Raw genomic sequence first — 331,617 nt, 5'->3', positions numbered from 1 at the left:
GGTCGGGCTCCGCCCTCCCTACGCCGCGCGCAGCGCAAAGGCGCGTGTCCGATCAACCTTGCGCCATCTTGAAAAGGGGGTCCCTTTTGCGCGCCGATAGGGGGTCCCGTTTGCACGCCGATTGACAGCGCGAGAAGGAAGGTGTCGCAGCCGCAACACTCGAAAAGCATCGCTGGCTTTTGCGTTTGCTCGGCGCGGAGTTCGGGCGGCGGCCGGTGGCCGACATCACGCCTGCGGAACTACTCCACGAATTGAAAAAGCAGGAAAGGCGCGGGCGTTTAGAGACGGCCAAGCAGGTCCGGGCTTTCGCGAGCCGCGTTTTCCGCTACGCCGCCGCTACTGCGCGAGCCGAACGCGATCCCGCACAGATGTTGCTTGGAGCGCTCATACAACCGACCGTAAAGCATTTCGCGGCGATCACTGATCCGCGTGAGTTTGGCGCCCTACTCCGTGCGATTGAGGGATATGTGGGTGATCCAGCGGTGATGCATGCGCTCAAACTGACCCCGCATGTCTTTCAGAGGCCCGGCGAACTGCGCCAGATAGAATGGACAGAAATCGACTTCGCGAAGGCAGTCTGGACGCTGCCCGCAGCCAAGATGAAAATGCGCCAACCGCATGCGGTGCCATTGTCGCGCCAAGCACTCGCGATTCTGGAAGGTATGCGTGGGCTTTCTGGTAACGGCAAATATGTGTTCCCCTCGGTACGAACACGGGCGCGGCCGATCAGCGACAATACGATCAACGCAGCGCTTCGCCGTCTTGGCTATTCCAAGGAGCAAATGACGGCTCATGGATTCCGGACCTCCGCCTCCTCGTTGCTCAACGAGTCGGGCAAATGGAATCCCGATGCCATCGAACGCGCCCTCGCTCACATGGTCGCGGGGAGCATCCGGCGCATATATAACCAGTCAGCCTATTGGGCGGAACGGGTCGAGATGGCCCAGTGGTGGAGTGATTATTTGTGTCAGCTCCGTGATGGAGGCAATGTAGACTTCCCTCGCTAGGAGAAGATGGTGGACGACCGGAAGGAAGTATTGCCGCTCCGCGTCGTCGCGGCTCGATTCATCAGCACGGATGACCAAGCGGGACTTGCCGAGCTCGACCGTATCACGGCGGAAGCTTGGCGCGTCATCCAGAAGCGATATTGGCTGTTATCAACCTCGTTCACGGCGACCGCTTCAGCAACCGTCGCTACACTGCTTTCTGGGATCGCGCTCACTTGGAGTGAAACGCCTGGGGCCGAAATCGTCACGCTGATCGGATTGGGATGCTTCGGTTCAATGCTGGCCGTCGCCGCATCGTGGCGCGTGTTTCAGTATGGCGGGATGAAAGCTACCGCACCTCAGGAGCCCGCATACGCGGACGTGGAAGACCCGGCCGTGCGGAATCTCGAACGCCTGTTCGTCATTCTCCAACGCGAATCGACGGCGCGCGCCTTTTACTTCGCTCGCAATGGCCAACGTCGCTACATCGATCATCGCTATTTCTTCGGCAAGCTTCGTGCCGCCCATGTGGCTAAGGGCGACACCATCCGCAGCGCGCTCTTCGGACCGGTGGGCCTCTGGTTCGCGCGCGAACTGTTTCTGGAAGTGGACGTCGACAAACTGATCGCTGACGCCAAGGCGGAACCGAATCGTACCTGCGTGTTGCGAAGCGGGGCATTCGAACGGTTGGAAAATCCGCAAGGTTACCTAACGCGGACAGCCCAAAATCTTCTGATCAACCGAGCGCGGACTTGGCGTCGGAAGAAGTGCATGCTCTATCCGCTAGACGAAGCGCGCGATGCTCCAATCCACCCGCGCCAGGAATGGGGGATCGAAGCGCGGGAACTTCGAGCAGCCTACCGTCGGGCGCTCCTTGCCTTGCCGTTGAGAACCCGACGCATATTTCTCATGCATCGCCTAAAGGGCATGTCCTATCGGGAAATCGCGGAGCAACTTGGCGTCGGCGAGAAGGGCGTAGAGTACCATATGATGCGAGCATTGGCCCGATGTCGGCGGGCCGCCGCGCGACTGGAATAGTCGGGCTACTTTCCTGACCGCTTTGCGCCTGATCCCAGTCACAGCCGGCCGCAAAACCGATGCCTTAGAGCTGCCGTTCATACCCTTCAGACAGGTAGTGAGCGATGTCATGGGCTCGGCATCTTCGGCTTTGAAGCTTGCTGATCTCAATACCGGCGAGGCAGTAATGAACTGCACGTTCCCGGTGGATGGCCGTACTATCGCTTTGTACGAGGAGCGCGTCTTCCATTATCAATCCGCGCGTAGGCAGAGCGCGGCGGGCAGCGGTTGGTGCGATAATCGACGACCGCACGCTGCTGGTCGACGGCGATCCTCACATGGCCGAGTTTATGGACTGGCTCCGGCGCACCCCCCATCGATATGTCAAAGGCGCCAAGCTGTTTCAGACCAAAGGGCATGAAATCTACTTCGGATCCTATTTCTCAGAATCGCATGGTCCGCCTGAAGGACGGCACCACGACGCGCACGAACGGATTATCCAGCATCTGGTGAATTATATGCGCGCCGGTCGGGTGCTATCGGAGGGAAAGCTCTCCAATGAACTTGTTCGGCTTGAAGCGCTGCATTCCGATCGACCGTTTGCGCTGCTCAGCCGATCAGGCAAAATTTTCGAATGCTTTGCAGGCTTTGAGGCAGTCATTCGATCCAAGAGCTTACTAGATAGCCCATCCTCGTCCGCCAGCGCCCGGGCTAGTCCAAGGGCGTGCTGTTCGTCACCATCGAGGACGAGACCGGTGTCGCCAATGCGATCCCCTGGCCCGATCGCTCCGAAATCTACCGGAGGCAGGTCATGGCGGCATCGATGATCGCGATCCGCGGGCGGCTGCAAAAGGAGGGTGAGGTCATCAATACGAAGCGTCAGATCGAGAGCCTCATGGAGCAAGGCGTGATTCGCAAGGCCGGCCTCGATGCGGATGCGCTTGCCCGGATGGTGAGTTCGGCGGCGCTCGGTGCCTCGATGTGGGTTGCGAATGCGGACGACCCCCAGCAGGCCTCGAAAAAGGTCGCGTCCAGCCTGCCGGCGCTACTCGAAGGGCTGTTAGCGTCGCGCGGGGCCGCCGGAAACCTGCCCTCGCAGGCACGATCCCGCTCCTAGCGCGCGCTGCGAGGTATAGGCGGTGCCCTAGATACGGTTGCGTGAGGTTTCGCCCCCGGACAAAATATGGGTCGAACGGCTCCCGGCCGCCGGTCCTCAAATCGGCAACTGCGTCGTGCATTTGATCTGCTCCATCGCAAAGGAGGAGCTGACGTCGTAGATCGCGGTGCGCTTGATCAGCGACCGGTAGATGCGGTCATAGTCGGCTATATCCTTGCAGACGATCTTGAGCAGATAGTCGACGTCCCCGCTCATCCGGTAGAATTCGACCACCTCGGGGATCGAAGAGACGGCTTCGGCAAAATCGTCCAGCCAGGTCTCGTGATGCTGGTTGGTCTTGACCGCGGCGAAGACCGTGACGCCAAGGTCCAGCCGCTCGCGATCGAGTATGGTCACGCGCTCGACGATATAGCCCTCGGCTTCGAGCCGCTTGATGCGCTTCCAGCAGGGGCTGGAAGACAGGCCTACCTCGCCAGCGATGTCGCCCAGCGATCGCGACGAATCGGCCTGCAGGGACCGCAATATCTTCCTGTCGATAAGATCGAGCAAAATATTCTCCATGTCCACATAATCTCGCAAAACTTTACTCCAATATATCAAACTTTCAGAATCATTGGAAAAAAATTCTGGCATCGCAGCGCTAGAAGCAAGGCGAAGGAGACTGTTGTGATCAAGCGCCTGTTTATCGCCCATCCCGCCTCGGTCGGTGAGAGCTATGGCGAGCATTTTCGCCATGCCCTGGCCTTTTCCGCAGCGATGTTCGTCGGCGCGGCCGCCTGTCTTGTCCACGCGCTCATCCCCTCGATGTGCCAAAGAACGGGGAGCGGCATCATCGCTCGGCTTCATGATCGCATGGTCGTCAATCGTACCACCACCCGCCACCCCTAGGCCGATGCGCGCCTCTCGCATAAGCTGGCAGCGCGCGGCGTTCGGACGCGCACGCGCGGTGCCGGGGATCGCCGTCTGCGCGGCGCTTGCCGGTCTGTCGATGCTGCTCGCGCTCGCAATGCCGGCCGTGCCCGCCGTGCTCATCGCGCTGATCGCGGGAATGATGGTCGCGCACCGCTTCGACGTCGCCTGGTTTTTGCCAGGGGCCGATTTCACGGTCCGGACCATCCTGCGGATCGGGATCGCCCTGATCGGGGTCCGCTTCTCGGTCGAACAAATAGCGGAGCTCGGGATAACGGCGGTCGCAGTCGCGGCGGGCGGCGTCTGCCTGATGCTGAGCGCGGGCACGCTCGTGGCGATGGCTTTCGGGCTTCCGCGCGCGCGGTCGGTGCTTTCTGCCGGCGCGGTCGGCATTTGCGGCGCCTCGGCGGCGCTCGCCATTTCGACCGTGCTGCCGAACGGCGAAGCGCAGGAGCGGCAGACCGCGACCACCGTCGCGCTGGTCACCGCGCTGAGCACCGCCGCGATGCTCCTCTATCCGCTCGTGGGGCACCTCCTGGGGTTCGACCCGCTCGCCGCCGGCATTTTCTTCGGCACCGCCATTCATGATGTGACCCAGGTCGCGGGCGCTGGCGCGATGATTTCGGCCGAGACCGCGACGGCCGCCATCGCAACCAAGCTTGTTCGCGTCGCCTGTCTTGCGCCCGTCGTTGCGGCCATCGCGATGATCGGGGCGCGGTACGCGGCAGCATCGCACCGCGGCGCGTCTCCCCCTGCTGTTCCCTTTTTCCTCGTCGGCTTCGCGCTTGTCGCGGCAGCCGCCAACCTTGGGCTCCTCTCCGCGCCGCTGCGCGATACCCTCTCGCAGGGGGCGACCTTCTGCCTGGTCGCCGCGACCGCGGCCCTCGGTCTCAAGACCTCGCCGCGCCAGATCCTGGCCGACGGGTGGCGGCCGCCCGCCGCGATGCTCGCGCAGACCCTCCTCCTCGCGGCTTACGCGATCGGCTGCATTCTCTTCCTCGACTTTTGAAAGCGCTCGCCATGTTCGAGAACCTCTCCCCTCCCCCTGCCGATAGCCTGATGGAAGTCGGGCGCCTGTTCCGCGCCGATAACCGCGAGGCGAAAATCGACCTTGGGGTCGGTACCTATCGCAATGGCGAGGGCCGCATCGAGGTGATGGCGGCGGTGAAGGAGTCCGAGCGGCGGCTGCTCGAAACCCAGACCGGGAAAGGCTATGTCGGCCCCGGCGGCGACGCCTTGTTCTGCGACCTCCTCGCAAACACCCTCTTTCCCGAACTTGGTGCCCTCGCAGAGCGCCAAATGGCGCTGGTGCAAACGCCGGGCGGTACCGGCGCGTATCGCCTCGGCCTGGAACTGGCCGCGCTGCGTTTCCCGTCGGCGAGGCTCATCGTCGGCACCCCTACCTGGCCCAACCATATTCCGACCGCCGAGCGCGTGGGCCTGCGCTGCGTCACCTATCGCCATTATGATCCGGCGTCGGGCGTGGTGGATTTCGGCGCCCTGCTGGCGGCCGTGGCAGACGCCCGCCCCGGCGACCTGTTCCTGCTTCACGGCTGTTGTCACAATCCGACCGGCGCAGTCCTCAGCCCGCAGCAGTGGGGCGCGCTCGCCGCCGCGCTTCTCGCGGCCCGGGTCGTACCGATCATCGATCTGGCCTATGCGGGCATGGCCAGCGGTATGACCGCTGACGCCCAGGCCACACGCCAGCTGATCGAAGTTCTGCCCGAGGCGATCATCGCCATTTCCTGCTCGAAGAGCTTTGGCCTTTACAGCGAACGCACCGGCATGCTCGCCGTTCGCGCTACATCGACCGCATCGGCCGATGCGTGCCGCCAGACCGCCGAAAGCCTCGCGCGAACCTTGTGGTCGAACCCGCCCGACCATGGCGCGGCGATCGTGCGAACGATCCTGTCCGATGCCGACTTATCTTCCGCGTGGCGCGCCGAGCTTCACGCGATGCGGAAGCGGCTGGCGGGTGTCCGCGCCCTGCTTGCCGGCTCGGGTTATCCGGGCGCGGATCGGATTGCCGCGCAGGAAGGCCTGTTCGCGATGCTGACATTGTCGCCAATGGCGATCGAGGCGATGCGCGAGCACCATGCCATCTACATGGATCCCAGCGGCCGCATCAATATCGCGGGCCTCAACGACCATAATATCGACCGATTCCTCGCAGCCGTTCGCACCGTATCTGTAGCGCAAGAGGTGGCGTAAGGCGCTGTCGTGCCGTCCGGTCTGAAAGAATATCTTATCAGCGCCGGCCAAGGTCGCGCCTCTGCCTTAGGCTGCTAAAAAAAAGGGCCGGTCGCAAGACCGGCCTCCAGGAGAGAGGACAGGCTCAAGCCACCTACATCGCGTAGCGGACCGTCACGCCATAGGTCCGCGGCTCGTTATAGATGGGAAAATAGAAGCCGAGGCTCGAAAGGTCGTTCATGTCGGCGCGGTAACGCTTGTTCCCGACGTTGCGCACGAACAGCGAGAGATCGATCCCATCGCGATGGGCAAAGCCCGCGTTGAGATTGATTTCCCCATGTCGCCCCGACGCCATCGGCTCGGCGTTGACGGCGCTGAAAAACACCTTCGATTGATAGGAGAAATCGGCACCGATCCGACCGGTCCAATCATCGCCAATGTCGTAGCTGTAAGTCGCGCGCCCGGTCATCTGGAGTCGCGGCGCCTTGTCGAGATTGTTGCCCCGGAAGTCGCCGCGAATGGGATCGACGAAGTCGGAATAGGTCGCATGAACATAAGCGGCGCCTAGCTGGATATCGAGACCCGATATCGGCCGTGCCTGAATATCAACCTCGGCTCCGTAGATCTCGGCGTCGGCATTCTGAAGCCGCTGGATCGGCGCGGCGCCATTGGGATCGGGCTCGAGACTGAAGACCTGCAGATTGCGATAGTCGTAATAGAAGGCGGCGAGGTTCAGGCGCAACCGCCGATCAAGCAGGTCGCTTTTCAAGCCGACCTCGAACGCGTCAATGGACTCCGAATTAACCTCGTTGAACTCTACCCCGCTGAACAGTGCGCCGGTGTTGTAGCCGCCCGAGCGAACGCCGCGAGAATAGCTGGCATAGGCGTTGACGGTAGGCGCCGCCTGATAGGCCAGCGCGAGACGCCAGGTCGGCTTTTTCAGGGTCGTCACGGTGCGCGACGGCAGGTCGATCGCCCCATTGCCGGGATTGGAGTCGATGAACCCGAGAAGCCGGTCCTGCAAACGCGCCTGCGAATTGCTGTCCGGGTTCACCGGGCCCGCATAAGTGATGAAGCTCAGCTTCTTGCGGTCGTCGGTATAGCGGATACCGGCCGTCGCGGTGAGGCTATCGGTGAGCTCATAGTCGAGCTGGGCAAACACGGCCTTGCTCGTCGTGCGCTGGGTGAAATCGCGCTCGACCGTCATAATCGACGAGGCCGGATCGAAAAAGGGCTGCGTCGGATCGGGGTTGAACTCGCGCAGCAGCGTGAAGTTCACGAGGCTCGACAGGCGTTCCTGCAGATAATAGGCGCCGACGATCCATTTGAGCGGTCCGCTCCCGTTCGATGAGATACGCAATTCCTGGCTGACCTGTTCCGATTTCTCGGTCCACAGCGGCAACTCGGCGATCGCGAACGGCGAATAGTCGACATCCTGATTGAGCTCGCGCTTGTTGTAAACGAAAGCCGTCACCGAGGTGATGTTGATGTTGCCGGTATCGATGCTGACCAGCAGCCGATCCGCAAAATTGGTCAGCTTTTCGCTGTTATTAAGCACATTGGTGTTGAATTCGTCGATGTCGGCATTGGCCTGATAGCCGGTGATCGGATTGACGCAGATCGTTCGCGCAATGATTTCCGCGCCGGTGCACGGCCGATTCTCGGTGGCGTTGAAGACGCCGAGCGACTGATGCCCGAGCGCCGACGACTTGGTGACGCCGCCTTCGATCTTGTTGTGGATTTCGATATCGCTGCTCGGGGTGAGCAGAAATTGCAGACGTCCGGCATAAGTCTCGAGATCGTTGATGTCGCGGCCATCCTGGAGATTAACCGCCCAGCCGTCGCGGCGCTTGATCGTCATCGACGCGCGGGCCGCCAGCTTGTCTTCGATCAACGCGCCGCCGCCCGCGGCATCGAAAAAGAGCTGATTGAAGCGCCCTGCTGTCACAGAAGCGGAGAAGTCCGGCGAAAAGCTCGGGCGCTTCGTCGCATAGTTAATCACACCGCCGGTCGTATTGCGGCCGTAGAGGGTGCCTTGCGGCCCCTTCAGCACCTCGACGCGATCGATGTCGAATACCGCAAAGAGCTGGCCGACACCCGAATTCAGAAATACGTCGTCGACGGTCACCCCGACCGCGCCGGAAGAGGCGGGGTTGAAGTCGTTCACGCCGACGCCACGCAGGAAAATCGTCGGGTTCGACGACTGAAAGAGATTGTTGATCTGGAGCCCGGGCACCGCCTGCGTCAGATCGAGCGTGGTCACGACACCGTCCTGCGCCAAGGTATCGCCGCTAAGTGCGGTAATCGCGATCGGAACCTTCTGGACATTTTCGCCGCGCTTCTGCGCCGTGACGATGATCTCGCCGATCTGGTTGTCGCTGGCGGTTTCGGCCGGAGCCGTCACGCCGTCCTGCGCGGCAGCTTGCACTGCCGGCGCCAGGAGCAGCGCTGCAACGAGCGCGCCGCGGCTCACATTATATTCGGTCATATATCCTCCCCTTGAGAATCGAACGTCTCATTGCCGGTGCGGTCTGGCAGGAACGTCGCCCCGCCACTGAGTGAGGGGCCGCGCCTTTTCCGCATTCTATTATGGCGTAATGTATTTCGTTATTTGCATCATTTGTAAATAACGAAATACATTACGCCGCTACCCTAAGGGCTTAAGCCGCGCAGATTCGGGTCCTAAATATCTGTTTTATATTATGTTTTTTAAGCTGGCTCTCACACGGCAACACTGTAGCGAATTCAGCGCTACAAATTGCGACACCAGTGCAACGAAGCATGCCCGCGCGACGCTGGAGCCCTCCCCTCGCATCGTTTCGATGGGGGGATCGCGCATCTTGGCATGGCCGTTACAAAAGCACGGCTCCCCGAGGAAATCGGGTCGGGCGCAGGTCCTCTGAGCACCGACCTTCCTCCGGCATGCCTCGATACGGCAATATACTTTATGATCACTCGTGGGCAGATTGACGCAGGTTGCGATCCAGAAAGGATACGGCGCTTTCCAGCGCGTCCCTCGCCTCGGGAATTACGTCGGTGAACATCGGCCAGACGTGGAACATGTCGGGCCATATCTCTAGCGAGGTCCGTACCCGGCTGTCGGCCAAGTGGGTCGCCAGCCGGATTGCGTCGCTGAGCATGACCTCGCTTTCGCCGATCTGGACAAGAATTGGCGGCAATCCGCGCACATCCGCGAACACGGGCGACACGTCCGGGTCGTTCGGCCGCGTCGCCCCCAATATCGCCCGCGCCATCAAGAGCAATATTTCGCGCGAGCAAAGCGGGTCGACGCCGTCCCGGGTCGTGTAGCTCGCTCCGGTCATCTCGAGGTTGGCCCAGGGCGAGATCGCCAGGCCGGCCGCCGGCATGGGCAAGCCGGCGTTCCGCGCCCGCACCATCGCCGATACCACCATCGCACCGCCCGCCGAATCTCCCGCGAGCACGATCCGGTCGTCGCGCGCCTTGTCCGCCGCCAGCCAGGCATAGGCATTGCTCACGTCATCGAGCGGCGCCGGAAAGAGATGCTCGGGCGCGAGCCGATAATCGGGAACATACACTTTCGCACCCAGCAGCTTGGCAAAATGACCGGCGATGCCGTGATACCCGGCCGAGCCACCGCTGAAGTAGCCGCCGCCATGAATATAGAGCATCACCCTCCCCTCGCGCGGCTCCGACGGGGTGACGAGAGCGCCGGGAACGCCCCCCATATCGACCTGCGACACCGAAACATCGGCGGGCGGAAGGTTGCGGGCCAACTCCTGATTGTAGCGCGCGCGCAGCACCTCGGGCGTTTCGGCTAGCTCTTCACCGAGCAGCAAGGGGGCGAGCGCCATGGCGACCTCTTTCCATCCCTCGAGACGTTCGCGCATGGCATCGTTCAGCGGCATCATTTTTCTCCTTGGGTCAGGCGGCGGCGGTCGCGGGGTCTAGGACGGCGTCCCGGGACCGCTGGTTACCACGACCGATGGCGGCGTAGTGGATCGACAGATATTCCTCGATGCCCTCGGTTCCGCCTTCCCGGCCGAGGCCCGAATGCTTTACGCCGCCAAACGGCGCGGCGGGATCCGAGACAAGCCCGCTGTTGATCCCGAGCATTCCGGCATCAAGCTCGTCTTGCAGGCGAAGTGCGCGGTCGACATCGGCGGTATAGGCATAAGCGGCAAGCCCGTAGGGCGTCGAATTGGCGGCGCTGATCGCTTCGGCGTCGCACGCAAAACGCTGAACCGGCGCGACGGGGCCAAAAATCTCCTCTTCGAGGAGCCGCGAGCCGGGCGCGACGTCGGCGAGCAAAGTCGGCGGATAAAAATAGCCGCGACCTTCCGGCAGCGAGCCGCCGGTGACGAGGCGCGCGCCTCGCGCGAGCGCGTCACTCACCAGCGCATGAACATGATCGCGCGCGTTCCGGTTGATCAGGGGGCCGATCGCGCCCTCGCGATCTCCAAAGGTGACGGCCTCGAAGGCACGGCCAAGGCGCGATAAAAATTCGTCGGCAATCGCCTCATGCACCAAAAAGCGGTTTGCGGCCGTACAGGCCTGCCCCGCATTGCGCAGCTTCGCCTGCATCGCCCCTTCGATCGCCGCATCGAGATCGGCATCCGCGAACACGAGAAACGGCGCATTGCCGCCAAGCTCGAGCGAGCTGCGCTGGACGTTGGCAGCCGTCGCCGCCAGCAGGAGGCGGCCGACGCGGGTCGACCCGGTAAACGACAATTTTCGCAGCCGCGGATCGGCGAGCAGCCCGCTGATCGCAGCTTCGGCCCGCATCGTCGGTACAAGGTTCAGGACACCGGCGGGCAGGCCTGCCTTGATCATCAAGGCAGCGAAACGGGCCGCGGTCGCCGGCGTAAGTTCAGACGGCTTCACGACCATAGTGCAACCTGCCGCCAAGGCGGGCGCGACCTTGCGCGTCACCATGGCGAGCGGGAAATTCCACGGCGTCACCAGCAGGCACGGTCCAACGGGCTTGCGGCTGACCAAGTGGCGAAGTTTGCCGTCCGGGGCCGTCTGGTAGCGGCCATGGATCCGAACCGCTTCCTCCGAGAACCAGCGAAGGAACTCGGCGGCATAAGCGACTTCGCCGCGCGCCTCGCTGGGCGGCTTGCCCGTTTCCTGCGCGATGATCGACGCAAAACTCTCGCGGTCCGCCGTCAAGAGATCGAACCCGCGGCGCAAGATTTCGGCTCGCTCGCGCGGCGCGGCGCGCGCCCAGTCCAGCTGCGCCGCAACCGCCGCATCGAGCGCGGCGAGCGCATCGGCGGGACTGGCATCGACAGCCTCGCCGCGCGCGCTTCCGGTTGCCGGATCTTCGACCGTGAAGCGGCGTCCGTCGGAGCCCGAGCACCATCGGCCGCCGATCAGCAGCTTCGATGGCTCCCCCGCTCCGAACGGGCGCCCGGCGTGATCGGGACCGTCTGCCATCGCGGTCAAACGCTCTGCAATTCCCGGGCCGGATTGGTGGTCGGGGGGGTTGCAAGCCGTTCGACCTGGCCGTCGAAAATCCGCAGAGGACCCGACGCGTCCGCGCTCGAGATGACGTCGAGAAGCGTGACCTGGCCCGACGCCATGGCGGCCGCCAGAGCCGGCCCAAAATCATCGGGATCGTCGATCCGGACCCCCACCGCGCCGACCGACCGGGCAACCGCGGCATGATCGACGGCGATGAACTCGATACCCGTCGTGCTGCGTCCGAAGCCCAGATTCTCGCCGTGGCGCTGCATTGCGAGCTGCGAATTGTTGAGAACGATCAGCGTGAGGGGGATGTCCTCGCGCACCGCCATCTCGAGTTCCGCCCAGACATGCGCAAAGCCGCCGTCGCCGACGAGAGCCACGACCCTGGCCTCGGGGCGCGCGAGTTTCGCCCCGATCGCGTAGGGCAGGCCCCAGCCGAGCCCTGCGAGGCCGCGCGGGGTGATCACGCGCTGCCCGGCGCGCCGTGCGGTCAGATAGCCGGTGACCCAGACCGATGAGTAGCTGGCGTCGGCGACCACGATGTCATCGGGCGAGATAAGCCGGTCGAGCTCTGCCATCATCCGCTGCGGGAGGATCGGCCGGCTCGATGACTCGCACTCGGCGCGGATTGCTTCGAGACGCGCTGCCCGCGCCGACAGGATCGCCCCGCGAAGCGCCGGGGCCTGGCTGCGGCGGAGCGTCAGGTCGCATCGCGCCAGGGCATCGGCGAGATCGGAAACGGCCGAGCGGGCGTCGCCCACGAGACGCACCGCCTCATAGGTTCGGCCCACTTCCTCGCCGGCGATATCGATATGAATATAGGTCGCGCCGGGGGCGGTCAGCGTCCAGGCATCGGTGCCGTTTTCATTGGTCCGGGTTCCGATCAAGAGCACGACGTCGGCCTTTTCGAACATCGCCCGATGCGCGGCGGCCGGACCATTTTCGCCGGTGATATTCGCGGCGACGCCGAGCGAAAGAGGAGCGGTTTCGTCGATCGCCCCCTTGCCCATGAAGGTCGTGGCGACGGGGAGCTGACCCACGTCGACAAGGCGCGCGACCTCGTCGGTTGCCCCCGACCCATGAACTCCGCCGCCGACGATGACCACCGGAGCCTTCGCCTCGGCGAGGAGCTGCGCGGCCATCTCGACCGCCGCCGCCTCGGGACGCGGCCGGTCGAGCGGAAAGCCGCCGAGGTTGCGCGTGCGGACGAAGGGCGACGGCGTGCACGGCTGCATCAGCATATCCTTGGCGAGCAGCAGCACGACCGGCCCCGGGCGTCCGCTGTTGGCCGCGATCATCGCCAGATCGATATATTCGGCGGCGCGGTTGGGATCGTCGAGGCGGCGGGTCCATTTCGAGACGCCGGCGAACAGGGCGAAATGGTCGAATTCCTGGAAGGCGTTGCGATCGCGCTGGGCGGCCGGCACTTCCTGCACGAGAACGAGCATCGGGATCGACGCGGTCAGCGCCTCGGCCATAGGCGCGACCATCAGTGTCGCCGCGGGACCATTTTGCGCAGCGACTACCCCGATCCGCCCCGACACCCGCGAATAGGCGTCGGCCATCGCACCGGCCGCGTTTTCAGTCCGGTAGAGAAGCTGCCGAATGCCAGCCTCTTCCGCCGCGAGCATCAGCGCGGTCGGGTTGCTCTGGCCAAAAATGAAATCAACGCCGTGGCGAACCAGCGCTGCTGCAATCACATCCGAGACACTCTTGGTCATCACTCATCCCTTTCGCTCGGCGCGGGATTCGCGACATGGCTCTGATCGCCCCATGCTGACCAGCTCCGGCTCAGCCGCGCGCGCAGGGCCGCGAAGCAGTCGTTGGAACCATGATGATCATTGGACGGGCGCCGCCCTTGTCTTGAAACCCTAACGCATCGACTTTCATTATATGAAATTCGTTCTCTATTTGACATAGATTCCCATGGCTGTAAACCCGTCGCAACGCGCCGACGCGTTGCGGCGCGAAGAAGACCTGCGCCGCTCCTGCGCGCCGCGGCGCGTGATGTGTTCGTAAAACGGCAGGTGGCCCAACGGCTCGGCGCTGTCTGCCAGTCAGCGCCCATCAGGGCATTGTCCGTTCACAGGACCGTCAAGCCAGGCGCGAGACCAAGCCAGATGTCATGGAGAGGGTGACGCGCCGGGCGCTAGGTCGCCAGGATCGCGACATTCTTGAGCAGGCGCGTGGCTTCCGCCGCCGCCGCCAGCACCGCTTCGCGAAACGCGTCGGGCGATTTGTCCATGCGGAATATGGGAGTGACGATGCCTACCGCGCCGAGCACCGATCCGGCGGCGTCGAAGACAGGGGCACCGATCGAAATAATGCCCTCCTCGGTCTGCCCGTCGTCTGCCGACCATCCGCGCGAAGCGGTCAGGGGCAATTCCTTTTCCAGCGCCTTCGTGATTGCCTTGCGAAGCTGCACCGGCGTGCTCGCGAGACTCTCGTCGAGCATCGCTCTTCGCTCGGCGTCCTCAAGATGGGCTAACACCGCCTTGCCGGCGGCGCGCCGGTATTCATGCCCGGACAACCCGACATAGAGTCCGGCCACCCGCAACCGCTGCGATCCTTCGACCAGCACCTTCAAGACGACATTCTGCGCCTCGCGCAGCGAGAGGAACGAGGTTTCCATCGTCGAGGCCGCGAGCTGCTGAACGACGGGCGCCAGCAATTGCTCGACGCTCTCGTGCCGCCGGTAGTTTTGCGCAAGAACGGCGACCCCGTCCCCAAGCTCAAGGCGCCCGTCGTCGTCGCGCTTGATGAAATCCCGCGCCACGAGCGTGCGAAGCAGATGATAGGAGGTGGTGATGTTGAGGTCGAGCGCCTTGGACACATCACGGACATTCGGCGGCACCGGCGCCGTCGCCACATATTCGAGAAATGAAAGCGCCCGTTCTACGGTCTGAAGCGTGTAATTATTGTCCATGCGGCCTGCGTAGATCAGAATGTGCGTCTTGAGGATGCTCTATTTGCAAGGTAGCGGCAACGGCGAAGATGCCGCCCAAGACCGCACCACTACAATATGCGCGGGATGTTGAGCCCGCCGGCGGTCCAGATCGGCTGTCCGGTCATATAGGGCAGCGCGCCCGACGCGAGCGAGCAGACGGTCCGACCGACATCTTCGGGCAATCCCCAACGCGCGATCGGAACGGCGCCGGCGGCGAGCAGCTTTTCGATCGTGTCGCTGCCCGTCTTCGCGGTCATCGGCGTCTGCATGAGGCCGGGACGGACCTCATGGACGTGGATGCCTTCGCCCGCGAGGCGCGCCGCGAACAATTTCGTGACCATCGACAGCGCCGATTTCGTGACGCAATATTGCGACCGATCGGTGAAGGACAGCTCGGCCGCGATCGAGGTGATCAGGATGATCGAGCGATAGACGTCGGGCGCTGCCGGCCCGCTCGCGATCAGCTTTTTCGCGAAGGCCTGGGTGAGGAAAAACGTTCCGCGCAGATTGACCTCGACCGACCGGTCGAACGCGTAGGAACCGAGTTCGAGAATATCGGTCAGCGGCCTCGCAGCGATGCCGGCATTGTTGACTAGGCAATCGAGCCGACCGAAATCGGTCGCGATCGCCGACAGCACCGATGCGTGTGCCGGAATATCGGCGATATCCAGCTGATAGTAGCGACATAAGCCATGCCCCTCGGCGTGCGCGGTCAGCGCCGCGGGCAGCTCGGCATCGGCTGCCAGATCGACGATCGCGAGATCGAACCCCGCCGCGCGCAGCGATTCAGCGATTCCGAGGCCTAAGCCTTGGAGGCCGCCGGTCACGATGGCCACCGGGCGTCCCTGCGACATGTCTTTCTCCTTGGCCGGCATCGTCACACTCCTTCGGGCTTCACTTGATCACCACGGGGTTCACCGGCGCGCCGGTGCCATTCACAATCTTGAGCGGCGCGGCGACATAAAGAAAATCCCACTGCCCGTCGTCCGCACAATCGGCCGCGAGACGTGACAGGTCGCACAATTCGGTGAAGGTGACGCCGAGATTTCGCATCAGCGCGCCGTGCAGCGGCAGCATCGCGCCGTTAACCGGATCGATGGTGACTTCGTTGGCCATCGTATCGGTGAGCAGATTGGGAATTTCCATGGCGTGGAACCAGTCGACCAACTCAGGCGAGTAGGTGAGCCCGGGTTCGACGAAATCCGCATAAAATTCCTCGGCCCCCAAAGCGAAAAAGGATTCGATGAAGCCGGTGCGGATCAGGAGAATATCATGCTTGCGGATTTCGCAACCCTGCGCCTCGGCCGCCGCGAGCAGATCCTCCTGGGTGAAGGTTTCCCCCTTGTCGAGCCAGGGCTTGCCGCGCAGCCGCGCGATATCCAGCAGAATGCCCCGGCCGACGATACCGCGCTCGCCGATCGCCTGGACGCTCGCCTTCTCGAGCCCGCCGATCGTGGTTCGCGCATCATAGCCATTATATAATTGTCCGTCGTACCAGACATGCCCCAACGCATCATATTGGGTCGATCCCTGCAGATAGGCCGAGATCGCGTCGTCGGCATAATGCTGGCCGCCCGGCAGGTCGGGAGCCTTGCCGCAGCACCAATGCCCCTCGTCGATGATCTGATAGCGTTCGGCGCTGCGCCGGCCGGGCCAGACGGGGTCGCCTTTCGGATCGGCCATTGGCACCTGGAGCGTGAACTGCTTGCCCGACCGCACGCTGGCGATAGCGGCAAGAACCTCGCGGGGGCCGAGAAAATTGAGCGCTCCGACTTCGTCGTCCGGGCCCCAGCGTCCCCAATTCTTTGGCGCGTCGCTCAATATATCCGCGACGTCGGATCCCATGGCATGGCTCATTGTCGTCCCCTCAACCGGCCGGCGCCAGCTTGCGGCTGGTGATCGTCTGACTGTTGGTGAACTCGAGCAGACCCGCCATGCCATGTTCGACGCCGACGCCCGATTGCTTGTGCCCGCCGAACGGTGCGTTGGGCAGAAAGGCGAACATTTCGTTGATCCAGACCGTTCCGGTTTCCAGCCGCGCCCCGATCGCGCGCGCCTGGTCGAGGTCGTTCGACCATACCGACCCGCCGAGCCCGGTCTCGCTGTCGTTCGCGCGCCGGATGACATCCTCGATATCCTCGTATTTGAGCAACGGCAGCACGGGGCCGAATGCCTCCTCGGTCACGACGCGCGACTTCTCGGGCGGATTGTCGACGATCGAAATGGGGATGAAGTAGCCCGGCCCGTCCGAAGCCTCGCCGCCAATCAGGAATTTTTGCCCCGAGGCGCGCGCATCATCGAGCAGCTGCTTGACCTTCTCATATTGCATGCCGTTCTGAACCGGTCCGAGGTCGGTCCCCTGCTGGGCTCCGTCGCCGAGCGCGACCGTCTTGGCAAATTCGACCAGTTCATGTGCGACGGCATCGTAGATATCGGCATGGATATAGAGCCGCTTGATCGCGACGCAGACCTGCGCGCTGTTGAAGAAGGCCCCCCAGAAGAGCTGCGGCGCGATCGTCTTGGGGTCGACGTCGGGGAGCACGATCGCAGCATCGTTGCCGCCGAGTTCCAATGTGACGCGCTTCAGCGTCTGCGCGGCGCTTTCCATCACGCGCTTGCCGGTCGCGGTCGAACCGGTGAACGACACTTTGCCGATGTCGGGATGCGCGGTGATCCATTGTCCCAGATCATTGCCGCCCGATACGATGTTGAGCACCCCGGCCGGCAGGAGGTCGCGCAACAGCTCGCCGAGCTTCAGCGTCGAGAGCGGCGTGTAGGGCGACGGCTTGAGCACCACCGTGTTGCCCGCGAGCAGCGCGGGCGCCATTTTCCAGATCGCCATCAGCAACGGCGCGTTCCACGGCGTGATCGCGCCAACGACCCCGATCGGCCGGTGATGAATTTCGACACGGCGGGTATCGCTGTCTTCCACCAGCTCGACCGGCAGCGTGAAACCCGCGACCGCCTGGCACCATTGGGCGCAGACGTCGATCTCCCATTCCGCGCCGCCGAGCGGCCTACCCTGTTCGGCGGTAAACAAGCGCGCCATCTCGGATTTGTGACGAAGCATGAGGTCCGCAATCGCGGCGATCATCGCCTGCCGTTCGCCGATCGGCCGCGCCGACCAAGCCGGGAAGGCCCTCTTGGCTGCGGCGACGGCGGCGTCGAGCTGCGCGCGGCTCGCATCCGGAACCTGAGCGATGACCTCTTCGGTCGCCGGATTGACGACCGCAATGGTCGCGTCGCTGACGGCGCCTTCGCCATCGATCGTCATGCTGTAATGGTCGTCGAAGATCATGCCTTCCTCTCCTGATCGGCAGCCGCCATGAAGGCGAGCATTTCGGGTATGACTACGGCGGACGCCTCGAGAATCGGGCTGTGACCTACCCCCTGCAACGGCACGAGCCGGGCGCCGCGAATGCCGTCCGCGACTTCGCGGCTCCATTCGATCGGCCTCGCGATATCGTCTTCGCTGGAATAGACGAGCGCCGGGACGGTGACCAAAGGCAGGAGGTTGGCCGCATCTCCCCGTTCCAGAACCCCGTACATGGCGGGCCAGCTCGACCGCGTCAGAAAGCCGATGCGGCTGCACCAATGTGCGAGCATTGCCTGGGCTTCGGGTTTGGCGCGCGTCGTCGCGCCAAACATGATCGCCATCATCATCTCAAGGTCATCGCCCACAAAGCCATCCTCGATGGTCCGGTCGAGGAGGCCGCGGAAATTCGCCATCTGCTCGGGAGGTTCGCTGCGCACCGACGACCCCATCATCACGACCGAACGGAACAGCTCGGGCCGCCTCGCGAGCATGCGCACCGCGACATCGCCGCCCATCGAAGCCGCCGCCAGATGGACGGGCGGCAGCGCCATTGCTTCGATCAGCGCGATCATGTCCTCGGCGCAGCACTCCATGCTGACGGTGGCCTCCGTGGCGGGCGCGCTGCCTCCCTGCCCCCGAAAATCGGGCCGCACGACGCGGAAGCGGCCAGCGGCAGCCGGAACCAGATCGTCGAACATCCTCCCATCGAGGAACAGCGAATGAAGGCAGACGATCGGCGCCAGGTTCGGCTCGCCCGTATCCTCGACCCACAGGATCGTATCGCGAACGGCAATTCCTTGTCGGATCGTCATGCCTCTTCGTCCTTCCCCGGCGCCTTGCCGTCTCGTCAGAAATCGTAGCTGAAGGTCACGCCATATTCGGCGGGCCGGCCGGTGTAGCGCACGATCGTGTCGAACGCGCGCAGGCTGTTGGTCCAATAATGCGTGTCGGTGACATTCTTGCCCCACAGCATGAGCTTCCAGCCGGCATCGGGCGAGGTCAGACCCGCCCGCAGATCGAGGGTGGTATAGCCCTTTATCGTGGCATCGAGCTTGTCCTGGCCGCCAAGCTGCGGCGAGCCAAAGGTTTTCGTCTGACCGCGAACGCCCGCGCCGAGGAAGGCGTCGACGGTTCCGCTGACCGGAAACGCATAGTCGATGCTCGCGGAGGCAGCGAACTTGGGCGCAAACGGCAGGTCGGCGCCCTCGAACGATGCGAAGACGGGGAACAGCAGACCCCCGCTATTCTGCGCGCCGACGATGCCGTTGAAGTCCTTGATCCGCGTGTTGAGATAGGTCCCGGCAAGGCGCAGCGTCAGCCCGCGCGCCGGCTCCGCGGTCAGGTCGAACTCGGCGCCATAGATGCGTGATTTGGGAATGCTGACCAGCTGTTCGAGCGCACCGAACAGCGGATCGACCGTTTTCCCGCGCGTCTGCTTGTTCGCATAGTCGTAATAGAAGGCGGCGCCGTTCAACACGATGCGGCTGCCGTCGAAGCTGGATTTGAACCCGACCTCGTAAGCTGTCAGCTTTTCCTGCGGAACCGGATAGAATTGCGCCTGGCTCGCCGCGTTGACGAGCGGGAAGGCACCGCCTTTGAAGCCGCGCGACAGATTGGCATAGAAAAGCAGATCGTCGTTCGGCTTGAAGTCCAGCCCGAGGCTCCATGGAACATTATCCTCCTTGAGCTTCGCATTATAAGTGCCCGAAACACAGGTATCGGGATCGAGCGAGACCGATTCCCCGGGGACGACGGGGGTAAAGGTTGCGGTGGGGCAGAATAGCGGGACATAGGCAAGCGGGATCAGCACATTGAAGAACTGGGTGAGGCCAAGCGACCCGGGAACCGGCTCGACATAGCCCAGCGTGTCGTAGACCCGGCCGGCGGTGGTTCGGCTGCTGTCGGTGTAGCGGATCCCTGCCTTAAGGGTCAGCCGGTTCGCGAGGTCAAATTCGAGGTTTCCGAACGCCGCCCATTGTTCGAACACCTGCCGCGTGTCGAGCGTGTTGGCCGTGAAGCCGTCACGGAACCCGGTCGAGGCGAACGGGTAGATCGCGTCGATCCGTTCGTAGCTGAAGGTGCGCTGGTAGTTGCCGCCGATCATCCAGCGCAGCCGCGCCGAAGACTCGGTGCTCGCAAGCCGCAGCTCTTGGCTGAAATCATTCGCCTTTGCCGGGTTCGCCGCCTGATCGAACGCGGCCAGGTCAGTTCCCGAATAGGATGACGCCTTGCGCTGGCGCAGATCGCTGTAGCCGGTCAGCGACGTGAGCGTGATCGTATCGCTGAGATCGATATTCGCGGTCAGCGACGTCTGGTAGAACCGATCGTCGCGGTAAGGCCGGTAATCGGGACTCCAGTTCGCGGCGCGATTGTTCGCTGGCGCCGCGGGGATCAGCAGCAGCGGAAAATCGGCCGGAACAACCTGGCCGAAAGTCACCGAGCCGACCGACGCCTGCAGGTCGGCCGGAGTCGTTTGGCGCGCCAGCTGGGGCGCCTGCGGGTCGGAACGGTTGAGCCAGCCATTGGCGTTGAACAGGAGGTTCACCGTGTCGCTCGGCTGCCAGTCGAGGATGAGGCGGCCGGCAACCTCGTCGGTCTTCCCGAGCTTGTCGTCCCGCGTGTAGCTATATTGCCATTCGTCGCCCCGGCTCAGTTTGACCGCGATGCGCCCCTTCAGCGTGTCGGAGATGGGACCGCTGACATAGGCGCCGACACGCACCATGTTGAAGCGGCCATAGCCAAGCTCGACGCCGCCCTGCAGGTCGTTCGTCGGCTTGGCCGCGATGAGGTTGATCGCGCCGCCGGTCGCATTGGTACCGAACAGGGTGCCTTGCGGCCCTTTCAGGACTTCGATCCGCTCGACATCGAACGCTGTGAGCGCGCCGAACGCCGGGATCGCGAGCGGCACCTGATCGAGATACAGCGCCACGTCGGGCGCCGCGCTAAGCGTGCTTTCAAAAAAGCCGACTCCGCGCAGCGTGTAAACAGGGGTGCTGCTCGGCGACGGCGTTACATCGAGGCCCGGGACGATCTTTGCCAGGTCGGTGATGGCATTCACCCCGGCATTGTCCAATGTCTCGCTGCCGAACGCCGAGACACTGAGACCGACGTCCTGCAGCCGCTGCTCGCGCTTTTGGGCCGTGACGACGATGTCGCCGGCGCCGCTGCCGATGTTATCCTGGCTTTGCGCCGGCGCGTCCTGCGCCGCGGCGGTAGCCGGCAGAGCGAGCACGAGCATCGCGCCCGCAGCAAGGCGCGCACGGAAATTTCTGCGGCCACGGTAATCGATCATCGTCTTCCCTCCCAGATATCGGGCGCGGTTCCGCCCTGTTTGACTCTTACTTACCACCGATTGCCTCTATGTCAATATATGCACTATGGTCATATAATGAAATCCTAGCACATGGGGCGCTGGGGAAGCAGGGCGTACGCCGCATTGCGCAGCGATCGGTCGTTTATTTCATTATTTCGATATAAATCATTATTTGACATATCAGATCGGTGCGCGATAGACATGTGGACCCGAACGCGCACCCAACCGACGCGATGAAAGGGAGAGATTAGATGCACGAGATGGCGACCGCCTTGGGCCCGCTGACCGCCTCGCTGTACCCAGCCGATCGCAGCGTCGCGCTCATCGAACAGCCCGTTGGTGAAATATTGCGCGCGGCAGCGGCGCGGTTCGGCGATGCCATCGCGCTGATCGACGGACAGACTGCGCCCGAACGCCAACGCAGTTGGTCGTTCCGCGAACTCGCGGCCGAGGCGCACCGCGCGGCGCAGGCGCTGCTCGACCATTTCGAGCCAGGCGATCATGTCGCGATCTGGTCGAGCAATCGGCCCGAATGGGCGATTGTCGAATATGGTGCGGCGCTGGCGGGGCTCGTGCTGGTCACGGTCAATCCGGCCTATCTCGCGCATGAGCTGACCCACGTGCTTCGCCAGTCACGGACGAAGGGCATCATCGTCGAGGACAATTATCGCGGGCGCGACCTCGGAGCGATCGTCGAACAGGTCCGCGCGGACATGCCCGGGCTCGATTTCGTCCTGCCCCTGTCGGCCTGGAACGATTTCGTGGCCGCCGGCAGCGATCGCGCGCTGCCGGTCGTTCCGCCCGAGGCAATCGCCCAGATCCAATATACATCGGGGACGACCGGCTTCCCGAAAGGCGCCTGTCTGAAACATCGCGGCCTCGCCAACAATGCGCGCCTCTACGCCGAGACCATCGTTGCGCGCGAAGGCGATGTGTGGATCAACGCGATGCCGATGTTCCACACGGCGGGCTGCGGGCTTGCAACACTTGGCGCGCTGCAGAGCGGCGGCACCCAGGTCATGGCGCCGGGTTTCGACGCCGACCAGATGCTCGACCTGTTCGAGCAGTTGCGCGGCACAATCACTCTCTGTGTCCCGACCATGCTGACCCGGATGCTCGAGGTACAGGAGAAGACACCGCGCGACCTGTCGTCGTGGCGGCTTGCGACGCTCGGCGGTGCACCGGTGCCGGTCGAACTCGTCCACCGTGCGCAGCGCGTCGCGGGCATCGAGGTGGGGATCGGCTATGGGCAGACCGAGTCATCGCCCTATCTGACCCACACCCGGCCAGCCGATCCGCATCCGCAATGGGCCGATACGATCGGCAGGCCGCTACCCCAAACCGAGATCAAGATCGTCGATCCGGTGAGCGGCGCGGTCCAGCCGATCGGGGTCTCGGGCGAAATCTGCGCCCGCGGCTATTGCATCATGGCGGGCTATCATGATGCCGAGGACGCGACGCTCGCCGCGATCGATGCCGACGGATGGCTCCACACCGGCGATATCGGAAGCATGGACGAATATGGCTATTGCCGCGTGCTCGGCCGGCTCCGCGACATGATCATTCGGGGCGGAGAAAATGTCTATCCGCTTGAGATCGAAGATGTGCTCATAACCCATCCGGGGGTCGCCGATGCCGCGGTCGTCGGCATTCCAGACGCCGACTGGGGCGAGACGGTGGCCGCGTGCATCCGCGCGAGCAGTGCCCAGCCGCCATCGCCTGAAGAGCTTGCCGACTACTGCCGCGCGCGGCTCGCCGGATACAAGGTGCCGCGGCGATGGCACTTCATGGACGTTTTTCCGCAAACGGCATCGGGCAAGATCCAGAAATTCGCCCTGCGCGATGTTCTGCTCGGCAACCCCTCCGCTGACTAGATGGTGTCGATCGGAACCGAAGGCCCCGGCACCGCCGCATGCGCGGGCGCCATCGACGTCTATTTCGACTTCGTGTCGCCCTATGGGTGGATCGCCGCCGAAAGGATCGGCGACGTGGCGACGCGCTTCGCCCGGCCGCTCCGCTGGCATCCGATCCTCCTGAAGGTGACGGTGCTCGACACGATGGGTCTGCCACCGCCCTTGGAAACCCCGTTGAAGGGCCCCTATCTGCATCATGATATCGCCCGGTCGCTACGCTATCATGGCCTTTGCCTGGCGGAAGCCGCTCGCTTCGGCTTCTCGTCGCTCGCGGCGGCGCGCGCGGTGCTGTGGGCCCGCGGCGCAGCCCCCGACCATCTCCATGCGCTTATTCTTGCCCTGTATCGCGCGCACTGGTCCGACGGCCGCGACATTTCGCGCGGGGATACCGTTCTCGATATCGTCACAGACGTCGGCCTGCCGCGCGCCGCCGCCGCCGCAGCGCTGCAAAGCGACGTGGTCAAGCAGGCTCTGGCCGATGAAAATGCCGCCGCGATTGGGGCCGGCATCTTCGGATCGCCGACCTTCGTCGTCGACGGCGAGACATTCTGGGGCGCCGACCGGCTCCCCATGGTCGAGATGTGGATCGCCAGGGGCGGATGGTAGTCTTCGCGCTTCCACCTAGCGGCACCAGCAGTATCGGGCGGCCGCCGGCCGCGACGGAGGACAGGACATAATGGCTTCGCTCAAAAACAAGACTCTCTTCATTAGCGGCGGCTCGCGCGGCATTGGGCTTGCGATTGCGCTGCGCGCCGCGCGCGACGGCGCGAATATCGCGATTGCCGCAAAGACGAGCGATCCCCATCCGACGCTTCCGGGCACGATCCACAGCGCCGCCGCAGCGATCCGCGACGCCGGCGGACAGGCTCTGCCGATCCTGTGCGATATCCGCGAGGAGGAACAGGTGGAGCGCGCGGTCGACGACACCGTCCGCGCCTTTGGCGGAATCGACATTTGCATCAACAACGCGAGCGCGATCCGGCTGACGGGGATACTCGACACGCCGGTCAAGCGCTTCGACCTGATGAACGGCGTCAACGGGCGCGGCACATTTCTGGTCAGCCAGAAATGCCTGCCACATCTGCTGAAAGCAGAAAACCCGCACATCCTGGCGATATCCCCGCCGCTGCATCTGGAGGAGCGCTGGTTCGCCCCCCATGTCGCCTATAGCATGGCCAAATATGCGATGAGCCTCGTGATCCTCGGCGTCGCCGGCGAGTATCGCGGCCGGATCGGCGTCAACGCGCTGTGGCCGCGGACCGCGATCGCGACCGCAGCGATGGCGGAGTTCAAGCCCGCAGTCGGGCAAGGCGCGCTGCGCTCGCCCGAAATCATGGCCGATGCCGCGCACCTTGTCCTGACCGGCAAGGCGAGCGAGACAACCGGCAATTTCTTTATCGACGACGAATTGCTCGCCGCGCATGGCATCGACGATCTTTCCGGCTATGCAGCGCCGGGAATAGCCGACATCGACATCGTGCCCGATTTCTTCGTCCCCAGCCTGCGCGAGCTGCGCGGCCTTCCCGATCCCGACAATCCCTATCGCCCTTAGGCAAGGCGTTCGCCGCGATTGCGCGCTCAGGTCGCGAGCTTCGCCACCATCAGGTCGATGAAGTGCCGGACGCGGGGCTCGAGGAAGCGCTTGGTGGGATAGACGGTGACGATCTTGACCTCGTCGGTCTCGGCGCCCGGCAGGACATGACGCAGCCGCCCCGCTTCGAGATCCGCGGCGACCAGAAATTCCGGGAGCAGTCCGATCCCGAGACCGGCAAGAGCAGCGTCGCGAATGGCCTCGCCGCTGTCGAGGCGCAAACGGCTTTGCCCATGGACTTTCGTCCAGGCGCTCGCTGCATCGCGCAGGCGCCAGCTCTGCTTTTGAGCGCGGCTGCTGAAAAACAGGCAGTCGTGGCGCAACAACTGGTCGATCGAAGTCGGTTCGCCGCGTTCGTCGAGATAGGAGGGCGCAGCGCAGAGGAGCGCCCGATATTTGGCGACGACGCGGCTGACCAGGCGGTTGTCGGAACTTGTCACCCCGATGCGGACGGCGAGGTCGAACCCTTCCTCGAACAAATCGGCCACCCGATCGCTGAAGCTGACCTCAACCTGGATGTCGGGCCAGTCGGCGAGATATTGCTTAAGCAGCGGCAGCACAACGAGACGCCCGAACGCATCGGGCACGGTCAGCCGCAGCAGGCCTTTCGGTTTGCCGCCCTGCTGCGCGACGCTGGCTTCGGCATCCTCGATGGCGCCCACGATCTGCAAGCCGCGATCGTAGAAGATGCGGCCCTCGTCGGTCAGGTTGAGGGTGCGCGTCGTCCGATTGAGCAGGCGAACGCCCAGCCGATCCTCAAGCCTGGTCACCGCCTTGCCCGCCGCCGACCGGGTCAGGCCCATTGCTTGCCCTCCCGCCACGAAACTGCCCGCATCGACGATAGCGAGAAATAACAGGATGTCGTTCAGATTGGCGCGCAACACGGTACTCTCCCCTCCCCCGCCCGGCAGGGATACGCCGCCACTCTAGCGCAAGGGCCTTGCGCTTTCGATCCCCCTGGTTGCCGGACGAGACGAAGGATTATCCCGCAATTCTCAGCCCGGCACGCGCACCGTCATCTCGATTTCGACCTGGAGATCGGGACCCGCCAAAGCCGCGACGCCGATGCCCGTGAGACTCGGCTGCTCGCCGTCGAACAATTCATGAAGATGTGGCCACAGCTCGCCAAGCCGGGCCTCGTCGAGACCGACCAGATAGACACGCACGATCATGAGATCGTTAGCGGTGGCGCCGATGGCGGCGAGCGCCGCCTTGGCGTTGCGAACGACCAGCTCCGCCTGGCCTCCCAGCGTTGCAGGCACGGGAGAGCCATCGGAGGACCAGGCGACCTGGCCTGAGATACACGCAATCCGGCCTGCCTCGGCGATCGAAATTTGCGAATATCCCGCCGCCGCCGCGTCGGGCATGGTCGGAGGGTTGAGCCGGGTAATCGATGCGGTCATGGTCAAATGCCTTCTGTTGCGAAACACGCTGTACGATCAGATCTCTAGCGCATCGCGATTGTCGCACGTGGAGACAGTTTTTCACTTCAGTGTAGAATATAAATCTACGATAAAGCTTGTTTCTCACGTCTATGGAGCCTCGTTCCGCCTGCCGCGGCGTCGTGACCGGCAAGCGCTGCGCTGCCCCGTTCAAGCGTGGTGATCAGTGCTGCCGGTTCGCGGGCCAGCTTTCCCTCGGCGTGAAGCGTTCGCAGCCGCGCGAGGATGCCGGGAAGACCGATCCGATCGGCTTCAAACATCGGTCCGCCGCGCTCGCGCGGGAATCCAAGCCCTTCCAGGGCGACAATTTCGATGTCGGCCGAGCGCCACGCGACGCCCTCGGCGATCAGATGCGCACCTTCGTTGATGAGGTGAAGCAAACAGAGTTCGACAATTTGCGCGTCGCTCGCCACGCTGGGATACATGTCCGCCTCGAGGGCTATTCCGGCGGTTGGAGAACCAACCAAGCCCGCCGCGACGGGTCCTTGCGCCATGCCCCATCGCGTCATCGCGCGATCGATGCGCTCTCCTGGCGTGCCCGTTGCCAAGAGCGAGCGAACTGGCGCGACATAGGCCTCAGCCAGCCGCTCGAAAATCGAACCGCCGCGATCGCCGGACATGATGACGGTCTTGCCCATCGCCTTGCCCAAGGCGGCCATCGCCGCCAATGCGGCGGGCGCGGTGCGCGGGGTCCGGATCACCTCCATCAGCACGCCCCCGCCGACGCAATGAAATTGGACCTGCTTTGCTGCTGCTTGGTCGGCTTTCGCATCGCCTACACCGCTCCCACCAAGCAATGCCGCGGCACCCCGCGGCAAGGCGGTAATTGCGCCAGCTTCGGCAACTGGCGCCTCCGGCGCGCCCTCTGCTTCGGCCGCCATGACGAGCAACTCAGGATTGCCAATGCCCTCTCCCGGCTCGCCTTGCGATACTGCGACGCCCGAGGCCTTCAATCTGGCCGCGATGTGCCGCGCATGCGTGCAGCGCCCCAGAATATGCGCCGTCGCGGGCGGGCCCACTTTGCGTCGCTTATCCAGTCCAGGAATATGCATCGCGGCCCGATGAGCGAAAAACGCATGCCGCAGTCCCCGCGACGCGTCCGACGCCACCAGCTCGTCGAGCCATTGCGCTTCGAGCCGCAGGCCCGCGGCAAAATCGGTCGACAGGTTCGCGACACAATCTACGATGCGCTCGGGCGCCCGGTTGAGGCTCGAGCGAAGCGTTTGCCGCCGCGCCGCGGCCGCGGTCGCGGCATCGGGCGGCGGCGGCCGCGTGCACGTCCTGCGCAGCGGCACCCGTCCATCGCGCACGAACCGGATCGCGGCGTCCACCACGTCGCCGTCGACGATGGCGTCGATCAGCCCTGCGGCGAGCGCGGCCTCGGCGGTTATCCGCTGCCCCGACAACATGAAGTCCAGCGCGCGCTCGGCACCGACGAGACGCGGCAGCCGCTGCGTTCCGCCCAGCCCCGGGAGCAGGCCAAGACCCGCTTCGGGAAGAGCGAACTGGGCGGTTCGCACGGCGACGCGCCAGTGGCCGGCAAGCGCCAGTTCGACCCCGCCGCCAAGGGCCGGGCCGCCGATCGCCATGACCACGGGAATATCGGACCATTCGATGGCATCGAACAGCGCGCGCAGATCGTCCGCGCGGCCAAGGTCGCCAAGATCCGCGCCGCCGCAAAAAATGTCGCGGGCGCCGGTCATTACGACCCCGCGGCACTCGGGTGCGACCTGGGCGCGGGCCAGCGCGGCCCCCAGCGACGCGACGACCCCGGTGGCGACCGAGAGAATGTTGGCCGGCCCGTTCGACAGGCGCAGCAGGTGCACCTCCCGCAGATCCTCGACTTCGATTGTCATCAGACTCTAGACTTTCTCGATCAGAAAGCATCGGCGGCAAGCATCTCGCCGCCTTCGATCGCCGCTGCGATGCCGGCGGCGAGCCCCTCGGTCTGAGAAAGCATCCGGCGCGCGAAGAAATCGGCGACCCCGAGCTTGGCCGCGAATGCCGGCTCGGATGCCGCGCAGGCCGCCATCCGCGACCACATCCACCCCAGCAAGACCAGCGCGAAGAGGCGCAAATAATCCGCGGCGACCGCGCCGGCGATTTCAGCGGGGGCCTCGCGCACTCGCGCCGTGACGCCGCGCAGCAGGCCGAGGGCCGCGAGGGTGCGGTCGGCCACATATAATCCCGTCGCTGCACGAAGTTCGGACTCGAGAGACGCGAAGAGGCTGCTGACGACGGTCCCGGCTTCGAGCGGCAATTTGCGGGTGACGAGGTCCAGCGCCTGGATTCCGTTGGTGCCCTCATAGATCTGCGCGATGCGGACGTCGCGAACATATTGCTCCATCCCCCACTCGCGGATGTAGCCGTGGCCACCGAAAATCTGCTGCGCCGCAACGGCGCTTTCGAAACCCATGTCGGTAAAGCCCGCCTTGATGACGGGCGTCAGCAGCGCCGCGACATGGTCGGCGCGCGCGCGTTCAGCAGGGTCTGGATGATGCCGCGCGCGATCGACCTGCAACGCACACCAGCCGACCAGCGCGCGCGCACCCTCGACGAAGGACCGGATCGAAAGCAGCATGCGGCGCACGTCGGCGTGCTCGATGATCGCGACCGGCGCCGAAGCGCCGTCGGCACTCCGCCCCTGGCGCCGCTCGCTGGCATAGGCCAGGGCCTGCTGATAAGCGCCGCCCGCAACCCCCAGCCCCTGCACCCCGCACATCAGCCGTTCGGTGTTCATCATGGTGAACATCGCAGCGAGGCCGCGATGCGGCTGGCCGATCAGCCAACCGGTCGCGCCGTCATAATTCATCAGGCAGGTCGGCTGAGCGTGCATCCCCATTTTCTTTTCCAGCGCGCCGACGGACATGGCGTTGCGAAGGCAGAAGTCGCCCGCGGCGTCGGGCAGGAATTTCGGCACGAGGAACAGGCTGATCCCCTTCACGCCCGGCGGCGCATCGGCGAGCCGCGCGAGCACGAGATGGACGATATTTCCGCCATAGTCATGATCGCCGGAGGAAATGAAAATCTTGCTGCCGCTGACCCGATAGCTGCCGTCTCCGCACGGTTCCGCCCGGGTTATCAGAAGCGACAGATCGGATCCCGCCGCGCTTTCGGTCAGGGCCATCGCGCCGGTCCATTCGCCGCGCACGAGCGGCGAGAGCCAGCGCGCCTTGAGCTCGGCATCGGCGTGCGCGGCCAGCGCCTCGCAGGCCCCGCGCGTCAGGCTCGGGCAGAGGCCGAATGACAGATTGGTGGCCGACATCATCTCGTCGGCCCAAAGCTGAACGATAAGCGGCAGGCCTTGCCCGCCATGCTCGGGGTCGGCGCTGAGTGCCGGCCATCCGGCGGCGGCAAAATCGCGATAGGCCGCGGCAAAACCGGACGGCGTCTCGACCGCTCCGTCGACCAGGCGGCTACCCTGTTCGTCCCCCTCGCGGTTGAGCGGATGCAGCCGGTCGGCGCACAGTCGGCCTGCCTCCTCCAGAACGGCCGCGGCCAGATCGACGTCGACATCGCGGCCCAGCTCGGACATCGCTTGTTCGAACCCCAGCACCTTCTCGAGGAGAAAGCGATAATCCGCGACTGGAGGAACATAGCTCGCCAAAACCCATTCCCTGAAAAATCATCTGCCACGATGCAACACGACCGTGGCATCGGCGCTATCCGGAACGTTACCGACGTCTGCCGCGATGGCGACCGCCCTTCTCTTCGGCGGCAGCGATCAAGCGCCCGGTCGGTCCAAGGTGCGCACCAGCTTCGCCTTGCCGGTCGCCCCATATTCCATCGAGAAATCGTCCGGCTCGACCAGTTGGACGCGGGCGCGAAAGCGAAGCTTGTTCTGGATCGCCGCCTCGAGCTCCTGCGCCAGGCGCGCGCGCGTCTCCAGCGCGACTCCGGGCTTCAGGCACACCTGGACATCGACCGGGGCCTCGACGACCGCCGAGGCGGAATAGCGCATTATCTGGATATCGCCGCCGACGAGGTCCGAGCTCGCCGCCACCACATCGCGAACCGCATTGGGAAAGACATTGACGCCTTTCACCAGCAGCATGTCGTCGATCCGTCCGCGAAATTCGATGCGCGGTCCCGGACGCCCGCACGGGCATGGATCGGTGAAGACCCGGATCAGATCCTTGTCGCGCCACCGGATGAGCGGCTGGCACTCCTTGACCAGGCCCGTGAATACCACTTCCCCCTCGACCCCGTTTTCGATCGGCAGCGGGTTGAGGTCCTGGTCCAATATTTCCATCAGCGCGTTGTCGTTGCCGAAGATATGGATGCCGTTGTGCGCCTCGCACGAAAGACCGAGCGGGTTCGTACAGCCGGTGCCGCCCGACATGTCGTAGATTTCAGCGCCGCCGAAGCCCGCCGAAAGCTGTTCGCGGATTTCGGGTATACCGCCGCCCGGCTCGCCGAAGACGATCAACTTGCGGATACCGAATTCCTCGGTGCGCCAGCGGGTTTTCTGGGGGACCGACTTGATCAGGTGCAAGGCATAGGAGGGTGTGCACATCATCATGTCGGGGCGCGTGTCGATCGCAGTCTGCGCGAAGCGCTCGGTGGTCGCCAGACCCCCGATCGGGATGACGCAGAAACCGAGATTGAGGAGCGCGTCCACCGCCGGGATCCCGACGATCCACATGCTCATGACGCCGGCGAACAGCACGCGATCGCCGCGGACCAGCCCGGCCCGGGCCATCATGCGCGCGACATGATCCTGCGACACCGCGCGGTCGTTCGCGGTATAGCCGATATAGGTCGGCGCTCCGGTCGTTCCGGAAGATGCGCTGACCCGGTTGATGTCTCGGACGTCACAGGTCACATGCATCCCGAAGGGATGTCCCATCACCTCGCGCGACCGCTCCTGGCTGAGCCTTTCCTCCTCCTTGTCGAAAAAGGGATAGCGGGCATAATCGTCCCAGCCCTGGAATCGCAGCGGGTCCACCCCCGCCGCATCGAACTTGTCCCGGTAATAAGGCGAATCCCGATAGACGCGCAGCAACTGGCTGCGCAATTTCACGAGCTGGCGGTCGCGAAGCGCTTCGCCCGTCAGATGCTCGAGTTCGGGTTGGTGCAGACTTGCTTGCATCATGTTCTCATCGGCCTTGCGAAGGGGTAGCGGGCGGCCTCGCGCAAGCGCGACCGCCTCGCGGCACCATGCGTGCGCAGGGCCGCCGGATCGGCGCAGCCTCTCGCCTCATAGACAAGCGATTTGACGAGAGCGACCACCGATGTGGGCAAGCCCGCAACCTTCCGCGCGAGCGCGGATGCGGTCGCAATGACTGCCTCATCGTCGACGACCTCGTTGACCAGTCCCGTCTTGTCCGCCCACTGCGAATCCTTCCAGTCGCCGGTCAGCAGCGCTTCGAGAATATGGTTTGCGCCAAGACGCCGCGCCGCAAGCAGCGGAATATCGACGGGAGGAATGCCAAGCGCGACTTCAGGCAGAGCAAAGCGCGCCGAGCGCCCGCAGATAACGATGTCGCTCGCCAGCGCCATGGCGACACCTTCGCCGACGCATGCCCCGCTGATCCCGCAGATGATAGGCTTGGTGATCAGCCCGGGCTGAAAGAAATCGAGATCGAGCGCCTCGGCGTCCACGGTCCCCTTGTTCGCGGCATCGATCATGCCAAGATCGCCGCCCGCACAGAAGGCAGCGCCTTCGCCGAGGATCAGGATCGCGCGCACATCGTCGTCGGCCTCGTGCGACTGCATCGCTGCATTGAACAGGTCGAACATCTCCGGCGTCATCGCATTGCGCTTGCCGGGACGGTTGAGGGTAATGCTGCCCACACCATCATGGACATCATGAAGTACGGCAGGCAGTGCCGCGTTTATGCATTCATTTGCGGGAGCCCCGGGATCGGTCGTCATGATGCCAATCGACCTGCCAATCCCAGACTCGCAAAATAGGATGCAATGGCGTCCGGCCCCGCCAGAAAACGCTCGCCTTCAGGTGTCGCCTCCGCGTCGGCAGGTGTTTCGGCGCCTTTCGGAAAATGCAGGACGGGCGCACCCTGATAGGCCTCCCCGAGCGCCGCCACGAGATCCGGGCGCGGCCGCGCGAAGCCGATGCGCTTCACACCTACGGCATCAAGGATCGCTGGATAATAGACCAGGAGCCCCTCCACCAAGGCAGACTCGGGACAGACGACCGGCGGGTCTTCGTCCGCAGGTTTGAGAAGATAAAGCATTGGTTGCATGCACATGCTCCTAAAAACGGACCGTAGCTTCGACGTTCACCGACCGCCCCTCGGCCGGATAGCCAAGACTCGTGCCTTGAGGAAAAAGTGGCAGCGCCGCAGGCGCGGTGACGCTGGTGAAGGTCACGATATTGTGGAGATACCGGACGTTGGTCAGATTTTTCCCGAACAGCGACAAGGCGTAGCGCTCGTCGGGCGAGGCCCATGTCACGCGCGCATTCAACAGCGTAACCGCCTTCTGGCGGTTCAGGGGGAAGTTAAACTGGATGAAGTCGACCGCTGAACGATAATTGAGCGATGCGTTGAAGGAAAGGGTGCTGCCACCTGGCACATTCGCGACATATTCGCCGGTCGCACCCGCCGTCCATTTCGGCGATGAGATCATCCGGTTGCCGGACGCATCTTTCGGGACATTGTTGAGACTGGACATGAACTTGCCGTAGCGTGCGTCGAGATAGGAGCCTGTGAAGCCGAGGGTCACATTGGGCGCGGGCCGCGCTCGCAACTCCATCTCCAGGCCCTTGGGCCGCGCGGTCGCCGCATTTTGAATGACATTCAAGCCATTCTGGAATGTGGTCACTTGCAGGTCGCTGTAGTCATAGAGAAATGCCGTCAAACTGCCGAACAGCTTCCGATCGAAGGCATGCGCCTTTATGCCCATCTCATAGGCCCAGAGCTGCTCGTTAGCGAAAGGGGCCGCAAACGTACCGAGCGCGACAAGGACGTCCGCCTGCCCCGTGCCCCCCGACTTGAAGCCCTTGGTTGCCGATCCGTAAATCGTAATATCGGGGCTCGGTCGATACGTCAGAACCGCCCGAGGCGAAAAAGCCTCGTAACTCGGGGCGTCGAAGCGCAATATGCGCAGCCCCACTGGCGCAAGCTGGGGGGCATTCAATCCGCCGGCTACCCCGCTAACCAGCAGGAACTCGCGGCGGATCCGCTTATCTTCGCGCGAATAACGGGCACCAAGGGTCAAATCGACCTGGTCGGCCAGCTCAACGGTACCGTCAGCGAACGCTGCATAGGCACTGGTGCGACTTCTCCCGTCCGGCACCACCTGCGTTGCCGGCGTCGCACCGACGCCGGAGAACCGGTTGATCGCCAACTCGCCATTTACCCGATCGCGCAGAAAATATCCCCCCAATATCCAGGAGAATTTTTCCTCCGCGACCGACTGAAGCCTGACCTCCTGCGAGAACTGCGTCTGACGCTGGTTCGCAAATGTCTCGGTTACCGCTGCCTCCGTGCCATCGGTATTGATGGCAAAATGCTGGGACAGCCTTCGCACCCCCGTGATCGATATTAATTCGACAGGTCCAAGATCAATGTTCAGTTCGGCCGCGACGCCATATGTCCTGGTATCATTGCGTGCGGCACTATTGTTGCGGGTCTGGTGAAAGCCCGAAGGTGTCAGGGCGCCAAGCGCCTGCGCCTGCCCCGAAGGATCGAGGGGTCGCAGCGTCTGGCTACCTTGGCGCTGATAAACATAATCGGCCGTGAGCTTCACCCCGATCTTTTCATAGCCCGAGGAGTCAAGCGTCACGCGAACCGCATCTACGTCCGATTTGTCGGACGCGTTTGTTCCTCTTTGGTCGAGGTCTTGCGTAATTCCATCGTCGCGGCGAATCCGACCGGCAACCCGCGCCGCCCAATTCTCGCCGATAGGACCGCTCAGCGCGCCCTTGATCTCCCGGCGGTCAAACGAACCATATGTTGCCGTGACATAAGCCTCGACATTGCGCGTCGGTCGCTTGCTCAGGATGTTCAGTACACCCGCGCTCGCATTGCGACCGTAAAGCGTCCCCTGCGGCCCGCGCACCAGCTCGACCCGCTCGACATCGAAATAGTCGACCAACGCTGCAGCGGGCCGTGACAGGTTGACGCCGTCCAGACTGACCGCAACGCTGCTGTCGACGGAGAAGGACGCTACCGCAGTGCCGGCGCCGCGAATGAAGATCTGGGCCGCGCCGGTCGACGTGTTGAAAGTCACGTTGGGCGTGTGCAGATACAGGTCCGAGATCCCGTTGATGTCGGACTTTTGCAGCGCTTCGCCGGAAAAGGCACTGATCGAAATCGGCGCTGTGGACAGGCTCTCGTTTCGCCGCTGGGCGGTTACAACGATATCCTGAACGCTTTCGGCTGCGATTTCTGCCGGCGGCGGGCTGTCCGTTTCAACCGCCTGTTCTGCCCGAACGCTGGAGCTGAACAAAAGTGCACCGATCGACGCACATTGCAAAATTCTCGCCTTCATGCCCGCCCCTTCCGTTTCAAGAATGGAAAGACATGTTATGAACGCTTATATGAAATGTCAATTAGAGTTTATGACATTTCCAACGGCGATTGTGCGTTTTGCCTCCGGACCAAGAGCGCATAGGCTGCCCAAAGTAACGCGGCGACAAGCATGGGGACGGCAGAGCCGATAGCGATACCTTGCCCAAGATCAGGCTTGCCCCCGGTCTCCGAGGCACCCTGGCCGAACAACGTGATCAGCGCCGGACCAATCGAGGCGCCGATGGAGCTGGCCAAGATGAAGCTGATCGACGACATGCGAGCCATCAGACCCACTGGCGTGATGTGCGCCAGAGCAAGCGCATTAACCAGCGCAACACCTGGGAAGCAGAACAACATGAGCGCCAGAAAGGCCCATATGGTCGTATCTGTCCCGACGAGACTGAAGCCCAGCATCGCGCATCCGGAGCTACAGGCCAATATGGCGCCAAACACGGCGACAGCTGATATTGCTTTTCGAGCCGCCAAGGCCTGAAGGACAAGGGTACCCATCGCCAGTCCAGCGAGTGAGGCAACCAGTTGCAATTGTCCGAACGTCTCGCCGACATGCGACGCCGACCAATTGTAGGAGCTTATCAAAAAGCTGGGCGCCCAAGCCATGAACCCAAATAGCGACGCGCCCATCGCCGCCTGCGCAGCATATGCAATCGCATATAGGCCGAGATGCTCTCGCAGGTGGGGCCATATCGGTTGCGCCACAATTGTCGCAGCATCGCTGTGCACCGGTTCATGAAGCGCGAGCAGCAGAAACGAGAAAACCAACCCGGCCAGGCCGATCAAAATCAGCGCGGTGCGCCATGATGCGTCACCCGAAGACAAGCCCGGCAGAGACACCGGGAACTGCAACAGCGCGCCTGTCACAAGTAACGCTATCCCGCCGCCGACAGCATTGCCAATGCTGAACGTCGAAAACGCCCGCACCCTCGCCCGGCCATCATAATAGCTCCGGATCAACGAGTAGGCTCCCGGTGCGAGCATTGCTTCCCCGACGCCAACCCCCGCCCGGCAAATCAGCAGCGACACATAATCATCGCAAAAACCGGAGAGAAGCGTGAACAGGCTCCAACCGGCAACCGCCCAGAACAGAATGTGACGTCGCGAGAAGCGGTCGAGCAGGACACCTGCCGGAAATGCAGCGACGCCATAAGCGATCGCGAAACCCCCGCCGAGCAACCAGCTTTGCTGCACGAGCGACATGGGGATATCGCGCTCGACCTCGCCAATGAGCAGAAACAGCGCGCTGCGATCGATGTAGGAAAGAATGACCGCTGCCGTGAGAATCAGCACCGAAACATGCTTGGCTTTGTCGTTCACGATAACCCCACTCCCATGCCGCAATCGCCGGTCGCATCCATGTCACGAAATGACATGTCACAAAAGGCTATTTGAAATTTCAATTAGAGTCACTATGGGAATGGCGAACCTAATCTCACGCCGCACGTCCCCCAGCTACAGGATCTGACAATGCCATCGCAAACCGCCGGACCGACCCACGTTATCAAGGACCTGCTCGACACCGCACCGCGCGGCACCCTGCATCGCGGCCGGATTCAGCTTGGCAGCCGTGCAACGGGGGCAGATATTGCGCTGAGCTATGTCGTCGTCGTCGGACGCGAGCCCGGCCCTACGCTGTGGATCAATGGTCAGGTACATGGCACCGAAGTCTGCGCCATCGTCGCCGGTATCGAATTTTGTCGGCAGCTCGCCCCCAGCCAGATGGCAGGAAATATAGTCTTCACCGCGAGCGGCAATCCGCTGGCGCTGGAAAGCCGGACTTGGGCGACCCAGCAGGATTTCGGGCAAAATCTTGACACTTCCTTTCCCGGCCGTCCCGAGGGCTTCATCACCGAGCGCATGGCGCACCGCCTGTTCAGCGAAATCGTCGCGGTTCGGCCCGATCTGCTGCTGAGCATGCATGCCCAGGGAACCGATTTCTGCAGCAAGATCTACGGCGTCTACAAGCTGCCGCCGAACAGTCCGGTCGAGCCGTCCGATCTCTATCCCTTCATGCGCATCTTCGAACCTTTTGCGATCTGCCACATGCGGGTCGGACCGGGAGCGGACGAACATCCCGGTCACCACGCGGGGGCGCTCGATTATCAGGCGATGGCGCAAGGCATTCCCGCATTCATGATCGAGTTCGGCGTCGCCCAGCGCTCGACCCCCGACGAGGTCCGGTTCGGCGTCCAGTGCTATTTCGGCGTCTGCGCCGAGCTTGGGATATTGTCCGCCGATCATAAGACGACCGGATCGTCGCATTCGCGGCTCGTGACCTCGCGGGGTCATCTGAACGTCGATGTGGGCGGGCTGTGGCAGTCCGATCTCAACCCTGGAGCGCTAGTGAAAGCAGGCGAACCGATCGGAACGATCACCGATTTCACCGGCATCGTCGTCGACACGGTCAAGATGCCGATGGATGTGCTCCTGATCGCGGTCCGCCAGGACCCCGTGGTGCATAGCGGCGACAGCGTCGCCTATCTGGCCAAACAATGGACCAGTCTGGACCTCGCCTGAGGCGCCCACGACGTCGGCTTCAGGGACAGACGACGACCTTGCCGATAACCGAACGTTCGGCGAGCCGAGCGATCGCTTTGCCGCCGTCGGCGAGCGAATAGATCTTGTCGATATTCGGCCGGATCCGGCCCTGTGCCCACCAATCGAGCAACTGCGACACATGCCTGCGATGCCGGTCGGGATTGCGAGCGAAAAAGCCGCCCCAGAAGACGCCGCAGATGTCCGCCGACTTGAGAAGCGGAAGATTGAGGGGAAGCCGCGGGATACCGGCCGGGAAGCCGACGACGAGATACCGCCCTTCCCACGCGATCGCCCGCAGGGCCGCATCGGTATAGTCGCCGCCCACGGGATCGTAAATGACATGCGCTCCGCCGGGACCCACCGCGTCCTTGAACGAAGCCGCCAAGTCCCGCGCGCCATTCGCGTCAAAGGGTCCCCGATCGTAGATGATGACCTTGTCCGCGCCTGCCTTCCGCACGGCCGCCGCTTTTCGGGCATGCGACACAGCCGCCACGACGGTCGCGCCCATCGCCTTGCCGATTTCGACCGCCGCGAGGCCCACGCCGCCCGCCGCGCCGAGGACCAGCAAGGTGTCGCCAAGCTTCAGCCGCCCGCGGTCGGTCAGGGCATGGATCGTGGTGCCGTAGGTGAACAGGAGCGCTGCGCCTTCGACAGCGTCGAATCCCGGGAGCAAGCGGATAGCGCTCTCGGCTTTCACGACCGCCTGCTCGGCGAGGCCGCCGCCGTCGCGCATCAGCGCGATCAGCCGATCGCCGATCTGCCAGTCCGAAACCCCCTCGCCGATCGCCTCGACGACGCCGGTTATCTCGCTTCCGGGCGCGAAGGGACGCGGAGGCTTGAACTGATATTTGTCCTCGATGATCAAAACGTCGGGGTAGTTGATGCCGCACGCAAGAACGCGCACGCGCAACTCGCCGGCGCCCGGTTGCGGCTCGGCCAGTTCGGCAAGCTCGAGAGTGGCCGGGCCGCCGGGGCGAACCGACAAAAGGGCTTTCATGGCCCGGCTCGCGGCGGCAGCGGCGATGGCGCGGCCTCGAAACGCCCGCCGATAAAAACGAGCACGGCCGCGATCACCAGCGATGGCGCTGTGAGATAAAGCAGCGCCTGCTGTAGGCTATGGTCTGGTTGCCCGATACGCGCCAGATAGTCGCTGAGAGCGCCTACCGCCAGTGGCGCAAGCCCAAATCCCGCGAGGTTAAAGACGAGAAAAATCGAGGCCGTCACCATCGCATGGACGTTAGGCGGGGTAATCTGCTGCGAATAACTGATGATCGGGGCGCTGCACGCTGTGATCATACACGCGGCCACGGCAAAGCAGCCGATGAGGACCGCCGGCGAGTGGCTGAGGAAGGCGAGCGCCGCGAACGGGGCACTGGCGGCGAAGAGCAAGGCTGGAATCCACAGGTTCCAGCGCGCTTCGCGGCGCGCCAGCCGGTCGGCGACGACCCCGACCACAATCGTGAGTATCAGCCCTCCGGCGCCGTTGACGGCGCCGATCAGCCCGCCCGCCTCAGTGCGCGTCATGCCGTAGGAGCGGATCAACAGCGCCGGAAGCCACGTCATCATTCCCGCCGAAGCGAAAACCGCAAAGGCACTGCCCGCGACATACCAGCGCACCGCGCGTACCCCGACAATCGTCCGCATCGTGTCGCGAAACCCAAGCTGCACCTTGGTATCGCGCAGCGCACGGACGGGATCGCGCATCCATGTCAGGACCGACAGGCCAAGCAGAAGGGGCAGCATCCCGATCGCAAAAAAAGCGATGCGCCAACCATAGTCGGTCGCGATCCAGCCGCACACCCAGAGGCCAACGAAGGAACCGATGAAAAAGCCCGATTCGGTGATCGACAGCGCGGTCGTTCGCTGTGCGGGGGGATAGACATCGGCGATGATCGAATGCGCCGCCGGGACGCACGGAGATGCACTGATCCCGAGACCGCAGCGCGCAGCGACGAGCTGCAGAAAATTCTGCGCCATTCCGCACAACATCGTCATCCCGCCCATCGCGGTGAGCGCGATACCGATCGTGCGGCTGCGGATCGAACGGTCCGACACAAACGCCATCGGAATGCCCGCGACGACATAGAGCGCCACGAACGCAAAGCCCGAAAGCAATCCGAGCTGCGCGTCGCTCAGCAGCAGGTCCTTCTTGATATCTTCCAGGAGGATCACGATCGCCAGCCGGTCGACGGCATGAATGACTATGATCAGCGTCAGCGCGAGCAGGAGCCCATGCCGGCGCAGGAAGCCCGGGGCGGGCTGCGCGCTAGGCAAGCGGCGCTCCATCGATCACTGCGATGCCATCGACCGACAGCAGGGTATCGGCCATGACCGGCCGCAATCCCTCGATCCCCGACGAGGCGGGTCCCGGATCGCTCAGCAGCTCCATCCGCGCGCGCAGATTGTCAAACCAGTTTTCCTTGTCCCACGCGCCTTCATAATAGGTTTTGATCTTCACGAGATCCGCGATATCGGCGCCGCTGCGATTGAGGGCCTGCTCAAGCTTGCGCATGACCAGCCGGGCCTGATCGGCGATATTGCCCTTATGCAGGATGGCTCCCCTATCGTCGGTCGGCGCCTGCCCGCTGGCGAATACGACGTCCGCGCAGCGCAGCGTCTCGGCGAACGGCCAGTCGAAGGCGGGATACGGCGCCGGCGCCCGTCCTTGGCGGATTTTGTCGGCATCGGCCCCGGTGTGTGCGATCGCTTCCAGTTCGACGCAAAATGCCCGATCCTTCTGCGCCGGCAGCAAGGCCGCATGATAGGCTGGCGGCGAACGGCCGAACAAGGCGCCAAGTTCGCGCTCGATCGCTGCCCGGTCGGCAGCGGGCAAATCCGCAGGGAAATAGACGTATAGGCGGCATATATCGGCGAGCTCGCCGTCCAGCCGTTCCAGCGCAATGCGCAGGCCATCGCATAGTGGCGCCCCGTGCGCGGCGCGGCTGCTCGCCAACAGCCAGTCGCCGCGCCGGACCGCCTGCACCGCGCCGTCGGCATCGGTGACCGAGGCGCGGCGCCCCGTGACGGCGATCGCATCGATTTCGACTTCGCTGCCGACGGTCGCGAAGCTTGGGACCGGCGTCATGACGATCAGCACATCGGCGCATTCAGGAAATTCAGCGAGAATCTCCGAGCGATACGCCGCTTCGTCGCCGACCGACGTTGCAAGATAAAATATCTGAAGCTGCGCGAGCTCGGTGAGGCGGCAGTCCGCCTTTGCGATCACCTCATAGACACTGCGCATGCACGCAAAAGTCTGCGCCATGAGATCACCGGGGTTCAGAACCTTTCCGCCCGCGCCCATATCCATTTGACCATTGGTGAACAGCCAAGCCCCGGCCCGCACCGCGCGGCTGATCTTGAACTCTGGCATTACCTGCTTGATCGCCGGCGACACGCTTATGTGCAGTCGGTCCGATACCTTTGCCGCGTCGCTCACATTGCCCTCGCCCAAGAAATAGTCCGCTTCGCCATCATGCCTGCCTTCGGGAGACCGGCCGCTGTGGGGCGCCGCACCCGCGGCGCCGGACATGATCAGAAATCCACGCCGAGGCGCACGCCCCATGTGCGGGGCTTGCCCCACCAGATGTAGCGGGTGTCGAACCCCCCAGGGGTCACGACATAGGACGCAAAGGCTGTGTTCGTCACATTTTCGACAAATGCCTGCACGCTGTAGCGGTCACTTGGGTCGCGCCAGAAGACCCGCAGGTTCGCCGTTCCATAAGCATTCTGAGCATCGCGGTCATTATTGTCGAGCTGGAAAAACTGGTGGCCTGTGTAGGTGAAATCCCCCTGCACCGCGAATTGACCGACGGGCGACGGCTCGAAGTCGTAGCGAAGGAGACCATTGACCTTGTAGTGCGGCGTGGCCGTCAGTTCCTTGCCGTCTACGGGGGTGACATCGCCCGCCGGGCCGGATCGGTAGACCGCGGTCGGCGGCGCATTGATTTCCGTGTCGAGCAGCGACAGGCCCAATTGCACGGTCAGCTGGTCGGTGACCTTGCCCGTGAGCTCAAACTCGGCGCCAAAAACCTCCAGCTCGCCGAAATTGAACAGCCGCGAGACCGGGAGCCCGCCGACGAGTTCCGCCACGGTCGCCTGCTTGTTCTTCACATGGTTCCGGAAGCCCGCAACTGAAAAGAGCAAGCGTCCATCGTTGAGCCGCCACTTCGCGCCCGCTTCTAACGCTAGGCTGGTTTCGGGATCGGTCGGCGCGGCGGCCGATGCATCGCCGAAGAGCAGCGTCGTGTTGAAGTCGGGCGACTTATATCCAGTTGCCGCATTGGCATAGAGGAAGAGCACGTCGCTCGGCGTCCAGTTGACGCCTGCGCGCCAGGTGAATTCGTCGACCGAGACTTTGTAGCTGGCGTTCGGCGCCGCCGGAAAGACGAGGTCGAGCTTCTTCGTTTCCTTTGTGAAGCGACCGCCGAGTTCAACCCCGACCGTGTCGCTGATCGGGAAATCGGCATTGACGAAAACTGCCCCGGATTCGGTCTTGACCCGGCCCGTCGTGTCGATCGCCGTCCCAAAGAATTCGGGCACCGTGCTCGTCGCGGTGCGGCGATCATTGTAATAGAAGGCGCCGGCAACCCAGTTCAACCCGCCCTCGCGTCCGCCGCGCAGCTGTAGCTCCTGGGAGAACTGCTTCGCGTCGAGCGTGTAAATCGCCGATGCGTTGCCGAGAAAGCCGCCGACCGCGCTGCCGTCTGCGTCTTCCTGGAAGATGCGGTCATAATCGAGATAGCCGGTAATCGAGACCAGTTCGACTGAAGGCGCGATATTCCAGTTCAGCCGAGCGCTATATTCGGCGAAGTCGAGATGATTGGGCATCCCATCAAAATCGCTAAAGATCCTCTTCGGATTGGGTTCGCCAAAGTTGAAGCCGGTCCCGTTGACGCATTGGTTTGCCAATATCCTGGCCGTATCGCACGGGGCACCCGTGACTGGATCGAGCGCGCCCTGGCTGCCAGACGAGGGAGCGACGCTGCGGTCGCGGGTCACACTGGCCTTGAGCAGCAAAGATGCGTCAGGGCCCATGTCGAACCCGAGCTGCGCCCGGCCCGACAGCACGTCACGCGCCGACCAGCGCTGGCCGTCGGGAAAGGCCGCGTTGCGCTGAAAACCGTCGTCCTTGTCATAATAGAAGGCAACGCGTCCACGAACGCCCTCTGCAAACGGAATATTCGCAGCGCCCTCAACCTGGCGCTGCCAGAAGGATCCCAACTGCCCCTGCAGATAGCCCTCAAAGGACTCCCCTGGTTTGTTTGTGGTGACCTGAACAAGACCCGCGGTCGTGTTACGACCAAACAGCGTGCCCTGCGGTCCACGCAGCACTTCAACCCGCTGGACGTCGTACAGCGGCACCCGCTGGAGGGCACCTGCGCCATAGACGATGTCGTCCACGGCAAAGCCCACAGGCGATTCAGAAGTGTCGTTGAACACCTGAAGCCCGTCGCCGCGGATGCGGTAACGGGGGATCAACCCTGTATCGACATAGTTGAAGTTCGGTGTCTGGGTTGCAAGATCGTCGAGGGTCGCGATCCCTGCGCTTTGCAGCTGATCCCCACTGAAGGTGGTTGCCGAAACGGCGGTGCGGCTGAGCGCCGTCTCGCGCCGCTGCGCCGTCACGATGATCTCCCCCGCATTGCCTTGGTTCGCTGCGTCCGCCTCCCCAGCGGTTTGACCGAATGCCGGCGAAGCCGCGGCCGAGATCAGGATCGAAGCAGAAATCAAAAGTCCAGTGCGAAGCATCATGTCGAGTCCCCTTGCAGATGACATTCTTATGTCATGTTTTGATAATGTCAATATGCCAATATTGACATTTCACACAGGGATTGTGACGCGATCCGGCATCGAGTAGCGCGCGGCGACCTCGCCGAGATGTCGCAAAGCATGCAAATGAAAATGATCAGGATGTGTCGCAGGCGCGCAGAATTGCGGCCGCGGCAACCCGCTCGGGCGCCGTTCCGTAGAAGACATCCTGCCCTGCCTTGCTATTTGGAAACTCAGAGCGCCGCGGCGCCCTTCTCGTCGATCCGGATCGGGAGATCGCTAAAGTAGCGGGACGACAACAGCGCATCGACCACGCGCTGCTCGCTGTGACGTACATGCGATTGGAAATTTGAGGCGGCAACTTCCGGATCGCCGCTTTCGAGCGCCTGGAACAATTGCTCATGCTCGTCGACGACTACGTCGCTGCCAGCATTACCGCGTCCCCCTACTTTCGAAACGAAATAGGCAATGCGATTTGACTGGTCGAGAAGCTGGTGGAGAACCTTTTCCATAATCGGATTTTTGCTGGCCGCGTAAATCCGGTTGTGGATATCGTCATGGATCTCCATCATCCCGGGCAACCCCGCATTCGCGCCTTCCACATATCGCGTATTCAAATCCCGCAGGAGGCCGACGTCGATCCGTCCGATGCTCGCCCGCGCGGCAAGTCCCTCTAGCGAGGCGCGCATCTCGAACGTTTGGCGGATCGTCACCAAACTGATATCGGAAACATGAAATCCCAGGCGAGGTACTGGGGTGATAAGCCCGTCATGGGCCAGAAGGGCCAAGGCACGACGCGCCGGGCTCCGGCTCAGACCATAGGTGTCGCAAAGCTGCGCTTCGGTAATGTCCTGACCCGGCAAGATACGGCACCGTATCACTTCCCTGTAGAGCAGACGATAGGCCTGCTCACCCAGGTCGGCCTTATCGCCAGTCAAATCTTCCACGTCTTCCTTGCGCATCAGCAACTCCAAAGGCGTCGGACCGATATCGTAGGAATCGGCCCTCGCCTATGTCCTTTTCTTTGAACTTATGCGGGACGATTTTACACTCGGGCCTGCCGCATCGCGCTACCACTCTATATTGGTTGCGCACAGATTATAGTGAAATCGTCACTCGAACCGGGCGTTACAACCGATCGCGGCTGCGCTCCACCCTCGTCACGGATCCGGTCCCCCAATTCTTTTCCGTGGATGCGAAGTCGCGCTACTGTAGCTAATAATCCCTTTCGATCGGCCGCACACAAGGGCGGCTTGCCGCGTTCGATGATGCCCACCGAACGCAAGGCGGCGCAGAGGCTGCAGCATTGCGCCTGAAGGACGAACCCGCTTCGCGGGACTGGCGCCGGGCCTGAGGTGGGGAAGGTACACGGACGTTGAGCAAGGCGGCGCGGTAGGCCGATCATGGAGCTCCTTCAACGAAGAGGAGCATGTCATGACTATTGTTACGACCGACACCCCCGTCACCCCGCTTCGCCAGCGTATGCAGCATGATATGCTGATGCGCGGCCTGGGTCGGCACACCCAGCAAGACTATATTCGCCACGTCCGACGCTTCGCCGCATTTCTTGGGCGTCCTCCTGATACGGCAACGGCCGAAGATCTCCGGCGCTTCCAGCTATATCAGCACGAGAAGGGCGTCAGCGCGTCGACCATCAACGGCGCCGTCTCAGCTTTGCGTTTCCTGTTCGCCGGGACTCTCGGGCGGCGGGATCTGGCGTGTTCTCTCGTCATCACCCGTAATCCGCGCAAGCTGCCCGATGTGCTCAGTGTCGATGAAGCGGCGAAGCTTCTCGAAGCGGCGCCCGGCATCAAGTTCAAGGCGGCACTCGGTGTTGCCTATGGCGCGGGCCTCCGTGTGTCGGAGGTCGCGCACCTGAAGGTCGATGATATCGACAGCACCCGCATGCTGATCCGCGTCGAGCAGGGCAAGGGACGCAAGGACCGCAATGCCATGCTCTCGCCGCAGTTGCTGGAGCTGCTCCGGATGTGGTGGCGCGAGGGCAAGCGGCGCAACGTCATGCTGCCCCATGGCTGGCTGTTCCCAGGGCGCAGCTACACCGATCCGGTCTCGACGCGGCAGCTGCACCGCGCGGTTCAGGAGGCTGCCGAGGTCGCCGGCATCCGCAAGCGCGTCAGTCTGCACACGTTGCGCCACAGCTTCGCGACCCACCTGCTTGAGCAAGACGTCGATATCCGCGTGATCCAGGTCCTGCTTGGCCACAGCAAGCTGTAGACGACCGCGCTCTATACCAAGGTGTCGACGCGAACGATCCATGCTGTCGCCGGGCCGCTCGACCGGTTGATGGCCCTGATGGCGGACGAAGCGCCGCCCGGCTGAGTCGGTGCAGACCTCGCTCGAGGTCGCCGATATCTTCCGGAGCGCAGGCCCCGCCTATCGGGCCGCCTATGCCGGGCATCTCAGTCTCCAGCAACTCAAGGTCATGTCGGCGATCGAGCAATGCCGGACGGCGGCGCTGGGCGGCCATGTCGAGGCCTGCGAAGACTGCGGCCATTGGCGCATGGCCTATAACAGCTGCCGCAACCGTCACTGCCCCAAGTGCCAGGGCGCCGCCGCGCGCACCTGGCTCGAGGCGCGGGAGGCCGATCTTCTCCCGGTCGGCTATTTCCATGTCGTGTTCACGCTGCCCGCCGAGGTCGCCGACATCGCGTTCCACAACAAGGCGGTGGTCTATGATCTCCTGTTCCGGGCGGCTTCTGCCACGATGCTGACCATCGCTGCCGACCCCAGGCATCTTGGCGCCCGGATCGGCATCACCGCTGTGCTCCACACTTGGGGATCGGCGATGACGCACCACCCGCATGTGCATATGATCGTGCCCGGCGGCGGTATCGCTCCCGACGGCAGTCGGTGGATATCGTCGCGGCCCGCGTTCCTGCTGCCGGGTGCGCGTACTCGGGCGGCTGTTCCGCCGCCTGTTCCTGACCCAGCTGCTGGCGCTGTACGATGCCCATCGGCTCAGCTTCTTCGGTGCGATGGCGCCGCTCGCCGAACGCCGGGCATTCCTCCGCCATCTGTCGCCGGTCAGGAAGAAGCGCTGGGTCGTCTACGCCAAGCCGCCGTTCGCCGGGCCCGAGGCCGTGCTGGCCTATCTGTCGCGCTATACTCACCGCGTCGCCATATCGAACCGGCGCCTGCTCGCGTTCGGCGATGCCGGCGTGACCATGCGCTACAAGGATTACCGCCGCGACGGCGCCGACCGCCAACGCGTCATGACGCTCAGCGCCGACGAGTTCATCCGCCGATTCCTGCTCCATGTCCTGCCGCGAGGGTTCCATCGCATCCGCCACTATGGCCTGCTCGCCGGCTCTGCCCGGAGGGCCAGCCTCGCGCTCGCCGGCGAGCTGCTCAATGTTGTGCCGGATCCTGAGGATACGCTGATCAATGAGGCCGTCGATCCGGTACCGCCATGCCCGTGCTGCGGAGGCAGGATGATTGTGATCGAGGTCTTCGCCCGCTGGCGCCAGCCCCGTGCGCCGCCGAGTGCCGTCGTGCCGATCCGGACGATCGCGTCATGACCCGGCATGGCTTATCCACAAGAATGACCGAGCGATGCCGGCGCTGGCCAACGGGCCGGCTTGCGCCGATCGCCTCAGCGCGTTGCCACACGTCCGCCGAAAGACGACGGTTCGACGTTCCAGACCTCGATCATGACGGTCGAGGCCGTGTCTCGCGCTGTCACCTCGGTCGTTGCAACTGTCCACGGCGTCCTCCCGACCAGCCCAAAGCGCAAATCCCCATAGCTCAGTCTCAGAGCCCACGCGGGTTCCTCCATCAGAGGCTTTCGTACGCTGAAGCGCCCGAAACCCTTCACGAAGTCGGTCGTTGAAACCGCCCGCCAGATGCCCCCGAAGCGGTCATCAATTAACAAGAGGATTATTGCTGCTGGGTTCATGGTGCCGCTCCGCGCGGAGTGCCTTGGCACTGCGTAACGCGTTAGACCGGGTAAAACGGGGGAAGAGTTTTGTCGATTGCGCCCATCTTCACATCGCCATGCGATCTTGCGAACCGGTTGCCCAGCCTCATCGCCGAGTTTCTCGATCTTGAGGAGCATCTCAAGCGGCGCTTTCGTGAGGACAGCATCACCGACATCCTTGTCGCGTCGCTGCTTTCTCTAGATCCGCAGCCATGGCCGACAGGGCACCGAGAACGCCCGTAACGGCCTCTATATTTGCGGCGGGTTCACGGCGGTAGCCGGCGAGGAGCTTCGAGATATGGGTCGCTTCGATCATCGCTCGGGCTGCCTCGCATCACGATTTTTGCGCGCATCATGCCCGAACAGAAGCTGCGCATCGTCGAGGCCTTCAAGGCGGCGGGGGAGATTGTCGGAATGACGGGCGACGGCGTCAACGATGCGCCGTCGCTCAAGGCTGCTCACATAGGGGTGGCAATGGGTGGGCGCGGCACCGACGTCGCGCGCGAAGCTTCCTCGATCGTTCTGCTCGACGATGATTTCGGCTCTATTGTAACTGCAATCCGCCTCGGACGCCGGATATTCGACAATCTGCGCAAGGCGATGGGATTCATCGTCGCGGTGCACGTCCCGATCGCGGGGCTTGCGCTCGCGCCGCTGCTGCTCGGTTTCCCGATCCTTCTCGGGCCCATCCACATCGCGCTGCTCGAGATGATCACCGATCCCGTCTGTTCGCTGGTGTTTGAGGCCGAAACCGAGGAGGAGGGCGTGATGCAGCGACCGCCGCGCGCGTCAGACAGCGCCCTTATGCCGCGCGCGTTGCTCGTCTGGTCGGTCGCGTAAGGCGGCATCGCCTTCGCTGCTATCGCCGCGCTTCTTCTTCGGGCGCGTAGCCTGGGCATTGCCGATACGTTCGGAATGCCCGAGCCGATGGTCAAGCGCATCCTTGCGCTGGGCAATCTGCTCCCGCGCATCCGCTCGCTTTACGCGAAGGAAAAGATCAGTTCGGGCACCGTGCGGCATCTGACGATGGCGTGCAAAAGCCAGCAACGCGCGTGGCTGGCGTTGTTCGACGATGCCGACGCTTATTGCCCGCAGGGAAACCAGCTCAAAGGCTGGCTGTTCGGCGGCGGTGCGATCAAGGCCGATCATGCTCTGTTTGACATCGAGGCGAGCGGTCTTGCGATCATCGCCGACCTGTTCGGCGACGAGCGCTATTTTGCCGACAGCGATGCCTTCTGGGCGGCGCAGCTTGCCGCCGTCGAGGCGCGGCGCGCGCGGTTTCTGGAAGAGGGATGGAGCGATGTCGCCGTTCTGCCCACAGGCGACTATTTCCGGTCATGGGAATTTCGCCAAGCACCCAAGCGCAAGGGCGGACGCATTTATATCGAGGTGCGCGATATCTCGGGCTGAAGCTCGACGATCCGAGCTTCGCCGCTCCGATCTACGCGAACCTCTTCGAGGGCGAAGGCGGCAAGGAATTCAGCCCCATCTGGTCCCGGACCAATCGCAAAAACGGCGACTGAGAAACTCGTCCCGCTCGAACAATCGGGCGGGACATTCTATTGACGTCTGTGGAGGAGAGAACCGGCCAGCGAGCCGCGTCCGGAATCAAACCCCCGGACTTTTAAGTCAAGATCTGACAGGGGCTTTCTTGGGGGCCTCTAAATTATAGTATCAAGTCATCTTATTGAATTATCACAACTTTGTCTGAATTATTAGATTCCCTTCACCACCGCGATTTAACCACGCTAAATCGCGATCAGCGAAAGCTCGGCCGACTTCGCGCGGCGAGGATCGACGGTGTGGCTTTGCCGCGCCGGGCCGGTTTTCAGGCTTTTTCCACCCGCACCGTCTGCTCGACCAGTTCGATCTCGCGATAGGCGGTGAGGAAGGCGATGTCCGCCGCGTCGCGGCCGACGCAGATGCGGGCGGTCTCGGTCGGCCGGGTCATCCCCGTCGCATCGACCATATGCCAGTCGCCCGCCAGATAGACCTCGGCCACCGCGTGGAAATCCTGCGGTTTCACGCCGAGCGCATAGACGCTCGCCATGCGCGCCGGGATATGCGCCGAACGCGCGAGCGCGATCATCACATGCGCATAGTCGCGGCACACGCCGCGCCGTTCGACGAAGCTGTCGAGCGCGCCGGTGTCCGATGTGCTCGCCCCCGCGACATAGGTGAAGCGGCTCTCGATCCAGTCGCGCATCGCACCGATCTTTGCGCCGCCGGTGCGTTCGCCAAAACGCCGCTCGACGAAGGCGTGGAACTTGTTCGACGGGCAATAGCGCGATTCGTTGAGATAGGGGACCGCCGCCGCGGGCAGCCGGTGCAGCGGGACTTCGGGCAGGGCGCGGAAATCGACCATGGGGCGATCGATCGCGACGGTCGCGCGATAGGCGGCGCGCAGCATGCCCGACGTGCGCATCCAGACCGGCTCGCACGTCCCGTCGCTCGCGGGAACGCGCGAGAAAAGCTCGGGCTCGCCAAGGTCGAGCGATGCGCTTTCGACATGCTGGCCGCCGCCGCTCGCGGCTTCGACCTGGAGCATCAGGTCGACCGGCTCGGGCAGGCGATAGGTCAGGGAGACGGAGATTTCGAGTTTCATCTGTCGACCACGCACGATGGAGAACCGGCGCCGCCAGGGCCAATCCGGGAAAAGCCAAACGACGGCGGCCGCGGCGGCGGCTGATCAGATACCGCCGTCGGTCACCGCATAGCCGATCGCTTCGAACCCGGCGGTCAGCATCGCCGCGCACGCCGCGACCGCGTCGCCGTCGATCGAACGAATGACGAAATTCGCGCCGACCTTGCCTTCGCGAAAGAAGGGGTAGCTGCCGATCGCAACCCCCGGATGCTCCTTTTCGCCGCGGCGGAGCAGGTCGGCGATCTCGCTTTCGGGAGCCCAGGCACCGATCGTGTGCGCGACGAGCGGCGCGCCACCCTCGAGCTCGCCGGTCAGCGCATCGAGCATCCCCGCGGTGATGTGCGGCACCCCCGCCATGACGAAAAGATTGCCGATGCGGATGCCCGGCGCGCCCGACATGCGGTTCGGGATCAGGTCGGCGCCGCCCGGAACGCGCGCCATGCGCAGCCGCGCTTCGGTCAGTTCGCTGCCGCGCGCGGTGTAATAGCGTTCGAGGATCGCGCGCGCGTCGGGGTGGATGACGACCCCGACGCCGAGCGCCTTCGCGACCGCGTCGACGGTGATGTCGTCGTGCGTCGGGCCGATCCCGCCGGTGGTGAAGACATAATCGTAGCGCGCGCGGATCGCATTGAGGGCGTCGACGATCTCCGCCTCGACATCAGGAACGATGCGCACCTCGCGCAGGCGGATGCCCTGCACGTCGAGCCAGGTCGCGATCTGCGACACATTCTTGTCCTGGGTGCGGCCCGAGAGAATCTCGTCGCCGATCACCAGCACGGCGGCGGTCCAGATGCGTTCGTCGCTCATCGCTTTGCCTTAGCCCGCTGGCATGACAAAACAAGGTGTTGGATGCGGGCAATCGTTCCTGCTATGTTCCAATCCGATTCGCCAAGAAGGGAGAGCCGCGATGGCCGACGCGCTGATATTCTATACCAACCCCATGTCGCGCGGGCAGATCGTCCGCTGGATGCTCGAAGAGGTGGGGGCGCCCTATGAAACGCAGATTCTGGGCTATGGCACCTCGATGAAGGATCCGGCCTATCTGGCGATCAACCCGATGGGCAAGGTTCCGGCGATCGTCCACCATGGCCGGACCGTCACCGAATGCGCCGCGATCTGCGCCTATCTGGCCGACGCTTTTCCCGCGGCGGGGCTGGCGCCGGCGGCGGCCGACCGCGCCGATTATTATCGCTGGCTCTTCTTCACCGCGGGGCCGGTCGAACAGGCGATCACCGCCAAATCCTTTGGGATCGAACCCGATGGCGACCAGCAGCGCATGGCGGGCTTCGGCTCACTGGGCGCCGCGCTCGATGCGCTGGAAAGCGCGGTGGCGGACAAGGCGTTCGTCGCCGGCGATCGCTTCAGCGCCGCCGACGTCTATGTCGGCAGCCAGATCGACTGGGGGCTGCAATTCGGCACCATCCCCTCGCGCCCGGCGTTCGAGGCCTATGTCGCGCCGCTGCGCGACCGCGCGGGCTACAAGCGCGCGAAGGACATCGACAATGCGCTGATCGCCGAGATGCAGCCGGCGAAGCCGGCGTGAACGGATGGAGCTACAAACCGTCATCCCCGCGCAGGCGGGGGCGACGGCTGGTATCAGTCAAAACAGCCATCTGTTCCCAAAGAAAAAGCCCGGCGAATCGCTTCGCCGGGCTTCTTGTTCGTTGCGATGTCCCTCGGCTCAGTTGCGGTTGCCCAGCAGGTTGAGCAGGAAGGTGAACATGTTGACGAAGTCGAGGTAGAGCGTCAGCGCGCCCATCACCACCGACTTGCCGACGAAGTCGGTCCCGCGGACATAGAAATACATGCTCTTGATCTTCTGCGTGTCATAGGCGGTGAGGCCCGCGAACAGCAGCACGCCGACGGCGCTGATCGCGGTTGCGAAGGCGCCCGAATGGAAGATGAAGGCATTGAGCAGCAGCGCGACGAGAATGCCGACGACGCCCATGATCAGGAAGGTGCCGAAACCCGACAGATCCTTCTTGGTCGTATAGCCATAGAGGCTGAGGCCAAGGAAGGCCGCCGCGGTCGCGAAGAAGGTCTGCGCGATCGAGGTCTGGGTAAAGGCCAGGAAGATCGTCGACATCGACAGGCCCATCACCGCGGCATAGGCCCAGAAGAGCATCTGCGCGGCGGTCGTCGACAGCTTGTTGATCCCGAAGCTCAGCACCAGCACAAACGCCAGCGGCGCGAGCATCACCACCCACATCAGCGGGCTGCCGACCAGCGACAGGGTGAAACCCGAATTATAGGCAAGCATCGCGACGATGCCGGTCAGCAGCACGCCCGAACCCATATAATTATATACTGACAGCATGTACGACCGCAGGCCGGCATCGACGGCCTGATCCATTGCGCTCGCGCTGCCTGGGAAGCCGGACGCCGCCATATTGGGGTCGTTCCAATTCGCCATTGTAAATCTCCATCACCGGCCGGACGATCCCCGCCGTATGGGCAATATCGGGATTTTGCCCGCGCGTTTCAAGCGAAACCGGAAGGGGGGGCGAATTGGAGCGTGAAAGCCGGAATAATGCGCGCAGAGGCGCAGAGATCGCGGAGATCTTGGTTCACGTGGAGAGGCGGGGAAGGGCCGATGTCGAATGAGGGATTTGCGTGTCCCCGCTAAGACGGGGACCAATCTCCGGTCGGTTTCATCTTGCACGGGCTGGAGATGGGCTCCCGCCTTCGCGGGAGCACACAGCTCTTTTTGCCGAATCCTCCGCGTCTTTGCGTAAGGCAAGAATCTCTGCGATCTCTGCGTCTCTGCGCGCATCACGCAGCCCCGCTGGCCGTCCCCGCTCCAACCGCTTATGCTGTCCGCGCCATGTCCACCCACCGCCTGTTCGTCGCGCTGCGTCCGCCCCGCCCGATTCGCGCGGCGCTGATCGCCGCGATGCACGGTATTTCGGGCGCGCGCTGGCAGGACGACGCACAGCTTCACCTGACCCTACGCTTCATCGGCGAGGTCGACCGGCACAGCGCCGAGGATATCGCCGCGGCGCTCGGCAGCCTTCACGCCCCCGCGATTCGCGCGCGCATCGACGGGGTCGGCCTGTTCGAACGGCAGGGACGGCCGCATATGGTGTGGGCGGGGGCCGGGCCGCATGCGCCGCTCGCGGCGCTGCACCGCAAGGTCGACCAACGGCTGGCACGAGTCGGGATCGCGCCCGAAACGCGGGCATTCGTGCCGCATATCACGCTGGCGCGGCTGAACCGCGGATCGGGGCCGGTCGCGCCATTCCTCGCGCAGAGCAGCGACCTGGCGAGCCCGCCGTTCCTGTTCGGCCATGTCACGCTTTATGAAAGCGCGATGGGCCATGGCGGTTCGCGCTATCACCCCGTCGCGCGCTATCCGCTTGTGGAGGAGGCGACGAGCGCCGACGCGACCGCGCTGACGTCGTCCCACGTCGCCGCGAAGCCGTCGTCGTCGCCATAAAAGGGATCGGCGACGCTCTCGCCCTCGCGGCCGGGCACGCGATCGAACATCAGCGCAAGCGTCGCGGTCGCATCGGCGGGCCGGATCGCCCGCGCGTCGCGCAGATTATTCATATCGGCGGCGAGGATCAGGTCGAAACGGCGGAAATCTTCGGGCGAAAGCTGGCGCGCGCGCAGGTCCGAGATATCGACGCCGCGCCGCCGCGCCTCGGCCTGCGCGCGGGCGTCGGGGGGATGGCCGACATGCCAGTCGCCGGTGCCGGCCGAATCGAGCACCGCATCGATCCCGGCGGCGGCGAACGCCGTCCGCGCCGCGCCTTCGGCCAGCGGCGAACGGCAGATGTTGCCGAGGCAAAGGAAAAGGATGGTGGGGGGTTTTTGTCGATCCTTGCGCATATTGCTCCTCTCGCACAAAGTTGAACCGACTTTCAACTTGCGCCGTCGCCGGGCTCTGCTAGCCATGGCGGAAACGATAAGCGACCGGGGAGAGACTTGCCAGATGGCCGATAACAGCACCGCGAGCAACGAGGCGACCATCCCGTCGGCCAAGGCGTCGCCCTATGCCTGGTATGCGCTCGGCATCTTGTTCCTGGTCTATGTCCTCAATTTCATCGACCGGCAGATCATCACGATCCTCGCGCCCGACCTGAAGCGCGACCTCGGGCTCGACGACGCCGACATCGGCTTTCTCTATGGCACCGCCTTCGCGGTCTTCTATGCGCTGTTCGGCATCCCGCTCGGCCGGCTCGCCGATGCGTGGCACCGCGTCCGCCTGCTCACCGTCGGGCTCGCCATCTGGTCGGCGATGACCGCCTTGTCGGGGCTCGCCGCGAACAAATATCAACTCGCGAGCGCGCGCATGGGCGTCGGGGTCGGCGAGGCGACCGCGGGACCGTCGGCCTATTCCCTGATTTCCGACCTGTTCCCCAAGCATATGCGCGGCACCGCGCTCGCCATCTATTCCGCCGGGCTTTATTTCGGCGGCGGCATCTCGCTGATGATCGGCGGTTTCATCGTCGAGGGCTGGAACGATGCCTATCCGAACGGCGGCCCCTTCGGCCTCGTCGGCTGGCAGGCGGCGTTCATGGCGGTCGGCATCCCCGGCCTGCTGCTCGCGGCGTGGGTCGCGACGTTGCGCGAGCCGGTGCGCGGCCTCGTCGACGGCATCCCCACCCAGGCGTCACCGACCCCCTTCAAGGGCTTTTTCGAGGAGCTGTTCGCGATCATTCCGCCATTCACGCTGATTTCGGCGGCGCTGCGCGGCGGGCGGGCCTTTGCGATCAACCTTGGCGCCATCGTGATATTGGGGCTTGTCGCAGCGGCGATGATCACGCTCACCGGCGCGGTGCTGCAATGGCTGTGCGTCGCCTTCGGCTATTATGCCGTCTTTTCGTGGGCGAGTTCGCTCAAACGCCGCGATGCGCCGACCTTTCACCTCGTCTGGGGGTCGAAGGCGTTTCTCGCGACGATCCTCGGCTATGGCACCGTCGCCTTCATGTCCTATGCGTCGAGCGCCTTCGCGCCGGTCTACGCGCTCGAGGTGCTGGGCGAGGATGCGGCGACGGTCGGCTTCTGGGTCGGCGGCTTCGGCGCGCTCGCGGGATTCCTGGGGGTCATCCTCGGTGGCCGCATGTCCGATTGGCTGCGTCAGCGCAACGAGGCGGGGCGCATCCTCGTCGTGATCTTCGGGCTGCTTGCGCCGATCGTCCCGATCGTCATCGCCTTCACGACCAAATCCGAGCCGGGCAGCGCCGATTTCATCCGCTTCACCGCCTTCGCCTCGCTCGCCGGGCTGCTCGCGTCGAGCGCGCTCGGCGCCGCCGCGGCGACGACGCAGGATCTGGTATTGCCGCGGATGCGCGGCACCGCGACCGCGACCTTCTTCCTCGCGACGACGCTCGTCGGGCTCGCGCTCGGCCCTTATATGGCGGGGCAGGTTTCGGCGATGACCGGCAATCTGGCGACGGGCGTCCTGTCGACGTTGATCATCGTGCCGGTCGGGCTGGTCGCGCTGCTCGTCGCCTATCGCAGCGTCCCCCGCGCGGCCGCCTCGGTGGTCGAGCGCGCGCGGGGCGCGGGCGAGCCGGTCTAGGACTCGCCCGCCATCGCCTCGATTATTCGGCGGCGGGAAGCTCGATCACGCCGCAGGCGACGCGCGCGCCGCTGTTGCCGCTGGGATCGGTCTTCATGTCGTCGGGGCCGGCGTGGATGACGAAAGCAGCACCGTCGGCATCGATCAGCCCGCCCTCGCCCGTCAGCCGCGTGCCGACCAGCGTCAGCGTCGCGCGGCCGATCGCATCGGGTTCGATCACGAGGTTCGGAAGGTCGCCGTGGTGCGCGCCCATCGGATTGTCACGGCCGTGCTGCGCGCCGGTCGGGTTCCAATGCGGCCCCGCGCTGGTGAAACCGGGCGGCGTGCATTGCCCGACACCGTGGACGTGCATGCCATAGGTGCCGGCGGCAAAGCCGCGCGCGACGAGTTCGATGCGAAGGCCGGTGTCGGTCTTGTAGAAATCGGCGCGGCCGCGATCGGCGCCGCGCGCGTCGAAAAGCCGCGCCGAAGCGTCAGCCGCGGGTAGCTTCTGCACCGGCGTGCCGCCCATGCCCGCGCAGCCGGCGAGCGCCAGCACCCCCGCCGCGCCCAGCACCGCCGCCCATTTCCGTCCGTGACGTGAAGCAAGGATCATCGCTCGTCTCCCTTATTTGCGGGTCCGACGCGGCCACCGCGCCCTTCGATCCGCGCGAGGATGCCCGCAAATGCTCGCGCTTCCAAGCGGATATGCTCTCGGCGTCAACGTTTGTCGGCTGAAAGGCGCAGCCGCAGTCGCTGCAACTCCTGCGGCGCGAGCGGGGGCAGCGATGCGGCGGGCTTGCCCTCGCGAAGCCGCTTGCGGTCCTTTTCGGCGGGTTCGACGCGGCGCACTCGTACCGGCGCATGGCCCTGCGCGCGGATGCCGAGCTGTTCGGCGGCGCCGCGCGACAGGTCGATGATCCGCCCGCCGCCCGCGAACGGGCCGCGATCGTTGACGCGGACGATGATCCGCCGTCCGGTGTCGAGCGCGGTCACCTCGACATAGGTCGGGAGCGGCAATGTCGTGTGCGCGGCGGTGATCCAGCCGGGGCGGAATTTCTCGCCATTCGCAGTGCGGTTGCCCGATTCGCTACCATACCAGCTTGCAGAGCCGAGCGCGTCGTAGCCGGGAGCGGCGGCCGGCACATAGGCGACGCCGCGCACCATATAGGCGGGACCGATCCGCACCGGCACGTCGCTGACCGGACGGAAGTTGCCACCCGCGCAGGCGGACAGCATCAGAAGCGCCGGGGCCAGGACCATGGGGGAATATAGAAAGCGCCCGCTCATCATGGGCCTTGGTATAGGCAGCCCCGCGCCGGGATAAAGCCCCTGTAGCGGCTTTGAGGTGGGAAATGGACATTTCGAAGGAAGGTCGCCCCCGCGCAGGCGGGGGTCGCCATCGGCCTTTTCCTTCGTCGCCGCATGAACCGCCAGCGACCCCCGCCTGCGCGGGGGCGACGGCTATCATCGCTCGAACCTGCGCCTCATCCCCTTCATCCAAAGCGAAAGGGCCGCGAATCGCTTCGCGGCCCTTCCTCAAGCTTGCGTTTCGGATCAGCGATCAGAAGACGCGCGCATATTGTTCGTTCCCGACGAAGCCCAGCTTGCCGACGCCGCTGCGCTTCACGACCGCCATTACGCGATCGACGGTGATATAGCGCGCGTAGGGATCGGGCTGCACCTGCAATTCGGGTTCGACCGGCAGCGCCTTGGTCTCATCCAGATATTGCGCGAGCTGTGCCAGATCGATCGGCGAACCGTTCCACGCGATCGTTCCCGCGGGGTCGATCGTGATCTTGTTCTTTTCCGGATCGACGTTGTTCTTCGCGTCGGTCGGAACCGGCAAGTCGATCTTCACCGCGTGGGTCTGAACCGGGAGGGTGATGATGAACATGATGAGGAGCACGAGCATGACGTCGATCAACGGCGTCGTGTTCATTTCCATCATCGGTTCATTGTCGTCCCGATCGCCAACGGCCATGGACATAGGATTATTCCTTCATTCCTAAGTGGACCGACGCCTTAGAGGCGGCCCAGCGTACTCGAGCCAGCAGCCGGTTCGGAAATGAACCCGATCTTCTGGAAGCCGGCATATTGCATCGTATAGATCACACCGCCGATGCACTGGTACGGCGTGTTGACGTCGCCGCGGATATGCACTTCGGGGAAGTTATCTTCGGTGATATTCTGAACGCCGCCGATATCCTCGATAAGCTTTTCGAGCTTCTTCTGCCCGAGATCGAGCAGTTGTTTGGAATCGACGGGCGTCTGTCCCCAATATACTTCACAAGCCGAACTGTCGGCATTGGGCTCGCCATCGCCATCGGTATCCGCCGAACGGACCGACAGATTGACGTTTTCCGGCTTCGTCGTCGTCGGTTCAAAGACCACATCGGGCAGCTTGAGGCTCACCGTCTTGAGCACCACGGGGACCGTGATGAGGAAGATGATGAGCAGCACAAGCATGATGTCCACGAGCGGGGTCGTGTTGATGTCCGACATCGGGGCATCTTCGCCCTTGTCGCCTACACTCATCGCCATAGGATTAGCATCCTGTCACAAAATTACTGTCATGGAGCGAAGCGGAAGCCACCGGCGCCCGCTTCGTCCAGCGGCCCCGTGCCATCGCCCGCAGGCGACAACGCGGGGCCCGCAGACTTACGCCTTCTTCGGGGCGGCAGCCGGAGCGGCCTTTGCCGAAGCGGCCGACACGACCGGCTTCACCTGGCCGCCCGACATGATCGAACCGAGAACGTCGTTCGAGAAGGTCGACAGACGGCGCGCGATCGTCTTGTTGCGGCTCTGCAACCAGTTGAAGGCGAGCACTGCGGGAACCGCCACGATCAGACCGATGGCGGTCATGATGAGCGCTTCACCGACCGGGCCGGCGACGGTGTCGATCGAGGCCTGGCCCGACGCGCCGATCTTCACGAGGGCGCGAAGAATGCCGATAACGGTCCCGAACAGACCCACGAACGGAGCCGTCGAACCGACGGTCGCGAGGAACGCGAGGCCGCCGTTGAGCTTCGAGTTGATGTGGTTCTGCGAGCGTTCGAGCGTGCCGTGCATCCAGTCGTGCGATTCGACGGGATCGGTCAGCTTGTTATGCTCTTCGTTGGCGCGCAGGCCGTCTTCGACCACCTGGCGATAGGCGCTGTTCTTTTCGAGCTTGGCAACGCCGTCGGCGAGCGTGGGGGCGCGCCAGAAGTTCGCGTCGACCGCCTTGCCCTGGTTGATCACCTTATTCTGTTCGAACAGTTTGGTGAACAGGATGTAAAGCGTGCCGACGAACATGATCAGCAGGACCAGGAAGGTGCACTGCGACACGATGCCGCCTTCGCACAAAGCGGGCAGCAGGCCGTAGGGGTTCTGGCCTTCCTTCACGACGCAGACCGAGGCGGGGAGGAGCGACATCCCCACGTCGTGGGCCGGAGCCGCAGCGCCCGCGGCAGCGTTTGCAATCAGGTTAAACATGGTGGTTATTCCCTCTCAAAATATTCAAAACGGTATGAAAAGACTGAAAATATAGGGGTCGCCGGGGCGGCAGATCACTTCGGAATCTGCCACTTCACGCGACTGCTGTAGCTGCTGCCCGCGGGGTGCCCCGCACGGTCCTTCGCCGGCGTGAAACGCGCGCGGCGCATCATCAGCTTGCAGGTCAGATCATCGAGATCGGCATGGCCGCTCGACGAGGTGACGTCGCAACCCGTGGGTTTGCCGCTCGCGTCATAGCTGACGCGGAAGCCGGTCGTGCCCTGCCGCTCTTCGCGGAGCGCGCGCGCCGGATAGTCGTCGGGGCTGGCCCAGTTGCCCGGATTGCCCCGCGGCTTGCCGGGAGCGCTCATATCCGGCGTCGGCGGCGGAGCCGGCGGCGCCGCGATCGGCGTCATGATAGGCGGCGCCGGCGGCGGAGTCGGCACCGACTGCACCTGGTTCGACGTGTTCGGCGGCGGGAACACCGACGGCGGCGTCACCACCGGCGGCGGCGGCGGAAGCTTGTTATCCGGCGGCGGCGGCGGCGGGGGTTCCTCCGGCGGCGGCGGCTCTTCGACGTCCACCACGTCCAATTTCTCGGCGATCTTCTTAACGATGCTGATGTTCAGGCCATTCACCAGGCCGTAGCCCAGCAAAGCCGTGAACAAGCCCACCAAGACAATCGCCACTACCCTATTTTTAGGGTCGACATTATCACCATAAGCCATTCAGGGACGACGCTCCTTGCTAGATCATCCTGACACCAAATCCATGACCGACGGGCGCGGTTGCCAAATGCCCGGATGATTTCCGATGCGCTTTCACAGACCCGACGGCGTCGCAACCGGCCTTATTATGGTTTTGCCGGACGCTTCGTCGCCCGTCCTATCGCGGTGGCGGCCAGTTCGCAAACCCTTTATCAGGGGTTAATGTCCGCTTCCCCATGATGGGGTCTTGGCGCCCTTTCGGCGCTTCGAGCAAGGAAAGGTGGTTCGATCATGCGCGCTCTCCTGTCGGCTGCCGCCCTAGGTTTTTTCTCGGTAAGCAGTTGTTTTATAAATGTTTCTGCCATGCAGACGCCCGCGGCGGTGGCAACGGCTTCACCCTATAGCTATGCGGATATTGCCGATCTGGCGACAATCGCGCCAATGGCGATCCAGGCCCGGATCATCCACGCGACAGCGCTGAAAGCCGAACGGGCGCCGGGGCTGAAGGCGGGTCAGACGCGATTCTATGTCGAAGCCGACGTGGTCAGCCTGATTCGCGGCGCGGGTCCGCTGGCGGCGCGAATCTCCTATCTGGTCGACCTGCCGCTCGACGCCAGGGGCAAGCCGGCGAAGCTCAGGAAGAAGCAGCCGGTCCTGCTCTTCGCCCGCCCCGTCGCGGGCGCCGTCCCGGGCGCGAAGAACACCGGCAGCGTTCAACTCGTCGCACCCGACGCGCAATTGCCGTGGGATCCGGCGACCGACGCGCAACTCCGCGCTATCCTGACCGAACTCGTCAAACCCGGCGCGCCGCCCGCGATCACCGGGGTCGCCAACGGCTTCCATGTCCCCGGCACGCTGCCCGGCGAGGGCGAGACGCAATTGTTCCTCGACACCAAGACCGGCGAGCCGGTGTCGCTGACCATATTGACCGCACCCGACGGATCACGGCGCTGGGCCGCGGCGTTCGGCGAGATCGTCGACGGATCGGCCGCCGTGCCGGCGCGCGACACGCTGGCCTGGTATCGGCTCGCGTGCGGCCTGCCGCATCAATTGCCGCTCAGCAAGCTCGCCGGCACCGCGCCCGAGGACCGCAAGAAGGCGGCGTCGGACTATGCGGTGGTGCTCGGCGCGCTCGGCGAATGCACGCGGACGCGGACGCCGCCGACGGGGATGTGAGGCAAGCGTCTTCGCGTGAATCCCCTTGTTTCCTGCCAGAAAGCCGATACGTGCGCTGACACTTCGCGGGCAATGGCCCCCGCATCCACGATAGGAGTGTCCCGATGTCGCCGTCCCCTGCCCCCGCCGCGCCCCGCCCGCCGCTGCGCGTCGCACTCGCGGGGATCGGCGTCGTCGGCGGCGGCGTCGTCCGGCTGCTCGAGACGAATCGCGACCTCATCGCGCGGCGCGCGGGCCGATCGATCGAGATCGTCGCGGTGTCGGCGCGCGACCGCCACAAGGACCGCGGCATCGACCTGTCACCCTATCGCTGGGAAGATGATATGGACGCGCTCGTCGCGGCGGACGATGTCGATGTCGTCGTCGAGATGATCGGCGGCGCCGACGGATCGGCGCTGACCCTCGCGCGCCACGCGCTCGGCGCGGGCAAGGCGCTGGTCACCGCGAACAAGGCGATGATCGCGCACCATGGGCTGAGTCTCGCGCGGCTGGCCGAGGCGAAGGACACGCCGCTGAAATATGAAGCGGCGGTCGCGGGCGGCATTCCCGTCATCAAGGCGATCCGCGAGGGGGCGTCGGCGAACCTGATCGCGCGCGTCTATGGCATCCTCAACGGCACCTGCAATTATATCCTGACCCAGATGGAGCGCGGCGGCGCGAGCTTCGCCGACGCCCTCGCCGACGCACAGGCCGAAGGCTATGCCGAGGCTGATCCGACCTTCGACGTCGACGGTATCGACGCCGCGCACAAATTGTCGATCCTCGCCGCGCTCTGCTTTGGGACCAGGCTCGACATCGGCGCGGTGACCGCCAACGGCATTCGCGGCCTGATCGCCGCCGACATCCGCGAAGCCGAGGCGCTCGGCCATCGCGTCCGCCTGATTGGAATGGCCGAGCGCGACCAGAACGGCCTTTACCAGCATGTCCAGCCGTGCCTGGTCCCCGCCGACCACCCGCTCGCCTATGTCCCCGGCGCGCTGAACGCCGTCGTCGCCGAGGGGAATTTCGTCGGCCGCCTGTTCTTCGAGGGCGCGGGCGCGGGCGCGGGGCCGACCGCGTCGGCGATCGTCGCCGACATCATCGACATCGCGCGCGACGAATATGGCCCCGCCTTCGCGATGCCGGTTGACGCGCTCGATGCCGCCCCGGTCGCCGATGCCGGCGCGCGCGTCGGCAAGCATTATGTCCGCCTGATCGTCGAGGATCGCATCGGCGTGCTCGCCGAGATCGCAACCGCGATGCGCGACGCGGGCGTCTCGATCGAAAGCTTCATCCAGCGCGGCACCGATGAGGAAGACGGTGTCGTCATCGTCCTCGTCACCCACGAAGGCCCGACGCGCGCGATCGAGGCGGCGCTCGCCGCGCTCGCCGCGTCGGACCATGTCGTCGGCACGCCGATGCGGATGCCGATATTGGCGCTCTAACCCTCGCTTGAAATCGGCGACACCTTTGTTACCCCCCACCAGGGAATATCGGGGGGCGATCATGGACATCGAAATCAAGCGCGGGCTGGCCGAAGCGCGGGAACTCGCCGGCGAGCATTGGCGGGCGCTGCTTGCCTATATGCTGCTCGGCGTCGCGCTGCCCTTCCTGCTGCTGGCGAGCGAGCCGGTGCTCAGCATGGACGCGATCCTCGCGCTCGCGATCGCTCCCGAAACCTTCCGGCTCGCGGGATCGATCGCCGGTCCGCTCTATTTGCTCGGCATCTGTGCGGCGCTGCTCTGCGGTGCGATGCTCGCGCTGTGGAGCGCGCTGCTCGCCGAGATTCGGGAAGGCTATGTCGCAGAAATCATGTATGGCATGGTCGCGGGCGCCGCCTATCTGGTTGCCGGCCTGCTCTTCTTTTATCTGGTGGGCTTCCTGCTGTCGCTGCCGTTCAAGCTCTCCGTCGGGGCCGAGGCGATGCGCGCCGAGGGCACGCCGATCGCGATCGCGCGGCAGACCATGCTGACGCTGCTGAGCGCCTGGCTCGGCGCGCGACTGTGCCTGATCGGCCCGGCCATGGCGGCGGCGGGAAAGCTGGAGCCGGTCACCGCATTCGTCGAATCCTGGCGTCGCACCGCGCGTTCCCAGTGGCGGCTGTTCGCTTTCTATCTGGCGTTCAACATCATCGCCGGGGCGCTGATCGCCCTGCTTTTCGTTCTGCATGGTTTTCTGATCATCGGCGGCGAGGCGACGCGGATGGCGGCCATGGCGATGAGCAGCGTCTGGCTGGTCTTCTGGTGCGCCTATTTCGCCATTGCCGTTTTGGTCCCCGCAGGATTCTATCGCGCATCGCAGTTCGGAGGGTCGGCCGAGACTTTCGCTTAGGGTTCGGCAGGCGGCGGCGCGTCGGGATCGGTCGCGCGCTTCGCCATTTCGTAGAGCGGATTATATTCGGGGCCGCGCGGATAGCGGCCGCCGATCGGCATCCAATTATAGGGCAGCCGGTCGAGGCTCATCGCCTTGGCCTCGGCGCGCGGGAGCTTTGGTGGCGCCTCGCGGCCCGCGTTGGCGATCGCGCGCAGTTCGGGCGACAAGCGGTGCTTTTTCGGTATCGCTGCCGCAGACGGTGATCGAGCCGTCATCCGACGGCGTGCAGCGCCGGACGGGATCGGTCATCTCCCTTGCCCGCGCGATGGCCGCGTCGGTCTGTCGCGGCGCGGGCGGGCCGACGGTCTGCGCCGCCGCGGGTATCGCGGTCGCGCCCATGACGCAATAGAGCGCAAAAGCGACGCCGAATCGGGCGAAGGATTCTCGACAAGCGGGGCAGCGGGCCATATGGCGCCCAGCATGCCCACCCGGCGGAACAAGTAAAGACGGAGATCAGCGGACATGACGACCAACGGCAGCAACCTCGACCGGGTGCTCGTGCTCGAAATGGTGCGCGTCACCGAAGCCGCGGCGATCGCCGCCGCCAAGCTGATCGGGCGCGGTGACGAAAAGGCGGCCGATGCCGCCGCCGTCGAAGCGATGCGCACCGCGTTCAACACGCTGTACATGGACGGCACCATCGTCATCGGCGAGGGCGAGCGCGACGAGGCACCGATGCTCTATATCGGCGAAAAGGTCGGCAACGCGCCGGGCAAGGGGCCAAAAATCGACATCGCGGTCGATCCGCTCGAAGGCACGACGATCACCGCCAAGGCCGGCCCCAATGCGCTCGCGGTGCTCGCGATCGCCGACGAAGGCGGCCTGCTCAACGCCCCCGACGTCTATATGGACAAGCTCGCGGTCGGCCCCGGCTTTTCGCCCGACATCGTCCATTTCGGCAACAGCGTGCGCGAGAATGTCGAGGCGGTCGCGCGCGAAAAGGGCTGCGCGCCCGAACAGATCATCGTCTGCGTCCTCGACCGTCCGCGCCATGAAGCCATCATCAGCGAATTGCGCAGCATCGGCTGCGGCGTCGCGCTGATCCCCGACGGCGACGTCGCCGGGGTGATCGCGACCACGAACCCCGACACCAATATCGACATCTATATGGGATCGGGCGGCGCCCCCGAGGGCGTGCTCGCCGCCGCGGCGCTGCGCTGCGTCGGCGGCCAGTTCAAGGGTCGCCTGCTGTTCCGCAACGATGACGAGCGGTTGCGCGCGAAGAAATGGGGGATCGAGGATCTCGACCGCGTTTACGACCTCCACGACCTTGCCAAGGGCGACGTGATCTTCGCCGCGACGGGCGTGACCGACGGGTCGCTGCTGCGCGGGGTCAAGCATCGCCGCGACGGCGTAATGACCACCGAAACCGTCGTGATGCGCGCCTCGTCGGGCACCGTGCGCTGGGTCAAGGGCGAACATCGGTCGCATTGATGAGGCCGATGTTTGCGCTGTAGCGCACTGGCCCCCGGTCTTCACCGGGAAACGAGAAGGGCCGGAACCGACCGAAAGCTGGCGTTGCCAATTCCTCCCCGGAACGGGGAGGGGGACCGCCCGAAGGGTGGTGGAGGGGTCGCAGCGGTGCGTCCTGACGAGAGGTTTCGACCCCTCCGTCAGCCCTGCGGGCTGCCACCTCCCCGTTCCGGGGAGGAACTGGCAACGTCCGCTTCCCACCCCAAAGCGGACCCGGCCATGGCCGGGCTTTTTTCAGAAAATCCCCGCCGCCAGTCCCTCCGCCAGCGCCGCGCCCAGATCGCGTGCCTCGGCAAGACGGTTCACCGGAATCGTCTTTGGCGCCAGAATGGCCTCGGGCGTCTGCGCATCGGTATTGACGATCACCGGATCGGCGACCCGCCGCAGCCGCCAGCCGGTCGCGATGCGGTCGAGCTGGCGCTGGGCATTCTCGCCGTCCGAGCCCGCGCAGATGATCGTCGCATAGGGCCGCCCCTCCAGCTTGCCGAGGCAGGGGTAATAGCAGCGGTCGAACATCTCTTTCATCGCGCCCGACAACGCGGCGAGATTTTCGGGGCCGACGAAGAGATAACCGCCCGCCGCGAGCAGGTCGCCGGGCGCCACATCCTCCGCGCCCATGAGTCGGACCGCCGCGCTGCCGCCTTCGGTCGCCGCTTCGGCGAGCGCACGGCTGCCGCCGGTGCGGCTGTGCCAAATGACAAGAAGTTTGCATTCTTCCATTGGCCGATCCTCTATCCTGCGGTGGCCCGCATCGCCGGGCCACCGCTTGCCAAGCCGCAGCGCGCGGCGCAAGCAGGACGACATCAGGGGAGAGAGACATGCGCCGACCGACCATCATGCTGCTTGCCGCGGTCCTGCCCGCCGCCGCCCTGTCCGCCATGGGCCTGCCCTCGGCCGCCGTCGCGCAGGATGCGGCGAGCGAGACGACCCGCGCCGCGCAGGCCGAACTGGCGAAGCGCCTGCCGCTGGACGACCCGCGCGACGAGGCGAATGTGATGCGCGGCAAGCTTGCCGAGATTCCGGACGGGGTGATCCTGGGCAAGGACGGCAAGACGGTGTGGGACCGCCGCCCCTATGATTTCCTGAGCCAGACCAAGGCGCCCGACACGGTGAACCCTTCGCTGTGGCGGCAGGCGCGGCTCAACGCGGTCCACGGACTGTTCGAGGTGGTGCCGGGCAAGATCTGGCAGATCCGCGGCTATGATTTGTCGGTGATGACGATCATCCGCGGCAAGACCGGCTGGATCGTCGTCGATCCGCTATTGTCCGAAGAGACCGCCGCCGCGGGGTGGAAATTGTTCGCCGCGACGATCGAGGCGAAGGAAGGCAAGCGGCCGATCAAGGCGGTGATCTTTTCGCACAGCCACAGCGACCATTTCGGCGGAGTCGGCGGGGTCGTCAGCGCCGCCGACGTGAAGGCGGGCAAGGTCCGCATCATCGCGCCGCACGGCTTTTCGGAAGAAGCGACGTCGGAGAATGTCCTGGCCGGCACGGCGATGGGACGGCGCGCGCTTTATATGTTCGGTGCGATCCTGGCCCCCGGGCCGATGGGCCAGGTCGACACCGGGCTCGGCCCCAAGCTGTCATCGGGGACGATCGGCTATATGGAGCCGACCGAGACGGTGAGCGACAAGGGCGGCACGCTGACCATCGACGGGCTGCAATTCGACTTCATGGACGCCGGGGGGACCGAGGCGCCGGCCGAATTCGTCTTTTACATCCCCGCCTATAAGGCGTTGCACACGACCGAGGTGGTCACGCACAATCTCCACAATATCCTGACCCTGCGCGGCGCGCAGGTGCGCGACGCGCTGCGCTGGTCGAAAGTGATCGACGCGATGCTGCTGAAATGGGGCGGCAGCGCCGAAGTTGCGATGGGATCGCATCATTGGCCGACGTGGGGGACGGGCGAGGTGAGCGAATTGCTCACCCACCAGCGCGACGCCTATCGCTATGTCCACGACCGCACGCTGTTCCTGGCCAACCGCGGCGCGACGCTGCACGAACTGGCCGACCAGACCGCCGAGGCGCCGGTGCAGGCGACCGACTTCTCGACGCGCGGCTATTATGGGACGCTCAACCACGACATGAAGGCAACCTACCAGCGCTATTTCGGCTGGTGGGACGGCAATCCCGCGACCTTCAACCCGCTGCCGCCCGAACAGTCGGCGCCCAAATATGTCGCGCTCGCGGGCGGCGCCGACAAGCTGCTCGCGGCGGGCAAGGCGGCGATTGCGGCGGGCGACTATCGCTGGGCGGCCGAGCTTTTGAACAAGCTGGTCTTTGCCGATCCCGCCAACAAGGACGGGCGAGCCGCGCTCGCCTCCGCCTATGACCAGATGGGTTATCAGGCCGAGTCAGGAGCGTGGCGCAATTATTATCTCGCCGCCGCGGCGACGCTTCGCGGCACCGAGGTCGCGGCGGCGACGAGCAACGGCCAGAGCCGCAGCTTCGTCAGCGCGATCCCGACCGGCGTCTTCTTCGATGCGCTCGCGACGCGATTCGACGCCGCCAAGGGCCGCGCGCTCAACGGGACGTTCCAGTTCATCCTGCCCGACAGCAAGGAAGCCGTCGCGGTGGTCGTCGAGGGCGGGGTCGAATTCCCCCGCTATGGCGTGACCGACGCCGCGCCGACCGCGACGATCACCATCGACCGCAAGATACTCGACGATGTGATGCTGGGGCAGGCACAATTCCCCGCGCTGCTCCAGTCGGGCGCGATCCGGATCGACGGCGACCGCATGGCCTTCCTGTCGTGGTTCGCGCTCCACCCGCCCGCCGACCCGCGCTTCCATGTGGTGGAGCCGTGAGCGCCGACAGGGCCGTCGTTGGATAAGGAGCTGTTCCCCCGCGAAGGCGGGGGTCCATCACCGGCCGCCGCTATTTCGAACCGGCGGAAGATGAATCCCCGCCTGCCTCGAAAAGGCGGTTTATCCTGAGCGACATCGCAGGCGGCGTCGAAGGGCGGTGACGCGGGATTTTATTCCGCACGATCATGTCCTACGGAAGGAGCATGACCGAAACGCCCGCATCGCCCACCGACCCCTTCGCGCCCGACGCGCTCAACGCGCGCGAAGGGCTCGATCCGGTCGACCCGGCCTTTGCCCATGTGCTGCGCGTGACGACCGCGCTCACCCTGCTGCCGGTCGCGATCGCGGCGACCCTCGTCGATTTCCTCGTGATGCCGCGGATCGAGGGGCCGTTCGGGCTGCTCACGGTCGCGGCGTGGCTGTTCGCGATCATCGCGATCGTCACCTTTCCGGCGCGGCGCGTGACGCGCTGGGGCTTCAAGATCGGCGAGGGACAGTTGCGCGTCGCACGCGGCTGGCTTTTCCGTACCGACACGATCGTCCCCTTCGTGCGCGTCCAGCATATCGACGTCGGGCAAGGGCCGGTCGAGCGCCTGTTCGGCCTGTCGCACCTCGTTGTCCACACGTCGGGCACCCACAACTCCATGGTGACGCTGCCCGGCCTGCACCCCGACCTGGCGGCTGCGATGCGCGAGACGATCCGCCGCCACATCCAGACCGATTTCGCATGAGCGACGCCGCCGCCCTGCCCGCGACCGATGCGGCCGCGCCCCCGTGGCAGCGGCTCCACCCCGCGACGCTGGCGCTGGCGATCGTCCAGCTCGGACCGCGCACGCTCAATTTCGTCCCCGCGCTCGCGGCGATCGGGATCGCCGGAAAATGGGCCTATGTCGCCCCCGTGCTGCTTATTTTCCTGTTGACCTCGCTTGTCTTTGCCTGGCTTCGCTGGCTGCGCTTCCGCTTTCTGGTCAGCGCCGACGAGATCGTCATCGAAAGCGGCGTGCTGTCGCGCCAGCACCGCACCATCCCCTTCGACCGCATCCAGGATGTCGGCATCGAACAGGGGCTGATCGCGCGCGCGCTCGGCATCGCCAAAGTGGGGCTGGAGACCGGCGCGGGTGGCGGCAAGGAGAATGACGCCGCGCTCAACGCGATCGGCCTCGACGCCGCCGAGACGCTACGCGCGACGATCCGCGCGCACCGCAGCATTCCCGCCGTCGCGGCAGCGGCAGACGCGCCGGAGGCGGCGCCCGCCGAAGACCGGCTGCTGTTCGCGATGGGGCCGCGCCGCCTGCTGATCGCCGGTCTGTTCAACTTCTCGCTCGCCGCGCTGGCGATCGTCGGCGCCGCGATGCAGTTCTTCGACGGCCTGCTGCCTTTCGACTTCAACGTCTTCAACCCGGTCGACTGGATCGACCTTGCCGAGGATTACGGCCTCGACAGCTGGCTGATCGCGCACCGCTGGATCGCCGGGGTCGGCGCCGCGATCTCACTCCTCTCCATCGGCTTCGCGAGCGGCATCGCCACCATGTTTTTCGCCAACTGGAATTTCCGTCTGACGCGCGAGCCGCGCGCGCTTCGCCGCACGCGCGGCCTGACGACGCGCACCGACGTCGCGGTGCCGGTCCGCCGCGTCCAGGCGGCGATCCTCGTCACCGGCTGGCTGCGCCAGCGCTTCGGCTGGCACGAACTGCGCCTGCAAAGCCTCGCCAGCGACGGCGAGAAGGAGAAGGACCATCAGATCATCCCCTTCGGCACGCTCGCCGAGATCGATCCGGTGCTGGCCGAGGTCGCGATCGACCGGCCCGCGCCCGGCGGTCCCTGGTCGCACAGCCACCGGATCATCGCGCTCGGCGGCTTCGTCGGCGCCGCCTGCGCGGCGATCGCGGGGAGCGTCACCGTCGCGGTCGGCGAGCCGATCGGCTGGCTCGCGGTCGCCGCCGCGGTGCTGATCGCTCTTTTTGCGGCGCTGAGCACGCGCTTTCACCAATGGCTCGACGCCGGTGACAGGATTGCGATCCGCAGCGGTTTCTGGAAACCCAAGACGATTTTGCTGCCGCACGCATCGGTGCAGAGCGTCGACCTCAAAACCGACTTCATCCTCCGCCCGCTCGGCCTTGCGACGCTCGTCTTCGGGGTTCCCGGCGGCAGCGCGCTGGGGGCGCATGAGATTCCCGCGATCCCGATCGCCATCGCGACGGATTTGCGCGCGCGCATCCTCGGCCGCGGAGCCCAGCCATGACCCTCGATTCGCCTGCCGCCGCGCTCGGCATCACCCATTCGATCCTCGGCCAGCCGTGGCACTGGCGGCGAACGAGCGCCGAAATGAGCGGCGAAAGCCTGGCGCCCGACGACCTCGTCACCCAATTGCTGCTCGCACGCGGCGTTGCGCGCGACGATCTGGAGCGCCAGCGCGCGCCGACCCTGCGCGGCTTCATGCCCGACCCGTCGCTGTTCAGGGACATGGACGCCGCCGCCGCGCGGCTCGCCGACGCGGTCCAGCGCCAGGAGGCGGTGACGATCTTTGGCGATTATGACGTCGATGGCGCAACCTCGGCGGCGCTGCTCGTCCGCCTGCTCGGCGCGTTGGGTGTCCCGGTCGGCGCCTATATTCCCGATCGGTTGATGGAGGGATACGGCCCGTCGGGCGCTGCGCTGGTCAGGATCGGCGAGGCCGGATCGAAACTGATCGTCACGGTCGATTGCGGCGCGCAGGCGTTCGACGCGATCGCCGAGGCGAAGGCAGCGGGGGTCGAGGTGATCGTCGTCGACCACCACCAATGCGCGACCACCCTTCCGCAGGCCTTTGCGGTGGTGAACCCGAACCGGCTCGACGAGGAAGCCGATGCCGCGATCCACGGCAATCTTGCCGCGGTCGGGGTCGCCTTCCTGCTCGGCGCGGCGCTGCTCCGCACCCTGCGCGCGCGCGGGCATTTCGGCGATCGCGCCGAACCCGCGCTTATCGATCTTCTCGACCTCGTCGCGCTCGGCACTGTCGCCGACGTCGCGCGGCTGACCGGCTTCAACCGCGCGCTCGTCGCGCAGGGGCTGAAGGTGATGGCGCGGCGCGGCAATATCGGCATGGCGGCGCTGATGGACGCGGCGCGGCTGACCAAGCCGCCGACGGCGAGCGACATGGGGTTCGCGCTCGGCCCGCGGATCAACGCGGGCGGCCGCGTCGGCAAGTCCGACCTCGGCGTGCGGCTGCTCACCACGAGCGATCCGCAGGAAGCCGCCGAGATCGCGCAGGAACTGGGTCGACTGAACGAGGAACGGCGCGCGATCGAGGCGGCGGTGCTCGACGAGGCGATGGCGGCGAGCAGCGCCTGCGCCAATGCGCCGGTCGCGATCGTCGCCGGACAGGGCTGGCACCCCGGCGTGATCGGCATCGTCGCCGGGCGCCTGAAGGAAAAGCTGCATCGCCCGGCGATCGTCATCGCGGTCGACGAGGACGGCGTCGGCAAGGGGTCGGGGCGATCGGTCTCGGGCGTCGACCTCGGCGCCGCGATTCTCGCCGCAAAGGAAAGCGGGCTGCTCGTCGCGGGCGGCGGCCATGCGATGGCGGCGGGGCTGACGGTCGACCGGGACAAGATCGACGCGCTAGGCGCCTTTCTCAATGACCGGCTCGCCGCCGACGTCGAGCGCGCGAGCGGTGACAAATCGCTGCTGATTGACGCCGTGCTCGCGCCGCGCGGGATCAATCCGCTCTGGTGCGACGCGATCGAGAGCGCGGGGCCTTATGGCGCCGGCTGGCCCGCACCGCGCGTCGCGACGGGGCCGGTGCGGATCGTCGAATCGGGGATCGTCGGCACCGACCATGTGCGCCTGATCGTGGCGGGCGACGACGGCGGACGGTTCAAGGCGATCGCCTTTCGCAGCGCCGAGAGCGCGCTCGGGCAATCGCTGCTGAATGCGCGCGGGCGCAAGCTGTGGCTCGCGGGGCGCGCCAAGCGCGACGATTGGGGCAGCCGCCCCGCCGCCGAACTCCACCTCGAAGATGCGGCGTGGGCCGATTAGGGGCCGATTAGGGAGCGATTGCGGGCCGACCAGAAGCTGCGGAACGGGCCCGCCCCAATAGGCGCTTGACCGCACGGAAGCGCCCGTCTAATGGGCCGCTTCACCGTTTTGACGGCCCCTTCGTCTAGCGGTCTAGGACGTCGCCCTTTCACGGCGAAAACACGGGTTCGAGTCCCGTAGGGGTCACCAACGGCGAAAGTCTGCGGCTTAGCGCGTAGACGGGAAAGCCCGAAGCGGCGCGTTCCCACACACCGCTTCAGCGCCCCATTTTCGAGGGCTGGATCGCGAAGACCGCTCGGTCGTCACCATGAAGAAGCTGCGTTGGCTGCTGGACTTCATCAGCTTGCGAAGGGAATCGGCCTCGGCACCAAGGCCGCACCGACGGTCGCAGGCAGGGTCACTGCGAGCAGCGCGGAATAGGCGTTAGACCTCGGCATCGGCTTTTGCTGACCAAGCGCATCGGCGATCATCGCAGCCGACGATTCTTCGGCGCGGAAGCGCGTAACCGGGTCTTTGCTGTCGAGATCGTGCCTGATCCACCGCGGCGCGGGCAAGCCAATTCGGCGACGGGCACATAGCCCCGGACGCCGCTGCCATCGAGCGCGATCGCCGGCGACAGGATCACGACGCACCGTTCGCCGCCGGGGAGGCGTTGCAATGCGGAGCGACGGGGCGAGCGCCCGCATGGCGATTTTCACGCCAGTTTCCACAATGATTTCAATTCCGAACGCCATCCCGTCGGTCGCAAGACCTTCAAAAAGCGCCACTCGGCCGCCCCCGCCAAGTGGCGGTCGTTCGCCAGCCAGACCGGCACCTCGAGGATGAAACTGCATCCGGTGGAGGCTGGTTCGCGTTCGACGGACAGCCTCCCAATGCCGCCTTGCCAACCGCACAAATTGCAACTACGGCGATCTAGTAGTCTTACATCTAATACAAATAAGATCGCAGTTTTGAGGCAGGAATGACGCAGACAAAACCGGTGACAATTGTTGGGGCAGGGCCCGTTGGGCTCACTGCGGCCATGCTGCTGCACGAGCGGGGAATCCCTTTCACCCTCTATGAAGCGGAAGCGGAGTTACGCGATGACCTTCGCGCCTCGACCTTTCATCCGCCAACTCTCGATATGCTCGAAACGCTGGGAGTTGCCGCGCCGTTGGTCGCGCAGGGACTGAAGAGTCCGACTTGGCAAGTCCGCATGCATCCGAGCGGCAAGCGCGCGGTGTTCGACCTTGGCTTGATCGGCGATGCGACAAACCATCCCTATCGGGTGCAATGCGAACAATCCAAGCTATGCCGGATTATGCTGGACGTGTTGAACGCCAAGGGTGCGGATATCCGCATGGGCGTCAAAGTCGAGGGCGTCGAACAGGACGATGACGGCGTTCGCATTGTGGTGCGCGATTCGATGGACGAAATGACGACCCATGAAAGCGGCTTCCTGATCGCCGCCGATGGCGCGCGCAGCGTGGTCCGTTCGGCGCTCGGCTTTCCGTTCGAGGGCAAGACCTATCCCGAAACGACCATCCTGGCGACGACCCGGTTTCCCTTCGATGAACATCTCGAAGGGCTGTCCAACGTCAACTATGTCTGGAAACAGGGCGGCACGTTCAGCCTCCTCCACCTGCCCGGCCAGTGGCGCTGTAGCCTGTATCCCGATGGCGAAGAGAGTATCGAAGACGCGCTCCAGCCGGCGAGCATCCAACGCAAGATGCAGGAGATCGTGAGGATAGACGGCGACTACAAGGTCGATGAGATCCGCCCCTATCGCATTCATATGCGGATCGTAGACGATTACCGATCCGGCCGCGTTCTGCTCGCGGGCGATGCCGCGCACCTCAATTCGCCATCGGGCGGGATGGGCATGAATGGCGGCATTCACGATGCTTTTGAACTGGTGAGAACGCTCGAAGAGGTACTGAACGGAGGGACGATGGATAGGCTCAATCGCTATACGCGGCGCCGGCGCCCGATCGCGGAACAGGAAATCCTCAGTCAGTCCGACGGCAATCGCGCGCGCATGCAGGAACGAGATCCTGACAAGCGGCGCGAATCGCTGGAAGCCCTGCAACGCATCGCCGCCGATTCTGACGCCGCACGCGAGCACCTGCTGCGCAGCTCGATGATCACTGGCTTGCGCCTGGCGGCCGAAATCATATGAGCAGCCGAAGCAACGATTATGGTCGGGACGCGACGATCGGTATCGGCACGCCCCAAGCCAATCCCACGGTCGAGGCGGAACTGCGGATTGTTCTGCCACCGGCCTGCGGTCTTGTCGTTAATCGGCTGACCAGCGCGTCGAGTGACCCGATGCAGCGGCTGCGCGACTATATCGAAAGACTGGAAATCAGCCTCGACGACTTTGATACGCTGCGCCCGGATGCCTATGGCTTCGCCTGCACCGGATCATCCTACTTGATCGATGCGGACGAAGAAGCCCGTATCATCGAACGGATCGAGAAGCGGCTCGGCTATCCCATCGTCACTGCGGTCGCCGCGATCCGATGGCACTTAGCAAAGCTCGGCGTAAAGCGCATCGCCCTTGCTTCCCCTTATCCTCCCGGCTTGTCTGAGGCAGCCAGCGCCTATTGGAGCGGCGCCGGCTTCGATCTTGTCGAGGTTGGCCGAATCGATACGGGCAGCGGCGATACCCGCAGCATCTATACATTGGGCAGCAAGGACGCGCGTCAGGCGGTCGAGGCGATGGCCCAACTCGATGTCGATGCCGTGCTGCTGAGCGGCACCGGCATGCCCTCGCTCAAGCTGATCGACGACGCGGCAGGTTGCAGCCCGACCCTTGTTTCCTCGAATCTTTGCCTCGCCAATCGGCTGTGCGACCTTGTCGGTCTGCCTGTGCCGGCTCCCTCCGACTGGCAAAAGCGACTGGCGGATGCCCTCGATACAAGCAGAGAAGTCCCTGCTCGATGATACCCGCTTGCCCCGCGATATAGACAGAGAGGCCATCGATAGGGTCCTTTGTTCGAGCCGGTCATCGCCCCGGACATATCTCATGGCGACCGCCCGTTTCAGGGCGAAATCTTCGGGCCCTTCTGGTCGCAGAATACCGCCACCATCATGGCAACACAGGAAAGACCCGGCCGGGACTGGCTGGTGCGACACGCCGGTAATGCGCGAGCAGAGCCGGGGGAGACAGCGCCGGCAGGGGAAGGGCCTCTGCTGCCGGTGGCCGGCATGCGAGGGAGCCTTGCGGTCAGAGATCGCACAGCAAAGCCGCCCATTCTCCTTCTCTGGACCCTTTATCCGAAGCGCCACAGCCGTCGTCGCTCCACGCGCCAATACCGCCTGGGTTTCGCGCGCCTCGCCTATAATTTTCCTTTGACATCGGCGAACGCAAGCGCTTATGTCTGTAGTATGATACAACTCATAAGAGAATGTCCGTAGTATGATACAATCATAATCCAAAGATGGGCTTCAAGGGGGTAGTGATGAAAAAGGTTTCAATCGCAGTGTCCGTGGCTGCTTTGTCGGTCGCAATGTTGAGCAGCGGTGGCGCAGCGTACGCGCAGGAGTCCTCTCCTTCCGAGCAGGCCCGCGATGCGGACATCATCGTGACCGCCCGTAAGCGTGACGAAAACTTGCAGAATGTTCCGTTGGCGGTCTCCGTCGAGACGGCTGCGGATATTGCGCGCAAAGGGTTGAGGGATATCGCCGACGTCTCGTCTTTCACCCCTGGCCTGACGTTCGAACGTGCGAACAGATATGGGACCCAAGGTGGTTCAAGTCGCCCGGCTATCCGCGGCATGGGCAACATTTTGGGAGAGCCGAACGCTCAAGTCTTTATCGACGGCATCCCCTATTCGGAATCAATCCTGTCGTTCCCGTTCGACCTGGTTGAACGCGTTGAAGTCATCAAAGGTCCGCAGGCGGCGCTTTATGGCCGCGCGACATTTGCCGGCGCCATCAATCTCATCACCAAAAAAGGCACGAACGAATTTAACACCTCGGTCAACGTCCGCGCTGCAACTTATGATGACTATGAAGCCAATGTCATGTCGCGTGGCCCCCTGATTAAGGACAAGCTGTTTTATATGGTAGCCGCGCGCTATTATAATTTTGGCGGCATGTACAATAATACGCTCGATGGCCGGAGTGTTGGAGGTGAAAAAAGCACCAATTTCAACGCTTCACTCGAATTTCGTCCTTCAAGCGATTTATCGATCACACTGAGCGGCGGGTATCTGCACGATAGGGATGAAGTTCCAGCTATCGGGTTGCAGGACCGTTTCTCCAACAACTGCCATTTTGACAATCCCGGTCAATATTATTGCGGATCGGTTCATACGATCAAGGCGCCGACAGTCAATATCTCTGGCCTGGAAGGTCTGGCGGGGGGTTTGCCATCCGCGCCCGGACTGACGCGCGACGGCTATCGCGCGTCGCTTGCCATAAATTATGAAGTGGGCGGATTCAAAATTACGTCAAATTCGGGATATTTTAAAACCCATACCGAACTTGGATATGATTCAACCTATCAAGGCGCCACCGCCATCGACCAGCTCGGCGTTCCCGGTGCCCCTGGCTATGTGCGTCCGGCAACCAATGGGGTGCGGACAGGCTCGGTGATGCGCAACGATGTGGGGTCGCGCGAAGAAATCTTCACCGAACTTCGTGTCCAAACGCCGAAAATAGCCGATGCGTTCGATGTGATGGTTGGCGGGGCCTATTATACGCGCCGTCGGCCGTTCGAAGAACGGCACTATCCCGGCGCGAACGGAACAACGACGCCAACGATCGATTCGGGCACGGATCGCATCGATAACGTCGCTGTTTTCGGTTCGATAAATTGGGACATCACCGACCGCATGGCGGCGTCCGGCGAAATTCGTTACGCTGAAGATACGATCGGAAATTACAAGAGCGCGACAGACGTTCTGGCAGAGCGGAAGTTCGTGTCGGTCACGCCTCGTTTCACGCTGGATTATGACATCAGCGACACGTCGATGATTTATGCGATCGTCGCAAAGGGAAACAAGCCTGGCGCCTTCAATTCGGATCCGCGGTTCCCGGTCGACGTGCAATTTGCTGGCGAAGAAACCAGCTGGAATTATGAAATCGGTTCCAAGAATAGATTCTTCGACAATCGCCTGACGCTGAATCTCTCCGCATATTATGTCGATTGGAGCAATCAGCAGCTGACAGGCACCTATGTTTTTCCGGATCTCCAGACGCGGGGCTATATTATCAACGCCGGTCAAACCAGAGTGAAGGGCATCGAGATCGAGCTTCAGGGGAATTTGACAGACGAACTTTCCGCTGGTGCAGCTTATTCGATAAATGATGCGCGTTTCGTGAAGTTTGACGACACCGAAGCGGGGACGCTGTTTGGCAACACTTCGGTTGCTGGAAAGCTGGTGCCGAATATCGCTAGAAACCAGGCATCTGCATTCGTGAATTACCTTCGCCCCGTATCGGATAAGCTCGATTTATTTGCGCGCGTTGACGCTTCTTATAATTCGCCGAAATATGCGCAGATTTATAATCTGGCGGACACGGGCGCGAAGTATTTGGTGAATATGCGGATCGGTCTCCAAGGCGCGAATTGGAAGGCCTCCTTGTTCGTCGAGAATTTGACCGACAACCGGGCATCGTCGACGGTTGGTCGTTATGTCGACCAGTTGAACCTCAACGTTCCGCAATACACCAACGCCAATCCGGCACAAAACAACGCGCCTGGCACGACCAATCAGGAACGCGCTTTCCAGATTGCTCTCGCCCGCAAGCGTCAATTCGGAATCACGCTCGCATATAATTTCTAGTCGCTGGGACGCCTGATTATCGGCAAAGCGCTGTATCCGTCGCTTTCGATGTTTGCGGACGTTTGACCTTTTCCTCTGCGGCGCCAGTCGTCGCAGAGGAAATTCTATCTCCGATCGAGTGGCTGGCGGTCTGCGATGCTGGTTCTGTGCATCCAGCGGCCCCCTCCCTCATCCCTCGCTTCTTCATCACTCCTCACCTTACGCCTGTCGTCACACGGCCCGAAAACTCGCGCTCAATCGGGACAGGCAGCGGGACGCCCGGGATCAATCCTTCTTTTCGGTGCAAAGCTCAGTGCGAATGGTGTAGGCGCGGGCGAAAGATGATGATGGCGATCGCGCATCGACGATGCGCGAGGAGGTGCGGCTTTGAAGACACCGGGTGAAGATATATCAGGCGTCGACAGATTGCAGGCGACCCCCCTTTACCATCAGATATTTCTCCAGCTTCGTGAGGAGATCACCAGCGGTGAGCGTGCCTTTGGCTCGCGCATGCCAACCGAACAGGAGCTTGCCGAGGGTTTCGGCGTCTCGCGCATCACCGCCCGCCGGGCGCTGGATGAACTTGCCCATACCCATCTTGTCGAACGCAAACGGCGTGTCGGCACCCATGTCATTTTCAAATCGCCCGCACGTCCGATTGAGGGCAGCATCGAGCAGGCAGTAGAATCGCTGATCGCCTTTGGCCGCGATACACAGGTCAAAATTCTCGAGCTGGAAAAGGTGAAGGCGCGTCCACCGATTACGCAAGCGCTGGAGATTCCGATCGGCGCGATGGTCATTCGAGTGGCCCGCATCCGCTGGCTGGACGATCAGCCGCTTTCCCATCTCGTGAGCTATATTCCCGCCGATCTGGGCGTCGATCTGACCCGATCCTCGTTGCGTTCGACCCCGATGCTGAGCCTGATCGAGCAGGCGGGCATACAGATTGGCGCGGCCACGCAAACCATTTCCGCATCGCTGGCCGATGCGGCGCTTGCCAGCGCGCTTGCCGTCGATATCGGCTCACCGATCCTGCGCGTCAGCCGCACGGTGCTGGATGTCAACAAGCGCCCGGTGCAGCATGTGCTCGCGCAGTTCCGCTCCGATCGTTATCAGATTCGTCTCGACCTCCATTCGGCAAATCGTTGAACGATCCGCATCCACACGATGGTTCGCAGCCCAGTGTCAATTTGACATAGATATATGAGTAATTGATGCTAGCCTTTCGGGGATAGCGAAATTGCCATGCTTCGCAGCCGTTGGCGCCATCGGTGGGCTCGCGAAGTGTGTATTGAGGATCGAAGGGAGCGAGATCATGAAGGTTCGCGACATCCAGCATCCGTTGCTGCCAGAGGTTACCCAAGAAGAAATGAGCCGTCAGCGGGCGGTGGTGTCGATGCGCAAATTGATCAACGCGCGTATGCGCGCCCAGAATGTTCGGCGCTTTGAAACAGAGGGTGCACCTGCCTTTGCCGCGCGCCATGGGCGTCAGCCGCAATCACCCGATGATATCGAGCGTGCGTTCTTTGAATCATCGGGATACCGGATGTGGAGCGCGGTAAACCGTTCGGTACAGGAAATGATATGGGTTTCTGTCGGCGAGCCGATCTTTCGGGATCGATCGCGGATGGAGGCGGCGGCTCGCGCGTTGATCGATTCACCCGATAAGATCGGCGCGCTCGAACTTGATCCCGCTTACGATCCGTCCCCTGAAATCGCAGGGACGGATGTTCACCTGCAGCCCGGTGGATATGCCCGTGCCGACACGCCCGATGATATCGTGGCGGGCGCTTTTTATGAAACTGGCGGCAATATATATTCCTTTGGCCAGGGCGCGGGAAAAGCCGACAGCAAGGCCGGCGTCGTGCTCAATCTGCTGAACGCCGAATTTCCCGATTTCAAGCCGACACGCATTTTGGATCTTGGCTGTTCAGCAGGGGCCGCGACGGCCGCCTATGCGGCGGCGTTCCCCGATGCGGAGGTTCACGGGCTGGATGTTGGCGCGGGCATGTTGCGATATGCGCACGCACGGGCAGAGGCGCTGGGCGTACCGGTGACCTTTCATCAAATGGACGCATCCCAGCTGAAATTTGCGGACGCCAGCTTCGATCTGGTCGTGTCGCATAACATGCTGCACGAAATCGGACCGGAAAAACGACGGCGCGCGATGGCCGAGGCGTTCCGGGTCCTGCGGCCAGGCGCTCTTACGATTTTTCAGGACGTCGATACCCGTTTCGCCCTCTCCGATGTCCATCGGGTCGAAAAGAACTGGGACGCCCATTTCAATGGGGAGTGCTTCTGGAAGGCGTATAACGAGGCTGATCTTCTGGCCGATATGCTGGGTGCCGGTTTCGCCCCTGCCGATGTCTCGGAGCATAATATGGAAGCCGTGAGCAATCTCAATCGCTGGTATGTCATCAGCGGGCGCAAGCCTGACGCGGGAGCCGCGGCATGACGATGCCGGCAGATGCAGTCGCGGCGGTGATAGAAGGCGGGCGCGGTCCGCGGCCGTACAGCCTGCAAGACCGGGAAACGGAGCAAGTGTTGAACGTCGCGCTGGCGCTGCTTGTCGAACTGTCGGCGTCGAATGACCGCATCGACCGGCTGGAACGCCTGGTGGCGGAGAGCCGGGGAGTGCCGGTAGCGGCGTTGCGCGAAGCGGTGTTGGACGGCCCGGCAACCGCGGAGCGGCAGGAGGCGCTGGAGGCACTACAGGTGCGTGTATTGCGCGTTTTTATCGATCCTCGCGAAGCGTCGGACGGACACCCGGACGCGCGCTGAACCTGTACGGGGCGGTACGGCATCGCTTGCCGCGCACCGCCCCGTCGATATTCAGTTCCTGACGCCCGCTATTCCGTCGACAATATCACCAGTGCTCGCAAACCATGCCTGTGGCTGCCGCGCGAGCCATTCGAGCAGCGTCTCAAGGGCGCTGATGCGGAACGGCAATCCCATCACATAAGGCGTGAGCTGGATGGTCAGCATCCGGCCGCCCCGAACGGACTCATCGGCAAACAGCGCATAGGCATCGCGGATCTGTTCGGCAAAGCTGTCAGCCGATTGTTGCTGAACGGTGATAATCTGCCGGTCCGACAATTCATGATTCACCGGCACGTTGATGATGCTGCCCGCCGGTGTCGCCATCTCATAGGGTAGGTCGTCATTCACCCAGTCACACATATAGGTCACGCCCGCTTCGGTGAGCAGGCGGGGTGTATTCCAGCTTTGGGAACGGGCAATGGATTGCCAGCCGCGCGGTCGGGTTCCGGAAACCCGCTCTAGCGTGTCGAGCGAATCCTGGATCAGTCGTCGCTCGACATCCTCGTCGATCCCGGTGGCGATGGTACCGTTCATGTCCGTCGAATGGGCGACAATCTCATGGCCGCCCGCCACGATGTCGGCAATGATCGAGGGGTAGCGTTCAGCAATGGCGGCGTTGACCGCAATGGTGGCCCTGGCCCCTGCCGTCGCAAAGGCATCCAGCATCCGGTAAAAGCCGATGCGCGTTCCATATTCGCGCGCCGTGTAATGACGGAAGTCGGGGTAGGCGGTCTGCATATGCCCCGGCGCGCGAAACGGCTTGTCCGCAGGGGTGATCGGAAACCATTCAAGGTTCACGAACAGGGCAACGGCAACGCCCTTGCCCGAAGGCCACGCAATTGGCGGCCGATCGTTGATGTTCGACCAGGGATAAAGATCCTGATCCATGCCGCGGCGGCGGCGCTTATATTCCAGATAAGTCGGATCCAGGCTCATTTTCCTGCTCCTGCCTGGGCCAGATAATGTTCGGCAATATCGCCAGACCGCGTAATCCACGCGCGGCCATCGGCGGCAATATGCTTCAACACCTCTTCAAACGCGCGGATGCGATGGGGCTGGGCGATCAGATAGGAATGGAGCGGGATGCACATCACGGTGCCGCATGCCTCTCCCTCGGCGGCCAATCGTTCATACTGCCGGATCAGCGTGTCAGCGTAGTCACGCGGACTCATATTGTAGACGAAGAAGCCATAATGGTCGTTCACCTCGATGCTGTATGGCATCGAGATGAGCTGCCCCGACTTGACATGCACGGGTTGAGGCTGATCGTCGTGATAGAGATCGCAGGTATAGGTCAGGCCATATTCGGCGATCAGATCGAGCGTGCGCGGCGTGTGGGTGAGCGCGGGGGCGAGCCAGCCCCGGATCGTCTGGCCGGTCGCCTCGCGCACCGTCTTGATCGAATCCTCGATGATCGCACGTTCCTGCGCTTCATCCATGCCATAGCTGTATCGCGTGTTGTAAATGCCGTGGCTGAAAAACTCCCAGCCGAGCGCGTTGGCGTTCTCGACAACCTCCGGAATGTGGTCACACAAAGCGACAGACAGGGAGACGGAGCCTTTGAAACCATGTTTTTCCATCGTTTCCGCCATGCGCCAATGCCCGACGCGATTGGCATAATCGCGGTGGCTGTAGCCGACGACATCGGGATGCGGCTTTGGCCAGCTTTTCCGATGCGGATTGGCTGCGGGATCCAGCTCATAAAATTCCAGATTGGGCGAGACCCACACGGCGACCGATTTACCGTCCGGCCATTCGATTTTGGGGCGCGCGCGCCATGGGTTGAAATCATATAGGCCGGGATCTTCGGCACCTTCGTTCATGTCCGCTGCTCCAGCCAGTCGATCACCGTGCGAACGGGCTCGACGTCCGCATATTTGAGCTGAAGGTCCGTCAAATTCGCATAATGATAGCTCTCATGCTTGTCTGCACAGGTCTCGATGGGAACGATGGTGCGATAGCCGTGTGACAAGGCGTCCACCGCCGTGGCCCGCACGCAACCAGAGGTGGAGCCGCCGGTGACAATCACCGTATCCACCTTGTGCCACACCAGATAGCTGGCCAGCGGCGTTTCGAAAAACGCCGAGGGCATCCGCTTGGCATAGACCGCGTCCACCGCCCGATCGATATCGCACCGGTCATCAAAATCGTGACGCTGGCTCGGGATTTTGATGTTCTGGAGCGAATCCGGCGTATCGGTGCGCGCGCCCCACACGCCTGCATCGGCCGCATTGTCCATATAACCGACATGGGTCCAGATCACCGGCATCCCCGCTTTTCGCGCCAGGCGGGACAGGGTGTTCGCATATTCGATCTGGCGTGGATCGGTTTCATAGGCGGTTTTGAACATTTCCATGCAGGTATAAGCATTTTGAAAATCGACGTTCACGATCGCCAGCTTCTCACCAAAGCCGAACTTTGCGCGTGACGGATTGGCCATCACATCTTCGAATATCTGTTTCGCGGTGCGGCCATCGGAGACCATCTTCGTGCCGATGCTCATGCATATTCCTTGCTGGCTGTTTCGGGGACAAAACCGAGCGGCAGGCCCGCGTCGGGGGTGAAACCATATAATGGTTCGCCGGGCAGGGCATCTTTTACGATGTCGCGTACTGCCAGCAGTGCGTTGAGATCGATGCCCGTGCGGAGCCCCATCGACTGGAGCATGAACACCAGATCCTCGGTCACGATATTACCGCTGGCGCCCGGCGCAAAGGGGCATCCACCGATGCCGCCAAGCGACGAATCGATCGTCGTCAGGCCCGCATCAAGTGCCGCAAGCACGTTCGCCAAACCCAGACCACGTGTGTTGTGAAGATGAATCCCGGTCAGCGCGGCATCGCCGACAACGTTGCGCACCAACGCGATCATCCGCTTCACAGCAGCGGGGTCGGCATAACCGGTCGTATCGGACAGGCCGACTTCATCGCAGCCCGCGTCCATCAACGATGCAGCAAGACGCGCAATCTGTGCATCGGGAATGGCGCCTTCCAATGTGCAGCCAAACACCGTGGATAGGCTTCCTTCGAAATGCGGCCGGTTGGCCTTTGGCTGCGCCCTGACCATGTCAGCGATGGCGCGGGCTTCGGCGATCACCTGATCATGCGTGCGCCGCAAATTGGCGAGGCTGTGCGTTTCGGAGACGGAGAGCGGAAGGGTCAGCTTGTGGGCGCCCGCTGCCATGGCGGCTTCGGCGCCGCGCGCGTTCGGGACCAGAACCGCGACCGTCAATCCGGGAATCGTCAACGCATGAGCGACAAGCTCCGCGGTGTCGGCAAGCTGGGGCAGCAGTTTTGCGGGAACAAAGCTGCCGACCTCGATTTCCCGTACCCCGGCCGCGGCTTCGGCATCGATCCACGCCTTCTTTGCCGCCAGCGGCATGATCGCGGCAATGCTTTGCAATCCGTCCCTTGGTCCGACTTCACTGACCAGAATATCCGTGTTCAACGACCATCTCCTTCGGTTCCGGCGTTGCAATATTGTATTATTCCTATATCAAATGAGCGACGCTTGTCGAGCATGGTTTGGGTTAAAAAGAGAGAAGAAATGAGCGAAGAGGTTTATCCGCTGGCCGGCCTTAAGGTGATCGAGTTTACCCATATGGTGATGGGCCCATCCGTGGGCGTCATCCTCGCAGATCTTGGCGCCGATGTGGTCCGGATCGAACCGATCGGGGGCGATTCGACCCGCAATCTGCTCGGTTCCGGCGCGGGATATTTTCCCATGTTCAACCGGAACAAACGGAGCATTTCGCTGGATCTGAAGGACCGGGAGGATTTGGCGCGGGCGCGAACGATGGTCGATGGCGCGGACGTGCTGATCGAAAACTTTCGGCCCGGCGCGCTCGATCGGCTTGGCCTTGGCTATGCTGTGCTGGCCGAAAGCAACCCCGGCCTGATCTATTGTTCCGCCAAGGGGTTTCTGAGCGGCCCCTATCAAAATCGCACGGCGCTGGACGAGGTGACCCAGATGATGGGCGGCCTTGCCTATATGACCGGCCCACCTGGGCGGCCGTTGCGGGCGGGCGCGTCGGTGATCGATGTGACGGGCGGGATGTTTGGCGCGATCGGCATTCTTGCCGCGCTTGAACGGCGCCACCGGACTGGGCGTGGCGGCGAGGTGAAGTGCTCCTTGTATGAAACCACGGCGTTCCTGGTGGGGCAGCATATGGCGCAGCAGGCGGTTACCGGTCAGCCAGCGCAGCCAATGCCCGTCCGGCTTTCCGCCTGGGCCATCTATGATGTGTTTGAGACGCACAATGCGGACGAGCAATTATTTGTAGGGGTCGTGAGCGACAGCCAGTGGGTTGAGTTTTGCAAAGCGTTCGACCTTGACGATCTGGCCGCGGAAGCGGAGCTTAGCCTGAACAACGCCCGCGTTCTGGCGCGCGACCGCATTTTGCCGCGCGTCCGTGAACTTTTTGCAGGCATGACACGCGCGGACTTGGTCGCGAAGCTCGAGCGGATTGGCCTTCCTTTTGCCCCGATTACGCGACCCGACGAACTGTTCGACGACCCACATCTGAATGCGGCGGGAGGATTGGTCGATATTGAGCTGCCCGGGGGCGAAGTCACGCGCCTGCCCGCGCTGCCGCTGGAGATGGACGGAAAGCGTTTGGGCATGCGCCGCAACGTTCCCGCGGTCGATGCCGACCGGGAATCGGTTTTTCGCGACTATGGATTGTCCTGACGACCGCGATCAGCAAACGCAGGCGGATGACGCGGCTGCCGGATCAGGGTTCGAGTGCTTCTTCCATATCCTGAACCGCGGCGCGATAATGACGCAGGCCGAGAGCCAGCAGCAGGATTGCGGGAACGCCGATGATCAGCACATAGGCACTTAGGACGACGCCAATGGAATTTGGATCGCCACTTGCGTCGATCGCCAAACCAATCAGGGGCGGACCAAGCAGCGGTCCGATCAGCGCGATCACCGTATTGAAAATCGCCATCGATTGGCTGCGCATCTCGCCGGGCGTGATCTGCATCATCGACGCAGGGCCGCCTGGGGTTGCAACCGATTTGCCGATAAAGGCCACGAACATCAGCGCCACCGCAAATTCGGCTCGCGGCATGATCGGGTAGAGCGCGCTTGCGGGGATCACGATAAGCAGGCCGAACAGCAACTGTCGCATCGTGCTGTCCTTATGCTTGAGAGCGAACCGCTTTTGCGCCCGCACGGCAAGCATGGTGCCTAATGGCCCCGCAGTGAAATAGAACAGCCCCGTGACCACCCCGGTTTCCGCGATGCCCCATCCATACACGCGTTGAAACAGCGGGACGCTCCAGAAGGTCATGGCGCTCATCGCGAAATTGCACGCGGAACCGACGAAGATCACGCCATAAGCGCGCCACCGCCGATGAATGTAGCGAAAGGCGACATCGATGCCCAGCGCGTCGCCTGTGCGTTCCTTGCGTTCAGGCTCACGGATGCTGAGCATCAACAGGGCCATGATGAAGCCCGGGATTCCGACGAAGATAAAAGCGGCCTGCCATGGCGCTCGCTCGCCGATCAGGGGCCAATTGACGTGCCCCATCGTTTCCAGATGGCTGACGATGAAACCGCCGACCAGAAAGGCCAGCCCTGCGCCCAAATAGGGGCCGGCTAAATAAACGCTGATTGCGCTGGCCCGCTCGCTACGTTTGAAATAATCGCTGATAATCGAGATCGAAGCGGGTGTGACCACCGCCTCGCCAAGACCGAGGCCGAGGCGCAGCAGTAACAATGCCGCGAATGTCGTCACAAAGCCGTTGCCGGTCGTCATCGCGCACCAGATGACGACGCCTCCTATCAGCAGATATTTTCGATTGGTTCGATCCGCAAACCAGCCGAGCGGGATGCCGACAATCACATGGAAGAGTGAAAAGGCAGGACCGAGCAGCAAACCGACCTGAAAGTCAGTCAGTTGGATCGACTTTTTCAACGGCTCGATCAGCAAGCTGAGAATATATCTGTCAAAATAGGACAGGATTAAAACCGCGAGCAGCAGTCCAACCACATACCAGCGATATACGTTGCTATTCCTGTCCAGGGTCAATGATTCGCTCCAATGAAAGGCCCGATCCGGAGTTGTTGGCAAAGAAATAATCAGCCCGGTTTCCAGCCACCGAAAGCATGACACCCGCCGCGGCACGTCCGGCCGGGCTCGTTCCGGGGGCTTCAAACCCGACGCCGGTTTGGAAAGAATTGCCTGCTGGGTTGCGCGCAACAGCCTGCGCCACGGCGATCATCTCGGGCAGTGCCCGCTCGATAGCCGTACCGGCAGGAAGCATATTTCCTGGGCATCGTGGCGACGTGCACTGCAGAAACGCCGGCACGCATATTCGTCATGCGCGGGCTGCGGAATGGCTTCGATGTCGTGAATCGCGGAATTCGTGCGCTCGCCCCCTGCCATTTCCGGTCCTTTTCGCCATTTCAAACAGATGGGTCGTCCGGATTGTCGGCCTTGCCGTCGGGGACGTCCCGAAGCCCCTGGAGACCGACCACCCATCGCGCTTTACGTCCTTGCCACAACCGACCTGCCGACGTTACATAACTACTAGAACTAATACAAATGAGTTTGCGGCAATTCGGCGCAGGCAGGGAAAGCCGGATCAGCGGCCATGAAGAAGGTTTATCGTGTCGCGCGGATCGCGGATCGGATCGGCTTTGGTGACTTTCCAAGCTCCGCTTCTGCAGCGGCGCAGGCCGGACGTGAGCGCTGCCGTGCGGCAATAATAGGAATTCAGAGGAGATTTTAATGACCGCCATTGCCGCCATCGTCGCCGGGGACATCATCGAAACCGGCGATGCGCCGATCTCCATCATCAATCCCGCCAATGAGGAGTTGATCGTCGAGCTGCCCGAGGCGGACGCCGACACAGTCGATCGCGCGGTCGCAGCGGCGCGACGAAGCTTCGATGAAGGCGTGTGGCGCACCATGCCCGTTGAGAAGCGGCAGGCGATTTTGCGCAAGTGCGGCGACGTGATTGATGCGGCGGTCGACAGACTGGCCGATATCGAATGCAGCAATACCGGGATTCCGTTGTCGCAGATCGGAACGCGCCAGGTTTCGCGTGCAGCCGAAAACTTCCGCTTCTTCGCGGATTATATAGGGCAGAATGTCGGGGAACTTTATGAGCAAAACCCGGATTATCTGACGATGGTGCGCCGTGAGCCGGTTGGTGTCGCGGCGCTGATTTCGCCTTGGAACTCGCCCATCGCGCTTGGGTCCATGAAAATTGCATCTTCGATCGCGTTTGGAAACTCCTGTGTTCTGAAGCCATCCGAGCAAGCGCCGCTGGGCATCAGTCTGCTCGTTTCTCTTCTGGGTGACGCCGGAATACCGGAAGGTGTGGTCAATCTGGTGAATGGCCGCGGAATGACGACGGGAGACCGGCTGATCCGCAATCCCGATGTCAATGTCGTCACCTTTACCGGCGGCACCGAGACGGGCCGGATCATCATGAGAACCGCGGGCGAGCATTTGAAGCCGGCGACGGTGGAACTGGGCGGGAAATCCGCCAACATCATCTTTGACGATGCCGATTTCGAGCAGGCGTTGGACGGTGCCTTGCTGGGCATCTTCTCCAACAATGGCCAGCAATGCCTGGCGGGTTCCCGTATTCTGGTGCAGCGCGGAATTGCCAAGCGTTTCGTCGAAGCTTTCATTGCCCGTGCGGAGGCAATCCGCATTGGCGACCCGCGCGATCCGGCAACCGAATTGGGGCCGCTGGTGTCGCAACGCCACATGCAACATGTGATGAGCTTCGTGCCGGATGCGGGCAGCGCCGATCGCGTGCTGACGGGCGGACGCCGGATGCCGGGATTCGACAAGGGCTATTATTTCGAGCCGACTTTGGTTGAAACCACGAATGACAGCCGGATCGCTCAGGAAGAAATTTTCGGTCCATTTGCCGCGTTCATCGTCTTCGATACCGATGAAGAAGCCTATCATATCGCCAATCAGAGCCGCTTTGGGCTGGTTTCCTATGTCTGGTCGCAGAGCATCGCCCGGATCATGGAAGCGCAGGAGCGGATCGAGGCAAGCATCGTGTGGTGCAACACGCCGATGATGCGGGAACTGCGCGCGCCCTTTGGCGGATACAAGGATTCGGGCGTGGGCGCCGATGGCGGCAAGGCATGCGAGGCGTTTTACACGCGCCAGAAAACTGTGAGCATCCCCCGCCGCCCGTTGACACTCAGGAAGCTTGGGCTGGCGAATTGAACGAGATTGCAGTTTGTCGGTTCGGATCACCGGGCGAATCTCAATCCAATGCGGACGGCCTCCCGAGGATGTAGTTCGGCCTTTACATTGATGGCCTGACTGGCTGATCCGCCGGTCCCATTCCTTTGCCGACGCCTTGACGAAACATGGCCGAACGCCATAATTGGTATAAAGATAGAACAAATGAACGGACCGATGGAATCGAATGGACACGCTATTTGAAATTCTATGGCGGCAACATCAGATCGCCGACATCGGCGATGGCATCGGCTTGATCGCGATCGACCGGGTGATGTTGCATGAGCGGACCGGCGGGGTCGCGCTGAAGGGGTTGGCCGCTGCCGGACGGAACATACTCGCCCCCGCGCAGGCGTTTGCGGTCATGGATCATATTGTCGATACGTTGCCGGGCCGGTCCGATGACACGCTGATGCCCACCGGCAAGGCGTTCATCACCGAAACACGCGCCGCCGCAAAGGCTGCCGGAATCCGGTTGTTCGACCTTCATGACGACCGCCAAGGCATCTGCCACGTCATCTCGCCCGAACAGGGGATTGTGCTGCCGGGGGCGACCCTTGTCTGCCCGGACAGCCATACAGGTACCCAGGGCGCCTTTGGTGCGCTGGCCTGGGGGATCGGTTCCAGCGAAGCCGAACATGCTTTGACCACCGGCACGTTGCGGGTTCGCAAGCCCGCGACGATGCGCGTCACGGTGACGGGCCGATTGGCGGACGGAGTCGGTGCAAAGGATCTTGCGCTTCACATCATCGTGCTGATCGGATCCCAAGGCGCGCAGGACCATGTGGTAGAGTTCGCGGGTGAGGGAATTACCGCGCTCGATATCGAACAGCGCCAGACGCTGTGCAACATGGCCACCGAAATGTCCGCCTTTTGCGCGATCATCGCGCCTGACGATGTCAGCCTCAGCGCGCTGAAGGGCCGCCCATTTGCCCCCAGGGATGCGCTGTGGGAGCAGGCGGTGGCGCATTGGCGCACGCTGGCAAGTCACCCCGATGCGACGTTCGACCGCGAAATCACGATTGATGCCGCGACCGTCGCGCCGATGATCAGTTGGGGGACCAGCCCGCAACAATCGATTCCCGTCACCGCTTCGATCCCGCCACACAATGTCGGCCATCCGCGCGAAACCGCCGCCAACCACAGCCGCTCGCTGGCTTATATGGGGCTGGCGGACGGGATGGCGGTGGCCGGGGAGCCGATCGATGCGGCGTTCATCGGATCGTGCACCAACAGCCGGCTGTCGGACCTGCGCCGCGCCGCAGCGATCGTAAAGGGCCGCAAGGTCGCCAAAGGCGTCCGCGCGATCTGTGTCCCCGGATCCAAAGCGGTCAAGCTTGCCGCCGAACAGCAAGGTATCGCGGCAACGCTCATTGAGGCCGGTTTTGAATGGCGCGAGCCGGGCTGCTCGATGTGCTTCTTTGCCGGCGGCGAAAGCTTTGGCCTGCGCGAGCGGGTGATTTCGACCACCAATCGCAATTTCGAGAGTCGTCAGGGGCCGGACACGCGCACCCATATCGCCTCGCCCGAAACGGTCGCGGCGTCGGCGATTGCGGGGCATATCGTCGATCCGCGCTCATTCAAGGATGAGGTCGCCCCATGAGCGAGGCCTTTACCCGATTGACAGCAGTCTCCCTGCCGTTGCTGCTCGATAACATCGATACCGATATCATCATACCATCGCGGGAAATGAAGACGGTGGGCAAAACCGGTCTTGCCGATGGGTTATTCGCGGGCTGGCGCTACACATCGGTGGGCGGCCGCGAAAAATCACCCGATTTCCTGATGAATCACGCGCCCTACGACACTGCACAAATCCTGATCGCGGGTCAGAATGTCGGCTGCGGGTCGAGTCGGGAGCATGCCGTGTGGGCGCTGCGCGAATATGGCTTTCGCGCCGTGATCGCGTCGTCGTTCAATCCGATCTTTCGAAGCAATTGCATTCGCAATGGTCTGGTTCCGGTGCAATTGCCGTTTGCTCAGCTATATGCGCTGGGCGATGTCGGTGAAGCGAGCGTCACCGTCGATTTGGATGCGATGACGGTATGCGCACCCGGCGTCGGCCCGTTCCCCTTTGAACTGGAGAAAGACAGTCGCCTGATGCTTCTCAACGGCTGGGACGCGATTGATCTGACCCTGCAATATCGTGACCGCATTACCGCCTGGCGCGACGCGGACCGTGCAGAGCGCCCATGGATTTATCTGGAGCGCGACGCATAAGCGGCGCCATCCTGCCCTGCGGCGAGCCTCAGTTTTCTGCGCCCGGCAGCGGAGCGGATCGATATGCCGCGCACGGTGGCAGAGTAAGGCGTGCGCGCGCAAGATGGCAGGGAATCTGCGTAGGTCGGAGCGCCAGCATATCCCCGACCCTGTGATGCGCCAGCCCCGCCTGGTTATCGATGGACCGGCCTGTGCCACAGCCGGAATATCTCAGGCGATGAGGGAAAGCGACGAAAGGGACTGGGCCGTTTGCCCTCGATTTTCGGCTTGCCCAGGCCGATATCGAGCGCAGCGCCGGGTTGCCACCTTGCCACGGCCATGCGTGCGTTGTTCATGGCGTTTCCCCGCTTCTATGTATATTTACCTCCGGACGTTAGGAGCGAATATGACGAAAGAATTCCAGAAGCCGGCGGTGGACGCGGATACTGTTGACGAAAAATCCGAATATTCATTCAGCCAGCGCGGCAACCTTCCCATTTATCAACAACTGCACGTCGTGCTGTCCCGGAAATTGCTCGACGGGGAGTTTCCGCCGGGGAAGCCGATTCCCGGGGAGCTCGAACTGGCCCGCAGATTTGCCGTTTCGCGCGTCACGGTCCGAAAAACGCTTTCGCTCCTCGAAAATGACGGCCTCGTCAGTCGTCGACGGGGCGTCGGCACCTATCCAGTCGAGCGGACGGACGATCATTCACCGAAATCGCTCAACGGCGTGCTCGAGAACCTGATCACGATCGGAGTTCATACGACGGCGAAGACGCTGTCGTTCGGGTGGCACGTGCCACCCACCCTCCCCAAGCGGGCGCTCGGACTCGGGCCGGACGATGTCGCGCTGCGCCTGGAGCGCCTCCGCTTTAACAATGGCGAGCCATTTTCTCTGACCACCGTATGGATTGCGCCAAGTTTCGGCAAATATTTCAATGAAGTGGATATTTCCAGTAAGCTGTCGATACAAGTTCTGGAGGAGAATGGAGTGCACGCGCATTCGGCTGAGCAAACGCTGAGCGCCGTAGCCGCGGACGATGCCGCTGCCGCCGCCCTCGGCGTGGACATCGGCGCACCGCTGATCCGGCTGAATCGAACGGTTAAACGAGAAGATGGCGCGGGCCTGCTGTTTCAGCAAAGCCTGTACGTCCCAAGCCGGTATGAATATCATATGATGCTGAGGCGCGACCGCAACGCGACCGGTCCGCACTGGCGCCATGTCCATTAGGTTCGTCGATAAACATGGTCATGGGGCAACGATTGCGCGCGGACTGGCGGGGCGGATCAGCGCTCGCGCCGCGACGTCCATCGCATTATCTCATAATCCGGAACCCGCTGTCGCATGCGAAAGTTCGTCAGGCGGGGGTTGAACGCGATGACGTCGCGATGCTCGACGATGAAGGCGCTCGGTGCGGCATCGCGATAGGCACGGCCTAACGCCTGATAAGCGATCAGGCGTTCGCGATCGTCAAGGATCTGTTTGGCCACTTCAAATTGGGCGGTGATCTTCGGGTCGCAGAAAAAAGGTTTGGCACGGTTGCAGGAAAAATCCTCCATCGGCCGCGTCACGTCGTGATATTGATATGTGTTCCATGAGACCGAGATGACATCGCTGGTCCAGCCATTCATTGCATATTTGCGGCTGAATTCGGGGTAGGTAATGACCTTCAGAGTGGTCGGCACGCCCACTTGACGCCAATATTCCGCGACCTCCTGCGCAACCATGTCATCGCCCGGCGCTGTGTTCTTCAACACACTCATGACAAGCGGAAAGCCCTTGGGATAACCGGCCTGGGCAAGCAGCGCGCGGGCTCTGGACGGGTCGTAGGGATAGGGCGGAATGGTCGGGTCATAACCGAATGATCCACGCGAAGCGGGCTGTCCGGACGGTGCCGGCCGATCGAGCAGCGATTTCGATATGGCATCCTTGTCGATGGCATAGTTGAGCGCCCGGCGGACGCGCACATCCTGAATGGGCGACTTGGGATCGCCGCCCGTAATGCGGAACGTAAAAGCCTTCACCTGGTCTGATGGCGTTGTCAGAACGCGCATACCGTCGCGCTTCAACCTTGGCGTGTCTTCCAGATCAACGAACGCGACATCCACATCCTGCGACAAAAGCGCCTGCGTTCGAGAGGCCCCGTTGGGCAATTCGACAAGGATCACACGTTGGAGAACGGTGTTGCGCCAGCTCGTCGGATTGCGACTCATGGTCAGCTGACGGCGCCGCGGGTTCCAATCGGTCAGCATGAAGGCGCCGGTGCCGACCGGCCGCTGGGCGAACGCATCTGGACCAAGCTTTGCCCATGCCTTCGGTTCTACCATATAGACCGCCGTCATGCGTCGCGGCAGGATCGGGTCGGGCACCTCGGTCTCGATCTCCACTTCGAGACGTCCTAGCGCCCGCGTATTCTTCACGATGCGCAGTTCGCGGCCCATCATGGTCCGCTGTCCGGCCGGGGATTTCAACCAATCCATCACGGCGACCACGGCTGCGCTGTCGAAGACGGAGCCGTCGGAATAGGAAATGCCGTCGCGCAGGGTAAAGCGCCAAACCGTTGGCGAGACCAGTTCCCAGTGCGTTGCCAGCCCCGGCTGCAATTGGTTCTTCTCGTCAAAGCGAGTCAGAGCATCGAAAACGGCCGACCAGACGAGTGAGCCAGGACGGCCGTTGCCGCGAAACGGGTTGGCAAGGCTGGGCGGCAGCGAGCCGACGGCGATGCGCACCTCGTCGGTGCGTGGGGGCGGATTGGGCGAACAGCTTGCGAAGAGCAGCGCCATGCACGCGAGCAAAGTGCAGATCGGCCAGCGAAGACGGTCGTTCATAAACCAGCCTCTCCGGGGCTTTCGAGCAGCCGCGCAACAGCCGAGTCGACATCATCCAAGGCACCTGCGGCGAGCGCGGCGAGCAGGACTGGATCGCCGAGCGCCGCTTTTGGATCGAGCCCCGCGGCGAGCAACAGGCGCGTATATGCTGATTTGGGCGCCATCATCACATCTTTGACCGGACCATATTCCACGACGCGGCCGGATTTGATGACGCAGACGGTGTCGGCGATTTGCGCGACCATGCGCATGTCATGCGATATGAATAGCAGAGCGACGCCCAGCCTGTCGCGAATGTCGAGAAACAGCGCCGCCATACGCGCTTGCGCCGTAAGATCGAGTGCCGAAAGCGCCTCGTCCGCGATCAATAGGCGCGGCGCCATGGCCAAGGCACGGGCGATCGCCACGCGCTGCTTCTGGCCGCCCGACAGTCCGGAGGGACGGCGTTCCAGCAAGGAAGCGTCGAGCCGCACCAGTGCCATCAACTCCGCAACGCGGGCGTGCCGCGATGCCAGGCTGCCAAAACCGGTGACGATCAGCGGTTCGTGCAGGATCGCGCTGACGGTATGGCTTGGATTGAGGCTGGCATCCGGGTCTTGGAACACCATCTGCACGGCTCGGCGCGCGGCCAAGGCAGCCGCACCTTCAAGATCGCGGATCGGTTGGCCGTCGAGCAATATCCTGCCCGACGCCGGGGCGACAATTCCGGCGACGCCGCGCGCGAGACTGGACTTTCCGCAGCCCGATTCACCGACGATGGCCAAAATTTCGCTCGGCATGACGCGAAAGCTGACGTCGTCCACCGCCGCGTGGGCGTTCTTTCCATGGCCATAGACGATGCTGAGCGCCTCAACCTCCAACAGCGGATCTTTCATAGCTTTTCCATCAGGCTGCGCCGGGATGGAGCGCTGTCGATAAGTTCACGGGTAAAGGGATGCTCCGGCGCGGAAAGGATGCGCTCGGTGGGACCAGTTTCCAGCAGCCGACCGTCTTTCAGCACCGCGATCCTGTCACAAATGGCGGCGGCAACGCCGAGATCATGGGTGATGAGGAGGCAGGCGCGTTCGGCGCTCGCGCGCTTGAGCACGGCAAGAATCTGGAGTTGAACCGTTGGATCAAGCGCCGTCGTCGGTTCATCGGCGATCAGCAAGCCCGGCTGATTGATGAGCGCCAATGCGATCATGGCGCGCTGGCGCTGGCCACCCGACAGCATGTGCGGATAACAGTCGATAGAGGCGTTCTCACCGGGCAGACGCATGTCCCGCAGCGCGACGATCGCGCGAGCGCGGGCCTCGTCCGCCCCCAACCCCTGATGCCGCCGGACAGATTCGATCAAGATCGAGCCAATCGTCCGCACCGGATTGAAGGAGGACAGCGGATCCTGGAACACCACGCCGACGTCACGGCCCTGCATGGGCCGCCCCTGGGCTTCGCTCAGCCTGTCCACGCGCACTCCGGCGCGAATGATTTCGCCGGCGGCGACCCGTACGGACGATGGCAGGAGTCCGGCAACCGCAAAGGCGGTCAACGTCTTGCCCGACCCGCTCTCTCCCACCAAGCCCAGAATCTCACCGCTGTCTATCGCCAGGCTCAGCCCATCGACCAGTGAGTGCGGGCCGGCGGGCGTGTCGACCGCAATCGTCAGATCTCGCACCTCCAGGAAAGGTTGCAGCGTCATGGCGCGCGCGTCCGCAGATGCTGGGCAAAGAGATGGGCGGTCATGATGAGGGTGACGATGGCACCTGCGGGCGCAATCAGCAGCCAGGGCGCATCGCGAATATAGGTCTGGCTCTCGCTCAACATCACGCCCCAAGTGGGTGCGCCCATCGGCGTGCCGATCCCCAAAAACGAAAGCGCGCTTTCGGCGATGATCATTTCGGCGAAGTGGAAGACGATCAGCACCGACAGCGACGGAACGAGACCCGGCAACACGTGACGCAGATATAGCCTCATGCGCGACATGCCCATCATTGCGGCAGCCAGAACATATTCGCGCTGAAAAATGGCCTGGCCTTCGGCATAGGCGACGCGCGCGAACACCGGCCAAGTGATCAGCCCGAGTGTCAGCACGACCGCCTGGATTCCATTGCCGCGAAGAATGGCGATGACGGTCACGGCCAGCACGAAGGCTGGAAAGGCTTGTGTGAAGGTCGTGATTTGGCGCAGCAATGTGCTGAGCCAGGATTCGCGCCGCGCGGCCACGAGACCCAGCGTGACGCCAATCACGGAGGCGATGAGCGTCGCCAGCGTGGCAATGCTGACCGACCAGCGCAGACCCGCAAGCATTCGAGCGGCAACATCGCGGCCGAAGGCGTCGGAGCCCAGAAGAAAGCCATGGGTGAGGGGCGGACTCAACCGCCAGTCGAGGTTCATGGCCCGAGGGTCGAGAACGGTCTCGATCAGCCCGCCGAACAGGATGACCAACAGACAGAATCCTGCGACGATCGCCATTAAAAGGGTCGTCCAGTGCGGGCGGATCGTCATTCCGGTCGCCCCTTGGTCCGCAGGCGCGGGTCCGCCAGAGTTTGCAGGGCTTCGGTCGCCGCGTTGGCCAGGAAGACGCTGACCACCATCACCAGCGCGATCGCCTGAACCACAGGAAAATCCAGGTTGAGCGTCGATTGCACCAGCAACCAGCCGATGCCTGGCCAGGCGAAAATTGTTTCTATGATCACGAGGCCCGTCAGCATGGCGGCGATTTCGGCGCCGATCAGGGCGATGGCCCCCAATAAGGCGTTCGGCAAGACATGGCGCCAAAGGATCTGCCGGTTTGACGCGCCAATCGATCGTGCCGTGCGTACGAAATTGGAGCGCAGCGCAGCGCTGGTATTGGCTTCAATGACGCGAATGAGCTTCGGTGCCATGAACGAGACGACCGAAACTACCGGCAAAATCAACGTTTCGGGTCGACCATATCCCACCGACGGGAGCCATCCGAGGCCGACCGCGAAGATATTCACCAGCAACAGAGCGGAGACAAATCCGGGCATGCCTTGCAGGACATTCAAGGCAATTCGAACGACCCGCGCTGCCGCGCCTCTGCTCTGACCAAGCCAAGCGCCGATAGGTACGGAAATTACGATATTGGCGGTAATCGCCGCTGCCGCCAGCATGAGAGTCGCCGGATAGGCCTGCAATACTTTGTGGATTGCCGACTGGCCGTCCTGCAACGACACGCCCATATCGAAATGCAGCACCTTCCCTGCATACACGAGATATTGTTCGATCAGACTGCGATCGAAACCATAAGCCGCGCGGACTTGGGCGAGCTGCGCCGGGGTCGCGCTTTCACCGGCGATCATTACCGACGGATCGCCGGTCAGGCGAATGAGGAAGAACAGAACCGTCGTCGTCGCCAAGGTGACCAAGGCGAGATCGCGGACACCTGTTGCTGCCCGCCGCAGCAAGTTCGACAAAACGCCCCCCGGATTACGCAACGCGTGGGCACTTTCGGATCATCAGGACGACATCTTCGGGCATCATTGCGGCCACATCATCCCGCGCACCTGCGGCACCGCGGAAGCCGCGCCCAAGGCGATTGCGTTCCCAAGTCGCGCCATAAATATTGCCCTAACGTGCGCCGCAGCCCCTGGCCATTGACATATTAGATGTATTACTATTAAGTCAACTCGAATTTGGGAGTTCGATTGCAACATGCTGATTAACAGGGAACGCGCCAATGAGGTGATGGACCGCCATGGCCTGGACGCACTCGTCGCGGTCACGCCGATTAACATCGAGTATCTCAGTGACTATCGAGGGCCCCTGATGCGCATGGGGCGACTGTTCTACAATTATGCGCTGCTGCCGCGGCGTGCGGAGGCGCCAGCCGCGCTGATCGTCAACGGCATCGAATATCATCGCCTCGCCAGAAGCCCGGATGCGACCTGGATGCCCAATATCCGGGCCTATCTCCATCCAATCCACAAGGACCGGCGCGATTTTGATCCCGATGTGGAGGATCCGGAAGCGGTCGACGACGTCATGCGCTGGCCAATCCGGCCGGAAGGCATCTCCCCATCCGACGAAGCCTATCTCAGCCGGATCGAAGCCGCGCGCGGCGGCCACGCGGCAAATCCGCTCTACGCGCTCAAGCAGGCCCTGCGAGACGCCGGCCTCGAACGCGCCGTCATCGGATGTGACGATCCACGCATCGGCCCGTGGCTGGAAGAGATAGGGATGCCGGATATCGAGGTCCGCGACGCGCTCAATATCTTCCGCGAGGTGCGGATGGTTAAATCGCGCGATGAATTGGACCGGCTGCGTGCAGCGGCGCGGTTGAACGAGCAGGCGATGGAGACCGTGCTGGCGGCCCTATCGCCGGGCATGACCTTCGCCGAATTGCAATCCATCTACAATGTCGAGATCGCCCGCGGTGGCGGCCGCGCGATCTATCTCGCCTGTGGCCAACTCGTCCCGTCGCAAACCACCGACGTGGTTGTCGAAGGCCATTCGATTACCTTTGATGCGCTGTGCGAACTGCGCGGCTACCATGGCGATCTCGGCCGGGTGGCTATTTGTGGAGAGCCGAGCGCGGAGTTGCTGCAGCGGATGCGAGCGGTCGAGATCGGCTGCGAGGTCGCGTACAAGATGATTAAGCCCGGCGTCACGGGCAACGCGGTTACGACCGCGCTGATCGATGCTATCCACAAAGCGGGCTTTCCGGGCTATTTGTTTGCAACACCGCATTCGGTCGGCCTTGAACATTCGGACCACCCGCTTCCCGTTGGCCCGCAGCTCCCCGGCGGACAGGGCGAGTTCGTTTTCCTGGAAAACATGGTTTTCACCATCGACATGCCCTATCGCGAGCTTGGCTGGGGCGCGATCCACGTCGAGGACCAACTCCGGGTCACGGCGACCGGCGTGGAGCCTTTTACGAGCTGTGACGTGTCTTTGCGCGTCAAACCTGGGCGGCCATTATCGGACGTTGGTTCCTAGATGGGCGCTTCCAGCATCATGACACCCGTTCTCATTGTTGGAGGCGGCCCAGTCGGGCTCACGCTGGCAATCGATCTGGCGCATCGCGGCATCAAGAGCATCGTTATCGAGGAGCGCTCCGAACCGATGGCGCACCCCAAGGCAACATTGCTTGGCGCGCGGTCGATGGAGTTGTTTCGGCGGTGGGGGATGGATCGGTCGGTCTATGACGCGGCGATTCCGGCGGACAATCCATATTATATCATCTTCACGACCCGGCTGGCGGGCCAGGAACTGTACCGTGTGCAGTCTCCCTCCATCCGCGAAATGATGACGCGCGATCCGGTCGCTGCGGCGCGCTTCGCCGAAATGCGCTGGTCGCCCTATGGCAAAACCCAGATCGGCCAGCAGGCGCTGGAGCCCGTATTGCTGGCCAAGGTCGCCGAACTCGGCGCGTTCATCGACCTTCGCCAGGGCTGGCGCTGCGAGAGGTTCACGCAGGATGCTGACGGCGTGACCGGCCATGTCGTCCATATCGAAACCGACGCGAAAGAGGACATCAGCGCCCTCTATCTGGCCAATTGCGAGGGCGGCGTCGGCCCCATCCGTCGCCAGCTCGGCATTCGCCGCAACGGGCGCGGCAAGATGCGCTCAAATGTGAGTCTGTTTTTCCGCAGCAAGGACTTTCTCGAAGTGCACGGCCGCGGCCTGGCCAATCTCTATTTCGTCTTCACACCAGATTGTTTCGGCGTTTTCACGGCCATCGACGGTGAGGAGCTATGGAATTTTCAATATTATTTCCTGGACCCGGCCCGACAAGCGGAACCGATCGACCCGGAGGCGATCCTGTTTCGCGCCATGGGCAAGCCCTTCGATTTCGAGTTGCTCAACATCACGCACTGGAGCCATCATCAATCCGTAGCCCGCAAGTGGCGGGACGATAGAGTCTTCCTGCTCGGCGATTCCGCGCATCTGTTTGCGCCAACCGGCGGCGTCGGCATGAACACCGGCATCGGCGATGCCTGCGACCTGGCCTGGAAACTGGAGGCCGTCTTGAAGGGCTGGGGCGGGCCTCGCCTGCTCGACAGCTATGAGCGCGAGCGCAAACCCATCGCGGTCCGCAATAGCATCGTGTCGGCGACCAATTCCGACAAGACCGACATGGTGATGGACGAGACGCCCGAAGGCATTGACCTGCCGGGCGAAGCCGCGGCGCTCGATCGCGCCGAACTTGGGCGCAAAATCCGCTGGCTTTCGCGCCAGTTTAGCAGCGCTGGCGTTCATCTGGGGTATCGCTATGTGGCCTCGGATATCATTGTCGCCGATGGCACGCTCGAGCCCGCTGACGACCCGTCGCGGCTCACGCCATCCACTTGGCCGGGATCGCGTGCGCCACACGCCTGGCTTGACGATGGGCGCAGCACGCTCGATCTCGTAGGGGACATTTTTGTGCTGCTGGTCCTTGCGAACGAAACGACCGAACTGCCGAGCCTTATCGATGCGTTCGCACAGGCGGGGGTGCCGGTTCGCGTCGAGCGGATTGCCGATCCGGAAATCGCCGCACTTTACGAACAGCCTTTCGTTTTGGTGCGCCCGGATGGCCATGTTGGGTGGCGGGGTGCCGGGGAGCCCGATGATCCAGCCGCCATCGTACGCACGCTCACCGGCTGGTGACATCATGCGCGCGCCGCCGAGGCTCTGGCGGCGCGCGCATTTCGGCTATTTTGCTTTCTCTACCGCGCCATACATGGATCCCATGTCCTGCTCGGCTACCGGCACGCCTTCGGGCTCCGTAAAGACGCCGGTGTCGAAGTAGCGACGGATGACTTTGCGCGTCACGTCCAGCCCTTGACGGGCTTCGCGCATCGGTGTGTCGAGCCACATGTCGAGGGGGTAGCCGCGCTGGCCGGCGGCGGCATAGGCGGCGGCATAAGCGGATGGCTCGTCCCAGACCAGAAGGTTGCGGCGCGCGTCGGACCGCGCGTGGCGAAGCGAGCCGAGGTCGACCGGCCCCATCAGCGGCAGATGGCCGGGGCCATCGGCAACCGCTTCCAGGCGACCATCGAACCGCACAATTTTGGAATGCCCGCGTTTGGCGGGCGATGGGACAGCGTCGCCCGGCGCCACATACTGACCACCCGTGCCGCAGGAGATGACATAGGCCAGATTCTCGAACGCGCGCGTGCGGCGGCCGATATCCCAACCATGGCGGCGGGCATTATGCGGTTCCGACGTCGGATGGATGATGACTTCCGCGCCGCGCCGCGCCAGTTCGCGCGCCGTTTCTGGAAAGTTCATGTCGTAGCAGACCACGGTTCCCAGCTTTCCGATCTTCGTGTCGGCAACGGGGAACAGCGCATCATAGCCGTCCCGCGCAACATAATCGGTATAGATATTCCCCGGTGTCGTGAGCGAGAGCAGGCCGGTGTCGGCACCATGGATTTTGCGGTAGCGGTGGATGAGATTTCCTGAATCATCGATGATGAACGCGGTGTTGAAATAGCGTTCGGGCCATTCGGGATCGAACTCATAGACCATGCCCGAAACGAACACCGAACTGTCACGCGCGAAGGCTTGCAGCTTGGCCATCTCCGGCCCGTCGATGCGCACGCTGACTTTCAGCCAATAATCGAGCGGCCGACCTGTCACGACGCCCTGCATGAAGAATTCGGGAAAAACGACGAGCTTCACCGAGGGCGAACGCGCCATGCCGCGCACGAGCGCGATAGCCCGCTCGACGTTATGATCGAGAACCGCGTCGCGTTCACCCAGATCATGGACCGACATGAGGTCCATTTGTCCCAGCACGACATCATAGCGATCCAGCCGCCCCTCGATGCTGGAACGCGGCTGGGCTGCGACCCGGCGCATGCCTTCCTCGCGCCAGGCTGTCCGGCTCTGGATGGGCCCATGCTCGGCTGCGGCAAAGCGCGAATATCCGCCAGCATAAAGACCGGTGCGCACGACCACCGGGAAATTGGCATAGGTTTCGTTGCGGCGACGGCGCACCGATTGCACATCCGGGTCCAGCGTCACGAAGCTCTCATCACCGCGTGATGCAGCGATGGCGAGACCGGCAGGGTCATAGGCCGCGGTGGCGCTGGGCAAGCGTTCGCAGCCTAGTTCAGCCGTTTCCGCCCGGCTTGGCGAAGCGCAAAGGACAAGACAAAGATTTTCATAGGCCCGTGAAGCACGCGCCTTTTGCCGCGCTTCAAAAAACATGTCGCTCCGTTCAACAGCCGGGTTCAGAATGATTTCTCCGCCGACCTGGGCGGTCATCCGCGCCAGATGTGGCGAGAGGATATCCTCTCCAACCAACAGCCCGATCTTGCCAAATGGCGTGACGACGACCGGAAAATCACGTAGACGCCCCAGATCGACATCGGCTTCGCCATAGCCCGCAACAAGGTCCGGCAGAGTCTTGCCAACACGAAGCAGGATGGCGCCATCGGGAGCGATCAGGAAGCCTTCGGTTCGAGCCACGTCGCCTACCATCCAGCGTGTAGCGCCCGCCAGATGGACACCGGCGTTGCACGCGAGGGCAGACAATGCAGCCAGCGCAGCCGCGGCGTCGATACCGGCTTCCGGCTGGGCGAGTGGCAGGAGGAGGAGCCGATCCGTGCCCGGAACATCGGCTGAGCAGGCCATCGCGACAACACGCGTCAAATCGTCGATCTGCGATGCGAGCCATGGCTCCTGCACAAGTGTAATCATCGGCGCGCGCTCCTTCAGACACGATATAAAAAGATATTAGGGAATTTAAGATGACTGTATATAGATACAACTGACGGATGGAAGGGGAAAGTTTTGACCACGATATTGGTGACGGGCGCAAGTCGTGGGATCGGCTTTGAAATCAGCCGGGCGTTTTTGCGCCGCGGCCACCATGTCATCGCAACTTGCCGCGACCCGGACAATGCGCACGATCTGCAGGCGCTGGAAGGCGTGTTGGAGATTCATGCCCTGGACGTCGGCGACCCCGCCAGCATCGCGCACTGCGCCGACTCCCTTGCCGACAGGGCGATCGACATTCTGGTGAATAATGCCGGCATCGCGTATCGCGATACCCGCATTGGCCATCTGGACTATGCCGCCTGGCGGCGGGTTCTGGACATCAATCTGCTCGCACCTGTGGCGGTTCTGGAGGCTTTCCTGCCGCATCTTTTGCGTGGCGAGGGGCGTAAGGCAGTCGCCATTTCAAGCAGTCTGGGATCGATCACTCGCGCTGGGGGCGGAAATTATTTCTATCGGACCAGCAAGGCCGCGCTGAATATGGCCATGCGTTCTATCGGGGCCGACCTGGCGCAGCAAGGTGTGACGGTGGCGGTGGTAAGCCCAGGCTTTGTAGATACCGATCTGACGCAGGCACTGCCGGTTCCAAAGATCCCGGCACGGGAGAGTGGTGACGGGCTGGCGGCGTATATCGAGGCCATGACGCCAGAGGACGGTCGCCGCTTCCTGCGCTTCAATGGGGATGAATTGCCCTGGTGAAGCCTGCCAACGACCTGAAGAGCTAAGGATCAGCCGGTGCCGAAGCCCGTGCAGCCAGCATCGTCCGAACACCCCCCAGTCGCGCTCCATTAAAGCACGGCGGAGGAGGATGAGCCGTCGGGTTGGACGATATCTTCAAAGGCCACGGTGACGACGCGTGGGTCGGTCTTGCGCGCCGCTCCGGCCATGGGATCTGTCAGCACATTCAGAACATAAGGCAGCTTTGCTGCAAGCATGCGGTCGATCGCGCCGGCGATGTCGCCGCTCTCATCCACCCGCTCACCCCCACAATCAAAGGCATGCGCAATCAGATGGTAATCCGCCTGCCCCAGTTCGCAATTATAGGAATCGTTGAACAATTTGATGTGTCCATGCTTTTCGGTGCCCCATGCGCCGTCGTTTGAAACGACCACGGCCAGCTGCAAGTCCGCGAGCTTCGCGCTGTTCAGCTCAGCACAGTAGAAGCCGAAAGAGCCGTCGCCGGTAACCAAAATGACCGGGCGCGGGGGTGCATCGGTCAACTCGGCAACCTCGCGCGCCGCCGCCGACGCGCCGAGGGCAAGCGGTGTCCCCACGCCCATGGACCCGAACGGATAATGATCGATAAAAGCGCCGCCGCGCGGCAGACGCAGCGTCCCCAACATCCAGTTTTGGATGTCCGCGCCATCGCCCACATAGATCGCATCTTCCGGCCATCGGTCCATCAGCCTGCGGCACAATGTGAGCGGGTGGATGGGCCCGTTCCCTTCGGCTTCCAGCTCGGCAAGCCGCGCAAGCCGCGCGGCCATGGCGTGTCGCACCCAGCCCGCATCGCGCGGCTTTCCGTCGCCCAGGGCCTCGCAGAGCGCTTCTGTGCCGAGCCGCGCATCGGCGACGATGGGAATGTCAATCGGCCGCCCCCGCCCGAACTCCTCGGCCACGGTATCGATCTGGATGAACAGGGCATCGGGCGAAAAGCGCGGCGCCAAACCATGATTGAAGCGCTGGCCCAGCCGCATGCCCACGCATAGCACCACATCGGCCTCGCGCGCCGCCACCTGTGCCAGTGGCCAGCCGAAGCCCAACATATCGTCTTCCGGGACCAGGCCCCGGCCCTGCGCATGGCCCAGGACCGGAGCACCCAGCCGCGCCGCCAGTCGGCGCAGCGCAGGCCCGGCATCGGCGCGGTACGCACCGCCTCCGGCCAGGATCATCGGGCGTTGAGCGTGGCACAATGCCGCGGCGGCGGCAGCGATGGCGGTCGCTTCGGGCGCTGGCGGCGACGCGGGCGCCGACATGGGATGGGGCGCGGCCGCCGACACCATGGCACGGCCGAACTCTTGACGGATACCCAATATGGCGACGCCGGGTCGGCCAGTGCTTGCCTGATGAAAGGCTTCGGCGAGAAATGCTGCCATCCGCTCGGGGTTGGGCGCCATATGCACCCATTTGGCCATAGGCCGTACCATCGCAAGCGGATCATCCTCGCCTTCATGATGCACCTCGGTCGCGCTGGCGGGACGGCAGCCCACCAATATCACCACGGGTGTTCCCGCTTTTTGGGCGGTGAGAATGCCGGTCACGGCGTTGGCCAATCCCTGCTCTTCCTTGATAAGCGCCAGTCCGGGCTTGCGGGCAATCCGCGCATAGCCATCGGCAGCGCACACGGTGCCGGTCTCATGCCGGGTCGAAACGACGCGAACGCCATTCTTCGCCAACGCCTGCAACAACTGCGCATGCGCGGCGCCCGAAAGCGCAAAGACCGTCCGCACGGCTTGGCGTGCGCATTCGGCAGCCATGGCTTCGCCGCCTGAGATCATATCTATACTCACATCATCACCCCTGCCCGCTTTGCCTAGTCGCTGCCATCGACGCGCGAGCGGATGAGGAACAGCCCTGCCAGCCCGACGATGAGGAAGGCCACAATCGGGACCATCCCGGCCTGCTGGGTTCCGAAATATTCGGTGGCGAGTCCCACGGCCAGCGGCCCGAGCCATGACGTTGCGCTGCCGGTCAGCGCATAGAGGCCGAAATAGGCTCCGGTCTGGTCCGGCGGGGATATTCGCGACAGGAAGCTGCGACTGGAAGATTGCAGGCCGAGCGACACGAAGGCGATGGCGACGACAATGCCGAGGAACACCCACTCGGGCGGACCGGAGAACAACGCATTGTCAACGGCGCCCGGCCCGGTGTAGCTCCAGAAATACAGTATCTGGGTGGGCGTCGTCCCGATCATCGCAATCACCAGCAGGATCATCCCGAAAAGCTGTATCTGGACCGCGCGCTTGCAACCAAATCGCCCGTCCAGCCAGCCAGCCACCATGCTGCCCAGAGCAGCGCAGAACATCCGCATGATGCCAATGATGAGCAACTGAACACCACCCCAGTGCATCACGCCTGCCGCATAGACACCGCCGAAGATCACCAGCGCGACCGCGCCATCGGCGAAAATCATCCGAAAAATCAAAAAGAGCGCGCCATCGCGATTGCCCTTCAATTTCGTCGGCAAATGAACCAGATATCGCGCGCCATGACCTATGGCATCGAGAAATCTTGTCTGCGCTTTGGGCGCATCCTTGGCCAGCCAAAGCAGCGGCAATATGGCGAGGAAAAGCAGTCCGCCAGCGAGCGGCCCCGTAATACGGGCTTGCTCGAACCGTGATTGATCGAGACCGAACAGCGGCACCGTCGGCACCCAGGACCAGTCCACCCGCCCGGGGAGCGAGAAGGCAATGAGCACGAAGCTCATGATCAGCACGCCCGACAGGCTTCCGACCGCCATTCCAAGCGCGGAGACGCGGTGGATCGTCCGCCGGTCCGCCTGAAACGGCATCATCGAATTATGCAGCACCTCCGTATAGGCGTAGAGTACTTTGATCAGCGCGAGCGCGATGACCAGAGCTGGCACCGAAAGCCCAGCGCCATTCGGCAGCGCCCACCACAGGGTGCACAGCAGGACGGCCTGGAGGGCCGTACCCAGCGCAATCCAGGGTTTGCGCGGCCCCAGCGCGTCCAGCGTCGCGCCGAGCAGCGGCGCCGTGAACCCGGCAATCAACCCCGCGATGGTTCCCATTACCGCCACGATGGCCTGACCTCTAACAGGATCGCCCACCACCTGCGTCGCGAAATAGGGAACAAAGACGCTGATCGAGATCAGCGCGACATAAGGAATACGGCCAGCCTCCGCGAGCGCCCAACCCACGGCCGGAAGCCCGACACCCAGCACCTTACGTTCCGCATCGGGTCGTTCATCCAAGATATTTTCAGCCATCAATATGTCCCTGAATTGAGTCATGCGCTTATTTCGATCGGTCCTGCGCCAAACCAGTTGCGCCCCCAATCGTTCATCGAGCGTGCCCCGCCTGCTTTGTAATCGGCTATTCTCCAACGGCGCCGCTTTGATGTCTGTGAGTAGATACAACTTTCCCGTCGATGTCCACCCCAGTGGACGGATCGACGAACCCGGATTTTGGGCTTCAGACGTTGCTCCAAATTCGGGCCCCTCATCGCCGAAGCCCCCTACCCCGTTTACGCTTGAAAGCGACACGTCGACGACCGCAGTGGAGCGCCGGCCAGCGACAGATTGCGGATCATCAAGCCAGTTGGCGAAGCCTATGACGTGGGAGCGGATCTTGCCGAGATCGAGTGAAATCCCCAGGGTCGTGCGAAGGGGATCGCGGCCGCCCGACGTTTCGGACGACCTTTATATCAAATGCCGGAATCAAATACCCAAGCGTGGCAGTTGTCGGGTTTATACAATATTTTGGACCTGTGCGACGCCATAGGTTGGGCCACAGAGACACTTCCGTCGGCCGCAAGCTTTCTGCGACCCACAGCGATCCGGCTCGGCGGGAGGGGGGCGATGGTATCCAATCGAACCATTGTCGGAACGGCGCGAAGGGAAACCTTCGTGCCGTTCCTGTTTGCCGGATACGAAAAAGGGCGGCCCCGCGAGGGACCGCCCTTTTGCTTTGGCGATAGGCCGAGGGGCTCAGGCCGCCTTGGAACCTTCGACGTCGCTCAGGACCGTTTTCGCCTGCGCGATGATCGTGGTGAAGACGCCGCCTTCGTTCATCGCGAGATCGGCCATGACCTTGCGGTCGAGTTGGATCCCGGCCAGCTTCACGCCGTGCATGAACTGCGAATAGGTCAGGCCTTCGGCGCGAACCGCGGCGTTGATGCGCTGGATCCACAGGGCGCGGAAGGTCCGCTTCTTTACCTTGCGGTCGCGATAGGCATATTGGCCGGCCTTTTCGACCGCCTGCTTGGCGATGCGAATGGTGTTCTTGCGACGGCCGTAATAGCCCTTCGCCTGATCCAATATGCGCTTGTGCTTGGCGTGCGTGGTCGTGCCGCGTTTGATGCGTGACATGGTCTAGCGCTCCTTACTTCAGGCCGTAGGGCGCCCAGAGGCGCACATGGGCCACGTCCGAATCGCTGAGCACGCTGGTGCCGCGGTTGGTGCGGATATATTTGCTATTGTGCGAAATCAGGCGGTGGCGCTTGCCGGCAACGCCGTGCTTCACCTTGCCCGAGGCGGTGAATTTGAAGCGCTTCTTCACACCGCTCTTGGTCTTCAGCTTGGGCATTTTCGTCTCCTTGTTGAGCGACGATATCGACCGGCCCTGGCAGCCCTTGTCGCCAGGCAGGTCAGCAACTCTATCGTGCGAAGCGGCGCGCTTAGGGGGATTCGCGCCGAAATGCAAGCATCGAAGCGCTTCAGAAGCTCGCGCCGTCGACCTTCTGGATGGTAAGCGAATCGAGGTCGGCGTCGGGGACGCAGCGCAGGTTGACCGCCGCCATCTTCGCGCCGTCGGGACCGGTGCCGATCGCGAAACCCTGGCACCCGCAGTCGGTGCAGAATTGATGGTCGATATTGTGCTTGTGGAATTGATAGGTTTTGAGCTTGCCGGTGCCGCTCGTCAGCCGGAACCGGTCGATCGGCACGAAAGCCAGAAGGAAGCCCTTGCGCCGACAGTGCGAGCAGTTGCAACTCATCGCCGTCGTCGGGATATCGCCCTCGACCGTGTAGGTCACCGCGCCGCAGTGGCAGCTTCCGTTGAATGCCATCTCTCTCTCCCTAATGGTGGCAGGCGAGCCCCTCAATCACATCCTCGAGCCGCGCCGGATCGCCCAATGCGATGACATGCCCGTCGCTCTCGCTGTGCAGCGGCTCGCCGTTCCAGTCGCACATCGTCCCGCCCGCGCCCTCTACGATCGGCACCAGTGCTGCGAAATCGTGGAGCTTCAGCCCCGCTTCGACCACCAGGTCGATATGGCCGCTGGCGAGCAGTCCGTAATTATAACAGTCGCCGCCGAAGACCATGCGCTCGTGCGATGTCTTCGCCGCGAGCGCCATGAAATGATCGCCGTCATGATCGGCAAAATATTGCGGGCCGGTCGTCGCGAGGACCGCGTCGGCAAGGCTGCGGCAGACGCGCGTCGCCGCGGGTTTGCCACTGAGCAAGGTCGGCCGCCCCGTCGCACCGACCCAGCGCTCGCCGGCGATCGGCTGATCGATGATGCCAATCAGCGGCCAGCCGTCCTGGAGCAGCGCGATCAGCGTCCCGAAGATCGGCCGCCCGGCCATGAAGCTGACCGTGCCATCGATCGGGTCGAGCACCCATTGGCGCGACGCTTCGGGCCGCTCGGCGCCATATTCCTCGCCGATGATGCCGTCGAGCGGCGCCTCGGCATCGAGCAGACGCCGCATTGCGGCTTCGGCGGCGCGGTCGGCCTCGGTCACCGGCGAAGCGTCGGCCTTGGCCTCGTGCTGGTAAGCCGCGCGGAAGAAAGGCCGGATCGCGGCGCCGGCAGCGTCGGCAAGGCGATTGGCGAGGGCGATGTCGGATTCGAGAGTCATCTAGTTTCCCAAGCCAAGAGGTCGTGCGGCCCGTTAAGGCGGAACCCCGTCATCCGCCCGTGCAAAATAGCAGCGGTCGGAGATGGACCCCCGCCGTTGCGGGGGAACAGAAATATGAAATCGGCGTCACGATCGGCCGATTCAATCGAACAGCGACGACACGCTCGATTCGTCGGCGATGCGCTTGATCGCCTCGCCAAGCAGCGGCGCGACGGTGAGGGCGCGGACTTTGCCGCTGTCGTTCACAGCGTCGGTGGGCTGGATGGAATCGGTGATGACGAGTTCGGTCAGTTCGCTCGCATCGACGCGCGCGACCGCGCCGCCCGACAGCACGCCATGGGTGCAATAAGCGACAACACCTTCGGCCCCCGCGGCCTTCAGCGCGGCGGCGGCGTTGCAGAGGGTGCCGGCCGAGTCCACGATATCGTCGATGAGGATGCAGAAGCGGCCCGCGACGTCGCCGATGATGTTCATCACCTCCGATTCGCCGGCACGCTCGCGGCGCTTGTCGACGATTGCCAGCGGGGCGTTGTCGAGCCGCTTCGCCAGCGCGCGCGCGCGCACGACGCCGCCGACGTCGGGCGAGACGACCATCAGATTCTTGCCGGCAAAGCGCGCCTGGATATCGGCGCTCATCACCGGCGCGGCGTAGAGATTGTCGGTCGGGATATCGAAGAAACCCTGGATCTGCCCGGCGTGGAGGTCGATCGCCAGCACGCGGTCGGCGCCCGAGGTGGTGATAAGGTTGGCGACGAGCTTGGCCGAGATCGGGGTGCGCGGGCCGGGTTTGCGGTCCTGGCGGGCATAGCCGAAATAGGGGACGACCGCGGTGATGCGCTTCGCCGAGGCGCGGCGCAGCGCGTCGGTGATGATCAAAAGCTCCATCAGATTGTCGTTGGCCGGGAAATTGGTCGGCTGGACGACGAAGACATCCTGGCCGCGCACATTTTCGTGGATTTCGACGAAGACTTCCTCGTCGGCGAAGCGGCGGACGCTGGTGTCGGTCAGCGGCAGTTCGAGATAATCCGCAATCGCGCGGGCCAGCGGCAGGTTGCTGTTGCCGGAGATGAGTTTCATGGCGAGCAAGGCCCTTTCGCGGCGAGTGGGGATTGCGCCGCCCCTTAGCCAGCCGATGCCCGAAGGGGAAGGGGTTAAAGTCCCGGCGGCCTTTGCGGGCGTCGACAGATGGCGGTGAACGCCGCTTCCTTATCGACGAAGCGGTCGTCGCGTCGGTGGCGCGGGGGCGAGCGCACGCTGTTGACGCTTCTCTTCGGTTGAACGGGCGGGGCGGTTGCGCCTAAACCGCTGCCATGACACAGATGCTTTCGATCGTCCTTTCGCAGATGACCCAGGCGGTCGGCGACCTGGCCGCCAATGCCGCCGCGATCCGCGCGGTGCGCGCGCGGCACGGGGACGCCGACCTGATCGTTTATCCCGAGTTGCAACTGATCGGCTATCCGCCCGAGGATCTGGTGCTGAAACCGGCGCTGGCGGAGCGCGCCGCCACCGCCCTCGCCGCGCTGGCGGCCGAGACCGGCGACGGCGGCCCGGCGATGCTCGTCGGGTCGGTCGAGCGCGATGCCGAGGGGCGGCTCTATAATATGGTCGCGCTGCTCGACGGCGGACGAATCGTCGCGACGCGGCGCAAGCATGAACTGCCGAATTACGGCACCTTCGATGAAAAACGCGTCTTTGCGCCCGGGCCGCTTCCCGATGTGGTCGAATGGCGCGGGGTGAAGCTGGGACTGCCGATCTGCGAGGACGGCTGGTTTCCGGCGGTGTGCGCCCATCTTGCCGCCCAAGGCGCGGACATTCTCCTTTCGGTCAACGGCAGTCCCTATGAGATCGACAAGGACGACCGTCGCCTGACGCAGGTGTTCGCGGCGCGCGTCGCCGAAACGGGATTGCCTCTGATCTTCCTCAACCGCATCGGCGGGCAGGACGAGTTGGTGTTCGACGGCTGTTCGTTCGTGCTGAACGGCGACGGGCGCGCCGCGCACCGGCTGACCGACTGGGAGGCGGAGGAGCGCGTCACGCGCTGGACGAAGGGCGCGGGCGGCTGGGAATGCGAGGCGGGCGTGATCGCCGAATGGGAAGCGCATCCCGCCGACATCTATAGCGCGATGATCCTGTCCCTGCGCGACTATGTCGAACGCAACCGCTTTCCCGGCGTCGTGCTCGGCCTGTCGGGCGGGATCGATTCGGCGATCTGCGCCGCCATCGCCGCCGACGCGCTCGGCCCCGACAAGGTCTGGTGCGTGATGCTGCCGAGCCGCTTCACCAGCGAGGAAAGCCTCGATGACGCGAGGGGCTGCGCGGCAATGATCGGGTGTCGGCTCGACACCCTCGCGATCGCCCCGGCGGTCGAGGCGTTCGATGTCATGCTTGCGGACAGTTTCGCCGACAAGGACGTCGATACGACCGAGGAGAATGTCCAGTCGCGTATCCGCGGTGTCACGCTGATGGCGCTGTCCAACAAATTCGGTCCGATGCTGCTGACGACGGGCAACAAGAGCGAGATGAGTGTCGGCTATGCGACCATCTATGGCGACATGGCGGGCGGCTATAATCCATTGAAGGACGCCTATAAGACGACGGTGTTCGCGCTCGCCGAATGGCGCAACGCCCATGTGCCGCGGCTGTCGCGCAACCCGGTCGCGCCGGTGATGCCGGCCAATATCGTGACCAAGCCGCCGAGCGCCGAACTGCGCCCCGACCAGAAGGACGAGGACAGTCTGCCGCCTTATGCCGACCTCGACCGGATGCTCCACATGCTGGTCGAGGAGGAAGCGAGCGTCGACGATGTCGTCGCGCGCTATGGTTTCGACCGCGATGCGGTGGCGCGGATCGAGCGGTTGCTGATGCTCGCCGAGTATAAGCGGCGCCAGGCGCCGCCGGGGGTCAAGCTGTCGACGCGCAATTTCGGGCGCGATCGTCGTTACCCGATCACGCACGGGTTTCGGACGGGCTGACGTGCCCCCGGACTCGCGTCGCGCGCGAAACGGGCTATAGGCGCCGTCATGACCGTCACCACCCGCTTCGCCCCCTCGCCGACCGGCCATCTGCATGTCGGCAACGTCCGCACCGCGCTCCACAACTGGCTGTGGGCGCGCAGGGCGGGCGGGCGCTTCGTGCTGCGGATCGACGATACCGACCGCGAGCGATCGAAAGAGGAGTATGTCGAGGGCATCCGCGCCGATCTTGCGTGGCTCGGGCTCGATATCGACGGCGAGGAACGCCAGTCGGCGCGCTTCGCGCTTTATGAGGCCGAGTTCGACAAGCTCAAGGCGGCGGGTCGCGTCTATGCCTGCTACGAGACGCCCGAGGAGCTCGATATCCGCCGCAAGGTGCTGCTGTCGCGCGGGCTGCCGCCGGTCTATGAGCGCAAGCCCGCCGATGCACCGGTGCCCGAAGGCGTCGCGCCGCACTGGCGGTTCCGGCTCGACCATGAGGCGCCGATCGAATGGACCGACATGATTCGCGGGCCGCAGCATTTCGAGCCGAAGACGCTGTCCGATCCGGTGGTGCGCCGCGCCGACGGCAGCTGGCTCTATCTGCTGCCGAGCGTGATCGACGATATCGCGATGGGGATCAGCCATGTCGTGCGCGGCGAGGATCATGTGTCGAACACCGCGGCGCAGATTCAGATGTTCGCGAGCCTCGGCGCGAAACCGCCCGAATTTGCGCATGAGGCCTTATTGGTGGGGACTGAGGGCAAATTGTCGAAGCGGCTGGGGTCGCTCGGCATGGCTGCCCTGCGCGAAGCGGGGATCGAGCCGATCGCGCTCGTCGCGCTGCTCGCGCGGCTGGGGACGAGCGATCCGGTCGAGCCGGTGACGAGCCCGGCGCCGCTGATCGAGAGCATCGATTTCGCGCGCTTCGGCCGCGCCCCGGCGCGCTTCGACGAGGCCGAGCTGGCACTCATCAATCAGAAGATCCTGCATCACACCGACTATGCCGCGGTCGCGCCGCGTCTGCCGGTCGCGATCGGCGAAGCCCGCTGGAACGCGATTCGCCCGAATCTGATGACGGTCGCCGAGGCGGCCGACTGGGCGGCGGTGTTCGACGGACCGCTGGTTCCACCCGCACCCGAAGAGGCCGACCGGCCGGTACTCGCCGCCGCCGCCGCCGCCGCGCCGAGCCTCGACTGGGGCGCCGATCCGTGGCGCGCGCTGACCGATGCGGTGAAGGCGGCGACCGGCGCCAAGGGCCGCGCGCTCTTCCTGCCGCTGCGCCGCGCGCTGACGGCGCGCGACCACGGCCCCGACATGGCCGAACTGCTGCCGCTGATCGCCCAGGGTGAGGCGGTCGCGCGGCTGGGAGCCGCCTGACCTGGCAATCGCGCCTCTTTGCCGATGCTCGTGCCTGGCCGATGCTCGCGCTTGGTCGATGCTCGCGCTTGACAAGGATAGATATGTTATATTATCTCTTAATCCATCCCGACCAATAGCGGCGGTCAACGCGCGGGGCCGGGCCTACACGAGGCAAGGAGAGGTGCCATGACCCTGATTCCGCTGATGTCCGCCATCATCGCGAGGCCCGTAAAGCATAGCATGCCCGCCGGGACCGCGCCGTTCGGGCGCGACAGTTACCATCCCGGCGCGGCGCATCGCCCGGTCGCCGCGGCGCTCGCGTTCGGGCTGCCCACGGCGCTCGTCGTCGCGGTCGCGCTGTCGCCGATGATCATCCAGGAAAAGCCGCGAACCGAGTCCAAGACATGGACCAATTTCACCGTCGAAAAGCCCAAGCCCAACCCGCGGCCCGACCCCAAGCCGCAGACCGACCCGATCCAGACCGAATTCACCGCGCCGCCGACTCCGCTCCCGCCGGTATCGGACAGCTCGACCAAGGTGGCGCCGCTGCCGCCCTATACGCCCCCGGCGGGCAGCGGGACCGGCCCCGACATCGTCGATCCGCCGCTGCCGCCGAAACCCGCGCCCTTCCTGGTCGCCCAGCTCGATCCGCGCTACGCCGGCAGCTTCCAGCCCGACTATCCGGCGAGCGAGCAGCGGCGCGAGATCGAGGGAAGCGTGCGGGTGCGCGTGCTGATCGGCACCGACGGGCGCGTCAAGGCGGTCGAACTCGTCAGCACCGACAGCCGGGGCTTTTTCGAGGAGACGAAACGGCGCGCGCTGGCGAAATGGCGCTTCAAGCCCGCGACGCGCGGCGGCGTGGCCGAGGAAAGCTGGAAGGAAATGACCGTGCGCTTCCAGATCCGGAACGGCTGATACCCCCCGCCGAACCCCTCCCGGGGGCGGGCCTCCACGGGCGCCCGCCCCCGCTTTTCCTCGACACATTGCTTGACATCGACGCCGAATCCCGCCAATGGCGCCCGGATAAATGGGGGCGGCGCCCGACGCGCGGCCCTCTTTGTTTTTCACAGCAACCGCCGGGGCCCCCAGTCCCGCCACATGCGCCGGATGTCCCTGCGGATGTGCCAAGATTTCGAGGAACAGGGCCATGGCCAAGCCGACGACCGTCAAGATCAAGCTGGTGAGCACCGCCGACACCGGCTTTTTCTATGTCACCAAGAAGAACCCGCGCACGATGACCGAGAAGATGGCGGTGCGCAAATATGATCCGCGCGTGCGCAAGCATGTCGAGTTCAAGGAAGCCAAGATCAAGTGACGCCTTGCCCCGCGCGCTGATGGCGCGTGGGTGGAAAATGCGTCATCGCCGCACCAGCGGGGATTCGGAAAGGGCGGCCGCGCGCCGCCCTTTTTCGTGGGCGGACGCCGGTTTGAGGTGAAGACCTCAAGCGCCGCCCCGCGAAGGCGGGGGCGACGGCATGTGTTCGGTCGCTTTCAGCTTGGCGGCCAGCCGACTTCGCGCCACAACGGATGGCATGGCTCTCGTCGCCACTTCCGTCGCGGCTCGATAAGGAACCCGAACCGATGCCGATCATCGCCGCGCGCCATTATCATCAGGGCCAACTCCTCCGCGACCTTGGTCCCGACGACGTCATCCCCGACGATTGCACCGACGCCGATTTCTTCTGGCTCGGCCTGTTCGAGCCGACCCCCGAGGAGCTGGGCGGGATCGCCAAGCGCTTCGGCCTCCATCCGCTCGCGGTCGAGGATGCGCTGAAGGCGAAGCAGCTTCCGAAGGTCGAGGTTTATGGCGACCAGCTTTTCGTCATCGCCGCGACGGGGACGCTCGACGGCGACACGATCCAGTCGGGCGAGACCGCGATCTTCCTGGGTCGCCATTTCGCGGTGACCGTCCGCCACGGCTCGGCGCGCGCGCATACCGAAGTACGCCAGCGGCTCGAAACGCTGCCCGCGAAGCTCGCGCATGGACCCGACTATGTCCTTTATGCGATCCTCGATTTCGTCATCGACGGCTATTTCCCCGTCATCGACGCGATCGAGGACCGGCTGCTGCTGGTCGAGGAAAGCGTGATGGACACGCCGCTCGACGCCCACGAAATCCGCCACCTTTATGCCCAGCGGCACGAGATCATCCGGTTCCAGCGCATCGTCGGGCTGATGAAGGATGTCGCCGCGCGCCTTGTCGGCGCCGCCGACCTGCCGTGGATCGACGACGCGGTGCGCCCCTATTTCCGCGATGTCTGGGACCATGTGCAGCGCGCCGAATTCCGCCTGTCGGGGCTGCGCGAAGTCGCCGGTTCGGTCGTCGATACCAATTCGCTGCTCGAACAGCAGCGCCAGGGCGTGATCACACGCCAGCTCGCCGCCTGGGCGGCGATCCTCGCGGTGCCGACCGCGATCGCGGGAATCTATGGCATGAACTTCGAGCATATGCCCGAACTGAGCTGGACCTTCGGCTATCCGTTCGCGATCGGCCTGATGGGAAGCATCTGCGGCCTCCTCTATTGGCGGTTCCGGACGATCGGCTGGCTCTGATCGCGCCCGCTTCGTCGCATCGGCGCCGGGGCCGGGCAACCCACCGCGCTTCTCGTGCATTTCACGACTTCGCGCGCTCACGCTAACCTTCTTTTAACCGGTTGCTCCGACACCAGTCTTCATGGCCATTCCCGGATATTTCCACCCCGCCGCGCCCGGCGCCGACGCGCGCGCCCGCGCTCGCCGCACGCTCCGCCTTCCCGCACAGGGAACGCACGACGACGGAAGCGGCATCGCGGTGCTCGTCCACAATATTTCGGAAACCGGGCTGCTCCTCGAAAGCGACGCCGGGATCGCGGTCGGCGACCGGATCGAGATCGACCTGCCGCATGCGGGCGAAAGCCCGGCGACGGTGGTGTGGGTCAGCGACCGGCTCTCCGGCTGCCGATTCGACACCCCCATATCGCCCGCGACGCTCAGCGCCGCCCAGTTGCGCAGCGCCGTCACCCATGACGCGCACGACGACGAAGCCGCGGCGTCGCCCGCCGATCCGGCTTTCGGCAGCCGGCTCCAGCGGCTTCGCGCGCAGGCGGGGCTCAACCAGGCCCAGGTCGCCGAGCGCATGGGCGTCAGCGCGCCGTCGGTCTCGGGCTGGGAAAAGGGGCGCGCGCGGCCCAAGCACAGCCGCATGGCTGCGCTCGCCGCGATCCTTGGCGTGCCGACGTCCGAACTGCTCGGCGATCATCCGCCCGAGGCGCTGCAGGACCTGATCGAGCGCAGCCGCGCCCAGATCGCGATGATGGTCGGAACCAGCGCCGACAAGGTGCGGATCATCGTCGAGCTTTAGCGGCGCCCCTTGTCGGCGGGCTACCCGATCGGCTAGACTGCGCCGCTCACCGCTCAAAGGAGACCGAGGACCATGGATCAGACCTGACCGCATCGCCGCCGTGCCCTGCCGTCAGGAAAGCCTTGTCTCGTGTCTTCGATTACGCTCACCAATCTTCGCTGGTCCACGCCCGACGGCCGCGCCGTTCTGTCGGGGCTCGACCTGCGTTTCGCGCGCGAGCGCACCGGTATCGTCGGGCGTAACGGTGTCGGGAAATCGACGCTGCTGCGCCTGCTGACCGGCGAATTGAGGCCCGCATCGGGGCAGGTCGCCATCGACGGCCGCGTCACGCTGCTGCGCCAGTCGGTTCAGGTCGGCACCGACGAGACGATCGCCGACCTGTTCGGCGCCCGCGCGGGGCTCGCGCTGCTCCGCAAGGCCGAGGCGGGGGCGGCGAGCGTCGCCGACATCGGCGACGCCGACTGGACGCTCGAGGCGCGGATCGACGAAGCGCTCGCCGCCGTCGGCGTGCCGCTGCCCGCCGCGACGCCGCTCGCGCAGCTTTCGGGCGGCCAGCACACGCGCGCCGCGCTGGCGGGCGCGATGTTCGGCGCCCCCGATTTCCTGCTGCTCGACGAGCCGACGAACAATCTCGACCGCGAGGGGCGGGCGGCGGTGCGCGATCTGCTGCGCGGCTGGCGCGGCGGCGCGATCGTCGTCAGCCACGACCGCGAACTGCTCGAGGAAATGGACGCGATCGTCGAGCTGACGTCGCTCGGCGCCACGCGCCATGGCGGCGGGTGGAGCGCCTGGCGCGCGCGCAAGGCGATCGAGCAAGCCGCCGCCGAGGCCGAGCGCGCGGGCGCCGAAAAGCGTCTCGACCAGGCCCGGCGCCAGGCGCAGGCGGCGACCGAGAAGCAGGATCGGCGCGATGCCGGCGGACGCCGCAAGGCGGAGCGCGGCGACATGCCGAAGATCGTCAGCGGCGGCCTCAAGCGCCGCGCCGAGGAAAGCCGCGCCGCGGCCGGCCGCCTTGCCGAGCGCCAGCGCGGCGAGGCCGAGCAGGCGGTCGCGGCCGCGCGCGCGCGGATCGAGGTCGTCGATCCGCTGGCGGCCGACCTGCCCTCGACCGGCCTGCCCGCCGCGCGCACGATGGTCGAACTCGACCGGGTCACCGTCGGCTATGCGCCGGGGCGGCCGGTGATCGCCGACCTGTCGCTGACGATCACCGGACCCGAACGCGTCGCGATCACCGGCCCCAACGGATCGGGCAAGTCGACGTTGCTCGCGCTCGTCGCGGGGACGCTCGCGCCCTGGTCGGGGCGGGTGCGCGTTCCGGGGCCCCTTGCGCTGTTCGACCAGCGCGTGTCGCTGCTCGATCCCGCACGATCGATCGCGGACAATTTCCTCCTCCGCAATCCCGGCACCACCAACAATCAGTGCCGCGCGGCGCTGGCGCGCTTCCGCTTTCGCGCCGACGCCGCCGACCGCATCGTCGGCACGCTCAGCGGCGGCCAGTTGCTGCGCGCCGGGCTTGCCTGCGTCCTCGGCGCGCCCGCGCCGCCCGCGCTGCTGATTCTCGACGAGCCCGGCAACCACCTCGACCTCGACTCGCTCGCCGCGGTCGAGACCGGGCTTGCCGCCTATGACGGCGCGCTGTTGGTCGTCAGCCACGACCCGGCGTTTCTGGAAGCGATCGGGATCGAGCGCGAGATCGGGCTGCGGCCGACTCGGGACGGCGAGCCGACTTTTCCTCAATAATCGCGCAGCGGGCGGCGCGCGACGTCGTTTTCGATGATGTTCCGGATCGCGATCAGCGTCTTGAACGAATGGACGCCCTTGTCCTCGCCCAGCGCGCGGCGGGTGAAGCCGTCATATTCCTCCATCGAGCCGACCTGGACCTTGAGCAGGAAATCATCGTCGCCGGTGACGTCCCACGCGGCGGTGATTTCGGGATGGCGCGCGATCTCGCGCGCGAAATTATCCATCGCCTGCGCCCCCGCCTGCTGCATCTGGACGAGGACGTGCATGGTGAGCGCCGACCCGGTGAGCGCGGGATCGACCACCGCCATGTCGGCGACGATCACTTTTTCCGCGCGCAGCCGGCGCAAGCGGCGCAGCACCGCCGAAATCGACAGCCCGACCTTGTCGGCGAGGAGCCGCGCGGGTTCCAGATTATTGGCCCGCACCAGTTCGAGCAGGCGGCGGTCGAACGGGTCGAGATCGATCATTTTTCGCATATTTTTGCATATAACGCAAAATTTAGTCGCTGGCATGCCTAATTTCGGCGCCAATAATCGGTGCGGGCAGGGTAGATACTTCGTATCCGAACCGTTCGAGCCGACCGGCTCTCCCCCCTCCCTGCGGTTCGGATATAGGAGATCGAATATGGCCCGCGTCACCCCCGAAACCAACTGGCTCCAGCGTCTCTGGTCGTCGGTGATCGAAGCCTCCGCCGCCGCGGTCGCCGTCCATTATCACGCCCCGTGGGGCCGCGCGACCTCGCGCTGAGCGGTTCCGTCCGTCGCCCCCGCGCAGGCGGGGGCCGTCGGACGCCTGATCCTGCATCGCTACGCAAACCGACAGCGGCCCCCGCCTGCGCGGGGGCGACGAAGGTTGGCGGTCGCCGACAAACGCCGCTCAGGCAAATACCCCGACGCTTTCGATGAACTTGATCACCGAAATCGGTTTCGAGACATAGGCTTCCGCCCCCGCCGCCCTGATCTGTTCCTCGTCGCCCTTGCCGGCATAGGCGGTCACCGCCATGATCGGCACCGCGCGCAGAGTCAGGTCGGCCTTCATCTGGCCGATCAGGTCGAGCCCGCTGACATGCGGCAACTGGATGTCCATGATGATCAGGTCGGGCGAAACTTCGCGCGCCCTTGCCAGCGCGTCGCGCCCGTCGCGCACCGGATGCGCCTGATAGCCATGCGCGTTGAGCAGGTCGCAGAACAGGCGGAGGTTCAGCTCATTGTCCTCGACGACCAGGATGGTCTTGCCCATATGCTCTGTCTTCCCCACCTTGTATGCGCGGCCCGTCTAGGCGAATCGGCGGCATGACACAATTCATCGCGGTAAAGGGGTTTCCCGATTGGACGAGGATGATGCGGCGCTGGCGCTCCACGCGCTCGGCTGGATATTGAGCGACGAGCCGCGGGCCGAACGGCTGCTCGGCACGACCGGGCTCGACCCCGATTCGCTGCGGACGTCGCTGGGCGACCGCGCGACGCTCGCCGCGATCCTGTCGTTCCTCACTGCCTATGAAGCCGATCTGGTCGCTTGCGCCGAGGCGCTCGATCTGAAACCCGAAGCCCTTGCCGCCGCCGCGCGGCGCCTCGAAGGAAGTCGAAGGATGGACGCATGACCCGGCCGCTCGTGATCACCGATTGCGACGAGGTGCTGATGCACATGGTCGTCCCCTTCGCCCGGTGGGTCGATGAGGAACATGGCGTGCTTTTCCGCATGGAGGATGCGAGCTTTGCGGGGGCGCTGAAACGCAAGGAGTGCGGCACTCCGCTCGAAGCGGCCGAGGTCTGGCCGCTGCTCGACGGTTTCTTCCGCACCGAAATGGGGCGGCAGACCGAGATTCCGGGCGCGATCGCGGCGATGGCGGCGATCGGCGACATCGCCGACATCGTCGTCCTCACCAATGTCGGCCCCGACCATCAGGCGGCGCGCGGCGACCAGCTCGCTGCCCTGGGCTTTCACGCCCCGGTGATCGGTAGCCGCGGCGGCAAGGGCGAGCCGGTGCGCGCGCTGATCGAGGAGCGCCGGCCGTCGGTCGCGGTCTTCATCGACGACCTGCCGAACCACCATCATTCGGTGGCGATCGAGGCGCCCGAGGTCTGGCGGCTCCATTTCGTCGGCGAGCCCGCGATCGCCGACAAGGTGCGTCCGGCGAAACATGCCCATGCGCGAATCGACGATTGGAGCGAAGCGCAGGGCTGGATATTGGCGCGGCTGGCCGAAAATATTCCGGCTCCGGCCCCGCAACTCGTATAAAGGCCCAACTCGTATAAAGGAACGACCATGTCCGACATCGCCGCCAAACTCGCAGCTCTCGGCCTCGACCTGCCCAAGCCCGCCGCGCCGGTCGCGGCCTATGTGCCCGTCGTCGAACAGGGCGGGCTGCTCCATATCTCGGGCCAGCTTCCGTTCCGCGACGGGCAGGTCGTCACCGGGCGGCTCGGCGCCGACATGGACGAAGCGACGGGTTATGATGCCGCGCGCCGCTGCGCGCTGATGCTCGTCGCGCAGGTCGGGCAGGCGGTCGGCGGCGACTGGTCGCGGGTCGAAAAGATCGTCAAGCTCGGCGTGTTCGTGAACAGCGATCCAGGCTTTACCGCGCAGCCGAAGGTCGCCAACGGCGCGTCGGAATTGATGGAATCGCTGTTCGGAGAAGCCGGTCGCCACGCGCGCAGCGCGGTCGGCGTGTCGGTGCTTCCGCTGGGAGCCGCCGTCGAGGTCGATGCGATCGTCGCGGTGAAGCCGGCGTAGGGTTTCGGTGGCCGAAGCCGACCCGCCAGCCCGCACCATCTCGCTCGGCAGCGGCGTCGCCGCTGTCGATGCGGCGGCGTGGGATGCGCTCGCGGGCGGCGGCAATCCGTTCGTCAGCCATGATTTCCTGACGCTGCTCGAGCTATCGGGCAGCGTCGGACCCGGCACCGGCTGGCAGGCGGCGCCGATCCTGATCGAGGACGAGGCCGGGGCACTGGTCGCCGCGGCGCCCGCCTATCTCAAATCGCACAGCCAGGGCGAATATGTCTTTGACCAGGCATGGGCCGATGCCTGGACGCGCGCCGGCGGCGATTATTATCCCAAGCTGCAGATCGCGGCGCCCTTTACCCCGGTGCCGGGACCGCGTCTGCTCGCGCCCGACGAGGAGGCGGCGCGGCTGCTGATCCGCGGCGCCGAGGCGGTGGTGCGGCAGAACGGGCTGTCGTCGGCGCATGCGACCTTCGTCGCGCCCGACCAGATGCCGCTGTTCGAGCGCGCGGGCTGGCTGGTGCGGCGCGACATCCAGTTTCATTTCGCCAACGCGGGCTATGCCGGTTTCGACGATTTCCTGGCCACGCTGACCTCGCAAAAGCGCAAGCAGCTCCGCAAGGAACGCGCGCGGGCGGTTCAGGGTCTGCGGATCGAGGACGTCACCGGCGATGCGATCGCCCCCGAACATTGGGACGCGATGTGGGCCTTTTACCAGGACACCGGGTCGCGCAAATGGGGACATCCGTATCTGACGCGCGCGGCGTTCGACCTGATGGGGCGGCGCATGGCCGACCGGATCATCCTCGTCATCGCCTGGGACGGCGCCGCGCCGATCGCGGGGGCGATGCACTTCGTCGGTGCCGACACGCTTTACGGCCGTTATTGGGGCTGTCTCGTCGACGTCCCCTATCTGCATTTCGAGCTTTGCTATTATCGCGCGATCGACATCGCGATCGCGCGCGGCCTGGCCCGGGTCGAGGCAGGGGCGCAGGGCGGGCACAAGCTCGCCCGCGGCTATGGTCCGGTCGCGACCTGGTCGGCGCATTATATCGCCGACCCTGGCTTCCGCCGGGCGGTGTCCGACTATCTGGAACGCGAGCGCGCGGCCGAGGTGCAGGAAATGGAGTGGCTGGAAGGGCATATGCCGTTCCGGCGGGCGGCTTCACCCGGTCGCTGAGAATATATTTCGCGCCCTTCGAGCGAAGAGCGTCAGGCGGCGAAGCGCCGCGCCGCCGGGCGGCGGGCGGTTTCGTCGAGCCAGGCGCGCGCCTGACGCTGGGCCTCGGCGATTTCGTCGCGGCTCATTTCGTCCGAAACGTCGGCGCGGCAGCGCTGGCCCTCGAGGCTGCCGCCGAGCGCGGCGAGATTGAACCATTTATGCGCCTGGATCAGGTCGACATCGACCCCGCCCGAGCCGGTGGAAAATGCGATGCCGAGATCGAAATAGGCGTTGGCGTCGCCGCGCGCCGCGTCGAGCAGACGGCTCTCGATCAGATATTGGGCAGACTTCAGACTGTTCGCCATGATAACCCCCTTTGCCTCCACCCCACATGGAGATCCTAGCCCCCAAAGTTGCGGCTTATGGTCAACAAAGCGTTAACGCCGATGCAGATTTTTGGGGATATTGTGGGAAAGGGGCGGAAAAGAGCGGGTTTTCAAGCCTTCGTCATTGCGAGGAGCGGGGTGATGACGCAATCTCCAGCCATCGGCAAGGCGGGACGGTGGCTGGAGATTGCCGCGTCGCCTTCGGCTCCTCGCAATGACGTGGCCTTTTACTCGACCGCCAGCTTTTACTCGACCGCCAGATTGTCGATCAGGCGGGTCTTGCCGATCCGCGCCGCGGCGAGCAGGCGCGCGGGTTTGCGGAGCGCGCTCAGCCTTTCGAGACTGTCGGCGTCGGCGAGCGCGACATAGTCGATGCTGTCGAAACCGCCCGCGACGATATCGGATTCGGCTTTCGCGAGTGCTTCGCCGACCTCGGCGCCGCCCGCGATCGCTTGCGCCGCGGCCTTCAGCGCGGCGGGAAAGGCGGTGGCCGCGGCGCGCTGATCCTTCGAGAGATAGGCGTTGCGCGACGACAGCGCGAGGCCGTCGGTATTGCGCGCGATCGGTGCGCCCAATATGTCGATCGCGAAATCGAGGTCGCGCGCCATGCGGCGAATGATCGCGAGCTGCTGCCAGTCCTTTTCGCCGAAGATCGCGACATCGGCGCGCACCTGGTTGAAGAGTTTGGCGACGACCGTCGCGACGCCGTCGAAATGGCCAGGCCGCGCCGCGCCGCAATAATCGGCGCCAAGTTCGGCAACCTCGACATGCGTCGAATGGCCCCCGGGATACATGACCGCAACGTCGGGCGCCCAGAGCAGCGCGACGCCTTCCTGCGCGAGCAGCGCGGCGTCGCGCGCCTCGTCGCGCGGATAGGCGGCATAATCCTCGGCCGGGCCGAACTGGGTCGGATTGACGAAGATCGAGACGACGACATGGTCGGCGACCCGCCGCCCCATGCGCACGAGCGAGAGATGCCCGTCGTGGAGCGCGCCCATCGTCGGCACCAGCGCGACGCTCTTTCCCCCCTGCTTCAGTGCCGAAACGGCACGGCGCAGCATCGCGATATCACGGATGATTTGCACGCTTGCCCAGCCTCCGATATTGGCGGCGCATCCGCACCGTTCACGCGGCCGCCATGCGCCGCCAACAGGAAAATCGCAACGCCCATGACGAAGGCAAACCCCCACCGCATCATCTTTGCCAATGAAAAGGGCGGCACCGGCAAATCGACCTGCGCGGTGCATTTCGCGGTCGCGCTGACGAGCCTGGGCTGGCGCGTCGCGGGGATCGACCTCGATCCGCGCCAGCGCACCTTTCACCGCTATCTCGAGAATCGCGAGAATACGGCGAAGCGCCGCGACATCGCGCTTCCCACCCCGCGCTTCGAGGTGTTCGAGGGTTCGACGATCGACGAACTCGACGCGCAGGTCGAGCGGCTGGCCGTGGACGTCGACTATCTCATCGCCGACACGCCGGGCCGCGACGATATCTTCGCGCGTCACATGGCGACGAGCGCCGACACGCTCGTCACCCCGATCAACGACAGCTTCATCGATTTCGACCTGATCGGCCAGGTCGATCCCGAAACGTTTCAGGTCGTGCGGCCGAGCTTTTATTCGGAGCTGATCTGGGACACGCGCAAGGCGCGCGCGAAAAGCGACGGGCGAACGATCGACTGGATCATCCTGAGGAACCGCCTCCAGCATGTCGACGCGCATAATATGCGCCGCGTCGGCGAAGCGCTGAACCAGCTTTCGCGCCGCGTCGGCTTTCGCGTCATTCCGGGGCTGGGCGAGCGCGTCATCTATCGCGAGCTTTTCCCCGCCGGGCTGACCTTGCTCGACAAGGCGCATCTTGGCGGCATGGGGATCGGCCATGTCGTCGCGCGACAGGAATTGCGCGAGGCGATGGGCGGACTGAACCTTCCGGCGCGCGAGCGGTTGCATCCCGATGGGGATTTGTTCGCCGTCGCCTGAATCCCACCGCCTCCCCCAACAAGGAGCCGAGATGACCCATATCTTCCACCCCACGCTGCTGCGCGAATATGACATTCGCGGCGTCGTCGGCGACACGCTGTCGGCGGCCGACGCCACCGCGATCGGGCGCAGCTTCGCGACGCTGATCCAGCGCGCGGGGGGCAGGCGGGTCGCCGTCGGCTATGACGGGCGGCTGTCGTCGCCGATGCTCGCCGAGGCGCTGATCGCGGGGATCAACGCCGCCGGGATCGACGCGCTGAACGTCGGGCTGGGGCCGACGCCGATGCTCTATTATGCCGCGTCAACCGAGGATGTGGACGGCGGCATACAGATAACCGGCAGCCACAATCCCCCCGACTATAATGGTTTCAAGATGGTGTTTCAGGGGCGCCCCTTCTTCGGCGCCGACATTCAGCGGATCGGCGAAATCGCCGCCGCCGGAGATTGGGAAAGCGGCGAAGGCACGGCCGAGAGTATCGATATCGTCGACGCCTATGTCGACCGGCTCGTCGAGGGTTTCGCCGGCGGCGCCTTCCGCATCGGCTGGGACGCCGGCAATGGCGCCGCGGGCACCGTCATCGAGAAGCTGACCGCGCGGCTGCCCGGCGAGCATCATCTTTTGTACACCGACATCGACGGCCATTTTCCGAACCATCATCCCGATCCTACCGAAGAGAAGAATCTGGCCGATCTGAAGACGCTGGTCGCGCAGAAGAGCCTCGATTTCGGCGTCGCTTTCGATGGAGATGGCGACCGCATCGGCGCGATCGACGGCGAGGGGCGGGTGATCTGGGGCGACCAGCTCCTGCAAATCTATGCCGAGGCGGTGCTGAGGGAGCATGTCGGCGCGACGATCATCGCCGATGTGAAGGCCAGCCAGGCGCTGTTCGACCGCGTCGCCGAGCTCGGCGGCATCCCGCTGATGTGGAAGACCGGCCACAGCCTGATCAAGGCGAAGATGAAGGAAACGGGCAGCCCGCTCGCGGGCGAGATGAGCGGGCATATCTTCTTCGCCGATCGCTATTATGGCTATGACGACGCGCCTTACGCCGCGGTGCGGCTAATCGAGGCGGCGACGAAGCTCGGCAAGAGCGTGACCGAACTGCGCGGAGAGATGCCCGCGATGGTCAACACCCCCGAACTGCGCTTTCAGGTCGACGAGGTGCGCAAATTCGCCATTGTGGACGAGGTTCTGGCGCGGCTCGCGGCGGCGGGCGCGACGGTCGATCGCACCGACGGCGCGCGCGTGCTGACCGAAGACGGCTGGTGGCTGCTGCGCGCGTCGAACACCCAGGACGTGCTCGTCGCGCGCGCCGAGGCGAAAGACGAAGCGGCGCTGGTGCGGCTGATGGCGGCAATCGACGAGCAGCTCGCGCTGTCGGGAGTCGCGCGCGGGGAAAGCGCCGGGCATTGAGGCGTGACCTCCCCTCCCGCTTGCGGGAGGGGTCGGGGGTGGGTCGGCGATGGTGCGGTCATGCCCACCCCGCTACGGCTAGCGAGCAAGCTCGCAAGCCTCGCTGCCCCTCCCGCAAGCGGGAGGGGAAAACGTCCCTGCAAAATCCCTGCCAGATTGACCTTTGCCGCGTCGCTGCGGTAACGCGCGCTTGGGGCTAGAACGGATCCGACCTGCATATGACCGACGAAACCACGACCGCACCGGCCGAAGGCGACCATGGCATCGCCGAACACCGGGCGCATGTCCGCGACGATGCGGCGGCGGGCAATGGTCTCGCGATCATCTCGATCGCCAAAAGCTATGACAAGCGCGTGGTGCTGTCCGACGTGTCGCTGTCGGTCGGCAAGGGCGAAGTCGTCGGCCTGCTCGGCCCCAATGGCGCGGGCAAGACGACCTGTTTCTATTCGATCATGGGGCTGGTGCGGCCCGACGCCGGGCGCATCATGCTCGACGGCGCCGATATCACCTCGCTTCCCATGTATCGCCGCTCGATCCTCGGCCTTGGCTATCTGCCGCAGGAAACCTCGATCTTTCGCGGCATGACCGTCGCCCAGAATATCAGCGCGGTGCTCGAACTCGCCGAGCCCGACAAGATCGAGCGCGAACGGCGGCTCGAGGAATTGCTCGACGAATTCGGCCTGGGGCGGCTGCGCGATTCGGCGGCGATGGCGCTGTCGGGCGGCGAACGCCGCCGCGCCGAAATTGCCCGCGCGCTCGCGGCGAACCCCTCGATCATGCTGCTCGACGAGCCGTTCGCGGGCATCGACCCGCTGTCGATCAGCGACATCCGCGACCTCGTCGCCGACCTCAAGACGCGCGGTATCGGCGTGCTGATCACCGACCATAATGTGCGCGAGACGCTCGACCTCGTCGACCGCGCCGCGATCATCTATGACGGCAAGGTGCTGCTGGCCGGTTCGCCCGCCGAACTCGTCGCCGATCCCGAGGTGCGGCGGCTCTATCTTGGCGAGGGCTTCTCGCTGTGATGAGCTGGAGCTTTTCCAGTGCGTTTTGAGCGGTTTTCCGTATCCGTTCGCATCGAGCCCTTCGACGCCGCCTGCGGCGGTGCTCAGGATAAACTTCGGCCCGTCGGCCGAAGTCGAGATGCCGCTCGGACTTGCGCTGTCCTGATGGCTGTCTCGACTTCGCTCGACACGAACCGAACAAGAAGCCGATAATCGCCGATGGCGTTGGGTCCGCGCCTCGATTTACGCCAGTCGCAATCGCTGGTGATGACGCCGCAGCTTCAGCAGGCGATCAAGCTGCTGGCGCTGTCGAACCTCGAACTCGAAGCCTATCTGGCCGAAGCGCTCGAGGGCAATCCGCTGCTCGACGCCGCGCCCGCCGACCGCGACGATGGCGGGCCCGATGAGGGAGGGGCCGAGGAGCGCGGCGAAGAAGGGCTGCCGGCCGCCGACGTTCAGCCCGATACCGACCAGGCGCTGTCCTCCGATGCAGGCACCGCCGACGACCTCGACATCGACTTCGCCGAGGAACGCTTTCACCACGACAGCGCAAGCGATTCGGTCGGCCTGTCGGGCGCCAGCGAAGGCATCGATTTCGACAGTTTTGCCGAGCATGACGGCACGCTCCACGACCATCTGCTGGCGCAGGTCGGCGAACGGTTCGACGGGGTCGAGGCGATCGTCGCGGCGCAGCTCGTCGCCTTGATCGACGAGGCGGGCTATCTGCGCGCCGACCTGGCCGAGCTCGCGGCGCAGCTTGGCGTTCCGCTGGCGCTGGTCGAAGCGGTCCTAGCGGGCGTCCAGATTTTCGACCCCTCGGGCGTCGGCGCACGCGACCTGGCCGAATGTATCGCGATCCAGGCGCGCGAGGCCGACCGTTACGACCCCGCGATGGCGTGCATGATCGCCCATCTCGACCTGGTCGCGAAGGGCGCTTTCCCGCAATTGAAGCGCATCTGCGGGGTCGATGACGAGGATCTCGCCGACATGATCCGCGAGCTGCGCGGCTATGACCCCAAGCCGGGCCTCAAATTCGGCGGCGACAGCGCGCAGGCGGTGGTCCCCGACCTGTATGTTCGCCGGATCGCCGAAGGCTGGGCGGTCGAGGTGAATAGCACGACCTTGCCGCGGTTGCTCGTCAACCGCCGCTATTATAGCGAACTCGCCAAGGGCGCCGCGGCGAAAAGCAAGGCGTGGCTGTCCGAACAGCTCGCGGGCGCCAATTGGCTTGTCCGGGCGCTCGACCAGCGCCAGCGGACGATCGTCAAGGTCGCGAGCGCGATCGTCAAGCAGCAGGAAGGGTTTTTCCTCCACGGCGTCGCCGCCATGCGCCCGCTGACCCTGCGCCAGGTCGCCGAAGATATCGGCATGCACGAATCGACCGTCAGCCGCGTCACCAGCAACAAATATCTGAGCTGCGCGCGCGGATTGTTCGAGCTCAAATATTTCTTCTCGAGCGGCATTTCGGACGTGGCGGGCGACGGCGCGGTGTCGGCCGAGGCGGTCAAGAGCCGGATCAAGGCGATGATCGAGGCCGAGGATGCGAAAGCGATTCTGTCCGACGAGACGATCGCGCAGAAACTGTCGGCCGAGGGCCACGACATCGCGCGCCGCACCGTCGTCAAATATCGCGAGGCGATGGGCTATGGCTCTTCGGTGCAGAGGCGGCGGCAAAAGGCGCTGGCGGGGTAGGATTTGATTCGCGCAGAGGGCGCAGAGAACGCAGAGGATTTGGTTCACGCGGAGACGCGGAGCCGCGGAGTAGGAGGGAGATTGGCGACTTTGCCGCCTTCTTCATTCTCCGCGGACTCTGTTCCCTCTGCGCGAATATCTTCTTCTCCGCGGCTCCGCGGCTCCGCGTGAACTTTTTTGAGCTATCGGTGCGCCATGGAGCGGTTGACTTTTGACCCGCTTCCCCATAGTTGCGCCGCTTCGCGTGCAACGCTTGAAATTTACGGAAAAGACCCATGAAGATTCGCAACAGCCTGAAGTCGCTGAAGGACCGCCACCGCGATAACCGCGTGATTCGCCGCCGTGGCCGCACCTATGTGATCAACAAGACCAACCGCCGCTTCAAGGCGCGCCAGGGCTGATGGCCCTGCCGGGGCGATTTTCGCCCCGCGCGCATAAGCGAATGAGCGTGACGCCGTCGGAGGCTTCCGGCGGCGCTTTCGCGTGTCTGGAGGATATATGATCGAGCGTTGCGTGATCTTCGACGTCGGCCGCGTGCTGTTCGACTGGGATTTACGCTATCTGTTCGCCAAGCTGATCGACGACAAGGCCGATCTGGCATGGTTCGTGACGAACGTCGTCACGCCCGAATGGCATTTTCAGCACGATGCCGGCCGCCCGCTCGCCGAGATGGTTCCCGAGCTGAAAGGCCAGTTTCCGGGGTATGACGCGCTGATCGACGCCTATGCGGCCCGCTTCAACGAGACGATTCCGGGGCCGATGCCCGGCAGCCTCGAACTCGTCGAGCGATTGGACGCGGCGGGACTGCCCTTGTTCGCAATCACCAATTTCGGCCATGAATTCTGGGAAGGTTTTCACCCGACCCAGCCCATCTTCGACCGCTTCCGCGATATCATCGTCTCGGGCACCGAAAGGCTGACGAAGCCCGACCCTGCAATCTACCACCTTGCGATCGCGCGATTCGGCATCGATCCCGCGGGGGCGCTGTTCATCGACGATGTTGCCGCGAATATCGCGGGCGCTGAGTCGGTCGGGATCGCTGGGCATCGCTTCGTCGATGCCGAGGCGCTGGAACGCGAACTCGTCGCGCGTGACTATCTGGCGATACCGACATGAAAATCCGGATCGCGACCACCGACGATCTGCCGGCGATGCGCGAGCTGATGCGCCGCGCGATCGACGAGCTGCAACGCGACTTTTTGTCGGCGGCCGAAGTGCGCGCGAGCCGCGCGGTGATGGGGCTCGACACCCAGCTCGTCGCCGACGGCACCTATTTCGTCGCGACCATCGAGGACGATCTGGCGGGATGCGGCGGTTGGAGCCGGCGCGCGACGCTCTATGGTGGAGATCACAGCAGCGACCTGCGCGAGCCGCGTTTGCTGGACCCGCGGTCCGAGGCGGCGCGCGCGCGCGCGATGTACACCGATCCCGGCTTCACGCGCCGCGGCGTCGGCCGCGCGATCCTCGAAGCATCGGAAGCCGCAGCGCGCGCTGCTGGTTTCGGCGCGGCCGAACTGATGGCGACGCTTTCCGGCGAACCGCTCTACCGAGCGAGCGGCTATGCACAGATCGAGCGCACCGTCGCCTCGGTCGACGGGATCGACGTCCCGCTCGTGCGGATGCGCAAGCTCCTCGCCTGACGGCGCCCTTATTTCTCCACCCCCAATTGCGTCAGCACGAAGGCGAACTCCTCGGCATCCTCGTGGAGCGCGCCCCAGCGGCCCGACTTGCCGGCGTGGCCCGCGCCCATGTTGGTGCGCAGCAGCAGCGCGGCGTCGTTGATCCGCGTCGCGCGGAGTTTCGCGACCCATTTAGCGGGTTCCCAATAGGTCACGCGCGGGTCGTTGAGCCCTGCCGACACCAGCATCGGCGGATAGGCTTTGGCGGTCACATTGTCGTAGGGGCTGTAACTCAGCATATAGTCGAACGCCGCCTTGTCGGTGATCGGATTGCCCCATTCGGGCCATTCGCCGGGGGTCAGCGGCAGCGTTTCGTCGACCATCGTGTTGACGACGTCGACGAAGGGCACCCCCGCGAGCACCGCGCCCCACAATTCGGGCGCTTCGTTAGTGACAACGCCCATCACCTGCCCGCCGGCCGAGCGACCCTCGATCGAAATCTTGCCCGCGCTGGTATAATTCTTCGCGATCAGCCCCTTCGCCACGTCGATGAAATCGTTGAACGTGTTCTTGCGTTCGGTCGTCTTGCCCGCGAGATACCAGGCACGCCCCATATCATCGCCGCCGCGGACGTGCGCGATCGCATAGATCATCCCGCGATCGACGAGGCTGAGCCGCGTCGTCGAGAAACCCGGCGCGATGCGATAGCCATAGCTGCCATAGGCATAGAGATGCAGCGGCGCGCTGCCGTCGAGCTTTGTCCCCTTTTTATAGACGAGCGAGGCGGGGATCAGCGTTTTGCCGTCGCGCGACGGCAAATTGACCCATTCGGTTACATATTGTGACGCATCATAACCAGAAGGAATTTCCTGCACCTTCAATGTTTCCAACCGCCCGGTTGCGATATCGAAGTCATAGACGGTGTCGGGGGTGACCATCGATTCATAGTCGAGCCGGAGCTTGTCCTGATGATATTCGGGATTGTCGCCGAGCCCCGCGACATAGGTCGCCTCGGGAAATCGGATCCGCCCCGGCGTGAGCGGCGCGTCATAGCCGCGGACATCGACCTGATCGAGCCCGTCCTCGCGCGCCTCGATCACGAAATAATCGCGGAAGATCGACAGGCCGGTGATGTAGCTATGATCCGATCCGGGGATCAAAGTCTTCCAGTCACCCGGCGCCTTGACGCTCGCGGTCGCGACGCGGAAATTCGGATGGTCGTCGTTGGTATGGATGTAGAGCATCCCGTTCCGCTCATCGACGCTATATTCGCGCCCCTTCTGGCGCGCCGACACGAGCTGCATCGGCGCCTCGGGATTGTCGGCGGGGAGGAGATAGACCTCGCTCGTCTCATTATCGCCCGTCGCGATGACGATATAATTGTCGGCGGCAGTCTTGCCGATCCCGACCCCGAAGCCGATGTCGGGCTCCTTGTAGAGCAATTTATCCTCGGCCACCGGACGCCCGAGCTTGTGCAGCCGGACATTGTCGGTGCGCCAATTCTCGTTCGCGAGGCCATAGAGGATCGCATCATTCCCCGAGGTCCAGACGAGCGACGACAGCGTGCCGGGGATGACGTCGGGCAGCAGATCGCCGGTGTCGAGATTGCGGACGCGCGCCTCGAAACGTTCGGAGCCATTATCGTCGAACGAATAGGCCATCAGCTTGCCGTTCGGGCTGATCGACAGCTCGGCGAGGCGGAAATATTCCTTGCCGTCGGCCATCGCGACCTCGTCGAGGATCAGCTGGGGTTCGCCGCCCGCCGCCGGTTTGCGATACCATTTCTTATATTCGGCGCCTTCCTCATATTCGACCCAATACACCCAGTCGCCGTCCTTTTGCGGCACGCTCGAATCGGCTTCCTTGATCCGGCCCTTCATCTCCTGGAACAGCGTTTCGACGAGCTTGGCGTGCGGCTTCATCGCGGCGTCGAACCAGCTGTTCTCGGCCTTTACATAATCGAGGATGTCGGCGTCATCGACCACCGGATAGCTTTGGTCGCGCAGCCAGAAATACGGGTCGGACAATGTTTTGCCGTGCAGCACCGTCTCGTGCGGCCGCTGGTCGGCGACGGGGGCGGCAGGCAGGGCGGGGCTGGTGGTCAAGGCGGTCTCTTTCTCTTCGGCGAAAGCCGTTGGGGCGACGACAAGCGGGGTGGTAATTGCGGCCAGAAACACCCAAGTAGCACGCATAGGAAACTCCCGCAGCATCGCCCCCGGTGGGCAGGATTGGCTGCGATGTAGGAACAAGGAACACGGCATGTCCAGCCCCGTCCCCAGCATCATCCACGCCGAGCGCCTCGCCCGCGTCCGCGCCGCACTCGCGGCGCGTGGCCTCGACGGGTTCGTCGTCCCGATCAGCGACGAGCATATGAGCGAATATGTCGGCGCCTATGCCCAGCGCATGGCGTGGCTGACGGGCTTTGGCGGTTCGGCCGGGACTGCGGCGGTGCTGCCGCAAAAGGCCGCGGTGTTCGTCGACGGCCGCTACACCGTGCAGGTCCGCGACCAGGTCGACGGATCGCTGTTCGACTATATCGGGGTGCCGCAGTCGAGCGTCGCCGAATGGCTGGGCGCGAACGTCAGCGCGGGGCAGAAAATCGGCTATGACCCCTGGCTCCACGGCATCGACTGGGCGCGGGGCCTTGAAAGGGCACTCGCCGCGAAGGACGCGAGCCTCGTCGCGGTCACGCCCAATCCGCTCGATGCCGCGTGGGACGACCAGCCCGCACCGAGCGACGCGGTGGTCACGGTGTATGACGCAAGCCTCGCCGGGCAAACCGCGACCGACAAGCGCGCGATCATCGCCGACTGGCTGAAAGCCAAAAATCTCGACACGACGGTGATGACCGCGCTCGATTCGATCGCCTGGACCTTCAACATTCGCGGGACCGACGTCAGCCACACCCCGGTGGGACTCGCGTTCGCGCTGCTCCACGCCGACGCCACCGCCGACCTGTTCATCGCGCCCGAGAAAATCACCGACGCGGTGCGCGCGCACCTTGGCAACAGCGTGCGAATCCACGACCGCGACGCTTTCGAGGCGGCGCTGGCCGATCTGGCGGGCAAGGCGGTCGCGGTCGATCCCGACCGCGCGGTCGCGGCGATCTTCACCGCGCTCGAAGCGGCGGGGGCGACGATCGCGCGCTATCGCGACCCCGCGGTGCTGCCCAAGGCGATCAAGAATGCGACCGAACTCGACGGCACCCGCGCCGCGCATGTCCGCGACGGAGTCGCGGTTGCGCGTTTCCTGAAATGGATGGAAGCGACCGCGCCGCAAGGCCATCTCGACGAACTCGCCGCCGCCGCGAAGCTGCGCGAATTTCGCGACCAGAGCGGCGCGCTTCGCGACCTGTCGTTCGATACCATCTCGGCCGCCGGCCCGAACGGCGCGCTGCCGCATTACAAGGTCGACGAGACGACCAACCGCGGCATCGAGACCGGGACGCTCTACCTCGTCGATTCGGGCGGGCAATATGCCGACGGCACGACCGACATCACGCGCACGATCGCGATCGGAACGCCGAGCGCCGAGATGCGCCGCCGCTTTACCCAGGTGCTCAAGGGGCATATTGCGCTCGCGCTCGCGCGCTTCCCGACCGGCACGCGCGGCAGCCAGCTCGACATTCTGGCGCGGCAATATCTGTGGGCCGACGGGGTCGATTATGCGCATGGCACCGGTCACGGCGTCGGTGCCTATCTGGCGGTTCACGAGGGGCCGCAGCGCATCGCCAAGCCCGCGGGCGGGCAAGCGGGGACCGAGGAGCCGCTGCACGCGGGCATGATCCTGTCGAACGAGCCGGGCTATTACAAGGCGGGCCATTTCGGTATCCGCATCGAAAATCTGGTCATCGTGGTGCCGCAGGCGATCGCCGACGCCGAAGAGGATATGCTGGGGTTCGAGACGATCACGTTCGCGCCGATCGCGCGCGACCTGGTCGATGTGTCGCTGCTGTCGCCGGCCGAGGCCGACTGGCTCGATGCCTATCATGCCCAAGTGCTTGCCAAGCTGGCGCCGGGGATGGAGGGCGAAGACCGCGACTGGCTGACGTCCGCCTGCGCGCCGCTCGACCGCACCCCCGTCGCGCTGGCCGCCTGAGGCGGCGATGGAGCAAAGTCCGCTCGAGGATTTTCGCGTCCGTGAGACCGTGCGCGTCCGCTTCAACGAGATCGACGGCCAGAATATCGTCTTCAACGCGCATTATCTGGTCTATGCCGATATCGGCGTGACCGAATATTTTCGCGCGCTCGGCGAGGGACAGCCCGGCCCCTATTTTCACCAATATGGTACAGACATTCGCGAGACGCACTGCGAGATCGCCTATCACGCTCCCGCGCGCCTCGACGAGCTGATCACCATCGCGGCGCGGGTGAGTCGGTTCGGGCGGGAAAGCTTCACTCTGCATTGCGGGATTTTTCGCGGGAACGAACGGCTGACCGATATCGAGATCAGCTACGCGCATATCGACAGGGATAGCGGACAGCCGACCTCCTTGCCCGGTAGCTTCATCGCCGAAGTGCGGCGATTCGAAACGCGGACGCCGGTGCAGGACTGAAGCCCGCGCTGCTGCGAAGGCGATCTTCATAGGGATGGTGAATCCGATGCGGGTTGCCGCTTTGGGGTGGGGAGCGGCCGCCTCCCCCTCTTTGTCATTCCCGCGAAAGCGGGAACCCAGAGCATGCGTCGGCTGACCCCACACTGGGTTCCCGCTTTCGCGGGAATGACGAAGGTAGGAGATACCAAGCGTCGCTTCCCGCCCGAAACCCGGCATTCGCCTGCGCGGGGAAATCGCCAAAAGGAACCGAATCGACCCTCTCAACCAAAAAAGTCGAAAAAAAGGGCCGCCCGAGGGCGACCCTTGAAAGTTTTTGGGAGAGGATGCCTAAAAGGCAAGGGTGATATTGCACTGCACAATGAATTGTGCAACTGCGAAATGAGCATCCGCAGTTGCATTTTTTGCAATCATCTCCCTTTTGTAGGCGCCGCGCGCAATCGACCCCATAATATCGGACGCTCGCAATATCGATCGACATCCCCTAAATTGGCGCCATGCGAATGTTCAGCAATATGGATGTCACCGGCGGCTTCAGCGATTTCTGGGGCTATATCCGCGAACCGCGCCCGCATCGCTGGGCGATCTGGGGTGTCGCGATCGCGCTGACCTGGTTCATCTTTCACGGCGTTTCGGAATATCTGATCCCCTATGAGAAGCCGAAGGCGCAGATCATCTATTTCGAGAATTGGAAATCGACGCGGAGCGAGAGTGAGATTCGCGCCGACTGGGTCGCGCGCGCAAAGGAGACGACGCGCCTCAATGCCGAAAAGCGCGCCGAATTTCAGCGTCTCGCGAAAAGCCTGGGGGTCGAATATGATTCGACCGAAGCCGACAGGGTGACGCGCGAGACACTGGGCGACGCCGTCGCGGCGGCGGCGATGAAGAAGCCCGAGCCGGTGAAGACGCACTCGACGCTGGCCGAACGCGCCGCGCGCGGGCCGCGAGCAGCATCGACGGCCAAACCCCAACCCTGATGCCCCCAACCCTGATACAGCGCGGGCACACCGACGCCGACTGGATGGCCGCCGCGATCGCATTGTCGCGGCGCGGGCGTCCCGCGTCGGCGCCGAATCCCAATGTCGGCTGCATCCTCGTCCAGCCTGCCCCCGCGAAAGCGGGGGGCCGGGTCGTCGCGCGCGGCTGGACTCAGCCCGGCGGGCGGCCGCACGCCGAGGCGATGGCACTCGCGGCGGCGGGCGACGCGGCGCGCGGCGCGACCGCCTATGTCAGCCTCGAACCCTGCGCACATGCCAGTGCGCGCGGCCCGGCGTGCAGCGACCTGCTGATTGCCGCGGGGATCGCGCGCGCGGTGATCGCGGCTCGCGACCCCGACCCGCGCACCGACGGCGCCGGAATCGCCCGATTGCGCGCGGCGGGGGTCGAGGTCGTCGAGGAGCTGCTGCCTGCCGAAGCGCGCGCAGCAATGGCGCCGTGGTGGACGCGGCACGCATGGGGGCGGCCGTTCGTGACATTGAAGCTCGCGACCTCGCTCGACGGCTGCATCGCGATGGCCGACGGGTCGAGCCGCTGGATCACCGGCGAGCGGGCGCGGGCGCACGCCCATCTCGAACGCGCGATGCACCAGGCGATTCTCGTCGGGCGCGGCACGCTCGACGCCGACGCGCCGGGACTCGACGTGCGGCTGCCGGGGCTGGAGGATCGCAGCCCGGCGAAATGGCTGCTGACGCGCGGGAAGGCGCCTGCGGGGTGGACCGCCATATCGTCGCCCGAGGCGATCGATGGCGTCGATTCGCTGCTCGTCGAGGGCGGTGCGGGCGCCGCCGCGGCCTTTCTCGCCGCCGACCGCGTCGATCGGCTGCTGCTGTATCGCGCGCCGATGCTGATCGGCGGCGGCCGGGCGGCGCTCGGCGATATCGGCCTGGCCGACCTGGCCGAGGCACACGGCCGCTGGCGCCTTGCCGACAGCCGCCTGCTTGGCAGCGACCAACTCGACGTCTACGAGCGGGTGCGAAGGGATTGAAGCGCATATGTTCACCGGCATCATCACCGACATCGGCACCATATTGACCCATGAGGATCGCGGCGACACGCGGCTCGTCATCGCGACGCGCTATGACGCGGGCGGTATCGATCTGGGCGCGTCGATCGCCTGTTCGGGCGCGTGCCTGACCGTCGTCGACAAGGGTAGCAACGCCGACGGCGACTGGTTCGCGATCGACGCAAGCGCCGAAACGCTCGCGTGCACCGCGCCCGGCATGTGGGACGCGGGCCGCCGCCTCAACCTCGAACGCGCGCTACGCGTCGGCGACGAGCTTGGCGGGCACATCGTCACCGGCCATGTCGATGCGGTGGGCCGGATCGTCGCGATCGAGCCGGTGGGCGACAGCGTGAAAATCACCGTCGAGGCGCCCGCCACGCTCGCGCCGCATATCGCGCCCAAGGGCTCGATCACGCTCGACGGCGTGTCGCTGACGGTCAACGAGGTGATCGACCAGCCGGGCGGCACCGCGCATTTCACGCTCAACATCATCCCGCACACGCAGGAGATGACGACGCTCGACGAAGCGGCGGCCGGGCGCGCGGTGAATCTGGAGATAGACATCCTCGCCCGCTATCTGGCGCGGATGCAGGCGCGGGGATAATTTGGGGCCATTCGGCTCAGGCTGATCTCTCTGCGCCCTCGCGTGCAACGCTTTCAGAGTCCCTCGCCCCATGGCCCCGCCAGGTCGGGGTCCGCCGCGATCATCGCGCGGCGCATCGCGAGGCGGCCGATGCGCAGCAGTTCGGCCTTGCGCCGCGCGGGGGCGAGGTTGCGGCTTGCGGCTTCGCGGACCACCGCGGCGCCATAGCGATCGGCGACGATCAGGCCCGAGCTTTCGGGGCGATAGTCGGGCGTTTCCAGAATCGCCGGGTCGAGCCCGGCCGCCAGCGCCCAATAGAAGCGGTCGCACCAGTCGCAATAGTCGGGCCATTTGCCGTCACCGTGCAGGTCGGCGCGGCTGACCTTGATCTCGACGATGATGATCTGACCTTTGGCGTCGATCGCGGTGAGGTCGGTGCGCCGCCCGTTGGGCAAACTCACCTCAGGAATCGCAACCAACCCCTGCTGCGCGAACAACCGGCACACGCCGCGCGCGACATCCGCGGCGGTCAGCAGATCGCTCATCGCTCAGTCGATCCTCAGAAGGGGACGTCGTCGTCCAGATCGTCGTCGAAGGGCGGCCGACCGCCACCGCCGCCGGCGGGGCTGCCGCCGCCGCCCTGGTTCCAGCCGCCGCCACCCGAGCTTCCGCCCGAGCCGCCGCTACCCTGGTCCCAGCCGCCGCCCGAACCGCCACTCGATCCGCCGCCTTGGCCCCAGCTGTCGCCGCCGCCGCGCGATCCACCGCCGCCCGGCGCGCCGTCGAGCATGGTCAGCGTGCCGCCCATGCCCGCGATGACGACTTCGGTCGTATATTTGTCGTTGCCGTCGCGATCCTGCCATTTGCGGGTGCGCAGGCTGCCCTCGATATAGACCTTCGAGCCTTTTTTGAGGAAGCGCTCGACGACCCCGACCAGCCCCTCGCCGTTGATGACGACATTATGCCATTCGGTGCGCTCCTTGCGCTCGCCGGTCATCCGGTCCTTCCAGCTTTCGGAGGTCGCGATGCGGATATTGGCGATCTTGCCGCCGTTCTGGAATGACTTGATTTCGGGATCGGCGCCCAGATTGCCGATCAAAATTACCTTGTTGACGCTGCCTGCCATCCGCCGCTCCGCTCCGCTTGAAAGTGGGAAGGATCAGCCGAGTCCGAAGGCGACGGCCGTCCAATATGTGATACCAGCAGCGGCATAGGCGAGTGCGAATAAATAGCCAACCATGAACAGTGGCCATTTCCACCCGTTGGTTTCGCGACGGGTGATCGCGATCGTCGAGATGCACTGCGGCGCGAAGACGAACCAGGCGAGAAAAGCGAGCGCGGTCGCGAGGCTCCAACGCCCCTGGAGGCGCTCGCCGAGCGACATCGCCACCGCTTCCTCGTCATCGCCCGCATCGATCGCATTGGCGGTGGCGAGCGCCGACACCGCGACCTCGCGCGCCGCCATCGCGGGGATCAGCGCGAGCGCGATGTCGTGGTTGAAGCCGATCGGCTTCACGACGATTTCCAGCCCGCTCGCGATATGGCCGGCGATGCTATAGTCGACCTGGCGCACGGCGCTGCCTTCGGGCGCCTTGGGAAAGCTTAAGAGCAGCCACAGCACCACGGTGGTCGCGGCGATGATCGTGCCGGCGCGGCGCAGGAAGATCCACGCGCGCTGCCACAGCGCGATGGCGATGTCGCCCGCGCGCGGCCATTGATAACGCGGCATTTCCATCATGAAGCCCGCGGCATTGCCCTTGGTCACCGACCGGCGAAGGACATAGGCGACGAGCAATGCGCCGACGATACCGCTCAGGAACAGGCCGAAGAGGACGAGGCCCTGTAATCCGATCGGCGATCCGCCGACCGTGCGCGCGGGGATGAAAACGCCGATGATCAGCGTATAGACCGGCATGCGCGCCGAACAGGTCATCAGCGGTGCGATCAGGATCGTCGTCAGCCGGTCCTTTTCGTCGGGAATCGCGCGCGTCGCCATGATCCCCGGAACCGCGCAGGCGAAGCTGGAGAGGAGCGGGATGAAGCCGCGCCCCGACAGCCCGACCTTGCCCATCAGCCCGTCCATCAGGAAGGCGGCGCGCGTCATATAGCCCGACGCCTCGAGCAGCAGGATGAAGAGGAAGAGGATCAGGATCTGCGGCAGGAAGACGATCACCGCGCCGACCCCGGCGAGCAGCCCCTCGACGATCAATCCGCGCAGGAAACCGTCGGGCAGGACATCGACGACCCAGCCTTGCAGGATGCCGATCCCGCCCTCGAGAAAGTCGGCGGGCGCCTCGGCGGCGGCATAGACCGCCTGGAACATCACGAACATCAGCGCGAGCAGGATGAGGAGGCCGGCGACGGGATGGAGCACGACCTGGTCGACGCGCTGCGTCCAGCGGCGCACCGGAGTCTCGTCGATCGTCGCGGCGTGGGCGATCGCGCGGGCGCGCTGGTGGAGCGAGGCGTCGTTCGGCGGCGCGGGCGTGGCGGCGCGTGGCCGGTGCGTGACGATCGCGCCGTCGACCGCTTCGAGCAGCTCGGCAAGGCCGCGCCTGCGCACCGCGACGGTCGGCACCACCGGCACGCCGAGTTCGCGCGACAGCCGTTCGGGATCGAGCGTCAGCCCGTCGCGGGTCGCGAGGTCGAGCATGTTGAGCGCGATCACCGTCGGCAGGCCGAGCGACAGCAGTTCGAGCGCGAAGCAGAGATGATTGTCGAGGTTCGCGGCGTCGACGACGACGATCAGCGCGTCGGGGCGTGTCTCGCCCACCTGTTTGCCGAGCACGACGTCGCGCGTCACCGCCTCGTCGAGGCTTGCGGGGATCAGGCTGTAGGTGCCGGGCAGGTCGATCAGCGACAGCGGCCGGCCGTCGGCGAAGCTCGCATGCCCCGCCTTTCGTTCGACGGTGACGCCGGGATAATTGGCGATCTTTTGCCGCGCGCCGGTCAGCGCGTTGAACAGACTCGACTTGCCGGCATTGGGATTGCCGACAAGGGCGATGGAGGGGATCGCGCCGGTCATATCGTCGACTCGACCTCGATCGCCGCGGCCTGCCGCGCGCGGATGATCACCTGCATCCGCCCGATCGTCAGCGCGAGCGGATCGCGCGAAAAGATGCTGCCGCGATGGCGCGGGGTGACCTCACACCCTTCGAGCAGGCCGAATTCGCGCAGACGGCGTCCCTCGTCCTCCGACATCGCGGCCCAATCGATACGGGCGATGCGCACGGCGAGACCGAGCGGCGAGGAATCGAGCTTCGCGATCATTTGCGAGCGATTATCAATAACAGCAGGCGAACGCCAGCCCTGATTGCAAATCGCCCGTCAGCGCCCCGATAACGTCAGCGCCCCGGATAGCGCAGGCGGCCGACGAAGCGGGCCAGGCTCGGCCGTTCGATGCCGCGCGCGGCGCGGCGGTGTTTCCAGGCCTCGAAGCGCATCACGCTGTCGATGCGGCGCGCGAGGAAGGCGCGGGTGTCGGCGAAGCCTTCGCTTTCGTCGTTCAGCAACACCGCCATCGTCGAACCATAGACCGCGCCGAGGATCGCGCGTTTGCTGTAGTGATTATAGTCGGTCGCGGTGTCGCCCGCGAGCCGCCACATCAGGTCGGCGGCGCGCCAGCCGAGCCTTGCCGCGTGCGGTGCATTGGTCGGCAGCGCGAGCAACGCGAGGGCGCGGCGCAGCGATTCGCGGGCAGGCGCGAGCAGGTCGATGCGCGTTTCGACAAGCGTCGTGATCCGTTCGCGAATCTTGCGCGTCGCAAGCTTTTCGGCCGGCCAGGCCGCCGCCATCGCCGCGTCGATGTCGGCGAACCAGGCATCGACCATGTCGCGCGCGCCGCCGGGAAAGGCAAGCCGCGCTAGGTCGGGATCGACCCCGGCGCGGCGCGCGGCGTCGGCGAGCGCGGCGTTGCCGAAGCCGTCGAACGCGGCTCCTTCGGCGATCAGCGGTGCGAGCGCGGCGCGAATCTCGTCGAGCGTCGGATCGGCGGGCAGGGACGTGTTCAGCTTTTGGGCCATATGAATCAGATAGGCCGCGCCGCGCGGCTCGGCAACCTTATCAGGACGAGCGCGGCGGCGACCATCGCGCCGCCGAATATCTCCCACAGGCTCAGCGTCTCGCCGAAGACCAGCCAGCCCGCGACCGCCGCGACGACCGGCTGGACAAGCAGAGTCAACCCGACGACGAGCGGCGAAAAGCGCGGCAGCGCCCAGATCAGCAGGCCCTGTCCGACGAGCTGGCTCATCACCGCGAGGATGATCAGCGGCGTCCAGTTATGCGGGAGAATCGCCTCGCCCAGCGCGAGCGCGGTCCCGAGCAGGATCGGGATTCCGGCGGCGGACGCGATAGCGAGCGCCGACCAGGCCCCGACCTCGCCGCGCACGCGCTGCATCATCAGCACATAACCGGTGTAGAGCGCGCCCGCGAGCAAGCTCAACAGATCACCGGCCAGATAGGCCGCCGACGCCTCGTAACTCTGTCCCATGAGCAGCGCCGACCCCGCGAAGGCGAGCAAGACCGCCAGCGCCTGCCAGCCGCGCGGCCAGGTCCGCGACAGCATGATGCCCCATATCACGAGCAGCAGGCTGGCGCTGTTGCCGAACAGTGTCGCGTTGGCGACCTTCGTCTGCAGGATGCCGAGATGCCAGGCGGCGAGATCGAGCGCGAAAAAGACCCCCGCTCCAGTCGCGATCCCCAGGGCGCGGCGCGACGGCATCCGTCCGCCAGTCTCGCGCCAGGCAAGCACGAGCAGCACCGGCAGCGCGAGCGACAGGCGCCACAGGCCCGCTGCGACCGGCCCGGTGTCGGCGAAGCGCACGACGAGCGCGGTCAGCGACAACGCGAGATTGCCGCCGAGGAGCGCGGCAAAGGCCCAGCGGTTCGTCGTCGCCGCGACGGGTGCCATGTCCACGCTGTCGCTCTTGTTGCTCATTTAGATTTTCTTTTGCTACCCACCATTGTGCTGGCGCCGCGGCAACCATAGCTTCGCGGGCCATAGCGGCGACCGATGGGGTCGTCGCGGACAAAGTGAAAGGTGCAAGGACTATGGCCGCATCACTGTTCGATCCGATCAAGCTGGGAGCCATCGAGGCACCGAACCGCATCATCATGGCGCCGCTGACCCGCGGTCGCGCCGGGCCGGGTTTCGTGCCGAACGACCTGGCGCGCGATTATTACCGCCAGCGGGCCTCGGCCGGGCTGATCATCTCCGAAGCCACCGGCATCTCGCAGGAAGGGCTCGGCTGGCCGAGCGCGCCGGGGCTGTGGACCGCGGCGCAGGTCGAAGGCTGGAAGCCGGTGACCGACGCGGTCCACGACGCGGGCGGGCGGATCGTCGCGCAGCTCTGGCACATGGGGCGGCTCGTCCATTCGGTGTTCAACGACGGCAAGCAGCCCGTTTCGGCCTCGGCCACCAAGGGCGAAGGCCGCGCGCATACACCGGTCGGCCGCCGCGACCTGGAGGAAGCCCGGCCGCTCCGGCTCGACGAGATTCCGCGCGTGATCGCCGATTATGTCAAGGCGGCCGAAAATGCGAAGAAGGCGGGCTTTGACGGGGTTCAGCTTCACGGCGCCAACGGCTATCTGATCGACCAGTTCCTGCGCGACAACAGCAATCTGCGCGACGATGACTATGGCGGGCCGATCGCGAATCGCATCCGCCTGCTGCGCGAAGTCACCGAAGCGCTGATCGGCGTCTGGGGCAAGGACCGCGTCGCGGTGCGCCTGTCGCCGAACGGCGATTCGCAGGGGGTCGACGACAGCGCCCCCGAACCGCTGTTCACGGCCGCCGCCGCGGCGCTCGATGCGCTTGGCATCGCCTTCCTCGAACTGCGCGAACCCGGCCCCGACGGGACGTTCGGACGCACCGACGTGCCAAGACAGTCGCCCGCGATCCGCGCGGCGTTCAACGGGCCGCTGATTCTCAACAGCGATTATGACGTCGCGCTCGCCGAGGACGCGCTGGCGAGCGGGCTTGCCGACGCGATCGCCTTCGGCCGCCCGTTCATCGGCAATCCCGACCTCGTCGAGCGCATCCGCACCGGCACCGATTGGGCCGCCGACAATCCGCAGACCTGGTATTCGCCGGGGCCGGAAGGTTACACCGATTATCCGGCGCTGGTGACGGCCTGATATCTCGGCGTCGCCCCCGATTTCCGCCAAAGGCGAACAGCGGGGGCGACGGCTTAGCCTTTCTCGGCCAGCGCCTTGTCGATGATCCCGGCGCCGATCGGGCCCAATATCTGCCCGCCGAAGCGGAACAGCAGGAAAGCGCCGACGAAGAGGAGCAGCGGCGCGAGGAGCAGCGCGACGATCGCGGCGATCAGGACGACGACGACGATCGTCACGAAGCCGCCGCTCAGCACCTGCTGCCCCTTGGGGCCAAGCTCGATCGTTCGCGGTCCCTTGGCATCCCACCATTTGCCGGTGACGATCGTCTTGCGCTGCCCACCCGCGCGCGGCGGCGGCCGGCTGGTGCTGGACGCGGGCTGCGCGGTCGATTTCAGCGCCGGGCGATCGGTCGGCCGCTGAACCCACGGCCCTTTGCTGCGTTCGGCGATCGCGGCGGCCATGCGCGCCTTGCCATCGGCGGCGGCGGGAGTGGCGGCGGCGACCGTCGGCGCGGATTGCCGCGCCGGGGCGGGCCGCGCGCTCAGGCCCGATTCGGCGCGCGCCGCCGCCGACAGGTCGGGCGCGACGCTGGGTTTCGCGGGCCGGATCGGCTCGACACCCATGCTGCGATCGTGAATATCCATGCGCTCGGCCGCGCTGAGCGGCGTCTGGCCGGTTTCCTTGTCGATCACCACCAGCCGCCCGCCGCGCTCGACGACGGAAAAGCGGCTGGGAGGCGGTCGATCAACCAATGCCGAACTGTTCCTTCAAAGCGAGCATCGCGAGCGCAGCCTTCGCCGCCTCGCCGCCCTTATCCTTGCGCGTCTTGTCGGCGCGCGCAAGGGCTTGCTCCTCATTCTCGACGGTCAATATGCCGTTGCCGATCGCCAGCCCGTCGAGCGTCAGCGCCATGATGCCACGCGCGCTCTCGTTCGAGACCACCTCGAAATGATAGGTTTCGCCGCGAATCACGACGCCGAGCGCGACATAGGCGTCGTAGCGGCCGCTGTCGGCGGCTAGCGAAATGGCGGCGGGCACTTCCAAGGCACCGGGAACGGTCACCGTCTCGTGGCTATGCCCCGCGGCATCGAGTGCGCTGCGCACGCCGTCGAGCAGCATGTCGTTGAGGTGCGAATAGAAGCGGGCTTCGACGATCAGGACATGCGCCATTATTCGACCTCTCCGGGAATGGGACGTTCACCGACGACCGACAGGCCATAGCCTTCGAGGCCGACGATATTGCTGTGGGTGGGGGTGAGCAATTCCATCGCGTGGACGCCGAGGTCGGCGAGGATCTGCGCGCCGATGCCATAGGTGCGCAGGTCCATGCCGCCGGCCGGGGCCGGGGCCGCTTCGGCATCGGCCGAGCCGGGGAGCGGGCGCATCAGCATCACGATCACGCCGCTGCCCGCCTCGCCGACCGCGTCCATCGAACGCTGGAGGCGGCGTTTCCGCGGACCCGGGCGGCCCATGATATCGTCGAAGATCGACACCGCGTGCATGCGGACCAACGTCACGCCTTCGGGATCGACCGGCCCCTTCTGGAGCACCAGATTGACCGAGCCATCGACCTTGTTGCGATAGGATTTGAGCCGCCAGTCGCCGCCATAATCGGATTCGAAGGGCTCGTCCGCAACGCATACGACCAGCCGGTCGGTGCGGCTGCGATAGGCGATCAGGTCGGCGATCGTCCCGATCTTGAGCCCGTGGCGGCGCGCGAAGGGGATGAGGTCGGCGAGCCGCGCCATCGTCCCGTCGTCGTTCATGATCTCGCAGATCACGCCCGAGGGGTTGAGCCCGGCGAGCCGCGCGATATCGACCGACGCCTCGGTATGGCCGGCGCGCACCAGCACGCCGCCGTCGCGCGCGATCAGCGGAAAGATATGGCCCGGGGTGACGATGTCGTCGCGGGTCTTGCCCGCGTCGATCGCCACCGCGACGGTGCGCGCGCGGTCGCCCGCCGAAATGCCGGTGGTGACGCCCTCGCGCGCCTCGATCGAGGTGGTGAAGGCGGTTTCGTGGCGCGTGCCGTTGTTGCGGCTCATCAGTTCGAGCCCGAGCGTGTCGACCCGGCCGCGCGTCAGCGTCAGGCAGACGAGGCCGCGGCCGTGGGTCGCCATGAAATTGATCGCGTCGGGGGTCGCCATCTGCGCCGGAATGACGAGATCGCCCTCATTTTCGCGGTCCTCGTCGTCGACGAGGATGAACATGCGGCCGTTGCGCGCCTCGGCGATGATCTCCTCGGGGCTGGCCATCGGCGACAGGTCGCTGCCGTGCGCAAGCCAGTTTTCGAGCTTGCGCAGCGTTTCGGCGGTCGGGTTCCAGCCCTCCGACTCGAGGTCGCGAAGGCTGTTGGCGTGCAGGCCCGCGGCGCGCGCCAGTCCCGAGCGGGACATGGTGCCGTCTTCGACGATGGCGCGGATACGGTGGAGGAGCTGTGTGGACATGCCGCACTTGTTTCACATCATAGTGTGAGCGTCAATGCAGAAATCACATTGTAGGGGGGTGTAACGGCTTATTCGCGCAGAGGCGCAGAGAACGCAGAGGAATGAAATTATCCTGTTCCCCCGCGAAGGCGGGGGAACATTCAGCCTGGTTCCTTCGCGTTCTCTGCGCCTCTGCGCGAATCGTTTCCCGGCCTGCGGCCGATCCCGCGAATCAATTCGGCCCGAACACCGCCCCCGGATCGCGCGGCGTGGCGGCGGCTTTGGCGTCGAGCAGCGTGAGGAACTGGCCGGTGCGGTCGTCGCGCTTGGCATAATCGCGCGCCGACATGCCCGCGATATGATCGCTCTTGTCGGGACTTGCGCCGTGGCGGACGAGCAGGCGGACCATCGCGGCATTTTTCGCCTGCACGGCGAGGATCAGCGCGGTCTCGCCGCGGCGGTTGGTCTGATCGACGGGGGCCTTCGCGTCGAGCAGCGCTTCGGCGCCATCGGTGAAATTGAGCAGCGCGCAGTGCATCAGCGGCGTGACGCCCTGCCGGTCGGCGATCGACGGGTCGGCGCCCTTGCCGATCAGGAAGCGCAGCCAGGTCGGGTCGCGCCGCTTGGCGACGAGGATCAGCGCGGTCTCGCCGGTGTCGGGGTTGCGCGTGTTGACGAAGGACGGGTCGTCCTTCAGCGCCTCGGTCGCCTTGGTGCCGTCGCGATTGTCGACGGCCTGGAGGAAGCCATAGGCGCCGCGGAACTGGGCGAACGCCGGGGCGGGCGCCAGCGCACCCGCCGCCGCGGCGGCGAGCAGGGTCAGGAAGGCAAAGCGGAATTCCGCGCGTCGGAACATGGTGGGCGACCCCCTCGCAATATGTCGCGGATCGGGTGAAGCCAATTGCGCCGCCCGCACGACAATGGTTGATTTTCATGCCCTAGCCGATCAAGGCTGGCCGCATGATGAATATCGCAAACATGGGGCAAAAGCTCGTCCGTTCAAGTCTGCTTCTGCTTCTTGGCGCGATGCTTGCGGGCTGCAACCCCTCATCCGACGCGCCCGCCGCCACCCCGCCGCTCGCGGGCGCAAAGATCGGCGGGCCGTTCACCCTGATCGACCAGGACGGCAAGACCGTGCGCGATACCGACTTTGCGAGCCGATATCGCCTCGTCTATTTCGGCTACAGCTATTGCCCCGACATCTGTCCGGTCGACCTGCAAAAGCTGATGCGCGGCCTGGCGGCGTTCGAAAAGAGCGACCCGGCGCGCGGGGCGAAGATCGCGCCGATGTTCATCACGATCGACCCCGAACGCGACACGCCCGCCGCGCTGAAACCCTTCGTCAGCCGCTATCACCCGCGCCTCCTGGGCCTGACCGGCACCCCCGAACAGATCGCCGCGGTCGCGAAAGCCTTTGTCGTCATTTACAACAAGGTGCCGGGCTCGGCGCCCGACCGCTATCTGATGGCGCACAGCCAGTTGGCGTTCCTGATGGACCCGCAGGGCAAGCCGCTCGCGCTGCTGCCGCTCGACGACCCGTCGACCGATGGCGACGAGGGCGCGCCCGACAAGGTCGCCGCCGACCTGGCGAAATGGGTGATATGACCGCGAGGGGCGCCGCCGCGGAGCGCCCCTTCTGGGAAGCGCCACTCGCCAGCCTCGATGCGGGCGAGTGGGAGGCCCTGTGCGACGGCTGCGGCAAATGCTGCCTCCACAAGCTCGAGGATGAGGACACGGGCCGCATCTATCCGACCAATGTCGCGTGCCGCTTGCTCGACCTGTCGACCGCGCGCTGCGGCGATTACCGGCATCGCCGCCGCCATGTCCCCGACTGCCTGACGCTGACCAAGACCAAGGTCGCCGACATCGAATGGCTGCCGCAGACCTGCGCCTATCGCCTGCGCGCCGAGGGCGAGCCGCTGCCCGAATGGCATTATCTGGTCTGCGGCGACCGCGACGCTGTCCACCGCGCGGGCGAATCGATCGTCGGCTGGACGGTGGCCGAGGATATGGCGGGTCCGCTGGAGAATCATCTTGTCGAACGCGTCGTCTGACCTTCAGGGCGACCGGCCCCAGCTATGGGTCGGTGAGACGCCGTGGCCGGTGCGGCTTGTCCATCACGCCCAGTCGCGCCGCTACAAGCTGATCTTCGACGGCGCGCGCGGCGAATTGCGGCTGACGCTGCCGCGCCGCGCCAATGCGGCGCGCGCGCTCAAATGGGCAAGCGAGCAGCAGGAGTGGCTGGCCGAACAGGTCGGCAAAGCCGCCGCGCCGCTGTGCGTCGGCCCGGGCGATTCGGTGCCCGTCTTTGGGGTTTTGCGCCGCATCGACTGGAATCCGGATGCGCCGCGCGCGGTGCGACTGGCGGGCGACGCCGTGACAGTCGGCGGACCCGCCGAAACCGTCGGCCGCCGCATCGAGCGCTGGCTGAAGGCCGAAGCGCTCGCGATCATGACGCGCGAAAGCCGTGAGATCGCCGACCGCGCGGGGCTTGGCCTCGGCCGCGTCGGGGTCGGCGACCCGCGCAGCCGCTGGGGCAGTTGCACCCACGGCGGCGATCTTCGCTATAGCTGGCGGCTGGTGATGGCGCCCGATCAAGTCCGCCGCGCGACCGTCGCGCACGAGGTCGCGCATCTGCGGCACATGGATCACGGCCCCGATTTTCACGCGCTGGTCGATGAACTGCACGGCGGCGACGTCGCCGCCGCGCGCGCCTGGCTGCGCCGCGAAGGGCGCGGGCTGCACCGCTACAGGTTCGGCTGACGGCCCTCGCCGCCCGGCGTGCGCTGCGGTGCCGGAATCTTCGGCGGCGGCGGCGCGGGCACCGTCTTTAGCTGCGGCACCGCCTTGGGCGCCGCGCCCGAGTCGGGCGGCGGCGGGCGGCGGCCGGTCTGTTCCTCGATCCATTGCTGGTTGAGCACCGGACTCTCGTCCTGCGGCGGCGGCGGCGGCGCGTCGCCCTGCTGCTGCTGCGGGGGGCGGCTGTCATAGGGAAGCTCGATCGGCATGCCATTGTCGTCGGTCAGCCCTTCGTCGCCCGGCTCGCCCAGATAGGCGTCGCTTTCGTCCTCGAGCTGCCATTCGGGCAGCTTGACCTGAGTGTCGAAAGGCTCGACCGGGCGGCGCGCGACCGCGATCCGCATATAATCGGCAAAGGCCTTGGCCGGAGCGCGGCCACCCTGGAGGCCCCCGACCGGCTTTGCATCGTCGCGGCCCATCCACACGCCGGTGGTGAGGCCGCTCGAAAAGCCGAGGAACCAGCCGTCCTTGTTGCTCGACGTCGTCCCGGTCTTGCCCGCGACGGGGCGCCCGATCTGCGCCGCGCGGCCGGTCCCGGTCGCGACCGCGGTCTGAAGAAGGTCGGTGATTCCGGCGGCGACCCAGCTATCGACGAGCAGTTGCCCGCGCTCGGCCGGCCGCTGAAAGAGCAGCCGCCCGTCGGCGGTCGTGACCTTGGTGATCGCATAAGGCTGCGCCGACACGCCCTTGCGCGCGACCGCGGCGAAGGCGGCGGTCATGTCGATCACCCGCACCTCGGCGCTGCCGAGCACCATCGAGGGGTGGGTGTTGATCGGCGTCGTGATGCCGAAGCGGCGCGCCATGTTGGCGACCGACGAAAAGCCGACCTCGTCGCCCAGCTTCGCCGCGATGGTGTTGACCGAATAAGCGAAGGCGGTGCGCAGGCTCATCGCTCCAGCAAAGCGGCCCGACGAGTTGCGCGGGCTCCAGCCGTTGATCGTCACCGGTTCATCGACCACCTGGTCGTCAACCTTATGCCCCGCTTCGAGCGCGGCCATATAGACGAACAGCTTCCATGCCGATCCCGGCTGGCGCAGCGCCTGCGTCGCGCGGTTATAGTTCGAGGCGACATAGTCGGTGCCGCCGACCATCGCGCGCACCGCGCCGTCGCGGTCGATCGAGACCAGCGCCGCCTGCACGCCCTTCGGCGTGTCGGCCTGGACCGCCGCGGTCGCCGCGCGCTGCATGCCAAGGTCGAGGGTGGTAAAGACGTCGAGCGCCTCGCTGCCCTCGTCGATCAGCATGTCGAGCTGCGGCAGCGCCCAGTCGGTGAAATAGCGCGCACTGTTCTGCCCCGTTTCCTGCGCAAGCTGGACGTCGGCGGGTTTCGCGCCATCGGCCTGCGACTGGGTGATGAAGCCCGCATCGACCATCGTTTCGAGGACGACCCCCGACCGGCCGAGCGCGGCGGCGGCGTCGGCGGTCGGCGAATAGCGCGACGGCGCCTTGACCAGCCCCGCGACCACCGCGGCCTCCGACAGCGACATCTCGGTCGCGCTATGCCCGAAGAAGCGCCGCGATGCGGCGTCGATGCCATAGCTGCCGCCGCCGAAATACACCTTGTTCAAATAAAGTTCGAGCAGCTCGTCCTTCGAGAATTTCCATTCGAGCGCGAGCGCGAGCACCATTTCGCGCGCCTTGCGCGTCCAGGTATAGCTGTTCGACAGAAAGATGTTGCGCGCAAGCTGCTGGGTGATCGTCGAGGCGCCCTGCATGCGGCGGCCGGTGCCATAATGTTCGACCGCGAACACCGCGGCGCGGCTTATGCCGACGGGATCGATCCCCGGATGATAGCGAAAGCGGCGATCCTCGACCGCGACCATCGCGTCCTGCATCACCTGCGGCGTCTCGGTCAGCGTCAGCCAGCGGCCGTAATTGGGGCCGAGCGAGAGAAAGACCGTGCCGTCGGCGGCGTGGACGCGGATCGTCTGCCCGGCGGGCGATTTCTTGAGCTCCTCGAAGCTCGGGATGCGCTGCACCGCGATGCCGACCGCGACGGCGATCGCGACCGCGCCGACGAAGGCGAGGCCGAGCCCCCAGCGGAACAGCCGCCGGAGCCAGATGCGGAAACGCGACGGACCGGCGGGCGAGCCCTTGCCCGAGCCTCCCTTGCCCGACGATGACGATTTACCCGAGGATGCCTGCTGTCGTTCGCGGCGCAAACCCTATGTTCCTTCCCTCGCGAAACCCCGCTGCATCGACCGGCGGGGGCGGTCAGCCCTTGCCGGTGTCCGCCTCATCCGGCGCGCGCTCCGCGAAGTCAAGCGCCGCGCTGTTGATGCAGTAGCGAAGCCCGGTCGGTCCGGGGCCGTCGGGAAAGACATGGCCGAGGTGGCCCTCGCACCGTGCGCAGCGCACTTCGGTGCGGACCATGCCGTGGCTCTGGTCGGTCAGCTCGATCACCGCCGCGTCGGCGGCGGGCGCGGTATAGCTGGGCCAACCCGACCCGCTGTCATATTTGGTGCGGCTGTCGAACAAAAGCTCGCCGCAGCCGGCGCAGCGATAGACGCCGTCGCCCTTGTGGTCGGTATATTTGCCGGTGAAGGCGCGCTCGGTGCCGCCCTCGCGCAGCACATGCTGCGCCATGGGGTCGAGGGCCTTGTCGGCTTTGGGGTCGGTCATGGTGGGAACTCCTTGCGGCGGCGCCCGGCGGCGTCTGGCTGGCTCTTATATCGGCCCGGCGCCGGGTCGCGACAAGCCCCCAGGGACGCCTGCGCCTCCTCTGCGCGAATCCCCTAAACGCGCGTCATCTGCGACGCAAAGCGCACCAGCGACGGAAAAGCCGCCGCGATTGCCGTCAACAAACCGGCGCTGCGCCGGTTTTCGCCCGCGCGCCAGATCAGGTTCGCGACGGCGAAGGGCCGCGCCATGCGCGTAGCGAGCGCTTGCTGGAAAGCGGGGGCCGCCGCCGCGCCGCCGCGCTGCCAGGCCAGCGCCGCGGCCGCGGCGCTGGCAAGGGCGAGTCCCATGCCTTCACCCGCCAGGCTCGGGATCACCCCCGCCTGGTCGCCGAGGCGGAACAGGCCCGGCGCGGTGTCGGCCGCGCGCCAGCCATAGGGGACATGGCCGATCGCATCGATCGGGCGCGCCCAGTCGGCGTGCGCGAGTCGCTCGCCAAGATGCGGCAAGCCGTCGCCGAGCGCGCGGAGCAGCGCCGTCGGGTCGCCGCCCGCTTCGTCGAGGCGTGACTTGTGGACCGCGAGGCAGAGGTTGCCGCAGCCACCCTCCTGCCGCACCAGCCCGGCATAGCCGCGATCGAAGAGGTGAAGCTCGACCGCATCGCCGACGAGACGATCGAGCGCCGGGTGCGCGGGAAGGCGGAGCCGCAGGCCGATGACGGGATCGGCGCGCTGCCACGGCGCGGGATCGCGCGCGAAACCGCGAAAGCCATGCTTGCCCGCGGCGAGGAAGATCGACGGCGCGGCGAGCGCAGCGCCGTCGCGCGTCTGCACCGCGCCGCCCGCAAACGCCGTTGCGTGGACGCCGCGCTCCAGGCCCGCGCCCGCGGCAGCGGCGGCGGCCTGCAAGGCGGCGTCGAGTCGGCGGCGCGACACGCCGATCGCCGCGTGGGGCAGCCGCGTCTCGCTCGCCCGTTCGCCCGCGAACAGCCGCACGCGGCGGACCGTCTGTCCGCCAAGCGCGGCGCGATCGATACCGAGCGCGTCGAGCCGCGCGAGCGTCCGCCAGCTCAGGAAGCCGCCGCACAGGGCGTCGCCCGTTTCGCGCGCGCGGTCGAGCAGCAGCGGCTTCGCGCCCGCCCGCGCCAGCCCGATCGCCGCCGCCGACCCGGCGGGCCCGGCGCCGACGACGATCGCGTCGGGCCTGGTCACCGGGTCACCGGATGCGCTCGACGCAGAGCCGGTAGGGAAAGCTGCGGAAGATGCGGCATTGGCTCGCGGTGTCCGATAGCGCGTCGGCGAGCGTCGCCTGCCATTCGGCGCGGCGAAAGCTGCGGCCGACCGAAAGTTGCCCGTCGCGGCGCACGATCGGGTCGACCAGGGCCAGGCTCGCGAGCAGCGGATAGCCCGCGAACGGCAGGCGCTGGCGATGCAGGTCGTTGACCAGCCAGCCGCGCGTGCCTTCCGCCTCCATGAAGCGCAGGAAATCGCGCCGCTGCCCGCCGTCCATATGGTGGGTGACAAGGCTCGACAGGATGATGTCCCACCCCTGCCCCGCCAGGTCGCGATAATCGCCGGTGATCAGCCGCGCGCGGTCGCCGAGTCGCGCCGCGGCGACGGGCGCGCTTTTCGGATTGAGATCGACGCCCACCAGATCGAGCGCGACGCCGTGCGCGTCGCCCCAGCGCGCGATCGCCAAAAGCATGTCGCCGGCGCCGAAGCCGACGTCGAGGATGCGCCACGGCTTTGCCCCGATTCCCCCCGCTTCCACCCCCCGCGCGCGGACGCGGCCCAGAAAGCCCATGGTCGGCCGCCGCGCGAGCGTCAGACCATTGATCCGCGACAGGTCGGCGAGCACTTTCGCATAATGCGCGGGCGGCAGGTCGGCCGCGTCCATCTCTTCCTCGCGCGCGATCGGCCGGGCGAGGCTGGCGAAGGGGTTCATGCGTCGAACCGGATCGCCTCGGCGGCGAGGCCGGGACCGAAAGCGATCGCAAGCCCCTGCCCCGCCGCGCCGCGTGCGATCATCGCGGCGAGCACGAACAGGATCGTCGCCGACGACATATTGCCGAAGCGCGCCAGCACCGCGCGGCTGTCGGCGAGCGCATCGGCGGGCACGTCCAGTCCATGTTCGACCGCGTCGAGTACTGAGCGGCCGCCGGCGTGGACCGCGAGCAGCGGCGGCGTGCCGCCTCCGAACAGCCGCTCGCGCACCGGAGGCGCCGCCAGCGCCTCGCGCAGGCGGCCGGGCACTTCGCCCGACAGATGCATCGCAAAGCCGGTGTCACCGATGTCCCAGCGGATCATCTCGGCGCTGTCCTCGAGCGCGAGGCTGATCCCCTCGCCCAGTTCGAGTCCGCTCGCATCGGCCGAGACGATCCCCGCCGCCGCGCCGTCGCTGAATTGCAGCATCGCGAGCAAGGGTTCGGGGCGATCCTCGAGTTGCAGGTGCAGCGTCGATAATTCGACGCTGACGACCAGCACGACGGCGTCGGCCTGCGACCGCACGATATGCCGCGCGGTGCGCAACGCAGTGATCCCGGCATAGCAGCCCATGAATCCGATCAGCACGCGCTCGACGCTCGGCGCCAGCTTCAGCCGGCGCGCGAGGATCTGGTCGATCCCCGGCGCGACGAAGCCGGTGCAGCTTGCGACGACGATATGAGTGACGCGCGCGGGGTCGAAGGCATCGCCGAGCGCTGCGATCGCCTGCATCGCAAGGTCGGGGGCATGATCGGCATAGGCCGCCATCCGCACCGAGGTCGGGGGAAGGCCGGGATGGTCGTAGAAGCCGCCCGGCGCGACCGGCGAACCGCCCGTCGGTGTCGGCGGCAGCACCGACCAGCGATGGTCGATCCCCGACCGCGCCGCCATCCGCGCGAAGAGTGCGCGGACGCGCTCGTCGGCGAGACGCGGCGTCGCCCAATCGATAAAGGCGTGATGGATGTCGTGACCCGGCACCGCGGTGGCGAGAGCATTGAGGCGGACAGAAGGTGGGCGGAGCGGGGGGCTGCTCATGGCGCTGGTTAGACCGAAAGGGGCACCCCCGCCAGCCGATAAGCGCGCAGTCGGCTTTACCGCGGCTTAACCATGAAGCGTCTATGCCGATCCGCGTGAAACCGCGCCTTTTATCCGTGCTTTTCCTGTGGCTCGCCCTTCCTTCGGCGGCGTCGGCGCAATGTATGCTGTGCGGCAAGGGGGACAGCGGGTCGGTCGCGGCGAACCGCAAGGCCGAAACGCCGCTTCGCATCGACATCGAAACCCAACTCGACATGGGCCGCGTCGCGGCGGGCGCGAGCGGCGGCGAAGTCGATCTCGACCCCGTCACCGGCGCCCGCCGCCTTAGCGGCGACGTCCGCGACCTGGGCGGCTTCGCGGTGACCGGCACCGTCACCGTGCGCGGCGAACCCGGCGCCCAAGTGCGCATCTTCCTGCCCACCGCGGTCGATCTCGAAAACGGCAGCGGCCGGACCGCGCGCGTCACCGGCCTTGCCACCGACCTCGGCGCCGCGCCGCGACTCGGCCCCGACGGCCGCCTCATCTTCCGCTTCGGCGGCCGGTTGCAGGTCGCGGGCGCGAGCGACGGCGACTATCGCGGGCGGATTCCGGTGACGGTCGAATATCAATAGGGCGGCGAAGGATGGTTTGGGGGGATGGGGAGCGGCCTTTTAATGTCGCCATGCTGAACTTGTTTCAGGGTGACGATGAAGGATAGGGTGGCTTCCGGTCGAAAGCCGCCGCGCCTCCCCTCTGGTCCCGAACCCTACCCTCGCGTGCCGAACAGCGCCGTCCCGACGCGCACATGCGTCGCGCCGAGCATCACCGCGGTTTCATAATCGCTGCTCATCCCCATCGAGCGCAGCGGCAGGCCGTGGCGTTCGGCGAGTTCGTCGAGCAGTGCGAAATAGGGTGCGGGCTCGACGTCGGCGGGCGGGATCGCCATCAGGCCTTCGATCTTGAGGCCCGCCGCGGCCGCTTCGGCAAGCAGCGCGGGCAGGTCGCGCACCGCACAGCCGCCCTTCTGCTCCTCGTCGCCGATATTGACCTGGACGAAGAACTGCGGCCGCCTGCCGGTCTTTTCGCAGGCTTTCGCGAGCGCCTGCACCAGCGACGAGCGGTCGACCGAATGAATCGCATCGAACAGGCCGATCGCTTCCTCGGCCTTGTTCGACTGGAGTTGGCCGATCAGGTGGAGCGTGACGTCCGCCGTCGCGGCGCGCAGTGCGGGCCATTTCGCCGCGGCTTCCTGGACGCGATTCTCGCCGAAATGGCGCTGGCCCGCGGCGATCAACGGGCGGATGGCGTCGGCGTCGTGCGTCTTCGACACCGCGATCAGGCAGATATCCGCGGGCTTTCGCTGCGCGCGCTTCGCCGCCTCCGCGATCACCGTCTTCACTTCGGCCAACCGATTCGCCGCGTCGTCCATAGCTCGTCCTCGAAGGGCGCGCGTTGCGCGCGCTCGCGACGCGCCTATAGGAAGGGCGATGGTCCGGCGCCACCCTCTTGCCCGCAAGCTTGCCCCCAAATTGCCTGACGCCTGGCTGTTCAGCGACGAGCGGCTCGCGGCGGACATGGCCGAACTCGCCGCGATCCTGCCGCCGGGGAGCGGCATCGTCGTGCGCCACGACGGGCTGGCGCCCGGCGCGCGCTGGCGGCTGTTTCGGCGGCTGGCGCGAATCGCGCGGGCGCGCAAGCTGCGGCTGTTGCTCGCCGGGACGCCCGCGCTCGCGAAACGCTGGGGCGCCGATGGTGTCCACCTCCGCCAGCCGCTCGCGCGCCGCGCCGCGCAGGCGCATCGGCTTGGCCTGATCGCCACCCTGCCGGTCCACGACACGCGCGAAGCGCGCGCCGCGCGGCGCGCACGCGCCGACGCCGCCTTCGTCTCACTGCTCCATCCGACGCGCTCGCACCCCGGTGCGCCAGCGCTGGGGCGCGCGGCGTGGCTGCGGCTCGCGCGGCTCGCTGGCACAAAGGCCGTGGCGCTCGGCGGTATGACCCCGGCGCGGGCGCGGGCGCTGCGCCGCGCGGGGGCGCATGATGCCGGTTGGGCGGCGATCGATAGCTGGGATGAAAAGGCCACGAAGCGGCGTTCAAGGCCGCGTTGAGACTGGGTTCGGGGTGAACCGAAAACGCTGCTTTTTAGAGACTCGGAGTACTGCGCACTCATGTGCGTGAACACCGGAAGCTCGAAAAAAGTGACGTTTCAGACCGCAGCGGCCCAAATATCAACGCAGGCTAGAAGCGGAAGGCCGTCCCGACATAGACCGCCTGGCTGTCGCGGCGCGAATCGGTCAGCGGCTGGACGCGATCGTCGGTGCGATAGCGGACGCCCGCCGTGACATCGAGATTCTTGGTCAGGCGATAGCTGCTGACGACATCGACATTCTGGTCGTCACCGGGCGCGGTGATGCGGTCGGTCGCGCCGGCCGGATCGCTCGGCTGGCTCGTCACGCGGGCCGCGAAGCGCGACTTCCGCTCGGCCTGTTCGGGCGCCTTCGCGACCGGCAGGTTGCGCAGGTCGACTCCGCGCGGCAGCGCCGGGGTGACGAATTTCTGGAAGCCGACCGATGCGCCGAGATTATAGGCGATCGGCGTGATCGCGATCGGCATATTGGCGCGACCAGCGGCCAGACCAGTCGTGCGCGCGGCGCTCGACGCGTCGTCGCGGGTGCGGATCACGACGGTGATGGCGCGATTCTGGCGGGTCCGGTCGGTGACCGCGGGCGTGAAGCTGAAGCTCCGCCGCGTTTCGGCCGACATCTTGTTATAGCGCGCGATCAGGCGCTGATCGCCCGAAGCGGGGGTGAACTGGCCGAGCAGGCTTTCGGACAAATGGGTGTCGCGGATGCGGTCGGCGCGGGTCATCGCGGCGAGCGCAGGCGGAAGCGCAACCGAAATCGCCGCAGCGGCGAACAGCCCAACCTTCCAGAAATGTCGCGGCTTCCGCGCCATAATCCTGCGACTCCATCCCCAATCGACTCGTCAGATAGGCCTCTGGCGGGGATAATTCCAGTGATTCCCGAACGAATTATCGCGCCGCTCCGGCTTTTCGCCGAACTTGTTGCGCGAACACCACAGTGCGGCCCCAAACTGAGCCGGAGGTGAATGGCCGAAAAGACGCGATGGCCGCGCTTGCCGGACGGCGGCAAGGGCGATAGAGACGCTGACAAATTTGCAGCAGTGCAGCCGGTTTTTCGCCCGGCGGCGCCCAGTATAAGGTGTTTCGGCATGTCCAAGCTTTCCGTTCTTGCTTCGCCCGGTCGCCGTTCGGCCGCGCTCGCGCTGCTCGGGCTCGCGGCGCTCGGCCTCTCGGCCTGTGGCGGCAAGGAACGGCCGAAGGCCGATCTCGCGGCGTCGCAGGTGACGACGATCGGCGTGAACGCCTATCTCTGGCGCGCCTCGCTCGACGCCTTGTCGTTCATGCCGCTGCTCCAGGCCGATTCGTCGGGTGGGGTGATCATCACCGACTGGTACGCGAACCCCGCGAATCCGGGCGAGCGGATGAAGGTCACCGTCTCGATTCTCGACCGCGACCTGCGCGCCGACGCCCTTCGCGTCGCCGCCTCGCGCCAGGTGTCGCAGGGCGGCACCTGGGCCGACGCGCCGGTGCAGGCGGCCACGGTGCAGAAGCTCGAGGAAATCATCCTCACCCGCGCCCGCGACCTGCGTCGCGGCGCGATCGAGGGTTGATTCCAAAACCCCGCAAAGGCGGGGGCCTCTCCGGTTGTTTCGGATTTAAGCGGCAGGTGATGGCCCCCTTCGCGGGGGCGCGCAGTTTTGGCAGATGATTTGATTGCAGAATAACGGGGTAACCGAACACATGACCCGCGAACCGCGCTTTGGCGCCCTCGCCGCCGATGCCCGCTGGCAGGCGGCCTGGGACGCCGCGAACAGCTTTGCCACGAACGAGAGCGACGACAAGCCGAAAGCCTATATCCTCGAGATGTTCCCCTATCCGTCGGGGCGCATCCACATGGGACACGTCCGCAACTATGCGATGGGCGACGTGCTCGCGCGCTTCAAGCGGATGACCGGACACGATGTCCTCCACCCGATGGGCTGGGATGCGTTCGGCATGCCGGCGGAAAACGCCGCGATGGAAAAGGGCGTCCACCCCGGCGGCTGGACCCGCGCCAATATCGCCGCGATGCGCGCGCAGTTGAAGCGCCTGGGCCTCGCGATCGACTGGAGCCGCGAGCTCGCGACCTGCGAGCCCGATTATTATGGCCAGGAACAGGCGCTATTCCTCGACCTGTTCGCCGCCGGACTCGTCACGCGCAAGGAAAGCTACGTCAACTGGGATCCGGTCGATATGACCGTGCTCGCCAACGAGCAGGTGATCGACGGCCGCGGCTGGCGTTCGGGCGCGCTGGTCGAAAAGAAGAAATTGTCGCAGTGGTTCCTCAAGATCACCGCCTTTGCCGACGATTTGCTCGAAGGGCTCGGCAAGCTCGACCATTGGCCCGACAAGGTGCGGTTGATGCAGGAAAACTGGATCGGCAAGTCGCAGGGGCTGGAGTTCAGCTTCAAGCTGGCGGGCGGCGCACCCGGGTTCGACGTCTTCACGACGCGCCCCGACACGCTTTTCGGCGCGAGCTTCGCGGCGATTGCGCCCGACCATCCGCTCGCCGAGCGGCTGGCGAAGGATTCGCCCGAGCTGACCGCCTTCATCGCCGAATGCCGCCGCCAGGGCACGTCGGCCGAACAGATCGAAACCGGCGAGAAGCTGGGCTTCGACACCGGCCTTTCGGTCGAGCATCCGCTCGATCCCGACTGGCATATGCCGGTCTGGGTCGTGAATTATGTGCTGATGGATTATGGCACCGGCGCGATCTTCGGCTGTCCCGCGCACGACCAGCGCGACCTCGATTTCGCGCGCAAATATGAACTGCCCGTCCACCGGGTGATCGCCGACGGCGAGGAGACCGAGCAGGTCTTCCACAGCGACGAGGCCTATGTCGGCCCCGGCCGCCTCGTGAACAGCCATTTCCTCGACGGGATGACGATCGACGCGGCGAAGGCCGCGGTGATCGCGCGCGCCGAGCATGAGGGCTGGGGCAAGGGCACCACGGTTTGGCGCCTGCGCGACTGGGGCGTGTCGCGCCAGCGTTACTGGGGCACGCCGATCCCCTTCATTCACTGCGCCGCGTGCGGCACGGTGCCGGTCCCCAAGAGCCAGCTTCCCGTCGTGCTGCCCGAAGATGTCGATTTCTCGGTCCCCGGCAATCCGCTGGTTCGCCACCCGACGTGGAAGCATGTCGCGTGCCCGTCGTGCGGCGGCGAGGCGGTGCGCGAGACCGACACGCTCGACACCTTCGTCGATTCGTCCTGGTATTTCCTGCGTTTCGCAAGCTCGCCGTCGGACAAGCCGTTCGATCCTGAAGTGATCCGCCGCTGGCTGCCCGTCGATCAATATATCGGCGGCATCGAGCATGCGATCCTCCACCTGCTCTACGCGCGCTTCTGGACGCGCGCGCTCAAGCATCTGGGGATGATCGATATCGCCGAACCCTTCGCCAGCCTGTTCACGCAAGGCATGGTGACGCACGAAACCTATAGCCGCGCCCAAGGCGAAGGCCTGCCGCCGCTTTTCTTCACCCCCGACGAGATCAGCCGTTCGGCCGACGGCGCTACGCTCGACGCCGATGGCGCGCCGGTCACCGTCGGCCGCGTGATCAAAATGTCGAAGTCGAAGAAGAATGTCGTCGATCCCGACGCCATCCTCGATCAGTATGGCGCCGACGCCGCGCGCTGGTTCATGCTGTCCGACAGTCCGCCCGAACGCGACCTGCCGTGGAGCGAGGCGGGGATCGAGGGCGCATGGCGTTTCGTCCAGCGGCTGTGGCGGATTTTCGGTGAGACCGAAAGCATCGGCGACGGCGGCGAAGACAAGGGCCTCGCGCGCAAGCTGCACCAGGCGATGGCCGGGATCGCGGCCGATATCGAGGCGCTCGGTTTCAACAAGGCAGTGGCCAAAATCCACGCGCTCGCCAACGAGATCGAAAAGGCGCCCCCCTCGGCGACTCGCGCCGAGGCGTGCCGCGCCTTGATCCTGCTCGTCGCGCCGATGCTCCCGCACCTGGCCGAAGAAGCCTGGGCGGCGCTGCCCGCCAGCCAGCGCACGACCGACCTCGTCGCCGATGCCGCATGGCCCGCCGCCGATCCGGCGCTGCTCGTCGAGGATGAGGTGACGATCGCGATCCAGGTTGCTGGCAAGCTGCGCGATACGATGACGATGCCCAAGGGACTCGACAGGGGGGCGGCCGAGGCCGCGGCGCTCGCGCGCCCGCGCATCGCCGAGCTGCTCGGCGGGGTGGCGCCGAAGAAGGTGATTGTGGTCCCCGACCGTTTGGTGAATATCGTTCCCTGATGGCTTGGAACGCCTTCCCCCTTCCCGTTCGCATTGAGCGAAGTCGAGATGCCCGTCGGTCGTGCGCGCGCTCTGGGTGTGTCGAATTCGGCCCTTGGCCGAAGTTTATCATGAGCGCCTGCCAAGGCAGTCGAACGGCTCGACACGAACGGATATCTAGGTCACATATTCAAGCATGCGCGCTCTCCTGACCTCCTCGCTCGTCGCCGCCTCGCTGATGCTCGGCGGCTGCGGCCTCAGGCCGCTCTATGCGAACGGCAGCAAGGGAGCGGTGGCGCAGGTGCTCGCCGACGTCGATGTCGCGCCGATCGAGGGGCATAGCGGTTTCCTCGTCCGCAACGCGCTGCGCGACCGGTTGCAGGCGACGCAGGCCGGGCATGGCGCGGGCAAAAGACTGCGGCTCGACGTCCGGCTCGAGGATATGATCACCGGCTTTGGCGTCCGCGCCGACGATGCGGTGACGCGCGAGCGGCGGACGCTTCGCGCGCGCTATCAACTCGTCGATGCCGCGAGCGGCGAGGTATTGCTCGACGCGACCGCGGCGCAGGACGCCGGGATCGACGTCGTCGGCAGCGAATATGCGACGATCGCCGCCGAATCGACCTCGCTCGAACGGCTCGCCTCGGGGGTCGCCGACCAGATCGACGCGCACCTCGCGGTGATCGCCAACCGCGGCGGCGGCCAGTCGGCCGACGCCCCGGCGCCCGCCCCGCCCCCCGCCGGGCAATGAAAAGCGTCAAGCCCGCCGACCTCGAACGCCAGACGCGCCTCGACCCGGCCCTTCGCTTCATCCTGCTTACCGGCCCCGACGAAGCGACGATGGCGGCGGTCGCGGGTCATTTGATCGGCCTCGCCGGCAAGGACACCGAACGCCTCGACCTCACCGGATTGCAACTGTCGCAGGATCCGTCGCTGCTGGCGGCCGAGGCGGCGTCGATGTCGCTCTTTTCGCCGAGCCGGGTGATCCGGCTCGAAATTTCGGGCAGCGGCGACGACAGCCTCGCCGCCGTCGAGGCGTTGCTCGCGGCCGAAACCGCGATCAACCCGGTGATCGCGACCGGCGCGTCGATCACCGCGAAATCGAAACTCGTCAAGCTTGTCGAAGGATCGAGCCACGCCGTCGCCGCGATCTGTTACCAGCCCGACCGGCGCGCGCTCGTCGGCATCGCGATGACGGCGGCCGGGGAGGAAGGCCTCCGGCTCGCCAATGCCGAGGCGCAACTGCTCGTCGATCTCGTCTCGGGCGACCAGGCCCTGATGCGCCGCGAGATCGAGAAGATCGCACTCTATCTCGACGCCGCGCCCGATCGCCAGCGGCAGGTGACCGTCGCCGACATCGCCGCGCTCGGCGCCGCGACCCACGAAGAGGATGTCAGCGCGTGCATCAATGTCGCACTCGGCGGCAAGGTGCGCGAGATGCCCGAGATGCTGGCCAAGGCGGCGGCGGTCGGCGTCGCCGAGATTCGCATCATCCGCGCGCTCGCTATCCGCGCGATGCAGCTTGCGCGGCTGCGCGACGAGGTCGATGGCGGCGCGCACCCCGCGACGGTGGTTTCGGCGCGAAGCAGCGGCGTCTTCTGGAAAGAGCAGGGCGCGGTGACCGCACAGCTCCACATCTGGGATTCGGTGCGCGTCGCACGGCTGATGACGCGGTTGCTCGACTGCGAGCGCGCGCTCAAAACCTCGGGCACCGCGGGCGCGGTGCTGTTCCGCAAGCTGATGACCGACATCGCGCACCAGGCGGCGCGGGCGCGCTGATCAAGCGGCCGGCACCACAACCGGATCGGGCGGGACGAAGGTCCAGATCGTGTCGCCGGGTTCGACCGGCGGGCGGTGCTGCATCGAAAAGACCGCGAGCTCGCCATTGGCGCGCGCGATCGCCAGGCTGTCGCCGCCCGACGCCTTTATCCGCGCCACGAAATCGGCGTAGGAGAATTTCTCGGTGATCCGGGTGCGCCCGAAACTCCATCCGGCCTGCAGCCGGTCGAGCTGCTCCTCGATCGGGGTTCCGCCAAGCGTCAGCACGCGCCCGCGCCGCCCGGTGCCGGTCTGCGCGGTCACCAGCATCCGGCTCACCCGGTCGTGGCCGACCTCGGGCGCCAGTTCACTGCACACCAGCGCATTATAGCTGTCGTTGTCGGTCGCCGCGATCAGTTGCTGATAGCGGCCCATGTCGAGATCCTCGTTGTGCGTCTCGTCCAATATGTCGCCCTGATAGACCGGCAAGTCGGCGCGGCGCGCGCGGCGAAGGGCGAACTTGCTCTCGTCGGCGATCAGCACCTCGCTTCCCTGTGCCTTGATGAATTCGGCGAAAGCGATCGTCCAGCTGTTCGCGCCGACCAGCAGCACGCCATTGCCCTTGCCGCGGTCGAGCCCGAGCCAGCGGGCAAAGGGCTGGGCGGTGAAACCGTGCGCGAAAATGGTCGCGATGACGACCGCGAAGGACAATGGCACCAGCGCCTCGGCGCCCGGCACGCCATAGTCCGACAGGCGCAGCGCGAACAGGCCGGTCACCGCCGCGGCGACGATGCCGCGCGGCGCGATCCACGCCACGAACAGGCGCTCCTTGAAGGGAATGCGGGTAAAGAGCAGCGCGATCATGATCGTTACCGGCCGGACGACGAACAGCAGCAGGATCAGGAACAGCAGGAAACGTATCTGGAAATTGGTCACCACGGTCCAGTCGAGCGTCGCCGACAGGATGATGAACACGCCCGAGACGAGGACAACGGTCAGATCCTCCTTGAACCGCATCAGCATATGGCTCGAATCGGTTTCGCGGTTCGCCATCACCACGCCCATCGCGGTGACGGTGATCAGCCCGGTTTCGTGCATCACCAGATCGGACAGGACGAAAACCGCGATCACCGTCGTCAGCAGCACCGGCGCCTTCAGATATTCGGGCACCCAGCCGCGGACGAAGGCGGCCGTCAGCGCGAAGGCGGTGCCGCCGCCGATCAGCACCGCGAGCACGCTTGCCGCGACGACGTCGGTGATGATCGCGGTGCTGTTCGCCTGCGCGCCGCCGTGGGTGATATAGGCATAGATGCCGACCCCGAGCAGCGCGCCGATCGGATCGTTCACGATCGCTTCCCATTTCAGCATATGCTTGACGCGCGGCGTGATGTTCAGCGTGCGCAGCATCGGCACGATCACCGTCGGGCCGGTCACCACCATGATACCGCCGAACAGCGCCGCAAGCTCGAGCGACAGTCCGGCGCCATAATAAGCCGCGGCGGTGCCCAGCGCCCAGCCGATCGGCACGCCGATGAACACGAGCATGAACACCGCCGCGCCGGCATGGCGCAGATCGCGAAACTTCAGCGTCAGCCCGCCCTCGAACAGGATCACCGCGACCGCGAGCTTGATGATCGGTTCGCGCAGCGCGCCGAAGTCGCGCGCGGGATCGATCAGGCCCAGGATCGGCCCCGCGACGATCCCCGCGACCAGCATCAGCGCGATCGCGGGCTTGTTCGTGCGCCAGGCGACCCATTGGGCGCCGATACCGATGACCCCGATCAGGGCGATCTTGACGAGCAGGGAGTCGATCGCGAACATGATGCAAGCCTATGCGAAAAAAGCGAAAAGCGTCCAGAAAAAGAAACCGCCGCCAGGGTCGGGATTCGGGGCGATCCGAATTGGCCGATCAGCGCCGGGTCGCGGCGGCCGGCTCGCTCGCCGCGGCGTCCTTTTCCGCCGCCTGGCCGCAGGGCAGCGACAGAAGGCGATCGCGCGCGACGAGCATCGCGCGATAGGGGCCGGAAAAATTCGCCGCGATCGCGCTATCTTCGACATCAAGCCCGCCGGTGAAGCTGCCGAAGGCGGGCAGGATCAGCCGCGTCGCATCGCCCGCGAAGCAGGGTCGCGACACGCCGCGCCCGCGCAGGCTGAGGCGCAGCTTGGGGTGGAAATGCCCCGAGATTTCGGGCCGCGTCTCGCCCGCGAGGCCTTGGTGGCGAAAGACGATGCCATCCGCCACCCATTCGTCGGCAACCTCGCCGCCCCACGCGCCCGCGGTCAGCCCGTCGTGGTTGCCCGCGATCCACACCAGCTTTGCCGCCGCCGCCTGCCGCGCCAGCCGCGCGGCGACGGCGGGGACGATGCGCGCGGCGGCCGCGCGGTCGTGGAAACTGTCGCCGAGGCACCAGATCGCACGGGCGCCGGTGTCGGCGGCGAGGCGCGCCAGCCGGTCGAGCGTGTCGTGACTGTCATAGGGGGGCAGCGGCTGGCCGTGCGCCGCGTACCAGCTCCCCTTTTCGAGGTGGAGGTCGGCGACGATCAGCGCGCCGTGCGCCGGCCAGAACAGCGCGCGGTCGGCGAGCATGACGAAGCGCTCGCCCGCAAAGTCAAAGGTCGCCGCGCCGGACATGGCGCCGCTATGGCAAGCGCCGCGTCCGGCGGCAAGGCGGCTATCCGCCGCGCGTCGCCATGTTCGCGGCAAAGCGTTGCCCGGTCTCGCGGCTCGCACCGCTCGGCAGGTCGAAGACGACGCGACGGTTCGGAAAATCGATCTCGACCCGGTCGAACAGCGCGAGGCCGTCCATGCCGAGCAGCAGCGCCGGCCGGTTCTGAAGCCCCAGCGCACGGAACGCCTGGCTGTCGGCAAAGCTGATCGGCAGATTATTCACGTCGAGGCCGTTGAGCGTGATCCGCTTGATAGCGGTCCGCAGCGCCGGCACGGTTTCGCCGGTCACCGAATCGAGGGTCGACGCCATGAACGGCAGCCGATTGGCGCGGCGACTGGCGACCAGCTTTTGCAGCATGGGGTTGCCGACGCTTGTCTGGGCGCCGGTGTCGACGATGACGTCGATGCGCTTGCCGTCGATCCGCGCGTCGGACAGGATCAGTCGCCCCGCCGAATTGCGCGCGGTGACGACGATCGCATCATCGTCGCGGATGATCGGGCGCGCGCGCTTGCGGGTTTCGAGAATCTCCATGCTTTCCTTGCGGAAATCGATCAACACGCGCCGCTCCTCGAGCATATCGACCCCGATCAGCCCCGCCGCGCCGAGGTGGCGGCCAAAAAGCGCGGGGGCGTCGATCCCGGTGAGGCGCAGATTCGCCATCTCCACCGCCGCGACGCGATAGCTGGGCACCACCGCCGATCCGCCGATCGTCGCCATCCGCAGCTTCGCGCCTTCGACGAGCCCCAGCCGCTCGGCAAGCTCGCGCGCGATGACGGTGCGTTCGGCGCCGGTATCGACCAGAAAGGAAAACGGCCCCTCGCCGCCGACCATGACCTTTACCGCCATGCGCCGCGACGCGTCGAGGTCGAACGGCTGGATGAAGGGCGTGACGAGGACCGGCGGAGCGAGCGCAGCGTCGGCCGGGGCCGGGGCGGGCACCGCGGCGGATGTCACGGGCGCCTGCGATGAAGCGGGGGGTGGGGTGGGTGGCGGGTCGGCGGGTTTCTGCGCCGCGCCGACCAGCAGCGGGGCGGCGATCAGCAGCACCGCGGCAACGGATGACTTGGTGGCTTCGATCATGGCCGGCATCCTCATATAGAGGATGCCAGTCTACGCCGCATCGCGCGGCCCGGCAAGCCGCGCGGAGCGGGCCGCCGGTCAGGCCCGCATCGCCGCCTCGGCCAGCGCGTCGGCAAGGTCGCCGAGCAGCGCATCGTCGAGGTCGGCGGCGGCGACATTCTCGCGCCCGATCAGGACGAGCACCGGAATTGCGAGCGGGCTGATCCGGTCGAGCCGCCGGTGCACCATCGTCCCCGCCGCGCGGTCGAGCAGGTCGCCAAGCCGCGCGACATCGGTCAGCCGCTCGCGGGCGTCGGCCCATGCGGCCTCGATCAGGAGATGGTCGGGCTCATATTTGCGCAGCACGTCGAAGATCAGGTCGGTCGAGAAGGTCACCTGCTTGCCGGTCTTGCGCTTCCCCGGATGCTGGCGCTCGATCAGCCCGCCGATCACCGCGACTTCGCGAAAGGCGCGCTTCAGCAGGTGCGATTGCTCGACCCACTCGACGAATTCGTCGGACAATATCTCCGCGTCGAACAGCGCCTCGGGGTTCGTCACTTCGCGAAGCGACCAGATTGCGATCGCATAGTCGGACGCGACGAAGCCGAGCGGCTGGAGCCCCACGCGCTCCATCCTTTTGGTGATCAGCATGCCGAGCGACTGATGCGCGTTCCATCCCTCGAAGGGATAGCAGACCATGTAGTGATGGCCTTCGTGCGGAAAAGTCTCGACGAGCAGTTCGCCGGGGCGCGGCAGCACCGAGCGGAGCGCCTGCATCTCCAGCCAGAAGCGGACATCCTCGGGAAAGCGCCGCCAGCTTGCCGGATCAGCCAGAAAGCCGCGCACCCGGTCGGCGAGCCGGGTCGAGATCGCCAGGCGCGCGCCCATATAGCTCGGGATGCGCGCCGGGCGCGTCGTCGCACGGACGATGACGTCGGTGTCGCGGATCGATTCGACCTCGAGGCTGAGTCCGGCAAAGGCGAAGGTGTCGCCGGGGGTCAGCGTGCTCGCGAAATATTCCTCGACCTTGCCGAGCCGCCGACCATTTTTGAAACGCACATCGGCCATCGGCGCCTCGACGATGATCCCGGCGTTGAGCCGGTGCTGCGCCGCGAGCCGCGGGTGCGCGATCCGCCAGCGCCCCGGCCCGTCGGGGGCGAGACGGCGGAAGCGGTCGTAGCTTTTGAGCGCATAGCCGCCGTCGCGCACGAAGCCGAGCAGGCGCGCGAAGATCGCGGCGTCGATCCAGCGATAGGGCGCCGCGATGCGGATCTCGGCGAGCAGGTCGGCTTCGTCGAACGGCGCGGCGCAGGCGAGCGCCATCACATGCTGCGCGAGCACGTCGAGCGCGCCGGGGCGGAAGCGGTCGGCGTCGCGTTCGCCCGCCGCGACGGCATCGAGCGCGGCGCGCGCTTCGAGATATTCGAAGCGGTTGCCCGGCACGATCAGCGCGCGACTCGGCTCGTCGAGCCGGTGGTTCGCGCGGCCGATGCGCTGAAGCAGCCGCGAGCTTCCCTTGGGCGCTCCCATCTGGATCACGCAGTCGACATCGCCCCAGTCGAGCCCGAGGTCGAGGCTGGCGGTCGCGACGAGCGCGCGCAGCCGCCCTTCCGCCATGGCGGTTTCGGCGCGCTGGCGCGCTTCGCGGTCGAGGCTGCCGTGGTGGATCGCGATCGGCAGCGACAGGTCGTTGACCTTCCACAGTTCCTGAAAGATCAGCTCGGCCAGCCCGCGCGTGTTGCAGAAGATGATCGTCGTGCGATTTTTCGCAATCTCGCCCATCACCTGATGCACGGCGTAGCGCCCCGAATGTCCCGCCCATGGCACCGCACCCTCGGGCAGCAAGATCTGGATATCGGGCTCGGCGCCGGGTTCGCCCTCGACGAGAGTCACGCTGTCCGCATCGGCATCGGGAGCGAGCCACGCGCGGTAGGCGTCGGGGTCGGCGATCGTGGCGGAAAGCCCGACGCGGCGCAGCCCCGGTGCAATCGTCTGGAGCCGCGCCATCGCGAGACTGAGCAAATCGCCGCGCTTGCCCGGTGCGAAGGCGTGGATTTCGTCGATCACGATGGTCTTCAAATCGGCGAACATCGTGAAACTGTCGGGGTAGGAAAGCAGCAGCGACAGCGATTCGGGGGTGGTCAGCAGAATGTTGGGCGGTCGGCTGCGCTGGCGCGCCTTCTTGTCTGAACTGGTGTCACCGCTGCGGCTTTCGACGCTGATGGCAAGCTCCATCTCAGCGATCGGGCCGAGGAGGTTGCGCTCGACGTCGGCGGCGAGCGCCTTCAGCGGCGAGACGTAGAGCGTGTGCAGCCGGTCCGAGGGATGGGCCGCCAGATCGACGAGCGTCGGCAGGAACCCCGACAGCGTCTTGCCGGCGCCGGTCGCGGCGACGAGCAGCGCATGCTCGCCGCCGATCCCCGCCGCGAGCATGTCGGCCTGGTGCCGCCGAAGCCGCCACCCGCGCGCGGCGAACCAGTCGGTGAAGGGGGCGGGAAGCGGCATGGCGCAGATGTGGCGGTGCGGCGGGCGGGGAGCAACCCCTTCTGCCGCCTGAACGCACGAGCCCGCAACTCTCCGCCAGTCCTGAACCTAAAGGCGCGCCCGGCCGGAAGCGCTTCCTATTCGCCGTCGATGACGACGGGGAGCGAGCGGAGACCGCGCATCACGAGGCCCGGAACCCATTGGGGTTCATGACCGGCCGGCAGGCCCAGTTTCGGAAAATGGCGCGCCAGTTCCTGCAAGATGGTGCGCGACGCGACGCGGGCGATGCCTGCGCCCGGGCAGACATGCGGGCCGCGCCCGAACGAAAGATGGTGAACGGGTCCGGACCGCGCGCAATCGAAAGCCGAGCCGGCCGCAAAGACCGCCGGGTCGCGGTTCGCGGCGCCAAGGGCGATAAACAGGAGGTCGCCCTTGCGAACCGCGGTGCCCGCTATGTCGAGATCCTCGCGTGCATATCTCGGCGTGGCGAGTTCGAGCGACGGATTGAACCGCAAACATTCCTCGACGGCGCGGGCGGCGACCGCATCATCCTGCGCGATCGTCTGCCAGATTTTCCGATCGCCGACGAGCAACCAGACCGCCGAAGACAGCAGGTGCCCGGTGGTTTCGTAGCCCGCCGAGAGAAGGAGATAGGCAAGCGCCATGGCTTCGCCATTGTCGAGGTCGCCCGCCGACGCGGCGCGGCCAAGCGTCGCGATCGCGCCGTTGCCTGACCCTATGGCATCCGTTTCGGCGAGCGCCGCCAGATAGCGTTCAATCTCTTCCGCAATCTCGCTCGCCCGGTCTTCGCCGTCGAGATCCGATCGCGTCAGCATGTCGTTCCAGACGTGTATCTTTTCCATGTCGCGGGGCGGAATGCCGACGATCGTGCAGGCGATTTCGAGCGCCGCGGGCATGGCGATGCGCGCCACCAGATCGAAGCTCGCCTCGTCGCGGTCGAAGGTCGCGAGACGGCGAGCGATGATCGCGCGCGCCAGCGTCTCGATCCTGGCGCTCGTCCAGTCAGCCAGGGCGTGACGGATCTGACGGCGAAGCCGCATATGGTCGGGCGGGTCGGTCACCAGCAGATGACGGTAGAGCCGATGCGGCCCCGCCTCGGCCGCATCGCGCAGCGGCGATATTTTGGAAAGCCGGGGATCGGCCAGGAGGCCGCTCGAAAGCCCATGGTTCGCCACCAGCCAGGCCTCTCCGCCGAACGGAAGCGCGAATTTGAAGAGCGGCCCCTGCGCGGCGGCAAGGTGGCGGACCGCGTCGATGCTGCGGCTTTTGAAGCCCGCGTCCATGAACGGCAGCGGCGCCAATATGTCTGGCAAAATTCCTCCTCCGCGAGGGCGCGAAACGATATCGGGGTTGACATCCTGTAACTTAAGTTGACATTCTCCAATTGAAATCTTCCGATTTCGGGTCGCAAACCTTGTTGGAGGAATTTGAAATGCAAACCAATCTGAACATGATGCGACGCGAATTCGAGATCGTGAAGGAACGGATGCTTTCAGGCGGCGATATCGATTTGAAGGCCGTGTCCGCTCTTGCCGCGTCGGACGAGGATAATGATCTTCACGCCGGGCACCGCTGTCCCTGGCATACCTGCCAGGCAACCCGCCACTAAACTTCGCTAGACTCCGATGTTGTCGGGGCGGACGGCGCTTCTTCATGATTATGAAGAAGCGCTTTCCTTTTTACGCGACCAGCTCGGCGGCGACTGGGCCGTGCGCCAATGGCGGGATGGAAGCTGTCGTTGGCAGTTCCACGCGCCGTTGGATGCGCCCGATGTCGCGCAGGGCTGGAAGGTGCATGTCGCCGTCGCGGTCGGCGAGGCGGCTGTCTTTGCCCGCACGCTGGCGCCGCTGCTGGCGGACCTTCGCATAGCCTTCAAGCTTCCGGCCTCGCTCGATGCGATCGCCGCGATCAACGCCGGCGAAGGCGGAGCCGAGCAGGTCGGGAAGATCGCGACCCTCTATCCGGCCGACGACACGCTCGCGCGCCGGGCGATCCACGCGCTGGATCGCGTGTGGCCGAAGAGCGCGGCGCCCGCGATCCGCACGAGCCTGCATGTTCGGCCCGGCTCGGCCGTGGCCTTTCGCTTTGGCGCGTTCGATTCGCGGCACCGGATCGTCGACAGCCGCGGGATCATCCACGCGGCCGTGCGATTGCCCGACGACAGCCTGGTCGCGGACGAACGGATCATGGGGGGCAAGCCGCCGGGCGGGATCGAACCGCCCGTTCCCGGCTTCGCGCCCGAAGTCTGGAACGACGTCGCCGGGGAATGTGCGGCCATCGGCGATCTGCCATTGGTCCTTCTCGGCGAAATCAAGCGGACGGCGCATAGTCGGCTGCTGTTCGCCGCCGCGCGCGACAGCGGGGATACGCTGGTCGTTCGCCAGCGCGCGGCGGGCGAGACGCGCTACCCCGACGACGGCACCGCCGAAGCGCGGATCGAGCGCGAATTTCGCGTCCTCGATGCAATCGGCGGCGACAAGGGGTGCGCACCGCGCGCCATCGCCTGGTGCGGCGGCGACATACCGAGCCTCGCGATGGAGGATGTCGAAGGCAGCCTCCTTTCGGAATTGCCGCAGGAAGCCCGTGTCCGATTGATGCCGTCGCTGGCGGCGGCGCTGGCGGCAGTGCATCGCCGCGGCTGGGTTCACGGCGACGTGAAGCTGGAAAATGCGATCGCGCGCGACGCGAAGGTCGCCCTTATCGATTTCGAACTGGCCGAGCGGATCGGCTCGCCCGTTTCGGGGCGCGGCACCGACGCCTATATGCCGCCCGAGGTGGCGAGCGGCGCGCCTGCGCACCCGGCACAGGATATTCATGCGCTCGGCGTCAGCCTTTTTCACGCCGTGACCGGCTTTCCTCCCGGCCTGCTCGCACCCCGGCGGGGGCTCCTCGCCGACCTTCTCCGCCGCGAAGGGGCGGGGGAGGCCGCTGATGTCGTGGAACGAATGACGGCGGACGATCCGATGGCGCGGCCATCGGCCGAGGCCAGCGTCTTCCTTCTTACGGCCCTGAACAAAGGCGCGCTGTCGTCAGGCGCAAAGCGGCAGCCGCCGGACGATACTTTGCTGGATGTTCCGCGCGCTCATCAAGCCATCGAGGCGGCGGTTCGGGCCACGGCGGATTTTCGGGTGGAGGACAAAGGGGCGCTCCATTGGCGCAATACCCATTTCCAGCGCCATTTCGAATGCGAGGCGATCAACATCGGCGCCGCCGGCATCCTGATCGGCCTGCTGGCAGCGAGCCGCGCGAGCGGCGTCGATTGCCGGGACGATATCGCGGGCGCCGCGCGGTGGCTGGCCTCGAGGCCCGCAGAAGGCCAGGCAGCCGGCCTCTTCACGGGTAATGCCGGGGTAGCCCTGGCCTTGGCCGCGGCGGGACGCGCGCTCGGCGCCGACGAATATATGGCCGCTTCGCAGGCCCGCCTTGCCGCCGCCGCCGACGACGAGCGCGAGTTCGACCTCTTCTCGGGCAGCGCGGGCACGCTGTTCGCCGCGGCATCGATATCCGAGCTTGTCGAGGACGACTGGCCGCTCGAATTCGGCAGGATCGCGATAGCAAAGCTCGAAAGCCGCAAGGACATGGTCGAGGGCTTGACCGTCTGGCGCGCCGGGGGCGGCCCCGACTTTCTCGGGTGCGCGCATGGGAGCGCGGGTATTGCCGCCGCGCTCGGCTATTGGGCGCGGCGGACGGGCGACCGGGACGCCGATGCCCTTTCGGTGGCGACCCTGAAGGCGCTGGCGCGGCGCGCGATGGATACGCCGACGGGCCAGGGAATGCGCATGCGCCTGGGCAGCGACCGGTCGCACACGCCGGGCAATTGGTGCCATGGAACCGCGGGCTTCTTGTGGTCGCTGCTTGCGGGCCCCGGCGCGCGCGCCGAACTGGCGGAGGAACTGGACTGGGCCGTCGCGTCGCTGGCCGCGCTTCCCGCGATCGCCACGCCGACATATTGTCACGGCCTCGCCGGGCAGCTGGAGCTTTGGCAAATGGTCTCGGCAATCGAACGCCATGAAGCGCTTGCCGCGCGCAAGGTCGGCCGCATCGCCGCCAGTCTGGACGTCATGCGGCATCGGGACAACGGGCAGGACATCTGGATATCCGACGATCCGTCGATCGTGACCCCCGATCTTTGGGTCGGATTCATGGGGCCCGCAGCGGCGCTTTCGCTCGCGGTGGAAGGCGAAAGACGGACGATTCTCGATGGCGGGCTTCTTCGGGAAACCGCGGACCGGTTGGGCAGAGGAAGGCGCCGATGACGGGAGATGATCTGCAAGATTGGCGAGCGGCCTTCGCGGCGCACGGCGTGGTCCGCATTCCCGCTGCCTTTTCCCGCGCGCAAGTCGGCGCCGCGCAGCGCCTTTTCGACTGGAGCATCGCCAATCCCGGCCCCTATGCCGGCGATGTGCTGGCGGGCGCCGAAGGCTCGTTCTTTCAGGATCACGCCAACCCCGAGGCCCTTCCCCACTATCGCGATTTCGCCATGGAGACGGGCCTGGCCCCGCTGATCGCCGCCGTGCTCGGGACCCGGAATCTGTGGCTGCTCTATGAGCAGGTCTGGCGCAAGGAGGGGCGCGCGACGCGGCGCACGCCGTGGCATCAGGATCTGCCCTATGTCCCGATGGCGGGTCATCATATGGCGACGGCGTGGATCAGCCTCGATCCCGTTGCGGAAGCCGCTTCGCTCGAATTCGTTCGCGGGTCGCATCAAGGGCCGCTCTATAATCCGACCACCTTCAGCGCCAGCGACGAGCGCGCCGCCATGTTCGCGGACGGCATCTGGCCGTCCTTGCCCGAGATCGAGGCAAACCGGAACGATTTCCCGATCGTTCGGTGGGCGGTGGAGCCGGGCGACATCCTCCTGTTCCACCCGGCGATGCTGCATGGCGGCGCGCCGACCGCCGCCGGCCAGCGCCGCCGCACGATATCGTTGCGGGTTTTCGGCGACGATGTCACCTGCTGTCCCCGCCCCGATCAGGGCATTGCCGAGGTCGATCGGCTGGCGGCGGACGAGGCGTGCGGCGACCCGATCCGCATCCTGGCCGGCAAGCCCGAAGGCTTCCCCTTTCGCCACCCCGCCTTTGCCAAGATAGTCTGATGGCGTTCGAGATCGTTCCGCGGCGGCAAGGGTTCGGCGCCTGGATCCAGACCGATGATCCGGCCTGCCTGCTGGAGAAGGGCGCCGGTGAACGGCTGGGCAGCGCGCTCGGCAGATTTGGTGTTTTGATCTTCCCGGGCCTGGCGGCCGACGACGACATGCACGCCGCGCTGGCCCGGACTTTCGGAGAGATTCAGACTTTCGGCGGGAAGCCGATTTTTCGATCGGCCAATTTCGGTGAAGATGGCGCATTCTTCGGGCCGGGCAGCGACAAAGCGCGCCTTTTGCGGCTCAACTGGCTCTGGCACAGCGACGGCGTTTATCGCGAACGCGACATCGGCGCGGTCCTGCTTCGGGCCGAATGTTTCGAGGCCGGATGCGGAGATACCGAGTTCGCCGATCTCGCCGCCGCGTTTCGCGCGCTGCCACCGGATTTGCAGCGGCGGATCGAGACATTGTCGGTCGAGTTCAGCTTTGAACATATGATCCTCAACGAGGACGTCCCGCCCTTGTCGGCCGACGAGCGGGCCGGTCTTCCCCGCGCGCGCCACCCTTTGGTCCAGCGTCTCGCGGACGGGCGCAGGTCGCTGCGATTGAGTCCGCCCTATATGGAAAGGGTCGCGGGCTGGGAGAGCGACGAGAGTCTCGCCCTGTTCGGGCAGCTGGCCGATTTCGCGACGCGCGCCGATTTGCTGTTCCGGCACCGCTGGGCCGCGGGCGATCTGGTCGCATGGGACAATCGCTGGACCATGCATCGCGTGCTTCCTTATGATGACCAGCGCCTGAGGCGCGACATGCGCGGCGCGGTGGCGCTTGCCTGACCCCTCCTCCGGATGCCGACCGGCGCGTCAGAATTCATAGCCAAGCCACGCGATATCGCGATGGTAGCGGCTGGCGATCGTCTCGCGCGTGTCGGCGTCGTAGAATTCGCGGTAATCGCGGCGGTCGGGTGAGATGTTGACCTGCGGCAGCGCGATGGACTCACCGAAAATCCGGCTGGAGACCTCGGCGAAGTCCGATGCGATATGTTCGAACCGGATCACGCGATCGACCAGGCTTCGCCCGTCCGTATCGTGCACGAACGCCCATTGCGGCATCAGGTGCCGCTCCTCGTTGCTGCCCGGCGGGGCGGGATAGGCCGTCCGTATGAACTCGCGGAATCCCATCTCGCGCGCATAGCGATATTTATATTCGGACACCGCGCGGTCCCAGGGGTTTCGCACCACCGTGAACCGGAAATAATCGTCAAAATCGATCGGCGCCAAATGGCCTTTGGACAGATATTCCTGGGCCGTCAGGTGCGCGAGAAAGGGAGGGCCAGCCTCGGGATCATGGTTGGTGGTCAACAGCAGAGGGCCGCGCGTCGCCCAACTGAGTTCCATCCTGTCGAGAAAAACTTGCTCGATGCTCTGCCCCCCGGTTTTCGGGATATGAACAAATAGCGTCTTCCAGCGATGGCAGATCATTTTGTTCCGTCGAAGCTGAGGGAGGGCATGGGCATTCAGTAAAAGGGCGGGATTTTCAAGATAAATCTCGATCGAAAATTGCTTAAAATCGCGGTGCTTAAGGCGCGCCCGGCCGGTGCGAAGCCCTGGCGAGGCTATCGGCGGGTCTGGTCCGTTTCCCCCTCCAGCCTCTTCAGCACCCCCCGCCAATGCTCGCCGAGCCGACGCTGGAACAGCATCAGCTCGAACCCGTGGCGCGCGGCATGTTGCTGCGGGATGGCGTCCCAGCCGCGATGCTCGACGGTGACGCGCGTCTCGGCGCCCACCGCCTCGAACCGCACCTCGACCTCGGTCGCCTGGTCTGCGGTGAAGCTCGGCAGCCGCCAACCGAAGGCAAGGCGCTCGCCGGGCAGCCAGCAATGCACCGCGCCGATCTCCCATTCCGCGCCGTCGGCGAAGCGCGTGACGAGCCGCCCGCCCGGCCCCGCGGGGTCGAAGCGCAGCGCGCCGTCGCCCTTGGGCGACAGCGGGAAGAGCGGATGGCTTTGCCACCAGCGGCCGATCCCCTCGGTAAAGGCGGCAAAGGCAGCGCCGGGCGACACGGCGACGCGCAGCGCGACGATCACCGCCGCGCCGCTCATTCTCCGTTGCTTTCCACATGGCGCTTGAACGCCGCGAGCTGGTGCGTCCACAGCACCTCGGTCTCGGCGAGCCAGCGTTTCAGTTCGTCGGTCGCGCCGTCCTTCAGTCGATAGATGCGCACGCGCGCGTCGAAGGCCGGGTGACCGTCCTCGACGAGCCCGCCCGCCTTGAGCGCGCGCAGGTGGCGGCTCATCGCCGGCGGCGCGAGGCCGAGCGCGACCGCCAGCGCGCCCGCGCTGCGCGGCCGCTCGCCGAGCAATGCGATCGCGCGGCGCCGCTTCGGGTCGGCGATGGCCGTCAGCATCCGGTCGAGCGCGGCGCTCAATCGTCGAGCCGCGCCTGGGTGGTAAAGCCGCCCTCGGCATCCCATTCGGCGGCGCTCTTGTCCGCGACGGTGACGCCGAAGGTCCAGATATGCCCTTCGGGGTCTTTGGCGCGGTAGGTGCGGTCGCCATAGAATTGCGTTTCGGGTTCGGCGATGATCCGGGCGCCCGCGGCGCGCGCTTTCGCGCAATGCGCGTCGATATCCTCGCCCCGGCCAAGCTGGACATGCACCGTCTGCGTATTCTTGCCGCCCAGGTTCGCGGGGCTGCGGTGATCGTCCGACCATTCATTGCCGACCATGATCGTCGATGGCCCATATTCCATTTCGCTGTGGGCGAGATTCCCGTCCGCATCGAGCAGCACGAACAGCGGTTCGAACCCGAAAGCGTCCTCAAGCCAGCGGAACGCCGCCTTGCTGTCGCGATAGCAGATGGCGCTCGAAAGCCCCTTCGCGCGATGATCGGCCATATCTCGTCTCCCGAGTCGGTGAATTTATTTCACATATATAGAATATTTCTGGAAAAATGAAAATACATGCAATCGTGCGTAAAGTTGCTAGGAAAAGGGCATGATAGCCGATCTCGCCCGCTGCGTCGCCGAAGCCTATGAAGTCGCCCTGCCGCATCGCGGCAAGGGCAAGGTCGCCGACTATATCCCCGCGCTGGCGACGGTCGATCCGAACCGCTTCGGCTTCGCGCTCGCGCTTCCCGACGGCACGGTCCACACCGCGGGCGACGTCGATATTCCCTTCTCGATCCAGTCGGTGTCGAAGGTCTTCACGCTCGCCCTCGCACTCCGCCGCCTTGGCAGTTCGCTGTGGACCAGCGTCGGGCGCGAACCGTCGGGCAGCGCGTTCAACTCGATCGTCCAGCTCGAAAGCGAGAATGGCATTCCGCGCAACCCGCTGATCAATGCGGGGGCGATCGCGACCACCGACCGGCTGATCGACGGGCGGGGTGATGAGGCGACGGTGGCCGAAATCCTGGATTTTCTGCGCGCCCGCGCCGGCGATGACAGCATCGCGATCGACGCCGAGGTCGCGGCCTCCGAATCGGAGACCGGCGCCCGCAACCGCAGCCTCGGCTATTTCATGAAGGGTTTCGGCAACCTCCACCATCCGGTCGAGGAGGCGCTGGGCGTCTATTTCCGCCAGTGCGCGATCGCGATGAGCTGCCGCCAACTGGCAAGGGCCGGGCTGTTCCTGGCGATGGAAGGCCGCGACCCGATCACCGGCGAGCAGCTCATCAAGCCGCACCGCGCGCGGCGTATCAACGCGATCATGATGCTCTGCGGCCATTACGACAATAGCGGCGAATTCGCCTTTCGCGTCGGCCTGCCCGGCAAGAGCGGCGTCGGCGGCGGTATCCTGTGCATCGCGCCGGGGCAGGGATCGATCGCGGTCTGGTCGCCGGGGCTGACCGAAGCGGGGACGTCGCTCGTCGGCGCGGTCGCGCTCGAACATTTTGCCTATGCGGCGGGCTGGTCGGTGTTCGATTGAGCCGCGCGCGCGGTTCCGAGCCTTCTGAAGGCAGGATCATGGCGCGTTGGTATGGACTGTTGTTTTTTAACGCGCCGCTCCGCAAAAGATGACGCCATGACCGTGGGAGAATCTGCAAGCGGGCCGGCCGCCGCTGTGCGCGTCGCGACGCGCTTTTTCCCTGTTTCGGAAGCGCTGCGCCCCTATTGCAGCATCATCTACCTGACCGAGGTGGAGGCGCCGCCCGGCGTGCGGGTCGAGGATTATCTCCACCCCGAATGGTCGAACCTGCGCTTCATCGACGGCGAAGCGTCGTTCGCCGCCGTCGGCGGCGGCGCGCCCGACCCCGCGCCGCACTTCATCGTCACCGGCCCGACGAGCAAGGCGACCTGTTTCGTCGCGGGCCCGATGCGCGCCTGGGGGATCGGCATCCTGCCCGCGGGCTGGGCCAAATTCTTCGCGCTTCCCGCCGAGGATGTCGCCGATCGGTTCGTCGACGGCGCGGCGCATCCCGCGTTCGCCGCGCACGCCCCGCTCGCAAAGACGCTTCGGCGGACGAAGGAGGCGGCGAGCGCGGCGCGCCTGATCGACGACCATTTCGTCGGCCTGCTCGCGACCGCCCCGCGCGACGATCCCACCATTTTCGCCGCGCACGCCGCGCTGATCGACGATGCGTTGACCAGCGTCGCCGAACTCGCCGCAAAACTCGGCCTGTCCGAGCGGTCGGTCGAGCGATTGTCGCGCCGGGCGTTCGGTTTTCCGCCCAAGCTGTTGCTGCGCCGCCAGCGCTTCCTGCGCAGCCTTGCGCGCTTCATGCTCGACCCGTCGATGAGCTGGATCGCGACGCTCGACTATCATTATTACGACCAGGCGCAGTTCACGCGCGATTTTCAGCGCTTCATGGGGATGAGCCCGCGCACCTATGCCGCACGGCCGAAACCGATCCTCGGTGCCGCCGCGCGGGCGCGCGCCGCGGCGCTGGGCGAGGCGATGCAGGGGCTCCACAAGCCCGGCGGATAGCGCCGCCGGGCTTGACCCGCGCCGCGCCTTCGGTGCAAGCGGCTGACAACCGATGCGCGGGTGGCCGCCGTCCCCCGAACGATAAAGAAATGAACGACGATGAGCGAGACAGAGGCCTTGAAAGCGAAGCTGCTGGGCGAGATTGAAGCCGCAAGCGACCTCGACGCGCTCGAGGCACTGCGCGTCGCGACGCTCGGCAAGGCGGGGAGCGTGACCGGGCTGCTCAAGACGCTCGGCGGCATGACTCCCGACGAGCGGCAGGCCGAAGGGCCGCAGATCCACGGCCTGCGCGAAGCCGTCACCGCCGCGATCGCGGCGCGCAAAGCCGCGCTCGAAGGCGCCGCGCTCGATGCGAAGCTCGCGGGTGAAACGCTCGACATGACCCTCCCCGCCGCCGCCGCGGCCAAGGGCAGCGTCCATCCGGTGAGCCAGGTGATGGACGAGCTTGCCGAAATCTTCGCCGACATGGGCTTTGCGGTCGCGACCGGGCCCGAGATCGAGGATGATTGGCGCAACTTCACCGCGCTCAACATTCCCGAGACGCATCCCGCGCGCGCGATGCACGACACTTTCTATTTTCCGGAAGTTGGCGAAAGTGCCGCGCAGCGCATGTTGTTGCGCACCCACACGTCGCCGGTGCAGATCCGCACGATGATGAGCGAGGAGCCGCCGATCCGCATCATCGCGCCGGGGCGGGTGTATCGCAGCGACAGCGATGCGACGCACACCCCGATGTTCCACCAGGTCGAAGGCCTCGTCATCGATCGCGGCATCCATATGGGGCATCTCAAGTGGACGCTCGAAACCTTCCTCAAGGCCTTTTTCGAGCGCGACGACATCGTGCTGCGGCTGCGCCCCTCCTATTTCCCCTTCACCGAACCCTCGGCCGAGGTCGATGTCGGCTATGCCCATGAAAAGGGACGGAGAATTGTCGGCGGCAACGGCGACGACGCGGGCCATGCGTGGATGGAGCTGCTCGGCAGCGGGATGGTCAGCCGCCGCGTCATCGCGAACTGCGGGCTCGACCCCGACGAATGGCAGGGCTTTGCCTTCGGCATCGGTATCGACCGTATCGCGATGCTCAAATATGGCATGGACGATTTGCGCGCCTTCTTCGACGGCGACCTGCGCTGGCTGGCGCATTATGGATTCGGCGCGCTGTCGGTGCCCACGCTGAGCGGGGGGATTTCGGCATGAAGATCACCCTGGATTGGCTCCGCGAACATCTGGAAGGTGATTTCACCGTCGCCGATGTTGTCGCCGCCTTGAACCGCATCGGCCACGAAGTCGAAGGCGTCGAGGATCCGGCCGAGAAACTCGCGGGTTTCCGCGTCGCCAGGGTGCTGACCGCCGCGAAACATCCGCAGGCCGACAAATTGCAGGTGCTGACCGTCGACAGCGGCGACGGAAGCGCGCCGCTCACCATCGTCTGCGGCGCGCCCAACGCGCGCGCGGGGCTGGTCGGCGTGCTCGGCCTGCCCGGCGCGGTCGTGCCCGCGAACGGCATGGTGCTGAAGGTCGCCGCCGTCCGCGGCGTCGAATCGAACGGGATGATGTGCTCGACGCGCGAGCTTGAGCTTGGCGACGACCATGACGGCATCATCGAGCTGCCCGAAGATGCACCGGTCGGCACCGCCTTCGCCGATTATGCGGGCGCGGGCGATCCGGTGATCGACATTTCGATCACCCCGAACCGGCAGGATTGCATGGGCGTGCGCGGGATCGCGCGCGACCTCGCCGCCGCCGGGCTCGGCACGCTGAAGCCGCTCGACGTCCCGACGATCGCGGGCGAGGGCGCGCCCGCGACCGAAATCCGCACCGACGATGCCGAGGGTTGCCCCGCTTTCTTCGGCCGCACAATTTCGGGCGTCACCAACGCCGCCGCCCCCGAATGGATGCGCCGCCGCCTCGAAGCCGTCGGCCAGCGCTCGATCTCGGCGCTTGTCGACATCAGCAATTATGTGATGTTCGACCTTGGCCGCCCGAGCCATGTCTATGACCGCGCGCAACTGACCGGCGCGCTCGTCGCCCGCCGCGCAAAGAATGGCGAGATCGCGACCGCGCTCAACGGCAAGGACTATGCGCTCACCGACACGATGACGGTGCTCGCCGACGATCATGGCGTCCACGACATCGCGGGCATCATGGGCGGCGAGCATAGCGGGTGCAGCGAGACGACGACCGATGTGTTGCTCGAAATCGCCTATTTCACCCCCGAACGCATCGCGCTGACCGGGCAGGCACTGGCGCTGACCAGCGACGCGCGCAGCCGGTTCGAGCGCGGGGTCGATCCCGCCTTCCTCGACGACGCGACCGCGATCGTCACCGGCCATATCCTCGCGATCTGCGGCGGCACGCCGTCGGCGGTGACGCGCGCCGGAACGCCGCCCGCCGAGGTGAAGACCGTCGATTACGACCCGGCGCTGTCGGCGACGCTCGGCGGCATCGCGATTCCGGCCGGACGGCAGAAGGAAATTCTGACCGCCCTCGGTTTCTCGGTGATCGACGGCGCCGGTCGCTGGCAGGTCGCGGTGCCGAGCTGGCGCCGCGACATCGACGGCGCGCCCGACCTGGTCGAGGAAGTCACGCGCATCACCGGGTTCGACGCGATCGAATCGGTGCCGCTGCCGCGTACTGACGGCGTCGCCAAGCCGACCGCTACGGCCGAGCAGATGCTCGAACGCCGGGTGCGCCGCGCCGCCGCGGCGACGGGCTTTCACGAAGCGGTGACCTGGTCGTTCATCAGCGAGCGCGAAGCGGCACCCTTTGGCGGCGGCACCTGGAGCCTCGCCAACCCGATCAGCGAAGAGCTGAAAATCATGCGCCCGTCGCTGCTCCCCGGCCTGCTCGCCGCGGCGCAGCGCAACCAGGATCGCGGCGCCGACAGCGTCCGGCTGTTCGAGATCGGCCGCCGCTATCTGGGCGCGATCGAGCATCCGACGCTGGCCCTGCTGATGGCGGGCGACAAGGCGGCGCGCGATTGGCAGACGGGGAAAGCCGCGCCCTTCACCGCCTTTGACGCGAAGGCGGCGGCGCTGGCGCTGCTCGACGCCGCGGGCGCCCCCACCGACCGGCTGCAGGTGATGGAAGCGGTCGCCGAACCCGGCATCTGGCATCCCGGCCAGTCGGCGACGCTGCGGCTTGGCCCCAAGGCGGTGCTCGCCGAGTTTGGCGCGCTGCATCCGGCGCTGGCGAAACATTTCGACGTCGATGGGGCGGTGATGGCGGTGCAGATTTTTCTCGACGCGATCCCCGCGAAACGCGCGAACGGTCCGGCGCGCGCCGCCTATACGCCGCCCGCGCTGCAGTCGGTGCGCCGCGACTTCGCCTTTCTCGCGCCCGAAACGCTGGCGGCGGGCGATCTGGTCCGCGCGATCCGCGGCGCCGACAAGACGAGCATCGTCGAGGCCCGGCTGTTCGACCGCTTCGCCGGCCAGGGCGTGCCCGAGGGGCAGGTGAGCCTGGCGGTCGAGGTCGAACTGCAACCGCTGGACAAGAGCTTCACCGACGCCGAGCTGAAGGCGATCGCCGACAAGGTGGTGACGGCGGCGGCGAAGCTGGGGGCGGTGTTGCGGGGGTAGGGCGCGGCTGTTCGTCGCCCCCCGCGCAGGCGGGGGCCGCTGGCGGTTATCGAGTCGAAGCCCGACATTCGGCATTTGCCCACGCAGACTGGAGCATCGTGCGGATTTCGTGCAATTTGTCCCGGCAACAGATTCTGGGGAAACGCTCATCATGGATACCCGCCACCTCGTCGATCCGGATATCGCGCCGGTGCTCGACATCTTTCCGCGCGCCGATCTCGACGCCGCGCCCATCGCCGATATTCGCGCCAGAGCGTCGAAAACCTATGCCCTTCTGCCGCCGCCGGTCATCGCGCCCGAAGCGGTGGTGATCCCGTCGATCCACGGCGGACCCGATATTTCGCTGTTCCTCTATCGTCCGGCGGAGACCCGGCCGGGCAGCGGCGCGATCCTGCATATCCATGGCGGCGGCATGGTGATGGGGTCGATCCGGCAGATGCAGGCGGGTCCGGCGGCACTGGCCGCCGCCGCCGGGGTGCCGGTCGCCTCGGTCGAATATCGGCTGGCGCCGGAGCATCCCTTTCCGGCGCCGCAGGAGGATTGCCATTCGGCGCTCGCGTGGCTTGCGGAGCAAGCCGATGCGCTCGGTTTCGACGCGAGGCGGATCGTCGTCGCGGGCGAAAGCGCGGGCGGCGGGCTGGCGGCCACGCTCGCGATCATGGCGCGCGACCTCGGCGACCCGGCGATCGCGGGGCAGCTTCTCACTTACCCGATGCTCGACCATCGCACTGGCGGCGACGCTTGCCCCTGGCGCAATCCGACCACCGGCGAATTCATCTGGACGCGCGCGAGCAATCGCTTCGGCTGGCGCGCGCTGCAGGGCGATTACCGTATCGACGATGCGCGGCGCGGCTGGTTTTCGCCGAGCCTCGCCGACGATCTGTCGAACCTGCCGCCCGCCTATATCGCGACCGGCAGCCTCGACCTCTTCTTCGACGAGAATCTCGATTATGCGCGGCGGCTCACGGCGGCGGGGGTGCCGGTCGAGCTGCACAGCTATGCCGGGGCGATCCACGGCTTCAACGCGGTTCCCGATGCGCCGCTGTCGCAGCGCTTCAACGCGGGGCTGCTCGCCGCCGCCGCCGCGATGACCGGCGCATGAGCGGCGGGGCGGTGGAACGGCTCGCGACCTGCCATTGCGGCCAGCTCCAGCTTCGCTGCACCGGCGAGCCCGCGAAAATATCGCTTTGCCATTGCCTCGACTGCCAGCGGCGGACCGGGTCGCTGTTCAGCGTCGCGGTCTTTTTCGCGCGCGCTGAGGTGACGCTGGCCGCCGGCGTCGCGAAGATGTTCCGGCGCTCGTCGGCGAGCGGTTTCGACGTCGCCTTCCACTTCTGCCCCGAATGCGGATCGTCGCTGTGGTGGGAGCCCGACCGCCTTCCGGGCCGCATCGGCGTCGCCGTCGGGGCCTTTGCCGATCCCGATTTCCCGATGCCCGAACAGGCGGTGTGGTCGCAGGACCGGCATGCGTGGCTGACCCTGCCGGACGGCATCGCGGGGCATGCGCAGAATCCGGTGAAGGCGGGAAGCGACCGACAATAGACGTCGCCCCCGCGCAGGCGGGGGCCGCTGTCGGCCTTGCCCTTCGCCGCTGCGTAAACCGCTAGCGGCCCCCGCCTTCGCGAGGGTGACGTTTTGGAATGTCTCCCGGCCTCACGCCGCGACCGCGTCCTCGCTGCGGCTGGCCGCGGCTTCGAGCAGGCGTTTTTCGAGCGACTTCACCCGCGCCGCGCCGTCGATCTTGTCGCCGAGCAGGTCGGTCACGTAAAATGTATCGACCGCGCGTTCGCCATAGGTCGCGACATGCGCGCTGTGCACCGTCACCTTCGACTGGAACAGCGCATAGGCGAGCTGGTTGAGCAGCGCCGGGCGGTCCTGCGCATTGACCTCGATCACCGTGAAGCGGTTCGACGCCTTGTTGTCGATGAAGACATTGGGGGCGACGCGAAACGCTTCGGCGCGGGTGCGCGGCAGCGCGCGGGCTTCGAGTTTGGGCAGCAATTTCTGCCGGCCCGCGAGCGCATCCTCGATCGCGCGGATCAGCCGGTCGATCTGCCCCGCCTCGTCGAACGGCCGGCCGAGCGGATCCTGGACAAGGAAATTGTCGAGCGCGAGCCCGTCGCGCGTCGTGTGGATGCGCGCGTCGATGATATTGCCGCCGGCGAGATGGATGCCCCCCACCATGCGATAGAAAAGCCCCGGATGATCGGCGGCGAGCACGATCACCAGCGTCGCGCCGCGATCCTCGTCGGGGACCGCCGCGATGTGGAGCGGCGCGTCGCCCGCCTTCTGGATATGGATCAGATTGGCGGCGATCACCTCGACCGGCTCGGCGATCCAGTAGCTTTCGGGGAGCCGCTTCGCGAGCTTCGCGAACTCCTTGTCGCCGAACTGGAGCAGCGCCTGCGCCTCCTCCTTCTTGCTTGCGATCCGCGCCTCGCGCCCGCGCTGCTTGTGGCCGAGGCGCAGCACCTCCTCGGCGGCGTCGAACAATTCGGTGAGCAATTGCCGCTTCCAGCTGTTCCACACGCCGGGGCCGACCGCGCGGATATCGACGACGGTCAGGACGAGAAGCAGGCGCAGGCGTTCGGGGCTTTGCACGATCTGCGCGAAGTCGAGGATTGTTTTGAAATCGGCGAGGTCGCGCTTGAAAGCGGTCGCCGACATCAGCAGATGGTGACGCACGAGCCACGACACCGTCTCGGTCTCGGCCGCGCCCAGCCCCAGCCGCGGACAGACGCGCAGCGCGAGTTCGGCGCCGAGCACGCTATGGTCGCCGCCGCGCCCCTTGGCGATGTCGTGCAGCAGCACCGCGGCATAGATCACCCGCCGCGAATGGACCTGGTGCATGATCGTGGTCGAGAGCGGGTGATCGTCGCCCAGCCGGTCCTGCTCGATGTCCGACAGCAGGCCGATCGCGCGGATCGTATGTTCGTCGACGGTATAATGATGATACATGTCGAACTGCATCTGCGCGACGACGCGGCCGAAATCGGGAACGAATCGGCCGAACACCGCGGCTTCGTTCATCCAGCGCAGCACCGTTTCGGGATCGCGCGGGCTGGTCAGCACATCGAGGAACAGCGCGTTCGCGCGCGCCTGGCGGCGCACGCCCTGCGTCTCGATCAGCTTGGCGTCGTGGCGCGCCTGGCGCATCGCCTGCGGATGAATCTCCAGCCCATGCTTGTCGGCGAGCGCGAAAATCTCGATCAGCCGCACCGGGTCGGCGGCGAAGAAATCGTCCGACGGCAGCGCGAGCCGGCCGCGGTCGAGGACGAAGCCGTGGAGCTTGCCCGGCCGCCGCCGCAGCGTCGGCAAAAAGCGCCGCCCGCGCGCCGCGAGCTGCTCGTCGAGGTGCGCGAGGAAGGTGCCGGTGAGGTCGCCGACGCTTTTCGCATGAAGGAAATAGAGCTGCATGAAACGCTCGACCGCGCGTTTCCCCGGCCGCTCGGCGAACTGCATCCGCTGCGCGATCTCGCGCTGGAAATCGAAGGTCAGCCGGTCCTCGGCCCTTCCCGCGAGCGTGTGGAGGTGGCAGCGCACCGCGAGCAGGAAATTTTCGGCGCGCTCGAACTGGCGAAGCTCGCGGTCGGTGAGCAGCCCCGCGTCAACGAGCTCGCGAACGGTGCGGACGCGGTGGATGAACTTGCCGATCCAGAACAAAGTGTGGAGGTCGCGCAGCCCCCCCTTCCCTTCCTTCACATTGGGTTCGACGACATAGCGCGAATCGCCCATGCGCTTGTGCCGATCGTCGCGCTCGGCGAGCTTGTCCGCGACGAACGCGCGCGCATTGCCCGCGACGACCTCGGCATCGAAGCGCGCCGCCGCCTGGTCGTAGAGGTCGCGGTCGCCCCAGACGAAACGCGCCTCGAGCAGCGCGGTGCGGACGGTCAGATCCTCCTTCGCGGCGCGGATCATCTCGTCGACCGAGCGCGACGAATGGCCGACCTTCAGCCCGAGATCCCACAGCGTATAAAGCTGCGCCTCGATCACCTGCTCGGTCCAGCTCGTCTGCTTGAACGGGGTGAGGAAGCCGATGTCGATGTCGCTGAACGGCGCCATTTCACCGCGGCCATAGCCGCCGACCGCGATCAGCGTAATCCGTTCGCCCGCCGACCGGTTTCCCGACGGATAGAGATGATCGACGGTGAAGTCGTGGCTGAGGCGAACGATCTGATCGATCAGGAAGGCGGTGGCGCTCGCGGCGAGCCGCCCCGACGAGGGATGCGCGAGCAGGCGGCGGTTGATCTCGGCCCGCCCCTCGTCGAGCGCCGCCTTGAGCAGGTCGACCATCGCGCGGCGGCGCTTTCCCGAATCGCTGGTTTCCCCGGCGATCGCGTCGAGCCGGTCGGACAGCGCGCGGCGGTCGATGATCGCGCGGCGCTGGTCGAGATTGTCGAACAGGTCGCTCATGCCAATCCCAACACTCCGCATCCCCGAGCGAAGACGAGGGGCTCATTCGAGCGTGGCGAGAACCCGCAACGCCGCAGGCCTCGACTTCGCTCGGCTGGCCCCCTCGTCTTCGCTCGGGGATGCGGTTGATAGGTTGGGTTCCACATCATCGCCTAACCCTCTCCCGCCAATATCTGCTTGAGCCGATAGAGTTCGCCCAGCGCCTCGCGCGGCGCAAGCGCGTCGGGGTCGATCGCGGCCAGCGCCTCGCGCAGCGCGTCCTTGGCGGCCGCCGGCGCCGCGGCGAGGGTCGCGGCGAACAGCGGCAGGTCGTCGAGCCCCGCGGCGAGGCCCCCCGTCTTCTCGCGCCCGGCTTCGAGCTTGGCGAGCACCGCCTCGGCGCGCTTGACGACGCCCGCGGGAACCCCCGCCAGCCGCGCGACGGCAAGGCCATAGCTGCGATCGGCGGGGCCTTCGGCGAGTTCGTGGAGCAGCACCAGGTCGCCCTGCCATTCGCGTGCGCGGACATGGTGGAGCGACAGCGCGTCCAGCGTTTCGGCGAGCCGCGTCAGTTCGTGATAATGGGTCGCGAACAGGCAGCGGCAGCGGTTGACCTCGTGCACCGCCTCGACCACCGACCAGGCGAGCGCGAGCCCGTCATAGGTCGAGGTGCCGCGCCCGACCTCGTCCAATATGACGAAGCTTCGTTCGGTCGCCTGCGCGAGGATCGCGGCGGTCTCGACCATCTCGACCATGAAGGTCGAGCGCCCGCGCGCGAGATTGTCGCTGGCCCCGACGCGGCTGAACAATCGGTCGACGAGGCCGAGCTTCGCGGCAGCGGCGGGAACGAAGCCGCCCGCCTGCGCGAGGACGACGATCAGCGCATTCTGGCGCAGGAAGGTCGATTTGCCGCCCATGTTCGGGCCGGTGACGAGCCAGAGCCGGTCGTCGGGCGACAGCGTCACATCATTGGGGACGAAACGCTCGCCCGCTTTCGCGAGCGCCGCCTCGACCACCGGATGGCGGCCGCCCGCGACGTCGAGGCATGGCTCGTCGGCGAGGTCGGGGCGGCACCAGTTGTGGCTCATCGCATGGTCGGCGAGCGCGGCGGCGACGTCGATGCGCGCGAGTATGTCGCAGCTGGCGGCGATCGCTTCGCGGCGCGAGACGGCAGCGTCGGTGAGCGCTTCGAGATGCGCGGCCTCGGCGGCGATCGCGTGGACGCCGGCCTGCGTCACCCGGCTCGCCGCTTCGTGGAGGTCGGACGAGTTGAAGCGCACGACCCCGGCGAGCGTCTGGCGGTGGGTGAAGCCCGAATCGGGCGCCATCAGCGCATCGCCATGCTTTGCCGGCACCTCGACATGGTAGCCGAGGACGCCATTGTGGCGGATCTTGAGCGAGGCGATGCCGGTATGGTCGCGATACCCGGCTTCGAGCGCGGCGATCGCCTTGCGCCCGTCGCGCGCGGTTTCGCGCAGCGCGTCGAGCGCATGGTCATAGCCTTCGGCGACATAGCCGCCCTGCGCGGCATCGACCGGCGGGGTTTCGATCAGCGCGCGGGTCAATTCGTCGACGAGCGCGCCATGGCCGTCGAGGCCGGGCAGCAGGCGCGCGAGCAGCGGCGGCAGGTCGGGGCGCCGCGCCAGCCGTTCGCGAAGCAACCGCGCGCCGCCGAGCGCATCGCGAAGCTGCGCGAGGTCGCGCGGTCCCCCGCGTCCGGCGACGAGGCGACCGAGCGCACGCCCGGCGTCGGGAAGCGCGCGCAGATCGCGGCGCAGATCGCCGCGCCACAGCGCATCGCGCGCGAGGCCATCGACGAGGTCGAGCCGGTCGAGAATCGCCTCCCTGTCGGTGAGCGGGCTCGCCAGATCGTCGGCAAGCAGCCGCGCCCCCGCCGCGGTCACCGTGCGGTCGATGGTGCCGAGCAGGCTGCCGTCGCGCCCGCCCGCCCCCACCCCTGTCATCGTGCGGACAAGCTCGAGGCTTTCGCGCGTCGCGGCGTCGATCGCCATCCGGCCCGACGCCTGGTGGCGCAGCGGCGGCTGGAGGAAGATCGGGGTGCCGGTGCCGACATGGTCGAGATAGGCGGCGATCGCCCCCATCGCGGCAAGCTCGCCGCGCCCGAACTGCCCGAAACCGTCGAGCGTCTGGACGCCGAAAAAGCCTTCGAGGCGTTTCTGCGCCGTCGTGCTCGAAAAATCCGCCGGCGGGCGCCGCACGACCTGGCGCGCGACCCACTCGGGCACCTCTTCGGCGGCCTCGCTGACGAGCAGTTCGGACGGTGCGAGCCGCGCGAGTTCGGCGTCGACCTGGTCGGGGCGCACCGCGACCACCTCGAACCGTCCGGTCGAGATGTCGGCGGCGGCGATCGCGACCTCGCCCTCGCTCCCGACCCGCGCCAGCGCGGCGAGCCGGTTCGCGCTACGCCCTTCGAGGAGCGCCTCCTCGGTCAGCGTCCCCGCGGTGACGAAGCGGATGATGTCGCGCGCGACCAGCGCCTTCGACCCGCCGCGCGCCTTCGCCTCGGCCGGGGTTTCGATCTGTTCGGCGATCGCGACGCGGTGCCCCGCCTTGATCAGCCGCGCCAGATAGGATTCGGCCGAATGCGCGGGCACCCCGCACATCGGCACCGGCGCGCCGCCATGTTCGCCGCGCGATGTCAGCGCGATGTCGAGCGTCGCGGCCGCCGCCTTTGCATCGTCGAAGAATAATTCGAAAAAGTCGCCCATGCGATAGAAGAGCAGGCAGTCGCCCGCCTTGTCCTTCAGCGACCAATATTGCGCCATCATCGGGGTGGCGGCGGGGGCGCTGTTGCTGTTGGCGGCGGGGCGGGCGGGGACGGACATCGAACCTTGCTTAGTGATTGAGGGCGGCATGGCAAGTGATGCGGCCTCTCTCGATCGTCACCCGGAACTTGTTTCGGAGTCCATGGCCCAAGCCTGTCGCGCCAGCGCGGTTTTGGAGGCTTCGTCCGGCCATGGATGCCGAAACACGTTCAGCATGACGAGGAAAGGGAGATCGATCATCCTTCGCATTGCCGGTTACATTTCACCATGTCTGCTTTGGAACAGGATTCGCGCAGAGGCGCAGAGAGCGCAGAGAAGTCGGTGAAAAAGATTCACGCGGAGACGCGGAGACGCGGAGAGGGAGACTCGGGCCGACAGGCCCGCTTTCATCTTCCAGGATGCGATTTGTTGAGGCGTTGCAGGCGTAAAGCCGCTTCGCGGCCGGCGCTCCTCTGCGCGCCTCCGCGTCTCCGCGTGAACCCTGTCCTCTGCGCTCTTTGCGCCTCTGCGCGAAGTTTCTTCAAACCGGCCCCGCCCGACAATTGCGTCCGGTCATAGCTCCCGCCCGCGCGTTCCCGCCGCGACCGCAGCACAACATTGCCGGTTACATTTTGCCGCTGCGGCGCTAGGGGATTGGGAACGGGCGCGCGTCTGGAATCGAACCAAGGGGATAAATATGGACAGCGGCAGCAAGGTGCAATTTTCGGACCGCGAGGCCCTGCTCTATCACAGCTATGGCCGGCCCGGGAAAATCGAGATCGTCGCCTCGAAACCGATGGCGACCCAGCGCGATCTCAGCCTCGCTTATTCGCCCGGCGTCGCCGTCCCGGTCAACGCGATCGCCGAAGATCCGTCCAAGGCCTATGATTATACGATCAAGGGCAATCTGGTCGCCGTCATTTCGAACGGCACCGCGATCCTTGGCCTCGGCAATCTCGGCGCGCTCGCCTCGAAGCCGGTGATGGAAGGCAAGGCGGTGCTGTTCAAGCGCTTCGCCGACGTCGATTCGATCGACCTCGAGGTCGATACCGAAGATCCGCAGCGTTTCATCGAAGCGGTCGAACTGCTCGAACCGAGTTTCGGCGGCATCAACCTCGAGGATATCGCGGCGCCCAACTGCTTCATCATCGAGGCGGCGCTGAAGGAAAAGATGAACATCCCGGTGTTCCATGACGACCAGCATGGCACCGCGATCATCACCGCCGCGGGCCTCATCAACGCCTGCCACCTGACCGGGCGCGACCTGGCGACGGTGAAGGTCGTCGTCAACGGCGCCGGCGCCGCGGCGATCGCCTGCACCGCGCTGATCAAGGCGATGGGCGTGCGGCACGAAAATGTCATCATGTGCGACCGCAAGGGTGTCATCTATCAGGGGCGTAGCGAAGGGATGGACCAGTGGAAGTCGGCGCATGCGGTGCCGACCGAGGCGCGCGACCTGACCGAGGCGCTGAAGGGCGCCGACGTCTTCCTCGGCCTGTCGGCCGCGGGCGCGCTGAAGCCCGAGATGGTCAAGGACATGGCGGCGGCGCCGATCATCTTTGCGATGGCGAACCCCGACCCTGAAATCTCGCCGCCCGAGGCGCGCACGGCGCGGCCCGATGCGATCATCGCGACGGGCCGGTCGGACTATCCGAACCAGGTCAACAATGTGCTGTGCTTCCCCTTCATCTTTCGCGGCGCGCTCGACGTGCGCGCGACCGCGATCAACGAAGAGATGAAGATCGCCGCCGCCTATGCCATCGCCGACCTCGCGCGCCAGCAGGTGCCCGAGGAGGTGGCGGTCGCCTATGGCGGGCGGGCGTCGAGTTTCGGCCCCGAATATATCATCCCCTCGCCCTTCGACCCGCGATTGATGGAAATCGTCCCCGCCGCGGTCGCCAAGGCGGCGATGGACAGCGGCGTCGCGCAATTGCCGATCGCCGATCTGGAAGCCTATCGCACCAGCCTGCGCGCGCGGCTCAACCCGACGACCTCGGTGCTGACGCTCGCCTATGAGGCGGCGCGCGCCAATCCGAAGCGCGTCGTCTTTGCCGAGGGCGAGGAAGAAGTGGTGCTGCGCGCCGCGATCCAGTTCCGCGACGGCGGCTATGGCACGCCGGTGCTTGTCGGGCGCGAGGGGCTGCACGACAAGCTGCGCGCGATGGGGGTTGCCGATCCCGAAAGTTTCGAGGTCCACAACAGCGTCAATTCGCCGCATGTGCCGCAGATGGTCGACCTGCTCTATGAACGGCTGCAACGGCGCGGCTATCTGCGCCGCGACGTCGAGCGGATGGTCAACCGCGACCGCAATATCTTTGGCTCGCTGCTGCTCAAGCTGGGCCTTGGCGATGCGATGATCACCGGCGTCACCCGCACCTACTCGCAGACGATGCGCGAAGTCCGGCGCGTGATCGACCCCGCCGAGGGCAAGACCGCCTTTGGCATCCACGTCCTCGTCGGCCAGCATCACACGATCTTCATGGCCGACACCACGGTCAACGAGCGTCCGTCGGCCGAGATGCTCGCCGACATCGCCGAACGCACCGCGCAGGTCGCGCGGCGCATGGGGCACGAACCGCGCGTCGCCTTTCTGTCCTATTCGACCTTCGGCAACCCGCCGGGAAGCTGGCTCGACAATATCCGCGACGCGGTCCACATCCTCGACGAACGCCGGCCCGAGTTCGAATATGAAGGCGAAATGGCGCCCGACGTCGCGCTCAACGCGAAGGTGATGGACAAATATCCCTTCTGCCGCCTGTCGGGGCCCGCGAACGTGCTGATCATGCCGGGGCTGCAATCGGGCAATCTGTCGGCGAAGCTGCTGCGCGAACTGGGCGGCAGCGCCGTCATCGGGCCGATGCTGATCGGAATGGAAAAGCCGGTGCAGGTCGCAACCATGGCCTCACCCGCGTCGGACCTGGTGACGCTGGCGGTGCTCGCCGCGGGGGGAATCGCGGGGTAGGGCCCGGGGCGCACCGCCTGGCTTGTTCAAGCCTCGTCATGCTAAACTTGTTTCAGCATCCATGACCTGCCTTCTCGTCCAGCGCTGCGCGGGCGGAAAGGTTCGGCCATGGACCCTGGAACAAGTTCAGGGTGACGACGAAGGAAGGGACGGCGTTTACTGCCCCTGCGATCCACCGCCCATGCCGGGGGCGCCGACCGCGCCGATATTGCCGAAGATATCCTCGAAGAAGCTGCGGTGACGGCCGAGCGTCGGGGTCGTGTCGCCTTCGGGATGGATCTTGCTCACCAGTTCGAGGCCGGTCTTGTCGACCGCGACGACATTGCCCGCGGGGTCGAAGCGCACGCGCAGCACCTGCTGCGCGACCGGGCGCGGGCGCGCGAAGGCGAGCTGGCGGGTCTCGCGCGAGACATAATAATATTCATTGTCGCTGAACTGGCCGACGAAGGTCGGGCGGCCGAGCGTCTTTTCGACCGATTCGCGATTGTCGACGCCGGGGGTGACCGCATTGGTCAGCACCGGATCGACGACATAGCCCTGCCGCCCCTTGAGCTGCGCGCAGCCACTGGCGGCCAGCGCGAGCGCCAGCCCGGCGACGATCAGGCGCACGGGGCGGGCGGGAAGCAGGGGATTTGCGATCGGCATCAATTGTCTCCGTCGCGCCCTTTCCCCCGGTCCGGCGGATGGCGCTGTCTCTCGCGCCTCTTAACCGCAAGCGGTCGGCGCGCACAAGCGGCTTATGCCGCGACAAAGCTTGCGCCAAGCTGACCGAGGCCCCTTTTCCGACAGGCCGATTCGGCCTAAGCGTGCGCGATGCTTTCATCGCTCCGCAAACTCTTCCGATCCGGCCCCGATCCGCGCGAGGCGCGCCGCCCGCTGTGGAACGCGGTCGTCGCCGCCGCGCGCGCGCCGCACTGGTATCGCGAGGGCGGCGTTCCCGACACGCTCGACGGCCGCTTCGACATGATCAGCCTGGTGCTCGCGCTCGTCCTCCACCGTATCGACGACGATCCGGGTCAGGGGCTCGCGGGGGTCCAGCTCACCGAATTGTTCGTCGACGACATGGACGGGCAGATGCGCCAGATCGGTTTCGGCGACATGGTCGTCGGCAAGCAGATCGGGCGGATGGTCGGCGCGCTCGGCGGCCGCCTGGGCGTCTATCGCGCCCCCGACGGGTCGGAGGAGCTGAGAGCGGCGCTGGTGCGCAACCTGTGGCGCGGCAAGGATGCGCCCGACGCGGGCGTGGCGCATGTCCTGGCCGGGGTCGCGGCCCTGCGCGCGGGGCTGGCCGCGATGCCGGTCGCGGCGCTGATCGTCGCCGACCATTTGCCGGCGCCGCGCGCATGACCGCGCCCGAATTTTCGCATGGCGTCACGCTGGTCGAGGCGGCGCAGGGCCGCACGGTGACGATCGAGGCCGATGAAGCGGCGCGCGCCGCGATCGCCCGCCGACTGGCGCTCGTCGCGCTCGACCGTTTCGTCGTAACCGCCGACGTGCGCAGCATCGCGGGCGGCATTGCCGCGACGGGCGAGATCGCCGCCAGGGTCGTGCAAAGCTGCGCGGCGACCGGCCTGCCGGTGCCCGCCAAGCTGCGCGAGACGTTCGACCTGCGTTTCCTGCGCGATGCGGAGCCTGCCGAGGGCGGCGAGGAGGAGGTCGAGATCAGCGACGCCGACTGCGAAATCCTGGCGCTCGACGGCGAGCGGATCGACCTTGGCGAGGTGGCGGTGCAGACGCTGTCGCTGGCGCTCGAACCCTTCCCGCGCCACCCCGACGCCGACCGCATCCTCGCCGAGAAAGGCGTGCTCAGCGAAGAGCAGGCGGGACCGTTCGCGGCGCTCGCCAAGCTGCGGGGCAGCCCCGGAGCCTAGGTTTCGGGCGTTTCCTTCGGTTCGTCCTTCGCCAGATCGGCGGCGACGGCGTCGAGGCCGGGCTCGTCGCTGGCCGGCTCGTCCCTGGCGGGCGCGTCCTTCGCGTCGCCGTCGTCCTTTTCGTGCGCGACCGGCAGCGATCCGCCGAGCGCTTTCGCGAGCCCGGCCAGTTGTTCGCCGAGCACCTTGTCGACCGCGGGGGCGACGTCGGCGACCTTGAAGCGCATATAGCCGCCGACGACATAGTCGAAGCGGATCGCGCTGCCCGTCGCGGTCTTTTTGATCTGGATCGTCAGCGTGCCGGTGACCGCCTCGCCCTGCAAGGGGCCGAAGGCGCCCGACAGCCGCATCATTTCGCCCGGCTTGGCAAAGAGGATCCGCGCATGCTGGACGCTGCCCATCGCGCCGCCTGCGCCGGGCAGCTTTTCGCAGAAACAGCCGCCGGCCTGCGAATCGAGCCAGAAATTCGCGGCATCGCCCGACCAGCTATGCTCCTTCGACCACCATTTGTCGGGCAGGCGCAGCATGGCCCAGACATCGTCGGGCGTCGCCGCAACATGCGCGGTATGCGCGACGGTGAAGCCGATATCGCTCTGGTCGATGACCTTGGCCGCTGCCGGAGCGGCCGTTAGCGCCGCCACCGAAAGCAGCGCCGCGCCGAAGATTGTCTTGCGATCCATGCCCTGTCCCCTTTGCCGCCTTCATAGACGGCGGCGGGGACACTGGCTAGCTGGCGTCGCTGCCCAGGATCGCCTCGATCGCGTCGTTGACATGGTCGATGTCGGCCATGCCGTCGACCCTTGCCACGATCCCGCGCGCTTCGTAGATCGGCAGGATCGGCGCGGTCTTGGCGCGATATTCGGCCATCCGCGTGCGCACCGTTTCCTCATTGTCGTCGGGGCGGCGCTTGAAGTCATGGGCGCCGCAGACGTCGCAGGTATCGGCGACCTTGGGCAGCTTGTAGCGGTCGTGATAGCCCGCGCCGCATTGGGCGCAGCTGAAGCGGCCGGTGATGCGGTCGACAAGCGCGTCTTCCTCGACCACCAGTTCGATCACATGGTCGAGCTTGCGGCCGCGGTCCGACAGGATCGCGTCGAGCGCATCGGCCTGCGCCGCGGTGCGCGGATAGCCGTCGAAGATCACCGAGGTTTCGCCGCCAAGCTCGTCGAGCCGTTCGCCGATGAGGCCCGAGACGATCGCGTCCGACACCAGCGCGCCCGCGTCCATCACCGCCTTGGCCTGGAGGCCGATCGGCGTTCCCGCCTTGACCGCGGCGCGCAGCATGTCGCCGGTCGAAAGCTGGACCATGCCATGTTCGCTTTCGAGCCGCGAAGCCTGTGTTCCCTTGCCCGCCCCCGGCGGCCCCAGCAAAATGATGTTCAGCGTCATGGAAGCCCCTGTTTCCCGTTCCGTCGGGGTGGCCCTAACCGACCGATCAGCGCCGCGCAACGCCGCCCTTCAATTTGGCTTTCTTGATCAGGTCGCCATATTGATGCGCGAGCATGTGGCTCTGCATCTGGCTGATCGTATCGATCGTCACATTGACGATGATCAGCAGGCTGGTTCCGCCGAGCTGGAACGGCAACCCCGATTTGGCGATGAAATATTCGGGAACGAGGCAGATGAGCGCCAGATAGATCGCCCCGATCACGGTGATGCGCGTCAGCACGAAATCGAGATAGGCGGCGGTGTTCTTGCCCGGACGGATGCCGGGAATGAACCCGTTCTGACGCTTCAGATTGTCGGCGGTTTCTTCGGGGTTGAAGACGACCGCGACATAGAAGAAGCAGAAGAAGATGATGCCCCCGGCATAGAGCGCCATATAGAGCGGCTGGCCGTGCGCGAGATATTGGTTGAGCGTGACGAGGAATTCGCCCCACGCCGTATCCTGTTCGACATTGCTGCCGAGCATCTGGGTGACGGTGAGCGGCATCAGCAGCAGCGACGAAGCGAAGATCGGCGGAATCACGCCCGAGGTGTTGACCTTGAGCGGCAGGTGGCTGCGATCGGCCTGCATCATGCCGCGTTGCGTCGCGCGTTTTGGATATTGGACGAGGACGCGCCGCTGCGCGAGTTCCATGAAACTGATCGCGGCGATGATGAGCACGGCGCCGCCGACCACCGCGATGATCGTGCCGCCACCCATCGACCCTTCGCGCACCTGCGTGAACATCTGCGAAAAGCTGCGCGGCAACTGGGCGAGAATGCCCGCCATGATGATCAGCGAAACGCCGTTGCCGATGCCGCGGCTGGTGACCTGTTCACCGAGCCACATCAGGAAGAGCGTGCCGCCGACGATGCTGATCACGGCGCCGATGCGGAACATCATGCCGGGATCGACGACCGCCGCGACGCCCTGGCTCTGGCCGAGCGTTTCGAGACCGACGGCGATGAAATAGCCCTGGATCGCGGTCAGGAAGACGGTGCCGTAGCGCGTGTACTGGTTGAGCTTCTTGCGTCCGCTTTCGCCCTCTTTCTTGAGCGCGGCGAGGCTGGGGGCGAGCGCCGAGGCGAGCTGAACGACGATCGACGCCGTGATATAGGGCATGACGCCGAGCGCGATGATGCTCATCCGCTCCAGGCTGCCGCCCGAGAATGTGTTGAAGATGTCGAGGATGCCGCCCGTCGCCGCCTGCGAATAGAGCCGCGACAGCGCGACCGGATCGACCCCGGGGAGCGGCACGAACGACAGGAAGCGAAAGACGATCAGCGCGCCGATCGTGAACCAGAGGCGGTTCTTGAGCTCGGTCGCCTGGCCGAACTTCGAAAAATTCAGACTGGAAGCAAGATGGTCGGCGCGAGAGGCCATGGGTGTTTTCCTCGGATTTCCGGACCGCGCCCCCCGCGACCCGGCGCCTATGTGCGTTCGGCAGTGGCGAAGCGCAAGGGGAAAGGCCTATTTAGAGGCGCGGCCCTTACAAGCCCCATTTATCCGTTCGCATCGAGCAAAATCGAGATGCCCCTCGAACTTGCACTGACCCGATGGGTGTCTCGACTTCGCTCGACACGAACGGGAAATATCGGTCTTCAAATAACAAAGGGTGGTTCGTGTTCCGAACCACCCTTCGCAATAAATCAGCCCCGCTTGGCGGCCGCTTCGGCCTTGCGCTTGGCCTTCTTGCCGTCGCCTTCGGGCTTGGGTTCGGGCAGTTCGACCTTGCCGCCGGTCTTTTCGACCGCTTCGATCGCGCCCTTCGACGCGCCGGCGACCGCGAAATTCAGCTTGGCGGTCAGTTCGCCCTTGGCGAGGAGGCGGACGCCATCCTTGCCGCCGCGCGCGACGCCCGCCGCCTTGAGCGCGGCATGGTCGATCGTCGCCTTGGCGTCGAGCTTCTTCTCGTCGATCAGCTTCTGGATCTGGCCCAGGTTCACGATCGCGAAATCCTTGCCGAAGATATTGTTGAAGCCGCGCTTCGGGATGCGCATGTGGAGCGGCATCTGGCCGCCCTCGAAGCCGTTGATCGCGACACCGCTGCGCGCCTTCTGGCCCTTCTGGCCGCGACCGGCGGTCTTGCCCTTGCCCGAGCCGATGCCGCGTCCGACGCGCATCCGGCCCTTGCGGGCGCCATTATTGTCACGAAGATCGTTGAGTTTGATAGTCATTGCACTCGCTTTCGCTCTGTTCGCGCTATGGACGCGCCCCAAGGGGCTAGTCCGGTTCGATGTCACTCGACGGCTGAAAGCCGGGATAGGGCCCGGCCTTTTCCATCACGATGGCCTGGGCGACATAGCCGCGGCCATCGACATTGGTGATCGAGGGGCTGCCGTGAAGCTGCCACCCCCGGTTGAGCAGTCCCTCGACGCGGGCGCAAAAGGCGGCGTCGTCGGAACCGGTCAACAGGCGGTAGAGCTTCATTCAGCCCTCGACGACTTCCACCATGTGCGGAAGCTTGCGGATCATGCCGCGCACTTCCGGGGTGTCGACCAGTTCGACCACGCGGTGCATCTTGCCCAGGCCGAGGCCGGTCAGGATGGCGCGCTGGCTTTTCGGACGACGGATCGGCGAGCCGATCTGGCGGATCTTGATTGTCTTGTCAGCCATGGTCTTACTCCGTCACCGCCGCGGCTTCGGCCTCGGCTGCGCGGTCGGACGCACCGCCACGCTTGATCAGGTCCGAAACCTTCTTGCCGCGACGCTGCGCGACCGACTTCGGGCTGGTCTGTTCGCCGAGCGCCTCGAAGGTCGCGCGGATCATGTTGTAGGGGTTCGAGGTGCCGACCGACTTGGTCACCACATCGGCAACGCCCAGCGATTCGAACACGGCGCGCATCGGGCCACCGGCGATGATGCCGGTCCCCGCGGGAGCCGAGCGCAGCGTGACGTTGCCGGCACCGAAGTGGCCGCGACCGTCATGGTGCAGCGTGCGACCATCGCGCAGCGGAACGCGGATCATCGCCTTCTTCGCGGCGGCGGTCGCCTTCGAAATGGCTTCGGGCACTTCGCGCGCCTTGCCATGACCGAAACCGGCGCGGCCCTTGCCGTCGCCGACGACGACGAGCGCGGCGAAACCGAAGCGCTTGCCGCCCTTCACGGTCTTGGACACGCGGTTGATGTGGACGAGCTTTTCGATCAGCTCTTCGCCGCCGTCATCGTCGCGCGGGCGACGATCGTCGCGGCGGCCACGGCCACCATCACGACCGCCACGGCCGCCGTCGCGGCCACCGCCGCCACCACGGCCCCGACGCGCGGGGGCGCCGGTGTTTTCGGTCGGCGCCGCGGGGGCGCCTTCGGCGTTCTGAACTTCGTCTGCCATGATTAGAACTCCAATCCGCCTTCGCGTGCCGCGTCGGCCAGCGCCTTGATGCGCCCGTGGAACAGGAAGCCGCCGCGGTCGAACACGACCTGCGTCACGCCCGCTTTCTTGGCGGCGTCGGCAAGGCGCTTGCCGACGTCGGCAGCGGCCGCCGCAGTGGCGCCGGTCTTGCCGCGCACATCCTTGTCGAGCGTCGAGGCGGCGGCCAGCGTCTTGCCGGCGGCATCATCGATGAGCTGCGCATAGATGTGGCGACCCGAACGGTGCACCGAAAGCCGCGGCCGACCGGCGGCGCGCTGACGGAGCGCGGTGCGGACGCGCTGGCGACGTTTTTGGAAAGTGGTAAGATGTGCCATGGCTTACTTCTTCTTGCCTTCTTTGCGGAAGATGTACTCGCCGCGATATTTGATGCCCTTGCCCTTATAGGGTTCGGGCTTGCGCCAACGGCGGATTTCCGCCGCGACCTGGCCGACCTGCTGCTTGTCGATGCCGCTGATCTCGATCGTCGTATTGTCCGGCGTCTTGATCTCGATGCCCTCGGGCACCGCGAAATCGACATCGTGGCTGTAGCCGAGCTGCAGCTTCAGCGTCTTGCCCTGCGAGTTGGCGCGATAACCGACGCCGGTGATCTCGAGGACTTTGGTAAAGCCTTCGGTCACACCCGTGATCAGGTTCTGCACCAGCGTGCGCTGCATGCCCCAGAAGGCGCGTGCTTCGCGGCTGTCGTTCGCGGGCTGAACCGAGATGCTGCCTTCGCCGACTTCATATTTGATGTTGTCGGAAAGCGGCATCGCGAGCGTGCCCTTCGGCCCCTTGACCGACAGCTCGCCGCCGTCGATCGCGGCGGTGACGCCGCTCGGGATGCCCACTGATTTTTTACCAATGCGCGACATCAGAACACCTCCGCCAGCACTTCGCCGCCGACATTATGTTCGCGAGCCTCGGCGTCCGAAAGAACGCCGCGCGGGGTCGACACGATGGTGATGCCCAGGCCGTTGCGCACGATCGGCAGCTCTTTCGAGCCCGAATAGACGCGGCGACCCGGCTTCGAGACGCGCGCCACATGGCGGATCGCCGGCTGGCCCTCGAAATATTTAAGCTCGATGCGGATGCCCTTGTGCTGGCCCTTCGCGCCCAGCGATTCTTCGCTATAGCCGCGGATATAGCCTTCGCGCTGGAGCACATCGAGAACGCGGACACGCAGGGTCGAGGCGGGGGTAAGGACGCTGTCCTTCTTCGCCGTCTGGCCGTTGCGGATGCGGGTGAGCATATCACCCAGGGGATCGGTCATTGCCATCTTGTCAGTCCCTTACCAGCTCGATTTCACAACGCCGGGGATCAGGCCCTTGTTGGCCAGATCGCGGAGCTGGATACGGCACAGCCGGAATTTACGGTAATAAGCGCGCGGACGCCCGGTCAGCTCGCACCGGTTGCGGATGCGGGTCGGGTTGCCGTTGCGGGGGATTTCCGCCATCTTGAGGCGCGCGATCAGACGCTCGCCATCGTCGAGCGAGGTGTCCGCCGCAATCGCCTTCAGCTTCGCATAACGGCCGGCATATTTCTTCACCAGCTGCTTGCGACGCTCGTTCTTGTTCATCGAACTCAGTTTCGCCATGACTTAAGTTCTCTTTCCTTCTTGAAAGAGCCGGCCTGGTCCCAGGGGGATCAGGCGGCTTCCTTTTCCTGCGCTTCGATCGGGAAGGGGAAGCCGAACAGCTTGAGCAGTTCGCGGGCTTCGTCGTCCGTACGGGCGGTGGTGGTGACGATCACGTCCATGCCGCGCACCTGGTCGATGCGGTCATAGTTGATCTCGGGGAAGATGATCTGTTCCTTCAGGCCCATGGCATAATTGCCACGGCCGTCGAAGCTCGTCGCCGACACGCCGCGAAAGTCGCGGATACGCGGCATCGCGATCGTGATCAGGCGATCGAGGAACTCGTACATCCGTTCGCGGCGCAAGGTCACCTTGCAGCCGATCGGCATGCCTTCGCGCAGCTTGAACTGGGCGATCGACTTCTTTGCCTTGGTCACGACAGGCTTCTGGCCCGCGATCAGCTCCATTTCGGCAGCCGCGCTCTCGACCTTCTTCTTGTCCTGCGTGGCTTCGCCGACGCCCATGTTGAGCACGATCTTTTCGATCTTCGGCACTTCCATCACATTCTTGTAACCGAATTTCTCGGTCATCGCCTTGACGATCACATCGTCATAGCGCTTGCGCATGCGCGGGGTGTAATTCTCAGCCATTGATCGTCTCCCCGGACTTCACGGCCACACGGACCTTCTTGCCGTCCCTGGTTTCAAAGCGGACGCGCGTCGCCTTGCCGGTCTTGGGATCGGCGAGAGCGACCTTGCTCGCGAACAGCGGCGCTTCCTTGCGCTCCAGGCCACCCTGCGGGTTGGCCTGGGTCGGCTTGCGGTGGCGGGTGATGACGTTGACGCCGGCGACGACGAGCTTGCCGTCCTTCGGCAGGCTCTGCGTCACTTCGCCGGTCTTGCCCTTGTCCTTGCCGGACAGGATAACGACCGTGTCACCCTTCTTGATCTTGTTCGCCATGGTCAGAGCACCTCCGGCGCCAGGCTGATGATCTTCATATAGCCGCGGCCGCGCAGTTCGCGGACGACCGGGCCGAAGATACGGGTGCCGATCGGCTCCTCATTCTTGTTGACGAGCACGGCGGCGTTGCTGTCGAAGCGGATCACCGAGCCATCGGCGCGGCGCACATCCTTCGCGGTGCGGACGATGACGGCGCGATGGACGTCACCCTTCTTCACCTTGCCGCGCGGCTGGGCTTCCTTGATCGACACGACGATCACGTCGCCGACACCGGCGACACGGCGCTTCGAGCCGCCAAGCACCTTGATGCACTGGACGCGCTTCGCACCGCTGTTGTCGGCGACTTCCAATTGTGACTGCATCTGAATCATCGATGCATTTCCTTCTTCCTTGGCCTACCGGGGCTCCCCGGCGGTTCCGTGAACCTCTTACGCTTGCGCGTCGATCTCGTCGGACTTCTTCGCCTTGGTCGAGATTTCGACCTTGTCGAGGACCTTCCAGGTCTTCAGCTTCGAAATCGGCTTCGTTTCCTCGATGCGGACGGTTTCGCCGGCCTTGATGGCGTTGTCCTCATCGTGGGCGTGATATTTTTTCGAACGGCGGATGATCTTGCCGTAGAGCGGGTGCTTGACCTTCCGCTCTACCTTCACGACCACGGTCTTGTCGCCCTTGTCGGACACCACCGTGCCGGTCAATATGCGCTTCGGCATGGGTTGGTCTCCTTACTTAGCAGCCGAGCGCGTGCGCCCGGTCTGCTCGGTCTTGACGCGCGCGATGGTGCGACGCACTTCCTTGACCCGCGATGCCTTTTCCAGCTGGCCGGTGGCGGCCTGGAAACGGAGGTTGAACGCCTCGCGCTTCAGTTCGCCAAGCTGTTCGGCGAGCTGGTCGTCGGTCTTCTTGGTCAGATCTTCGGTCTTGGCCATGGCCCTCAACCCTCCAGGTGCGAGGTGTCGCCGAGGCGGGCAACGACCTTCGTCTTGATCGGCAGCTTCATCGCCGCGCGTTCGAACGCCAGCGCGGCCACCGGACCGGGGACGCCGTCGAGTTCGAACAGGATGCGGCCGGGCTTGACGCGGGCGGCCCAGAATTCAGGCGAACCCTTGCCCTTGCCCATGCGGACTTCGGCGGGCTTCGACGACACCGGGACGTCGGGGAAGATGCGGATCCAGAGGCGGCCCTGACGCTTGATCGCACGGCTGATCGCGCGGCGAGCCGCCTCGATCTGGCGCGCGGTGATGCGCTCGGGTTCCATCGCCTTCAGGCCGTAGGAGCCGAAGTTCAGGCTGGTGCCACCCTTGGCAAGGCCATGGATGCGGCCCTTGAAAGCCTTGCGGAACTTGGTTTTTTTCGGTTGCAGCATGTCAGCAGTCCTTAGCGGCGTTCATCGCGCGCCGGGCGAACACCCGACGTCTGCGCGTCGAGCATCAGCCGGTCGGTCGCCAGCGGGTCATGGCCGAGAATCTCGCCCTTGAAGATCCACACCTTGATCCCGCACACGCCATAGGCGGTGTGCGCCGTCGATTCGGCATAGTCGACATTGGCGCGCAGCGTGTGCAGCGGCACCCGACCTTCGCGATACCATTCGGTGCGCGCGATTTCCGCGCCGCCGAGACGGCCGGCGCAGTTGATCCGGATGCCCTCGGCGCCGAGACGCATCGCCGACTGCACCGCGCGCTTCATCGCGCGGCGGAAAGCAACGCGGCGTTCGAGCTGGTCGGCAATGCCCTGGCCGACGAGCTTGGCATCGACTTCGGGCTTGCGGATTTCGACGATGTTCAGCGACACGTCGCTGCCCGTCAGTTCGCCGAGCTTCTTGCGAAGCTTTTCGATGTCGGCGCCCTTCTTGCCGATGATGACGCCCGGACGGGCGGCATAGATCGACACGCGGCACAGCTTCGCCGGACGCTCGATCACGACCTTCGAGATCGCGGCCTGCGGCAGGGTCTTGAACACATATTGGCGGATCTTCAGATCCTCGACCAGCATGCGGCCATAGTCCTGGCCCTCGGCGAACCAGCGGCTGTCCCAGGTGCGGTTGACCTGCAGGCGCAGGCCGATCGGATTGCTCTTCTGGCCCATCTTACGCCTCTTCTTCCTGTTCGCGGACGACGATGCGGATGCGGCTGAACGGCTTGACGATCCGGGTCGACTTGCCGCGGCCACGAGCGTGCCAGCGCTTCATCGAGATCGACTTGCCGACGCTCGCTTCCTGGACGACCAGGGCGTCAACGTCGAGATTGTGGTTGTTTTCCGCGTTGGCGACCGCGCTGGCGAGAACCTTGCGCACGTCGACGGCCATCGCCTTCTTCGAGAAGGAGAGGACGTTCATCGCGTCTTCGACCTTGCGGCCGCGGATCAGCGCGGCGACGAGGTTCAGCTTCTGCGCCGAGCCGCGAATCTGCGTACCGACCGAGAGAGCCTCATTATCCGCAACGCGGCGGGGGGACTTTTCCTTGCCCATTAGCGTTTGCCCTTCTTGTCGGCCGCGTGGCCGGGGAAGAAGCGCGTCGGCGCAAATTCACCCAGCTTCATGCCGACCATGTCTTCGTTGACCGACACCGGCACGAACTTGCGGCCGTTGTAGACGTTGAAGGTCAGCCCGACGAACTGCGGCAGGATGGTGGACCGACGCGACCAGGTTTTGATCGGGGCAGAGCTGCCACCGTCCTGGGCCGTTTCGGCTTTCTTGAGGAGATGAAGGTCGACAAACGGACCCTTCCAGACCGAGCGAGCCATGGCTTACCTCTTCTTCTTCGCGTGACGCGACCGGATGATCATCTTATCGGTCGACTTGTTATGACGGGTACGAGCACCCTTGGTCGGCTTGCCCCACGGGGTCACCGGATGACGGCCCCCCGAGGTGCGGCCTTCGCCACCGCCGTGCGGGTGGTCGACCGGGTTTTTCGCCACGCCGCGGGTCAGCGGACGCTTGCCGAGCCAGCGATTGCGGCCGGCCTTGCCGAGATTGGTGTTCTGATTGTCGGGGTTCGACACCGCGCCGACCGTGCCCATGCACTCGCCGCGGATGTAACGCTGTTCGCCCGAACCGAGACGCACGATGACGAGACCGCGGTCCCGACCGACGACCTGGGCATAGGTGCCGGCCGACCGGGCGATCTGACCGCCCTTGCCCGGCTTCATCTCGATATTGTGGACGATCGTGCCGACCGGCATCTGCGACAATTCCATCGCATTGCCCGGCTTCACGTCGGTCTTCTTGCCCGCGACGACGGTGTCGCCGACGGCCAGACGCTGCGGCGCCAGAATATAAGTCTGTTCACCGTCCGCATATTTGACGAGCGCGATGAACGCCGTGCGGTTCGGGTCATATTCGAGCCGTTCGACGGTGGCCGGCATGTCCCACTTGCGACGCTTGAAGTCGATGAAGCGGTACTTCTGCTTGTGGCCGCCGGCGATGCCGCGCGAGGTCACATGACCCTTGTTGTTGCGGCCGCCGGTCTTGTGCTTGCCTTCGGTCAGCGCCTTGACGGGCTTGCCCTTCCACAGCGACGACTTGTCGACGAGGATCAGGCCGCGCTGCGCGGGGCTGGTCGGGTTATAATGTTTGAGTGCCATTTTCTTTGCCTTCCCGAGCCGCTCAGACGCCCGTGGTGACGTCGATCGACTGGCCTTCGGCCAGACGAACGATCGCCTTCTTCACGTCGCTGCGGGTGTAGGGCTTGCCCTTCCAGCGCTTGGTCTTGCCCTTGGTGATGAGCGTGTTGACGCTGACCACCTTGACATCGAACAGCGCCTCAACGGCCGCCTTGATCGCGGGCTTGGTCGCGTCGTCCGCGACCTTGAACACCACCGCATTGTTTTCGCTGAGCAGCGTCGACTTTTCGGTGATCACCGGAGCGAGGATCACGTCATAATGACGCGCATCGACAGTTTTTGCCTTAGCCATTGAAACGTGCCTCCAGCTTTTCGACAGCCGCGCGGGTCAGGACCAGCGTGTCGGCGCGGATAATGTCATAAACATTGGCGCCCGCCGCCGGCATCGCATCGATGCCGATCAGATTGGCCGACGCCATCGCGAAGCTGGTGTGGACCGCATCGCCGTCGATGAAGAGCGCGCGATTGCCGAGGTCGAGCTTGCCGAGCTTGCCGGCGAGCACCTTGGTCTTCGCGTCCTTGAGCTCGAGCGTGTCGAGAACGACGATCTTGCCGCCCATCGCCTTGTCGCTGAGCGCCATCTTCAGGCCGAGCGCGCGAATCTTCTTGTTCAGCGAATGGCCGAAGGTGCGGGCCCGCGGGCCGTGCGCCTTGCCGCCGCCGATGAAGATCGGCGCCTTGCGATCGCCGTGACGCGCGGTGCCGCCACCCTTCTGGCGACCGAACTTCTTGCCGGTGCGGGCGACATCGCTGCGTTCGCGAGCGGCGCGAGCCGGACCACGACGCTTTTCAAGCTGCCACGCAACGATGCGGTGCAGAATGTCGGTGCGCGGATCGACGCCGAACACATCGTCGTTCAAATCGATGTCGGTGCCGGCCTTGCCGTCTAGGGTCTGAACCTTGATCTTCATGGTCAGGACTCCTGCGCGCCATCGGTGGTCGCGGCATCGACGACGACGGTTTCTTCCGCCGGAGTCTCTGCCGGCGTATCCGCCGGGGCTTCCTGGTTGCTGTTCGCCGCGCTCTTGATGCCCGCCGGATAGGGGGCCTCGGGGTGACGCGGCAGTTTCACCGCATCGCGAACGAGCAGCCAGCCGCCCTTCGAGCCAGGGACCGAGCCCTTGACGAAGAGAAGGCCGCGCTCGACGTCGGTGCGGACGATTTCGAGATTCTGCTGGGTGCGATTGCGCGCGCCCATGTGACCCGCCATCTTCTTGTTCTTGAAGACGCGGCCCGGATCCTGGCGCTGACCGGTCGAACCATGCGCACGGTGGCTGATCGAAACACCGTGGGTCGCGCGCATACCGCCGAAACCCCAGCGCTTCATCGCACCGGCAAAGCCCTTACCCTGGGTCACGCCCTGGATGTCGACGATCTGGCCGGCGACGAAATGGTCGGCCGACAGTTCGGCGCCGACGTCGAGCGTCGCGTCGTCGGCGACGCGGAATTCGACGATCTTCGCCTTGGGCTCGACTTCGGCCTTGCCGAAAGCGCCACGCTGCGGCTTCGCAACATTCTTCGCCTTCGCCGAGCCGGCACCGAGTTGAACGGCCACATAGCCGTCGCGTTCCTGTTCGCGCACGGAGATGACCTGACAGCCTTCGAGGCTCAGGACGGTGACGGGCACGTGGCGGCCGTCGTCCTGAAACAGGCGGGTCATCCCCATTTTCTTCGCGATCACGCCAGTCCGCATGATCATACTCCTCAACAGAGGCCGGGCGGACCATTCCGCACGGCTTGCGGGCGGCCATCAAGCAAAGCCCGACGACGACCCTCCCAACCCATGATTTCGATACATCGCCCCGTCCGGGCTGAGGTGCCGCCGTCCCGAAGGGTCAGCGGCGAGACGGGGGACGCAGCCCGGTCTGTATGTTTCCGAAGAAACGACCGGCGGTATCCACCCTATCGTGATGCAGGCGCCAAAGCGTCCTGCCGATAGAGACCCCCGCTTTCGCGGGGGCTGCGTTGGCCTTAAGCCAACTTGATTTCGACGTTCACGCCCGCGGCGAGGTCGAGCTTCATCAGCGCATCGACCGTCTGCGGGGTGGGCTGCACGATGTCGAGCAGCCTTTTGTGGGTACGCACCTCGAACTGCTCGCGCGACTTCTTGTCGATGTGCGGACCGCGGTTCACGGTGAATTTCTCGATGCGCGTCGGCAGCGGGATCGGGCCGCGAATAAGCGCGCCGGTGCGACGTGCCGTATCGGCGATGTCGGTGGTGGCCTGATCGAGCACGCGGTGATCAAAGGCCTTCAGGCGAATGCGAATATTCTGCGTTTCCATGACTGTTCCAGTCGAATCCCGTCTGACGATGCGAAAGAGCCGAAATGGCCTGTTCCGACCCCCTTGTGGAAGCCGGCTCGGCCATCAAAATTCTTTAAGCTACGAGCCGCCCGAATCACTTTCGAATCAGGCGGCTCGCGGCCCTATATTACTTTGTGATCGTCGCGACAACCCCTGCGCCGACCGTGCGGCCACCTTCGCGAATGGCGAAGCGCAGACCCTGCTCCATGGCGATCGGAGCGATCAGCTTGACCGCCAGCTGGACGTTGTCGCCCGGCATGACCATCTCGGTGCCTTCGGGGAGGATGACCTCGCCGGTGACGTCGGTGGTGCGGAAGTAGAACTGCGGACGATAGTTGGCGAAGAACGGCGTGTGACGGCCGCCTTCGTCCTTCGACAGGACATAGACTTCCGAGGTGAACTCGGTGTGCGGCGTGATCGAGCCGGGCTTGGCCAGAACCTGGCCGCGCTCGACTTCTTCACGGCCGACGCCGCGGATCAGCGCACCGATGTTGTCGCCGGCCTGGCCCTGGTCGAGCAGCTTGCGGAACATTTCGACGCCGGTCACGACGGTCTTCTTGGTGTCCTTGATGCCGACGATTTCGACTTCTTCGCCAACCTTGACGACGCCGGTTTCGACACGGCCGGTGACGACGGTGCCGCGACCCGAAATCGAGAACACGTCTTCGATCGGCATCAGGAAGGGCTTGTCGAGCGGACGTTCCGGCTGCGGAATCCATTCGTCGACGGCGGCCATCAGCTTGAGGATCGCTTCCTTGCCGATATTGTCGTCGCGACCTTCCAGCGCGGCGAGCGCCGAACCGGGGATGATCGGAATATTGTCGCCGTCAAAACCGCGCTTCGACAATTCTTCGCGGATTTCCATTTCGACGAGTTCGAGCAGCTCGGGATCGTCGAGCTGGTCGACCTTGTTCAGGAAGACGACCATCGTCGGCACGCCGACCTGGTTCGCGAGCAGGATGTGCTCCTTGGTCTGCGGCATCGGGCCGTCAGCGGCCGACACGACGAGGATCGCGCCGTCCATCTGCGCGGCGCCGGTGATCATGTTCTTCACATAGTCGGCGTGGCCCGGGCAATCGACGTGGGCATAGTGGCGCGCGCCGGTTTCATATTCGACGTGGCTGGTCGAAATGGTGATGCCGCGCTCGCGCTCTTCGGGCGCCTTGTCGATGTTGTCGAACGAAACGGCGGTGCCGCCGCCCTGTTCGGCGAGCACCTTGGTGATCGCGGCGGTCAGCGAGGTCTTGCCATGGTCGACGTGACCGATGGTGCCGATGTTGCAGTGCGGCTTCGTCCGCTCAAATTTAGCCTTGGCCATGATATGGAACCTTCTTGTTCATGTGTTTGGGTTGATCAGTTTGGACGAGCCTGCTGAATCAGGCGCCGCCCTTAGTAGGTCTTGCCGCGCGGTGCAAGCCCGCGCGGTTTTGACCCATCAGGCCATCTTGGCCTTCACTTCTTCGGCGACGTTCGTCGGCACTTCTTCATAATGCGAGAATTGCATCGAATAGCTGGCGCGTCCCTGGCTGAAGCTGCGCAGCTGGTTCACATAGCCGAACATGTTCGCCAGCGGCACGATCGCCTCGACGACCTGGGCGATGCCGCGGCTGTCGGTGCCCTGGATCTGGCCGCGACGGCTGTTGAGATCGCCGATCACGTCGCCCATGAACTCCTCGGGAGTCACGACCTCGACCTTCATCACCGGCTCGAGCAGCTTGATGCCGGCCTTCGCCGCCACTTCGCGCATCGCCGCGCGGCCCGCGATTTCGAACGCCAGCGCCGACGAGTCGACGTCGTGATAGGCGCCGTCGGTCAGCTTGATTTCGAAGTCGATGATCGGGAAGCCGATCATATGGCCGTTTTCAGCCGATTCGCGCATGCCCTTTTCGACCGACGGGATATATTCGCGCGGAATATTGCCGCCCTTGATCTCGTCGAGGAAGGTGATGCCCGAACCGCGCTCGCCGGGAGCGACGCTGACCTTGACGCGGCCGAACTGGCCCGAGCCACCCGACTGCTTCTTGTGGGTATAATCGACATCGACCGGCTTCGCGAGCGATTCACGATACGCCACCTGAGGCGCGCCGACATTCGCTTCGACCTTGAATTCGCGCTTCATGCGATCGACGAGGATGTCGAGGTGAAGCTCGCCCATGCCCTTGATGATCGTCTGGCCCGATTCATGGTCGGTCGAGACGCGGAACGAGGGGTCCTCGGCGGCCAGGCGGTTGAGCGCGATGCCCATGCGTTCCTGGTCGGCCTTGGTCTTGGGTTCGACCGACAGCTCGATGACCGGCTCGGGGAATTCCATCCGCTCGAGGATGATCGGCGCGTTGGTGGCGCAGAGCGTGTCCCCGGTTGTGGTTTCCTTGAGCCCGGCGAGCGCGACGATGTCGCCCGCATAGGCTTCGTCGATGTCTTCGCGGCTGTTCGCATGCATCAGCAGCATGCGGCCGACCTTTTCCTTCTTGTCCTTGACCGAGTTCAGGTAGGTGCCCTTGGTCAGCGTGCCCGAATAGATGCGGGCGAAGGTGAGCGAACCGACGAACGGATCGTTCATGATCTTGAAGGCGAGCAGCGACAGCGGCGCCGAGTCCGACGTCTCGCGCGTGTCGGGCTGGTCGTTCGACGGGTTGATGCCCTGGACCGCCTCGATGTCGAGCGGCGAGGGCAGATAGTCGACGACCGCGTCGAGCAGCGTCTGCACGCCCTTGTTCTTGAACGACGAGCCACACAGCACCGGCACGAAAGCCTGCGCCAGCGTGCCCTTGCGGATCAGCGCCTTCAGCGTCGCGACGTCGGGCAGCGTGCCTTCGAGATAGGCCTCCATCGCATCATCGTCCTGTTCGACGGCGAGTTCGACCAGCTTTTCGCGATATTCGGCGGCCTTGTCGACGAGGTCGGCGGGAATCTCGGCATAGGAGAATTCGGCGCCGAGGCTTTCATCCTTCCAGATGATCGCGCGTTCGTTGACGAGATCGACGAGGCCGACGAAATCGGCTTCGGCGCCGATCGGCAGATAGAGGACGGCCGGAACCGCGCCGAGGCGATCGATGATCGTCTGGACGCAATAATAGAAATTGGCGCCGGTGCGGTCGAGCTTGTTGATGTAGCACATGCGCGGAACTTTATATTTGTCCGCCTGGCGCCACACGGTTTCCGACTGCGGCTCGACGCCGGCCACGCCGTCGAACGCGGTGATCGCGCCGTCGAGGACGCGAAGCGAGCGCTCGACTTCGATCGTGAAGTCGACGTGTCCGGGGGTGTCGATGATGTTCAGGCGATGCTCGGGGCCCTTGCCCTCATCGGCTTTCCACAAGCAGGTGGTGGCCGCCGACGTGATCGTGATGCCGCGTTCCTGTTCCTGCTCCATCCAGTCCATCGTCGCGGCGCCGTCATGGACTTCGCCGATCTTGTAGGACTTGCCGGTGTAGTAAAGGATGCGCTCGGTCGTCGTGGTCTTGCCGGCGTCGATGTGCGCCATGATCCCAAAGTTGCGATAATTTTCGAGCGGATGGCTGCGTGCCATGGTCTGTTCCTTGGATTTTGGGGGCGGCCGGTGGGACCACCCCCGATATAGGAAGGTTTGTGACGATTGCGAGACGCCGGACCGCGAGAATCGGGGCGTCCCGCGGATGCTTACCAGCGGTAGTGGCTGAAAGCGCGGTTGGCTTCGGCCATGCGGTGCGTGTCTTCGCGCTTCTTGACCGCGTTGCCGCGGTTGTTCGACGCATCGAGAAGCTCGCCCGACAGGCGCGCGGCCATCGTCGTTTCGCTGCGGTTGCGCGCGGCGGTGATCAGCCAGCGGATCGCGAGCGCCTGCGCGCGGTCGGGACGGACTTCGACCGGAACCTGATAGGTCGCACCGCCGACGCGGCGGCTGCGGACTTCGATGTTCGGGCGGATGTTCGCCAGCGCTTCATGGAACACGCCGATCGGTTCCTTCTTGGCGCGGGCTTCGACCGATTCGAGCGCACCGTAGACGATGCTTTCGGCGATGGACTTCTTCCCGTCCAGCATGACGCTGTTCATGAATTTCGACAGCACGACATCCCCGAAACGGGGATCGGGCAGAATTTCGCGGCGTTCAGGACGACGACGACGAGCCATGGGTAATTCCTTTTACAACAGCATCCCGGCGCGGTGGCGGCCTGGGATGATCAAATAGCCGAAAAAGCGGTCCTTACTTCGGACGCTTCGCACCGTATTTCGAACGGCTCTGCTTGCGGTCCTTCACGCCCTGCGTATCGAGCACGCCGCGCAGGACGTGATAACGCACACCGGGAAGATCGCGGACACGACCGCCGCGGATCAGCACGACGCTATGTTCCTGGAGGTTGTGGCCTTCGCCGGGGATGTAGGTGATGACTTCGCGCTGGTTGGTCAGGCGGACCTTGGCAACCTTGCGGAGCGCCGAGTTCGGCTTTTTCGGGGTCGTCGTGTAGACACGGGTGCAAACGCCGCGCTTTTGCGGGTTCGCCTCCATCGCCGGGACCTTGGAGTTCGCCTTTTGCGGCGTCCGTCCCTTGCGGACCAGCTGGTTGATCGTGGGCATGAATGCTTCACCTTTAAATGTCCGCCCATCAAAGCGAACGGTTACTGTACCGCGGGGGATGAAGCTCCGGCCCCTGTCCCACCAAAATTGGCGGAAAACGGCCGACCTGATAACAGCAAAAGACCCCGGCGGATCGCAATGATCTTCCGGAGGCTCCATCCGCGCCAGCAATGTTCAAGCGCTGTTGTAACCGAAAGAGGCAGCAAACCGCCCTTTTCGGTCGAGCGCGCCCCTAGCGGTGATTCTGTCGCGGGTCAAGAGGCGGGCAATATTGTTGCGCCGCGCCGGGCAGGCTATCGGTTTGCGATGCCGACCGTCCGCCACGCCAGCTTCGCGCCGCATGTCGCCGCCGATACGCGGCTGCTGATCCTCGGCAGCCTGCCCGGCGCCCGCTCGCTCGCCGCGCGGCAATATTATGCGCATCCGACCAACCAGTTCTGGCGCCTGCTCGGCGACGTCGTCGCCCGGCCGCTCGCGGCGATGCCCTATGCCGAGCGGCTGGCGGCGCTGCACGCAGCGAAGATCGGCCTGTGGGACGTGATCCGTACCGCCGAACGGCGCACGAGCAGCGACGGCGATATTCGCGACGCCGAAGCGCACGATCTTGCCGACCTCGTCGCGACGCTGCCCGACCTGGGCATGATCGCCTTCAACGGCGGCAAGGCCGCGACGATCGGACGACGGCAATTGCCGGACCCCGGCGGGATCGCGCTCGTCGACCTGCCATCGAGCAGCGCGGCGCATACGATCGGCTTCGCGGCGAAGCGGGATCGCTGGATGCGCCTTCGCGACGCGCTTGCCCCAACCGCCCCGACCCCCTAGGCACCGCGCCATGACCGTGCCGATCGACCATATCGACAATTGGATCTTCGATCTCGACAACACGCTCTATCCACCGTCGGCGAAGCTGTTCGACCTGATCGACGCGCGGATGGGCGCCTTCATCATGCGCCTGCTCGATGTCGATGCGGTCGAGGCGCGGCGGGTGCAGAAGCAATATTTCCACGATCATGGCACGACGATGGCGGGGCTGATGCGGCACCACGGGGTCGAGCCCGAAACCTTCCTCGTCGATGTCCACGACATCGCGCTCGACCGGCTGAGTATCGATGCGCGGCTGCGCAGCGGACTCGAGCGGCTGCCCGGTCGCAGGCTGATCTTCACCAACGCCGACGCCGATTATGCCGCGCGCGTGCTCGCGGCGCGCGGGATCGCCGACCTGTTCGACGGCATCTGCGACATCCGCGTCACGCGCTATACGCCCAAGCCCGATCCCGCGGCTTATGCGGCGATGATCGACCATCTCGGCATCGACCCGGCGAAAAGCCTGTTCGTCGAGGATATGGCGCGCAACCTGACCCCCGCCAAAGCGCTCGGCATGACGACCGTGTGGCTGGACAATGGCAGCGAAAGCGGCCATCGCGACCACCGGCCGGGCCATGTCGATTTCCATGTGAGCGACATCGCGGACTGGCTCGACAACCTGCCTTTACCCTGGGGAATTTCATGAGCGCCGACCTCAAAGCCACGATCGAAGCCGCCTGGGACGCCCGCGACACGCTGGGGCCGGCCACGACGGGCGCGGTGCGCGACACGGTCGAGTCCGCGATCGCCGGGCTCGACGACGGCAGCTTTCGCGTCGCGACGCGCGATGCGGACGGAATGTGGCAGGTCCACCAATGGCTCAAGAAAGCGGTGCTGCTCTCTTTCCGTCTCAACGACATGGAGATCATCGAGGGCGGACCCGGCGGCGCGACCTGGTGGGACAAGGTGCCGTCGAAATTCGCCGGCTGGGGGGCGAATCGCTTCCGCGATGCGGGCTTTCGGGCGGTGCCCGGATCGATCGTCCGCCGCGGCGCCTATATCAGCAAGGGCGCGGTGCTGATGCCGAGCTTCGTCAACATCGGCGCCTATGTCGGCGAGGGGTCGATGGTCGATGCCTGGGCCACCGTCGGAAGCTGCGCGCAGATCGGCGCGAATGTCCACCTGTCGGGCGGCGCCGGGATCGGCGGCGTGCTCGAACCGTTGCAGGCCGGTCCGGTGGTGATCGAGGACGGCGCCTTCATCGGCGCGCGCGCGGAAGTCGCCGAGGGGGTGATCGTGCGCGAGGGCGCGGTGCTGTCGATGGGCGTCTATCTCGGCGCCTCGACCAAGATCGTCGACCGCGCGACCGGCGAAATCTTCATCGGCGAAGTGCCGCCCTATGCGGTCGTCGTCCCCGGATCGCTGCCGGGCAAGCCGCTCCCCGACGGGACGCCGGGACCGTCGCTCTATTGCGCGGTGATCGTCAAGCGCGTCGATGCCAAGACCCGCGCCAAGACCGGGATCAACGAGCTGCTGCGCGACTGACGTCGCACCAAACACCTCGCCATGGCGAGTGAATTACCGCTCGCTCAGATAATAGCGCTCGCGCGCCGTCAGATCGTCGTTCAATTCATAGACGATCGGCTGGCCGGTCGGAATCTCCAGCCCCGTGATGTCGGCGTCCGAAATCCCCGACAGATGCTTGACGAGCGCGCGCAGGCTGTTGCCGTGCGCCGAGATCAGCACCCTCTTGCCGGCCTTGAGTTCGGGCGCGATCGCACTGTCATAATAGGGCAGCACCCGCGCGATCGTGTCCTTCAGGCTTTCGGCCGATGGGATGGCGATGCCCGCGTAGCGCGGGTCGGACGACAGGTCCCAAGGCGAATCGGCGGCCAGCGGCGGCGGCGGAATGTCGAAGCTGCGGCGCCAGATCTTCACCTGGCTCTCGCCATGCTTCGCCGCGGTCTCGGCCTTGTCGAGCCCGGTGAGGCCGCCATAATGCCGCTCGTTGAGGCGCCAGTCCTTGGTCACCGGCAGCCACAAACGCCCCATCGCCTCGAGCGCGAGGTTGAGCGTCTTGATCGCGCGCGTCTGGACCGAGGTGAAGCAGGCGTCGGGGGCGATGCCCTTTGCCTTCATCAGCTCGCCCGCCCCCCAGGCCTCGGCCGCGCCCTTTTCGGTGACGTCGACATCCCACCAGCCGGTAAAGCGGTTTTCGAGATTCCATTGCGACTGGCCGTGGCGGATGAGGATGAGCTGCGGCATTTGCGGTCCTTCGGCTGGAGGGGATTCGCCGCGCCATAGCGCCAGTTTTGCCCGAACGCCAACGCCCCCTTGAAATGGTTTCCAGGGTTACCAGATGGAAAGGGACAGGCGATGATCGAAGACAAGCAGGCCGCCATGGCCTGTGTGCTTTGCCCTTCGGGGCATGAAGAACGGGGTTCGGTCCCTCTCCCGAACCCCGTTTTTCGTCACAGCATCTGGTCGAGCGTCGCGAGACAGGCGTGCGCGAGCAGTTTCGAGCGTTCGGGCGACCAGCCCTGCACCGGGTCGGGCAGGTCGCGATTGTCCTTGAACGGCATTTCGAGCGTCATCGACACCGCACCAAAACGTTCGGCGAGCTGGGTCGTCGACATGCTGAGGTTCGCCTTGCCGGGCGCCGACAGCTCATAGCCGAGCGCGACCTGGAAATCGGGGGTGTTCGCGGCGAGCGCCGCCTGGAACGCCCGATATTTCGCGGTCTGCTCGTCCTTCAGCGACGGGATGCCCTCGAACCCGGCGGTGAAGACCGCGGGGATCGCTTCGTCGCCATGGATGTCCATCGCCCAGTCGACGCCGCTTTCGTCCATCGCGCCGCGCACGCACAACACTTCGGGGCTGCGCTCGAGCGTCGGATTGTCCCATTCGCGGTTGAGGTTCACCCCGGCATAGTTGGTCCGCAAATGGCCGCGCCGCGACCCGTCGGGATTCATGTTCGGGACGATATGAAAGCGGCATTTGCGCCGCAGCGACCGCGCGTGCGGATCGGCGGGATCGGTGAGTTTTTCGAGCGCGCCCTCCATCCACCATTCGGCCATCGTTTCGCCGGGATGCTGGCGCGCATAGAGCCAGACCTGCGTGCCGCCGGTGCCCATTTCGAGGCAGTCGATCGGCTGGCCTTCGAGGCTGATGCCGAGGCAGCGGTGCGTGACGCCTTCGCATTCGGCGACCGAAGCGATCAGGTCATGGTGCCGCTCCATCGAATAAGGCGCGAAATAGGCGAGCCAGAGGAGCGGGCTTTCGGCGGTGTGCTGGACGGTGAGCGTGCCGGTGGCGGCATCATAGCTGGTGTCGAGGCGGAACCAATGGTCGCGGTCGTGGCTGGCGCAGACCGCATAGCCCGACCAGCCGTCGGGATAGGCCGAGCCCGCAAGCCCGGTGATCGCAAGGTCGATCGCGTCGCCGACCGTGCAGGCCACACGAAAATGGAACCATTGATAGAAATCGGACTCGCGATCCTTGCGGATGGAAAGACGCGCCGAATTGCCCTCGACGCTGTCCACGACGATATTGCCGCTGTCGAACGCGGCGTTGATGCTGATAGTCATGGGACGCTGATAGTGCGTCCGGATTCGCCAGGAAAGTCCTTGAATAAGGCTTCGGCCAATTTTGCCGCAGCCAGCGAGGGCTGCGCGGCCGGTGCCTTGACCGGAACCGCGGTCAGCGCGCGGCCTTCCCAGACGGCCTGGCCGGTCGCGGCATCGTCGATGCGCACCGAAAGCTGGAGATCGGCCATCCGCTTCGGTCCGCCGCCGAGGTTGATGCCGACGCCAAGACCCACTCCCGAGCCATAGCTGCCCGTCCCGCCGCCGACCCCGACCGAAACCGGCGAACGGCGCGGCGCGTTGGCTTGTTCGCTGCGGTCAAAGGCGACACGGACGAGGAGCGGCGCCCGCTCGCCGGTTCCCGCCGCGACGAGGCCCAGGCGCTGAAGCTGCTGGTCGACCGCGGTGCGGTAGCTATTCCATTCGATCGACGGCATCGCGGCCCCGGGCGCGTCGAGCGGCGCGGTCGCGATGGCGTAGCGCGTGCCAGGCGCCCAGCCGGGAACAACATTGTGGAAGCGGGTGACTTCGACCGGCGGGACCGCGGTGGCGCAGCCGCCGAGTGCGAGCGCCGCTGCGGCAAGCAGGGCGACAGAGAGAGGACGCATCATGGCGCCTTCATGCGCCACGAATAATGGCTTGGCAATGAACGCGATGCGCGATCGGCCCCGCGCCCGCTCCCGCCGCCTCAGCGATAGAAGATATGATTGTCGATCGCGGCGATGCGCGTCTTGCGCCAGCCCGGCGAGACATAGCGCGCGTGAAAGAAGAGCGCGCCCGGCGCCTGATTCTTCCAGCTGTCGTCGCGCGCGATCTGGGCGATGGCGACGGCGTTGTTCCACTGGGCGCCCGCACGCACCGCGGGCATCTTGCCGCGACGCACGAAGCTGAACTGGCTCGGTTGGCGGACGACGCCGCACAGGCTCTTGGGAAAGCGGCCCGACTTGGCGCGGTTGAGCACGACATGCGCGACGGCGAGCTGCCCCGCGAGCGATTCGCCGCGCGATTCGAAATAGACCGCGCCGGCCAGGCAGCGCAGCTCGGAATCGATCTCGGCCGGCCGCGGCGTCGCGGCGACGAGTTCGGCGAGCGAATCGATATCGAGCGGCGCCGGTTTCGGTTCGTCGGTCGATTCCGCGTCGGTGTCTGTCGTGTCGGAAGTCGTATCGACGGGCTGAGTCGCCGCGGTCGACAGATCCGCCTGGTCGCTCTGCGGCGCATCGGCGCCCGGCAGGGTGATGGCGGGAAGATTCGCGCTGGTCGCAAAATCGTTCGCGAAGCCCGGTTCGGCCAGCAGCAGCATCGCGGTGGCCGTCATGCCGACGGCGGCCACGCTGGCGGCGTTCAAAATGCGACTCATAAAATCCGTCAAAAGGGCGGCTGATGGACCGAAACTTCAAAGACAGGCGGGCGAGCTGAATAGGGCTCGATGCCGCCTGCGGCCATCATCCGACTGCGTGTCCGAACCATTTGGCTGAGCTCCGGCGGCAAGCCACAGGAACCCACGGAACGACCTACGCGTTATGGGTGGGCGGCACTTATTGTGCGCCGCAACAGAGTCAAGTTAACGCCGCCCACTCCGCGACGAGTTGTGGCGCATCTGCGATATCCAGTTCGACGATCCACAAGTCGGGATCGGCGCTTCGCCGCCGGGCATGGTAGTTTGCGCGCGATTCACCATCTTTTGGGTCATCGGGGCCGACCGCCTCCCAGATATAGTGTCCGCTCGGCGAAAAGCGGCGTTCGAGCAGCGGACCGGGGGCGCCGCGATCGCTGCATTGGACCAGGATGACCCCGGCGCCATCGTCGCCCTTGGCCAGGATCGCCGCGAAGCCGCCGGCCGCCTCGGTGCGGCGGATCAGCAGGTCGACAAGAAAGCGGCTGGTCAGGCGAGCCATTCTACCTCCCGTTCCTGCAAAGGCAGGGATCCATGAATCGTCATTGCGAGCGGAGCGAAGCCATCTCCAGCCGTCGGCCTTGGGCAACGCCGAGGGCTGGAGATTGCTTCGCCGCTACGCTCCTCGCAATGACGAATGAGGGAAAACCCTGCCTAGGCCGCGTCCCGCGCTTCGGCATCGACGAGCATCGCATAAAGCGCCTCGTCGCTCTTTGCGCCGCGCAGCCGTTCGGCGATGCTGTCGTTGCGGAGCATCCGCGAAACGCCGGCGAGCGCCTTCAGATGGTCGGCGCCCGCATCGAGCGGCGACAGCAGCACGAAAAGCAGATCGACCGGCAGGCCATCGACCGCCTGGAAATCGATCGGCCGCGCAAGCTGCAGGAACAGGCCGCGCACGCCGGTGAGATCGGCCATCTTTGCATGCGGTAGCGCGATGCCGCGGCCAAAGCCGGTCGAACCGAGGCGTTCGCGCTCGAGCAGCGCTTCGCTGACTTCGCCCGCGTCGAGGCCGAGCGAACGCGCCGCAAGATCACCGACGAGCGGAAAGAGCGCCTTTTTCGAGTCGAGCTGGACGTGCGCACGCACGGTCGCGGGGTAGAGAAGGGAAGATAGGTTCATCGCTTTGGTCAAATCATATCCGCCGGGCAGACGCCCGGTTCATCCTGTTGGCAATCGATCGGGGGATCGGTCGTGTGGCAGGCCCCGCCATCCGGGTATCAATGGGCGCGGCCCTTAGGCCGGATGGCGGATAAAATCCAGTCCTATTGTCTGGCGGCCCTGTCCCTAGCGGGGCTCAACCCAGCCGATCGTCCCGTCATCGCGGCGATAGACCATATTGTGTGAGCCGGTTTTGCCGTTGACGAACAAGAGCGCGTTGGTGTTGCGAAGGTCGAGCATCATCACCGCGTCGGACACGCTGCTGGTCGGGATATCGACGCGCGTTTCGGCGATGATCGCCGGCGCGTCGCCCGCCTCATCCTCGTCGCCGCCGCCGTCGAACACGACATAGCTCGCATTCTCGACAATGTCGTCGATCGACCCAGCCGACTGGCCGTTGAGGTTGCTGCGATCCTTCAATCGTCGCATATAGCGCCTGAGCTGTTTTTCAATGCGCTCGGCCGCGGCCTCGAAGGCGACATGCGCGTCCTGCGCCTGGCCGTGTCCCTTGAGCACGAGGCCCTGCATCACATGCGCGACGATATCGCACTGGAAGCTGTCGTGCGGCCCTTTGCCGAAGGTCGCGTGCGCGCCGATCGCGCGGGAGAAATATTTATCGGCAATCGCGTTCATCCGGTCCGACACGCGCGCCTGAAGCGCTTCGCCGGTTTCGATCTGGTGTCCAGAGACGCGGATTTCCATTTTTCTTCTCCTTCCAGAAACGCGGCGGCGGCCGGAGCCGCCGTCACGGACTATCGTGCCAAAGCGGTCCAGTAAGCTTGGCGACGAATTCTGCATGGCGCGCCAGTTCGGCCGCATCGGCGGCATGCGCACGCGGTTCGCGAAAGGGGCGCGGCGGCGCGGCGGCGCGAACCGGGTCGGCGACGGACCCGCGCGCGGCCGCCGCACTCTCGGCCGCAAGGCCAAGGCCGATCTGCCGTCCGCCGGTCATTTCGATATACAGATGCGCGAGCAGTTCGGCGTCGAGCAGCGCGCCGTGCTTGACGCGGTGGCTGCGGTCGATGCCATAGCGCGTGCAGAGCGCGTCGAGGCTGTGCTTGGCCCCCGGATGGAGCTTGCGCGCCATCTGCACGGTGCAGCACATGCGGCCCATGTCGAGCGCCGGACGGCGCGCGCGCGCGAGTTCGGCATTGAGGAAGCCGAAGTCGAAGGCGGCGTTATGCGCGACCATCGGCGCGTCGCCCAGAAACTCGATCAACTCGTCGACACACGTCGCGAAAAGCGGCTTGTCCGACAGGAATTGGATCGACAGGCCATGCACCGCCTCGGCCTCGGCCGGCATGTCGCGCTCGGGATGAAAATAGGCGTGAAAGGTTTGGCCCGATTCGCGGCGGTCGATCAGTTCGATGCACCCGATTTCGACCAGCCTATGCCCCGCCCTGGGGTCGAGTCCCGTTGTTTCCGTATCGAAAATTATCTCTCGCATCTTCCAATCAATATCGCCCCTATCGGGCGCGGAAACAAGAGGCGATGGCGCGAATCTGACGGTGCGTCGCGCTTTTGGGTCGGCCGGTTTCGATTATGAAATCGGCGCGGGCGCGCTTGACGCGATCGGGGACTTGCAGGCGGCGGATCGCCTTCAGCTTGGCGGCGGTCATCCCGGGGCGGCGCATCACGCGCTTTCGCTGCATCCACGCCGGCGCCGAGACGACGGCGATCGCGCCGACGCGCCGCCAGCCGCCCTTTTCGAAAAGCAGGGGAATGTCGAGGACGACGATGGCGCGGGCACGGTGGCGCGCGAGGAAACGCTTCTGCGCCTTGCCGACCGCCGGATGGATAATCGCCTCGAGCGCCGCGAGTTCGTGGCCGTTGCCGAGCACGCGCGCGCCGAGTTTCTGTCGATCGACGCCGTTCGGTCCGGTGGTGCCGGGAAAGCGCGCCTCGATCGCGGCGACCAGGGCGCCGCCGGGCCCTTGCAGCCGGTGCACCTCGGCGTCGGCATCGAACACGGGGACGCCTTCGCGCTCGAACATCGTCGCGGCGGTCGACTTGCCCATGCCGATCGAGCCGGTGAGGCCGAGGATGAAGGGGCGGCGAAGCCGCGAGCCGGGGCGCGGGCGGTGCGTCATGCGGTCAGCAGCCCGCGCAATTCCTCGTCGCGGCCCTCGGGCGGCGAGGCGCCGAAAAACAGCTCGAAAGCGAGCGCGGCTTGGCCGATCAGCATGTCGAGCCCATCGACCACGCCCAGCCCGTGCGCCTCCGCCGCCGCGAGAAGCCCGGTTTGCAGCGGCGAATAGACGAGATCATAGACGATCGCACGAGCGGGCAGGGGCGACAGGTCGAGGGTGAGCGGCGGCTGGCCGGTCATGCCGAGGCTGCTCGCATTGACGAGCAACGAGACGGGCGCAAGCGGCGCGTCGAGCGCGACGACGTCGCCCTTGAGCCCGAAGGTCGCGAGCAGCCCCATCGCCTTGAGCGGCGAGCGGCCCAGCATCGTCACCTTGCCGACCCTGGCGCGGGCGAGCGCGAACAGCACCGCGCGCGCCGCGCCGCCGGCGCCGACGACCGCGACCGGCGCGCCTTCGAGGTCGAGTTCGGCAAGCGGCGCATAAAAGCCCGCGGCGTCGGTGTTGGTGCCGATCAGCGTGCCGTCCTTTTGACGGATGATCGTGTTCATCGCGCCGATCGTGCCGCGGATGTCGCCGGGATCGTCGACGAGGTCCATCACCGCACCCTTGTGCGGCATCGTCACGTTGCAGCCGCGCCAGGCGGGATCGGCGCGGCGCTCGCCGACATAGGCGGCCAGATCGGCGGGGGTCACATGGCAGCGGCGGTAATCGCCCTCGATCCCCAGCGCCTTCAGCCAGAAGCCGTGGATCAGCGGCGATTTCGACTGGGCGATCGGATCGCCGATCACTTCGGCATAAGGGGTGCCGCTCATGCTGGCGCCAATCCGCTGGCGCGCAGCCAGGCGAGCAACGGCAGCATCGGCATGCCGATGATCGTCCAGGGGTCGCCCTCGACCCGGTCGAACAATGTCACCCCCGCCCCCTCGATCTCGTAACAGCCGACGGTCCAGCGGATGCTGTCCCAGTGGCGCGCGACATAATCGGCGATGAAGGCGTCCGACAAGGGGCGCATCCAAAGTTTCGCCTCGCCGATCGCGCGCCACACCGGCGCACCGCCCTGCGCGGCGACCGCGGCGCTGAACAGGCGGTGGCGGCCGCCCGCCATCCGCCGCAGATGGTCGGCGGCTTCGGCGGGGCTTTCGGGCTTGCTCAGCATCGACCCGTCGTCGAGCGCCAGCGTCGAATCGGCGCCGATCACGGTGACGCCCGGAAGCCGCGAGGAAATCTTGATCGCTTTCGCCTCGGCGAGCGCGTCGGCGATGTTGCGCGGCGTCTGGCCCGCCGCCAGCAGCGACGCGGTCAGTGCTTCCTCGTCGAGATGCGCCGCGCTCGTCTCGAAGTGGAGACCGGCGGCGCGCAGCATCGCGGCGCGCCCGCTGCTCTGCGAGGCAAGAAGAAGCTCTGTCATGCCGCGCCGCGATCCTCGACCAGCTTGATCACCGCCGCCGCGGTCTCCTCGATCGAGCGGCGCGTCACGTCGATCACCGGCCAGCCGTTGTCGGCGAACATGCGCCGCGCATAAGCGAGCTCGGCCTTGACCCGTTCATCGTCGACATAGGCGGTTTCGGGCGCCTGGTTGAGCGAGAGAAGGCGGTTGCGGCGGACCTGCACCAGCCGGTCGAGCCCGGTGGTCAGCCCGACCACCATCGGCCGCTTCAGATGGAACAACACGTCGGGCGGCGGCGATTCGGGGACGATCGGGATATTCGCGGTCTTGTAGCCGCGGTTCGCGAGATAGATGCTCGTCGGCGTCTTCGACGTGCGCGACACTCCGGCGAGCAATATGTCGGCCTGCTCCCAATTCTCCCAGCCGATACCGTCGTCGTGCGCGACGGTGAATTGGATCGCCTCGACCCGCGCGAAATAGGCGGCGTCGAGGACATGCTGGCGGCCGGGGCGCGCCTTTGCCTCCTGTCCCAGCATCCGCGACAGCGCATCGGTGACTGCATCGAGCGCAGGAACGAGCGGCAGGTTGAGCGCCTCGGCGCGTCGCTCGAGGCTGGCGCGAAGCTCACCGTTGACCAAAGTGAACAGGATCATGCCGGGGCTCGCCTGGACTTCGGCGATGATGCGGTCGAGGTGCGATTCGGATCGCACCATCGGCCAGAAATGGCGCACGACCTCGACATCGTCGAACTGCGCGATCGCCGCCTTGGCAATATTTTCGAGCGTTTCGCCGGTGGAGTCGGATATGAGGTGCAGGTGGAGCCGGTCCATGGCGTCCTGTTTTCGCAGCGGCGAAGGAAAAGGCAAGCGGCGCTTTCCTTCCGTCGCCCCCGCGAAGGCGGGGGCCGCCGGAAAGCGGTTGTGGATAAGTTTCGGCATAACCGCCGGGACAAGTCCGGCAGCGAAAATTCCTCCCCGACGCTGCCGATTCCGTTCGCTCACTTGTCCACAGGGGAGGAAATTTATCCACAGGCTGTGAATTAGGGGGACAGCGTCCGGCGACTCCGTGGCGATAGCCGTGACATCCGGAGTCAAGCTGTTGGCAAAAGGGGCGCCTGCGCCTAAAGCCCCGCAATCCGCCGACCAACAAACCACCACAATCCTATTCAATATTATATGAAGAGAGAAAGAGAGATCGCGTGAAGGCGTCGTCGAAGAGCTTGCTGGCAACGCTGCGCGGGGTGCGGCAGGAACGGCCCGCGACGTGGCTGATGCGCCAGGCGGGACGCTATCTCCCCGAATATCGCGCCCTTCGCGAGACCAAGGGCGGCTTCCTCGAGCTTTGCTATGACAGCGAGGCGGCGGCCGAGGTCACTTTGCAGCCGATCCGTCGTTTCGGCTTTGACGGCGCGATCCTGTTTTCCGACATTCTCGTCATCCCGCACGCGCTCGGCCAGCATCTGTGGTTCGAGGCGGGCGAGGGGCCGCGGCTGGCGCCGCCGCTCGTCGACAGCGCGCTGGCGGCGCTCGACGCGATGCCGCAACGGCTCGACCCGGTGTATGACACCGTCGCTCGCGTCGCCGATGCCTTGCCGCCCGAAACGACCTTTCTCGGTTTCGCGGGCAGCCCGTGGACGGTCGCGACCTATATGGTGGCGGGGCAGGGGTCGAAGGACCAGGCCGCGACGCGGCGCCTGGCCTTTGGCGATCCGGGGGCGTTCGCGGCGATCATCGATGCGATCGTCGACCTTTCGGTCACCTATCTTTCGGGGCAGATCGAACAGGGCGTCGAGGCGGTCCAGCTCTTCGACAGCTGGGCAGGGAGCCTTTCCCCCGCGCAGTTCGAACGCTGGGTGATCGCGCCCAATGCCGAGATCGTGCGCCGGCTGAAGGCGCTTCATCCCGATACGCCGATCATCGGCTTTCCCAAGGGCGCCGGCGGCAAGCTGGCGGCCTATGCCAATGAGACCGGGGTCGATGCGATCGGGCTCGACGAGACGGTCGATCCCGTCTGGGCCGATGGCGCCTTACCGCCGCATCTGCCGGTGCAGGGCAATCTCGATCCGCTTGCGCTCGTCGCGGGGGGCGAGGCGCTCGACGGCGCGATCGATCGCATCCTTGCGGCTTTCCCCGATCGCCCCCATATCTTCAATCTCGGTCATGGCATCGTGCCCGACACGCCGATTGCCCATGTCGAACATCTGATCCGGCGCGTGCGTGGATAGGCAGGCAATATGGGACTGGCGGGTTTTCTGGGGGTGACGATGCTTTGGGTCAAAGCCGCGCATGTGATTTTCGTCATCTTCCTGATGGCGGGCCTGTTCATGATGCCGCGTTTCTTCGTCTATCATCACCAGACCCCGGTCGGGTCCGACGAGGATAAAAAGTGGATCGAGCGCGAGGATCGCCTGCGCAAGATCATCCTCAATCCGTCGCTCGTTCTCGTCTGGGTGTTCGGGCTGATGCTCGCCTTCAACGCCGATGTGTGGCGCGAAGGCTGGTTTCACGCCAAATTGCTGCTCGTCCTGCTGCTGTCGGCCTATCATGGCTGGCTGATCGGCTATTTCAAGAAATTGAAGAAGGGCGAGCGTCCGCTGACCGAAAAGCGGCTCCGCCTGCTTAACGAGGTGCCGGGAATCGCCGCGGCGATCATCGTCATCCTCGTGATCGTCCGGCCTTTCTGACCCTCGCTCTGGCGAGAGCCGATTGACTTGCGCAAAAGCCGGTTATAGGGGCCGATCAACCCCGCCCCGTGCGGGCGGCGCTTCCTTGCGCCGAAGCTATCTTTAACGGTCGTCCCACGGCCGGATAGGCACCCCGGCGGTGCATCGAAATCGACTGTATTTTCTCCCAAAATCTATCTTGGAATCCATCCATGCATCTTAAAGAACTCAAGACCAAGTCGCCCGCCCAGCTCGTCGAAATGGCCGAGGAACTGGGGGTCGAGGGCGCCTCGACGCTGCGCAAGCAGGATCTGATGTTCTCGATCCTCAAGGAACTCGCCGAAGAAGGCGAAGAAATCATCGGATCGGGAACGATCGAAGTCCTGCCCGACAGCTTCGGCTTCCTGCGCTCGTCCGAGGCCAATTATCTCGCCGGTCCCGACGACATCTATGTCTCGCCGAACCAGGTCCGCAAATACGGCCTGCGCACCGGCGACACGGTCGAGGGCGAGATTCGCGCCCCGCGCGACGGCGAACGCTATTTCGCGCTGACCAAGCTGATCAGCGTCAATTTCGACGATCCCGAGGCGGTCCGCCACCGCGTCAATTTCGACAACCTCACCCCGCTCTATCCGAACCAGAAATTGTCGCTCGACACCATCGATCCGACGGTCAAGGACAAGTCGGCGCGGGTCATCGATCTCGTCAGCCCGCAGGGCAAGGGCCAGCGCGCGCTGATCGTCGCACCGCCGCGCACCGGCAAGACCGTGCTGCTCCAGAATATCGCCAAGGCGATCACCGACAACCACCCCGAGGTTTACCTGATCGTCCTCCTCGTCGACGAGCGTCCCGAGGAAGTCACCGACATGCAGCGCAGCGTCAAGGGCGAGGTCGTCTCCTCGACCTTCGACGAGCCCGCGACGCGCCACGTCCAGGTCGCCGAAATGGTGATCGAAAAGGCCAAGCGCCTCGTCGAGCACAAGAAGGATGTCGTCATCCTGCTCGATTCGATCACGCGTCTCGGCCGTGCCTACAACACTGTCGTCCCCTCGTCGGGCAAGGTGCTGACCGGCGGCGTCGATGCCAATGCGCTCCAGCGGCCGAAGCGCTTTTTCGGCGCCGCGCGCAATATCGAGGAGGGCGGTTCGCTGTCGATCATCGCCACCGCGCTGATCGATACCGGCAGCCGCATGGACGAAGTGATCTTCGAGGAATTCAAGGGCACGGGTAACAGCGAAATCGTCCTCGACCGCAAGGTCGCCGACAAGCGCATCTTCCCGGCGCTCGACGTCGGCAAGTCGGGCACCCGCAAGGAAGAATTGCTCGTCGAGAAGGGCAAGCTCAGCAAGATGTGGGTGCTGCGCCGCATCCTCATGCAGATGGGCACCATCGATGCGATGGAATTCCTGCTCGACAAGATCAAGGACAGCAAGACGAACGAAGATTTCTTCGATTCGATGAACCAATAGTCCGCGCAGGTGGCCGTGGTCGAACTTGCCTTGTTGCCGGTTCGACCGGGCCATGAAGCCGCATTCGAGACGGCGGTCGCCGCAGCGCGGCCGCTGATCGAAGCCTCACCGGGTTTCCTCGGCCTCGAAATCCGCCCACCGCTTGCCGTCGGTCAGCCCTATCTGCTCGTCGCGCATTGGCGGTCGGTCGCGGATCATCGCGAGGGCTTCCGGCGTTCGGAACGATATGAGCGGTGGCGCGCGCTGCTCCACCCCTTTTATGACCCGGTGCCCGAGGTCAGCTATTTCGGAGAGCCGCTCTGATGGATTTTTCGGCGATGGACTTTTCGGCGATCTTCACCGGGCCGGGCCTCATCCTGCTCGGCCAGATCATCATCGGCGACCTCACCATGGCGGGCGACAATGTGCTGATCATGGGCACGATCGCCGGTGGGCTTCCCGAACGCGACCGCAAGCGCGTGCTGATGCTCGGCGTCGGCATGGCGCTGGTCTTCCTGATCGGTTTCGCGCTCATCGCGACGCAGCTTCTCAAGATCACCGGCCTCGTCTTCGCCGGCGGGCTGCTGTTGCTGTGGGTCGCCTATGGCATGTATCGCGAGATCCGTCCGGCGAAAGGCGGGGGCCCGATCGACGATCCGGCGACGGAGGCGATCGAGGGACCGCCCGCACGCACCAGCTTTTTCAAGGCGGCGCTGTCGATCATGGTCGCCGACCTGTCGATGAGCATCGACAATGTCCTGCTCGTCGCGTCGATCGCGCGGGAAAATCCGGCCTTGCTGTTCGTCGGCATGACCTTCACGGTGATGGTCATGGGCCTCGCGGCGAATTATGTCGCCAAGCTGTTGCAGCGTTATCACTGGATCGCCTGGGTCGGGCTGGTCGTGATCCTCTATGTGGCGCTGAAGATGATTTACGACGGCTGGGTCGATCCCGTAATCGGCCTTGGTCATTTATTTGGATGGGTGCGCTGACATGATCGTGGAGTTGATGAATTTTGCCGCCGGTGCGGCGCCTTCGGCGGGAATCTGGGACGCGATCGTCCATGATTTTTCGAACATCACCGAACCTGCGGCCTTTTCCGCCTTCGTCCAGGTGCTGTTGATCGACCTCGTCCTCGCGGGCGACAATGCGATCGTCGTCGGCGCGCTCGCGGCGGGGCTGCCGCCCGAACAGCGCCGCAAGGTGATCCTGATCGGCGTCGGCGCCGCGCTCGTCCTGCGCGTCGGTTTTGCGCTCGTCGTCCAGCAATTGCTCGGCATCGTCGGGCTGGTGCTCGCGGGCGGCCTGCTGCTGCTCTGGGTCGCGTGGCGCATGTGGCGCGACCTGCGCGGCGGCCACGGCGAATCGGCCGGCTCGCCCGAGATTGCGGGCGACGAGGATTCGGGCCTGCATCCCGCCAAAAGCTTTGCCGCGGCCGCCTGGGGCGTCGCGGTCGCCGACGTGTCGATGAGCCTCGACAATGTCCTCGCGGTGGCTGGTGCGGCGCGCGAGCATCCCGGCATCCTGATCGTCGGACTGATCTTCGCGGTCGCGATGATGGGGGTCGCGGCGAACGTCATCGCCAAATATATCGAGCGCTATCGCTGGATCGCGTGGGTCGGGCTTGTCGTGATCGTCTATGTCGCGGGCAAGATGATCTGGGAGGGCTGGGACGACGTTCACCCGCATTTCATGGAACTGCTCGGCCGCTGAGCGGGGCGCTGGCGTTCCGTCGCTGGCGTCCCATATAGGGGCCATGTCCCAGCTTCACATGACCCGCGTCGCCGTTGGCTGTCCCGATTATCCGGCGCTTGCCGCGCGGATTGCGGCGCGGACCGAGGGCGGCGAAATCCGCTTTACGACGCGGTTCAAGCCGAAGCGCGCCGACGAGCTGATCGGTGGCAAGCTGCACTTCATCGTCCGCCACACGCTGGTCGGCCGGGTCGAGATATTGCGCTTCGCGGATCGCGACGACGGGCGGATCGATATCGTCTGCAAGGGTCTGCTCGAGCGCATCCATCCGCAGCCGAAGCGCGCGCATCAGGGTTGGCGCTATTTGACCGATGCCGATGCCCCGCAAGCTGTCGCCGACGGCGACGGGATCGGCGACCTGCCGCCCGAACTTTACCGCGAGCTGGCGGAATTGAGTCTGATCTAAAGCGCCGCGCGGAAGCTGTTCGCGCGCGCCATCGCCCAATAGCGGGCGCTCGACACCGAAGCGGGATCGCCCAGCAGCACCCCGCGATCGTAGAATTTATAGATTCGATCGATCGAATCCGAGCGCGACGAATTGAGCCGTTCGTGCAGGTGATGCGGCTGGATCGCCCACGGATTGTCGAGCCCCATCGCGCAGCTGATATCCCACAGCGCCGACACCGTGGCGGCCTGGAAGCGGCGTACGCGTTCGGCCTTGTCCTCGACCACCAACCCGCGCTGGCGGCCGGGATCCTGCGTCGCGATCCCGGTCGGGCATTTGTCGGTGTGGCATTTGAGCGACTGGACGCAGCCGAGGGTGAACATGAAGGCGCGCGCGGCGTTCGACCAGTCGGCGCCGAGCGCGCAATTGGTCGCGAGCCCCGCGCCCGAATGCACCTTGCCCGACGCGGCGAGGCGAATCTCTTCCTTGAGCCCGCAGCCGACGAGCGCGTTGCGCACGAAGATCAGCCCTTCGCGAAGCGGCATGCCGACGCGGTTGGAAAATTCGATGGGTGCGGCGCCGGTGCCGCCCTCGGCGCCATCGACGACGATGTAATCGAGCCGGATTCCGGTTTCGATCATCGCCTTCATGACGGCATAGATTTCGTGCGGCTGGCCGACGCAAAGCTTGATGCCGACGGGCTTGCCGCCCGCCATATCGCGCAGCTTCGCGGCCCATTCGACCATCTCGATCGGGGTCGCGAAAGCCGAATGCGCGGCGGGGGAGATACAGTCATGCCCTTCGGGAACGCCGCGCGTCGCCGCGATCTCGGCGCTGACCTTGGGGCCGGGCAGCACCCCGCCATGCCCCGGTTTCGCACCCTGGCTGAGCTTGATTTCGATCATCCTGACCTGGTCGTTCTGCGCGCGGTCGCGAAAGCGTTCGGGGTCGAAGCGTCCGTCGGCGTCGCGGCAGCCGAAATAGCCGCTGCCGAGTTCCCACACGATGTCGCCGCCGTGCTTCGCATGATAGGGGCTGAAACCGCCCTCGCCGGTATCGTGGTAGAAATTCCCCAGCTTGGCGCCGAGATTGAGCGCCTCGATCGCATTGGCGCCGAGCGAGCCGAAGCTCATCGCCGAAATGTTGAGCAGCGCGGTGTCATAGGGCCGCGAACATTGCGCGCTGCCGACCTTGACCCGCTGCGTGCGGTCATGGTCGTGTGTCGGCGCGATGCTGTGGCTCATCCATTCATATTCGTCCGAATAGACGTCGAGTTCGGTGCCGAAGGGATGTGCATCGAGGTCGCCCTTGGCCCGCTGGTAGACGATATCGCGTTCGGTGCGCGCAAAGGGACGGCCTTCGAGCGGGCTTTCGACGATATAGGAATAGAGGAAGGGGCGCAGCGCCTCGAACAGCCAGCGGATGCGCGCGATCAGCGGATAGTTGCGGCGCAGGCTGTGCTTGGTCTGGATGGCGTCATAGAGGGTGAGAAGGAGGAGCGGCACCCAGATCAGCAGCGTCCAGCGCGCGGGCGCCCACCATGCCGCGGCGGCGGCGAGCGCGATCAGGATGGGAAAGGCGATCCAGCGGGCCATCCTCGATCAGCCCGCCTGTGCCGCGAGCATGTCGGCCATTTTTTCCCACACCTTGTTGATGGCCTTGAGCGGTCGGACCATCACCTTGAAATCTTTTATCTTTCCATCCTCGTCCCAGCGAATGATATCGACACCGTTGATCGCGATGCCGTCGAGTTCGGTGGCGAATTCCAGGCAAGCCTGGTCGCCGTCGACGATCTCGCGCAGATAGCGGAAATTGTTGCCGCCAAGCACATGGCTGGCTGCATGGAGATAGGCGAAGACCTTGTCACGGCCTTGCTGCGGGGTGTGAACGACGGGCGAATGGAACACCGCGTCCTCGGCGAGCAAGGCTTTCAGCGCCTCCGGATCGCCGCCGCCCGCCATATAGGCGTGCCAGGCGGCGATTCCGTCGGCGGCCGTCATGCCAACTGCTCGGCGAAGAAGGCGCGGGTGCGGCCGTCGGCGAGCTGCGCCGCCGCTTCGTTGCGGCGGTTGCCGTGGGTCGCGGCAAAGCCATGGTCGAGCCCGTCATAGTCATGGAGCGTGACCTTCGGGTTCGGGTCGAGGCCGTCGTGCATCTTCGCCTGCGCTTCGGGGCTGACGAAATGGTCGTTGGTCGGGATATGGAGCAGCAGCGGATGCGCGATCGCGTGGCTTTCGTTCAGCATCTGGTCGATCATCACACCATAATAGCCGACCGATGCGTCGATATCGGTGCGCGCCGCGGTCATATAGGCCAGTTTGCCGCCGAGGCAGAAGCCGACCGCGCCGACCTTGTTCGTGCCTTGCCCGCGCGCCCAGCGGATCACCGCCTCGATGTCCCTGACACCCTTGTCGGCGTCGAACTGGCCGAAATAGCCGAGCGCCTCGTTCATTTCGGCCTCGACGTCGGGGTCGAGCTCGATGCCGGGGGCAAAACGCCAGAAAATGTCGGGGGCGACCGCCAGATAGCCCTGCGCCGCCCAATCGTCGCATTTCTCGCGAATCCCCGCATTCACCCCGAAAATCTCGGGAATCACGATGATCGCGCGCGACGAATCGGCGTCGGGGCGCGCGACATAGGCGGGAATCGTGCCCTCGCTGTCGAGCGCGGCGATGGTCGTGTTCGTCGGGGAGGATGCGGACATGGGGGAAGCTCTCCTGTCTCTTGCTTCTTGACGGTGAAAGCGCGAAGCTAGCGGGCGACAGGGCGCGGCTCAAGCGCCGAAGGGGAAAGTCAGGCCATGAAGTTCCATATCGAGATCGATTGCACGCCCGAAGAGGCGCGGCGGCTGTTCGGGCTCCCCGACCTCGAACCGCTCCACGACATCTATCTGTCGCGGGTCAAGGAGCTGATGGCAAAGGGTATCACCCCCGACATGGTGCAGGCGATGGTCAAGAGCTGGGTGCCGATGGGTGAAGGAGGGCTGGGCCTCGTTCAGTCCTTGCTCGGCCAGTTCGGCGGCGGACTGATGGGCGGAGCGACGAAATCGTCGGACAAAACCGATGGCGACACGCCCGCCAAGGGACGCAAGAGCTGAACCAAACCATTGTAAGCGATACGATTTTCGCGCTGTCGAGCGGGATGCCGCCGGCGGCGATCGCGGTCGTGCGGGTCAGCGGGCCCGCGGCCGGTGCGGCGCTCGCGGCACTGGCGGGGCGGCTGCCCGCGCCGCGCCGCGCGTCGCTCGCCGACCTGACCGATGCGGCGGGCGCGCCGCTCGATCGCGCGCTGCTACTGTGGTTTCCGGGACCGGCGACCGCGACGGGCGAGGATCTGGCCGAACTGCATCTCCACGGCGGTCGCGCGGTGGTCGCGGCGGTCGAAGCGGCGCTCGCCGCGCTGCCGGGGTTGCGCCGCGCCGAGGCGGGCGAATTCACGCGGCGGGCCTTTCTCAACGGCCGGATCGACCTGGCCGAGGCCGAGGGACTCGCCGACCTGCTCGCGGCCGAGACCGAAAGCCAGCGCGTCCAGGCGCTCGGCATGGCGCGCGGCCATGTGTCGCGCGCGGTCGCCGACTGGCAGGCGCGCCTGCTCACGCTGATGGCGGGCGCCGAGGCCGAGCTTAATTTTGCCGACGAGGATGACGTCGAAGTTTACGAAGGTGCCGCGCAGCGACTGGTGGTGGGGATGGCGGATCTGGCCGCCGAGCTGGACGAATGGCTGGCGCGGCCGGCGGCGGAGGTGATTGCCGAGGGGCTGTCGGTGGTGATCGCGGGGCCGCCAAATGCAGGTAAATCTACACTTATCAATGCCTTGGCGCAGCGTGAGCTGGCGATCGTGTCGCCGGTCGCGGGGACGACGCGCGACGTGATCGAAACGCCGCTCGCGCTCGACGGGATTGCGATGCGCTTTTCGGATACGGCAGGCATTCGCGCGGAAAGTGCCGATGCCATCGAAGCGATCGGGATCGAGCGCGCGCGGGCGGCGGTCGAGGCCGCCGATCTTCTGCTCTGGCTCGGGCCGCCGACCGAGGCGCCCGCCGACCATCCGCGCGTCATGCTGATCGCGGCGCAGGCCGACCGTTGGCGCGGCGATGCCGCCGCCGAGGCCGAGGCGGCGCGCTGCGACCTGATCCTGTCGGCGGCGACGGGGGAGGGGATGGACCGGCTCCACAGCATGATCGTCGAGATGGCGCGCACCCTGTTGCCGCGCGAAGGCGAAGCCGCGCTCCGCCAGCGCCAGCGCGCCGCGCTGGCCGAGGCGCGCGACTGGCTGATGATCGATGCGCGGTCGCGCGAGGTCAGCGACCTCATTCTGCTCGCCGAACGGCTGCGACTCGCCGCGACCGCGCTCGACCGCATCACCGGGCGCGCGGGGGTCGAGGAAATGCTCGACACGCTGTTCGCGCGCTTCTGCATCGGCAAATGATGTTCCACGTGGAACAGGCGGCGATCCTGTAATCCAGGCGAGGCCCGCTACGCGCCGGTGGATTCCATGTTGGTGTTGGGCTAAAGGCGCCGCACCCATGCAGAAGAGCGCATATTTCGATGTCATCGTCGTCGGCGGTGGACATGCCGGGACCGAAGCCGCCGCGGCGGCGGCGCGGCTTGGCGCGCGCGTGGCGCTCGTCAGCTTCGATCCCGCGCTGATCGGGACGATGTCGTGCAATCCCGCGATCGGCGGGCTCGGCAAGGGCCATTTGATGCGCGAGGTCGATGCGCTCGACGGCTGGATGGCGCGCGCCGCCGATCGCGCCGCGATCCATTACCGGATGCTCAACGCATCGAAGGGCGCGGCGGTGCAGGGGCCGCGCATCCAGGCCGATCGCAAGCTCTATCGCGAAGCGATCCAGAAATTGCTCGCCGCCGAGGACGGGATCACCGTGGTCGCGGGCGAAGCGGCGGCGCTGATATTGTCGCCCGGCGGCGAGTGCGGCAATCGCGTCGGGGGGCTCGAACTCGGCGACGGCAGCCGTCTGTCGGCAAAGGCGGTGGTGCTCGCGACGGGGACCTTTCTCGGCGGGCGGCTGTTTCGCGGCGAGGAACGGATGGAGGGTGGGCGGATCGGCGAGGGCGCCGCGCATCGGCTCGCCGCCCAGCTTCGCGCCGCCGATCTGCCGATGGCGCGGCTCAAGACCGGCACGCCGCCGCGTCTCGACGGGCGGACGATCGATTGGGCACGGCTCGAAGAACAGCCGTCGGACAGCGGCGACTGGACCTGTTCCACGTGGAACAGCGCGCGAAGCGTTCCGCAGATTTTCTGCGCGATCACGCGCACCAACCCCGAAACCCACGCGATCATCGCCGCGAATCTCGACCGCTCGCCGCTGTTCACCGGAGCGATCGGCGCGGCGGGTCCGCGTTATTGCCCGTCGATCGAGGACAAGATCCATCGCTTCGCCGATCGCGACGGGCATCAGGTGTTTCTCGAGCCCGAGGGGCTCGACTCGCCGCTCGTCTATCCGAATGGCGTGTCGACCTCGCTCCCCGCCGATGTCCAGCTCGCGATGCTGCGCACGATCGAAGGGCTGGAGAAAGTCGAGATCGATGTTCCGGGCTATGCGGTCGAATATGACCATATCGACCCGCGCGCGCTCGACCGCAGTTTGCAGCTTCGCGCGATCGACGGGCTGTATTGCGCGGGCCAGATCAACGGCACGACGGGCTATGAGGAGGCCGCCGCGCAGGGGCTGGTCGCCGGGGCGAATGCGGCGCTCGCGGCGAGTGGCCGCGATCCGCTGATCCTCGACCGCTCCTTATCCTATATCGGGGTGATGATCGACGATCTGGTGTTGCAGGGGGTGACCGAGCCCTATCGCATGCTCACCGCGCGCGCCGAATATCGGCTGCGGCTGCGCGCCGACAATGCGGCGACGCGGCTGACCCCGAAGGGGATGGCGCTGGGGCTGGTGCGGCCTGCGACGGCGGCGCTGTTCGAGGCGCGGCAGGCCGAGCGGGCGCGCGCCGAAGCGCTGCTGGCGGCGCCGGTCCTGTCGTCGGATTATGCCGCGATCGATCTCGCGATCCCGGGCGACGGGGTGACACGCCAGCGGATCGACCTGCTGCGCTTCCCCGATGCCACGATGGCGTCGCTCAAGACCCTCGCGCCCGCGCTCGACGGCATCGACGAGGCGATCCTGTCCGAGCTGGCCGAGGATGCGCATTACGCGCCCTATATCGCACGGCAGGACGCCGAACTGCGCGCGCTTGCCGCGAACGAGGCGATCGCGCTCGATCCCGCGCTCGATTATGGCGCGATCGGCGGGCTGTCGCGCGAGATGGTCGAGCGGTTGGCGAAAGCCCGGCCCGAGACGTTGGGGCAGGCGGCGCGGATCGACGGGGTGACGCCGGCGGCGCTGACCGCGATCATGGTGCATGGGCGGCGGCGGGCGGCGTGATCGTGGCCGCGCATCAAGACCCGAAAGAGGATAGCCACCCCATGAAGCTTTGGCGTTTGAGCCGCGAGCCGCATGTCGCGCTGGACGGGGCCGGGGCGGAGAAATTCGGTGGTCGATATTCGTCGGCGGGACGCCCGGTCGTCAGTCTTGCCAGCGAAGCCGGACTCGCGGTTCTTGTCGCGCTGCGCTATCTCTTGCCCGACCGTCTCGATGCGGAAAGCGACCATCTGCTGGGCTGGACGTCGGTTGATGCGGTGCCGGAGCGCATAGCCGACGACCTGCCACGTCCGGCTATCATCGCGTGCGTCGATGAATGGCTCGACACGCGGCGATCGCTGCTGGCGGCCATTCGGTCGAAGGTTCTGCCCGAAGCCGATGTGATCCTGATGAACCCCCGACACCCCGAGGCTGAGCGAGTGCCGCCGCTCGTCACGCGGCCGTTCAGCTTCGCCGAATGCCTGCACCGGCCGCCGATGCTGGATGTCTATCGCTGTCGTTGATGGACCGGCCTTCGATGAAGCTCACACAAAGACACAAAGAGACCGGTTTCGGTCGCGGTTGTCGGTCGCGATATCGCGCGAAGCGCGATTTATATGAAAATGCCGCACTCCAATTCTCATCGACGATGAATCTATCACACGACATCTTCGTGTCTTTGTGTGAGACATTTGCTCCGCCTGCTGGCGAGGTGCCTTTCTTCGCGTCTTCGCGTAAACTCATCAAAATCTCACGCAAAGGCGCAAAAGCGCGAAGAATAAGAGAGATTCCGCTTCGCGGGTTGGGATGCGAATGAGGGACGAAATGATGGTGTTGGCGAGCGAGGAGCAGGCGCGGGACTGGATTGGGGACGCCTTCGCCCCGGCGGTTCGGCAATGGGGGCAGCTCGAACGCTTCGCGGCGATGCTGGTCGAGGAGAATGACCGGCAGAATCTGATCGCGGCTTCGACGATCCCGAGCCTGTGGGTGCGGCATATCGCGGATAGCGCTCAACTGCTGTGTCTCGACCGGGCGAGCGACGGGCTTTGGGTCGACCTGGGGAGCGGGCCGGGGTTGCCGGGGCTGGTGATCGCGATTCTGAGCGAGCGGCCGCTGCTGCTCGTCGAATCGCGCAAGCGGCGCTGCGATTTTCTCCGCGCGGTCACGGACACCCTCGATTTGCGCTATGTCGAAGTCGCCGAAGCGCCGCTCGAACGCATCGAAACGCGGCCGGCAGCGACGATCAGCGCGCGCGCCTTTGCGCCGCTCGACCGGCTGATCGCCTTGTCCACGCGTTTTTCCACCGAATCGACGCGCTGGCTGCTGCCAAAGGGGCGAAACGCGGTTAAGGAACTGGCATTGCTGCCGCAGCCATGGCAGAGAATGTTTCACGTGGAACAGAGCCGCACCGACGCGACAAGCCGGATCTTGGTCGGCGAAGGTCGAATCGGCGCAGAACAGCGAGGAAAGCGATGATCCGCATTGCCGTGGCGAACCAGAAGGGCGGGGTCGGCAAGACGACGACCGCGATCAATCTGGCGACCGCGCTCGCGGCGACCGGATGGCGGACGCTCCTCATCGATCTCGACCCGCAGGGCAATGCGTCGACCGGGCTCGGCATCACGCAGGCGCAGCGCGAATATTCGAGCTATGACCTGCTGCGCGCCGAGGCGACGGTCGCCGAATGCGCGGTGCCGACCGCGGTGCCGCGGCTCGATATCGTCCCCGCGACCGTCGATCTGTCGGGCGCCGAGATCGAGCTGATCGAGTTCGCCGATCGGCTGCACCGCCTGCAACAGGCGCTGTCGGGCGCCGAAGCGGGGCAGTGGGACATCTGCCTGATTGACTGCCCGCCGTCGCTCGGCATGTTGACGCTCAATGCGCTGATCGCCGCCGAATCGCTGCTCGTGCCGCTCCAGTGCGAATTTTTCGCGCTCGAAGGGCTCAGTCAGCTGCTCACCACGGTCGAGCGCGTGCGCGGGCGCTTCAACCCGCAATTGTTCATTCTCGGGGTCGCGCTCACCATGTTCGACCGCCGCAACCGGCTGACCGACCAGGTGTCGGACGATGTCCGCGAAGTGCTCGGCCCGGTGGTGTTCGAGACGGTGATTCCGCGCAACGTCCGCCTGTCCGAAGCGCCGAGCCACGGCTTGCCGGCGCTGATCTATGACCATCGTTGCGCCGGGTCGGCCGCCTATATCGCGCTTGCGCGCGAGCTGATCGACCGCCTTCCCGACATTCGCAAGGCCGCTTAAATGTCTGATAATGAAAAGGAAATGGACGCGCACACGCCGCGCAAGCGGCCCTCCGGCCTGGGGCGCGGGCTGAATGCGCTGTTCGGCGACGTCGCGGTCGAAGCGCCGGTCCTCGCCACGCCGGGGGCGGCGGCGAAGGCGGCGCCGATACCGGGCGATGCGGTCCAGCACATCGCGGTCGCCGCGATTCGTCCGCTGCCGAACCAGCCGCGCCGCCATTTCGACGAGGCCGCGATCGTGGAGCTTGCCGATTCGATCGGCGCGCGCGGGCTTTTGCAACCGATCATCATCCGCCATGCTCCCGATGGGCAGGGCTATCAGCTCGTTGCCGGTGAACGCCGCTGGCGCGCGGCGCAGCGCGCCGGGCTGCACCAGATTCCCGCGCTCGTCCGCGACCTCGACGATGCCGCGACCTATGAGATCGCGCTGGTCGAGAATATCCAGCGCCAGGATCTGAATGCGATCGAGGAAGCGGCCGCCTATCGCCGCCTGATCGACGATTTCGGTCACAGCCAGGACGCGCTGGCGAAGCTCGTCGGCAAGTCGCGCAGCCATGTCGCGAACCTGATGCGGCTGCTCGACCTGCCGCAGGGCGTGCAGGATCTGGTCGGCGACGGTTCGCTGTCGATGGGGCATGCGCGCGCGTTGATCGGCGCCGTCGATGGCGAAGATATGGCGCGGCGGATCGTCAAGGAAGGCCTGTCGGTGCGCGCGGTCGAAGCGCTGGTGCGCGCGGGCAAGGGCGGCGGACGCAAGGCGCCGCTCGAATATAAGAGCCTCGACGGCGGCCGCGACCCCGATATCGTCGCGGTCGAACGCCACCTCGCCGAACTGCTGGGGATTGGCGTCGCGATCCACTATGCCGGCGGCGGCAAGGGCGCGCTGACGCTCAAATTTGGGTCGCTCGACCAGCTCGACATGATCTGCCAGCGGCTGAGCGGCGAAGGGATTTAGGCTTGCGGCCGGCGCCGGGAGGACGAATCGAGCCGCGCGCACTTTTGCCTCGCGGCCCCTTAATCTGTCCCGCGGCGGGCCGTTAACAGGCCATAGGCGATCCCCACGATCCGTCCTGTCATGGCCCAAGGCCTTGTTTTCGCTCGCTTGCACTATGCAACGCGGGCATTTTCTCTATACGCTGTTAACCATGCTTGTGGGGCAAAAACTGAACGGGTGATCGGCTAAAGGGGTCGGCGAATGGGGTGGGATTTCCATTCGAATTTCGACTTGTTCAAGGGACCAAATCATATGCGCACCACTGGAATGAAGCGCGCCCTCACCGGCGCCGCGATTGCTGCCCTCGCGATGACCGCCTCGGCGGCGCACGCTACGTCGGCGACGGCGACGGCCAAGGCCAAGATCCTTGCGCCGCTGACCATCCTCAACACCAGCGACCTCGATTTCGGGACGATCGTCAGCGGCACCGCCGCCTCGACCGTCGCGGTTTCGACCGCCGGCGCCGCGACTTGCGGCAGCGGCCTGACCTGCATCGGCACGACCTCGGCCGCGGGCTTCAGCCTCGGCGGGACGAGCGGCGCCAATGTCGGCATCAGCGGTCCGGCGACGGTCACGCTGACCGCGGGCAGCAATAGCATGACCGCCGCGCTGACCTATTCGGTGCCGAACCTGATGCTTACCGCGACCGGTGGCAGCTTCACGGTCGGCGGCACGCTGAACGTCGGCGCCAACCAGGCGGCGGGCAATTATTCGGGGACGTTCAACGTCACCGCCAACTACCAATAATATTGGGTGGGGGGCCGGCGGGCCGCGCGCTCGCCGACCGGACAAAAGGGCTCCAGAGCACCAGGCTCCGGGGCCCTTTTTGTTGCGCGCGAACCCATCATGGTTAGCAAAATATCAACCATGATGGCGCAACAGGGACGCGACCAACCAAATGGGGCGACGACCGTCGTCCCCGAACGATTGTGGGGATCGTGTCTATGTTGCGCTTTTTCAAGGGCTTTTGCCTGTTCTCGGCGGCTGCGCTCGGCACCGCCGCGCCGCCTGCCTGTGCCGCGGGCGACCTGCTCGTCGCGCCGACGCGCGTCATCCTCGACGGATCGCGCGGCACCGAGGTGATCCTCAACAATATCGGCAGCGCGCCGGCGACCTATCGCATCAGCCTCGAGGTCAAGCGGATGACCCCGGACGGCGGGCTCGACGAGATCGACGAGGCGAACGCGACGCCGGCCGAGCGCGCGGCGCTCGACATGATCGCCTTCAGCCCGCGCCGCGTCACCCTGCCGCCGAACCAGCCGCAGGTGATCCGCGTCGGGGTGCGCATCCCCGAAGGGCTCGCGCCGGGCGAATATCGCGCGCATATGCTGTTTCGTGCGGTGCCCGACGCGGCGCCCGCCGTCGCGGCCGATCGTGCAAAGCCCCTCGCCAAACCCGCGCCGACCGGCGTCTCGATCGCGCTGACGCCGATCTATGGCATCACCATTCCGATCATCGTCCGTGTCGGCGATCTTGGCGCGAGCGCGACGATCGGCGACGCCCGGGTCGGTGCGACGAAGAATGGACCGGCGTTCGAGTTCGACCTGACGCGCAGCGGCGATCGATCGGTCTATGGCGACATCGAAGTGACGCGGCCGGGAATGGCCGAACCGCTGCTGCTCGCGCGCGGCATCGCGATCTATCCCGAAGTCGCCGCGCGCACGGTGTCGCTGCCGATCACGCCTGACCTCGCCGCGAAGCTCAAGGGGCCGGTGCATATCCGTTATAGCGAGGATCGCGACATCGGCGGCGGCACGATCGACGAGGCCGACCGGGTCGTGAAATAGGCGCGGGGCAGGGCGGCGCCCGCGGGCGGACCGATGATCCGCGCGACCCTTTGGCGATGGATGGCGGCGCTGGTCGCCGGGTGGACGCTTGCCGGACTGGCTTCCGGCGGCGCCCATGCCGCTGAAAAAACGCCAGTTTCGGCCGCGTCCGATGGCTGGACGCCGAGCGAGGATGATCGCTGGCTGTTCGATCTGCGTTCGGGCCCGTATCGGCTCGGCGGCGGGGTGCGGGGGTATCAGACCCCGCAGGGGCTCTGCGTCGACCTGGGCGACATGGTGCTCGCGCTCGATCTGGCGGTGCGCATCGATACGAAGTTGCGCCGCGCAACCGGCTGGGTGTTCGACGAGCGCCGCAGCCTGCTGATCGACCGCGATGCGGACGAGGTGCGCGTCGGCAGCCAGCGTTATGCGATCGGCGCGACCGCGATCCGTGACGAGCCGGCGGGCTGGTGCGTCGACCTGGACAGCCTGACCAAATGGCTCGGCGTGCCGATCGCCGCCGATCTGCCGAACGCGGTGTTGCGGATCGATACCGCGGAAAAACTGCCCTTTCAGCTTGCGGCGGAGCGGCGCTCGCGCGCGGCGGGGCTTCGTCCGCAGGCGACGTTCGACCTTGCGAGCCTGCCACAGGCGGCGCGCCCCTATCGGGCATGGGCGACTCCGTCGGTCGATGTCGTCGCCTCGGCGGGGGTGGTTTCGGACCGCAAGGGCGGGTCATACACCCAGGCGCGCTATGAGATTTTTGCCGCGGGGGAGGCGATCGGGCAAAGTTTCGACGCGCGGCTGTCGTCGAACGACAAGGGCGTTCCCGACAGCCTGCGGATGCGCCTCTATCGTACCGATCCCGAAGCGCGGCTGCTCGGCCCGCTCCACGCGACCCATTATGCGGTCGGCGACGTCAGCCTGCTGTCGACCGGACTGGTCGCGCAAGGCGCGCCGGGGCGCGGCGCGGTGATCACCAACCGCCCGGTCGAGCGCCCCGACAGCTTCGACAAGACGAGCTTTCGCGGCGACCTGCCCGCGGGCTGGGACGCCGAACTGTATCGCAACGGGCAATTGCTCGCCTTCGCGAGCCCGAACGGCGACGGACGCTATGAATTTCTCGACGTCCCGCTGCAATATGGCGCGAACCGGTTCGAGATCGTCCTGTATGGCCCGCAAGGTCAGGTCCGGCGCGAAATCAGGCAATTGCAGGTCGGCATCGACTCGATCCCGCCGCAACAGACCTGGTATTGGGCGGGTGTGGCGCAGGAAGACACTGACCTGATCGAGTTTGGTCGGCGTGGCGGCGCCTTCCGGCGCGGTTGGCGCGGCACCGCGGGCGTCGAGCGCGGGCTCGACACCCGCACGTCCGCCGCGCTTTATTTGCACAGTCTGATGATCGAGGATGTCCGGCGCAATTATGGCGAGGTGGCGGTGCGCCGCTCGATCGGCCCGTCGCTGCTCGAAGTGGCGGGAAGCTATGCCGATAACGGTTCCGCGGCGCTGCGTGCAAGCTGGCTCGCGGCGTTCGGCGAAACCAACGTCCGCGCCGATGCGATGCGCGGGTGGGGCGGCTTCGTCTCCGACCGGTTCGTCGGTGGTATCGACGGCCTCTATTCGCTCTCGATCGACCAGTCGGTCGCGCTCGGGCGGACGGTCGTGCCGCTGCATTTCGATCTCGCGAAGATCGACCGCGCTTCGGGGGTGTCGAACCTTCAGGCGTCGGGCCGCGCTTCGCTGAGCTTTCGCGCCTTGTCCTTTACCGGACAACTCGACTGGAGTCGGACGAGCGCGCCGGTCGGTCCCGGCCCGCCCGACGAGCTGACCGCGACTTTGCTCGCCAACGCCCGGATCGGCCCCGTCCGCCTGCGCGGCGAGGCGCGCTTTGCGCTGTCGGGGCAGGCGGCCGACACCCGCCTCGCCGTCGTCGGCGAATGGGCGGGGAAGGGCGATGCCGAATGGCGCGCCGAACTCGGCTATGACAAGGGGCTCGACCGCGGGCGTGCGGGCCTTGGTTATACGCGCCGTTTCAAGATGTTGCAGCTCAGCGGCTTTGGCGAGGTGGCGACCGACGGCTCGGTCGCGGCGTCGCTGTCGCTCGCCTTCAGCTTTGGACCGAAACCCGCCGGTGGCGGCTGGCGGCTATCGAGCGAGAAGCTCGGCGGCCGCGGCCAGGTGACCGCCGATGTCTTCATGGACGAGAATGGCGACGGCATCCGCCAACCGGGCGAGGCGGCGCTCGGCGGCGTGCCGCTGACCGCCGGCAACGCCCTTGTCGAAGCATCGACCGACAGCGACGGCCGCGCGTCGATCGACGGACTCGAACCCTTTCGCCCGGTGATGATCGGGATCGACGCGGGCAGCCTGCCCGATCCCTATATCCAGCCCGCGCTGCCCGGCGTCGTCGTCACCCCGCGTCCCGGGGTCGCGACGCACGTCCTGCTGCCGATGACCGCGGCGGGTGAAATCGAAGGCGTGATGATCCGCGACGGCGGCAATCCGATCGAGGGGCTCGCGCTCGAACTCGTCGATGCCGAAGGCCGCGTCCGCGCGACGACCCTGACCGAATTCGATGGATATTATCTTTTCGAAAGCGTGGCTTACGGGCGTTATACGGTTCGCCTGGCCAAGGCATCGGCCGCCGCCTTGCGCCTCGACCCGGCGCTTGCGATCGGCGCGGCGCCGGGAAAGGCGGCGCCGCGCGTCAAGCTCGGCACCGTGGCGCTGAAACCGATCGCGCGCGGGCTGGCGAAGAGCGCGGCGCCCGGCGCGGGCCATGGCGTCCGCGGCCCGTCGGCGGAGGAAGTCGGCGGGCCGTCGTGACTGCTTCCTAGCAGCGCCCGCCGCGGCCGATCTCACGGCCGATCAGCGCACCCGCCGCACCGCCGATGATCGTTCCGGGTGCGTGGTCGCCATAGCGATCGACTTCGCGCCCGAGGAGCGCGCCCGCCGCACCGCCGACGATCAGCCCGGTCGTCCCGCTGCCGCGACGGCAATAATAGCGGTCGCGGTAATGGCCGCGCCGATGGTCGCGTCGGTAATCCCGGCGATAGTCGCTGCGATAGTCGCGATAGCGATCATGGTCGCGGTGGCCGTAATAGGAGTGGCGGTGATGGCGGTCGCGCGCCTCGGCATCGGCGGGCAGCGCAGCGATGGCGCTCGCTCCGATCAGCGCGGAAAGTGCCAGTTTCTTCATCCAGATCATGGTGTTCATCCCATTGTCTTTGGTCCCGCGACCATATTAGGAAGCCAAAGCTGGCGTTTCGCTGAACCACCGCCTGATTTGGCCGCCGCGAGCACGGCTCGACCGCGTTCGGAGGCGTTTCGTCGCGTCGCCGCCGGGGCCTTTGGCGACGACCGTCACGGCGAACGGCCCGCGGCGCTCGATTCCCCCACCCGTGTTAATCAGTTCTTAGCCATGTTTGGGCACAGCGGCAGGCAAGCAAGGCTTTCCTGTGGGGGATTATATGACCGACGTCCAAATGCCGACCAGCCGTCCGACCAGCGCCGATGTCGCGATTGTCGGCGCCGGCCCGGCGGGGCTGACCGCCGCCTATCTGCTGACCCGGCAGGGGTATAAGGTGACGGTGATCGAGAAGGATCCCGTCTATGTCGGCGGCATCAGCCGCACCGTCGAACATGAAGGCTTCCGCTTCGATATCGGCGGGCATCGCTTTTTCTCGAAAAGCCAGGAAGTCGTCGACCTGTGGAACGAAATCCTCCCCGACGATTTCATCCAGCGCCCGCGGATGAGCCGCATCTATTATGAGGGCAAATTTTACTCCTATCCGCTGCGCGCGTTCGAGGCGCTGTGGAATCTCGGCATCGTCCGTTCGGCGCTGTGCATGGCGAGCTACGCCAAGGCGAAGCTGCTTCCCAATCGCACGGTGCGCAGTTTCGAGGACTGGACGATCAACCAGTTCGGGCAGAAGCTCTATTCGATCTTTTTCAAGACCTATACCGAAAAGGTGTGGGGCATGCCGTGCGACGAAATGTCGGCCGACTGGGCGGCGCAGCGCATCAAGGGGCTGAGCCTCGGCGCCGCGGTGCTCGACGGGCTGAAGCGCAGCCTCGGGCTCAATAAGGCGCCCAACGACGGCATGGCGACCAAGACCCTGCTCGAAACCTTTCGCTATCCGCGGCTTGGGCCGGGGATGATGTGGGAGGCGGCGGCGGACAAGGTCGTTCAGGGTGGCAACCATGTGCTGATGGGCCACAGCTTCAAACAGCTCACCCAGGATCAGGTCAGCGGCCGCTGGCGACTGACCGCAACCGGACCCGGTGGCGACATCGTGATCGACGCCGCGCATGTGATCAGTTCGGCGCCGATGCGCGAACTGGCGGCGCGTATCCATCCGCTGCCCGCCTGCGCGCTCACCGCCGCGCCCAAGCTCAATTATCGCGACTTCCTGACCGTCGCGCTCAAGATTCGCTCGGACGATCTGTTTCCCGACAATTGGATCTATATCCACGACAGCAAGGTGCAGGTCGGCCGGGTGCAGAATTTCCGGAGCTGGTCGCCCGAAATGGTGCCCGATCCGGCGATCGCCTGCGTCGGCCTCGAATATTTCTGCTTCGAGGGCGACGGGCTCTGGTCGTCGAGCGATGCCGACCTGATCGCGCTGGCGACGAAGGAAATGGCGATCCTCGGCCTTTGCAACGCCGATGATGTCGTCGGCGGCGCGGTGGTGCGGCAGGAAAAGGCCTATCCGGTCTATGACGATGATTATGCCGCGCATGTCGCGGTGATGCGCGAGGAACTCGAAGCGCGCTATCCGACGCTGCACATGGTCGGGCGCAACGGCATGCACCGCTATAACAACCAGGATCATGCGATGATGACCGCGATGCTGACGGTGCGCAACATCGTCGCCGGCGCGCGCGTCTATGACATCTGGGGCGTCAACGAGGACGCCGAATATCACGAAAGCGGCAGCGAGGGCGAACAGGCGGCGCTGGCGTCGGTTCGCGACGTTCCGGCGCGCGTTTCGAAGGCCGCCTGAGCCATGGCTTCGGGCGAAGATGCGATGACGACTCCCGTCACCCGGATGATCGGCCTGGTTCGCCGCGGCGAGGCGCGCTGGCTGAACTATCTGTTCGCCAGCGGGCTGGCGCTCGGCAGCGACGCCGGGCTGTTCCTGCTGCTGCTCGATGCCGGATTGCGACCGATGGCGGCGTCGGCGATCGGCTATTGTGCGGGTATCCTCGTCCACTGGCTGGTTTCGAGCCGGCTCGTCTTTGCCGACGGCACGGCGGCGCGCGGCACCGGTGAACGGCATCGGCAGAAATGGCTGTTCGTCGGGTCGGCGCTCGTCGGGCTGGCGCTCACGACCGCGATCGTCGGCGCCGGCACCGCACTCGGACTCGACCCGCGGCTGGCGAAGCTCGCGGCGATCGTCGTCAGTTTTCAGGCCACCTATCTGCTGCGCCGTCACATCGTCTTTCGGGCCGCCGTGGCATGACCGAAGCGGCGCGGCCCGCGCCCCCACTCGCGCCTCCGCTCCCGGCGCCGACCACTCCTGGCTTCAGCCCGTGGTTCACGCCGGTCCGGATCGCGCTGATCGTCTGGGCGGCGATGAGCCTGGTCGCGATCGTCGCGCGCTGGCACGCGATCGCGACGATCGAACTCAGCGACACCGACGATGCGATGCGGATGGCGCAGGTCCGCGACCTGCTCGCCGGGCAAGGCTGGTGGGATCTCACCCAATATCGCGTCAATCCGGCCGGCGGCGGCGTGCTGATGCACTGGTCGCGCATCGTCGATGCGCCGCTCGCGCTTGCAATCCTGCTGTTGAAGCCGCTGCTGGGCCAGGGGCTGGCCGAACAGGTCGTGATGACGCTGTGGCCGCCGCTGCTCGGCGCGGCGCTCAGCGTCGCGTGCGTGCGCGGCTATCGGCATTTGTCCGACCGGCGGATCTCCTATGTCGTGCCGCTCTACCTCGTCTCGGCCGCCTTCATCGTGATCCAGCTTCGCCCGCTCCGGGTCGATCATCACGGCTGGCAGATTTTCCTCGCGATGCTGATCATGGGGCAGGCGCTGCGGCCCGCGAGCGCGCGGGCGGGGCTGATCGGGGGGGTAAGCGCCGCGGCGCTGCTCGCCATCTCGATCGAGGGTCTGCCCATTGTCGCGCTGTTCGCGGCGCTCGCTGCGCTGCGCTGGGCGCTGCACGCGCGCGCCGACGACCGGGCCAGGCTCGCCGGATATATGGGCGGCCTTGCCGGCGGCGCGGCGCTCCTCCAATTCCTGACGCGCGGCCCCGCCGGGCTCGCGGGCCATTGGTGCGATGCGCTGTCGGCGCCCTATATCGCCGCCTTCGCCGCCGCCGCCGCGCTGGTGTTCGTGATCGTCCGCGTCGACCCGGCGCGCCGCTGGACCCGCTTCGCCGCGCTCGGCGGCGCGGGCGCGCTCGCCGCCGGGGCGCTGGTGGCGGTCGAGCCGCTGTGCGCCGCTGGCCCTTTCGCGACGCTCGACCCGATCGTCGTCCAATATTGGTATCGCAACGTCCTCGAAGGCCAGCCGGTGTGGGCCTCGTCGGCAACGACGGTGCTGTTCGTGATCGTCCCGTCGATCGTCGGGCTCGCCGGATCATTGCTCGCGTGGCGCGCCAGCGACAGCGCCGAGGATCGCAGGAATTGGGCGACCGTGACCGCCGCGCTGCTCGGCGCGGCGGTGCTGTCCTTGCTCGTGCTTCGCGCCGCGGGCACCGCGCAGCTTTTTGCGCTGCCGGGCTCAGCCTGGCTGGGGCTGCATATCTGGACCCGCGCGCGGTCGATCGCGGCCTTGCTGCCGCGCGTCGCGGTGTCGGCCGCGGCGGCGCTCACCCTGCCGCTGCTCGGCGGGCTGGCGGCGGCGGCGATCGCCGGCCTCGCCTTTCCGGCGGTCAAGGCCGCGCAGAATGAGAAAGAAAAAAGCGTTGCGGAGCAGACCTGTATCGATCCGGTGACGGTCGCCGCGCTCGACCGCCTGCCGCCGACGGTGATGCTGACCCCGATCGACCTCGGCGCGCCGCTGATCTTCTGGACCCACCATGCGGTGGTCGCGACGCCGCATCACCGCAACCGCGAGGCGATGGCCGATACGCTGCGCATCTTCATCGGCGATCCGGCAAAGGCCGAGGCGCTGGTGCGCAAGCAGAAGGCGACGCTGATCGTCTATTGCCCGACCGCCAATGATTTTTCGCAATATCGCCGCGTGAGCAAGGCGTCGCTGGCGGCGCACCTCTATGCCGGAACACCGCCCGGCTGGCTCGAACGCGTGCCGATGCCGGGCGATAGCGGGCTGGCGGTGTGGCGGGTCAGGCCCGCGCGCTGAGGCGTTTCGGTCAGGCGGGGGTGAAACGCAGCGCCGCGCCGTTCATGCAATAGCGCTTGCCGGTCGGTTTCGGCCCGTCGTCGAAGACATGGCCGAGGTGCCCGCCGCAGCGGCGGCAATGCACTTCGGTGCGGGCGACGCCGATCGCATGATCGGTCGAGGTTGCGACCGCGCCCTTCAGCGGCGCCCAGAAACTCGGCCAGCCGGTGCCGCTCTCGAACTTGGTCCGGCTCGAATAGAGCGGCAGCGCGCAGCCCGCGCAGGCGAAGATCCCGGCGCGATGCTCGTCGTTCAGCGGGTTGGTAAAGGCGCGCTCGGTCGCCGCCTGGCGCAGCACCTTATATTGCATCGGGGTCAGCCGCTTCTGCCATTCGGCGTCGGACAATCGCCAGCCGGGCTCTGCGAGCGGCCGCTTGCCGGGCTTGGCGAACAGCATCGGCGCGGCGATCAGCGCGCCGCCGAGCGCGAGTCCGGACAATATATAGCGGCGTTCGATCATGTCGGGCGTCCTCATGCCCCCTGTACGCAGCGAATCTGCGCCCGGTTGCGGCCCGATGTCAATAACGCTCGAGCTCGACCTGCATGTGGCGATAGCCGTGGACGAAGCTGGCGTTGACGCGCTCGGGCTCGGCCAGCACGTTGACGCGCAGGCGGCGCTTCTGCATTTCGGAGATCAGCGTCGTGAGCTGCAATTCGGCGACGCGCGCGCCGACGCAGCGGTGGATGCCGTAACCGAAGGCAAGGTGGCGGCGGGCGTTTTCGCGGTCGACGATGATCCGGTCGCCATCGGGAAAGACGCTTTCGTCGCGGTTCGCCGACGCATACCATAGCGCGATCTTGTCACGTTTTTTGATCTGGTGCCCGAACAATTCGGTGTCCTCGGTCGCGGTGCGCCGCATATGCGCGAGCGGGGTCTGCCAGCGCAGAATCTCGTGCATCGCGTTGACCGCGAGGTCGGGATCGTGATTCGCCTCGAGCTTCGCGCGCTCCTCGGGGAAGCTGTGCAGGCCATAGGCATAGGCCGACATCGAATTGCGCGTCGTGTCGTTGCCGCCGACGATGAGCAGGATGAGATTCCCCATGAACTCATTCTCGCTCATATGCTTCATCGCGTCGGACTGGAGCATGATCGAGATCAGGTCGTGCGGGCCGGGGTTCTGCGCCTTGCGGTCCCACAATTGCTTGAAGGCGGCGCCCATCTCGAACGCGGTGGCAAGGCGCGCATGGCGTTCCTCGACGGTGCTGAAGCTTTCGATATCGCCGAGCGCGTCGGACCAGCGGGTCAGATTGTGGCGATCCTCCCACGGAAAATCGAACAGGATCGCGAGCATGTCGGTGGTCAGCTCGATCGATACCTTCTCGACCCAGTCGAACGGCGTGCCGACCGGCAGCGTGTCGATCAGCGCCGCGGTGCGTGCCTGCGTGTCGGCGCGCATCCGGTCGGTTTCCGACGGGCCGAAGGCGGGGGCGACGGTGCGGCGCTGCGCGGTATGCTGCGGCGGGTCCATCGCGATGAACATCGGCATCGGCACATCGCCTTCCTGCAGATGATCGACCCCGTCGCCGGCGACGGTGATGCCGCCATATTCCCAGCTCGACGAAAAAATCTTGGGCAAAGCCTCGATATGCTGGATCGGCTTATAGGTCGTCACCGACCAATAGGGGCCGAATTTCGAATCCTCGCAATAATGGATCGGCGATTCGGCGCGCAGCCGGCGCATCGGTTCCTGCCAGCGATCCTCGCGCCATAGTTCGGCGCGGCTGACGTCGAGGGGATTGGCGGCGTCGGCTTCGACGCGGATCTGGGTGGCCATGGAGCACTCCTCTGCGTGGCCGTCGCGTGCGGCCGATTCCGTTGCAGAATGCCACTATTTACAGCTTTGTCAATGCGAGGTGCCCAGTATGGCGTCGCCCCCGCGGAGGCGGGAGTCGCTGGCGTTTTACGCTGTGCTGAAGGATCAGGCCGACAGCGGCCTCCGCCTCCGCGGGGGCGACGGCTATGACCGCTTTCGCCTCCAGAATTTGAGCCCGCCGCCGCTGCTGAGCACCCCGGCGCGGAACATCTTGACCGACAGATAGACGACCAGCGCGACCCAGATCGCCTGCCAGCCGAGCGCGAGCAGGTGAACGCCATGCCCTTCGTCGGTTGCGGCGCGCGCCGCCATCGCGAAGGGCGAGGAGAAGGGGAATATCTGCGCGAATGTCGCGAGGCTGGAGGTCGGCGCGCTCGCGGCGGCGGCCGACAGGCTGAACATGCCGACCTGGAAGATGGTGATCGGCAGGCTGAGCATCTGAATTTCGCGCACCGTCCCCGCCTGCGCCCCGACGCCGAGGAACACCGCGCCGAGCAGCAGGAAGGCCATGACGAAATAGGCGAAGCCGACGCCGATGAAAAAGGGCCAGCCGCTCGCCGGGGCGACCGCGAGCGCGGCGGCGGGCTTGCCCGCGGCGGCGATCGTCGCCGGGTCCAATTGCGTCGCCGCGACGAAGCCGCCGGCGATCGCGACGAGAATCCAGAAGGCGATGAACAATATCGCGACCCCGAGCATGCCGAGCAGCTTGCCGAGGAACACGCTTTCGAGCGGCACCGCGGCGGCGAGAATCTCGATCACCTTGTTGCCCTTTTCCTCGGCGAGCGAGCTGACCGTCTGGCCGGCGAGCAGCAGGGTCACGAGGAAAATGATGAACACCGCGCCGAACCCCAGCGACTGCTGTGCGGCGATGCTCGTCCCGCCGCGCGTGATCGCCTCGAAATGCGGCGCGATCGGCGGCGGCGCCCCGGCGACGCGGTTCTGCACCACCGCGCCCGCGAGCAGCGCGAGATAGCGGCCGGAGCTGCTCCCTGCCTCGCGCTCGACGATGCGCGGGGTCGCCAGCGGCCCGCTCATCACCGCATAGGTGTCGCTGCCCTTTTCGCGCGCGACCGCGACCGGATCGAGGGCCGCGCTCGCGACGCGGACTTCGAGCGTCGCGGGTTCGCGCGGCATCGCGGCGCGCAGGCGCGTGTCGGCGGCACGCAGCGCTTCGACATCGGCGGCATCGGCGATCGCGACGATGCGGCCGGCGCCGCGCGCGCTGTCGGCGAGCTGCGACGCGCCCATGCCCCCGGCCAGCCCCATGCCGACCATGAACAAAGGCGCGAGCAGGAACAGCAGGAAAGTCGGCGTCGCGACGATCGCCAGAAAGTCGCGGCGCGCGATGACGAGCAGATTCTTGAGGAAGGGAGTCATGCCGCGGCCTCCTCGATCGCGTCCGCTTCGGGGGCGTCGTCGAATTCGGCATCGACCTGGCGCACGATATGGACGAAGGCGTCGTGCAGCGCGGGGCGCGCGATCGACAGGCCCGCGACGCCATGACCGCTCGCGGTGATGCGCGCGAGCAGCGGCTCGACGTCGCTTTCCTCGATCGCGAAATGCCAGGCCTCGCCCTTGCGCGTCGCGGCGGCGGGGAGCAGCGCGGCGACGGCGTCGCTGCCGTCGCGCGGCGTGTAGCGCACCTGCATCGGCAGCAGCGCGCGCGCTTCGTCGACCGTCCCTTCAAAGCGGCGGGCGCTGCCCGCGATGATCGCCAGCCGGTCGCAGAGTCGCTCGGCGTGCGCCATGACATGGGTCGAAAAAAGGATCGTCGCGCCGCGACCCTGCTCGCGCCGGACGATCGTTTCGAGCCGCTCCTGATTGACCGGGTCGAGCCCCGAAAAAGGCTCGTCGAGGACAATCAGGTCGGGCGTATGGACGATCGACCCGATCAACTGGACCATCTGCGCCATGCCCTTCGACATCTTGCGGATTTTCTCGTCGATCACGCGTTCGAGGCCAAGCTCGGTCATGAAGATCGCGGCGCGGCGGCGCCCCTCGGACCAGTCGAGCCCGCGCAGCGCGCCCATGAAGGCGATCGCCTCGCGCGCCTTCATGCCGGGATAGAGGCCGCGCTCCTCGGGAAGATAGCCGATGCGGTGGCGCACCGTCCGCGGCTTGTGCCCGCCGAGCAGCCGGCTCGTCCCCTCGTCGGGATCGATGATGCCCAGCATCATGCGCAGGCTTGTCGTCTTGCCGGCGCCATTGGGGCCGAGCACGCCATAGATGCACCCCGCGGGAACTGTCAGCGACACCTGATCGACCGCCTTGAAGCTGTCGAAATATTTGGTGAGGCCGGTCGCCTCGACACTATAATCGGTCAAATGCTGGTCCCTGAGATTAAGCGTTGCCGGACTATGGCACGAAGATATCGATGCCGTATAGAGCGGCAATGGTTGCCGAAGCCTTGCCCCCCGTCCACGACGGAATCGAACCGCGACTCGAAGCCGTCGCCCGCGACCATGGCTTCGCGGCGTTCGGGATTGCGCGCGCCGACGCCGCGCCCGAAACCGCGGCGCGGCTGACCCGGTGGCTGGCCGAGGGCTGTCACGGCGACATGATCTGGATGGAAAGCCGCGCCGGGCAGCGCGGTTCGCCGCAAGGGCTGTGGCCCGAGGTCCGCTCGGTGATCGCGCTGGGGATGAGCTATGCCCCCGAACAGGATCCGCTCGCGCTTGCCGAGGTGCCGGACCGCGGCCGCATTTCGGTCTATGCGCAGGGCGCCGACTATCATGACGTCGTCAAACGCGCGCTGAAGGCGGTCGCGCGCTGGCTGGTCGCCGAGGCGCCGGGCGCCGAGGTCAAGGTGTTCGTCGACACCGCGCCGGTGATGGAAAAGCCGCTCGCCGCCGCCGCCGGGCTCGGCTGGCAGGGCAAGCACAGCAATATGGTCAGCCGCGAGCATGGCAGCTGGCTGTTCCTCGGCGCGATCTATACGACGCTCGATCTCGTGCCGTCGGCCGCCGCGCGCGACCGCTGCGGGAGTTGCACCGCGTGCCAGGATGCGTGCCCGACGCAGGCCTTTCCCGCACCCTATCGCGTCGATGCGCGGCGCTGCATCTCCTATCTCACCATCGAACATGACGGGCCGATCCCGGTCGAGCTGCGCCGCGCGATGGGCAATCGCATCTATGGCTGCGACGATTGCCTGGCGGTCTGCCCGTGGAACAAATTCGCCGATACCGCGGCGCGCCACCGCGCCTTCCTGCCGCGCGCCGAGCTGGCCGCGCCGTCGCTCGCCGACCTGCTCGCGCTCGACGATGCGGGGTTTCGCCAGGTGTTCGCGGGGTCGCCGATCAAGCGCATCGGGCGGAACCGCATGGTCCGCAACGCGGCGGTTGCGGCGGGAAACAGCGGCGATCCCCGGTTCCGGGCGCGACTCGAGGAACTGCTGGGCGACGAATCGCCGATGGTGGCCGACGCGGCGGCATGGGCACTCGATGAATTGACGTCATGATGCCTCGTTGCTTCGCGCCTCGCAATGACGGGCTTTTACCGCCGCAACGCCGTGATGCAGCTATCGACATTGGCGTCGCGCCCGTCGGGGGTGCGCGCATCGACATAGGTCGCGATCGGCTCGGCGCCCTGTTTCGGCGCGTAATAATAGATATCGAGAATGCAGGGCGACCCTGCGAATTGCAGTTTGCGGCCCATGCCTTCGCTGACGTCGAGCCGCGGCTTGCCGAACAGCGACAGCGCGGCGTTCGCCGCATGGCCGACCAGGCTGTTGTTCTGGGTGATGCGCGGCGGGGTCGGTGGCGGGACGGGCCGCGCCGCGGGTGCGGTGGGGCGCGGCACCGCGGCCCCCGCGCAGCCGCCAAGCGTGGCGGCGAGCGCCGCGATGGCGAGCGGCCTCAAATATCTCGTCATGTTTCCCCATCCCTGAGATGCAACAGGTGGACGGCCATAGCCGCGCCGATGATCGGGGCCAACAGATTGGCGACGGGCACCAGAAAGCTTGCGGCGGACAGTGCGCCGAGCGACCAGCGCGCGCCGCGGCCGAGCGGCGGCCGGTCGGGATGGCGCGCGCGCACCATCGCCTCGAGGTCGCGGCCGAGCAGCGCGGCGTTGAGGGCGAAGGCAAGCAAAGGCGCGCCGACCGCGGTGAACAGCAGCAGGATATAGAGCGGCAGCGCGACCAGGTTCACCGCGATCAGCCGTGCGACCGAAGCAAGGCCGAGGCGCAGGCTTTTGGCGAAACGGACCGGCACCGCGCGCGCCGCCGCGGCCGGATAGTGCCGCCCCTCGATATCGGCGACGATGCCGTCGGCGAACAGCCCGACGACGAGGATCGCGACCGCGCGGAACAGCAGCCAGCTTACCGCGATCAGCAGCAGGGCGACCAGCACGCCAGCCATGTCGAGTTCGACGCCGTCCAGCCATTCCCAATGCTCGAGCGCCCAGCGCGCGGCGAGGAAAAGCGCCGCGCCCGCGACGGCGAAGACGAGCAGGGTCAGCGCGAGGCTCGCCGCCAACACCCGCAGCACGCGCGGATGCGGCAGATCCTTCAGCGCGAGCAGCAGGGCGTGGACGGCGCGGGCCATAGGGTAGGGATGGCGCGCCGATGGGCCGCGCGTCAAGCGTCGCGCTTGCCTTGGCGCGCCGCCGCCCGTAAAGGCGCGCGCAGCTTTTCCCATCCAGAACAGGAATTTTCATGGCCTCCACCGCCCGTTTCGATGTCGTCGCGATCGGCAATGCGATCGTCGACGTGATTGCCCGCGCCGACGATGCGCTGATCGCGGCCGAGGGCCTTGCCAAGGGGTCGATGCGGCTGATCGATGCCGAGGAGGCGGCGCGGCTTTATACGGCGATGGGCCCGGCGGTCGAAATGTCGGGCGGCTCGGCGGCGAATACGCTCGCCGGGATGGCGGCGCTCGGCCAGCGCTGCGCCTTCATCGGCCAGGTCGCCGACGACCAGCTCGGCCAGGTCTTTACCCACGATCTGACCTCGCTGGGGGTTGCCTTCGAGACGCCGCCGCTCAAGGACAGCGACCCGACCGCGCGCTGCCTGATCTTCGTCACCCCCGACGGCCAGCGGACGATGAACACCTTCCTCGGCGCGTCGCAGAATCTGGGCCGCGATTCGCTTGCCCCCGCGCTGATCGCCGATGCCGACATCCTCTATCTCGAAGGCTATTTGTGGAACGCCGATGCCTCGCGCGCGGCGATGGCCGAAGCGATCGGCCTTGCGCGCGGGGCGGGCCGCCGCGTCGCCTTCACCCTGTCCGACACCTTCGTCATTGCGGCGCATGGCGAGGATTTCCGCCGCATGATCGCGGCGCGCGAGATCGACATCCTCTTCGCGAACGAGGCGGAACTGCTCGAACTCGCGCAAGAGCAGGATTTCGAAACGGCGCTGGCCAGCGTTGCGGCCGACGTGCCGCTGCTCGTCGTGACGCGCAGCGAAAAGGGCGCGGTCGCGGTGGCGAACGGCGAGCGCGCCGCGGTCCCGGCCGAGCCGATCGATCATGTCGTCGACACCACCGGCGCGGGCGACCTGTTCGCGGCGGGCTTCCTCGCCGGGCAGGCGCAGGGCCGGGCCATCGCCGATTGCCTGACGATGGGGGCGGTCTGCGCGCGCGAGATCATCGCGCAGGTCGGCCCGCGCGCCCAGACCGACCTCAAGTCCAAGGTCGCGACGCGGGTCGGGTAAGGCGCAAAAATTGTGCGTCCCCACGAAGGCGGGGATCCATCTCCGGCCGGTTCCATTTTGCACCGACCGGTGATGGGCCCTCGCCTTCGCGGGGGCACGCAAATTATCCAGCATAACGAGGATGCGATTCAGGCGGCGGGTTCCGCTGCCTCCGGATGCTTGCGGAACAGCGCGCGGTCGGCGGGGCCGAAGCCGCGCGTCCAGATCAGCCAGGCATAGATGCCGAGAATGACCGGGACGCCGATCAGCAGTTCGGCCCATTCGGGAAGCTTCGTCGCGCCCCAGCCGAGCACCGCCGCGCCCCCGGTCGCCCAGACGAGCGCCCAGCGCAGGCTGTTCACCGGCGCGCCGAGCACCTTTGCGAGCAGCCGCGCCTTGACCACCGAGGCAAAGCCGAGCGCGAGCATCAGCGCCAGCGCGACCGCCGCCGCATAGGTGATGGGGTCGAGCCCCATCGACCGGGCAATGAGGATCAGCACGACGCTGAGCACCGCCTGTAGCGCGAGGGTCGCGAGGCTGATGAGCAGGTTGCGGTGGCGCGCGACATAGACGAGCGCGGCTTCGCTGACGACCGCGGTCGCCGCGACGACCTCGGCCGCGAGCAGGAAGGCGAGGGCGCCGGCGCCGCCGACGAATTGCGGACCGACGAGGCCCATCACCGCTTCGCCGGGAATGCCGAGCGCGAGCGCGATCCCCGCCTGCGCGGCGATGATCCAGAAACCGACCTGGCTGACCTGCGCGGCGATCGCGCCCAGGCGGTTTTCGGCGAGATTGCGGGTGATCACCGGGCCGAGAATCGGCTCGAAGCTGGTCTTGAGCTTTTGCGGCAGCGAGGCGACCTGCTGCGCCATATAATAAATGCCGTAGATCGTCGGCGAGGTGAACTGGCCGAGGATGAACAGGTCGAGGCGGCGCGTTCCCCATTCGATCGCATCGGCGGCGGCGAGCGGCGCGTTGCGGCGGGCAACCATGATCAGGTGCGACGGCTGCGGCCGCCAGACGCCGGGGCCGCCATAGTGGCGGATCATCGGGATCAGCGCGGTCAGGAATGCGCCGACCATCGCCGCGGCATAGGAGAGCATCAGCCCGTCGCGCGGCGACACATACCAGAAACCGGCGGCGGCGATGCTGATCACCCAAGGTTCGACGACCGCGCGCGCGCGCACCGTCGCGCCGATATCGAAGCGATAGGCACAGGCGGCGAGCGCGACGTCGGTGCCCGCGATCGCAAAGACGAGCAGCGCCATCCAGCGGTCGGTGCTGTCGATGTCGCCCGCCGGAAACATGATGTGCGGCAGGAGAAGGAGGATCGCCGAACCGATCGCCGAGGCGAGGAAGGCGACGAACATGCCGTCCCACACGACGTGGCGATGATCGGCCCCTTCGGCGCTGAGCTGTTCGGCGAGGCCGCGCTTGAGGCCGAGCGTGGCAAGCTGCGCGACCAGTTCGATGACGAGGACGGCGAAGGCGAAGCGTCCGACCGCTTCGGGCCCGTACCAGCGGCCCGCGAAATAGAGAAAGGGCAGGCGCGCGACGAGGCGCATGATGAAACCGAGGAAATTGGTGCGCCCACCCTTGGCGAGCGCGGCGGTATCGGCGTCAGCCAGCGCAGGCTCGGCGGATGCGGGGCTGCGCGCGGTCGCGCTGTCCGTCTGGCTCAAGCCTTGCGCCCCTTCCGTTGTTCCCCGGCGACCCGTCTAGCGCGCGCGGGGGGGGCAGGCAATTGCGATAGGCTGGTCATCGCCCCTCGGGTCGCAGCGGGCGGCTGAGCAGAGCCTGAATGGCTTCGCCCGCGCGGATGTCGCCGGCAACGAGCCGGGCGACCGCGTCGGTGATCGGCATCTCGATGCCGTCGGCGCGCGCCGCAGCGGCGATCACCGGGGCGCTGAACGCGCCTTCGGCGACGGTGCGGCGGTCGGCCATCAATGTTGCCGCGTCGGCGCCGCGCCCCAGCCCTTGCCCCAGCGCGAAATTGCGCGAGTTGGACGAGGTGCAGGTGAGGACGAGGTCGCCGAGCCCGGCGAGCCCCGCGAGGGTGTCGGCCTGGGCGCCGCGCGCCAGCCCGAAGCGCGTCATTTCGGCGAAGCCGCGGCTGATCAGCGCGGCGCGTGCGTTGAGTCCCAGCCCGGCGCCATCGACGATTCCACACGCGATCGCGAGGATATTCTTGACCGCGCCACCGATCTCGGCGCCGATCATGTCGGTCGACACATAAGGCCGGAAATGCGGGCGGGCGAGCGCCTGCGCGAGCGCTTCGGCGGTCGCGGTGTCGGCGGCGGCGAGCGTGATCGCGGTCGGCAGGCCGGCGGCGACTTCGTGCGCGAAGGTCGGGCCCGACAGCACCGCCAGCGGCCGGTCGGAACAGACATCGCGCGCGATGTCGATCGGAAAGGCAAAGCTCTGTGCCTCCATGCCCTTGCTGCAAAAGATCAGCGGGGCATGGCCGGCGGGCAGGTCGGCCAGCACCGCGCGCAGAAAAGGAACCGGGACGACCACGAGCAGCGCATCGCACGCCGCGAGGTCGGCCAGATCGCCGGTCGCGACGAGCGAAGGCGACAGGCTGGCGCCGGGGAGGAAAAGCGGGTTGCGATGCTCGGCATTGATCGCCGTGACGACCGCATCTTCGCGCGCCCAGAGGCGGACGGGAGCACCTTCGGCGGCGAGCAATTGCGCCAGCGCGGTGCCCCAGGCGCCCCCGCCGACCACCCCGAAGCGGCTGTATGACGTCATGCCTTCACTCCGGCGCCGCGCACCGCCTCGGCCCCGGCGTCGAGCGGCCAGCGCGGCCGCGCCGCGATATCGAGCGGGTCGGTCAGTCCTGCGGCGAAGCGCTCGGCACCCGCCCAGGCGATCATCGCGCCATTGTCGGTGCACAGCCACAGCGGCGGTGCGACGAAGGCCTTGTCGAAGCGGGCGGCGAGATCGGTGAGCGCGGCGCGAATCGCGCCATTGGCGGCCACTCCGCCCGCGACGACGAAGGCGGTGGCGTCGGGGCAGGCGGCGAGCGCGATGCGGCTGCGGTCGACGAGGCAGTCGACGACCGCCTGCTGGAAGGAGGCGGCGAGGTCGGCGACGCGATGCTCGCCGCTCGCGGCGGCGCGCGCGACGGCGCTCTTCAGCCCTGCGAAGGAGAAATGCGGCTCGGCGCTGCCGACGAGCGGGCGCGGGAGCGCGACCGCCTGCGGGTCGCCGTCGCGCGCGATGCGCTCGACCGCCGGACCGCCGGGATAGCCGAGCCCGAGCAGCTTCGCGGTCTTGTCGAAAGCCTCGCCCGCCGCGTCGTCGATCGTCGTCGCGAGGCGGCGATAATCGCCGACCCCCTTGACGAGCAGCAACTGGCAATGGCCGCCCGAGACGAGCAGCAGCAGATAGGGAAATGCGAGCGACGGATCGGCGAGCCGCGGGCTCAGCGCATGACCTTCGAGATGATTGACCGCGATCAGCGGCTTGCCCGCGGCATGCGCGAGTGCCTTGCCGGTGACGAGCCCGACCATCACCCCGCCGATCAGACCCGGCCCCGCGGTTGCGGCGATCGCATCGACCGCGGCGAGCGTTACGCCTGCGTCGGCCAGCACGCCCTCGACGATTGGCGCGAGGCGATCGACATGCGCGCGCGCGGCGATTTCGGGGACGACGCCGCCATAGGGTTGATGCTCGGCCTCCTGCCCCGCGACGCGGTGGGCGAGAATGCGCCGTTCGCTATCGACGAGCGCGGCCGCGGTTTCGTCGCAGCTAGATTCGAGGCCGAGGATAAGGGACATATAAGTCGCTCCCTTACGCGGGCGAAGGGCCGGGGGGCAAGCGGCGGTGTTGGGGAGATTCGCGCAGAGGCCGCAGAGAAGAAAGAAAGATAGTTCACGCGGAGACGCAGAGACGCGGAGAAGAAGGAGAAGAAAGAGTATCGGGCCGCCAGGCCCCTTGTCCAAGGACGCCGCATTTTGGAGCTGCGTTGGAGATGGAAAGGCCGCTTCGCGGCAGAGCGCGCCTTTCTCCGCGTCTCCGCGTCTCCGCTTGAACAAAATCTCTGCGCACTCCGCGGTCTCTGCGCGAATCCTTCATCTTCCCTTTGCCACCCTTAGGCCTTAGCAGGCGCGCATGGCTTCGATCCCGCTACCCACGCCCGCAAACCCGCTCCGTATCGGCACGCGCGCGTCGCCGCTGGCGATGGCGCAGGCGCATCTTGCGGCGGCGGCGCTCATCAAAGCGCATGATCTGAACCCCGATGCGCTCGATATCGTGCCGATGACCGCGACCGGCGACCGGATTCAGGACCGCGCGCTGGCCGAGGTCGGCGGCAAGGCGCTGTGGACGCGCGAACTCGACGCTGCGCTCGACGCCGGGACGATCGATATCGCGGTGCATAGCCTGAAGGACGTCGAGACGCTGCGCGACCCCCGCTTTGCGCTCGGCGCGATGCTCGAGCGCGCCGATCCGCGCGACCGGCTGGTCGTGCGCGCGGGGCTCGACGCTCCGACCATCGCCGACCTGCCGCGCGGCGCGCGGCTGGGGACGAGCAGCCCGCGCCGCGCGGCGCAGGTGAAGCGGCTCCGCCCCGATCTCGTCACGACGCTGCTGCGCGGCAATGTCCAGACACGGCTCGCCAAGCTGGCCGCCGGCGATGCCGACGCGACCTTGCTCGCCGCGGCCGGGCTCGAACGGCTCGCCATGCCCGATATCGGGCGCGCGCAGCCGATCGACCTGCTGCTCCCCGCGGCGTCGCAGGGCGCGATCGGGATCGACGCCCGCGCCGACGATGCGGCGACGCTCGCGCTGCTGAAGGCGGTCGACCACGCCCTGACGCACCGCGCGGTAATGGCCGAGCGCGCGCTGCTTGCGGCGCTCGGCGGCGATTGCCGGTCGCCCGTCGCCGCGCATGCGCATTGGCAGGCGGGCGGCCTGCTGCGGCTCGACGCCGAAATCTATTCGGACGACGGCGCCGCGCATGTCGCGGGCCATGCGATGGTGTCCGGCGAAAGCGATGCCGCCGCGCTCGCGCACCGGCTGCTCGGCGAAGCCCCCGACGCGGTGCGCCGCCTGTTCGCGGCATGACCGGCCATCTGCCGCTTGTCGTCACGCGCCCCGACCCCGGCGGCGCGGCGACCGTCGCACGGGCGCGGGCGGCGGGCCTCGATGCCCGGCCCATGCCGTTGTTCGCCGCGCGCGCGCTGGCCTGGTCGCCGCCCGATCGGGCCGGGTTCGACGCGCTGCTGCTGACGAGCGCGCAGGCGGCGCGGCTCGGCGGGGCAGGATTGGCCGCACTGGCGGCGCTGCCGGTTTGGGCGGTGGGCGAGGCGACGGCCGCCGCCGCGCGCGCCGCGGGGCTGACCGTCGCCGTCACCGGGCCCGGCGACGGCCAGGGCCTTGTCGACGCCATGGCGGCAGAGGGTCCGGCGCGGCTGCTGTGGCTGTGCGGGCGCGACCGCTCGACCTTCGGCGCCGCGGGAATCGCGATCACCCCGCTTCCCGCCTATGCGGTCGATCCCATTCCCCCGCCGCCGGGTTGGGACGCGCTCGTCGCCGCGCCGGCGGTGGTGATGGCGCATTCGGCGCGCGGCGCGGCGCGGATCGCCGAACTCGTCGGGAGCGGGCGTAAGCATTTGACCTTGCTGGCGATCAGCGCTGCCGTCGCGTCCGCCGCGGGCGAAGGCTGGGCCGAAAAGGCGATTTCGTCACGCCCCGACGACGCGGCAATGTTGGCAGAGGCGCATGCTTTGTGCCACAAGGGACGCTGACAGGGTCGTTCGAAAGAGACACATGACAATCGACAGCATCGAACGGGCTCCGCCGACCAACGGCGAGGCCCCGGTGAAAAGGCTTTCGTTGCGCGCGCTCTTCGTCAGCGCGGTCATCCTGCTGATCGTCGGGGTTGTCGGGGGCGGCTGGGCGATGAGCCGCTGGCTCGCCAGCGACACGCCGCCGGTGACCAGCGTGACCGATACGCCTGCTTCCGGCGGCGTGCTCAAGATCGTGAGCGATGGCACGGATCCCTCGCTGGCCGCGCAGCCGGTGGTCGTCGCGCCGATCGACGGCGCCGATGCGCTCGCCGCGCGCGTCGCCGAACTTGAAACACGCCTTTCGCGCATCACGCTCCAGGCCGAGTCGGCCTCGGGCAATGCGTCGCGCGCCGAGGGGCTGCTCGTCGCTTTCGCGGTGCGTCGCGCGCTCGATCGCGGCCTGTCGCTCGGCTATCTTGAGGCGCAGCTGCGTCTGCGCTTCGGCGACGATCAGCCCAATGCGGTCAAGACGATCATCGAAACCTCGCGCGAGCCGGTGACGCTCGAACAGCTTCGCGCCGAACTCGATGTGATCGCCCCCGAACTGGTCGGACGCAGCGGTGACAAGGGCAGCCTGTGGACCGGCATCAAGCGCGAGATCGGCGAATTGTTCGTGGTGCGGCCCGCGGGAACGCAGTCGCCCCGCGCCACCGAGCGGCTCGATCGCGCCCGCCGCTATCTGACGAGCGGCATGGCGGACAAGGCCATCGTCGAGGTCGCGGCGATGCCCGGCGCGGCGGCGGCGAGCGAATGGCTGATCGATGCCCGGCGTTACAATGAGGCGCGGCGTGCGCTTGACCTCATCGAGACGGCGGCGATATTGGAACCGCGCGACGGTCCGGCCGTCGCCGCGGCCCGCACGGCGACCGCGACCACCCCGTAACGCGTGCCCCGACGGGGTCGCGTCCAAGAGAAAGCGCGACCCATGGCCCTCGCCGATCCACAGCGCATCGAGGCGCTTGATCCGTTCGACCCGCTTCAGCTCGCCGATCAGCTCAGCGAAGAGGAGCGGATGATCCAGGGCGCCGCGCGCGCCTATGCCGAGGGCGAGCTGCTGCCACGTGTCACCTCGGCCTTTCTCGAAGAGCGGTTCGACCGTGCGATCATGTCCGAAATGGGCGCGCTCGGCCTGCTCGGCGCGACGATCGATCCCGCATATGGCGGCGCCGGGCTGAACTATGTCAGCTATGGGCTGATCGCGCGCGAGGTCGAGCGGATCGATTCGGGCTATCGGTCGGCCTGCTCGGTGCAAAGCTCGCTCGTGATCCATCCGATCAACGCCTATGGCAGCGACGAACAGAAGCGCAAATTTCTGCCCGGCCTGATCTCGGGCGAGCTTGTCGGCTGCTTCGGCCTCACCGAACCCGACGCCGGCAGCGATCCGGGCGGGATGCGCACCCGCGCCGAAAAGATCGCGGGCGGCTATCGCCTCAAGGGCGCGAAGATGTGGATCACCAATGCGCCGATCGCCGACGTTTTCGTCGTCTGGGCGAAATCCGACGCGCATGACGGCGCGATCCGCGGTTTCCTGCTCGAAAAGGGCATGAAGGGACTGTCGGCGCCGAAGATCGAGGGCAAGGTGAGCCTGCGTGCCTCGATCACCGGCGAGATCGTGATGGACGGGGTCGAGGTCGGCGAGGATGCGCTGCTGCCGCATGTGTCGGGGCTGAAAGGGCCGTTCGGTTGCCTCAACCGCGCGCGCTACGGCATCGGCTGGGGCGCGATGGGCGCGGCCGAATTCTGCTATGAAGCGGCGCGCGGCTACACGCTCGAGCGCAAGCAGTTCGGGCGCCCGCTCGCGGCGAATCAGATCGTCCAACTCAAGCTCGCCAACATGCTCACCGACATCGCGATGGGCTTGCAGGCCGCGCTGCGCGTCGGGCGCCTCATCGACGATGGCCGCCTGATTCCCGATGCGATCAGCCTGCTCAAGCGCAACAATTGCGGCAAGGCGCTCGATATCGCGCGCGTCGCACGCGACATGCACGGCGGCAACGGCATTTCGGCCGATTATCATGTCATCCGTCACGCGGTGAACCTGGAGACGGTGAACACCTATGAGGGCACGCACGACGTCCATGCGCTGATCCTCGGCCGCGCGATCACCGGCATCAGCGCTTTTTCCTGAGATGATGAAACCCCTCGAAGGCCTGCGCGTCGTCGAACTCGCGCGCGTGCTCGCGGGGCCGTGGAGCGGGCAATTGCTCGCCGACCTCGGCGCCGAGGTGGTCAAGGTCGAGCGGCCGGGGGGCGGCGACGACACGCGCGAATGGGGCCCGCCTTTTGTTACCGGCGCCGACGGGTCCAATCTGAGCGCGGCCTATTATCACAGCTGCAACCGCGGCAAGCGGAGCGTCGCGATCGATATCGCAAGCGCGGAGGGTCAGGCCGAGGTGCGCGCGCTGCTGGCGGGCGCCGATGTGGTGATCGAGAATTACAAGGTCGGCGGCCTCGTCAAATATGGGCTCGACCCGGCGCGGCTGCGCGCCGATTTCCCGCGGCTGATCGTCTGTTCGATCACCGGCTTCGGCCAGACCGGGCCTTATGCGCACCGTGCGGGCTATGATTATATCGTCCAGGCGATGAGCGGCTTCATGTCGCTGACCGGCGAGCCCGACGGCGCGCCGCAAAAGGCGGGAATCGCCTATGCCGACATCTTTACCGGCATGTATGCGACCGTCGCGATCCTGGCCGCGCTGCGACGTCGTGACGTCACCGGAGAGGACAAGGGTGGGGGCGCGCATATCGACATGGCGCTGCTCGACGCGCAGGTCGCGGTGCTCGCGAACCAGGCCGCCAATTATCTGGCGAGCGGAGTGGTGCCGAAGCGGATGGGCAATGCGCATGTCAATGTCGTGCCCTATCAGGTGTTTGCGACCGCCGACGGGCAGCTCGTGATCGCGGTCGGCAACGATGGCCAGTATCGCAAGCTGTGCGCGATCCTGGGGGTGCCCGAATGGGGCGGCGATCCGCGGTTCGCGACCAACGCCGCCCGGCTCGCCAACCGCGCCGAGCTGATCCCGCTGCTCGCGGCCAAGATCGCAGGCTGGGATGCGCAGCCGCTGTCGCTCGCGCTCGAGGCCGACGGTGTGCCCGCGGGGCCGATCAACGATCTCGCCGGCGTCTTCGCCGACCCGCAGGTTGCCGCGCGCGGGATGCGTTTTCGCCCCGAGGGCGCGGCGATCGACGGGGTCGCCAGCCCGATCGTCATCGACGGCGAGCGCATGGTCGCGGCCACCGGCGCGCCGCCGCTGAGCGCATAGAAAAAGGGGCGCCCTGGCGGACGCCCCTTTCCCCCTTTTTTCACGGTGCGTCCGGTCAGAATTTGACCGTGCCGGTGACGAAGACCTGGCGCGGATTGCCGTAGAAGGCGGTTTGAATGCCTTCCTTGCCCAGCGTCGAGCCCCCGGCGGCGTTCTGATAATTATAGCCCGACGTAATATACTGCTTGTCGGTCAGATTCTTGCCGTGGAGGCCGATCGAATAATTGCCGCTGTCGGCGGTCCACACCAGGCTGGCATCCCACAGGACATAGCCCGGCTGGTCGAGCGCCGGGATCGGCACCTCGAACTGGTGGGTCAGGCTGCGATAGGTGAGGCCGGTGGAGGCATCGATATTGCCGCCCATCGCCGGGATGCCCGCCGCGATCGACCCCGACACCGTCCATTTCGGCGTGTTCTGGAAAGTGCGCTGGTCGGCGACGTCGGCGCCGGTCGGGCCGATGAAGCGCTTATACTTGGCGTCGATAAAGCCGAGCGCGCCGTTGAAGCGGAAGGTCGAGCCCGCGCCCGCGAAATCGCGCGCGAGAATCGCGGTGGTTTCGGCCTCGATGCCTTGCAGCCGTGCCTTCGCCGCGTTGGTGGTGATGCCGCAGAAGCTCTGGATGCCGCCGACGAGACAACCGACCGAGCCGGGAATCTGGACGTCCTTATAATCCATGTAGAAGCCCGCGAGGCTCAGCGTCAGGCGGCGGTCGAGCAGCGATCCCTTGTAGCCGATTTCATAGCTGTCGACCTTTTCGGGGTCGAAGGCGAGGAAGTTGAAGATGTCGTCATAGCTGGGCGCCGCCGGTGGATTGCTGCTCGGCGCCGAGGTGCCCGATCCGCGCGGGTCGAAGCCGCCGCCCTTGAAGCCCTTTGAATAGGAGGCGTAGACCATATTGTTGGCGTCGGGCTTGAAGCTCAGCGAGGCGCGCGGCGTGAATTCCTTGAAGGTGCGGTCGCCGCGGAAGTTGGTCGCGATCGCGATCGCGATCGGATCGAGCGTGCCGCCGAATTCGGGCGACAGGCCGGTGATCCGCGTTGCCTTGTAGACGAAGGCGCCCCGATGATCGTTGGTATAGCGGCCGCCGACCGACAGGCTGAGCTGATCGGTGAAATCATAGGTGAAGTCGCCGAACACCGACCAGGTCTTGGTCCGCACATCGCCCGCGGTATAGGCATTGAGGCCGGGGAAGCCGATCGGAGCGCCGGTCAGGCCGAGCAGCACGTCGAACGAGGTCGCGGCCTTGGCGTCGAGATAATAGAAGCCGACGAGGCCGTGCAGCCGGTCGTGTTCATAAAGAAGCTGGAATTCCTGGCTGAGCTGCTCGTTGCGATAGACGGCGGGGACGTCGACATCGACCGACGGCAGCGCGTCGAAATCGATCGGGGTAAAGCTGGTGTCCTTGCGCCACGCGCTGATCGACCGCAGCGTCAGCGTGTCGGTTAGTTCGGCCGAAACATTCATCGCGAGGCCATAGGCCTTCACATCCTGCTTGGGGTCGTTGAGCCCCGCGCGCGTGTCGTAGACGTCGTCGAGGACGGGGGCGCCCGAAACCAGGCCCGGGATCAGGCGGTGGCCGTTGCGCGGGTCCGACTTGTCGCGGGTATAGTCGCCCGAGATGCGGATCAGCACCGGCGCGCCATTGCCGCCGAGTTCGATCGTGCCGCGCCCCGCCCACACGTCCTTGTTGTAATTTTCCAGACCCTTGATGGTCAGATTGTCGCCGAAACCGCCGCGCGACAACCGCGCGACCGAACCGCCGACGCGGACGATGTCGCTGATCGGCGCGCTCGCGGTGACGACGAGGTCGGCCTGGTTATAGGTGCCGAGCGTGCCGCGGATGCGCAGTTCGGGCGAATCGGGATTGAGCGCGCGGGTCACATATTTGACCGCGCCGCCGATCGTGTTGCGGCCATAGAGCGTGCCCTGCGGCCCGCGCAGCACCTCGATCCGCTCGACGTCGTAGATGTCGAGCACCGCGCCCTGCGGCCGGTTCAGATAGACGTCGTCGAGATAAAGGCCGACCCCCGCCTCGAAGCCCGGCACCGGATCCTGCTGGCCGACGCCGCGGATGAAGGCGGTCAGCGTCGAATTGGTGCCGCGCGAATTTTCGAGCGTCGTGTTCGGCGCCATGTTGGCGACGTCGGTGATGTCGATCGCGCCCGCCTTCGCCAGCGCATCGCCCGACAGCGCGGTGACCGCGATCGGCACGTCGATCAGCCGCTCGTCGCGGCGGCGGGCGGAAACGATGATCTCGTCGCCGTCATTGTCGGCGCTTGCGCTCTGCTGGTCGCTGGCGTCCTGCGCGTGGGCGGCGGGAACGAAAGCGAGCAACGAAAGCGCGCTCGTCGCATGAAGGACGGGGCGCAGCGAACGGGCGAAAGGACGCATGAAAACTCTCCCATGTGCGGGAGGCCCCTCGCCGCCCGCTACTTTTCTGGGGCTCGGTCTTGCCAAGCCGCGAGGGGGCCTATAATGAAACATGAACCAAGTTTCAACTTGGAATCTGCTTCGGTCGTTTTTTGCTTGCCAGTGGTGCCGAAATGCCACGATGCAGCAAAGCGCCGAGCCAAGGGGGAACGGGAAGGCACGATGGATCAGCCGCAACCAGCGCCAGGATCGCCGGGGTCGCCAGAGGCGGGCGCGGCCGCCGATAGCGAAAGCCGCGACAAGACGCCGCGCACCGAACGCGGGCGCCGCACGTTGCGCAAGCTGCTCGACGCGGCGGCGGTCGAGTTCGGCGAGCGCGGGTTTCACGACGCCTCGATCAGCGCCATCACCCGCCGCGCCGGCACCGCGCTCGGCAGTTTCTACACCTATTTCGATTCGAAAGAGGAAATTTTCCAGGCGCTCGTCCGCCACATGAGCGAGCTGCTGCGCGACCATGTGACGCCCGAGGTGCAGGCGGCGCCCGACGAGATCAGCGCCGAACATATCGGCCTGTTGTCCTTCCTCGGTTTCGTGCGCGAGCATAAGGAAATCTATCGCATCATCGACGAGGCGGAATTCGTCGATTACGCCAGCTATCGCCGCCACTATGAAACGACGGTCGAGCGCATGCGCCAGCGGCTCGAAGCGGGCGCGGCGCGCGGCGAGATCCGCGCCGACGCGAGCGAAGTCCATGCCTGGGCGATCGCGGGCATGAACGTCTTCCTCGGCATGCGCTATGGCCTGTGGGACGAGACCGCCGACATCGGCGAGGTCGCGCGGATCGCGAACGACATGCTCGCGAACGGGCTGGGGAAGCGGGATTGATCGGGCGTCACCCCGGATCAAGTCCGGGGTGACGAGGATAGCTGGGGTTGCGACCGGCCGAATGCCGCCGTCGGCCTTGCGCAAGATTGCCAGCGGCCCCGCCTTCGCGGGGACGACGGGCTATCGCGAAATCAGGAAGATCGCATGCTCGGCGCGCCAGCTTGCGGCGGCGTCGCTGGTCGGCTTGTCGCCCGACAGATACCAGGCCTGTTCAACCTTGATCCCCTTGCCGCCGACAAGATCGCGAAAATCGCTGACCGTCACATGGTGGATGTTCGGCGTTTCGTACCACGCGACCGGCAGCAGTCGCGTCACCGGCATCCGTCCGTTCCACAGCAAGGCGAGCCGCACCCGCCAGTGCGCGAAATTGGGGAAGCTGACGAACGCGCGCGGCGCGATGCGAAGCAGTTCGTCGATGATGCGGTCGGGGCGCTCGGTCGTCTGGAGCGTCTGCGACAGGATCGCATAGGCGAAGGCATCGTCGGGATAATCGGCGAGGTCGCGGTTCGCGTCGCCCTGCACGACCGACTGGCCGCGCGCGATCGCCGCGGTGACGTTGGCGGGATCGATCTCGAGCCCGCGGGCGTCGACGCCGGCATCGCGCAGCGCCGCGATCAGCGTTCCGTCGCCGCAGCCGACGTCGAGGACGCGCGTGCCGGTCGGCACCGCGCCGGCGATGATCGCCAGGTCGGGGCGCAGCGTCACGGCGTCAGTCCTCCGCCTTCAGCGCACCCGCGACGAGGCGGTCGAGCGCGGGGACGTCGAGGAGGAAGCTGTCGTGGCCGAAGGGCGCCGACAGCTCGACGAAGCTCGCCGCGGCGCCGACGCTTTGCAGTGCCTGGACGATGCGGCGCGATTCGCTGGTCGGATAAAGCCAGTCGGTGTCGAAGCTGACGAGAGTGAAGCGCACGTCCTTCGCTCTCGCGAAGGCGCCCGCAAGCTGCCCGTCGTGCGGCTCGGCGAGGTCGAAATAATCCATCGCGCGGGTGATGTAGAGATAGGCGTTGGCGTCGAAGCGGTCGGTGAAGGCGAGCCCCTGGTGCCGCAAATAGGATTCGACCTGGAAATCGGCGTCGAAGCCGAAGCTCTTGATGTCGCGCGCCTGCAGGCGGCGGCCGAATTTCTCGGTCAGCCCGGCTTCGGACAAATAGGTGATGTGCGCCGCCATCCGCGCGACCGCGAGACCCTTGGCGGGGGCGCAGAATTTGTCGTAATAATCGCCGTCCTGCCAGTCGGGATCGGCCATGATCGCCTGCCGCCCGACTTCGTGAAAGGCGATGTTCTGCGCCGAATGGCGCGCCGCGCTGGCGATCACGATCGCCGAGGCGAGGCGTTCGGGACAGGCGGCGGTCCAGGCGAGCGCCTGCATCCCGCCCATCGATCCGCCGATGACGGCATGAAGGCGATCGATACCGAGATGATCGAGCAGCATCGCCTGCGCGCGCACCATGTCGGCGATCGTGATGACGGGGAATTTCATGCCGAGCGGGGTGCCGGTCGCGGGGTCGGGGGTCGCGGGGCCGCTCGTCCCCATGCAGCTTCCCAGCACATTGGCGCAGATCACGAAATATCGGTCGGTATCGACCGGCTTGCCCGGCCCGACCATGCGCGCCCACCAGCCGGGCTTGCCCGTCGCGGGATGCTCGCTTGCGACATATTGGTCGCCGGTCAGCGCGTGGCAGACGAGCACCGCGTTCGACCGGGCGGCGTCGAGCGTGCCATAGCTTTGATAGGCGATCGTCACCGACGGCAGCGTCTGGCCGCTGTCGAGCGGCAGCGGCGCGCCGATCGTCACGCTCTGATGCTGAATTTCGTGGAGCAGGCTCGCCATCGTGCGGCGGGGCTAAGCGGACGGACGGGGGCTGTCAACGATTGGGGAGGGTTCACGCGGAGACCCGGAGACTCAAAGGAAGGGGGGAACAGCAGGGGGCAGGTTTCGCCCTCCCACGCGAATCCCTTCAACAAACTGGACTCGGGCGATGCAGGCGTTAAACGGCGCGACATGACCGACAGCAGCAGCGCCCTTACTCCCAAGCCGTGGATCAGCGGCATCGCTCCTTATGTTCCGGGCAAGTCGGCCGGCGCCGACGGCCGTCCGCTGATCAAACTCAGCGCGAACGAAAATCCGCTCGGCACCGGGGACAAGGCCCGCGAGGCGTTCCGCGCCTCGCTCGCCAGCGCCGATGCGCTGTCGCGCTATCCCGATCCCGGGTCGGTCGAATTGCGCGAGACGATCGCGGCGAAATATGGACTCGATCCGGCGCGCGTCATCTGCGGCAACGGCTCGGACGAGCTGCTTCACCTCGCCGCGGGCGCCTATGCCGGGGCGGGCGACGAGATTCTCTATGTCCGCTATGGCTTTGCGGTTTACGAGATCGCCGCGCGCCGCGTCGGCGCGACTCCGGTCGAGGCCGACGACCGCGACTTTGCGACCGACGTCGAGGCGCTGCTCGCGGCGGTGACCGAGCGGACGCGCGTCGTCTATCTGGCGAACCCGAACAATCCGACCGGAACGCTCGCGACGCGCGACGAGGTCGCGCGAATCCATGCCGGGCTGCCGAAGAACGTCCTGTTCGTCATCGACCAGGCCTATGCCGAATATCTGTCGGCGGCCGAGGATGACGGCGGGCTCGAGCTTGCGAAGACCGAACCCAATATCTTCGTCACGCGCACCTTTTCAAAGATTCATGGCCTCGCGGCCGAACGGATCGGCTGGGGCTATGCCGCCGCCGAGGTGATTTCGGCGCTGCACCGCATCCGCCTGCCGTTCAACGTCACGCGCGCGGGGCAGGCGGCGGCGGTCGGGGCGCTCGGCGACGACGACTTCGTGAACGCCAGCCGCGCGCATAATGCGACATGGCGCGCCTGGCTGACGCAGGAACTCGAAAGCCTCGGCAACCATGGCGTCCGCGTCGTGCCGTCGGCGACCAACTTCCTGCTCGTGCTGTTCGAGGGCGATGTCAGCGCCGAGACGGTATATGGCCGGTTGATGGACGCGGGCTATATCGTCCGCTGGCTGCCCGGGCAGGGGATTGCGCAGGCGCTGCGCATGACGATCGGCACCGAGGACGAGACGCGCGGGCTCGCCGCGGCGGTCCGCGCGGCGCTCGCGGGCTGATGGCGCTGGCTCATGTCACGATCGTCGGGCTTGGCCTGATCGGCTCGTCGATCGCGCGTGCGGTCCAGGAGCGCTTGCCCGATGTGACGGTGACCGGCCATGACGCCAGCAGCGAGGTCCGCGCCGCGGCGCGCACGCTCGGTTTCTGCGATGTGGTCGCCGACGATCCGGCGGCGGCGGTGGCGAAGGCCGATCTCGTGATCCTTGCGGTGCCGGTCGGGCGCATGGCCGATGCGGCGGTGGCGATCGCGCCGGGGCTGCGCGCCGATGCGATCATTTCCGACGTCGGCTCGTCGAAGCGCGGCGTCGCCGACGCGCTGGGACAAGCGCTTCCCGGCCATCTCGTCATCCCGGCGCACCCCGTCGCGGGGACCGAGAACAGCGGCCCCGCCGCGGGCTTTGCGACGTTGTTCGAGGGGCGCTGGTGCATCGTCACCCCGCCGGCCGGCGCGCCCGACGAGGGCGTGGCGGCAGTGACCGGATTCTGGCAGGCGCTCGGCGCCAAGGTCGAGACGATGGACGCCGCGCACCACGACATGGTGCTGGCGATGACGAGCCATCTGCCGCACCTTATCGCCTATACGATCGTCGGCACCGCGAGCGAGTTTGAAGAAGTGACCGAAAGCGAGGTCATCAAATATTCGGCGGGCGGCTTTCGCGACTTCACCCGCATCGCGGCGAGCGACCCGGTGATGTGGCGCGACGTCTTCCTCGCCAACCGCGACGCGGTGCTCGAAACCCTGCAGCGCTTCAACGAGGATCTGACCGTGCTCCAGCAGGCGATCCGGCGCGGCGACGGCGCCAAGCTCGAGGACTGGTTCACCCGCACCCGCGCGATCCGCCGCTCGATCATCGAGCAGGGGCAGGACGACGCCGCGCCCGATTTCGGGCGGAAGCATTAAAAACCGTCGCCCCCGCGAAGGCGGGGGGCCCTATCGGCCTTGAGCAAGGTTGCCAGCGACTCCCGCCTTCGCGGGGCCGACGATTATTTCTCGGCCTTCGGCATTCCCGCCAGCAACGCTTCGGGCGGATTGAGCGCGTTGATCGCGCGCCACACGCGCCCCTCGGCTTCCTCGCGCGGCAGGCCCGCGGGGATCGTCTCGCCGATCCGGTAGGTGATCGTCCCCGGCCATTTGACCCAGCGCCGCGGCGGATAGACCAGGCCGCTGTTCACCGCGACCGGGATCACCGGCACGCCGAGCATCCGATAGATGCCCGCGAAGCCCGAGCGCAGCGGCGGTGCCTCGCCATGCGGAACGCGCGTGCCTTCGGCGAACAGCACCAGCGGGCGATCGCCGGCGAGCGCGGCCCTGGCGGCGCTCAGCATCGCGCGCATCGCCTTGCCGCCGCCGTCGCGGTCGACGGGAATCAGGCCATAGAAACGCGCCGCCTGCCCCCAGACGGGGATCGAGAGCAGTTGCTCCTTGGCAAAGACGGCGGGCCATTGGAACAGCATCGGCTGCTCGATCGTCTCGAACGCGCCCTCATGCTTGAAGACATAGAGGACGGGGATGTCGGGCATCTCGCCCTCGACGACGATCTTGTGGCCCAGCACGAAACGGCAGATCAGCCGGTGGAAGATCGCCCACATCCGCACGAACCAGCGCGTCGCGTGATGCGATATGGGCAGCGACACCACCGCGCCGATCGACGAGATGCTGCTCATGATCACGAACAGGATCCAGAACAGGATCGAACGGATCAGGGCGGCGGTATAGCGCATCGCCTCTCTCAAAGCCCGAGCAGCCCGCCCGCGAGCCCGGCCAGATATTTGTGGTATTCGCGGAACAGGGTCGCGAAACCGGGATGGCTGCGCACCGCATCGGGAAGGATCGCCACCTTGGCGCCGAGCGCGCGGCCGAGTTCATATTGGGCGCGGCGCATGTGCCAGTCGGTGGTGATCAGGCGGATGCTCCTGTAGTTGCGCCGCGCAACCCACGCCGCGACCTCGGTCGCGTTCGAGCGCGTATCCTCGGCCTCGAACCCCAACGCGATGCAGCAGTCGAACAGCGCCTGCGGCCGTTCATATTCGGCGGCGAGTTCCCTGGGCTTTACCTCGCGCGCGACGCCGCTGATCAACAGGCGCTTCGCTTCGCCCTTTTCGAGCATCTCGAGCCCGCGGTCGATGCGCCCCGGACCGCCGGTCAGCACGACGATCGCGTCGGTCTTTTGCGGCGCGGCGGGCAGGGGCAGCAGCAGGGCGAACCAGGCGAAGCCCAGCACCCAAGCCAGAAAGAGAAGAGATATCAGCCGCTTGATCATAATATCTTCTTGAGCGCGGCGAGCAGGGTCTGCCGCGCCGTCCATGCCGCGAGCGCGATAGCCAATAGCGGCAGCGCCAGCAAGAGCGCCCAGCCCCCAGCGCCCAGCGACGCGGTCGCGGCGAGGCCCGCGGTGACCCCCGACCATTGCCAGCCGATGAGGAGCAGAATCGCCGCGGCGACCGTGCTGCCGAGCGCGATGCCATAGGCGGTGTCGATCGCGATCCGCCGCTGGAACAATCGCGCGATCTGCTGGTCGGTCGCGCCGATCATGTGCAGCATCTCGATCGTCGCATAATGGGTGCCGAGCGCGGCGCGCGCGGTCATGATCACCACCGCCGCGCTCGCCGCGGTCATCAGCAGGACGAGCGCGCCGGCGATCCAGGCGAGCGAGCGGATCAGCCGCGCGACCGGGCCCAGCCATTCGGCGTGCGGGATGATCCGCGCCCCCGGCGCCTCGCGCGCGACGAGCGCGCGAAGCTGGCGCATCGGCCCGGCGTGATCCTCGCCGACGAAATCAATATCGACGAGCGCGGGCAGCGGCAGCGACTTCAGCACCGGATCGTCGCCGCCATTGCCGCCGTCGGCGCTGCCGAACCATTGGCCGAGCGTCGCGCGCAGTTCGGCGGGCTCGACCGTGCGCGCCGAGCGGACGAAGGGCTGTCCCGCCGCCGCGCGGCGCAGCGCCGCCGCCTGCTCGGCGCGGGTGACCGGGTTGGCGGTGACGATCTGCACCGTCACCCGCCCGGCGATCGCGGCGCCGATCGCATTCGCCGAGCGCGCCAGGCCGACCCCCGCGGCGGCAGCGAGCAGGGTCAGCAGCATCAGGATCGCAATCACCCACGGCGTCGGCCCCGACAGGCGATGATCGGGAAGCAGGCGGCGATGCTGGACGGGGACGCGCGGGATGATCATGCCGAAGTCACGACCGGTTCGGCGGATAGCGCAGCGCGCCGGTGGGGTCGGACAGCCGCCCCTTTTCGAGGCGCATCATCTGCGCATTTTCGATCCGGCTGATCAGGTGGATGTCGTGGGTCGCGACGACGACGGTGGTGCCAAGGCGGTTCAAGGCCTCGAACAATCCGAGCAGGCGGCCCGCCATCTCGGGATCGACGTTGCCCGTCGGCTCGTCGGCGACGAGCAGTTGCGGCCGCGCGATCACCGCGCGCGCGATCGCGACGCGCTGCTGCTCGCCGCCCGACAGCGTCGGCGGAAAGGCCTCGGCGCGCTCGCCGAGCCCGATCCAGCTCAGCATCTCGCCGACCGGCCCTGCCAGATCCTCTTCGCCGACCCCGGCGATGCGCAGCGGCAGCGCGATATTGTCGCGCGCGCTCAAATGCGGGATCAGCCGGAAATCCTGAAAGACGACGCCGATGCGGCGGCGAAAGCCGGGCAGGCGGTGGCGCGGCATGCCGACCAGATCCTCGCCGAACAGGCGGATCAGCCCGCGGCTCGGCCGCTGCGCGAGATAGAGCATCTTCAGGAGCGACGTCTTGCCCGCACCCGAGGCGCCGGTCAGGAAATAGAAGCTGCCGGGCTGGAGGTTGAAGCTGATATCGCTCAACACCTCGGCATCGGGGCTATAGCGCAGCCCGACGCCATTGAACTCGACCATCGCGCCGCCGGAACGGGAAACGGGCGTCATGACGTCATCCGCGCGCGATCGGGCCGGGCGCGATCGCGCGCCTGTGGCGGGGCGCTGGGCGTGGGAGCAACGGCGCTCATGGCGTTGCCTGTTACACGGCTGTCCCCCGACGTAAAGCGCTCTGTTCGCACCGGCGCGGCCGTCCATGGCCTATCCTGCCACGAGGCCGGGCGGGGGAGCGGGCGGGGGCCGCAGCGACCGAAGCACAAGCAAGGCTTGCAACCGTGCGAATCACCGTGTTTAGAGAGGCTATGATCCTCGCCTGCCCGTCCTGCCATACGCGCTATGTCGTGCCCGATACGGCGATTGGATCCTCCGGGCGCACCGTGCGCTGCGCCAATTGCCGCCATAGCTGGTTTCAGGAGCCCGCCGCCCCCGCGCCGCCGGTCGCGGCGCCCGCGCCCGAACCGGCGCCAGCACCCCAAGCGGCGCCGTCAGCTCAATCCGCGCCGTCAGCCCAGGCCGCGCCATCAGCAACGCCCGAACCGGCGCCGATGGCCGCGCCGCCGATCGAGGAACCCCTCGCCGAAGCCGCGCCGCCGCCGCCGCCCGAAGCCTTCGCGGTTCCCGAAGCACAGCCGACCCCGCCGCCGGTCGAGGACGCGCCGCTGCCCTTTCGCCGCCCGCGCCGCAACCCGGCGAAGCGCTGGACGTGGATCGCGGGAAGCGCCGCGGCGCTGATGCTCGCCGCGACCGGCGCGCTCTACTGGTTCGGCCTGCCGGGCTGGGCGCAGGGCCTCGGCCTTCCGGGCATGGCCGACGAACCCGACCTCGTCATCGAACTGCCGCCGAACCAGGACCATCGCGAACTTCCCGACGGCACCATCTATTTCGCGGCGTCGGGGGTGATCATCAATCCGACCGACCGCGAACAGCGCGTCCCGCCGATCCTCGCCGAGCTTCGCGACGCGCAGGGGACGATCGTCTATAGCTGGACGATCAAGCCGCCGGTCCGCCTGCTGCCGCCGAACGAAAAGGTGAATTTCAGCGAGGCGAAGCTCGACATCCCGCGCCGCGCGACGCAGCTGACGGTCAGCTGGGCGCTACCCAAGGGTTGATAAAACAAGAGCTTATCGTGACGTCGCTCCGCCCTGACGTCACATCAGTTCCACCGCCGCCAGCGCGAGCAGGAAGCTTGTGAGCGTGGCGACGACGATGGGGGCGAAGCTTCGCCAGCCCTGGTCGAGGAGGAGGTGGAGGCGTGCCTTCATCGCGGTGGCGACGATGGCGAGGAGGAGCAGCGCCTGCGCGGCCATGTTGGCCGCGTCGACGGCGGGCCTGGGCAGCGCGACGAGCGAATTGAGCGCGGCGAGCGCGAGAAAGCCGAGGATGAACCAGGGCAGGCGCAGCGGGATACGCCGCTTGGCCGCATCGCCGCCGCCGGCGCGCGCGAGCCACAGGCCGACGAGCATGAGCATCGGCGCGAGCAGCGCGACGCGGGTCAGCTTGACGATGGTCGCGACCTCTCCGGCCTGCGGCGAGAAGGAAAAGCCGCCGCCGATCGCCTGCGCGACGTCATGGATCGACGCGCCGATCAGGAACCCCGCCTGCGTGTCGGAGAGCGCGAGTTCGGCGGCGAGGATGGGATAGAGGGTCATGGCGAGCGCGCTGGCGACGGTGATCCCGACCAGGGTCATCGTGAAGCGCGCCTGGTCGACGCGCTTGTCGCCGATCAGCGAATAGAGGGCGAGCGCGGCCGAGACGCCGCAGATGGCGGTGGCGCCGCCGGCGAGCAGCGCGGCGTGGCGGTCCTGCCGGAACAATCGGGCGCTGGCGACGGTGATCAGGATGACGGCGAGCATGATGCCGACCAGCAGGGCAAAGGGCAGCGGGCCCAGTTCGGCGAACTGCCCGGCGGTGATCCGCGCGCCGACGAGGACGATGCCGATGCGCAGCGCGGTCTGCGACATGAGGTCGAGCCCGGCGTGGGTGCGCGGGTCCTGCGACAGGAAGCTCATCGCGAGGCCGATGAGCAGCCCCATGAGGACGAGCGGCGCGGCATAATGGTCGGCGAGCCAGGCCGCGGCGAGCGCCGCGATCGCGGTGACGAGCGCGCCCGGCAGATAATCGCGCCACCGCCGCTTCGCAGGCCGCGCCGCCTCAAGATGCATCTCGCCATAAAGGTCGGCGGCCATCGGCCAGCTTTGTTCGGACGCCATGGATCTCCCCGCTTCATCGCCCGCTTCGCATATCCGCGCGGCGCGGTCGATAGGCCATTGCTGGCGCGCCGCGCTCTTGCTAGAGGCCGCGCTCTACCGGCACCCGTAGCTCAGCTGGATAGAGCGCTGCCCTCCGAAGGCAGAGGCCACAGGTTCGAATCCTGTCGGGTGCACCACTTCGGAACAAAGCTGGGCACCGCGCCCGGCTTTGTTTCCGCAGCTCCTGCGACCAGCGCTTGCAGCAGATTACTCTTGGAGCCGAGAATCCGAACCTCATCGGTAGTTACTTCAACCCGCTGGGCAAGCGCGCGAATATGGTCGCGGCGATAGCCGCCTTTCTCATCTCGCATCCGCTGGCGCGCGGCGCTGGCGAACTTCGCCAGCATGTCAGGCGCGACCGCCTTCCGGCCCTCTGCGCTGAGCAAGGCCGTCACGCGCTCGGCGTCGGCCTTTGCCTGATCGCGCGTCGCCTTGAGCGTCGCGATGCGCTCCTTGAGATCAGGGTCGTCCACGTCGGCAATCCCGTTCTCGATTGCATCATAGAGCCGCTTCAACCTCAGCTCCGACTCCGTGGCTCGCTTGTTGAGTTCGGCGACATGGGCACGCTTGCGCGTCGTCTGTTCCTGCCGCCGATCCAGAACGGCAGACAGGATGGTTTCCAGTCGCTCGGGCCTTAGAAGCTCGTCCTCCAGATTCTTCGCGACCAGATCGTCCAGCTTCTCCATCGGCACCGTCATTCCAGAGCAAGCGGTCGGACCTTGCCGCGCCTTGGTCGAACAGGCGTAATAGCGATAGCGGCCACCCTTGCCGGTGCGAATGGTCATGGCGCCGCCGCACGTGGCACAATGGATTAGCCCTGTAAGGAGCGTAGGGCCACTCACGACGCGCGGCGGAACCTTCTTAGGGTTGCGGGCCTGCAAGTGCGCCTGCACCGCGTCAAACCCCTCCTGATCGATGATCGGGGGCACATTGACCACGACAGCCTCGGACTTCGGCTTGAGCTTCCTGTCCTTGCCCCGGCGATTGAACTCGTGGCGCCCGGTGTAGGTCGTGCGGGTCAATATCTGGTGGACAGCGCCAAGACCCCAGCGCCCGCCATCGCGGGTGCGAATCGACCTCTCGTTTAGCCAAGCAGCGATGGCCTTGACCCCCATCGACCCTGAACCGCCATCGCCGTGCAATGCGAGACGGAAGATGGTCCGCACTGTCTCGGCATGGAAGGGGTCGATTTCCAACCGCTTCTTGATCTTCGCGCCGCGCTGCTCGGCGGCGACGACGCGGTAGCCGATGGGAGGCAGCGATCCGTTCCAGAAGCCCTGCCGCGCATTCTCGCGCATCGCGCGCAGCACATGCTTGGCGGTCTCTTTCGACTGATACTCGTCGAACAGCGCCATGATCTGGCGCATCATGACGTGCATCGGATCGTCGCCCATCTCCTGCGTGATGGAAACGAGCTTCACGCCATTCTTGGCGAGCTTGCGGACGTAAAACTCCAGTTCGAAATGATCTCGAAAGAAGCGCGAGAAGCTGTGGACGACCACGACTTCGAACGGCGCCGGTTTGGACGTTCCGGCCTCGATCAGTTGTTGGAACACGGGGCGACGATCGTTCGTCGCGGTGGCGCCGGGTTCGACATAGGTCTCGGCGACTTTTAACCCGCGCGCGGCGCACCATTCCTCGCCCTGTCGCCGCTGGTCGGGGATCGACACATTATGTTCGGCCTGCCGCGCCGTCGAGACACGCAGATAGAGGGCCGCGCGCGCCCCCGTGATGGTGTGCGGCGCAGTCATGGCAATCTCCGTAAGGTCAGGTCAATTGGGCGGGGAAAATAGCTCGTCGAAAAGATCGCCGAACCAGCGTTCATCTAGGGCTGCCTGTCCTCCAGCCTTCGAAGAAGGACCGATGCGAACGACAAATGATCGAGGCATCGATCGATAGGGTCCGTCGTAATGTCATGGCCGCGCGGGTTCCGGATCGCTGACATGGAGCCCGCAAAGATGAACCTGTAGCCGAGCTGCTCATCAATCTCGCTCTGTGTGGAGAGAGGGGTCAGGCGGATTTTTGGGTTTGAGTCAGTGAAAGCAGCCATCATTAACTTCTGGCCGCTTTCGTTGATGCCAGAAAGCTTCTTCACCTGATTATCGAGATATTTAAACGCCTCAAAGGTCGCTTGAGAGTAGTGCCCATTGTTGAAGAGCTTGAGCGAGACCTTGCCGAGTTCGGGGTGAATGTTGCGCTCGTCAAAAGGATGAGACTGCTCGCCATCTTCCTCCGACCCGTAGCCAAGCTCGCTTGCAGCCCTGACAATTCGCTCGAAGGCCGCGAGGGGGCTAGACATAGAGGTTCGCTCGGATGCTCTTGAAGATGTTGTCGTAGGTCTCTTTGGATCCGTTGGCAGGCAGGTTGATTTCGATCCGCACTGTCAGCGCCATATCCTTGCGGCCTTCGGATGATCCCAGCCCTACTTCCACCTTGGTCTCATTGGGCGCGGTCGGCTTCGCTTTGGACTGAGGAGGGGCCGCCTTCGCCCTGCTTTGACGAGCCTTGGCGGGCGACTTTGCCGCCGACTTGTCATCCCCGCTCTCATGACCGGCGAGGGACCGGAACACTTGGAAGACGCCTGCCTGGCGCCCCCGATGACCTCGCTGGTCTTGTCGGTCGTCCGAAAATAGCCAGTGAGCTCGCTCTTGGTCATTGTCCAAGCGTCCTCGCCCCTTATCTCAAACAGGTCGCTGTACGCCTTTTTGACCAGCCCTTCGAAAGCTGCAGGGAACTTGTCGTCCGAGAGCACGAGGATGTCATGGCCCTCCGTGGTGCGCTTGCCTTCCTCGTCGATCAATCCGAGAAACTGTAGCGCATTGATGACGTAGCTCTCGTTGTTCGAGGCCAGCCCAAACTTCTTAACGGTCTCTGATGTAACCGTCGCGGGGAAATTCTTCCGCAAATACGCAATCATCTGCGAGACGTTTCTTGGGCCAGAGATGTACGGGTGCGATGCCATATAGTCCCCCTTTAATCGCGATCCCTATCGCGCTTGTGAAGGTCAAGTCTAGCTTGGCGGGCTATTCGCCGCAACTTCGAACGTCTTTCTAAATTGTCCGCTTCCGTAAAGTCGTCACCCCATCGCAGAGGCAACTAAGTCGATAATTGGATGGCCGCCTTCGGCCGAAGCTGACAATCCGCTTTCGGTCCAATTTCAGTCTGCCGACGACACCTGTGGAGCAAACGCTGAACGTCGGCATTTGACAGGACCTGCCGTTCGATGGGTCGCCGGGGAGCGGCAGAAATGTCCCAGACTCGGCCTTTGAAACCTATCGGCAGTCATGTCCGCTTTCGGGCGATCGCCAGCCAATCCGCGATGACTGACAGCAGGCGCTAAGTCGACGTCGCCAAGTTGCGCGCGGGTCGTGGTATCCTAGGGAAGCAGTTCCACGGCCATATCGTCTCGCTGACCCAGATGACGTCGATGCCAGATCGTAGATATCTCAAATGTAAGGAGAAAAGCCAGGAGCGTACGGCAAGCCAAAATTAGTGCCATACGCGCAAACTACTGAAATACCGTTCGAAACGCACCCAAAGCTGGCGGCTCTTTTATCTCGCCCTCCTAAATTTGCCCTCGCCGCTCCCCTTCTGGACACTAAACCCTTCCCCTGCGAATGGTTGGAACGACCGGTTGCGGACGTTGCGCAATCTTGGGAAGTAGCCACAACCGAACCAGAGCCATCGATGCGAGCGTCGCGACGGAAAAGAGGTATGATGTGACGATGCCCCAATGGATTTTCTTCACTCCCTTTCTGTGGATTCTTGGTTTTGTGGTAGTTTCCATCTGGTATCGTCGCTCGAAGGGCGAGCCCATTTTTCCCCGGCTGCCTGACGACGCTGAGTTCGGTGAGAAGGGATGCTCTGGACGATCGCTCAAGAGCCCATTGTCCAAGATTGGCGGCGCTAGCCGATGTATTCTCGTAGCGGTGCGAAAAGGGAAGTTGATCATAACGCCTCAATTTCCGTTCAACCTCATGTTTCTGCCTGAGATTTACGGACTGGATATCAAGGTGCCGGTTGGCGCCGTTGCCTCTGTGAAACCGGTGTCCTCGCTATTCCAAAAGGCACTACGAATCGAATTCACTCGCGGCGGCCCCGCGCCGGTAGAGGTGGTGCTGCATGACGAGAAGGCGTTCGAGCGAGCGATCGGTTCTCGCGTTACGGTGCCGGGTGATCGCGAGCTCAAAGAGAATGCCAGCCCACGAAAGAACCGCACCTTCTTGTTTGCTCGTGCTTTCTTCGCGATTTGGGGAGCGGGTGCTTTGTTCGCCGCGATTACCGGGCTTCAGGATGATCAGCGATTTCGGCGAGATGGGATTGCCACCATGGCGACATACGTGAACCCAGAACAATCTCTCGATCACCAAAGTAAAATGGGTGTCCTGCAATACGAGGTCGATGGGGTCGTTTATCGGGTGAACTCTATTTATGGAAACGGCCTGTTCGAAGTGGGCGAGCAGGAAAAGGTCTATTACTTGCGCTCAAACCCGCAGGAAGCTCGCCAAGTTTCCTATTCGAATTTCAACATGCTTTGGCTTGTGCTCGGTGCGATCGGCCTGTCGGTGTCAATCTTTGGTGGCATGGTCGCCAAGAGGATTTGGTAACTCAAACCGGTCAAAATGAAGTTGCTCCAAAACGTCCGGTTCCCACCCCATTTCGGACGTTCGTGCCTTGAAGCACAGAACCGCGCAGGACGCGTTGCGCAACCTAGAGTGCAATGGCGAAACCGTAATGCTCATCTTCGCCGGTCGCGGTGCGCCAAATTCTTCCTTGATATCGAGGCTATAAGGGCAAGGCGCCTGCGATCTTTGCAAGCAGGTCGGCCTGACCGTGCCGCGTTCCTATTCGCGCCATCGAGCGGTCAGACCCCCGAATCGGTCGCGGGCCGTAGCGAGGGGAAGAGCGCGGCCGCGAGCAGGAACAGCCATGTGACGAGCACGAAGGGAAAGGTCAGCGCGGGGATGCCCAGCGGCTCCAGCGCGGCCGAAACGCCTGCGAACACCAGCGGGGTGGCGATCGCCGCGAGCAGCGCATAGGCAAGCGAGCGCCTGTCGAGCGCGAAGAAACTGCTGCCCAGCGCGACGGCGACAAGTACGCCATTATAACCGAACGCGCCCGATCGGATCGCCGGTTCGGCAGCACCCATGCCCCAGGCGACGAGGAGACCGATCAGCGATCCCGCCAAGGCCGCCGCACAGGCGACCCGCGAAGCGATGAGGAGGCCGATCGCAAAGATCAGGCCGGTGACGAGATTGCCCTGAAAAAAGACCTGCGCGATGCCATTGAACAGGCCCTCCCCGATCGTCGATGCCGTTACCACGCCTTCGACCGTTACCGCCTTGGGAAGTCCCGCGGTCGGCAAAAGATGGGTGGACTCAAGCCGGCCGAAGCGTGCGGTGGCGAGGAAGACGCACCACGAGATGAAGACGAACGGGGCGGTCAGCACGGGCAGCTTCCAGACGGCGAGCAAGCGCAGCATCGCGGCCATAACGATTGTCGAACAGGCGGCGGTGAAGACCAGCAAGGCCCAGGTCAGCGCATTGGGTTGCAGGAAGGTGAGCAGGGCGACGGCGACGAGCCCGCCATTGAAACCAAACATCCCCGCCCGCACCAGCCTGCGATCGACGCCCAGCAGCATGGCGGTGGCCGTGCTCACTCCGGTTCCGATCAACACGGCCGATCCGAAGAGCGGCGAATGATAGAAAATCCCGACCAGGAAGAGCAGTCCGGCATAGCTGTTGTTCTGTAACATTACCTGGCCGACACCGCGCAGCAGATGATCGAGGAAGCGCAGCGGGGCGGGCAGCGGATCCTTGTCGTTGTCGGTCAGCCCCGTCGCTGAAAAATATGTCGCCATCGCCGAAAGCTCCCCGAGTGACGCCGCGCCGCTGCCCCGGCGTGCACCCTTCCTATCGTAGACGGCAAAAGCGACGGATGGGAAGGGGCGGCACCGTTCGTCGGCAGGGCCTGCCCGCCCCATCCCGCGAAGCTGACAAAAGGCTGACGCCGATCGCGGCGCAATTGTCAGCGCGCCTGGCCGATAGGGCTGCGGAGAGCGGGGATGGCACCCGCCTGCCGAAGGGGCCCCGCGCGTGACATATGGCGTTCGTATCGCTTTGCTGCTGTGGATCGGCGCCGCGGCGCCGCTGCCCGCCGCCGGACAGGAGGGCGCGGGCGGGCAGGCCGCGACCTATGACAAGCATTTCTTTGACCGCACGCAGCCGTCGAACGCCTATGAAATGGTGGCGCTGCTCCCGGGCTTCACGCTCGTCGAGGGCGATGGCGACGTGCGCGGCTATTCGGGGGCGGCGGGCAATGTCCTGATCGACGGTCAGCGCCCGGCTGGAAAGACCGACACGCTGGGCGCGATCCTGAAACGCATTCCCGCGGCGCGCGTCGCGCGGATCGAGCTGATCCGCGCCGGGTCGGCCAGCCACGACATGCAGGGCTATGCGCTGCTCGCCAATGTCGTGCTGGCGAAAGCCGGCACGATCAGCGGCCGGATCGAGGCCGAGCAGGCGCTCTATCGTCACGGGCGCCGCGGCCCCCGCTTTTCGGCGCAGGCGACGGTCGATGGACACGGCCGGGTGCTCGACCTGTTCGGGACCGTCTATCGCGAGATCGACGACGAACATGGCTTCGGGGTCCGCAACCGCTTCGCGAGCGACGGCGCGCCGCTGCGTCTCGCCCGCTATGCGCAGCCCGAGGGCGCCGATATCGCGCAGGCGACGCTCGCCTATCGCCAGCCGCTGTTCGGCGGCACGCTTCGCCTCAACGGGCTGGTCCAGGACAAGCGGAAATTCGCCGACATCGCCTATGCCGTCACCTTCCCCGCCCCCGATGCGATCACCGGCAGCGAGCGCGAACATGCGCGCACCTGGGAAGGGGGGCTTCGCTACGAACGCGCGCTCGGCGCGGCGAACGACCTCGAACTGGTCGGAAGCTATCGATCGGTGGCGACGGTCGGCATCGACCGCGAGACGAGCGCGTCGGAAAGCAGCCTCTCCGACGAACGCGCGAACGCCAGCGAGGCGATTCTGCGCGCCGCACTCCGCCATCATCGGGGCGATTGGGCGATCGAGATCGGCGCCGAGGGGGCGATCAACATTCTCGACAGCCGCAACGCGCTGATCGAGGATGGCGACCCCGTGCTGCTGCCCCAGGCCAATGTCCGGGTTGCCGAGCATCGCGCCGAATTCTTCGCGACCGCGAGCCGACCGCTCGATGCGCGGCTCACGGCGGAATTGGGGATCCGATATGAAATGTCGCGCCTGTCGCAGACGGGCGACATCGACCTCGTCAAATCGCTCGCTTTCTGGAAACCGCGCGCGCGGCTGATCTGGACCCCGACGCCGAACCAGACGCTGCGCCTGCTGGTCGAGCGCGAGGTCGGCCAGCTCGATTTCGGCGATTTCGTCGGCGCCGCATCGCTGACCAGCGGGACGATCAGCGCCGGCAATGCCGATCTGGAGCCCGACAGCCTCTGGCGCATCGAGGCGACCTACGAGCGCCGCTTCGGCGCCGGATCCTTCACCCTCGCCGCGCGCCGCGAATGGATATCCGATCTGGTCGACCAATTGCCGGTCGTCGCCGACGGGACCGTCTATGACGCGGTCGGCAATATCGGCGCGGCGCGGCGCGATATCGTCGAAGCGTCGCTGAAATGGCCGCTTGACGGGATTGGCGCCAAGGGCGTCGTCGTGACCGCCGACCTTGTCGCGCGGCGCGGCCGGGCGACCGATCCCTCGACCGGCGAGCGCCGCCCCATCTCGGGCGACCTTCCGGTCGAAGCGCGGATCGCGCTGACTCACGATATTCCGGCGTGGAAGCTGCGCTGGGGCGGCAGCTTTGCCTTCGCGCGCACCGAAACGGCGTTCAAGGTCGAGGAGGTCGAGGCCGACCGCCTGGCCGGGCGGCTCGACCTGTTCGTCGAATATCGTCCCGACGCACGCTGGACCTTTCGCCTGTTCGGCAAGAATCTGACCGACAGTCCTGCGACGCGGACGCGCGACATCTATGCCGGTGTCCGCGGCGACAGCGCGCTGCGCTATCGCGAATTGCGCGTGCTGCGCAGCGGGCGCTATGTCGGGCTTACCGTCCAGCGCAGCTTCGGAGGATAAGCCTTATCCGCGCGGCGCGGCGAGCCGGGCGAAGTCGCTCCAGCTACATGCGGTGGGCTCGGCCGAATTGCCGCACCCGGGAATGGCGAGATAGCGGCGGAACAGCGCGTCGCCCGACCCCAGCGGCTCGAGATTGCGGAGCTGGTCCATCGTCTGCGCGCGATAGAAGGCGCGGACATAGCGGTCGCCCTTTGCGTTGCTGACCAGTTCGAACCCCAGCGCGCTGCCCGGCGGGACTTCGTCGGCGGGATAGCTCGGCACCTGCCAGTGCAGGTCGAAAAAGCCGCCGAGATCGGCGACGTTCGTGTCGTGACCGGCAAGCAAGGTCAGCCGCGCCGGGCTCTGATCGCCGAGCGCCGTGACGATTTCGCGCACGATCGGCGCGGCGGCGGCGGCGGCGATATAGCCCGGACGGTTCGAATATCGGAATTTGAGCGGATGAAAGCGCAGCAATTGCTCGATCTCGGCGCGGCTCACCCGGCCCCAGCCGACCTCCGCCATCGGCTTGCCCTCCAGATATTCGAGCACGAGCGTCTGGCTCGCGGTCGATCCGACGTCGAGCGGGCCTTCGATATCGGGGCGATCGTGCGGCTGCGCCACCAGCCGGCTCGGCTCGGCGATCAGCGGACAGGCGGGCAGCGCGCAGTTCAGCACCCTTGCCAGCAAGGTCAGTTCGCCGCGATAGCGCGCGGTCTCGGCGGCCAGCCCGCCCTCGGGGGCCTGGGCGAGCGCGGCGTCGAACGCGCGCTTGCCGTCGAACGAGGCGGGGCCGCCGTCGAGCCCGTGAAAGATTGCGTCATCGCCCGGACTGGCGGGATGCGCGACGTCCGTCGCGCAGCCGGGCATGAAGCCCGCGGCCCAGCTTTGCGCGGTGGCGATCGTGCGTTCCTTGTAACTTGCCTTGAGGACGATCGTGCCCGCGGCGGGGCACCCGTCCGGAAACAGACCGCGACCGCCGAAATAGAGGCGGTCGCTTTCGCCGAGCAGCTTGACCCCCGCCGCGCCGCGCGGCGTCAGCAGGCCGAAATCGACCGGCCAGTCGGGCCATTTTTCAGGCGAATAGCCTGGCGGCACCACCGCCGGTTTGGTCGGCGGGCGAATGCCGTGGCGCATCAGCATCACCACTTTTTCGAGCTTCAGCGGTCCCGGTTCGGGGGACGACGCATCGGCACCCGGCGCGGGCGCGGCGCAGGCCGCGAGCAGCGCGGCGGATAAAAGCAGGATGGGCTTCACAGGCTCTCTCCCTTGTGGAACAGGTGTGGAATAAATTTATCGATACTGTATAAATCAGAAAATATATTTCATCAATGTCCTGTGTCGAGAAAATATGGCGCCGGGGAAATCGGATCGATAGCCGGTGTCAGCTTGATGTCAGCGCGCCTGTGGCAAGGGAGGGCCATGAAGAAAATCTATCTGCTTGCGGCCGCGATGGTCGCTCTCGCCACCCCCGCCCTGTCGCTCGCGAGCGACAAGGACGACGAAGCCGATCAGCGCGCCGCCAGCGCGGCGCTGGCCCGCGGCGAAATCCTGCCGATCGTGCGCGTTCTGGCGATCGCGACCGAACGCGTTCCGGGCGACGTGCTCAAGGTCAAGCTCGAGCGCGAATCCTTCGGGTTCAAATATGAGGTGAAAATCCTCACCCGAAGCGGCAGGGTGCGCGAGGTCGAAGTCGACGCCCGGACCGGCCGGATACTCAAGATCGAGGATGATTGATGCGCGCATTGGTGGTCGAAGACGATCCCGTCGTCGCTTCCGAACTGGTTCGCGGGATGACCGCCGCCGGGTTCGTCGTCGACCTTGCCGGTGACGGCCAGCAGGCCTGGTTCAACGGCGATGTCGAGGATTATGACGTCGCGATCGTCGATCTCGGCCTGCCGCGACTCGACGGCCTCTCGGTCATCAAGCGCTGGCGTGACGCGGGGCGTGGCTTTCCTGTCCTGATCCTGTCGGCGCGCGGCGACTGGACCGACAAGGTCGCCGGGATCGAGGCCGGCGCCGACGATTATATGGCAAAGCCGTGGGCGATGGAGGAATTGATCGCGCGCGTGCGCGGGCTGGTCCGCCGCGCGGCGGGGCGTTCGAGCCCGACGCTCGAGGCGGGGCCGCTGCGGATCGACACCCACCGGATGACCGCGACGCTCGACGGCGCGCTCGTCAAGCTTTCGCCGCTCGAATATCGGTTGCTCGACTATCTGGCCCATCACCCCGGCCGCGCCGTGCCCGCGACCGAATTGTCCGACCATCTCTATGGCGACGCCGACACCGAAAACGCCAATGCGATCGAAGCGCTGGTCGCGCGGCTGCGGCGCAAGCTCGGCCCCGACACCATCCGGACGCGGCGCGGCTTTGGCTATCTCCTGCCGGCGGCCGCCGCATGACGGGCGGCTCGCTCCGGCTTCGCCTGATCGCGGGGGCCGGGGTGGCGATCGCTCTTGCGCTGCTCGTCGCCTGGTTCGCGATGACGTGGCTGTTCGACGGCCATGTCGAGCGGCGCGTCGAGGACGAACTGCTGGTCCAGGTGCGGCCGCTGCTCGCCGACCTGCAATTGGCGCGCGGCGTCCCGGTCGCGGGGTCCGAACCCGCCGACCCGCGCTTCGCGGTTCCCGCCGGCGGGCTGTATTGGCAGGCCTCGACCGGCGGCGGCGCGATCCGTTCGGTCTCGCTCTGGGACAGCCATCTGCCGCCTGCCGCGGCGGCGCCTGCCGACCGCTGGCGGATCCGCCGCGCCGAGGGTCCCTTCGGCCAGCATCTGCTATTGATGGAACGCGCGATCCGCCTGCAGCCGCAGGAACCTCCGGTGATCGTTCAGCTCGGCTATGACCTTGCCAAGCTGGCGCCGGCGCAGCGCGAATTCGGGCGCGAGATGGCGCTGTTCCTGGTGTTGCTGTGGATCGCGCTCGCGCTCGCGGCCTGGGCGCAGGTCGGGTTGGGGCTCCGCCCGCTGCGAAGCGTCGGGCAGGAGGTCGAGCGGCTGCGCCGCGACGCCTCGGCGCGGCTTGGCGGCACCTATCCCCGCGAGCTGGCGCCGCTCACCGAATCGATCGACGCGCTGGCCGATGCGCGCGAGGCCGATCTGGTGCGCGCGCGGCGCCGCGCCGCCGACCTGGCGCACGGCCTCAAGACTCCGCTCGCCGCGCTCGCCGCGCAAAGCGCGCGGGCGCGCGAAGGCGGCGCGGCGGCGCTGGCCGACGGCCTCGATTCGTCGATCGCCGCGATGCGCGCGGCGATCGACGGCGAACTGGCGCGGACGCGGATCAGCCTCGTTCCCGAAGGGCGCAGCACCGAGGCGCTGCCGCTGATCGAGCGGCTCGTCGCGGTGATCGAACTGACCGGGGCGGGCGAGCGCGTCGCCTTTTCGCTGGCCTGCGACGAGCGCGCGACGCTACCGCTCGCGAGCGACGATGCCGCCGAACTGCTCGGGCCACTGCTCGAAAATGCCGCGCGCCATGCCCGCCGCCTTGTCCATGTCGCGGTCGAGACGGCCGACGGCCGGCGGATGCTGATCGTTGGCGACGACGGGCCCGGGCTCGACAGCGCGCAGCGGGGCGAAGCGATCCTGCGCGGCGCGCGGCTCGATTCGGGCGGCGAGGGCCATGGGCTCGGCCTTGCCATCGCGCGCGAGCTTGCCGAAGCGACGCGCGGCGACCTTGTCCTGGCGCGCTCGCCGCTCGGGGGGCTTGAAGTCCGCGTCGGCTGGACGCTATCCGACTGAACTTCCTGTCAGCCTGGTGTCAGATCGGGCGTGCCGCGCCGCGCCGCCGCGTGCCGCGCCAAGCCATTGTGCAAGATATATTCTATTTTACTTGCAATATAGAATAATTGTGCCATTATGATGCCCGAACGAGCGCGGCAAGGAGCCGTGCCGGGGAGGAGAGGCAATAATGACACGGCGGTTCGGACGGGCGCTTTTGCTCACGACATGTCTGGCGGTCCCGATGACGGGCGCCTGGGCGCAGGATTCGTCGGCCGCGGCGGGGACAACCGCAGCGGACCAGGGCGATGCGATCGTCGTCAGCGGCCGCCGCGCCGCCGACCGCGCGGCGCTCGAAACGAAGCGCAACACCGATACGCAGGTCGACGAGGTTCGCGCCGACGATGTCGGCCGCCTGCCCGACCAGAATGTCGCCGAAACGCTGCGCCGCCTGCCGGGCCTCAGCGTCTCGAACGACATGGGCGAGGGGCGCTACCTCACCGTCCGCGGCGTATCGCCCGACTTGCTCAACGTGACGCTGAACGGCCAGACCGCCGCCGCCCCCGAACCCGATTCGCGCCAGGTAAAGCTCGACGACATCCCCTCGGCGCTGATCGGCGCGGTGACGGTGTCGAAGACTCTGACCCCCGACATGGACGCCAACGCGATCGCGGGCGCCGCCAACATCGAGACCGTGTCGGCCTTTGACCGATCGGGCACGTTCGGCAGCCTGCGCGCCGCCTATGGCAAATATGACCTCAACGGCAAGCATCCCTATGAATTCGACGCCTCGATCGGGTCGCGCTTTGGCCCCGACCGCCAGTTCGGCTTCGTTTTCGCGCTCAACTATTCCAACCGCGAGTTCGAGGCGCAGAACATCCAGTCGGGCGGTAATTGGGAGGAGGTGGGCGGCGAATTCGTGCCGCTGCGCCAGACGCTGCGCGACTATCACACCCGCCGCCAGCGCTATGGCGCGGTCGCGAATTTCGACTGGCGCCCGACCGACGACGTGAAGGTATATGCGCGCTTCCTCTATTCCAAATATAAGGACAAGGAATCGCGTCCGGGCTTCCAGGTCGATCTCGACGAAGACGCGATCACGAACCAGACCGCGACCAGCGGCGATTTCACCGGCGCCAAGGCGAAGCGGGCGCTGCGTTCGCGCGAGGAGGATTCGGACACCTTCACCTCGTCGCTCGGCGGCGAATTCGATCTCGGTCCGAGCTGGCTGCGCGTCGAGGGCAGCTACACCCGCGCCAACAAGCGCGACCCGCATCGCGACGAAATCATCTTTGCGGCCAAGAACATCACGGGATCCTACGACCTGTCGGGAACGATCCCGCTTTATCAGTCCGGTGCGACGGCGTTCGATCCGACCAAATATAAATTCGACGAAACGAGCTACGAGCATCGCCGCGCCCGCGAGGATCTTTATCAGGCGCGCGCCGATTTCCGCACTCCGATCGGCATCGGTGACGACAGCACGATCCAGATCGGCGCGAAATATACGCAGCGGCGCAAGACCAACGACGCCGAATCGGTGATTTACGGCGGCTATGACGACGATTTCACGCTCGATCAGGTCCAGGACGGCTCGATCGACAGTATCTTCAAGGGCCGCTACCCCTTCGGCGCGACGATCAGCCGCCCGAGCGCCGACAGCTTCTTCCAGTCGAATCTCGCCGGTTTCGAGATCGACGAGGAAGGCACCGTCGGCGACAGCCTCGCCGCCGATTATCTGATCCGCGAGAAGATCTTCGCCGCCTATGCGATGGCGACGCTGAAATTCGGGCCCTTCACCGCCATCCCCGGCGTCCGCATGGAAAAGACCAAGAGCAATTATGCGGCGAAGGACATCCTCGACACCACGACCGTCGCCGACCTTGGCAAGGATTATGACAGCTTCGGGGCGCAGAGCTACACCGATTTCTTTCCGGGCCTGAACCTGCGCTGGAACGCAACCGAGTCGCTCGTCCTTCGCGCCGCGGTGACGCGGGCGATCGGGCGTGCGAACTATGAACAGCTCGCGCCGACGACGGTCGTCAACACCGGCGACAATGAAGTCACGATGGGCAACCCCAATCTGAGGCCGCTCACCTCGACCAATTACGACCTTGCGGGCGAATTCTATATCGGGCGCAAGGGCATCATCAGCGTCGCCGGCTTCTACAAGACGATCGAGAATCCGATCTATTCGGCGACCACCGAGCAGAGCGGAACCTTCGCCGGGCAGGCGCTGGTCGATGCGCAGGTGACGATGCCGGTCAACGCCGACAGCGCCTTCGTCAAGGGCATCGAGATCAACGCGCAGACCGAGCTCAGCTTCCTGCCCGCGCCGCTCGATGGTTTCAGCGTCGGCGGCAGCATCACCTTCGTGAAATCGCGCGCCAAGGGCATTCCGGGCCGCGGCGACGAGCGGTTGCCGCTCGCCAGCCAGTCGAACCGGGTCGCGTCGGCTTTCCTCGCCTATGAAAAGGGCGGGCTGTCGGCGCGCATCGCCTATACCTACCGCTCGGCCTATCTGCTCGAGCCCGGCGGGGATACCGACAGCGATCTCTATGTCGGCGCCTTCAACCAGTGGGACGCGCGCATCGGTTATGACATCGTCAAGAATGTGACGATCTTCCTCGAAGGATCGAACCTCAACGACGAACCCTATCGCGTCTATCAGGGCATATCGTCGCGAACCGACGAGGTCGAGCGCTACGGCTATTCGCTCAAGACGGGCATCCAGTTCAAATTCTGATCCTCTGCAGGGGAGCACTGGACCTGGGGCCGGGGAAACCCGGCCCCTTTTCTTTGGCGATTGTGGAGCTTGCAAACACACCCTCGCCACCCTCGTCATGCTGAACTTGTTTCAGCATCCATGATCTACTCTCTCAGGCAGAGCTGCGTCCAATTCGAGGGCAGGCCATGGACCCTGAAACAAGTTCAGGGTGACGAGAGAATGAATGAGGTCGGCCGACAGCCGATGTGTTTGCAAACGACATGATCTCCTTTTCTTTTGCGGGAAGCCGCGCGGGGCCAGCTTTCTTCCTGATGTGGCACCACGGACCGGCCGCGCCAAACCCTTCTGTTGCCGTGGAAATCCGGTCTCTACCTAGCTGGTTGACGGGGCTCGCCTATGCCATCACAGAAATGCTGAGCTTCGGCTCGGGGGCTAAAGGGGGAGCAGAATATGGAGAAAGCGATATTGTTTTTGACGGCTGCAGCGCTGATCGCGCAGCCGGTTGCGGCGCGCGAGGTCGTTGCCACTTCGGATACGCCCGAAGACATTGCGCAAGACGCTGCGCGTGATCTCAAGGACAGCCGCTTTTACAACAAGCCGGGCGCCAGCCGGGCGGAATATGATGCAGATTGGCAAACCTGCCGTTTGATCGCACGCGGGTCTCGGACACCCGCCGGATCGGTGCCGATCTATAATCCCGCGATATATAATCCGGCGATTTCGCCGCTTGCTGCGGGCATCGGCAGCGGAATAGGCGCGGCCATCGGCGCTGCGATCGTCGAAGGCCAGATGCGCCGCGCCAACCGGCGGAACTGTTTGCTGATCAAAGGATGGCGGCTGGTAGAACTGCCTGCCGCGCAAGCCGCAAAGGTGGCCGCCCTGTCGGATGCCGAACGGCAGGATTATTTTGAAACGATGGTCGGGGCGCAGACGGTCGAGGGTGACGTCACCCAAATGACCAGCTTTACCCCGGTTGCCGATGACAGGCTGAATATGAGCGGCCCGCTGGCGGGTCCGCCGTCGCTGTTTCTGGGCAAGAAAGTCGATCCCAAGACGCCGCTTGCGCTGGCGGAAAACGAAGGCGGACTGGTCATGGCATTCCGCCGCAACGATGCCGGAAGCGCGGGGCGTTCGGGCCGCGTCCAGATCCGTCGTTTCGACCGTGAAAATGGCGATCTTTTCTATCAGCCGCGCGATTGGAAGAAAAAAGGGGATCACACCACTTACGCCAGCGAATTTGTCAGCAGGGACAAGAAGGCGGCTTATGAGCTGCAGGTCGCGAAACTGACGCCAGGCTGGTATGTCTTGCAAACCGATGCCGTGGGTAAGATTTTACCCAACACAACCAACTGCTTTGGCGCTCCGGCTTTTGAGGTCAAGGCAGGCGAATATGCGTATCTGGCCGACGCGACACCTTTCCTCGACGCGGAGCTTGCGGCAGGCGGCAGGCATAGCGGCATGGGCTATGCACGCCATTTCGACGACGCCAAGGCCGCGATGATGATTTTCCAGCCCGATGCGGCGGCCCGGATGGCGGAAGCCCGAATCGAAAACCGCGCGACCTATAGCTGTGCGGGACAGGTGATGACTCGCATGGACTTTCCAGGCGTGACCGACAGCGTTCCGGCGCCCGTTGACGAAGACACGTCTGGAGCCGCGGAGTTGCGAGAGCCCTGACGGGAGAAACGGCGGGCGGTGATCTTGCCGCCCGCCTCTTGGTCAAAGCCGCACCCGCTCGCCGGTCTGTGCCGACTGCGCCGCCGCTTCGGCCAGCGCGAGCGCCGCGACGCCGTCGCGGAAGTCGACGAGCGGGGCGCCGCCGTCGAGAATGTCGGCGAAATGGTCGGTCTCGCGCGCATAGGCGACGGCATAGCGATCGAGGAAGAAATTCTGGAAGCGGTCGGCCGCGGCGCCATTCTCGCCCCAGGTCTCGACCGTCGTTTCGAGCTGGTTCTGGGCGCGGATCATGCCCTTCGATCCGAACGCCTCGATCCGCTGGTCATAGCCATAGCCGCTGCGGCGGCTCGACGAGATGACGCACAGGCGGCCCGACGCGGTGCGCAGGATCGTCTTCGCCGTGTCGGCGTCGCCCGCTTCGCCGATCGCGGGATCGACGAGCACCGAGGCGCTGGCGAAGACTTCGGTCACCTCCTCGCCGAGCAGCCAGCGCGCCATGTCGAAATCATGGATCACCATATCCTTGAAGATGCCGCCCGATACCTTGATATAATCGACCGGCGGCGGCGCGGGGTCGTGGCTGATGATGTGCAGCGTTTCGAGCGTGCCGACCGCGCCGCCGGCAAGCCGCGCCTGCAACGCCGCGAAATTCGGGTCGAAGCGGCGGTTGAAGGCGAGGAACAGCCGCGCGTCCAGCGCCGCGAAGCGCGCCGCCGATTCGCGCGCGGCGGCCAGATCCTGATCGAGCGGCTTTTCGCAGAAGATCGCCTTGCCGGCCTTGGCGGCGGCGAGGCTGTAGGGCAGGTGGGTGTCGGTCGAACTCGCGACCACGACTCCCGCTATCGCCGGGTCGGCCAGCGCCTCCTCGACCGTCGAGACGCGCGCGTCATATTGCGCGGCGATCGCCGCCGCCGCCTCGGGAAAGGGATCGACCACCCGCGTCAGCCGCAGGCGCGGGTTGGCGGCCAGGTTCGCCGCATGGATTTTGCCGATCCTGCCGGCGCCGATCAGTGCGATATCGTGCATTCTATCCTCTTCCGGTTGAAATCATCTTCCATACATACATAATATGGAACATATATTCCATAGCGCGAGAAATGCCGCAGGGCGACAGTTGCGTTACAAGTTTTGAACAGATATTCCGTTTTTCCGGATCAACGGGGGAGAAACTATTTGACCGACGTCCCGACTGCCCCCGCCTCGGCGGAAGAATTGCGCGCCGAGATCGTGAGCCGATACGAAACGCTGAGCAAGCGGCTCAAGCAGATTGCGCGCTATATTCTCGACGAGCCCAACGACATCGCGCTCGAAACGCTGGCGGTGATCGCCGACCGCTGCGGGGTCCAGCCGTCGGCGATCGTGCGCTTTGCCAAGAGTTTCGGGTTCGAGGGGGCGAGCCAGATGCAGCGATTGTTCCGCGACGGGCTGCTCAGCAACAATGCCGCGCTCGGCTATTCGGAGCGCGTCCGCCAGCTCGACCAGGCGACGAATGCGAGCGATGTCGAACCCGCGAACCTCCTCTCCGAATTCGTCGAGGGCAACAGCCTCGCGATCCAGAATCTGCTGCAGACGGTCAGCGGCGCCGACATGCGCACGGCGGTCGACCTGTTGATGGCGGCGGATACCGTCCATGTCGCGGGCTTTCGCCGCTCGTTCCCGGTGGCGTCCTATATCGCCTATTCGCTGCTCCAGGCGGGCAAGCGCGCGGTATTCATCGACGGGGTCGGCGGCCTCGGGCTTCAGCAGGTCCATGCGATGGGTCCCGACGACCTGCTGATAGCGATCAGCTTTCATCCCTATTCGGAAGAGACGATCGCGGTCGTCAACGCCGCCAGGGCCAATGGCGGCCGCGTCCTGGCGATCAGCGACAGCCTGGTCAGCCCGGTCGCCAAGCCCGCCGAGCATGTCCTTCAGGTGCGCGAAGCCGAAGTGCGGAAATTCCGTTCGCTGTCGGCGTCGATGTGCCTCGCGCAGGCGCTGGTGATCAACTTCGCGTTCGAGGCGACGCGCACCGACGGCAAGGTGCGCGACGACGGGGCGGCATAGCTATTTCATTCCGATGCCCATATGAAACATATGTTGCAAACATTCTAAACTTGGAATATGTGTTACAGACCAAGGAAGGATGGTCTGAAAAGCGATGGCGGAGCAAGGGCATGAAACGGTCGGAGAAGACCGGCTGGACGTCGTCACGCTGGGGCGCGCGGGGATCGATCTTTACGGCGAACAGATCGGCGGACGGCTGGAAGATATGGCGAGTTTCGCCAAATATATCGGCGGCAGCCCGACGAACACCGCGGTCGGCGCGTCGCGCCTCGGCCTGCGCGCCGGGCTGATCACCCGTGTCGGCGCCGATCATTTCGGCCGCTTCATCGTCGAGGAACTCGAGCGCGAGGGCGTCGCGACGCGCGGCGTGCGCACCGACCCCGACCGGCTGACCGCGCTCGCGATCCTCGGCATCCGCGATCCCGACACCTTTCCCCTGATCTTCTATCGCGAAAATTGCGCCGACATGGCGCTCTCTGCCGACGATATCGATCCCGATTTCGTGGCGTCGGCGGGGGCGTTGCTGGTCAATGGCACGCATCTGTCGCAGCCGGGCGTCTTCGACGCGAGCATCAAGGCCGCGACGCTGATGAAGGCGGCCGGCGGCCGCGTCATCTTCGATATCGATTATCGCCCGGTGCTTTGGGGTCTTGCCGGCAAGGACAATGGCGAGGACCGCTTCGTCGCCGACCGCGGCGTCACCGCGGCGTTGCAGCGCGTCCTTCCGCTCTGCGACCTGATCGTCGGCACCGAGGAGGAAATCCATATCCTTGGCGGCTCGACCGACACGCTGACCGCGCTACGCGCGATCCGGGCGCAAAGCGCCGCGCTCCTCGTCTGCAAGCGCGGTGCCGAGGGGTGCGTCGCCTTTCCCGGCGCCATTCCCGCGTCGCTCGATGCCGGGGTGGTCGGGCGCGGCTTTGCGGTCGAGGTGTTCAACGTACTCGGCGCGGGCGACGCCTTTATGGCGGGGTTCCTGCGCGGTTGGCTCAAGGCCATGCCGCTCGAAAAATGCTGCGAGATCGCCAATGCGTGCGGCGCGCTCGTCGTGTCGCGCCACGGCTGCGCCCCGGCCATGGCGTCGTGGGACGAGCTCCAGCATTTCCTTGGCGGTCAATGGCCGCACCGGCTGCGCGAAAGCGCCGAGCTTGAACAATTGCACTGGTCGGCCAACCGCCATGGCGAGCGCGACGAGCTGACCGTGCTGGCGATCGACCACCGCAGCCAGTTCGACGACCTGCTTGCCGAACTGGGCGAAAGCGACGAGGCGCGGGTCCATCATTTCAAGAATCTCGCGCTCGAGGCGCTCCACCGGATGGCGGCGGGCGATCCCAATTATGGCGTGCTGCTCGACGGCCGTTTCGGCGCGCGCGCGCTCGAGGCGGCGGCCGATCATCCCTATTGGATCGGGCGGCCGATCGAGGTGCCGGGATCGCGCCCGCTGCGCTTCGAAGGATCGCCCGACGTCGGCATGACGCTGCGCGACTGGCCGACCAACCATGTCGTCAAATGCCTCGTCTTCTATCATCCGGACGACGATGCCGAGATGCGCGCGCGGCAGGACCGCCAGATATTGCGGCTGTTCGATGCGTGCCGCCGCACCCGGCACGAACTGCTGCTCGAAATCATCGCGTCGAAACACGGGCCGGTCGACAGCGGGACGATCGCGTCGGTGATCGACCATATCTATTCGCTCGGCATCTATCCCGATTGGTGGAAGCTCGAACCGACGACCGACGCTGCCGCCTGGGCGGCGAGCGAAGCGGCGATCCTGCGCCATGATCCGCTGTGCCGCGGCATCGTCCTGCTCGGCCTGTCTGCACCGCAGGGCGAGGTTCTCGCGGGCATCGTCGCGGCCGCGCCCTTTCCGCTGGTCAAGGGCTTCGCGGTCGGCCGGACGATCTTTCACGACGTCGCGCAGCAATGGCTGACCGGCGCGATCGACGACGAGACGGCGATCGCCGCGCTCGGCGAAAATCTGCGCATTCTCGCCGATGGCTGGCGCGAGGCGCGCCGTGCTAGGGTGGCGGCATGAGCAAACCGATCAGATGGACGATGGCGCAGGCGCTGGCGCGCTGGCTCGCGGCGCAGCGGGTCGAGGTGGATGGCGTCGAGATGCCCTATTTCGCGGGCGTCTGGGCCATCTTCGGCCATGGCAATGTCGCGGGGCTGGGCGAAGCGCTCGCCGGGATGGAAGATGTGCTGCCAACCTATCGCGGCCATAATGAGCAGGGCATGGCGCACGCCGCGATCGCCTTTGCGAAGGCGAGCCGCCGTCAGCGCGCGATGGCGTGCACGACCTCGATCGGCCCCGGCGCGACCAACATGGTGACGGCGGCGGCGCTCGCGCATGTCAACCGGCTGCCGGTGCTGTTCCTGCCCGGTGACGTCTATGCCAGCCGCCGACCCGACCCGGTGCTTCAGCAGATCGAGGATTTCGCCGACGCGACAGTCAGCGCGAACGACTGTTTCCGCCCCGTATCGCGCTATTTCGACCGGATCACCCGGCCCGAACAGATCATCGACGCGCTGCCGCGTGCGATGGGGATACTCACCGACCCCGCGCTTTGCGGCCCGGTGACGCTCGCGCTCTGCCAGGATGTGCAGGCCGAGGCCTATGACTATCCCGAAAGCTTTTTTGCACCGCGCGTTTGGAGGCGGCGTCGGCCGCGCCCCGACCGCGCCGAATTCGACGGGCTCGTCGAAGCGCTTCGCGTCGCGAAGGCGCCGCTGATCGTCGCGGGCGGCGGCGTGCTTTATGCGCAGGCCGAGGCGGTGCTTGCCGACCTTGCCGCGCGGACGGGCATCCCGGTTGCCGAGACGCAGGCGGGGAAGGGCGCGCTCGCCTGGGATCACCGCCAAGCGCTCGGCAGCATCGGAGTCACCGGGACGAGCGCGGCGAACGCCGCCGCCGAAGCCGCCGACCTGATTATCGGGGTCGGCACGCGGCTGCAGGATTTCACCACTGGCTCGCGCACCCTGTTCGCGGGCAAGCGGCTGATCCAGGTCAATGTGGCGGCGCCCGATGCGATCAAGCAGGGCGCCGAAGCGGTCGTCGGCGACGCGCGCGAGACGCTCGAAGCGTTGGCGGAGACCCTCGCGGACTGGCAGGTCGATCCCGCATGGCGCGCCGCGAACTGCGCCGCGGTCGCCGAATGGAACACCGCATGGGACGCCGCGACCGCGCCCGGCAACGCGCTTCCCTCCGACGCGCAGGTCATCGGCGCGGTCTGGCGGCAGGCGGGCGAGGAGGCGACCGTCGTCTGCGCCGCGGGCGGGCTGCCGGGCGAACTCCACAAGCTTTGGCGCAGCCACCGCCCCGGCGGCTATCATGTCGAATATGGCTTTTCGTGCATGGGCTATGAGGTCGCGGGCGGGCTGGGGGTCAAAATGGCCGACCCGGCGCGCGACGTCTATGTGATGGTCGGCGACGGCAGCTATCTGATGCTCAATTCCGAACTCGCGACCTCGGTGATGCTGGGGAAAAAGATCATCGTCATCCTGCTCGACAACCGCGGTTATGGCTGCATCAACCGGTTGCAGCAGGGGACGGGCGGGCGCCCGTTCAACAATCTGCTCGCCGATACGGTGCATGACGTGCTGCCCGACATCGATTTCGCCGCCCACGCGCGCAGCCTGGGCGCGGCGGCCGAGAAGGTCGGCGGGGTCGCCGAACTCGAAACCGCGCTCGTCCGCGCCAGGGCGTCGGCCAGATCCTATGTGATCGTCATCGATACCGACCCCGCGATCACGACCGAGGCGGGCGGCCACTGGTGGGACGTCGCGGTCCCCGAAGTGTCGGATCGCCCCGAAGTGCGGGCCGCGCGCCGCGACTATGACCATCGAATCGACGGAGAGAGACAATGACGATCCGCTGGGGCGTAAGCCCGATCGCCTGGTGCAATGACGATATGCGCGAACTGGGCGGCGATATGACGCTCGACGAACTGCTCACCGACGTGCGCGACATCGGCTTCGACGGGGTCGAACTCGGCAATAAATTTCCGCGCGATCCCGAGGTGCTGGCGCCGATCATGGCGAATTACGGCCTCGACATCGTCGGCGGCTGGTATTCGTCGAACCTGCTCGTCCGCGACGCCGATGCCGAGATCGCGGCGCTGGCGAAGCATTTCGCGCTGCTCGAATATATGGATTCGAGCGTCTTCATCCTCGCCGAGACGTCGAACGCGGTGCATGGCGACCGCACCGGCAGCCGGCTCGACACGCACCCCGTGCTTCCCGCCGCCGACTGGAAGCCGTTCGGTGAGCGGCTGAACACCGTTGCGCGCTTCATCACCGATCGCGGGCTGCGCTTCGCCTATCACCATCATTTGGGGACGGTCGTCGAGACCAAGGACGAACTCGAACGCTTCTTCGACGCGACCGGCGATCATGTCGGGCTGGTGCTCGACACCGGGCACGCGCTGTTCGGCGGGATCGAGCCGATCGACGTCATCAAGGCGCGTCCCGAGCGCGTCGCGCATGTCCATTGCAAGGATGTCCGCACCGCGAAATATGACGCATTCCTCGCCAACGGCACCAGCTTTTTGAACGGTGTCGTCGGCGGCATGTTCACCGCGCCGGGCGACGGCGATTATGATTATGCGCCCTTCATGCGCGCGCTTGCCGATATGGATTATTCGGGCTGGATCGTGATCGAGGCCGAACAGGATCCGGCGATCGCCAACCCGCGCGACTATAGCCAGCTCGGGCTCGACACGCTGAAGCGGCTCGCGCGCGAAGAGGCGCTGGTCTGATGTCGCTGCTCGTTCGCCCGCACGCGCCCGCCAGCGACGGCACGCTGCTCGACATCACCCCCGAAAGCGCAGGCTGGACCTATGTCGGCTTTCGCGTCGTCCGCCTCGCCGCCGGGGCGCGCTACAATCATGTCGAGGGCGGGCGCGAGGCGTGTCTCGTGATCCTCACCGGCACCGTGTCGGTCATGGCGGGGGGCGAACATTTCGAGGCTATCGGCGGCCGCACGACGGTGTTCGACGGCGCCGCGACCTCGGTCTATGTGCCCGCCGGGCATCGCTACACGATCGAGGCGGCATCCGATGCCGAAATCGCGATCTGCACCGCGCCCGGAACCGGCGCGGGTGCGGTGCGGCTGATCCGTTCGGATGCGGTCGAGGTGCGCGGTCAGGGGACGAACACCCGCCACGTCCGCAACATCCTGTCCGACGCCGATGCCGCCGAAAGCCTGCTCGTCGTCGAGGTGATCACGCCGGGCGGCCATTGGTCGAGCTATCCGCCGCACAAGCACGACCGCGATGCCTACCCCGACGAAACCTTCCTCGAGGAAACCTACTACCACCGCCTGTCGCCGCCGCAGGGCTTTGCCTTTCAGCGCGTCTATACCGACGAGCGCGATATCGACGAGACGATGGCGGTCGAGGACGGCGACGTCGTGATGGTGCCGCGCGGCTATCATCCGGTCGGCGCGCCGCATGGCTATGACCTTTATTATCTGAACGTGATGGCGGGCCCCCGGCGCAACTGGGTGTTCCGCAACGACCCCGCGCACGACTGGATCGTGCGCCAGTAAGGAAGAGCGATGAGACAGATTGAGGCCTTTCCCGCCGGCGGCGATTCCGGCGCTGCTGCTGCACGTCCCGAAGAGTCGCGATGGGGCGATGTGTTCGACCCCAGCACCGGGCAGGTCCAGGCGCGGGTCGCCTTTTCGACCCTCGCCGATCTCGATCGCGCGGTGGCGCGGGCGGCGGCGGCGCAGCCCGCATGGGCGGCGACCAATCCGCAACGCCGCGCGCGCGTCATGTTCCGCTTTCGCGAACTGCTCGAGGCGAACATGCAGGCGCTCGCCGAATTGCTCGCGAGCGAACATGGCAAGGTGGTCGCCGACGCGCGCGGCGACGTCCTGCGCGGGCTCGAGGTGATCGAATTTTCGTGCGGCATCCCGCACGCGCTGAAGGGCGAATATACGCAAGGGGCGGGCCCCGGCATCGACGTCTATGCGATGCGCCAGCCGCTCGGCGTCGTCGCGGGGATCACTCCGTTCAACTTTCCCGCGATGATCCCGATGTGGATGTTCGGCCCCGCGATCGCGGCGGGCAACGCCTTCATCCTGAAGCCCAGCGAGCGCGACCCGTCGGTGCCGGTGCGGCTCGCCGAACTGATGCGCGAGGCGGGGTTGCCCGAAGGCATCTTGCAGGTCGTCCACGGCGACAAGCAAATGGTCGATGCGATCCTCGACCATCCGGGGATCGCGGCGGTCAGCTTCGTCGGCAGCAGCGATATCGCCCACTATGTCTATTCGCGCGGTGTCGCTGCGGGCAAGCGGGTGCAGGCGATGGGCGGCGCCAAGAACCACGGCATCGTCATGCCCGACGCCGACCTCGACCAGGTCGTCAACGACCTCACCGGCGCGGCCTTCGGCTCGGCGGGCGAGCGCTGCATGGCGCTGCCGATCGTCGTGCCGGTGGGCGAGGCGACCGCCGACGCGCTGCGCGAACGGCTGATCCCGGCGATGGCCGCGCTCAAGGTCGGGGTATCGAGCGATCCCGACGCCCATTATGGCCCGGTGGTCAACGCCGCGCACAAGGCGCGGGTCGAGGACTGGATCCAGACCGGGGTCGACGAAGGCGCGGAATTGGTGGTCGATGGCCGCGGGCTCGTCCTGCAAGGCCATGAGCAGGGCTTCTTCGTCGGCCCGACCCTGTTCGACCGCGTCACCACCGACATGCGCGCCTATCGCGAGGAGATTTTCGGCCCGGTGCTGCAAATCGTCCGCGCCCCCGATTTCGAAAGCGCGCTGCGCCTGCCGAGCGACCATCAATATGGCAATGGCGTCGCGATCTTCACCCGCAACGGTCACGCCGCGCGCGAATTCGCGCAGCGCGTCAATGTCGGCATGGTCGGCATCAACGTCCCGATCCCGGTGCCGGTCGCTTATCACACGTTCGGCGGCTGGAAACGCTCGGGCTTTGGCGACACCAACCAATATGGCATGGAGGGTGTGCGCTTCTGGACCAAGGTCAAGACGGTGACCCAGCGCTGGCCCGACGGCGGCGCGGGCGACAACGCCTTCCTGATTCCCACGGCGTAGAACCGGGCGCCATGGACCGAAATCAGCGTAAGTTGAAACAAATCTTCCAATTATATAAAAAATGAAATAGCATCCCTTTGGGATGCCGACGACAAAAGCGTTGGAGCGGGAGAGGGTCGATGCTCAGATATTTCGCGACGGGTCCGGACTTGCCGGTCAGGACCGACGATGGTGTCGATGGTGCTTTCCAGCGCTATCGGATGCGGATCATCATGGCGATCACGCTCGCTTACGCGGTCAGCTATACCTGCCGCCTCGCGATCAACATCGTCAAGAAGCCGCTGATCGACGCGGGCATCTTCACACCGCTCGAACTTGGCATGATCGGCTCGGCGCTTTTCTACACCTATGCCGCGGGCAAGCTGATCAACGGCTTCGTCGCCGACCACAGCAATGTGAAGCGATTGTTCGCGGCGGGGATGATATTGTCGGCGCTGTGCAATATCGCGATGGGCTTTTCTACCCTGTTCTGGGCGACCCTGCTGATCTGGGGGCTCAACGGCTGGTTCCAGAGTTATGGCGCGCCCGCCTGCGTCGTCGCGCTGGCAAGCTGGTTCTCGAACCGCGAGCGCGGTCGCTTTTATGGCATCTGGTCGACCGCGCATTCGATCGGCGAGGGGCTGACCTTTGCGGTCGTCTCGGCGCTCGTCGCGTTCGGCGGCTGGCGCTGGGGCTTCTGGGGGCCGGGGATCGCCGCGGTTCTCGCCGGGATAGCCGCCTTTTATGCGATGGCCGACCGGCCGCGCACGCTCGGCCTGCCGACGGTCGCCGACTGGCGCGGCGATCATTATGCGCCGCCCGCCGACGGCGCGCCCGAGCGCGGTATTTTCGCGACCCAGCTCTCGATCCTCGCGATCCCGGCGGTGTGGATTCTCGCGCTGGCGAGCGCCGCCAATTATGTGACGCGCTATGCGATCAATAGCTGGGGCATCCTCTATCTTCAGGAAGCGCGCGGCTATTCGCTGGCGGAGGCGGGCGCGATGCTCACCGCGAGCACGCTCGCGGGCGTCGCGGGGGCGCTGGCCTTTGGCTTCGTCTCGGACAAATTCTTCGGCGCGCGCCGCCCGCCGGTCAATCTGCTGTTCGGTGTGCTCGAACTGATCGGCCTGCTGCTCCTCTTCTTCGGTCCCCAGAATCCAGCGGTGGTGCTGGTCGCGGTGATCCTGTTCGGGCTCGGCATGACCGGGCTCGTCACCTCGCTCGGCGGGCTGTTCGCGATCGACATTTGCCCGAAGCGGGTGGCGGGCGCGGCGCTCGGCATGGTCGGGGTGTTCAGCTATATCGGCGCGGCGATCCAGGAGCAGGTGTCGGGGGCGCTGATCGACGCCAATATGCACATGGTGGGCGGCATCCGCGTCTATGATTTCGGGCCCGCGATCTGGTTCTGGATCGGCTGTTCGGTGCTGGCGACTTTGCTCGCGACGACGCTGTGGAACACCAAGCTGCGCGATTGAGGAAAGACGATGGAACGACGCAATCTCCTGCGCGGCGGCGCGGCGCTCGCCTTTCTCGCCGCGCTGCCGCGCCGGCTTTATGCCGCCGCGACCGGCTATCCGCGGCTGCTCGACGGGCCGATGGTCGGCGCGACGACGCCGGAGAGCTTCACCATCTGGTCGCGCGCCAGCGGCGCTTTCGGCGTCGCGGTCGAATATGCGACGCGGCGCGACTTCGCCGATGCCAGGACGACCGCCCCGGTCGCCGCGACGCAGGATAATGACCTGTGCACCAGGGTCGTGGTGACGGGGTTGAAACCCGACACTGGCTATTATTACCGGGTCAAGACCGACGGCAGCGACGACCGGCACCAGCCGCTGCCCTTCCGCACCCGCACCGCCCCCGACCGCCCGCGCCCGATCCGCATCGCCTTTGGCTCCTGCGCGCGCGTCCAGCTCTATCCCGAACAGCCGGTGTTCGAGGCGATTGCGGCGATGGAGCCCGACCTCTTCCTGTGGCTCGGCGACAATATCTATGCCGACAGCGACAGCGACACCGCCTTTTCGGCGATGTATACGCGCCAGCGCAACGTGTCGGCGCTGGTGCCGCTGCTCCGCTCGGTGCCGCAGCTTGCGATCTGGGACGATCACGACTTCGGCTATAATGATTCGGATCGCCGCAACGGCGCAAAGGCGATGACGCGGCGATTGTTCGACCGCTGGTGGGCGAATCCGTCGTCGGGACTGCCCGATACGCCGGGAATCTTCTTTCGCCACAGCTTCGGGCCGGTCGATATCTTCATGCTCGACGGGCGCTATCACCGCGACCCGCCGGACGATCCCGATAGTCCGGCCAAGACGATGCTGGGCGCGGCGCAAAAGGCGTGGCTGAAGCGCGAGCTCAAGGCATCGAAGGCGGCGTTCAAGATCCTCGCCTCGGGCACCGGCTGGTCGCGCGCCGAACAGGGCGGCGACAGTTGGGCCGCCTATCTCCATGAACGCGATGAAATCCTGGACTTTATTCGCGACGAAAAGGTCGCGGGCTGCTTCGGCATTTCGGGCGACGTCCATCAGGGCGAGGTCAATTGCGTGCCCTGGTCGGACAAGGGCGGCTATGATTTCTACGACCTCGTCAGTTCGGGGCTCGCGCAATATCTCAGCCCCAAATTCATCGACCAGCACCCCGAGGTGCGGCTGCGCCAGCCATGGGTGCGCAGCGCCAATTTCGGGTTGCTCGAATTCCACTTCGATCCCGAGCCGCGCGTCGAGCTGAGCGTCCGCGACGTGATCGGCGCATCCGCATCGGGCAAGCCCGTCGTCCTCACCGCCGCCGATCTGGTCAACGGGCGGCAGAGCTGGCGCGCCACGATCGACCCGGATGAACTCGAACGCCGCGAGCGTGTGGAACGCGGCGGCAGCTATTATGGAGGTGAATAGGACATGCGTTTCGAGATGGTGACCATCGCCCCCGACGAATTCGAGGCGATGAAGGCGCATCTGCCGTGCGCGACCCGCGAAGGTCTGTTCGAGACCTACCGGATCAGCCAGAACAGTTGGTACAAGCTGCGCGACGGTCAGCCAGTGAAGCGCAAGACGGTCGAGCGGCTGCGCGAACGTTTTCATCAGGTCGCGGGCGAATGAGCGGCGCGCCGCTCAACATCGCGCTGATCGGCAGCGGCTTCATGGGCCGCGCGCATGCGCTCGCTTTCGCCGCCGCCGACCGCATTTTCGACCTGCCGCGCAGCCCGCGCGTCACGATCCTCGCCGACCGCGATCTCGAAACGGCGACCGCCGCCGCCGCTTCGCTCGGGATTCCGCGCGCGAGCGGCGACTGGCGCGAGGCGATTGCGGGCGCCGACATCGACATGGTCGCGATCGCGACGCCCAACGCGCTTCATGCTGCGATTGCGATCGCCGCGCTCGCGGCGGGCAAGGCGGTCTATTGCGAAAAGCCGCTGGCGACCACGCTCGCCGAATCGGAAGCGATGACGGCGGCCGCCGCCGCATCGGGGCGGCCGACCGCGGTCGGCTTCACCTATCTCTATAATCCGATGATCGTCCTCGCGCGCGAGTTGATCGCGGGCGGCGAGATCGGCGAAGTCACCGCGTTTCGCGGCATCCATGCCGAGGATTTCATGGCGTCGGCCGATGCGCCCTTCAACTGGCGCTGCGAGCCCGACCAGGCGGGCGGCGCGCTCGCCGACATCGGCAGCCACATCATCGCGATGGCGCAGCATCTGGTCGGCGATATCGCGTCGGTGTCGGGGCGGCTCCATACGGCCTATCCGACGCGCCGCGATGCCGGGGGCCAGGCGCGCGCGGTGACGGTCGATGACCAGATGGACGCGGTGGTCGACTTTTCGGGCGGTGCGACCGGCTCGCTGTCGGCAAGCTGGATCGCCAGCGGGCGCAAGATGGGGCTGGCGTTCGAGGTCAGCGGCACGCGCGGCTCGATCGTCTTCACGCAGGAGTGCTTCAACGAGCTGAAACTCTATCGCTCCGGGTCGGGCCGCACCAATGGCTTCACGACGATCTGCGCCGGGCCCGAACATGGCGACTATGGCGCCTTCTGCCCGGCATCGGGGCACCAGATCGGCTATAATGATTTGAAGACGATCGAGGCCAAGGCCGCAGTCGAGGCGGCGGCGGGCCTGCCGTCGGCGGCAAAGAGCTTTGCCGACGCGCTGGCGGTCGAGCGGGTCGCCGATGCGATCCGGCGGTCGCACCGCGAGGGAGGCTGGGTGCGGCCCTGACGGGCAAGCCGACGGCTAACGACCGATTGCGGCCAAAAGCGATCCTCCCCCACGGGGGGAGGGGGACCACCCGAAGGGTGGTGGAGGGGCACAGGAGGTTTGCGCCGCGCTCGGCCGAAAGAGCCGCGCATTTCCAACGCTGGGTCGCGCATATTATTTCAACGGCAAGGCAAGCCGACTGTGCCCCTCCACCATGCTTCGCATGGTCCCCCTCCCCGTGCCGGGGAGGATCGGAAAGGTCCGCTCCCCACCCCTAAGCCGCCTCCAAAGCTAAACCCGCGCCAGCGCCGTCAACAGCTCCGCATGAATCGCCGGCGTCGATGCCAGCACCGTTCCGTTCATCAGGTCGAGCTTGTTCCCCAGCGTATCGGTGACCACGCCGCCCGCCTCGCGGACGATCGCGACCCCCGCGGCGATGTCCCACGCGCTGACGCTTTGTTCCCAATAGGCGTCGTGGCGTCCGCAGGCGACCCAGGCCATGTCGATCGCGCCCGCGCCGAGGCGGCGGACCCCGGTGACGCGCGGGGTCAGCCGCTCCATCTCGGCATAGAATTGTGCGTGGTCCGGCTTGGTTGCGAATGGAATGCCGACCCCCAGCACCGATTCCTCGATCGTCGTGCGCGGCGAAATTTGGATGCGGCGCTCGCCGAGCCAGGCGCCGCTGCCGGTCTCGGCCCAGAACAGCTCGTCCATCACGGGAACATAGGTGACCCCCGCGACGACGTCGCCGTGCCGCGCCAGCGCGATGTTGACGGCGAAGAGTGGGGATCCTGTCAGGAAGTTGGTTGTACCGTCGAGCGGATCGACCACCCACATATGGTCGGCGTCGCGGCCGGGGGTCAGCCCGCCTTCTTCGCCGAGGAAGCCGTAATCGGGGGCATGCGCCATCAAATGTTGGCGGACGGTGGCTTCGGCCTTCAGGTCGGCCTCGCTGAACATGTCGGCGGCGCCGGCCTTGCTGTGGACCGTGAGCGTGGCGATGCGCGCGCGGTCGGCGATCAGTCCTTCGCCGGCGGCGTGAGCGGCGGCGATCATGGCGGAAATAAGGGATGACATGGGCATGGAATGAATATACGTTCTGTTTTCTAATAAAGATAGAAAAAATATTCTGAAATTGAGATCGGCCACGCCGACGCGGCGCAGGGCCGCGTTCCGGGTGAAGAGGGAGGGTTAGAGTGAAAACCAGTTTATTTGCAATCGCCGCCGCGCTGGGGACTGTTCCCGCAGCGGCCGCTGCCCAGGATGCCGCCGCGCTTCCCGCCGTCGCCGCGGCGGCGGAGACAGAGGCCACGCAAGGGTCGGGGGCCGATGGCGCGGTCGTGGTCGCCGATCCCGGCGATCCGTCGCGCACGCTGATTCTCGCGGGCGCCGAATCGGCGGGGATCGAGGTGTTCGACCTGGCCGGGCATCGCGTCGCGACGCATAAGGTCGGCAATATCCGTGCGCTCGATCTTCGCGCCGACGCCGCGCCGGGCGGCGCGCCGCTGCTCGCCGCGCTCGACGGCAAGGCGAATGCGCCGAAACTGTTCCGCGTCGGTGCCGGCGGCGTTCCGGCGCCGCTGGCGCTGACGGGGATCGAACCCGCGATGACCGTCGCGGGGCTCTGCTTCTCACGCAGCCACCGCGACGGCGCCCTCTATCTCTTCCTCGTCGGCGACAAGGGCGAGATCGAGCAATGGGGGCTCGCCGCCGACGCCTCGGGCGCGCTGAGCGGGCGGATCGCGCGGCGCTGGTCGCTGGGGTCGGAAATCGGCTATTGCGCCGCCGACGATCGCGGCTCGGTCTATTTTTCGCAGGAAGCGATCGGCGTCTGGCGTTTCGCCGCCGAGCCCGAGGCCGAGATCAAGCCCGAGATCGTCGATATCGTTCGCCTCGGCCATATCACCGACGAAGCGAAGGGTGTCGCCATCGCCGCCGATGGACGGTTGCTCGTCTCGGACGCCTCGGCCGACCGGCTGAACATCTATGACCCCGCCGCCGACCACGCCTATCTCGGCTCGGTCACGCTCGCGGCGGGCGCCGACAAGGTCGAGGACGCGGGCAGCGTCACGCTCGCGGGCCCGGTCGTGGTCGTCGCCGACGACGACAATGCGCCCGAACAGCCCAATTTCAAGGTCGCGCACTGGCCGGCGCTGCTCGCCGCCGCGGGGCTTCCCGAGCGCCCGGCCGCGCCGGCGCCCGCGACCATGCCGCTGGCGCTCGCGACGGTCGAGACCGTCCCGGTCGAAACCGGCGGCGACGCCGCCGACGATCCCGCGATCTGGATCAACCCCGCCGACCCCGCGCAAAGCGTCGTGATCGGGACGCAGAAACAATCGGGGCTCTATGTCTATGGTCTCGACGGCAAGGTGCTGCAATATCTGCCCGACGGGCGCATGAACAATGTCGACCTGCGCAGCGGCTTCCGCCTCGGCGGCCGCGACGTCACGTTGGTGACGGCAAGCAACCGCACGACGAAGGGCATCTCGATCTATGCGCTCGATCCCGCGACGCGCAAGCTGACCGACGTCGCCGACGGGCTGCAGGATACCGGCTTCGCGGACCCCTACGGCCTTTGCATGTATCGCAGCGCGAAGACGAAGAAGAGCTATGTGTTCGTCAACCAGACCGACGGTAAGATGCGCCAGTGGGAACTGGTCGCGACCCCAGCGGGTAAGGTGCGGGCGACGCTGGTGCGCGATCTGCCCTTCGCGAGCCAGGTCGAAGGCTGCGTCGCCGATGACGAGGCGGGGATGCTCTATACGGGTGAAGAGGATGTCGGCATCTGGCGCGAGGGTGCCGATCCACGCGGCGGCCCGGCGCGCACGATGCTGGCGAAGATCGCCGACAATCCCGCGCTCAAGGACGATATGGAGGGGATGGGCCTTTATGCCATGGCGGGCGGCAAGGGCTATCTGGTCGTCTCCAGCCAGGGCAATGACAGCTATGCCGTCTTTCGCCGCGAAGGCGACAACGCCTATGTCGGCTCGTTCCGGATCGGCGCCGACATGGCTGCGGGGATCGACGGCGTGTCCGAAACCGACGGCCTCGACGTCAGCAGCCTCGCGGCGGGTCCCAATTTCCCGCACGGCCTGATGGTCGCACAGGACGGCCGCAACGTCTCGCCGCCCGAAAACCAGAATTTCAAACTGGTGCCGTGGGAGCGGGTGGCGAAGGCGCTGGGGCTCGATCTCTGATCTTCCGGTCGCTGCGCGTCGGCATGGGGCCGATGCGCAGCGGCACGGGTGCCAACAGGGTTTCGCGCCGGCTCCTGGCGCGCACTCCGCTGATTTATGCCCCGAGTTGCGCCAAATATTCTGACGGCGGACAAATCGCATTGATGGCGGACAGCGTGTCCGCCGAAGCGAGGGAATATCCGTTATGGAGCGTCAAGGTCGATGACGCGCGTCAGTTCCCGCCGCGCTATTTTCCATCCCTTGTCTGTTCGCCGGTAGTGGTCGCGATATTCGCCGACGAGCTCCACACCCCCCATGGCGACGGGAAGCGAGCGATCGCCCGCCGGGCCATAGATCGCCAGGCCGATACAAAAGCCTTCCGCACTATCGGTGTCACGAACCGTGATCTTGGGATTTACGAGCAGATGCCGGCGCAATCTGTCGGAGCCCACTATGATTTGGTTCATCGCCGCGCGCAGACCATCATGGCCGGACACCTGGAACACGGGCTCTGGTACGACGCGCGAAAAGACGCAATCGTCGGTCCACAGCGACAGGAAGGCATCGATGTCGAGCGAGTCATTATAGATATTATAATCGACCATCAGCTTGTGGCATTCCCGCTCGATGAGCAGTTTGTCGATTTCATTCATCGGGAAACTCGCCTTCTGCGACAAGAGGGTGTCGAGGTTTGGGTATTGCGACCATTCTAGGAATAGGCGGGGTTGCGCGACGCTGCGAGAAGCCAGTCCGGGTCGGTATAGCCATCCTGGGCTGACAAGCCGATGTTGCGCTGTATCGCCGCAAACCGTTCAGCGATAAGATCGACATATTCGGGGTGCGGAAAAATATAGAGATCATTGTTGCGAATGGCGCGAAGCACATGGCGACCGACCGCAATCGGATCCATCATTTCCGGGTTGATCGGCCTGTCCGACAGAAAACCGGTCTCGCGATCATAGCCGGAACCGAGCTGTTGGTTGCGGCGCTCGGCGGACGTGGTCTCGAGGCGGCTCTGCACACCTCCGGGGCATAGGACCGAGACACCGATATGGCGGTCGGCAAGTTCGGCGCGCAGGGACTCGGAAAGTGCCGTCACCGCATATTTGGAAGCACTGTAGGTTGCGAGGCCGGGCGGCGCGATGAGGCCTGCCATCGACCCGGTATTCACGATATGGCCCGCCCCGCCGCGCGCGACCATTCGCGGAACGAATGTCCGGGCGCCCAGAAATACGCCCGTCACATTGATGTCGAAAACAAGCCGGAACAGTTCCTCGTCGGTCGCTTCCAGAAGCAGGCGCGTTCCGTCGGTCCTGCGCCCCTGACCGATGCCGGCATTGTTGCAAAGGATATCGATGGCGCCGAACCGCGCTTCGGCGAGATCGGCCGCGGCCGTCCAGGACGCGGCGGAGCGCACATCGAGGTCGACGCCATGGCAGTCGAAGCCATTTTTCGACAAGGCGTCGATCGCGGCTGTCCGGCGCTCGACATCGACGTCGGCGATCACCAACTTCATCCCCGCTTCGCCGAAGGCCTGCGCCATTCCAAAGCCGATCCCGCTCGCGCCGCCGGTGATGAAAGCGATCTTGCCCTGCACTTGTTCCATTGTTGATGCCCTTTCAGGTGCAGCCGCCCACGAGGCGCGGCTCGAAATGTGACGGCGCCGCGCGCCGCCGAGATTATGTGATCGCGAAAACGTGATACATCGGGCCGTCGTCGGTGCGCATTCCGTTCGACACCGCGATCACGCGATTCAACCATTCATATTTCGCGTGCGCGGTTTCGAAGCGCGGCGTTGTGTGGAGATAGAGGTCTTCGTAGGGGCTGGGTTCGCGGCGCGCAAAGCGGGCCGCGGCTTCCGGAGAGGTCGGTGTCGACAAGCCGGTATATTGCATCGATATGAGGGCACCATCGTCGGTTTCCAGAGCGGTGCGCACGTCGATCAGCATCGTGCCGTCGCCGCGCCAGGAAACCCAGTCGGCGCCGCCGTCGAGGACGCGGCCTCGCATTTTTGGGCCTTCAAAAGTGCCGCCGACCACCGGGAAGATGCCCCGCCTGTTCTCGCCGCCCACGGGGTGCGCCCGATCATAGGCGACGTCGAGCCGCATCACGAACAGCGGTTCCCAGGAAAGTGTTTCAATTCCGGCCATCTTCATTCTCTCCACTTGATTTCGGGGACTGGTCTTCGCACGAGCCCTTGCTCGCTGTGGGCGGTGCCGCGATCCTCTGGTTCGGCGTGTAAAGCAGTAACCACCAAGGGCTCCAAATCACGCGCCGCAACTGGTGCGAAAATCACACTCGTAAAATTCGGGTGCAAGACGCCATGGGCTGCGACTTGCGGATCTAATTGCGCCATCGTGCGCGCAAGCCTTTCCCCAAGAGATGGCTGAGACGGCAGAGGAACGCACATTGACCCACGCAACGAGCACCGATGAGCGACAGGGCGGCGAAGGCGGGGTTGCGAATATTTCGCCATCCCATCGCCGTTATATCCTGATGTTGTTGCTGGTTGTCTCGACGCTCAATTTTCTAGATCGCCAGATTATCAACATTCTGGTCGAGCCCATCAAGCAGGATCTGCACCTCGCCGACTGGCAGCGGGGGATGTTGACGGGTTTGAGCTTTGCGCTCTTTTATTCGGTACTGGGGCTGCCGATCGCCCGTCTGGCCGACCGATCGAACCGGCCGATCATCATCGGGGTCTCGCTTCTTGCGTGGAGCGGCTTTACCGCGCTGTGCGGAATCGCCAATTCGTTCGCGCACCTGTTGCTCGCGCGGGTCGGAGTCGGATGTGGCGAGGCGGGGGGCGGGCCTCCCTCTCATTCCCTCATCGCCGATTTCACGACGCCACAGAATCGGGCCTCAGCCTTGGCCTATTTTTCGCTGGGCAGTCCGATCGGCACACTGTTGGGGCTTGGTCTTGGCGCTGTCGTCGCCGATGCTTTCGGATGGCGAATGGCCTTTTTCATCGCTGCCGCTCCAGGCATCATCCTGGCTGTTCTCTTGATGGCGACCGTCAAAGAACCCCGAAATCTTCGTGCGCTCGAAGGCAAGCCGAAGGCGAGCATCAAGGATGCGTGGATTGAGCTGAAGTCCAAGCGCACCTTCTGGTGGATATGCTTTGCGGGCGCCGCGACGTCGGTGGCAACCTATGGCCAGGGTGCGTTCTGGAGTTCCTTCTTTCTGCGTGTCCATGGTGACGAAATCTCGACCCTGTCTCCGGCCGGGACCGGGCCGCTCGTGCTCGTCGGCGTGAGTCTAGGATTGGTGAAAGGGCTGAGCGGCGTGGCCGGCGTCATCACCGGAGGGCTGATCACCGATCGTCTCGCCCGGCGCGACCTGCGCAGCTATTGCTCCGTTCCGGCCATCGCGCTGCTATTGGCATCGCCCGCCTTCGTCCTGGTGATGCTGGCGCCCGGTTTCGTCATGGCGGCCGGGCTGCTGATCCTGCCGGTTTTTCTATCGAGCCTGATCTTTGGCCCATCCTTCGCGGCGGTTCAGACGCTCGTTTCCCCCGGAACACGCGCGACCGCGGCCGCGATCCTGCTTTTCATCCTGACGCTGACAGGTCTGGGGCTTGGACCATTGTTCATCGGCATATGCTCCGACATTTTTTCCGCGTCGCTCGGCAGCGCTGAAGGATTGCGGTGGGCCCTCCTGTTGACCGCGCCGGCGAATCTGATTGCCGGGTTGGCCTTCTGGCGGGCCCGCCGAACCATCGTCCAAGAACTCGAACTTGATTGAACTGAGAGATTGCCATGATTCCCGATCATCTTTTTGCGCCGTTCCGTGCGGAGGCGCTCGCTTTGCCCAACAGGGTCGTCATGGCTCCCATGACGCGATGTTTCAGCCCCGATGGCGTGCCCGGCGACGATGTCGTGCAATATTATCGTCGGCGGGCCGAGGGTGGGGCGGGCCTCATCATTTCGGAAGGCACGGCGATCGACGAGCCCGCGGCGATTACCAACTCGCGCATCCCCTTATTCTATGGTGACGAACCACTTGGCGGATGGAAGCGGGTTGTCGATGCGGTCCATGACGCCGGCAGCGCGATTTTTCCTCAACTCTGGCATACCGGCGCCGCGAGGCAGTCCGAATTGAGCGTCAATCCGGACGTTCAGGCGATCTCGCCTTCCGGCTTGTTTGCTCCGGGTCAGGCGGTGGGGCGTGCGATGACCGATGGGGACATCGAACGGCTCGTGACGGCTTATGGCCAAGGGGCGGCGGATGCGAAGCGGCTGGGTTTCGACGGCGTCGAGCTTCATTTTGCCCATGGCTATCTCGTCGATCAATTTTTCTGGCCAGAGGTGAATCTTCGTGCGGACGCGCATGGCGCCGACCGCTTTCTGCTTGCCGAAGCGATCGTGGCCGAATGTCGGCGGCGAGTGGGAGCCCGCTTTCCGATCGGCCTACGCTTCTCGCAGTGGAAGCAGCAGGATTATGATGCCCGGCTCTTCGCTGGCCCCGCCGACCTCTCTGCATTCCTCGAACGCATGGTCGATGCCGGCGTGACCATTTTCCACTGCTCGTCGCGCCGGTTCTGGGAGCCTGAGTTCGAGGGCGAAACGCTCAACCTTGCCGGATGGACCAAGAAGCTCACGGGCATGACGGTCATCACCGTTGGTTCCGTCGGGCTGAATCAGGAATTTCTGGTCAGCAGAACCGGGGTCGATACCGCGATCGACGAAAGCCGTCTCGAACTGCTGAACGGCATGCTGGCCCGCAACGAATTCGATTTGGTCGCGATCGGCCGGGCGCTTTTGGCCGACCCCCTCTGGCCCAGCAAGGTTCGTGCGGGACGTTTCCAGGATCTGGCCACCTATTCGAAGGACGCCGAGCAAACGCTTGTCTGAGCAAGCAGACGAATTCATTTCAAGGGAAGGATATATCATGGGTCTTATCGACTTTCGGGCTCGACCGAATACCAAGGAAATCATGTCGCTCTACGATCAGCCGGGGCGAGAGTTTCTGTGGCAGCGCTGGGGTTGCCCGCCGCCACCCAAGATCGAACTCGATGCCTTCATGGGCAACCTCAAGGCCGTCGGCGTCACGCAGGCGGTGGTGACCGGACGCCAGGTCGTGTCGGATCAGGGGGTCGCGTTCGGAACCAGCAACGATTATATCGCGGAGTGCGTGAAGCAATATGCGGACACGCTCATCGGCTTTGCCGGCATCGACGTTTCTTCCGGCGACCGGGCGGTAGCGGAGGTCGAAAGGGCCGTGCGCGACCTTGGCATGAAGGGCATCTCGATCGATCCCTTCACCGCGCGCATCCTCCCCAACGACAGGCAATTATATCCGCTGTATGAAAAGGCGGCCGAGTTGGGGATTCCGGTAATAACGACCGTCGGGCCGCTCGTTGGGCGATATGGCGATCCCTATCTGTTCGACGAGCCGACCGCGGATTTTCCGATGGTCAAATTCGTCTATTCTCATGCGGTATGGCCGCAGGTTCTCGACTGGCTCGGCTTGGCTTTCCGGCGACCTAACGTCTTTCTCGAACCGTCGATTTACTGGACCAATCCGGGATGTGACGCGATGTGGATCGCGGCCAACGGGCAGCTATCGGACCAGATCATCTATGCGAGCGCCTTTCCCTTCGCGTCGCTGAACGCGATGGAAAAGATTCGCGCGCGGTGGGACTGGAGCGACGAAGCCTGGCACAAGTTCACCTATGCCAACGCCGCCCGGATCCTCGGGCTTGAAGAAGGCTGAGCCAGTGGCGTCCCGCGCGCCTTTGGCGCTCGTCACGGGGGCTGGCCGCGGGATCGGCCATGCCATTGCGAAAGGGCTCCTCGAGGACGGGTGGCACGTCATCGCCACGGACTGCGATGCCGATGCACTCGATGCGCTTGCCCGTTCCTCGCCTGACCGGCTGCCCCTGTCGATCGAAGTGCTGGATGTGACCGACCGGGCGGCCGTCGCCGCCGTGTTCGATCGGTACGGGTCGCTGGACCTCCTCGTCAACAATGCGGGGATACCCGGCAGGCGGTGTGCAATCGGGACGATTTCCGAAGCCGAGTTTCGCAAGGTTCTGGGGGTCAATATGTTCGGCATGTTCATCGCCTCCCAGGAAGCGCTGCGACGGATGGATGAGGGGGCCGCAATCATCAATATTGCGTCCGCTTCCTATCTGGTGAGCCCCAATGTCCCGCATTATGGTATGACCAAGGGGGCCGTGATCAGTCTGACCCGGTCTATGGCTATGGAGTTCCGACGCCGCGGGATCAGCGTGAACGCCGTCGGCCCGGGTGCGATCGACACCCTGATGCAGGGAACCCTGTCCGCCGAACATAGGGCCCATCTTGCCCGCACCTATTCCGATGGGCCCATGCCGCCGGACGTCATAGCGGCCGCGGTACGGTACCTCGCGTCGCCACACGGTCGGCGGACGCGAGGTCAAGCGTTGCTTGTCGATGAAGGAACCGGCCTGGGGATCGATTTATGGTAGGCGCGCGCTTCTTTTCCCTGAAAGTGATCGGAAACGGATCCGGGGTCGCGGAGGCCATCGCCGAGCGACTGACGAAAGGTCATGATTTCACCGAGACAGAGCAGGGACCGTTCGATCTCGTCATGATCGACGCGGTGGATGAGGAGGGAGATACTCCCTTTCTCGAACTTTCTGACGAAGATTTTGAGCGGCTCTATCTGGCGCCAACGGTCCGCCTCGAGCGCGTGACCGCCATGGCCCGAACGCTGATCAAGCCTTCGGGCAGTCTCCTGCTGGTCGGCACGGATGCCTATCTGGGAAAACCGGAAGGCGCGCCTCAGTCGGCGGCCGCCGGGTCCACGGTCATATTGGGACGCTCGCTCGGTCGGATGGATCCGCCGGTCCGATGCAATATCATCCTTCTCCCGATCGAATGCGATCGGCGCCATCCGGACATGTTTGGCGATGCGGCGCGGCTGGCGTTGGCCGTGACCGGCTCGGAAACCCTGTGTGGGCTGCGATTGTTCCTGGACGGTGCTGCGCACCTGGCCAGCCGCCACGTCGAATATGGCTAAAGCCGATGCGGGACCTTCGCGGCGGGCAGGTCGGTCGAAGTCCGATCGGCCTGCCGCGAAGCCATCATTCTCAGGCGGTTTCCAGCGCCGAAACGGCGTCAAGCGCGCGCGCCGAATAGACGAGGGCCGCCCCCGCATTCAGCGCGACCGCCACGCCCAGCGCTTCGGCGATCTCCTCCTTGTTCGCGCCCGCCTCGATCGCCCTGCCGGAATGGACGGCGATACAGCCATCGCAGCGCGTCGTGACGGCGACTGCGAGCGCAATCAATTCTCTGGTCTTTGCATCGAGATGATTGGTTTTCGCGCCCGCGCCGCTAGCCGTCATATAGCCGCCGACCGTATCAGGAGACAGCGAAGCCAGTTCACCGATCCGGCCCATTAGCGCTCCGCGATATTCTTTCCAGTCGATCATAGCTTGCTCCATTGATGGGCGAGCGAGGTGTCGCCCGGCCGATGCGGGCCTTCTTGTCGATCATTGGAACATGACGAAGGGGTAAGCTGGAACGTGGCGGATAATCACATCTTGAATAACAAGCGCCTGCCTCCGCGTAACAGAGACATATCGCAGAGACGATACTATAATTTATGAATTAAAGTATCATTTTTAGAAATTCCATAAAATGAGCAATTTAAACTTCTTAATTATCAAGAAGTTTCAAATATTTAATGAATATTGTGTCCGCGGGAGAGTTTAAAATGAATATTTTAATCAAGAATATTTTTCTGTCTAGCGTCTCTATTGCTACCATGGCGATAGCCTATCCTGCTTTTGGCCAGCAGGCGGCGGAAGATGCGAGCGCATCTGCCGAGTCCGTCGGTGCCGACGACATCGTGGTGACGGCGCAACGGCGCGAAGAGAGTCTGCAAAATGTTCCGATCGCCGTATCCGCATTCGGGACCGAGGCGCTGAAATCTCAAAAGATCGAAAGCGGGCTCGACATTCAGACGGGCGTGCCCAACATGACCTTCGCGCAGGGGCAGCGCGGAGACAATGTCACCATTCGCGGCATTGGTACAAAGGCTTTTTCGGGATCGAGCGATTCGGCGACCGGGGTGCATTTCGCTGGCGCGCCCGTCACCGACAACCGGCTCTTCCAAATGGATCTGTACGACGTTCAGCGCCTTGAAGTGCTGCGCGGGCCGCAGGGGACCCTTTATGGCCGGAACGCGACGGGCGGTGTGATCAATGTCATTCCGGCGCGGCCTACCGACGATTTCGAGGCATCGCTGAATGCGGAATTCACCAATCATGGCGGCCGCAAGTTCCGCGGCATGGTCAACATTCCGCTTGCTCAGGATGTGCTGAGCCTGAGGCTCGCGGCCAGCATGTTCGACCGGAACGGATATGTGCGCAATCTGATGAACGGCGATACGATCGACGGCCGCAGCATGTATTCCTTTCGTGCGACGCTCGGCTTCAAGCCGACGGATCGGCTGAGCGGCTATTTGACCTGGCAGCGCTTTCGCGAGGATGACGACCGGCTCACCACCGGTAAGGGCGTATGCTCGGCCGACCCCGGTCCATCCTCGCTCGGTGGCGTGGCGATCACCAATCCGATCGTCCGTGGGCTGTTGAGTCAGGGCTGCGCCAACGAAGCGATGGCGCCGGGGAAGGCGACGGCGCTTCCCAACTCGCTGACGACATTCTTTGGCGTTGCCGCCTATCGCGCCGGTCTGGCTTCGGGCGATGTGTTTGCCGGCCAATCGCAGATTCCGGGTTTCGACCAGGTCGCCACGCCGGTCACGCCCTCCTATGTGGCGCAACAGGACATCTACCAAGGCGGCCTGACCTGGGATGTCGTGGATACGGTTCGCGTCGAATATCTCGGTTCCTATCAAACCGGCAAGACCGCTTCGCGCCAGGATGCCCTTTTGGTGTACCCGGAGATCGCTTTCAATTCGACGGCGCTCTACCCCGGCGGGATCGTGAACGACCCGCAGTTGGGCGCCTATGACCGGTTGATGTACCTCAACGCCAACACCCGGACGAGCAAGCAGCATTTCCATGAATTGAGGGTGGCGTCGTCCTTTTCGGGGCCCTTCAACTTCAGCGTCGGCGGAAATTATCTCGACTTTCGGCTGGTCCAGGCAGCGGGTAACTATTCGCACACGCTGACCGCCTTCGCCAACGTCGCGAACGGCGGTGCGTCGTGCGCCATCAATAATCCCGGCTGCATCTACATCGATCCGAACCCGAGCCTGATGGGACAGGGGCACAATTATTTTCTGAGCTATCAGCCCTACCGCTTGCATTCCTATGCTGGTTTCGGGGAGGCCTATTTCGAGCTTTCCGATACGGTGAAGCTCACGGCCGGCGCGCGCTACACGAAGGACGACAAGCAGCTCGACAATATCCCGGCCCGGCTTCTTACGCCGGGATCTGGCTATCCGGCGGGCAATCCACCCGTCCTCGAAGCCAGCTTCGAGGCGTTCACGGGCCGCATCGGAATCGACTGGAAGCCCGAGTTGGGCTGGACCGATTCGACCCTCGTCTATGCGTTCGCATCGCGCGGATACAAGGGCGGCGGCCTCAACCCCGCGGCCTCCGACATCCCGGCGACCTTCGCGCCGGAGTATGTCAACGCTCTCGAGATCGGAACCAAGAACACGCTTCTGAACGGAGCGCTTTCGTTGAACGCTTCGGCCTTTTATTATGACTATAAGGACTACCAGATCTCGAAGTTCGTCAACCGCGTCAATGTGACCGAGAATGTCGATGCGCAGGTGATGGGACTGGAGCTGGAAGCGGTCGCGCGTCCGCTCGACGGCCTTCGCTTCAACTTCACGGGCGGCCTTCTGCATTCGAAGATAAAGAATGGAAGCTCGCTCGACCTGTTCGATCGCACGCAGGATGATCCCGATCTTGCCATCGTGAAGAACGGCTCGGCCTCGGTATGTGTCGTGCCGAAGGCGGCGCTGGCCGACTTCGTCGCCATTGTGCAGCGGAGCAATGGCGCGCCGGAAGTTGCCGGAATTTCGGGCAACCCCAATTCGATGTTCAACATTTGCGGGGGAACCTATGCGTCGATGGGGCTTGTGCCCACGCAGGGAGAAGCCGCCAACCTGGCCGGGAACAGGCTGCCCAACGCCCCGGACTGGACCGTTTCTTTTGGTGCCGAATATCGGTGGAACCTGACCGATAGCTGGTCGACGACATTGCGCGGCGATTATTATCGGCAGGGCAACTCCTTCGCTCGCCCTTACAACGCCGCCGTGGATTATCTGCCGGCATGGGATAATCTCAATCTCAGCCTCAAGTTCACACACGAGGACATGAAGCTGGATGTCGAATTTTACGTGAAGAATGTGACGAACAATCGCGCAACGACGGATTATCTTTATAATGATGATTCCATCGGGCTGACTGCCCGTGCGTTTTTGCGTGAACCGCGCATCTACGCGATCTCGATTTCCAAAGCGTTTTGAAGGACCGGCCAGGCAGCGACTTCCGTGCAAGGTCGCTGCCTGGTCGAGCCAATCGGCGAGCGACATCAAGGAGGGTGACTTTCATGCGGAGTGAGGACAACTGGCTCATCGAAGCGGCGTGTCGGAACTTGATGACCCGCTATTGCATCGGGCTCGACACGCGGGACTCTGAACTGTTCCTTTCGGTCTTTGCGGCCGATGCCATTTGGGAACTCGTCAATGATACGCCGCGGACCCTGGCGGGACATGATGCCATTCGAGCCTATTTCGACTCGCGTCAAAAGAAGCTTTTTAACCTGCACCTTCTCCAGAACCCGCTCGTAACCGTTCTGGGCCCGACCGAGGCGGAAGGCTATTGCATCGCATTGATTGTCGATGGGCCTTGGGGCGACGGCACGCTGCCCGTGCCGCTGCGGGGGACGGAACTGATCACGGAATATCGCGATCGATTTGAATTACGGCCGGAAGGCTGGCGGATCATTCGGCGGACGATGCGAAAACTCATCGACAAAAAGTCCGCCCCGCCGTCCTGAACAAGCTTCGCACCCACCGCGACGGCAATCCACCACGGGCGCGATGATGACCGCGCGCCGATCCGGCCGTCCCGCGCTTCCAGTCATATCACATATGTGATATGACTGGCGGACAGGATGGTTTGGATGGCTTATGGTGGCGATTCATCCTTCATGCTCGTCGAAGAGATCGCCGTCAGGCGACGGACTGGCCGCTTAGGCATCCGATGCCGCATCAGTTGGGTGGAGATATGAAACGCAGGCCCGTCAAATCGGCTTCGCGCACCTTCGAAGTGCTGGAGCTGTTTCGAGATCGTCGCAAGCCGTTGAGGCTCAACGAGATATATTCCGCTCTCGGTTATCCCCAGTCGAGCACCACCAATCTGCTCAAGAGCATGGTGATCGAAGGGTATCTGAATTACAACCGGGCTACACGGACCTATCTTCCCACCTTGCAGGTCGCTTCGCTGGGAAGCTGGATCTTCAGCCACATCGCCCTCGCGAATGGCTATCAGTGGCTGATCGAGGAGTTGTTCCGCCTGACCGATGAGACGGTGGTCCTCGTCACGCAGAATGATTTGTTCATCCAATATATGATGATGCGGGTTCCTCACCATCCGCACAAGCGGCCGCCCAATCCCGGCGAGATGCGATTGATGCTTGATGCGTCCTCGGGGATGGCATTGATGAGCCAGATGCGTGACCGCGAAATCGACAAGATCTATCGTTATTCCAACTATTATGGGTTGAACCCGGGGCAGCAGATTTCCTTGCCCGATGTGATGCAGCACATCCGCTGGATACGGCATACGGGCTATTGCTATTGGCCGGACCATCCGGTGCCCGGCATTGGTTCGATCGCCATGCCGCTGGGCGAAACCCTGCACGGCATACCGCTCGTCCTCGGCATTGGGGGGACGACGGAGCGCTTGTCTCCGCGACGGGCCGAGCTGGTGGAAATCATGCGAGACACGATCGCGGAGTTTCGGCGGCGCTACCCGCACGAGGATCGTCCGTCCTCCGAGCCGGACGATTATCTCGATGAACTGGCTGTTGCCGCCGAGTGACGCCATTACAGCAGCGTCGGTTCGTCATGCGGCCGGCGATCAGGTGAGCGCGCCGTTCGCCGCGCCGAAATGATCGCCGTACTGCTTGCGGAGTTCAGTCTTGAGCAGCTTGCCCGTCGCGGTATGCGGCAGTTCGTCGACGAATATTATATCGTCCGGTAACCACCAGCGTGCGACCTTGTCGGTGAGATGCGCGACGATCTCGTCCTTCGTGCATGTCTCGCCGGGGTGTGGCCGGACGAGCAGCAGGGGGCGTTCCTGCCACTTGGGATGCGCGACGCCGATCACCGCCGCCTCGGCTACTTTGGCGTGGGCGACGGCGGCATTTTCGAGATCGATCGACGAAATCCACTCGCCGCCCGATTTGATCACATCCTTGGCGCGGTCGGTGATTTGCAGGAAGCCGTCGGGATCGATCTTCGCGACGTCTCCGGTGTCGAACCAGCCGCCGGCATCGAGCGCGCTTCCCGTCGGCTGCCCCTCATAGGCATTCAGAACCCAGGGGCCGCGCACCTTGAGGAGCCCCGCCGCTTCGCCATCGCGCGGCAGTTCCATGCCGTCCTCGTTTTCGATACGCAGTTCCATGCCGAACACGGCGCGGCCCTGCATCGCGCGCAGGTCGATCTGCGCTGCTTCAGGGAGATCGGCGTGATGCGCGAGCGGGCGGCAGACGGTCGCGACGGGGCTGGTTTCTGTCATGCCCCACGCCTGCACCGTCTCGACGTCGAGCAGGTCGCGGAACCGCTCGATCAGCGAGCGCGGCGTCGCGGCGCCGCCGGTGAAGATGCGATTGAGCTGGAGCCCGGCCCGGTCTTCGGGCGAACACTCGCGTTCGAGATAGTCGAGGAAAGCGAACCAGATCGTCGGGACGCCGAGCGAGAAGCTAATGTCTTCATCGCGCATCAATTCGAAGAGCGAAACGGGATCGAGCGCGGATCCGGGCAGGACCAGTTTCGCCCCCGCCATCGCCGCGGAATAGGGAATGCCCCACGCATTGACGTGGAACAGCGGCGTGACGACGAGGATCGAGTCCGCGGCACCGAGCGACATGCTGTCATTCGCGAGCGCGCTCATCGCGTGCAGCACGGTCGAGCGGTGGCTGTAGAGGACGCCCTTGGGATCGCCCGTCGTTCCGCTCGTATAGCAGAGGGCGTTGGCGCAATTCTCGTCGATGTCGGGCCAGGCCTCGATCGCGCGCGGGCCAGCGATCAGGCTTTGGTACGAGATCGGATCGGCGATGCTGGATGCGGGAGTATCGGCTTGATCGCTGAGGATGACGACATGCTCGATCTTCGGCAGGTCGCCGAGCATCGGTTCGATGATCGCGATCAGGTCGGGGTCGACGCACAATAGGCGCGCGCCGCCATGGTCGATGATGTAGCGGATTTGTTCGGGAAACAGGCGCGGATTGACGGTGTGGAGGACCATGCCTGCGCCGCTCACGCCATAATAGAGTTCGAGGTGCGGCAGCCGATTCCACGCGAGCGTCGCGACGCGGTCGCCTGGGCGAAGGCCAAGATCGGCGAGGCTCGCGGCGATGTGGCGGGCGTGGCGCTCGACCGTCTGCCAGTTCGAGCGCGTCAGCGATCCGTCGACACCGCGCGACACGATTTCGCGCCGTGGATGGTTGGTCGCGGCATGCCGGATCAGCATCGCCGTCGTCAGTTGCTGCGCCTGCATCAGGCCTTGCATCCATTCTCTCCCTTGCAATGATCTGGTGGAGAGGGACGATCGCCCAGCCGGCGGCCGCTGCGAAGCGGCGCCTCCTTTGCGCGCTGCTTATTGCCTGTGTGATTTTTTCGCCCGGGCGTCGCCGTGTTTCGAGGCGCCGCGACAATCACATTTGCGAAATTGGCGCGTCCGGCACTCGTCTGCGAGCCAGTCGCCCCTCCTCGACGCTAAGCCCTGGCAAGTGATGGGAGATGCGACAATGAATCTGGATCTCGCCCCGGAAGACCGGGCCTTTCAGCAGGAAGTGCGCGCCTTTTTCGCGGACTCGATTCCTGAAGAGTGGAAGACAACCATTCGTGCCGGACTGCGCCTCTCTCCCGCGACGCTGACGGCTTATCAGCGGCGTCTGGCCGATCGGGGCTGGGGCGCGCCGACCTGGCCCAAGGAATATGGCGGGACCGGCTGGACGCCGCAGCAGCTTTACATCTTCTGGTCGGAGGCGTCGGCCGCCGATGCGCCGTCGCAGTTTCATCAGGGCCTCGAACTCATCGGCCCGATCATCTTCACCTATGGCAGCCAGGCGCAGAAGGATTTCTACCTGCCCCGGATCATCACCGGCGAGGATTGGTGGTGCCAGGGCTATTCGGAGCCCGGCGCAGGGTCCGACCTTGCGGCGCTGCGGACCCGCGCGGCGCGGGAGGGTGACGATTATGTGATCAATGGGCACAAGATGTGGACGAGCTATGCGCATGTCGCGACGCGCATGTTCCTTCTCGCGCGCACCTCGGCAGAGGCGCGGCGACAGCAGGGTATTTCGCTGATGCTTGTCGATATGGACACGCCAGGCATCCGGATCAGCCCGATCCGCACGCTCGACGAGAAGTATCACACGAACGAGGTGTTCCTCGACGATGTCCGGATTTCCGCTGCCAATCTGGTCGGCGAGGAGGGCATGGGCTGGAATTACGGGAAGGTGCTGCTCGACCGCGAGCGGATGGTCGCGGCGGCGACCGCGATGTTTCTGCCGCAAACCTTGCGCGCGGTGCGCGAGGCGGCGTCACGCCGCCGGACTGCGAACGGCCCCTTGATCGACAAGCCCGAATTCCGGGCGAAGCTTGCGCAGGTCGAGATCGAGGCGATGGCGGTGCAGGCGATGGTGCTGCGCTTGATGGCCGACGCCGCGACAGGGGCGGACTCGGGGCCGCGTGGGTCGATGGTGAAGTTGCGCTGGTCCGAACTGACACAACAGGCGACGGCCCTGTGGGTCGAGGCACTTGGGCCGAAGGCACAGCATTTCGCGGCGCTCGACGATGCGAGCGCGCTGCCGCGGGATATGCCGCTCGCGCTGCAGGGTGCGCTCTATTCGCGCGTGACCAGCATTTACGGCGGGTCGAGCGAAATTCAGCGCAATATTATCGCGCGCCGCGCGCTCGGCCTTTGAGGGAGATCACGCATGCAGTTCGCCTATAATGACGAGCAGCAGATGCTGCGCGACAGCGTCGAGCGTTTCGGCGACGAAGAATGGAGCGCGGCCGACCGGCTGAAACGGCTGGAGGAAGGGGCCGAGGGCACCGCGCGCCGCTGGGCGCAGATGGCGGAACTCGGCTGGTTGATGCTGCCGATCGCCGAAGCCGAAGGCGGGCTCGGCGGGGGTCCGATCGAGATCATGGCCATCATGGAGGGTTTGGGGCGTCACCTGATGACCGAGGCCTATGTCAGCTATTGCGTTCTCGCCCCCGCGCTCATGGCGGGCGGCGGTGATTATTGCACCGCTCTGCTCGAACAGGTGGGCGCGGGGAAGGCGCGGATCGCGGCGGCGCTGATCGAGGATGAGGGATATGCTACTGCGGCGATCACCACCTTCGCATCAATGGACGGCGATGCGTTTCGCCTGACCGGCGTGAAGACGCATGTCGAGGACGGGGCCGACGCCGACTGGTATCTGGTCTCGGCGCGCATTGCGGGCAGCATGGGTGATCGCGACGGTATCAGTCTGTTCCTCGTTCCGCGAACGGCAGAAGGGCTCAGGGTGCAGCGGTTTCGCTCGATCGACGGACATCGTCATTGCAGCCTCGAATTCGCCGATGTTGTGGGTATCCCGGTGGGTGGGCTCGGCGAGGCCGCTGATCGTATCGATGCGGCGCGCGACCGCGCGATCGTCGCGCATTTGGCCGAGGCCGTGGGATCAATGGAGGCGGCCGCCGCCGCGACACTGGACCATGTCCGCACGCGCCAGCAATTCGGGGTGTTGATCGGCACCTTTCAGGTCGTGCAGCACAAGGTCGTCGACATGAATATCGCCTGCGAAGAGGCGCGTGCCTTGACGATGGTCGCAGCATCCCAGCTCGCCAGCTGCGGAGAAGCGTCATCGCTGATCGCCGCAGCGAAAGTTCGTGTCACACAATGCGGTCTTGTGGTGACGCGGCAGGCGGTGCAGCTCCACGGCGGCGTCGGCACCAGCGAGGAACTGATCGTCAGCCACCATCTTCGCCGGCAAATGATGCTCGACATCGCCCATGGCGACCGCGACCACCACAAGGCGCGTTTCGCTGAACTCAATCGCTAGTCAGGAAGATCGCGCGATAGCGCGAACTGTGGCCGGGCGCGCCAGCATGCGGTTGAAATGAGCCTCAAGCCGCGGCGGCAGAGTCTCGCCCAGGCGGTTCACCTTCCAATTCTCGCAATAAAAGAGCGCCGCATCGGCGATGCTGAATTGATCGACGACATAATCGCGCGCGCCAAGTGCTTCGTCCATGACGGCAAGCCCACCGTCGAAGATGGCGCGCCCGCGCGCCTTCACGGCGTCATGATCCTTTTCGCCCGGCGTGAAATTCCCGGGCCGGACCATCCGGGTAAAGCCCTGCATGTGAACCGTGGAGACGATATAATCGACGGCCTCATAGACCCGCGCCTTCGAGAGAGGGTCTTCGGGGATCAGGCGCCCCGTCGAATCCTGTGCGGCGATATAGGTGGCGATCGCGGGCCATTCGGTCAACAACGCGCCGCTGTCGAGAATCAGAGCCGGCACCTTCCCCTTTGGATTGACCGCGAGAAACGCCTCGGTGCGCTGCTCGCCGCCAGCGAGGTCAACGGACTTGATCTTGTATTCGAGCTCCGCTTCCTCGACCAATTGGAGAATGCCGAGCGAACAACTGCCATTTGCGTGCAAGATTATCATGAAGAGGGGCTTTCCGTGGATGGTTTGGGAAGAACTTTGCCGGGATTGAGCAATCCCCGGGGATCGAAGGCCCGCTTGATGAGCCACATGGCATCGACGCCGGCCTGGCCGTGCTCGATCGTCATATAATCGAGCTTGCCAAGTCCGATGCCATGCTCGCCGGTGCAAGTGCCCCCCACGGCAATGGCCTGGCGTGCAAGCGCATCGGCGATGGTATGCGCTTCTTTTCGTTCGGTCTCGGACGACGGGTCGATCGGGCAGATGACGTGGAAATTGCCGTCGCCGACATGCCCGACAATCGTGGCCGGGAAGCTGGCTTTTGCAATCATTTCACGTGCGAGCTCTATGCAATCCCCAAGACGCGAGACGGGCACGCAGACGTCGGTAATATAGCCCTTGGATCCGGGACGTTGAGCGGTGGACGCATAAAGCGCATCGTGGCGCGCCTGCCACAAGCGGCTGCGATCCTCGGCATTTAGGGCGATCGTCCAGTCAAGACCGCCATGGGTCCGGACGAGCATCTCGACCAGTGCGATTTGCTCGGCAACGGCGCCTTCGGCACCATGGCACTCGAAGAATAATGTGTCACGTTCGGGATAGGCGCTGCGCGAGTAGGCGTTGATCGCACGCATCTGCGCCGCGTCGGCGAGTTCGACCCGGGCAACCGGAATGCCCATCTGCATGATCTGCGTGACCGTAGAGACCGCATCTGCCAGCGTTTCGAAATGGCTTCGGGCGACACGAACCGTCTCCGGAATGCCGTGCAACCGCAATCTCACTTCGGTGATGATCCCGAGCGTGCCTTCCGAACCGACGAAAAGCCGCGTGAGGTCGTATCCCGCCGAGGATTTGCGGGTCCGGGTTCCCGTGCATATGATGGATCCATCAACCAGCACCACGGTCAGCCCCAGGACAGCGTCGCGCATCGTGCCATAGCGCACGGCATTGGTTCCCGACGCTCGCGTTGCCGCCATTCCGCCGATCGTCGCATCCGCGCCCGGATCTATCGGAAAGAAGAGTCCGGTGTCTCGCAGCATCTTGTTGAGATGAAGGCGGGTCACTCCCGCCTGAACCATGCAATCGAGATCCGCGGCTGCAATTTCGACGATCGCATCCATCCCCCGAAGGTCGAGGCAGACGCCGCCAAAAGGCGCCGCCACATTGCCCTCGAGCGACGTGCCGGCCCCAAAGGCGATGATCGGGACGCCAGCGTCATGGCATAGGGCGGCGATCCGGCTGACCTCGTCCGTCGATGACGGGAAGGCGACCACATCGGGTGGCATCGGCGCATGATAGGCCTCACCGCTCCCATGGGTTCGCCGGTCGTCCTCGGAAAGCGAAATGCGACCGCCACAGGCGGCGGCAAGCGCCTCGAGAAACTTGTCGTCGATTCGGGAATGCACCATGATGCCGGACCTTTTCTAACGCTTCGATAGGCCGGCTCGGTCGGATTGGTCCATCCCGCCCGATCTTCGGGATCTATATTCCGGATGAAATAATCGACAGTCGAGGCCGGATGACCAGACTATGTGCCAGCCGGGAGACGTAAGGACTGCGAACATGATGAATATTTTGGATCCGCTTGGCCGATGGGACCGCTTTCTCGGCGCTATGCACGCGTTGGTCGATCGTCATCTTTCGGACACCGATACCATCGCTTTCGGAACCGATATTCTGGCTTCTCTAGTGGCTGTCGACGATTGGTTGCCTGACAGTTTGGCCGCTCCCGATTCCCGACATTATCAACAGCATCTGTTGCATCTTGATCCTCGCGCTCGCTTCAGCGTCGTCAGTTTCGTCTGGGCGCCAGGCCAGTCGACGCCGATCCACGACCATGGAATATGGGGCCTTGTCGGCATGCTCCGGGGGAGCGAATTGTCGCAACGCTTCGTGCATTCCGGCGCCCGCCCGCCGCAACCCGTCGGTGCGCCGCGGCGTCTCGAACCGGGCGATGTCGAGTGCCTCGACCCTGCGGCGGGCGACATTCACAAAGTAAGCAATGCAAGCGATGGAGTTTCGGTGAGCATTCATGTCTACGGCGCCGATATCGGCAAGGTTGAACGGCGTGCGTTTGGGCTCGACGGCGACGTGCGTCGCTTCATTTCGGGATATAGCGCCGGCGAAGCGCCGCAACACTGGACTGGCAACCGGCCATGACGATGATCAGTCCCTTGAATGTGCGCCGGAAGTTCCTGCTGCGCGAGGAGGTCGCACTCTTCGACCTCAGGGGCGAGGCCGATTATGCCCTCGCCCATCCGCTGTTTGCCGCGTCTCTTCCATTGGGCCAACTCGAGGCGCGGATTGGCGCGATCCTGCCGCGCCTCGACACCGCTATCATCGTCTATGACGATGGCGAGGGATATTGCGACCTTGCCGTCGAACGCCTCGAATCCCTCGGATATTCGGATGTCCGCGTGATGGCAGGCGGACTCGATGGCTGGCGAAGCGCCGGTTTTGAACTGTTTCAGGACGTCAATTCGGCCAGCAAAGCGTTTGGCGAACTTGTCGAGTATCGTCGGCATACGCCCTCGATCCCCGCGCCCGAGGCGAAAGCGTTGATCGAAAGGAACGGCAAGTTCGTCATCCTCGATGCGCGACGCTTCGATGAATATCAAAACATGAATATTCCGACTGGAATCAGCGTGCCGGGGGCAGAGCTGGTCCTGCGCGCTCGCGCCCTTGCTCCCGATCCCGCGACCATGATCATCGTGAACTGTGCGGGACGAACGCGCAGCATTCTCGGCGCTCAGTCGCTTATCAACGCAGGCCTCCCGAACCCGGTGAAGGCGCTTCGCAATGGCACGATCGGCTGGCTGCTTGCCGGACAATCCCTCGAAACCGGCAGCGAGCGAAGCTTCTCGGAAGCCGATTCGGACTTTGAGGCGGAGGCGCGCCGCGCCGCGCGCGACGTCGCTTACCGCGCCGGGGTGAAGCCGATCGATCGGGACGCCCTCGCGGCGCTGATGGAAGATCCGCGGCGCACGACCTATCGCTTCGACGTCCGTAGTTTGGAAGAATATCTGGCAGGCCATCCGGCTGGCTTTCTCCATGCCCCCGGCGGCCAGCTTGTCCAGGAAACCGACGTCTTCGCGCCGGTGCGCGGCGCGCGCATCGTGCTCGCTGACAATCGGGGAGTGCGGGCGGACATGACCGGATCGTGGCTCGCCCAGATGGGCTGGGAAGTTTATGTGCTGGACGCCGCGCTTGCAGGCGAAATTCACCATGGTCCTGCCCCTGATCTGCGACCGACACCTCCTTCGCCCCCGCTGATGAGCGCTACGGCGCTTGCCGAAAGGGCGGACGAAGTCCGGATCGTCGATCTGTCTTCAAGCCCCCGTTATCGTCGGGGCCATATTCCGCACGCCGCTTTCGCGGTGCGCAGCCGACTTTTGGAAATATCGGGCAAGCTGGTTGGTCGGCCGATCGTTTTCACATCTGAAGATGGCTATATCGCACGATATGCGGCGACCGAACTCGCAGCCGTCAATAAGGGTCAAATATATGCGCTGGAGGGCGGAAATGCCGCATGGGTATCGGAAGGCCGCGCTCTTGCTGCGGGAGAGGACGAAATGCTCGTGCGCGCAGATGACGTCTATCGCCGTCCCTATGAAGGGACGGACAATCCCGAAAGCGCCATGCAAGCCTATCTCGATTGGGAATATGGTCTTGTGACGCAACTTGAGCGCGACGGCACGCACGGTTTTTTCGTTGTTTGAGCAAGCCGATGCCTACCGCCCGTCGCCTGAGGATATCCGGCCGGCATCGGGGTGACGTCGTGTTGGTTCACCGAATGCCCTGCGTGAAGACTCGCTTTCGATCGCTGACCAGGCGCCGCGCTGCCTTCTATCGGCTCTTGATCGCAGCGCCAGCGGTCACATCAGTTCGACGGCTGCCAGCGCGAGCAGGAAGCTTGTGAGCGTGGCGACGACGATGGGGGCGAAGCTTCGCCAGCCCTGGTCGAGGAGGAGGTGGAGGCGTGCCTTCATCGCGGTGGCGACGATGGCGAGGAGGAGCAGCGCCTGCGCGGCCATGTTGGCCGCGTCGACGGCGGGCCTGGGCAGCGCGACGAGCGAATTGAGCGCGGCGAGCGCGAGAAAGCCGAGGATGAACCAGGGCAGGCGCAGCGGGATACGCCGCTTGGCCGCATCGCCGCCGCCGGCGCGCGCGAGCCACAGGCCGACGAGCATGAGCATCGGCGCGAGCAGCGCGACGCGGGTCAGCTTGACGATGGTCGCGACCTCTCCGGCCTGCGGCGAGAAGGAAAAGCCGCCGCCGATCGCCTGCGCGACGTCATGGATCGACGCGCCGATCAGGAACCCCGCCTGCGTGTCGGAGAGCGCGAGTTCGGCGGCGAGGATGGGATAGAGGGTCATGGCGAGCGCGCTGGCGACGGTGATCCCGACCAGGGTCATCGTGAAGCGCGCCTGGTCGACGCGCTTGTCGCCGATCAGCGAATAGAGGGCGAGCGCGGCCGAGGCGCCGCAGATGGCGGTGGCGCCGCCGGCGAGCAGCGCGGCGTGGCGGTCCTGCCGGAACAATCGGGCGCTGGCGACGGTGATCAGGATGACGGCGAGCATGATGCCGACCAGCAGGGCAAAGGGCAGCGGGCCCAGTTCGGCGAACTGCCCGGCGGTGATCCGCGCGCCGACGAGGACGATGCCGATGCGCAGCGCGGTCTGCGACATGAGGTCGAGCCCGGCGTGGGTGCGCGGGTCCTGCGACAGGAAGCTCATCGCGAGGCCGATGAGCAGCCCCATGAGGACGAGCGGCGCGGCATAATGGTCGGCGAGCCAGGCCGCGGCGAGCGCCGCGATCGCGGTGACGAGCGCGCCCGGCAGATAATCGCGCCACCGCCGCTTCGCAGGCCGCGCCGCCTCAAGATGCATCTCGCAGTATAGGTCAGCGGCCATTGGCCAGTTACGATCAGATGCCTTCACCTCCACCCCCTGTACTCTCCGCCGCTGACCGGAAATAGGCGCGGTATTGGTGGCGGGCTGGTTTAGGGCGGTTTGAATGTCAATATTGGCGCTTTAGATTTCACGATATGACTGATAAAATCACGAATATAATAATCGAGAATGGGATAATTTCCCATTTGTGATAAAGATCAACTCATTTTTGGAGATGAAAATCATCATTTTACTTATTTATATAATTTACATTATTATATGAAATTTCAATTATTTGAGATTTATACGAAATAATATAAACTGGATTGAACGGATCTTCTCGCAAGACGGGCCGGGTTGGCGCAAAGAGGAGCGACTATCCGGCGCTGGCTGCGGAGTAACCATCCTATTTGAAATAAGCATGGTGGGCGCGCGCCAACTGATGCGCGCGCCGCGCGCGTGGCTAATCTCGCTTCACGAAGAGGAGAATATATGCCCGTCGAAATCGATCTGCTGGAAGCCGGCGTTACTGGTCTTGGTGAAAGCCCGCTGTGGGATCACCGGAATATGCGTCTGTGGTGGATCGATTCAGCCGCAGACTCCCTTCATTCCAGCAATGCCGAAGGCGGCGAACAGGCCGAATGGATGCTCGGTCAGCCGATTGGCAGTATCGGGCTTGCCAAGGGCGGACTGATCGTGGCGCTCTCCGACGGTTTTTATCGCTTCGATCTCGAAAGCGGACGCGTCGATCCTGTTGCGCATCCGAAGATGGCTGCGGATACGCGCCTCAATGACGGCAAGGCCGACCGCGCGGGCCGCTTTTTGGCCGCATCGATGCGAACCGGCGAGGCAGTTGGCGGCGCCGAATTGTTCCAACTCGACGCGAACGGCGCCGTCAGGACGCTCGAGGTCGGGATCGGGATCGGCAATGCCATCTGCTTCTCGCCCGCTGGGGATAGGCTATATTTCGCAGATAGCCTCGATGGGCTGCTTCGCCGCTATGATTATGATTCTGAGAGCGGGGCCATCGGTCCGCGGCGCGATCTCGTCGATTGCCGCGACCATGGATCGGGCGCCGACGGCGCGACGGTCGATGCGGAGGGCCGGATATGGGTCGCTCTGGTGATGGCGCAGGCGGTGGCGTGTTATGCGCCCGATGGCGTCTTGCTGCGCTCGATCCCGGTGCCGCTTCCCTATCCGTCGTGTCCGGCTTTTGGTGGACCGAAGCTCGACATTCTCTATCTGACGAGCATTGCGAATTCGGGAAACCGCCTTGTGGCCAACCATCCCGACGCCGGGAGGATCACCGTGATCCGGGGCCTCGACGTGCCTGGGATCGCGGAAGGCATTTATCGCTGAGCGATCAGCGCAGCGCGACCGAGATACCGCCGTCAACGAGCAGCGACTGGCCGGTCACAAAACCCGAACGCATGGGGTCGGCGAAGAACAGAACCGCTTCGGCGATATCCGATGT

Annotated in this window: 319 protein-coding genes, 2 tRNA genes and 9 pseudogenes (1 of these 330 running past the window's edge); 159 read left to right on the top strand and 171 right to left on the bottom strand. The window is 65.4% G+C overall.

The features are described 5' to 3' along the window. Positions 1-140: 140 nt before the first annotated feature. The 5 genes and pseudogenes from CVO77_RS21930 to CVO77_RS21850 all read left to right on the top strand — a co-directional run. Positions 141-371, top strand: a pseudogene (locus tag CVO77_RS21930) (phage integrase central domain-containing protein); the annotation flags it as partial. Continuing rightward, positions 369-1,007 (top strand): tyrosine-type recombinase/integrase, encoded by a 639-nt coding sequence (locus tag CVO77_RS12070; RefSeq protein WP_420822547.1) that lies wholly within the window; start codon positions 369-371, stop codon positions 1,005-1,007. The pseudogene CVO77_RS21930 and the gene CVO77_RS12070, both read left to right, overlap by 3 nt. 9 nt (positions 1,008-1,016) lie before the next feature. Further along, positions 1,017-2,024, top strand: coding sequence for a sigma-70 family RNA polymerase sigma factor (locus CVO77_RS12065; RefSeq protein WP_158258058.1), 1,008 nt, complete (start codon positions 1,017-1,019; stop codon positions 2,022-2,024). 667 nt (positions 2,025-2,691) lie between these two features. Further along, positions 2,692-2,874 (top strand): annotated as a pseudogene (locus tag CVO77_RS12060) (OB-fold nucleic acid binding domain-containing protein); the annotation flags it as partial. Then, on the top strand, positions 2,848-3,120 hold the full coding sequence (locus tag CVO77_RS21850) for a hypothetical protein (RefSeq protein ID WP_420822546.1): 273 nt from the start codon (positions 2,848-2,850) through the stop codon (positions 3,118-3,120). The pseudogene CVO77_RS12060 and the gene CVO77_RS21850, both read left to right, overlap by 27 nt. Before the next feature lie 96 nt (positions 3,121-3,216). Here CVO77_RS21850 and CVO77_RS12055 read toward each other — a convergent pair whose 3' ends face one another. Then, a complete protein-coding gene (locus tag CVO77_RS12055) occupies positions 3,217-3,681 on the bottom strand; it encodes an Lrp/AsnC family transcriptional regulator (protein WP_105999272.1) in 465 nt (154 codons plus the stop codon). A 105-nt stretch (positions 3,682-3,786) separates the two neighbouring features. Between CVO77_RS12055 and CVO77_RS12050 the strand changes: the two genes are divergently transcribed. The 3 genes from CVO77_RS12050 to CVO77_RS12040 are packed head-to-tail and all read left to right on the top strand — an operon-like array spanning position 3,787 to position 6,240. Then, a complete protein-coding gene (locus tag CVO77_RS12050; RefSeq protein WP_105999271.1) occupies positions 3,787-4,008 on the top strand; it encodes a DUF6356 family protein in 222 nt (73 codons plus the stop codon). 4 nt (positions 4,009-4,012) lie between these two features. Beyond that, a complete protein-coding gene (locus CVO77_RS12045; RefSeq protein ID WP_158258057.1) occupies positions 4,013-5,038 on the top strand; it encodes a YeiH family protein in 1,026 nt (341 codons plus the stop codon). Between the two features lie 11 nt (positions 5,039-5,049). Beyond that, a complete protein-coding gene (locus tag CVO77_RS12040; protein WP_106000804.1) occupies positions 5,050-6,240 on the top strand; it encodes an aromatic amino acid transaminase in 1,191 nt (396 codons plus the stop codon). Positions 6,241-6,373: 133 nt separating this feature from the next. Here CVO77_RS12040 and CVO77_RS12035 read toward each other — a convergent pair whose 3' ends face one another. The 10 genes from CVO77_RS12035 to CVO77_RS11990 all read right to left on the bottom strand — a co-directional run bounded on the left by CVO77_RS12035 (position 6,374) and on the right by CVO77_RS11990 (position 21,222). After that, the gene (locus CVO77_RS12035; protein WP_105999269.1) at positions 6,374-8,707 is read right to left on the bottom strand and encodes a TonB-dependent receptor; all 2,334 of its coding nucleotides are present in this window, start codon (positions 8,705-8,707) and stop codon (positions 6,374-6,376) included. A 463-nt stretch (positions 8,708-9,170) separates the two neighbouring features. Continuing rightward, a complete protein-coding gene (locus tag CVO77_RS12030; RefSeq protein ID WP_106000803.1) occupies positions 9,171-10,106 on the bottom strand; it encodes an alpha/beta hydrolase in 936 nt (311 codons plus the stop codon). 16 nt (positions 10,107-10,122) lie between these two features. Beyond that, positions 10,123-11,637 carry an NAD-dependent succinate-semialdehyde dehydrogenase gene (locus CVO77_RS12025; RefSeq protein ID WP_106000802.1) on the bottom strand — a complete coding sequence of 505 codons (1,515 nt, stop codon included), beginning with the start codon at positions 11,635-11,637 and terminating at the stop codon, positions 10,123-10,125. Between the two features lie 5 nt (positions 11,638-11,642). After that, complete coding sequence (locus tag CVO77_RS12020; protein ID WP_105999268.1) at positions 11,643-13,388, bottom strand: acetolactate synthase catalytic subunit; 1,746 nt, start codon at positions 13,386-13,388, stop codon at positions 11,643-11,645. Positions 13,389-13,816: 428 nt separating this feature from the next. Next, the gene (locus tag CVO77_RS12015) at positions 13,817-14,593 is read right to left on the bottom strand and encodes an IclR family transcriptional regulator (RefSeq protein WP_105999267.1); all 777 of its coding nucleotides are present in this window, start codon (positions 14,591-14,593) and stop codon (positions 13,817-13,819) included. Positions 14,594-14,682: 89 nt separating this feature from the next. Beyond that, on the bottom strand, positions 14,683-15,468 hold the full coding sequence (locus tag CVO77_RS12010) for a 3-ketoacyl-ACP reductase (protein ID WP_197709626.1): 786 nt from the start codon (positions 15,466-15,468) through the stop codon (positions 14,683-14,685). Between the two features lie 40 nt (positions 15,469-15,508). Further along, positions 15,509-16,471 (bottom strand): cyclase family protein, encoded by a 963-nt coding sequence (locus CVO77_RS12005; RefSeq protein ID WP_105999265.1) that lies wholly within the window; start codon positions 16,469-16,471, stop codon positions 15,509-15,511. Between the two features lie 10 nt (positions 16,472-16,481). Continuing rightward, entirely contained in the window at positions 16,482-17,912 is a 1,431-nt protein-coding gene (locus CVO77_RS12000) for an aldehyde dehydrogenase family protein (RefSeq protein WP_105999264.1), read from the bottom strand. After that, the gene (locus tag CVO77_RS11995) at positions 17,909-18,742 is read right to left on the bottom strand and encodes an alpha/beta fold hydrolase (RefSeq protein WP_105999263.1); all 834 of its coding nucleotides are present in this window, start codon (positions 18,740-18,742) and stop codon (positions 17,909-17,911) included. The genes CVO77_RS12000 and CVO77_RS11995 overlap by 4 nt, the downstream gene beginning before the upstream one ends. Positions 18,743-18,777: 35 nt before the next feature. Beyond that, on the bottom strand, positions 18,778-21,222 hold the full coding sequence (locus CVO77_RS11990) for a TonB-dependent receptor (protein ID WP_105999262.1): 2,445 nt from the start codon (positions 21,220-21,222) through the stop codon (positions 18,778-18,780). Positions 21,223-21,494: 272 nt separating this feature from the next. On the opposite strand from CVO77_RS11990, the gene CVO77_RS11985 reads away from it, so the two are divergent. From CVO77_RS11985 to CVO77_RS11975, 3 genes are all read left to right on the top strand, one after another. After that, entirely contained in the window at positions 21,495-23,117 is a 1,623-nt protein-coding gene (locus CVO77_RS11985) for an AMP-binding protein (protein WP_105999261.1), read from the top strand. After that, complete coding sequence (locus tag CVO77_RS11980; protein WP_105999260.1) at positions 23,118-23,762, top strand: 2-hydroxychromene-2-carboxylate isomerase; 645 nt, start codon at positions 23,118-23,120, stop codon at positions 23,760-23,762. 70 nt (positions 23,763-23,832) lie between these two features. Next, complete coding sequence (locus CVO77_RS11975; protein ID WP_105999259.1) at positions 23,833-24,708, top strand: SDR family oxidoreductase; 876 nt, start codon at positions 23,833-23,835, stop codon at positions 24,706-24,708. A gap of 26 nt (positions 24,709-24,734) precedes the next feature. Here CVO77_RS11975 and CVO77_RS11970 read toward each other — a convergent pair whose 3' ends face one another. From CVO77_RS11970 to CVO77_RS11930, 9 genes are all read right to left on the bottom strand, one after another. Next, positions 24,735-25,631 (bottom strand): LysR family transcriptional regulator, encoded by an 897-nt coding sequence (locus CVO77_RS11970; RefSeq protein WP_105999258.1) that lies wholly within the window; start codon positions 25,629-25,631, stop codon positions 24,735-24,737. 111 nt (positions 25,632-25,742) lie between these two features. Continuing rightward, positions 25,743-26,150, bottom strand: coding sequence for a RidA family protein (locus CVO77_RS11965; protein WP_105999257.1), 408 nt, complete (start codon positions 26,148-26,150; stop codon positions 25,743-25,745). 104 nt (positions 26,151-26,254) lie between these two features. Beyond that, positions 26,255-28,045, bottom strand: a complete 1,791-nt coding sequence (locus CVO77_RS11960; RefSeq protein ID WP_105999256.1) for an enoyl-CoA hydratase/isomerase family protein — start codon at positions 28,043-28,045, stop codon at positions 26,255-26,257. Between the two features lie 20 nt (positions 28,046-28,065). Further along, entirely contained in the window at positions 28,066-29,796 is a 1,731-nt protein-coding gene (locus tag CVO77_RS11955) for an acyl-CoA dehydrogenase family protein (protein WP_105999255.1), read from the bottom strand. 117 nt (positions 29,797-29,913) lie between these two features. Next, the gene (locus tag CVO77_RS11950) at positions 29,914-31,284 is read right to left on the bottom strand and encodes a phenylacetate--CoA ligase family protein (protein WP_105999254.1); all 1,371 of its coding nucleotides are present in this window, start codon (positions 31,282-31,284) and stop codon (positions 29,914-29,916) included. Next, the gene (locus CVO77_RS11945) at positions 31,281-31,985 is read right to left on the bottom strand and encodes an enoyl-CoA hydratase/isomerase family protein (protein WP_158258056.1); all 705 of its coding nucleotides are present in this window, start codon (positions 31,983-31,985) and stop codon (positions 31,281-31,283) included. Before CVO77_RS11945 ends, CVO77_RS11950 begins: the two co-directional genes overlap by 4 nt. A 77-nt stretch (positions 31,986-32,062) precedes the next feature. After that, the gene (locus CVO77_RS11940; RefSeq protein WP_158258055.1) at positions 32,063-32,395 is read right to left on the bottom strand and encodes a DUF3088 family protein; all 333 of its coding nucleotides are present in this window, start codon (positions 32,393-32,395) and stop codon (positions 32,063-32,065) included. A 10-nt stretch (positions 32,396-32,405) separates the two neighbouring features. After that, complete coding sequence (locus CVO77_RS11935) at positions 32,406-34,646, bottom strand: TonB-dependent receptor (protein WP_105999251.1); 2,241 nt, start codon at positions 34,644-34,646, stop codon at positions 32,406-32,408. 68 nt (positions 34,647-34,714) lie between these two features. Further along, positions 34,715-35,998, bottom strand: coding sequence for an MFS transporter (locus CVO77_RS11930; protein ID WP_158258054.1), 1,284 nt, complete (start codon positions 35,996-35,998; stop codon positions 34,715-34,717). A 150-nt stretch (positions 35,999-36,148) separates the two neighbouring features. Here CVO77_RS11930 and CVO77_RS11925 point away from each other — a divergent pair, with 150 nt between their 5' ends. Further along, positions 36,149-37,198: a M14 family metallopeptidase gene (locus CVO77_RS11925; protein WP_105999249.1), complete on the top strand. Its 1,050-nt coding sequence runs from the start codon at positions 36,149-36,151 to the stop codon at positions 37,196-37,198. 19 nt (positions 37,199-37,217) lie between these two features. Here CVO77_RS11925 and CVO77_RS11920 read toward each other — a convergent pair whose 3' ends face one another. The 5 genes from CVO77_RS11920 to CVO77_RS11900 form a co-directional block, all read right to left on the bottom strand. Next, positions 37,218-38,216, bottom strand: a complete 999-nt coding sequence (locus CVO77_RS11920) for an NADPH:quinone oxidoreductase family protein (protein WP_105999248.1) — start codon at positions 38,214-38,216, stop codon at positions 37,218-37,220. Next, positions 38,213-39,493: an MFS transporter gene (locus tag CVO77_RS11915; RefSeq protein ID WP_158258053.1), complete on the bottom strand. Its 1,281-nt coding sequence runs from the start codon at positions 39,491-39,493 to the stop codon at positions 38,213-38,215. Before CVO77_RS11915 ends, CVO77_RS11920 begins: the two co-directional genes overlap by 4 nt. Continuing rightward, positions 39,486-40,751 carry a RidA family protein gene (locus CVO77_RS11910; protein ID WP_158258052.1) on the bottom strand — a complete coding sequence of 422 codons (1,266 nt, stop codon included), beginning with the start codon at positions 40,749-40,751 and terminating at the stop codon, positions 39,486-39,488. The genes CVO77_RS11915 and CVO77_RS11910 overlap by 8 nt, the downstream gene beginning before the upstream one ends. Before the next feature lie 2 nt (positions 40,752-40,753). Beyond that, positions 40,754-42,973: a TonB-dependent receptor gene (locus CVO77_RS11905; protein WP_158258051.1), complete on the bottom strand. Its 2,220-nt coding sequence runs from the start codon at positions 42,971-42,973 to the stop codon at positions 40,754-40,756. 251 nt (positions 42,974-43,224) lie between these two features. Next, a complete protein-coding gene (locus CVO77_RS11900; RefSeq protein WP_146130859.1) occupies positions 43,225-43,953 on the bottom strand; it encodes a GntR family transcriptional regulator in 729 nt (242 codons plus the stop codon). Positions 43,954-44,425: 472 nt separating this feature from the next. Between CVO77_RS11900 and CVO77_RS11895 the strand changes: the two are divergent. The 3 pseudogenes from CVO77_RS11895 to CVO77_RS21680 form a co-directional block, all read left to right on the top strand. After that, a pseudogene (locus CVO77_RS11895) lies at positions 44,426-45,331 on the top strand (tyrosine-type recombinase/integrase). Positions 45,332-45,335: 4 nt separating this feature from the next. Beyond that, positions 45,336-46,530, top strand: a pseudogene (locus tag CVO77_RS11890) (IS91 family transposase). Positions 46,531-46,976: 446 nt separating this feature from the next. Beyond that, positions 46,977-47,123, top strand: a pseudogene (locus CVO77_RS21680) (DUF6615 family protein); the annotation flags it as partial. Here CVO77_RS21680 and CVO77_RS21925 read toward each other — a convergent pair. Continuing rightward, on the bottom strand, positions 47,095-47,244 hold the full coding sequence (locus CVO77_RS21925; protein ID WP_106000801.1) for an acetate--CoA ligase family protein: 150 nt from the start codon (positions 47,242-47,244) through the stop codon (positions 47,095-47,097). The pseudogene CVO77_RS21680 and the gene CVO77_RS21925 overlap by 29 nt on opposite strands. Positions 47,245-47,261: 17 nt before the next feature. On the opposite strand from CVO77_RS21925, the pseudogene CVO77_RS11875 reads away from it, so the two are divergent. The 3 genes and pseudogenes from CVO77_RS11875 to CVO77_RS21670 all read left to right on the top strand — a co-directional run. Then, positions 47,262-47,762, top strand: a pseudogene (locus tag CVO77_RS11875) (HAD-IC family P-type ATPase); the annotation flags it as partial. Between the two features lie 81 nt (positions 47,763-47,843). Continuing rightward, entirely contained in the window at positions 47,844-48,338 is a 495-nt protein-coding gene (locus CVO77_RS21675) for a hypothetical protein (protein WP_242445917.1), read from the top strand. Then, positions 48,317-48,451 (top strand): annotated as a pseudogene (locus CVO77_RS21670) (DUF736 family protein); the annotation flags it as partial. The gene CVO77_RS21675 and the pseudogene CVO77_RS21670, both read left to right, overlap by 22 nt. A 305-nt stretch (positions 48,452-48,756) precedes the next feature. Here the strand turns inward: CVO77_RS21670 and CVO77_RS11865 are convergent. Further along, entirely contained in the window at positions 48,757-49,533 is a 777-nt protein-coding gene (locus CVO77_RS11865) for a transglutaminase-like domain-containing protein (protein ID WP_105999241.1), read from the bottom strand. A gap of 84 nt (positions 49,534-49,617) precedes the next feature. Continuing rightward, entirely contained in the window at positions 49,618-50,379 is a 762-nt protein-coding gene (locus tag CVO77_RS11860; RefSeq protein ID WP_105999240.1) for a competence/damage-inducible protein A, read from the bottom strand. 100 nt (positions 50,380-50,479) lie between these two features. On the opposite strand from CVO77_RS11860, the gene CVO77_RS11855 reads away from it, so the two are divergent. Next, the gene (locus CVO77_RS11855; protein ID WP_105999239.1) at positions 50,480-51,115 is read left to right on the top strand and encodes a glutathione S-transferase family protein; all 636 of its coding nucleotides are present in this window, start codon (positions 50,480-50,482) and stop codon (positions 51,113-51,115) included. Positions 51,116-51,253: 138 nt separating this feature from the next. Here the strand turns inward: CVO77_RS11855 and CVO77_RS11850 are convergent, their stop codons facing one another. Further along, complete coding sequence (locus tag CVO77_RS11850) at positions 51,254-51,985, bottom strand: Bax inhibitor-1/YccA family protein (RefSeq protein ID WP_105999238.1); 732 nt, start codon at positions 51,983-51,985, stop codon at positions 51,254-51,256. 411 nt (positions 51,986-52,396) lie between these two features. Between CVO77_RS11850 and thpR the strand changes: the two genes are divergently transcribed. Further along, complete coding sequence (gene thpR / locus CVO77_RS11845) at positions 52,397-53,008, top strand: RNA 2',3'-cyclic phosphodiesterase (RefSeq protein WP_105999237.1); 612 nt, start codon at positions 52,397-52,399, stop codon at positions 53,006-53,008. Here the strand turns inward: thpR and CVO77_RS11840 are convergent. Next, positions 52,921-53,403 (bottom strand): low molecular weight protein-tyrosine-phosphatase, encoded by a 483-nt coding sequence (locus tag CVO77_RS11840; RefSeq protein ID WP_105999236.1) that lies wholly within the window; start codon positions 53,401-53,403, stop codon positions 52,921-52,923. The two genes, thpR and CVO77_RS11840, sit on opposite strands and share 88 nt — an antisense overlap. A gap of 103 nt (positions 53,404-53,506) precedes the next feature. Between CVO77_RS11840 and CVO77_RS11835 the strand changes: the two genes are divergently transcribed. Then, complete coding sequence (locus CVO77_RS11835; RefSeq protein ID WP_105999235.1) at positions 53,507-55,099, top strand: spinster family MFS transporter; 1,593 nt, start codon at positions 53,507-53,509, stop codon at positions 55,097-55,099. Between the two features lie 22 nt (positions 55,100-55,121). On the opposite strand, the gene CVO77_RS11830 is transcribed toward CVO77_RS11835, so the two are convergent. From CVO77_RS11830 to CVO77_RS11805, 6 genes are all read right to left on the bottom strand, one after another. Beyond that, positions 55,122-55,694, bottom strand: a complete 573-nt coding sequence (locus CVO77_RS11830) for a superoxide dismutase family protein (protein ID WP_105999234.1) — start codon at positions 55,692-55,694, stop codon at positions 55,122-55,124. 104 nt (positions 55,695-55,798) lie between these two features. Continuing rightward, entirely contained in the window at positions 55,799-56,341 is a 543-nt protein-coding gene (locus tag CVO77_RS11825) for a septal ring lytic transglycosylase RlpA family protein (RefSeq protein ID WP_420822511.1), read from the bottom strand. 301 nt (positions 56,342-56,642) lie between these two features. Continuing rightward, a complete protein-coding gene (locus tag CVO77_RS11820) occupies positions 56,643-57,068 on the bottom strand; it encodes an ExbD/TolR family protein (protein ID WP_105999233.1) in 426 nt (141 codons plus the stop codon). A 35-nt stretch (positions 57,069-57,103) separates the two neighbouring features. Then, on the bottom strand, positions 57,104-57,622 hold the full coding sequence (locus CVO77_RS11815) for an ExbD/TolR family protein (RefSeq protein WP_105999232.1): 519 nt from the start codon (positions 57,620-57,622) through the stop codon (positions 57,104-57,106). Between the two features lie 117 nt (positions 57,623-57,739). Then, the gene (locus CVO77_RS11810) at positions 57,740-58,495 is read right to left on the bottom strand and encodes a MotA/TolQ/ExbB proton channel family protein (RefSeq protein WP_106000799.1); all 756 of its coding nucleotides are present in this window, start codon (positions 58,493-58,495) and stop codon (positions 57,740-57,742) included. Between the two features lie 134 nt (positions 58,496-58,629). After that, positions 58,630-59,283 carry an energy transducer TonB gene (locus CVO77_RS11805; protein ID WP_105999231.1) on the bottom strand — a complete coding sequence of 218 codons (654 nt, stop codon included), beginning with the start codon at positions 59,281-59,283 and terminating at the stop codon, positions 58,630-58,632. Between the two features lie 342 nt (positions 59,284-59,625). On the opposite strand from CVO77_RS11805, the gene CVO77_RS11800 reads away from it, so the two are divergent. From CVO77_RS11800 to CVO77_RS11790, 3 genes are all read left to right on the top strand, one after another. Further along, positions 59,626-60,438 (top strand): hypothetical protein, encoded by an 813-nt coding sequence (locus CVO77_RS11800; protein ID WP_105999230.1) that lies wholly within the window; start codon positions 59,626-59,628, stop codon positions 60,436-60,438. Positions 60,439-60,542: 104 nt separating this feature from the next. After that, positions 60,543-61,862: a homoserine dehydrogenase gene (locus CVO77_RS11795; RefSeq protein ID WP_105999229.1), complete on the top strand. Its 1,320-nt coding sequence runs from the start codon at positions 60,543-60,545 to the stop codon at positions 61,860-61,862. A 61-nt stretch (positions 61,863-61,923) separates the two neighbouring features. After that, positions 61,924-62,748: a hypothetical protein gene (locus CVO77_RS11790; protein WP_105999228.1), complete on the top strand. Its 825-nt coding sequence runs from the start codon at positions 61,924-61,926 to the stop codon at positions 62,746-62,748. Here CVO77_RS11790 and CVO77_RS21665 read toward each other — a convergent pair. Continuing rightward, positions 62,745-62,957, bottom strand: a complete 213-nt coding sequence (locus CVO77_RS21665; protein WP_242445916.1) for a hypothetical protein — start codon at positions 62,955-62,957, stop codon at positions 62,745-62,747. The two genes, CVO77_RS11790 and CVO77_RS21665, sit on opposite strands and share 4 nt — an antisense overlap. A gap of 32 nt (positions 62,958-62,989) precedes the next feature. Between CVO77_RS21665 and CVO77_RS21660 the strand changes: the two genes are divergently transcribed. Together CVO77_RS21660 and glpX are read left to right on the top strand one after the other, a co-directional pair. Further along, entirely contained in the window at positions 62,990-63,139 is a 150-nt protein-coding gene (locus tag CVO77_RS21660) for a hypothetical protein (RefSeq protein ID WP_242445915.1), read from the top strand. Between the two features lie 113 nt (positions 63,140-63,252). Beyond that, positions 63,253-64,224, top strand: a complete 972-nt coding sequence (glpX, locus tag CVO77_RS11780; RefSeq protein WP_105999227.1) for a class II fructose-bisphosphatase — start codon at positions 63,253-63,255, stop codon at positions 64,222-64,224. Positions 64,225-64,497: 273 nt separating this feature from the next. On the opposite strand, the gene CVO77_RS11775 is transcribed toward glpX, so the two are convergent. After that, complete coding sequence (locus tag CVO77_RS11775; protein ID WP_105999226.1) at positions 64,498-64,983, bottom strand: flavodoxin family protein; 486 nt, start codon at positions 64,981-64,983, stop codon at positions 64,498-64,500. Positions 64,984-65,081: 98 nt separating this feature from the next. On the opposite strand from CVO77_RS11775, the gene CVO77_RS11770 reads away from it, so the two are divergent. The 5 genes from CVO77_RS11770 (at position 65,082) to CVO77_RS11750 (ending at position 71,279) form a co-directional block, all read left to right on the top strand. Next, positions 65,082-67,073, top strand: coding sequence for an alkyl/aryl-sulfatase (locus CVO77_RS11770; protein ID WP_105999225.1), 1,992 nt, complete (start codon positions 65,082-65,084; stop codon positions 67,071-67,073). Between the two features lie 203 nt (positions 67,074-67,276). After that, complete coding sequence (locus CVO77_RS21655) at positions 67,277-67,804, top strand: PH domain-containing protein (protein ID WP_242445914.1); 528 nt, start codon at positions 67,277-67,279, stop codon at positions 67,802-67,804. Beyond that, positions 67,801-69,315: a PH domain-containing protein gene (locus CVO77_RS11760; protein WP_242445913.1), complete on the top strand. Its 1,515-nt coding sequence runs from the start codon at positions 67,801-67,803 to the stop codon at positions 69,313-69,315. The genes CVO77_RS21655 and CVO77_RS11760 overlap by 4 nt, the downstream gene beginning before the upstream one ends. Further along, a complete protein-coding gene (gene recJ, locus CVO77_RS11755; protein ID WP_105999223.1) occupies positions 69,312-71,090 on the top strand; it encodes a single-stranded-DNA-specific exonuclease RecJ in 1,779 nt (592 codons plus the stop codon). The genes CVO77_RS11760 and recJ overlap by 4 nt, the downstream gene beginning before the upstream one ends. Before the next feature lie 113 nt (positions 71,091-71,203). Then, a tRNA-Glu gene (locus tag CVO77_RS11750) sits at positions 71,204-71,279 on the top strand. Between the two features lie 149 nt (positions 71,280-71,428). Here the strand turns inward: CVO77_RS11750 and CVO77_RS11745 are convergent. Continuing rightward, positions 71,429-71,857: a hypothetical protein gene (locus tag CVO77_RS11745; protein WP_105999222.1), complete on the bottom strand. Its 429-nt coding sequence runs from the start codon at positions 71,855-71,857 to the stop codon at positions 71,429-71,431. Positions 71,858-72,051: 194 nt separating this feature from the next. Here CVO77_RS11745 and CVO77_RS11740 point away from each other — a divergent pair, with 194 nt between their 5' ends. From CVO77_RS11740 to CVO77_RS11715, 6 genes are all read left to right on the top strand, one after another. Further along, on the top strand, positions 72,052-73,248 hold the full coding sequence (locus CVO77_RS11740; RefSeq protein ID WP_105999221.1) for an FAD-dependent oxidoreductase: 1,197 nt from the start codon (positions 72,052-72,054) through the stop codon (positions 73,246-73,248). 149 nt (positions 73,249-73,397) lie between these two features. Further along, entirely contained in the window at positions 73,398-74,015 is a 618-nt protein-coding gene (locus CVO77_RS11735) for an aspartate racemase/maleate isomerase family protein (protein WP_158258050.1), read from the top strand. A gap of 518 nt (positions 74,016-74,533) precedes the next feature. After that, entirely contained in the window at positions 74,534-76,864 is a 2,331-nt protein-coding gene (locus CVO77_RS11730; RefSeq protein ID WP_158258049.1) for a TonB-dependent receptor, read from the top strand. Between the two features lie 366 nt (positions 76,865-77,230). Next, positions 77,231-77,992, top strand: a complete 762-nt coding sequence (locus CVO77_RS11725; RefSeq protein WP_105999218.1) for a GntR family transcriptional regulator — start codon at positions 77,231-77,233, stop codon at positions 77,990-77,992. Between the two features lie 166 nt (positions 77,993-78,158). Beyond that, positions 78,159-79,298, top strand: a complete 1,140-nt coding sequence (locus tag CVO77_RS11720) for a class I SAM-dependent methyltransferase (protein WP_105999217.1) — start codon at positions 78,159-78,161, stop codon at positions 79,296-79,298. Beyond that, the gene (locus CVO77_RS11715; protein WP_105999216.1) at positions 79,295-79,624 is read left to right on the top strand and encodes a hypothetical protein; all 330 of its coding nucleotides are present in this window, start codon (positions 79,295-79,297) and stop codon (positions 79,622-79,624) included. Before CVO77_RS11720 ends, CVO77_RS11715 begins: the two co-directional genes overlap by 4 nt. Positions 79,625-79,675: 51 nt before the next feature. Here the strand turns inward: CVO77_RS11715 and CVO77_RS11710 are convergent, their stop codons facing one another. From CVO77_RS11710 to CVO77_RS11695, 4 genes are read right to left on the bottom strand one after another with little or no spacing between them, the layout of a single operon-like run. Continuing rightward, the gene (locus tag CVO77_RS11710) at positions 79,676-80,599 is read right to left on the bottom strand and encodes a polysaccharide deacetylase family protein (protein ID WP_105999215.1); all 924 of its coding nucleotides are present in this window, start codon (positions 80,597-80,599) and stop codon (positions 79,676-79,678) included. Next, positions 80,596-81,486 carry a polysaccharide deacetylase family protein gene (locus CVO77_RS11705; RefSeq protein ID WP_105999214.1) on the bottom strand — a complete coding sequence of 297 codons (891 nt, stop codon included), beginning with the start codon at positions 81,484-81,486 and terminating at the stop codon, positions 80,596-80,598. Before CVO77_RS11705 ends, CVO77_RS11710 begins: the two co-directional genes overlap by 4 nt. Then, complete coding sequence (locus CVO77_RS11700) at positions 81,483-82,166, bottom strand: isochorismatase family protein (RefSeq protein WP_192878820.1); 684 nt, start codon at positions 82,164-82,166, stop codon at positions 81,483-81,485. The genes CVO77_RS11705 and CVO77_RS11700 overlap by 4 nt, the downstream gene beginning before the upstream one ends. Beyond that, a complete protein-coding gene (locus tag CVO77_RS11695; RefSeq protein ID WP_105999213.1) occupies positions 82,163-83,110 on the bottom strand; it encodes a hydroxymethylglutaryl-CoA lyase in 948 nt (315 codons plus the stop codon). Before CVO77_RS11695 ends, CVO77_RS11700 begins: the two co-directional genes overlap by 4 nt. Before the next feature lie 99 nt (positions 83,111-83,209). On the opposite strand from CVO77_RS11695, the gene CVO77_RS11690 reads away from it, so the two are divergent. After that, positions 83,210-84,352, top strand: a complete 1,143-nt coding sequence (locus tag CVO77_RS11690; protein ID WP_105999212.1) for a CaiB/BaiF CoA transferase family protein — start codon at positions 83,210-83,212, stop codon at positions 84,350-84,352. A 43-nt stretch (positions 84,353-84,395) separates the two neighbouring features. On the opposite strand, the gene CVO77_RS11685 is transcribed toward CVO77_RS11690, so the two are convergent. Both CVO77_RS11685 and CVO77_RS21290 read right to left on the bottom strand, forming a co-directional pair. Beyond that, positions 84,396-85,661: an MFS transporter gene (locus CVO77_RS11685; protein ID WP_158258048.1), complete on the bottom strand. Its 1,266-nt coding sequence runs from the start codon at positions 85,659-85,661 to the stop codon at positions 84,396-84,398. Positions 85,662-85,680: 19 nt separating this feature from the next. Next, on the bottom strand, positions 85,681-85,935 hold the full coding sequence (locus CVO77_RS21290; RefSeq protein ID WP_158258047.1) for a hypothetical protein: 255 nt from the start codon (positions 85,933-85,935) through the stop codon (positions 85,681-85,683). 467 nt (positions 85,936-86,402) lie between these two features. Between CVO77_RS21290 and CVO77_RS11680 the strand changes: the two genes are divergently transcribed. From CVO77_RS11680 to CVO77_RS11665, 4 genes are all read left to right on the top strand, one after another. Continuing rightward, entirely contained in the window at positions 86,403-87,869 is a 1,467-nt protein-coding gene (locus CVO77_RS11680) for an aldehyde dehydrogenase (RefSeq protein ID WP_105999210.1), read from the top strand. Positions 87,870-88,074: 205 nt separating this feature from the next. Further along, positions 88,075-89,490: a 3-isopropylmalate dehydratase large subunit gene (locus CVO77_RS11675; RefSeq protein WP_105999209.1), complete on the top strand. Its 1,416-nt coding sequence runs from the start codon at positions 88,075-88,077 to the stop codon at positions 89,488-89,490. Then, complete coding sequence (gene leuD / locus CVO77_RS11670; RefSeq protein WP_105999208.1) at positions 89,487-90,107, top strand: 3-isopropylmalate dehydratase small subunit; 621 nt, start codon at positions 89,487-89,489, stop codon at positions 90,105-90,107. Before CVO77_RS11675 ends, leuD begins: the two co-directional genes overlap by 4 nt. A 385-nt stretch (positions 90,108-90,492) precedes the next feature. Beyond that, the gene (locus CVO77_RS11665; RefSeq protein ID WP_158258046.1) at positions 90,493-91,317 is read left to right on the top strand and encodes a GntR family transcriptional regulator; all 825 of its coding nucleotides are present in this window, start codon (positions 90,493-90,495) and stop codon (positions 91,315-91,317) included. A gap of 56 nt (positions 91,318-91,373) precedes the next feature. On the opposite strand, the gene CVO77_RS11660 is transcribed toward CVO77_RS11665, so the two are convergent. Genes CVO77_RS11660 through CVO77_RS11640 form a run of 5 tightly spaced genes read right to left on the bottom strand, consistent with a single transcriptional unit; the run spans position 91,374 to position 96,352 of the window. Continuing rightward, positions 91,374-92,915 carry an ABC transporter substrate-binding protein gene (locus tag CVO77_RS11660; RefSeq protein ID WP_105999206.1) on the bottom strand — a complete coding sequence of 514 codons (1,542 nt, stop codon included), beginning with the start codon at positions 92,913-92,915 and terminating at the stop codon, positions 91,374-91,376. After that, complete coding sequence (locus CVO77_RS11655) at positions 92,912-93,790, bottom strand: ABC transporter ATP-binding protein (protein ID WP_105999205.1); 879 nt, start codon at positions 93,788-93,790, stop codon at positions 92,912-92,914. Before CVO77_RS11655 ends, CVO77_RS11660 begins: the two co-directional genes overlap by 4 nt. Further along, positions 93,787-94,593 (bottom strand): ABC transporter ATP-binding protein, encoded by an 807-nt coding sequence (locus CVO77_RS11650; protein ID WP_105999204.1) that lies wholly within the window; start codon positions 94,591-94,593, stop codon positions 93,787-93,789. Before CVO77_RS11650 ends, CVO77_RS11655 begins: the two co-directional genes overlap by 4 nt. Next, positions 94,590-95,399, bottom strand: coding sequence for an ABC transporter permease (locus tag CVO77_RS11645; protein ID WP_105999203.1), 810 nt, complete (start codon positions 95,397-95,399; stop codon positions 94,590-94,592). The genes CVO77_RS11650 and CVO77_RS11645 overlap by 4 nt, the downstream gene beginning before the upstream one ends. Beyond that, on the bottom strand, positions 95,396-96,352 hold the full coding sequence (locus CVO77_RS11640; RefSeq protein ID WP_158258045.1) for an ABC transporter permease: 957 nt from the start codon (positions 96,350-96,352) through the stop codon (positions 95,396-95,398). The genes CVO77_RS11645 and CVO77_RS11640 overlap by 4 nt, the downstream gene beginning before the upstream one ends. Positions 96,353-96,569: 217 nt before the next feature. Between CVO77_RS11640 and CVO77_RS11635 the strand changes: the two genes are divergently transcribed. Further along, positions 96,570-97,853: a M24 family metallopeptidase gene (locus CVO77_RS11635; protein ID WP_105999201.1), complete on the top strand. Its 1,284-nt coding sequence runs from the start codon at positions 96,570-96,572 to the stop codon at positions 97,851-97,853. Positions 97,854-97,871: 18 nt separating this feature from the next. After that, complete coding sequence (locus tag CVO77_RS11630) at positions 97,872-99,506, top strand: FAD-dependent monooxygenase (RefSeq protein ID WP_158258044.1); 1,635 nt, start codon at positions 97,872-97,874, stop codon at positions 99,504-99,506. A 45-nt stretch (positions 99,507-99,551) separates the two neighbouring features. Here CVO77_RS11630 and CVO77_RS11625 read toward each other — a convergent pair whose 3' ends face one another. Then, a complete protein-coding gene (locus CVO77_RS11625; RefSeq protein ID WP_105999199.1) occupies positions 99,552-101,546 on the bottom strand; it encodes a nitrilase-related carbon-nitrogen hydrolase in 1,995 nt (664 codons plus the stop codon). A gap of 93 nt (positions 101,547-101,639) precedes the next feature. On the opposite strand from CVO77_RS11625, the gene CVO77_RS11620 reads away from it, so the two are divergent. Continuing rightward, entirely contained in the window at positions 101,640-102,323 is a 684-nt protein-coding gene (locus CVO77_RS11620) for an SDR family oxidoreductase (RefSeq protein ID WP_158258043.1), read from the top strand. An 89-nt stretch (positions 102,324-102,412) separates the two neighbouring features. On the opposite strand, the gene CVO77_RS11615 is transcribed toward CVO77_RS11620, so the two are convergent. The 7 genes from CVO77_RS11615 to CVO77_RS11580 all read right to left on the bottom strand — a co-directional run bounded on the left by CVO77_RS11615 (position 102,413) and on the right by CVO77_RS11580 (position 109,242). After that, entirely contained in the window at positions 102,413-104,134 is a 1,722-nt protein-coding gene (locus CVO77_RS11615) for a thiamine pyrophosphate-binding protein (RefSeq protein ID WP_158258042.1), read from the bottom strand. A 23-nt stretch (positions 104,135-104,157) separates the two neighbouring features. Next, complete coding sequence (locus tag CVO77_RS11610; protein WP_158258041.1) at positions 104,158-105,573, bottom strand: MFS transporter; 1,416 nt, start codon at positions 105,571-105,573, stop codon at positions 104,158-104,160. 720 nt (positions 105,574-106,293) lie between these two features. Continuing rightward, on the bottom strand, positions 106,294-106,674 hold the full coding sequence (rplT, locus tag CVO77_RS11600) for a 50S ribosomal protein L20 (protein WP_105999195.1): 381 nt from the start codon (positions 106,672-106,674) through the stop codon (positions 106,294-106,296). A gap of 13 nt (positions 106,675-106,687) precedes the next feature. Continuing rightward, on the bottom strand, positions 106,688-106,891 hold the full coding sequence (gene rpmI / locus CVO77_RS11595) for a 50S ribosomal protein L35 (RefSeq protein WP_106000796.1): 204 nt from the start codon (positions 106,889-106,891) through the stop codon (positions 106,688-106,690). Between the two features lie 130 nt (positions 106,892-107,021). Continuing rightward, complete coding sequence (locus CVO77_RS11590; protein WP_105999194.1) at positions 107,022-107,372, bottom strand: GFA family protein; 351 nt, start codon at positions 107,370-107,372, stop codon at positions 107,022-107,024. A 10-nt stretch (positions 107,373-107,382) separates the two neighbouring features. Then, positions 107,383-108,165: a histidinol-phosphatase gene (gene hisN / locus CVO77_RS11585; RefSeq protein WP_105999193.1), complete on the bottom strand. Its 783-nt coding sequence runs from the start codon at positions 108,163-108,165 to the stop codon at positions 107,383-107,385. A gap of 141 nt (positions 108,166-108,306) precedes the next feature. After that, complete coding sequence (locus CVO77_RS11580) at positions 108,307-109,242, bottom strand: ribose-phosphate pyrophosphokinase (protein WP_105999192.1); 936 nt, start codon at positions 109,240-109,242, stop codon at positions 108,307-108,309. Between the two features lie 233 nt (positions 109,243-109,475). On the opposite strand from CVO77_RS11580, the gene CVO77_RS11575 reads away from it, so the two are divergent. The 7 genes from CVO77_RS11575 to CVO77_RS11545 all read left to right on the top strand — a co-directional run bounded on the left by CVO77_RS11575 (position 109,476) and on the right by CVO77_RS11545 (position 117,558). Beyond that, positions 109,476-111,137, top strand: a complete 1,662-nt coding sequence (locus CVO77_RS11575; RefSeq protein ID WP_105999191.1) for an NAD+ synthase — start codon at positions 109,476-109,478, stop codon at positions 111,135-111,137. Positions 111,138-111,185: 48 nt separating this feature from the next. Then, positions 111,186-112,496: a glutamate--tRNA ligase gene (locus tag CVO77_RS11570; protein ID WP_105999190.1), complete on the top strand. Its 1,311-nt coding sequence runs from the start codon at positions 111,186-111,188 to the stop codon at positions 112,494-112,496. Between the two features lie 168 nt (positions 112,497-112,664). Next, on the top strand, positions 112,665-113,393 hold the full coding sequence (locus CVO77_RS11565; RefSeq protein WP_105999189.1) for an energy transducer TonB: 729 nt from the start codon (positions 112,665-112,667) through the stop codon (positions 113,391-113,393). A 232-nt stretch (positions 113,394-113,625) separates the two neighbouring features. Further along, entirely contained in the window at positions 113,626-113,793 is a 168-nt protein-coding gene (gene rpmG, locus CVO77_RS11560; protein WP_105999188.1) for a 50S ribosomal protein L33, read from the top strand. A 266-nt stretch (positions 113,794-114,059) separates the two neighbouring features. After that, a complete protein-coding gene (locus CVO77_RS11555) occupies positions 114,060-115,031 on the top strand; it encodes a magnesium and cobalt transport protein CorA (protein WP_106000795.1) in 972 nt (323 codons plus the stop codon). A gap of 121 nt (positions 115,032-115,152) precedes the next feature. After that, a complete protein-coding gene (locus CVO77_RS11550; protein ID WP_105999187.1) occupies positions 115,153-115,818 on the top strand; it encodes a helix-turn-helix domain-containing protein in 666 nt (221 codons plus the stop codon). A gap of 129 nt (positions 115,819-115,947) precedes the next feature. Beyond that, positions 115,948-117,558 (top strand): ABC-F family ATP-binding cassette domain-containing protein, encoded by a 1,611-nt coding sequence (locus CVO77_RS11545; protein ID WP_105999186.1) that lies wholly within the window; start codon positions 115,948-115,950, stop codon positions 117,556-117,558. Here CVO77_RS11545 and CVO77_RS11540 read toward each other — a convergent pair. Next, positions 117,552-118,028 carry an Lrp/AsnC family transcriptional regulator gene (locus tag CVO77_RS11540; RefSeq protein WP_242445911.1) on the bottom strand — a complete coding sequence of 159 codons (477 nt, stop codon included), beginning with the start codon at positions 118,026-118,028 and terminating at the stop codon, positions 117,552-117,554. The two genes, CVO77_RS11545 and CVO77_RS11540, sit on opposite strands and share 7 nt — an antisense overlap. Before the next feature lie 157 nt (positions 118,029-118,185). Here CVO77_RS11540 and CVO77_RS21815 point away from each other — a divergent pair, with 157 nt between their 5' ends. Beyond that, positions 118,186-118,308, top strand: coding sequence for a hypothetical protein (locus tag CVO77_RS21815; RefSeq protein WP_275541954.1), 123 nt, complete (start codon positions 118,186-118,188; stop codon positions 118,306-118,308). 129 nt (positions 118,309-118,437) lie between these two features. Here the strand turns inward: CVO77_RS21815 and CVO77_RS11535 are convergent, their stop codons facing one another. Further along, positions 118,438-118,800, bottom strand: coding sequence for a response regulator (locus CVO77_RS11535; protein ID WP_105999184.1), 363 nt, complete (start codon positions 118,798-118,800; stop codon positions 118,438-118,440). A gap of 88 nt (positions 118,801-118,888) precedes the next feature. Here CVO77_RS11535 and CVO77_RS11530 point away from each other — a divergent pair, with 88 nt between their 5' ends. The 4 genes from CVO77_RS11530 to CVO77_RS11515 are packed head-to-tail and all read left to right on the top strand — an operon-like array spanning position 118,889 to position 121,462. After that, positions 118,889-119,161 (top strand): DUF3572 family protein, encoded by a 273-nt coding sequence (locus CVO77_RS11530; protein ID WP_105999183.1) that lies wholly within the window; start codon positions 118,889-118,891, stop codon positions 119,159-119,161. Further along, entirely contained in the window at positions 119,158-119,799 is a 642-nt protein-coding gene (locus tag CVO77_RS11525) for a hypothetical protein (RefSeq protein WP_105999182.1), read from the top strand. The genes CVO77_RS11530 and CVO77_RS11525 overlap by 4 nt, the downstream gene beginning before the upstream one ends. A gap of 27 nt (positions 119,800-119,826) precedes the next feature. Beyond that, entirely contained in the window at positions 119,827-120,294 is a 468-nt protein-coding gene (locus tag CVO77_RS11520) for a RidA family protein (protein ID WP_105999181.1), read from the top strand. A 7-nt stretch (positions 120,295-120,301) separates the two neighbouring features. Continuing rightward, entirely contained in the window at positions 120,302-121,462 is a 1,161-nt protein-coding gene (locus tag CVO77_RS11515) for a GNAT family N-acetyltransferase (protein ID WP_105999180.1), read from the top strand. Between the two features lie 32 nt (positions 121,463-121,494). Here the strand turns inward: CVO77_RS11515 and CVO77_RS11510 are convergent, their stop codons facing one another. Together CVO77_RS11510 and panC are read right to left on the bottom strand one after the other, a co-directional pair. Continuing rightward, positions 121,495-121,809 (bottom strand): sel1 repeat family protein, encoded by a 315-nt coding sequence (locus tag CVO77_RS11510; protein ID WP_105999179.1) that lies wholly within the window; start codon positions 121,807-121,809, stop codon positions 121,495-121,497. A 266-nt stretch (positions 121,810-122,075) separates the two neighbouring features. Then, a complete protein-coding gene (gene panC, locus CVO77_RS11505; RefSeq protein ID WP_105999178.1) occupies positions 122,076-122,915 on the bottom strand; it encodes a pantoate--beta-alanine ligase in 840 nt (279 codons plus the stop codon). 84 nt (positions 122,916-122,999) lie between these two features. Between panC and CVO77_RS11500 the strand changes: the two genes are divergently transcribed. From CVO77_RS11500 to CVO77_RS11470, 7 genes are all read left to right on the top strand, one after another. Then, positions 123,000-123,809, top strand: coding sequence for a division plane positioning ATPase MipZ (locus CVO77_RS11500; RefSeq protein ID WP_105999177.1), 810 nt, complete (start codon positions 123,000-123,002; stop codon positions 123,807-123,809). Positions 123,810-123,840: 31 nt separating this feature from the next. Continuing rightward, positions 123,841-125,223, top strand: a complete 1,383-nt coding sequence (pgmG, locus tag CVO77_RS11495; protein ID WP_105999176.1) for a phosphoglucomutase/phosphomannomutase PgmG — start codon at positions 123,841-123,843, stop codon at positions 125,221-125,223. Positions 125,224-125,441: 218 nt separating this feature from the next. After that, positions 125,442-126,251, top strand: a complete 810-nt coding sequence (lptB, locus tag CVO77_RS11490) for an LPS export ABC transporter ATP-binding protein (RefSeq protein WP_105999175.1) — start codon at positions 125,442-125,444, stop codon at positions 126,249-126,251. Positions 126,252-126,449: 198 nt separating this feature from the next. Then, the gene (rpoN, locus tag CVO77_RS11485; RefSeq protein ID WP_105999174.1) at positions 126,450-127,922 is read left to right on the top strand and encodes an RNA polymerase factor sigma-54; all 1,473 of its coding nucleotides are present in this window, start codon (positions 126,450-126,452) and stop codon (positions 127,920-127,922) included. Positions 127,923-128,197: 275 nt separating this feature from the next. Continuing rightward, positions 128,198-128,323 (top strand): type B 50S ribosomal protein L36, encoded by a 126-nt coding sequence (gene ykgO, locus CVO77_RS11480; RefSeq protein WP_003046794.1) that lies wholly within the window; start codon positions 128,198-128,200, stop codon positions 128,321-128,323. Positions 128,324-128,420: 97 nt separating this feature from the next. Further along, positions 128,421-129,038 (top strand): HAD family hydrolase, encoded by a 618-nt coding sequence (locus tag CVO77_RS11475; RefSeq protein WP_105999173.1) that lies wholly within the window; start codon positions 128,421-128,423, stop codon positions 129,036-129,038. Next, entirely contained in the window at positions 129,035-129,562 is a 528-nt protein-coding gene (locus CVO77_RS11470; RefSeq protein WP_105999172.1) for a GNAT family N-acetyltransferase, read from the top strand. The genes CVO77_RS11475 and CVO77_RS11470 overlap by 4 nt, the downstream gene beginning before the upstream one ends. A gap of 8 nt (positions 129,563-129,570) precedes the next feature. Here CVO77_RS11470 and CVO77_RS11465 read toward each other — a convergent pair whose 3' ends face one another. Next, a complete protein-coding gene (locus CVO77_RS11465) occupies positions 129,571-131,733 on the bottom strand; it encodes a S9 family peptidase (RefSeq protein WP_242445910.1) in 2,163 nt (720 codons plus the stop codon). A 67-nt stretch (positions 131,734-131,800) separates the two neighbouring features. Here CVO77_RS11465 and CVO77_RS11460 point away from each other — a divergent pair, with 67 nt between their 5' ends. The 5 genes from CVO77_RS11460 (at position 131,801) to CVO77_RS11440 (ending at position 136,699) form a co-directional block, all read left to right on the top strand. Further along, the gene (locus tag CVO77_RS11460; RefSeq protein ID WP_105999171.1) at positions 131,801-133,639 is read left to right on the top strand and encodes an aminopeptidase P family protein; all 1,839 of its coding nucleotides are present in this window, start codon (positions 131,801-131,803) and stop codon (positions 133,637-133,639) included. A 7-nt stretch (positions 133,640-133,646) separates the two neighbouring features. Next, a complete protein-coding gene (locus CVO77_RS11455) occupies positions 133,647-134,096 on the top strand; it encodes an acyl-CoA thioesterase (RefSeq protein WP_105999170.1) in 450 nt (149 codons plus the stop codon). A gap of 494 nt (positions 134,097-134,590) precedes the next feature. Further along, positions 134,591-135,070, top strand: coding sequence for a hypothetical protein (locus tag CVO77_RS11450; protein ID WP_105999169.1), 480 nt, complete (start codon positions 134,591-134,593; stop codon positions 135,068-135,070). 44 nt (positions 135,071-135,114) lie between these two features. Then, positions 135,115-136,077 (top strand): bifunctional diaminohydroxyphosphoribosylaminopyrimidine deaminase/5-amino-6-(5-phosphoribosylamino)uracil reductase RibD, encoded by a 963-nt coding sequence (gene ribD / locus CVO77_RS11445; protein WP_106000793.1) that lies wholly within the window; start codon positions 135,115-135,117, stop codon positions 136,075-136,077. A 7-nt stretch (positions 136,078-136,084) separates the two neighbouring features. After that, complete coding sequence (locus CVO77_RS11440; RefSeq protein WP_105999168.1) at positions 136,085-136,699, top strand: riboflavin synthase; 615 nt, start codon at positions 136,085-136,087, stop codon at positions 136,697-136,699. Between the two features lie 53 nt (positions 136,700-136,752). Here the strand turns inward: CVO77_RS11440 and CVO77_RS11435 are convergent, their stop codons facing one another. From CVO77_RS11435 to CVO77_RS11410, 6 genes are all read right to left on the bottom strand, one after another. Continuing rightward, positions 136,753-137,223: an MmcB family DNA repair protein gene (locus CVO77_RS11435; protein ID WP_105999167.1), complete on the bottom strand. Its 471-nt coding sequence runs from the start codon at positions 137,221-137,223 to the stop codon at positions 136,753-136,755. A gap of 14 nt (positions 137,224-137,237) precedes the next feature. Next, the gene (ssb, locus tag CVO77_RS11430; protein ID WP_105999166.1) at positions 137,238-137,804 is read right to left on the bottom strand and encodes a single-stranded DNA-binding protein; all 567 of its coding nucleotides are present in this window, start codon (positions 137,802-137,804) and stop codon (positions 137,238-137,240) included. Between the two features lie 33 nt (positions 137,805-137,837). Continuing rightward, the gene (gene feoB, locus CVO77_RS11425; RefSeq protein ID WP_105999165.1) at positions 137,838-139,703 is read right to left on the bottom strand and encodes a ferrous iron transporter B; all 1,866 of its coding nucleotides are present in this window, start codon (positions 139,701-139,703) and stop codon (positions 137,838-137,840) included. Then, on the bottom strand, positions 139,700-139,948 hold the full coding sequence (locus CVO77_RS11420) for a FeoA family protein (protein ID WP_105999164.1): 249 nt from the start codon (positions 139,946-139,948) through the stop codon (positions 139,700-139,702). The genes feoB and CVO77_RS11420 overlap by 4 nt, the downstream gene beginning before the upstream one ends. A gap of 74 nt (positions 139,949-140,022) precedes the next feature. Then, the gene (locus tag CVO77_RS11415; protein WP_105999163.1) at positions 140,023-140,700 is read right to left on the bottom strand and encodes a COQ9 family protein; all 678 of its coding nucleotides are present in this window, start codon (positions 140,698-140,700) and stop codon (positions 140,023-140,025) included. Between the two features lie 5 nt (positions 140,701-140,705). Continuing rightward, positions 140,706-141,614, bottom strand: a complete 909-nt coding sequence (locus tag CVO77_RS11410) for a DMT family transporter (RefSeq protein WP_242445909.1) — start codon at positions 141,612-141,614, stop codon at positions 140,706-140,708. Between the two features lie 113 nt (positions 141,615-141,727). Between CVO77_RS11410 and CVO77_RS11405 the strand changes: the two genes are divergently transcribed. Beyond that, the gene (locus tag CVO77_RS11405) at positions 141,728-142,813 is read left to right on the top strand and encodes an alkene reductase (RefSeq protein WP_105999162.1); all 1,086 of its coding nucleotides are present in this window, start codon (positions 141,728-141,730) and stop codon (positions 142,811-142,813) included. A 53-nt stretch (positions 142,814-142,866) separates the two neighbouring features. Here CVO77_RS11405 and CVO77_RS11400 read toward each other — a convergent pair whose 3' ends face one another. From CVO77_RS11400 to CVO77_RS11385, 4 genes are all read right to left on the bottom strand, one after another. Then, a complete protein-coding gene (locus tag CVO77_RS11400) occupies positions 142,867-143,544 on the bottom strand; it encodes a hypothetical protein (protein WP_105999161.1) in 678 nt (225 codons plus the stop codon). Next, positions 143,537-143,962 (bottom strand): 6,7-dimethyl-8-ribityllumazine synthase, encoded by a 426-nt coding sequence (gene ribH / locus CVO77_RS11395; RefSeq protein WP_105999160.1) that lies wholly within the window; start codon positions 143,960-143,962, stop codon positions 143,537-143,539. The genes CVO77_RS11400 and ribH overlap by 8 nt, the downstream gene beginning before the upstream one ends. Beyond that, positions 143,962-145,239, bottom strand: a complete 1,278-nt coding sequence (gene ribB / locus CVO77_RS11390; RefSeq protein ID WP_105999159.1) for a 3,4-dihydroxy-2-butanone-4-phosphate synthase — start codon at positions 145,237-145,239, stop codon at positions 143,962-143,964. Before ribB ends, ribH begins: the two co-directional genes overlap by 1 nt. Positions 145,240-145,450: 211 nt before the next feature. Continuing rightward, entirely contained in the window at positions 145,451-146,074 is a 624-nt protein-coding gene (locus tag CVO77_RS11385) for an ankyrin repeat domain-containing protein (protein ID WP_105999158.1), read from the bottom strand. Positions 146,075-146,178: 104 nt separating this feature from the next. On the opposite strand from CVO77_RS11385, the gene CVO77_RS11380 reads away from it, so the two are divergent. From CVO77_RS11380 to CVO77_RS11370, 3 genes are read left to right on the top strand one after another with little or no spacing between them, the layout of a single operon-like run. Continuing rightward, a complete protein-coding gene (locus CVO77_RS11380; RefSeq protein ID WP_105999157.1) occupies positions 146,179-146,823 on the top strand; it encodes an SCO family protein in 645 nt (214 codons plus the stop codon). Then, entirely contained in the window at positions 146,820-147,272 is a 453-nt protein-coding gene (locus CVO77_RS11375; protein ID WP_105999156.1) for a YcgN family cysteine cluster protein, read from the top strand. Before CVO77_RS11380 ends, CVO77_RS11375 begins: the two co-directional genes overlap by 4 nt. Continuing rightward, the gene (locus CVO77_RS11370; RefSeq protein ID WP_242445908.1) at positions 147,253-147,981 is read left to right on the top strand and encodes a M48 family metallopeptidase; all 729 of its coding nucleotides are present in this window, start codon (positions 147,253-147,255) and stop codon (positions 147,979-147,981) included. Before CVO77_RS11375 ends, CVO77_RS11370 begins: the two co-directional genes overlap by 20 nt. Here the strand turns inward: CVO77_RS11370 and CVO77_RS11365 are convergent. From CVO77_RS11365 to CVO77_RS11345, 5 genes are all read right to left on the bottom strand, one after another. After that, positions 147,966-150,179: a transglycosylase domain-containing protein gene (locus CVO77_RS11365; protein WP_105999155.1), complete on the bottom strand. Its 2,214-nt coding sequence runs from the start codon at positions 150,177-150,179 to the stop codon at positions 147,966-147,968. The genes CVO77_RS11370 and CVO77_RS11365 overlap by 16 nt on opposite strands. 52 nt (positions 150,180-150,231) lie before the next feature. Further along, on the bottom strand, positions 150,232-150,639 hold the full coding sequence (msrB, locus tag CVO77_RS11360; RefSeq protein WP_105999154.1) for a peptide-methionine (R)-S-oxide reductase MsrB: 408 nt from the start codon (positions 150,637-150,639) through the stop codon (positions 150,232-150,234). 113 nt (positions 150,640-150,752) lie between these two features. Then, entirely contained in the window at positions 150,753-151,847 is a 1,095-nt protein-coding gene (locus CVO77_RS11355) for an NAD(P)/FAD-dependent oxidoreductase (RefSeq protein ID WP_105999153.1), read from the bottom strand. 4 nt (positions 151,848-151,851) lie between these two features. Beyond that, complete coding sequence (locus CVO77_RS11350) at positions 151,852-152,580, bottom strand: methyltransferase domain-containing protein (protein ID WP_242445907.1); 729 nt, start codon at positions 152,578-152,580, stop codon at positions 151,852-151,854. After that, positions 152,577-153,653 (bottom strand): type III polyketide synthase, encoded by a 1,077-nt coding sequence (locus tag CVO77_RS11345; RefSeq protein ID WP_105999152.1) that lies wholly within the window; start codon positions 153,651-153,653, stop codon positions 152,577-152,579. Before CVO77_RS11345 ends, CVO77_RS11350 begins: the two co-directional genes overlap by 4 nt. Positions 153,654-153,748: 95 nt before the next feature. Between CVO77_RS11345 and CVO77_RS11340 the strand changes: the two genes are divergently transcribed. Then, on the top strand, positions 153,749-154,264 hold the full coding sequence (locus CVO77_RS11340) for a DUF4402 domain-containing protein (RefSeq protein ID WP_242445906.1): 516 nt from the start codon (positions 153,749-153,751) through the stop codon (positions 154,262-154,264). 134 nt (positions 154,265-154,398) lie between these two features. On the opposite strand, the gene CVO77_RS11335 is transcribed toward CVO77_RS11340, so the two are convergent. Continuing rightward, on the bottom strand, positions 154,399-155,061 hold the full coding sequence (locus CVO77_RS11335) for a YggS family pyridoxal phosphate-dependent enzyme (protein WP_105999150.1): 663 nt from the start codon (positions 155,059-155,061) through the stop codon (positions 154,399-154,401). A 58-nt stretch (positions 155,062-155,119) separates the two neighbouring features. Between CVO77_RS11335 and CVO77_RS11330 the strand changes: the two genes are divergently transcribed. Further along, entirely contained in the window at positions 155,120-155,740 is a 621-nt protein-coding gene (locus CVO77_RS11330; RefSeq protein WP_105999149.1) for a thiamine phosphate synthase, read from the top strand. 130 nt (positions 155,741-155,870) lie between these two features. On the opposite strand, the gene CVO77_RS11325 is transcribed toward CVO77_RS11330, so the two are convergent. Continuing rightward, on the bottom strand, positions 155,871-156,587 hold the full coding sequence (locus tag CVO77_RS11325) for a hypothetical protein (RefSeq protein WP_105999148.1): 717 nt from the start codon (positions 156,585-156,587) through the stop codon (positions 155,871-155,873). A 276-nt stretch (positions 156,588-156,863) separates the two neighbouring features. Here CVO77_RS11325 and CVO77_RS11320 point away from each other — a divergent pair, with 276 nt between their 5' ends. From CVO77_RS11320 to holA, 4 genes are all read left to right on the top strand, one after another. Then, positions 156,864-157,325: a DUF3576 domain-containing protein gene (locus tag CVO77_RS11320; protein WP_105999147.1), complete on the top strand. Its 462-nt coding sequence runs from the start codon at positions 156,864-156,866 to the stop codon at positions 157,323-157,325. A gap of 130 nt (positions 157,326-157,455) precedes the next feature. Next, positions 157,456-160,005 carry a leucine--tRNA ligase gene (gene leuS, locus CVO77_RS11315; protein ID WP_105999146.1) on the top strand — a complete coding sequence of 850 codons (2,550 nt, stop codon included), beginning with the start codon at positions 157,456-157,458 and terminating at the stop codon, positions 160,003-160,005. Positions 160,006-160,180: 175 nt separating this feature from the next. Then, positions 160,181-160,735, top strand: coding sequence for an LPS assembly lipoprotein LptE (gene lptE / locus CVO77_RS11310; RefSeq protein WP_105999145.1), 555 nt, complete (start codon positions 160,181-160,183; stop codon positions 160,733-160,735). Continuing rightward, positions 160,732-161,763 (top strand): DNA polymerase III subunit delta, encoded by a 1,032-nt coding sequence (gene holA / locus CVO77_RS11305; RefSeq protein ID WP_105999144.1) that lies wholly within the window; start codon positions 160,732-160,734, stop codon positions 161,761-161,763. Before lptE ends, holA begins: the two co-directional genes overlap by 4 nt. Here the strand turns inward: holA and CVO77_RS11300 are convergent, their stop codons facing one another. From CVO77_RS11300 to CVO77_RS11280, 5 genes are all read right to left on the bottom strand, one after another. Further along, positions 161,764-163,563: a cation:proton antiporter gene (locus CVO77_RS11300; protein WP_192878819.1), complete on the bottom strand. Its 1,800-nt coding sequence runs from the start codon at positions 163,561-163,563 to the stop codon at positions 161,764-161,766. A gap of 88 nt (positions 163,564-163,651) precedes the next feature. Next, a complete protein-coding gene (gene pdeM, locus CVO77_RS11295; RefSeq protein WP_105999143.1) occupies positions 163,652-164,374 on the bottom strand; it encodes a ligase-associated DNA damage response endonuclease PdeM in 723 nt (240 codons plus the stop codon). Positions 164,375-164,414: 40 nt separating this feature from the next. Beyond that, on the bottom strand, positions 164,415-165,491 hold the full coding sequence (locus CVO77_RS11290; RefSeq protein ID WP_106000788.1) for a retroviral-like aspartic protease family protein: 1,077 nt from the start codon (positions 165,489-165,491) through the stop codon (positions 164,415-164,417). A gap of 78 nt (positions 165,492-165,569) precedes the next feature. After that, entirely contained in the window at positions 165,570-167,975 is a 2,406-nt protein-coding gene (locus tag CVO77_RS11285) for a ligase-associated DNA damage response DEXH box helicase (RefSeq protein WP_105999142.1), read from the bottom strand. Between the two features lie 116 nt (positions 167,976-168,091). Continuing rightward, entirely contained in the window at positions 168,092-169,288 is a 1,197-nt protein-coding gene (locus CVO77_RS11280; protein ID WP_158258040.1) for a cytochrome P450, read from the bottom strand. A gap of 71 nt (positions 169,289-169,359) precedes the next feature. On the opposite strand from CVO77_RS11280, the gene CVO77_RS21285 reads away from it, so the two are divergent. Genes CVO77_RS21285 through CVO77_RS11265 form a run of 4 tightly spaced genes read left to right on the top strand, consistent with a single transcriptional unit; the run spans position 169,360 to position 173,891 of the window. Continuing rightward, complete coding sequence (locus CVO77_RS21285; protein WP_158258039.1) at positions 169,360-169,584, top strand: hypothetical protein; 225 nt, start codon at positions 169,360-169,362, stop codon at positions 169,582-169,584. Between the two features lie 19 nt (positions 169,585-169,603). Further along, a complete protein-coding gene (locus CVO77_RS11275; protein ID WP_158258038.1) occupies positions 169,604-172,231 on the top strand; it encodes a class III lanthionine synthetase LanKC N-terminal domain-containing protein in 2,628 nt (875 codons plus the stop codon). Further along, the gene (locus CVO77_RS11270) at positions 172,228-173,070 is read left to right on the top strand and encodes a phytanoyl-CoA dioxygenase family protein (RefSeq protein ID WP_105999139.1); all 843 of its coding nucleotides are present in this window, start codon (positions 172,228-172,230) and stop codon (positions 173,068-173,070) included. Before CVO77_RS11275 ends, CVO77_RS11270 begins: the two co-directional genes overlap by 4 nt. Beyond that, a complete protein-coding gene (locus CVO77_RS11265) occupies positions 173,070-173,891 on the top strand; it encodes a TauD/TfdA dioxygenase family protein (protein WP_105999138.1) in 822 nt (273 codons plus the stop codon). The genes CVO77_RS11270 and CVO77_RS11265 overlap by 1 nt, the downstream gene beginning before the upstream one ends. A 27-nt stretch (positions 173,892-173,918) precedes the next feature. Here CVO77_RS11265 and CVO77_RS11260 read toward each other — a convergent pair whose 3' ends face one another. The 4 genes from CVO77_RS11260 to CVO77_RS11245 all read right to left on the bottom strand — a co-directional run bounded on the left by CVO77_RS11260 (position 173,919) and on the right by CVO77_RS11245 (position 175,949). Continuing rightward, positions 173,919-174,536 carry a sulfotransferase family 2 domain-containing protein gene (locus CVO77_RS11260; RefSeq protein ID WP_105999137.1) on the bottom strand — a complete coding sequence of 206 codons (618 nt, stop codon included), beginning with the start codon at positions 174,534-174,536 and terminating at the stop codon, positions 173,919-173,921. 134 nt (positions 174,537-174,670) lie between these two features. Beyond that, positions 174,671-175,156: an SRPBCC domain-containing protein gene (locus tag CVO77_RS11255; protein ID WP_105999136.1), complete on the bottom strand. Its 486-nt coding sequence runs from the start codon at positions 175,154-175,156 to the stop codon at positions 174,671-174,673. Further along, positions 175,153-175,482: an ArsR/SmtB family transcription factor gene (locus CVO77_RS11250; RefSeq protein ID WP_105999135.1), complete on the bottom strand. Its 330-nt coding sequence runs from the start codon at positions 175,480-175,482 to the stop codon at positions 175,153-175,155. The genes CVO77_RS11255 and CVO77_RS11250 overlap by 4 nt, the downstream gene beginning before the upstream one ends. Continuing rightward, positions 175,479-175,949, bottom strand: coding sequence for a VOC family protein (locus CVO77_RS11245; RefSeq protein ID WP_105999134.1), 471 nt, complete (start codon positions 175,947-175,949; stop codon positions 175,479-175,481). The genes CVO77_RS11250 and CVO77_RS11245 overlap by 4 nt, the downstream gene beginning before the upstream one ends. 100 nt (positions 175,950-176,049) lie before the next feature. On the opposite strand from CVO77_RS11245, the gene CVO77_RS11240 reads away from it, so the two are divergent. The 6 genes from CVO77_RS11240 (at position 176,050) to CVO77_RS11215 (ending at position 183,101) form a co-directional block, all read left to right on the top strand. Then, on the top strand, positions 176,050-176,979 hold the full coding sequence (locus CVO77_RS11240) for a glutaminase (RefSeq protein WP_105999133.1): 930 nt from the start codon (positions 176,050-176,052) through the stop codon (positions 176,977-176,979). Between the two features lie 96 nt (positions 176,980-177,075). Further along, positions 177,076-177,978 carry a helix-turn-helix domain-containing protein gene (locus CVO77_RS11235; RefSeq protein ID WP_105999132.1) on the top strand — a complete coding sequence of 301 codons (903 nt, stop codon included), beginning with the start codon at positions 177,076-177,078 and terminating at the stop codon, positions 177,976-177,978. Positions 177,979-178,077: 99 nt separating this feature from the next. Then, a complete protein-coding gene (gene pheS / locus CVO77_RS11230; RefSeq protein ID WP_105999131.1) occupies positions 178,078-179,175 on the top strand; it encodes a phenylalanine--tRNA ligase subunit alpha in 1,098 nt (365 codons plus the stop codon). Beyond that, the gene (gene pheT, locus CVO77_RS11225) at positions 179,172-181,559 is read left to right on the top strand and encodes a phenylalanine--tRNA ligase subunit beta (RefSeq protein WP_105999130.1); all 2,388 of its coding nucleotides are present in this window, start codon (positions 179,172-179,174) and stop codon (positions 181,557-181,559) included. The genes pheS and pheT overlap by 4 nt, the downstream gene beginning before the upstream one ends. A gap of 151 nt (positions 181,560-181,710) precedes the next feature. Continuing rightward, positions 181,711-182,661, top strand: a complete 951-nt coding sequence (locus CVO77_RS11220) for an alpha/beta hydrolase (protein ID WP_105999129.1) — start codon at positions 181,711-181,713, stop codon at positions 182,659-182,661. Further along, positions 182,658-183,101: a GFA family protein gene (locus tag CVO77_RS11215; RefSeq protein ID WP_105999128.1), complete on the top strand. Its 444-nt coding sequence runs from the start codon at positions 182,658-182,660 to the stop codon at positions 183,099-183,101. The genes CVO77_RS11220 and CVO77_RS11215 overlap by 4 nt, the downstream gene beginning before the upstream one ends. A gap of 111 nt (positions 183,102-183,212) precedes the next feature. Here the strand turns inward: CVO77_RS11215 and CVO77_RS11210 are convergent, their stop codons facing one another. Both CVO77_RS11210 and mutS read right to left on the bottom strand, forming a co-directional pair. Beyond that, entirely contained in the window at positions 183,213-185,972 is a 2,760-nt protein-coding gene (locus CVO77_RS11210) for a [protein-PII] uridylyltransferase (protein WP_105999127.1), read from the bottom strand. Positions 185,973-186,124: 152 nt separating this feature from the next. Beyond that, positions 186,125-188,797 (bottom strand): DNA mismatch repair protein MutS, encoded by a 2,673-nt coding sequence (mutS, locus tag CVO77_RS11205; protein WP_105999126.1) that lies wholly within the window; start codon positions 188,795-188,797, stop codon positions 186,125-186,127. A 616-nt stretch (positions 188,798-189,413) separates the two neighbouring features. Here mutS and CVO77_RS11200 point away from each other — a divergent pair. Continuing rightward, the gene (locus tag CVO77_RS11200) at positions 189,414-191,678 is read left to right on the top strand and encodes an NADP-dependent malic enzyme (protein WP_105999125.1); all 2,265 of its coding nucleotides are present in this window, start codon (positions 189,414-189,416) and stop codon (positions 191,676-191,678) included. 156 nt (positions 191,679-191,834) lie between these two features. Here the strand turns inward: CVO77_RS11200 and CVO77_RS11195 are convergent, their stop codons facing one another. Beyond that, positions 191,835-192,323, bottom strand: a complete 489-nt coding sequence (locus CVO77_RS11195) for an outer membrane protein assembly factor BamE (protein WP_105999124.1) — start codon at positions 192,321-192,323, stop codon at positions 191,835-191,837. A gap of 168 nt (positions 192,324-192,491) precedes the next feature. On the opposite strand from CVO77_RS11195, the gene CVO77_RS11190 reads away from it, so the two are divergent. Next, positions 192,492-193,025: a ubiquinol-cytochrome C chaperone family protein gene (locus CVO77_RS11190; RefSeq protein ID WP_105999123.1), complete on the top strand. Its 534-nt coding sequence runs from the start codon at positions 192,492-192,494 to the stop codon at positions 193,023-193,025. Further along, a complete protein-coding gene (locus CVO77_RS11185; RefSeq protein ID WP_105999122.1) occupies positions 193,022-193,549 on the top strand; it encodes a YceD family protein in 528 nt (175 codons plus the stop codon). Before CVO77_RS11190 ends, CVO77_RS11185 begins: the two co-directional genes overlap by 4 nt. On the opposite strand, the gene CVO77_RS11180 is transcribed toward CVO77_RS11185, so the two are convergent. The 29 genes from CVO77_RS11180 to rpsL form a co-directional block, all read right to left on the bottom strand. Next, on the bottom strand, positions 193,546-194,229 hold the full coding sequence (locus tag CVO77_RS11180) for an SRPBCC family protein (RefSeq protein WP_105999121.1): 684 nt from the start codon (positions 194,227-194,229) through the stop codon (positions 193,546-193,548). The two genes, CVO77_RS11185 and CVO77_RS11180, sit on opposite strands and share 4 nt — an antisense overlap. Positions 194,230-194,275: 46 nt before the next feature. Next, entirely contained in the window at positions 194,276-194,938 is a 663-nt protein-coding gene (locus tag CVO77_RS11175; protein WP_192878818.1) for an adenylate kinase, read from the bottom strand. 46 nt (positions 194,939-194,984) lie between these two features. Further along, positions 194,985-196,358: a preprotein translocase subunit SecY gene (secY, locus tag CVO77_RS11170; RefSeq protein WP_105999120.1), complete on the bottom strand. Its 1,374-nt coding sequence runs from the start codon at positions 196,356-196,358 to the stop codon at positions 194,985-194,987. Positions 196,359-196,624: 266 nt separating this feature from the next. After that, the gene (rplO, locus tag CVO77_RS11165; RefSeq protein ID WP_105999119.1) at positions 196,625-197,152 is read right to left on the bottom strand and encodes a 50S ribosomal protein L15; all 528 of its coding nucleotides are present in this window, start codon (positions 197,150-197,152) and stop codon (positions 196,625-196,627) included. Positions 197,153-197,198: 46 nt separating this feature from the next. Then, positions 197,199-197,405, bottom strand: a complete 207-nt coding sequence (locus CVO77_RS11160; protein ID WP_105999118.1) for a DUF1737 domain-containing protein — start codon at positions 197,403-197,405, stop codon at positions 197,199-197,201. Then, on the bottom strand, positions 197,406-197,591 hold the full coding sequence (rpmD, locus tag CVO77_RS11155; protein WP_105999117.1) for a 50S ribosomal protein L30: 186 nt from the start codon (positions 197,589-197,591) through the stop codon (positions 197,406-197,408). Positions 197,592-197,595: 4 nt separating this feature from the next. Then, positions 197,596-198,303, bottom strand: coding sequence for a 30S ribosomal protein S5 (gene rpsE, locus CVO77_RS11150; RefSeq protein WP_105999116.1), 708 nt, complete (start codon positions 198,301-198,303; stop codon positions 197,596-197,598). A 2-nt stretch (positions 198,304-198,305) separates the two neighbouring features. Beyond that, on the bottom strand, positions 198,306-198,659 hold the full coding sequence (gene rplR, locus CVO77_RS11145) for a 50S ribosomal protein L18 (protein ID WP_105999115.1): 354 nt from the start codon (positions 198,657-198,659) through the stop codon (positions 198,306-198,308). Between the two features lie 3 nt (positions 198,660-198,662). Further along, positions 198,663-199,196 carry a 50S ribosomal protein L6 gene (gene rplF / locus CVO77_RS11140; RefSeq protein WP_105999114.1) on the bottom strand — a complete coding sequence of 178 codons (534 nt, stop codon included), beginning with the start codon at positions 199,194-199,196 and terminating at the stop codon, positions 198,663-198,665. Beyond that, complete coding sequence (gene rpsH / locus CVO77_RS11135) at positions 199,196-199,600, bottom strand: 30S ribosomal protein S8 (RefSeq protein WP_105999113.1); 405 nt, start codon at positions 199,598-199,600, stop codon at positions 199,196-199,198. The genes rplF and rpsH overlap by 1 nt, the downstream gene beginning before the upstream one ends. Positions 199,601-199,612: 12 nt before the next feature. Then, on the bottom strand, positions 199,613-199,918 hold the full coding sequence (rpsN, locus tag CVO77_RS11130; protein ID WP_039578292.1) for a 30S ribosomal protein S14: 306 nt from the start codon (positions 199,916-199,918) through the stop codon (positions 199,613-199,615). A 50-nt stretch (positions 199,919-199,968) separates the two neighbouring features. Beyond that, positions 199,969-200,547 carry a 50S ribosomal protein L5 gene (rplE, locus tag CVO77_RS11125; RefSeq protein ID WP_105999112.1) on the bottom strand — a complete coding sequence of 193 codons (579 nt, stop codon included), beginning with the start codon at positions 200,545-200,547 and terminating at the stop codon, positions 199,969-199,971. Further along, entirely contained in the window at positions 200,540-200,857 is a 318-nt protein-coding gene (gene rplX / locus CVO77_RS11120) for a 50S ribosomal protein L24 (protein ID WP_105999111.1), read from the bottom strand. Before rplX ends, rplE begins: the two co-directional genes overlap by 8 nt. A 2-nt stretch (positions 200,858-200,859) precedes the next feature. Then, a complete protein-coding gene (gene rplN / locus CVO77_RS11115; RefSeq protein WP_056341829.1) occupies positions 200,860-201,228 on the bottom strand; it encodes a 50S ribosomal protein L14 in 369 nt (122 codons plus the stop codon). Positions 201,229-201,285: 57 nt separating this feature from the next. Then, positions 201,286-201,567, bottom strand: coding sequence for a 30S ribosomal protein S17 (rpsQ, locus tag CVO77_RS11110; protein WP_105999110.1), 282 nt, complete (start codon positions 201,565-201,567; stop codon positions 201,286-201,288). Between the two features lie 12 nt (positions 201,568-201,579). Further along, positions 201,580-201,783 carry a 50S ribosomal protein L29 gene (rpmC, locus tag CVO77_RS11105; protein ID WP_105999109.1) on the bottom strand — a complete coding sequence of 68 codons (204 nt, stop codon included), beginning with the start codon at positions 201,781-201,783 and terminating at the stop codon, positions 201,580-201,582. Positions 201,784-201,788: 5 nt separating this feature from the next. After that, on the bottom strand, positions 201,789-202,220 hold the full coding sequence (gene rplP, locus CVO77_RS11100) for a 50S ribosomal protein L16 (RefSeq protein ID WP_095387824.1): 432 nt from the start codon (positions 202,218-202,220) through the stop codon (positions 201,789-201,791). An 11-nt stretch (positions 202,221-202,231) separates the two neighbouring features. After that, positions 202,232-202,939, bottom strand: coding sequence for a 30S ribosomal protein S3 (gene rpsC / locus CVO77_RS11095; protein WP_105999108.1), 708 nt, complete (start codon positions 202,937-202,939; stop codon positions 202,232-202,234). Between the two features lies 1 nt (position 202,940). Beyond that, positions 202,941-203,321 (bottom strand): 50S ribosomal protein L22, encoded by a 381-nt coding sequence (gene rplV / locus CVO77_RS11090; protein ID WP_105999107.1) that lies wholly within the window; start codon positions 203,319-203,321, stop codon positions 202,941-202,943. Next, positions 203,321-203,596, bottom strand: coding sequence for a 30S ribosomal protein S19 (gene rpsS, locus CVO77_RS11085; RefSeq protein WP_037556370.1), 276 nt, complete (start codon positions 203,594-203,596; stop codon positions 203,321-203,323). The genes rplV and rpsS overlap by 1 nt, the downstream gene beginning before the upstream one ends. A 3-nt stretch (positions 203,597-203,599) precedes the next feature. Next, complete coding sequence (gene rplB / locus CVO77_RS11080) at positions 203,600-204,436, bottom strand: 50S ribosomal protein L2 (protein ID WP_105999106.1); 837 nt, start codon at positions 204,434-204,436, stop codon at positions 203,600-203,602. Between the two features lie 22 nt (positions 204,437-204,458). Next, positions 204,459-204,767 carry a 50S ribosomal protein L23 gene (locus CVO77_RS11075; protein ID WP_105999105.1) on the bottom strand — a complete coding sequence of 103 codons (309 nt, stop codon included), beginning with the start codon at positions 204,765-204,767 and terminating at the stop codon, positions 204,459-204,461. Continuing rightward, on the bottom strand, positions 204,760-205,386 hold the full coding sequence (rplD, locus tag CVO77_RS11070; RefSeq protein WP_105999104.1) for a 50S ribosomal protein L4: 627 nt from the start codon (positions 205,384-205,386) through the stop codon (positions 204,760-204,762). Before rplD ends, CVO77_RS11075 begins: the two co-directional genes overlap by 8 nt. A gap of 2 nt (positions 205,387-205,388) precedes the next feature. Further along, positions 205,389-206,168, bottom strand: a complete 780-nt coding sequence (rplC, locus tag CVO77_RS11065; protein WP_106000786.1) for a 50S ribosomal protein L3 — start codon at positions 206,166-206,168, stop codon at positions 205,389-205,391. Positions 206,169-206,446: 278 nt separating this feature from the next. Then, on the bottom strand, positions 206,447-206,758 hold the full coding sequence (rpsJ, locus tag CVO77_RS11060; protein WP_011543089.1) for a 30S ribosomal protein S10: 312 nt from the start codon (positions 206,756-206,758) through the stop codon (positions 206,447-206,449). A gap of 148 nt (positions 206,759-206,906) precedes the next feature. Then, positions 206,907-208,097 (bottom strand): elongation factor Tu, encoded by a 1,191-nt coding sequence (gene tuf, locus CVO77_RS11055; RefSeq protein WP_105999103.1) that lies wholly within the window; start codon positions 208,095-208,097, stop codon positions 206,907-206,909. A 117-nt stretch (positions 208,098-208,214) separates the two neighbouring features. Then, complete coding sequence (fusA, locus tag CVO77_RS11050; RefSeq protein WP_105999102.1) at positions 208,215-210,308, bottom strand: elongation factor G; 2,094 nt, start codon at positions 210,306-210,308, stop codon at positions 208,215-208,217. 110 nt (positions 210,309-210,418) lie between these two features. After that, a complete protein-coding gene (rpsG, locus tag CVO77_RS11045) occupies positions 210,419-210,889 on the bottom strand; it encodes a 30S ribosomal protein S7 (RefSeq protein ID WP_105999101.1) in 471 nt (156 codons plus the stop codon). Between the two features lie 73 nt (positions 210,890-210,962). Then, positions 210,963-211,334: a 30S ribosomal protein S12 gene (rpsL, locus tag CVO77_RS11040; RefSeq protein ID WP_105999100.1), complete on the bottom strand. Its 372-nt coding sequence runs from the start codon at positions 211,332-211,334 to the stop codon at positions 210,963-210,965. Between the two features lie 306 nt (positions 211,335-211,640). On the opposite strand from rpsL, the gene CVO77_RS11035 reads away from it, so the two are divergent. From CVO77_RS11035 to dapD, 3 genes are read left to right on the top strand one after another with little or no spacing between them, the layout of a single operon-like run. Continuing rightward, a complete protein-coding gene (locus CVO77_RS11035) occupies positions 211,641-212,156 on the top strand; it encodes a DNA-deoxyinosine glycosylase (RefSeq protein ID WP_105999099.1) in 516 nt (171 codons plus the stop codon). Between the two features lie 10 nt (positions 212,157-212,166). Beyond that, complete coding sequence (locus CVO77_RS11030) at positions 212,167-212,844, top strand: pyrimidine 5'-nucleotidase (protein WP_105999098.1); 678 nt, start codon at positions 212,167-212,169, stop codon at positions 212,842-212,844. Then, positions 212,841-213,683: a 2,3,4,5-tetrahydropyridine-2,6-dicarboxylate N-succinyltransferase gene (dapD, locus tag CVO77_RS11025; RefSeq protein WP_105999097.1), complete on the top strand. Its 843-nt coding sequence runs from the start codon at positions 212,841-212,843 to the stop codon at positions 213,681-213,683. The genes CVO77_RS11030 and dapD overlap by 4 nt, the downstream gene beginning before the upstream one ends. A 33-nt stretch (positions 213,684-213,716) precedes the next feature. Here dapD and gpmA read toward each other — a convergent pair whose 3' ends face one another. The 12 genes from gpmA to CVO77_RS10965 all read right to left on the bottom strand — a co-directional run bounded on the left by gpmA (position 213,717) and on the right by CVO77_RS10965 (position 222,583). Further along, positions 213,717-214,403 (bottom strand): 2,3-diphosphoglycerate-dependent phosphoglycerate mutase, encoded by a 687-nt coding sequence (gene gpmA / locus CVO77_RS11020; protein WP_105999096.1) that lies wholly within the window; start codon positions 214,401-214,403, stop codon positions 213,717-213,719. Positions 214,404-214,609: 206 nt separating this feature from the next. Then, positions 214,610-215,725: a M14 family metallopeptidase gene (locus CVO77_RS11015; RefSeq protein ID WP_105999095.1), complete on the bottom strand. Its 1,116-nt coding sequence runs from the start codon at positions 215,723-215,725 to the stop codon at positions 214,610-214,612. After that, positions 215,722-216,330 carry a DUF4136 domain-containing protein gene (locus CVO77_RS11010; RefSeq protein ID WP_242445905.1) on the bottom strand — a complete coding sequence of 203 codons (609 nt, stop codon included), beginning with the start codon at positions 216,328-216,330 and terminating at the stop codon, positions 215,722-215,724. The genes CVO77_RS11015 and CVO77_RS11010 overlap by 4 nt, the downstream gene beginning before the upstream one ends. 80 nt (positions 216,331-216,410) lie before the next feature. Then, positions 216,411-217,082 carry a cell wall hydrolase gene (locus CVO77_RS11005; RefSeq protein ID WP_105999094.1) on the bottom strand — a complete coding sequence of 224 codons (672 nt, stop codon included), beginning with the start codon at positions 217,080-217,082 and terminating at the stop codon, positions 216,411-216,413. Positions 217,083-217,281: 199 nt separating this feature from the next. After that, a complete protein-coding gene (locus CVO77_RS11000) occupies positions 217,282-217,620 on the bottom strand; it encodes a DUF1491 family protein (protein ID WP_105999093.1) in 339 nt (112 codons plus the stop codon). 152 nt (positions 217,621-217,772) lie between these two features. Then, on the bottom strand, positions 217,773-218,237 hold the full coding sequence (locus CVO77_RS10995) for a PTS sugar transporter subunit IIA (RefSeq protein ID WP_105999092.1): 465 nt from the start codon (positions 218,235-218,237) through the stop codon (positions 217,773-217,775). A 165-nt stretch (positions 218,238-218,402) separates the two neighbouring features. After that, positions 218,403-218,978, bottom strand: coding sequence for a ribosome hibernation-promoting factor, HPF/YfiA family (gene hpf, locus CVO77_RS10990; RefSeq protein ID WP_105999091.1), 576 nt, complete (start codon positions 218,976-218,978; stop codon positions 218,403-218,405). Positions 218,979-219,021: 43 nt separating this feature from the next. After that, on the bottom strand, positions 219,022-219,723 hold the full coding sequence (gene dnaQ / locus CVO77_RS10985) for a DNA polymerase III subunit epsilon (protein WP_105999090.1): 702 nt from the start codon (positions 219,721-219,723) through the stop codon (positions 219,022-219,024). 19 nt (positions 219,724-219,742) lie between these two features. Next, the gene (gene coaE / locus CVO77_RS10980; protein WP_105999089.1) at positions 219,743-220,366 is read right to left on the bottom strand and encodes a dephospho-CoA kinase; all 624 of its coding nucleotides are present in this window, start codon (positions 220,364-220,366) and stop codon (positions 219,743-219,745) included. Continuing rightward, positions 220,363-221,178, bottom strand: a complete 816-nt coding sequence (gene aroE / locus CVO77_RS10975) for a shikimate dehydrogenase (protein ID WP_105999088.1) — start codon at positions 221,176-221,178, stop codon at positions 220,363-220,365. The genes coaE and aroE overlap by 4 nt, the downstream gene beginning before the upstream one ends. Continuing rightward, positions 221,175-221,774, bottom strand: coding sequence for a Maf family protein (locus CVO77_RS10970; RefSeq protein ID WP_105999087.1), 600 nt, complete (start codon positions 221,772-221,774; stop codon positions 221,175-221,177). Before CVO77_RS10970 ends, aroE begins: the two co-directional genes overlap by 4 nt. Beyond that, on the bottom strand, positions 221,771-222,583 hold the full coding sequence (locus tag CVO77_RS10965; RefSeq protein WP_106000784.1) for a pyruvate, water dikinase regulatory protein: 813 nt from the start codon (positions 222,581-222,583) through the stop codon (positions 221,771-221,773). Before CVO77_RS10965 ends, CVO77_RS10970 begins: the two co-directional genes overlap by 4 nt. 368 nt (positions 222,584-222,951) lie before the next feature. Here CVO77_RS10965 and hemE point away from each other — a divergent pair, with 368 nt between their 5' ends. From hemE to CVO77_RS10930, 7 genes are all read left to right on the top strand, one after another. After that, complete coding sequence (gene hemE / locus CVO77_RS10960; protein WP_105999086.1) at positions 222,952-223,977, top strand: uroporphyrinogen decarboxylase; 1,026 nt, start codon at positions 222,952-222,954, stop codon at positions 223,975-223,977. 9 nt (positions 223,978-223,986) lie between these two features. Next, complete coding sequence (locus CVO77_RS10955) at positions 223,987-224,436, top strand: CopD family protein (RefSeq protein ID WP_105999085.1); 450 nt, start codon at positions 223,987-223,989, stop codon at positions 224,434-224,436. 191 nt (positions 224,437-224,627) lie between these two features. Next, positions 224,628-225,884, top strand: coding sequence for a transcription termination factor Rho (rho, locus tag CVO77_RS10950; RefSeq protein WP_105999084.1), 1,257 nt, complete (start codon positions 224,628-224,630; stop codon positions 225,882-225,884). A gap of 9 nt (positions 225,885-225,893) precedes the next feature. Next, positions 225,894-226,187 carry an antibiotic biosynthesis monooxygenase family protein gene (locus CVO77_RS10945; RefSeq protein ID WP_105999083.1) on the top strand — a complete coding sequence of 98 codons (294 nt, stop codon included), beginning with the start codon at positions 225,894-225,896 and terminating at the stop codon, positions 226,185-226,187. After that, positions 226,187-226,855, top strand: a complete 669-nt coding sequence (locus CVO77_RS10940; protein WP_105999082.1) for a YjbE family putative metal transport protein — start codon at positions 226,187-226,189, stop codon at positions 226,853-226,855. The genes CVO77_RS10945 and CVO77_RS10940 overlap by 1 nt, the downstream gene beginning before the upstream one ends. A 1-nt stretch (position 226,856) precedes the next feature. Continuing rightward, positions 226,857-227,576 carry a YjbE family putative metal transport protein gene (locus CVO77_RS10935; protein ID WP_105999081.1) on the top strand — a complete coding sequence of 240 codons (720 nt, stop codon included), beginning with the start codon at positions 226,857-226,859 and terminating at the stop codon, positions 227,574-227,576. Between the two features lie 43 nt (positions 227,577-227,619). Next, positions 227,620-228,021, top strand: a complete 402-nt coding sequence (locus CVO77_RS10930; RefSeq protein WP_105999080.1) for a DUF1489 family protein — start codon at positions 227,620-227,622, stop codon at positions 228,019-228,021. Here the strand turns inward: CVO77_RS10930 and CVO77_RS10925 are convergent. From CVO77_RS10925 to CVO77_RS10915, 3 genes are read right to left on the bottom strand one after another with little or no spacing between them, the layout of a single operon-like run. After that, the gene (locus CVO77_RS10925; protein ID WP_105999079.1) at positions 228,018-229,595 is read right to left on the bottom strand and encodes an FMN-binding glutamate synthase family protein; all 1,578 of its coding nucleotides are present in this window, start codon (positions 229,593-229,595) and stop codon (positions 228,018-228,020) included. The genes CVO77_RS10930 and CVO77_RS10925 overlap by 4 nt on opposite strands. Before the next feature lie 6 nt (positions 229,596-229,601). Beyond that, a complete protein-coding gene (locus tag CVO77_RS10920; RefSeq protein WP_105999078.1) occupies positions 229,602-230,000 on the bottom strand; it encodes a nuclear transport factor 2 family protein in 399 nt (132 codons plus the stop codon). Next, the gene (locus CVO77_RS10915; RefSeq protein WP_105999077.1) at positions 229,997-230,704 is read right to left on the bottom strand and encodes a dienelactone hydrolase family protein; all 708 of its coding nucleotides are present in this window, start codon (positions 230,702-230,704) and stop codon (positions 229,997-229,999) included. Before CVO77_RS10915 ends, CVO77_RS10920 begins: the two co-directional genes overlap by 4 nt. A 96-nt stretch (positions 230,705-230,800) precedes the next feature. On the opposite strand from CVO77_RS10915, the gene CVO77_RS10910 reads away from it, so the two are divergent. The 10 genes from CVO77_RS10910 (at position 230,801) to CVO77_RS10865 (ending at position 242,213) form a co-directional block, all read left to right on the top strand. Further along, complete coding sequence (locus CVO77_RS10910) at positions 230,801-231,097, top strand: DUF6489 family protein (protein WP_105999076.1); 297 nt, start codon at positions 230,801-230,803, stop codon at positions 231,095-231,097. Positions 231,098-231,105: 8 nt separating this feature from the next. Then, positions 231,106-232,428, top strand: coding sequence for a tRNA uridine-5-carboxymethylaminomethyl(34) synthesis GTPase MnmE (mnmE, locus tag CVO77_RS10905; RefSeq protein WP_105999075.1), 1,323 nt, complete (start codon positions 231,106-231,108; stop codon positions 232,426-232,428). Between the two features lie 97 nt (positions 232,429-232,525). Further along, positions 232,526-234,397: a tRNA uridine-5-carboxymethylaminomethyl(34) synthesis enzyme MnmG gene (gene mnmG, locus CVO77_RS10900; protein ID WP_105999074.1), complete on the top strand. Its 1,872-nt coding sequence runs from the start codon at positions 232,526-232,528 to the stop codon at positions 234,395-234,397. Then, positions 234,394-234,897 (top strand): RES family NAD+ phosphorylase, encoded by a 504-nt coding sequence (locus CVO77_RS10895; protein ID WP_146130854.1) that lies wholly within the window; start codon positions 234,394-234,396, stop codon positions 234,895-234,897. The genes mnmG and CVO77_RS10895 overlap by 4 nt, the downstream gene beginning before the upstream one ends. Positions 234,898-235,198: 301 nt before the next feature. Beyond that, positions 235,199-235,849, top strand: coding sequence for a 16S rRNA (guanine(527)-N(7))-methyltransferase RsmG (gene rsmG, locus CVO77_RS10890; protein WP_106000783.1), 651 nt, complete (start codon positions 235,199-235,201; stop codon positions 235,847-235,849). Continuing rightward, positions 235,846-236,628 carry a ParA family protein gene (locus CVO77_RS10885; RefSeq protein WP_105999072.1) on the top strand — a complete coding sequence of 261 codons (783 nt, stop codon included), beginning with the start codon at positions 235,846-235,848 and terminating at the stop codon, positions 236,626-236,628. Before rsmG ends, CVO77_RS10885 begins: the two co-directional genes overlap by 4 nt. Next, positions 236,629-237,582, top strand: a complete 954-nt coding sequence (locus CVO77_RS10880; RefSeq protein ID WP_105999071.1) for a ParB/RepB/Spo0J family partition protein — start codon at positions 236,629-236,631, stop codon at positions 237,580-237,582. Between the two features lie 306 nt (positions 237,583-237,888). Next, positions 237,889-238,368, top strand: a complete 480-nt coding sequence (locus CVO77_RS10875; protein ID WP_242445903.1) for a DUF4402 domain-containing protein — start codon at positions 237,889-237,891, stop codon at positions 238,366-238,368. A 197-nt stretch (positions 238,369-238,565) separates the two neighbouring features. Beyond that, positions 238,566-239,408 carry a fimbrial biogenesis chaperone gene (locus CVO77_RS10870; RefSeq protein ID WP_105999070.1) on the top strand — a complete coding sequence of 281 codons (843 nt, stop codon included), beginning with the start codon at positions 238,566-238,568 and terminating at the stop codon, positions 239,406-239,408. Positions 239,409-239,441: 33 nt separating this feature from the next. Next, positions 239,442-242,213: an MSCRAMM family protein gene (locus CVO77_RS10865; protein ID WP_242445902.1), complete on the top strand. Its 2,772-nt coding sequence runs from the start codon at positions 239,442-239,444 to the stop codon at positions 242,211-242,213. Between the two features lie 7 nt (positions 242,214-242,220). Here the strand turns inward: CVO77_RS10865 and CVO77_RS10860 are convergent, their stop codons facing one another. Beyond that, the gene (locus CVO77_RS10860) at positions 242,221-242,604 is read right to left on the bottom strand and encodes a glycine zipper 2TM domain-containing protein (RefSeq protein WP_242445901.1); all 384 of its coding nucleotides are present in this window, start codon (positions 242,602-242,604) and stop codon (positions 242,221-242,223) included. A gap of 253 nt (positions 242,605-242,857) precedes the next feature. Between CVO77_RS10860 and CVO77_RS10855 the strand changes: the two genes are divergently transcribed. From CVO77_RS10855 to CVO77_RS10845, 3 genes are read left to right on the top strand one after another with little or no spacing between them, the layout of a single operon-like run. Further along, the gene (locus tag CVO77_RS10855; protein ID WP_242445900.1) at positions 242,858-244,393 is read left to right on the top strand and encodes an NAD(P)/FAD-dependent oxidoreductase; all 1,536 of its coding nucleotides are present in this window, start codon (positions 242,858-242,860) and stop codon (positions 244,391-244,393) included. Positions 244,394-244,396: 3 nt separating this feature from the next. Further along, on the top strand, positions 244,397-244,852 hold the full coding sequence (locus CVO77_RS10850; RefSeq protein WP_242445899.1) for a GtrA family protein: 456 nt from the start codon (positions 244,397-244,399) through the stop codon (positions 244,850-244,852). Then, positions 244,849-246,702: a hypothetical protein gene (locus CVO77_RS10845; RefSeq protein ID WP_105999069.1), complete on the top strand. Its 1,854-nt coding sequence runs from the start codon at positions 244,849-244,851 to the stop codon at positions 246,700-246,702. Before CVO77_RS10850 ends, CVO77_RS10845 begins: the two co-directional genes overlap by 4 nt. A 10-nt stretch (positions 246,703-246,712) precedes the next feature. Here the strand turns inward: CVO77_RS10845 and msrB (CVO77_RS10840) are convergent, their stop codons facing one another. The 4 genes from msrB (CVO77_RS10840) to CVO77_RS10825 form a co-directional block, all read right to left on the bottom strand. Continuing rightward, positions 246,713-247,201: a peptide-methionine (R)-S-oxide reductase MsrB gene (msrB, locus tag CVO77_RS10840; RefSeq protein ID WP_105999068.1), complete on the bottom strand. Its 489-nt coding sequence runs from the start codon at positions 247,199-247,201 to the stop codon at positions 246,713-246,715. 58 nt (positions 247,202-247,259) lie between these two features. Further along, positions 247,260-248,516: a cytochrome P450 gene (locus CVO77_RS10835; protein WP_105999067.1), complete on the bottom strand. Its 1,257-nt coding sequence runs from the start codon at positions 248,514-248,516 to the stop codon at positions 247,260-247,262. Between the two features lie 183 nt (positions 248,517-248,699). Then, positions 248,700-249,932: an ABC transporter permease gene (locus tag CVO77_RS10830; protein ID WP_105999066.1), complete on the bottom strand. Its 1,233-nt coding sequence runs from the start codon at positions 249,930-249,932 to the stop codon at positions 248,700-248,702. Further along, positions 249,929-250,879, bottom strand: coding sequence for an ABC transporter ATP-binding protein (locus CVO77_RS10825; protein WP_105999065.1), 951 nt, complete (start codon positions 250,877-250,879; stop codon positions 249,929-249,931). The genes CVO77_RS10830 and CVO77_RS10825 overlap by 4 nt, the downstream gene beginning before the upstream one ends. Positions 250,880-250,947: 68 nt before the next feature. Between CVO77_RS10825 and queG the strand changes: the two genes are divergently transcribed. Further along, complete coding sequence (gene queG, locus CVO77_RS10820; RefSeq protein ID WP_105999064.1) at positions 250,948-252,012, top strand: tRNA epoxyqueuosine(34) reductase QueG; 1,065 nt, start codon at positions 250,948-250,950, stop codon at positions 252,010-252,012. Between the two features lie 35 nt (positions 252,013-252,047). On the opposite strand, the gene CVO77_RS10815 is transcribed toward queG, so the two are convergent. Both CVO77_RS10815 and CVO77_RS10810 read right to left on the bottom strand, forming a co-directional pair. After that, the gene (locus CVO77_RS10815) at positions 252,048-252,425 is read right to left on the bottom strand and encodes a hypothetical protein (protein ID WP_105999063.1); all 378 of its coding nucleotides are present in this window, start codon (positions 252,423-252,425) and stop codon (positions 252,048-252,050) included. Further along, complete coding sequence (locus CVO77_RS10810; protein WP_105999062.1) at positions 252,422-253,099, bottom strand: EI24 domain-containing protein; 678 nt, start codon at positions 253,097-253,099, stop codon at positions 252,422-252,424. The genes CVO77_RS10815 and CVO77_RS10810 overlap by 4 nt, the downstream gene beginning before the upstream one ends. A gap of 110 nt (positions 253,100-253,209) precedes the next feature. Between CVO77_RS10810 and CVO77_RS10805 the strand changes: the two genes are divergently transcribed. Next, positions 253,210-254,208 carry an adenosine kinase gene (locus CVO77_RS10805; protein ID WP_105999061.1) on the top strand — a complete coding sequence of 333 codons (999 nt, stop codon included), beginning with the start codon at positions 253,210-253,212 and terminating at the stop codon, positions 254,206-254,208. Positions 254,209-254,336: 128 nt separating this feature from the next. Here CVO77_RS10805 and CVO77_RS10800 read toward each other — a convergent pair whose 3' ends face one another. The 3 genes from CVO77_RS10800 to tsaD all read right to left on the bottom strand — a co-directional run bounded on the left by CVO77_RS10800 (position 254,337) and on the right by tsaD (position 257,969). Continuing rightward, on the bottom strand, positions 254,337-255,869 hold the full coding sequence (locus tag CVO77_RS10800) for a lipopolysaccharide biosynthesis protein (protein WP_192878817.1): 1,533 nt from the start codon (positions 255,867-255,869) through the stop codon (positions 254,337-254,339). Positions 255,870-255,945: 76 nt separating this feature from the next. Beyond that, positions 255,946-256,938, bottom strand: coding sequence for an NAD(P)H-dependent glycerol-3-phosphate dehydrogenase (locus CVO77_RS10795; protein ID WP_105999060.1), 993 nt, complete (start codon positions 256,936-256,938; stop codon positions 255,946-255,948). Continuing rightward, positions 256,935-257,969: a tRNA (adenosine(37)-N6)-threonylcarbamoyltransferase complex transferase subunit TsaD gene (gene tsaD, locus CVO77_RS10790; protein WP_105999059.1), complete on the bottom strand. Its 1,035-nt coding sequence runs from the start codon at positions 257,967-257,969 to the stop codon at positions 256,935-256,937. The genes CVO77_RS10795 and tsaD overlap by 4 nt, the downstream gene beginning before the upstream one ends. Before the next feature lie 334 nt (positions 257,970-258,303). Between tsaD and hemC the strand changes: the two genes are divergently transcribed. From hemC to CVO77_RS10765, 5 genes are read left to right on the top strand one after another with little or no spacing between them, the layout of a single operon-like run. Continuing rightward, on the top strand, positions 258,304-259,257 hold the full coding sequence (hemC, locus tag CVO77_RS10785; RefSeq protein ID WP_105999058.1) for a hydroxymethylbilane synthase: 954 nt from the start codon (positions 258,304-258,306) through the stop codon (positions 259,255-259,257). Beyond that, positions 259,254-259,940, top strand: a complete 687-nt coding sequence (locus CVO77_RS10780) for a uroporphyrinogen-III synthase (protein ID WP_105999057.1) — start codon at positions 259,254-259,256, stop codon at positions 259,938-259,940. The genes hemC and CVO77_RS10780 overlap by 4 nt, the downstream gene beginning before the upstream one ends. Before the next feature lie 22 nt (positions 259,941-259,962). Next, positions 259,963-260,865 (top strand): hypothetical protein, encoded by a 903-nt coding sequence (locus tag CVO77_RS10775; RefSeq protein WP_105999056.1) that lies wholly within the window; start codon positions 259,963-259,965, stop codon positions 260,863-260,865. Between the two features lie 42 nt (positions 260,866-260,907). Beyond that, positions 260,908-262,110 carry an acyl-CoA dehydrogenase gene (locus CVO77_RS10770; RefSeq protein ID WP_105999055.1) on the top strand — a complete coding sequence of 401 codons (1,203 nt, stop codon included), beginning with the start codon at positions 260,908-260,910 and terminating at the stop codon, positions 262,108-262,110. A gap of 1 nt (position 262,111) precedes the next feature. Continuing rightward, a complete protein-coding gene (locus tag CVO77_RS10765) occupies positions 262,112-263,245 on the top strand; it encodes a CaiB/BaiF CoA transferase family protein (RefSeq protein ID WP_105999054.1) in 1,134 nt (377 codons plus the stop codon). 55 nt (positions 263,246-263,300) lie between these two features. Here the strand turns inward: CVO77_RS10765 and CVO77_RS10760 are convergent, their stop codons facing one another. After that, positions 263,301-265,637 (bottom strand): TonB-dependent receptor, encoded by a 2,337-nt coding sequence (locus CVO77_RS10760; protein WP_105999053.1) that lies wholly within the window; start codon positions 265,635-265,637, stop codon positions 263,301-263,303. 201 nt (positions 265,638-265,838) lie between these two features. On the opposite strand from CVO77_RS10760, the gene CVO77_RS10755 reads away from it, so the two are divergent. After that, positions 265,839-266,501, top strand: coding sequence for a TetR/AcrR family transcriptional regulator (locus CVO77_RS10755; RefSeq protein WP_105999052.1), 663 nt, complete (start codon positions 265,839-265,841; stop codon positions 266,499-266,501). 120 nt (positions 266,502-266,621) lie between these two features. Here CVO77_RS10755 and metW read toward each other — a convergent pair whose 3' ends face one another. Both metW and metX read right to left on the bottom strand, forming a co-directional pair. Then, a complete protein-coding gene (metW, locus tag CVO77_RS10750; RefSeq protein WP_105999051.1) occupies positions 266,622-267,206 on the bottom strand; it encodes a methionine biosynthesis protein MetW in 585 nt (194 codons plus the stop codon). 4 nt (positions 267,207-267,210) lie between these two features. Then, a complete protein-coding gene (metX, locus tag CVO77_RS10745; protein WP_105999050.1) occupies positions 267,211-268,332 on the bottom strand; it encodes a homoserine O-acetyltransferase MetX in 1,122 nt (373 codons plus the stop codon). A 171-nt stretch (positions 268,333-268,503) separates the two neighbouring features. Between metX and hisC the strand changes: the two genes are divergently transcribed. Beyond that, positions 268,504-269,619: a histidinol-phosphate transaminase gene (gene hisC, locus CVO77_RS10740; protein ID WP_105999049.1), complete on the top strand. Its 1,116-nt coding sequence runs from the start codon at positions 268,504-268,506 to the stop codon at positions 269,617-269,619. After that, positions 269,616-270,521 (top strand): prephenate/arogenate dehydrogenase family protein, encoded by a 906-nt coding sequence (locus tag CVO77_RS10735; RefSeq protein WP_106000777.1) that lies wholly within the window; start codon positions 269,616-269,618, stop codon positions 270,519-270,521. The genes hisC and CVO77_RS10735 overlap by 4 nt, the downstream gene beginning before the upstream one ends. 83 nt (positions 270,522-270,604) lie before the next feature. Here CVO77_RS10735 and CVO77_RS10730 read toward each other — a convergent pair whose 3' ends face one another. From CVO77_RS10730 to ftsE, 4 genes are read right to left on the bottom strand one after another with little or no spacing between them, the layout of a single operon-like run. Continuing rightward, positions 270,605-271,342, bottom strand: coding sequence for a lysophospholipid acyltransferase family protein (locus CVO77_RS10730; protein ID WP_105999048.1), 738 nt, complete (start codon positions 271,340-271,342; stop codon positions 270,605-270,607). An 8-nt stretch (positions 271,343-271,350) separates the two neighbouring features. After that, positions 271,351-271,881, bottom strand: coding sequence for a YdcF family protein (locus CVO77_RS10725; protein ID WP_105999047.1), 531 nt, complete (start codon positions 271,879-271,881; stop codon positions 271,351-271,353). After that, positions 271,878-272,795 (bottom strand): cell division protein FtsX, encoded by a 918-nt coding sequence (locus CVO77_RS10720; RefSeq protein ID WP_105999046.1) that lies wholly within the window; start codon positions 272,793-272,795, stop codon positions 271,878-271,880. The genes CVO77_RS10725 and CVO77_RS10720 overlap by 4 nt, the downstream gene beginning before the upstream one ends. 7 nt (positions 272,796-272,802) lie before the next feature. Further along, on the bottom strand, positions 272,803-273,525 hold the full coding sequence (ftsE, locus tag CVO77_RS10715) for a cell division ATP-binding protein FtsE (RefSeq protein WP_105999045.1): 723 nt from the start codon (positions 273,523-273,525) through the stop codon (positions 272,803-272,805). Positions 273,526-273,776: 251 nt separating this feature from the next. Between ftsE and CVO77_RS10710 the strand changes: the two genes are divergently transcribed. Beyond that, the gene (locus CVO77_RS10710) at positions 273,777-274,583 is read left to right on the top strand and encodes a zinc-ribbon domain-containing protein (RefSeq protein WP_105999044.1); all 807 of its coding nucleotides are present in this window, start codon (positions 273,777-273,779) and stop codon (positions 274,581-274,583) included. A 39-nt stretch (positions 274,584-274,622) separates the two neighbouring features. On the opposite strand, the gene CVO77_RS10705 is transcribed toward CVO77_RS10710, so the two are convergent. Beyond that, on the bottom strand, positions 274,623-275,684 hold the full coding sequence (locus tag CVO77_RS10705; RefSeq protein ID WP_105999043.1) for a YeiH family protein: 1,062 nt from the start codon (positions 275,682-275,684) through the stop codon (positions 274,623-274,625). A 99-nt stretch (positions 275,685-275,783) separates the two neighbouring features. On the opposite strand from CVO77_RS10705, the gene CVO77_RS10700 reads away from it, so the two are divergent. Beyond that, positions 275,784-275,860, top strand: a tRNA-Arg gene (locus CVO77_RS10700). Positions 275,861-275,920: 60 nt separating this feature from the next. Continuing rightward, positions 275,921-276,361 carry a hypothetical protein gene (locus CVO77_RS21650; RefSeq protein WP_242445898.1) on the top strand — a complete coding sequence of 147 codons (441 nt, stop codon included), beginning with the start codon at positions 275,921-275,923 and terminating at the stop codon, positions 276,359-276,361. Between the two features lie 24 nt (positions 276,362-276,385). On the opposite strand, the pseudogene CVO77_RS21645 reads toward CVO77_RS21650, so the two are convergent. The 4 genes and pseudogenes from CVO77_RS21645 to CVO77_RS21920 form a co-directional block, all read right to left on the bottom strand. After that, positions 276,386-277,474, bottom strand: a pseudogene (locus CVO77_RS21645) (recombinase family protein); the annotation flags it as partial. A 74-nt stretch (positions 277,475-277,548) separates the two neighbouring features. After that, a complete protein-coding gene (locus CVO77_RS10690) occupies positions 277,549-278,022 on the bottom strand; it encodes a TIGR02391 family protein (RefSeq protein ID WP_105999042.1) in 474 nt (157 codons plus the stop codon). Continuing rightward, positions 278,015-278,293, bottom strand: a complete 279-nt coding sequence (locus tag CVO77_RS21640; protein ID WP_242445897.1) for a hypothetical protein — start codon at positions 278,291-278,293, stop codon at positions 278,015-278,017. Before CVO77_RS21640 ends, CVO77_RS10690 begins: the two co-directional genes overlap by 8 nt. 56 nt (positions 278,294-278,349) lie before the next feature. Beyond that, positions 278,350-278,685 (bottom strand): annotated as a pseudogene (locus CVO77_RS21920) (DUF5343 domain-containing protein); the annotation flags it as partial. Between the two features lie 757 nt (positions 278,686-279,442). On the opposite strand from CVO77_RS21920, the gene CVO77_RS10680 reads away from it, so the two are divergent. Continuing rightward, entirely contained in the window at positions 279,443-280,330 is an 888-nt protein-coding gene (locus tag CVO77_RS10680) for a hypothetical protein (RefSeq protein WP_146130853.1), read from the top strand. 257 nt (positions 280,331-280,587) lie between these two features. Here the strand turns inward: CVO77_RS10680 and CVO77_RS10675 are convergent, their stop codons facing one another. Then, on the bottom strand, positions 280,588-281,583 hold the full coding sequence (locus CVO77_RS10675) for an urea transporter (protein ID WP_105999040.1): 996 nt from the start codon (positions 281,581-281,583) through the stop codon (positions 280,588-280,590). A 235-nt stretch (positions 281,584-281,818) separates the two neighbouring features. Between CVO77_RS10675 and CVO77_RS10670 the strand changes: the two genes are divergently transcribed. Next, positions 281,819-283,846, top strand: coding sequence for a TonB-dependent receptor plug domain-containing protein (locus CVO77_RS10670; RefSeq protein WP_146130852.1), 2,028 nt, complete (start codon positions 281,819-281,821; stop codon positions 283,844-283,846). A 3-nt stretch (positions 283,847-283,849) separates the two neighbouring features. Here the strand turns inward: CVO77_RS10670 and CVO77_RS10665 are convergent, their stop codons facing one another. Beyond that, the gene (locus tag CVO77_RS10665; protein WP_105999038.1) at positions 283,850-285,079 is read right to left on the bottom strand and encodes a histidine-type phosphatase; all 1,230 of its coding nucleotides are present in this window, start codon (positions 285,077-285,079) and stop codon (positions 283,850-283,852) included. A gap of 165 nt (positions 285,080-285,244) precedes the next feature. Here CVO77_RS10665 and CVO77_RS10660 point away from each other — a divergent pair, with 165 nt between their 5' ends. The 5 genes from CVO77_RS10660 (at position 285,245) to CVO77_RS21280 (ending at position 291,942) form a co-directional block, all read left to right on the top strand. Then, the gene (locus CVO77_RS10660; protein WP_105999037.1) at positions 285,245-285,559 is read left to right on the top strand and encodes a PepSY domain-containing protein; all 315 of its coding nucleotides are present in this window, start codon (positions 285,245-285,247) and stop codon (positions 285,557-285,559) included. Beyond that, positions 285,559-286,224 carry a response regulator transcription factor gene (locus CVO77_RS10655; protein WP_105999036.1) on the top strand — a complete coding sequence of 222 codons (666 nt, stop codon included), beginning with the start codon at positions 285,559-285,561 and terminating at the stop codon, positions 286,222-286,224. Before CVO77_RS10660 ends, CVO77_RS10655 begins: the two co-directional genes overlap by 1 nt. After that, positions 286,221-287,558 carry an ATP-binding protein gene (locus tag CVO77_RS10650; protein ID WP_105999035.1) on the top strand — a complete coding sequence of 446 codons (1,338 nt, stop codon included), beginning with the start codon at positions 286,221-286,223 and terminating at the stop codon, positions 287,556-287,558. The genes CVO77_RS10655 and CVO77_RS10650 overlap by 4 nt, the downstream gene beginning before the upstream one ends. Before the next feature lie 223 nt (positions 287,559-287,781). Then, positions 287,782-290,283: a TonB-dependent receptor gene (locus tag CVO77_RS10645; protein WP_158258037.1), complete on the top strand. Its 2,502-nt coding sequence runs from the start codon at positions 287,782-287,784 to the stop codon at positions 290,281-290,283. A gap of 432 nt (positions 290,284-290,715) precedes the next feature. Next, complete coding sequence (locus CVO77_RS21280; RefSeq protein ID WP_105999033.1) at positions 290,716-291,942, top strand: hypothetical protein; 1,227 nt, start codon at positions 290,716-290,718, stop codon at positions 291,940-291,942. Positions 291,943-291,984: 42 nt separating this feature from the next. Here CVO77_RS21280 and iolG read toward each other — a convergent pair whose 3' ends face one another. Continuing rightward, positions 291,985-292,968, bottom strand: coding sequence for an inositol 2-dehydrogenase (gene iolG, locus CVO77_RS10635; RefSeq protein ID WP_105999032.1), 984 nt, complete (start codon positions 292,966-292,968; stop codon positions 291,985-291,987). A gap of 147 nt (positions 292,969-293,115) precedes the next feature. Between iolG and CVO77_RS10630 the strand changes: the two genes are divergently transcribed. The 10 genes from CVO77_RS10630 (at position 293,116) to CVO77_RS10585 (ending at position 305,240) form a co-directional block, all read left to right on the top strand. Further along, the gene (locus tag CVO77_RS10630; protein ID WP_105999031.1) at positions 293,116-293,988 is read left to right on the top strand and encodes a MurR/RpiR family transcriptional regulator; all 873 of its coding nucleotides are present in this window, start codon (positions 293,116-293,118) and stop codon (positions 293,986-293,988) included. A gap of 94 nt (positions 293,989-294,082) precedes the next feature. Then, positions 294,083-296,023: a bifunctional 5-dehydro-2-deoxygluconokinase/5-dehydro-2-deoxyphosphogluconate aldolase gene (locus tag CVO77_RS10625; protein ID WP_105999030.1), complete on the top strand. Its 1,941-nt coding sequence runs from the start codon at positions 294,083-294,085 to the stop codon at positions 296,021-296,023. After that, positions 296,020-297,855, top strand: a complete 1,836-nt coding sequence (iolD, locus tag CVO77_RS10620) for a 3D-(3,5/4)-trihydroxycyclohexane-1,2-dione acylhydrolase (decyclizing) (protein ID WP_105999029.1) — start codon at positions 296,020-296,022, stop codon at positions 297,853-297,855. Before CVO77_RS10625 ends, iolD begins: the two co-directional genes overlap by 4 nt. Next, complete coding sequence (gene iolE / locus CVO77_RS10615) at positions 297,852-298,745, top strand: myo-inosose-2 dehydratase (RefSeq protein ID WP_105999028.1); 894 nt, start codon at positions 297,852-297,854, stop codon at positions 298,743-298,745. Before iolD ends, iolE begins: the two co-directional genes overlap by 4 nt. Further along, on the top strand, positions 298,745-299,536 hold the full coding sequence (iolB, locus tag CVO77_RS10610) for a 5-deoxy-glucuronate isomerase (RefSeq protein WP_197709622.1): 792 nt from the start codon (positions 298,745-298,747) through the stop codon (positions 299,534-299,536). The genes iolE and iolB overlap by 1 nt, the downstream gene beginning before the upstream one ends. Before the next feature lie 9 nt (positions 299,537-299,545). Continuing rightward, positions 299,546-301,054, top strand: a complete 1,509-nt coding sequence (locus CVO77_RS10605; protein WP_105999026.1) for a CoA-acylating methylmalonate-semialdehyde dehydrogenase — start codon at positions 299,546-299,548, stop codon at positions 301,052-301,054. 119 nt (positions 301,055-301,173) lie between these two features. Further along, positions 301,174-302,508, top strand: a complete 1,335-nt coding sequence (locus CVO77_RS10600) for an MFS transporter (protein ID WP_105999025.1) — start codon at positions 301,174-301,176, stop codon at positions 302,506-302,508. 9 nt (positions 302,509-302,517) lie between these two features. Continuing rightward, positions 302,518-303,924 carry an alkaline phosphatase D family protein gene (locus tag CVO77_RS10595; protein WP_105999024.1) on the top strand — a complete coding sequence of 469 codons (1,407 nt, stop codon included), beginning with the start codon at positions 302,518-302,520 and terminating at the stop codon, positions 303,922-303,924. Positions 303,925-303,927: 3 nt separating this feature from the next. Beyond that, positions 303,928-304,128 (top strand): hypothetical protein, encoded by a 201-nt coding sequence (locus CVO77_RS10590; RefSeq protein ID WP_105999023.1) that lies wholly within the window; start codon positions 303,928-303,930, stop codon positions 304,126-304,128. After that, on the top strand, positions 304,125-305,240 hold the full coding sequence (locus tag CVO77_RS10585) for a Gfo/Idh/MocA family protein (protein ID WP_105999022.1): 1,116 nt from the start codon (positions 304,125-304,127) through the stop codon (positions 305,238-305,240). Before CVO77_RS10590 ends, CVO77_RS10585 begins: the two co-directional genes overlap by 4 nt. 270 nt (positions 305,241-305,510) lie before the next feature. Here CVO77_RS10585 and CVO77_RS10580 read toward each other — a convergent pair whose 3' ends face one another. Continuing rightward, positions 305,511-306,296: an inositol monophosphatase family protein gene (locus CVO77_RS10580; RefSeq protein ID WP_275541953.1), complete on the bottom strand. Its 786-nt coding sequence runs from the start codon at positions 306,294-306,296 to the stop codon at positions 305,511-305,513. A gap of 119 nt (positions 306,297-306,415) precedes the next feature. Between CVO77_RS10580 and CVO77_RS10575 the strand changes: the two genes are divergently transcribed. Next, positions 306,416-308,416 (top strand): phytase, encoded by a 2,001-nt coding sequence (locus CVO77_RS10575; protein WP_105999020.1) that lies wholly within the window; start codon positions 306,416-306,418, stop codon positions 308,414-308,416. A 182-nt stretch (positions 308,417-308,598) separates the two neighbouring features. On the opposite strand, the gene CVO77_RS10570 is transcribed toward CVO77_RS10575, so the two are convergent. The 3 genes from CVO77_RS10570 to CVO77_RS10560 all read right to left on the bottom strand — a co-directional run bounded on the left by CVO77_RS10570 (position 308,599) and on the right by CVO77_RS10560 (position 310,551). Further along, a complete protein-coding gene (locus tag CVO77_RS10570) occupies positions 308,599-309,072 on the bottom strand; it encodes a nuclear transport factor 2 family protein (protein ID WP_105999019.1) in 474 nt (157 codons plus the stop codon). 32 nt (positions 309,073-309,104) lie between these two features. After that, positions 309,105-309,938, bottom strand: a complete 834-nt coding sequence (locus CVO77_RS10565; RefSeq protein ID WP_242446186.1) for an SDR family oxidoreductase — start codon at positions 309,936-309,938, stop codon at positions 309,105-309,107. A 136-nt stretch (positions 309,939-310,074) separates the two neighbouring features. Then, a complete protein-coding gene (locus CVO77_RS10560; RefSeq protein WP_105999017.1) occupies positions 310,075-310,551 on the bottom strand; it encodes a DUF3237 domain-containing protein in 477 nt (158 codons plus the stop codon). A gap of 226 nt (positions 310,552-310,777) precedes the next feature. Here CVO77_RS10560 and CVO77_RS10555 point away from each other — a divergent pair, with 226 nt between their 5' ends. From CVO77_RS10555 to CVO77_RS10535, 5 genes are read left to right on the top strand one after another with little or no spacing between them, the layout of a single operon-like run. Next, positions 310,778-312,139, top strand: a complete 1,362-nt coding sequence (locus CVO77_RS10555) for a spinster family MFS transporter (protein ID WP_105999016.1) — start codon at positions 310,778-310,780, stop codon at positions 312,137-312,139. Positions 312,140-312,153: 14 nt separating this feature from the next. Beyond that, positions 312,154-313,248, top strand: coding sequence for an NADH:flavin oxidoreductase (locus tag CVO77_RS10550; protein ID WP_105999015.1), 1,095 nt, complete (start codon positions 312,154-312,156; stop codon positions 313,246-313,248). Between the two features lie 37 nt (positions 313,249-313,285). Continuing rightward, positions 313,286-314,110, top strand: coding sequence for an amidohydrolase family protein (locus CVO77_RS10545; protein WP_105999014.1), 825 nt, complete (start codon positions 313,286-313,288; stop codon positions 314,108-314,110). Continuing rightward, positions 314,097-314,846, top strand: a complete 750-nt coding sequence (locus tag CVO77_RS10540) for an SDR family NAD(P)-dependent oxidoreductase (protein WP_242445895.1) — start codon at positions 314,097-314,099, stop codon at positions 314,844-314,846. The genes CVO77_RS10545 and CVO77_RS10540 overlap by 14 nt, the downstream gene beginning before the upstream one ends. After that, complete coding sequence (locus CVO77_RS10535; RefSeq protein WP_105999012.1) at positions 314,840-315,400, top strand: hypothetical protein; 561 nt, start codon at positions 314,840-314,842, stop codon at positions 315,398-315,400. The genes CVO77_RS10540 and CVO77_RS10535 overlap by 7 nt, the downstream gene beginning before the upstream one ends. 70 nt (positions 315,401-315,470) lie before the next feature. On the opposite strand, the gene CVO77_RS10530 is transcribed toward CVO77_RS10535, so the two are convergent. Next, a complete protein-coding gene (locus tag CVO77_RS10530) occupies positions 315,471-315,812 on the bottom strand; it encodes a carboxymuconolactone decarboxylase family protein (protein WP_105999011.1) in 342 nt (113 codons plus the stop codon). Between the two features lie 254 nt (positions 315,813-316,066). Between CVO77_RS10530 and CVO77_RS10525 the strand changes: the two genes are divergently transcribed. The 3 genes from CVO77_RS10525 (at position 316,067) to CVO77_RS10515 (ending at position 320,405) form a co-directional block, all read left to right on the top strand. After that, the gene (locus CVO77_RS10525) at positions 316,067-318,826 is read left to right on the top strand and encodes a TonB-dependent receptor (RefSeq protein ID WP_105999010.1); all 2,760 of its coding nucleotides are present in this window, start codon (positions 316,067-316,069) and stop codon (positions 318,824-318,826) included. A gap of 83 nt (positions 318,827-318,909) precedes the next feature. Continuing rightward, positions 318,910-319,359, top strand: coding sequence for a nuclear transport factor 2 family protein (locus tag CVO77_RS10520; protein ID WP_105999009.1), 450 nt, complete (start codon positions 318,910-318,912; stop codon positions 319,357-319,359). 101 nt (positions 319,360-319,460) lie between these two features. Continuing rightward, positions 319,461-320,405, top strand: a complete 945-nt coding sequence (locus CVO77_RS10515; protein ID WP_242445894.1) for an IclR family transcriptional regulator — start codon at positions 319,461-319,463, stop codon at positions 320,403-320,405. A 39-nt stretch (positions 320,406-320,444) separates the two neighbouring features. Here CVO77_RS10515 and CVO77_RS10510 read toward each other — a convergent pair whose 3' ends face one another. Continuing rightward, positions 320,445-322,097, bottom strand: a complete 1,653-nt coding sequence (locus CVO77_RS10510; protein ID WP_105999007.1) for a long-chain fatty acid--CoA ligase — start codon at positions 322,095-322,097, stop codon at positions 320,445-320,447. Positions 322,098-322,335: 238 nt separating this feature from the next. On the opposite strand from CVO77_RS10510, the gene CVO77_RS10505 reads away from it, so the two are divergent. Together CVO77_RS10505 and CVO77_RS10500 are read left to right on the top strand one after the other, a co-directional pair. Then, positions 322,336-323,517: an acyl-CoA dehydrogenase family protein gene (locus CVO77_RS10505; RefSeq protein WP_105999006.1), complete on the top strand. Its 1,182-nt coding sequence runs from the start codon at positions 322,336-322,338 to the stop codon at positions 323,515-323,517. Between the two features lie 12 nt (positions 323,518-323,529). Then, the gene (locus CVO77_RS10500) at positions 323,530-324,642 is read left to right on the top strand and encodes an acyl-CoA dehydrogenase family protein (RefSeq protein ID WP_105999005.1); all 1,113 of its coding nucleotides are present in this window, start codon (positions 323,530-323,532) and stop codon (positions 324,640-324,642) included. Here CVO77_RS10500 and CVO77_RS10495 read toward each other — a convergent pair whose 3' ends face one another. Further along, on the bottom strand, positions 324,643-325,254 hold the full coding sequence (locus tag CVO77_RS10495) for a glutathione S-transferase family protein (protein ID WP_105999004.1): 612 nt from the start codon (positions 325,252-325,254) through the stop codon (positions 324,643-324,645). Then, positions 325,251-326,660, bottom strand: coding sequence for an FAD-binding oxidoreductase (locus CVO77_RS10490; RefSeq protein WP_105999003.1), 1,410 nt, complete (start codon positions 326,658-326,660; stop codon positions 325,251-325,253). Before CVO77_RS10490 ends, CVO77_RS10495 begins: the two co-directional genes overlap by 4 nt. 154 nt (positions 326,661-326,814) lie before the next feature. Here CVO77_RS10490 and CVO77_RS10485 point away from each other — a divergent pair, with 154 nt between their 5' ends. Continuing rightward, complete coding sequence (locus tag CVO77_RS10485) at positions 326,815-327,411, top strand: cysteine dioxygenase family protein (protein WP_242445893.1); 597 nt, start codon at positions 326,815-326,817, stop codon at positions 327,409-327,411. A 2-nt stretch (positions 327,412-327,413) separates the two neighbouring features. Next, on the top strand, positions 327,414-328,970 hold the full coding sequence (locus CVO77_RS21845; protein ID WP_338061519.1) for a rhodanese-like domain-containing protein: 1,557 nt from the start codon (positions 327,414-327,416) through the stop codon (positions 328,968-328,970). A gap of 156 nt (positions 328,971-329,126) precedes the next feature. On the opposite strand, the gene CVO77_RS10475 is transcribed toward CVO77_RS21845, so the two are convergent. After that, the gene (locus tag CVO77_RS10475; protein WP_242445892.1) at positions 329,127-330,164 is read right to left on the bottom strand and encodes a YeiH family protein; all 1,038 of its coding nucleotides are present in this window, start codon (positions 330,162-330,164) and stop codon (positions 329,127-329,129) included. 471 nt (positions 330,165-330,635) lie between these two features. Between CVO77_RS10475 and CVO77_RS10470 the strand changes: the two genes are divergently transcribed. Beyond that, entirely contained in the window at positions 330,636-331,502 is an 867-nt protein-coding gene (locus tag CVO77_RS10470) for an SMP-30/gluconolactonase/LRE family protein (RefSeq protein WP_105999000.1), read from the top strand. A 4-nt stretch (positions 331,503-331,506) separates the two neighbouring features. Here CVO77_RS10470 and CVO77_RS10465 read toward each other — a convergent pair whose 3' ends face one another. Continuing rightward, positions 331,507-331,617: the end of an SDR family NAD(P)-dependent oxidoreductase gene (locus CVO77_RS10465; protein ID WP_106000775.1), read on the bottom strand. It continues 651 nt past the right edge of the window; 111 of the gene's 762 nt are visible here — the last part of the coding sequence; the start codon falls outside the window, past its right edge — the gene reads right to left on this strand; it ends in the stop codon at positions 331,507-331,509.

Origin of the sequence: Sphingopyxis lindanitolerans (assembly GCF_002993885.1) — a bacterium.
GTDB lineage: Bacteria > Pseudomonadota > Alphaproteobacteria > Sphingomonadales > Sphingomonadaceae > Sphingopyxis > Sphingopyxis lindanitolerans.
The sequence above is the reverse complement of the archived record's forward strand: the minus strand, read 5'-3'. Positions and strand labels throughout refer to the sequence as shown.

Bases quoted from the DNA above. Each gene is read 5' to 3' on its own strand.
- CVO77_RS11705 (WP_105999214.1), bottom strand. From the start codon at position 81,486: ATGAACGAAGGTGCCGAAGATCCCGGCCTATATGATTTCAACCCATGG.
- CVO77_RS11015 (WP_105999095.1), bottom strand. From the start codon at position 215,725: ATGACTATCAGCATCAACGCCGCGTTCGACAGCGGCAATATCGTCGTG.
- CVO77_RS11960 (WP_105999256.1), bottom strand. From the start codon at position 28,045: ATGACAATCGAAGTCGAGGATCTGCGGGAGGTGCACCTGCTGCGCCTG.
- CVO77_RS11660 (WP_105999206.1), bottom strand. From the start codon at position 92,915: ATGAACGACCGTCTTCGCTGGCCGATCTGCACTTTGCTCGCGTGCATG.
- CVO77_RS10930 (WP_105999080.1), top strand. From the start codon at position 227,620: ATGTCCCAGCTTCACATGACCCGCGTCGCCGTTGGCTGTCCCGATTAT.
- CVO77_RS11420 (WP_105999164.1), bottom strand. From the start codon at position 139,948: ATGATCGCGAAGCTCGATTCCTCGCCGCTCGGTCTCGCCGTGCGCATC.
- CVO77_RS11590 (WP_105999194.1), bottom strand. From the start codon at position 107,372: ATGGCATTCAACGGAAGCTGCCACTGCGGCGCGGTGACCTACACGGTC.
- CVO77_RS11985 (WP_105999261.1), top strand. From the start codon at position 21,495: ATGCACGAGATGGCGACCGCCTTGGGCCCGCTGACCGCCTCGCTGTAC.
- CVO77_RS10965 (WP_106000784.1), bottom strand. From the start codon at position 222,583: ATGGACCGGCTCCACCTGCACCTCATATCCGACTCCACCGGCGAAACG.
- CVO77_RS10910 (WP_105999076.1), top strand. From the start codon at position 230,801: ATGAAGTTCCATATCGAGATCGATTGCACGCCCGAAGAGGCGCGGCGG.
- CVO77_RS11405 (WP_105999162.1), top strand. From the start codon at position 141,728: ATGGCCGCATCACTGTTCGATCCGATCAAGCTGGGAGCCATCGAGGCA.
- CVO77_RS11760 (WP_242445913.1), top strand. From the start codon at position 67,801: ATGAGCGACGCCGCCGCCCTGCCCGCGACCGATGCGGCCGCGCCCCCG.
- CVO77_RS11030 (WP_105999098.1), top strand. From the start codon at position 212,167: ATGACCGTGCCGATCGACCATATCGACAATTGGATCTTCGATCTCGAC.
- hemC (WP_105999058.1), top strand. From the start codon at position 258,304: ATGGCTTCGATCCCGCTACCCACGCCCGCAAACCCGCTCCGTATCGGC.
- CVO77_RS11375 (WP_105999156.1), top strand. From the start codon at position 146,820: ATGACCGCGAGGGGCGCCGCCGCGGAGCGCCCCTTCTGGGAAGCGCCA.
- CVO77_RS10850 (WP_242445899.1), top strand. From the start codon at position 244,397: ATGGCTTCGGGCGAAGATGCGATGACGACTCCCGTCACCCGGATGATC.
- CVO77_RS21290 (WP_158258047.1), bottom strand. From the start codon at position 85,935: ATGCTTCCTGCCGGTACGGCTATCGAGCGGGCACTGCCCGAGATGATC.
- CVO77_RS11940 (WP_158258055.1), bottom strand. From the start codon at position 32,395: ATGCAACCAATGCTTTATCTTCTCAAACCTGCGGACGAAGACCCGCCG.
- CVO77_RS11715 (WP_105999216.1), top strand. From the start codon at position 79,295: ATGACGATGCCGGCAGATGCAGTCGCGGCGGTGATAGAAGGCGGGCGC.
- CVO77_RS12025 (WP_106000802.1), bottom strand. From the start codon at position 11,637: ATGGCAGACGGTCCCGATCACGCCGGGCGCCCGTTCGGAGCGGGGGAG.
- CVO77_RS10760 (WP_105999053.1), bottom strand. From the start codon at position 265,637: ATGCGTCCTTTCGCCCGTTCGCTGCGCCCCGTCCTTCATGCGACGAGC.
- CVO77_RS10780 (WP_105999057.1), top strand. From the start codon at position 259,254: ATGACCGGCCATCTGCCGCTTGTCGTCACGCGCCCCGACCCCGGCGGC.
- CVO77_RS11735 (WP_158258050.1), top strand. From the start codon at position 73,398: ATGCAGCGGCTGCGCGACTATATCGAAAGACTGGAAATCAGCCTCGAC.
- rplO (WP_105999119.1), bottom strand. From the start codon at position 197,152: ATGACTATCAAACTCAACGATCTTCGTGACAATAATGGCGCCCGCAAG.
- hisC (WP_105999049.1), top strand. From the start codon at position 268,504: ATGACCGACAGCAGCAGCGCCCTTACTCCCAAGCCGTGGATCAGCGGC.
- pgmG (WP_105999176.1), top strand. From the start codon at position 123,841: ATGACCCATATCTTCCACCCCACGCTGCTGCGCGAATATGACATTCGC.
- CVO77_RS11415 (WP_105999163.1), bottom strand. From the start codon at position 140,700: ATGGCCCAAAAGCTGAACACGTCCCTGCCCGCCGATCCGACGCTCGAC.
- ykgO (WP_003046794.1), top strand. From the start codon at position 128,198: ATGAAGATTCGCAACAGCCTGAAGTCGCTGAAGGACCGCCACCGCGAT.
- CVO77_RS11710 (WP_105999215.1), bottom strand. From the start codon at position 80,599: ATGAGCCTGGATCCGACTTATCTGGAATATAAGCGCCGCCGCCGCGGC.
- CVO77_RS11820 (WP_105999233.1), bottom strand. From the start codon at position 57,068: ATGTCCATGGCCGTTGGCGATCGGGACGACAATGAACCGATGATGGAA.
- CVO77_RS11635 (WP_105999201.1), top strand. From the start codon at position 96,570: ATGCTGATTAACAGGGAACGCGCCAATGAGGTGATGGACCGCCATGGC.
- rplE (WP_105999112.1), bottom strand. From the start codon at position 200,547: ATGGCTGAGAATTACACCCCGCGCATGCGCAAGCGCTATGACGATGTG.
- CVO77_RS11540 (WP_242445911.1), bottom strand. From the start codon at position 118,028: ATGATCGATCTCGACCCGTTCGACCGCCGCCTGCTCGAACTGGTGCGG.
- CVO77_RS11455 (WP_105999170.1), top strand. From the start codon at position 133,647: ATGGAGCAAAGTCCGCTCGAGGATTTTCGCGTCCGTGAGACCGTGCGC.
- CVO77_RS12040 (WP_106000804.1), top strand. From the start codon at position 5,050: ATGTTCGAGAACCTCTCCCCTCCCCCTGCCGATAGCCTGATGGAAGTC.
- CVO77_RS11805 (WP_105999231.1), bottom strand. From the start codon at position 59,283: ATGGCTTATGGTGATAATGTCGACCCTAAAAATAGGGTAGTGGCGATT.
- CVO77_RS11810 (WP_106000799.1), bottom strand. From the start codon at position 58,495: ATGTCGCTCCTCCCCGCCTCGGTCTGCGTCGTGAAGGAAGGCCAGAAC.
- CVO77_RS11905 (WP_158258051.1), bottom strand. From the start codon at position 42,973: ATGATGCTTCGCACTGGACTTTTGATTTCTGCTTCGATCCTGATCTCG.
- CVO77_RS10675 (WP_105999040.1), bottom strand. From the start codon at position 281,583: ATGGCGACATATTTTTCAGCGACGGGGCTGACCGACAACGACAAGGAT.
- CVO77_RS10650 (WP_105999035.1), top strand. From the start codon at position 286,221: ATGACGGGCGGCTCGCTCCGGCTTCGCCTGATCGCGGGGGCCGGGGTG.
- queG (WP_105999064.1), top strand. From the start codon at position 250,948: ATGGTTGCCGAAGCCTTGCCCCCCGTCCACGACGGAATCGAACCGCGA.
- CVO77_RS10845 (WP_105999069.1), top strand. From the start codon at position 244,849: ATGACCGAAGCGGCGCGGCCCGCGCCCCCACTCGCGCCTCCGCTCCCG.
- CVO77_RS10600 (WP_105999025.1), top strand. From the start codon at position 301,174: ATGCTCAGATATTTCGCGACGGGTCCGGACTTGCCGGTCAGGACCGAC.
- CVO77_RS11570 (WP_105999190.1), top strand. From the start codon at position 111,186: ATGACCGTCACCACCCGCTTCGCCCCCTCGCCGACCGGCCATCTGCAT.
- CVO77_RS11240 (WP_105999133.1), top strand. From the start codon at position 176,050: ATGATAGCCGATCTCGCCCGCTGCGTCGCCGAAGCCTATGAAGTCGCC.
- CVO77_RS10525 (WP_105999010.1), top strand. From the start codon at position 316,067: ATGAATATTGTGTCCGCGGGAGAGTTTAAAATGAATATTTTAATCAAG.
- lptE (WP_105999145.1), top strand. From the start codon at position 160,181: ATGCGCGCTCTCCTGACCTCCTCGCTCGTCGCCGCCTCGCTGATGCTC.
- CVO77_RS10725 (WP_105999047.1), bottom strand. From the start codon at position 271,881: ATGATCAAGCGGCTGATATCTCTTCTCTTTCTGGCTTGGGTGCTGGGC.
- rpsG (WP_105999101.1), bottom strand. From the start codon at position 210,889: ATGGCTCGTCGTCGTCGTCCTGAACGCCGCGAAATTCTGCCCGATCCC.
- rho (WP_105999084.1), top strand. From the start codon at position 224,628: ATGCATCTTAAAGAACTCAAGACCAAGTCGCCCGCCCAGCTCGTCGAA.
- CVO77_RS10970 (WP_105999087.1), bottom strand. From the start codon at position 221,774: ATGACAGAGCTTCTTCTTGCCTCGCAGAGCAGCGGGCGCGCCGCGATG.
- CVO77_RS11510 (WP_105999179.1), bottom strand. From the start codon at position 121,809: ATGGCGAACAGTCTGAAGTCTGCCCAATATCTGATCGAGAGCCGTCTG.
- CVO77_RS11465 (WP_242445910.1), bottom strand. From the start codon at position 131,733: ATGCGTGCTACTTGGGTGTTTCTGGCCGCAATTACCACCCCGCTTGTC.
- rpoN (WP_105999174.1), top strand. From the start codon at position 126,450: ATGGCGTTGGGTCCGCGCCTCGATTTACGCCAGTCGCAATCGCTGGTG.
- rpsE (WP_105999116.1), bottom strand. From the start codon at position 198,303: ATGGCAGACGAAGTTCAGAACGCCGAAGGCGCCCCCGCGGCGCCGACC.
- pdeM (WP_105999143.1), bottom strand. From the start codon at position 164,374: ATGTCCGGCGCGGCGACCTTTGACTTTGCGGGCGAGCGCTTCGTCATG.
- feoB (WP_105999165.1), bottom strand. From the start codon at position 139,703: ATGACCGGCGCGATCCCCTCCATCGCCCTTGTCGGCAATCCCAATGCC.
- CVO77_RS11840 (WP_105999236.1), bottom strand. From the start codon at position 53,403: ATGCGCAAGGATCGACAAAAACCCCCCACCATCCTTTTCCTTTGCCTC.
- rplF (WP_105999114.1), bottom strand. From the start codon at position 199,196: ATGTCGCGCATTGGTAAAAAATCAGTGGGCATCCCGAGCGGCGTCACC.
- CVO77_RS11900 (WP_146130859.1), bottom strand. From the start codon at position 43,953: ATGCGCAAGGAAGACGTGGAAGATTTGACTGGCGATAAGGCCGACCTG.
- rplC (WP_106000786.1), bottom strand. From the start codon at position 206,168: ATGCGGACTGGCGTGATCGCGAAGAAAATGGGGATGACCCGCCTGTTT.
- CVO77_RS11575 (WP_105999191.1), top strand. From the start codon at position 109,476: ATGACACAGATGCTTTCGATCGTCCTTTCGCAGATGACCCAGGCGGTC.
- CVO77_RS10815 (WP_105999063.1), bottom strand. From the start codon at position 252,425: ATGACGAGATATTTGAGGCCGCTCGCCATCGCGGCGCTCGCCGCCACG.
- CVO77_RS11850 (WP_105999238.1), bottom strand. From the start codon at position 51,985: ATGGCGAATTGGAACGACCCCAATATGGCGGCGTCCGGCTTCCCAGGC.
- CVO77_RS10605 (WP_105999026.1), top strand. From the start codon at position 299,546: ATGAGACAGATTGAGGCCTTTCCCGCCGGCGGCGATTCCGGCGCTGCT.
- CVO77_RS11440 (WP_105999168.1), top strand. From the start codon at position 136,085: ATGTTCACCGGCATCATCACCGACATCGGCACCATATTGACCCATGAG.
- CVO77_RS10855 (WP_242445900.1), top strand. From the start codon at position 242,858: ATGACCGACGTCCAAATGCCGACCAGCCGTCCGACCAGCGCCGATGTC.
- CVO77_RS10835 (WP_105999067.1), bottom strand. From the start codon at position 248,516: ATGGCCACCCAGATCCGCGTCGAAGCCGACGCCGCCAATCCCCTCGAC.
- CVO77_RS11650 (WP_105999204.1), bottom strand. From the start codon at position 94,593: ATGACGCTGCAACCTTTCCTGGAGGTGCGAGATCTGACGATTGCGGTC.
- CVO77_RS11800 (WP_105999230.1), top strand. From the start codon at position 59,626: ATGCAGACGCCCGCGGCGGTGGCAACGGCTTCACCCTATAGCTATGCG.
- CVO77_RS21655 (WP_242445914.1), top strand. From the start codon at position 67,277: ATGACCGAAACGCCCGCATCGCCCACCGACCCCTTCGCGCCCGACGCG.
- CVO77_RS10475 (WP_242445892.1), bottom strand. From the start codon at position 330,164: ATGGCCGCTGACCTATACTGCGAGATGCATCTTGAGGCGGCGCGGCCT.
- iolG (WP_105999032.1), bottom strand. From the start codon at position 292,968: ATGCACGATATCGCACTGATCGGCGCCGGCAGGATCGGCAAAATCCAT.
- CVO77_RS10690 (WP_105999042.1), bottom strand. From the start codon at position 278,022: ATGTCTAGCCCCCTCGCGGCCTTCGAGCGAATTGTCAGGGCTGCAAGC.
- rpmG (WP_105999188.1), top strand. From the start codon at position 113,626: ATGGCCAAGCCGACGACCGTCAAGATCAAGCTGGTGAGCACCGCCGAC.
- CVO77_RS11790 (WP_105999228.1), top strand. From the start codon at position 61,924: ATGGACATCGAAATCAAGCGCGGGCTGGCCGAAGCGCGGGAACTCGCC.
- CVO77_RS11935 (WP_105999251.1), bottom strand. From the start codon at position 34,646: ATGAAGGCGAGAATTTTGCAATGTGCGTCGATCGGTGCACTTTTGTTC.
- CVO77_RS11010 (WP_242445905.1), bottom strand. From the start codon at position 216,330: ATGCGTCCTCTCTCTGTCGCCCTGCTTGCCGCAGCGGCGCTCGCACTC.
- CVO77_RS11200 (WP_105999125.1), top strand. From the start codon at position 189,414: ATGGACAGCGGCAGCAAGGTGCAATTTTCGGACCGCGAGGCCCTGCTC.
- CVO77_RS11655 (WP_105999205.1), bottom strand. From the start codon at position 93,790: ATGAAAGATCCGCTGTTGGAGGTTGAGGCGCTCAGCATCGTCTATGGC.
- CVO77_RS11470 (WP_105999172.1), top strand. From the start codon at position 129,035: ATGAAAATCCGGATCGCGACCACCGACGATCTGCCGGCGATGCGCGAG.
- CVO77_RS21845 (WP_338061519.1), top strand. From the start codon at position 327,414: ATGATCAGTCCCTTGAATGTGCGCCGGAAGTTCCTGCTGCGCGAGGAG.
- CVO77_RS11380 (WP_105999157.1), top strand. From the start codon at position 146,179: ATGATGAATATCGCAAACATGGGGCAAAAGCTCGTCCGTTCAAGTCTG.
- CVO77_RS11195 (WP_105999124.1), bottom strand. From the start codon at position 192,323: ATGCCGATCGCAAATCCCCTGCTTCCCGCCCGCCCCGTGCGCCTGATC.
- CVO77_RS11035 (WP_105999099.1), top strand. From the start codon at position 211,641: ATGCCGACCGTCCGCCACGCCAGCTTCGCGCCGCATGTCGCCGCCGAT.
- CVO77_RS11550 (WP_105999187.1), top strand. From the start codon at position 115,153: ATGGCCATTCCCGGATATTTCCACCCCGCCGCGCCCGGCGCCGACGCG.
- CVO77_RS10915 (WP_105999077.1), bottom strand. From the start codon at position 230,704: ATGTCCGCATCCTCCCCGACGAACACGACCATCGCCGCGCTCGACAGC.
- metX (WP_105999050.1), bottom strand. From the start codon at position 268,332: ATGGCGAGCCTGCTCCACGAAATTCAGCATCAGAGCGTGACGATCGGC.
- CVO77_RS11005 (WP_105999094.1), bottom strand. From the start codon at position 217,082: ATGAGTCGCATTTTGAACGCCGCCAGCGTGGCCGCCGTCGGCATGACG.
- CVO77_RS10940 (WP_105999082.1), top strand. From the start codon at position 226,187: ATGGATTTTTCGGCGATGGACTTTTCGGCGATCTTCACCGGGCCGGGC.
- CVO77_RS11260 (WP_105999137.1), bottom strand. From the start codon at position 174,536: ATGATCTGCCATCGCTGGAAGACGCTATTTGTTCATATCCCGAAAACC.
- CVO77_RS10555 (WP_105999016.1), top strand. From the start codon at position 310,778: ATGGCTGAGACGGCAGAGGAACGCACATTGACCCACGCAACGAGCACC.
- CVO77_RS10655 (WP_105999036.1), top strand. From the start codon at position 285,559: ATGCGCGCATTGGTGGTCGAAGACGATCCCGTCGTCGCTTCCGAACTG.
- rplB (WP_105999106.1), bottom strand. From the start codon at position 204,436: ATGGCACTCAAACATTATAACCCGACCAGCCCCGCGCAGCGCGGCCTG.
- CVO77_RS11075 (WP_105999105.1), bottom strand. From the start codon at position 204,767: ATGGCTAAGGCAAAAACTGTCGATGCGCGTCATTATGACGTGATCCTC.
- CVO77_RS21925 (WP_106000801.1), bottom strand. From the start codon at position 47,244: ATGATCGAAGCGACCCATATCTCGAAGCTCCTCGCCGGCTACCGCCGT.
- CVO77_RS11990 (WP_105999262.1), bottom strand. From the start codon at position 21,222: ATGATCGATTACCGTGGCCGCAGAAATTTCCGTGCGCGCCTTGCTGCG.
- CVO77_RS10935 (WP_105999081.1), top strand. From the start codon at position 226,857: ATGATCGTGGAGTTGATGAATTTTGCCGCCGGTGCGGCGCCTTCGGCG.
- CVO77_RS10645 (WP_158258037.1), top strand. From the start codon at position 287,782: ATGACGGGCGCCTGGGCGCAGGATTCGTCGGCCGCGGCGGGGACAACC.
- CVO77_RS10595 (WP_105999024.1), top strand. From the start codon at position 302,518: ATGGAACGACGCAATCTCCTGCGCGGCGGCGCGGCGCTCGCCTTTCTC.
- CVO77_RS10755 (WP_105999052.1), top strand. From the start codon at position 265,839: ATGGATCAGCCGCAACCAGCGCCAGGATCGCCGGGGTCGCCAGAGGCG.
- CVO77_RS11865 (WP_105999241.1), bottom strand. From the start codon at position 49,533: ATGAAACTCGAAATCTCCGTCTCCCTGACCTATCGCCTGCCCGAGCCG.
- rplV (WP_105999107.1), bottom strand. From the start codon at position 203,321: ATGGGCAAGGAAAAGTCCCCCCGCCGCGTTGCGGATAATGAGGCTCTC.
- rpmC (WP_105999109.1), bottom strand. From the start codon at position 201,783: ATGGCCAAGACCGAAGATCTGACCAAGAAGACCGACGACCAGCTCGCC.
- secY (WP_105999120.1), bottom strand. From the start codon at position 196,358: ATGGCCTCTCGCGCCGACCATCTTGCTTCCAGTCTGAATTTTTCGAAG.
- iolD (WP_105999029.1), top strand. From the start codon at position 296,020: ATGAGCAAACCGATCAGATGGACGATGGCGCAGGCGCTGGCGCGCTGG.
- CVO77_RS10585 (WP_105999022.1), top strand. From the start codon at position 304,125: ATGAGCGGCGCGCCGCTCAACATCGCGCTGATCGGCAGCGGCTTCATG.
- CVO77_RS10660 (WP_105999037.1), top strand. From the start codon at position 285,245: ATGAAGAAAATCTATCTGCTTGCGGCCGCGATGGTCGCTCTCGCCACC.
- CVO77_RS21815 (WP_275541954.1), top strand. From the start codon at position 118,186: ATGGCCCGCGTCACCCCCGAAACCAACTGGCTCCAGCGTCTCTGGTCG.
- CVO77_RS11770 (WP_105999225.1), top strand. From the start codon at position 65,082: ATGCGCCGACCGACCATCATGCTGCTTGCCGCGGTCCTGCCCGCCGCC.
- holA (WP_105999144.1), top strand. From the start codon at position 160,732: ATGAAAAGCGTCAAGCCCGCCGACCTCGAACGCCAGACGCGCCTCGAC.
- hisN (WP_105999193.1), bottom strand. From the start codon at position 108,165: ATGACTCTCGAATCCGACATCGCCCTCGCCAATCGCCTTGCCGACGCT.
- CVO77_RS11665 (WP_158258046.1), top strand. From the start codon at position 90,493: ATGACGAAAGAATTCCAGAAGCCGGCGGTGGACGCGGATACTGTTGAC.
- rplX (WP_105999111.1), bottom strand. From the start codon at position 200,857: ATGGCGAACAAGATCAAGAAGGGTGACACGGTCGTTATCCTGTCCGGC.
- lptB (WP_105999175.1), top strand. From the start codon at position 125,442: ATGACCGACGAAACCACGACCGCACCGGCCGAAGGCGACCATGGCATC.
- msrB (WP_105999154.1), bottom strand. From the start codon at position 150,639: ATGACCGACCCCAAAGCCGACAAGGCCCTCGACCCCATGGCGCAGCAT.
- CVO77_RS21280 (WP_105999033.1), top strand. From the start codon at position 290,716: ATGGAGAAAGCGATATTGTTTTTGACGGCTGCAGCGCTGATCGCGCAG.
- CVO77_RS10625 (WP_105999030.1), top strand. From the start codon at position 294,083: ATGGCGGAGCAAGGGCATGAAACGGTCGGAGAAGACCGGCTGGACGTC.
- CVO77_RS10885 (WP_105999072.1), top strand. From the start codon at position 235,846: ATGATCCGCATTGCCGTGGCGAACCAGAAGGGCGGGGTCGGCAAGACG.
- CVO77_RS11215 (WP_105999128.1), top strand. From the start codon at position 182,658: ATGAGCGGCGGGGCGGTGGAACGGCTCGCGACCTGCCATTGCGGCCAG.
- CVO77_RS11220 (WP_105999129.1), top strand. From the start codon at position 181,711: ATGGATACCCGCCACCTCGTCGATCCGGATATCGCGCCGGTGCTCGAC.
- msrB (WP_105999068.1), bottom strand. From the start codon at position 247,201: ATGATCGAACGCCGCTATATATTGTCCGGACTCGCGCTCGGCGGCGCG.
- CVO77_RS11525 (WP_105999182.1), top strand. From the start codon at position 119,158: ATGACCCGGCCGCTCGTGATCACCGATTGCGACGAGGTGCTGATGCAC.
- ribH (WP_105999160.1), bottom strand. From the start codon at position 143,962: ATGGCGCATGTCCTGATCGTCGAAGCCCGCTTCTATTCGCACCTCAAC.
- CVO77_RS21675 (WP_242445917.1), top strand. From the start codon at position 47,844: ATGCCCGAGCCGATGGTCAAGCGCATCCTTGCGCTGGGCAATCTGCTC.
- CVO77_RS11000 (WP_105999093.1), bottom strand. From the start codon at position 217,620: ATGGCTCGCCTGACCAGCCGCTTTCTTGTCGACCTGCTGATCCGCCGC.
- CVO77_RS12010 (WP_197709626.1), bottom strand. From the start codon at position 15,468: ATGTCGCAGGGACGCCCGGTGGCCATCGTGACCGGCGGCCTCCAAGGC.
- rpmD (WP_105999117.1), bottom strand. From the start codon at position 197,591: ATGGCTGACAAGACAATCAAGATCCGCCAGATCGGCTCGCCGATCCGT.
- CVO77_RS10500 (WP_105999005.1), top strand. From the start codon at position 323,530: ATGCAGTTCGCCTATAATGACGAGCAGCAGATGCTGCGCGACAGCGTC.
- CVO77_RS11700 (WP_192878820.1), bottom strand. From the start codon at position 82,166: ATGAGCATCGGCACGAAGATGGTCTCCGATGGCCGCACCGCGAAACAG.
- coaE (WP_105999089.1), bottom strand. From the start codon at position 220,366: ATGACGCACCGCCCGCGCCCCGGCTCGCGGCTTCGCCGCCCCTTCATC.
- CVO77_RS11775 (WP_105999226.1), bottom strand. From the start codon at position 64,983: ATGGAAGAATGCAAACTTCTTGTCATTTGGCACAGCCGCACCGGCGGC.
- CVO77_RS11160 (WP_105999118.1), bottom strand. From the start codon at position 197,405: ATGAAGCTCTACCGCCTGTTGACCGGTTCCGACGACGCCGCCTTTTGC.
- CVO77_RS11830 (WP_105999234.1), bottom strand. From the start codon at position 55,694: ATGATCCTTGCTTCACGTCACGGACGGAAATGGGCGGCGGTGCTGGGC.
- CVO77_RS11730 (WP_158258049.1), top strand. From the start codon at position 74,534: ATGAAAAAGGTTTCAATCGCAGTGTCCGTGGCTGCTTTGTCGGTCGCA.
- CVO77_RS10795 (WP_105999060.1), bottom strand. From the start codon at position 256,938: ATGACGTCATACAGCCGCTTCGGGGTGGTCGGCGGGGGCGCCTGGGGC.
- CVO77_RS10705 (WP_105999043.1), bottom strand. From the start codon at position 275,684: ATGGCGTCCGAACAAAGCTGGCCGATGGCCGCCGACCTTTATGGCGAG.
- CVO77_RS10710 (WP_105999044.1), top strand. From the start codon at position 273,777: ATGATCCTCGCCTGCCCGTCCTGCCATACGCGCTATGTCGTGCCCGAT.
- rsmG (WP_106000783.1), top strand. From the start codon at position 235,199: ATGATGGTGTTGGCGAGCGAGGAGCAGGCGCGGGACTGGATTGGGGAC.
- CVO77_RS10550 (WP_105999015.1), top strand. From the start codon at position 312,154: ATGATTCCCGATCATCTTTTTGCGCCGTTCCGTGCGGAGGCGCTCGCT.
- CVO77_RS11580 (WP_105999192.1), bottom strand. From the start codon at position 109,242: ATGAAACTCATCTCCGGCAACAGCAACCTGCCGCTGGCCCGCGCGATT.
- CVO77_RS10510 (WP_105999007.1), bottom strand. From the start codon at position 322,097: ATGCAAGGCCTGATGCAGGCGCAGCAACTGACGACGGCGATGCTGATC.
- CVO77_RS11175 (WP_192878818.1), bottom strand. From the start codon at position 194,938: ATGACGCTGAACATCATTTTGCTGGGGCCGCCGGGGGCGGGCAAGGGA.
- CVO77_RS12005 (WP_105999265.1), bottom strand. From the start codon at position 16,471: ATGAGCCATGCCATGGGATCCGACGTCGCGGATATATTGAGCGACGCG.
- CVO77_RS10865 (WP_242445902.1), top strand. From the start codon at position 239,442: ATGATCCGCGCGACCCTTTGGCGATGGATGGCGGCGCTGGTCGCCGGG.
- CVO77_RS11435 (WP_105999167.1), bottom strand. From the start codon at position 137,223: ATGAGCGATCTGCTGACCGCCGCGGATGTCGCGCGCGGCGTGTGCCGG.
- CVO77_RS11910 (WP_158258052.1), bottom strand. From the start codon at position 40,751: ATGTCCGGCGCCGCGGGTGCGGCGCCCCACAGCGGCCGGTCTCCCGAA.
- CVO77_RS10880 (WP_105999071.1), top strand. From the start codon at position 236,629: ATGTCTGATAATGAAAAGGAAATGGACGCGCACACGCCGCGCAAGCGG.
- CVO77_RS10565 (WP_242446186.1), bottom strand. From the start codon at position 309,938: ATGGCGCAGGCCTTCGGCGAAGCGGGGATGAAGTTGGTGATCGCCGAC.
- CVO77_RS11645 (WP_105999203.1), bottom strand. From the start codon at position 95,399: ATGACGATCCGCCCGCACTGGACGACCCTTTTAATGGCGATCGTCGCA.
- rpsQ (WP_105999110.1), bottom strand. From the start codon at position 201,567: ATGCCGAAGCGCATATTGACCGGCACGGTGGTGTCCGACAAGGGCGAC.
- ftsE (WP_105999045.1), bottom strand. From the start codon at position 273,525: ATGACGCCCGTTTCCCGTTCCGGCGGCGCGATGGTCGAGTTCAATGGC.
- CVO77_RS10830 (WP_105999066.1), bottom strand. From the start codon at position 249,932: ATGACTCCCTTCCTCAAGAATCTGCTCGTCATCGCGCGCCGCGACTTT.
- CVO77_RS10995 (WP_105999092.1), bottom strand. From the start codon at position 218,237: ATGAACCTATCTTCCCTTCTCTACCCCGCGACCGTGCGTGCGCACGTC.
- CVO77_RS11335 (WP_105999150.1), bottom strand. From the start codon at position 155,061: ATGGACGACGCGGCGAATCGGTTGGCCGAAGTGAAGACGGTGATCGCG.
- ssb (WP_105999166.1), bottom strand. From the start codon at position 137,804: ATGGCAGGCAGCGTCAACAAGGTAATTTTGATCGGCAATCTGGGCGCC.
- CVO77_RS11630 (WP_158258044.1), top strand. From the start codon at position 97,872: ATGACACCCGTTCTCATTGTTGGAGGCGGCCCAGTCGGGCTCACGCTG.
- rpsL (WP_105999100.1), bottom strand. From the start codon at position 211,334: ATGCCCACGATCAACCAGCTGGTCCGCAAGGGACGGACGCCGCAAAAG.
- CVO77_RS10545 (WP_105999014.1), top strand. From the start codon at position 313,286: ATGGGTCTTATCGACTTTCGGGCTCGACCGAATACCAAGGAAATCATG.
- CVO77_RS12035 (WP_105999269.1), bottom strand. From the start codon at position 8,707: ATGACCGAATATAATGTGAGCCGCGGCGCGCTCGTTGCAGCGCTGCTC.
- CVO77_RS11825 (WP_420822511.1), bottom strand. From the start codon at position 56,341: ATGGTCCTGGCCCCGGCGCTTCTGATGCTGTCCGCCTGCGCGGGTGGC.
- iolE (WP_105999028.1), top strand. From the start codon at position 297,852: ATGACGATCCGCTGGGGCGTAAGCCCGATCGCCTGGTGCAATGACGAT.
- CVO77_RS12045 (WP_158258057.1), top strand. From the start codon at position 4,013: ATGCGCGCCTCTCGCATAAGCTGGCAGCGCGCGGCGTTCGGACGCGCA.
- CVO77_RS11855 (WP_105999239.1), top strand. From the start codon at position 50,480: ATGGCCGACGCGCTGATATTCTATACCAACCCCATGTCGCGCGGGCAG.
- rplR (WP_105999115.1), bottom strand. From the start codon at position 198,659: ATGGCACATCTTACCACTTTCCAAAAACGTCGCCAGCGCGTCCGCACC.
- CVO77_RS11325 (WP_105999148.1), bottom strand. From the start codon at position 156,587: ATGGCGCGGAAGCCGCGACATTTCTGGAAGGTTGGGCTGTTCGCCGCT.
- CVO77_RS11815 (WP_105999232.1), bottom strand. From the start codon at position 57,622: ATGGCGATGAGTGTAGGCGACAAGGGCGAAGATGCCCCGATGTCGGAC.
- CVO77_RS11345 (WP_105999152.1), bottom strand. From the start codon at position 153,653: ATGAGCAGCCCCCCGCTCCGCCCACCTTCTGTCCGCCTCAATGCTCTC.
- CVO77_RS11920 (WP_105999248.1), bottom strand. From the start codon at position 38,216: ATGAAAGCCCTTTTGTCGGTTCGCCCCGGCGGCCCGGCCACTCTCGAG.
- CVO77_RS10775 (WP_105999056.1), top strand. From the start codon at position 259,963: ATGACAATCGACAGCATCGAACGGGCTCCGCCGACCAACGGCGAGGCC.
- CVO77_RS11975 (WP_105999259.1), top strand. From the start codon at position 23,833: ATGGCTTCGCTCAAAAACAAGACTCTCTTCATTAGCGGCGGCTCGCGC.
- pheS (WP_105999131.1), top strand. From the start codon at position 178,078: ATGAGCGAGACAGAGGCCTTGAAAGCGAAGCTGCTGGGCGAGATTGAA.
- CVO77_RS10875 (WP_242445903.1), top strand. From the start codon at position 237,889: ATGAAGCGCGCCCTCACCGGCGCCGCGATTGCTGCCCTCGCGATGACC.
- CVO77_RS11245 (WP_105999134.1), bottom strand. From the start codon at position 175,949: ATGGCCGATCATCGCGCGAAGGGGCTTTCGAGCGCCATCTGCTATCGC.
- CVO77_RS11520 (WP_105999181.1), top strand. From the start codon at position 119,827: ATGTCCGACATCGCCGCCAAACTCGCAGCTCTCGGCCTCGACCTGCCC.
- rplN (WP_056341829.1), bottom strand. From the start codon at position 201,228: ATGATTCAGATGCAGTCACAATTGGAAGTCGCCGACAACAGCGGTGCG.
- CVO77_RS10580 (WP_275541953.1), bottom strand. From the start codon at position 306,296: ATGTCATCCCTTATTTCCGCCATGATCGCCGCCGCTCACGCCGCCGGC.
- CVO77_RS11675 (WP_105999209.1), top strand. From the start codon at position 88,075: ATGGACACGCTATTTGAAATTCTATGGCGGCAACATCAGATCGCCGAC.
- CVO77_RS12030 (WP_106000803.1), bottom strand. From the start codon at position 10,106: ATGCCGCTGAACGATGCCATGCGCGAACGTCTCGAGGGATGGAAAGAG.
- mutS (WP_105999126.1), bottom strand. From the start codon at position 188,797: ATGTCCGTCCCCGCCCGCCCCGCCGCCAACAGCAACAGCGCCCCCGCC.
- glpX (WP_105999227.1), top strand. From the start codon at position 63,253: ATGACGACCAACGGCAGCAACCTCGACCGGGTGCTCGTGCTCGAAATG.
- CVO77_RS12000 (WP_105999264.1), bottom strand. From the start codon at position 17,912: ATGATCTTCGACGACCATTACAGCATGACGATCGATGGCGAAGGCGCC.
- CVO77_RS11290 (WP_106000788.1), bottom strand. From the start codon at position 165,491: ATGATCGAAGCCACCAAGTCATCCGTTGCCGCGGTGCTGCTGATCGCC.
- CVO77_RS10560 (WP_105999017.1), bottom strand. From the start codon at position 310,551: ATGAAGATGGCCGGAATTGAAACACTTTCCTGGGAACCGCTGTTCGTG.
- aroE (WP_105999088.1), bottom strand. From the start codon at position 221,178: ATGAGCGGCACCCCTTATGCCGAAGTGATCGGCGATCCGATCGCCCAG.
- leuD (WP_105999208.1), top strand. From the start codon at position 89,487: ATGAGCGAGGCCTTTACCCGATTGACAGCAGTCTCCCTGCCGTTGCTG.
- CVO77_RS11185 (WP_105999122.1), top strand. From the start codon at position 193,022: ATGACCGCGCCCGAATTTTCGCATGGCGTCACGCTGGTCGAGGCGGCG.
- CVO77_RS11190 (WP_105999123.1), top strand. From the start codon at position 192,492: ATGCTTTCATCGCTCCGCAAACTCTTCCGATCCGGCCCCGATCCGCGC.
- CVO77_RS11965 (WP_105999257.1), bottom strand. From the start codon at position 26,150: ATGACCGCATCGATTACCCGGCTCAACCCTCCGACCATGCCCGACGCG.
- pheT (WP_105999130.1), top strand. From the start codon at position 179,172: ATGAAGATCACCCTGGATTGGCTCCGCGAACATCTGGAAGGTGATTTC.
- CVO77_RS11460 (WP_105999171.1), top strand. From the start codon at position 131,801: ATGTCCAGCCCCGTCCCCAGCATCATCCACGCCGAGCGCCTCGCCCGC.
- rplD (WP_105999104.1), bottom strand. From the start codon at position 205,386: ATGAAGATCAAGGTTCAGACCCTAGACGGCAAGGCCGGCACCGACATC.
- CVO77_RS10770 (WP_105999055.1), top strand. From the start codon at position 260,908: ATGGCCCTCGCCGATCCACAGCGCATCGAGGCGCTTGATCCGTTCGAC.
- gpmA (WP_105999096.1), bottom strand. From the start codon at position 214,403: ATGCCGCAGCTCATCCTCATCCGCCACGGCCAGTCGCAATGGAATCTC.
- CVO77_RS11980 (WP_105999260.1), top strand. From the start codon at position 23,118: ATGGTGTCGATCGGAACCGAAGGCCCCGGCACCGCCGCATGCGCGGGC.
- ribB (WP_105999159.1), bottom strand. From the start codon at position 145,239: ATGTCCACACAGCTCCTCCACCGTATCCGCGCCATCGTCGAAGACGGC.
- leuS (WP_105999146.1), top strand. From the start codon at position 157,456: ATGACCCGCGAACCGCGCTTTGGCGCCCTCGCCGCCGATGCCCGCTGG.
- CVO77_RS10805 (WP_105999061.1), top strand. From the start codon at position 253,210: ATGGCCTCCACCGCCCGTTTCGATGTCGTCGCGATCGGCAATGCGATC.
- rpsH (WP_105999113.1), bottom strand. From the start codon at position 199,600: ATGGCAATGACCGATCCCCTGGGTGATATGCTCACCCGCATCCGCAAC.
- CVO77_RS11565 (WP_105999189.1), top strand. From the start codon at position 112,665: ATGACCCTGATTCCGCTGATGTCCGCCATCATCGCGAGGCCCGTAAAG.
- CVO77_RS10515 (WP_242445894.1), top strand. From the start codon at position 319,461: ATGACTGGCGGACAGGATGGTTTGGATGGCTTATGGTGGCGATTCATC.
- CVO77_RS11475 (WP_105999173.1), top strand. From the start codon at position 128,421: ATGATCGAGCGTTGCGTGATCTTCGACGTCGGCCGCGTGCTGTTCGAC.
- CVO77_RS11860 (WP_105999240.1), bottom strand. From the start codon at position 50,379: ATGAGCGACGAACGCATCTGGACCGCCGCCGTGCTGGTGATCGGCGAC.
- CVO77_RS10870 (WP_105999070.1), top strand. From the start codon at position 238,566: ATGTTGCGCTTTTTCAAGGGCTTTTGCCTGTTCTCGGCGGCTGCGCTC.
- CVO77_RS10485 (WP_242445893.1), top strand. From the start codon at position 326,815: ATGATGAATATTTTGGATCCGCTTGGCCGATGGGACCGCTTTCTCGGC.
- CVO77_RS11835 (WP_105999235.1), top strand. From the start codon at position 53,507: ATGGCCGATAACAGCACCGCGAGCAACGAGGCGACCATCCCGTCGGCC.
- CVO77_RS11720 (WP_105999217.1), top strand. From the start codon at position 78,159: ATGAAGGTTCGCGACATCCAGCATCCGTTGCTGCCAGAGGTTACCCAA.
- CVO77_RS11450 (WP_105999169.1), top strand. From the start codon at position 134,591: ATGCGAATGTTCAGCAATATGGATGTCACCGGCGGCTTCAGCGATTTC.
- CVO77_RS10925 (WP_105999079.1), bottom strand. From the start codon at position 229,595: ATGGCCCGCTGGATCGCCTTTCCCATCCTGATCGCGCTCGCCGCCGCC.
- CVO77_RS11625 (WP_105999199.1), bottom strand. From the start codon at position 101,546: ATGATTACACTTGTGCAGGAGCCATGGCTCGCATCGCAGATCGACGAT.
- CVO77_RS11270 (WP_105999139.1), top strand. From the start codon at position 172,228: ATGACGGGAGATGATCTGCAAGATTGGCGAGCGGCCTTCGCGGCGCAC.
- CVO77_RS11180 (WP_105999121.1), bottom strand. From the start codon at position 194,229: ATGGATCGCAAGACAATCTTCGGCGCGGCGCTGCTTTCGGTGGCGGCG.
- CVO77_RS11610 (WP_158258041.1), bottom strand. From the start codon at position 105,573: ATGGCTGAAAATATCTTGGATGAACGACCCGATGCGGAACGTAAGGTG.
- CVO77_RS11300 (WP_192878819.1), bottom strand. From the start codon at position 163,563: ATGTTCGCGATCGACTCCCTGCTCGTCAAGATCGCCCTGATCGGGGTC.
- CVO77_RS10505 (WP_105999006.1), top strand. From the start codon at position 322,336: ATGAATCTGGATCTCGCCCCGGAAGACCGGGCCTTTCAGCAGGAAGTG.
- rpsJ (WP_011543089.1), bottom strand. From the start codon at position 206,758: ATGGAAACGCAGAATATTCGCATTCGCCTGAAGGCCTTTGATCACCGC.
- CVO77_RS10720 (WP_105999046.1), bottom strand. From the start codon at position 272,795: ATGATCATCCCGCGCGTCCCCGTCCAGCATCGCCGCCTGCTTCCCGAT.
- CVO77_RS12015 (WP_105999267.1), bottom strand. From the start codon at position 14,593: ATGGACAATAATTACACGCTTCAGACCGTAGAACGGGCGCTTTCATTT.
- CVO77_RS10490 (WP_105999003.1), bottom strand. From the start codon at position 326,660: ATGGTGCATTCCCGAATCGACGACAAGTTTCTCGAGGCGCTTGCCGCC.
- CVO77_RS10530 (WP_105999011.1), bottom strand. From the start codon at position 315,812: ATGATCGACTGGAAAGAATATCGCGGAGCGCTAATGGGCCGGATCGGT.
- tsaD (WP_105999059.1), bottom strand. From the start codon at position 257,969: ATGTCCCTTATCCTCGGCCTCGAATCTAGCTGCGACGAAACCGCGGCC.
- recJ (WP_105999223.1), top strand. From the start codon at position 69,312: ATGACCCTCGATTCGCCTGCCGCCGCGCTCGGCATCACCCATTCGATC.
- CVO77_RS10955 (WP_105999085.1), top strand. From the start codon at position 223,987: ATGGGACTGGCGGGTTTTCTGGGGGTGACGATGCTTTGGGTCAAAGCC.
- CVO77_RS11925 (WP_105999249.1), top strand. From the start codon at position 36,149: ATGCCATCGCAAACCGCCGGACCGACCCACGTTATCAAGGACCTGCTC.
- CVO77_RS11255 (WP_105999136.1), bottom strand. From the start codon at position 175,156: ATGAGCGGCGCGGCGGTGATCGTCGCGCTGCGCGTCGCCGTGTCGCCC.
- CVO77_RS10495 (WP_105999004.1), bottom strand. From the start codon at position 325,254: ATGATAATCTTGCACGCAAATGGCAGTTGTTCGCTCGGCATTCTCCAA.
- CVO77_RS11265 (WP_105999138.1), top strand. From the start codon at position 173,070: ATGGCGTTCGAGATCGTTCCGCGGCGGCAAGGGTTCGGCGCCTGGATC.
- CVO77_RS11535 (WP_105999184.1), bottom strand. From the start codon at position 118,800: ATGGGCAAGACCATCCTGGTCGTCGAGGACAATGAGCTGAACCTCCGC.
- CVO77_RS10810 (WP_105999062.1), bottom strand. From the start codon at position 253,099: ATGGCCCGCGCCGTCCACGCCCTGCTGCTCGCGCTGAAGGATCTGCCG.
- rplP (WP_095387824.1), bottom strand. From the start codon at position 202,220: ATGCTGCAACCGAAAAAAACCAAGTTCCGCAAGGCTTTCAAGGGCCGC.
- CVO77_RS11680 (WP_105999210.1), top strand. From the start codon at position 86,403: ATGACCGCCATTGCCGCCATCGTCGCCGGGGACATCATCGAAACCGGC.
- rpsS (WP_037556370.1), bottom strand. From the start codon at position 203,596: ATGGCTCGCTCGGTCTGGAAGGGTCCGTTTGTCGACCTTCATCTCCTC.
- iolB (WP_197709622.1), top strand. From the start codon at position 298,745: ATGTCGCTGCTCGTTCGCCCGCACGCGCCCGCCAGCGACGGCACGCTG.
- CVO77_RS11385 (WP_105999158.1), bottom strand. From the start codon at position 146,074: ATGTTCCGACGCGCGGAATTCCGCTTTGCCTTCCTGACCCTGCTCGCC.
- dnaQ (WP_105999090.1), bottom strand. From the start codon at position 219,723: ATGCGAGAGATAATTTTCGATACGGAAACAACGGGACTCGACCCCAGG.
- CVO77_RS11210 (WP_105999127.1), bottom strand. From the start codon at position 185,972: ATGAGCGACCTGTTCGACAATCTCGACCAGCGCCGCGCGATCATCGAC.
- CVO77_RS10765 (WP_105999054.1), top strand. From the start codon at position 262,112: ATGATGAAACCCCTCGAAGGCCTGCGCGTCGTCGAACTCGCGCGCGTG.
- CVO77_RS11555 (WP_106000795.1), top strand. From the start codon at position 114,060: ATGCCGATCATCGCCGCGCGCCATTATCATCAGGGCCAACTCCTCCGC.
- CVO77_RS10860 (WP_242445901.1), bottom strand. From the start codon at position 242,604: ATGAACACCATGATCTGGATGAAGAAACTGGCACTTTCCGCGCTGATC.
- CVO77_RS11285 (WP_105999142.1), bottom strand. From the start codon at position 167,975: ATGCCGCTTCCCGCCCCCTTCACCGACTGGTTCGCCGCGCGCGGGTGG.
- CVO77_RS11795 (WP_105999229.1), top strand. From the start codon at position 60,543: ATGTCGCCGTCCCCTGCCCCCGCCGCGCCCCGCCCGCCGCTGCGCGTC.
- CVO77_RS12055 (WP_105999272.1), bottom strand. From the start codon at position 3,681: ATGGAGAATATTTTGCTCGATCTTATCGACAGGAAGATATTGCGGTCC.
- CVO77_RS12070 (WP_420822547.1), top strand. From the start codon at position 369: ATGTTGCTTGGAGCGCTCATACAACCGACCGTAAAGCATTTCGCGGCG.
- CVO77_RS11690 (WP_105999212.1), top strand. From the start codon at position 83,210: ATGAGCGAAGAGGTTTATCCGCTGGCCGGCCTTAAGGTGATCGAGTTT.
- CVO77_RS11995 (WP_105999263.1), bottom strand. From the start codon at position 18,742: ATGACGATCCGACAAGGAATTGCCGTTCGCGATACGATCCTGTGGGTC.
- CVO77_RS11500 (WP_105999177.1), top strand. From the start codon at position 123,000: ATGACGAAGGCAAACCCCCACCGCATCATCTTTGCCAATGAAAAGGGC.
- fusA (WP_105999102.1), bottom strand. From the start codon at position 210,308: ATGGCACGCAGCCATCCGCTCGAAAATTATCGCAACTTTGGGATCATG.
- mnmG (WP_105999074.1), top strand. From the start codon at position 232,526: ATGCAGAAGAGCGCATATTTCGATGTCATCGTCGTCGGCGGTGGACAT.
- CVO77_RS11320 (WP_105999147.1), top strand. From the start codon at position 156,864: ATGTCCAAGCTTTCCGTTCTTGCTTCGCCCGGTCGCCGTTCGGCCGCG.
- CVO77_RS10535 (WP_105999012.1), top strand. From the start codon at position 314,840: ATGGTAGGCGCGCGCTTCTTTTCCCTGAAAGTGATCGGAAACGGATCC.
- CVO77_RS10730 (WP_105999048.1), bottom strand. From the start codon at position 271,342: ATGCGCTATACCGCCGCCCTGATCCGTTCGATCCTGTTCTGGATCCTG.
- tuf (WP_105999103.1), bottom strand. From the start codon at position 208,097: ATGGCCAAGGCTAAATTTGAGCGGACGAAGCCGCACTGCAACATCGGC.
- CVO77_RS10590 (WP_105999023.1), top strand. From the start codon at position 303,928: ATGCGTTTCGAGATGGTGACCATCGCCCCCGACGAATTCGAGGCGATG.
- CVO77_RS11740 (WP_105999221.1), top strand. From the start codon at position 72,052: ATGACGCAGACAAAACCGGTGACAATTGTTGGGGCAGGGCCCGTTGGG.
- hpf (WP_105999091.1), bottom strand. From the start codon at position 218,978: ATGGAAATCCGCGTCTCTGGACACCAGATCGAAACCGGCGAAGCGCTT.
- CVO77_RS11950 (WP_105999254.1), bottom strand. From the start codon at position 31,284: ATGATGCAAGCAAGTCTGCACCAACCCGAACTCGAGCATCTGACGGGC.
- CVO77_RS11350 (WP_242445907.1), bottom strand. From the start codon at position 152,580: ATGAACCCCTTCGCCAGCCTCGCCCGGCCGATCGCGCGCGAGGAAGAG.
- CVO77_RS10520 (WP_105999009.1), top strand. From the start codon at position 318,910: ATGCGGAGTGAGGACAACTGGCTCATCGAAGCGGCGTGTCGGAACTTG.
- CVO77_RS11410 (WP_242445909.1), bottom strand. From the start codon at position 141,614: ATGAGCAACAAGAGCGACAGCGTGGACATGGCACCCGTCGCGGCGACG.
- CVO77_RS11330 (WP_105999149.1), top strand. From the start codon at position 155,120: ATGGTCCGGCGCCACCCTCTTGCCCGCAAGCTTGCCCCCAAATTGCCT.
- CVO77_RS12020 (WP_105999268.1), bottom strand. From the start codon at position 13,388: ATGACCAAGAGTGTCTCGGATGTGATTGCAGCAGCGCTGGTTCGCCAC.
- rpsC (WP_105999108.1), bottom strand. From the start codon at position 202,939: ATGGGCCAGAAGAGCAATCCGATCGGCCTGCGCCTGCAGGTCAACCGC.
- rplT (WP_105999195.1), bottom strand. From the start codon at position 106,674: ATGTCACGCATCAAACGCGGCACGACCACGCACGCCAAGCACAAGCGC.
- ribD (WP_106000793.1), top strand. From the start codon at position 135,115: ATGGCCGCCGCGATCGCATTGTCGCGGCGCGGGCGTCCCGCGTCGGCG.
- CVO77_RS10920 (WP_105999078.1), bottom strand. From the start codon at position 230,000: ATGACGGCCGCCGACGGAATCGCCGCCTGGCACGCCTATATGGCGGGC.
- CVO77_RS11235 (WP_105999132.1), top strand. From the start codon at position 177,076: ATGACCGTGGGAGAATCTGCAAGCGGGCCGGCCGCCGCTGTGCGCGTC.
- rpmI (WP_106000796.1), bottom strand. From the start codon at position 106,891: ATGCCCAAGCTGAAGACCAAGAGCGGTGTGAAGAAGCGCTTCAAATTC.
- dapD (WP_105999097.1), top strand. From the start codon at position 212,841: ATGAGCGCCGACCTCAAAGCCACGATCGAAGCCGCCTGGGACGCCCGC.
- CVO77_RS10470 (WP_105999000.1), top strand. From the start codon at position 330,636: ATGCCCGTCGAAATCGATCTGCTGGAAGCCGGCGTTACTGGTCTTGGT.
- rpsN (WP_039578292.1), bottom strand. From the start codon at position 199,918: ATGGCGAAACTGAGTTCGATGAACAAGAACGAGCGTCGCAAGCAGCTG.
- thpR (WP_105999237.1), top strand. From the start codon at position 52,397: ATGTCCACCCACCGCCTGTTCGTCGCGCTGCGTCCGCCCCGCCCGATT.